412 protein-coding genes, 16 tRNA genes, 3 rRNA genes, 1 other RNA gene, 9 pseudogenes and 2 riboswitches (2 of these 443 cut by a window edge) are annotated in these 451,681 nt (G+C 70.1%); of the genes and pseudogenes, 218 read left to right on the forward strand and 223 right to left on the reverse strand.

All coding sequences use genetic code 11. The annotated features are described in order from the left end of the window. The 3 genes in view from ACY0PA_RS19820 to ACY0PA_RS19830 are tightly spaced (at most 17 nt apart) and all read right to left on the reverse strand, a layout consistent with a single transcriptional unit that may run on beyond the window. A protein-coding gene (locus ACY0PA_RS19820) for an acyl-CoA dehydrogenase family protein (protein WP_473085876.1) crosses the window boundary here: on the reverse strand, positions 1 to 677 show its 5' portion. The gene continues 493 nt to the left of window position 1, outside the view; only the first 677 of its 1,170 coding nucleotides appear in the window; its start codon is at positions 675 to 677; its stop codon lies beyond the left edge, outside the window. Next, complete coding sequence (locus ACY0PA_RS19825) at positions 674 to 2,527, reverse strand: acetyl/propionyl/methylcrotonyl-CoA carboxylase subunit alpha (RefSeq protein ID WP_473086372.1); 1,854 nt, start codon at positions 2,525 to 2,527, stop codon at positions 674 to 676. Before ACY0PA_RS19825 ends, ACY0PA_RS19820 begins: the two co-directional genes overlap by 4 nt. A 17-nt stretch (positions 2,528 to 2,544) precedes the next feature. After that, positions 2,545 to 4,143 (reverse strand): acyl-CoA carboxylase subunit beta, encoded by a 1,599-nt coding sequence (locus ACY0PA_RS19830; RefSeq protein WP_473085877.1) that lies wholly within the window; start codon positions 4,141 to 4,143, stop codon positions 2,545 to 2,547. A 176-nt stretch (positions 4,144 to 4,319) separates the two neighbouring features. Here ACY0PA_RS19830 and ACY0PA_RS19835 point away from each other — a divergent pair, with 176 nt between their 5' ends. Then, positions 4,320 to 5,546 (forward strand): RNA-guided endonuclease InsQ/TnpB family protein, encoded by a 1,227-nt coding sequence (locus ACY0PA_RS19835; RefSeq protein WP_473086373.1) that lies wholly within the window; start codon positions 4,320 to 4,322, stop codon positions 5,544 to 5,546. 12 nt (positions 5,547 to 5,558) lie between these two features. Here the strand turns inward: ACY0PA_RS19835 and ACY0PA_RS19840 are convergent, their stop codons facing one another. Together ACY0PA_RS19840 and ACY0PA_RS19845 are read right to left on the reverse strand one after the other, a co-directional pair. Next, a complete protein-coding gene (locus ACY0PA_RS19840) occupies positions 5,559 to 7,259 on the reverse strand; it encodes an acyclic terpene utilization AtuA family protein (protein WP_473085878.1) in 1,701 nt (566 codons plus the stop codon). Next, a complete protein-coding gene (locus ACY0PA_RS19845; protein WP_473085879.1) occupies positions 7,256 to 8,053 on the reverse strand; it encodes a TIGR03084 family metal-binding protein in 798 nt (265 codons plus the stop codon). Before ACY0PA_RS19845 ends, ACY0PA_RS19840 begins: the two co-directional genes overlap by 4 nt. Before the next feature lie 329 nt (positions 8,054 to 8,382). On the opposite strand from ACY0PA_RS19845, the gene ACY0PA_RS19850 reads away from it, so the two are divergent. Beyond that, a complete protein-coding gene (locus ACY0PA_RS19850; protein WP_473085880.1) occupies positions 8,383 to 8,652 on the forward strand; it encodes a DUF397 domain-containing protein in 270 nt (89 codons plus the stop codon). Positions 8,653 to 8,709: 57 nt separating this feature from the next. Here ACY0PA_RS19850 and ACY0PA_RS19855 read toward each other — a convergent pair whose 3' ends face one another. Next, positions 8,710 to 9,669 carry an EamA family transporter gene (locus ACY0PA_RS19855; protein WP_473086374.1) on the reverse strand — a complete coding sequence of 320 codons (960 nt, stop codon included), beginning with the start codon at positions 9,667 to 9,669 and terminating at the stop codon, positions 8,710 to 8,712. A 375-nt stretch (positions 9,670 to 10,044) separates the two neighbouring features. Here ACY0PA_RS19855 and serC point away from each other — a divergent pair, with 375 nt between their 5' ends. Further along, the gene (gene serC / locus ACY0PA_RS19860; protein ID WP_473085881.1) at positions 10,045 to 11,163 is read left to right on the forward strand and encodes a phosphoserine transaminase; all 1,119 of its coding nucleotides are present in this window, start codon (positions 10,045 to 10,047) and stop codon (positions 11,161 to 11,163) included. Positions 11,164 to 11,265: 102 nt separating this feature from the next. On the opposite strand, the gene ACY0PA_RS19865 is transcribed toward serC, so the two are convergent. Beyond that, positions 11,266 to 12,240 carry a WD40 repeat domain-containing protein gene (locus tag ACY0PA_RS19865; protein WP_473085882.1) on the reverse strand — a complete coding sequence of 325 codons (975 nt, stop codon included), beginning with the start codon at positions 12,238 to 12,240 and terminating at the stop codon, positions 11,266 to 11,268. A 70-nt stretch (positions 12,241 to 12,310) separates the two neighbouring features. On the opposite strand from ACY0PA_RS19865, the gene ACY0PA_RS19870 reads away from it, so the two are divergent. Next, the gene (locus ACY0PA_RS19870; RefSeq protein ID WP_473085883.1) at positions 12,311 to 13,003 is read left to right on the forward strand and encodes a GDSL-type esterase/lipase family protein; all 693 of its coding nucleotides are present in this window, start codon (positions 12,311 to 12,313) and stop codon (positions 13,001 to 13,003) included. 30 nt (positions 13,004 to 13,033) lie between these two features. After that, complete coding sequence (locus ACY0PA_RS19875; RefSeq protein ID WP_473085884.1) at positions 13,034 to 14,029, forward strand: aldo/keto reductase; 996 nt, start codon at positions 13,034 to 13,036, stop codon at positions 14,027 to 14,029. Positions 14,030 to 14,190: 161 nt separating this feature from the next. Here ACY0PA_RS19875 and thpR read toward each other — a convergent pair whose 3' ends face one another. From thpR to ACY0PA_RS19890, 3 genes are all read right to left on the reverse strand, one after another. Next, positions 14,191 to 14,769: an RNA 2',3'-cyclic phosphodiesterase gene (thpR, locus tag ACY0PA_RS19880; RefSeq protein WP_473085885.1), complete on the reverse strand. Its 579-nt coding sequence runs from the start codon at positions 14,767 to 14,769 to the stop codon at positions 14,191 to 14,193. A gap of 100 nt (positions 14,770 to 14,869) precedes the next feature. Then, the gene (locus tag ACY0PA_RS19885) at positions 14,870 to 16,213 is read right to left on the reverse strand and encodes an MFS transporter (RefSeq protein WP_473085886.1); all 1,344 of its coding nucleotides are present in this window, start codon (positions 16,211 to 16,213) and stop codon (positions 14,870 to 14,872) included. Positions 16,214 to 16,330: 117 nt separating this feature from the next. Beyond that, positions 16,331 to 16,768: a MarR family winged helix-turn-helix transcriptional regulator gene (locus tag ACY0PA_RS19890; protein ID WP_100595753.1), complete on the reverse strand. Its 438-nt coding sequence runs from the start codon at positions 16,766 to 16,768 to the stop codon at positions 16,331 to 16,333. A 153-nt stretch (positions 16,769 to 16,921) separates the two neighbouring features. On the opposite strand from ACY0PA_RS19890, the gene ACY0PA_RS19895 reads away from it, so the two are divergent. Next, positions 16,922 to 17,104, forward strand: a complete 183-nt coding sequence (locus ACY0PA_RS19895; RefSeq protein WP_383086450.1) for a ribbon-helix-helix protein, CopG family — start codon at positions 16,922 to 16,924, stop codon at positions 17,102 to 17,104. Positions 17,105 to 17,201: 97 nt separating this feature from the next. Here the strand turns inward: ACY0PA_RS19895 and ACY0PA_RS19900 are convergent, their stop codons facing one another. Further along, complete coding sequence (locus tag ACY0PA_RS19900) at positions 17,202 to 18,647, reverse strand: NCS2 family permease (protein ID WP_473085887.1); 1,446 nt, start codon at positions 18,645 to 18,647, stop codon at positions 17,202 to 17,204. A 190-nt stretch (positions 18,648 to 18,837) separates the two neighbouring features. Here ACY0PA_RS19900 and ACY0PA_RS19905 point away from each other — a divergent pair, with 190 nt between their 5' ends. Then, positions 18,838 to 19,104: a DUF2530 domain-containing protein gene (locus tag ACY0PA_RS19905; RefSeq protein WP_473085888.1), complete on the forward strand. Its 267-nt coding sequence runs from the start codon at positions 18,838 to 18,840 to the stop codon at positions 19,102 to 19,104. A gap of 123 nt (positions 19,105 to 19,227) precedes the next feature. Then, positions 19,228 to 21,627, forward strand: coding sequence for an HAD-IC family P-type ATPase (locus ACY0PA_RS19910; protein ID WP_473085889.1), 2,400 nt, complete (start codon positions 19,228 to 19,230; stop codon positions 21,625 to 21,627). A 141-nt stretch (positions 21,628 to 21,768) separates the two neighbouring features. On the opposite strand, the gene ACY0PA_RS19915 is transcribed toward ACY0PA_RS19910, so the two are convergent. Both ACY0PA_RS19915 and ACY0PA_RS19920 read right to left on the reverse strand, forming a co-directional pair. Next, entirely contained in the window at positions 21,769 to 24,921 is a 3,153-nt protein-coding gene (locus ACY0PA_RS19915) for a sacsin N-terminal ATP-binding-like domain-containing protein (RefSeq protein WP_473086375.1), read from the reverse strand. A gap of 89 nt (positions 24,922 to 25,010) precedes the next feature. Beyond that, positions 25,011 to 25,934 carry a DUF3027 domain-containing protein gene (locus ACY0PA_RS19920; RefSeq protein WP_473085890.1) on the reverse strand — a complete coding sequence of 308 codons (924 nt, stop codon included), beginning with the start codon at positions 25,932 to 25,934 and terminating at the stop codon, positions 25,011 to 25,013. 335 nt (positions 25,935 to 26,269) lie between these two features. On the opposite strand from ACY0PA_RS19920, the gene ACY0PA_RS19925 reads away from it, so the two are divergent. The 4 genes from ACY0PA_RS19925 (at position 26,270) to ACY0PA_RS19940 (ending at position 29,777) form a co-directional block, all read left to right on the forward strand. Then, positions 26,270 to 27,667 carry an MFS transporter gene (locus ACY0PA_RS19925; RefSeq protein WP_473085891.1) on the forward strand — a complete coding sequence of 466 codons (1,398 nt, stop codon included), beginning with the start codon at positions 26,270 to 26,272 and terminating at the stop codon, positions 27,665 to 27,667. 102 nt (positions 27,668 to 27,769) lie between these two features. Continuing rightward, entirely contained in the window at positions 27,770 to 28,246 is a 477-nt protein-coding gene (locus ACY0PA_RS19930; RefSeq protein WP_473085892.1) for a DUF2771 domain-containing protein, read from the forward strand. Further along, a complete protein-coding gene (locus tag ACY0PA_RS19935; protein WP_406105795.1) occupies positions 28,216 to 28,923 on the forward strand; it encodes a futalosine hydrolase in 708 nt (235 codons plus the stop codon). The genes ACY0PA_RS19930 and ACY0PA_RS19935 overlap by 31 nt, the downstream gene beginning before the upstream one ends. Further along, complete coding sequence (locus ACY0PA_RS19940; RefSeq protein WP_473085893.1) at positions 28,920 to 29,777, forward strand: 1,4-dihydroxy-6-naphthoate synthase; 858 nt, start codon at positions 28,920 to 28,922, stop codon at positions 29,775 to 29,777. The genes ACY0PA_RS19935 and ACY0PA_RS19940 overlap by 4 nt, the downstream gene beginning before the upstream one ends. A 167-nt stretch (positions 29,778 to 29,944) precedes the next feature. Here the strand turns inward: ACY0PA_RS19940 and ACY0PA_RS19945 are convergent, their stop codons facing one another. Then, entirely contained in the window at positions 29,945 to 30,328 is a 384-nt protein-coding gene (locus ACY0PA_RS19945) for a cold-shock protein (RefSeq protein ID WP_100595742.1), read from the reverse strand. 154 nt (positions 30,329 to 30,482) lie between these two features. On the opposite strand from ACY0PA_RS19945, the gene ACY0PA_RS19950 reads away from it, so the two are divergent. Next, complete coding sequence (locus ACY0PA_RS19950) at positions 30,483 to 30,764, forward strand: hypothetical protein (protein WP_473085894.1); 282 nt, start codon at positions 30,483 to 30,485, stop codon at positions 30,762 to 30,764. Here ACY0PA_RS19950 and ACY0PA_RS19955 read toward each other — a convergent pair. Then, complete coding sequence (locus ACY0PA_RS19955; RefSeq protein ID WP_473085895.1) at positions 30,743 to 31,399, reverse strand: HAD family hydrolase; 657 nt, start codon at positions 31,397 to 31,399, stop codon at positions 30,743 to 30,745. The genes ACY0PA_RS19950 and ACY0PA_RS19955 overlap by 22 nt on opposite strands. 56 nt (positions 31,400 to 31,455) lie before the next feature. On the opposite strand from ACY0PA_RS19955, the gene ACY0PA_RS19960 reads away from it, so the two are divergent. The 4 genes from ACY0PA_RS19960 to ACY0PA_RS19975 are packed head-to-tail and all read left to right on the forward strand — an operon-like array spanning position 31,456 to position 35,340. Beyond that, positions 31,456 to 32,472 (forward strand): FecCD family ABC transporter permease, encoded by a 1,017-nt coding sequence (locus ACY0PA_RS19960; RefSeq protein WP_473085896.1) that lies wholly within the window; start codon positions 31,456 to 31,458, stop codon positions 32,470 to 32,472. After that, positions 32,469 to 33,530, forward strand: a complete 1,062-nt coding sequence (locus ACY0PA_RS19965; protein WP_473085897.1) for a FecCD family ABC transporter permease — start codon at positions 32,469 to 32,471, stop codon at positions 33,528 to 33,530. Before ACY0PA_RS19960 ends, ACY0PA_RS19965 begins: the two co-directional genes overlap by 4 nt. Further along, positions 33,527 to 34,366 (forward strand): ABC transporter ATP-binding protein, encoded by an 840-nt coding sequence (locus ACY0PA_RS19970; RefSeq protein WP_473085898.1) that lies wholly within the window; start codon positions 33,527 to 33,529, stop codon positions 34,364 to 34,366. The genes ACY0PA_RS19965 and ACY0PA_RS19970 overlap by 4 nt, the downstream gene beginning before the upstream one ends. Further along, positions 34,363 to 35,340: an ABC transporter substrate-binding protein gene (locus tag ACY0PA_RS19975; RefSeq protein ID WP_473085899.1), complete on the forward strand. Its 978-nt coding sequence runs from the start codon at positions 34,363 to 34,365 to the stop codon at positions 35,338 to 35,340. The genes ACY0PA_RS19970 and ACY0PA_RS19975 overlap by 4 nt, the downstream gene beginning before the upstream one ends. 12 nt (positions 35,341 to 35,352) lie before the next feature. Here the strand turns inward: ACY0PA_RS19975 and ACY0PA_RS19980 are convergent, their stop codons facing one another. Next, on the reverse strand, positions 35,353 to 36,354 hold the full coding sequence (locus tag ACY0PA_RS19980; RefSeq protein WP_473085900.1) for a hypothetical protein: 1,002 nt from the start codon (positions 36,352 to 36,354) through the stop codon (positions 35,353 to 35,355). A gap of 141 nt (positions 36,355 to 36,495) precedes the next feature. On the opposite strand from ACY0PA_RS19980, the gene ACY0PA_RS19985 reads away from it, so the two are divergent. Beyond that, a complete protein-coding gene (locus ACY0PA_RS19985; RefSeq protein ID WP_473085901.1) occupies positions 36,496 to 39,015 on the forward strand; it encodes a helicase-associated domain-containing protein in 2,520 nt (839 codons plus the stop codon). 121 nt (positions 39,016 to 39,136) lie between these two features. After that, complete coding sequence (locus ACY0PA_RS19990) at positions 39,137 to 40,789, forward strand: DNA repair helicase XPB (RefSeq protein WP_473085902.1); 1,653 nt, start codon at positions 39,137 to 39,139, stop codon at positions 40,787 to 40,789. Positions 40,790 to 40,849: 60 nt separating this feature from the next. Here the strand turns inward: ACY0PA_RS19990 and ACY0PA_RS19995 are convergent, their stop codons facing one another. Continuing rightward, positions 40,850 to 43,135: a heavy metal translocating P-type ATPase gene (locus ACY0PA_RS19995; RefSeq protein ID WP_473085903.1), complete on the reverse strand. Its 2,286-nt coding sequence runs from the start codon at positions 43,133 to 43,135 to the stop codon at positions 40,850 to 40,852. Between the two features lie 277 nt (positions 43,136 to 43,412). Between ACY0PA_RS19995 and ACY0PA_RS20000 the strand changes: the two genes are divergently transcribed. Beyond that, positions 43,413 to 44,108, forward strand: a complete 696-nt coding sequence (locus ACY0PA_RS20000) for a copper homeostasis protein CutC (RefSeq protein WP_473085904.1) — start codon at positions 43,413 to 43,415, stop codon at positions 44,106 to 44,108. A gap of 49 nt (positions 44,109 to 44,157) precedes the next feature. Here the strand turns inward: ACY0PA_RS20000 and ACY0PA_RS20005 are convergent, their stop codons facing one another. After that, positions 44,158 to 46,197 carry a HelD family protein gene (locus ACY0PA_RS20005; protein ID WP_473085905.1) on the reverse strand — a complete coding sequence of 680 codons (2,040 nt, stop codon included), beginning with the start codon at positions 46,195 to 46,197 and terminating at the stop codon, positions 44,158 to 44,160. A gap of 273 nt (positions 46,198 to 46,470) precedes the next feature. Here ACY0PA_RS20005 and ACY0PA_RS20010 point away from each other — a divergent pair, with 273 nt between their 5' ends. From ACY0PA_RS20010 to ACY0PA_RS20020, 3 genes are read left to right on the forward strand one after another with little or no spacing between them, the layout of a single operon-like run. Further along, the gene (locus tag ACY0PA_RS20010; RefSeq protein ID WP_473085906.1) at positions 46,471 to 46,677 is read left to right on the forward strand and encodes a hypothetical protein; all 207 of its coding nucleotides are present in this window, start codon (positions 46,471 to 46,473) and stop codon (positions 46,675 to 46,677) included. A gap of 54 nt (positions 46,678 to 46,731) precedes the next feature. Then, on the forward strand, positions 46,732 to 47,382 hold the full coding sequence (locus ACY0PA_RS20015) for an HD domain-containing protein (RefSeq protein ID WP_473085907.1): 651 nt from the start codon (positions 46,732 to 46,734) through the stop codon (positions 47,380 to 47,382). Between the two features lie 31 nt (positions 47,383 to 47,413). Continuing rightward, on the forward strand, positions 47,414 to 47,914 hold the full coding sequence (locus tag ACY0PA_RS20020) for a GNAT family N-acetyltransferase (protein WP_473085908.1): 501 nt from the start codon (positions 47,414 to 47,416) through the stop codon (positions 47,912 to 47,914). A 69-nt stretch (positions 47,915 to 47,983) separates the two neighbouring features. On the opposite strand, the gene ACY0PA_RS20025 is transcribed toward ACY0PA_RS20020, so the two are convergent. Both ACY0PA_RS20025 and ACY0PA_RS20030 read right to left on the reverse strand, forming a co-directional pair. Beyond that, on the reverse strand, positions 47,984 to 48,259 hold the full coding sequence (locus tag ACY0PA_RS20025) for a DUF4031 domain-containing protein (protein ID WP_473085909.1): 276 nt from the start codon (positions 48,257 to 48,259) through the stop codon (positions 47,984 to 47,986). Next, positions 48,256 to 48,621: a hypothetical protein gene (locus ACY0PA_RS20030; RefSeq protein ID WP_473085910.1), complete on the reverse strand. Its 366-nt coding sequence runs from the start codon at positions 48,619 to 48,621 to the stop codon at positions 48,256 to 48,258. Before ACY0PA_RS20030 ends, ACY0PA_RS20025 begins: the two co-directional genes overlap by 4 nt. Positions 48,622 to 48,748: 127 nt before the next feature. On the opposite strand from ACY0PA_RS20030, the gene ACY0PA_RS20035 reads away from it, so the two are divergent. The 3 genes from ACY0PA_RS20035 to ACY0PA_RS20045 all read left to right on the forward strand — a co-directional run bounded on the left by ACY0PA_RS20035 (position 48,749) and on the right by ACY0PA_RS20045 (position 52,285). Next, on the forward strand, positions 48,749 to 49,669 hold the full coding sequence (locus tag ACY0PA_RS20035; protein ID WP_266671766.1) for a MurR/RpiR family transcriptional regulator: 921 nt from the start codon (positions 48,749 to 48,751) through the stop codon (positions 49,667 to 49,669). A 78-nt stretch (positions 49,670 to 49,747) separates the two neighbouring features. After that, positions 49,748 to 50,701 (forward strand): N-acetylmuramic acid 6-phosphate etherase, encoded by a 954-nt coding sequence (gene murQ / locus ACY0PA_RS20040; RefSeq protein ID WP_473085911.1) that lies wholly within the window; start codon positions 49,748 to 49,750, stop codon positions 50,699 to 50,701. A gap of 84 nt (positions 50,702 to 50,785) precedes the next feature. Then, positions 50,786 to 52,285: a PTS transporter subunit EIIC gene (locus tag ACY0PA_RS20045; protein WP_473085912.1), complete on the forward strand. Its 1,500-nt coding sequence runs from the start codon at positions 50,786 to 50,788 to the stop codon at positions 52,283 to 52,285. A 47-nt stretch (positions 52,286 to 52,332) separates the two neighbouring features. Here ACY0PA_RS20045 and ACY0PA_RS20050 read toward each other — a convergent pair whose 3' ends face one another. Next, positions 52,333 to 52,863, reverse strand: coding sequence for a YceI family protein (locus tag ACY0PA_RS20050; protein ID WP_473085913.1), 531 nt, complete (start codon positions 52,861 to 52,863; stop codon positions 52,333 to 52,335). Between the two features lie 159 nt (positions 52,864 to 53,022). On the opposite strand from ACY0PA_RS20050, the gene ACY0PA_RS20055 reads away from it, so the two are divergent. Next, entirely contained in the window at positions 53,023 to 53,532 is a 510-nt protein-coding gene (locus ACY0PA_RS20055; RefSeq protein WP_473085914.1) for a MarR family winged helix-turn-helix transcriptional regulator, read from the forward strand. Here ACY0PA_RS20055 and ACY0PA_RS20060 read toward each other — a convergent pair whose 3' ends face one another. Then, on the reverse strand, positions 53,533 to 53,736 hold the full coding sequence (locus ACY0PA_RS20060; RefSeq protein WP_473086651.1) for a hypothetical protein: 204 nt from the start codon (positions 53,734 to 53,736) through the stop codon (positions 53,533 to 53,535). Continuing rightward, positions 53,733 to 54,026 carry a hypothetical protein gene (locus tag ACY0PA_RS20065; RefSeq protein WP_473085915.1) on the reverse strand — a complete coding sequence of 98 codons (294 nt, stop codon included), beginning with the start codon at positions 54,024 to 54,026 and terminating at the stop codon, positions 53,733 to 53,735. The genes ACY0PA_RS20060 and ACY0PA_RS20065 overlap by 4 nt, the downstream gene beginning before the upstream one ends. Positions 54,027 to 54,108: 82 nt before the next feature. On the opposite strand from ACY0PA_RS20065, the gene ACY0PA_RS20070 reads away from it, so the two are divergent. The 4 genes from ACY0PA_RS20070 to ACY0PA_RS20085 all read left to right on the forward strand — a co-directional run bounded on the left by ACY0PA_RS20070 (position 54,109) and on the right by ACY0PA_RS20085 (position 56,512). Further along, the gene (locus ACY0PA_RS20070) at positions 54,109 to 54,912 is read left to right on the forward strand and encodes a helix-turn-helix domain-containing protein (RefSeq protein WP_473085916.1); all 804 of its coding nucleotides are present in this window, start codon (positions 54,109 to 54,111) and stop codon (positions 54,910 to 54,912) included. After that, on the forward strand, positions 54,887 to 55,099 hold the full coding sequence (locus ACY0PA_RS20075) for a DUF397 domain-containing protein (RefSeq protein WP_473085917.1): 213 nt from the start codon (positions 54,887 to 54,889) through the stop codon (positions 55,097 to 55,099). The genes ACY0PA_RS20070 and ACY0PA_RS20075 overlap by 26 nt, the downstream gene beginning before the upstream one ends. Before the next feature lie 544 nt (positions 55,100 to 55,643). After that, complete coding sequence (locus tag ACY0PA_RS20080; RefSeq protein WP_473085918.1) at positions 55,644 to 56,183, forward strand: hypothetical protein; 540 nt, start codon at positions 55,644 to 55,646, stop codon at positions 56,181 to 56,183. 53 nt (positions 56,184 to 56,236) lie between these two features. Further along, the gene (locus ACY0PA_RS20085; protein WP_473085919.1) at positions 56,237 to 56,512 is read left to right on the forward strand and encodes a hypothetical protein; all 276 of its coding nucleotides are present in this window, start codon (positions 56,237 to 56,239) and stop codon (positions 56,510 to 56,512) included. A 72-nt stretch (positions 56,513 to 56,584) separates the two neighbouring features. Here ACY0PA_RS20085 and groL read toward each other — a convergent pair whose 3' ends face one another. The 4 genes from groL to thrC form a co-directional block, all read right to left on the reverse strand. Then, positions 56,585 to 58,210, reverse strand: coding sequence for a chaperonin GroEL (gene groL, locus ACY0PA_RS20090; protein ID WP_100595711.1), 1,626 nt, complete (start codon positions 58,208 to 58,210; stop codon positions 56,585 to 56,587). A gap of 319 nt (positions 58,211 to 58,529) precedes the next feature. Further along, positions 58,530 to 58,733: a cold-shock protein gene (locus ACY0PA_RS20095; protein WP_005315736.1), complete on the reverse strand. Its 204-nt coding sequence runs from the start codon at positions 58,731 to 58,733 to the stop codon at positions 58,530 to 58,532. Positions 58,734 to 59,210: 477 nt separating this feature from the next. Further along, entirely contained in the window at positions 59,211 to 59,486 is a 276-nt protein-coding gene (locus tag ACY0PA_RS20100; protein WP_473085920.1) for a MoaD/ThiS family protein, read from the reverse strand. Positions 59,487 to 59,533: 47 nt separating this feature from the next. Beyond that, positions 59,534 to 60,820: a threonine synthase gene (thrC, locus tag ACY0PA_RS20105; RefSeq protein WP_356273985.1), complete on the reverse strand. Its 1,287-nt coding sequence runs from the start codon at positions 60,818 to 60,820 to the stop codon at positions 59,534 to 59,536. A 17-nt stretch (positions 60,821 to 60,837) separates the two neighbouring features. Continuing rightward, positions 60,838 to 60,969: riboswitch (SAM riboswitch) on the reverse strand. Positions 60,970 to 61,149: 180 nt separating this feature from the next. On the opposite strand from thrC, the gene ACY0PA_RS20110 reads away from it, so the two are divergent. The 3 genes from ACY0PA_RS20110 (at position 61,150) to ACY0PA_RS20120 (ending at position 65,758) form a co-directional block, all read left to right on the forward strand. Next, positions 61,150 to 62,097, forward strand: a complete 948-nt coding sequence (locus ACY0PA_RS20110) for a glucosyl-3-phosphoglycerate synthase (protein WP_473085921.1) — start codon at positions 61,150 to 61,152, stop codon at positions 62,095 to 62,097. 36 nt (positions 62,098 to 62,133) lie between these two features. Next, on the forward strand, positions 62,134 to 64,242 hold the full coding sequence (locus tag ACY0PA_RS20115) for a DUF7927 domain-containing protein (protein ID WP_473085922.1): 2,109 nt from the start codon (positions 62,134 to 62,136) through the stop codon (positions 64,240 to 64,242). Positions 64,243 to 64,351: 109 nt separating this feature from the next. Continuing rightward, complete coding sequence (locus ACY0PA_RS20120; RefSeq protein WP_473085923.1) at positions 64,352 to 65,758, forward strand: alpha,alpha-trehalose-phosphate synthase (UDP-forming); 1,407 nt, start codon at positions 64,352 to 64,354, stop codon at positions 65,756 to 65,758. A gap of 12 nt (positions 65,759 to 65,770) precedes the next feature. On the opposite strand, the gene otsB is transcribed toward ACY0PA_RS20120, so the two are convergent. The 3 genes from otsB to ACY0PA_RS20135 form a co-directional block, all read right to left on the reverse strand. Beyond that, positions 65,771 to 66,625 carry a trehalose-phosphatase gene (gene otsB / locus ACY0PA_RS20125; RefSeq protein ID WP_473085924.1) on the reverse strand — a complete coding sequence of 285 codons (855 nt, stop codon included), beginning with the start codon at positions 66,623 to 66,625 and terminating at the stop codon, positions 65,771 to 65,773. Positions 66,626 to 66,678: 53 nt separating this feature from the next. After that, on the reverse strand, positions 66,679 to 66,897 hold the full coding sequence (locus ACY0PA_RS20130; protein WP_326778620.1) for a DUF3263 domain-containing protein: 219 nt from the start codon (positions 66,895 to 66,897) through the stop codon (positions 66,679 to 66,681). Positions 66,898 to 66,976: 79 nt separating this feature from the next. Next, positions 66,977 to 68,239: an ABC transporter substrate-binding protein gene (locus tag ACY0PA_RS20135; protein ID WP_473085925.1), complete on the reverse strand. Its 1,263-nt coding sequence runs from the start codon at positions 68,237 to 68,239 to the stop codon at positions 66,977 to 66,979. Positions 68,240 to 68,447: 208 nt separating this feature from the next. Here ACY0PA_RS20135 and ACY0PA_RS20140 point away from each other — a divergent pair, with 208 nt between their 5' ends. The 3 genes from ACY0PA_RS20140 (at position 68,448) to ACY0PA_RS20150 (ending at position 71,557) form a co-directional block, all read left to right on the forward strand. Then, positions 68,448 to 69,395, forward strand: a complete 948-nt coding sequence (locus ACY0PA_RS20140; RefSeq protein ID WP_473085926.1) for an ROK family protein — start codon at positions 68,448 to 68,450, stop codon at positions 69,393 to 69,395. Further along, the gene (gene nagA, locus ACY0PA_RS20145; protein WP_473085927.1) at positions 69,395 to 70,540 is read left to right on the forward strand and encodes an N-acetylglucosamine-6-phosphate deacetylase; all 1,146 of its coding nucleotides are present in this window, start codon (positions 69,395 to 69,397) and stop codon (positions 70,538 to 70,540) included. The genes ACY0PA_RS20140 and nagA overlap by 1 nt, the downstream gene beginning before the upstream one ends. Positions 70,541 to 70,624: 84 nt before the next feature. Further along, on the forward strand, positions 70,625 to 71,557 hold the full coding sequence (locus ACY0PA_RS20150) for a 1-phosphofructokinase family hexose kinase (protein ID WP_473085928.1): 933 nt from the start codon (positions 70,625 to 70,627) through the stop codon (positions 71,555 to 71,557). A gap of 49 nt (positions 71,558 to 71,606) precedes the next feature. Here the strand turns inward: ACY0PA_RS20150 and ACY0PA_RS20155 are convergent, their stop codons facing one another. Continuing rightward, positions 71,607 to 72,572 (reverse strand): carbohydrate-binding protein, encoded by a 966-nt coding sequence (locus ACY0PA_RS20155; protein ID WP_473085929.1) that lies wholly within the window; start codon positions 72,570 to 72,572, stop codon positions 71,607 to 71,609. Positions 72,573 to 72,670: 98 nt separating this feature from the next. Further along, positions 72,671 to 74,383 (reverse strand): diguanylate cyclase CdgB, encoded by a 1,713-nt coding sequence (gene cdgB / locus ACY0PA_RS20160; RefSeq protein WP_473085930.1) that lies wholly within the window; start codon positions 74,381 to 74,383, stop codon positions 72,671 to 72,673. Positions 74,384 to 74,845: 462 nt separating this feature from the next. Between cdgB and ACY0PA_RS20165 the strand changes: the two genes are divergently transcribed. After that, on the forward strand, positions 74,846 to 75,364 hold the full coding sequence (locus ACY0PA_RS20165; protein WP_473086376.1) for a flavin reductase family protein: 519 nt from the start codon (positions 74,846 to 74,848) through the stop codon (positions 75,362 to 75,364). Positions 75,365 to 75,393: 29 nt separating this feature from the next. On the opposite strand, the gene arfB is transcribed toward ACY0PA_RS20165, so the two are convergent. Further along, entirely contained in the window at positions 75,394 to 75,831 is a 438-nt protein-coding gene (gene arfB / locus ACY0PA_RS20170) for an alternative ribosome rescue aminoacyl-tRNA hydrolase ArfB (RefSeq protein WP_469961150.1), read from the reverse strand. Positions 75,832 to 76,034: 203 nt separating this feature from the next. Here arfB and ACY0PA_RS20175 point away from each other — a divergent pair, with 203 nt between their 5' ends. Then, the gene (locus tag ACY0PA_RS20175) at positions 76,035 to 76,610 is read left to right on the forward strand and encodes a TerD family protein (protein WP_100595698.1); all 576 of its coding nucleotides are present in this window, start codon (positions 76,035 to 76,037) and stop codon (positions 76,608 to 76,610) included. Positions 76,611 to 77,055: 445 nt separating this feature from the next. Further along, entirely contained in the window at positions 77,056 to 78,627 is a 1,572-nt protein-coding gene (locus ACY0PA_RS20180; RefSeq protein WP_473086377.1) for a M4 family metallopeptidase, read from the forward strand. A 36-nt stretch (positions 78,628 to 78,663) separates the two neighbouring features. Here ACY0PA_RS20180 and ACY0PA_RS20185 read toward each other — a convergent pair whose 3' ends face one another. Then, positions 78,664 to 80,049 (reverse strand): M1 family metallopeptidase, encoded by a 1,386-nt coding sequence (locus ACY0PA_RS20185; protein ID WP_473085931.1) that lies wholly within the window; start codon positions 80,047 to 80,049, stop codon positions 78,664 to 78,666. A gap of 123 nt (positions 80,050 to 80,172) precedes the next feature. On the opposite strand from ACY0PA_RS20185, the gene ACY0PA_RS20190 reads away from it, so the two are divergent. After that, positions 80,173 to 80,682: a hypothetical protein gene (locus tag ACY0PA_RS20190; protein WP_473085932.1), complete on the forward strand. Its 510-nt coding sequence runs from the start codon at positions 80,173 to 80,175 to the stop codon at positions 80,680 to 80,682. A gap of 26 nt (positions 80,683 to 80,708) precedes the next feature. On the opposite strand, the gene ACY0PA_RS20195 is transcribed toward ACY0PA_RS20190, so the two are convergent. Then, complete coding sequence (locus ACY0PA_RS20195) at positions 80,709 to 81,410, reverse strand: pentapeptide repeat-containing protein (protein WP_473085933.1); 702 nt, start codon at positions 81,408 to 81,410, stop codon at positions 80,709 to 80,711. A gap of 110 nt (positions 81,411 to 81,520) precedes the next feature. Between ACY0PA_RS20195 and ACY0PA_RS20200 the strand changes: the two are divergent. Together ACY0PA_RS20200 and ACY0PA_RS20205 are read left to right on the forward strand one after the other, a co-directional pair. Further along, positions 81,521 to 81,730 (forward strand): annotated as a pseudogene (locus ACY0PA_RS20200) (FAD-dependent oxidoreductase); the annotation flags it as partial. A gap of 106 nt (positions 81,731 to 81,836) precedes the next feature. Continuing rightward, positions 81,837 to 82,871, forward strand: a complete 1,035-nt coding sequence (locus tag ACY0PA_RS20205) for a zinc-binding dehydrogenase (RefSeq protein WP_473085934.1) — start codon at positions 81,837 to 81,839, stop codon at positions 82,869 to 82,871. 55 nt (positions 82,872 to 82,926) lie between these two features. On the opposite strand, the gene ACY0PA_RS20210 is transcribed toward ACY0PA_RS20205, so the two are convergent. Further along, complete coding sequence (locus tag ACY0PA_RS20210; protein ID WP_100595690.1) at positions 82,927 to 83,400, reverse strand: GNAT family N-acetyltransferase; 474 nt, start codon at positions 83,398 to 83,400, stop codon at positions 82,927 to 82,929. A 154-nt stretch (positions 83,401 to 83,554) separates the two neighbouring features. Beyond that, a complete protein-coding gene (locus ACY0PA_RS20215; protein ID WP_473085935.1) occupies positions 83,555 to 84,463 on the reverse strand; it encodes an aminoglycoside phosphotransferase family protein in 909 nt (302 codons plus the stop codon). Between ACY0PA_RS20215 and ACY0PA_RS20220 the strand changes: the two genes are divergently transcribed. Further along, positions 84,463 to 85,191, forward strand: coding sequence for a rhomboid-like protein (locus ACY0PA_RS20220; RefSeq protein ID WP_473085936.1), 729 nt, complete (start codon positions 84,463 to 84,465; stop codon positions 85,189 to 85,191). The genes ACY0PA_RS20215 and ACY0PA_RS20220 overlap by 1 nt on opposite strands. 11 nt (positions 85,192 to 85,202) lie before the next feature. Further along, positions 85,203 to 86,624, forward strand: a complete 1,422-nt coding sequence (locus ACY0PA_RS20225; protein ID WP_473085937.1) for an NAD(P)/FAD-dependent oxidoreductase — start codon at positions 85,203 to 85,205, stop codon at positions 86,622 to 86,624. A 63-nt stretch (positions 86,625 to 86,687) separates the two neighbouring features. Here the strand turns inward: ACY0PA_RS20225 and ACY0PA_RS20230 are convergent. Next, positions 86,688 to 86,763 (reverse strand) — tRNA-Thr (locus tag ACY0PA_RS20230). A 181-nt stretch (positions 86,764 to 86,944) separates the two neighbouring features. Between ACY0PA_RS20230 and ACY0PA_RS20235 the strand changes: the two genes are divergently transcribed. The 4 genes from ACY0PA_RS20235 to ACY0PA_RS20250 all read left to right on the forward strand — a co-directional run bounded on the left by ACY0PA_RS20235 (position 86,945) and on the right by ACY0PA_RS20250 (position 91,339). After that, entirely contained in the window at positions 86,945 to 88,357 is a 1,413-nt protein-coding gene (locus ACY0PA_RS20235; protein ID WP_473085938.1) for an RNA-guided endonuclease InsQ/TnpB family protein, read from the forward strand. 370 nt (positions 88,358 to 88,727) lie between these two features. After that, positions 88,728 to 89,867: an ABC transporter ATP-binding protein gene (locus ACY0PA_RS20240; RefSeq protein ID WP_473085939.1), complete on the forward strand. Its 1,140-nt coding sequence runs from the start codon at positions 88,728 to 88,730 to the stop codon at positions 89,865 to 89,867. A gap of 225 nt (positions 89,868 to 90,092) precedes the next feature. Then, a complete protein-coding gene (locus ACY0PA_RS20245) occupies positions 90,093 to 90,548 on the forward strand; it encodes a hypothetical protein (protein ID WP_473085940.1) in 456 nt (151 codons plus the stop codon). A 44-nt stretch (positions 90,549 to 90,592) separates the two neighbouring features. After that, a complete protein-coding gene (locus ACY0PA_RS20250) occupies positions 90,593 to 91,339 on the forward strand; it encodes a nucleotidyltransferase family protein (RefSeq protein ID WP_473085941.1) in 747 nt (248 codons plus the stop codon). A gap of 106 nt (positions 91,340 to 91,445) precedes the next feature. Here the strand turns inward: ACY0PA_RS20250 and ACY0PA_RS20255 are convergent, their stop codons facing one another. The 7 genes from ACY0PA_RS20255 to ACY0PA_RS20285 form a co-directional block, all read right to left on the reverse strand. Further along, positions 91,446 to 93,122 carry a DoxX family membrane protein gene (locus ACY0PA_RS20255; protein WP_473086378.1) on the reverse strand — a complete coding sequence of 559 codons (1,677 nt, stop codon included), beginning with the start codon at positions 93,120 to 93,122 and terminating at the stop codon, positions 91,446 to 91,448. A 91-nt stretch (positions 93,123 to 93,213) separates the two neighbouring features. Beyond that, a complete protein-coding gene (rlmB, locus tag ACY0PA_RS20260) occupies positions 93,214 to 94,158 on the reverse strand; it encodes a 23S rRNA (guanosine(2251)-2'-O)-methyltransferase RlmB (RefSeq protein ID WP_116512322.1) in 945 nt (314 codons plus the stop codon). An 85-nt stretch (positions 94,159 to 94,243) separates the two neighbouring features. Next, positions 94,244 to 95,659, reverse strand: a complete 1,416-nt coding sequence (cysS, locus tag ACY0PA_RS20265) for a cysteine--tRNA ligase (RefSeq protein WP_473085942.1) — start codon at positions 95,657 to 95,659, stop codon at positions 94,244 to 94,246. Between the two features lie 94 nt (positions 95,660 to 95,753). Beyond that, entirely contained in the window at positions 95,754 to 96,158 is a 405-nt protein-coding gene (locus tag ACY0PA_RS20270) for a PPOX class F420-dependent oxidoreductase (RefSeq protein ID WP_473085943.1), read from the reverse strand. Positions 96,159 to 96,232: 74 nt separating this feature from the next. After that, positions 96,233 to 96,727, reverse strand: coding sequence for a 2-C-methyl-D-erythritol 2,4-cyclodiphosphate synthase (ispF, locus tag ACY0PA_RS20275; protein WP_473085944.1), 495 nt, complete (start codon positions 96,725 to 96,727; stop codon positions 96,233 to 96,235). Next, a complete protein-coding gene (ispD, locus tag ACY0PA_RS20280; protein WP_473085945.1) occupies positions 96,717 to 97,460 on the reverse strand; it encodes a 2-C-methyl-D-erythritol 4-phosphate cytidylyltransferase in 744 nt (247 codons plus the stop codon). The genes ispF and ispD overlap by 11 nt, the downstream gene beginning before the upstream one ends. Positions 97,461 to 97,751: 291 nt before the next feature. Further along, positions 97,752 to 98,234: a CarD family transcriptional regulator gene (locus ACY0PA_RS20285; protein ID WP_003953493.1), complete on the reverse strand. Its 483-nt coding sequence runs from the start codon at positions 98,232 to 98,234 to the stop codon at positions 97,752 to 97,754. A 719-nt stretch (positions 98,235 to 98,953) separates the two neighbouring features. Here ACY0PA_RS20285 and ACY0PA_RS20290 point away from each other — a divergent pair. Further along, positions 98,954 to 99,607, forward strand: coding sequence for a DUF461 domain-containing protein (locus ACY0PA_RS20290; RefSeq protein WP_473085946.1), 654 nt, complete (start codon positions 98,954 to 98,956; stop codon positions 99,605 to 99,607). 92 nt (positions 99,608 to 99,699) lie between these two features. Here ACY0PA_RS20290 and phoP read toward each other — a convergent pair whose 3' ends face one another. Beyond that, complete coding sequence (gene phoP, locus ACY0PA_RS20295) at positions 99,700 to 100,371, reverse strand: two-component system response regulator PhoP (RefSeq protein WP_468975769.1); 672 nt, start codon at positions 100,369 to 100,371, stop codon at positions 99,700 to 99,702. Between the two features lie 5 nt (positions 100,372 to 100,376). Further along, positions 100,377 to 101,654 (reverse strand): two-component system sensor histidine kinase PhoR, encoded by a 1,278-nt coding sequence (phoR, locus tag ACY0PA_RS20300; protein ID WP_454401790.1) that lies wholly within the window; start codon positions 101,652 to 101,654, stop codon positions 100,377 to 100,379. A 189-nt stretch (positions 101,655 to 101,843) separates the two neighbouring features. Here phoR and phoU point away from each other — a divergent pair, with 189 nt between their 5' ends. Further along, positions 101,844 to 102,527 carry a phosphate signaling complex protein PhoU gene (phoU, locus tag ACY0PA_RS20305; protein WP_266562819.1) on the forward strand — a complete coding sequence of 228 codons (684 nt, stop codon included), beginning with the start codon at positions 101,844 to 101,846 and terminating at the stop codon, positions 102,525 to 102,527. Positions 102,528 to 102,597: 70 nt separating this feature from the next. On the opposite strand, the gene ACY0PA_RS20310 is transcribed toward phoU, so the two are convergent. The 6 genes from ACY0PA_RS20310 to ACY0PA_RS20335 form a co-directional block, all read right to left on the reverse strand. Continuing rightward, positions 102,598 to 102,756, reverse strand: a complete 159-nt coding sequence (locus ACY0PA_RS20310; RefSeq protein ID WP_473085947.1) for a hypothetical protein — start codon at positions 102,754 to 102,756, stop codon at positions 102,598 to 102,600. Between the two features lie 61 nt (positions 102,757 to 102,817). Continuing rightward, positions 102,818 to 104,386 carry an APC family permease gene (locus ACY0PA_RS20315; RefSeq protein WP_473085948.1) on the reverse strand — a complete coding sequence of 523 codons (1,569 nt, stop codon included), beginning with the start codon at positions 104,384 to 104,386 and terminating at the stop codon, positions 102,818 to 102,820. Positions 104,387 to 104,471: 85 nt separating this feature from the next. Beyond that, positions 104,472 to 105,824: an aminotransferase family protein gene (locus ACY0PA_RS20320; protein ID WP_473085949.1), complete on the reverse strand. Its 1,353-nt coding sequence runs from the start codon at positions 105,822 to 105,824 to the stop codon at positions 104,472 to 104,474. Between the two features lie 13 nt (positions 105,825 to 105,837). Continuing rightward, positions 105,838 to 107,175: an ArgE/DapE family deacylase gene (locus tag ACY0PA_RS20325; protein WP_473085950.1), complete on the reverse strand. Its 1,338-nt coding sequence runs from the start codon at positions 107,173 to 107,175 to the stop codon at positions 105,838 to 105,840. Further along, entirely contained in the window at positions 107,172 to 108,635 is a 1,464-nt protein-coding gene (locus ACY0PA_RS20330; protein ID WP_473085951.1) for an aldehyde dehydrogenase, read from the reverse strand. The genes ACY0PA_RS20325 and ACY0PA_RS20330 overlap by 4 nt, the downstream gene beginning before the upstream one ends. Further along, complete coding sequence (locus tag ACY0PA_RS20335) at positions 108,632 to 110,029, reverse strand: purine-cytosine permease family protein (RefSeq protein ID WP_473085952.1); 1,398 nt, start codon at positions 110,027 to 110,029, stop codon at positions 108,632 to 108,634. The genes ACY0PA_RS20330 and ACY0PA_RS20335 overlap by 4 nt, the downstream gene beginning before the upstream one ends. Before the next feature lie 137 nt (positions 110,030 to 110,166). On the opposite strand from ACY0PA_RS20335, the gene ACY0PA_RS20340 reads away from it, so the two are divergent. Then, positions 110,167 to 110,781 carry a TetR/AcrR family transcriptional regulator gene (locus ACY0PA_RS20340; RefSeq protein ID WP_454401782.1) on the forward strand — a complete coding sequence of 205 codons (615 nt, stop codon included), beginning with the start codon at positions 110,167 to 110,169 and terminating at the stop codon, positions 110,779 to 110,781. On the opposite strand, the gene ACY0PA_RS20345 is transcribed toward ACY0PA_RS20340, so the two are convergent. From ACY0PA_RS20345 to ACY0PA_RS20370, 6 genes are all read right to left on the reverse strand, one after another. Further along, positions 110,759 to 111,916, reverse strand: coding sequence for a M20 family metallopeptidase (locus tag ACY0PA_RS20345; protein ID WP_473085953.1), 1,158 nt, complete (start codon positions 111,914 to 111,916; stop codon positions 110,759 to 110,761). The two genes, ACY0PA_RS20340 and ACY0PA_RS20345, sit on opposite strands and share 23 nt — an antisense overlap. After that, positions 111,913 to 112,590, reverse strand: coding sequence for a DUF1028 domain-containing protein (locus ACY0PA_RS20350; RefSeq protein WP_473085954.1), 678 nt, complete (start codon positions 112,588 to 112,590; stop codon positions 111,913 to 111,915). Before ACY0PA_RS20350 ends, ACY0PA_RS20345 begins: the two co-directional genes overlap by 4 nt. Beyond that, entirely contained in the window at positions 112,587 to 113,009 is a 423-nt protein-coding gene (locus ACY0PA_RS20355; RefSeq protein WP_473085955.1) for a RidA family protein, read from the reverse strand. The genes ACY0PA_RS20350 and ACY0PA_RS20355 overlap by 4 nt, the downstream gene beginning before the upstream one ends. Beyond that, positions 113,006 to 114,478: a 4-hydroxyphenylacetate 3-hydroxylase family protein gene (locus ACY0PA_RS20360; protein ID WP_405480207.1), complete on the reverse strand. Its 1,473-nt coding sequence runs from the start codon at positions 114,476 to 114,478 to the stop codon at positions 113,006 to 113,008. Before ACY0PA_RS20360 ends, ACY0PA_RS20355 begins: the two co-directional genes overlap by 4 nt. Beyond that, positions 114,475 to 115,011, reverse strand: a complete 537-nt coding sequence (locus ACY0PA_RS20365; RefSeq protein ID WP_375997196.1) for a flavin reductase family protein — start codon at positions 115,009 to 115,011, stop codon at positions 114,475 to 114,477. Before ACY0PA_RS20365 ends, ACY0PA_RS20360 begins: the two co-directional genes overlap by 4 nt. A gap of 137 nt (positions 115,012 to 115,148) precedes the next feature. After that, a complete protein-coding gene (locus tag ACY0PA_RS20370; protein WP_473085956.1) occupies positions 115,149 to 116,057 on the reverse strand; it encodes a LysR family transcriptional regulator in 909 nt (302 codons plus the stop codon). Positions 116,058 to 116,227: 170 nt separating this feature from the next. Here ACY0PA_RS20370 and ACY0PA_RS20375 point away from each other — a divergent pair, with 170 nt between their 5' ends. The 4 genes from ACY0PA_RS20375 (at position 116,228) to ACY0PA_RS20390 (ending at position 120,250) form a co-directional block, all read left to right on the forward strand. Then, complete coding sequence (locus ACY0PA_RS20375; protein ID WP_473085957.1) at positions 116,228 to 117,661, forward strand: purine-cytosine permease family protein; 1,434 nt, start codon at positions 116,228 to 116,230, stop codon at positions 117,659 to 117,661. 7 nt (positions 117,662 to 117,668) lie between these two features. After that, entirely contained in the window at positions 117,669 to 118,166 is a 498-nt protein-coding gene (locus tag ACY0PA_RS20380; RefSeq protein ID WP_473085958.1) for a hypothetical protein, read from the forward strand. Beyond that, positions 118,163 to 118,720, forward strand: a complete 558-nt coding sequence (locus ACY0PA_RS20385) for a hypothetical protein (RefSeq protein WP_473085959.1) — start codon at positions 118,163 to 118,165, stop codon at positions 118,718 to 118,720. The genes ACY0PA_RS20380 and ACY0PA_RS20385 overlap by 4 nt, the downstream gene beginning before the upstream one ends. 246 nt (positions 118,721 to 118,966) lie before the next feature. After that, positions 118,967 to 120,250, forward strand: a complete 1,284-nt coding sequence (locus ACY0PA_RS20390) for a serine hydrolase domain-containing protein (protein WP_473085960.1) — start codon at positions 118,967 to 118,969, stop codon at positions 120,248 to 120,250. Between the two features lie 78 nt (positions 120,251 to 120,328). On the opposite strand, the gene ACY0PA_RS20395 is transcribed toward ACY0PA_RS20390, so the two are convergent. Continuing rightward, positions 120,329 to 121,090 (reverse strand): phosphoglyceromutase, encoded by a 762-nt coding sequence (locus ACY0PA_RS20395; RefSeq protein WP_473085961.1) that lies wholly within the window; start codon positions 121,088 to 121,090, stop codon positions 120,329 to 120,331. A 213-nt stretch (positions 121,091 to 121,303) separates the two neighbouring features. On the opposite strand from ACY0PA_RS20395, the gene ACY0PA_RS20400 reads away from it, so the two are divergent. After that, positions 121,304 to 122,578, forward strand: coding sequence for an MDR family MFS transporter (locus tag ACY0PA_RS20400; RefSeq protein ID WP_473085962.1), 1,275 nt, complete (start codon positions 121,304 to 121,306; stop codon positions 122,576 to 122,578). Between the two features lie 17 nt (positions 122,579 to 122,595). Here ACY0PA_RS20400 and ACY0PA_RS20405 read toward each other — a convergent pair whose 3' ends face one another. The 3 genes from ACY0PA_RS20405 to mshA form a co-directional block, all read right to left on the reverse strand. Further along, positions 122,596 to 124,215 carry a glycoside hydrolase family 55 protein gene (locus ACY0PA_RS20405; RefSeq protein ID WP_473086379.1) on the reverse strand — a complete coding sequence of 540 codons (1,620 nt, stop codon included), beginning with the start codon at positions 124,213 to 124,215 and terminating at the stop codon, positions 122,596 to 122,598. Between the two features lie 188 nt (positions 124,216 to 124,403). Further along, positions 124,404 to 124,898 (reverse strand): type III secretion system chaperone family protein, encoded by a 495-nt coding sequence (locus ACY0PA_RS20410; RefSeq protein WP_473086380.1) that lies wholly within the window; start codon positions 124,896 to 124,898, stop codon positions 124,404 to 124,406. 7 nt (positions 124,899 to 124,905) lie between these two features. Continuing rightward, positions 124,906 to 126,255 carry a D-inositol-3-phosphate glycosyltransferase gene (gene mshA, locus ACY0PA_RS20415; protein ID WP_473085963.1) on the reverse strand — a complete coding sequence of 450 codons (1,350 nt, stop codon included), beginning with the start codon at positions 126,253 to 126,255 and terminating at the stop codon, positions 124,906 to 124,908. Positions 126,256 to 126,438: 183 nt separating this feature from the next. On the opposite strand from mshA, the gene ACY0PA_RS20420 reads away from it, so the two are divergent. From ACY0PA_RS20420 to ACY0PA_RS20430, 3 genes are all read left to right on the forward strand, one after another. Further along, positions 126,439 to 127,233 carry a class I SAM-dependent methyltransferase gene (locus ACY0PA_RS20420; RefSeq protein ID WP_473085964.1) on the forward strand — a complete coding sequence of 265 codons (795 nt, stop codon included), beginning with the start codon at positions 126,439 to 126,441 and terminating at the stop codon, positions 127,231 to 127,233. A gap of 222 nt (positions 127,234 to 127,455) precedes the next feature. Further along, entirely contained in the window at positions 127,456 to 128,517 is a 1,062-nt protein-coding gene (locus tag ACY0PA_RS20425; RefSeq protein WP_473085965.1) for a C40 family peptidase, read from the forward strand. A 274-nt stretch (positions 128,518 to 128,791) separates the two neighbouring features. Further along, a complete protein-coding gene (locus ACY0PA_RS20430; RefSeq protein ID WP_473085966.1) occupies positions 128,792 to 130,132 on the forward strand; it encodes a PP2C family protein-serine/threonine phosphatase in 1,341 nt (446 codons plus the stop codon). Positions 130,133 to 130,187: 55 nt separating this feature from the next. Here the strand turns inward: ACY0PA_RS20430 and ACY0PA_RS20435 are convergent, their stop codons facing one another. The 5 genes from ACY0PA_RS20435 to ACY0PA_RS20455 form a co-directional block, all read right to left on the reverse strand. After that, positions 130,188 to 130,529 (reverse strand): DUF2516 family protein, encoded by a 342-nt coding sequence (locus ACY0PA_RS20435; protein ID WP_473085967.1) that lies wholly within the window; start codon positions 130,527 to 130,529, stop codon positions 130,188 to 130,190. A gap of 128 nt (positions 130,530 to 130,657) precedes the next feature. Continuing rightward, positions 130,658 to 131,218, reverse strand: a complete 561-nt coding sequence (locus tag ACY0PA_RS20440) for a hypothetical protein (protein WP_473085968.1) — start codon at positions 131,216 to 131,218, stop codon at positions 130,658 to 130,660. 28 nt (positions 131,219 to 131,246) lie between these two features. Beyond that, positions 131,247 to 131,675 (reverse strand): helix-turn-helix domain-containing protein, encoded by a 429-nt coding sequence (locus ACY0PA_RS20445; RefSeq protein ID WP_473085969.1) that lies wholly within the window; start codon positions 131,673 to 131,675, stop codon positions 131,247 to 131,249. Between the two features lie 108 nt (positions 131,676 to 131,783). Next, entirely contained in the window at positions 131,784 to 132,233 is a 450-nt protein-coding gene (locus ACY0PA_RS20450) for a helix-turn-helix transcriptional regulator (RefSeq protein ID WP_473085970.1), read from the reverse strand. Between the two features lie 54 nt (positions 132,234 to 132,287). After that, positions 132,288 to 133,238 carry a sigma-70 family RNA polymerase sigma factor gene (locus ACY0PA_RS20455; protein WP_473085971.1) on the reverse strand — a complete coding sequence of 317 codons (951 nt, stop codon included), beginning with the start codon at positions 133,236 to 133,238 and terminating at the stop codon, positions 132,288 to 132,290. A 104-nt stretch (positions 133,239 to 133,342) separates the two neighbouring features. On the opposite strand from ACY0PA_RS20455, the gene ACY0PA_RS20460 reads away from it, so the two are divergent. Together ACY0PA_RS20460 and ACY0PA_RS20465 are read left to right on the forward strand one after the other, a co-directional pair. Next, entirely contained in the window at positions 133,343 to 134,125 is a 783-nt protein-coding gene (locus ACY0PA_RS20460; protein ID WP_473085972.1) for an SDR family oxidoreductase, read from the forward strand. Between the two features lie 31 nt (positions 134,126 to 134,156). Next, positions 134,157 to 134,426, forward strand: a pseudogene (locus ACY0PA_RS20465) (MFS transporter); the annotation flags it as partial. A gap of 68 nt (positions 134,427 to 134,494) precedes the next feature. On the opposite strand, the gene ACY0PA_RS20470 reads toward ACY0PA_RS20465, so the two are convergent. The 5 genes from ACY0PA_RS20470 to ACY0PA_RS20490 all read right to left on the reverse strand — a co-directional run bounded on the left by ACY0PA_RS20470 (position 134,495) and on the right by ACY0PA_RS20490 (position 140,326). Further along, entirely contained in the window at positions 134,495 to 136,600 is a 2,106-nt protein-coding gene (locus ACY0PA_RS20470) for a HelD family protein (protein WP_473085973.1), read from the reverse strand. A 35-nt stretch (positions 136,601 to 136,635) separates the two neighbouring features. Continuing rightward, on the reverse strand, positions 136,636 to 137,274 hold the full coding sequence (locus ACY0PA_RS20475) for a TetR family transcriptional regulator (RefSeq protein ID WP_473085974.1): 639 nt from the start codon (positions 137,272 to 137,274) through the stop codon (positions 136,636 to 136,638). Between the two features lie 170 nt (positions 137,275 to 137,444). Next, on the reverse strand, positions 137,445 to 138,521 hold the full coding sequence (locus tag ACY0PA_RS20480) for a phosphotransferase (RefSeq protein WP_473085975.1): 1,077 nt from the start codon (positions 138,519 to 138,521) through the stop codon (positions 137,445 to 137,447). Positions 138,522 to 138,701: 180 nt separating this feature from the next. After that, entirely contained in the window at positions 138,702 to 139,493 is a 792-nt protein-coding gene (locus tag ACY0PA_RS20485; protein ID WP_473085976.1) for an HAD family hydrolase, read from the reverse strand. Then, the gene (locus tag ACY0PA_RS20490) at positions 139,442 to 140,326 is read right to left on the reverse strand and encodes a GntR family transcriptional regulator (RefSeq protein WP_473085977.1); all 885 of its coding nucleotides are present in this window, start codon (positions 140,324 to 140,326) and stop codon (positions 139,442 to 139,444) included. Before ACY0PA_RS20490 ends, ACY0PA_RS20485 begins: the two co-directional genes overlap by 52 nt. Before the next feature lie 126 nt (positions 140,327 to 140,452). Between ACY0PA_RS20490 and ACY0PA_RS20495 the strand changes: the two genes are divergently transcribed. Continuing rightward, a complete protein-coding gene (locus ACY0PA_RS20495) occupies positions 140,453 to 140,641 on the forward strand; it encodes a hypothetical protein (RefSeq protein ID WP_473085978.1) in 189 nt (62 codons plus the stop codon). A 21-nt stretch (positions 140,642 to 140,662) separates the two neighbouring features. Here the strand turns inward: ACY0PA_RS20495 and ACY0PA_RS20500 are convergent, their stop codons facing one another. After that, complete coding sequence (locus ACY0PA_RS20500; protein WP_473085979.1) at positions 140,663 to 141,571, reverse strand: winged helix-turn-helix domain-containing protein; 909 nt, start codon at positions 141,569 to 141,571, stop codon at positions 140,663 to 140,665. 175 nt (positions 141,572 to 141,746) lie between these two features. On the opposite strand from ACY0PA_RS20500, the gene ACY0PA_RS20505 reads away from it, so the two are divergent. Beyond that, positions 141,747 to 141,932: a hypothetical protein gene (locus tag ACY0PA_RS20505; protein WP_100595631.1), complete on the forward strand. Its 186-nt coding sequence runs from the start codon at positions 141,747 to 141,749 to the stop codon at positions 141,930 to 141,932. Positions 141,933 to 142,052: 120 nt separating this feature from the next. Here the strand turns inward: ACY0PA_RS20505 and ACY0PA_RS20510 are convergent, their stop codons facing one another. The 3 genes from ACY0PA_RS20510 to ACY0PA_RS20520 form a co-directional block, all read right to left on the reverse strand. After that, positions 142,053 to 143,306, reverse strand: a complete 1,254-nt coding sequence (locus ACY0PA_RS20510; protein WP_473085980.1) for a GNAT family N-acetyltransferase — start codon at positions 143,304 to 143,306, stop codon at positions 142,053 to 142,055. A gap of 75 nt (positions 143,307 to 143,381) precedes the next feature. Continuing rightward, positions 143,382 to 144,341, reverse strand: coding sequence for an asparaginase (locus ACY0PA_RS20515; RefSeq protein ID WP_473085981.1), 960 nt, complete (start codon positions 144,339 to 144,341; stop codon positions 143,382 to 143,384). 84 nt (positions 144,342 to 144,425) lie between these two features. Further along, positions 144,426 to 145,046: an RsiG family protein gene (locus ACY0PA_RS20520; protein WP_473085982.1), complete on the reverse strand. Its 621-nt coding sequence runs from the start codon at positions 145,044 to 145,046 to the stop codon at positions 144,426 to 144,428. A gap of 141 nt (positions 145,047 to 145,187) precedes the next feature. Here ACY0PA_RS20520 and dtd point away from each other — a divergent pair, with 141 nt between their 5' ends. Further along, the gene (dtd, locus tag ACY0PA_RS20525; protein ID WP_326775119.1) at positions 145,188 to 145,613 is read left to right on the forward strand and encodes a D-aminoacyl-tRNA deacylase; all 426 of its coding nucleotides are present in this window, start codon (positions 145,188 to 145,190) and stop codon (positions 145,611 to 145,613) included. 18 nt (positions 145,614 to 145,631) lie between these two features. Here the strand turns inward: dtd and ygfZ are convergent, their stop codons facing one another. The 6 genes from ygfZ to ACY0PA_RS20555 form a co-directional block, all read right to left on the reverse strand. Next, entirely contained in the window at positions 145,632 to 146,597 is a 966-nt protein-coding gene (gene ygfZ, locus ACY0PA_RS20530; protein WP_473085983.1) for a CAF17-like 4Fe-4S cluster assembly/insertion protein YgfZ, read from the reverse strand. A gap of 34 nt (positions 146,598 to 146,631) precedes the next feature. Next, on the reverse strand, positions 146,632 to 147,108 hold the full coding sequence (locus tag ACY0PA_RS20535; RefSeq protein WP_473085984.1) for a Fur family transcriptional regulator: 477 nt from the start codon (positions 147,106 to 147,108) through the stop codon (positions 146,632 to 146,634). A 77-nt stretch (positions 147,109 to 147,185) separates the two neighbouring features. Next, a complete protein-coding gene (locus ACY0PA_RS20540) occupies positions 147,186 to 147,758 on the reverse strand; it encodes a heme-binding beta-barrel domain-containing protein (RefSeq protein ID WP_266671960.1) in 573 nt (190 codons plus the stop codon). 258 nt (positions 147,759 to 148,016) lie between these two features. Beyond that, positions 148,017 to 149,135 (reverse strand): hypothetical protein, encoded by a 1,119-nt coding sequence (locus tag ACY0PA_RS20545; RefSeq protein WP_473085985.1) that lies wholly within the window; start codon positions 149,133 to 149,135, stop codon positions 148,017 to 148,019. Continuing rightward, on the reverse strand, positions 149,132 to 149,983 hold the full coding sequence (locus ACY0PA_RS20550) for a hypothetical protein (RefSeq protein ID WP_473085986.1): 852 nt from the start codon (positions 149,981 to 149,983) through the stop codon (positions 149,132 to 149,134). Before ACY0PA_RS20550 ends, ACY0PA_RS20545 begins: the two co-directional genes overlap by 4 nt. Next, a complete protein-coding gene (locus tag ACY0PA_RS20555) occupies positions 149,980 to 150,726 on the reverse strand; it encodes a hypothetical protein (RefSeq protein WP_473085987.1) in 747 nt (248 codons plus the stop codon). Before ACY0PA_RS20555 ends, ACY0PA_RS20550 begins: the two co-directional genes overlap by 4 nt. A gap of 102 nt (positions 150,727 to 150,828) precedes the next feature. Between ACY0PA_RS20555 and ACY0PA_RS20560 the strand changes: the two genes are divergently transcribed. Beyond that, positions 150,829 to 151,191 (forward strand): DsrE family protein, encoded by a 363-nt coding sequence (locus ACY0PA_RS20560; RefSeq protein WP_473085988.1) that lies wholly within the window; start codon positions 150,829 to 150,831, stop codon positions 151,189 to 151,191. Positions 151,192 to 151,216: 25 nt separating this feature from the next. Continuing rightward, a complete protein-coding gene (locus ACY0PA_RS20565; RefSeq protein ID WP_473085989.1) occupies positions 151,217 to 151,492 on the forward strand; it encodes a DUF3099 domain-containing protein in 276 nt (91 codons plus the stop codon). A 765-nt stretch (positions 151,493 to 152,257) separates the two neighbouring features. Here ACY0PA_RS20565 and ACY0PA_RS20570 read toward each other — a convergent pair. The 7 genes from ACY0PA_RS20570 to ACY0PA_RS20600 form a co-directional block, all read right to left on the reverse strand. Next, positions 152,258 to 152,545, reverse strand: a complete 288-nt coding sequence (locus ACY0PA_RS20570; RefSeq protein ID WP_100595620.1) for a DUF1416 domain-containing protein — start codon at positions 152,543 to 152,545, stop codon at positions 152,258 to 152,260. A gap of 49 nt (positions 152,546 to 152,594) precedes the next feature. Continuing rightward, positions 152,595 to 153,434, reverse strand: coding sequence for a sulfurtransferase (locus ACY0PA_RS20575; protein WP_473085990.1), 840 nt, complete (start codon positions 153,432 to 153,434; stop codon positions 152,595 to 152,597). Between the two features lie 146 nt (positions 153,435 to 153,580). After that, complete coding sequence (locus ACY0PA_RS20580; RefSeq protein ID WP_351257108.1) at positions 153,581 to 153,661, reverse strand: putative leader peptide; 81 nt, start codon at positions 153,659 to 153,661, stop codon at positions 153,581 to 153,583. A gap of 191 nt (positions 153,662 to 153,852) precedes the next feature. Then, a complete protein-coding gene (locus tag ACY0PA_RS20585; RefSeq protein ID WP_473085991.1) occupies positions 153,853 to 154,581 on the reverse strand; it encodes an LmeA family phospholipid-binding protein in 729 nt (242 codons plus the stop codon). Between the two features lie 126 nt (positions 154,582 to 154,707). Then, positions 154,708 to 155,961, reverse strand: a complete 1,254-nt coding sequence (locus ACY0PA_RS20590) for a hypothetical protein (protein ID WP_473085992.1) — start codon at positions 155,959 to 155,961, stop codon at positions 154,708 to 154,710. Between the two features lie 5 nt (positions 155,962 to 155,966). Next, positions 155,967 to 156,221, reverse strand: a complete 255-nt coding sequence (locus ACY0PA_RS20595) for a MoaD/ThiS family protein (RefSeq protein WP_100595616.1) — start codon at positions 156,219 to 156,221, stop codon at positions 155,967 to 155,969. Positions 156,222 to 156,257: 36 nt separating this feature from the next. Next, entirely contained in the window at positions 156,258 to 157,091 is an 834-nt protein-coding gene (locus tag ACY0PA_RS20600; protein ID WP_473085993.1) for an alpha/beta hydrolase, read from the reverse strand. A 265-nt stretch (positions 157,092 to 157,356) separates the two neighbouring features. On the opposite strand from ACY0PA_RS20600, the gene ACY0PA_RS20605 reads away from it, so the two are divergent. Both ACY0PA_RS20605 and ACY0PA_RS20610 read left to right on the forward strand, forming a co-directional pair. Next, a complete protein-coding gene (locus ACY0PA_RS20605; RefSeq protein WP_473085994.1) occupies positions 157,357 to 158,220 on the forward strand; it encodes a winged helix-turn-helix transcriptional regulator in 864 nt (287 codons plus the stop codon). Positions 158,221 to 158,243: 23 nt separating this feature from the next. Further along, on the forward strand, positions 158,244 to 159,266 hold the full coding sequence (locus tag ACY0PA_RS20610; RefSeq protein ID WP_473085995.1) for a LacI family DNA-binding transcriptional regulator: 1,023 nt from the start codon (positions 158,244 to 158,246) through the stop codon (positions 159,264 to 159,266). A 74-nt stretch (positions 159,267 to 159,340) separates the two neighbouring features. Here the strand turns inward: ACY0PA_RS20610 and ACY0PA_RS20615 are convergent, their stop codons facing one another. Next, a complete protein-coding gene (locus ACY0PA_RS20615) occupies positions 159,341 to 159,496 on the reverse strand; it encodes a hypothetical protein (protein WP_473085996.1) in 156 nt (51 codons plus the stop codon). Between the two features lie 199 nt (positions 159,497 to 159,695). Between ACY0PA_RS20615 and ACY0PA_RS20620 the strand changes: the two genes are divergently transcribed. From ACY0PA_RS20620 to ACY0PA_RS20630, 3 genes are all read left to right on the forward strand, one after another. After that, a complete protein-coding gene (locus ACY0PA_RS20620) occupies positions 159,696 to 160,787 on the forward strand; it encodes a S1C family serine protease (protein WP_473085997.1) in 1,092 nt (363 codons plus the stop codon). Positions 160,788 to 160,881: 94 nt separating this feature from the next. Then, complete coding sequence (locus tag ACY0PA_RS20625) at positions 160,882 to 161,619, forward strand: response regulator transcription factor (RefSeq protein ID WP_383985813.1); 738 nt, start codon at positions 160,882 to 160,884, stop codon at positions 161,617 to 161,619. Next, positions 161,616 to 163,031 (forward strand): HAMP domain-containing sensor histidine kinase, encoded by a 1,416-nt coding sequence (locus ACY0PA_RS20630; RefSeq protein WP_473085998.1) that lies wholly within the window; start codon positions 161,616 to 161,618, stop codon positions 163,029 to 163,031. Before ACY0PA_RS20625 ends, ACY0PA_RS20630 begins: the two co-directional genes overlap by 4 nt. 14 nt (positions 163,032 to 163,045) lie before the next feature. On the opposite strand, the gene ACY0PA_RS20635 is transcribed toward ACY0PA_RS20630, so the two are convergent. Further along, complete coding sequence (locus ACY0PA_RS20635; RefSeq protein WP_473085999.1) at positions 163,046 to 164,311, reverse strand: LmeA family phospholipid-binding protein; 1,266 nt, start codon at positions 164,309 to 164,311, stop codon at positions 163,046 to 163,048. A gap of 90 nt (positions 164,312 to 164,401) precedes the next feature. Next, positions 164,402 to 164,593, reverse strand: a complete 192-nt coding sequence (locus ACY0PA_RS20640; RefSeq protein ID WP_473086652.1) for a hypothetical protein — start codon at positions 164,591 to 164,593, stop codon at positions 164,402 to 164,404. An 82-nt stretch (positions 164,594 to 164,675) separates the two neighbouring features. Between ACY0PA_RS20640 and mshD the strand changes: the two genes are divergently transcribed. From mshD to ACY0PA_RS20680, 8 genes are all read left to right on the forward strand, one after another. Then, positions 164,676 to 165,608, forward strand: coding sequence for a mycothiol synthase (gene mshD, locus ACY0PA_RS20645; protein WP_473086000.1), 933 nt, complete (start codon positions 164,676 to 164,678; stop codon positions 165,606 to 165,608). 135 nt (positions 165,609 to 165,743) lie between these two features. Next, the gene (locus ACY0PA_RS20650; RefSeq protein ID WP_473086381.1) at positions 165,744 to 166,133 is read left to right on the forward strand and encodes a GntR family transcriptional regulator; all 390 of its coding nucleotides are present in this window, start codon (positions 165,744 to 165,746) and stop codon (positions 166,131 to 166,133) included. Next, positions 166,130 to 167,050 (forward strand): ABC transporter ATP-binding protein, encoded by a 921-nt coding sequence (locus tag ACY0PA_RS20655; RefSeq protein ID WP_473086001.1) that lies wholly within the window; start codon positions 166,130 to 166,132, stop codon positions 167,048 to 167,050. The genes ACY0PA_RS20650 and ACY0PA_RS20655 overlap by 4 nt, the downstream gene beginning before the upstream one ends. Then, positions 167,047 to 168,048: a hypothetical protein gene (locus tag ACY0PA_RS20660; protein WP_473086002.1), complete on the forward strand. Its 1,002-nt coding sequence runs from the start codon at positions 167,047 to 167,049 to the stop codon at positions 168,046 to 168,048. The genes ACY0PA_RS20655 and ACY0PA_RS20660 overlap by 4 nt, the downstream gene beginning before the upstream one ends. After that, positions 168,045 to 168,992: an ABC transporter permease gene (locus ACY0PA_RS20665; protein ID WP_473086003.1), complete on the forward strand. Its 948-nt coding sequence runs from the start codon at positions 168,045 to 168,047 to the stop codon at positions 168,990 to 168,992. Before ACY0PA_RS20660 ends, ACY0PA_RS20665 begins: the two co-directional genes overlap by 4 nt. Positions 168,993 to 169,104: 112 nt before the next feature. Beyond that, the gene (locus ACY0PA_RS20670; protein WP_473086004.1) at positions 169,105 to 171,477 is read left to right on the forward strand and encodes an RNA degradosome polyphosphate kinase; all 2,373 of its coding nucleotides are present in this window, start codon (positions 169,105 to 169,107) and stop codon (positions 171,475 to 171,477) included. Then, positions 171,458 to 172,513 carry a CHAD domain-containing protein gene (locus ACY0PA_RS20675; RefSeq protein ID WP_473086005.1) on the forward strand — a complete coding sequence of 352 codons (1,056 nt, stop codon included), beginning with the start codon at positions 171,458 to 171,460 and terminating at the stop codon, positions 172,511 to 172,513. The genes ACY0PA_RS20670 and ACY0PA_RS20675 overlap by 20 nt, the downstream gene beginning before the upstream one ends. A gap of 65 nt (positions 172,514 to 172,578) precedes the next feature. Then, entirely contained in the window at positions 172,579 to 172,992 is a 414-nt protein-coding gene (locus ACY0PA_RS20680) for an NUDIX hydrolase (RefSeq protein ID WP_473086382.1), read from the forward strand. 83 nt (positions 172,993 to 173,075) lie between these two features. Here the strand turns inward: ACY0PA_RS20680 and ACY0PA_RS20685 are convergent, their stop codons facing one another. Together ACY0PA_RS20685 and ACY0PA_RS20690 are read right to left on the reverse strand one after the other, a co-directional pair. After that, positions 173,076 to 173,339 (reverse strand): hypothetical protein, encoded by a 264-nt coding sequence (locus tag ACY0PA_RS20685; protein WP_473086006.1) that lies wholly within the window; start codon positions 173,337 to 173,339, stop codon positions 173,076 to 173,078. Between the two features lie 61 nt (positions 173,340 to 173,400). Next, positions 173,401 to 175,074, reverse strand: coding sequence for a recombinase family protein (locus ACY0PA_RS20690; protein WP_473086007.1), 1,674 nt, complete (start codon positions 175,072 to 175,074; stop codon positions 173,401 to 173,403). A gap of 332 nt (positions 175,075 to 175,406) precedes the next feature. Between ACY0PA_RS20690 and pstS the strand changes: the two genes are divergently transcribed. From pstS to pstB, 4 genes are all read left to right on the forward strand, one after another. Then, on the forward strand, positions 175,407 to 176,537 hold the full coding sequence (gene pstS, locus ACY0PA_RS20695) for a phosphate ABC transporter substrate-binding protein PstS (protein ID WP_473086008.1): 1,131 nt from the start codon (positions 175,407 to 175,409) through the stop codon (positions 176,535 to 176,537). Positions 176,538 to 176,636: 99 nt separating this feature from the next. Next, positions 176,637 to 177,644, forward strand: coding sequence for a phosphate ABC transporter permease subunit PstC (gene pstC / locus ACY0PA_RS20700; protein ID WP_473086009.1), 1,008 nt, complete (start codon positions 176,637 to 176,639; stop codon positions 177,642 to 177,644). Beyond that, positions 177,641 to 178,705 (forward strand): phosphate ABC transporter permease PstA, encoded by a 1,065-nt coding sequence (gene pstA / locus ACY0PA_RS20705; RefSeq protein WP_473086010.1) that lies wholly within the window; start codon positions 177,641 to 177,643, stop codon positions 178,703 to 178,705. Before pstC ends, pstA begins: the two co-directional genes overlap by 4 nt. Positions 178,706 to 178,776: 71 nt before the next feature. After that, the gene (gene pstB / locus ACY0PA_RS20710; RefSeq protein ID WP_473086011.1) at positions 178,777 to 179,553 is read left to right on the forward strand and encodes a phosphate ABC transporter ATP-binding protein PstB; all 777 of its coding nucleotides are present in this window, start codon (positions 178,777 to 178,779) and stop codon (positions 179,551 to 179,553) included. Between the two features lie 134 nt (positions 179,554 to 179,687). On the opposite strand, the gene ACY0PA_RS20715 is transcribed toward pstB, so the two are convergent. After that, a complete protein-coding gene (locus ACY0PA_RS20715) occupies positions 179,688 to 180,686 on the reverse strand; it encodes an anion permease (protein WP_473086012.1) in 999 nt (332 codons plus the stop codon). A gap of 9 nt (positions 180,687 to 180,695) precedes the next feature. Continuing rightward, on the reverse strand, positions 180,696 to 181,316 hold the full coding sequence (locus ACY0PA_RS20720) for a DUF47 domain-containing protein (RefSeq protein ID WP_356273697.1): 621 nt from the start codon (positions 181,314 to 181,316) through the stop codon (positions 180,696 to 180,698). A 188-nt stretch (positions 181,317 to 181,504) separates the two neighbouring features. Here ACY0PA_RS20720 and ACY0PA_RS20725 point away from each other — a divergent pair, with 188 nt between their 5' ends. Further along, positions 181,505 to 181,855 carry a metal-sensitive transcriptional regulator gene (locus ACY0PA_RS20725; RefSeq protein ID WP_362898339.1) on the forward strand — a complete coding sequence of 117 codons (351 nt, stop codon included), beginning with the start codon at positions 181,505 to 181,507 and terminating at the stop codon, positions 181,853 to 181,855. Positions 181,856 to 181,948: 93 nt separating this feature from the next. Here ACY0PA_RS20725 and ACY0PA_RS20730 read toward each other — a convergent pair whose 3' ends face one another. Then, positions 181,949 to 182,149: a hypothetical protein gene (locus ACY0PA_RS20730; protein ID WP_473086013.1), complete on the reverse strand. Its 201-nt coding sequence runs from the start codon at positions 182,147 to 182,149 to the stop codon at positions 181,949 to 181,951. 97 nt (positions 182,150 to 182,246) lie between these two features. Next, on the reverse strand, positions 182,247 to 183,122 hold the full coding sequence (locus ACY0PA_RS20735) for an SCO4651 family lipoprotein (RefSeq protein ID WP_473086014.1): 876 nt from the start codon (positions 183,120 to 183,122) through the stop codon (positions 182,247 to 182,249). A 100-nt stretch (positions 183,123 to 183,222) separates the two neighbouring features. Between ACY0PA_RS20735 and ACY0PA_RS20740 the strand changes: the two genes are divergently transcribed. Continuing rightward, on the forward strand, positions 183,223 to 183,384 hold the full coding sequence (locus tag ACY0PA_RS20740; RefSeq protein WP_473086015.1) for a hypothetical protein: 162 nt from the start codon (positions 183,223 to 183,225) through the stop codon (positions 183,382 to 183,384). 79 nt (positions 183,385 to 183,463) lie between these two features. Then, entirely contained in the window at positions 183,464 to 185,035 is a 1,572-nt protein-coding gene (locus ACY0PA_RS20745; protein WP_473086016.1) for an FAD-binding oxidoreductase, read from the forward strand. A gap of 462 nt (positions 185,036 to 185,497) precedes the next feature. On the opposite strand, the gene ACY0PA_RS20750 is transcribed toward ACY0PA_RS20745, so the two are convergent. From ACY0PA_RS20750 to ACY0PA_RS20765, 4 genes are all read right to left on the reverse strand, one after another. Continuing rightward, on the reverse strand, positions 185,498 to 186,217 hold the full coding sequence (locus ACY0PA_RS20750; RefSeq protein ID WP_473086017.1) for a phosphatase PAP2 family protein: 720 nt from the start codon (positions 186,215 to 186,217) through the stop codon (positions 185,498 to 185,500). Positions 186,218 to 186,452: 235 nt separating this feature from the next. After that, entirely contained in the window at positions 186,453 to 187,475 is a 1,023-nt protein-coding gene (locus tag ACY0PA_RS20755) for a C40 family peptidase (protein ID WP_473086018.1), read from the reverse strand. 122 nt (positions 187,476 to 187,597) lie between these two features. Further along, positions 187,598 to 187,723, reverse strand: coding sequence for a hypothetical protein (locus tag ACY0PA_RS20760; RefSeq protein WP_473086019.1), 126 nt, complete (start codon positions 187,721 to 187,723; stop codon positions 187,598 to 187,600). 151 nt (positions 187,724 to 187,874) lie between these two features. Continuing rightward, positions 187,875 to 188,324, reverse strand: a complete 450-nt coding sequence (locus ACY0PA_RS20765; RefSeq protein WP_473086020.1) for an ATP-binding protein — start codon at positions 188,322 to 188,324, stop codon at positions 187,875 to 187,877. Between the two features lie 175 nt (positions 188,325 to 188,499). Here ACY0PA_RS20765 and ACY0PA_RS20770 point away from each other — a divergent pair, with 175 nt between their 5' ends. The 10 genes from ACY0PA_RS20770 to ACY0PA_RS20815 all read left to right on the forward strand — a co-directional run bounded on the left by ACY0PA_RS20770 (position 188,500) and on the right by ACY0PA_RS20815 (position 198,260). Continuing rightward, a complete protein-coding gene (locus ACY0PA_RS20770; RefSeq protein ID WP_473086021.1) occupies positions 188,500 to 189,345 on the forward strand; it encodes a helix-turn-helix domain-containing protein in 846 nt (281 codons plus the stop codon). 11 nt (positions 189,346 to 189,356) lie between these two features. Next, a complete protein-coding gene (locus ACY0PA_RS20775; protein ID WP_473086022.1) occupies positions 189,357 to 189,545 on the forward strand; it encodes a DUF397 domain-containing protein in 189 nt (62 codons plus the stop codon). Then, positions 189,535 to 189,774 carry a DUF397 domain-containing protein gene (locus ACY0PA_RS20780; RefSeq protein WP_473086023.1) on the forward strand — a complete coding sequence of 80 codons (240 nt, stop codon included), beginning with the start codon at positions 189,535 to 189,537 and terminating at the stop codon, positions 189,772 to 189,774. Before ACY0PA_RS20775 ends, ACY0PA_RS20780 begins: the two co-directional genes overlap by 11 nt. Positions 189,775 to 190,489: 715 nt before the next feature. Beyond that, the gene (locus ACY0PA_RS20785) at positions 190,490 to 190,723 is read left to right on the forward strand and encodes a DUF397 domain-containing protein (RefSeq protein ID WP_473086024.1); all 234 of its coding nucleotides are present in this window, start codon (positions 190,490 to 190,492) and stop codon (positions 190,721 to 190,723) included. 269 nt (positions 190,724 to 190,992) lie between these two features. Further along, positions 190,993 to 191,301, forward strand: a complete 309-nt coding sequence (locus ACY0PA_RS20790) for a hypothetical protein (protein WP_116512240.1) — start codon at positions 190,993 to 190,995, stop codon at positions 191,299 to 191,301. Positions 191,302 to 191,444: 143 nt separating this feature from the next. Beyond that, positions 191,445 to 192,254, forward strand: a complete 810-nt coding sequence (locus ACY0PA_RS20795) for a DUF8175 domain-containg protein (RefSeq protein WP_473086025.1) — start codon at positions 191,445 to 191,447, stop codon at positions 192,252 to 192,254. Then, the gene (locus ACY0PA_RS20800; RefSeq protein WP_473086026.1) at positions 192,244 to 193,581 is read left to right on the forward strand and encodes a hypothetical protein; all 1,338 of its coding nucleotides are present in this window, start codon (positions 192,244 to 192,246) and stop codon (positions 193,579 to 193,581) included. Before ACY0PA_RS20795 ends, ACY0PA_RS20800 begins: the two co-directional genes overlap by 11 nt. Next, positions 193,578 to 195,137 carry an SCO6880 family protein gene (locus ACY0PA_RS20805; RefSeq protein WP_473086027.1) on the forward strand — a complete coding sequence of 520 codons (1,560 nt, stop codon included), beginning with the start codon at positions 193,578 to 193,580 and terminating at the stop codon, positions 195,135 to 195,137. The genes ACY0PA_RS20800 and ACY0PA_RS20805 overlap by 4 nt, the downstream gene beginning before the upstream one ends. A gap of 15 nt (positions 195,138 to 195,152) precedes the next feature. After that, complete coding sequence (locus ACY0PA_RS20810; protein ID WP_100595584.1) at positions 195,153 to 196,583, forward strand: ATP-binding protein; 1,431 nt, start codon at positions 195,153 to 195,155, stop codon at positions 196,581 to 196,583. A 72-nt stretch (positions 196,584 to 196,655) separates the two neighbouring features. Then, positions 196,656 to 198,260: a type IV secretory system conjugative DNA transfer family protein gene (locus ACY0PA_RS20815; protein ID WP_473086383.1), complete on the forward strand. Its 1,605-nt coding sequence runs from the start codon at positions 196,656 to 196,658 to the stop codon at positions 198,258 to 198,260. 6 nt (positions 198,261 to 198,266) lie between these two features. Here the strand turns inward: ACY0PA_RS20815 and ACY0PA_RS20820 are convergent, their stop codons facing one another. The 5 genes from ACY0PA_RS20820 to ACY0PA_RS20840 all read right to left on the reverse strand — a co-directional run bounded on the left by ACY0PA_RS20820 (position 198,267) and on the right by ACY0PA_RS20840 (position 205,405). Beyond that, positions 198,267 to 198,839: a GNAT family N-acetyltransferase gene (locus ACY0PA_RS20820; protein ID WP_473086028.1), complete on the reverse strand. Its 573-nt coding sequence runs from the start codon at positions 198,837 to 198,839 to the stop codon at positions 198,267 to 198,269. Between the two features lie 169 nt (positions 198,840 to 199,008). Beyond that, positions 199,009 to 199,125 (reverse strand): 5S ribosomal RNA (gene rrf, locus ACY0PA_RS20825). 87 nt (positions 199,126 to 199,212) lie between these two features. After that, a 23S ribosomal RNA gene (locus ACY0PA_RS20830) occupies positions 199,213 to 202,336 on the reverse strand. Between the two features lie 315 nt (positions 202,337 to 202,651). Further along, a 16S ribosomal RNA gene (locus ACY0PA_RS20835) occupies positions 202,652 to 204,179 on the reverse strand. The 16S, 23S and 5S rRNA genes sit together here, the layout of an rRNA operon. 677 nt (positions 204,180 to 204,856) lie before the next feature. Beyond that, positions 204,857 to 205,405, reverse strand: coding sequence for a MarR family winged helix-turn-helix transcriptional regulator (locus tag ACY0PA_RS20840; RefSeq protein WP_473086029.1), 549 nt, complete (start codon positions 205,403 to 205,405; stop codon positions 204,857 to 204,859). Positions 205,406 to 205,527: 122 nt separating this feature from the next. Between ACY0PA_RS20840 and ACY0PA_RS20845 the strand changes: the two genes are divergently transcribed. Continuing rightward, positions 205,528 to 206,817 (forward strand): MFS transporter, encoded by a 1,290-nt coding sequence (locus ACY0PA_RS20845; RefSeq protein WP_473086030.1) that lies wholly within the window; start codon positions 205,528 to 205,530, stop codon positions 206,815 to 206,817. Between the two features lie 12 nt (positions 206,818 to 206,829). On the opposite strand, the gene ACY0PA_RS20850 is transcribed toward ACY0PA_RS20845, so the two are convergent. Both ACY0PA_RS20850 and ACY0PA_RS20855 read right to left on the reverse strand, forming a co-directional pair. Further along, a complete protein-coding gene (locus ACY0PA_RS20850) occupies positions 206,830 to 208,530 on the reverse strand; it encodes an ATP-binding SpoIIE family protein phosphatase (RefSeq protein ID WP_473086031.1) in 1,701 nt (566 codons plus the stop codon). Between the two features lie 188 nt (positions 208,531 to 208,718). Then, positions 208,719 to 210,143: an NAD(P)/FAD-dependent oxidoreductase gene (locus ACY0PA_RS20855; protein ID WP_473086032.1), complete on the reverse strand. Its 1,425-nt coding sequence runs from the start codon at positions 210,141 to 210,143 to the stop codon at positions 208,719 to 208,721. Positions 210,144 to 210,525: 382 nt separating this feature from the next. Between ACY0PA_RS20855 and ACY0PA_RS20860 the strand changes: the two genes are divergently transcribed. Both ACY0PA_RS20860 and ACY0PA_RS20865 read left to right on the forward strand, forming a co-directional pair. After that, positions 210,526 to 211,320: a TetR/AcrR family transcriptional regulator gene (locus ACY0PA_RS20860; protein ID WP_473086033.1), complete on the forward strand. Its 795-nt coding sequence runs from the start codon at positions 210,526 to 210,528 to the stop codon at positions 211,318 to 211,320. 357 nt (positions 211,321 to 211,677) lie between these two features. Continuing rightward, positions 211,678 to 213,627: a sigma-70 family RNA polymerase sigma factor gene (locus ACY0PA_RS20865; protein ID WP_473086034.1), complete on the forward strand. Its 1,950-nt coding sequence runs from the start codon at positions 211,678 to 211,680 to the stop codon at positions 213,625 to 213,627. Positions 213,628 to 213,647: 20 nt separating this feature from the next. Here the strand turns inward: ACY0PA_RS20865 and ACY0PA_RS20870 are convergent, their stop codons facing one another. Next, entirely contained in the window at positions 213,648 to 216,923 is a 3,276-nt protein-coding gene (locus ACY0PA_RS20870; RefSeq protein WP_473086035.1) for an AfsR/SARP family transcriptional regulator, read from the reverse strand. Between the two features lie 81 nt (positions 216,924 to 217,004). Next, the gene (locus ACY0PA_RS20875) at positions 217,005 to 219,110 is read right to left on the reverse strand and encodes an asparagine synthase-related protein (protein ID WP_473086036.1); all 2,106 of its coding nucleotides are present in this window, start codon (positions 219,108 to 219,110) and stop codon (positions 217,005 to 217,007) included. A 614-nt stretch (positions 219,111 to 219,724) separates the two neighbouring features. On the opposite strand from ACY0PA_RS20875, the gene ACY0PA_RS20880 reads away from it, so the two are divergent. From ACY0PA_RS20880 to ACY0PA_RS20895, 4 genes are all read left to right on the forward strand, one after another. After that, entirely contained in the window at positions 219,725 to 221,152 is a 1,428-nt protein-coding gene (locus tag ACY0PA_RS20880; protein WP_454399621.1) for an MFS transporter, read from the forward strand. Between the two features lie 105 nt (positions 221,153 to 221,257). Next, positions 221,258 to 222,466, forward strand: coding sequence for an L-2-hydroxyglutarate oxidase (gene lhgO / locus ACY0PA_RS20885; protein WP_473086037.1), 1,209 nt, complete (start codon positions 221,258 to 221,260; stop codon positions 222,464 to 222,466). A 56-nt stretch (positions 222,467 to 222,522) separates the two neighbouring features. Then, positions 222,523 to 223,401, forward strand: a complete 879-nt coding sequence (gene trmB / locus ACY0PA_RS20890) for a tRNA (guanosine(46)-N7)-methyltransferase TrmB (protein ID WP_473086038.1) — start codon at positions 222,523 to 222,525, stop codon at positions 223,399 to 223,401. Positions 223,402 to 223,444: 43 nt separating this feature from the next. Continuing rightward, entirely contained in the window at positions 223,445 to 224,806 is a 1,362-nt protein-coding gene (locus ACY0PA_RS20895; RefSeq protein WP_473086039.1) for a PrsW family intramembrane metalloprotease, read from the forward strand. A 7-nt stretch (positions 224,807 to 224,813) separates the two neighbouring features. On the opposite strand, the gene ACY0PA_RS20900 is transcribed toward ACY0PA_RS20895, so the two are convergent. The 3 genes from ACY0PA_RS20900 to ACY0PA_RS20910 form a co-directional block, all read right to left on the reverse strand. Further along, positions 224,814 to 225,758: an aldo/keto reductase gene (locus ACY0PA_RS20900; protein ID WP_473086040.1), complete on the reverse strand. Its 945-nt coding sequence runs from the start codon at positions 225,756 to 225,758 to the stop codon at positions 224,814 to 224,816. Between the two features lie 111 nt (positions 225,759 to 225,869). After that, the gene (locus ACY0PA_RS20905) at positions 225,870 to 226,925 is read right to left on the reverse strand and encodes a M23 family metallopeptidase (protein ID WP_473086041.1); all 1,056 of its coding nucleotides are present in this window, start codon (positions 226,923 to 226,925) and stop codon (positions 225,870 to 225,872) included. A gap of 11 nt (positions 226,926 to 226,936) precedes the next feature. After that, positions 226,937 to 227,082: riboswitch (cyclic di-AMP (ydaO/yuaA leader) on the reverse strand. Between the two features lie 259 nt (positions 227,083 to 227,341). Next, a complete protein-coding gene (locus ACY0PA_RS20910; protein ID WP_473086042.1) occupies positions 227,342 to 228,448 on the reverse strand; it encodes a PP2C family protein-serine/threonine phosphatase in 1,107 nt (368 codons plus the stop codon). Positions 228,449 to 228,647: 199 nt separating this feature from the next. On the opposite strand from ACY0PA_RS20910, the gene ACY0PA_RS20915 reads away from it, so the two are divergent. Then, a tRNA-Met gene (locus ACY0PA_RS20915) sits at positions 228,648 to 228,721 on the forward strand. A 225-nt stretch (positions 228,722 to 228,946) separates the two neighbouring features. Here ACY0PA_RS20915 and ACY0PA_RS20920 read toward each other — a convergent pair. After that, a complete protein-coding gene (locus tag ACY0PA_RS20920) occupies positions 228,947 to 229,774 on the reverse strand; it encodes an alpha/beta fold hydrolase (protein ID WP_473086043.1) in 828 nt (275 codons plus the stop codon). A 70-nt stretch (positions 229,775 to 229,844) separates the two neighbouring features. On the opposite strand from ACY0PA_RS20920, the gene ACY0PA_RS20925 reads away from it, so the two are divergent. Further along, positions 229,845 to 230,876: a GlxA family transcriptional regulator gene (locus ACY0PA_RS20925; protein ID WP_473086044.1), complete on the forward strand. Its 1,032-nt coding sequence runs from the start codon at positions 229,845 to 229,847 to the stop codon at positions 230,874 to 230,876. On the opposite strand, the gene ACY0PA_RS20930 is transcribed toward ACY0PA_RS20925, so the two are convergent. After that, a complete protein-coding gene (locus ACY0PA_RS20930) occupies positions 230,819 to 231,475 on the reverse strand; it encodes a peroxiredoxin-like family protein (protein ID WP_473086045.1) in 657 nt (218 codons plus the stop codon). The genes ACY0PA_RS20925 and ACY0PA_RS20930 overlap by 58 nt on opposite strands. Here ACY0PA_RS20930 and ACY0PA_RS20935 point away from each other — a divergent pair. Further along, positions 231,406 to 231,639 (forward strand): TetR family transcriptional regulator C-terminal domain-containing protein, encoded by a 234-nt coding sequence (locus ACY0PA_RS20935; protein WP_473086046.1) that lies wholly within the window; start codon positions 231,406 to 231,408, stop codon positions 231,637 to 231,639. The two genes, ACY0PA_RS20930 and ACY0PA_RS20935, sit on opposite strands and share 70 nt — an antisense overlap. Positions 231,640 to 231,688: 49 nt before the next feature. Here the strand turns inward: ACY0PA_RS20935 and ACY0PA_RS20940 are convergent. The 6 genes and pseudogenes from ACY0PA_RS20940 to ACY0PA_RS20965 all read right to left on the reverse strand — a co-directional run. Further along, positions 231,689 to 232,219: pseudogene (locus tag ACY0PA_RS20940) on the reverse strand (hypothetical protein); the annotation flags it as partial. 182 nt (positions 232,220 to 232,401) lie between these two features. Beyond that, positions 232,402 to 232,474, reverse strand: a tRNA-Lys gene (locus ACY0PA_RS20945). A 121-nt stretch (positions 232,475 to 232,595) separates the two neighbouring features. Next, positions 232,596 to 234,140 (reverse strand): amino acid permease, encoded by a 1,545-nt coding sequence (locus ACY0PA_RS20950; RefSeq protein ID WP_473086047.1) that lies wholly within the window; start codon positions 234,138 to 234,140, stop codon positions 232,596 to 232,598. A gap of 175 nt (positions 234,141 to 234,315) precedes the next feature. Next, positions 234,316 to 236,586: a DEAD/DEAH box helicase gene (locus ACY0PA_RS20955; RefSeq protein WP_473086048.1), complete on the reverse strand. Its 2,271-nt coding sequence runs from the start codon at positions 236,584 to 236,586 to the stop codon at positions 234,316 to 234,318. A gap of 232 nt (positions 236,587 to 236,818) precedes the next feature. Beyond that, positions 236,819 to 237,337, reverse strand: coding sequence for a hypothetical protein (locus tag ACY0PA_RS20960; protein ID WP_473086049.1), 519 nt, complete (start codon positions 237,335 to 237,337; stop codon positions 236,819 to 236,821). A gap of 126 nt (positions 237,338 to 237,463) precedes the next feature. Then, complete coding sequence (locus tag ACY0PA_RS20965) at positions 237,464 to 237,814, reverse strand: metallopeptidase family protein (protein WP_473086050.1); 351 nt, start codon at positions 237,812 to 237,814, stop codon at positions 237,464 to 237,466. A gap of 81 nt (positions 237,815 to 237,895) precedes the next feature. Here ACY0PA_RS20965 and ACY0PA_RS20970 point away from each other — a divergent pair, with 81 nt between their 5' ends. The 4 genes from ACY0PA_RS20970 (at position 237,896) to ACY0PA_RS20985 (ending at position 239,828) form a co-directional block, all read left to right on the forward strand. Continuing rightward, positions 237,896 to 239,461 carry a metallophosphoesterase family protein gene (locus ACY0PA_RS20970; protein WP_473086051.1) on the forward strand — a complete coding sequence of 522 codons (1,566 nt, stop codon included), beginning with the start codon at positions 237,896 to 237,898 and terminating at the stop codon, positions 239,459 to 239,461. A gap of 81 nt (positions 239,462 to 239,542) precedes the next feature. Continuing rightward, a tRNA-Glu gene (locus ACY0PA_RS20975) sits at positions 239,543 to 239,615 on the forward strand. Between the two features lie 40 nt (positions 239,616 to 239,655). Further along, positions 239,656 to 239,730 (forward strand) — tRNA-Asp (locus ACY0PA_RS20980). Between the two features lie 24 nt (positions 239,731 to 239,754). Beyond that, positions 239,755 to 239,828: transfer RNA gene (locus ACY0PA_RS20985), tRNA-Phe, on the forward strand. Between the two features lie 197 nt (positions 239,829 to 240,025). Here ACY0PA_RS20985 and ACY0PA_RS20990 read toward each other — a convergent pair. After that, positions 240,026 to 241,165: an ABC-2 transporter permease gene (locus ACY0PA_RS20990; RefSeq protein ID WP_473086052.1), complete on the reverse strand. Its 1,140-nt coding sequence runs from the start codon at positions 241,163 to 241,165 to the stop codon at positions 240,026 to 240,028. Between the two features lie 121 nt (positions 241,166 to 241,286). On the opposite strand from ACY0PA_RS20990, the gene hrpA reads away from it, so the two are divergent. The 3 genes from hrpA (at position 241,287) to ACY0PA_RS21005 (ending at position 245,826) form a co-directional block, all read left to right on the forward strand. Beyond that, entirely contained in the window at positions 241,287 to 245,282 is a 3,996-nt protein-coding gene (hrpA, locus tag ACY0PA_RS20995) for an ATP-dependent RNA helicase HrpA (protein WP_473086053.1), read from the forward strand. A 94-nt stretch (positions 245,283 to 245,376) separates the two neighbouring features. Next, positions 245,377 to 245,451 (forward strand) — tRNA-Asp (locus tag ACY0PA_RS21000). 174 nt (positions 245,452 to 245,625) lie between these two features. Further along, positions 245,626 to 245,826, forward strand: a complete 201-nt coding sequence (locus ACY0PA_RS21005; protein WP_473086054.1) for a DUF6274 family protein — start codon at positions 245,626 to 245,628, stop codon at positions 245,824 to 245,826. Between the two features lie 557 nt (positions 245,827 to 246,383). Here the strand turns inward: ACY0PA_RS21005 and bldC are convergent. Together bldC and ACY0PA_RS21015 are read right to left on the reverse strand one after the other, a co-directional pair. Further along, positions 246,384 to 246,590, reverse strand: coding sequence for a developmental transcriptional regulator BldC (bldC, locus tag ACY0PA_RS21010; protein WP_003949541.1), 207 nt, complete (start codon positions 246,588 to 246,590; stop codon positions 246,384 to 246,386). Positions 246,591 to 247,059: 469 nt separating this feature from the next. Continuing rightward, positions 247,060 to 247,905 (reverse strand): DUF8083 family protein, encoded by an 846-nt coding sequence (locus ACY0PA_RS21015; RefSeq protein WP_473086055.1) that lies wholly within the window; start codon positions 247,903 to 247,905, stop codon positions 247,060 to 247,062. Positions 247,906 to 248,127: 222 nt separating this feature from the next. Here ACY0PA_RS21015 and ACY0PA_RS21020 point away from each other — a divergent pair, with 222 nt between their 5' ends. After that, positions 248,128 to 249,219, forward strand: coding sequence for a Leu/Phe/Val dehydrogenase (locus tag ACY0PA_RS21020; protein ID WP_473086056.1), 1,092 nt, complete (start codon positions 248,128 to 248,130; stop codon positions 249,217 to 249,219). A 289-nt stretch (positions 249,220 to 249,508) separates the two neighbouring features. Further along, positions 249,509 to 249,766, forward strand: a complete 258-nt coding sequence (locus ACY0PA_RS21025) for a DUF3073 domain-containing protein (RefSeq protein WP_116512208.1) — start codon at positions 249,509 to 249,511, stop codon at positions 249,764 to 249,766. Positions 249,767 to 249,892: 126 nt separating this feature from the next. Here the strand turns inward: ACY0PA_RS21025 and purM are convergent, their stop codons facing one another. The 7 genes from purM to purS all read right to left on the reverse strand — a co-directional run bounded on the left by purM (position 249,893) and on the right by purS (position 257,995). Next, positions 249,893 to 250,966, reverse strand: a complete 1,074-nt coding sequence (gene purM / locus ACY0PA_RS21030; protein WP_453776480.1) for a phosphoribosylformylglycinamidine cyclo-ligase — start codon at positions 250,964 to 250,966, stop codon at positions 249,893 to 249,895. Positions 250,967 to 251,000: 34 nt separating this feature from the next. Beyond that, entirely contained in the window at positions 251,001 to 252,527 is a 1,527-nt protein-coding gene (gene purF, locus ACY0PA_RS21035) for an amidophosphoribosyltransferase (RefSeq protein WP_473086057.1), read from the reverse strand. 349 nt (positions 252,528 to 252,876) lie between these two features. Further along, positions 252,877 to 253,677 (reverse strand): META domain-containing protein, encoded by an 801-nt coding sequence (locus ACY0PA_RS21040; RefSeq protein WP_473086058.1) that lies wholly within the window; start codon positions 253,675 to 253,677, stop codon positions 252,877 to 252,879. Between the two features lie 53 nt (positions 253,678 to 253,730). Then, positions 253,731 to 254,525, reverse strand: coding sequence for a maleylpyruvate isomerase family mycothiol-dependent enzyme (locus ACY0PA_RS21045; protein ID WP_473086059.1), 795 nt, complete (start codon positions 254,523 to 254,525; stop codon positions 253,731 to 253,733). A gap of 277 nt (positions 254,526 to 254,802) precedes the next feature. Beyond that, positions 254,803 to 257,052 (reverse strand): phosphoribosylformylglycinamidine synthase subunit PurL, encoded by a 2,250-nt coding sequence (purL, locus tag ACY0PA_RS21050; protein WP_473086060.1) that lies wholly within the window; start codon positions 257,050 to 257,052, stop codon positions 254,803 to 254,805. Beyond that, a complete protein-coding gene (gene purQ / locus ACY0PA_RS21055; RefSeq protein WP_473086061.1) occupies positions 257,049 to 257,732 on the reverse strand; it encodes a phosphoribosylformylglycinamidine synthase subunit PurQ in 684 nt (227 codons plus the stop codon). The genes purL and purQ overlap by 4 nt, the downstream gene beginning before the upstream one ends. After that, on the reverse strand, positions 257,729 to 257,995 hold the full coding sequence (gene purS, locus ACY0PA_RS21060) for a phosphoribosylformylglycinamidine synthase subunit PurS (RefSeq protein WP_100598945.1): 267 nt from the start codon (positions 257,993 to 257,995) through the stop codon (positions 257,729 to 257,731). The genes purQ and purS overlap by 4 nt, the downstream gene beginning before the upstream one ends. A 328-nt stretch (positions 257,996 to 258,323) precedes the next feature. Here purS and ACY0PA_RS21065 point away from each other — a divergent pair, with 328 nt between their 5' ends. The 5 genes and pseudogenes from ACY0PA_RS21065 to ACY0PA_RS21085 all read left to right on the forward strand — a co-directional run bounded on the left by ACY0PA_RS21065 (position 258,324) and on the right by ACY0PA_RS21085 (position 259,665). Continuing rightward, positions 258,324 to 258,665 (forward strand): histone-like nucleoid-structuring protein Lsr2, encoded by a 342-nt coding sequence (locus tag ACY0PA_RS21065; protein ID WP_473086062.1) that lies wholly within the window; start codon positions 258,324 to 258,326, stop codon positions 258,663 to 258,665. A 111-nt stretch (positions 258,666 to 258,776) separates the two neighbouring features. After that, positions 258,777 to 258,848, forward strand: a tRNA-Gly gene (locus tag ACY0PA_RS21070). A 79-nt stretch (positions 258,849 to 258,927) separates the two neighbouring features. Further along, a tRNA-Gly gene (locus ACY0PA_RS21075) sits at positions 258,928 to 259,003 on the forward strand. Between the two features lie 138 nt (positions 259,004 to 259,141). Further along, positions 259,142 to 259,566 (forward strand): annotated as a pseudogene (locus ACY0PA_RS21080) (response regulator transcription factor); the annotation flags it as partial. 23 nt (positions 259,567 to 259,589) lie between these two features. Then, a tRNA-Gly gene (locus tag ACY0PA_RS21085) sits at positions 259,590 to 259,665 on the forward strand. A gap of 57 nt (positions 259,666 to 259,722) precedes the next feature. Here the strand turns inward: ACY0PA_RS21085 and ACY0PA_RS21090 are convergent. The 6 genes from ACY0PA_RS21090 to ffs form a co-directional block, all read right to left on the reverse strand. Then, positions 259,723 to 260,619, reverse strand: coding sequence for a phosphoribosylaminoimidazolesuccinocarboxamide synthase (locus tag ACY0PA_RS21090; RefSeq protein WP_473086063.1), 897 nt, complete (start codon positions 260,617 to 260,619; stop codon positions 259,723 to 259,725). A gap of 113 nt (positions 260,620 to 260,732) precedes the next feature. Then, positions 260,733 to 262,286, reverse strand: coding sequence for a N,N-dimethylformamidase beta subunit family domain-containing protein (locus ACY0PA_RS21095; protein ID WP_473086064.1), 1,554 nt, complete (start codon positions 262,284 to 262,286; stop codon positions 260,733 to 260,735). Positions 262,287 to 262,493: 207 nt separating this feature from the next. Continuing rightward, a complete protein-coding gene (locus ACY0PA_RS21100) occupies positions 262,494 to 264,368 on the reverse strand; it encodes a hypothetical protein (protein ID WP_473086384.1) in 1,875 nt (624 codons plus the stop codon). Between the two features lie 274 nt (positions 264,369 to 264,642). Then, positions 264,643 to 265,896 (reverse strand): phosphoribosylamine--glycine ligase, encoded by a 1,254-nt coding sequence (gene purD, locus ACY0PA_RS21105; RefSeq protein WP_329572401.1) that lies wholly within the window; start codon positions 265,894 to 265,896, stop codon positions 264,643 to 264,645. 186 nt (positions 265,897 to 266,082) lie between these two features. Next, the gene (locus ACY0PA_RS21110) at positions 266,083 to 268,371 is read right to left on the reverse strand and encodes a DNA polymerase III subunit gamma and tau (RefSeq protein ID WP_473086065.1); all 2,289 of its coding nucleotides are present in this window, start codon (positions 268,369 to 268,371) and stop codon (positions 266,083 to 266,085) included. A gap of 101 nt (positions 268,372 to 268,472) precedes the next feature. Next, an RNA gene (gene ffs / locus ACY0PA_RS21115) (signal recognition particle sRNA small type) lies at positions 268,473 to 268,567 on the reverse strand. 109 nt (positions 268,568 to 268,676) lie between these two features. Between ffs and ACY0PA_RS21120 the strand changes: the two genes are divergently transcribed. After that, positions 268,677 to 268,764, forward strand: a tRNA-Ser gene (locus ACY0PA_RS21120). 64 nt (positions 268,765 to 268,828) lie between these two features. On the opposite strand, the gene ACY0PA_RS21125 is transcribed toward ACY0PA_RS21120, so the two are convergent. The 3 genes and pseudogenes from ACY0PA_RS21125 to ACY0PA_RS21135 all read right to left on the reverse strand — a co-directional run. Continuing rightward, positions 268,829 to 270,109, reverse strand: coding sequence for a tyrosine-type recombinase/integrase (locus ACY0PA_RS21125; protein WP_473086066.1), 1,281 nt, complete (start codon positions 270,107 to 270,109; stop codon positions 268,829 to 268,831). Between the two features lie 79 nt (positions 270,110 to 270,188). Next, a complete protein-coding gene (locus tag ACY0PA_RS21130) occupies positions 270,189 to 270,404 on the reverse strand; it encodes an excisionase family DNA-binding protein (protein ID WP_473086067.1) in 216 nt (71 codons plus the stop codon). 168 nt (positions 270,405 to 270,572) lie between these two features. After that, positions 270,573 to 271,544: pseudogene (locus tag ACY0PA_RS21135) on the reverse strand (DUF3631 domain-containing protein); the annotation flags it as partial. A gap of 327 nt (positions 271,545 to 271,871) precedes the next feature. Between ACY0PA_RS21135 and ACY0PA_RS21140 the strand changes: the two are divergent. The 3 genes and pseudogenes from ACY0PA_RS21140 to ACY0PA_RS21150 all read left to right on the forward strand — a co-directional run bounded on the left by ACY0PA_RS21140 (position 271,872) and on the right by ACY0PA_RS21150 (position 274,568). Continuing rightward, the gene (locus ACY0PA_RS21140) at positions 271,872 to 272,822 is read left to right on the forward strand and encodes a hypothetical protein (RefSeq protein ID WP_473086068.1); all 951 of its coding nucleotides are present in this window, start codon (positions 271,872 to 271,874) and stop codon (positions 272,820 to 272,822) included. Positions 272,823 to 273,815: 993 nt separating this feature from the next. Then, positions 273,816 to 274,091: pseudogene (locus ACY0PA_RS21145) on the forward strand (PIN domain-containing protein); the annotation flags it as partial. A gap of 90 nt (positions 274,092 to 274,181) precedes the next feature. After that, positions 274,182 to 274,568 (forward strand): VOC family protein, encoded by a 387-nt coding sequence (locus ACY0PA_RS21150; RefSeq protein WP_473086069.1) that lies wholly within the window; start codon positions 274,182 to 274,184, stop codon positions 274,566 to 274,568. A 26-nt stretch (positions 274,569 to 274,594) separates the two neighbouring features. Here ACY0PA_RS21150 and ACY0PA_RS21155 read toward each other — a convergent pair whose 3' ends face one another. Then, on the reverse strand, positions 274,595 to 275,077 hold the full coding sequence (locus ACY0PA_RS21155; RefSeq protein WP_473086070.1) for a DUF5994 family protein: 483 nt from the start codon (positions 275,075 to 275,077) through the stop codon (positions 274,595 to 274,597). A gap of 198 nt (positions 275,078 to 275,275) precedes the next feature. Here ACY0PA_RS21155 and ACY0PA_RS21160 point away from each other — a divergent pair, with 198 nt between their 5' ends. After that, entirely contained in the window at positions 275,276 to 275,476 is a 201-nt protein-coding gene (locus ACY0PA_RS21160) for a hypothetical protein (protein ID WP_473086071.1), read from the forward strand. A gap of 19 nt (positions 275,477 to 275,495) precedes the next feature. On the opposite strand, the gene ACY0PA_RS21165 is transcribed toward ACY0PA_RS21160, so the two are convergent. From ACY0PA_RS21165 to ACY0PA_RS21185, 5 genes are all read right to left on the reverse strand, one after another. Next, a complete protein-coding gene (locus tag ACY0PA_RS21165; protein WP_473086072.1) occupies positions 275,496 to 276,446 on the reverse strand; it encodes an MASE1 domain-containing protein in 951 nt (316 codons plus the stop codon). A gap of 62 nt (positions 276,447 to 276,508) precedes the next feature. Continuing rightward, on the reverse strand, positions 276,509 to 277,342 hold the full coding sequence (locus ACY0PA_RS21170; RefSeq protein WP_473086073.1) for a PP2C family protein-serine/threonine phosphatase: 834 nt from the start codon (positions 277,340 to 277,342) through the stop codon (positions 276,509 to 276,511). Between the two features lie 33 nt (positions 277,343 to 277,375). Further along, on the reverse strand, positions 277,376 to 278,200 hold the full coding sequence (locus tag ACY0PA_RS21175; RefSeq protein ID WP_473086074.1) for an isocitrate lyase/PEP mutase family protein: 825 nt from the start codon (positions 278,198 to 278,200) through the stop codon (positions 277,376 to 277,378). A 187-nt stretch (positions 278,201 to 278,387) separates the two neighbouring features. Continuing rightward, on the reverse strand, positions 278,388 to 278,714 hold the full coding sequence (locus ACY0PA_RS21180; RefSeq protein ID WP_473086075.1) for a cupin domain-containing protein: 327 nt from the start codon (positions 278,712 to 278,714) through the stop codon (positions 278,388 to 278,390). An 89-nt stretch (positions 278,715 to 278,803) separates the two neighbouring features. Next, on the reverse strand, positions 278,804 to 279,700 hold the full coding sequence (locus ACY0PA_RS21185) for a LysR family transcriptional regulator (RefSeq protein WP_473086076.1): 897 nt from the start codon (positions 279,698 to 279,700) through the stop codon (positions 278,804 to 278,806). 102 nt (positions 279,701 to 279,802) lie between these two features. Between ACY0PA_RS21185 and ACY0PA_RS21190 the strand changes: the two genes are divergently transcribed. Further along, positions 279,803 to 280,564: a sulfite exporter TauE/SafE family protein gene (locus tag ACY0PA_RS21190; protein WP_473086385.1), complete on the forward strand. Its 762-nt coding sequence runs from the start codon at positions 279,803 to 279,805 to the stop codon at positions 280,562 to 280,564. A gap of 12 nt (positions 280,565 to 280,576) precedes the next feature. Here the strand turns inward: ACY0PA_RS21190 and ACY0PA_RS21195 are convergent. Continuing rightward, positions 280,577 to 280,963, reverse strand: a pseudogene (locus tag ACY0PA_RS21195) (GNAT family N-acetyltransferase); the annotation flags it as partial. A 35-nt stretch (positions 280,964 to 280,998) separates the two neighbouring features. Between ACY0PA_RS21195 and ACY0PA_RS21200 the strand changes: the two are divergent. The 3 genes from ACY0PA_RS21200 (at position 280,999) to ACY0PA_RS21210 (ending at position 282,296) form a co-directional block, all read left to right on the forward strand. Further along, positions 280,999 to 281,592: an HhH-GPD-type base excision DNA repair protein gene (locus ACY0PA_RS21200; protein WP_473086077.1), complete on the forward strand. Its 594-nt coding sequence runs from the start codon at positions 280,999 to 281,001 to the stop codon at positions 281,590 to 281,592. A gap of 113 nt (positions 281,593 to 281,705) precedes the next feature. Continuing rightward, positions 281,706 to 282,065 (forward strand): hypothetical protein, encoded by a 360-nt coding sequence (locus tag ACY0PA_RS21205; protein WP_473086078.1) that lies wholly within the window; start codon positions 281,706 to 281,708, stop codon positions 282,063 to 282,065. A gap of 69 nt (positions 282,066 to 282,134) precedes the next feature. Then, on the forward strand, positions 282,135 to 282,296 hold the full coding sequence (locus ACY0PA_RS21210) for a hypothetical protein (RefSeq protein WP_473086079.1): 162 nt from the start codon (positions 282,135 to 282,137) through the stop codon (positions 282,294 to 282,296). 62 nt (positions 282,297 to 282,358) lie between these two features. On the opposite strand, the gene ACY0PA_RS21215 is transcribed toward ACY0PA_RS21210, so the two are convergent. Further along, on the reverse strand, positions 282,359 to 284,095 hold the full coding sequence (locus tag ACY0PA_RS21215; RefSeq protein ID WP_473086080.1) for a helicase HerA-like domain-containing protein: 1,737 nt from the start codon (positions 284,093 to 284,095) through the stop codon (positions 282,359 to 282,361). A gap of 121 nt (positions 284,096 to 284,216) precedes the next feature. Here ACY0PA_RS21215 and ACY0PA_RS21220 point away from each other — a divergent pair, with 121 nt between their 5' ends. Together ACY0PA_RS21220 and ACY0PA_RS21225 are read left to right on the forward strand one after the other, a co-directional pair. Further along, positions 284,217 to 284,513: a type II toxin-antitoxin system VapB family antitoxin gene (locus ACY0PA_RS21220; protein WP_003955420.1), complete on the forward strand. Its 297-nt coding sequence runs from the start codon at positions 284,217 to 284,219 to the stop codon at positions 284,511 to 284,513. A gap of 101 nt (positions 284,514 to 284,614) precedes the next feature. Continuing rightward, a complete protein-coding gene (locus ACY0PA_RS21225) occupies positions 284,615 to 285,259 on the forward strand; it encodes a LytR C-terminal domain-containing protein (protein ID WP_473086081.1) in 645 nt (214 codons plus the stop codon). Between the two features lie 35 nt (positions 285,260 to 285,294). Here ACY0PA_RS21225 and upp read toward each other — a convergent pair whose 3' ends face one another. Then, positions 285,295 to 285,930 (reverse strand): uracil phosphoribosyltransferase, encoded by a 636-nt coding sequence (upp, locus tag ACY0PA_RS21230; protein WP_473086082.1) that lies wholly within the window; start codon positions 285,928 to 285,930, stop codon positions 285,295 to 285,297. A 95-nt stretch (positions 285,931 to 286,025) separates the two neighbouring features. Between upp and ACY0PA_RS21235 the strand changes: the two genes are divergently transcribed. From ACY0PA_RS21235 to ACY0PA_RS21275, 9 genes are all read left to right on the forward strand, one after another. Continuing rightward, positions 286,026 to 286,220 carry a hypothetical protein gene (locus tag ACY0PA_RS21235; protein WP_473086083.1) on the forward strand — a complete coding sequence of 65 codons (195 nt, stop codon included), beginning with the start codon at positions 286,026 to 286,028 and terminating at the stop codon, positions 286,218 to 286,220. 152 nt (positions 286,221 to 286,372) lie between these two features. Beyond that, positions 286,373 to 286,924, forward strand: coding sequence for a tRNA adenosine deaminase-associated protein (locus tag ACY0PA_RS21240; protein ID WP_473086084.1), 552 nt, complete (start codon positions 286,373 to 286,375; stop codon positions 286,922 to 286,924). A 38-nt stretch (positions 286,925 to 286,962) separates the two neighbouring features. Beyond that, positions 286,963 to 287,484: a tRNA adenosine(34) deaminase TadA gene (gene tadA, locus ACY0PA_RS21245; RefSeq protein ID WP_473086085.1), complete on the forward strand. Its 522-nt coding sequence runs from the start codon at positions 286,963 to 286,965 to the stop codon at positions 287,482 to 287,484. A gap of 89 nt (positions 287,485 to 287,573) precedes the next feature. Beyond that, a tRNA-Ser gene (locus ACY0PA_RS21250) sits at positions 287,574 to 287,658 on the forward strand. Between the two features lie 211 nt (positions 287,659 to 287,869). After that, positions 287,870 to 288,046, forward strand: a complete 177-nt coding sequence (locus ACY0PA_RS21255) for a hypothetical protein (protein WP_100599122.1) — start codon at positions 287,870 to 287,872, stop codon at positions 288,044 to 288,046. A gap of 31 nt (positions 288,047 to 288,077) precedes the next feature. Continuing rightward, positions 288,078 to 288,371 carry a Dabb family protein gene (locus ACY0PA_RS21260; protein ID WP_473086086.1) on the forward strand — a complete coding sequence of 98 codons (294 nt, stop codon included), beginning with the start codon at positions 288,078 to 288,080 and terminating at the stop codon, positions 288,369 to 288,371. Positions 288,372 to 288,547: 176 nt separating this feature from the next. Further along, positions 288,548 to 289,363, forward strand: a complete 816-nt coding sequence (locus tag ACY0PA_RS21265; RefSeq protein ID WP_473086087.1) for an RNA polymerase sigma factor SigF — start codon at positions 288,548 to 288,550, stop codon at positions 289,361 to 289,363. 246 nt (positions 289,364 to 289,609) lie between these two features. After that, positions 289,610 to 290,470: an RNA polymerase sigma factor SigF gene (locus ACY0PA_RS21270; RefSeq protein ID WP_100599125.1), complete on the forward strand. Its 861-nt coding sequence runs from the start codon at positions 289,610 to 289,612 to the stop codon at positions 290,468 to 290,470. Between the two features lie 69 nt (positions 290,471 to 290,539). Further along, positions 290,540 to 291,331, forward strand: coding sequence for a hypothetical protein (locus ACY0PA_RS21275; protein ID WP_473086088.1), 792 nt, complete (start codon positions 290,540 to 290,542; stop codon positions 291,329 to 291,331). Between the two features lie 28 nt (positions 291,332 to 291,359). On the opposite strand, the gene ACY0PA_RS21280 is transcribed toward ACY0PA_RS21275, so the two are convergent. Beyond that, a complete protein-coding gene (locus ACY0PA_RS21280; protein ID WP_100599127.1) occupies positions 291,360 to 291,569 on the reverse strand; it encodes a hypothetical protein in 210 nt (69 codons plus the stop codon). A 174-nt stretch (positions 291,570 to 291,743) separates the two neighbouring features. Between ACY0PA_RS21280 and ACY0PA_RS21285 the strand changes: the two genes are divergently transcribed. The 5 genes and pseudogenes from ACY0PA_RS21285 to ACY0PA_RS21305 form a co-directional block, all read left to right on the forward strand. Continuing rightward, positions 291,744 to 292,238, forward strand: a complete 495-nt coding sequence (locus ACY0PA_RS21285; RefSeq protein ID WP_473086089.1) for a MarR family winged helix-turn-helix transcriptional regulator — start codon at positions 291,744 to 291,746, stop codon at positions 292,236 to 292,238. Positions 292,239 to 292,332: 94 nt separating this feature from the next. Continuing rightward, positions 292,333 to 294,795 (forward strand): MFS transporter, encoded by a 2,463-nt coding sequence (locus ACY0PA_RS21290; RefSeq protein WP_473086386.1) that lies wholly within the window; start codon positions 292,333 to 292,335, stop codon positions 294,793 to 294,795. A 235-nt stretch (positions 294,796 to 295,030) separates the two neighbouring features. Next, positions 295,031 to 295,849, forward strand: coding sequence for a YceI family protein (locus tag ACY0PA_RS21295; protein WP_473086090.1), 819 nt, complete (start codon positions 295,031 to 295,033; stop codon positions 295,847 to 295,849). Positions 295,850 to 295,920: 71 nt separating this feature from the next. Continuing rightward, positions 295,921 to 296,391: a PPOX class F420-dependent oxidoreductase gene (locus ACY0PA_RS21300; protein ID WP_473086091.1), complete on the forward strand. Its 471-nt coding sequence runs from the start codon at positions 295,921 to 295,923 to the stop codon at positions 296,389 to 296,391. Positions 296,392 to 296,466: 75 nt separating this feature from the next. Beyond that, positions 296,467 to 296,574, forward strand: a pseudogene (locus ACY0PA_RS21305) (PPOX class F420-dependent oxidoreductase); the annotation flags it as partial. Positions 296,575 to 296,690: 116 nt separating this feature from the next. Here ACY0PA_RS21305 and ACY0PA_RS21310 read toward each other — a convergent pair. Together ACY0PA_RS21310 and ACY0PA_RS21315 are read right to left on the reverse strand one after the other, a co-directional pair. After that, positions 296,691 to 297,476 carry a TetR/AcrR family transcriptional regulator gene (locus ACY0PA_RS21310; RefSeq protein WP_473086092.1) on the reverse strand — a complete coding sequence of 262 codons (786 nt, stop codon included), beginning with the start codon at positions 297,474 to 297,476 and terminating at the stop codon, positions 296,691 to 296,693. Between the two features lie 87 nt (positions 297,477 to 297,563). Then, on the reverse strand, positions 297,564 to 299,072 hold the full coding sequence (locus ACY0PA_RS21315; RefSeq protein WP_473086093.1) for an MFS transporter: 1,509 nt from the start codon (positions 299,070 to 299,072) through the stop codon (positions 297,564 to 297,566). A 137-nt stretch (positions 299,073 to 299,209) separates the two neighbouring features. Between ACY0PA_RS21315 and ACY0PA_RS21320 the strand changes: the two genes are divergently transcribed. Further along, on the forward strand, positions 299,210 to 300,094 hold the full coding sequence (locus ACY0PA_RS21320; protein WP_473086094.1) for an endonuclease/exonuclease/phosphatase family protein: 885 nt from the start codon (positions 299,210 to 299,212) through the stop codon (positions 300,092 to 300,094). On the opposite strand, the gene ACY0PA_RS21325 is transcribed toward ACY0PA_RS21320, so the two are convergent. The 7 genes from ACY0PA_RS21325 to ACY0PA_RS21355 form a co-directional block, all read right to left on the reverse strand. After that, positions 300,067 to 302,250 carry an ArnT family glycosyltransferase gene (locus ACY0PA_RS21325; RefSeq protein ID WP_473086095.1) on the reverse strand — a complete coding sequence of 728 codons (2,184 nt, stop codon included), beginning with the start codon at positions 302,248 to 302,250 and terminating at the stop codon, positions 300,067 to 300,069. The genes ACY0PA_RS21320 and ACY0PA_RS21325 overlap by 28 nt on opposite strands. Continuing rightward, positions 302,247 to 303,584, reverse strand: a complete 1,338-nt coding sequence (locus tag ACY0PA_RS21330; RefSeq protein WP_473086096.1) for a bifunctional glycosyltransferase family 2/GtrA family protein — start codon at positions 303,582 to 303,584, stop codon at positions 302,247 to 302,249. Before ACY0PA_RS21330 ends, ACY0PA_RS21325 begins: the two co-directional genes overlap by 4 nt. A gap of 26 nt (positions 303,585 to 303,610) precedes the next feature. Further along, positions 303,611 to 305,092 (reverse strand): sensor histidine kinase, encoded by a 1,482-nt coding sequence (locus tag ACY0PA_RS21335; protein ID WP_473086097.1) that lies wholly within the window; start codon positions 305,090 to 305,092, stop codon positions 303,611 to 303,613. Next, on the reverse strand, positions 305,089 to 305,838 hold the full coding sequence (locus ACY0PA_RS21340; protein WP_473086098.1) for a response regulator transcription factor: 750 nt from the start codon (positions 305,836 to 305,838) through the stop codon (positions 305,089 to 305,091). The genes ACY0PA_RS21335 and ACY0PA_RS21340 overlap by 4 nt, the downstream gene beginning before the upstream one ends. Before the next feature lie 126 nt (positions 305,839 to 305,964). Next, positions 305,965 to 306,804 carry an amidohydrolase family protein gene (locus ACY0PA_RS21345; RefSeq protein ID WP_473086387.1) on the reverse strand — a complete coding sequence of 280 codons (840 nt, stop codon included), beginning with the start codon at positions 306,802 to 306,804 and terminating at the stop codon, positions 305,965 to 305,967. A 115-nt stretch (positions 306,805 to 306,919) separates the two neighbouring features. Continuing rightward, a complete protein-coding gene (locus tag ACY0PA_RS21350; RefSeq protein WP_473086099.1) occupies positions 306,920 to 307,243 on the reverse strand; it encodes an antibiotic biosynthesis monooxygenase family protein in 324 nt (107 codons plus the stop codon). Between the two features lie 199 nt (positions 307,244 to 307,442). Continuing rightward, complete coding sequence (locus ACY0PA_RS21355; protein WP_473086100.1) at positions 307,443 to 308,420, reverse strand: DUF2797 domain-containing protein; 978 nt, start codon at positions 308,418 to 308,420, stop codon at positions 307,443 to 307,445. Positions 308,421 to 308,725: 305 nt separating this feature from the next. Here ACY0PA_RS21355 and ACY0PA_RS21360 point away from each other — a divergent pair, with 305 nt between their 5' ends. Both ACY0PA_RS21360 and ACY0PA_RS21365 read left to right on the forward strand, forming a co-directional pair. Continuing rightward, positions 308,726 to 309,598: a GNAT family N-acetyltransferase gene (locus tag ACY0PA_RS21360; RefSeq protein ID WP_473086101.1), complete on the forward strand. Its 873-nt coding sequence runs from the start codon at positions 308,726 to 308,728 to the stop codon at positions 309,596 to 309,598. 287 nt (positions 309,599 to 309,885) lie between these two features. Next, a complete protein-coding gene (locus ACY0PA_RS21365) occupies positions 309,886 to 310,539 on the forward strand; it encodes a M15 family metallopeptidase (RefSeq protein ID WP_473086388.1) in 654 nt (217 codons plus the stop codon). Between the two features lie 138 nt (positions 310,540 to 310,677). On the opposite strand, the gene ACY0PA_RS21370 is transcribed toward ACY0PA_RS21365, so the two are convergent. From ACY0PA_RS21370 to ACY0PA_RS21390, 5 genes are all read right to left on the reverse strand, one after another. Next, positions 310,678 to 311,805, reverse strand: a complete 1,128-nt coding sequence (locus ACY0PA_RS21370; RefSeq protein ID WP_473086102.1) for a dipeptidase — start codon at positions 311,803 to 311,805, stop codon at positions 310,678 to 310,680. A 42-nt stretch (positions 311,806 to 311,847) separates the two neighbouring features. Next, positions 311,848 to 312,045, reverse strand: a complete 198-nt coding sequence (locus ACY0PA_RS21375; RefSeq protein WP_473086103.1) for a hypothetical protein — start codon at positions 312,043 to 312,045, stop codon at positions 311,848 to 311,850. Positions 312,046 to 312,130: 85 nt separating this feature from the next. Next, complete coding sequence (locus tag ACY0PA_RS21380; RefSeq protein ID WP_473086104.1) at positions 312,131 to 312,961, reverse strand: helix-turn-helix domain-containing protein; 831 nt, start codon at positions 312,959 to 312,961, stop codon at positions 312,131 to 312,133. Beyond that, positions 312,958 to 313,485, reverse strand: a complete 528-nt coding sequence (locus ACY0PA_RS21385; protein WP_473086105.1) for a DUF6879 family protein — start codon at positions 313,483 to 313,485, stop codon at positions 312,958 to 312,960. Before ACY0PA_RS21385 ends, ACY0PA_RS21380 begins: the two co-directional genes overlap by 4 nt. Further along, entirely contained in the window at positions 313,469 to 313,690 is a 222-nt protein-coding gene (locus ACY0PA_RS21390; protein ID WP_473086106.1) for a hypothetical protein, read from the reverse strand. The genes ACY0PA_RS21385 and ACY0PA_RS21390 overlap by 17 nt, the downstream gene beginning before the upstream one ends. 1,344 nt (positions 313,691 to 315,034) lie before the next feature. Here ACY0PA_RS21390 and ACY0PA_RS21395 point away from each other — a divergent pair. Then, complete coding sequence (locus ACY0PA_RS21395; RefSeq protein WP_473086107.1) at positions 315,035 to 315,202, forward strand: hypothetical protein; 168 nt, start codon at positions 315,035 to 315,037, stop codon at positions 315,200 to 315,202. On the opposite strand, the gene ACY0PA_RS21400 is transcribed toward ACY0PA_RS21395, so the two are convergent. After that, positions 315,183 to 315,614: a GntR family transcriptional regulator gene (locus tag ACY0PA_RS21400; RefSeq protein ID WP_473086108.1), complete on the reverse strand. Its 432-nt coding sequence runs from the start codon at positions 315,612 to 315,614 to the stop codon at positions 315,183 to 315,185. The two genes, ACY0PA_RS21395 and ACY0PA_RS21400, sit on opposite strands and share 20 nt — an antisense overlap. A 189-nt stretch (positions 315,615 to 315,803) precedes the next feature. Here ACY0PA_RS21400 and ACY0PA_RS21405 point away from each other — a divergent pair, with 189 nt between their 5' ends. The 7 genes from ACY0PA_RS21405 (at position 315,804) to ACY0PA_RS21435 (ending at position 321,678) form a co-directional block, all read left to right on the forward strand. Beyond that, positions 315,804 to 316,217, forward strand: coding sequence for an SCO3933 family regulatory protein (locus ACY0PA_RS21405; RefSeq protein WP_473086109.1), 414 nt, complete (start codon positions 315,804 to 315,806; stop codon positions 316,215 to 316,217). Then, complete coding sequence (locus tag ACY0PA_RS21410) at positions 316,217 to 316,426, forward strand: hypothetical protein (protein ID WP_473086110.1); 210 nt, start codon at positions 316,217 to 316,219, stop codon at positions 316,424 to 316,426. Before ACY0PA_RS21405 ends, ACY0PA_RS21410 begins: the two co-directional genes overlap by 1 nt. Next, positions 316,423 to 317,850, forward strand: a complete 1,428-nt coding sequence (locus tag ACY0PA_RS21415) for an FtsK/SpoIIIE domain-containing protein (RefSeq protein WP_473086111.1) — start codon at positions 316,423 to 316,425, stop codon at positions 317,848 to 317,850. The genes ACY0PA_RS21410 and ACY0PA_RS21415 overlap by 4 nt, the downstream gene beginning before the upstream one ends. Positions 317,851 to 317,893: 43 nt before the next feature. Further along, positions 317,894 to 318,622 carry a DUF2637 domain-containing protein gene (locus ACY0PA_RS21420; protein ID WP_473086112.1) on the forward strand — a complete coding sequence of 243 codons (729 nt, stop codon included), beginning with the start codon at positions 317,894 to 317,896 and terminating at the stop codon, positions 318,620 to 318,622. Positions 318,623 to 318,779: 157 nt separating this feature from the next. Next, positions 318,780 to 320,216: a replication initiator gene (locus ACY0PA_RS21425; protein WP_473086113.1), complete on the forward strand. Its 1,437-nt coding sequence runs from the start codon at positions 318,780 to 318,782 to the stop codon at positions 320,214 to 320,216. Beyond that, on the forward strand, positions 320,213 to 320,395 hold the full coding sequence (locus ACY0PA_RS21430; RefSeq protein ID WP_473086114.1) for a helix-turn-helix domain-containing protein: 183 nt from the start codon (positions 320,213 to 320,215) through the stop codon (positions 320,393 to 320,395). The genes ACY0PA_RS21425 and ACY0PA_RS21430 overlap by 4 nt, the downstream gene beginning before the upstream one ends. Beyond that, complete coding sequence (locus ACY0PA_RS21435) at positions 320,395 to 321,678, forward strand: site-specific integrase (RefSeq protein WP_473086115.1); 1,284 nt, start codon at positions 320,395 to 320,397, stop codon at positions 321,676 to 321,678. Before ACY0PA_RS21430 ends, ACY0PA_RS21435 begins: the two co-directional genes overlap by 1 nt. A gap of 91 nt (positions 321,679 to 321,769) precedes the next feature. On the opposite strand, the gene ACY0PA_RS21440 is transcribed toward ACY0PA_RS21435, so the two are convergent. Next, positions 321,770 to 321,842: transfer RNA gene (locus tag ACY0PA_RS21440), tRNA-Arg, on the reverse strand. 186 nt (positions 321,843 to 322,028) lie between these two features. Beyond that, positions 322,029 to 322,119 (reverse strand) — tRNA-Ser (locus ACY0PA_RS21445). Between the two features lie 241 nt (positions 322,120 to 322,360). On the opposite strand from ACY0PA_RS21445, the gene ACY0PA_RS21450 reads away from it, so the two are divergent. Together ACY0PA_RS21450 and ACY0PA_RS21455 are read left to right on the forward strand one after the other, a co-directional pair. After that, complete coding sequence (locus tag ACY0PA_RS21450) at positions 322,361 to 322,810, forward strand: SSI family serine proteinase inhibitor (protein WP_473086389.1); 450 nt, start codon at positions 322,361 to 322,363, stop codon at positions 322,808 to 322,810. A gap of 288 nt (positions 322,811 to 323,098) precedes the next feature. Then, on the forward strand, positions 323,099 to 327,304 hold the full coding sequence (locus tag ACY0PA_RS21455) for a PAS domain-containing hybrid sensor histidine kinase/response regulator (protein ID WP_473086116.1): 4,206 nt from the start codon (positions 323,099 to 323,101) through the stop codon (positions 327,302 to 327,304). 92 nt (positions 327,305 to 327,396) lie between these two features. Here ACY0PA_RS21455 and ACY0PA_RS21460 read toward each other — a convergent pair whose 3' ends face one another. From ACY0PA_RS21460 to ACY0PA_RS21500, 9 genes are all read right to left on the reverse strand, one after another. Beyond that, positions 327,397 to 329,046: a long-chain fatty acid--CoA ligase gene (locus ACY0PA_RS21460; RefSeq protein ID WP_473086117.1), complete on the reverse strand. Its 1,650-nt coding sequence runs from the start codon at positions 329,044 to 329,046 to the stop codon at positions 327,397 to 327,399. Positions 329,047 to 329,155: 109 nt separating this feature from the next. Continuing rightward, on the reverse strand, positions 329,156 to 329,797 hold the full coding sequence (locus ACY0PA_RS21465; RefSeq protein ID WP_473086118.1) for a SigE family RNA polymerase sigma factor: 642 nt from the start codon (positions 329,795 to 329,797) through the stop codon (positions 329,156 to 329,158). A gap of 195 nt (positions 329,798 to 329,992) precedes the next feature. Further along, positions 329,993 to 330,670 carry a glycoside hydrolase domain-containing protein gene (locus ACY0PA_RS21470; protein WP_473086119.1) on the reverse strand — a complete coding sequence of 226 codons (678 nt, stop codon included), beginning with the start codon at positions 330,668 to 330,670 and terminating at the stop codon, positions 329,993 to 329,995. A gap of 145 nt (positions 330,671 to 330,815) precedes the next feature. Beyond that, positions 330,816 to 331,982: a lipid-transfer protein gene (locus tag ACY0PA_RS21475; protein WP_473086120.1), complete on the reverse strand. Its 1,167-nt coding sequence runs from the start codon at positions 331,980 to 331,982 to the stop codon at positions 330,816 to 330,818. Then, positions 331,979 to 332,482, reverse strand: coding sequence for a MaoC family dehydratase (locus tag ACY0PA_RS21480; protein WP_473086390.1), 504 nt, complete (start codon positions 332,480 to 332,482; stop codon positions 331,979 to 331,981). Before ACY0PA_RS21480 ends, ACY0PA_RS21475 begins: the two co-directional genes overlap by 4 nt. Before the next feature lie 59 nt (positions 332,483 to 332,541). Further along, entirely contained in the window at positions 332,542 to 333,666 is a 1,125-nt protein-coding gene (locus ACY0PA_RS21485; protein WP_473086121.1) for an acyl-CoA dehydrogenase family protein, read from the reverse strand. 1 nt (position 333,667) lies between these two features. Beyond that, positions 333,668 to 334,603: a bifunctional MaoC family dehydratase N-terminal/OB-fold nucleic acid binding domain-containing protein gene (locus ACY0PA_RS21490; protein WP_473086391.1), complete on the reverse strand. Its 936-nt coding sequence runs from the start codon at positions 334,601 to 334,603 to the stop codon at positions 333,668 to 333,670. Positions 334,604 to 334,611: 8 nt separating this feature from the next. Next, on the reverse strand, positions 334,612 to 335,847 hold the full coding sequence (locus tag ACY0PA_RS21495) for an acyl-CoA dehydrogenase family protein (RefSeq protein WP_473086122.1): 1,236 nt from the start codon (positions 335,845 to 335,847) through the stop codon (positions 334,612 to 334,614). A gap of 245 nt (positions 335,848 to 336,092) precedes the next feature. After that, positions 336,093 to 336,404, reverse strand: a complete 312-nt coding sequence (locus ACY0PA_RS21500) for a hypothetical protein (RefSeq protein WP_473086123.1) — start codon at positions 336,402 to 336,404, stop codon at positions 336,093 to 336,095. Positions 336,405 to 336,735: 331 nt separating this feature from the next. On the opposite strand from ACY0PA_RS21500, the gene ACY0PA_RS21505 reads away from it, so the two are divergent. Beyond that, positions 336,736 to 337,620, forward strand: coding sequence for a bifunctional DNA primase/polymerase (locus ACY0PA_RS21505; RefSeq protein ID WP_473086124.1), 885 nt, complete (start codon positions 336,736 to 336,738; stop codon positions 337,618 to 337,620). Between the two features lie 93 nt (positions 337,621 to 337,713). Here the strand turns inward: ACY0PA_RS21505 and ACY0PA_RS21510 are convergent. Both ACY0PA_RS21510 and ACY0PA_RS21515 read right to left on the reverse strand, forming a co-directional pair. Then, positions 337,714 to 337,798, reverse strand: a tRNA-Ser gene (locus tag ACY0PA_RS21510). A gap of 61 nt (positions 337,799 to 337,859) precedes the next feature. Beyond that, a complete protein-coding gene (locus ACY0PA_RS21515) occupies positions 337,860 to 339,332 on the reverse strand; it encodes a S1C family serine protease (protein WP_473086125.1) in 1,473 nt (490 codons plus the stop codon). A gap of 190 nt (positions 339,333 to 339,522) precedes the next feature. Between ACY0PA_RS21515 and ACY0PA_RS21520 the strand changes: the two genes are divergently transcribed. The 3 genes from ACY0PA_RS21520 to ACY0PA_RS21530 all read left to right on the forward strand — a co-directional run bounded on the left by ACY0PA_RS21520 (position 339,523) and on the right by ACY0PA_RS21530 (position 342,106). Next, positions 339,523 to 340,338, forward strand: coding sequence for a glycerophosphodiester phosphodiesterase (locus ACY0PA_RS21520; protein WP_473086126.1), 816 nt, complete (start codon positions 339,523 to 339,525; stop codon positions 340,336 to 340,338). 62 nt (positions 340,339 to 340,400) lie between these two features. After that, positions 340,401 to 341,039: an ATP-binding protein gene (locus tag ACY0PA_RS21525; RefSeq protein WP_473086127.1), complete on the forward strand. Its 639-nt coding sequence runs from the start codon at positions 340,401 to 340,403 to the stop codon at positions 341,037 to 341,039. Between the two features lie 104 nt (positions 341,040 to 341,143). Continuing rightward, the gene (locus tag ACY0PA_RS21530) at positions 341,144 to 342,106 is read left to right on the forward strand and encodes a DUF5926 family protein (protein ID WP_473086128.1); all 963 of its coding nucleotides are present in this window, start codon (positions 341,144 to 341,146) and stop codon (positions 342,104 to 342,106) included. A gap of 229 nt (positions 342,107 to 342,335) precedes the next feature. On the opposite strand, the gene ACY0PA_RS21535 is transcribed toward ACY0PA_RS21530, so the two are convergent. Continuing rightward, positions 342,336 to 343,019, reverse strand: a complete 684-nt coding sequence (locus ACY0PA_RS21535) for a hypothetical protein (protein WP_473086129.1) — start codon at positions 343,017 to 343,019, stop codon at positions 342,336 to 342,338. A gap of 54 nt (positions 343,020 to 343,073) precedes the next feature. Then, entirely contained in the window at positions 343,074 to 343,769 is a 696-nt protein-coding gene (locus ACY0PA_RS21540) for a bifunctional DNA primase/polymerase (RefSeq protein ID WP_473086130.1), read from the reverse strand. A gap of 460 nt (positions 343,770 to 344,229) precedes the next feature. On the opposite strand from ACY0PA_RS21540, the gene ACY0PA_RS21545 reads away from it, so the two are divergent. Next, entirely contained in the window at positions 344,230 to 345,753 is a 1,524-nt protein-coding gene (locus tag ACY0PA_RS21545; protein WP_473086131.1) for a PP2C family protein-serine/threonine phosphatase, read from the forward strand. 152 nt (positions 345,754 to 345,905) lie between these two features. Continuing rightward, a complete protein-coding gene (locus ACY0PA_RS21550; protein ID WP_473086132.1) occupies positions 345,906 to 347,375 on the forward strand; it encodes an aminopeptidase P family protein in 1,470 nt (489 codons plus the stop codon). A gap of 196 nt (positions 347,376 to 347,571) precedes the next feature. On the opposite strand, the gene ACY0PA_RS21555 is transcribed toward ACY0PA_RS21550, so the two are convergent. Beyond that, positions 347,572 to 348,033, reverse strand: a complete 462-nt coding sequence (locus ACY0PA_RS21555; RefSeq protein WP_473086133.1) for an ATP-binding protein — start codon at positions 348,031 to 348,033, stop codon at positions 347,572 to 347,574. A 238-nt stretch (positions 348,034 to 348,271) separates the two neighbouring features. Here ACY0PA_RS21555 and ACY0PA_RS21560 point away from each other — a divergent pair, with 238 nt between their 5' ends. The 9 genes from ACY0PA_RS21560 to ACY0PA_RS21600 all read left to right on the forward strand — a co-directional run bounded on the left by ACY0PA_RS21560 (position 348,272) and on the right by ACY0PA_RS21600 (position 358,390). Then, on the forward strand, positions 348,272 to 349,078 hold the full coding sequence (locus tag ACY0PA_RS21560; protein WP_473086134.1) for a hypothetical protein: 807 nt from the start codon (positions 348,272 to 348,274) through the stop codon (positions 349,076 to 349,078). Between the two features lie 148 nt (positions 349,079 to 349,226). Next, positions 349,227 to 349,985 (forward strand): YcnI family copper-binding membrane protein, encoded by a 759-nt coding sequence (locus ACY0PA_RS21565; RefSeq protein WP_473086135.1) that lies wholly within the window; start codon positions 349,227 to 349,229, stop codon positions 349,983 to 349,985. A 102-nt stretch (positions 349,986 to 350,087) separates the two neighbouring features. Continuing rightward, positions 350,088 to 350,786, forward strand: coding sequence for an SCO family protein (locus ACY0PA_RS21570; protein WP_473086136.1), 699 nt, complete (start codon positions 350,088 to 350,090; stop codon positions 350,784 to 350,786). Then, positions 350,783 to 351,340, forward strand: a complete 558-nt coding sequence (locus ACY0PA_RS21575) for a copper chaperone PCu(A)C (RefSeq protein ID WP_473086137.1) — start codon at positions 350,783 to 350,785, stop codon at positions 351,338 to 351,340. Before ACY0PA_RS21570 ends, ACY0PA_RS21575 begins: the two co-directional genes overlap by 4 nt. 14 nt (positions 351,341 to 351,354) lie before the next feature. Further along, entirely contained in the window at positions 351,355 to 353,352 is a 1,998-nt protein-coding gene (locus ACY0PA_RS21580; protein WP_473086138.1) for a copper resistance CopC/CopD family protein, read from the forward strand. Positions 353,353 to 353,360: 8 nt separating this feature from the next. Beyond that, positions 353,361 to 354,614: an iron uptake transporter deferrochelatase/peroxidase subunit gene (gene efeB / locus ACY0PA_RS21585; RefSeq protein WP_473086139.1), complete on the forward strand. Its 1,254-nt coding sequence runs from the start codon at positions 353,361 to 353,363 to the stop codon at positions 354,612 to 354,614. Positions 354,615 to 354,624: 10 nt separating this feature from the next. Further along, complete coding sequence (gene pheA, locus ACY0PA_RS21590) at positions 354,625 to 355,560, forward strand: prephenate dehydratase (protein WP_473086140.1); 936 nt, start codon at positions 354,625 to 354,627, stop codon at positions 355,558 to 355,560. A 731-nt stretch (positions 355,561 to 356,291) separates the two neighbouring features. Continuing rightward, positions 356,292 to 357,569 carry a serine--tRNA ligase gene (gene serS / locus ACY0PA_RS21595; RefSeq protein WP_383088939.1) on the forward strand — a complete coding sequence of 426 codons (1,278 nt, stop codon included), beginning with the start codon at positions 356,292 to 356,294 and terminating at the stop codon, positions 357,567 to 357,569. Next, positions 357,566 to 358,390, forward strand: a complete 825-nt coding sequence (locus ACY0PA_RS21600; protein WP_473086141.1) for an HAD family hydrolase — start codon at positions 357,566 to 357,568, stop codon at positions 358,388 to 358,390. Before serS ends, ACY0PA_RS21600 begins: the two co-directional genes overlap by 4 nt. Positions 358,391 to 358,744: 354 nt before the next feature. Here the strand turns inward: ACY0PA_RS21600 and ACY0PA_RS21605 are convergent, their stop codons facing one another. From ACY0PA_RS21605 to ACY0PA_RS21625, 5 genes are all read right to left on the reverse strand, one after another. Beyond that, the gene (locus ACY0PA_RS21605) at positions 358,745 to 358,969 is read right to left on the reverse strand and encodes an SGM_3592 family protein (protein WP_473086142.1); all 225 of its coding nucleotides are present in this window, start codon (positions 358,967 to 358,969) and stop codon (positions 358,745 to 358,747) included. A gap of 132 nt (positions 358,970 to 359,101) precedes the next feature. Continuing rightward, positions 359,102 to 359,821: an ABC transporter permease gene (locus ACY0PA_RS21610; protein WP_100597167.1), complete on the reverse strand. Its 720-nt coding sequence runs from the start codon at positions 359,819 to 359,821 to the stop codon at positions 359,102 to 359,104. Between the two features lie 9 nt (positions 359,822 to 359,830). Further along, complete coding sequence (locus ACY0PA_RS21615; protein ID WP_356277260.1) at positions 359,831 to 360,742, reverse strand: ABC transporter ATP-binding protein; 912 nt, start codon at positions 360,740 to 360,742, stop codon at positions 359,831 to 359,833. After that, the gene (locus ACY0PA_RS21620; protein WP_383088947.1) at positions 360,739 to 361,644 is read right to left on the reverse strand and encodes an ABC transporter permease; all 906 of its coding nucleotides are present in this window, start codon (positions 361,642 to 361,644) and stop codon (positions 360,739 to 360,741) included. Before ACY0PA_RS21620 ends, ACY0PA_RS21615 begins: the two co-directional genes overlap by 4 nt. Continuing rightward, entirely contained in the window at positions 361,634 to 362,599 is a 966-nt protein-coding gene (locus ACY0PA_RS21625; RefSeq protein ID WP_453776508.1) for an ABC transporter ATP-binding protein, read from the reverse strand. Before ACY0PA_RS21625 ends, ACY0PA_RS21620 begins: the two co-directional genes overlap by 11 nt. A gap of 243 nt (positions 362,600 to 362,842) precedes the next feature. Between ACY0PA_RS21625 and ACY0PA_RS21630 the strand changes: the two genes are divergently transcribed. The 7 genes from ACY0PA_RS21630 to ACY0PA_RS21660 all read left to right on the forward strand — a co-directional run bounded on the left by ACY0PA_RS21630 (position 362,843) and on the right by ACY0PA_RS21660 (position 370,125). Next, positions 362,843 to 363,685, forward strand: coding sequence for a M24 family metallopeptidase (locus ACY0PA_RS21630; protein WP_326774987.1), 843 nt, complete (start codon positions 362,843 to 362,845; stop codon positions 363,683 to 363,685). After that, a complete protein-coding gene (locus ACY0PA_RS21635) occupies positions 363,685 to 365,466 on the forward strand; it encodes an SDR family oxidoreductase (RefSeq protein ID WP_473086143.1) in 1,782 nt (593 codons plus the stop codon). Before ACY0PA_RS21630 ends, ACY0PA_RS21635 begins: the two co-directional genes overlap by 1 nt. After that, the gene (locus ACY0PA_RS21640) at positions 365,448 to 366,389 is read left to right on the forward strand and encodes a metal-dependent hydrolase (protein ID WP_473086144.1); all 942 of its coding nucleotides are present in this window, start codon (positions 365,448 to 365,450) and stop codon (positions 366,387 to 366,389) included. The genes ACY0PA_RS21635 and ACY0PA_RS21640 overlap by 19 nt, the downstream gene beginning before the upstream one ends. A gap of 94 nt (positions 366,390 to 366,483) precedes the next feature. After that, on the forward strand, positions 366,484 to 367,407 hold the full coding sequence (locus ACY0PA_RS21645; protein WP_473086145.1) for a MerR family transcriptional regulator: 924 nt from the start codon (positions 366,484 to 366,486) through the stop codon (positions 367,405 to 367,407). Positions 367,408 to 367,549: 142 nt separating this feature from the next. Beyond that, a complete protein-coding gene (locus tag ACY0PA_RS21650; RefSeq protein WP_473086146.1) occupies positions 367,550 to 368,092 on the forward strand; it encodes an RNA 2'-phosphotransferase in 543 nt (180 codons plus the stop codon). An 85-nt stretch (positions 368,093 to 368,177) separates the two neighbouring features. Next, positions 368,178 to 369,116, forward strand: a complete 939-nt coding sequence (locus tag ACY0PA_RS21655; RefSeq protein ID WP_473086147.1) for an LLM class flavin-dependent oxidoreductase — start codon at positions 368,178 to 368,180, stop codon at positions 369,114 to 369,116. Between the two features lie 88 nt (positions 369,117 to 369,204). After that, a complete protein-coding gene (locus ACY0PA_RS21660; RefSeq protein ID WP_473086148.1) occupies positions 369,205 to 370,125 on the forward strand; it encodes an HAD-IIB family hydrolase in 921 nt (306 codons plus the stop codon). 264 nt (positions 370,126 to 370,389) lie between these two features. Here ACY0PA_RS21660 and ACY0PA_RS21665 read toward each other — a convergent pair whose 3' ends face one another. The 6 genes from ACY0PA_RS21665 to hisC form a co-directional block, all read right to left on the reverse strand. After that, complete coding sequence (locus ACY0PA_RS21665; protein ID WP_473086149.1) at positions 370,390 to 370,572, reverse strand: hypothetical protein; 183 nt, start codon at positions 370,570 to 370,572, stop codon at positions 370,390 to 370,392. 124 nt (positions 370,573 to 370,696) lie between these two features. Beyond that, a complete protein-coding gene (locus tag ACY0PA_RS21670; RefSeq protein ID WP_473086150.1) occupies positions 370,697 to 372,442 on the reverse strand; it encodes a sensor histidine kinase in 1,746 nt (581 codons plus the stop codon). 96 nt (positions 372,443 to 372,538) lie between these two features. Beyond that, positions 372,539 to 376,033: a thiol reductant ABC exporter subunit CydD gene (cydD, locus tag ACY0PA_RS21675; protein WP_473086151.1), complete on the reverse strand. Its 3,495-nt coding sequence runs from the start codon at positions 376,031 to 376,033 to the stop codon at positions 372,539 to 372,541. Positions 376,034 to 376,060: 27 nt separating this feature from the next. Beyond that, positions 376,061 to 377,065: a cytochrome d ubiquinol oxidase subunit II gene (cydB, locus tag ACY0PA_RS21680; RefSeq protein WP_473086152.1), complete on the reverse strand. Its 1,005-nt coding sequence runs from the start codon at positions 377,063 to 377,065 to the stop codon at positions 376,061 to 376,063. 20 nt (positions 377,066 to 377,085) lie between these two features. Continuing rightward, positions 377,086 to 378,618: a cytochrome ubiquinol oxidase subunit I gene (locus ACY0PA_RS21685; RefSeq protein ID WP_473086392.1), complete on the reverse strand. Its 1,533-nt coding sequence runs from the start codon at positions 378,616 to 378,618 to the stop codon at positions 377,086 to 377,088. Positions 378,619 to 378,833: 215 nt separating this feature from the next. Continuing rightward, positions 378,834 to 379,913, reverse strand: coding sequence for a histidinol-phosphate transaminase (gene hisC / locus ACY0PA_RS21690; protein ID WP_473086153.1), 1,080 nt, complete (start codon positions 379,911 to 379,913; stop codon positions 378,834 to 378,836). Positions 379,914 to 380,325: 412 nt separating this feature from the next. On the opposite strand from hisC, the gene ACY0PA_RS21695 reads away from it, so the two are divergent. The 3 genes from ACY0PA_RS21695 to ACY0PA_RS21705 all read left to right on the forward strand — a co-directional run bounded on the left by ACY0PA_RS21695 (position 380,326) and on the right by ACY0PA_RS21705 (position 383,909). After that, positions 380,326 to 381,438 (forward strand): LacI family DNA-binding transcriptional regulator, encoded by a 1,113-nt coding sequence (locus ACY0PA_RS21695; protein WP_473086154.1) that lies wholly within the window; start codon positions 380,326 to 380,328, stop codon positions 381,436 to 381,438. Between the two features lie 218 nt (positions 381,439 to 381,656). Beyond that, complete coding sequence (locus ACY0PA_RS21700; RefSeq protein ID WP_473086155.1) at positions 381,657 to 382,853, forward strand: metallophosphoesterase family protein; 1,197 nt, start codon at positions 381,657 to 381,659, stop codon at positions 382,851 to 382,853. A 183-nt stretch (positions 382,854 to 383,036) separates the two neighbouring features. Further along, on the forward strand, positions 383,037 to 383,909 hold the full coding sequence (locus ACY0PA_RS21705) for a hypothetical protein (RefSeq protein ID WP_473086156.1): 873 nt from the start codon (positions 383,037 to 383,039) through the stop codon (positions 383,907 to 383,909). Between the two features lie 93 nt (positions 383,910 to 384,002). Here the strand turns inward: ACY0PA_RS21705 and thiC are convergent, their stop codons facing one another. Further along, a complete protein-coding gene (thiC, locus tag ACY0PA_RS21710) occupies positions 384,003 to 385,787 on the reverse strand; it encodes a phosphomethylpyrimidine synthase ThiC (RefSeq protein WP_473086157.1) in 1,785 nt (594 codons plus the stop codon). A 220-nt stretch (positions 385,788 to 386,007) separates the two neighbouring features. Between thiC and ACY0PA_RS21715 the strand changes: the two genes are divergently transcribed. Beyond that, complete coding sequence (locus ACY0PA_RS21715) at positions 386,008 to 387,360, forward strand: YibE/F family protein (protein WP_473086158.1); 1,353 nt, start codon at positions 386,008 to 386,010, stop codon at positions 387,358 to 387,360. A 79-nt stretch (positions 387,361 to 387,439) separates the two neighbouring features. Here the strand turns inward: ACY0PA_RS21715 and ACY0PA_RS21720 are convergent, their stop codons facing one another. The 4 genes from ACY0PA_RS21720 to ACY0PA_RS21735 all read right to left on the reverse strand — a co-directional run bounded on the left by ACY0PA_RS21720 (position 387,440) and on the right by ACY0PA_RS21735 (position 389,746). Beyond that, positions 387,440 to 387,901, reverse strand: a complete 462-nt coding sequence (locus tag ACY0PA_RS21720; protein ID WP_100597185.1) for an SsgA family sporulation/cell division regulator — start codon at positions 387,899 to 387,901, stop codon at positions 387,440 to 387,442. Between the two features lie 100 nt (positions 387,902 to 388,001). Continuing rightward, positions 388,002 to 388,715: an IclR family transcriptional regulator gene (locus ACY0PA_RS21725; RefSeq protein ID WP_473086393.1), complete on the reverse strand. Its 714-nt coding sequence runs from the start codon at positions 388,713 to 388,715 to the stop codon at positions 388,002 to 388,004. 356 nt (positions 388,716 to 389,071) lie between these two features. After that, complete coding sequence (locus tag ACY0PA_RS21730; RefSeq protein WP_100597186.1) at positions 389,072 to 389,284, reverse strand: DUF5326 family protein; 213 nt, start codon at positions 389,282 to 389,284, stop codon at positions 389,072 to 389,074. A 144-nt stretch (positions 389,285 to 389,428) separates the two neighbouring features. Next, positions 389,429 to 389,746, reverse strand: a complete 318-nt coding sequence (locus ACY0PA_RS21735; RefSeq protein ID WP_473086159.1) for a cupin domain-containing protein — start codon at positions 389,744 to 389,746, stop codon at positions 389,429 to 389,431. Positions 389,747 to 389,826: 80 nt separating this feature from the next. On the opposite strand from ACY0PA_RS21735, the gene ACY0PA_RS21740 reads away from it, so the two are divergent. From ACY0PA_RS21740 to ACY0PA_RS21760, 5 genes are all read left to right on the forward strand, one after another. Next, positions 389,827 to 390,207, forward strand: a complete 381-nt coding sequence (locus tag ACY0PA_RS21740; protein ID WP_100597188.1) for a phage holin family protein — start codon at positions 389,827 to 389,829, stop codon at positions 390,205 to 390,207. Between the two features lie 9 nt (positions 390,208 to 390,216). Continuing rightward, positions 390,217 to 390,708: a low molecular weight protein-tyrosine-phosphatase gene (locus ACY0PA_RS21745; RefSeq protein WP_473086160.1), complete on the forward strand. Its 492-nt coding sequence runs from the start codon at positions 390,217 to 390,219 to the stop codon at positions 390,706 to 390,708. Continuing rightward, positions 390,705 to 391,841 carry a cystathionine gamma-lyase gene (locus ACY0PA_RS21750; protein ID WP_473086161.1) on the forward strand — a complete coding sequence of 379 codons (1,137 nt, stop codon included), beginning with the start codon at positions 390,705 to 390,707 and terminating at the stop codon, positions 391,839 to 391,841. Before ACY0PA_RS21745 ends, ACY0PA_RS21750 begins: the two co-directional genes overlap by 4 nt. Before the next feature lie 236 nt (positions 391,842 to 392,077). Next, positions 392,078 to 392,983 (forward strand): LysR family transcriptional regulator, encoded by a 906-nt coding sequence (locus tag ACY0PA_RS21755; protein WP_473086162.1) that lies wholly within the window; start codon positions 392,078 to 392,080, stop codon positions 392,981 to 392,983. Between the two features lie 115 nt (positions 392,984 to 393,098). Continuing rightward, positions 393,099 to 393,581: an NUDIX domain-containing protein gene (locus tag ACY0PA_RS21760; protein WP_473086163.1), complete on the forward strand. Its 483-nt coding sequence runs from the start codon at positions 393,099 to 393,101 to the stop codon at positions 393,579 to 393,581. A 98-nt stretch (positions 393,582 to 393,679) separates the two neighbouring features. On the opposite strand, the gene ACY0PA_RS21765 is transcribed toward ACY0PA_RS21760, so the two are convergent. Then, a complete protein-coding gene (locus ACY0PA_RS21765; RefSeq protein ID WP_473086164.1) occupies positions 393,680 to 395,248 on the reverse strand; it encodes a globin domain-containing protein in 1,569 nt (522 codons plus the stop codon). 395 nt (positions 395,249 to 395,643) lie between these two features. Further along, positions 395,644 to 396,039 (reverse strand): annotated as a pseudogene (locus ACY0PA_RS21770) (hypothetical protein); the annotation flags it as partial. A gap of 77 nt (positions 396,040 to 396,116) precedes the next feature. Between ACY0PA_RS21770 and ACY0PA_RS21775 the strand changes: the two are divergent. Both ACY0PA_RS21775 and ACY0PA_RS21780 read left to right on the forward strand, forming a co-directional pair. Beyond that, a complete protein-coding gene (locus tag ACY0PA_RS21775; protein WP_473086165.1) occupies positions 396,117 to 396,650 on the forward strand; it encodes a DUF2269 domain-containing protein in 534 nt (177 codons plus the stop codon). A 5-nt stretch (positions 396,651 to 396,655) separates the two neighbouring features. Continuing rightward, entirely contained in the window at positions 396,656 to 397,522 is an 867-nt protein-coding gene (locus tag ACY0PA_RS21780; protein ID WP_473086166.1) for a GNAT family N-acetyltransferase, read from the forward strand. Positions 397,523 to 397,634: 112 nt separating this feature from the next. Here the strand turns inward: ACY0PA_RS21780 and ACY0PA_RS21785 are convergent, their stop codons facing one another. Both ACY0PA_RS21785 and ACY0PA_RS21790 read right to left on the reverse strand, forming a co-directional pair. Continuing rightward, positions 397,635 to 398,057, reverse strand: a complete 423-nt coding sequence (locus ACY0PA_RS21785) for a GlcG/HbpS family heme-binding protein (protein WP_473086167.1) — start codon at positions 398,055 to 398,057, stop codon at positions 397,635 to 397,637. A gap of 93 nt (positions 398,058 to 398,150) precedes the next feature. Next, on the reverse strand, positions 398,151 to 399,365 hold the full coding sequence (locus ACY0PA_RS21790; protein ID WP_473086168.1) for an MFS transporter: 1,215 nt from the start codon (positions 399,363 to 399,365) through the stop codon (positions 398,151 to 398,153). A 141-nt stretch (positions 399,366 to 399,506) separates the two neighbouring features. Here ACY0PA_RS21790 and ACY0PA_RS21795 point away from each other — a divergent pair, with 141 nt between their 5' ends. After that, a complete protein-coding gene (locus ACY0PA_RS21795; protein ID WP_473086169.1) occupies positions 399,507 to 399,965 on the forward strand; it encodes a MarR family winged helix-turn-helix transcriptional regulator in 459 nt (152 codons plus the stop codon). Between the two features lie 73 nt (positions 399,966 to 400,038). Continuing rightward, positions 400,039 to 400,491 (forward strand): GNAT family N-acetyltransferase, encoded by a 453-nt coding sequence (locus ACY0PA_RS21800; RefSeq protein WP_100597199.1) that lies wholly within the window; start codon positions 400,039 to 400,041, stop codon positions 400,489 to 400,491. A gap of 120 nt (positions 400,492 to 400,611) precedes the next feature. Here ACY0PA_RS21800 and ACY0PA_RS21805 read toward each other — a convergent pair whose 3' ends face one another. Continuing rightward, positions 400,612 to 401,997 (reverse strand): serine hydrolase domain-containing protein, encoded by a 1,386-nt coding sequence (locus tag ACY0PA_RS21805; RefSeq protein ID WP_473086170.1) that lies wholly within the window; start codon positions 401,995 to 401,997, stop codon positions 400,612 to 400,614. A gap of 112 nt (positions 401,998 to 402,109) precedes the next feature. Then, positions 402,110 to 403,585 carry a replicative DNA helicase gene (gene dnaB, locus ACY0PA_RS21810; RefSeq protein WP_473086171.1) on the reverse strand — a complete coding sequence of 492 codons (1,476 nt, stop codon included), beginning with the start codon at positions 403,583 to 403,585 and terminating at the stop codon, positions 402,110 to 402,112. A gap of 458 nt (positions 403,586 to 404,043) precedes the next feature. On the opposite strand from dnaB, the gene ACY0PA_RS21815 reads away from it, so the two are divergent. After that, positions 404,044 to 405,381: an MATE family efflux transporter gene (locus ACY0PA_RS21815; RefSeq protein ID WP_473086172.1), complete on the forward strand. Its 1,338-nt coding sequence runs from the start codon at positions 404,044 to 404,046 to the stop codon at positions 405,379 to 405,381. Positions 405,382 to 405,475: 94 nt separating this feature from the next. On the opposite strand, the gene rplI is transcribed toward ACY0PA_RS21815, so the two are convergent. The 4 genes from rplI to rpsF form a co-directional block, all read right to left on the reverse strand. Beyond that, a complete protein-coding gene (rplI, locus tag ACY0PA_RS21820) occupies positions 405,476 to 405,922 on the reverse strand; it encodes a 50S ribosomal protein L9 (RefSeq protein ID WP_453776379.1) in 447 nt (148 codons plus the stop codon). An 18-nt stretch (positions 405,923 to 405,940) separates the two neighbouring features. After that, the gene (rpsR, locus tag ACY0PA_RS21825) at positions 405,941 to 406,177 is read right to left on the reverse strand and encodes a 30S ribosomal protein S18 (RefSeq protein ID WP_003949403.1); all 237 of its coding nucleotides are present in this window, start codon (positions 406,175 to 406,177) and stop codon (positions 405,941 to 405,943) included. A 58-nt stretch (positions 406,178 to 406,235) separates the two neighbouring features. Next, the gene (locus ACY0PA_RS21830; RefSeq protein WP_473086173.1) at positions 406,236 to 406,835 is read right to left on the reverse strand and encodes a single-stranded DNA-binding protein; all 600 of its coding nucleotides are present in this window, start codon (positions 406,833 to 406,835) and stop codon (positions 406,236 to 406,238) included. Between the two features lie 75 nt (positions 406,836 to 406,910). After that, entirely contained in the window at positions 406,911 to 407,201 is a 291-nt protein-coding gene (gene rpsF / locus ACY0PA_RS21835) for a 30S ribosomal protein S6 (RefSeq protein WP_052578287.1), read from the reverse strand. A 265-nt stretch (positions 407,202 to 407,466) separates the two neighbouring features. Between rpsF and ACY0PA_RS21840 the strand changes: the two genes are divergently transcribed. The 3 genes from ACY0PA_RS21840 (at position 407,467) to ACY0PA_RS21850 (ending at position 410,161) form a co-directional block, all read left to right on the forward strand. After that, complete coding sequence (locus ACY0PA_RS21840) at positions 407,467 to 407,781, forward strand: hypothetical protein (protein WP_473086174.1); 315 nt, start codon at positions 407,467 to 407,469, stop codon at positions 407,779 to 407,781. Positions 407,782 to 407,897: 116 nt separating this feature from the next. After that, on the forward strand, positions 407,898 to 409,019 hold the full coding sequence (femX, locus tag ACY0PA_RS21845) for a peptidoglycan bridge formation glycyltransferase FemX (RefSeq protein ID WP_329572206.1): 1,122 nt from the start codon (positions 407,898 to 407,900) through the stop codon (positions 409,017 to 409,019). A 110-nt stretch (positions 409,020 to 409,129) separates the two neighbouring features. Continuing rightward, a complete protein-coding gene (locus ACY0PA_RS21850; protein WP_326774958.1) occupies positions 409,130 to 410,161 on the forward strand; it encodes an alanine racemase in 1,032 nt (343 codons plus the stop codon). A gap of 85 nt (positions 410,162 to 410,246) precedes the next feature. On the opposite strand, the gene ACY0PA_RS21855 is transcribed toward ACY0PA_RS21850, so the two are convergent. Continuing rightward, entirely contained in the window at positions 410,247 to 411,749 is a 1,503-nt protein-coding gene (locus ACY0PA_RS21855) for a glycosyltransferase family 87 protein (RefSeq protein WP_473086175.1), read from the reverse strand. 150 nt (positions 411,750 to 411,899) lie between these two features. After that, the gene (locus tag ACY0PA_RS21860; RefSeq protein ID WP_473086176.1) at positions 411,900 to 414,644 is read right to left on the reverse strand and encodes a transglycosylase domain-containing protein; all 2,745 of its coding nucleotides are present in this window, start codon (positions 414,642 to 414,644) and stop codon (positions 411,900 to 411,902) included. Positions 414,645 to 415,029: 385 nt separating this feature from the next. On the opposite strand from ACY0PA_RS21860, the gene ACY0PA_RS21865 reads away from it, so the two are divergent. The 4 genes from ACY0PA_RS21865 (at position 415,030) to ACY0PA_RS21880 (ending at position 418,812) form a co-directional block, all read left to right on the forward strand. Further along, positions 415,030 to 415,710: a PadR family transcriptional regulator gene (locus tag ACY0PA_RS21865; RefSeq protein WP_116512092.1), complete on the forward strand. Its 681-nt coding sequence runs from the start codon at positions 415,030 to 415,032 to the stop codon at positions 415,708 to 415,710. A gap of 43 nt (positions 415,711 to 415,753) precedes the next feature. Next, positions 415,754 to 416,836 carry an inositol-3-phosphate synthase gene (locus ACY0PA_RS21870; protein WP_473086177.1) on the forward strand — a complete coding sequence of 361 codons (1,083 nt, stop codon included), beginning with the start codon at positions 415,754 to 415,756 and terminating at the stop codon, positions 416,834 to 416,836. Positions 416,837 to 416,952: 116 nt separating this feature from the next. Continuing rightward, positions 416,953 to 418,209: an MFS transporter gene (locus ACY0PA_RS21875; RefSeq protein WP_473086178.1), complete on the forward strand. Its 1,257-nt coding sequence runs from the start codon at positions 416,953 to 416,955 to the stop codon at positions 418,207 to 418,209. 114 nt (positions 418,210 to 418,323) lie between these two features. After that, positions 418,324 to 418,812 (forward strand): LppU/SCO3897 family protein, encoded by a 489-nt coding sequence (locus ACY0PA_RS21880; protein WP_473086179.1) that lies wholly within the window; start codon positions 418,324 to 418,326, stop codon positions 418,810 to 418,812. Positions 418,813 to 418,893: 81 nt separating this feature from the next. On the opposite strand, the gene ACY0PA_RS21885 is transcribed toward ACY0PA_RS21880, so the two are convergent. Beyond that, positions 418,894 to 420,345 carry a CCA tRNA nucleotidyltransferase gene (locus ACY0PA_RS21885; protein WP_473086180.1) on the reverse strand — a complete coding sequence of 484 codons (1,452 nt, stop codon included), beginning with the start codon at positions 420,343 to 420,345 and terminating at the stop codon, positions 418,894 to 418,896. Positions 420,346 to 420,538: 193 nt separating this feature from the next. Between ACY0PA_RS21885 and ACY0PA_RS21890 the strand changes: the two genes are divergently transcribed. From ACY0PA_RS21890 to trxA, 7 genes are all read left to right on the forward strand, one after another. Further along, positions 420,539 to 422,875, forward strand: a complete 2,337-nt coding sequence (locus tag ACY0PA_RS21890) for a DUF6049 family protein (RefSeq protein ID WP_473086181.1) — start codon at positions 420,539 to 420,541, stop codon at positions 422,873 to 422,875. Between the two features lie 45 nt (positions 422,876 to 422,920). Further along, positions 422,921 to 425,158, forward strand: a complete 2,238-nt coding sequence (gene murJ / locus ACY0PA_RS21895) for a murein biosynthesis integral membrane protein MurJ (RefSeq protein WP_473086182.1) — start codon at positions 422,921 to 422,923, stop codon at positions 425,156 to 425,158. Between the two features lie 119 nt (positions 425,159 to 425,277). Then, positions 425,278 to 426,996, forward strand: coding sequence for a protein kinase family protein (locus ACY0PA_RS21900; RefSeq protein ID WP_473086183.1), 1,719 nt, complete (start codon positions 425,278 to 425,280; stop codon positions 426,994 to 426,996). Between the two features lie 28 nt (positions 426,997 to 427,024). Then, on the forward strand, positions 427,025 to 427,750 hold the full coding sequence (sigM, locus tag ACY0PA_RS21905) for an RNA polymerase sigma factor SigM (protein WP_473086184.1): 726 nt from the start codon (positions 427,025 to 427,027) through the stop codon (positions 427,748 to 427,750). After that, a complete protein-coding gene (locus ACY0PA_RS21910; RefSeq protein ID WP_473086185.1) occupies positions 427,747 to 428,703 on the forward strand; it encodes an anti-sigma factor family protein in 957 nt (318 codons plus the stop codon). The genes sigM and ACY0PA_RS21910 overlap by 4 nt, the downstream gene beginning before the upstream one ends. A 142-nt stretch (positions 428,704 to 428,845) precedes the next feature. Beyond that, a complete protein-coding gene (gene trxB / locus ACY0PA_RS21915) occupies positions 428,846 to 429,808 on the forward strand; it encodes a thioredoxin-disulfide reductase (protein ID WP_473086186.1) in 963 nt (320 codons plus the stop codon). Between the two features lie 49 nt (positions 429,809 to 429,857). Then, entirely contained in the window at positions 429,858 to 430,190 is a 333-nt protein-coding gene (gene trxA, locus ACY0PA_RS21920; RefSeq protein ID WP_100597220.1) for a thioredoxin, read from the forward strand. Between the two features lie 110 nt (positions 430,191 to 430,300). On the opposite strand, the gene ACY0PA_RS21925 is transcribed toward trxA, so the two are convergent. The 9 genes from ACY0PA_RS21925 to rpmH form a co-directional block, all read right to left on the reverse strand. After that, complete coding sequence (locus ACY0PA_RS21925; protein ID WP_100597221.1) at positions 430,301 to 430,918, reverse strand: GNAT family N-acetyltransferase; 618 nt, start codon at positions 430,916 to 430,918, stop codon at positions 430,301 to 430,303. A gap of 321 nt (positions 430,919 to 431,239) precedes the next feature. After that, positions 431,240 to 432,343 carry a ParB/RepB/Spo0J family partition protein gene (locus ACY0PA_RS21930; RefSeq protein ID WP_473086187.1) on the reverse strand — a complete coding sequence of 368 codons (1,104 nt, stop codon included), beginning with the start codon at positions 432,341 to 432,343 and terminating at the stop codon, positions 431,240 to 431,242. Beyond that, positions 432,340 to 433,416 (reverse strand): ParA family protein, encoded by a 1,077-nt coding sequence (locus tag ACY0PA_RS21935; RefSeq protein WP_473086188.1) that lies wholly within the window; start codon positions 433,414 to 433,416, stop codon positions 432,340 to 432,342. The genes ACY0PA_RS21930 and ACY0PA_RS21935 overlap by 4 nt, the downstream gene beginning before the upstream one ends. 517 nt (positions 433,417 to 433,933) lie before the next feature. Further along, positions 433,934 to 434,650: a 16S rRNA (guanine(527)-N(7))-methyltransferase RsmG gene (gene rsmG, locus ACY0PA_RS21940; RefSeq protein WP_100597224.1), complete on the reverse strand. Its 717-nt coding sequence runs from the start codon at positions 434,648 to 434,650 to the stop codon at positions 433,934 to 433,936. Positions 434,651 to 434,756: 106 nt separating this feature from the next. After that, on the reverse strand, positions 434,757 to 435,269 hold the full coding sequence (locus ACY0PA_RS21945) for a Jag family protein (RefSeq protein ID WP_473086189.1): 513 nt from the start codon (positions 435,267 to 435,269) through the stop codon (positions 434,757 to 434,759). Between the two features lie 15 nt (positions 435,270 to 435,284). Continuing rightward, complete coding sequence (gene yidC / locus ACY0PA_RS21950; protein WP_473086190.1) at positions 435,285 to 436,574, reverse strand: membrane protein insertase YidC; 1,290 nt, start codon at positions 436,572 to 436,574, stop codon at positions 435,285 to 435,287. A gap of 3 nt (positions 436,575 to 436,577) precedes the next feature. Next, positions 436,578 to 436,937: a membrane protein insertion efficiency factor YidD gene (gene yidD, locus ACY0PA_RS21955; RefSeq protein ID WP_100597227.1), complete on the reverse strand. Its 360-nt coding sequence runs from the start codon at positions 436,935 to 436,937 to the stop codon at positions 436,578 to 436,580. After that, positions 436,934 to 437,305 carry a ribonuclease P protein component gene (rnpA, locus tag ACY0PA_RS21960; RefSeq protein ID WP_116512076.1) on the reverse strand — a complete coding sequence of 124 codons (372 nt, stop codon included), beginning with the start codon at positions 437,303 to 437,305 and terminating at the stop codon, positions 436,934 to 436,936. Before rnpA ends, yidD begins: the two co-directional genes overlap by 4 nt. 18 nt (positions 437,306 to 437,323) lie before the next feature. After that, entirely contained in the window at positions 437,324 to 437,461 is a 138-nt protein-coding gene (gene rpmH / locus ACY0PA_RS21965; RefSeq protein ID WP_006381191.1) for a 50S ribosomal protein L34, read from the reverse strand. Between the two features lie 375 nt (positions 437,462 to 437,836). Between rpmH and dnaA the strand changes: the two genes are divergently transcribed. The 9 genes from dnaA (at position 437,837) to ACY0PA_RS22010 (ending at position 450,659) form a co-directional block, all read left to right on the forward strand. Further along, positions 437,837 to 439,846, forward strand: coding sequence for a chromosomal replication initiator protein DnaA (gene dnaA / locus ACY0PA_RS21970; protein ID WP_473086191.1), 2,010 nt, complete (start codon positions 437,837 to 437,839; stop codon positions 439,844 to 439,846). Between the two features lie 890 nt (positions 439,847 to 440,736). Next, entirely contained in the window at positions 440,737 to 441,867 is a 1,131-nt protein-coding gene (gene dnaN, locus ACY0PA_RS21975) for a DNA polymerase III subunit beta (RefSeq protein ID WP_454399350.1), read from the forward strand. A 177-nt stretch (positions 441,868 to 442,044) separates the two neighbouring features. Beyond that, positions 442,045 to 442,920 (forward strand): phosphogluconate dehydrogenase (NAD(+)-dependent, decarboxylating), encoded by an 876-nt coding sequence (gnd, locus tag ACY0PA_RS21980; RefSeq protein ID WP_473079440.1) that lies wholly within the window; start codon positions 442,045 to 442,047, stop codon positions 442,918 to 442,920. A gap of 91 nt (positions 442,921 to 443,011) precedes the next feature. Further along, positions 443,012 to 444,136, forward strand: a complete 1,125-nt coding sequence (recF, locus tag ACY0PA_RS21985; RefSeq protein ID WP_473079441.1) for a DNA replication/repair protein RecF — start codon at positions 443,012 to 443,014, stop codon at positions 444,134 to 444,136. Beyond that, on the forward strand, positions 444,133 to 444,672 hold the full coding sequence (locus ACY0PA_RS21990) for a DciA family protein (protein WP_473079442.1): 540 nt from the start codon (positions 444,133 to 444,135) through the stop codon (positions 444,670 to 444,672). The genes recF and ACY0PA_RS21990 overlap by 4 nt, the downstream gene beginning before the upstream one ends. Positions 444,673 to 444,947: 275 nt before the next feature. Further along, a complete protein-coding gene (gyrB, locus tag ACY0PA_RS21995; protein WP_473079443.1) occupies positions 444,948 to 447,044 on the forward strand; it encodes a DNA topoisomerase (ATP-hydrolyzing) subunit B in 2,097 nt (698 codons plus the stop codon). Between the two features lie 42 nt (positions 447,045 to 447,086). After that, positions 447,087 to 449,714: a DNA gyrase subunit A gene (gene gyrA, locus ACY0PA_RS22000; RefSeq protein WP_473079444.1), complete on the forward strand. Its 2,628-nt coding sequence runs from the start codon at positions 447,087 to 447,089 to the stop codon at positions 449,712 to 449,714. A gap of 18 nt (positions 449,715 to 449,732) precedes the next feature. Then, complete coding sequence (locus ACY0PA_RS22005) at positions 449,733 to 450,395, forward strand: DUF3566 domain-containing protein (protein WP_473079445.1); 663 nt, start codon at positions 449,733 to 449,735, stop codon at positions 450,393 to 450,395. 190 nt (positions 450,396 to 450,585) lie between these two features. Further along, positions 450,586 to 450,659, forward strand: a tRNA-Ile gene (locus tag ACY0PA_RS22010). An 88-nt stretch (positions 450,660 to 450,747) separates the two neighbouring features. Here the strand turns inward: ACY0PA_RS22010 and ACY0PA_RS22015 are convergent. Both ACY0PA_RS22015 and ACY0PA_RS22020 read right to left on the reverse strand, forming a co-directional pair. Beyond that, positions 450,748 to 451,053 carry a hypothetical protein gene (locus ACY0PA_RS22015; protein ID WP_473079446.1) on the reverse strand — a complete coding sequence of 102 codons (306 nt, stop codon included), beginning with the start codon at positions 451,051 to 451,053 and terminating at the stop codon, positions 450,748 to 450,750. A gap of 454 nt (positions 451,054 to 451,507) precedes the next feature. Continuing rightward, positions 451,508 to 451,681: the 3' portion of a DUF6344 domain-containing protein gene (locus tag ACY0PA_RS22020; RefSeq protein ID WP_473079447.1), read on the reverse strand. Its footprint extends 165 nt past the window's final position; 174 of the gene's 339 nt are visible here — the last part of the coding sequence; the start codon falls outside the window, past its right edge; the stop codon is at positions 451,508 to 451,510.

Here is a 451,681-nt window from a genome sequence, read left to right on the forward strand (position 1 = left end):
GCGTCGGCCGGGAGCCGTACGTCGTCGAGGACGAGTTCGAACTGCTTCTCCGGCGCCTGGAGTTCCATGTCGATCTGCCGCCGCCCGAAGCCCTCGGCGTCGCGCGGCACGATGAACAGACACGGCTTGAGGCTGCCGGTACGGGCGTCCTCGGTGCGGCCCACGATGAGGGTGGCGTCGGCTATGTCGACGCCGGACACGAACACCTTGCGCCCGGACAGGATCCAGTCGCCGCTGTCCCCGTCGCGGCGGGCGGTGGTCGTGATGCGGTGCGAGTTGGAGCCCGCGTCGGGCTCGGTGATCCCGAACGCCATCGTGCGGCTGCCGTCGGCGAGACCCGGCAGCCAGGCGGCCTTCTGCTCCGGCGTCCCGAAGCGGGAGATGACGGTGCCGCAGATCGCGGGCGACACGACCATCATCAGGAGCGGCGCACCGGATGCGCCCAACTCCTCAAGAACCAGCGACAGTTCATACATGCCCTCGCCTCCGCCGCCGTGCTCCTCGGGCAGGTTCACGCCCAGGTAGCCGAGCTTCGCGGCCTCGGCCCACAGCTCCTCGGGGTGGCCCTCCTCGCGGACGACGCGGGTCATGTAGTCGCGTCCGAAGCGGCTGCCGAGAGCGGCGACGGCGGAGCGCAGAGCCTGGTGCTCCTCGGATTCGAGGACGGGAGCGTTCACGACTGATCCTCCTGTACGACGGCGAGCAGGGCGCCGACCTCGACCTGGCGGCCGGGTGCGGCGTGCAGGGCGGTGAGCGTGCCGGAGGCGGGAGCGGTGATGCGGTGCTCCATCTTCATCGCCTCCAGCCAGATGAGGGGCTGCCCCGCGGCGACCGTGACGCCCTCGGCGAGCCCTTCGGCGAGCCGGACGACGGTGCCGGGCATGGGCGCGAGCAGGGATCCCGGCTCCTGGCGCGCGACGGGCTCGGGGAGGCGGGGCAGGGCGGTGAGCGCGGCGCCGTTCACGTACACGCGCTCACCGTGGACCGCGACATCGAACTTCCTTACTAGGCCGTCCACTTCGAGCACGACGAGCGCCTGGCTCGCGCGCACGACGCGCACTCCGTCCGCGGCCAGACCGTCGCGGGTGTGCCGGTAGCGCACCTCGTGCTCGGTCCCGTCGGGTTCGGCGCGGTAGTGCTTGATCTGCGGCTGCGACGCCACGTTGCGCCAGCCGCCGAACCGGGAGCGGCCGTGCGCGTCGGCGAGGGCCGCGGCGAGCGGCGCGTACGGGTCCGGGTCCGGCGCCGTGAGCGCGGCCAGGTGCCGGTCGTAGAACCCGTTGTCCGCGCCGCCCGCGGTGAACTCCGGGTGCCGCAGCGACCGTACGAGCAGCTCCCTGTTGGTGACCGGCCCGTGCACGACGGCCCGCTCCAGGGCGCCCGCCAGTTTGCGCAGGGCCTCGGCGCGGGTCGGCGCGTGCGCGACGACCTTGGCGAGCATCGCGTCGTAGTGCACCCCGATCGGGTCGCCGTCGGTGAACCCGGTGTCCAGGCGTACGGCCTCCGGGACGGACAGCCGGTGCAGGATGCCGGTCTGCGGGGCCCAGCCGGCGGCCGGATCCTCCGCGTACAGACGGGCCTCTACCGAGTGTCCGCGCGCGACGGGCGCCCCTTCACCCAGGGGCGCGCCCTCGGCGACGCGCAGTTGCAGCGCCACGAGATCGACGCCGAACACGGCCTCGGTGACAGGGTGTTCGACCTGGAGGCGGGTGTTCATCTCCAGGAAGTGCGCCTTGCCGTCGGCGACGAGGAACTCGACGGTTCCGGCGCCCCGGTAGTCGGTGGCGCATGCGGCACGCACGGCCATCTCCCGTAGAGACGCTTCGAGTTCCGGCGAGAGACCGGGTGCGGGCGCCTCCTCGATGACCTTCTGATGGCGCCGCTGGAGCGAGCAGTCGCGGGTACCCAGCGCCCACACGGTGCCGTGCGCGTCGGCCATGACCTGCACCTCGACGTGCCGGCCGCCCTCGATGTACGGCTCGACGAACACCTCACCGTCCCCGAAGGCGCTCAGCGCCTCGGCCCCGGCGGCAGCCAACTGCGCGTCCAACTCGGCCAGTTCACGTACGACACGCATGCCGCGCCCGCCACCGCCGGCGGCGGCCTTCACCAGAACGGGCAGGTCGTCGTCCGTGACGGCCTTGAGGGGCTCGATGCCCATGAGCTCCTTGGCGCGCGTCTTCGACGCCATCGCCTCGATCGCCTCGGGCGGCGGACCGATCCAGGTCAGGCCCGCGTCGGCGACGGCCCGCGCGAAGCCGGCGTTCTCGGACAGGAACCCGTAGCCGGGGTGCACGGCGTCCGCGCCCGCGGCCAGGGCGGCCTTCACGATCAGGTCGCCGCGCAGATACGTCTCGGCGGGCGACGCCCCCGGAAGCCGTACGGCGGCATCGGCCACGCGCGCGTGGAGAGCGCTCTCGTCGGCGTCCGAGTACACGGCGACGGTCCGGATGCCCAGCTCGGCGCAGGTACGGAAGACGCGGCAGGCGATCTCGCCGCGGTTGGCGACGAGCACAGAGGTGATCATTCGCGTGGTCATGGGCCTCACATCCGGAACACGCCGAATCCACCGCGCGCGCCCTCCACGGGCGCCGTGTGGATCGCGGACAGGCACAGGCCGAGCACGGTCCGGGTGTCGCGCGGGTCGATGACCCCGTCGTCGTACAGCCGCCCGGAAAGGAACATCGGCAGGGACTCGGACTCGATCTGCTGCTCCACCATCGCGCGCAGCGCCGCGTCCGCGTCGTCGTCGTATGGCTGCCCCTTCGCGGCGGCGGACTGGCGCGCCACGATCGACAGGACACCGGCGAGCTGCTGCGGGCCCATCACGGCCGACTTGGCGCTCGGCCAGGCGAAGAGGAAGCGGGGATCGAAGGCCCGCCCGCACATCCCGTAGTGACCCGCCCCGTAGGAGGCGCCCATGAGGACCGAGAGGTGCGGAACGCGGCTGTTGCTGACGGCGTTGATCATCATCGAGCCGTGCTTGATGATGCCGCCCTGCTCGTACTCCTTGCCGACCATGTAGCCGGTGGTGTTGTGCAGGAACAGGAGCGGGATGTCGCGCTGGTTGGCGAGCTGGATGAACTGGGCGGCCTTCTGCGACTCCTCGCTGAAGAGAACCCCTTGCGCGTTGGCGAGGATGCCGACCGGATACCCGTGCAGGGACGCCCAGCCGGTTGTCAGGCTCGCCCCGTACAGCGGCTTGAACTCGTCGAAGTCGGAGCCGTCCACGATCCGGGCGATGACCTCGCGCGGGTCGAAGGGGACCTTGAGGTCGCCGGGCACGATGCCGAGGAGCTCGTCGCTGTCGTATTTGGGCGGCTCCACGAACGTTGGATCCGCGTACGCCTTGCGGTGGTTGAGACGGGCGACGACGCGGCGCGCCTGCCGGATCGCGTCCCGCTCGTCGAGCGCGAAGTAGTCGGCGAGCCCGGAGGTACGGGCGTGCATCTCGGCTCCGCCGAGCGACTCGTCGTCACTCTCCTCGCCGGTCGCCATCTTCACCAGGGGCGGCCCGCCCAGGAAGACCTTCGCCCGCTCCTTGACCATGATCACGTGGTCGGACATGCCGGGGATGTACGCGCCGCCGGCGGTGGAGTTGCCGAAGACGACGGCGACGGTGGGGATCCCGGCGGCCGAGAGGCGCGTGATGTCGCGGAAGATGCCGCCGCCCGGGATGAAGATCTCCTTCTGGGAGGGCAGATCGGCGCCGCCGGACTCGACGAGGCTGATGCAGGGCAGCCGGTTGGCGAACGCGATCTCGTTGGCGCGCAGGGCCTTCTTCAGTGACCAGGGGTTACTGGCTCCGCCGCGCACCGTCGGATCGTTCGCGGTGACCAGGCACTCGACGCCTTCGACGACGCCGATGCCGGTGACGAGGGAGGCGCCGACGGCGTAGTCGCTGCCCCAGGCCGCGAGGGGGGAGAGTTCGAGGAAGGGCGTATCGGGGTCGAGGAGCAGCTCGATACGTTCGCGGGCGAGCAACTTGCCGCGTTTACGGTGCCGTTGAACGTACTTCTCGCCGCCACCCGCAAGCGCCTTGGCATGCTCGGCGTCGAGCGCGTCGAGCTTGCCGATCATGGCCTCGCGGTGAGCGGCGAAGTCGGCACCGCCGACGTCCAGGGCCGAGGCGAGAACGGTCACAGGATCCCCCCGAGGGTGCCCTGGCGTGGCCTGGGAGGAATCGGACTCAGGCGGAGCAGGACAGGGAAAAGCGAACGGCCGCCGAGGCGTTTCGCCGTCCGCCTACCCGTTCGGTGATGCAGCCCACTGCCTGCAGGAGCTCTCAACTGTCCTACCTCCCAGCTAGATTGGTGTTCATGACGACATCACAGGAAAAGGCAGGGGATACAGGGCGCGCCCGGTATACCTACCGTCTGCGCGTGTCGTCTTCGGCTTCTTCCGCCCTGGATGCGGAGTGGGCGCGGTGCCGGTGGATCTGGAACGAATGCGTCGCCCGTTCGAAGAAGGCGCACACCCAGGACGAGAAGTGCGGTCCGGCCCGGCTCGACAAGATGCTGACCGAGGCCCGTACCTCCAACGGATGGCTGCAGGAGGGTTCTTCGGTTCCGCAACAGCAGCTCATCCGGGACTTCGGAAAGTCCCGCGCGAAGGCGCTGAAGGACATCAAGGCCGGGCTGCCGCAGCGGCAGCGTGCCGGGATGCCGAAGTACAAGAAGAAGCGCGAGTCCAGGCCGACGTTGAACTACACGCGGCGAGGGTTCCGGATCAAGGACGGCCGTCTGCACCTGGCAGGCGGAATCGTGCTGGGTCTCGTATGGTCGCGGAAGCTGCCCGTCGAACCGTCCAGCGTGCGCGTGTACCGGGACAGTCTCGGTCACTGGTACGCCAGCTTCGTCGTTCCCACCCAGGCTCAGCCGCTGCCGGAAACCGGCCGTGTGATCGGGATCGACTGGGGCGTCAGTCAGACGGCGACCACCACCAGCGACGCCCACGACCTGGCCCACTCGCAGCACGGCAAGACCGCTGCGCAGAAAACCGCGCGCTACCAGCGCATGATGGCGCGCCGCAAACCAGCACGCGGGCAGGCCGCGTCGAAGGGCTACCGCGAGGCGAAGCGGCAGACCGCGAAAATCCACAAGAAGACCGCCCGGCAGCGCCAGGACACTGGCCGCAAGTGGGCCAAACGCGTCGTGACCGACCACGACGCCCTCGCGGTGGAGGACTTCCGCCCGAAGTTCCTTGCGAAGTCCAGCATGGCCCGCAAAGCCGCCGACGCCGCGATCAGCGCCACCAAGCAGGCCCTGACCGAGATGGCCCGCAAACACGGGCGCATCATGCACCTTGTCCACCCCGCGCACACCACTACGGACTGCGCACAGTGCGGAGCGAGAGCCAAGCACGCGCTACCTCTTTCTGAACGTACCTACACGTGCACCGCATGCGGAACCGTGTCCCCCAGGGACAAGAACTCCGCCCGCGTGATGCTCGTCCGGGCTGGTCTCAACCCGGCTGGTGCCGATCGTGCAAGACCTGCAGGACCGCCGGTCCGCAGGCAACGTGAGCCAGGAATCCCCTCCCTTTAGGGACGGGAGGATTCAAAGGAGCACCTCCGGTATGTCCAGATGGCGGGAGCGCAGCCACTCGCCGAGCCCCTTGGCCTGCGGGTCGAAACGGTGCTGGGAGGCGACGCCTTGGCCCAGGAGTCCGGTGAGGGTGAAGTTGAGGACGCGGAGGTTGGGCAGTACATGCCGGACAGCTGTCAGATGACGGCTTTCAGGTATCAGACTCTGAAATCTGTCAACTGTCAGTTCATTCGCGAGCCATCGCCACGCCTCGTCACCGTCCACCCACACCCCCACGTTCGCGTCCCCGCCCTTGTCGCCGCTGCGGGCGCCCGCGACGAGGCCGAGGGGGGCGCGCCGGGTGGGGCCGGGCGGCAGCGGTGCGGGCAGGGATGGCTCTTCCACGTCCGTCAGCGCGCGCGTAGGGCCGCCGTACGTGATCAACTTCCGTTCGCCGTCCGGCAGTACGGCGATGTGCTCGACCTCGCCCCGGTCCACGTACGCCGCCTCGAACACCCCGTACGGCGCGCCCTTCCCGGGCGGGGCCGTCACATGGAAGCCGGGGTAGCTGCCGAGTGCCAGTTCGATCGCCGCGCTGCTGAGGGTGCGGCCCACCGCGTCCGCGTCGCTGTCCCGGACGACGAGCCGCAGCAGCGCGCTCGCGGTCTCCTCCGTGTCCGCGTCCGCGCGATCCGTACGCGCCAGCTCCCACGTCACGTGAGCAGGGCGGGACTTGGACCGGTCGAACGCGTCGTCCATCTGCTCCCGTACGAGCGCCGCCTTGGCCTCGATGTCGAGCCCGGTCAGCACGAACACGACCTCGTTGCGGAAGCCGCCGAGCCGGTTGAGGCCGACCTTCAAGGTGGGGGGCGGGGCCTCGCCGCGCACTCCGTCCACGCGGACGCGGTCCGGGGCCTCCTGCGTGAGCCGTACGGTGTCCAGCCTCGCGGTCACGTCGGGCCCCGCGTACCGGGCGCCCCCGGTCTCGTAAAGCAGCTGCTCCGTCACCGTCCCGACCGTCACGAACCCGCCCGTGCCGGGGTGCTTGGTGATGACGCAGGAGCCGTCCTCGTGGAGCTCGGCGAGGGGGAAGCCGGGGCGCCGCAGCTCGCGGGCCCGCCCGGCGAAGCGGGAGTAGTTGCCGCCCGTGGCCTGGGTCCCGCACTCCAGGATGTGCCCGGCGACGACGGCCCCGGCGAGGCGGTCGTACGCGTCCTGCTCCCACCCGAAGCGCCAGGCCGCGGGCCCGGTGACCAGGGCGGCGTCGGTGACGCGGCCGGTGACCACGATGTCGGCGCCGGCGGCGAGGCAGGCGGTGATCCCGGCGCCGCCGAGGTAGGCGTTGGCGGTGAGGGCACCCGGGTGGCGTCCGCTCGGGGCGAGGTCGTCGCCCTCGACGTGCGCCACGCGCGCGTGGAGGCCGAGACGGTCCGCCAACTCCCGTACGGCGTCGGCGAGTCCGGCCGGGTTGAGCCCGCCCGCGTTCGCGACGATCTTCACGCCCCGGTCGAGCGCCAGGCCGAGGGTCTCCTCCAGCTGGCGCAGGAACGTGCGGGCGTAACCGCGCGCCGGGTCCTTCAGGCGGTCGCGGCCCAGGATGAGCATGGTCAGCTCGGCGAGGTAGTCGCCGGTCAGGACGTCGAGGGGGCCGCCTTCGAGCATCTCGCGCATCGCGTCGAAGCGGTCGCCGTAGAAGCCGGAGGCGTTGCCTATGCGCAGTACGTCCCCCCTCACCGCCCGGACCCCTTCGCCTCGCGGCCCGGTCCGGGCGGGCCCGCGAACGCCTGCGCGATCTCCAGCCAGCGGTCGGCGTCCGGGCCCTCGGCGCACACATCGAGGTCGTCGCGGTGCGCACGCTGGGTGACGAGGAGACAGAAGTCGAGAGCGGACCCGGTGACGCGCTGGGCCGCACCCTCGGGACCGTAGGTCCACAACTCGCCGGAGGGAGCGGTCAGTTCGACCCTGAACTCCTCTTCCGGCACCTCGATCCCCCGCACGCCGAAGGCGAAGTCACGCGTCCGTACGCCGATGCGGGCGATATGCCTGAGCCGGTCGGTCGGAGTCCGCACGACACCGAGGGCGTCGGCGATGTCCTGGCCGTGGGCCCAGGTCTCCATCAGCCGGGCGGTGGCCATGGAGGCGGCGGACATCGGCGGCCCGTACCAGGGGATCCGCGTCTTGGTGGCGGCCGCGGACCGCAGTACGGGCTGCAACTTCTCGCGCCCTGCCCGCCATTGGGCGAGCAGTTCGGCAGGCGGCAGCGCGGCGCCCTCCTTGGCCCCGTCGTCGACGAACGAGTCCGGCGCGGCGACGGCCTTCTCCACCTCACCGGCGAAGGCGTCCGCGTCGGTGACGGCGAGCAGCGCGGCGTGGTCGGTCCAGGCCAGATGGGCGATCTGGTGAGCGACGGTCCAGCGGTCCGCGGGGGTGGGCAGCACCCACTGACGGGGACCCAACTCCCCCACCATCGCGTCGAGTTCCTGGCCTTCGTCCCGCAAGTCGTCGAACACGGACGGCAGATCGGACACGGTGCACTCCCTCGGGGCACGGCAGTGTGCGGCGTGCCTGGAGCATGGCAGCGCACCACGAAACAATCAAGCGTGCTTGTATGAAAATTCCACTCTTGGCGTTCACGGCGCCGGGCGACCGCGACCGCACCGGGCGTCGCACTCGAACCAGACGACCTTGCCGGGAACAGGGGGCGGGTTCGGGGTGACCCCCCAGCGCGCCGTCACCGTGCTCACGATGAGCAGCCCGCGTCCGTCCTCCGCCAGTTCATCCCGCCCGGCCCTCGCCGCCACCGGAATCCCCGGAAGACCCGGATGCCCGTCCCCGACCTCCACGCGGACGCCCTCCGGTGTCCGCACGACCCGTACGGCACAGCGGCCGCCCGGCACATGCCGTACGTGGCACCGGCGGCGAGTGCATCGAATGCGCCCCCCTCGCCGGCGTCACCTGGCACAAGTCCAGTTACAGCGGCGGCACCGGAGGCGACTGCGTCGAGGTCGCCGAGATCCCCGCCGCCGTCGCCATACGCGACTCCAAGGACCCGCGCCTCGGCGCCTTCCGCGTCTCGCCGGAGGCGTTCACCGCGTTCGTGGGGGCGGCGGCGCGCGGGCGGATCTGAGCCGACGGGCGGGACGCGAAGACGGTCAGGACGCCGAAGACGGTCAGGACGGCGGGGTCAGGCGGAGTCGGACTTCCGGGCCGTCCCGGCCCGGCCCCGCCCGACCTGCGTGCGTACCGCGCCGATGCTCGCCGCGATGACCAGGGCGATCGCGAGCGCGCCGATGGCGGACAGGGCCTGGTTCAGGATGAGGAATCCCGCGAGCGCGGCGACGGCCGGCTCCAGGCTCATCATGACCGCGAACGTGGACGCGGGCAGGCGGCGCAGGGCGAGAAGTTCGAGCGTGTACGGGAGGACCGAGGACAGGACGGCGACCGCCGCGCCCAGGGCCAGCGTCGAGGGGACGATCAGCTTGGAGCCCGACGCCGCGATGCCGAGCGGCAGGCAGAGCACGGCCGCGACCACCATCGCGAGGGCGAGCCCGTCGGCCTGCGGGAAGCGGCGGCCCGTACGGGCGCTGAAGACGATGTACGTCGCCCACATGCCGCCCGCCGCGACGGCGAAGGCCGCGCCGACCAGGTCGAGGCTGCCGAAGCCGCCGCCGCCGAGCAGGAAGACGCCGCAGAGCGCGAGGGCCGCCCAGACGGCGTTGACCAGGCGGCGCGACGCGAACACGGACAGGGCGAGCGGGCCGAGGACTTCGAGGGTGACGGCAGGGCCGAGCGGAATCCGCTCGACGGCCTGGTAGAAGAGCAGGTTCATCCCGCCCATGGTGATGCCGAACGTGACGACGGTGCCCCAGTCCGCGCGCGCGTAGCCGCGCAGCTTGGGCCGGCACACGATGAGCAGGACGAGCGCGGCGAAGAAGAGCCGCAGGGTGACGACGCCGACCGCTCCCGCGCGCGGCATCAGACCCACGGCGACGGCCGCACCGAACTGCACCGAGACACAGCCGCCGAGGACGAGCCCGACCGGGCCGAGCGCGCCCCAGCGGGAGCCCTTCGGCGCGGCACCCTCGGGCGCGGCGGAAGCCCCCGCCACCTCCGGCTGGGCGACCGCGGCCTCCGGCTGCACCAGTGCGGCGGCCGCCGCGTCGGCACCGGTCGCCGCCCGGTCGGTACGTGAGACGTTCACGTCTGAAGCCTTCCCTTTCACCGCCACCCCCACAGTTCAATAGGGTGGACTTCGCCGTCCAAGGTAGTACACCACGTCATGATCGTGGACCCCTTTTACGGCTGACGGGTCACCGCCCGTCGCGTCCAGCACGACGCAGGCCCGCCTGCCACGCTAAGACCGCCGTCCACGGTCCGTGAAATGCCTGCTGCGCTCCCGTTATGCTCCGCAGGCATGAGCGGTCCGTAAGCCCGCGGGGGCGGAGCCACTCGGCGGGACGCGAGTCTCACCGGGCGGACACGGTGATTCCAGGCTCCCGCGAGCCGCTAGGCTCGCCCCGTGGCTGAGATCCAGATTCCCGCTGACATCAAGCCCGCCGACGGACGTTTCGGCGCGGGCCCCTCCAAGGTGCGCACGGAGGCGCTGGACGCCCTGGCCGCCACCGGCACGTCCCTGCTCGGCACCTCCCATCGCCAGGCCCCGGTCAAGAACCTGGTCGGCCGGGTGCGCGAAGGGGTCAAGGACCTCTTCCAGCTCCCGGAGGGCTACGAGGTGATCCTGGGCAACGGCGGCTCCACCGCCTTCTGGGACGTGGCGACGCACGGCCTGATCGAGAACAAGTCGCAGCACCTGAACTTCGGCGAGTTCTCGTCCAAGTTCGCGAAGGCCTCGAAGCTGGCCCCGTGGCTGGCCGAGCCGACCGTGATCACCTCCGAGCCCGGCACGCACCCCGAGCCGCAGGCCGAGGCGGGCGTCGACGTGTACGGCCTCACGCACAACGAGACCTCCACCGGTGTCGCCGCCCCGATCAAGCGCGTGGCCGGTGCCGACGAGGGCGCCCTCGTCCTGGTGGACGCGACCTCCGGCGCCGGCGGCCTGCCCGTCGACATCGCCGAGACGGACGTCTACTACTTCGCCCCGCAGAAGTCGTTCGCGTCGGACGGCGGCCTGTGGCTGGCGGCGTTCTCGCCGGCCGCACTGGAGCGCGCCGAGCGCATCCACGCGTCGGGCCGCCACGTCCCGGAGTTCTTCTCGCTGCCGACGGCGATCGACAACTCCCGCAAGAACCAGACGTACAACACCCCGGCGCTCGCGACGCTGTTCCTGCTCGGCGAGCAGCTGGAGTGGATGAACAGCCAGGGCGGTCTCGCCTTCACGACGGCCCGCACCAAGGACTCCTCGACGCGCCTGTACAGCTGGGCCGAGGAGTCGAAGTACGCGACGCCGTTCGTCACGGACCCCGCGAAGCGTTCGCAGGTCATCGGCACGATCGACTTCTCGGACGAGATCGACGCGGCGGCGGTCGCCAAGGTGCTGCGCGCCAACGGCATCGTCGACACGGAGCCGTACCGCAAGCTGGGCCGCAACCAGCTGCGCGTCGCGATGTTCCCGGCGATCGACCCGGCGGACGTCGAGGCGCTGACGAAGTGCATCGACTACGTGATCGAGAAGCTCTAGTCACACAGGTTCTACGTTGATGGGGCGCCCGGCACTACGCCGGGCGCCCCATCGGCGTGAGGCGTCAAGGGGCACTACGAGGTACGGGTCCTCGAGGAGTGACTACTTCTTGGGCCGCCGCAGCAGCCGCCCGATGCCGAACACGGCGATCACCACGGCGATGAGCCCGACCGCGCTCGCACTGAGGCCCGTGTCGATGGGCCCGTCGCCCGAATCACCGCTCCCCGAGGGCGACTTCGAGTCTCCGCCTGACCCGTCGGCGACCTGCACGGGCTTCACTGAACTGCCCCGGCCCTCGCTCCCGTAGAGCAGCGTCTTTCCGTCGGCGGTGTAGGTGACGGACTCGCCCTGTGGCTGCATCGGCACGTTCAACTGCCCGTCACGCTCGGGCTTGCCGTCCTTCCAGGCGTACGAGATCCCGCCGAAGTAGCCGCGCAGGGCGAGGTGCTTGCCGTCGGGTGAGAACGCGCCGTCCGTGACCCACAGGTCGATACCGGAGACGCGCCGGAAGACGTTCGTGCCGGACGCGGACAGGTTCTCGGGCCCTTCGTAGAGGCCGCCGCCGTCCTCGTTCTTCTCGGCGATGTAGACGCGGCCGGTCTTCGGATGGACCATCAGCGCCTCGGCGTTGCGGGGCCCGTCCGCGTACTGGACGGTGAACTGCGTCGCCCGCACCGTCTGGTTGCGCAGTTCCCTCGGCTCCGGCAGCTTGTAGATCCACACGTGGGACCACTTGCCGCCGAGGTTGTCGCCGATGTCGCCGACGTAGAGGTTGTTGTCGGGGCCGATGGAGACGGCCTCGACGTCGCGCGGGGCGCCGACGCCGGTCAGGGTGAGGGTGGCGACGGTTTCGCCGGTCCTGCCGTCGACCGCGTACAGGTACGCGCCGTCGCTGCTGTCGTTGTGGGTCCAGTAGATGCCCGGGTGGAGCCGGGACGCGGCCAGGCCGCTGGACTCGGTGATCCGCGGGTCCTTGATGGTGAACCCGTCGCTGCCGGGGTCGTCCGCCACGGCGGGAGCGGTGGCACCGAACGCGAGAACGACGGCGGCTCCGGCCGCACCCAGAAACGAACGCATGCCCCCCAGCTTGCCAGGGCGTGCTCAGCGTCACACACTCCACCCGCCCGTGATCCGCGATGATGAGCGGATGCTCAGGTTCACATTCGTCGGCGACTCGATGACGATAGGCAGCGCGGGCGAACTCACCTGGCGCTACCGGATGTGGCAGCATCTTCGGGCCGCGTACGGCGACGGCGCGTTCGAGATCGCCGGGCCGCGCGAGACGCTCCACGACAAGACGGCGAACGCCCCGGTGTCGCACGACTACGCGGACGCGGACCCCGCCTTCCCACGCAACCATCTCGCGGGCTGGGGCGAGGGCTGGCTGCACATGGCGCCCGTCATCGAGGAGGCGGTCGCGCTCGCCCGCACCGACGTCCTGCTCATCTCGCTCGGCCTGATCGACCTCGGCTTCTACACGAACGCGGAGCAAACCGCGCAGAACGTGCGCCGCTTCGTCGCCGGGGCCCGCGCCGCGAACCCTCGGGTGCGGATGGTCCTGCTGCCGGTCATACCGAACGTGCGCGCCGAGACGGACGCGCCGTTCGCCGCGGAGGTCGCGCACTTCAACACGCTCCTCGCGAAGGCGGTCGCCGACCTCGACTCGGGCCCCTCCCCCCTGCTGCTCGCGTCGGTGCCGGAGTCGTACGACATCCACCAGGACACGTACGACGGCACGCACCCGAACGCGAGCGGTGAGCGCAAGCTCGCGGACACGTTCGCCCTGGCGATGCGTCAGGCGTGGGGTCCGGCGGGCGCCTCGCCCGGGGGCCTTGCCTAGAGTCCACTCCACGCCGTTGGCTGGGGACTCATGAAGTACACGCAGCTCGGACGCACAGGACTCAAGGTCAGCCGGCTCGTTCTCGGCACGATGAACTTCGGCCCGCAGACCGACGAGGCCGACAGCCACGCGATCATGGACACGGCGCTGGCCTCGGGGATCAACTACTTCGACACCGCCAACGTCTACGGCTGGGGCGAGAACAAGGGCCGGACCGAGGAGATCATCGGCAGCTGGTTCGCCCAGGGCGGCGACCGGCGGGACAAGACGGTCCTGGCCACGAAGGTCTACGGCAACATGGCCGGCGCGGGCACCGATTCGCCCTGGCCCAACCACGACAAGCTCTCCGCGGTCAACATCCGCCGCGCCGTCGAGGCCAGCCTCAAGCGGCTGGGCACGGACTACATCGACATCTACCAGTTCCACCACGTCGACCGCGAGACTCCCTTCGAGGAGATCTGGCAGGCCGTCGACGTCCTGATCCAGCAGGGCAAGATCCTTTACGCCGGGTCGTCGAACTTCCCCGGCTACAAGATCGCCCAGGCCAACGAGAAGGCGGCCGCACGCGGCGCCCTCGGCCTCGTCAGCGAGCAGTGCCTCTACAACCTCGCGGAGCGCCGCGCCGAGATGGAGGTCATTCCGGCCGCGCAGGAGTACGGCCTCGGGGTCATCCCCTGGTCGCCGCTGCACGGCGGCCTGCTCGGCGGGGTCATCAAGAAGGAGGTCGAGGGCGGGCGTCGCGCGAGCGGCCGGGCCGCGGACGCGCTCGCGAACCCGGAGACGCGCGCCCAGCTCCAGGCCTACGAGGACCTGCTCGACAAGCACGGCCTCGCGCCCGGCGAGGCGGCGCTGGCCTGGCTGCTGACCCGTCCCGGCGTCACCGGTCCCATCGTCGGCCCGCGCACCTCGGAGCAGCTCGACTCGGCGCTGCGCGCGGTCGAGCTCGAACTGAGCGAGGAGGTCCTCACGGGCCTGGACGAGATCTTCCCCGGCCCGGGGCCGTCACCCGAGGCGTTCGCCTGGTAGAGCCGGGGCCTCGTGCGGACCGGTAGTCGCGCGGCCGCGGGTGCGGCGGGGTGCGGCCGCGGTCACTTTCCGACCGCGGCCGCCACTGCGACGACGGCGAACATCAGTACCAGCACAACGGCCATGATCCGGTTACGGCTCTTCGGGTCCACGCTTCGAGATTAACCCGTGGCCGAAAGCGGCCAGCCGCCGACCTTCTCGTAGCGGGGCTGCTCGCCGCGCACCCCGGACCGCGGCAGCCGGCTCCGGACGAGTGCCAGCTCACCCACCGTCCACTGCTCGCCGGTGAAGGAGTCGAGGGCGGCCGCGTACGGCCCCAGGTGGACGGCGCCGGAGCCGCGGGCCAGCGTGAGGTGCGGCCGGTAGCGGCGGTGGTCCTCCGTGTCGAGGCCCGCCTTGCGGGCCGCGGCCCCGGCCCGCTCGGCGAGGCGCTGCATCGCCGCCACGTCACCGGACGCGCCCACCCACAGGGCCCGGTCCCCGAAGTGCCCGCCGCCGCGCAGGGCGAGCGGGAAGGGCGCGGTGCGGGCCGCCGCCCGTTCCAGGCGGCGCGACAGTTCGGGCACGGTCTCCTCGGGCACTTCCCCGTAGAAGGCGAGCGTGAAGTGCCAGCCGGGGCGGCCGGTCCACCTCAGGCCCTCGGCCCCTTCGAGGCCGTGGGACCCCTTCAACTGGCCGACGGCGCGCCCCAGTTCGGCCAACGCCTCGTCCGGCGGCACCACTGCTGCGAAAAGTCTCACAGGGCCAGTGTCCCCGTATGGAGATCACGAGGCGAACGGGTTCGTCCGCACCGAGTCGTTCACCGGGCCAACCGTACGGGCCACCAGCAGGGCCGGAGGCCTACGCCGCCGTGGCCAGGTGCTCGCGCGGTACGAACTGCACGTGCTGCCGTCCCCGGCGCAGGTCGAGCTTGAGCCGCAGGTTCGCGGCGCGGGCCAGCATCAGTGCGACGCCGACCGCGGCCGTGGCGCACACCACGCCGCCGATGGCCAAGCTGAGCCGGACCCCGTACTGGTCGGCGAGCCAGCCGAACAGGGGCCCGCCGAGTGGCGTACCGCCCGTGAACACCATCATGAACAGGGACATGACGCGGCCCCGCATCTCGGGGTCGGTCGCCATCTGCACGGACGAGTTCGCGGTCACGTTGACCGTGAGGCCGAGGATGCCGAGCAGCACGATCAGCGGCGCGAAGACCCAGACGTCGGGCGCGAACGCGGCGACGACCTCCAGGACACCGAAGCCGACCGCGGCTCCGGCGAGGACGCGCAGCCGGGTGGAGCGGCGCCGGGCGGCGAGCAGCGCGCCGGCCAGCGAGCCGAGGGCCATGAGCGTGTTGAAGGCGCCGTACATGCCGACCCCGCCGTGGAAGACGTCGTCGGCGTAGGCGCTCAGCCAGATCGGGAAGTTGAACCCGAACGTGCCGACGAAGCCGACGAGGACGATCGGCCAGATCAGCTCGGGGTGCTTGGAGACGTAGGTGAGGCCCTCGCGGAGCTGGCCCTTGCCGCGCGGGGCGCGCGGGGTGTGGTGCAGCTCGCGGGTGCGCATCAGGCAGAGGCTGGTGAGCGGGGCGAGGAAGGACAGGCCGTTGGCGAGGAACGCCCAGCCCGGACCGACGGCAGCGGTGAGTCCACTCGCGACCGCGGGACCGATCAGGCGTGCCGACTGGAAGTTCGCCGAGTTCAGGCTGACCGCGTTGCGGACCTGGTCGGGGCCGACCATCTCGGAGACGAAGGACTGGCGGGTCGGGTTGTCGACGACGGTGACGAGGCCGGTGAAGAAGGCCGCGAGGTAGACGTGCCAGACCTGGACGTTCCCGGTGAGGGTGAGCGCGGCGAGGAAGAGCCCGGACAGGCTCATGGCGCCCTGGGTGACGAACAGGAGGTTCCGCTTGGCGAAACGGTCGGCTATGACGCCGCCGTAGAGGCCGAACAGGAGCATCGGCAGGAACTGCATGGCCGTGGTGATACCGACGGCGGCCGAGGAGCCGGTGATGCTGAGCACCAGCCAGTCCTGGGTGATGCGGGCCATCCAGGTGCCGGTGTTGGAAACGACGGCCCCGGTCGCGAAGAGCCGGTAGTTACGGATCTTCAGCGAGCTGAACATCGAGCTCTTGCGGGGGCGGTCGGTCGTGTCGAGGGCGGCTGGTGCGGGGGCGGAGTCTGCTCCGGGTCCCGTACTCAATGCGGGTTCGCCTCCTTGGCGGCCGTGAACGGCAGGTCGGCGGGCGCCCCTGGGCCTGTCGTCAGATTCCCGTCGTCCGCCCGGAGGGCGGGAATCTGACGACAGGCCCTAAGGGCCTTACAGGTGGGCGAGCTTCTCCAGGACGGGGGCGGCGGCGCGGATCTTGGCCCACTCGTCCTCGTCCAGGTTCTCCACGAGCGAGGCCAGCCACGCGTTGCGCTTGCGGCGGCTCTCTTCGAGCATGGCCTCGGCCTGCTCGGTGGAGGTGACGACCTTCTGTCGCCGGTCCTCGGGATGCGGCTCAAGACGGACGAGCCCCTTGGCTTCGAGCAGCGCGACGATGCGGGTCATCGACGGCGGCTGCACGTGCTCCTTGCGGGCGAGTTCGCCCGGAGTCGCGCTGCCGCAGCGGGCGAGGGTGCCGAGCACCGACATTTCTGTGGGGCTCAGCGACTCGTCGACCCGCTGGTGCTTGAGTCGGCGCGACAGGCGCATCACCGCTGAGCGCAGTGCGTTCACTGCGGCTGCGTCGTCACCATGGGAGAGGTCCGGCATGTCCTTAGCCTAACTCATTACTCTCTCTAAAGACCAGCCGAGTTCCCGTAACTCCCCCACTGAATCCTCCGGCACCCCCTCCATCACCCGTATGAGTGATGTGGCCACGAAAAGTGACACACGGGCGGACAGGGGCCCGCGACCCTGTTGCGCATGGGATCGACAGTGCTCAGCCTGCGGATAGACGGTGAGCTGCTCGACCGGCTCAAGACCCACGCCGCCAAAAGAGGAATGAGCGTCCAGGACTATGTGGTCCGGACGCTCATTCGAGACGACTTCGACGAACGCTTCGCGACGTCCGTCGAGGAGACAGAGAAGTTCTACGGGGCGGCGTGACTCCTCCGCCTGCGGGCCGTCTGTGGCCGGTCGCGCAGTTCCCCGCGCCCCTGGCGCCCCTTCAGGGCGCTCAGGTCAGACCCAGCGCCCAGGACGCTCAGGTCAGACCCAGCGCCGGCATCAGGTAGTAGAAGGCGAAGACCGCCGCGACGATGTACATCGCGACCGGCACCGTACGGGCGCGGCCCGCCGCGATCCGCAGCAGGGTGAAGCTGATGAAGCCGATCCCGATGCCGTTGGTGATCGAGTACGTGAACGGCATCATCACCATCGTCAAGAAGGCCGGGATGGCGATCGTGTAGTCGCTCCAGTCGATGGCACCGATCGAGCCCGACAGGATCAGGAAGCCCACCGCGAGCAGCGCGGGCGTGGCCGCCTGGGACGGGACCATCGTGGCGATCGGCGTGAGGAACAGCGCGACGGCGAACAGACCGCCGGTGATCACGTTGGCGAAGCCGGTGCGTGCGCCCTCGCCGACGCCGGCGGTGGACTCCACGAAGCAGGTGGTGGCCGACGAGGACGAGGCGCCGCCCGCGGCGACGGCGATGCCGTCGATGAAGAGGACCTTGTTCATGCCGGGCATCTGACCGTCCTTGTCGGTCAGCTTGGCCTCGTCGCTGACGCCCATGATCGTGCCCATCGCGTCGAAGAAGCACGACAGCAGCACGGTGAAGACGAAGAGGACGCCGGTCAGCACGCCGACCTTGTCGAAGCCGCCGAACGGGCTGACCTGGCCCACCAGCCCGAAGTCCGGCATCTCGACCGGGTTGCCGGGCCACTTGGGCGTCGTCAGACCCCAGCTCGGGACGTTGGCGACGGCGTCGATGACCATCGCGACGAGCGTCATGACGACGATGGAGATCAGGATGGCGCCCGGCACCTTGCGCACGATCAGGGCGAGGGTGAGCAGCACGCCGAGCACGAAGACGAGGACGGGCCAGCCGTTGAGGTGACCGTCGGCGCCGAGCTGGAGCGGCACCGTGGTGTGCGCGGCGTCCGGGATGCGGGAGACGAAGCCCGAGTCGACCAGGCCGATCAGCATGATGAACAGGCCGATACCGATCGCGATGCCCTTGCGCAGGCCGAGCGGCACGGCGTTCATGACGCGCTCGCGCAGGCCGGTCGCCACCAGGAGCATCACGACGAAGCCCGCGAGGACGACCATGCCCATCGCGTCGGGCCACGACATGCGGGGCGCGAGCTGGAGGGCGACGACCGTGTTCACGCCGAGTCCGGCGGCGAGCGCGATCGGGACGTTGCCGATGACGCCCATGAGCAGGGTCGTGAAGGCGGCGGTGAGCGCGGTCGCGGTGACCAGCTGGCCGTTGTCGAGCTGGTGCCCGTACATGTCCTTCGCGCTGCCGAGAATGATCGGGTTCAGCACGATGATGTAGGCCATCGCGAAGAAGGTGGCGAAGCCGCCACGGATCTCGCGGCTGACCGTCGAGCCCCGCTCGGAGATCTTGAAGAAGCGGTCGAGGCCGTTCGGGGGGGCCGACGGCGGCTCGATGAGATCGACCGGTGCGGGGGCCGAGCTGGACATGGATGACCTCTGAATCGGTGTGCTGGTGGGGGGCTGTTTGGCGTTTCCTACGAACAGAAGTAGCCAGACACAGGCCGTTTCAGTATGAACATATGAGCAAGAAATGGCTATCTCCGCGCGTAGACCCTTGCCCCATAAGGGTTCCGGGGCGACTGGAGACGACGTTTCGTGCTCCTCGTAAGCTGTGCGCATGGAGAAGTGGACCCCCAAGCACGAGGCACCCGAGCCCCTCGAAGGGCCCGTGGTCGCCACCATCACGGGCGGCACGATCCTGTGGTTCGTCCTCTTCCTGGTGCAGCTGCCGTTCTACGGCTGGTTCGACGACCACGGCCACACCTGGTGGATCTGGACCTGCCTGGCCGGCGCCGGGCTCGGACTCATCGGCATCTGGTACGTACGGGGGCGCGACGCGGCGCTCAAGCGCGCGGCCACCGAGGCGGGCCCGGCACCCGAATAGCGGCCGGCGCACCGCCCCCGTACGACCACGGGACCGGCCCCCCTCGCCGCCACGTCCTCCCCGAGTCGGATCTTTGGCGCACCCGAGGGGTGAAGCCGCAAATCCGCCCTTACTGTCGTTTGCATGACGCACATCGACGCAGGCGCCGAGCTGGACCCGGTCCACCCGGTGCCGGTCCCCCAGCGGGCCAGGGGGCTCACCACCGGCGAGGTGGCCGAGCGCGTCGCGCGCGGCGAGGTCAACGACATACCGGTCCGCAGCTCCCGCTCGACCACCGAGATCATCCGCGCGAACGTCTTCACGCGGTTCAACGCGATCATCGGCGTCCTGTGGCTGATCATGCTGTCCGTCGCGCCGTTCCAGGACAGCCTCTTCGGCTACGTCATCCTCGCGAACACCGGCATCGGCATCATCCAGGAGCTGCGCGCCAAGAAGACCCTCGACTCACTCGCCGTCATCGGCGAGGCGAGACCGACGGTCCGGCGCGACGGGCAGGCCACGGAGATCTCCACCTCCGAGATCGTCCTCGGCGACCTCATCGAGATCGGCCCCGGCGACAAGATCGTCGTGGACGGTGTGTGCGCCGAGGCCGACAGCCTGGAGATCGACGAGTCCCTGCTCACCGGCGAGGCCGACCCCGTCGTCAAAAAGCACGGCGACCCGGTCAGGTCCGGCAGCTTCGTCGTCGCCGGCGGCGGCGCGTTCACCGCGACGAAGGTCGGCCGCGAGGCATACGCGGCGCAGCTCGCCGAAGAGGCCAGCCGCTTCACCCTCGTCCACTCCGAGCTGCGCACCGGCATCTCGACCATCCTCAAGTACGTCACCTGGATGATGGTCCCGACCGCGACCGGCCTCGTCATCAGCCAGCTCGTGGTCAAGGAGAACGACTTCAAGGACTCCGTCGCGCGGACCGTCGGCGGCATCGTGCCGATGGTCCCCGAAGGGCTCGTCCTGCTCACCTCCGTCGCCTTCGCGATCGGCGTGATCCGCCTCGGCCGCAAGCAGTGCCTCGTCCAGGAACTCCCCGCCATCGAGGGCCTCGCCCGCGTCGACACCGTCTGCCTCGACAAGACCGGCACCCTCACCGAGGGCGGCATGGACATCACCGAGCTGCGCCCGCTCGGCGACGCCGAGGAGGGCTACGTACGCAAGGTCCTCGGCGCGCTCGGCGAGTCCGACCCCCGGCCCAACGCCTCGCTCCAGGCGATCATCGACGCCTACCCCGACAGCGAGGAGTGGCGCTGCACCGAGTCGGTGCCTTTCTCCTCCGCCCGCAAGTACAGCGGCGCCGCGTTCAGCGAGGGCGACGGCACGAACAGCGCGTGGCTGCTCGGCGCGCCCGATGTACTCCTGCCGGCCGGGCACCCGGTGCTCGCCGAGACCGAGGAGCTCAACCACCAGGGCCTGCGTGTCCTGCTGCTCGCCCGCGCCGCCGGCGACCTCGACGACCCGGCGGTCAAGGAGGGCGCCGAGGCCGTCGCGCTGGTCGCGATGGAGCAGCGGCTGCGGCCCGACGCGGCGGACACGCTGCGGTACTTCGCCGACCAGGGCGTCCACGCGAAGGTCGTCTCCGGGGACAACGCGGTGTCGGTGGGCGCCGTCGCCGGGAAGCTGGGCCTCGCGGGCGCGCAGGACACGGTCGACGCCCGCACGCTCCCCGCCGACCAGGCCGGGATGGCGAAGGCGCTGGACGAGAACACGGTGTTCGGCCGCGTCACCCCGCAGCAGAAGCGCGACATGGTCGGCGCGCTGCAGTCCAAGGGGCACACGGTCGCGATGACGGGCGACGGCGTGAACGACGTGCTCGCCCTCAAGGACGCCGACATCGGCGTCTCGATGGGCTCGGGCTCGGAGGCGACCCGGGCCGTGGCGCAGATCGTGCTCCTCAACAACAGCTTCTCCACGCTGCCGTCGGTCGTCGCCGAGGGCCGCCGCGTCATCGGGAACATCACGCGCGTCGCGTCCCTGTTCCTCGTGAAGACGGTCTACTCGGTGCTGCTCGCCGTCCTCGTCGTCTGCTTCCAGATCGAGTACCCGTTCCTGCCGCGGCACCTGACGCTGCTGTCGACGCTGACGATCGGCGTCCCCGCGTTCTTCCTGGCTCTCGCGCCCAACAAGGAGCGCGCCAAACCGCAGTTCGTGAAACGCGTGATGCGGTATGCGATCCCGGGCGGCGTCGTCGCCGGAACGGCCACCTTCGTGACGTACGTGATCGCCCGGCACTACTACACGGGATCCGGCGCGCTCGACGCCGAGACGAGTTCGGCGACGCTGACGCTGTTCCTCGTCTCGATGTGGGTGCTCGCCATCATCGCGCGGCCCTACACCTGGTGGCGGGTGTGCCTGGTGGCCGCGATGGGCGCGGCGTTCCTGCTCGTCCTCGTGGTGCCGTGGCTCCAGGACTTCTTCGCGCTGAAGCTGGTGGGCGCGTCGATGCCGTGGACGGCGGTCGGCATCGCGGCGGTGGCGGCGGTCGCCCTGGAATTCGTATGGCGTTGGGTCGACCGCCGCTTTCCCGTGTGAGGGGCCCCGCGTGACGGACTACTGCACGTCGACGAAGTCGCTCGTGGAGGTCACGGCCGGGGTGGTGGAGGTGCCGGCGAGCTGTAGCGCCAGTACCCGTCCGAGGCCGCCGTCACGGTGGTCTTCAGGCCAGTCTTGCCCTCAGTCGAACCAGCGGTCCCGCGCCAACTCCGCCGTACGCGACGGGTCTTCGAGCAGGGCCGCGACCTCGAAGCGGCGCGGCCACTGCCCCGCCGCCCACGCCAGGCCCGCCGCCACGCCCTCCAGGGTCGAGGCGTGGACCGTGCCGTCGGGCGTGCGCCGCCAGTCGACCTCCACCCCGGCGACGAACAGCTCCTCGTGCTCGACGTACGCCTGCGGAGTCGCCGGTCCGAGCAGGGTCCGTACGGACTCCGGCACCGGATGTTCGGCGCCCTCCTGCGTGACCTCGGCGTCCGCGGTCGCGCTCAGCCGCCGCACCTGGAACAGGTCCGCCAGGTCCGCGGCCCGCCCCGGACTCACCGGCAGCAGCGCGAGACCCCCGCTCAGGGGCAGCAGATCGGGCGCGTCCGCGACGACGGCGTCGGCCGCGTCCACGACCCTGACCTCGCCGTCCACCACGGCCCGCAGCTCGTCGGGCAGGGTCACCTGCTCCGGGTCGAGATCGGCCAGCGCCCCGTACAGGGCGTGGAGTTGGGACGCGCCGACCTCGCGCTCCGGGTCGGCGAGACGGTCGAGGAGCTCGGCCGCGCCGCCCGGCTCGTCCAGGAGCGCGGCGACGGAGGTGCGCACGCCGAGCGCGCGCAGCACCTGCTCGTCCTCGAAGCCGGTCGCGTCCGCCGGGTCGTAGAGCCCGGCGAGCAGCGGGTCACCGCCGGCCGCGCGCAGACCGGCCGGCCGGCGGCCGTCGAGAACGGGGTGGTCACGCAGCCACCACGCCGTGTACGGGCGGACGATCTCGTGCGTGCCGTCGGGCAGCAGGACCCGTACGGGCTGGGTGAGGGCGTCGCGCAGCGGCGGGCGGGAGAGGAGGGCGAGGGCCTGGGGCCAGCGGTCGTCGTCGACGAGGTCCAGGTCGCGTACGGCGATGAGTTCCGTGGCGACGGGCGGCACGGGGGTGTGGGGCAGCCGGTCGAGTACGTCCTCGCACCACACGTCGACCGCGTCGAGCAGGCCCGCGTCGTCCGGCTCGGCGAAGTCGCCTTCGCGCGGGTCGAGTTCGTCCGGGTCGAGGACCACGTCGGTGGCGCGGACCAGGGCGAACCCGGCAAGGACACCGCATGCGGCGAGCGGCTGCTCGCCCCACCGCTCGGCGAGGTCGCCGTCCACCATGGCGAGCTCACCCTCGCGGACGACCTGCGCGAACGGGCTGCCGGGCAGCACGAGTTCACCGGCGGGCGCGAGTTCGCCCTCGTCGTCGGGCAGCGCGAGCGCGCCCAGCCACGGCTCGTCCCCGGGCTCCAGATTCGCGTCCCGTACGAGGGTGAGGACCAGCTCGGCCAGCTCGTCCACGCCGACCGGGCCGTCGTCGTCGAGGGACCATGCGTCGTCGTCGAGCGAACCGGCGACGGCCGCCCGCACCTGAGGGGTCGTCAGGACGGCGCGGGGCGTCGCGGGCAGCGCGCCCAGCTTCTCGAGCAGGGGGTGCGCGGCGTCCACGTGGGCGACCTTGAGGCCGAGCCGGGCGAGCGTCTCGCCCGGTGTCACGTCCGGCATGGGCAGCAGCACCTGCCGCGGCCCGATCGTCGTACGCCCCCCGGCCAGCGGCACCGGAAGCCCGGTGAGCCGGTCCGGGTCGACGCCCGCGAGGCTGTCGTACAGGCGCCGCCACCAGCCCGGTTCCTTCTCCAGACCGGCGAGCCGGTCGACGGCCTCCGTCAGCGGGACCCGGGCGACCTCCAGGGTCCGCAGCTCGACGCGGCGCTCCAGGCCCGCGGGCAGCAGGCTCGGCAGGACCTCGGCGAGGACCTTCACGGTCTCGGCGCCGGCACCCTCGACGACCTCGGCCTCGCGCGGCCGCAGCGTCTCGGGCAGCCCGTCGGCGTCGTCCTTCGCGCGCGGCAGCGCGGGCGGCAGGAACGCGGTGCGGGGCAGCCGGGCCAGGATCGCGCCGCGGAGGCTGCCGTCCAGCTCGCCCCGGCCGAGCGGGCCCGGCACGAGGCCGAGGATGGCGGGGCTCACCGGGCGCCATCCGGCGAGGAGTTCGGCGTAGGCGTCGGCGGCGCGCTCCACCAGGAAGTCGGTGAGCGGTCCGGGGGCGGCGTGCCGCCGGGTCGTGTCGAGGGGGAAGGACGCGATGAGCAGAGCGGGCACGCCGAGCGGCTCGTCGCTGGGGGTGGGCGCGTGCAGCACGGGCGCGCTGCGGGGCGGCTCGGGGGCGCCGTCCGCGTCCACCGGCACGGCCCAGGTCACGGACCAGTGCGGGCGAAGGCGCTCTTCGAGGGGCCGGTCGGCGAGGAGTGCGGCGTCGAGCGGGCCGTTGCGGGTGAGGACGCACCAGCGGGTCGTGACGCTCTCGCGCCTGCCGGACACGGCATCCTCGCGCTCGTCGTCCACCGCCACGTAGGGTCCGTCGGTCCTGCGGCGCAGGATGCGCGTACCGGACTCGGTCTCCACGACGATCTCGTCGAGGCCGGGCAGGGCGAGGAGCAGTGTGTCGTCGATGGCGTCGATGAGCCGCGCCGCGAGCGCCTGTGCCGCGGCGTCGCGCAGCGGCAGGATCACGACGGTGCCGTACGGGTCCGGGGCGGAGCCCTCCGCGGCGAACGGGAGCCTGAGCAGCGGCACATGGCCGTCCCGGCGGCGCAGTTCGTCGCCGAGGCCGGGACTGTGCCGCGCCGTGTCGGCGGCGAGTCCGCGCGCGTCGGTGAGCGACCAGCGCACCCCGCCCGTGCGGCCGACGACCGCGGGCTCGTCGGTCACGGCGAGAACGGCGGCGAACCCGACGCCGAACCGGCCCACCGCGCCGTCGCCCTGCTCGCGCTTGGCGGAGGCCCGCAGCGTGGACAGCGACTCGACACCGGCGGCGTCCAGCGGCGCGCCGCTGTTCGCGGCGACGAGCACACCGTCGCGCAGGGTCAGGGAGAAGCGACCACCTGAGGTGCCGCCCGCGCGGCCGGCGGCGTCGGCGGCGTTCTGGGCAAGCTCGACAACGAGCCGGTCGCGGTAGCCGCCGAGGGCGAGGTCCTCCTCGGCGTTGGCGTCCTCACGGAAGCGGGCCGGGCTGCCTGCCCATGCATCGAGAACCCCACGCCGCAGACGGGCCGTCCCGAACGGATCCATCCCCTCGGCTGCCGGGCGCACGATCTTGCTCACGCTCACGGTGTGGTCTCCCTCTGCCGTTCACCCAGGCCAACCCTGGCGACGCAGACGCTACCGCGCTCGCGGAAAGAGAACTGCGAGGGCTACGAGTGGCCCAGGTCCTCCGTGCCGTCCGGGGTCGTCGGGACCGAGCCCGAGTCTGCCGACGGGCGCAGGGGGAACGGGTCCACGCGCGTTTCGTCGATCACCGGCAGGGCCGGGCGCGGGGGCTTCGGCATGACGGCCGCCTCGGAGTGGCCACCACAGCCGTACGAGAGGGAGACGACCCGGCCGTCCGCCGGGGAGAACTCGTTGCCGCAGACGCCGAAGGCCTGGCCGAGCGAGCCGCCGATCGGGGCGAGGAATCCGCAGGACACGCAGGTGGCGGGCGCCGCCTGTGCCATCGGTGTCTTCGCCCCGTACGCCTCGTCCCAGCGGTCTGCCGCGACGTGGAGGCCGTACCGGGACAGGACCCGGGCGCGCCGCAAGCCGAGCTCCTCGGCGACCGACGCGATGGAGCCGCGCTTGGGCGCGACCGGCAGTTCGGCGGGCGGTCCCGCCGTCAGTTCGGCGTCCTCCGCGTCGGCGAGTTCCGCCATCTCACCGGACACCGCGGAGTTCGGCGGGGGCACGTCCTCACCCGAATAGCCGGGCTCGAGCCGAAGATCCTCGGCGTCGGTCGGGAGCAGGTCCCCGGGGCCCATGTCGCCGGGCCGCAGCCGCTCGCTCCACGGCACCCACTCGGGGGCGAGGAGCGCGTCGGGGCCGGGCAGCAGAACCGTCTCCGCGAGGGTGACGACCTTGGCGCGGGAGGCACGCGCGACCGTCACGGCCCACCGCCAGCCGCGGTAGCCGAACTCCTTGCACTCGAAGAGATGCGTGACCACCCGGTCGCCCTCGACGACGACGTCGACGTGCTCGCCCACGACTCCTGGCGCGGCGGCCTCCTCGGCCGCGGTCCGCGCGAGGCCTACCGCCTCGGCGCACAGACGGTCAGGGGTGCGGCTTCGCGTTGTCGCTGCGCTCACAGGTATCGCTTCTCTCCTACGCCGTCTCACGAGTGCGCCACCCTTGCGCGGGGGTACGGACGGAGCGGACCAGGGGGCCGCGTCGACGTCCGCGCCCGAACGCCCTCGGGCGCACCTACGTCACCCATTCTGCGGGATGACCGAGAGGCGCGCGGCCGAGGACAGCTGCCGCAGGCGCGTTACGCACGCTACCTTCTCCCGGCCCGTGCGCCCACACCGACGTACAACTAGCTGTGTCCCGCACCACGCGGCGGGGCGGTTCCGAGGGGCCGTACCGGCGACCCGCTCGGCCGATATCGGCACTAGTCACCACCTTCCGGGGGCACTATGGCTGAGTGACTTCCGCGAGGTCTTCGGCGCGCGCAGCAGGCGGATCGGGCCCGGTACTCAGGGCGGTCCGCGGTCTCGGGCGCGCCCTGCACCTGCCGTTCACCGGCACGGCGCGCGGGATTCGCAAAGCGACCCACGCGCACGGCGCGGGCGAGTCGGGTCTGGGAAAACTGATCGAACTGCACGCGGTGAACGGCGCCGGCGACGTCATGATCACCATCGCGCTCGCGTCCACGGTGTTCTTCTCGGTGCCGACGGACGAGGCGCGCGGGCGCGTCGCCCTGTACCTCGGCATCACGATGGCGCCCTTCACGCTCCTCGCACCCGTCATCGGGCCGCTCCTGGACCGGCTGCCGCACGGGCGGCGCGCCGCGATGGCCGCTTCGATGCTGGCGCGGGCACTCCTCGCGATCGTGCTGTCCGGGGCGGTGGTCAGCGGGGGCGTGGAGCTGTACCCGGCGGCGCTGGGCGTCCTGGTGGCGTCCAAGGCGTACGGAGTGGTCCGCAGCGCCGTCGTGCCGCGTCTGCTGCCGCCCCGCTTCTCCCTGGTCAAGGCCAATTCGCGGGTGACGCTCGGCGGACTCCTCGCCACCGGTGTGGCCGCTCCGGTCGGCGCCGGGCTCCAGATGCTCGGGCCGCGCTGGCCCCTCTACGGCGCGTTTGTGATCTTCATTTCGGGGATGGTGCTGTCCTTCCAGCTGCCGCACAAGGTGGACTCCGCGAAGGGCGAGGGGAAGGCGCTCCTGGCGGCCGACGAGCAGCATCTGCACGGCCCGCACAAGGAGGCCACCAAGCAGAAGCGCCCGGGTCTGCGCACGGTCGGCCCGGCCGTGACGCACGCGCTGTTCGTCAACGCCTCGCAGCGCTGCCTCTCCGGCTTCCTGATCTTCTTCCTGGCGTTCCTGCTGCGCGAGCACCCCATGTCGGGGCAGAGCGCCGCCGTGTCGCTCAGCATCGTCGGCGTCTCGGCGGGCGCGGGCAATGCGCTGGGCACGGCCGTCGGGGCGTGGCTCAAATCACGGGCGCCCGAGATCATCATCGTGACGGTGGTGGCGGTGGTCCTCGGCGTGGCGATCACGGCCGCGCTGTTCTTCACCGCGTTCCTCACGGCGTGCCTTGCGGCCGTCGCCGGGTTCGCGCAGGCCCTCTCGAAACTGTCCCTGGACGCCCTGATCCAGCGCGACGTCCCGGAAGAGGTCCGCAACTCCGCGTTCGCCCGCTCCGAGACCCTCCTCCAGATGGCGTGGGTCCTCGGCGGCGCCATCGGCATCGCGCTGCCGCTGAACGGAGCACTGGGCCTCGGTGTCGCCGCGGCGATCGTCGGAACGGGCTGGCTGACGACCGTACGGGGCCTGCTGGCCGCCGCGCGCCACGGCGGCCAGGCACGCAGCCGCGTGGCGTGAGGGACGGCCGGGAGAGCGGGAGATCCGCCCCGGATGGCGTGAGCATGCGGCACGCCGCACCCGCATGGCGAGTGTGCGCGGGCCGCCAGATAGCCTGCCCGCATGACCTCCCTGCGTTTCACCGTGCGAAACCGCCGCACCGTGGCAGCCGCCGGCGCCGTCGCTGCCGGGCTGCTCGTCCTCTCGGCCTGCGACAAGCCGACGCCGCTGGCGACCATCACGGTCGGCCGCTCCACGGTGACGACGGAAGCAGCCTGCTACAACGACGGCAAGGCCCTGGACGCCGCCGCGCTGAAGGACTGCCTCAAGAACAAGGACATCAAGTCCATCAAGGTCGACCCCGACGCGACGGTCCGCTTCGGCGTCGACCCGGACATCGCGGAGAAGGGCTGGACCCTGCTGATGAACGGTCAGCCGCTGACCGACGCCAGCAAGAAGACGTACCGCACCGTCCCGGGCAGCGTGTTCTTCAACCAGCAGTACGGCGCCACGGGCAGCTCCACGACGGTCTCCATCGTCGAGGGCAGCGGCTCGAAGGCGACCGGCCTGTGGTCGTTCAAGCTCAAGAAGGACGCCTGACGGACAGCGGGCGGGTCCTGATCGCCACCGCCGTCCCCGCGGAGCGGGACGCGGTGGCCAGGGGCCTGTCCGAGGCGGGCGCCGCGCACCCTGCCGTCGATGTCGTCGCGGTGGGCGTCGGGCCCGCCGCCGCGGCGGCCGGTACCGCCACCGCCCTCACCACCGCCGCCCTGTCGGGGCGGCCGTACGGCCTGGTCGTGTCCGCCGGCATCGGTGGCGGGTTCCAGCCGGACGCCCCGCTCGGCTCCGTCGTCGTCGCCGACGCGCTGACCGCCGCCGACCTGGGCGCCGAGACCCCCGACGGCTTCCTGCCCGTCACCGAGCTCGGCTTCGGCACGGTCACACACCGCCCGCCGCCCTCCCTCGTACGGGACGTCGCCGCGGCCACCGGTGCGCTCACCGGCACCGTCCTGACCGTCTCCACCGTGACGGGCACCGCGGCCCGCGCCGCCGAGCTGCAACGCCGTCACCCCGGCGCCGCCGCCGAGGCGATGGAGGGCTTCGGGGTCGCCGAGGCGGCCGCGGCGCACGGCGTGCCCGTCCTGGAGATCCGCGCGGTCTCCAATGCCGTCGGCCCCCGCGACCGCGCGGCCTGGCGCATCGGCGACGCACTCGCGGCGCTGACCGAAGCGTTCGGGAAGTCCGCGCCCGTACTGGAGAGTTGGAACCGCACATGACGCACCCCGAAGAACTCCGGATCGCCTTCTCGCCCTGCCCGAACGACACGTTCGTCTTCGACGCGTGGGCCCACGGCCGCGTCCCCGGGGCGCCCGCCCTCGACGTGACCTTCGCCGACATCGACATCACGAACGGCGTCGCCGAGCGCCGCTCCCCCGACTTCGACGTGCTGAAGGTGTCGTACGCCGTCCTGCCGTACGTCCTCGACGACTACGCGCTGCTGCCCTGCGGCGGCGCCCTCGGCCGTGGCTGCGGCCCCCTCGTGCTCACGCGCGAGCCCGGGGTCGACCTGACCGGCAAGACCGTAGCCGTGCCCAGCGAGAAGTCGACGGCGTACCTGCTGTTCCGCCTGTGGACCGCGGACGTCGTGCCCGGCGGGGTCGGCGAGATCGTCGTGATGCCGTTCGACGAGATCATGCCCGCCGTGCGGGACGGCAAGGTCGACGCCGGACTCGTCATCCACGAGGCCCGCTTCACGTACCAGAACTACGGTCTGCACTCCCTCGCCGACATGGGCGAGCACTGGGAGAACACGACCGGACTGCCCATCCCGCTCGGCGCGATCATCGCGAAGCGGAGCCTGGGCGAGGACCGCCTGCGCCAACTCGCCGACACGGTCCGCACGTCGGTACGCATGGCCTGGGACGACCCGGAGGCCTCCCGCCCCTACGTCCTCGAACACGCCCAGGAGATGAACCCGTCCGTCGCGGACCAGCACATCGGCCTGTACGTCAACGAGTTCACAGCCGACCTCGGCGAGAACGGATACGCGGCGATCCGAGGCCTGCTGACCCGCGCCGCGGCCGAGGGCCTGGTCCCCGCACTTGGCCCCGGCGCCCTGTCCTTCCCCTGAACACAGCGGCCGGACGCAGTCCGCCACAGCCGCCCGAAGCCTGCGAAGCAACGCGAGGACGGCAGAAAAAAAGAGGCCGCCGCGATCCGCGGCCTGCTGACCCACGCCACGGCCGAGGGCCTTGTGCCCGCCCTCGGCCCGGGTGTGCTCGCGTTCCCGTAAGGCCGTCAGACGTCCAACTGGTCGGCCACCGCCCGCAGCAGGCCCGCGATTTTCGCGCCGGAGGCCTTGTCCGGGTAGCGGCCCTTTTCCAACATCGGCGTGATGTTCTCGAGGAGCGTCGTCAAGTCCTGGACGATCGAGGCCAGTTCGTCCGGCTTGCGGCGCTGTGCCGCGGCCACGGACGGGGTCGGATCGAGGATCGTCACGGAGAGCGCCTGGTCGCCGCGCTGTCCCGCGACGACGCCGAACTCGACACGCTGGCCCGGCTTGAGAGCGTCCACGCCGTCGGGAAGTACGGAGGAATGCACGAAGACGTCGCCGCCGTCGTCGCGGGAGAGAAAGCCGAAGCCCTTCTCGCTGTTGAACCACTTGACCTTGCCGGTAGGCACGTGAAGTCCTCGTCCTCGTACTCGTCATGCCGTTCCGAGCGATGAAGAACGGCGCTGAAAACGGCTCTGGATAGCACTGCAGCGGGCCGCCCGACCCGCCGGCACCAGGCTAATGGTCCAGGAGCCGGTGACAAGACGGCCCGAGGAACCCGGATTGTTCCTTCGCGCTGGGAACTACCCTGGTCGGGTGCGTGACAAAACCCAAGCGAATTCCGCCGGACCCGGCGACGGCCTCGTCAAGGCCGGCGGCATCGTCTTCATCGTCGGAGCCGTGGCCACTCTGGTCACGATGGCCCCTCTGTTCCTCGGAACCGACCCGTTCCCGCCCGTCGCCTACGCGGTGTGCATGCTGATGGGCGTCGGCTTCCTGATCTCCGCGGCCGGAGTGCTGCGCGGGATCGCCGTGCAGCGCCGTCAGGCCCGCTCGGCGACGTAGGCCTTCAGCCAGGCGGGGAACTCCGTCAGATCCGTGAGCACCACGTCCGCGCCGGCGGCGCGCAGTTCGGCCGCGTCGCACGGCCCGGTCGTCACCGCGACGGACAGCGCCTCGGCGGCACGGGCGCCGCGCACGTCGCCGGTGTGGTCACCGACGTAGACGGACGCGCCGTGCTCGCGCAGCGCCGTCGCCTTGCCCTCGGCCCACAGATTGCCGATGACCTCGTCGGCGGCGATGTCCAGGTGTTCCAGGTGGAGCTTCGCGCTGGGCTCGTACTTCGCCGTCACGACGATCGCCCTGCCGCCCTCCGCGTGCACCGCGGCGACGGCCTCGTGCACGCCCGGCATCGCGTACGTCCCGGTGATGGCGTGCGCGGGGTAGAGCTCCCGGTAGAGGTCGGCCATCTCCGGGATGCGTTCCTCGGGGAACCAGTAGGCCAGCTCCTGCTCCAGCGGCGGGCCGAGCCGCGTCACGATGAGATCGGCGTCGAGCCGCGCGCCGGTGCGCCGGGCGAGTTCCAGCCATGTGTCCCTGATTCCCGGCCGTGAGTCGATCAGCGTCATGTCGAGGTCGAAGCCGACCGTCGGTCCCGAAGCTGATCCGTTCGCGCTCTCGTATGCACCCATGGGAGCCATTGTGCCTGGGCGTACGATTGCCGCTTAGCTAAGCCTTACCAACCTCGGATTGGTCCATGGGTCAGATCTCAGCCGCCCCCGCCGCGCGGCGACGCATCGTCTGGACGGCGGCCGCGCTCGTGGCCCTCGTTCTCGCGGTCCTGTTCAGCCTCGCCGTCGGCGCCCGCGCGATCGCCCCGTCAGCGGTCCTCGATGCGCTCGTGCACGGCGGCCACAGCGACGATGCCGAGGTCATCAGGGGTCTGCGGCTGCCGCGCACGCTGGTCGGCCTGATGGTGGGCGCCGCGCTCGCCCTCGCCGGGACCGTCCTCCAGGGCATCACCCGCAACCCCATCGCCGACCCCGGGATCCTCGGCATCAGCCAGGGCGCGTCCGTCGGCGTCGTCCTCGCGATCGCGTTCGCCGGCATCCACACGCTCACCGGCTACGTCTGGTTCGCGTTCGCGGGCGCCGCGCTCGCGTCCGTCGCCGTCTACGCCATCGCCTCCGGCGGGCGCGGCGGCGCGACGCCGGTGAAACTCGCGCTCGGGGGCGCCGCGGTCAACGCGCTCCTGGTCTCCGTCACCACGGCCGTCCTCACCACGAAGGCGTCCGCGCTTGACGAGTTCAGGTTCTGGCAGGTGGGCTCGCTGTCCGGCAGAGACGCGCACATCGTGGGCCAGATCTGGCCGTTCCTCGTCGTCGGCGTGCTCCTCGTGCTGTCCGTCGCGCGCGGCCTCGACGCGCTCGCGCTCGGCGAGGACGTCGCCAAGGGCCTCGGCCAGCGGGTCGCGACCGTACGGATCGTCGGCGGCCTCGGCGCGACCGTCCTCACCGGCGTCGGCGTCGCCGCCGCCGGACCGATCGCCTTCATCGGCCTGGCCGTTCCGCACATAGCCCGGGCCGTCGTGGGCAGCGACCACCGCTGGGTCCTGCCGATGGCGGCCCTCATCGGCCCCGTCATGCTCCTCGTCTCCGACACCGTGGGCCGCGTCGTCTTCCCGCCGAGCGAGGTGCCCGCGGGTGTGATGACCGCGCTGATCGGCGTCCCGTTCCTCGTCACCCTGGTCCGGCGCAAGGCGGTCCCCGCATGAGTACGACCACCGCGCCCCGGGTCCGCCCCGCCGGGTACTCCGTCGTCCGGGCGGGCGGCGCCGCCTTCCTCCTGCACCGCAGGGCCGCCGTCGCCGCCGCGTCCCTCCTGGTCCTCCTCGCGGTCGCCTGCCTCGCCTACCTCTGTGTCGGCGAGTCGTTCATCGCCCCCGGCGAAGTCCTCAGGGTCATCACCGGCCGGCCGTCGCCGGACGAACTCGTCGTCGGCACGCTGCGCGCCCCCCGCATGGTCGTCGGCCTCCTGGCCGGCGCCGCGTTCGGCGTCGCGGGCGCCCTCATCCAGACCGTCGCCCGCAACCCGCTGGCGTCCCCCGACATCATCGGCATCAGCCAGGGCGCGAGCGCGCTGACCGTCGGCGCGATGACGTTCGGCGTCACGTCGTACGCGGTCCTGCCCTACCTCTCCGTACTCGGGGGCCTCCTCGCGGCGCTCCTCGTGTACGCCTTCGCGTGGCGCGGCGGACTCCACGCGACGCGCTTCGTCCTCATCGGCATCGGCTTCGCCATCGCGCTGCGGTCGGTGACGACGCTCTTCATGACGAAGGGCGACTACCTCGTCGCCCAGCAGGCGCAGATCTGGATGACGGGCTCGCTCAACGGCCGCGGCTGGGCGGAGGCCGCCCCGCTCGGCCTGACCCTCCTCGTCCTCGTCCCGTTCGTCGCGTGGGCCGCGCGCGCCCAGCGCACCGTGGCCATGGACGACGACACGGCGACCGCGCTCGGCGTCCGCCTCGGCCGCGTACGCCTCGGCCTCGTCCTACTGGGCGTCGTCCTCGCGTCCGTCGCGACCGGCGCCGCCGGGCCCGTCGACTTCGTCGCGCTCCTGGCCCCGCAGATCGCCCGCCGGGTGACCCGTACCGCCCAGATCCCGCTCCTGTGCTCGGCGCTCCTGGGCGCGTTCATCGTCGTCGTGGCCGACCTGCTGGCCCGGCGCCTGTTCTCGCCCACCGAACTCCCGGTGGGTGTCCTCACGGCCGCCGTCGGGGCGCCGTACCTGATCTGGCTCATCATCCGCAGCCGCACGGGAGGAAACCGGTGACCCGGCTCAGCACCAGCGCGCTCACCCTCGCCTACGAGGACCGCACCGTCGTCCACGACCTCGACCTCGCCGTCCCCGACGGCCGCGTCACCGTCATCGTCGGACCCAACGCCTGCGGCAAGTCGACCACGCTGCGCGCCCTCGGCCGGCTCCTCAAGCCGAAGAGCGGCTCCGTGCTCCTCGACGGCGAAGCGCTCACCAAGCTGCCCACCAAGAAGATCGCCCAGCAGATCGGGCTGCTGCCGCAGACGCCCGTGGCGCCCGAGGCGATCACCGTCGCCGACCTCGTGGCCCGCGGCCGCCAGCCCCACCAGCACTGGTGGCAGCAGTGGTCCGACGCCGACGAGCGCGCCGTCACCGAGGCCATGGAACGCACCGACGTCGCGGCCCTCGCGGAGCGCTCCGTCGACGAGCTCTCCGGCGGCCAGCGCCAGCGCGTCTGGATCGCCATGGCGCTCGCCCAGGAGACCGAACTGCTGCTCCTCGACGAGCCGACGACGTATCTCGACATCGCCCACCAGGTCGAAGTCCTCGACCTCGTACGCCAGTTGAACCACGACAAGGACCGCACCGTCGTCCTCGTCCTGCACGACCTCAACCAGGCGGCGCGCTACGCCGACCACCTCGTCGCCATGAAGTCCGGCCGCGTCGTCGCCGAGGGCCCGCCCGCCGAGGTCGTCACGGCGGATCTCGTACGGGAGGTGTTCGGCCTGGACTGCGTGGTCGTCCCCGACCCCGTGACCGGCTCCCCGCTGATCGTGCCCGGCGCCCCCTGGCAGGCCGGCGCCCGGTCCGGCGCTCCGTCCGACGCCCTTTCCCGAAAGGCAGCCTCATGACCCGCAGCGCCCGCCCCGCCCTGACCGCCGGTGCCCTCACCCTGACCGGCGCCCTGGCCCTGACCGCCTGCGGCTCGCCCGACAGGGACTCCGGCTCCGACGCGGCCGGGTCGGCATCCCTGAAGACGCACACGGTCAGTACGGCGATGGGCGACGTGAAGGTGCCCGAACACCCCACCCGCGTCGTCGTCCTGGACACCGGCGAGCTCGACTCCGCGCTCACCCTCGGCGTGAAGCCCGTCGGCGCGACGCACGCGGCGACGGAGGAGGGCTTCCCGTCCTACCTGCCCAAAGACGAGGTGAAGGGCATCAAGGAGGTCGGCGAGATCGCCAACCCCGACATGGAGGCCGTCGCCGCCCTCGAACCCGACCTCATCCTCACCAGCAAGGTCCGCGACGGCGCCCGCTACAAGCAGCTCAGCGCCATCGCCCCGACGGTGATGACGGAGTCCACCGGCACCGCCTGGAAGGAGAACTTCCAGGTCCACGCCGACGCGCTCGGCAGGAAGGCCGAGGCGAAGAAGGCCGTCGCCGGCTACGACGCGCACGTCGCGAAGGTGACCACCGCGATCGGCGGCAAGGAGAAGGCCGCCGCGACGGACATCAACTTCGTCCGCTTCGTCGAGGGCGCCGACATCCGCATCTACGGCAAGCAGAACTACATCGGCTCGATCCTCGCCGACCTGGGCGTCGGCCGCCCCGCCCTCACCGACAAGGCCAAGGACGGGTTCTCGTACGACGTGAGCCCCGAGAAGATCGACCTCGCCGACGCGGACGTCATCTTCACCTCGACCTACGGCGACCCGGGCAAGGCCAAGGCGACGCAGACGATGAAGAGCGGCCTGTGGAAGAACCTCACGGCGTCCAAGGACGGCAAGGTCTTCAAGGTCGACGACAACCTGTGGATCGCGGGCATCGGCTACACCGCCGCGCACCAGATCCTCGACGAGTTCCAGAAGGACCTGACCGCCTGACAGCCTCTCTCTTCACGGCCGTTGCCGCTGCGATCTCCACACCACGAAGAGCGCGGAGGCGACGGCCGCCCCCCGCACCACCCACGGCCACGTCGTGCCGATCGCGTCGCTCATCCGCCCGTCCGCGATCGGCTCGCCCCACCGCCCGGTGTTACGGCCCCACAGCCACACGAGCCCGGCTGTCACCGCGAGCCCCGGCAGCCACAGCACCGCCACCTTCGACTCGCCCTCGCTCAGGCGCCGCGACGCGTACGCGATGATCCAGCCGAGGCCCAGCGCGAACCAGTTGCCCATGACCGCGCCGGCCACGAGGAGCGCGGCGGCGAGCAGCAGGAGCGGGTTCGACCAGCCGGGCGGGGACGGGAGGCGGCGCCCCCGGGACGTCTTCTCCGTGCCCGTCTGCGGCTCGTCGTCCGGGAGTTCGTCCTCCGTCGCGGCTGCGGCCTTGCGTGCCTTGGGCAGGCGCGGTTCGTCCTTGGCCGGCGGCTTGAGTATCTCCGGGATCTCGACGCCGCCCACGAATCCCGGCACGCTGTCCGCAACGCCGAACGGGCTGCTGTCCACGCGCCACCAGTCCGGCTCCGAACCCGGCTCCCCCAGCTCGTCCGTCCCCGCCAGATGCGGCGGCGACGGCGCGTCCCGCGCCTCCTCGTCCTCCTGCGGCTCCGCGCGCGGGCCCGGCACGATCCGCCGAAGGCCCTTCGGACGGGGCTCCTTGGGCCGCGGCTCCTTCGACCTCTGCACGGGCACCGCCGCCCGCGGCGCCTCCGGCTCCGCCGGACCGCGGCCCCTGCCCGCGCCCGTCACCACCTCGTCCGGCGTGCCGAGGCGCTCCAGGATCCGGCGCACCGCGGCCGGGCTGTCCACCGTCGTTTTCGCGCGCCGCGCCTCGATCTCGTTGCGCAGCTCCGACACCAGGCGCATCCGCGTGCCAGAAGGCAGCTGACGCTGCTGGGCCAGGTCGCCGACCCGGCTCAGATAGTCGAAGACGAGCTGATCGCTCTCGATCCCCACGAAGTCCCCTCCGGGGTGGTGATGTTGACGGTTCGTTCACCCGTTTTACGACGTTACCGTGCCCGGCGCGGCGCCGGGGGCCTCTTCCGGGCCCAGCGGGGCCGCCGCCCGGCGGGCCGGTCAGGCGCTACCGTGGCCCGGATGAGCACTCACGAGCCGCACCGCGCCGCCGAGGACGGGAGCGGGGCGGGGAGTACGGCCCCCCGGTCCCTCGCCGAGGCGTTGCGCGCCCGCGACGACGCCTCCCTCGGCGCACTCCTGCGCGCCCGCCCCGATCTGCTCAACCCTGTTCCCGGCGACCTCACGCAGCTCGCCACCCGTGCGGGCACCCGCGCCTCCGTGATCCGCGCGCTCGAGCACCTGGACCGCTTCACTCTCCAGACCGCGGAGGCGCTGGCCGTCGCCCCGGAGCCCACCACGTACGGCACCCTCCTCGCTCTGCTCGCCGGGGACGAGGGTGACGACGCGGGCGTGGACGCCCGTACGGTCTCCGCCGCTCTGCCCCGCGCCGTCGCCGCCCTGCGCGAACAGGCCCTGATCTGGGGGCCCGACGACCGGCTCCGTCTCGTGCGCACCGCCCGCGAGCTGCTCGCCCCCGCGCCCCAGCGGCCCTCCCCCACGGGCCTCGGCCCCACCGTCGCCGAGGCCACCGCGGGCATGTCCCCCGGCCGCGTCCAGGAGATCGTGGCGGCCGCGGGCCTCGCCTCCACGCACGACCCGGTCTCCGCCGTCGCCTCGCTGACCGCGCTCTTCACCGACCGGCCGCGCATGTCGGCCCTCCTCGACGAGGCGCCCGCGGACGCCGTCGAGGTCCTCTCCCGGCTCGTCTGGGGCCCGCCCTACGGCCAGGTCACCGCCGAGCCCGCCGCCCATCTGCGCTGGCTCCTCGACCGCGGACTCCTCCTGCCGACCGCCCCCGGGACCGTCGTGCTGCCCCGCGAGGCCGCCCTCCACCTGCGCGGCGGACGCGCCCACCGCGCCCTGGAACCCGTACCCCCCGCCGTCGAACCCGCCGCCACCCACCGCCCCACCGTCGTGAACGCGACCGGCGCCGGGCAGGCCTACACCGCGCTCGCCACCGTCGAGGAGCTGCTCAAGGACTGGGACGAGGGCGGGCCCGCCGTTCTGCGCGCCGGCGGGCTCAGCGTGCGCGACCTCAAGCGCACCGCCGCCGCCCTCGACACCACCGAGCCCCTCGCCGCGTTCTGGGTCGAACTCGCCTACGCGGCCGGGCTCATCGCGCCCGACGGCGAGGCCGACGAGCAGTACGCCGCGACGCCCGCCTACGACACCTGGCTGGAGCAGCCCGCCGCCGAGCGCTGGGCGCGGCTCGTCGCCGCCTGGCTCCCCGCCACCCGCACACCCGGGCTCGTCGCCGGGCGCGACGGCGGCGTCGCCGTCTCCGCCGCCGGGCGCACCCTCTCCGCCCTCGGGCCGAACCTCGACCGCTCGGCCGCCCCCGAGGTCCGCCGCCGCGTGCTCGCGCTCCTCGCCGAGCTGCCCGAAGGCGCCTCACCCGACCCCGAGACCCTCCTCGCCCGGCTCCGCTGGGAGCGGCCCCTGCGCGGCGCCGCCGCCTCCTCCGACGAGGCCGGTGACCCCGACGACCTGCGCGCCCGCATCGCCCGGTGGACCCTCACCGAGGCGGAGCTGCTCGGCGTCACGGGCCGGGGTGCCCTGTCCGAGCACGGGCGGGCACTCCTTGAGGGCGGTGTGACGACTGCCGCGGAGGCGGCCGCCGTCGCTCTGCTCGCTCCGCTGCTGCCCGAGCCGCTGGACCATGTCCTTCTTCAGGCCGACCTGACCGCGGTCGCCCCCGGGCCCCTGGAACGGCCCCTCGCCGAGGCGCTCTCCGTCCTCGCCGACGTGGAGTCCAAGGGCGGCGCGACCGTCTACCGGTTCACCCCCGGGTCCGTACGGCGCGCACTCGACTCCGGCCGCACCGCCTCCGACCTGCACGACTTCCTGAACACGCACTCCCGTACGCCCGTCCCGCAGCCCCTCGCGTACCTGATCGACGACGTGGCCCGTAAGCACGGGCATCTGCGCATCGGCGCCGCCTCCGCGTACGTGCGCTGCGACGACGACGTACTCCTGGGCGAGATCCTCGCCGACAAGCGCTCCGCCGGCCTGCGCCTGCGGCGGCTCGCGCCGACCGTCCTCGCCGCGCAGGCCGATCCCGCGGCGCTCCTGGAGGGCCTGCGGCAGATGGGGTTCGCGCCCGCCGCGGAGAGTCCCGAGGGCGATGTGCTGATCACCCGCGCCCACGCCCGCCGCACTGGGCCGCGCAGCGCCCCCGAGCCCGTCCCGGAGGGACCGCCTGTGCCGGACGGCACGCTCCTGACCGCCGCCGTGCGCGCGATCCGCGCGGGTGACCTCGCCTCCACGACGCCGCGCAAGCACGCGCCGGGCGAGCAGAGCGGGGCGCTTCCCCGCACCAGCGCGGCGGACACGCTGGCCACGATGCAGGCGGCCGTCCTGACGGGCGAGGCCGTGTGGATCGGCTATGTGAACGCGGAGGGCACCGCCAGCCAGCGCGTGATCGCCCCGATCCGGGTCGAGGGCGGGTTCGTCACCGCGTACGACCACACGGCGGACGAGGTGCGGACGTATCCGCTGCACCGGGTGACCGGGGTGGCCGAGCTGGAGGCCGAGGCCTGACCCCGGGGTCCGTGCCTCCCCCACGTCCCGTCGGCGGCCGACCGTACGCGGTTCGTACGCGCCATGCGGCACACTGGACGTTTGGCCCCGCGCCTCGCGGAGCGCGGTGGAAGGGATACATGTGAACGGACCGCTCATCGTCCAGAGTGACAAGACGCTTCTCCTGGAGGTCGACCACGACCAGGCCGACGCCTGCCGTCGCGCCATCGCGCCCTTCGCCGAGCTGGAGCGCGCCCCGGAGCACATCCACACGTACCGGCTGACGCCGCTGGGGCTGTGGAACGCGCGGGCCGCCGGCCACGACGCCGAGCAGGTCGTGGACGCCCTCGTCGAGTACAGCCGCTACCCCGTCCCGCACGCGCTCCTGGTCGACATCGCCGAGACCATGGACCGGTACGGGCGTCTGACGCTGTCCAAGCACCCGGCGCACGGCCTCGTCCTGACCACCACGGACCGGCCGGTCCTCGAAGAGATCCTCCGCTCCAAGCGCGTGGCCCCGCTGGTCGGCGCCCGCATCGACGCCGACACCGTCGCCGTGCACCCCTCGGAGCGCGGCCAGATCAAGCAGACGCTCCTCAAGCTGGGGTGGCCCGCCGAGGACCTCGCCGGTTACGTGGACGGCGAGGCGCACCAGATCGATCTCGCGGAGGACGGCTGGGCGCTGCGCCCGTACCAGAAGCAGGCGGTCGAGGGCTTCTGGCACGGCGGGTCCGGCGTCGTCGTGCTGCCCTGTGGCGCCGGTAAGACGCTGGTGGGCGCCGGCGCGATGGCCGAGGCCAAGGCGACGACGCTCATCCTCGTCACCAACACGGTCTCCGCCCGGCAGTGGAAGCACGAGCTGGTCAGGCGGACGAGCCTGACCGAGGACGAGATCGGCGAGTACAGCGGGACGAAGAAGGAGATCCGTCCCGTCACCATCGCCACGTATCAGGTGCTGACCACGAAGCGGAAGGGCATCTATCCGCATCTGGAGCTCTTCGACTCCCGCGACTGGGGACTCGTGATCTATGACGAGGTGCATCTGCTGCCCGCGCCCGTCTTCAAGTTCACCGCCGACCTCCAGGCCCGGCGGCGCCTCGGCCTCACCGCGACGCTGGTGCGTGAGGACGGGCGCGAGTCGGACGTCTTCTCGCTGATCGGCCCCAAGCGCTTCGACGCTCCGTGGAAGGAGATCGAGGCCCAGGGCTACATCGCGCCCGCCGACTGTGTCGAGGTGCGCGTCAATCTGACCGACAGCGAGCGGCTCGCCTACGCGACCGCGGAGGCCGAGGAGAAGTACCGCTTCTGCGCCACCACCGCGACCAAGCGGAAGGTGACGGAGGCCCTCGTGCGCAAGCACCAGGGTGAGCAGACCCTCGTCATCGGGCAGTACATCGACCAGCTCGACGAGCTGGGCGAGCATCTGGACGCACCCGTCATCAAGGGCGAGACCAGCAACGCCCAGCGCGAGAAGCTGTTCGACGCGTTCCGCAACGGCGAGATCTCCGTCCTCGTCGTGTCCAAGGTCGCCAACTTCTCCATCGACCTGCCCGAGGCCACGGTCGCGATCCAGGTGTCCGGCACCTTCGGGTCCCGGCAGGAGGAGGCACAGCGCCTCGGCCGCGTCCTGCGCCCGAAGGCCGACGGGCACGAGGCCCGCTTCTACTCCGTCGTCGCCCGCGACACCATCGACCAGGACTTCGCGGCCCACCGCCAGCGCTTCCTCGCCGAACAGGGCTACGCGTACCGGATCGTCGACGCCGACGAACTCCTCGCGGGCGAGCAGGGCAGCTGACGGTCGGCGACAAGGGCCCGTCCACCGTGTGTGGACGGGCCCTCGCTTTGCCGGTTGTCGCTACGCCTGCGGCCTGAAGTTCCTCAGGCGCAGGCTGTTGCCCACGACGAACACCGACGAGAGCGCCATCGCCGCGCCCGCGATCATCGGGTTCAGCAGGCCCGCCGCGGCCAGCGGCAGCGCGCCGACGTTGTAGGCGAACGCCCAGAACAGGTTGGTGCGGATGGTCCCCAGCGTCCGCCGGGACAGGCGGATCGCGTCCGACGCCGCCCTCAGGTCGCCCCGGACCAGCGTCAGGTCGCCGGCCTCTATCGCCGCGTCCGTGCCCGTGCCCATCGCGAGCCCCAGGTCGGCCTGCGCCAGGGCCGCCGCGTCGTTGACGCCGTCGCCGACCATGGCCACGGAACGCCCTTCGCCCTGAAGCCTCTTCACCACGTCGACCTTGTCCTGCGGCATGACCTCCGCGATCACCTCGTCGATGCCGACTTCGGCGGCCACCGAACGCGCCACGGCTTCGTTGTCGCCGGTGAGGAGGATGGGTGTCAGGCCGAGGCCCCGCAGTCGCCGTACCGCTTCCGCGCTGGTCTCCTTCACCGCGTCCGCGACTTCGAGGACCGCCCTGGCCTCCCCGTCCCAGGCCACCGCGACAGCCGTATGTCCCGCCGCCTCCGCCTGCGCCCCGGCCCGCTCCAGCTCCACCGGCAGCCGGATCTCCCACTCGCCCAGCAGCTTGACGCGGCCGACGAGTACGGCGTGGCCGTCCACGATGCCCTGCACGCCGAGCCCGGGAAGGTTCGCGAAGTCCTCGACGACGCCGAGCTCGCCCACCTTCTCGCGGGCCCCGTCCGCGATGGCCTGCGCGATCGGGTGCTCCGAGGCGTGCTCCAACGCCCCTGCGACACGCAGGACTTCACTCGTGTCCGTGCCGTCCGCCACGTGCGTGGCGAGCAGCGTCATCCGGCCGGTCGTGACGGTTCCGGTCTTGTCGAGGACGATCGTGTCGACCGCGCGCGTGGTCTCCAGGACCTCCGGGCCCTTGATGAGGATGCCGAGCTGCGCGCCGCGCCCCGTGCCGACCATCAGCGCCGTCGGTGTGGCGAGGCCCAGGGCGCAGGGGCAGGCGATGATGAGGACGGCGACGGCCGCGGTGAAGGCGGCCGTGATCCCGGCGCCGCTGCCGAGCCAGAACCCGAGCGTGGCCAGCGCGAGCCCGATGACGACCGGCACGAACACGGCGGAGATCCGGTCGGCGAGGCGCTGCGCGGCGGCCTTGCCGTTCTGCGCGTCCTCCACGAGGCGCGCCATACGGGCGAGTTGGGTGTCAGCGCCGACGCGGGTGGCCTCGACGACGAGGCGTCCGCCGGCGTTCAGCGTCGCGCCGGTGACGGCGTCCCCGACCGCGACCTCCACGGGCACGGACTCACCGGTCAGCATCGAGGCGTCGACGGCGGACGCGCCCTCGACCACGGCGCCGTCGGTGGCGATCTTCTCGCCGGGCCGTACGAGGAACCGGTCGCCGACCTTCAACTCGGCTACGGGGACGGTCTCTTCACGTCCACCCTCGCGCACGAGCGTGACGTGCTTGGCCCCGAGTTCGAGCAGCGCCTTGAGCGCCGCGCCGGCCTTCCGCTTGGACCTGGCCTCGAAGTAGCGCCCGGCGAGGATGAAGGCGGTGACTCCGGCGGCGGCCTCCAGGTAGATGTTCCCGGCGCCGTCGCTGCGGGCTATGGTCAGCTCGAAGGCGTGCGTCATACCGGGCATGCCGGCGGTTCCGAAGAAGAGCGCCCACACCGACCAGAGGAACGCGGCCGACGTCCCGACGGAGATGAGCGTGTCCATCGTCGCGGCGCCGTGCCGGGCGTTGGTGAAGGCGGCCTTGTGGAAGGGCCAGGCAGCGTACGTCACGACGGGTGCCGTCAGCGTGAGGGACAGCCACTGCCAGTACTCGAACTGGAGGGCGGGGATCATCGCCATCGCCACGACGGGTACGGCGAGTATGACGGCGGTGAGCAGTCGCTGCCGGAGCGGCGCGAGCGAGTCGGCCGACCCGTCCGATTCCGCCCCTTCCGCCTTCTCCGCCTTTTCCTCGAGGATCCGGGGCGGTTCCTGGGCCGTGTACCCGGTGGCCTCGACCGTCGCGATCAGGTCGGCCACGGCCACCCCGTCGGCGAAGGTGACCTTCGCCTTCTCCGTCGCGTAGTTGACGGTCGCCGCCACGCCGTCCATCCGGTTCAGCTTCTTTTCGATCCGGGCGGCGCACGAGGCGCAGGTCATGCCGCCGATGGCGAGTTCCACCTCTGCCGCCTGGGCGGCGGAGGGCGCGGTGGCGGCCGGGTGCGCCGACATGAGGCCTCCTCGGTTTCGGTCTGCTCCCGTACCCGGGGTGGGTATCGCTTACGAGATCCAATCTATACCCATGGGGGGTATCCAATGCAAGTGTTCCCTCACTTGACTTCATACCTCCCAGGGGTACGGCACGGCCACTGATCGTCTGTCGGCGCGGGCCGTCTGCGCGTAGGCTGGCCTATTGGACTAGACCTCTAGGGACCTGTTGTGACGACAGGCCCTGGGGCCCGGCCGCCACCGCATCCGCATCCGCCTTCGTAACCGACAAAGGGGTCCCATGAGCAAGCGTGCAGTCCTGGAGGTGATCGCGCTCGGCGCCGAGGACGCCGTCGCGGCCCAGGCGGGCGGCGCCGACCGCCTTGAGCTGGTCACCGACATGGCGGCGGACGGGCTCACCCCGTCGCGCGAGACGTTCGGCCGGATCCGCGCGGCCGTCGGCATCTCGCTGCGGGTCATGATCCGGCTCGAAGACGGTTTCGCCGCGGGCGACCTGGACGCGCTGGCCGAGACCGCGCGCGGGCTGCGCGCGGAGGGGGCCGACGAGTTCGTGCTCGGCTTCCTCGACCCGGCGGGCGGCCCCGACCTCGCGGCGGTCGAACGGATCACGGCCGAGCTGGACGGCTGCCGCTGGACGTTCCACCGCGCCATCGACCGGACCGCGGACCGCGACGCCCTGCGCAAGCACCTCGCGCACGCGCCGGGCCTCGACACGTACCTGACGGCCGGTTCGCCGGACGGCGTGGACGCCGGGCTCGACGTCCTCGCGGCGGAGGCGGCCCGCTCGGGCGAACCTGGTTACGAGCAGCAGATCCTGGTCGGCGGCGGCCTCCGCCTCGACCACCTGCCGCGCCTGAAGGCGGCGGGCATCGACGCCTTCCACATCGGCGGCGCGGCCCGCCCCCGGGGCTGGACGGCCCCGGTGTCGACGGAGGCGGTCCGCACATGGCGCGAGGCGGTCGACGCCGGAGCCTAGGCGGTCGATGCCGGAGCCCAGGCGGTCGATGCCCGAGCCTAGGCGGCCGTCACACCGCCAGCTGCTCCGGCAGCTCCGCGGCGTGGACCACGACCAGACCGGATACGGCTCGGGTCAGCGCCACGTACAGACGCCGCAGTCCGGTCCGCTCGTCGGGTTCGCCGTCGACGACGGCGGCGGGCTCGTCGAGGACCACGTAGTCGTATTCGAGGCCCTTCGCGAGCGAGGCCGGTACGAGGGTGAGGCGGGTCTGAGCGGTGGTCTCCTCGCCGGGGCCCAGGTAGGTGAGCCCGGCGTCCGCGAGGGCCGCGGCCAGGTCCGGGACACGGGCGTCGGCGGCGATGAGGCCCACGGACCCCTCCCGCTCCAGCGCCTCGGCGCACGCGGCGACCACGTCGTCGGTCCCGCGCGCGGCCTCCCGGACCTCGAAGGCGCCGGGGTTCTCACGGACGGACGAGACGGGCGCGAGTCCGGGCGCGATGTGGGGCAGCAGCCGGGACGCGTACGCGATGACGTCGCGCGGCACGCGGAATCCGACGGTCAGCTCCTCGACCACGGCCTCCTCCTTGCCCAGATGCCGCAGCGCCTCGGCCCAGCTGCGCGTGGCCCAGGGCGTCGTGCCCTGCGCGAGGTCGCCGAGGACGGTGGCGGACCCGGTGGTGCAGCGACGCCCGACGGCCCGGTACTGCATGGGCGAGAGGTCCTGCGCCTCGTCGAGCACCACATGCCCGAGGGAGTGCGTACGGGCGACGAGATCGGTGACCTCGTCGATCAGCACGGCGTCGGCGGAGGACCACTTGGCGGCCCGCGCACTGCGCACCGGCCGCTCCCACAGCACGCACTTCTGCTCGTCCTCGCTGAGCACGCCCTCCGCGTGCTCGGCGAGGAACTCGGCGTCGGACAGCAGCCGCAGCACGAGCTTCGCGGGATCGACGGCGGGCCAGAGGACCTTCACGGCGGCCTTGACGGCCGCGTTCCTGGCCACGGCGTCCTGCACACGGTCGTCGGGCGCCTCTCCCGACCGCTCCATCTGTACGAGGACGGCATGGGCGATGCGCTGCGGAAGGGCGTCGCGGGCGGCGCCGTAACGCATGTCGCGCGCCATCAACTCCCGTACGATCTCCTCCAGTTCGTACGCGGGCACCCGCCACCGCCGGGACCCGCGCACGACCACGACGGGCTCCACGGGCAGCGTGATGTGCGACCGCACGGCCCGCCGCAGGACCTCGGCCATCCGCGCGTCGCCCTTGACCACGGCGGTGTCCGCGCCGTCGGCTCCCCGCACCTCCACATGGGCGACGAGGTCGTCGACGGTGGCCTGCTTGACCTCCAGCTCACCCAGCGCGGGCAGCACCTGCTCGATGTAGTGGAGGAAGGACCGGTTCGGCCCGATGACCAGGGTCCCGGTGCGGGCGAGCCGCTCGCGGTGGGCGTACAGCAGATAGGCGACACGGTGGAGGCCGACGGCCGTCTTTCCGGTACCGGGCCCTCCCTGGACGCACACGGACCCCGAGAGCCCGCTGCGCACGATCTCGTCCTGCTCGGGCTGGATGGTGGCAACGATGTCGCGCATGGGCCCGACGCGGGGGCGCTCGATCTCGGCCTGGAGCAGCGCGCTCACGACCTCGGCCTCGGCGGGGTCGGACAGCCGCTCGTCCTCGTACGCGGTGAGGTCCCCGCCCGTGTACCCGAACCGCCGGCGCAGCCCGACGTCCATCGGGTCCTTCTTCGAGGCGCGGTAGAAGGGCTGCGAGACGGGGGCGCGCCAGTCGATGACCATCGGATCGCCGGCCGCGTCATGAACATGCCGCCGCCCGATGTAGAACCGCTCCCCGTCGGCCCCTTCCGCCTGGTCGGCGCCGGGGGCGTGCAGGTAGTCGAGCCGCCCGAAGAACAAGGGGGTGTGCGACAGATCGGCCAGGGCCTTGATCCGGTCGCTGATCTGGCGCTGCAGAACGGCGGCGTTCACCCAGTTCGCGGTGACGTCGGCGATGTCGAGGGATTCCACGTCCTCGCGCATGGCGCGCAGGGCGGAACGGGACGACGTGAGGTGGGCGCGCTCGCGGGAGAGCGGGTCGTCGAGGGACACGGGCGAGCCTCCGGGCTCCGGGGGGTTCGGTTACACACGGCAGCCGGCCGGTTTCCGTCCGGGCGGCGGCGCTCCACGGAGGGAGGCGGGCAAGGCGGACCACCTTACTCCCGCCCCGACACACGGCCAACACATTTATTTCCCGTTTTCCCGGGGAGCCGTGAGGGCCCTGGGGGACGGAGTCACCCCCGGACGCAGGCCCGCCGCCGCAACCTACACCTCCGGACCGATGTGCACGGAATGTCCGTATTCCACCATGGAGGCATGACGGCCATGACGTTCACTCACGGTGCCACCGCAGCCACGGAAACCCACCACCCCCACCATCTCGGAAACGTCCTGCGCGCGGCCAAGGTCATCGTGACCTCGGCGCTCCGCGTGATCCTTCTGGGCGAGTACGACGAGGAGGCCGGCGTACAGAGACGATCAGGCCCGTACCGGCCTCCCCCGGACTACCCGTACCGGCCACCCCCGGACTAGGGGTGGAGACGGGGCCCGCCGACGAAGTTCACCGGCAGGGTCTAGGGTCGCCGCATGCGGGACGACCTGAGGAAAGCCTGGGCTGAGACACTCGCCGCGGCCCAGCCCACAACAGCCACACCCACCACCCCGGACGCCTACGCGGACGACCTCCTGGCCCGCTGGTCGGAGCCACAGCGCCGCTACCACACGACGACGCACCTCAAGGCGGTCCTGGACCACATCGACGTACTGGAGGACCACGCCGACGACCCGGCCTTGGTGCGCCTCGCGGCCTGGTTCCACGACGCGGTGTACCTCCCCGAGCGCTCGACGAACGAGGAGCGCTCCGCGCGCCTGGCCGAACGGGCCCTGTCGGAAGCGGGCCTGACGGGCCGGCAGATCGACGAGGTGAGCCGCCTGGTCCTGCTCACGGTGACGCACGACCCGGACGAGGACGACCACAACGGCGAGGTCCTGTGCGACGCGGACCTGGCGATCCTGGCGGCGGCCCCGGACGCGTACGCGGCCTACGCGGCTGCGGTCCGGGAGGAGTACGGCTTCGTACCGGACGAACCGTTCCGCGAGGGCCGAGCCGCTGTCCTGCGCCAACTCCTCGCCCTGCCCCGCCTGTTCCGCACCCCGTACGGTGCTGCGCACTGGGAGGAGCGGGCCCGCGAGAACCTCACGGCGGAGCTGGACCTGCTGACTCCCCAAACCGGTTGATCGGCGCGAGCGGCCGGCGCATCCTCGCCCCATGACACTCCTCACCATCGCGGCCGCCCGCGTACGCCTGCACGAGCTGTCCCTGGAGTCGGCCAGGGACCTGAACGCGGACAGCGGGTCGGGCGGCTTCACCTGGCTGGACGGCGACGCACCGGACGGCACCCGGACCGGCTCCGGGATCACGGTGAAGGCGCACGCGGCGGGCACGTACCGCGAGGGCTGGGGAACGTACGCGATCGTGCGGACCGAGGACGGGCGCGCGGTCGGCGGGATCGGCTTCCACAGCGCGCCGGACGAGGAGGGCCGCGTCGAGATCGGCTACGACGTGACCGAGGGGGCGCGCGGCCGGGGCTACGCGACGGAGGCAGTGCGGGCGATAGCGGCATGGGCGCTGTCGCAGCCGGGCGTCACCGCGGTGACGGCAAACACGGACCTGGACAACGGCTTGTCCCGACGGGTACTGGAGCGGGCCGGTTTCGTGCGGATTCCGACGACAAAGGACCTCTGCGCGTACGAACTGCTGGGAATGTGAGCAACGCTGCGTCGCGTTGTGTCACGTCGTGCCTGACTCCGCTCGAAAAGACGTCCTCCAAGGCGGGCCTCAGCTCCCCTCCGCAGGACGCCCCTTCGGCCTGCGCAGCCCCGCCTCGGTGAGCCTGCGCACCAGCTCCTTCGAGCCGATCTGCACGGCCCCGGCCCGCACCGCGTCCTCGTAGCGGTGCGACGGCAGGTCGTAGTGGTCGCGCTCGAAGGCGCGGGGCGGGATGCCGAGCCGGTCGGCGAAGAGATGGAGCTCGCCGAAGGAGACGTCGCTGACCAGGTGGGACCACATGCGCCCGTGTCCGGGCCAGGTCGGCGGATCGATGTAGACGGTCATCGCACGACGGTACCGAGGGACCCCACGGGCGCCACGACCACGCCCGCCTCGCTGCACACCCAGTGCGGGTCGGGGCCCAACTCCGGTTCCACATCGAGGGCGTGGGGTTCGCCGGAGCCGCACACCGGGCACAGGGGCCAGCGGCCGGAGCGTTCGAGGAGTCCGTCCTGGACGTCCTGCGCGACGAGCCCGGCGAGGTAGTCGATCCCTTCCGGCCACTGTTCGACCCACCAGCGGCGGTGCACTATCGAGTCCTCGACGAGGGACACGACGTCGGCGTGGGCGACCTCGCCGGAGACGAGGTCGGCGAGTACGAGGGCGCGGGCCGCGTGCAGCGCCTGTTCGAGGGGGCTGATCTCCATGTAGCCATTGTGCTCCCTCGGCGTACGCGCCCACGTAACCTTCGGCACGGCCGACCCGGGAAGACGTGCCGTAGGGCACAGCCGAAGGACTCTTGACGCCACACCCCCCTGAAAATATCTTTCAAATGTGACCAGCAACGTGAAGGAAATTTTCGCAGGCGACGCGCCGCCCGCCCCGGCCGCCCTCGCGGCCAAGGTGCGGACCCTCGCGCCGTCGATGACCCGCTCCATGCAGCGGGTCGCCGAGGCCGTCGCCGGTGACCCGGCCGGCTGCGCGGCCCTCACGGTCACCGGCCTGGCCGAGCTCACCGGCACCAGCGAGGCGACGGTGGTCCGTACCGCCCGCCTCCTCGGCTACCCCGGATACCGGGACCTGCGCCTCGCCCTCGCCGGGCTCGCCGCCCAGCAGCAGTCGGGCCGCGCCCCCGCCGTCACCGCGGACATAGCGGTCGACGACCCCATCGCCGACGTCGTCGCGAAGCTCGCGTACGACGAGCAGCAGACCCTCGCCGACACCGCGGCCGGACTCGACACCGTGCAGCTCGGCGCGGCCGTGAACGCGCTGGCGGGCGCCCGCCGCATCGACATCTACGGCATCGGCGCGTCCAGCCTCGTCGGCCAGGACCTCGCCCAGAAGCTCCTGCGCATCGGGCTCATCGCCCACGCCCACGGCGACCCGCACCTGGCGATCACCAACGCCGTGCAGCTGCGCGCCAAGGACGTCGCCATCGCCATCACACACTCCGGATCGACCCACGACGTGATCGAGCCGCTCCGCGTCGCCTTCGAGCACGGAGCCGCCACGATCGCGATCACCGGCCGCCCCGACGGCCCGGTCTCGCAGTACGCCGACCACATACTGACCACGTCCACGGCCCGCGAGAGCGAGCTGCGGCCGGCCGCGATGTCGTCCCGCACGAGCCAGCTGCTCGTCGTGGACTGCCTGTTCGTGGGCGTCGCGCAGCGTACGTACGAGACGGCGGCCCCCGCCCTGTCCGCTTCGTACGAGGCGCTCGCACACCGTCACACGCCGCGCGGCTCCCGCTAGACGACGCGGGCCGCGCTCCCTCTGAAGCCACCGCCGCACCGGACCCCCACCGCCGCACCGGAAAGAGCCGCACACGTCATGACCTCCACGACCGACGCCGCCGACAACTACGGCGAACTGCGCGCCCAGCTCGCCACGCTCACCACCGAGGCGTTCCGCCCGGAACTCTCCGAGATCGACCAGCTGTCGACGGTGGAGATCGCGCAGATCATGAACGGTGAGGACGCGAGCGTCCCCACCGCCGTCGCCGAGCAGCTCCCGCAGATCGCCGCCGCGATCGACGGCACGGCCGAGCGGATGGCCCGCGGCGGCCGCCTCGTCTACGCGGGCGCGGGCACGGCGGGCCGGCTCGGCGTCCTGGACGCGTCCGAGTGCCCGCCCACCTTCAACACCGACCCGAGCGAGGTCGTCGGCCTGATCGCGGGCGGCCCGAGCGCCATGGTCAAGGCGGTCGAGGGCGCCGAGGACTCCAAGGTGCTCGCGGCCGAGGACCTGGACGCGCTGGGTCTGACGGCGGACGACGTCGTGGTCGGCATCTCGGCCTCGGGCCGTACCCCGTACGCGATCGGCGCGGTCGAGCACGCGCGCGGCCTGGGCGCCCTCACGATCGGCCTGTCGTGCAACGCGGACAGCGCGCTCGCGGCGGCCGCGGACCACGGCATCGAGGTCGTCGTCGGCCCCGAACTCCTCACCGGTTCCACCCGGCTGAAGGCGGGCACGGCCCAGAAGCTCGTCCTCAACATGCTGTCGACGATCACCATGATCCGGCTCGGCAAGACGTACGGGAACCTGATGGTCGACGTACGCGCCTCGAACGAGAAGCTGCGCGCCCGCTCCCGCCGGATCGTCGCCCTGGCCACCGGCGCGGACGACGCCGCCATCGAGGCCGCGCTCGCCGCGACGGACGGGGAGGTGAAGAACGCGATCCTCGTGATCCTCGGCTCGGTCGACGGCCCGACGGCCGCCCGCCTCCTGACCGACAGCAAGGGCCATCTGCGCGCCGCGCTCCAGGCCTCGGCCACGACCCCGTAGCCCCGTCGTCCCGTAGGCCCGTAGCCCCGCAGTCCCGTAGCCCCGTATTGCTCCACCTCCCACGCACAGCAAGGCACCACGACCATGGCTGACTCCAAGAACCGCGCCATCGCCGCCGCGATCCTTCCTCTCGTCGGCGGCGCATCGAACGTCACGTCCGTAGCCCACTGCATGACCCGGCTCCGTCTCGGCCTCGCCGACCGTGCTCTCGTCGACGAGGACGCGCTGAAGGCGCTGCCCGACGTCATGGGCGTGGTCGACGACGAGACGTACCAGATCGTCCTCGGACCGGGAAAGGTCGCCCGGGTCACCCCGGAGTTCGAGGAGCTGGTGCAGGACGGCAAGTCGGCCGCACCGGAGCCGCACGCGGTGACCGCCGACGAACTCGCCGCCCAGGGCGCCGAGTTGAAGGCGGCCCGCAAGGCGAAGAACGCCACCCCGTTCAAGCTGTTCCTGCGCCGGATCGCGAACATCTTCGTGCCGCTGATCCCCGCGCTGATCGGCTGCGGCATCATCGCCGGCATCAACGGCCTGCTGATCAACCTGCACTGGCTGCCGGGCGTCACCGCCGCCCTGGCCGCCATCGCCTCCGGCTTCATGGCGCTGATCGCGGTGTTCGTCGGTTACAACACGGCGAAGGAGTTCGGCGGTACGCCGATCCTGGGCGGCGCGGTCGCGGCGATCATCGTGTACGCGGGCGTCGCGAACATCGAGGCGTTCGGCCAGAAGCTCTCGCCCGGGCAGGGCGGCGTGCTGGGCGCGCTGGGCGCCGCGGTTCTCGCCACGTACATCGAGAAGTGGTGCAGGAAGTGGGTCCCGGAGGCGGTGGACGTCCTCGTCACCCCCACCCTCACGGTCCTGGTCTCCGGCCTGGTCACGATCTTCGGCCTGATGTACGTGGCGGGTGAGGTCTCCACGGGCATCGGCACCGCGGCGAACTGGCTCCTCGACAACACGGGCGCGTTCGCGGGCCTCGTCCTCGGCGGGCTCTTCCTCCCCCTGGTCATGCTGGGCCTGCACCAGGCCCTCATCCCCATCCACACCACGCTCATCGAGCAGCAGGGCTACACCGTCCTGCTCCCCGTCCTGGCGATGGCGGGCGCGGGCCAGGTCGGCTGTGCGATCGCGGTCTTCAAGCGCCTCAAGCACAACAAGTCGATCCGTACGACGATCAAGTCCGCGCTCCCCGCAGGCTTCCTCGGCGTCGGCGAACCCCTGATCTACGGCGTCTCGCTCCCGCTCGGCCGCCCGTTCATCACGGCGTGCGTGGGCGGCGCGGCGGGCGGCGCGTTCGTCGGCTTCTTCTCGATGATCGGCGACAAGGTCGGCTCGACGGCGATCGGCCCCTCGGGCTGGGCCCTGTTCCCCCTCCTCGACGGCAACAAGGGCCTCGGCACGACGGTCGCGATCTACGGCGCGGGCCTCCTGGTCGGCTACATCGTGGGCTTCGCGGCCACGTACTTCTTCGGCTTCAGCAAGCAGATGCTGGTGGAGTTGAACGTGGACTCCCAGGCCGCCGCCGGCGAGTCCCCGGCCCCGGCCCCCGCGGGCACGACGGAACCGAAGGAGCCCGCGAAGGTCTGACCGGCCGCTCTCTCCCTCTGAGCCGGGGCCCGCACGGGCCCCGGCTGTCAGCTTTCCTGAACGTCGCCCCGCACCCGCGTGAAACGGAGCGACCCGGCGACGCCGGTCAGGCCGCGCAGCATCCCCAGCTGGTTCCACCCCATGCCGAACTCCGACCGGTCCACGGTGAATTCGGCGGCCAAGGTAACCGCGTCCGCGCCCTCTCCGGTCAGCCGCACGGGTACGGACACCGGCCTGCTGACACCGCGCACGGTCAGCTGACCGTCCACCTGCGCCGTGGCGTCCGCACCGATCTCGACACCCCGCACCTCGAAGGTGATCTCGGAGTGTTTCTCGACGTCGAAGAAGTCCGCCGAGCGCAGATGGGTGTCGCGCTTGGCGTTCTTGGTGTCGAGCGAGGCGACGTCCAGGGTCACGGTCCCGGTGGCGGTCCCGTCGGGCCGGACCTCACCGTCCCCGCCGACGACACCGAAGGCGCCCTTTACGGTGACGAGCCCCCACATGGTGCGGTGCTTGAGCGCGACGGTGGAGGCGTCGGCGTCGAGCTGCCACTGCCCCGTTTCCACGGCGACGGTCATGACTTCTCCCGATTGCTTATCACTGAGTTCGGATCACGGATCACGGATCACGGAGCTGAGTAATCCAAATTTGGACCACTCGCGCATCTCACGGTAGCCACTGATCCAAATTTGTACAACCGGTAGGGCAAATTTGGACAACCGGTAAACTCGGACCCCATGAGCGACGACGCGGCAGAACCCGACGAGAGCCCGTCCGGCTGTCCGGGCGGCGGCGCCGGCCTGCTGCCGCCCGAGCTGCGCGCATGGATGCTGCTGCTCGCCGCCACGGGAGGCGTGGAACAGCGGCTTCGCTCCGTCGTCAAGGAGCAACTCGGCGTCTCCCACGATGAGTTCCTCATCCTGTGCCTGCTCGCGGAGGAGAAGGGCGAGTCCACCGAAGGCGGCGTCCGCATGACCCGCATAGCCGACCTGCTCGGCCGCCCCAAGACCCGCCTCACCTACCAGGTGGCCCTGCTCCAGCGCGCCGGACTCGTCACCCGCGCCTCGACCTGTGGCGACAAGCGCGGCGTCGAGGTCGCCCTCACCGACAAGGCCCGCACCCTCCTGCGGCAGGCGTCGGCCGCCCTGGCCACCACGGTCACCGACGCCATCGCCCAGTTCGTCGGCGCCGCCCAGCAGGAGGCACTGCACAGCCTCATCCCCGCGCCTGAAGAGGCTCCTAACTGATCACGGCAGCCGCCCCTCCCGGTTCACCACCCGCACCCGCGCCCTCAGCTCCTCCGTGACGGGCGCCGGCTCCACCGCCTCCGGCGGACAGTCCCACTCGCGCCCGCCGCCGGGCGGCCGCAACTGCACGTAACCGCCCTCGCGCCCCATGATCTGCCCGACGCGTCCGTCCCGTACGTCGATCACGTACGCGCCGATGTTCACGCGCCGCGCCTGTCGTGCAGTACGGCGACCAGCCGCATCGCCGTATCGAGGTTCACGCACCCCAGGTCCACCAGCGGATAGCCGACCTCCCCCGCCGCCGACACGGGGTCGACCCGCAGGGACGGCAGCAGCACGCCCAACACCCCGAGTTCGGCCCGCAGTTGCGCGATGGTCTCCTCGACCACCCGCAGCCGCTCCGCGTCCCGCACCACCATCGCCCGCTCCTTCACGCCAAGTTTCACTTTCACCACCCAGCGTGACGGGATCAGCTCTACGCTTTCCAGAGCCACCGGCCCAACAAACCCTTTGTTGCTCTGGGAGTCGATGCACGTGACCGGACCGAAGGACCTCGACCCCGCCTCCCGCCGCGTCATGGTCGGTGAGGAACTCCGCCACGCGAGAGAGCGGGCGGGCCTGACCCAACAGGCCCTGGGCGAGCTGCTGTTCGTGAGCGGGTCGTACGTCGGCCAGATGGAGGCGGGCACGCGCAGAATCCTGCCGGACATGGCGGAACGGCTGGACGACGCGCTGGGGACGGCGGGGTTCTTCGTCCGGCATGGTGTGAAGGCGAACGAGTCGAAGCACCCCGAGCACTTCGCGGAGGCGGCTGAGGCGGAGGCCATCGCGATCGAGATCAGGCAGTACGAGTCGCTGCTGATCCCTGGCCTGCTGCAAACACCGGCCTACGCCCGCGCGGTCTTCCTCGCCTACCAGCCCACGGCCCCGGAGGAGGCGATCGACAAACTGGTGGCGGCCCGAATGGAACGCACCTGCCTCCTCGACGATCCAACAGAGCCCTTGTTGTGGGCAGTTCTGGATGAGGCCGCCCTGCGCCGGGAAGTGGGCGGACCTGCGGTGATGGCCGAGGCCCTGCGCCACATCGCCGCTCTGATCCGCAGGCGCCGGGTCATCGTCCAGGTGGTGCCGTTCTCGGCGGGGGCGCACGCCGCCTTGGAGGGCTCCCTCAAGCTCATGCACTTCAGGGACGCACCGCCGCTCTCGTTCGTCGAGGCCTCCAGCATGGGGCAGTTGACGGATGATCTGGCAACAGTTGCCCGCCATCAGCTGTCCTACGATCTGCTCAGGGCCGATGCACTTACTCCGAGGCAATCCCTGGCCCTGATCGAATCAGTGGCGGAGGATTACGCGCATGAAGATCACGCACCCGGAGCCTGACCTCACCTCGGCCACCTGGCACAAGTCCTCGTACAGCGGCGGCAGCGGCGGCGACTGCCTCGAAGTCACCCACGACCACCCCGGACTGGTCCCCGTCCGCGACTCCAAGAACCCCGACGGCCCGAAGCTCGTGCTCCGGGCGGACGCCTGGTCCGCGTTCATCACGGATCTCAAGGGAGATCGCTAGGGCGTGTCCACCCGCCCCGGCAGTGGCGCAAGATCACAAGCAGATTGCGTGGCTGGTGAGGGCGGGTGGTTGCGGGAGCCTCCATCAGTTTTCCGTTCGGCTGCGGACTGGTGGGGGCCGGCTTTCCCCAATGACGGTCAGTGAGTGGATACGAGTTCAGCAACCCGGTCTCCTTCGCGACAACGCAGACGACCAACCGCAAAGAAGAAGCGGCAGCAACAGGCAGGCGGGGGAGGCGGCGGTCGCGGCAGGGCGCGGGCGAGCGGGTTCTTGGGGTGGCAGAGGAGTTGCCCCGGAAGCGAGGCTGAGTTGGCCGGGATCCGCCAATCTCCCTGTCGGGGGCGGGGTCGGCCAGGGCCGGGCCCCGGTCCACCAGCCATCTGCGGCGGATCTCGGCGGGGTTTGGCAGATTCGGGCCACAAGCTCACTCGGAGCTCAAGTCGCCGGCCCCGAGCGCTCCTTTCAAGGAACGGGAGGCGGGTCTCAACCCGCCCTCCGGCCCACGGGGATGAACCGGCCTCAACTGCCGTATCAGAATGGCCCCATGAGCCACGACCGCGAACACCCGGACGACGACCGCGTCTTCGTCCGGAGCAACTGGGGCACGAACCGCTACGTCTACAACGCGCGCAACCCCGTCGGACGCGTCCTCATCGTCGGCTCGCTGCTGTTCGCGGCGGGTGCGCTCTACGTGCTGTACCACCCGGACCTCTTCCGGGGCGGCTGGGACGGTGACGACCTGCGGACCGCGGTGACGGGCGCGACGACGCAGCTGTCGCAGGAGAAGACCGGCCCGGGCACCGACACCGGCCTGTACGCGGACATCCTGAGGCAGGACATCGCGCGGCACGGGAAGGGCCCGGAAGACGCCCTCACCGTCACCCTCGCCTCCGACCCGCCCGAATCCACGATCTGGTACGGCGGCACCGAGGACGCCGACTTCTCGGTCGAGGCCCGCGGCACCGATACCGCCTTCTGCCTCCACGTCCATGCGGTGCAGCGGCCGAAGGCGATGGGCTACGACGCCGTGGACTTCACCGTCGACGACGGCAGCTGCCCCGGAGGGACCACCGGGGCGCCTTGACGGCGTCCGGCGCTCCACATGCGCCCGCGCGCACACTCGCGCATTCTGAAGTTATGGCTGAGAGCACGTTCTCGAAGATTTCCTGGACCGAGTTCCGTCCCGACCAGAGGCGGCTGACCACCGGTGCCGCGCTGACCGGGGCCGGGATGCTGGTCGCCGCGGCCGGTGTCGGCCTGCTCGTCTTCGAGCTGGTCCGCGCGGGCCGTACCTGGACCAGCAGCTGGGAGGTGCCGCCCGGCGAGCTCGCCGCCCGGACCCTCCACCAGGCGCAGACCGCCGCCCAGGCCGGGCGCGACGCGTGGCGCACGTACGAGGAGCAGGCCGTCTGACCACACGACGTCGGCCCCCGGGACCAGATGGTCCCGGGGGCCGACGGAGATGTACTTACCGATCCGTCAGGATCAGAAGTCCATGTCACCGCCCGGCATGCCGCCCGGAGCGCCGCCCGCGGCGGCCTTCTCCGGCTTGTCGGCGATGACGGCCTCGGTGGTGAGGAACAGCGCGGCGATGGACGCGGCGTTCTGCAGCGCGGAACGCGTGACCTTCGCCGGGTCGAGGATGCCCTCGGCGATCATGTCGACGTACTCACCGGTCGCGGCGTTCAGGCCGTGGCCGATGGGAAGGTTGCGGACCTTCTCCACGACGACGCCACCCTCGAGACCACCGTTGACGGCGATCTGCTTGAGCGGGGCCTCAAGGGCGAGCTTCACGGCGTTGGCGCCGGTCGCCTCGTCACCGTCGAGCTCGAGCTTCTCGAAGACCGCGGAGGCCTGGAGCAGGGCCACGCCGCCACCGGCGACGATGCCCTCTTCGACGGCCGCCTTCGCGTTGCGAACGGCGTCCTCGATGCGGTGCTTGCGCTCCTTGAGCTCGACCTCGGTGGCCGCGCCCGCCTTGATGACGGCCACGCCGCCGGCGAGCTTGGCGAGGCGCTCCTGGAGCTTCTCGCGGTCGTAGTCCGAGTCGCTGTTCTCGATCTCGGCACGGATCTGGTTGACGCGGCCCTGGACCTGGTCGCTGTCACCGGCGCCGTCGACGATCGTCGTCTCGTCCTTGGTGATGACGACCTTGCGGGCGCGGCCGAGCAGGTCGAGACCGGCGTTCTCCAGCTTGAGGCCGACCTCCTCGGAGATGACGGTGCCACCGGTGAGGATGGCGATGTCGCCGAGCATGGCCTTGCGGCGGTCACCGAAGCCCGGGGCCTTGACGGCGACGGACTTGAAGGTGCCACGGATCTTGTTGACGACCAGGGTCGACAGGGCCTCGCCCTCGACGTCCTCGGCGATGATCAGCAGCGGCTTGCCGGACTGCATGACCTTCTCGAGCAGCGGAAGGAGGTCCTTCACGTTGCCGATCTTCGAGTTGACGATGAGGATGTACGGGTCGTCGAGCGACGACTCCATACGCTCCATGTCGGTGGCGAAGTACGCCGAGATGTAGCCCTTGTCGAAGCGCATACCCTCGGTGAGCTCAAGCTCCAGACCGAAGGTCTGGGACTCCTCGACGGTGATGACGCCTTCCTTGCCGACCTTGTCCATGGCCTCGGCGATGAGCTCGCCGATCTGGGTGTCGGCGGCGGAGATGGAGGCCGTGGAAGCGATCTGCTCCTTGGTCTCGACATCCTTGGCCTGCTCGAGCAGGGCGGCGGAGACGGCCTCGACGGCCTTCTCGATGCCGCGCTTGAGGGCCATCGGGTTGGCGCCGGCCGCGACGTTGCGCAGGCCTTCCTTGACGAGCGCCTGGGCGAGGACGGTCGCGGTCGTCGTGCCGTCACCGGCGACGTCGTCCGTCTTCTTCGCGACCTCCTTGACCAGCTCGGCGCCGATCTTCTCGTACGGGTCCTCGAGCTCGATCTCCTTGGCGATGGACACACCATCGTTGGTGATCGTGGGGGCGCCCCACTTCTTCTCGAGGACGACGTTGCGACCCTTGGGGCCCAGGGTCACCTTGACGGCGTCGGCGAGCTGGTTCATGCCGCGCTCGAGGCCGCGCCGTGCCTCCTCGTCGAACGCGATGATCTTGGCCATATGAAGTGGTCCTCCCGGACGGGGTGGAAACGCAAACGGACCGTGCTGGTGCCCGCGACGGACGGCCTGCGTGCCGTGTGGTTCCTTGCCCCACCCGGCCTGCGAGCCTCACCGACCCGATCCAAGTTCTGTCACTCTCACCTTCAGAGTGCTAACGCAATGATTAGCACTCGACCTAGGAGAGTGCAAGCGCCTCCGGCAGACGCGCGGTCCCCGCGGGCGGTGTGCGCGGGGTGCGCGCGCACGCACGAGAGGCCCGTACCCCACGTGGGGTACGGGCCTCTCGGCGTGAGTGTGTCGGTGGCCGATCGCGCCGAGATCAGACGGCGAGCTTGACCATGTCCGCCTGCGGACCCTTCTGGCCCTGCGAGATCTCGAATTCGACTCGCTGACCCTCTTCAAGGGTGCGGTATCCGTCCATCTGGATGGCGCTGTAGTGGACGAATACATCCGCACCACCGTCGACCGCGATGAAGCCGTACCCCTTCTCCGCGTTGAACCACTTGACGGTGCCCTGAGCCATGTCTAACTCCCCTATTACTGGCCCTTGCACAGGCCCGCACTTCGCGGACCCGGGTCAGACCTCACCCCCCATTGGTTGGGGGTGTGCGCCGGAACGCGTCGACCGCGGCTGAATGTATCTGCCCAACTGCCGTCTGCAACAGGTCAATCGGACGAGAAATCTGGGCACGGCAGAGCGGTAAAAAGCGGCGGAGCCATTGGATTCCGGGGCAACTCGGGCCCGACAAATGCCACGAACACCCGATAAGGGCTGGGCACTTTGGCTGCTTCTTGTCGGACGGGGGCCGACTTCATATATGCGCTCGGCACAAGCGCGAAGCGCGGTTCCCAACTCTACCGCGCTCAACCCTGCTGAATTGCCCCCTCCGCTTCTCTCGCGGAGGGGGCAATTCAGGTAACTCTGTGTGGCCTCGTCAGGCCGGGCGATCAGCCGCCGGCACTGTGCTCGATGGTCAGCCTCCGGCACTGCGCTCGATGGTCAGCCTCCGGCGACGGCCGGGATGATCGAGACGCCCGCGCCCGCCGGCGTCGCCGTCTCGAGGCCCTGCTCGAAGCGCACGTCGTCGTCGTTGACGTACACGTTGACGAAGCGGCGCAGCTTGCCCTGGTCGTCCAGGACGCGGGCCGCGATGCCCGTGTGGTTCTTCTCCAGGTCGGTGATGACCTCGGAGAGGGTGGCGCCCTCGGCGGCGACCTCGGCCTTGCCGCCGGTGTAGGTGCGCAGGATGGTGGGGATGCGGACGTTGACGCTCATGGGGGCTGCAGCCTTTCCGTGCGGGTGTTCGCGGGGTTCGCGGGTCTTCAGTGGGCGAGGCCCGCGTCGCGGAACGCGTCCAGGCTCGGGCGGATGGTGGCGGTCGCCTGGGACGTCTCGGCGACCGCGTCGAGGGTCTTGAGACCGTCGCCGGTGTTGAGGACGACGGTCGTGAGCGTCGGGTCGATGAGACCGGCCTCGATCAGCTTCTTGGTGACGCCGACCGTCACACCGCCCGCGGTCTCCGCGAAGATGCCCTCGGTCTGCGCGAGCAGCTTGATCGCGTCGACGACCTGCTCGTCGTTGACGTCCTCCACGGCGCCGCCGGTGCGGCGGGCGATGTCGAGGACGTACGGGCCGTCGGCCGGGTTGCCGATGGCGAGCGACTTGGCGATCGTGTTCGGCTTCTGGGGCCGCACGACGTCGTGGCCGCCCTTGTAGGCGACGGAGACCGGCGAGCAGCCCTCGGCCTGGGCGCCGAAGAGCTTGTACGGCTTGTCCTCGACGAGGCCGAGCTTGATCAGCTCCTGGAGACCCTTGTCGATCTTCGTGAACTGGGAGCCGGACGCAATCGGGATGACCAGCTGGTCCGGGAGCTGCCAGCCGAGCTGCTCGCAGATCTCGTACGCCAGGGTCTTGGATCCCTCGCCGTAGTACGGGCGCAGGTTGACGTTGACGAAGCCCCAGCCCTCGCCGAGCGGGTCGCCGATGAGCTCGGAGCAGAAGCGGTTGACGTCGTCGTAGTTGCCCTCGATGCCGACGAGTTCGCCGCCGTAGACCGCGGCCATGACGACCTTGCCCTGCTCCAGGTCGTGCGGGATGAACACGCAGGAGCGGAAGCCGGCGCGGGCCGCGGCGGCGCCGACGGCGCCGGCGAGGTTGCCGGTGGAGGAGCAGGACAGGGTGGTGAAGCCGAAGGCGCGGGCGGCCTCGATGGCCTGGGCGACGACGCGGTCCTTGAAGGAGTGCGTGGGGTTGCCCGAGTCGTCCTTGACGAACAGCTTGCCCTGCTCGACGCCGAGTTCACGGGCGAGGTTGTCGGCCTTGACGAGCTTGGTCCAGCCGGGGTTCAGGTTCGGCTTCTCGGCGACGTCGGCCGGGACGGGCAGGAGAGGGGCGTAGCGCCAGATGTTGGCGGGTCCGGCCTCGATCTCCTTGCGCAGCGACTCGGGGTCGCCCGTCGGCAGGTCGTAGGAGACTTCGAGCGGCCCGAAACACTCGGCGCAGGCGAAGATCGGTCCGAGCGGGAAGCTGGTGCCGCACTCGCGGCAGGAAAGCGCCGAGGCGGGTCCGAGATCTACGGAAGTGGTGGTGGCGACAGTCTGCGCAGCCATGATGGCGAGGCCCTTTCTCCTCATCTTCCTCGCGGCGCATCTCGCCACGAGACGGAATTGGCACCTTCCCCACCTGGACCTCGGCAAGGTCGGCGGGAGGGTTGCCGGGACTTCAACGGGCCGTATCCCTCTGTCCCTCTGGATGAGCGCTATTCGGTTGTTGAGCTGACGCTTGATCACTCAAGCGCGGCGGCGACCCCGACATGCGATGGTCACCGGCGTTGTTCAAGACTGTAACCGAAGGCCTGGACGCTTGAGATAGTCGTCCGAACCGCGAGATGGATCACAGTTCGTGATCGGACAGTTCAGACAGTGAGGAGCCGCGCACCGTGCTGGAAGAAGTAGAGCGCTGGCTGAGCAGGCGTTCCTGGTCGGTGTCGGACCGCCCGCTCCCTCAGCTGATCGCCGCGAAGCGCGCCTCAGGCAGCTCGGTGAGCGTGGTACTGCCCGCGCTGAACGAGGAGGAGACGGTCGGCGAGATCGTCGCCGAGATCCGGCGCGCCCTGATGACGGAGCGGGTACCGCTGGTCGACGAGCTGGTGGTGATCGACTCGGGTTCGACGGACCGCACGGCCGAGGTCGCACGGGCCGCCGGGGCGCGGGTCGTGCACCGGGACGCGATTTTGCCGAGGATCCCGGCCGTGCCCGGCAAGGGCGAGGTGCTGTGGCGCTCGCTGCTCGTCACGAGCGGCGACATCGTCTGTTTCGTGGACGCGGACCTGAAGGAGTTCTCCGCGGACTTCGTCTCGGGGATCGTGGGCCCGCTGCTCACGGACCCCGGCGTGGACTTCGTGAAAGCGATGTACGACCGTCCGCTCGGGTCCGCCGCGGGTCAGGGCGGCCGGGTCACGGAGCTGGTGGCACGCCCGGTCCTGAATCTGCACTGGCCGCTCCTCGCGGGGTTCGTGCAGCCGCTCGGCGGCGAGTACGCGGCCCGCCGGTCGCTCCTGGAGCGCCTGCCGTTCCCGGTCGGTTACGGGGTTGAGCTGGGCCTTCTCGTCGACGCGCTGCACACGGTGGGCCTGGACGCGCTCGGACAGGTCGACGTCGGCGTGCGCAAGCACCGGCACCAGGACGGGCAGGCACTCGGGCGGATGGCCGCGGCGATCTACCGCACCGCACAGCTGCGGCTCGCGCGCGGGCACCTCGTACGTCCCGTGCTCACCCAGTTCGAGCGCGGAGAACAGGGATTCGAGCCGCGCACGCACGACGTGGACACCGAGGAACGCCCCCCGATGGCCGAAATCACCGAGTACGCGGAGCGCCGCGTGGCGTAGCCGGGGCAATCGTATGTTTTGCCTACATTGCCCTTTATGTGGCTCAGACAAGTTTCGGGTGGGCGACGGCTGCGCGCGGCCGCGACCCGCACCGCCGGGGTGCTCGTCGCCACGGCCACCGCGCTGACGGCGCTCGGCGCCGCGACCCCCGCCCCGGCCGACGTGGCCGCCCCGTTCGCCAAGCGCTACGACGCATCGCTGTACGGCGACTTCGTGACGATCGGCAACACCGTCATGGGCTGTCCGGCCGCGCCGGCCGACCTGGCGGCCCGCTGCGCGGTCGCCGCCGGCGGCCGGGGCAGCGACAGCAACGGCACGTTCGTGATGCGGCGCGTCAACACGGCCGGTACGACGGCCGGTTACGGATCGAGCTCCGGCCGGGTGACGATCCCGCCGGGCGCGAAGGTGGCGTACGCCCGCCTGTTCTTCGGCGGCAGCGACGGCACGTACAAGGGCCCGAGCGGCGCGCAGCTCGCGCGGTGCGACATCTCCGGCGCCGCTGCGGAGCCCTCGCCGAGCGCCCCGCTCGCCGCCGTGCCCGTGGTCGCCGTGAACGGCAAAGCCGCGGCGAGGGTCTCCACCGAGGACCTGGTCCGGGACCCGGCGGCCGCCGACGGCCCGCATTACTACACGGGCGAGGCCGACGTCACGAGCATGTTCGCCGGCGTCACCGGCACCGGCGCGCCCGTCCCCGTCGCGGTCGGCGGCGTCTGGGCGCCCAACGGCAAGGGCTGCGTGGCCGGCTGGTCGATGACCGTCGTCTACAAGTACGACGCCCCGAACTCCACGTATGCCCCGGACCGGCGCAAGGTGTACATCTACGGCGGGCATGTCCTCCAGCGCTCCGTCTCGCCCGCGGCCACGATCGGCGTGAACGGCTTCCACCGCGCGGGTGACGGCAAGGTGCGGGCGGGCGTCACCGCCTACGGGGGCGACCGGAAGACGCCGGGCGACCGGTTCCTGGTCGACGGCAAGAACGTCACCGAGGCCCACACCGGCAACACCGACAACTTCTTCATCAGCGAGGACGACGGCGCCGTCGCTCCGAAGACGGTCAACAACATGAGCATCGACGCGAAGGAGTTCGAGCTCCCCGACGGGACCGTCCCGCCGGGCGCCACCTCCACCGAGCTGACGTTCACCGCCAGGGGCGACACCTACGTCCCCTCGGCGCTCGCCCTGTCCGTCCCGGTCCCCGACCTGGAGGTCACCAAGACGGCGAGCCCGAAGGCGGCGGGCCCCGGCGACACCATCACCTACACGGTGAAGGCGAAGAACATCAGCTCGCTCGACCACCCGGACGCCAGGTTCAGCGACGACCTGACCGGCAACCTCGACGACGCGACGTACAACGGCGACGTGCGCACGGACCTCGGGCACGTCTCGTACACCGCGCCGAGGATCGGCTACACCGGCGACATCCCGGCCGGGAAGACCGCCACCATCACGTACTCGGTGAAGGTCCACGACCCGGTCCGTGGCGACGGGAAGCTGCCGAGCGGCGTCGAGGTGCAGTCACCCCGCTCCAACTGCGAGGCCGGCAGCACCGACCCGAGCTGCGGGAGCGCCCCCGAGATCGAGAAGCCGCCTCCCCCGGCGCCGCCCGCCCTGCACATCACGAACGTGCCGCAGCGGCCCGTGGTGCCGCCCTGCGAGGAGACCGTGAATACCCTCACGATCGAGGACTTCTCGGCCAGGAACCGCACCGGCGCCGCCGTCGAGTGGCCCGTGACGGCGGGCTCGGCCCCGGTCGCCTCCACCGGGACCGTCACGAAGCGGGGGTCCGTCTACGTCTGGAAGGGTGACGTAGTCACCCACGGCAAGGTCGTCATCACGCAACGTGTGAAGGCGTCGTGCACGACGGGCGGGATCACCGTGTTCACCGTGACGGCGGACGTGCCGCGCACCAACTGCCCGAAGGCCCGGCGCGGCGAGGGCGACCCGTGCACGTCGGTCATCACGGCCCGGCGGCAGCAGGCCCGCCCGGTCCCGCCGCAGGGGGCGCACGGGCCGGACCGGCCTTCGCACGGCGCGGAGATGGCCACGTCCGGCGACTCACACACGCTCCTGTACGGCGGTCTCGCGGCGGCCCTGTGGGGGCTCGGCGTCCTCGCGGTGGCGGCGGCGCGCAGCCGGCGCTACTGACGCGCGGGGCAGGTATCAGGACAGACGAACGGCGGATCGTATACGGCCGGACTCCCATGGAGTCCGGCCGTACGTTTGAGCGTTTACGGGTCGGGCTACGTTTGCCCGTATGGCTTCCACGCAGGGTGCACAGATCCTCGTCGCGTCCAACCGCGGTCCGGTCTCGTACGAGCTCGGAGCCGACGGGACGCTCGACGCGCGGCGCGGCGGGGGCGGGCTCGTCTCCGGGCTCTCCGCGATCGGGCAGGACCCGGACGGCGCGAGCGCGGTGTGGGTGTGCGCGGCCCTCGGCGCGGGTGACCGCGAGGCGGTACGGCGCGGCGTCGGAGAGCCGGGGGTGCGGATGCTCGACATCGACCCCGAGGTGTACGCCGACGCGTACAACGGCATCGCGAACTCGGTGCTCTGGTTCGTCCACCACATGCTGTACCAGACGCCTCTTGAGCCGGTCTTCGGGCCCGAGTTCCGTGCGCTGTGGGCGTCGTACGAGGCCTACAACCGGGCGTTCGCCGAGGCGCTGGCCGCGGAGGCCGGGCCGGGCGCGGCGGTCCTCGTGCAGGACTACCACCTGGCGCTCGTGCCGGGGATGCTGCGGGAGCTGCGCGACGACCTGCGCATCGGGCACTTCTCGCACACCCCGTGGGCGCCGGTCGACTACTTCCGGATGCTGCCGGACGACATCGCGGGGCAGCTGCTGCGCGGGATGCTGGGCGCGGACCGGCTGGGGTTCCTGACGCGGCGCTGGGCGGACACGTTCACGGCGTGCTGCGAGGCCGTGGTGGGCGGCACGTCCGGTACGGAGATCGGGGTGCACGGCCTCGGCGCGGACGCGGACTTCCTGCGGGAGCGCTCGCGCCGCCCCGACGTCGAGGAGCGCCTCGCCGCGCTGCGGGAGCAGATCGGCGGCCCGCACCGCAAGGTGATCGTCCGCGTGGACCGCACGGAGCTGTCGAAGAACATCGTGCGCGGCCTGCGCGCGTACGGGCTCCTCCTCGATGAGCACCCCGAGTGGCGCGAGCGGGTCGTGCACGTCGCCTTCGCCTACCCGTCACGGCAGGACCTGGCGGTCTACCGGGAGTACACCGACGAGGTGTCCCGGGTCGCCGAGGAGATCAACTCCCGCTTCGGTACGGAGCGTTGGACCCCGGTCGTGCTCCATGTGAAGGACGACTTCGCGCGCTCCCTGGCCGCGTACCGGCTGGCCGACGTGGCGCTGGTCAACCCGATCAGGGACGGCATGAACCTCGTCGCCAAGGAGGTCCCGGTCGTCTCCGACGAGGGGTGCGCGCTGGTCCTGTCGCGGGAGGCGGGGGCCTGCGAGGAGCTGGGCGAGGACGCGCTCGTGGTGAACCCGTACGACGTGTCGGCGACGGCCGAGGCGCTGCACGCGGCGCTGGTCATGGGCAGCGGGGAGCGCGGCGAGCGCGCGAAGCGGCTCGCCGCCGCGGCGACCGCGCTGCCGCCCGCCCAGTGGTTCCTCGACCAGCTGAACGCGCTGCGGGCGCTGGGGGGCTAGGGGGCTAGGGGGCTAGGGGGCGCTGATCGCGCGGGCCAGGTCCGACATGAGTCCCACCACTCCCTGCGGCCCGTCCACCACGACGTCCGCCCGTTCGGCCAGTTCCGTGACCTCCGAGCTGCCGCTGCACACCAGAAGGCCCGGCACCCCGTCCTTGCGGAGCTTGTCGACGGCGGCGAACGCGGGCAGGTCGCCGAGGTCGTCGCCCCCGTAGAGCACCGACGTCGCGCCCACCTCGCGTACGTACGACGTGAGCGCCGCGCCCTTGTCCATGCCGGGCGGGCGCAGTTCCAGGACGAGGCGGCCGGGCTCGACGATCAGGCCGTGGCGGGCCGCGAGGTCGGACAGGGGCGCGCGCAGCGCCTCGAACGCCGCCTGCGGGTCGCCCGCGCGGCGCGTGTGGACGGCGACGGCACGGCCCTTCTCCTCCACCCAGGTGCCGCGCCAGGCCCCCACGGACTCCAGGACTCCGGGCAGTTCGGCGCGGACGGCCGCGACGCCGGGGTGCGGGGCGGGGGCGTGGACGGTGCCGGTGACGGCGTCCCAGCGCTCGGCGCCGTAGTGGCCGAGAACCACAAGGTGTTCGAGGCCGGGGACGCCCGCGAAACCGCCGTGGCGCACGGCGACGCCCGCGGGGCGGCCGGTGATCACCGCGACGGAGGCGACCTGGGGTGCCAGCATGGCGAGCGCGCGGACGGCGTCCGGGTGCGCCCGGGCCTGTTCGGGGTCCGGCACGATCGGCGCGAGCGTGCCGTCGAAGTCGAGCGCGATCACGGCCCGCGCGGGGTCCGAGAGGAGTGCGTCGAGGCCGTCACGACCGGCGGAGGTCACAGGCGACGGCAGGTCGTGCTGCGGTGGGCTGCCCATGCGCCGAGCCTATCCGCGGGAGGCGGACCGTACGCCCGTTGCGCGGGGGCGGGTCAGCGCTCCTCGCGGCGGGCCTCGCGTATTCGGCGCAGCCGGTTGACCGTGACCGGGTCGTGGGCGAGGGCCCTCGGGTCGTCGAGGAGCGCGTTGAGGAGCTGGTAGTAGCGCACCGGGGCGAGGCCCAGCTCCTCGCGCACGGCGCGCTCCTTGGCCCCGGCCGACGCCCACCCGCGCCGCTCCAGGGCGAGAACGCCCTGCTCACGGGGAGACAGGCCGACGGGCGGCGCATCCTGTGCGTCCTCGGCGGGCGGTTCGGGCTCTGCGTACGGCGGTTCGCTCACGGCAGCGACGCTACTCCGCGTTCTCCGCCGCGTCGGCCGCCCGCTCCAGCCGGCCGAGGGTGGCGCCCGGGTTGCCGTTGGGGCCGACGGTCGAGCCGATCTCGCGCTTGACGCCGGCGCTGACCTGGGCCCAGGACGTCTTGCCGACGGGGTAGAGCTCCGAGTTCTGCAGTGCGCCGAGGAACTTCCAGAGCTTCTGGTCGCGCTTGTCGTCGGCCATCGTGTCCGACGCGGAGTTGGTGACCGGCAGGAGGTCGTACTCGCGGGAGAAGTCGAGGACGTTCTTCTCGCTGTAGACGTAGTCGAGGAACTTGCCGACCTGGTCCTTATGGCCGTTCTGCCGGAACGCCATCATCCAGTCGGCGACGCCCATGGTCGACCCGGCCCTGCCGTTGATGCCGGGCATCGGCACCGTGCCGAACTTCACACCCTTCCTGTCGGCCATCTGCATCAGCGTCGGGTGCCCGTTGAGCATGCCGACGTCACCGCGCGTGAAGGCTGCGAAGGCCTGCGCGCGGTCGAGCTTGGCGGGCGGCGTCGGACCGGTGAGCCCCTGGCCGACCAGGTCGTTCTTCAGCCACTCGAAGGTCTTGACGTTCTGCGGGGAGTCGAGGCTGTAGGTGCCGACGTCGTCGGTGTAACCGGAGCCGCCGCTCAGCATCCACATCATGGTCTCGGCCTGCGCCTCTTCGGGGCCCAGCGGCAGCGCGTAGGGGATCTTCACGCCGCGCGCCTTGAGGGCCTTGGCGTCGGCCTGGAGCTGGGCCCAGGTCTGCGGCGGGGTCAGGCCGGCCTTGTCGAAGAGGGTCTTGTTGTAGAACAGCAGCCGCGTGGAGGACGCGAAGGGCATGCCGTACTGGACGCGGGAGACCTCGCCGGCGGCGGCGAGCTGCGGCAGGAAGTCGGACTGCACGGGGATGGAGAGCAGGTCGTTCGCGCTGTAGAGCTTGCCGCTCGCGGCGTAGTCGGAGTACGCGCCGATCTGCGCCATGTCGGGCGCGTGGCCGTCCGCGACCATCTTCTTGACCTTGGCGTCGACGTCGCTCCAGGAGTAGACGCTGACGTCGACCTTGATGCCGGGGTTCTTCTTCTCGAAGGCGGCGGTCAGCTTGTCCCAGTACTTCTGGGAGCTGTTCGCCGGGGAGTCGCCGTAGTCGGCGGCCACCAGCTTCAGGGTCACGTCGTCGGAGCCGGGGCCTCCGCAGGCGGCCAGTGTCGCCGCCATGCCGAGCGCGGCCACCGCCGCTGTCAGACCTGTCATGCGCCGCTGCACAGCCGGTTTCCCACCCTCTTGAAGTCGCTCGTCCGGATTTCGGACCCGGATTGTTCACGAGGCCCGGACATAAGGTCTACACCACCCGGGTTTCGCGCCCGCAACGGGCCTTCGCCGGGAGAGCGGAAACGCGTCATCCGTACACATCGACGCAAGATCCGTGCAAGTGGACTAGACCTCTCGCGGGTTGAGGCGCGAGACTGTCTCCGTGAGACACGTCATCGCCCTCGATGTGGGCGGCACCGGAATGAAGGCCGCCCTGGTCGGGGCCGACGGCACCCTGCTCCACCAGGCGCGGCGCGCCACCGGCCGCGAGCGGGGGCCCGACGCGATCGTCGAGACCATACTCGGCTTCGCCGCCGACCTGCGCGCGTACGGCGAGAAGCACCTCGGGGAGCCGGCCGCCGCGGCCGGCGTCGCGGTGCCCGGCATCGTCGACGACGAACACGGCATCGCCCTGTACGCGTCGAACCTCGGCTGGCGCGACGTCCCGATGCGCAGGCTGCTGAGCGAACGGCTCGACGGCATCCCCGTCGCCCTCGGCCACGACGTGCGCACCGGCGGCCTCGGTGAGGGTCGGCTCGGCGCGGGCAAGGGCGCGGACCGCTTCCTGTTCGTGCCGCTGGGTACGGGCATCGCGGGTGCCATCGGCATCGGTGGCCGCATCGAACCCGGCGCGCACGGCTCGGCCGGGGAGATCGGCCACATCGTCGTACGCCCCGGCGGCACGGACTGCAGCTGCGGGCAGCGCGGCTGCCTGGAGCGCTACGCCTCCGCGTCGGCGGTCTCGCTCGCCTGGGCCGAGGCCACCGGCGACCCGGAGGCGGACGCCGCGGACTGCGCCAAGGCCGTCGAGTCCGGGGACCCCAGGGCGCGGCAGGTCTGGCTGGAGGCCGTGGACGCGCTCGCCGACGGGCTCGTCACGGCGCTCACTCTGCTGGACCCGCGCACGCTGATCATCGGTGGCGGTCTGGCCGAGGCGGGGGAAACCTTGTTCACACCACTGCGGGCCGCCGTCGAGGAACGCGTGACGTTCCAGAAGCTGCCCACGATCGTCCCGGCGGCCCTCGGGGACACCGCCGGCTGCCTGGGCGCGGGCCTGCTCGCCTGGGACCTGCTCGCCCAGTCCACCGATTCCACGGAGGTAGTCGCCTGATGGCCGCTCTGAATGTCCTCTCCGGCGCCCGCGTCGTCCTGCCGGCCGGCGTCGTCGAGAACGGACGCGTGATCGTGGACGGCGCGAGGATCGCCGGCAGCGCGCCGGCCGGCGCCCCCTCCACCGATCTGACCGGCCACTGGGTCGTGCCCGGCTTCGTCGACATGCACAACCACGGCGGCGGCGGGGCCTCCTTCACCTCGGGATCGATCGACGACATCCTCAAGGGCGTCCGCACGCACCGCCTGCACGGCACCACGACGGTCGTCGCGTCCTTCGTCACCGGCGCGACGGACTTCCTCACCCAGCGCGCAGGCCTGCTGTCCGAGCTGGCCGAGCAGGGCGAGATCGCGGGCATCCACTTCGAGGGCCCGTTCATCTCCCCGTGCCGCAAGGGCGCCCATGACGAGACGCTCCTGCGCGACCCCGACCCGGCCGAGGTCCGCAAGCTGCTCGACGCGGCGCGCGGCCAGGCCAAGATGCTCACCCTCGCCCCCGAACTCCCCGGCGGCACCGACTCCGTACGCCTCCTCGCCGAGCACGGCGTGATCGCCGCGATCGGCCACACCGACGCCACATACGAGCAGACCGTCGAGGCCGTCGACGCGGGCGCCACCGTCGCCACGCACCTCTACAACGCGATGCCGGCCATAGGCCACCGCGCCCCGGGCCCCGTCTCGGCGCTCCTGGAGGACGAGCGGATCACCGTCGAACTCATCAACGACGGCACGCATCTGCACCCGGCCGCCCTGGAGCTGGCGTTCCATCATGTGGGCAGCGGGCGCGTCGCGTTCATCACCGACGCCATGGACGCGGCGGGCTTCGGCGACGGCCGCTACATGCTCGGCACCCTGGAGGTCGAGGTGAAGGACAGCGTCGCGCGGCTCGTCGAGGGCAACTCCATCGCCGGTTCGACCCTCACCCTGGACCGCGCGTTCAAGCGCGCCGCCACCATCGACAAACTGCCCGTCGAGGACATCGTCCGTGCGATCTCCGCCAACCCGGCCCGCCTGCTCGGCGTGGACGACAGGGTGGGCTCGCTGGAGCCCGGCAAGGACGCCGACCTCGTCGTCCTGGACCAGGACTTCGACCTCAAGGGCGTCATGCGCAAGGGCCGGTGGATCGTGGAACCCCAGCTCGCGTGAGGTCTGGGCCTGCCGCCCGGTCTTTGGCATGATCAGGCCGCGTTACTGAAGGTAGTCCCGAACTGAGGGGTGGGCTGGGGTCTCGTGATCCTCACGGTCACACTGAACGCCGCGCTCGACATCACGTACGACGTGCCGGCGCTGCACCCGCACGCGTCGCACCGCGTCACCAAGGTCACCGAACGCCCCGGCGGCAAGGGCCTCAACGTCGCGCGCGTGCTCGCCGCGCTCGGCCACGACGTGACCGTCACCGGTTTCGCGGGCGGCGGCACCGGCCGCGCCCTCAGGGAACAGCTCCTGGACTCCCCCGGCATCCGGGACGCGCTCGTCCCGGTCTCGGGCGCCACCCGACGCACCATCGCCGTCGCCGACGCCACGACGGGCGACACGACCCAGCTCAACGAGCCGGGCCCGCTCGTCGCCCCGGCCGAGTGGTCCGCGTTCACCGAGGCCTACGAGGAAGTCCTCGGCTCCGCGTCCGCGGTGGCCCTGTGCGGCAGCCTCCCGCCGGGCGTTCCGGTCGGCGCGTACGCCCAGCTGGTCCGCGCGGCACGCGCCGCGTCCGTGCCCGTGCTGCTCGACTCGTCCGGGGAACCCCTGCGCCGGGGGCTCGCGGCCCGCCCCGACGTCATCAAGCCGAACTCCGACGAGCTCGCCGAGCTCACCGGCTCCCACGAGCCGCTGCGCGCCACCCGCGACGCCCGCCGCCGCGGCGCGCGCTCCGTGGTCGCCTCACTCGGCCCGGAGGGCCTCCTCGCGGTCACCCCGGACGGCAGCTGGCGCGCCCCGGCCCCGGACCGCGTGAAGGGCAACCCGACGGGCGCCGGCGACTCGGCGGTCGCGGGCCTGCTCTCGGGCTACGTGGAAGACCTGCCGTGGCCGGACCGCCTGGCCCGCGCGGTCGCCCTGTCCGCGGCGACGGTACTGGCCCCGGTGGCAGGGGAGTTCGACCGCGCGGCGTACGAGGAACTGCTGGGGCGGGTCGCGGTGACCCAACAGACGACGACAGCGGCCTAGGGCACGCCCCAGGCCGCTGTCGGCACGTCTGTGTCGCCGGCTGTGTCGCTCAGCCGTTGGTGCCCTTGACGAGCCACATCTGGTCGAAGTTGGCGTCGCACTGGTTGCCCTGCTCGCACGAGATCGTGATCGCGTTCGTGCCCTTGCTGAGCTGGACGACGGACCAGGTGTTGGACCAGCCCTTCTCCCAGTCGCCTTCCTTGGCGTAGGAGAAGTTCCCCATGTTGAGCGGGCGGGTCTGGGCCTTGCCGTTGACCGTGATGGTCGCGTTGGCGTCCTTGCCGGGCACGCCGTAGTTGACGCGCAGGCTGTACGCGCCGTCCTTCGGGATGCCGTTGACCGTCCAGGTGAGCTTGGCGCCCACCTGGTTGAAGCCCGCCACATACGTGCCGCCGTCGGCCTTGGCGCCCTTGACGTCCGATGCGGTGGCCGTGCCGCCCTCGAGCTTCAGCGCCTTGGCGTCCGTCTTCGGGAGGTCGACCGGCTTGTCGGGCTTCTTGGAGGCCCTCTCGCTCGGCTGGACCGACTGGGAGCCGCCGGACGGCTGCCCGCCCGCGTCGCCCTTCGCGTCGTCGTCCGAGTCGCCGCCAAGAACCGCGACGCCGATGCCGATGACCACGGCCGCCACGACGGCGAGCGCGCCGATCAGGAGGCCCTTGGTGTTGGGCCCGCGGCCCCGGCCGCCACCGCCGCCGTGCTGCGTGGGCGTCACCGTGGTCGGCGCGCCACCGGGCAGCGTCTCGGGGGCCGAGTAGTGCGCGTTCGGCCGGCCGTAGGCCTGGGGCTGCTGCTGCGGGGGGGCCTGCCCGTACGCGGCGGTAGGCGCCTGCTGCGGCTGCTGCCCGTACTGGCGCTCACCGACCGGCCGGACCTGGTGGTAGGACCGGGGACCCGGGTAGCCGTAGCCGCCGCCCCCGCTGGGCGGTGTCGCCCCGGCGGCCTGACCGTCGGCGTACAGATAGCCGAACGGATCGTCGTCCCCGGGCGTGCCCTCGCCGTTGTCAGCGGGCGCCATCCCTGATCACTCCCTACGTATCGCTTACCCGGCGAGCGTACCCGGTGGGAGGGGTCCGAAGCGGTGGCGTTGACCTCACCGATACCGGCGGAAGGAGATCATCCGGCCCGTCGGTGCTGCTTGGCACGCGACCGTTTCTCGATGTACATCCGCTGGTCAGCAGATTTCAACACCTCGTCGGCCGTCATCCCGCAGTGGGCCCAGCCGATGCCGAAACTCGCGCCCACGCGAACCGCTCTTCCGTCAACCCGGATGGGCGGAATGATCGCGTTCCGCAGACGGACGGCGAGGTCCTCTGCGTCGGCCCGGCCGAGCCCGTCGGCGAGCACGACGAACTCGTCGCCACCGAGCCTCGCGACGGTGTCCCCGTCACGGACACCGCTGGTCAGACGCCGTGCGACCTCGATCAGAACGGCGTCCCCGGTGTGGTGCCCGAACCGGTCGTTGATCGACTTGAAGCCGTCCAGGTCGCAGAAGAGGACTGCCAGGCCCTTCCTGCCGTCGTCGGTCTCCCCCTCGGGCGCGACGATGTGGACGTGGTGATCGAAGCCATAGTCGTCGTAGATCCCGCCGGAGGACCCGGACGTGCCGTTCTGCTGTCCGGCCGCGGCGGCAGCGGCGGCCCCCGCGAAGTCGAATCCGTGCCCGTTCGTGTCGTACGAGCCGCCGGTGCGGTCCCCGTACGCCGCGTCCAGGGAGTCCACGGCGCTCGGCTCGGGCAGCTGGGGGCGGCGGCACAGGCGGGCCGAGAGGCGGGAGCGCAGCTCCGCCGAGTTCGGCAGGCCGGTGAGGGAGTCGTGGGACGCGCGGTGCGCGAGGTGCAGCTCGCGGCGCTTGCGCTCCTCGATGTCCTCTACGTGGGTGAGCAGGAAGCGCGGCCCGTCGGCGGCGTCGGCCACCACCGAGTTCCGCAGGGACACCCACACATAGGTGCCGTCGCGCCGTCCGAGGCGCAGCTCGGCGCGGCCGCCCTCGGCGGAGGTGCGCAGCAGCGTGCCGATGTCCTCGGGGTGGACGAGGTCGGAGAACGAGTAGCGGCGCATGGCGGACGCCGGGCGGCCGAGCAGCCGGCACAGGGCGTCGTTCGTGCGCAGGAGCCGCCCGTGCTGGTCGCCGCCCATCTCGGCGATGGCCATGCCGCTGGGGGCGTACTCGAAGGCCTGGCGGAAGGACTCCTCGCTGGCGCGCAGGGCCTGCTGTTCGCGTTCGAGCCGGACGAGGGCGCGCTGCATGTTGGCGCGCAGCCGTGCATTGCTGATGGCGATGGCGGCCTGGAAGGCGTACATCTGCAGGGCCTCGCGGCCCCAGGCGCCGGGATGCCTGCCGTTGCGCGGGCGGTCGGCGGAGATCACGCCGAGGAGTTCGCCGCCGGAGCTCCCGGTGGCGTACATCGGGGCGAAGAGGCGGTCCGCGGGGTGCCACTCGTCCTCGAAGCGGGGCGTCGGCCCGTCGGTGAACCACTGCGGTACGTCGTCCTCGTCGAGGACCCAGCCCTCGGTGTGCGGGATGAACCGCAGGTCGCCCCAGGCCTCGCCCATGGACAGGCGGCGGTCCCAGGAGGCGCGGGAGCCGACCCGGCCGGTGATGAGGGCTTCGGCGGAGGAGTCGCCGGAGAAGGCGGCGACGACGAGGTCACCGTCGGGGCGTACGAGATTGACGCAGGCCAGCTCGAATCCGAGGCCGTTCACCACTCCGTCGGAGACCGTCTGCAGGGTGTCGGCCAGGCTGCGGGCGGTGTTCATGTCCGCCATCACCTGGTGAAGCTGCCGCAGGGTCGCAAGACGGACGTACGGCTCCGACTCGGTCTCCATGCTCAGCTCTCCCCGAGACCTCGACAGCACTCCAGAATTCTGATCGCCGATTCCGCACGTGCGTATGCACGCTCTTGTTGCAGTGTCTCCGCCACTGAATCACAGCGAGCTGTCCACCCGGTACACAGGGTCAACAAAATATGGCTCCTGTGACTCAAGTCACAGGAGGAGGTGAAGGGTTGAGGGGCACTCCGGCGCACGCCCCCTGCACTTCCTGAACGAACAACACCCTCGAACACCTCCATATCCGGACGAGATCCACCACAGGTCCTAGGACCGGCCTCGGCCCAAGGCCCGATGTGGCGGGCACGGCACCGAAGCTAGCGTCGAGACGTGCTGAAGACTCCCCCGCCGCTGAAGAATTCCCCGCTCTCCCCCACCGCCCGCACGACCCCCACGACCGCCACATCCCCCACTGGCGCTTTCGTCCCCGCGCCCGCCTCGGCCGGGCATGCTGAGGGGGTGAGCAACGACGAGTTCCGCGCCGCCATGTCCCGACTGGCCGCGGGCGTGGTCCTGGTGACCGCGCGCGAGGTGCCGCTCGACCCGGACGACCCGTCGGCTCCCCTGGGCGAGGACGTCGGCATGACGGCCACGGCGTTCCTGTCGGTCTCCCTCGACCCGCCGCTCGTCCTCGTCAGCCTGCGCAACGGCTCCCGCATGGACGACCTGCTCGACGAACAGCCCCTGTGGGCGGTGTCCGTACTCTCCGAGAACCAGCGCCACATCGCGGGCCGCTTCGCGATGAAGGGCCGCATCAGCGACCGCCTGCTCTTCGCGGACATCCCGCACGTACGCGGCGAGGTGTCCGGCGCGCCCCTGATGGGCGGCGCACTCGCGACGCTCGAGTGCCGCACGGAGCAGCGGGTGCCGGCCGGGGACCACACGCTGGTGATCGGCCGGGTGCTCACGGCGTCGCTGCCCAGCGGCGAGGGCGGACCGCTGGCCTACTTCAAGGGGAAGTACCGGCAGTTGGGCTGACGCACGACGCCCGGACCTTCTGAGGCCGTTCAGTCCCAGCCGCGCCCCGACCGACCCCGTTTCGTGTCCGACCGTGCCTTCTTGTTGCGCAGGCGGCGCTCGTTGATCCCCCGGGGGATGCGGGTCGCGCGGCGCGGCTTGGGCGGCGGGGCGGTGGCCTCCGCGAGGAGGGACGTGAGGCGTACGGCGGCGGTCTCACGGTTGCGCCACTGGGAGCGGTGCTCCGAGGACCGTACGGAGATGACGCCGTCGACGAGCCGGGAGGCGAGCCGCTCCAGGGCCCGCGCCTTCCACACCTCGGGAAGCGCCTCGGTCCTGGCGAGGTCGAACCGGAGCTCGACCTGGGAGTCGCTGGTGTTCACATGCTGGCCGCCCGGCCCGGACGAACGCGAGAATCGCCAGAGGAGCTCGGCCTCCGGAAGGACCACCGAGCCGCGGATGACGTAAGGACCGGACATGGGTTCCATGGTCGCGCCTGGACACGCACCGCGTCACCCCCTTTTCCCGGCGGCACACCCACCCAGGGTGGAGCGGCACACCCATCCCGGGGAAAGCGGGTAAAGAAAGTAAAGACACCTGGAACCCTGGATCCCCCCTTGGCGTTCATAGGGGTACGAGTAGCTTCGTCTACGAAGCGCACGCATCACTAACGAGGGAAGGACTCCCAACAATGGCAGTAAGCCTGTCCAAGGGTGGCAACGTCTCGCTCACCAAGGAGGCTCCGGGCCTGACCGCCGTCACCGTGGGCCTCGGCTGGGACGTCCGCACCACCACCGGCACCGACTTCGACCTCGACGCCTCCGCGATCGCGGTGAACCCGCAGGGCAAGGTCTACTCGGACGGCCACTTCGTCTTCTTCAACAACAAGGCGACGCCGGACCAGACCATCGTCCACACCGGTGACAACGTCACGGGGCAGGGCGAGGGCGACGACGAGCAGATCAACGTCAACCTGGCGGGCCTCCCGGCCGACATCGACAAGATCGTCTTCCCGGTCTCGATCTACGACGCCGAGAACCGCTCGCAGAACTTCGGCCAGGTGCGCAACGCGTTCATCCGCATCGTCAACCAGGCCGGCGGCACCGAGATCGCCCGCTACGACCTCTCCGAGGACGCCGCCACCGAGACCGCCATGGTCTTCGGCGAGCTGTACCGCAACGGCGCGGAGTGGAAGTTCCGCGCGGTGGGCCAGGGTTACGCGTCGGGCCTCGTCGGCATCGCGCAGGACTTCGGCGTGAACGTCTGAGGTCAACGGCTGACTGAGCGTCCGGCCTCGGACGCTCTCGCGTGGGACGCAGGAGGCGTGACGGCGTGACGGCGTGACGGCGTGACGGCATGACCATCTGACGTCCGCAGCAAGGCAGTAGAAGGGCCCCGGCCGGGGGATATCCGGCCGGGGCCCTTCTGTGTGCGCTCAGCGAGCACCCTCCCGACCGGCACTTCCCTGCCAAGCGGCAAATAACGGACAGTCACCACCCGCATTCGGACACGAACTGGCAAATCTTTGACGGCGCTCTGTCAAATACGACGCGCCCGGTGTCACTCTCTCCCCGCGCCCCCCACCCCGACGGGTCACCACCCACGGGTCGTTGGACACAGAAGGAGTCCGAGTGACACACCGCTCCCCCGCTCCCCGTACCGCCGGCCGCAGGACTGCCGCACGGGCCACCGCGCTCGCGGCGTCGGCCGCGATGGTCGTCCTGGCTCTGCAGAGCGGCACCGCGGCGACCGCCGCCGGCCGCAGCGCAAGCGACCGCACCGCCGGGGCCACCGCCCTGCCGCTCAGCGCCTCCCAGCGGGCCACGGCCCTCAAGGACGCACAGGCCGATGCCCCGGCGGCCGCCCGCCAACTCGGGCTCGGCAGCGGGGAGAAGCTCGTCGCCCGCGACGTCGTCAGGGACGCGAACGGCACGACCCACACCCGCTACGAGCGCACCTACGACGGCCTGCCCGTGCTCGGCGGCGACCTCGTCACGCACACCGCGAAGAACGGCGACCTCAAGGGCGTCTCCAAGGCGCACAAGGGGGCGATATCCGTGGCGTCGACGGACGCCTCCCTCGCTCCCGCCGCCGCCAGGAAGTCGGCCCTCGCCGCCTCGGACACCAAGAGCGCCGCCGCGAAGAACGTCCGCAAGGTCGTCTGGGCCGCCACCGGCACGCCGGTCCTCGCGTACGAGACGGTCGTGACCGGCACCCAGGCCGACGGGACACCGAGCGAGCTGCACGTCGTCACCGACGCCGCCACCGGCAAGAAGCTGTACTCGTACGAGGGCATCGAGAACGGCACCGGCACCAGCGAGTACAGCGGCACCGTCACGGTCGGCAGCACCGCATCGGCCGGCGGCGGGTTCGACCTCACCGACGGCGGGCGCGGCGGCCACAAGACGTACGACCTGAACGGCGGGACCACCGGCACGGGCACGCTCTTCCACGACGCCGACGACCAGTGGGGCGACGGGACGGTGACGAACCGGCAGACCGCCGCGGTCGACGCCGCGTACGGCGCGGCTGAGACGTGGGACTACTACAAGAGCGCGTTCAACCGGAACGGCATCGCGGGCGACGGCAAGGCCGCGTACTCCCGCGTCCACTACGGCAACGCCTACGTCAACGCCTTCTGGTCGGACTCCTGCTTCTGCATGACGTACGGCGACGGCTCGAACAACCAGCATCCGCTCACCTCGCTGGACGTGGCCGGCCACGAGATGAGCCACGGCCTGACCGCGGCCACCGCGAAGCTCAACTACAGCCGTGAGTCGGGCGGCCTGAACGAGGCCACCTCCGACATCTTCGGCACGTCGGTGGAGTTCTTCGCGAACAACAGCAGCGACGTCGGCGACTACCTCATCGGCGAGAAGATCGACATCAACGGCAACGGCACCCCGCTGCGCTACATGGACAAACCCAGCAAGGACGGCGGCTCCGCCGACTACTGGTCCAAGACGGTCGGCCGCCTCGACGTGCACTACTCGTCGGGCGTCGCCAACCACTTCTTCTACCTCCTGAGCGAGGGCAGCGGCACGAAGACCATCAACGGAGTCACGTACAACTCCCCGACCTCCGACGGCTCTTCGCTCCCAGGCATCGGCCGGGCCAAGGCCGAACAGATCTGGTACAAGGCCCTCTCGACGTACATGACGTCGACGACGGACTACGCGGCCGCCCGCACCGCCACACTCCAGGCGGCGGGCGACCTGTACGGCGCGAACAGCGCCGAACAGCAGGCCGTCGCGGCGACCTGGACCGCGGTGAACGTCAAGTAGCCCTCACCGCAGGAAAGTTCGGCCGGGCCATCCGGACTACGGGTGGTCCGGCTTTCCCTTTCCGTACAGCCAGTCGTCCCAGACCGGCTGCAGATCCTTGCCCGGGTTCTGCTTCTCCACGTACCCGGTGAAGTCGGCGGTGTCCGCGTTGCCGTAACGGTGCGCGGCGGGCCAGCTCTTGAGCAGCTCGAAGAACTTGGCGTCCCCGACCGCCTCGCGGATCTTGTGCAGCACCATCGCGCCGCGCTCGTACACGGGCGGAGCCGAGATGTGCGCGGCGCCCGACGGCTTGGCGGGCGGGAAGGCCCAGATCGGGTTGCCGCTGCCCTTCGCGTAGTAGTCGTCGAACGTCTTCTGCGCGCTGTCGCCGCCGTGCTGCTCCCGCCAGAGCCATTCGGCGTAGGTCGCGAAGCCCTCGTTGAGCCACATGTCGCGCCATGACTCCGGCGTGACGGAGTCCCCGTACCACTCGTGGGCCATCTCGTGGACGAGCGTGGAAAGAGGGGGGGTGCCGGGGAAGACGGGCCTGTTCTGGGTCTCCAGCGCGTACCCGGCGTCACCGTGCCGGTCGACGACGGCGCCGGTGGAGGAGAAGGGGTAGGGGCCGAAGGTCTTGGACTCCCACGCCATGACGGCCGGGATCCTGGCCAGGACCTTGGCGCTCGCGGCCGCCTCGGCCGGGTCCACGGCGGTGTACACGGGCAGCCCGTCGGGCGTCTTGTAGGCCTTGGTCTCGAACTTCCCGATCGCCAGCATCGCGAGATAGCTGGCCATGGGCTGCGGGACATGCCAGTCGAACGTCGTCCGCCCGCCGCTCGTCCGCTCCTTCGTCAACTCCCCGTTGGATACGGCCTTCAGGCCCTTGGGGACGGTGATGTGGAGGTCGTACGTCGCCTTGTCGGAGGGGTGGTTGTTCCCGGGGAACCAGGCCATGGACCCCGTCGGCTCGCCGAGCGCCAGGGCCCCGTCCTGCGTGGGGAGCCAGCCCTCCTCGGAGCCGTCCGGGTCGGTGATGGTCACGGGCTTCCCGGAGTACCGCACGACCGTGCGGAACGCGGAGCCCTTCCGCAGCGTCTCGGCCGGACGGATCGTCAGCTCGTGCCCGGCCCGCTCGAAACGGGCCCTCTGACCGTCGACGGTAACGCCGTCGACCGTGAGGCCCTTGAGGTCGAGATGGAACGCGCTGAGGTCCTGGGTGGCCTTCGCGGTGATGTCGGCTGTGCCGGTCAGCCGGTGCCGGTCGGTATCGAGGGTGAGGTTGTAGTGCATGGCGTCGTAGCCGCCGTTGCCCAGCTTCGGAAAGTACGGGTCCCGCACACCCGCGGCGCCGGGCGTGCCGTGCATCCCGGCGGCGGAACAGGCGCCGAGGGCCAGGACGAGGGCGAGCGCGGGGGCGGCGGCACTTCGTGGGCTACGGGGCACAAAGCGATCGTAGGGGCGAACGCCGTGGAGGCGCCTGCCGGCGGGCGGGCGCCCCCTCCCGCCCGTGACCGGCGCTCTCCCGCCCGTGACCGGCACCCTCCCACCCGTGGCACCATCACTTACGTGCTCGACATCGGCTACGCCCTCTCCCGTCGCTTCCCCGACCCTCCGCAGACGGACTTCCGTCGCGCGGACGTCCACGCGCTGCGGCACGACCTGTTCGCCGGCGACGTCTACCTCGCCGACACCAAGGCCGACCGGGAGCTGTCCACAGCCTGGGGATGGGTGCCGGTGCTGGACTTCGCGTGGGCGCTGTGCGACATCGTCGAGCAGCTGGACCGCGACCCGCGCGGCAGCCGCGCGTCCAGGCCGCAGTACGCCGAGCTCGACTTCACCGAGTCGACGGACCGGATGCTCTTCGAGCGCCGCTTCGGATGGGTCGACATCGAGGCCGACTGGATGGAGGCCGACGAGCCGCCCCTGACGTTCTCCCACACCGCGCTGCGCCGCGAGGCCCGCGACTTCCTGCACGACCTGATCGCCGACCTCACCGACATGCACGAGGACCTGGCGGACAACCCGGTGATCTGGGACCTGCAGGCCCGCTTCCCCCGCATCCCGGACGAGCGCTAGCCCCAAAAACGCACACAAGCCCCCGGCTACTCCACCCGCACCCCGATCTGCGCCGCGAACGCCGGTGCCAGGTCGAAGAGCTGGGCCGGGCTGATGACCGCCCCCGCCAGCCGGTCCACCCCGCGGGCGATCCCCAGCTCTGTCACGCCCCGCAGATCCACGTCAGCCATCACAGCGCCCGTGAAGTCCGCACCCCGCACGACACAGCCCTGGAACTCGACCCGGTCCAGACGCGCGCCCCCGAAGTCCGGCTCCACCAGCACGCACCCGTCGAAGACGACATCCTTCAGGCGCGCCTTGCGCAGATTCAGGTACTCGATCTTCCCGCCGCGCACCACGACCCGCTCCAGCACGCTCCCGTGCAGCTGGACCCCGCCGAGGCGCGCGTCCACCACCTCGACGTCCCGCAGCGTCGCCTCCGCGAGGTCCGTGCCCACACCCCGTATCCCCGTCAGCGTGGAATCGAGGATCCGGGCGCGGGTCAGCCGCGTCTCGTCGAGCCCGCACCCTTCGAGCGCGCAGTCCATGAAGCGGGCGCCCCCGCCGTCCTGCCCGGTGAAGTCGGCCGCCGTGAACTCCACCCCGTCGTAGTCCCCGTCCGGCTCGAGCTCACCGCCGGTCCAGGGCGCCAGCGGGGGCAGCCGCACCTCGGGCCGCCGCGCCTTCTTCACCGCCGCCGGTTTCGCCGACGACGACTTCGCCGACCGCACCACTCGTTTCTCCGCCATGCCCCCATGCTGCCCGCCGCCACTGACAATCGGTGACCGCCGCCTCTCCCCCCGCCCATGTCATATTCCGCCACTCGCAGCCGTCGTACAGAAAAGGCAGCCCGAAGGGAAGAGCGGTATGGCAACGACCAAGCCCGACCTCACCGTCATCGGCGGCGGTCGACCTGCCCGGCACGACCTGGCGGGACCGGCCCGCGATCGACCGCGGGGACGGCGTCTATCCGGCGGGTGACCAGGTCGCGGCGCCCGGCGTGCTCTCCGAGGTGTCGTTCAACAGCGCCATCGAGGCGACCATGCTCGCGCTCACCGCGTCCCGCCCGGGTCTGCGCGCGGCCTGGCCCTTGCGCTTGACCTCAAGTGAGCTTGAGGTTGAAAGGTGGTGCACACCCGGCCCAGCAAGAGGCCATACGCCCCAGGGAGCCCACCATGCACGCCGTACGACTGCACGCCTTCGGCCCCGCCGAGAACCTCACCTACGAGAAGACCGACGACCCCCTGCCCGGCCCCGGCCAGGTCCGGATCGCCGTGGCCGCGGCCGGCGTGCACCTCCTGGACACCGCCCTGCGCGAGGGCATGAAGGGCCCCGCGCCCGAGCCGCCCGCACTGCCCACCGTCCCCGGCCGCGAGGTCGCCGGCACCGTCGAGTCGCTCGGCGAGGGCACCGACGCCTCCTGGCTCGGCAAGCACGTCGTCGGCCACCTCGGATTCGCCCTGGGGGTCCCCCCAGGCTCTTCAAGCTCTGGGGGCGGCTATGCCGAACTCGCCGTCATCGACGCGGTCCGCCTGCACGAACTCCCGCCGGGCCTGGACTTCGCCGAGGCCGTCGCCCTGATCGGCACAGGCCGTACGACGATGGGGATCCTGCAGTTCGCGCCGCTCGGCCCCGCGTCGGTGGCCGTGATCCCGGCCGCGGCCGGCGGCATCGGCACCCTGCTCGTCCAGTACGCGAAGCACGCGGGCGCCACCGTCGTCGGCCTCGCGGGCGGCCCCGAGAAGGTGACCCGCGTCCGCGCGAACGGCGCCGACCTGGCCGTCGACTACACCGCCCCCGACTGGCCCGAACAGGTCCGCTGGTTCCTCAGCGGCCGCACCGCGACCGTCGTCTTCGACGGGGTGGGCGGCGACGCAGGCCTGGCCGCCGTCGACCTGCTCGGCCCCGGCGGCGTCCACGTCGTCTTCGGCTGGTCCGGCAAGGGCCTGCACGACGGCGAGCCCCTCACCTTCTCCGAGGACGAACTCACCCGGCGCGGCATCACCCAGGAACAGGTGCTCGGCCCGCCGATGATGCGGCGCGCGGGCGGCGACAACCCCATCCGCACGCTGGAACTCGCCGCCCTCAAAGAGGCCGAGGCCGGCCGCCTGCGTCCCGCGGTGACCCGCTTCCCGCTCGCCGAAGCAGCCGCGGCCCACCGCGCCCTGGAGAACCGCGCCACGATCGGCAAGGTGGTCCTGATCCCGTGACCCGCAGCCCAGGCCCAAGGACGCGCCGCGCCGGCCGGCCCCGGCGAGGCACGCGCTACGACCCGAGCCGCGCCAGCGCCCCGTCCGTCAACCGGTACACCGTCCACTCGTCCTGCGGCGCCGCGCCGAGCGCCTTGTAGAAGTCGATCGACGGCTCGTTCCAGTTGAGGACCGACCACTCCAGACGCGCGTACCCGCGCTCGACGCAGATCCGCGCAAGTTCGGTCAGCAGCGCCTTGCCGTGGCCGCCGCCACGCGCCTCGGGCCGTACGTACAGATCCTCCAGATAGATCCCGTGCACGCCGCGCCACGTGGAGAAGTTCAGAAACCACAGGCAGAAGCCCACAGGCTCACCCGTCGTGTCGTCCTCGGCGATGTGGGCGAACGCGGCGGGCCGCTCCCCGAACAGCGCCTCGCGCAGCTGCTCCTCGGTGGCCCGCGCCTCGTGCAGCGCCTCCTCGTAGTCGGCGAGTTCACGGACCAGGGCATGGATGACGGGGACATCGGCGGACGTGGCGGTACGAATCATGACGGCAGGCTAACCAGTCACCGCGAGACGGCCCGGACGGGGCGGATCACCAGTCACCGCGAGACCGCCCGGACCAGCCGGATCACCAGTCACCGCGAGACCGCCCGGACCAGCCGGATCACCAGTCACCGCGGCCCGCCCCTCACAGCCCCGCTCACCGCCCGAGCAGCCTCCGAGCCGTCTCCATATGGTCCGGCGCCAGGGGCCGCCCGTCCTCGATCTCCCACAGGGAGTCCTGAAGCACCCGCCCCAGAGTCCAGGCGCGCGCCCGCTCCCGGTCGAGCCCGAGCACCCCGCTCATCGCGTCGAACCGCCACACCACCTCGTCCGCGTCGAAGCGATTGTCGATGGCGGGCTTCAGGTCGAAGCCCGGATCACCCGCGAGCGGCTTCGGGTCGATGGCGAGCCACGGCTCCCGCCCAGCGGCCAGCACGTTCTCGAAGTGCAGATCCCAGTGCAGCAGCCGGTCGCCCGCCTCGCCGGCGACCTCGCGCACAGCCGCCGCGCAGTCCGCGAGCAGCGCACGGTCACCCGGACCGGCCACGGCCGCGAGCGCCGAAGGCACCCGGGCGAGCATGTCCGCCGCAATGTCGGCCAGCCGCCGCATCCCTTCCGGGGCGGGCCCGGACGTGAGCCGGGCAAGCAGCTCGGCGATGACGAGGACAGCCTCACGGGAATCCTCCACGCAGTCCAGCATCCGCCCGGAGTCGAGCCGTTCGAGGAGCATCGTGCCGGTGGCGTCGTCGTGGTCGAGCAGCCGGACGGCGCCGTCGCCACCCCAGACGCGCAGCGCGACCGGCTCGCCCCCGGTCTCCTCGTCGAGGATCTGGAACTTGACCGCGGCAGGCGTCCCGTCGCCCCGCACCACGGGCAGGACCAGGGCCGCCATGCCGTGCATCGCGGGCCCGTCGACGCGCAGATCCCAGCGTTCGACGAACTCCTCCACGCGCGCGGGAAGCCCCGCGATGAAGGCGCGACCGGGGTCACCCGCGTAGGTGTACTGGGACTCGACCAGGCCGTCCGGAATGTCGATCACCCGAACGACCCTACGTGCGTGCCTCAATGCAGTCCATGCGCCGATTCCTCCTCGCCGTGTGGTCGTACGTACGGCACGCCCCCGGCACCTACCTCTGGCTGGCCGCCCTGTTCCTCACCACAGTCGCCATGCACCACATGGACCCCCACTTCGAGCACGAGTTCCTGCGCCAGCGCTCCACAAACCTGCACGAACTGTCGACGAACCCGGTCCGCGTGTTCGTCGCCTCCCTGTTCTGGATCGACGACAGCAGCTGGTGGCCGTACGCCGTCCTCTACACGGTGTTCCACGCGCAGGCCGAACGCTGGCTCGACACCTGGCGCTGGCTGGCCGTCGCGGGGGCGGCACACGTCCTCGCGACACTGATCAGCGAAGGCGCGCTGCTCTGGGCGATCCGCGAGGGCCACGCGCCCGCCTCATCGGCCGACACCCTTGATGTAGGGGTGAGTTACGCGCTCGCGGGCGTCGTCGGCGTCCTCACCTACCGGCTCGCCCCGCCCTCGCGCTACATCTATCTGGCCGTCGTCCTGACCGTCTACGGCGGCCCGCTGCTCACCGGCCGCACCTTCACCGACCTGGGGCACTTCGTCTCGGTCCTCATCGGCCTGGCCTGCCACCCCCTGGCACGCGACCGGGGCGAGCCCCTGACCCCCCAAACGCTCCTGCGACAGGACCGGACAGCGACGCAGGGCGACCACCCCCAAACCCAGGAAGACCGCCGTCCCCCCTGCCCGAACCCCCCTCCGGAGCGCTAACGTCCGAGGCCATGAGCAGCAAGAACGGCACCCCCGGCACCCAAGCCACCATCAACGGCGGCATATCGTTCTGGTACGCGGACGACGGCATCCCCACCGCCCGCGAACCCCTGCCGGGTGACACGTCCGCCGACATCGTCATCGTCGGCGGCGGCTACACAGGCCTGTGGACCGCCTACTACCTCAAGAAGGCCGCACCCTTCCTCCGCATCACCGTCCTGGAGCAGAAGTTCTGCGGCTACGGCGCGTCCGGCCGCAACGGCGGCTGGCTCTACAACGGCATCGCCGGCCGCGACCGCTACGCGAAGCTGCACGGCCACGACGCGGCCGTCCGCCTCCAGGAAGCCATGAACGACACGGTCTCCGAGGTGATCCGCACGGCCGCCGAAGAGAAGATCGACGCCGACATCCACCAAGGCGGCGTACTCGAAATCGCCTACACACCAGCCCAGTTGGCCCGCCTCAAGGCCTTCCACGCGGCAGAGCTCGCGTACGGCGAGAAGGACCGCACCCTGCACGGCGCCCGCGAGACCGCCGAGCGCGTCCGCGTCTTCGGGGCCGTCGGCTCGACCTGGACCCCGCACGGCGCCCGCCTGCACCCCGCCAAACTCCTCAAGGGCCTGGCCGCGGCCGTCGAAGCCCTCGGCGTCACAATCCACGAGTCGACGCCCGTCACAGAGATCAAGCCCAAGCACGCCGTCACCCCGTACGGCACGGTCCGCGCGCCCTACATCCTGCGCTGCACCGAGGGCTTCACCGCGTCCCTCAAGGGCCAGCGCCGCACCTGGCTCCCCATGAACTCCTCCATGATCGCCACAGAGCCCCTCACCCCGGCCCAATGGGACTCCATCGGCTGGGAGAACCGCGAGACCCTCGGCGACATGGCGCACGCCTACATGTACGCCCAGCGCACCGCCGACGGCCGCATCGCGCTCGGCGGCCGAGGCGTCCCGTACCGCTACGGCTCGAAGACCGACAACGACGGCCGCACCCAGCAGGCGACGATCGACTCCCTGCACGCCCTCCTCACCCGCTTCTTCCCCCAGCTCGCAGGCGTCGCCGTGACCCACGCCTGGTCCGGCGTCCTCGGCGTCCCCCGCGACTGGTGCGCCACGGTCACCCTCGACCGCGCGACGGGCCTCGGCTGGGCGGGCGGCTACGTCGGCTCGGGCGTCGCCACCACCAACCTCGCCGCCCGCACCCTGCGCGACCTGGTCCAGCAGGACTCCGGCCAGTCCGGCCCCACCGACCTCACGACCCTCCCCTGGGTCAACCACAAGGTCCGCAAGTGGGAACCGGAACCCTTCCGCTGGCTGGGCGTCCACGGGATGTACGCCACCTACAACGCGGCCGACCACCGCGAACTCACCACGCACACGACAGACTCCTCCCGCCTGGCCCGAGCCGCGGACAAGGTGGCGGGCCGCGGCTGACAAGCCCCCCACGCACGACGAAGGCCCAGGTCATACCCGTGACCTGGGCCTTTGCCCCAACAGAGCCCCCTGTCGGATTCGAACCGACGACCTCGAGATTACAAATCACGCGCTCTAAACCGAACTGAGCTAAGGGGGCATCGCGTGCGACAACGACCGTACGCGAAGGCTGCTCCACCTTACACAGCCCCCGTTTGCCCCAGCCACGAAGTTGCCCACCACGCCTGAGATCACGATCCCCGCGTAACCACCCACGCACTCGTTCGTTTACCGAACAGACACACCGTTCCGACTATCGGACAACGGGACCCGGGGGACACATGAGGGATTCGGCGGCGCATGGACAGCCGGTGGCGCTGACCGGCGTCGAGGCCAAACGCGTGAAGCGCGAGGCACTCGGCATCGGCGATCGGGTCAAGCACCAGAACCGTCCAGCGACCCGCATGAGGAGCCGCGCCAAGCAGCCCGGCACTCAGCAGCGCGTCTACCGCTTCCGCTTCTACCCGACGACGGAGCAGGCCGAGCAGCTGGAGAAGACGTTCGGCGCCTGCCGGTGGGTCTACAACGAGGGCCTGGCGCTGCGGTCGGGCGCTTGGGAGCGGTATCGGGTGAATGTGGGGTTCGCGGAGACGTGCCGGGCGTTGACGGGCTGGCGGCAGGCCGCGGGCACTGCGTGGCTTCAGGAGGTGTCGTCAACGGTGCTTCAGCAATCGTTGCGGCATCTGGATCAGGCATATGCGCGGTTCTTCAAGGGGACGGCGAAGTATCCGAAGGGGAAGAAGAAGCGCAGGTCGCGGGATGTGGCGACGTATGTGCGGACGGGTTTTCGCTGGGTGGAGGATCCGGATCGGCCGGGCACGGGCCGTGTGACGCTGGCCAAGCAGTCGGGTCCGCTCGATGTGCGGTGGTCTCGCGCGCTTCCGGCGGGGGTGCTTCCTGTGCGGTTGTCGGTGACGCGGGACCGGGCGGGGCGGTATTTCCTGGCGGTGCTGGTGGAGGAGCGGGTCGCGGAGCTGTCCTCCGCGTTCGTGCCGGGTTCTCGGGAGCCGAAGGCCGTCGGGCTTGATCTGGGGCTCGCTTCGTTGGTCACGCTTGATGACGGAACGAAGCTGGATCACCCGCGTCTGCTGAAGCGGTATGGGGAGCGGTTGGCGCGGTTGCAGCGTGAGCTGCACCGGAAGGTGCGGGGTTCGCGGAACAGGGAGAAGGCCAGGCGGCAGATCGCTCGCCTTTACGCGCTCATCGGTGATGTGCGCAGGGACATGTTGGACCAGTTCACAACCCGCCTCGTGCGCGAGAACCAAGTGCTCGTTGTGGAGGACCTGTCCATCGTGACCCTGATTCCGGCGCGTGGCACGGGCAGGAAGCGGAAGGCGCGGCTGAATGAGGCGATCCGTGACGCGGGGTGGGGTGAGCTGTTGCGGCAGTTGCGTTACAAGTGCGAGTGGTACGGCCGGACGCTGGTGATCGTGGACCGTTTCTTCCCCTCCACGCGGCGTTGCTCGGCCTGTCATGTGAAGGGGCCGAAGGTGGAACTCTCGGTGCGGGATTGGGTATGCGCCGAGTGTGGCGCGGCCCATGACCGCGATGTGAATGCGGCGGTGAATCTGCGGGATGAGGGGATGCGCCTGTACTGGCTGGTGATGTCCGCCTTGCCACCGGGTCGTACGGCGCCGGCGGTGATCAAGGCGTCGGAGCTGCCACGCTCGGAGGGGTCTTTGCCTGCCGCGTAAGTGGCGCGGCAGGTGCAGTACGGACCGACGGGCCGTCGGCCGGAATGCCTGTGGAGTTCGTGTGAGTCCGTGCGCGATGACGGGGCAGCCCGTGTGTCCGTCGGCGACGGGCAGTGAAGCAGGAAGCCTGAGGGCGAGGTCAAAAGTGCGTTGCTCTGCCTGCCAGCCAGTCCGAACCCTCGAACTTCTCGAAAAAATTTCGTCGAAGGTCACTTCGCTCCGGCTACTGACAGACCCGACACCGGACAGGTACCGTCCAGAAACAGTTCACCCGTGTGGACTACACCACTGCGGCAGCGCCCGCGTTGGATCACCACCTTTACAACGGATCGTCCGGCACGTTCCTGCCGGTGAAGGGGGCTTAACAGCCATGGCAACTGTTTCGTTCGACAAGGCGACCCGGATCTACCCGGGCTCCACCAAGCCGGCCGTCGACGGCCTGGAGATCGAGATCGAGGACGGTGAGTTCCTCGTCCTCGTCGGCCCGTCCGGCTGCGGCAAGTCGACCTCCCTGCGCATGCTCGCGGGTCTCGAGGACGTGAACGGCGGAGCGATCCGCATCGGCGACCGCGACGTGACCCACCTGCCGCCCAAGGACCGGGACATCGCCATGGTGTTCCAGAACTACGCGCTCTACCCGCACATGTCGGTCGCCGACAACATGGGCTTCGCCCTCAAGATCGCCGGCGTGAACAAGGCCGAGATCCGCCAGAAGGTCGAAGAGGCCGCGAAGATCCTCGACCTGTCCGAGTACCTGGACCGCAAGCCGAAGGCCCTCTCCGGCGGTCAGCGCCAGCGTGTGGCCATGGGGCGCGCCATCGTGCGTGAGCCGCAGGTCTTCCTCATGGACGAGCCGCTGTCGAACCTCGACGCCAAGCTCCGTGTGTCCACGCGTACGCAGATCGCGTCGCTGCAGCGCCGCCTCGGCATCACCACCGTCTACGTCACCCACGACCAGGTCGAGGCCATGACGATGGGTGACCGTGTGGCGGTCCTCAAGGACGGTCTGCTGCAGCAGGTCGACACCCCGCGCAACATGTACGACCGCCCGGCCAACCTCTTCGTCGCCGGCTTCATCGGCTCCCCGGCCATGAACCTGGTCGAGGTCCCGATCACCGACGGTGGCGTGAAGTTCGGCAACTCGGTCGTGCCGGTGAACCGCGACGCGCTGAAGGCCGCCTCCGACGCCGGCGACCGCACCGTCACGGTCGGTGTCCGCCCGGAGCACTTCGACATAGTCGAGGCGGGCGGCGGCGAGGCCGCGCAGTCCCTTTCCAAGGACACCGCGGACGCCCCGGCCGGCCTCGCCGTCTCGGTGAACGTCGTCGAGGAACTCGGTGCCGACGGCTACGTCTACGGCACCGCGCAGGTCGGTGGCGAGGCCAAGGACCTCGTCGTCCGGGTCAACGGCCGCCAGGTCCCCGAGAAGGGCACCCAGCTCCACGTCGTGCCCCGCCCGGGCGAGACCCACGTCTTCTCCTCGTCGACCGGTGAGCGCCTCACCGACTGACAGCCCGCCTGCTGCGCAGTGGAGCCCCGCACTTCGGTGCGGGGCTCCTCGCGTTCCCGGCCGTTCCCCCACCCGGAACTCAGGCAGCGTTGTCGACAAATACCCCCGCGCATCTGCCATTTCGACCCTTGTACGTCAACACGCGTGAATCAAAACGGGATTGCCCATCCCTCGACCGAGTGACTAAATGTCGCCAAATCATCACCGACCGCTACGCTCACTCGCGTGACGCACTCCGCCAACCACACCCAGAAGCCGCGCCGGGGCCGGGGCCCCGCCCGCCGCGTAGGCCGCACCCTCGCTCTCGTCCTGCCGGTGATGCTGGTGCTCTCCGGCACACTCGCGGTCACCCGAGTGAACTGGTCCGGCAGTTCACCGGACTCGATCCTCACCGCTTCCTCGCAGAACGTCTCCGCGCGTGCCACGTCGCGCGCCCCCCAGGACGTCCTGCGCGACAAGCTGCTGCTGGAACTCCAGGACAAGGACCCCGGTATCGCCCTCACCCACCTCCAGCAGGAGATGCACGAGCGGCCGTCCCTCGCCAAGCACTGCGTCTCCATCGCCCGCGCCCTGGGCCGCGCCGCCGTGCAGGCCTACGGTCCCTCCCGCGCCCAGTCCTTCGCCCGCCCCGTCTGCGACACCGCGTTCGCGACGGGCGTCGCCACGGCAGCGCGCGGCTGACGCCCTCACGGCCGGCCGGGAAGGGGCCGACGTACAGTGCGGGCATGACGAGCGCCCAGGCCCCGGACCCGCACAGCCAGCACCACCCCACACAGGCCGTCGTCCTGGCCGGCGGCCAGGGCTCGCGCCTGCGGCCCTACACCGACGACCGGCCCAAGCCGATGGTCGAGATCCCCGGCACCGGGACCCCGATCATCGGCCATCAGCTTGCCTGGCTCGCCGAAGAGGGCGTGACGGACGCGGTCGTCTCCTGCGGGCATCTCGCCGAGGTGCTCCAGGAGTGGCTCGACGGCGCCGAACTCCCGCTGCGTGTCACCACGGTGGTCGAGAAGGAACCCCTCGGCCGTGGCGGCGGCCTCAAGTACGCCGCCGCGCACCTGCCGCATCCCGACCGGCCCTGGTACGCGACGAACGGCGACATCTGGACCCGGTTCTCGCTGCGCGAGATGGCGGACTTCCACGCCGAGCGCGACGCCACCGCCACCCTTGCTCTGGCCCGCCCTCGCATCCCGTGGGGTGCCGTGGAGACCGACGCGTTCGGCCACATCACGGACTTCGTCGAGGCTCCGCCGTCCCCGTATCTGATCAACGCGGGCGTCTACGTCTTCTCCCCCGACTTCACGGGCCTGCTCCCGGACCGCGGTGACCACGAGCGCACCACGTTCCCGCGCCTGGCCCGCGCGAAGCGCCTGGCCGGCTTCCCCATCCCGCAGGGCGCGTACTGGAGGGCCATCGACACGGCGAAGGACCTCACCGAGGCCGCCAAGGAGCTGGCCGCGCTGGGACGTTGAGCCCGCCGTTCCCGATGTCCTGTGTCCTGATGGCCTGATGTCCCGATACGGGAAGGGCCCGCACACAATGCGTGTGCGGGCCCGTTCAGGTTTCTACGGGGTGTGGTCAGCCGCCGAGTACTCCGCCGAGGAGGCCTCCCTGCTTGTCCCCGTCGCCGCCGGAACCACCCGACCCGCCGGTGCCGCCGCCCGTGCCGGTGCCGCCGCCCGTGCCCGTGCCGCCGCTGGAGGCGGGCCCGCTGCTGGACGCCGGGGGCTGCTGCTGGGCCGGCGGGGCCGACTGCGGGGGCGCCTGGCCGGTGCCCTGCGTCTGGCTGGGCTGGCCCACGCCGCTGGCGGTACCTGTAGCCGGGGCGGATCCCGGTGAGCTCGCGGCGCCGGACGGCTTCGCCGAAGTGGCGCCCTGCGTAGGGGCGTTGGACGCCGAAGGGCTCTGCGAGCGGTGCTGCTTGCGGCGGGGCTCCGACGGGAGCGGGGAGCCGGGCAGTTCGTTGCGCGGGGCCTCTCCGGGACTCGGGGCTGTGACGCGGCCCGCGTCGCGCACGGCGCCGCCGAGCAGTGAGCCGATGAGCAGAGTCAGGCCGACGGCGACGGTCGTCACGACGGTGCCGCGGCGCAGCACGTACCGCCGCAGTTCCCACAGTTCGGCGCGCGGGCCGAGCCGGCGCCAGGCGCCGCCCGCGAGGCGTCCGTCGATGGAGTAGACGGGCGCGCCCGCGATGATCAGCGGGGACCAGGCGGCCAGGTAGATGATGTCGGGCGCGTCGTAGGCGGGCACCGTCTTCCAGCTGACGGTGACGATGAGTGCGGCCGAGAGCAGTACGCCGAAGACGGCCGCGACGCGCTGCCAGAGGCCGAGCACGGTGAGCACACCGACGACGACCTGGAGGAAGGCGATGCACAGCCCGGCGCCGACGGGGTGCTGGAGTGCGAAGTCGCGCAGGGGTTCGGCGAGGGCCCACGGGTGCAGCGAGTTGAGCCACTTGACCATGGAGCCGCGGTCGCCGCCGTCGAAGTAGACGGGGTCGCAGAGCTTGCCCATGCCGGCGTACATGGAGATGAAGCCGAGGAAGACGCGCAGCGGGAGGAGGACGACGCCGAGGTTCATCCGGCGGCCGGGGTAGTACGCGTGCCGGACCGGGTCGGCAGCGTGCCGCCGGGACGCGTTGCTCCCGGCCCGGTCGTCGAACTCGTCGTCGCTGAACTCGCCGTCGCTGAACTCGCCGTCGTCGTACGGGGGTTCCACGTACAACGGCTCTTCGAAGGCGCTGCCGGACTGCCGCATCTGCGGGAGGAGGCGGGTGCCCTGTGCGGTGACCGTGGGCAGTTCGCCCGTGGCGTCGTCCCTGAGGTCGCTGTCGAGGTCGATGCGCGGGATGACCTGGGTGGCGCGGCCGCCCCCGCCCTCGAAGCCGTGCCGGGGCAGCGTGCCTTCGCCTGCTCTGCGGGCCGCCTGGAGGAGACCGGTGGCCCCGGGGTCGCCGGGCGCGGACCGGCCGCTCCAGACGACGGGGGCGCGGCGGCGCGCGGCGGCTGCGCCGACGACGGGGATGCGAGCGGTCTGGTCCAGCGAGCCCAGGTGCCGGGCGATGCGGGGGGACTGCGTCTGCTGCGCCCGGGGGAGCTGCACGCGGAAACTCGCGTGATTGACGACGACCTGCGCGGGATCGCACGGCACCTTCACCATGCTCAGCGCGGGACCGTCGTCGAATCCGGAATCGAATCCGGGGCCGAGTCCGGGCGAGCGGTCCCCCGTAGGTGTGCGGGGTGTTCTGGTGTCCACACTCATCTAACCGAGTGATGTGTGTTTAGGACACTGCCTCGAGCGCGTGCAAATGTCCGGACCGCGTCAAGATCGCGGCCCGGACATCCGGTCAGGAACGGCGGCGGGCCGCCTCGTACAGGACGACGCCTGCCGCGACACCGGCGTTGAGGGATTCGGTGCCGCCCGGCATCGGGATCCGCACGCGGTAGTCGCAGGTCTCGCCGACGAGTCGGGACAGGCCCTTGCCCTCGCTGCCGACCACGATGACGACGGGCCCGCCGAGGGCTTCGAGGTCACCGACGGTGTGCTCGCCGTCGGCCGCGAGACCGACGATGGCGATGCCGGCCTTCTTGTAGCCCTCGAGAGCGCGCGTCAGGTTCGTGGCGCGGGCGACGGGCGTACGGGCCGCGGCGCCCGCGGACGTCTTCCAGGCACCGGCGGTCATGCCGGCCGCGCGCCGCTCGGGCACGACGACGCCGTGGCCGCCGAACGCGGAGACGGAACGCACGACGGCGCCGAGGTTGCGGGGGTCGGTGACGCCGTCCAGGGCGACGATCAGCGGGTCCTGGCCCTGGTCGTACGCGGCGGCGGCGAGGTCCTCCGGGTGCGCGTACTCGTACGGCGGGACCTGGAGGACGAGGCCCTGGTGGTTGAGGCCGTTGGTCATGCGGTCCAGCTCGGGGCGCGGGGCCTCCATCAGGTGGATACCGCCGCGCTCACCGGCGAGCTGGAGCGCCTCGCGCACCCGCTCGTCGTTGTCGATGAACTGCTGGACGTAGAGCATCGAGGCGGGCACGCCCTCGCGCAGCGCCTCGACGACGGAGTTGCGCCCGACGACCATCTCGGACGTGCCCTTGCCGCCGCGGCTCTTCAGCGTCGCGGGGCGGCGGGTGGCCTGCTTGGCCTTGGCGCCCGCGATGCGGTTCTTCTTGTGTCCCTTGCGCATCTCGGCGGGCGGCGTCGGACCCTTGCCTTCGAGTCCCCGGCGTCGCTGGCCGCCACTGCCGACCTGCGCGCCCTTCTTGCCGGACATGCGGCGGTTGTTCGCGGCCATGATCTACCTGTCTGTGTGATGCGTATGTGCGTACGTATATGAAGTGTGCCGCCCGGAGGCCCGGGCGGCACATTCGCGCAGGTCGTCAGCGCGGGCCGAGCGTCCAGCGGGGGCCGTTCGGGCTGTCCTCGATGACGAGCCCGGACTGGCCGAGCCGGTCGCGGATGGCGTCGGCGGTGGCCCAGTCCTTGCGGGCGCGGGCGGACTCGCGCTGCTCCAGGACGAGCCGTACGAGGGTGTCGACGGCGCCGTGCACGTTTTTATTGAACACGGCCTCGCCGCGCTCGGTCTCGCCGGCCCAGTGCGGGTCGAGCGGGTCCAGGCCGAGGACGCCGAGCATCGCGCGTACCTCGGCGAGGCGGGCGACGGCGGCTTCCTTGTCGTCGGCGGCGAGGGCGCTGTTGCCCTGGCGGACGGTGGTGTGGATGATCGCGAGCGCCTGCGGCACGCCCAGGTCGTCGTCCATCGCCTCGGCGAAGGCGGGCGGCACCTCGTCGGCGGGGGCGACGACGCCCCCGGCCAGCTCGGTGACGCGCTGCACGAAGCCCTCGATCCGCGCGAACGCGGACTCGGCGTCGCGCAGGGCCTCCTCGCTGTACTCGATGGTCGAGCGGTAGTGCGGGGTGCCGAGGTAGTAGCGCAGCACGATCGGGCGCCACTCCTTGACCATCTCGGACACGAGGACCGAGTTGCCCAGGGACTTCGACATCTTCTCGCCGCTCATGGTGACCCACGAGTTGTGCACCCAGTACTTGGCGAACTCGTCGCCGAAGGCCTTGGCCTGGGCGATCTCGTTCTCGTGGTGCGGGAAGATCAGGTCGATGCCGCCGCCGTGGATGTCGAAGGCGGAGCCCAGGTACTTGTGGGCCATCGCCGAGCACTCCAGGTGCCAGCCGGGCCGGCCGCGGCCCCAGGGGGTCTCCCAGCTGGGCTCGCCGGGCTTGACGGCCTTCCACATGGCGAAGTCGCGCGGGTCGCGCTTGCCGGTCTCGCCGTCGCCGGAGGGCTGGCGCAGCTCGTCGAGGTCCTGGTTCGACAGCTCCAGGTAGCCGGGGAAGGAGCGCACGTCGAAGTAGACGTTCCCGTCCGCCTCGTAGGCGTGGCCGCGCTCGATGAGGCCGCGCATCATCTCGACCATCTCGGTGACATGACCGGTGGCGCGCGGCTCGTAGGTGGGCGGCAGGCAGCCGAGGGCGGTGTAGCCGTCGTTGAACGCGCGCTCGTTCTCGTACCCGATCGACCACCAGGGCCTGCCCTGTTCGGCGGCCTTCTTGATGATCTTGTCGTCGATGTCGGTGACGTTCCGCACGAACGTCACTTCGTAGCCGCGGTACGTGAACCAGCGGCGCATGATGTCGAAGTTGAGGCCGGACCGGATGTGCCCGATGTGCGGAGCGGCCTGCACGGTCGCGCCACAGAGGTAGATCGAGACACAACCCGGTGTCAGCGGGACGAAGTCACGGATCTTCCGGGCGCTGGTGTCGTGCAGGCGAATAGTCACCCCTCCAGGGTAGTGGGCCCGAGGCAGTGCCCCGCGACCCCTTTTGGGGACACGGGGCGCAACCGTGACGTTGTGACGTGCGTCAGGCCGCCGCTCAGACCCGGCCGACGACCTTGCGGGGGGTGATCCGCACGACGACGCGCTCGGCGTCTTCCGCGGAGCGGGGGTTGAACTCCGCGTACTTCTTGCCCGTGTACTTGAGGGACAGCTCGTCGATGAGCTCCTGGCCGCCCTCGGTGGTGAGGTCGGCGGTGCCGCGGATCTCGGCGTACGTGTAGGGGCTGTCGGCGGGCTGCACGACGACGGTGACGCGGGGGTCGCGGCGCAGGTTCTTCTCCTTGCGCCGGTCGACGGTCGTGGAGAACAGCACGTCGTCCCCGTCCCGCTTCACCCAGACAGGCGACACCTGTGGGCTCCCGTCGGGCTGGATGGTGGCGACCGTGATGAAGACGGGGGTGTCGAGCAACGCCTTGAGCTCGTCGGACAGCTGGGCGGACATGGAGCCTCACTCCTTGGGGGGATGCGTGTACGAGTACCCGATACTGCGCCAACATCCGCCCCCGGAGCGGTATTTCAGCCCGTCCTGACGACCAGTGCCGTGGCGATCGCCGCGAGGCCGTCGCCGCGGCCGGGGAAACCCAGGCCGTCGGTGGTGGCGCCGGAGACGGAGACGGGGGCGCCGGCCGCGTCGGAGAGCACCTTCTGCGCCTCCTCGCGCCGCTTCCCGATCTTCGGCCGGGGGCCGATGACCTGGACGGCGACGTTGCCGATGGTGAAACCCGCCTCGCGCACGATGCGGGCTGCCTCGGTGAGCAGGGTGAGCCCGGAGGCGCCGGACCACTCGGGGCGGCCTGTGCCGAAGTGGGCGCCGAGGTCGCCGAGCCCGGCGGCGGAGAACAGCGCGTTGCAGGCGGCGTGCGCGACGACGTCGGCATCGGAGTGCCCGGCGAGACCGGGGCCCTCGCCCTCCCACTTCAGTCCGGCGCACCACAGTTCGCGGCCCTCTTCGAAGGCGTGGATGTCAGTGCCGATGCCGACGACGGGGATGACCGGGAGCTCAGAACCCATCGTTGGCCCTCCTGCGGGCGAGTACGGCCTCGGCGAGCACGAGGTCGAGGGGGCGGGTGACCTTGAAGGCCTCCTCGTGCCCGGGCACGACGACGACCGGTTCGCCGAGCTGCTCGACCATGCCGGCGTCGTCCGTGACGTTGTCCGTGACGGTCTCGTGGGCGCGCACGAGCGTGGCGCGGTCGAAGCCCTGCGGGGTCTGCACGGCGCGCAGCCGGGCCCGCTCGGGCGTCGCGACGACGAGCTCGGGTCCGCCGCCGGTGCGGGCCTCGACCTGCTTGACGGTGTCGGCGAGGGGCAGCGCGGGGACGACGGCGGGGGCGCCTTCGCGTACGGCTTCGATGACGCCGTCGACCGTGTCGACGGGCACCAGGGGGCGGGCCGCGTCGTGGACGAGGACGATGTCGATGCCGGGCGGCAGGGCGTCGAGGCCGAGCTTCACGGACTCCTGGCGACTCTCGCCGCCGGGTACGACGACGAAGTCGGTCCTCTCGGGCAGGGCGTGGTCGGCGAGGAGCGTCTTCACCTCGGCGGCGGACGCCTCGTCGGGCGGGGCGACCACGACGACGAGGGAGACGGACCGCGAGGCGGCCATCGCCCGGACGGCGTGGATGAGCATCGGGGTGCCGTTGAGCGCGCGGAGTGCTTTGGGGGCGCCCGGACCGAGGCGTACGCCCCGGCCGGCGGCCGGAATCACGGCCGCGGTGCGCGAGGGCCGCGTTTCGTCAGACATCGCTTCCGTTCAGGTTTGTGTGCTCGACCGAGGTGGGTATGGCCAACACCAGTGCCGGGCGCGACGCCTTGACCGGACCCCTTCCGTGACATCCGGTCGAGCCAGCTGCCCGGGCCCGGCACGCCAGTGAGTCAAGCGGACAGGTACCGCGAGCAGGCACAGAGTGCGGGTACGAACATGCCGCAGCGCCCGGCGACACCATCAGGGTCAGCGGGCACCGCGGCATTATTCATGCGCCTGGGCTTTCACCCGGGACTTCTTGTCGCAGCCGCGTGCCGGTCAGGGCGCGCGTCAGGACGCGAGAACCTCGTCGAGCAGGGCCTCGGCCTTGTCCTCGTTCGTGTTCTCAGCGAGCGCGAGCTCGCTCACCAGGATCTGCCGTGCCTTGGCGAGCATGCGCTTCTCACCTGCGGACAGTCCGCGCTCACGCTCCCGACGCCACAGGTCACGGACGACTTCCGCGACCTTGATGACATCGCCGGAGGCGAGCTTCTCGAGATTTGCCTTGTAACGGCGCGACCAGTTCGTGGGCTCTTCGGCGTACGGCGCGCGAAGCACCTCGAAGACCCGGTCGAGACCATCCTGACCGACCACATCACGTACGCCGACGAACTCCGCATTGTCCGCTGGCACACGCACCGTCAGGTCACCCTGCGCGACCTTCAGCACCAAGTAGGTCTTGTCCACGCCTTTGATCTGGCGAGTTTCGATAGCCTCGATCAGCGCGGCCCCGTGATGGGGATAGACCACGGTGTCGCCAACCTTGAACGTCATGTGACAGGTACCCCTTCCGTGGCTATCCAGGGTAACACGGAAACGGCGTCTTCTGAATGACGTTTTCGCAGGTCAGGGCATATCTCGGGGCTTGACAACAACAACCGGAACGTGCTGCGGAGGGCCCGCGGAAGGGGGTATTCGCAGGTCGGAGCGGCTCTTCGGTGGGGACGAAACGCGCACCGTACACCTACCTGAAGAGGTCCGCAGGGGGCCGAACGTCCCGTTTTGCGCGGTTCGAAGCGCCGCACTTCCGCTACTCCGTTCGGTGACTCGCAGACGCGTGCGACCCGAATCCGGAATTGATCACCGTGAGGGGTGATCAATTTTCCGTACCGCCATGCATTCCTTACCGGAAATCCGCAGGTGCCCTCCCGGGGCACTTATGTGAATGGTGAACGGGAGGCCAATGCGGCCTGTCGTGTTTGGTGAGGTGAGAGGGGCCGAGGCGAGGCCGGCGGGTCTTCGGTGAGTCCGGTGAGTTCGGTGGGGGCGTGATCGGGAGGGTGATCGCGGGTACGGCAGGTGGTGCGCGGGCCGGTCGGAGCGGGAGATCGGCCGGGGCCGGGAACCATCCGAAACCCCCTAGGGGCGGGTCGGGTGCAGCGGCGCGCAAACGGCTCGGTAACCTAAGCCCGCTGACAGACCCTTAGGGCGGCTTTACACCCGCCCCGGGCGTCCAGACCCTTATCGCCCACGTTCAAGGAGTTGCCGCCGCCGTGAGCAGCAGCCTTCGACGCGGCACCCTCGCCGCCGCCGTCCTCGCGTTCTCGATCGCCTCGCTCGCCGCGTGCGGCGCCGGAAACAACGCCCAGACGCTGGAGGTCAAGCCCGACAACGCGGAGACCTCCGTCGGGGACATCCGGATCCAGAACGCCACCGTGATCACGCAGCCCGACCTGAAGTCCACGGGTCCGGCCGTCGTGACCGCGACGCTCTTCAACAATGGCTCCAAGGCCCAGACCCTCGACTCGATCGTGCTCGACGGCGTCGGCAAAAAGGCCGAGCTGTCGGCCGCCGACGGCAAGAAGACCGTGAAGATCCCGGCCGGCGGCTCCCTCGTGCTCGGCGGGAAGGGCAACGCGTCCGCGCAGCTGCCCAACAGCCGCACCGCCGACCTCGACGGTGACGTGAAGGCGCTGACCTTCACGTTCAGCACCACGGGCGCCGTCAAGATCCAGTCGTTCGTCGTGCCGGCCGAGAGCTACTTCAAGAAGTGGGGCCCGAGCGAGATCCCGGCCGTGCCCAGCACGGAGCCGTCGGAGTCCGCGTCCGGCTCCGCGACGCCCTCCGGGTCGGCCACCGCGTCCGGCTCCGCCTCGCCGTCCGAGTCGGCCTCGGGCAGCCCGGCCGCCGGGGCGTCCGGGCACTGATCACATACGTACGCAAGGCGAAGGGCGGGACCCCCGGTGGGGGTCCCGCCCTTCGGCGTTCCGCGGCTGGGCCACCGCCGTGACCCGGCGGTTTACGGCTCGAACTTGTACCCGAGGCCGCGCACCGTCACCAGGTAGCGCGGGGCCCCCGGGTCCGGCTCGATCTTGGCGCGCAGGCGCTTGACGTGGACGTCGAGGGTCTTGGTGTCGCCCACGTAGTCCGCGCCCCACACGCGGTCGATCAGCTGCATGCGGGTCAGGACGCGGCCCGCGTTGCGCAGGAGCATCTCCAGGAGGTCGAACTCCTTGAGGGGCAGGTCGACCTTGGAGCCGGAGACCGTGACGACGTGGCGGTCCACGTCCATGCGGACCGGGCCGGCCTCCAGGGCCTGCGGGGTGACCTCCTCGGGCTCGCCCCTGCGGCGCAGGACCGCGCGGATACGGGCGACCAGCTCGCGGGACGAGAAGGGCTTGGTGACGTAGTCGTCGGCTCCTATCTCGAGGCCCACGACCTTGTCGATCTCGCTGTCCTTGGCGGTCACCATGATGACCGGGACGTTGGACCGGCCGCGCAGCTGGCGGCAGACCTCGGTGCCGGGCAGGCCCGGCAGCATCAGGTCGAGCAGGACGAGGTCGGCGCCGTTGCGCTCGAACTCGTCGAGACCGTCGGGGCCGGTGGCCGCGATGGCGACCTCGAAACCCTCCTTGCGGAGCATGTACGACAGGGCGTCGGAGAAGGATTCCTCGTCCTCGACGACGAGCACTCGGGTCACGGAAGGACCTCCGGGGCGGCAGGAATGGGATCGTATGCGGTTGTCTCGTCGGGCCCGTCGGCGTCGTTGCCGACGTGGTGTCCGTATGCGTCGCCGCCTACGTGTCCTGGGCCGCGGTCGCGGGTCGCGCCTGCCTCCGGCAGCCGCAGGGTGAACGTGGAGCCCTGGCCTTCGGAGCTCCACACGGTGACTTCCCCGCCGTGCGAGGCAGCCACATGTTTGACGATGGCGAGGCCGAGGCCGGTGCCGCCGGTGGCCCTGGACCGGGCCGGGTCGACCCGGTAGAAGCGCTCGAAGATGCGCTCCTTGTCCTTGTCGGAGATGCCGAGGCCCTGGTCGGTGACCGCCACTTCTATGAGGTCCCCGCCGGGTGCGCTGACCCGGCGCGCGGCTATGCCCACGCGGGTTCGGGCCGGACTGTAGTTGACGGCGTTCTCGACGAGGTTGCCGAGAGCCGCGGCGAGCTGGCCGCGGTTGCCCCAGATCTGGAGGTCCGCGGTTCCTCCCGCGGCCATGGTGATCTGCTTCGTGCCGGCCTGGTGGCGGCAGCGGTCGATCGCCTCGGCGACGAGTTCGTCGACGCGGACCGGCTCGGCGTCCTCCAGCGGGTCGTCGTTCTGTACCCGGGACAGGTCGATGAGCTCCTGGACCAGGTTCGTCAGGCGGGTCGCCTCGATCTGCATCCTGCCTGCGAAGCGCTCCACCGCCTCAGGGTCGTCGGACGCGTCCATGACCGCCTCGGAGAGGAGGCTGAGCGCGCCGACCGGGGTCTTCAGCTCATGGCTGACGTTCGCCACGAAGTCGCGTCGGACCGCTTCGATCCTGCGTGCCTCCGTCAGGTCCTCCACGAGGAGCAGGACCAGGCGGGAGCCGAGAGGGGCCACACGCGCGGAGACCGCGAGGGCGTCCCCGCGGCCGGTGCCCCGGCGGGGCAGGTCGAGCTCGACCTGTCGTATCTCTCCGTCACGGCGGGTGTCCCTGGCCATGAGGAGCATCGGCTCCACGGCCAGCTTGCCGCCTCTGACCAGGCCGAGTGCGTACGCCGCCGAGCTGGCCTTGACCACGCTGTCCGCCTCGTCGAGGACGACGGCGGAGGAGCGCAGTACGGAGAGGACGGTGTCGACGCCGGGCGGAAGGACCGGGTCCGTGTGCAGGGAAGTGCGGGTGGGGCGTTTCTGGTCGCGTTCGCTCCAGCGAAACGCCAGCATGGCGATCACGCCGGTGCACACCCCGGCGATCGCTGCCGCTGCGGCGACCGCCGCGTTCACGTCCATGCCTCCAGGTTATGCGCCCTGTCAGCACCGCCCACAGCCGTCCGAGTGGTACCTCGAACACTCGTCGCCCAGAGTTCACCTTGGATACAGGGGTGATTCATTTGGGGTGCCGGAAACGGACGCGTACAGGGCTGAACGTGGGAGCGTGGGGCACAGCAGCCCCGCGCAGTGAGTGAGAGGGACAGTTGTATGCGTGACGCGTACCACGAGGAACTTGACTCGATCGGCGAGGGCCTGGTCGAGATGGCCCGCCTTGTCGGGTCGGCGATCGGGCGCGCCACCACGGCCATGCTCGACGCCGATCTGAAGCTGGCCGAGAGTGTCATCGCGGCGGACCAGAAGGTCGACGATCTGCAGCATGACCTGGAGGCGCGGGCGATCGCCCTGCTCGCGCGGCAGCAGCCAGTCGCCACGGATCTGCGGATCGTCGTGACCTCGCTGCGGATGAGCGCGGACCTGGAGCGCAGCGGTGACCTGGCGCAGCACGTCGCCAAGCTCGCCCGGCTGCGGTTCCCGGACCAGGCCGTTCCGCACGATCTGCACGCGACCGTCCTGGAGATGGGGCAGCTCGCGCAGCGGCTCATGGCGAAGTCCGCCGAGGTCATCATCACCAAGGACGTCGATCTCGCGCTCCAGCTGGAGCAGGACGACGACGAGATGGACCAGCTGCACCGGACGCTGTTCCAGCACCTGATGGACGACCGGTGGAAGCACGGCATCGAGACGGCCGTAGACGTGACCCTGCTGGGCCGTTACTACGAGCGCTTCGCCGATCACGCGGTCTCCGTGGCCAAGCGTGTGGTGTATCTCGTGACCGGTGAGCACGCCGACGAGATCCAGGCGCCTCAGCCGCAGCCGGTCGACGGCAGCTGACCCCTCTCGGGGTGACCTGTCTCGGGGCCCCGCACCTGTGTGGTGCGGGGCCCCGTCATGTCCCGTGATGTCAGCCCGAGCAGCCGCCGCACTGGCACGGCGCGCCCGACTGGCAGCCGCAGCCGCAGCCCGAGCCGCAGCCGCAGGCGCCTAGCAGGACCAGCCGGTGCGGCTGCGGGACTTCCGTGGGCTGCTCTGCGCTGGCTTCGGGGGTGGGGGACTCGGCCATGGTGTTCCCTCCTCGGGGCGAACTGCCTGTCCCCCAGTTCATGCCCAGCCCGGCGGGCGCGTCAACGGCGCACGCGCGCGCGGACCTTCGCCGCGCCGGCCACTGCGTGACCGATGGTGCCGATGAGCAGCAGGGCGACGACCGTGCCCAGCGTGAATGCCTCGAACGCCGTCCGCGACACCCCCCACGTGTCGTGGAAGTCGTACGTGATGCCCAGCAGCGCTTCCAGCGTGCCCGGGAACAGGGCCGCCCAGGAGCCGATCAGGATCCACGCGTACACCAGCGCCGCGCAGATCATGAACCCCTTTGTCCCGAACGGGACTTGGTACGGGCGCGGTACGTCCCTGTGGCGCAGGCGCAGGACCGCCAGGGCCGGGATCACCGTCAGGTACGAGAGCAGCAGCGTCGTCACCGCGACGGTCAGGACGACCGAGAACACCGCCGCCGCGTCGCCGTCCGCGAGCCGCATCGCGGCCACCATGAACACCGTCGCGATCGCCCCCGACAGCAGGTTCGTGCGCACCGGTGTGCCCAGCGTGGGGTGGAACGCGCCCAGCTTGCGGCTGAAGAAGCCGCCGTCCGCCGCCGCCATCGCCTGCATCCGGTCGCTGACGATCATCCAGGCGCTGCCCTGGGTGAGGAGCGCGAAGACGAAGAGGAGCGCGGTCGCCTTCAGGAGTGCGCCGCTTGCGCCTCCGTAGATCGTGAAGATGGTCTGGGCGCCCTCCATGAAGCCGCCGATGCCGGTCACCTTGCCGGGCGGGACCACGGAGAGGATCGCCAGGACGGGGAGCAGGTAGCAGGCCGCCGCGATCGCCGCGGAGCGTCCGAGGGCTGTGGGGACGTCGCGTTGCGGGTTGTGCATCTCCTCGCCCGCCGCGTTCGGGGCTTCGAAGCCCACGTACGCGAAGAGGAGTATCGGGACGAGGGCCAGGAAGCCGGCTGTCGTGGGGGTGAAGGTGGCGGTGGTGTTGTCCGCCGTTCCTGTCAGGCCCTGGAAGCCGTGCTGCAGTCCGTACGCCACTGCCGTCGCCGTGAACACGGTGAGCGCGAGGACCTTGGCCGCCGCGCCCGCCGTGGTGATCCATTTGCCTTTGCGCAGCGAGACCACCGCCGTGAGGATCGCCGTCCAGATGAACACCGTCTTGAACGCGTAGTCCGCGAACGTGCCCTGGCCCAGGCGGAACACGAAGCCGTCCCAGGTCTGGGCCGCGATGAACACGAGCGAGCCGCCCAGCCAGATCGGGTTCGTCACCCAGTAGAAGAGCGTCGTGATCGCCGCCGTCAGCCGGCCGAACGCCAGCTTCACCCAGACGTAGGGGCCGCCTTCCTGGGGGAAGGCCGCGCCGGTCTCCGCGAAGAGCAGCGCGTACGGGACGAGGAACGCGACCGCGATGACCGCCGTCCACGTCACCGCCTCTCCGCCGCCCGTCGCGATCTGGCCCACCGTGTCGAAGGAGATCACCGCGGCCACCGCCATCGCCGTGATGTCGAAGCGGCGGAGGCTTCTGTGGAGGTTGGGGGTGGAGGTGGGGGTGCTTTCTGCGTCCGCGGGGGTGGAGGTGCTTTCCGCGTCCGCGGGGGTGGTCGTGCTGGGTGGAGGTGCTGCTTGTTCTTTGTAGTCGGGCACGTCTGTGTCCTCGTGTGCTGGGGACGGGTGGGACTGTGCGGGTGGCTTGGGGCGCTCGGTGGTTCGTGGGGCAGGGCCCCGGGGGCTACTTCGTGATCTCGCCCGTCGGTGTCGTGCGCTCCAGGACCGAGCGCATCGCCGTCGCCGCCTCCTTCGCCTCCTGCTCCGTCATGATCAGCGGCGGGGACAGGACCAGGCTGTGGGCCGAGTCGCGGACGATCACGCCCGTCTCCTTGCGGATCACGTCGTGCGGCATGCGGGCCGGGTTCAGGGGGAGGGGGGTGCGGGTTTCGCGGTCCGCCACCAGTTCGACCGCGAGCATCATTCCTACGGAGCGGATCTCGCCGACGATCGGCAAGTCGCCCAGTTCGGTCACCAGTTGGTTGTGGAGGTGCTCGCCCATCGTGATCGCTCGGGGCAGGAGGTTTTCCCGTTCGATGATGTCCAGGTTGGCCAGCGCTACTGCTGCTGCCACGGGGTGGCCGTTGTACGTGTAGCCCATCGGGAAACCGTGGTCCTGGAGCAGCGCCTCGGTCACCTCGTCGGAGACCAGGAGTGCGCCGAGCGGTGTGTAGCCCGACGTGATGCCCTTGGCCGTCGTGATGATGTCCGGCTTCACGTCGAAGTGCTGGGCCGCGAACCATTCGCCCATGCGGCCGTACGCCGTCACCACCTCGTCGAAGATGAGGAGGATGCCGTGGCGGTCGAGGACCTCGCGTACGCGCGGCCAGTAGTCCGCCGGCGGGACGAGCATGCCGCCGACGCCCATGATGGGTTCGCCGATCATCGCCGCGATGTTGGACGGGCCGATCTGCGCGATCCGGGACTCCAGTTCGGCGATCAGGAAGTCCGTGGGGTCCTGGTTGTTGTAGAGCTCTGTGCGGTACGGCCACGGGGGCGTCAGGTGGCTGACGTGCGGCATCATCGGGGCGAAGCCCTCGTGGTAGACCGGGAAGCCGGTGGCCGAGCCGCCGCCGTAGCCGATGCCGTGGTACGCCTTGTCGCGGGCCAGGATCCAGGTGCGGGAGCCCTCGCCCCGGCGGTGGTGGTAGTAGCGGGCCATCTTGATGGCCGCCTCGTTGCCCTCCGAGCCGCCCGACGTGAAGTAGACGTGGTTGAGGTTGTCGGGGGCCAGCGTGGCGAGGCGTTCGGCCAGTTGGATCGCCTTGTCGTTCGAGAACTCCCAGAAGCTCGTGAAGTATTCGAGCTTCTGCATCTGCGCGTGTGCCACGTCCGCGATCTCCTTGCGGCCGTGGCCGACCTGGGCGAGCCAGAGCCCGCCGGTCGCGTCGAGGTAGCTGCGGCCTTCCGCGTCGGTGAGGCGGCAGCCCTTGCCCTCCGTCATCACCACGCGTTCCTCGGCGGTGCCGGGGAGGTAGGGGTGGATGATGTGCGCCCGGTCCGTGGCGGCGAGCTGCTGTGCGGGGGTGAGGGTCATGGTGTTCGTCCCTTCAGGATGCTGCGGGTGCTGTCATCGCGAGTGCGGTCAGGGCCAGGGTTTTCGCCGTGGCTACCAAGTCGCTGACCTCGATGTATTCGTCGATGGTGTGGAGGGTCGGGGAGCCGTCCGGGCGCGTGGCCGTCGGGCCGAGGCAGACCGCCGGGGTGTCCGCCAGGCGGGTGAGCGTGGCCGCGTCCGTCCAGGACGGTTCGCCGAGGATGCGCGGGCTGCGGCCGAGGCTCGTCACCGTGGCCAGGAGCGAGGCGACCAGCGGGTGCGCGCCGTCGACCTCCGCCGGCGGGAGTTCGGTGTCCCAGGCGAAGGCCGGGGGGTACGCGGTCAGCCAGGGGTCGGCCGCGACCGCCTTCGCCACGGCCGTCTCGATCTCCGCGCGGACCCCGCTCGCCCAGCCGCCGGCGTCTGCTTGGGCCGGTAGGTAGGTCACGTCCAGGGACACCTCGCAGGACGCCGGGTACGTCACCCACCACTCGCCGCCCTTGATCGTCGTCGGGACGATGGAGGGGGGAGGCAGGAGGGGGTGGTTGTCGGCCGGGTCCGCCAACCAGGTGGCCCGGAGGTTCTGCAGTGCTGTCAGGACCGGGAGCGTCTTCTCGATCGCGTTCACCGCGCCGCCCTTGCGCCAGTCCCCCGGCGGATACTCGGCGTGGCCCGGGCGGCCGGCCACCGTGACCGTGCCGCCGAGGATGCCGCGCTGGGCCGTGACCACGTCCAGGTCGGTGGGCTCCGGCACGATCGCGGCGTCCGCCCGTACGCCGTAGCCCACGGACGCGAGCGTGCCCGCGCCGTTCCACTCCTCGTCCGTCGCCGTGTTGATCAGGAGGTCGCCGGGGAGGCGGATACCCAGCGCAGCGAGGGTCTCGGCGGCTATCACCGCTGCCGCTATGCCGCCCTTCATGTCGCAGGTGCCCCGGCCGTAGAGGCGGCCGTCCCGCAGCGATGCCTGGAAAGGGTCCGACGACCACTGTGTTTTCGGTTCTGCCGATACGACGTCTATGTGGCCGTTGAAGAGCAGGCTTCTGCCGTTTCCCGTGCCCGGGAAGCGCGCGATCAGCTGGGGGCGGCCGTCGAAGCCGAGGCCCGGTGGTGTCTGGGGTGAGGGCGGCAGGTCGGCCGGCTTCGGGGTGAAGACGTCCGCCGTCGCGCCCGCCGCGCGCAGGCGGGCCGCCAGGTACTCCTGGAGGTCGGCCTCGTCGCGGGCGGGTTCCGACGCGTCGCCGCGGACCGTCGTGTCGAACGCCACCAGGTCCGAGGTGAGGGCGACCAGGTCGTCCGTGCGGCTCTCGATGGCCGCGAGGAGCGCTTCGGTTTCCGTGTGTACGTGGGTCATGCGTACGTGATCCACGTCGTCTTCAGGCCTGTGTACTTGTCGAGGGAGTGGAGCGAGAGGTCCCGGCCGTGGCCGGACTGCTTGAAGCCGCCGAAGGGGGTGAGCGGGCTCAAGGCGTCGACCGTGTTCACCGAGACCGTGCCGGCGTGCAGCGCGTCCGCGACCCGGTGGGCGCGCGCCAGGTCCCGCGTCCACACCGAGGCCGCCAGGCCGTACGGGGAGTCGTTCGCGGTCGCGGTCGCCTCCTCCTCCGTGGTGAAGGGGTGGACCGTGAGGACCGGGCCGAAGAGTTCCTCGCGGGCCAGGGGCGCGTCGGGCCGCAGGCCGGTGACGATCGTGGGCGTCACGTAGGCGCCGTCGCGGGTACCGCCCAGGATCACCTTGCCGTCCGACGCCTCGATCGCGCTCAGGACTCGGGTGGCCTGGGCCTCGTCCACCAGCGGGCCGAGGTTCGTGGCGGGGTCCAGCGGGTCGCCCGGCACGAAGCGCGCCGCGTGCTCCGCCACCCGGGCCGTGAAGTCGTCGGCGACCGAACTCTCCACCAGAAGGCGGGTGTTGGCCGAGCAGACCTGGCCCGCGTTGTACGAGAATCCCCAGGCCGCGCGCTCCGCCGCCGCCTCCAGGTCCGCGTCCGCGAAGACCACGTTCGGGCTCTTGCCGCCCGCCTCGGGCCAGACCTGCTTCATGTTCGACTCGGCCGCGTAGGACAGGAACAGCTTCGCCACCGCCGTCGAGCCGGTGAAGACGAGGGTGTCGACGTCCGGGTGCAGGCCCAGGGCGCGGCCCGCCGTGTCGCCGAGGCCGGGGACCATGTTCAGGACGCCGTCGGGCAGGCCCGCCTCGGCCGCGAGTTCGGCCAGGCGCAGTGCGGAGAGCGGGGACTGTTCCGCGGGCTTGAGCACGACGCTGTTGCCCGCCGCCAGGGCCGGCGCCAGCTTCCAGCTGGCCAGGTCGAGGGGGAAGTTCCAGGGGACGACGGCGCCGACGACGCCGAGCGGGGTGCGGCGGACCGTGGCCAGGTTGCCGGGGGGCGTGGGCGCGATCTCGTCGTAGAGCTTGTCGGCGGCCTCGGCGTACCAGGCGAAGACTCCGGCCGCGCCGGGCACGTCCGTGCCGTACGACTCGGCGATCGGCTTGCCCATGTCGAGGGTGTCGAGGAGGGCCAGCTCCTCGGCGTTGGCGGTGATCAGGTCGGCGAGGCGGAGGAGGGTGCGCTTGCGGGTCGCCGGGTCCGTGCGGGACCAGCGGCCGTCCTCGAAGGACGTGCGCGCGGCCAGGACCGCCGCGTCGATCTCCGGTGCCCCGCCGAGGGTGACGTGTGCGGTTGCCCTGCCCGTGGCGGGGTTGGTGGTGGGGAAGGTGGCCTGCGACTGCGCCTCGGCCCATGCGCCGTTGATGAACGCCCTTGTGCGCGGGGTCAGTTCGGCCGCTCGGCGCTGCCAGTCTGCGTAGGTGTTCATGCGGCTGCTCCTTCAGGTGCGGGTGTGGCCTTGAGGCGTACGGCGACGAGGTAGGCGGGGACGGTGACCACGAGGCCGGCGATCCAGCCGAGGTCCGTGTCGCCCAGCGCGTGCGCCAGCGGGCCGGTGTAGAGGGACTGCGCCATGAACGGGATCTCGGCGAGGATGCCGATCGCGTAGACCGTGAGCGCGGTGGCGTTCCAGCGGCCGTAGATGCCGCCGTCGCGGGCGAAGAACGACTCCACGTCGTACGCGCCGTGCTTGACCAGGTAGAAGTCGACGAGGTTGATCGCCGTCCAGGGGATCAGGACGTACTGGAGTACGTAGATCAGGTTGAGGTAGCTCGTCATGAACGAGTCGGCCAACGCCAGGGCCAGGACCACCGAGAGGGCCGTGAGTGCTGTCGCGAGGGCTGTGCGGCCTGGTGCTTTCGGGAGCCAGCGGTGGGCGAATGTCTGGATCGCCGTCACTGCGCACAGCACCGCCCCGTAAAGGTTCATGGAGTTCGTCAGCATCGTGACGAGGGCGAAGCTCCACAGGGTGAGCTGGCCGAGCGTCGTGCCGAGGAGGCTGTCGAGGGCGCCGATCGGGTCGCTGCCGCCGCTCGCGATGCCGATCGCCGAGCCGACCGCCATCGGGATCAGGCTGCCGAGGACGCATCCGGCGTAGGTGCACCACAGCGTCGAGCGGACGCCGGCGCGGTCGGCCGGCATGTAGCGCGAGTAGTCCGACACGTAGGGCGCGTACGCGATCTGCCAGAGGGCGCCCACGGAGACCATGCCCAGGAAGCCGGCGAGGCTGAAGCCGCCCTTGGAGAGGAAGCCGTCGGGCAGGCCGCCGAAGAACAGGTAGACGGCGCCCACCAGTTGGACCGCGCCGAACGCCCAGGTGGTGACCGAGCCGATGCGGTGCATGAGCCGGTAGCCGATGACGGCCACGACCAGGCTGACCAGCGCGCACAGCAGGACGCCAGTGCGCTCGTCGACCGGGGTGACCTCGGCGAGCGCCTGGGCGCCGACCACCAGGTTCGACGCGAAGAAGCCCTGGTACATCACGATGACTACGAGGACGACCGCCAGTGCTCCTACGCTGCCGAACTGGCCGCGGCTCTGGATCATCTGCGGTACGCCCAGCTGCGGGCCCTGCGCTGAGTGCAGCGCCATCAGGAAGCCGCCGCCGAGGTGGCCCACGAGGAGGGCCGCGAGGCTCCAGACGAACGAGAGGCCGAAGGCCGTGGGGGCGAGGGCGCCCGTGACCACCGTCAGCGGGCCCAGGTTCGCACTGAACCAGATCGTGAAGAGGTCCCGGGTGCGGCCGTGGCGCTCGTCGCGCGGGACGACGTCGATGGTCCGCCGCTCGATTCTCTCGCCGGGTGCGGTACGTGCACCGTCCATCGGACCTCCTTCGGGCGACCCGCCGACCTGTCCGTCGACTTCTTTGAGGTCGGATTCAAACAATGCGGTGCTGGGTCGTCAATGCCCTGAACACAGGGAACTTGATTTATTTGAATCGAGTAACAGAGAATTAACCCATGGGGAACAAGCCTGGGAGACCGAAGAACCAGACGGCGCGCCGCGAGGCCCTCGTCGACGCGGCGGGACGCGCCATCGCCGAGCGGGGCCTGGAGGGGCTGCGCATCAAGGACATCGCCGCCGAGGCGGGGATGTCTGCGGGGTCGGTTCTGTACTACTACCCGGAGATGGGCGAGCTGGTCCTCGAAGTGCACCGGGGCGCCGTGGAGCGCTATCTGGCCGCGCGGCAGGGGGCCGTGGACGGGGCGACCGGGGCCGCGGCACGACTGCGGGCCCTCGTGGGGAGCGGGCTGCCGGGCGGCTCGGGCGACGCCGTGCACGGACTGCTCTTCGAGCTGCACCGGCGCGCCGACCGCAGCTCCGGACACGCGACCTTGATGGCGTCGCTCTTCGCGCGCGAGGTCGCCCTGTACGCGACCGTGCTCGAAGTCGGCGCGGCCGTCGGGGAGTTCACGCTCACCGAGCCCGTCGCCGACCTCGCGCGCAACCTCGTCGCGCTGGAGGACGGCTACGGGCTGCACATCGTCAGCCGCAACGCCGAGCTGACGCCGGACGTCGCCCGGCGCCTGCTCCTCGGCTACGCGCGGACGGTCACCGGCTGCCCGGAGCTGTGAGCCGGGCCCGCTCCCGGTCGTCGCCCGCGAGGGCCACCGCGGTGAGCGCCATGCCCAGCGCGCCGTCGAGGACCGCCCGGTCCGCGTCCGGGGTGACGCACGCCGCCGCGAACTCCTTCTGGTGGTTGACCGCGGGCAGCGAGTTGATGCCCAGGTAGGGGTGGATGGCGGGCAGGACACGGGACACGTTGCCCATGTCCGTGGAGGCGCGGTTCATCCGGGCCGCCGGGGATCCGGAGCTGTCGAAGGTGCGGCCGAGGGATTCGGCCGCCTGCCGGTAGGCGGCCAGCATCGCGGCGTCGTTGCGAAACTCCGAGTACGGGCGGGACTCCGGCTCTATCTCGAGGTCGCAGGCCGAGGCGAGCGCGCCGGCCTCGAAGCATTTCTCGACGCGCGGCTGGAGCGCGGACAGCTCCTCAAGACTGCCCGCGCGCACGTACCAGCGGCCCTCGGTCAGCTCCGGAATCGCGTTCGGGGCCTCCCCGCCGCGCGTCACCATGCCGTGCACGCGCGTGGTGGACGGGAGCTGCTGGCGCAGGAGTCCGATGGCGACCTGGGCGACCGTGAAGGCGTCCGCCGCGTTGCGGCCCTGCTCCGGGTAGGCCGCCGCGTGCGCCGCCTTGCCGTGGTAGCGGACCTTGAGGTGCGCGACCGCGTACGGGTCGGCCTCGGCGACGTCCGCGGGACCGGGGTGCACCATCATCGCCGCGTGCACCCCGTCGAAGGCGCCGCGCTCCAGCATGAGGATCTTGCCGCCGCCGCCCTCCTCGGCCGGGGTGCCGAAGACGGTGACCTTGAGGCCCAGCTCGTCGGCCACCGGCGCCAGTCCGGCCGCGGCGCCCACCGCGGCCGCCGCGATGACGTTGTGCCCGCAGGCGTGGCCGAGGCCGGGCAGCGCGTCGTACTCGGCGCAGATCGCGAGGTGGAGCGGGCCGCTGCCGACGGTGGCGGTGAAGGCGGTGGGCAGGCCCGCGGTGCCGGTCACGACGTCGTAGCCGAGGTCGTTGAGGGCGTACGCGGTCCAGCGCGCAGCCTTCTCCTCCTCCCACGCCACCTCGGGGTTCGCGTGGATGCGATGGCTCAGGGCGAGGAGTTCGGGCGCCGCCTTCGCGACCGCCTCGCGCACGGGCCTCACTCGTCCCCCGGCACGCCGTAGTTCGGCGCCGCGTCCGGGGCGAGGGCCCGTTGCACGTACGCCTCCTGCTGTGGCTCCCACAGTTTCCACAGGTCCGCGAGCTCCGCGATCGGGTCGCCCTCGGTCCAGTCCACGCGCAGGTCCGTCACCGGCCACTGCTGTGCGTCGACGACGAGGAGCCCGGCCGAGTGGACGGGGCCCGCCTCGCCGCCCGCCGCCGCGCCCGCGGTCAGCGCGTCGACGAGGCGGCGGGCGAGTGGAGCCCGAGGGTCCGCGCCCGTGAACGCGTCGAGTACCGCCTGGGGGACCCCGGGGCCCGACAGCAGGTTCCCCGCGGCCACGGCGTCGGGGCCGACCGCCTCCGCGTACGTGCCGAGGGTCCGCGCGCCCGAGAAGACCGCGCCGGGACCAGAAGCACCGACGGCCGTCAACTGCCGCCATTCGGCGTGAGGTTGGGCGGCCACCTCCCGTACGGCCGTCTTCGCGGGCACCCCGGATTCCAGGAGGTCGAGCAGGCGGGTGCCGAGGCGCGGGTCGGTGACGTTCTGAGAGCAGACCGCGCCCACTCCGGGCCGTACGTGCGCGCAGCGCGCAGCGACGGCCGGCGAGGACGAGGTGACGGCCACCCCGAGCTGACCCGTGCGCGGACACCGCGCGGCGATCGAGAACGTCATCGGCGCTCCTTCGGGATGACGGCCGTCGCGTCGATCTCGACGAGCCACTCCGGGCGGGCGAGCGCCGAGACGACCAGGCCAGTGGAGACGTAATGGACGCCCTTCAGCCAGCGGCCCATGACGCGGTAGACGGGCTCGCGGAAGCGGATGTCGGTGAGATAGACGGTGATCTTGACGATGTCGTCGAGGCGGCTGCCGGACTCCTCCAGGAGCATCGCGATGTTCGCCATGGCCTTCTCGGCCTGGGCGGCGACGTCCCCGACGCCGACGTTCTCGCGGGTGTCGAGATCCTGGCCGATCTGGCCGCGCAGATACACCGTGCCGTCGGCGACGACCGCCTGCGCGAGGTCGTTGGACAGGTCCTGCTCGGGGTAGGTGTCCGCCGTGTTGAAGGAGCGGATGCGCCGGTGGGTCGTCACTTGGCCTTCCTCCCGAGCGTGCCGAGGACGTTGTCGGAGAGACCGGCCGCGTCCTTCACCAGGTCGAGCGGGCCCTCCCAGTCGAAGTTGCGGTACACCGCGCCGAGGTGCGCGAACGGCGGGGACTGCGCGAAGAGCTGGAAGGTCAGCCGGTGACCCGCGTAGTCCGAGTTGAGCAGGTCACGGGCGTACGCGAGGAGCTTGCGGCGGTCCTCGGCGACCCAGTGCTCGTTGATCGAGTAGAACTTGTCGAGCCAGGGCTTGGTGTCCGGGTGGTCGAAGGACGCCTTGTCGGGCGTGATGCAGATCTGCCCGCCGCACAGCTCGCGCGCGATGTGCATCATCTCGTGCAGCTGCGAGCAGGCCAGGACGCGGCCGGTGTACAGCAGCGACTGGTTCGGCATGAGGAGCCCGCCGGGGCTGGGCTCGGCCATGGCGATGGACGCGGTCAGGTGCGCGTTGATGCCCTCGCGGTAGCAGGCCAGCGTCGCCAGCTTCTCCTGGACGGCCTGCTGCTTCTCCAGGCCCGTCTGCTTCACGTTCCACAGCGCGGCGCCGATCATCAGGTCCGCGAGCCGCAGGTTGCGCTGCGTGAACGCGAACGCGCTGTAGCGGTGGAGCGTGGCGCGGATGAAGGTCGCGGCCTTGGTGTCCCGGTAGAAGAGGACGTTCTCCCAGGGGATCTCGACGTCGTCGAAGACCACCAGGGTGTCGACCTCGTCGAAGCGGCTGGAGACCGGGTAGTCGGCGGGCGGCTTGGTGCCGGCGAAGCCCGTACGGCAGATGTACTTCAGGCCCGGCGAGCCCATGTCGGCGATGAAACCGAGGGCGTAGTCGGAGAGTTCGGAGTCGCCCCAGTTCGCGATCGTCGGCTTCGTGAACGCCTGGTTCGAGTACGCGGCGGCCGTCTCGTACTTGGCGCCGCGCACGACGATGCCGCTGTCCGTCTCCCGCACGACGTGCAGGAGCATGTCCGGGTCCTGGTCCTGGGGGCGCTTGGAGCGGTCGCCCTTCGGGTCGGTGTTCGCCGAGACGTGGAACGGGTCGGCGAACAGCGCGTGGTCGATGTGCCGCTTGACGTTCTCCGCGTACGTCGGATTGATCGCGTTGAGGACGTCCTGGCCGTCGATGAGCGACCAGACCTCGCCGATCGTCTCGTCCCCGACACGGGTGACGACACCGCCGACGTCGCTCAGCACGGCGTCCGTCGCCGCCCGCTTCGCGTCCCAGTCCTCGCGGGTGCGCGGCGGCTTCTGCTGGATCGCGTTGACCTCGCCGGTCGACTCGTCCTTGTACGTCATCGAGTCCCGGGTCGCCGGGTCGTGCGCCATGTCGTAGATCCGGGCGCGTATGTCGACCAGCGGCTTGAACGCGGGGTGCGTGGTCACGTCGGTGACCTTCTCGCCGTTCATCCATACGTCGCGGCCGTCGCGGATCGACTCGCGGTACTGGTCTCCGGTGCGGATCATGCGCCGTGCTCCTTAAGGGAGTTGAGGGGGCTCGGGGTGGCGTACGTACGGGCGTGGTGGACGAGGGGGTGGGCGCCGGACGCCGTGGAGGCGACGACGGCGCCGAACAGGACCTGGTGGGTGCCCTGCGTGACGGAGTCGGCGAGCCGGCAGTCGAAGGCGGCGGCCGCGCCGCGCAGGACGGGCGCGCCGGTGGCGAGGACGTCCCACTCGGCGCAGTCGAAGTCGTACGGGCCGCTTCCGTGGGCGGGCCGGCCCGCGAACACGTCCGAGACGTGGGCCTGGCCGGCGGCGAGGACGCTCACGGCGATGACGCCGTTGCGCACAGCGGCCGCGGCGAGGGGGCTCCGCTCGTTCACACAGACCAGCAGCGAGGGCGGGTCGGCGGAGACGGAGCACATGGCGGAGACGGTCTGGGCGAAGCGACCGGCCGGTCCTTCTGTGGAGACAACGGTCACGCCCGTCGCGGCGTTCCCCATCGCGGCCACGAAGTCCTGGCGGGATGTGAGGAGTTGGTCCGGAGCAATGGTCATGAGCGGCCTCCCTCGGAGCGAGTGGGCTGTGGTGCGACCACTATGCGAGGAGGAGCCTGCATCCGTACAACAGATCTTTTCGTGTTACTGGATCTGTTTTGGAGATACTTTCGGATGTGCCGCCCTGAGCTGGGCTCTCAGGACCTGAGCGCCTCCCGGCACGCCGTCGCGAACGCCTGTGCGCGGCCCGTCAGCCGGACCCCGCGCAGCTTCGCCAGGACGACGGGGAGCGCGGGCAGCGGGTCGGCGAGCGGCAGGGCGACGACGCTCGAACCGTCGTACGTGCGGTCGTGCGCGGGCCGCTGGTTGAGCAGCGACCAGCCGTATCCGGCGGCGACCAGGGCGCGCACGGTCTCGTAGCTCCTCGTGCGGTGGCTGATGCGCGGCTCGACGCCGGCCTTGGCGGCGACGGAGCGGAAGTAGTCGCGGCTGGCGGGCAGGTCGAGCAGGATCATCGGCTCGTCCGCGAGGTCCGCGAGGCGGGCCTGGCCGCCGCCCGCGAGCCGGTGGCCCTCAGGGACCAGTGCGTAGGGCGGGGCCATCGCGAGGACCTCGCACTCGATGTCGGCGTCGAGATCCATGTCGTAGAGCAGTGCCAGTTCGCAGGCGCCCGTGCGCAGGCTCTCCTGCACGGCCGGGATGTCGCCCTCGACGACCTCGACGCGCACGGCGGGCTGGCGCTCGCCGAACTCCCGCAGCAGGCGCGGCAGATAGAACGGGGCGAGCGTCTGGAAGCAGCCGACCGCCAGCTCGCCCACGAGGTCGGCGCCCAGGCTCCTGGCCGATTCGGCGAGCTCGTCGGCGTGGGTGAGGAAGCCGCGCAGCTCGTGCAGGAACCGCTCCCCCGCGGCCGTCAGCTCCAGGCCCTTCGCGTGCCGGCGGATCAGGAGCTGCACGCCGAGCTCGCGCTCCAGGTGGTGCACGGCGGTGGAGACCGCGGACTGCGAGACGTTGATGCGGTGCGCCGCGGCGGTCATGCTGCCGAGCTCCGCGGCAGCGAGGAAGTACCTCAGCTGCACGAGGGTGAAGTTCGCGTCCTTGGCCATGGCGGGATTGTGCCCCGGGCGCCTGCGAGCTGTCTGCATCTCGAAAACAGATGTAACTCCCGTGAAATCGATGTTTGACCGGGGATTGCGAGGGTGGCGAGACTCCCCAACCAACCCGCACGCCCGAACACCCCCGCCCGCCCCCTCGTTTTCCGGACAAGGGAGTCCGTATGCCCGCCACACCCGAGGCGGCCCCGGCCGTCGAGCAGCACACCATCGACCACGTCCCCGAGAACGAGCGCCACGGCCGCGTCCGTGACCTGTTCACCATGTGGTTCGGCACGAACATCGCGCCGCTGCCGCTGGTCACCGGCGCCATGGGCGTCCAGGTCTTCCACCAGTCGTTCTGGTCGAGCGTCGCAGCGATCCTGGTGGGCCAGCTCGTCGGCGCCGTCTTCATGGCGCTGCACTCGGCGCAGGGCCCGCAGCTCGGCGTCCCGCAGATGATCCAGAGCCGGGCGCAGTTCGGCAGCGTGGGCGCGCTGCTCATCGTGGTCGTGGCGGCCGCGATGTACATAGGCTTCTTCGCCTCGAACATCATCCTGGCGGGCAAGTCGCTGCACGGCCTCGCGCCCGCCGTGCCGGTCGACGCGGGCATCGTGCTGGGGGCGCTCGGCTCGGCACTGATCTGCTGGGTCGGCTACCGCCTCATCCACACCCTCAACAAGATCGCGACGTGGGTGCTCGGGGCGGGCATCCTGGCCGGCCTCGCCGTGGTGGTCGCGCGCGGCCTGCCCGACGGCTTCTTCTCCGCGGGCTCCTTCACGTTCGCGGGCTGGCTCGCGACGGTGTCCCTGAGCGCCCTGTGGCAACTGGCCTTCGCCCCGTATGTCTCCGACTACTCGCGCTACCTGCCGCGCACCGTCCGTACGGCGTCGGCCTTCTGGGCCACGTACTGGGGTTCGTGTCTCGGCTCGACTCTGCCGTTCCTCGCGGGCACGGTGATCGGCCTCGCGTCGCCCGGCACGGACGACACGGTGGCGGGCTTCGACAGCGCGGCGGGCGGTTTCGGCCCGGTCGTGCTGCTCCTCTTCCTCTTCTCGGTCATCAACCACAACGCGCTCAACCTCTACGGCGCGGTGCTGTCCCTGATCACCGTCTGCCAGACGTTCCGCCCCGCGTGGACCCCGCGCCAGAGGGCCCGCGGCGTCGTCTCCGCGATGGTCCTCGTGGGCGCGCTGCTCATCGCGACGGCGCTGTCCAGCGACTTCGTCTCCAGCTTCGTCAACCTCGTCCTGGTCCTGCTCGTCGTCCTCGTCCCCTGGACGGCGATCAACCTCATCGACTTCTACCTCGTCCACCGCGGCCGCTACGCGCTCGGCGACCTCTTCGCGCCCGACGGCGGGCGCTACGGCCGCTTCAACCCGGTGGCCCTGACCTCGTACGCGATCGGCATCGCGGTCCAACTCCCCTTCGTCGCCACGTCGCTGTACACGGGCCCGCTGGTAGCACCCCTAGGCGGCGCGGACCTGTCGTGGCTCGTGGGACTGGTGGTGACGGCGCCGGTGTACTACGCGTGGGCGCGGAGGGTGGCGGTGCGGGGCGGGAGCGCGGTGGCGGAGGCCGAGACGACGGCGACGGAGTCCGCTTCTGCGACGGCGTGACCGCGGCTTGCCTGGCTGGCGGCACACCACGAACAACGCCTCGTCGGGCGACAATGCCGGGAAACAGCAGGCGCTGGCTGCCTTCGAGAAATCCGGTGGAAAGCCCGTCACCATCCCGGTGGAGACGCCTCCCCAGGGCTACACCCACAGTGACCGCAACTGGTATCTGGCGGTAGGCAGCGCGACGACGAACACGACCGGAGCCGTCACCGTCACACCGGGCGCGGACGGAAAGCCGAAGGTGTCGCTCGACTACCAGGTCAACGTCTGGGACCGGTACAACTGGGACCCGGGAAAGTCCACGCAGATCGGCCCGACCGAAGTGACCGACGCGGACATGGCGCGCCTCCACACGACGGGTCTGGCCAGGGAGTTCGACATGCGAGGCAGCGGTTCGGTGCAGCACTACGACCTGGGGTCGGGATCCTCGAAGCTTCCTGACCCGGCCGATCCCGGACGGGACGGGACCCGTACTGACATCGGACGCAATGGGGATGCACGATGAAGGCGAGGTCCGGATCGATGGTGCCGGTGCGGGGAGCGTCCGCCGGTGCGCTGTGCCTCGCGGCCCTCGCACTGCTCACGGCTTGCTCGGGCGGCTCCGGTGACGGCACCAGGACCGGCACCGGACGTGACGCGGACGCGGATACGCGCGGACAAGTCCCGGCCTGGAAGGCGGGAGTGACCCCCGCAGCGATCGGTGAGCTGATGCACGTGCGGATCCCTGCCGAGGCCATGGACCGGCGTGCCGCGTACCAGAACGGGTTCCAGGACGACGGCCTTCTTCTGGCCTTTACGGTGCCGACAGCGCGCGTGGACGCGTTTGTGAACCTACTCGCCCCCGAGCAGGAACTCACCCACCGCGCCAAGCCCTTGCAACAGTCGGTGAAGCCCATGACGCCGTTCGCGCACCTCGGGCTCAAGGAGCCGGAGACGCTTGCCGACATCCGCAGCGGACCCGTGTGCGCGCCCTGCGCCGGCGAGCTGAACTCCCTTGAGGTGACGGTGCATCCCCTCGATGCGCAGACCAGCCAGGTCTATCTACGTGGGGTCGACTGACCCGGCACCATCCACCGACCGGTGGACAGCCCGTTCCACCGGTCGGGGCTGCCGCGGGCACCGCCCCGCCGAGCAGCATCTTGGGCACCATGGTGATGCGCGCCGGACTGCTGGAGAGGCGCTGACCGCGCTGACGCCAGTGACCGCAGGGGGTGTGGTGGCTGGAGAGGCGGTGGGCGGGGCCCCGCCCTACGATGGGTCCGGGTTCTTCCTGTGGGTTCTTCCTCACATGGTGGGAGTCAGCTCATGACGCATTCGACCCGGGGATTGCGCAGGGGGGCTGTGACCGCCGCAGCGGTGGGAACGCTCGCGGTGCCGATAGCGGGTGGGTCCGCGTTCGGCACGCCGGCCTCCGTGTCCGCCGGCCCCAGCTCCGCCTCCGTCATCCGCGCCACCGCCCCGCCCTCCCCGTCCGATTCCGGGTCGACAGCTCCGGGGCAGGTCCAGAAGCTCACTCCCGCCGTGGAGAAGGAGCTGGACGCCGCCGTGCAGAAGGTCATGCGTGAGGCGAACGTGCCGGGTGTGACCTTCGGCGTGTGGACGCCGGACAAGGGCGAGTACGTGAGGTCCTACGGCGTCGCCGACAAGAGCACCGGCCAGAAGATGTCGCCCGACCTGCACATGCGTATCGGCAGCGAGACCAAGACGTTCACCGTCACGTCGATCCTGAAGCTGGTCGACGAGAAGAAGGTCGCCCTGGACGACCCGATCGGCACGTACATCGACGGGGTCCCCAACGGGGGCAAGATCACCATCCGCCAGCTGGCCGAGATGCGCAGCGGACTCTTCAACTACTCGGCGGACGAGGACTTCTACAAGGCGCTGACGTCCGATCCGAACCGGCCGTTCACACCGCAGCAGCTCCTCGGCTACTCGTTCAAGCACCCGGTGCTGTTCGAGCCGGGCAAGAAGTTCTCCTACTGCAACACCAACCTCATCCTGCTCGGCCTCGCGGTCGAAAAGGAGAGCGGCCGGCCCCTCAACGAGTACATCAAGGACAACATCCTCACGCCCGCCGGCATGAAGCAGACGCTGTTCCCGACCGGCGACGAGTTCCCGGAGCCGCACTCCCAGGGCTACACGAACCAGACCGCGAGCGGGAAGACCCAGGACTCGGCCGACTGGAACCCGTCCTGGGGCTGGGCGGCAGGCGCGATGATCTCCACCCTCAACGACCTGCGGATCTGGGCACCCACGGTCGCCACGGGCAAGTTCCCCGACGGTGACACGATGATCAGCCCCGCCACGCAGAAGCAGCGCCTCATCACCCCGAAGACCACGATCCCGGGCGCGGGCTACGGCCTCGGCATCTTTAACGTCCAGGGCTGGATAGGCCACAACGGCTCCCTGCCGGGCTACGAGTCCCTGACGATCTATCTGCCGTCGGCCAAGGCGACCCTCGTGGTGGTCCTGAACACGGACATCGACCACGACAACTCGGAGCCGAGCACCCTCGTCGGCCAGGCGATCACCAAGATCATCTCCCCGGACAACATCTTCACCCTCCCGGCACAGCCAGCGGCGCAGTGACGAACGTGCTCCGGGGCGGGCCATGAAAACGCCTCCCACCGGCGCCGTATGCGCAGGTGGGAGGCATGATCGTGAAGGTTACTTCTTCTTGCCCTGGTTCTTGACCGCCTCGATCGCCGCCGCGGCCGCGTCCGGGTCCAGGTAGGTGCCGCCCGCCTTCAGGGGCTTGAAGTCCGCGTCGAGTTCGTAGGACAGCGGGATGCCCGTCGGGATGTTCAGGCCCGCGATGTCGGCGTCGGAGATGCCGTCGAGGTGCTTGACCAGGGCGCGCAGGCTGTTGCCGTGGGCCGCGACCAGGACCGTCTTGCCGTCCAGGAGGTCCGGGACGATGCCGTCGAACCAGTAGGGGAGCATGCGGACGACGACGTCCTTGAGGCACTCCGTCTGCGGGCGCAGCTCCGGCGGGAGGCTCGCGTAGCGCGCGTCGTCGAACTGGGAGTACTCCGCGTCGCGGGCCAGCGGCGGCGGCGGGGTGTCGTACGAGCGGCGCCAGAGCATGAACTGCTCCTCGCCGAACTCGGCCAGCGTCTGTGCCTTGTCCTTGCCCTGGAGCGCACCGTAGTGCCGCTCGTTCAGGCGCCACGAACGGTGGACGGGGATCCAGTGGCGGTCCGCGGCCTCCAGCGACAGCTGGGCCGTCCGGATCGCGCGCTTCTGGAGCGAGGTGTGGACGACATCGGGGAGCAGGCCTGCGTCCTTGAGCAGCTCACCGCCGCGGACTGCCTCCTTCTCGCCCTTCTCGTTGAGATTGACGTCCACCCAACCGGTGAACAGGTTCTTCGCGTTCCATTCACTCTCGCCGTGGCGGAGGAGGATCAGCTTGTACGGTGCGTCGGCCATGGCTCCGAGCCTAATCCACGCCTCCGGCGCCCCGCGCGCCCGGCCACGGGCCGGACGGTACGGGCCGGGAGCGCCGGCCGACGATTGACGGCAGACGTCAATTGAGTGGCTGCGGCCGCCCTCCCCCACGTAAGTTACGGACATGGCCGGCGCCGCTTACAGGCCCCTCAGGCCACACCCACGCCGCACGCGCCCCAGGGGGGATCCGTCCCGATGTCCGTCACCGCTCTCAGACGGGCCGCACACGAGAGTGTGTCCGGTCTGCCGCGCCAGTTCTGGTGGCTGTGGACCAGCACCCTGATCAACCGCCTGGGCGGCTTCGTCCTCACGTTCATGGCGCTGTACCTGACCACCGAGCGCCACTTCTCCGCGTCGTTCGCAGGTCTCGTCGCCGCGCTCATCGGGCTCGGCGGAATGATCGCGTCGGTGCTCGGCGGGGTGCTCGCGGACCGGATCGGGCGGCGCCCCACCCTCCTCGCCGCGCAGCTGGCGACCGCCGCGACCGTCGCCGTCCTCGCCTTCGTGCGCGACCCCGCCGGGATCGCGGTGACCGGCTTCCTGCTCGGCGTCGCCTCGAACGCGTCGCGGCCCGCCGTGCAGGCGATGATGGCCGACCTCGTCGCGCCGCAGGACCGCGTGCGGGCGTTCTCCCTCAACTACTGGGCCATCAACCTCGGCTTCGCCGTCTCCTCCGTCTACGCCGGTTTCCTCGTCGCCGCCAGCTACACCGCCGGCTTCCTCCTGGAGGCCGCGATGACGCTGGCCTGCGCGGTCCTGGTGTTCGTGAAGGTGCCCGAGTCGCGGCCCGAGCGCGCCGAGCCGAAGCCCGACGCGGCGCCCGTCGCCGACGTGACGATGCTGACCGTCCTGCGCGACGGCCGGTACATGCTGATGGTCGGCCTCTCGTTCCTCATCTCCGTCGTCTTCACGCAGTCCTCGTCCGGGCTGCCCATCGTCATGGGGCAGGCGGGGCTGAGCAGTTCGGACGTCGGGCTCGTCGCCGCCGTCAACGGCATCGTGATCGTGGCGCTGCAGATCCCGCTGACCCGTTTCATCGAGAAGCGCGACGCGGGCCGGCTGCTGACGGTCTCCTCGCTCCTGATCGGCTACGGCTTCGCGCTCACCGCGTTCGCCGGGTCGATGGCCGCGTACGCCCTGATCGTCGTCGTGTGGACCCTCGGCGAGATGGTCAACGCCCCCACGCAGTCCGGCCTGGTGGCGCGGCTCGCCCCGACCCACGGGCGCGGCCGCTACCAGGGCATGTACTCGATGTCGTGGTCGGTGGCGGCCCTGGTCGCGCCGCTCGCGTCGGGCGTGACGATCGACCGGTTCGGCGCGGGGTGGCTGTGGGCGGGCTGCGCGGCGATCGGGACGGTCGCGGCGGCCGGGTACTGGATCCTGATGCGGGGGCTGCCCGCGGAGGAACACCCTGTCGCGCCCGTCCCCAGCCCCGAGAAGACCGGGACCGAGCCCGAGCTCACCGCCTGACACTCACCGCCTGAAGCTCACTGCCTGACCGACGTCCGCTGCGCGTCGTACAGGTTCCGCGGCCGGACCGTGTCCGACACCCCGTCGCCGTACAGCTCGAGCCGCGACTGCAGATCCCCTGTGAAGTCCGGGACATCGATCTGGTCGAACTCGCGGACGGTGTTGACGGCGACGGTCGCGCTGTACGGCGCGAGTCCGTCGATGCGCATCAGCCCGGCGCGCTGATTCGTGACGCGGATGTTCCAGTGGACGAAGCGCGCGCCGAAGAGCGGTCCCGCCGACGCGTCGCCGCCGTGCCGGCCGTCGTTGTTCACCGTGATGTCGGTGCGTACGTTCGCGAAGGGCATGCCGCGGTGCGAGTCGAACGTGCCCATCTCCATCTCGCCGCGCGACCACACGTTGTACGACGACAGGCCCTCGACGTTGATGCCGTGCAGTTGCGTGCCCGCGGGGGCGGGGACGGTGCGCTGCTCGATCGTGAACGACTCGACGAGGTTGTCGTGGGAGCCCTCGCGGCAGAAGTACGGGTGGTGCGAGCCGCGGCCCGCGACGCGGGTGCGGCGCAGGGTGCAGGCGGACGCGGCGACCAGGCCGAAGCCGTTGTCGACGTGGCGGACGGTGACGTCGTCGGCCCAGCAGTCGTACGCGCACTGGAACGCGACGCCGTTGTAGCCCTTGTCGAGGAGGTGCTGGGACTGCGGGGTCTCGACCGCTTCGAGGGTCAGCGCCTCGACGCCCGAGCCGGTCAGGGCGCCGGCGTGCGTGGTCAGCCGCGGGTCCCACTCCGGGCGTACGTCGAGGGGGAGCGGGCGTTCGAAGGTGACGCGGCGGCCGTGCACGGATTCGATCCGTACGGGCCATTCGTAGGGGACGTATGAGGTCAGCTTGGTCTTGTCGTCCCAGAAGTACGCCTCGGGGCCGGGGCCGCCGCCCGCCATGTGTTCGAGGAGGGTGTGCCCGGGGTCGTCGGCGAGGCGCAGGAGGACCAGGTCGCCGCGCGAGAGGCCGGTCGCGTCGGCGACCGTCACCGACCAGGAGCCGCGGGTGGCCGGTTCGACCGCCGTCAGCGTGTCCCACTCGTCGCGCTTGTTGCCCGTCCAGCCCTCGAAGGGCCAGGCCTTCGCCCTGATCGCGTCGGTCAGGGTGCGGAAGCGGTCCTCGGGGCAGAGCCAGACCAGGCCGCCCGCCCAGGACCAGCTGGACTTGTCGCCGCCGTAGCGGGAGCCGTAGACGCCGACGAGTTCGGTGAGGCTGCGGGTCGCGTACAGCTTGGTGCGGGTGCTGCCCGCGCCGCGCAGGACGACGCCACTGTGGCCGATGTGGATGAGGTCGTCGATGCGGTACGTGCCCGGGGGCAGGTGGACCGTGCCCCCGCCGGCCCGTCCGGCGTCGGCGAGGGCACGGTTGATCGCGGGGGCGGCGTCGGCCGAGCCGTCGGGCCGGGCGCCGTAGTCGCGTACGACGTCGGCGACGACGCGGGGGCGGGCGAAGCCGTGCCGGCCCGCGCGGTATCCGGCCCGGCCGACGTACGGGATCTGCGGGTGCGTATAAGGGGTGCGGGTGAACTCGCGCCAGATGGGCGGCACTTCACCGGACCGGGCCGTGGCGGCCCGCGCGCCGGTTCCCGTCGCCGTCATGGCCGCCACCGCGATCGCGCTGCCCAACAACCCGCGTCTGCTGAGGTTCTCCACCGCCGCCACCCTCCACACGATTCCCTACGTTCAACTACGTGAACGCTGTTCATGTCTGCGTCGGCCGCGAGCATGCCACGGCGACCCCCGCGACGGAAGGGGGCGCGCAACAGTGAACGGACAGGAGAGAAGGGCTACTTGGCGGGGCGCTGGGTCAGACTCGTGAACGCGTCGAGGTTACGCGTGGACTCCCCGCGCGACACCCGCCAGGCGTACTCGCGGCGGATCGCGCTCGCGAAACCGAGCTCGAGGAGCGTGTTGAACGCGCCGTCCGCGGCCTCCAGGACCGAGCCGAGGAGGCGGTCGACCTCGTCCGGGGTGACGGCCGCGAGGGGCAGCTTGCCCGTGAGGTAGACGTCGCCGAGCTGGTCGACCGCGTAACTCACGCCGTACAGACGGAGGTTGCGCTCCAGGAGCCAGCGATGGACGCCCTGCTCGTTCTCGTCCGGGTGCCGGATCACGAACGCGTTCAGCGAGAGCGAGTGCTTGCCGACGAGCAGCGAGAGCGTCGTCGACAGCTTGCGCGTCCCGGGCAGCTTCACGACGTACGACGAGCCGGGCTCGGGGCTCTCCCACTCGAGCTCGGCCTCGGTGAGGACCTGCTCGATGACCGCCGCCGCGCCGGCCATGGTGCTGTCAGCCATGCAGCGAGGGTACGTGACGGGGGTGGCGGTGCTCGTAGGTGGCCGCCGTGTACACATCGGCCGTCGCGGAGGCCGCCGTGTCCCAGCCGAAGCCCTGCGCGTGCGCCGCCGCCGCGGCACCCATGCTGTCCACAAGCTGTGGATGGTCGGCGAACCGGCCGAGGCTGCGCGCGTACGCCGTCGGGTCGTGGCCCGGGACCAGGAAGCCGGTCGACTCGTCGCGCACGGCGACGGGCAGACCGCCGACCGCGGCCGCGATCACCGGCGTACCGGCCGCCTGCGCCTCTATGGCGACGAGCCCGAAGGACTCGTTGTACGACGGCATGACGAGGACGGATGCCGCGCGGAACCAGTCTGCGAGCTGGTCCTGCCCGACCGGCGGGCGGAAGCGGACGACGTCGGCGATGCCGAGCTTGGCGGCGAGCTTCTGCAGCCCCTCCGGCTTGGCCAGACCGCTGCCGCTGGGGCCGCCCACGACGGGCACGACCATCCGCGAGCGCAGCTCGGGCCGCTCGTCGAGAAGGACGGCGACGGCCCTGAGCAGGATGTCCGGCGCCTTCAGGGGCTGGATACGGCCCGCGAACAGCGGGATGAGGGCGTCCTGGGGCAGGCCGAGGCGGTGCCGGGCGGCGGCGCGGCCGTCGGCGGGGCAGAAGCGCTCCAGGTTCACGCCGGGGTGGACGACCGCGACCTTGCCGGCGTCGGCCTCGTAGTGGCGTACGAGCTCGTCGGCCTCCTCCGCGGTGTTCGCGATGAGGCGGTCGGCGGCGCGGACGACCTGGGTCTCGCCGATGACGCGCGCGGCGGGCTCGGGGGTGTCGCCCTCGGCGAGTGCGGCGTTCTTGACCTTGGCCATGGTGTGCATGGCGTGCACGAGGGGGACGCCCCAGCGCTCGGCGGCCAGCCAGCCGACGTGACCGGAGAGCCAGTAGTGCGAGTGGACGAGGTCGTAGTAGCCCGGCCGGTGACCCGCCCACGCCTGCATCACACCGTGCGTGAAGGCGCACAGCTGGGCCGGCAGCTCCTCCTTGGCGAGGCCCTCGTACGGGCCCGCGTCCACGTGCCGGACCAGGACACCGGGCGACAGCTCGACGGCGGGGGGCAGCGCGCCGGTCGTGGCGCGCGTGAAGATCTCGACCTCGATGTTGATCGCGGCGAGGCGTTTGGCGAGCTCGACGATGTAGACGTTCATGCCGCCCGCGTCGCCCGTGCCGGGCTGGTGGAGCGGTGACGTGTGCACGCTCAGCATGGCGACCCGGCGCGGTCTGCGGTGCGCGCCGGGGAACCTGAGCCGCTGGGACGAGGCCCCGGAACGGCGGAGCCTGGACACGTACTGGCTCACGTGGCGGTCCTCCTAGCTGCGGGCACGGCGGGGGGCCCGTAACCGCGGGCGCGGAGCCCGGGCGCAAACCCTCCTTCAGCGGCTGCAACACCGGACCCCTCCGCTCCATTTCCGTTTTGCCGAATCATTACCGTCGGGGACTCAACCCTGGGACCGCGGACCCGGGCGCATACCCTCGTAGCCATGAACCCGCGCCCCCCGTCCCGCCCCGTGGGAACGGTCACACGCGGGACCACCAACCCCAATCGCCTGCGCCGCATGGACCGCTGGATCGCGGCCACGCACGGCGCCGCCCTGCGCCGCGCCGACCACCCCGCCGCCGTCGACCTCGGCTACGGCGCCGCGCCCTGGACCGCGGTCGAACTGCTCCAACGGCTGCGCACCGTGGCGCCACGCGCGCGCGTGGTGGGCATCGAGATCGAGCCCGCGCGGGTCGCCGCCGCCCTCCCCTACGAACGGGACGACCTCACCTTCCGGCACGGCGGCTTCGAGGTGCCCCTCCCCCACGACCCGCTCCTGATCAGGGCCGCGAACGTGCTGCGCCAGTACGACGAGGACCAGGTCGCCGAGGTCTGGCGGCGGCTGACCGCGCGGCTCGCGCCCGGCGGGCTCCTGGTCGAGGGGACCTGCGACGAGATCGGCCGCCGCCACGTGTGGGTGGCGCTCGGGCCCGAGGGCCCGCGCACGGTCACCTTCGCGACGCGCCTCGGCTCCCTCGACCGCCCCTCCGACCTCGCCGAGCGTCTCCCCAAGGCGCTGATCCACCGCAATGTGCCGGGCGAGCCGGTCCACGCGTTCCTGCGCGACTTCGACCGCGCCTGGGCGGCGGCCGCCCCCTACGCCTCGTACGGGGCGCGGCAGCGCTGGATCCGGACGGCACGGTCACTGAGCGCGGACTGGCCGGTGCTCGACCGGCCCGTGCGGTGGCGGCAGGGGGAAGTGACAGTCGCCTGGGGGGCGTTGGCCCCGCGGGGCTGACGACGAACCTCCCGGAGCCGGAGGGAACGATCTCGCAGGGCCGTACGTCAGACGATGCGGGAAGAGGCGTACGGGGCTGAGGGGTCGGACCGGGAGCGGATGGGGAGTTGTTGCCCGGGTCTGTCACATTCGGCGCCGCCATGGCACCATCCCCAGGGCATCCGTAAGTTACTGACGGTAAATCAGTTCTGGTGAGTCTTCACTGCTTGGGGGCGGAGCGCGATGAGCAAGCGGAGCACGACAGTCATGGCGGCCGTGGCACTGGTCAGCGCGATGGCCGTACTGACGGCGCCGGGCGCCGCGTACGCGAGTCCCGCGCGGCCCGCGCCCCCGTCAACGGCAGACAGAGGCCCGGACCTCGAGGCGGTCCGCGCCAAGCTCGACGGGCTCTACCACGACGCGGCCGTCGCCACGGAGGCGTACAACGCGGCCGAGGAGAAGGCCCACAAGCAGTCGGGACAGATCGTCCGGCTGGCCAAGGACATCGTCGCCGGCCAGAAGAAGCTGGACCGTCTGAAGTCCCGCGCGGGCGCCGCGGCCCGCCAGCAGTACCGCAACGGCGGGATGCCGCCGGAGGCGCAGCTGATGCTCTCGGACAACCCCTCGCGGTTCCTGGACGGCGCGGACCGGATGCGGCAGGGGCAGCACGCCACCAAGGGACTCATGGGCGAGCTGACCCGGACGCAGGACGACCTGCAGACGTACGCCCAGGACGCCACGCGTAACTGGAAGAAGCTCGAGGCCAACCGCATGGAGAAGGCCCGGGCGCAGAAGAAGATCAAGAGCAGGATCGCGGAGGCCGAGAAGCTCGAGTCGCAGCTCGAGAAGAAGGAGCGGGAGCGCCTGAAGCAGCTGGAGCAGCAGGCCGAGTACAAGCAGCAGACGGCCTGGCTCAGCTCGGGGGTCCTCAAGGACATCAAGGGCAGCGCGTCGGCGCGGGGCAAGAAGGCGGTCGCCTTCGCCACCGGCCAGCTCGGCAAGCCGTACGTGTGGGGCGCCGAGGGGCCCGGCTCGTACGACTGCTCGGGCCTGACCTCGCAGGCCTGGTCGGCGGCCGGGCGGCCGATCCCGCGGACCTCGCAGGAGCAGTGGAAGCAGCTCAAGCACATCGACATCAAGGACATGCGTCCCGGCGACCTGATCATTTACCACGACGACGCCAGCCACGTCGGGATGTACATAGGGGACGGCGCGATCGTGCACGCCCCCCGGCCCGGGCGGAACGTCACGGTCGCGGGCGCGGGCTCGATGGCGATTCTCGGGGTCGTCCGCCCCGACGCGTAAAGGTCCGCGCGGGGCCGTCTGCCGTGAGCTGGGCCACGTGACCCACCGCACTCCGAGGCATCCGGTTGCAGTGAAACGACGTGACCTTCGTCATCCCCGAAAGGGCCGATGGGCCCTCTGGCGTGCCCAATTGCGTTAGCTGATACGGCATATGACAGTGGCGGTTTGCCTCTCACCATTCCGTTGCCGGGCCGCCTACCGCTAAGGTCCACCGTCGGTGGTGCGACGATCCTTCGCTCCACCACGCCCTCGGGGGGAGGGAAGGAACCGAGCGATGCCCGTACCCGTACCGCGGCAGAGAGCGATCCCGGCCGTGGAAGGTGGTCAGGCTCCGACTGTGCCGACGCCGCCCGTCACGCTGCCCCGGCAGCCCACGGCCTCCGGCGCCCAGAGCGGCGGAGGTGGCCCTCTGACGCTCCTCGTCATCGAGGACGACCCCACCGCCTCCCTCGGCGTGCCCGAACTGACCGACTCGGCGGGCAAGCCGATCCGCGTCCGTACCGCCCGCAACCTCACCGAGGCCGAGCGGCTCCTCACCGACGACGTCCACTGCATCCTGCTCGACCTCGCCCTGCCCGCGCCCGGCGCGGCCACGGACGCCGACGAGCTGGAGACACTCCGGCACGTCCTGCGCCTCGCGCCGCGGCACGCCGTCCTCGCCCTCACCGCGTCCGGCGACGCGGAGCGCGGCGCCGAGGCCGTGCGCGTCGGCGCCCAGGACTATCTGTTCCGCGACGAGCTGGACGGCCGCCTGCTGGGCCGCGCCGTCCGCTACGCCGTCGAGCGCATGCGCGCCGACGTCGCCCAGCGCAAGCTCGCCGAGTCCCGGCTGCGCGCCCAGGAGAACGCCCGCCTGGAGCGCGGCCTGCTCCCGACGCCGCTCCTGGACGGCTCACCGCTGCGCTTCGCGGCCCGCTACCGCCCCGGCCGCTCCCGCGCGCTGCTCGGCGGCGACTTCTACGACGCCGTCCGTACTCCCGACGGCACGGTGCACGCCATGATCGGCGACGTCTGCGGGCACGGCCCCGACGAGGCGGCGCTCGGTGTCGAGCTGCGCATCGCCTGGCGGGCATTGACGTTCGCCGGCCTGTGCGGCGACGAACTGCTCTCGACGCTCCAGCAGGTCCTCGAACACGAGCGGGCGGACGACGAGATCTTCGCGACGCTGTGCACGGTCGACATCTCCCCCGACGGCCGCCGCGCGGGCCTGTGCCTGGCCGGGCACCCGTCGCCGCTGATCTCCCGTCCGACGTACTCCCGGCGGATCCCCGGCTCCGTCCGCGTCCCCGGGACCCCGACCGCCGAGCTGCTCCCGTACGAGGACAACGGCCCGGCGCTCGGGCTGCTGCCGCGCGCCCGCTGGCCGCGCCGCCAGGTGGAGCTCGGCCCGACGTGGAGCCTGATGCTCTACACGGACGGCCTGATCGAGGGGCGGGTCGGCGACGGCAAGCAGCGCCTCGGCCAGGACGGCATGGTGGACATGGTGCGCCGCAGGCTGGCGGAGGGACTGCGCGGCGAGGAACTCATCGACGCGACGGTGAACGAGGCCCGCGACCTCAACGGCGGCGACCTCACGGACGACGTGGCCGTCGTCCTCCTGGACCGGGGGAACTAAGACAGGCCCCAGCCCCTGAACCGGGGCGCTGACCGCGCCCCGGGAGCCGGAGGGCTCAGCGGCCGCCGTTGTACGGCCCGTACGGGCCGTCGCTGCTGGAGCCGCCGCCACGGCGGCCCCGGCCGCCGCCCGACACCTGCTGGAGCGCGGGCCGCACGTCCACGAAGAAGACGATCGTCGCGACGAGCCCCGCGAGCTGGAGGAACAGCATCGGGATCAGGAGATTCACCGCGACCGCGATACCGAGGATGATCAGCCAGAACATCTTGTTCTGCTTGTCCGCCGCGCGGAACGCGTCCTCGCGCGAGAACGCGGCCATCACCAGGGCAATCACCGCGAGCACGAGCATGGCGGTGTAGAGCAGCCACATCAAGCCGCCGAAAGCCGACATCAGCACAACGCCCACCACCCGAGTCAGATCAGTCCTACGCGGTCACCGTACCCGGTGAACGGGCCGGACACTCGGTAAGTGCCCGGCCCGTCCCTCGGTACGTTCCGTACCGCTTTCCTTGCCCCGCCGTGCCGCTACTTCGCGGAGGGCGTGGTCTTCTTCACGGTCGTCGTCTTCTTGGCCGGGGCCTTCTTCGCCGCCACCGGCTTCGTGGCGGACGCGTCGGCCGGCTGGGGCTTCGCTTCCGGCTCGACGGCCTCGGCGACCTCGAGAATGTCGTCGGCCGCCTCACCGCGCCAGGCCCGCACGGTCTCCTCGCCGTGCTCGGCGACCTTCTCGTACGTCTCGCGGGCCTTGACGGCGTACTCGGCGGCGACGCCGACACCGCGCAGCGCGAGGTCCTGAGCGGTCTCGCCGATCTTCTTCAGGTCGGTGTCGAGGGTGCCGAGCACCTCGTTGACCTTGGCCTGGATGACCGCCTGGGCCTCCTTGGCGCGGCCGGCCGCCTTCTCCGATACGTCCTTCGGATCGGTGTTGCGCACGGCCTCGAACCGGGCCGGGGCCTCGGCACGCAGCTGCTCCACGATGCCGGGCACCTTCTTCGCCTGCTGGTAGGCGAGCTCGGCCGTGCCGGCGGCGAAGTACAGGGGGGTCGGGTTGCTGAGGGTCTTGCGCAGGTCGTCGGTGATGGCCATGGCGTGGTCCTCCCGGATCACATCGGCTTCAGCTTGAGGGTTCGGCACCGCTGTCCCCGGCCGTGCGGGGGCCGTCGGCGGGGTGTTCCTGACTGTTGTGCTGTGCCTCGGTCCCGTTCTCTTTCCTGAAGGACTCGTAAATCTGCAACAGCACTTGTTTCTGGCGTTCGTTGAGCGAGGAATCGGCGAGGATGACGGCGCGCGTCTCCACCTCTTCCCGGTCCCGCTCCGCATCGAGGATCCCGGCCCGCACGTACAGCGTCTCCGCGGAGATCCGCAGGGCCTTGGCTACCTGCTGGAGAACCTCCGCGCTCGGCTTGCGAAGACCGCGCTCGATCTGGCTCAGATACGGATTGGACACCCCGGCGGCATCGGCGAGCTGCCTGAGCGAGAGCTGCGCACTGCGGCGCTGCTCGCGCAGGTACTCACCGAGATTGCCGACGTTGAGCGATGCCATGTTCCGATAGTGCCTCGCCGGTGCTAACTATTGCAAGCGGCTGCTTGCAATAGTGCGCCACGCCACCCGGCAGGCGGCGCGATCCCCGCCTGCCCCGGACGAAGGGCCCTACGCGCGAGGGCCCGCTTCCGATTCTCCGTCGAGAACCCGCGCGCTGCCCACGGGGCCGTTTCTGACCGGCCGGGTGAGGATCTTGGCGACGCACGCGGGTATGACCGCGCCGGGCTCGTGACCGCGGGCCCGGTACGCGCTCGGGGTCTCGCCGACCAGCTCGGTGAAGCGCGAGCTGAACGAGCCCAGCGACGTACAGCCGACCTCGAAGCAGACCTCCGTCACACTCAGATCGCCCCGCCGCAGCAGCGCCTTGGCCCGCTCGACACGGCGGGTCATCAGATAGCTGTACGGGGTTTCGCCGAAGGCGGCACGGAAGCTGCGGGAGAAGTGGCCGGGCGACATGTGCGCGGCGCGCGCCAGGGCCGGGACGTCGAGGGGCTGCGCGTAGTCCCGGTCCATCATGTCCCGGGCCCGGCGCAGCCGTACGAGGTCATCGAGCGTCACGCTGCCAGCGTACGGCGGGGCCCGGTTCCCCGTACGGCCACTCGCCGTACCGTCCTACTCCGCGTATGCATCGCTCGGGTCGCCGTCGAGGACCGTGATGTCCAGGCGACGCAGGCGCTCCGGTTCCGCGATGACGTCGATGCCCGTGATCAGGCCGTCGGCGACCGCGAAGACGAGCACCAGGAACAGGCCGCCGCCGGGCGCCATCACGAGGCCGGCCGAGCCGTCGATCAGCGCGGGTCCCGTGAACAGGGCGCGGCCCGTCGCGGCCATCGCGCCCCGGGCCACCGTTGCGGCGCCGCGGACCACGACGGGCTCGGGGGTCGGGACGACCGTACGGTCCGCGTGGAGCACCACGTCCGGATGGAGCAGGGCGACCAGCGCATCGAAGTTGCCGCCGCGCGTCGCGGCCAGGAACGCCTCGACGACCTGGCGCCTGCGCGGCAGATCGCCGCCGGGCGCCGGGGCTCCGCCCCTGACCCGGCGGCGGGCGCGGCTCGCGAGCTGCCTGGTCGCGGCCGGGGTCCGCTCGATCAGCGGGCCGATCTCGTCGAACGGAACGGCGAACATGTCGTGCAGCACGAAGGCGAGCCGCTCGGCCGGGGTCAGGGTGTCGAGCACGACGAGGAGGGTGACGCCGACCGAATCGGCGAGTATCGCCTCCTTCTCGGGGTCGCGGCCGTCCTCCGGAGCGGCGTCCGGGTCGGGGACATACGCGTCGAGGGGGTCCTCGCGGCGGTTCTCGCGTGCACGCAGCATGTTGAGGCACACGCGCGACACGACCGTCGTCAGCCAGCCGGTGAGGTTCTCGATGCCGCCCGGCGCGTCCCGGTCCCCACGCTCCCCCTCCGGGGAGTTCGCGTTCGCCGTGCGGCTGAGGCGCAGCCAGGTCTCCTGGACGGCGTCGTCCGCCTCGGTCGCCGAGCCGAGCATCCGGTAGGCCACCGCGCACAGCCGGGTCCGGTCCTTCTCGAAACGCTCGGTCAGCGATGCGTTCTCGTCCATCGGTCACATTCCTCATTCGGCGCGGGTCATAGAAGCAGACGTCGAAAACCTACTGACCCGGGCGGGGCGCGAAGTCCCGGTCCGCGCAACCCACAGGAGTAGCCATGACTGCACCGATCCTGGTCACCGGCGGCACGGGCACGCTGGGCGGGCACGTCGTCCCCCTGCTGCGCGAGGCCGGCCGCACGGTCCGCGTCCTCAGCCGGCACGCCCGTGAGGCCGCCGACGGCGTCGAGTACGTGAGTGCCGACCTGCTCGACGAAGAAGACCCGGGGCTCCGGGCGGCGCTCGCCGGGACCGAGATCGTCCTCCACCTCGCGGGCGGCCCCAAGGGCGACGACGTGGCGACCCGGAACCTGGTGGAGGCGGCGCGGCAGGCCGGGGTCAAGCACCTCGTGTACATCTCGGTGACCGGCGCGGACACGGTCCCGGTGGCCTGGCTCAGGAACAAGCTGGCCGCCGAGCGGGCCGTCGCCGGGTCCGGCATACCGTTCACGACGCTGCGGGCCGCCCAGTTCAACGACCTCGTCCTGGGCGTGGTCGAGAAGATGACGAAGCTGCCCGTGCTGCCGGTCCCGGGCGGCCTGCGCTTCGAGCCGGTCGACTCGCGTGACGTGGCGGCCCGCCTGGTCGAGCTGGCACTCGGCGAGCCGGCCGGCCTGGTTCCGGACCTGGCCGGCCCCACGGTGTACGGGATGGCCGAACTGAGCGCCGGCTACCTCCGGACCAGGGGCAAGCGCCGGCCGAAGCTGCCGGTCCGCATCCCGGGGAAGGCGGGCCGCGCATACCGGGCCGGGGAGAACCTGGCGCGCGAGGGTGCGGCGAGGGGCGAGCGGACGTGGGAGGCGTTCGTTGCCGAACGGGTCGAGGTGACGGCGGGCCGGTAACCGACGGCTGCAGATGATCCGCAACAGAGCCTCGCTCGGCATGTCCGGGGCGAGCGAGGCCGACGCCGGGCTCGCCTCCGGCCTCTTCAACACCACCCAGCAGACCGGCATGGCCGTCGGCGTCGCCGTGCTCTCCACGCTCGCCGCGTCCCGCACCCGCTCGCTCACCGCGTACGGCGCCACCCGCGCCGAGGCCCTCGCCAGCGGCTACCGCCTGCCCTTCACGGTCGGTACGGGTCTGCTCGTCGCCACGTTCCTGATCGCTTACGTGGTGCTGCGCAGGCCCCGCGCGACGGCCTGATCAGCCCCACCCGCCACCACCGCAACACCCCGCGGCTGACGGCTCCCGGTCCCCTAGGGCCTGGCCGCTCAGGCCGCCGTGCTGAACGGCAGTGGCCGGCTGTGCACGATGTCGAGGCGGGACACGGCGCGGGTCAGGACGACGTACAGCCGGTGCAGGCCGCGGCGCTCGGCCCCGGCGACGGCGGCCGGCTCCACGGCGACGACATGGTCGTACTCGAGGCCCTTGGCGACAAAGGCCCCGAGGACGGTCACGCGAGCCCGCGGATCATCCGGACCGCTCACCTCAATACCCTTGTCGGCCAAGACGGTTCGCAACAGCTGCACCGTCTCCTCATCGGCCGCGACGACGCCCACCGACCCCTCGTGCGCCAGCGCCTCGCGCACGGCGTCGACGGCCTCCGCGACGACGTCGTCCGTCTGACGCATCCTCACCTCGCCGTCCTGGCGCAGGGAACGGGCGGGCGGCACGTCCACGTCGAGGAGTCCGAGGAGGCGGTTGGTGAGGGCGACGACCGCGCCGGGGACGCGGAACCCCGTCGTCAGGGGCGCGACCAGGGCGTCGGGCTTGCCCAGGTGACCGAGCAGCTCGCCCCAGGTGCGGGCCGCCCACGGGGTGGTGCCCTGCGCGAGGTCGCCGAGGACGGTGAGCGAGCCGTACGCGGCGCGGCGGGCAATCGACCGGGCCTGCATCGGGGAGAGGTCTTGCGCCTCGTCGATGACGATGTGCCCGTATCCGGCGGGGTGTTCGAGGAGCCCGGCGACCTCGTCGAGGAGTACGAGATCGGCCGCCGACCAGGAGGCCGAACGGAAGGAGCGCGGGGGCTTCGCCCACAGGATCGACCGCTGCTCGTCGGCGTCCAGGATCCCCTCCGCCGCGGCGGCGAGAGCGTCCGCGTCGCCGAGGAGCCCGGCGACGACCTCCTCCGGCCGCACCCTGGGCCACACCGCGTCGACGTACGCGCTCATCGGCCGCGCCCTGCCGACCTTCTGCAGCCAGAGGTTGTTCACCGGCCCCGACCTGCGTTCGGCCTGCTCCTGAAGGTGCCGCACGGCCCGGCTGCGGACGCGCTCCCGCCCGATCACGTACGGGGGCTCCTCCTCGCGTACGCCCGCCACGATCCGCCCGAGCACGCCGGCCGGCACCCGCCAGCGGTACGAACCGTCCGCAATGGCGAGGGCGTCGGCGGCGGCCTCCGGCCGTACGCGGGAGTAGAGGGCGCGGCGCAGGACATCGGCCATGCGAGCGTCGTGCTTCACGGCGGCCGCGTCTTCGGCGTCCTCGTACGTCCGCGCCCTGGCCACCGCCGTGCTGCTCTCCTCGACGAGGATCTCCTCGATGGTGGACTGCCGCACGCCGCTCTCGCCGAGCGCGGGCAGCACCTCGGAGATGTAGGTGAGGAAGGTGCGGTTGGGGCCGAGGATGAGGAGTCCGCCGCGCTGGACGCGCTGGGGGTGGGTGTAGAGGAGGTACGCGGCCCGGTGCAGGCCGACCGCGGTCTTGCCGGTGCCGGGGGCGCCCTGCACACAGACGGAGGTGCCGAGGTCGGCGCGGACGAGGTCGTCCTGGTCGGGCTGGATGGTGGCGGCGATGTCGCGCATGGGGCCGACGCGGGGGCGCTCGATCTCGCGGACGACGATACGGCTGCCCTCACCTGAGCCGGAAGCGGGAGCGGCACCGGACCCTTCCCCGGCCTCGCCCTCCACCGTGAGCCACTCGTCCTCCAGGCCGGTCAGATCGGCGGAGTCGCCCTTGCTTGCGGGGGCCCATCCGAAGCGGCGCCGGACCGCGACGCCTTGCGGTTCCTGGGGTCCGGCCTGGTAGAAGGCGCGCGAGACGGGGGCGCGCCAGTCGACCACGAGGGGCGGGGCCGCCGGGTGCTCACTGACGCGGCGCCGTCCTACGTGGTAGCTCTGCCCGGCTTGGTCGCCGTCACCGTCCGCGAAGTCGAGGCGCCCGAAGAAGAGCGGGACCTCGGGCAGTTCGTGCAGTTCCTTGGCCTTGCTGCGCAGCTGGTACCCGAGCACTTCGGCGTCGGCCCCGGAGGCGGAGGCGTTCTCGCCGACGATCACCTGTTCGTCGGCGCCTTCGATCATCGCGGCGAGGGCGGCGCGGCAGAGGTCGTGGTGGTGGCGTTCCTGGACGAGGGCACGGAGATCGGCGGAATCGGTCACCGAACGAGAATAACGTAACCGGGTAACATTTTTTACTAGCCCTCACAATTGCTGAGCGCCCCGAGCCCGCCCTCCAACTGCCGAAACCCCAGCTCGGCAGCGTCTACGGCGTCCGGCCACACCTCGTCGGCGCTCTCCCCCGCGGCGATCCGCCGCCAGTTTTCCATGGCGAGAACCCGCTGCACGGCAAGGATCTGCCCGGCTCCGAGCGCCGCCCCGACTCCCTCTCCGAGCGCGCCCGCCAGAATCTTCTCCGACCGCTCCTGATATCCGTAGGCCCGCGCGACCAGCGACGGGGTGCCGTAGAGCAGTCGGTGAAAGGCGAGCACCGCGGGGTGGTCGTTCAGCCCGGTCACCGGGTCGCGCCGCTCGAGCCCGTCGAGAAAGTGCGCCCGCAGCGCGGCGAGCGGGGTCACGCCCTCGCCCCGCCCGGCGACGACGCGCGCGGCCTCGTCCTCGTGATCGGCGAACCGATGGAGGACCAGGTCCTCCTTGGTGGGGAAGTACCGGAAGAGGGTCGGCTTGGAGATCTCGACGGCGGCCGCGACCTCGGCGACGGACACCTTGTCGAACCCCTTCTCCAGAAACAGCCCGATGGCCGCCTCGGAGATCGCCTGATACATCCGCCGCTTCTTCCGCTCACGGAGGCCCATCCCACCGGTGTCGCCACTCATAGGGCGAAGGGTACGCAGAGCCGGCGAGCCCGCCTCACCGCGCCGGCGTCACGGTCACTGCTGCCGCCAGGGCGGGAACGGAAACGAGCGTCCACAGGTCGTTGAAATGCTTGGTCCACATCACAACGCCCTCCGCACCGTCCGCGCCCTCCCGCAGCGACCGGACAGCCTCAGCGGCCGGTGAGCCAGCGAGCCAGCCCTCCGGCGATCCGGGCGACGGAGGGGACGGACTCCAGACCCAAGGGGACAGCCGCCGCGGACACGATGCCCCGCAGTTTGACGGCCGTGAGCCAGAGCAGCGATCCGTCGCGGGCCGGCGCGGCGCTGAGCTTCGTCGCGGACCTGATCACGTCCGTGTACACCGACTGCGCCCTCTTGAAGTCGATCAGGAGCGGAAGGTCCTTCTCCCAGCCCTGGGAACTTCCCTTCCTGACGTCCTCGACACTTCTGCGCCAAGAGGTGATGACGCCGGATGCCTGCGCCTGCGGGTACCGCATGAGATACAGATGTGTTGCGAGGTCGTACAGGGGATCACCGAACATAGCCAGTTCCCAGTCGATCGCCCACAGCCGCGACGACGGGTCCACGATCAGGTTCTCGCGGTGGAGATCCGCGTGCAGAAGACAGAAGGGCCGCTCCACCAGCCCCAGAACATGCTTCCGCAGGCGCGTGAAGGCTTCACCGTCCAGACCCAGGTGACCGAAGAGTCCGCCGAACCTCTCCAGGTTCTTTTCGTATACCTGTTTTTCGGTGAACCTGATCAGCCGCTCCAGGAATTCAGCGGAGTCCCCCTCCGGCGCCTGGTCCTCTTTTGTGCACTTTCTGGCAATGGAGAGCGAATCGGGTCGCACCTCGGCCATTTCGCGAAACAGGGCGCCCAGCTGTCCGCTCAGGTCCGGGGGCGCGGGCTCCCCCCTTTTCTCGAGGGACCCGAGCGTGCTGCCCTCGATGAACTGCTGCAGCCTGGCACCTTCGACCTCGACGACCTCGGGAATGCGTGAGACGCGCCCTGCCAGTGCGCCGAGCAGGGCTTCCTCCGATTCGAAGCACCGGCGGTCGAACCAGAAGAGGCCGCTGCGAGGCTCCCGGCACTTCCACCGACCGGTCCGGGACAGGTCACCCGTACACAGAAAAGGGAGGACATATGTTTCATGGTGGTGACCCTTGAGCGGACCTTCGATTGACTGTTCGCCACCACTCAATGCGACAGCCCGTTGCCAGGCTGTCGTGGTCGGGTCGGTCGCCATCGCCCATTCTTTCGCCAGGAGTAGCACCAGCGTTATTGAAGAGGAGGAGTACGGTACTCCGCCAGGCGGCAGCATCCCAGAACCCACTCACGTGCCGCTCGCACCGTCCGGGTGAGCCGTGCGTGGCAGACCGGCCGAATGAGGATCCGGCAGGACTCCGAGGGCGAGAGCCCGAACGCGTCAGCCCCGCTCCCGCAGCACTCCCAGCAGCGGTTCCAAGGACGGCACCACCACCTCCGCTCCCGCCTCCCTCAGCACCTTCGCCTTGCGTTCAATACCTGCGTAACCGAGGAACGCGATGCCGGCCGCGGTCGCCGCTTCGAAGTCCGACGGGGTGTCACCGATCATCAGGGACGTTTCGGGAGGCGCGCCCAGGGCGCCGAGGGCGCGTTGTATGCAGTGCGGGTGGGGCTTCAGAAGGTGGAGGTCCTGGGTTCGGCCGTAGATGTGCGGGGCGAAGCAGCCGGCGAGGCCGCGCGTGGCCAGGTAGCGGGACGCCACCGCCGGGGAGTTGTTCGTCGTGACGGCCAGGTGGGCGCCCATCGCAAACCATGTCCTGATCAGCGGGTCGGCGTACTGCGTGGGCCACGCCGAGGCCACCGCCGTGAGCTCCTGCTGGGTGAGTCGCTCTTCCAGCTCGACGACCAGGTCGCTGCCGGGGCGCCGGCGGTCGACGGCGCGCAGGACGGCGTGTGGGTCCGGTTCCGCGCGCTCCTCCTCGGTGAGCAGACCGTGCAGCCCGCGCTCCTCGAGCCACCGCACCTGTTCGACGGCCACCCGCTCCGCCGAGTGCCCCGCGAAGAGCCGGCAGATCGGCCCGTCGAAGTCGAAGAGCACGAAACGCGCCCTTGTGATCAGTTCACGCAGTGATTCCGTCGCTTCAGCCACCGGAACAGTCTGCTTCGTTGCATCAGAAGTCACTAGGAGAGTGTCAGGTCCGTGGTGATGGTTTCCCAGAGGGCGTCGAACCACTTCTGCGATTCCTCCACGAACGCCGTGTCCCGCTGCCCGGCCCGCTTCTCGAACGAGAACAGCAGCGACTCCGTGCCGAGCGTGTCGTACATGTCGAGCGTGCCGCTCTCGATCTCCTCCTCGCGCCGCGTGACCAGGTAGTACGAGAGGAGCGCCTCATTCCCGTTGAGCAGGTAGAGCTTGATCGGCGGAGTGAAGGGCAGCGCGCGGAACGTGACCCGTACGTCGATACCGTGCGAGGACCGCAGCGAGCGCAGATTGTGGCGCAGGACCTGGCCCTGCGCGTTGCGCTGGTCGAGCCAGCGCTGGTGCACGACGTCACTCTCCCCGGCTCCGGCGTCCTCGACCGATACGGGGAAGGCGAGATTGATGTCCCTGCCAGGCAGCAGGATGCGCACGTCGACCGAGTCGGGGCGCATACGGCCCTCGTGGATGAAGCGCAGCGGCTCGCCGAGCGCCAGCATCAGGGTCTCCGCGGTGAGGCAGACGGCGTCGATCCGCACCTGCGGCGACGCGAACGCCTCGGACAGGCGCGGCGCCAGGCCGACCATCGTGCGCTGCGGTTCGTCGCGGGCCGGGGCCTGCTCGGCGATCCTCGGCGGGCTGCCCTTGCTCACGTTGCTGAGCAGACCGTCCTCCTGGAGGGAGCGCAGGGCCTGCCGTACGGCGCCGCGCTCCACGCCGAACTCCTCGGCCAGCTCCGCCTGCGTCGGCAGCCGCTCGCCCGCGCGCAGCTCACCCGCCTTGATGCGCTCCCGCAGGACGTCGGCGATCTCCTGCGGTGAGGTCCTTCTGCTGCCGTTCACTGCAACGCTCTCCTGGGTCACAACCAAACGCTACAACTAACCATCATTTGGCGGGAGTTGTTGAGGAGTTGTTTATCCACCTTGACCAAGTGGGGACAACTTCATCGTAGTTGGTTACCAACTTGGAGCAAGATGGCCTAAGGAGGAACCACCATGCCCGTCCTCACCTTTTTCTCCGCCGTATTCGTGATCACTTTCGAGCAGCTGGTCCAGTGGCGCTACGGTCCCGTCGGGATCACCGGCCTGCTGCTCCTCACGATCGGCGTCAAGGAGAAGAGCCCCACCTGCAGCTCCGTCGGCGCCGTACTCCTGGCTCTGATGCTCGCCGGACCCGCGCTCTGACACAGGCGGGTCCCCGCGCCCTCACGGCGTGAGCGTCAGGTCCGAACTGATCGTGTTCCAGAGGCTGTCGAACCACAGATGAGACTGCTCGACGAACGTCGTCTCCCGCAGCCCCTGTCCCTTTCCCTGCCCCTGCCCCTGTTCGAACGGGAAGAGCATCGACCGCGTGCCCTGCACCCCGTACGTCTCCAGGTGCTCCTGGTCGATCTGCTCGTCCCGCCTCGTCAGTGTGTAGTACGCGAACAGCGCCTCGCCGCCGTTGAGCAGATAGAGCTTGATCGGTGGCGTGAACGGCAGTGCCCTGAACGTGACGTGGACGTCGATCCCGTGCGTGGAGCGCAGGGCGAGGAGGTTGTGGCGCAAGACCTGCCCCTGCGCGTTGCGCTGCGCCAGCCAGTTCCTTTGGAGCCGGGCGTCCGCCGTGCCCACCCGCGTCGGGAACGCGAGGTCGATGTCGCGGCTCGGCAGCAGGACGCGGACGTCGACCTTGGCCGGATTCGAACGGCCGGCGTGGATCTGACGGAGCGGCTCGCCCATCGCGAGCGTCAGCGAGACCGCAGTCAGACAGAGGGCGTCGATCTGGACGTGCCGGGCGCCGAACGCGCCGGTGACCCGTGGGCCGAGCCCCGCCATCGTGGGCTGGGGCGGCGCTCCCGGGCCGGTGAAGTCGGGGCCCGTGTGCCGCGCGACGGTGGCCGGGGCCCCCTTGGACACATCGGCGAGCAGGTGTTCTGAACGCAGGACGCGCAGGGCCTGGCGCACGGCGGCGCGCTCCACGCCGAACTCGTCGGCGAGGCGGGCCTGGGTCGGCAGACGTTCACCCGGCCGCAGCCGGCCCGCCCTGATCCGGGCGCGCAGTTCGTCGGCCACCTGGCGATACGACGCCGGCGGCTCCTGGTGGCCATTGACCGCGGCAGGTTCCGAACCCACGGACGAACCCTACAACTTCCCGCCATCTTTGGGGAGTTGAGGGAAAGGTGGTTATGAGTCGGCGTTGAGCGGAGATAAGTTCAGTGGAGTTGGTTGCCAACTTGAGCCACATGGTCGGACATCCTCAAGGGTTGGCCCGGTTGGTCATCGCTCCCGAACTGAAGGGGGACCAGACATGCCGTTCATCGCCATCGCCGTAGCAGCCCTCGCCATCGGGTTCGAGCAGCTGATCCAGTGGAAGTACGGGCCGATGGGCATCATCGCGTTCGTCGCGCTCTCCATCGGCCTCAAGGCCAAGAACAACCTCATCAGCGGCATCGGGGCCGTGATCCTCGTGATGCTGCTGGCCCAGAGCGGCTGACCGGGCTCCCTTCCGGAGGGGAGCCGGGAGCCCGGTCACGCCACGGCGTCACAGCGCGCCGGAGCACCGCAGCACACCTCAGTGAATGCACCTCACAAGACGCGTCTCAGCACACGCGCCTCAGAAGATGTCCGGGCACCACGGGCGCCTGGACGTACGCAGCAGGGTGTCGGCAACGGCGGCGGCGCCCACCCTCTCCTCCCTGACGCGGCCGAGCGCGGCGAGCCGCACCGCGGACTCGTCGCCCAGCCACAGCGTCCCCAACTCGCTCACGTCCAGCGTGAGTTCGGGTTCCTCCGAGGTCGGTGCGCACACCGCACCCCCGGGCTCCGCGTCCAGCCGGTAGCGGCCCCCGGAGAGGCCGGCCGCGTCGCCGACCTCGAGGACCAGCGATCCGGTCCCCGCGTACGTACGCGCCTCAAGTGCCCTGACGACATCCAGGATCCGCACCCACAGCCAGTCCGCGTGCGTGACGACGCGGGCCGCGCGCGGGTCGGGCAGCAGGTGCGGCAGCAGGTCGTCCGGGGGCCGGTAGCCCGTGCGGACGGTCGCGATCCAGTCGACCGAGCAGACGTAGTGCCACAGGGCACGCTCGGCGGCTGGGGTGACGGCGATCAGGTCGCGCACGGTCGCCGTGTTGTGCGGCTGCTTGGTGTCGCCCCAGTTGTCATCGACGGTATAGACGACCAGGCCCTCGGCCTCGCCGTTCGGCGCGCGGTAGACCGCGTAGAAGGGCTCCTTCCAGGGCTCTTCGGGGGTTTCGAGGAGTCCGGTGTTGCGGCGCCACCAGAACCCGTCGCGGTCCACGGCGCCGGGCCGGCTCGCGCGCAGCCGCTCGTGCAGCTCCGGGCCCGTCTTGCGGACGTCCTCGCCGTCGAGGAGATCGATACGGCCCCCGTCGTCCGGCACCGGCCGGCGCGGGTCGAGACCGGCGCGCGCCACGTCCACCGCCCACTCGGTGAGCGACGTGGCGGGCCCGAAGCCGAACCGGCCGTAGATCGGGTACTCGGCGGCGATGAGCGTCGCGACGATGTCGCCGCGGGTCTTCGCGTCGGCCAGGTCGGCCGCCATCATCCGGCTCAGCAGGCCGCGCCGGCGGTGGGTGGCGCTGACCGTGACGTTCGAGATCGCGTCGGCGGGGACGGCGGCGCCGCCCGGCACGGTGAGCTCCTGCGGGAACGAGCGGAAGGTGGCGACGCAGCGACCGCCGTCGAACGCGCCCAGGACCCGGGAGCCGCGGGACTGCTCTCTGCGCTTTTCGAGGGTTTCCCGCGAGTCGGGGGTACTGCGCAGGAAGCCGGTGTTCAGCGCGCGGGACCAGTCGGCAAACTCGTCATCTGTGATGGTCCGTACGTCGATGTCGTCGCGGGTCATCCCGTCACGCTAGGCGGGGGTCGCGGGGCGGTGCCACCCGATTACCGCGCGCCCCGCCCCCGGTGGCGACAGGGCCTAGAAGACCGCGCGGATCTCCCCCACGACGCCCCCGCCGCCGTGCAGCGGCGCCGAGCCGATGCGGGCCACGACCTCGCCGTCCACGCCCAGCATCCGCAGCGCGCGGGCCAGGACCGGGCCGAGCGCGCGCGTCGCGCCGTCGTCGATCTTGAAGGCGAGCGCCCGTCCGTCCGGGAGCGCCAGGGCCTGGACCGCCTCGGCGCCCATCTTCGACAGGGCGCCCGGCACCTCGCGCATCAGCCACGTGTCGGGGCGGCGCGTACCGGCGACGTACTCGGGGTGCGCGCGCATCGCGTCGGCGACCCGGCGCTCCGCCGAGCCCTCGGGGGCGAGCACGAAGTGCCGGAAGGCGCGGGCGAGGCCGGTGAGGCTGATGGCCATCAGGGGCGCCCCGCAGCCGTCCGTACCGACCGCGGCGACGGGCTCGCCCGCGGCCTCCTCCACGACCTCGTGGATGAGCTTCTGGAGCGGGTGGCCGGGGTCCAGGTAGGAGTCCTTGGGCCAGCCGTTCAGGTCGCAGGCGGCCAGCATCGCCGTGTGCTTGCCGGAGCAGTTCATCGTGACCCGGTCCCGTACGGCGCCCGCCGCCAGGTACGTCTCGGTCTCGACCGGGTCGAGCGGCAGGTCGGGCGGGCACTGGAGCGCGGCCGGGGTCAGCTCGTGCTCGGACAGCATCTTCCGGACGAGATCGCGGTGGAAGGTCTCACCGGAGTGGCTCGCGGCGGCGAGCGCGAGCCGCTCGCCCGACAGGTCGAGGCCCGCGCGCAGCACGCCCGCCGCCTGCATCGGCTTGTTCGACGAGCGAGGGAAGACGGGAGCGGTCACGTCCCCCAGGGCGAGCTCCACGATCCCGTCCGCGGCGAGCACGACCAGGCTGCCTCGGTGATGGCCCTCGACGAAGCCGGAACGGACGACCTCGGCGAGGACCGGGGGTATGGCGGCGGAGGAGGGGGACATCGGTGGCCTTCCGGGGCGGGTCCATGGCGGGCCATGGACAGACCCGCCCCGCAGCGGGCCACCGGGGTCACCGGTGCGGCCGCGTCACGCGAGCAGGTCGTCTACTTGTGCTTCGCCTTCACGGTACCTGCGGGCGATCTCGGCGCTGCAATCGTCGGCCGTCGACTGGAGCAGCTGACGGCGGCGCGAGACCTGCTGCTCGTAGCGCACGAGGCGGCCCATCGCCGTGTGCAGCTCGTCGTCCGTCCGGGCGTCCAGGTCCGACAGCTCGACCTCGGCGAGCATCTCGGCGGCCAGGCCCCGGTACTCCTCGCTGCGGGGTGTGCCGAGGGTTACATGGCGGGCGGAGGAGCGGGGCCCGGCGGCCTTGTCGGTGAGGATCTCCGAGAGCCGGTCCACGACCGGCGCCTCGGGGTCCCTGCGGCGGGCGGTCTCGGCCCGCAGGATGTCGATACGGCCCTGGAGCAGCCGTCGTACGTAGCTCAGGTCGGCCTCGTCCTGCTGGGCGTCGCGGCGCAGTGTGCGCAGCTCGGGAAGCCGGAGCGCGGACAGGTCGTGCCCGGGTGGCTCCGGAAGGTCGGGGCCGGCGACCCGCTGCTTCGGAGGGCGCGCCGTGCTGAGGCGGTTCGTACCGGTGATGCGACTGGCGTGCGTCAACGAAACGGGGGCCCCTGGAGGCTGCCCGATGCTCGATGTGTGGCTCATTGCGTCCCTACCGTCCCCTCGACCGGACCGACGCGGTGCACCGCGTGGGAGCAATCGTGCCACTCCGAGTGGCCGCTCTGTGCACGAGTGCCCCTAATCCGCCCCGGATGGGCGGTTCGGGCGCACGGCATGATGGTTCGTATGCGTGCAGTGGTGCAGAGAGTGGACGGCGCGAGCGTCGTCGTGGAAGACGAAGTCGTGGGCGAGATCAAGGGCGAGGGGCTGTGCGTCCTCGTGGGGGTCACCCACGAGGACACCAAGGAGAAGGCGGCCCAACTGGCCCGCAAACTCTGGTCCGTACGGATGCTCGCCGACGAGAAGTCGTGCAGCGACATCGACGCCCCGCTCCTGGTGATCAGCCAGTTCACGCTCTACGGGGATGCCCGTAAGGGCCGCCGCCCCACCTGGAACGCGGCGGCGCCCGGACCGGTGGCCGAGCCGCTGGTCGACGAGGTCGTGGCGCAGCTGCGAGCCCTTGGGGCGACCGTGGCGACGGGCCGGTTCGGGGCGCAGATGCGGGTGTCCCTGACGAACGACGGCCCGTTCACGGTGCTTCTGGAGATGTAGCCCGACCCCTGAGGCGTGTCAGGGCTCGACGACGACTTCCTGCGCGGCCGCGGTCGTGTCCACGATGAGGTCCGCGTCCACCGGCACGTTCCGCTTCACCAGGGCGAGCGCGATCGGACCGAGTTCGTGGTGGCGTACGGACGTCGTCACGAAGCCCAGCTTGCGGCCCTCGGGGCCGTCGGACGCGAGGCGGACCGGGGCGCCGTGCGGGGGCAGGTGCACATCGCTGCCGTCCAGGTGCAGGAAGACGAGGCGGCGCGGGGGCTTCCCGAGGTTCTGCACGCGGGCGACGGTCTCCTGGCCGCGGTAGCAGCCCTTCTGGAGGTGGACGGCGGTGCCGATCCAGCCGAGCTCGTGCGGGATGGTGCGGTGGTCGGTCTCGAAACCGAGGCGCGGCCGGTGGTTCTCCACGCGGAGCGCCTCGTGGGCGAGGAGACCGATCGCGGGCCCGTTCTGCTCCGCGTACGCCTCCAGGTCGGCGCGCGGCAGGAACACGTCGCGGCCGTACGCCGTCTCGCGCACCGCGACGCCGTCCGGGACCTGCGCGATCGAACCGGCCGGCAGCTGGACGAGGGCGAACTCCTCGGTGCGGTCGGCGACTTCGACCCGGTAGAAGAACTTCATCGACTCCAGGTAGGCGATCAGCGCCTCCTGGGAGCCGGGCTCGACGTGCGCCCACGTGGTGGTGCCGTCGTCGACGATGTACAGGGCGTGCTCGATGTGGCCGTGCGCGGAGAGAACGAGCGCCTCGGTGGCCTGGCCGGCCGGGAGGTCGCTGACGTGCTGCGTGAGGAGCAGGTGCAGCCACGCGAGCCGGTCGTCGCCGGTGACGGTGATGACGCCGCGGTGGGAGAGGTCGACGAGGCCGTTGCCGTCGGCGAGGGTGCGCTGCTCGCGGAACAGGTCGCCGTAGTGCGCGGCGACGCCTTCGTCCACGCCCTCGGCGGGAACGGCGCCGGGCAGGGACAGGAGGGGGCTCTTCATGTTCACAGACACTACGACGAGCACACGGACGCGCTTATTCCTGAGGGGCGGCGGATTCCTTCGGGCCCTTCTGCTCCTTGGCGTCCTGGCCGTCCCGCTCGGAGCAGTCGGCGCAGCGGCCGAAGATCGCGAAGTGCTTGAGATCGGTGTCGAACCCGAAGGTGTCGCGCAGCTTCGCCGTGAACTCGGCGGCGACCTTGACGTCGGCCTCGATCACGTTCGTACAGTCCCGGCACACCAGGTGCAGGTGGTGGTGCCGGTCCGCGAGGTGGTACGTCGGCGCGCCGTGCCCGAGGTGGGCATGGCTGACGAGGTCCAGCTCCTCGAGCAGCTCGAGGGTGCGGTAGACGGTCGAGATGTTGATCCCCGACGCCGTCTTGCGCACTTCGCAGAGGATGTCGTCGGGGGTCGCGTGCTCGAGGGTGTCGACGGCCTCGAGGACCAGCTGACGCTGAGGCGTCAGCCGGTAGCCGCGCTGCCGCAGGTCGCTCTTCCAGTCGGTGCTCACCACATGGCCGAGTGTAGGTCTACTTGCCGGGGACGACTTCTGGACTGCTCGAAGAACGGGAACGGGACTGCCCGACGGGACTACTTGAAGAAGGCGATGCCGTCGTCGGGCAGGTCCGGCAGGTTGCGGGCCATCTCGGCCACGTCGTCCGGGGAGACGACCTTCTTCAGCTGGGCCGACATGTAGGGGCGCAGCTCGACCTCGGGGGTCTGCTTCTCGCCGACCCACATCAGGTCGCTCTTCACATAGCCGTAGAGCCGCTTGCCACCCGTGTACGGGCCCGCGGCCGCGGTGCGCGCGACGGCGTCCGTGACCAGGTCGATCTGCGGCTTCTTGTCGGCGAGCTCGCCGTACCAGACCTCGACGACGCCGTCGTCGCGGACCATGACGACCTCGACCTTGCGGTCCTTGTCGATCCGCCAGTACCCGGACTCGGACTCCAGGGGCTTCACCTTGTTGCCCTCGGAGTCGAGGATCCAGGTGTGCGAGTGGTACTCGAGGAAGTCCCGCCCGTCGTGGGTGAAGGAGGCCTCCTGCCCGAAGTTCGCCTTCTCGGCGCCGGGGAAGTCGGTGACACCCGCGCCCGCCCAGTTGCCGAGGAGGAACACCAGGGGGACGAGGTCGGGGTGCAGGTCGGACGGGATCTCGATCATGGTCTGCGAAAGCGTCTCTCTGGTGGGGGTCAGCGCTGGCCCTGGTACAGCTTCTTCACGGTCAGCCCGGCGAACGCGAGAACGCCGACGCAGACCAGGACGAGCAGAGCGGAGAAGAAGGCCTCAAGCACGGGGTGCTCCTCGGTGAGCGGTGGTCGGTACAGAGCCGGGCCCCACTTTAGACGGGTGGGGCCCGGCTCTCTCGATGAGGTCACCCAAGCGGGGCGCGGGCCGCACCGAGCCTGTGCCCTCGGGCTCTCAGCCCAGGAGCTGGCTCTGCAGGGCGACGGTCTGCTGGAAGGTGATCCGGGGCGGCAGGGCCGCCTTCCCGGACTGGATCACCAGGGCGATGACGTCACCGGCCTCGATGTAGGCGTATCGCACGGCCGTCCTCCCGTACGGCTTCGCCTCCGTGAAGACGTTCCGCTTCGTGTACTGGACGTTGGCCTCCTCCGCCCAGCCGCCGTACTCCTCGTCGGCGTACGGCGCGTCCGCCGGGGAGGCCACGCTGTCCGTCAGGTCGGCGTGGACGATCCGTGTGAAGGCCGCCGAGGTGAAGCGCAGCGCGTAGATCCGTGTGTGCGTTCCGTCGGGCGTGGTCCAGCCGCGGGCCGCGATCTGCCGCAGCCCGTCGTCCTTGAGCTGCTGCCCCAGGTCCTGGCGCGCGTCCTTCTCGTACGCGTCGAGGTACACGGACGTGGGCAGCCACCCGTCCTTCCCGGCCAGCGCCGCGTCCGGCGTGGCGCCCCGCGGCAGGGGCAGCACCAGCTTGCGCAGATCGGCGTAGTGGGTCTCGCTGTCGTTGCCGTCGGCGAAGGGGGCCGGGGAGCCGTCCGGCAGCGGGGGCTTCTCGATCGCCGGATAGGTCCACCGGCCGTCACTCTCGGTGGCCAGGCCCGGCAGGTCGGTGCGCCTCTGCTCCGTGACGCCGTACGCGGTGGCCGCGCCGATCACGCCGAAGACGGCGACGGCGGCGGTCCAGCGCAGGACGGCGCGCAGGACGCGCCGGTCCCTGGGGGCGGGCGGGGCAGCCTCGGCGGGGACGGGACCCGGCTGCTGCGGGGAACCGGCGGCAACGGCGTCCTGCTGCTGCGGGCCCTCGGCCGGCTGCGGCAACTCGGCCTGCCCCAGCATCCCAGCCCGCTGCGGCTCCTCGGCCGACTGCGGCAACCCGGCCTGCGCCTGCATCCCAGCCTGCTGCGGGCCCTCGGCCGGCTGCGGCGACTCGGCCCGCGGCAGCATCCCGGTCTGCTGCGGCTCCTCGGCCGGCTGCGGCGACCCGGCCTGCTGCGGCTCCTCGGCCAACTGCGGCAACCCGGCCTGCGCCGGCATCCCAGCCCGCTGCGGCTCCTCGGCCGGCTGCAGTGTCTCGCTCATACGAGCTGCCCTCCCTGCGACGTCAGACGGTCTAGCTGCTGGGCGAGCAGGCCGGCGACCTCGGTGGTGTTGAGCGGCTTGGGGCCGTAACCGGTGGCGGTGACCAGGACGTCGTCCTCGTACGCGCTGCAAAGGACCATTTCGAGCTTGTCCTTGCGGTCCTTGGGGGCGAGGAAACAGTCGGCGTTGCGATGACCCTTGACCTTCGGCCCCTTGGGGAACACGCCGACCGAGCGCAGAAACTCGCTGCGGAACTCCTTGAGCTGACGCCCGGCTCTGCGGTTCTGCATCTGGGCGAGCTGCATTTCGACGACGAGGGACTTCTGGTTGTCGTCCATCCCGAATCCTATGGAGCCGCTCAGCTGGTAGCTGCGCATGGCCATGCCCCTGACCTTCAGCTTGTCGATGGCCTTGTCCTGCGCCTCGCGCTGGCGGGACGGCAGGTTGCGCGCGCCCTTCTTGAGGCGGGCGGTGGCTTCGCTGCCGGTGAGGGTCTTGTCGTTGCCGTACTCGTCGATGTCCGGGCCCGGCCGGTACGCCTTGGGGACCGGGAGCAGCCGGGCGCTGAGCCCCTGGGCCTTGGCCCGGCCGGGCTTCGCCTGCTTCTGCTCCTTCGGCTTCGCCCACACCGTGGTGGGCGCCGAGCGGTCGGCGGCGTCGACCTTCATGACGGTGAGACCGGTGCCGGACCCGACGGCGAGCACGACGGCGCAGGCCACGGCCACGGCGGGCCAGCGGCGGGCCGCACTCCCCGCGACGGGAGCGGGAACCGGGGCGGCGGGGGCGGGATCCGGGGCGGGCCCGGGGGTGTGCCCGGGTTCGGGCAGCTGTGTGTCCAGGTCGCTCACAGTCGCTCCAACTGGCGCTTCGCGAGAGACATCACGGTCTTCTCGGGGATCGGCCTGGTGTCGTACAGCCGGATGTCCATGACGATGTCGCCACGGGCGGCGAGCGCCCTGGCCTGGTACATCGGGAGGTAGCCGGCCTCGGTGTGCGGCTTGTCGTAGACGTAGACGCGCCCGTTGCCGCTGCCGGTGAGCGGCACCCCCTCGTTGCCCGCCCAGTCGCTGTCACTCATGTAGCTCTGCTGGCCGTCCAGGAACTTGCGCGAGCCGGACTCGGTGTCGTCGCGGAACTGGCTGAGCTGGATCTCGGTCGTGGACTGACCGCGCCGCCAGGCCTCGACCGTGGCCCGGCGGAAGCCGCCTTCGGCGAGCTGCCCGAACATCCAGCGCGGATCGACGTAGCCGTTCGCGAAGTCGTACTGGTTCAGCCAGCCCTGCCGCGCGTCCGAATTCTGCGTCCCGGCGGGCCTGGGCGCGAGGAGCTTGCGCAGATCGCCGTCCTGGGCCCGGGGCGCCACCTCGGGCCCCTCGCCCTTCGCCTGCCCGACCACCGCCAGGGACAGCGGCGGCAGCGCCGTCGGCTCCCGGTCCGCCTGTACGACGTAGCCGGTGCACACGCCCGCGACGGCCCCGAGCAGGGCGGCGCAGGCGATCAGCAGGGTGGTGCGGCCGCGGCGCCGCGGTCTCTCCGGCACCGCGGGCACGGACAGGTCCGGCGCCCCCTGCGGTATTCGTTCGTCATCCAACGGGTCCCCCCACGGAACTCGAAGCGCGGATTCCGTATCCGCGCGCACAGGAGACCCACGGGCAACATCCCTGGTTGTACGGGAGTTGATTACGATTCAGCCATGGCGAACAAGCTCGTGATCAAGGTGACCGCGGGGGCCGATGCCCCCGAACGCTGCTCGCAGGCCTTCACGGTCGCGGCGGTGGCCGTGGCCAGCGGCGTGGAGGTCTCCCTCTGGCTGACCGGCGAGTCGTCGTGGTTCGCGCTGCCGGGCCGCGCCGCCGAGTTCGAGCTGCCGCACGCCGCGCCGCTGCCCGACCTGATCGAGTCGGTCCTGGCGGCCGGGCGGATCACTCTGTGCACGCAGTGCGCGGCCCGCCGTGAGATCACGGAGAAGGACGTCATCGAGGGCGTCCGGATCGCCGGCGCGCAGGTCTTCGTGCAGGAGGCGATGGCGGACGGGACGCAGGCGCTCGTCTATTGACGCGGAGCGGACCTAGGCTTGAAGCATGTACTCGCGGCGTCGTCACCTGTACTTCGCCATGATGGGCCTCTGCATCGGCCTGTTCGTCCTGGCCTGGGCCGTCGTGCGCCTCTGGTCCGTGCCCGCCGCCGTGGCGATGTGCATCGTGTCGATGGTGATTCCGCCCGTCGCCGCGATCGTCGCCAACCGCCGCGGCCCCGACGACCGCTGGTGGGACGACCCCTCCGGCGACGCGAAGTCCGACGAGTGGTGGGACGAGCTGGACGGCAAGAAACGCCCCCAGGACCCGTACGACCATTAGGCCACCCAAGGAGCCCCAGGACCCGTACGACCATTAGGCCACCCAAGGTTCCCTAGGACCTGTAGGGCCCTTAGGAGCCCTGGGCCCCCTAGGAGCCCTGGCCCCGTAAGGCCCCGAGGCGGCCCCTGGGAGCTCTCGGCCCCCTCGGCCCCGTCCCGGCCTGTGTGAAAGCTGGACGCAGCCGGAGCCACCGAAGCCATCGGTAAACCCGAGCAGCAAGCCCGAGACTTCGGTCCCCGGGTAGTTGGCTCCTGCTGGATGTAGACGCGGCTGACGTCGCCCTCGTGGGGCTTGGAGTAACGGTCGTCGGCGGCTGTCTCGAGATCACCGTTGCTGAAATCGTCCTCGCTGATCCAGGACGTGGTGCCCCACGGGTGTAGACCCGGAGCTTTCCGCCCTCCTGCCCGATGATCACCAGGCTGTGGCCGTGGCGGTTGCCGTCCTCGTCGACGCGCGTGATGTTGATGGGCACGGGCTTGCGCTCGGCGACGGACTTCTCGATGTCGGGCAGAACGCCGCGCCGGTCATCGGCGCTGTCCATCCCTTGCGTGTCGTACTTGTCACCGACGTGAGGGCCGAGCTCCTTGTCGGAGACGAGTCAGGTCCCAGCCTGTCAGGAAAATTAGCAGAGCAGCGCCATGTACACGCCCGTCAGTACAGGCTCCGCACAAAGCCGAGGGACCGCACCCCGATTCCGTAGGCGTCCAACCCCCGGAGGTGCGGCCCCTCGGCCGTATCTGCGCCGCCGTCACACGGCGAGCCGTGTCAGACGGCGATGGCGACCTCGGAGAGACCACCGGTCTGGGCGACGACCGTACGGTCCGCCGAGCCGCCGGGGACCAGGGCGCGCAGCGTCCACGTGCCCTCGGCCGCGTAGAAACGGAACTGTCCCGTCGCCGAGGTGGGGACCTCGGCCGTGAACTCGCCGGTCGAGTCCAGCAGGCGCACGTAACCGGTGACGGGCTCGCCGTCGCGGGTCACCTGGCCCTGGATGGTGGTCTCACCGGGCTTGATCGTCGAGGCGTCGGGGCCGCCGGCCTTCGCTCCACACATGTGCTTCTCCAAAAAGGTCGGTCAGGTCTGTCAGGGGGGTCGGGCGGGGTTACTTGTTGGCGCCGAGCTCGATCGGCACGCCGACGAGCGAGCCGTACTCGGTCCACGAGCCGTCGTAGTTCTTGACGTTGGCCTGGCCGAGCAGCTCGTGCAGGACGAACCACGTCAGGGCCGAGCGCTCACCGATGCGGCAGTACGCGATGGTGTCCTTGGCCAGGTCGACCTGCTCGTCCTCGTAGAGGGCCTTGAGCTCGTCGTCCGACTTGAACGTGCCGTCGTCGTTGGCGTTCTTCGACCACGGGATGTTGCGCGCGGACGGGACGTGGCCCGGACGCTGCGACTGCTCCTGCGGGAGGTGCGCCGGGGCGAGGAGCTTGCCGGAGAACTCGTCGGGCGAGCGCACGTCGACGAGGTTCAGGCTGCCGATCGCGGCGACGACGTCGTCACGGAAGGCGCGGATCGAGGTGTCCTGGGCCTTGGCCTTGTACTCCGTGGCGGGGCGCCGGACGATCTCGGCGACGAGGTCGCGCGAGTCGAGCTCCCACTTCTTGCGGCCGCCGTCGAGCAGCTTGACGCTGTCGTGGCCGTAGAGCTTGAAGTACCAGTAGGCGTAGGACGCGAACCAGTTGTTGTTGCCGCCGTAGAGGACGACCGTGTCGTCGTTGGCGATGCCGCGCGAGGACAGAAGCTTCTCGAAGCCGGCCTGGTCGATGAAGTCGCGGCGGACCGGGTCCTGGAGGTCCTGCTGCCAGTCGACCTTGATGGCGTTCTTGATGTGGTTCTTGTCGTACGCCGAAGCGTCCTCGTCGACCTCGACGATGACGACCTTCGGGTTGTCGAGGTTCGCCTCGACCCAGTCGGCGTCTACCAGGACGTCGCTGCGGCTCATGTTTTTCTCCTCCGGGGCAGTTGCGGCGGGGTGCGGGAGTGCGGGTGCGGTGCGGGCACGGTCCCTGCATGCAGACAGGGACGGCATTCGGCGCGCGCGGGGGGAGGCCTCAAAGGGGCCTGAGGAAGCGGGAGTTGCCGTCCCGCTCAGGCGGTGCGACAGAGCATGGCGGCGACGCGGCACAGGTCTACTGCCCGCCGCTTCGTGAGATCCGCCTGTCGCTTCATGCCACCGATCGTAGGTACGCACGGGCGGCCGTGTCACCGGCGTGTCGCATTCTGAGACGCGATCGTCCACGATGCGAGATGGGTGTGGCCCCGGAGCCGCTCACCCCGGGCTCCGGGGCCGCTGCGGCTCCGACGGTCACTGCTGTGCGGACGGCGTCGTCTCGCAGTGCGGACGCGCCGTTTCCCGGTGGCTACCCGACGAGGTCGAGTTTCGAACCCTTCACCGAGATCTCGACGCCGTCCTTGACCGCCTCGACCCGGTCCAGCTCGATCCCGGCCGGCAGGTCGTCGATCGCCTGCTGGAAGTCGGTGACGGCGCGGATCCGGCCCTCGGCCAGGTCGAGCGCGCCGGCCTTGGGCAGGCTGTCGGCACGCGCCGAGACCTTGCCGTCGGTGACCTTGACCGAGCTGAGGACGGTGGGGTGCAGGGTGCCCACCGGCGTGTGCACGGTGATCGCGACCTTGACCTTGTCGCCGCCGCCGTAGGAGAGGCCCTCGATCTGGGCCGTCATGCCGGGGGCGACCTGGGCGGCGTCCTGCTTCTTGACGGCCTTGAGCAGCTCGGCGTAGGAGATGCGGGCGGTGCCGGTGGCCGAGTCGGCGGTGGCGGAGCTGAAGCTGCTGTTGAACCGAACGTCGTGCATCTCGGCGTGCAGATCGGCGATCCGGATCGACTCGCCGCCGCTCTTCGCGTCGTAGTCCTTGATGCCGATCTCCACGTCGTCCAGGGTGCCGCCCGCGGCCTGGGTCAGGAACGGGAAGCCGTTGATGGACACGTCGGGCGTGCTGGCCAGGCCCTCGCTGGTGCGCACGCGGTCGGCCGCCTCGCCCTCCGCGTAGTTCACCGCGACCCGGTCGGCGATGACGAACAGGCCGCCCAGGATCACGACGACGATCAGAAGTATCCGCAGAGCACGCATGGCCCGGTGTTTCCCCCCACCTGGACGACAGTTCCTGATCGCGAGAGTACGGGCCGGACCCCCGCGAAGGGGGCCCGGCCCGATTCTTGTCGATCAGCTGTGACAGGCCGTGTGCCCGCCGGACGCTCAGCCCACGACCCGCCCGAGCAGATAGACGGCCGGGGCCGCGGCGGCCAGCGGCAGGGCCACGCCCGCCGTCATGTGCACGAAGCGGGACGGATAGTCGTAACTCGCGACGCGGTGGCCGATCAGCGCGCAGACACCGGCGCCGAAGCCGAGGAGCGCACCCTTGGATCCCATGTCGGTCATGCCGCCGGCGGCGATGCCGGCGCCCGCGGCGGCCAGCAGCGCGACGGCCACGGAGGCGGGCGTCGGCAGCGGGAGCGCCCGCGCGAGGACGGCGACGGCGACGGCCACGGCGCCGACGGTCACGGCGCCCGGGTCGGCCGCGAGGTGTCCGGTCGCGACGATGGCGAGCGCCGCGGAGGCGACCGTCGCCATCAGGCCGTACATGCGCTCGTCCGGGGCCGCGTGGCTGCGGAGCTGGAGGACGAGGGTGAGCAGGACCCACACACCGAGGGTGCCGAGGATCGCGGCGGGCGCGTTCTCCCGGCCGGTGACGAGCAGCGCGGCGTCGGCGGCGAGGCCGCCCGCGAAGGCGAGCGCGATGCCCTGCCGGGCGGGCCACATGCCGTTGAGCCGGAACCAGCCGGCGGCCGTGACGGCCTGGAGCAGCACGAGCGGCACGAGCAGCGCGTACTGGCCCACCGCGGCGCCGCCCGCGAGCAGCAGCCCGAGCAGCGCGGTCAGCGCGGCGGGCTGCATCCCCGGCTCTATGATCGGCGACCGCCCCTCCGCACGGGCGCGCTGCGCGTCGGTGACGCGGGCGTTGCCGGTGACGGTGGCGGGCCCGTAACCGGCGGCCTCCGGCTCGGCCACGGGCAGCGACTGGGCCGCCGCCACCGTCCCGAAGACCTGCGTCTGCTGATCGGCACCGGGCGCCCCGGGCGCCTGGCCGTACGCGGCGTGCGCGGGCGGCGGAGTCCGGCCACCGGGCGTCTGGACCGCGGGCCCCTGCCCGTACGGATCCTGCCCGTAGCCGTAAGCCTGCTGGTCACCGCCGTAGGCGTGCTGCTCAGCGCCGTACGCCTGCTGGGCGCCGTAAGCGTGCTGCTCACCGCCGGTCTGGCTCACCGGACCCTGCCCGTACGCGGCCTGGCCGTACTCGGCCTGCCCGTATGCGGCCCGGCCGGGCTCGAATCCCTGGGGCGGCGGATACGTCGACTGGGCCTGGGTGTCCCAGGTCCGGCCCTGCCAGCGCTGGGTCTGCTGGGGCGGCTGCTGCTGCCCGTACTCGTCTTCGTACGGCTCGTCACTCATCGCGGTCACCCTCCTGCGAACGGCGGGAGCACCTCGACCGTGCCGCCCTCGGCAAGCCGTACCGTCTCATGACCGCGCTTGCCGACGGGGTCACCGTCGATGAGGAACGAGGAACGCTGCAGGACGCGCACCAGGTCACCGGGGTGTCGCGTACGCACGCCCTCCAGCGCGTCGGCCAGCGTCTCGGCCTCGTACGGCTCCTCGGCGACACCGGCGGCCGCCTTGGCCGCGGCCCAGTAGCGGATGGTTCCGTTGGCCATGTGCGGCGTTCCTCCCATGCGGTCTGTCCCTGCGGATTATTCGGCGGTTGCCGTCGTCCATGATGCCGTGGCCCAGCCACCGATCCGCGCGAGGAGCCCGTCGTCCGCCGCGTGCTCGGCATGGCCCATGCCCGGTTCCAGCCACAGCTCGGCCCCGCCGGGCGCGGCCGAGACCAGCATGCGCGGGTGATCGAGGGGGAAGTACGGATCCCGGTCGCCGTGCACGATCAGGAGCGGCGTCGGCGCGATCAGCGGCACGGACTCGACCGGCGAGAGCGGCACCGGGTCCCACTCGTGCGGGTGAATGCGGGTGCGGAGCCCGATACGGCCCACCATCCGGCCGGCGGGCCGCGTCACCAGCCAGTGCAAACGCCGCATCGGCGCGGTCCCGCGGTAGTACCAGCGGGCCGGGGCACTGACCGCGACGACGGCGTCGGACCGCGCTTCCGTGCGCCCCCTGTGCAACGCGGCGTGCCGCAGGACGACGGACCCGCCCATCGAGAATCCGACCGTCACCACCTGTTCATGCCCGAGTGACCTCGCCCACTCCACGGCGGCCACCAGGTCGAGTACCTCCCGGTCGCCGACAGTGGACCGCCCGCCCGACCGCCCGTGCCCCCGGAACGAGAACGTGACCACGGCGGCACGCTGCGCGAACACTCCCGCCGCACGCCGGACATGCGGCCGTTCCAGATCGCCCGTGAACCCGTGCGCGACCACGATCACCGGGCCCCCGGCGGGCCCTGCCCCGGGCTCGTAGGCGGCCTCGATCGGCACACCGTCCCGCGTGCGCAGCATCACGCGCCGTGAGCGCGCAGTGATCGGCTGCACAGAAGATTGCGCGTCCTGACCTGCCCGACCGGTACTCATGTGGGCTATTCTCCTTGGCAGAGGATCCGGGCAGCGAAGCCCCCGGGTCCTTTTGTGCTTTCGGACGGCGTTGTATACGAACGCGGACCGCACGGCGCACAGGCCCCAGGGCGCGGGGCCAAAAGCAGTACGAAGCAGTACAGAAGTACGAACAAGCAGTACAAAGCAGTGCCGTAAACGTCCTCGCAGGGACCGAGGAGGAACCAGACGTTATGGGCGAGCGAAACGTGCACGACCGCAGGACGACCCAGGCAGGTGGGGCGCGATGAGTTCTTTGCTGCTCCTGACCAATGCCCTTCAGCCGTCGACGGAGGTGCTCCCCGCTCTCGGCCTGCTGCTGCACAACGTGCGGGTCGCCCCCGCCGAGGGCCCCGCTCTCGTCGACACCCCCGGTGCCGACGTCATTCTCATCGACGGGCGCCGCGACCTCCCGCAGGTACGCAGCCTGTGCCAGCTTCTGCGCTCCACCGGGCCCGGCTGTCCGCTGGTCCTCGTCGTGACGGAGGGCGGCCTCGCGGCGGTCACCGCCGACTGGGGCATCGACGACGTCCTTCTCGACACGGCGGGACCCGCCGAGGTCGAGGCGCGGCTGCGGCTCGCGATGGGCCGCCAGCAGATCGTCGCCGACGACTCCCCCATGGAGATCCGCAACGGCGATCTGTCGGTCGACGAGGCCACCTACAGCGCGAAACTGAAGGGGCGGGTCCTCGACCTGACCTTCAAGGAGTTCGAGCTCCTCAAGTACCTCGCGCAGCACCCGGGCCGCGTCTTCACGCGCGCCCAGCTGCTCCAGGAGGTGTGGGGCTACGACTACTTCGGCGGCACCCGCACCGTCGACGTCCATGTGCGGCGCCTGCGCGCGAAGCTCGGGCCCGAGCACGAGTCACTGATCGGCACCGTGCGCAACGTCGGCTACCGCTTCGTGACGCCGGAGAAGGTCGAGCGGGCGGCGGACGCGGCGAAGGCCAAGGCGGCCGCTCCGAAGCCGGACACCGCAGAGCACGCAGCACACACGGAAAAGGCCGACAGCACGGACTCCGGGGCCGATTCCCGTGCCGCGGCGGAGCCCGTCGAGCAGCCCGGGGCGGGCACTCACCAGGCCGCCACCGGACGCCCTGCCCAGCGGTAGGTCCATCCGCGTAGACTCCGCGCGTGGCCAAGGTGACTCGGGATGATGTGGCGCGACTGGCGGGTACTTCGACCGCGGTCGTGAGCTACGTCATCAACAACGGACCTAGGCCGGTTGCCCCGGCCACGCGCGAGCGTGTACTCGCCGCGATCAAGGAGCTGGGGTACCGGCCCGACCGGGTCGCCCAGGCGATGGCGTCGCGGCGGACCGACCTCATAGGCATGATCGTGCCGGACGCGCGCCAGCCGTTCTTCGCGGAGATGGCGCACGCCGTCGAACAGGCGGCGTCCGAACGCGGAAAGATGGTCCTCGTCGGCAACTCCGACTACGTCGAGGAGCGCGAGGTCCACTATCTGCGGGCCTTCCTCGGCATGCGGGTGTCCGGCCTCATCCTCGTCAGCCACGGCCTGAACGATCTGGCCGCGGCCGAGATCGAGGCGTGGGACGCGCGCGTGGTCCTGCTGCACGAGCGGCCCGAGGCGATCGACGACGTCGCGGTCGTGATCGACGACATCGGCGGCGCCCAGCTCGCCACCCGCCATCTCCTCGAGCACGGCCACACGTACGTCGCCTGTCTCGGCGGCACCGCCGAGACGCCGTCCGTCGGCGACCCGGTCTCCGACCACGTCGAAGGCTGGCGCCGGGCCATGCAGGAGGCGGGACTCTCCACCGAGGGCCGGCTGTTCGAGGCCCCGTACAACCGCTACGACGCGTACAAGATCGGGCTCGAGCTGCTCGCCGGGCCCCAGCGGCCGCCGGCGATCTTCTGCTCCACGGACGACCAGGCCTTCGGCATCCTGCGGGCCGCGCGCGAACTGCGGATCGATGTGCCGGGCGAGCTGGCCGTCGCCGGGTTCGACGACGTGAAGGAGGCGGGTCTGACGGATCCGCCGCTGACGACGGTCGCATCGGACCGCTCGGCGATGGCGCGGTCCGCCGTCGACCTCGTCCTCGACGACTCGCTGCGCGTCGCCGGGTCCCGGCGTGAGCGCCTGAAGGTGTTCCCCTCGCGGCTGGTCGTCCGCCAGTCCTGCGGCTGCCCCTGACCGCACACAAACGCGCGCCGGCCCCGAACCGCGGGACCGACGCGCGCGTGCCGCGTGTCACTCAGAACACGTGCTCAGAACATCAGGTTGTACTGGTTGAACCCGGTGCCGAGGCTCTTGCGCGCGCCGAAGACGTCGGAGGACGCCTTGTTGGTGCCCGGGTAGAGCCAGAGCGTGCCGCCCGAGTCGGGCTCAGCCCCAGCACCGCCGCAGACCCCCCTCCGGCGCACGGATCGTAGGTCCCACGGCCCCCTGAACACACGGCCTTCACAGCAGGCAGGTGAGAGTTGTTCCGGCGCCCTCCCGTATCTCATCCCCCGTCAACCCGCCGTTTGCCAGGGGCGCCTTTATTTCGGGCAAACAGGGTTCTCGCGGGACTCTCAGGACAAGCTCAGGCGGCTCTCATGAACGCGGCGCAGGCTTACCGCCATGACCGAGAGCTTCCGCCGAAGCGGCGAGTACCCCCAGGGCCAGCAGCAGCACTCGCAGTCCTCGTCTCCGGGGACCCCCGAGGCGGGCGGCGCGTTCCCGCCTCCGCCCGCGCACGACCCGCCGCAGCCGGCGAACGCCGCCCCGGGTTCGGCGATGTGGCCCGCTCCGGTACCGGAAGGCTCCCCCGCGCCGCCCGCACGCCGGCGGCGGGTCAGGGGCCCGCTCGGGCTGCTCGCCGCGGCCGCCCTCGCCGCCGCGGCCGTGGGCGGCGGCACCGCGTACGCCTTCCAGGAGCTGACCAGCAAGGACTCCACGTCCACCAGCGCCGGCGCGAGCGTCGTGCCGGCCAGCAAGAAGGGCACCGTCGCCGGTGTCGCCCAGGCCGTCAGCCCCGCCATCGTGGAGATCAGCGCGACCTCGAACGCGGGCAGTTCGACCGGCTCCGGCGTCGTCATCACGAGCGACGGCGAGATCGTCACCAACAACCACGTCGTCTCGGGCGCCTCGACGGTCAAGGTGCGCACGAGCGACGGCAAGACCTACACCGCCGACGTCGTCGGCACCGACGCCAAGAAGGACCTCGCCCTCATCAAGCTGAAGAACGCGTCCGGCCTCAAGACCGCGTCCCTCGGCGACTCCGACAACGTGAAGGTCGGCGACGAGGTCGTCGCCATCGGCTCCCCCGAGGGCCTGACCGGCACCGTCACCAGCGGCATCGTCTCCGCGCTCGACCGCGACGTCACCGTCTCCACGGACGAGGAACAGCAGCAGCAACAGGGCGGCGGCAGCGACGGCCAGTGGCCGTTCGAGTTCGGCGGGCGGCAGTTCAACGGCGACACCGGCTCGTCCAAGACGACGTACAAGGCCCTCCAGACCGACGCCTCCCTCAACCCCGGCAACTCCGGCGGCGCCCTCATCGACATGAACGGCAACATCATCGGCATCAACTCCGCGATGTACTCGGCCAGTTCGGACAGCGGGTCCGGATCGTCCGGCGCGGGCAGCGTCGGCCTCGGCTTCGCCATCCCCGTCAACACCGTCAAGGCCGACCTCGACTCGCTGCGCAGCGGGGGCACCTCCGGCAGCTGACCCCGGCCGCGCACCGCCGCGCCCACCCGTAGCGCCACCGTGCGAGGCTGATACCGGCCCCCACCACCGTCCGCACCCCCGAGGAAGCCCGCCCATGAGCCCCGCCGAAGGCGACCGCGAACCCCAGCGCATTCTCATCGTCGACGACGAACCCGCCGTCCGCGAGGCGCTGCGGCGCAGCCTCGCCTTCGAGGGGTACGGCACCGAGGTCGCGGTCGACGGCGCGGACGCGCTCGACAAGGCGGCCGCGTACCAGCCCGACCTGGTCGTCCTCGACATCCAGATGCCGCGCATGGACGGCCTCACGGCCGCCCGGCGGCTGCGGGCCGGCGGGTCCAGGACGCCGATCCTGATGCTCACCGCCCGCGACACCGTCGGCGACCGCGTGACCGGGCTCGACGCGGGCGCCGACGACTACCTGGTCAAGCCGTTCGAACTGGACGAGCTGTTCGCGCGGGTACGGGCGCTGCTGCGGCGCAGTGCCTACGCCTCGGCGGCGGGCCCGGCGGACGACGCCGGTGACGTCCTGTCCTTCGCCGACCTGCGCATGGATCTCGCGACCCGCGAGGTCACGCGCGGCGCGCGCACCGTCGAGCTCACCCGCACGGAGTTCACGCTCCTGGAGATGTTCCTCGCCCATCCGCGCCAGGTCCTCACCCGCGAACAGATCCTCAAGGCGGTCTGGGGCTTCGACTTCGAGCCGAGCTCCAACTCCCTGGACGTCTACGTGATGTACCTGCGCCGGAAGACGGAGGCGGGCGGCGAGCCGCGGCTGGTTCACACAGTGCGGGGTGTGGGGTACGTGCTGCGGGCCGGAGGCGGTGGGGAGTGACCCGGTTCGTACGGCGGCTGCGGGGGCTGCCCCTGCGGTCGCGCCTCGCGCTGCTGGTGACCACAGCGGTGGCGGTGGCGGTGGCCGCCGCGGCGACGGCGTGCTGGTTCGTCGTGCAGGGCGCCCTGGTCAATTCGCTGGACGACGCGCTGAAGGGCACGGCCCGGCTGAGCCCCGACGTCGTCGCCCGCCTCATCACCCCCGAAGGGGACTGCCGCCGCGTCGTCCTGAACCCGGACGACCCCGGGCTCTTCAAGCAGGTCATCCAGATCGTCGACCGGGACGGCAACAGCTGCGTCATCTACGGCAAGGAGTCCGTCGAGGTGACCTCCGCGGACGTCGGCGTCGCGGACGGCAAGACGTCGGACGCCACCCACGACGCGACGGCCGGTAACAGCTCCAAGTACCGGGTCTACACGTACCCGCTGCCCGAGTACCGGGCCGCGGTGTCCGTGGCCCGGCCGCTCAGCGAAGTCGACGACACGCTCGACAAGCTCGGCCTCATCCTGGCGCTCGTCGCCGGGATCGGCGTCATCGGCGCCGGCGCCGCCGGCCTGTGGGTCGCCCGCACAGGGCTCCGCCCCGTCGACGAGCTCACCGACACCGTCGAACACGTGGCCCGTACCGAAGACCTCACCGTGCGCATCCCCGTAGAGGGCGACGACGAGATCGCACGCCTGTCCGCGTCCTTCAACTCCATGACCGCCTCGCTCGCCTCGTCGCGCGACCTCCAGCAGCAGCTCATCGCCGACGCCGGGCACGAGCTGCGCACACCCCTCACCTCGATGCGCACCAATATCGAGCTGCTCACCCGCAGCGACGAGACGGGCCGCGCGATTCCGCCGGACGACCGCAGGGCGCTGATGGCCTCGCTCAAGGCACAGATGACCGAACTGGCCGCGCTCATCGGGGACTTGCAGGAGCTGTCCCGTACGGGACTGGCCGGCGGGGACGGCCCGCTCAAGGTCGTCTCGCTGCACGACACGGTCCGCACCGCGATCGAGCGGGCCCGGCTGCGCGGACCCGAGCTGACGATCACGTCCGAGCTCGCCCCCTGGTACGTACGGGCCGAGCCCGCCGCCCTGGAGCGCGCGATCGTCAATCTGCTCGACAACGCCGTCAAGTTCAGCCCGCCGGAAGGAACCCTGGAGGTCCACCTCATGCGCGGCCGGCTGACCGTGCGCGATCACGGTCCCGGCATTCCGGCCGATGAACTCCCCTACGTCTTCGACCGGTTCTGGCGTTCGCCGACGGCGCGGGCGCTGCCGGGGTCGGGCCTCGGCCTGTCGATCGTGGCCCGCACGGTGGAGAGCTGCGGCGGCACCGTCGAGCTCGGGCCCGCGGAGGGCGGCGGCACGGTCGCGACGGTGCAGCTGCCGGGCGCCCCGACGCCTCCGCCGGAGGTCCCCTGAGGGCCCTGGGCGGCCTACCGGCCGAAGCCCAGCCCCTCCCCCGTAAGCCCGACCCGGATCCCGTCCTTCTCGACCTTCACGCCGCTCAGCCGGACGCCGCCCATGCCGTCGCCCGGCAGTTTCGGCAGGCGGAACGCCAGGGAGAGGCGGTCGGCGAGTTCGGGGCGGGTGAGCCGGGTGAGGCCCTGGAGCAGTGCCGGGTCGAGGCCGAACTTCTTCAGGAGCGCCGGGTGCGCGAGCGCGAGGTCGACCAGGTTCAGGGACATCAGCTGGTGCACGAAGCGCGGTGAGCCGGTGAGCTCGCTCAGGCGCCGGTCGCTGCGCAGTGCCGCGCGTACCGCCGAGTCGGGCACGCCGAGCCGGTGCACGAGCGACGGCACGGACAGCAGGGCCTTCGCCTTGGCGGTCTCGGTCGCGAGGCGCGCCACCGAGCGGCGGCTCAGGTGCAGGCCCTCGGACGGGCGGGTGCCGGGCCGGTACGTGGCGAGGTCGCCGATGTCGAGCCGCATGCCGCCGATGTCGGTGGCGATGCCGGTGTCACCGATGCGCCGGATCGTGGCGTAGGCGCGCACCTTCAGGTCGTGTCCGGCGACGGGCAGCGTGCCGCGCGCGAGGACCCGGTCGCTGCCCTGTCCGCTGAACGTGACCTGGGAGGCGCCGAGTTCGCGGTTCAGATCGTCGAAGGAGAGCAGGACCTCGCCGGTCATGCCGCCGATGCGGGCGCCGCGCACATCGGTGAGGCCGTCTCCGTCGATCGTCACGTCGCGGATGGTCGCGGAGACCTTGGCGAGGGAGACGCGGCTCGCGGCGACGTCGGGGACGGTCACCTTCACCTCGTCCAGGCGCCGGTCGGCGAGCTGCGTGAGGAACGGGAAACCCTCGATGTCGACCTCGGGCGCGGCGCTCAGGTGCAGCTGGTCCTTGAGCCGGTCGGCGGCGCGGTGCTCGGCGTAGAGGAGGGCCCAGCGGTCGGCGAGGGTGACGAAGGCGGCGAGGACGAGGATCCCGACGACGGCCTTCGTGGCGAGCGGGAGCCCGGCGAACCGGTTGCGGCGGCGGCTGCCGCGGCGGTGGTTGGGCCTGGACCAGGGCTGGTCGTCCGGGTCCGCCTCGGGGTCTTCCTCGTGGAGGAACTCGTCGAGCGGGTTGTCCGCGAGGGCGCCCAGCTCGTCGTACGGGTTGTGCGGCACAGTGCCCGATGGAACGGATTCCTCCGTACGTACATCAGACAGTTCGGCGGACTCGGACGTGAACGTGGCTATGCGGTGGGGGGAACGCATCGTGAGATTTCACCACACGTCCCGACCTTACCGCTAAGCATTACTCCCAGTAAGGGACGGTTTAGGTCCCCGACCCGGCCGTGCGATACGTCACTTCCCGATCGCGATCCGGTCCGCCTTCGGGGGCGCGATCGGTGACGTGGCCGACGAGTTGGCCGTCAGAAAGTCGTCGAACGCCTTCAGGTCGTCGCTGCCGACCAGCGGGTTCTTGCCCTGGCCGAGCGCCGCGAAGCCGCCGCCGCCGCACGGTGTGCGGCAGGCCGAGGTCAACGCGCGTAGCACGCCAGGTGTTTGCCCGTTACCAGCTGATTGCCATCACCCGGCGGCAAGACCGGCGCGGGCCCGTCGCCGTACCCTCTTGTCCATGACCAGCGATGCCGTGCCCGCCGCCCCCGACCGCCAGATCGAGACGCTCACCGCCCTCACGCCCGACCAGGCGGAAGCCGTCCTGGAGATCCTCTCGGACGCCGCCCGCGTCGACGGGCAGCAGGCGGTGTCGGAGCAGGGCAGGCTGCAGTTGCGCGGCGGCCCCAGGGAGGGCGTGCGCCACTTCCTGCTGACCGTCGACGGCGAGCTGATCGGGTACGGCCAGCTGGAGGACACCGACCCGGTCGAGGCGCCGGCCGCCGAGCTCGTCGTGCACCCCGCGCACCGCGGGCACGGGCACGGGCGGGCACTCGGCTCGGCGCTGCTCGGCGCGTCCGGCAAGCGGCTGCGGGTCTGGGCGCACGGCGGCCACTCGGCGGCCCGGCACCTCTCGCAGGTTCTCGGCCTGACCCTGTTCCGTGAACTGCGCCAGATGCGGCGCCCGTTGGCCGAGGGGCCCCCGCTCGCCGAGCCGGTACTGCCCGAGGGCGTCATCATCCGGACCTTCGTACCCGGCGAGGACGACGCGGCCTGGCTCGCGGTGAACGCGGCGGCGTTCGCCCACCACCCCGAGCAGGGCTCGCTGACCCAGCGCGACCTGGACGACCGCAAGGCCGAGCCGTGGTTCGACCCGGCCGGTTTCTTCCTCGCCGTGCGGGAGGGCGACGGAGAGATCATCGGCTTCCACTGGACCAAGGTCCACGCGGAGGAGCAGCTCGGCGAGGTGTATGTCCTCGGGGTCGCGCCCGGCAACCAGGGCGGCGGCCTCGGCAAGGCGCTCACGGCGGTGGGCCTGCGGCATCTGGCGGCGTCGGGCATGCCGACGGCGATGCTCTACGTGGACGCCGACAACAAGCCGGCGGTCACGGTCTACGAGCGCCTCGGCTTCGTCACGCACGAGACGGACCTGATGTACCGCACGGAGTCATAGTCCGCAGGAGCGGAAAGCGACCGCAGGAACGGAAAGCGACCGGCAGGCACCCGAGGGGCAGTCGTCACTTGACACTGCCCCTCTCTTGCACCACCCTTTCACTACTTGATTAGTGAAAGGGTGGTGTTGAAGAACGTGGTCGAGTACCGGATCGACCGGCGCAGCGGCGTCGCCACCTACCTGCAGATCGTCCAGCAGACCCAGCAGGCCCTGCGCCTCGGCCTGCTGGAGCCGGGCGACAAGCTGCCCACGGCCCGCGAGGTCGTCGAAGCCACCGCGATCAACCCGAACACCGTGCTCAAGGCGTACCGCGAGCTGGAGCGCGAGGGCCTGGTCGAGGCCCGCCGCGGTCTCGGCACGTTCGTCCGCAGGACGCTCGGCGCGGCGGCCCCGGCCGACTCCCCGCTGCGGGCCGAACTCGCGGACTGGGCCCGCCGCGCCCGCGCCGCGGGTCTCGACCGCGAGGACGCGGCCGCCCTGTTCGGCGCCGTACTGGACGCAAACTTCCCGAAGGGGGACCAGTGAGTTCCACCAGCACCACCCCGGCCGTCGCCATCGAGGCGACAGGGCTCGGCAAGCGCTACGGCCGCCACGGCCGGACCGCCCTCGACATGTGCTCCTTCCGGCTGCCCGCCGGGCGGATCAGCGCCCTGGTCGGGCCCAACGGCGCGGGAAAGTCCACCCTCCTCGCCATCGCCGCCGGGCTCCTGCGCCCCAGCTCGGGGCACCTGACCGTCCTCGGCGCCGCCCCCGGCGTGCACCGCGACCGCGTCGCCTACCTCTCGCAGGACAAGCCGCTGTACCCGCAGCTCTCCATCGCGGACACCCTGCGCATGGGCGCCGAACTGAACCCGGGCCACTGGGACGCCGCGTACGCCGGCACGATCATCGAGCAGGGCGACCTCGACCCCGCGGCCCGGGTCCGCTCGCTCTCCGGCGGACAGCGCACCCGCGTCGCGCTCGCCCTCGCGCTCGGCAAGCGCCCCCAACTGATGCTCCTCGACGAGCCGATGGCGGACCTCGACCCGCTGGCCCGCCACGAGCTGATGGGCACGCTGATGGCGGACGCCGCCGAACACGGCACCACCATCCTGATGTCGTCGCACGTAGTCGCCGAACTGGCCGACGTCTGCGACCACTTGCTGCTCCTGGGCGCCGGGCGCATCCGGCTCGGCGGCGGCATCGACGACCTGACGGCCGCGCACAGCCTGGTCACCGGGCGCGGCACGGCCGCCGGTCTCGCCCCGCACACCGTGGTCGAGTCCCGCGCCGCCGGCCGCGGGCTGACCGCCCTGATCCGCCGCGACGGACCGCTCGACAGCGCGTGGGAGGCGCAGGAGCCGTCCATGGAGGAGCTGGTCCTCGCCCATCTGCGCAACCCCGGCGCCCCGGCGCTGATCACTCCGGGCACGGCCGCGTCCTCCGTGGCGGTGACGGCATGACCGCCACGACCCCGACCCTTGAACGCCCCGCCCGGCGCCGCATGCCCGGCCCCGACGGCCTCGTGTGGACGGTGCTGCGCCTGCACCGCACCGCGCTGTGGGTGTGGTCCGCCTACGTCGCCATCACCGTGGGCCTGCTCCTGTGGCTGTGGGGCCCCGGGGCGAGCGCGGCACAGAAGGCGTTCGACACGTTCGGCTACTCCGGGGCGCAGGACAACGCGTACCAGGGGTCGGCCCCGATCATCCTCATCGGCGGCTCGTTCGACTCGCTCTTCTACGCGCCGTCCTCGCTGATAGGCATCGCCTCCTGCGCGATCGCCGTGTTCGCCGCGGGACCGCTCATCGCGCGCGAACTGGAGCTGGGGACCGCCCGGTTGGCGTGGACCCAGTCCGTGTCGCCCGCCCGCTGGCTGGCCGCGAAGCTGGCCGTGCCCGCGGTGTTCGTCGGCGTCGGCACGGGCCTGATCGTCATCCTGTACCGGCTCGTGTGGAACGCGCACAACCACCTGCTGGTCGCGGGCATCGGCCCCCGCTCGTTCTCCTTCTCCATCGGCCCCGCCACCGTCGCGACCGCCCTGTTCGGCCTCGCGGTCGGCGTACTGGCCGCCCTTGTCCTGCGCCGCACACTGCCCGCCCTCGTGGTCGCCGGTGTCGTGCAGCTGCTGGCCGGCGCGCTGCGCGGCAACAACTGGCCGTTCCAGCACTCACCGTTCTCGCGTCTGCAGCCCGAACTGCCTGTGTACAGCAAGGCGATCACGTCCTCGGGCGCCAGGGTCCCGGACCCCGGCTGCTACCTGAGCCAGAAGTGCCTAGACCGCCACGACATCACCGGCTTCACCCGCAGCTACCTCCACTCGCCCGACTACTGGCCCCGCCAGCTCACGGAGACGGGCATCCTGCTCGCCCTGACCGCGCTCGCCGTCGTCGGCGCGTTCCTCGTCCTGCGCCGGTACCAGCCGAAGAACACCCACCGGCCGAAGAAGGAGTCCGCAGCATGAGCACCGCCACCTTCTCTCCGTCGACCGGCCTGACCTGGACGGTGCTGCGGCTGCACCGGCTCGCCCTGTGGGTGTGGGTCGCGTACGTCGCGCTGACCGGGGCGCTGCTGCTGTGGCTGCGGGGACCGGGCAGCTCCGGATGGCACATCACCGGAAAGTGCGTCGCGGGCGTCGTGAACGCCTGCACCGCCACGGGGCCGGGCGCCGGCACGTACACCAGCCTGCTCGGGCTCACCACGAGCCTGATCACGATCGTGCCCGCGATCGCCGCCGCCTTCGCTGGCGGGACGCTCATCGGCCGCGAGCTGGAGCGCGGCACGGCCGCCCTCGCCTGGACGCAGTCCGTCCCCCCGGCCCGCTGGCTGGCGGCGAAGCTCGCCGCGCCCGCCGCGTTCCTCGTCGTGGGCACCGGCATCCTCGTGGCGCTGCGCCGCCTGGTGGCGTCGGGGGCGAGCGGCCTGCCCGACAACCAGTGGTTCACCGACGGCGTCTACGGCGCCCTCGGCCCGACCGCCGTCGCGCTCCCGCTGCTCGGCCTGGCCCTCGGCGCGCTGGTGGCGTTCATCGCCCGGCGCGTGATCACGTCGATGTGCGTCTCGCTCGCCCTCACCGGCATCGTGATCACCGCGCTCGGCGAAATCCGCGGCCGCCTGTGGCCCTCCGTCACCGTCACCGGGAATGTCCGCGAGGGCTACCGCGGCTTCACCGGCCTCTTCCTCGACGAGGGCGCGGTCACCGGGAGCGGCGCCCACATCGCTGACCCGCTGTGCGTCGGGGACAGGAGCTGCCTGGCCCAGCACGACATCACTGGCTTCTACCGTGAATTCCAGCCGTCCTCCCACTTCTGGCCGCTCCAGCTCGTCGAAACGGGCATCCTCCTCGGCCTGACGGCACTCACGGTGACGGCGGTCTTCGCCCTCCTGCGCAGGAATCTGCGGCCGTAGGCGTTCGCGGGGCATGCCGGGGCGCCTCTGGACGTCCCCGGGACGCCCCGCCATGCCCCGCACGTCATGTCGCCGTAACCAACCATTCAGACGGGCTTGCCACCCTCACAGAATGCAGCCCGCCGCGCCCGACCCCACCGGGGCACCGGCGGAGCGCTCCCCGAACGGGAGACTCCGCCTCACACCCGCGCTCTCCGACGCGCCCATCGTGGTCCAGGCGCGGAAGAATGGGTCTATGAGCCAGCAGAACACCCAGGACCAGGCCTCCGAGCGGCAGGCGCAGCCGTCCGTCGGCTCCATAGCCGCGCACCGTCCGCACACCGTCGCAGGCGGTGACTTCACACCCGATCTCCCCGCGCTCACGGCCGACATCGACGCCGACCCCGACGAGTTCGAGGACTACAGCGCCGAGCTGCCCCAGGGCCGCTTCCTGGACCGGGAGCGCAGCTGGCTCGCGTTCAACGAGCGCGTACTCGAACTGGCCGAGGACCCGGACACCCCGCTCCTGGAACGGGCGAACTTCCTGGCGATCTTCGCGTCCAACCTGGACGAGTTCTTCATGGTCCGGGTGGCCGGTCTCAAGCGCCGTATCGCGACGGGCGTCGCCACCCGTTCGGCCTCGGGGCTCCAGCCCCGCGAGGTCCTCGAGCTGATCTGGAACCGCTCGCGCGAGCTCATGGCCCGGCACGCCGCCTGCTACCAGGAGGACGTCGCCCCCGCGCTCGCCGACGAGGGCATCCACGTGGTGCGCTGGGAGGAGCTCACCGACAAGGAGCAGTCCCGGCTCTTCACGCTGTTCAAGCAGCAGATCTTCCCCGTGCTCACGCCGCTGGCCGTGGACCCGGCGCACCCGTTCCCCTACATCTCCGGCCTGTCCCTGAACCTCGCCGTCGTCGTGCGCAACCCGGTCTCCGGGCACCGCCACTTCGCGCGCGTCAAGGTGCCGCCGCTGCTCTCCCGCTTCCTCGAGGCCTCGCCGCAGCGCTACGTCCCCATCGAGGACGTCATCTCGGCGCCCAAGCACCTGGGCGAACTGTTCCCCGGCATGGAGGTCCTGGAGCACCACATGTTCCGGCTGACCCGGAACGAGGACCTGGAGGTCGAGGAGGACGACACGGAGAACCTCCTCAAGGCGCTGGAGAAGGAGCTCATGCGGCGCCGCTTCGGCCCGCCGGTGCGGCTCGAGGTCGAGGAGACCATCGACCGGTACGTCCTCGATCTCCTCGTGCGCGAGCTGAAGATCAGCGAGTCCGAGGTGTACCCGCTGCCGGGCCCCCTGGACCTCACGGGCCTCTTCGGCATCTCGGGCCTCGACCGGCCCGAGCTGAAGTACCCCAAGTTCATCGCGGGCACCCACCGCGACCTGGCCGAGGTCGAGTCCGCGTCCGCGCCCGACATCTTCGCCGCCCTGCGCGAGCGGGACGTGCTGCTCCACCACCCGTACGACTCGTTCTCCACGTCCGTGCAGGCGTTCCTGGAGCAGGCCGCCTCGGACCCGGACGTCCTCGCGATCAAGCAGACGCTGTACCGGACCTCGGGCGACTCGCCGATCGTCGACGCGCTGATAGACGCCGCGGAGTCCGGCAAGCAGGTCCTCGTCCTCGTCGAGATCAAGGCCCGCTTCGACGAGCAGGCCAACATCAAGTGGGCGCGCAAGCTGGAGGAGGCCGGCTGCCATGTCGTCTACGGCCTCGTCGGCCTGAAGACGCACTCCAAGCTGTCGCTCGTCGTGCGCCAGGAGGGCGACACGCTGCGCCGCTACTGCCACGTCGGCACGGGCAACTACCACCCGAAGACGGCCCGCCTCTACGAGGACCTGGGCCTGCTCACCGCCGACTCGCAGGTGGGCGCCGACCTCTCCGACCTCTTCAACCGGCTGTCGGGCTACTCGCGCCGCGAGACGTACCGCCGTCTCCTCGTCGCCCCCAAGTCCCTGCGCGACGGCCTCATTTCGAGGATCAACAACGAGGTCCAGCACCACCGCGCCGGCCGCCCCGCCTACGTCCGCTTCAAGGTCAACTCGATGGTCGACGAGGCCGTCATCGACGCGATGTACCGGGCCGCGCAGGCCGGCGTGCCCGTCGACGTGTGGGTCCGCGGCATCTGCGCCGTGCGGCCGGGCGTCGCGGGCCTGTCGGAGAACATCCGCGTACGGTCCGTGCTCGGCCGCTTCCTTGAGCACTCCCGGGTCTTCGCCTTCGGCAACGGCGGCGAGCCCGAGGTCTGGTTCGGCAGCGCGGACATGATGCACCGCAACCTCGACCGCCGCATCGAGGCCCTGGTCCGGGTCTCCGACCCGGCTCACCGCGGCGCCCTGAACCGGCTCCTGGAGACGGGCATGTCCGACACCACCGCCTCCTGGCATCTGGGACCGGACGGGAACTGGGTCCGGCACGCCAAGGACGCGGAGGGCCGGCCCCTGCGGAACGTACAGGAGATGCTCATAGACGCCCGGAGGCGCCGGCGTGGCACAGCAACACCTTGAGACAACGGGAGCGGAGAGTTCCGCGGGCGAGGTCGTCGCGGCCCATCTGCGCGAGCAGGCCACGGAGTTCCTGCGCTCCCTGCGGCAGCACCGCGAGAGCGGCGGCGCCGCACCCGGGGGAACCGCCGAGGAAGCGGCCGACGCGGCGCGCGCCCTGCGCCGCTCGGCCCGCCGCATCAGCGGCACGCTCCACACGTTCCGTCCCCTCCTCGACCCCGAGTGGTCCGACGCGCTGCGCCCCGAACTGGCGTGGCTGTCGGGCACGTTGGCGCAGGAACACGCGTACGCGGGCCGCCTGGAGCGCCTGCTCTCCGCGCTGCACCGGCTCTCCGGCGCGCACGCGGTCCCTTCCCCCGCGGCCCTCGCCGGGCGGGTGGGCACGGCCCAGCCGGCGCGGGGCGAGAACACGGCCTCGGGAAATCTGACCGTGGGCGCGGCGAAGGCGGGCGCCCTCCTGGAGCGCCAGCTCACCCTCGCCCGGACCCGGGCCCACTCGACGGCGCTGCAAGCACTCGGCTCGTCCCGCTTCCACGCGGTCGCGGACAACGTCGCCGTACTCGCCAGCGAGGTCCCGCTGCGCGGCGCCCCGGCCGACCTCGACGCGCTGGCCGCCGCCGCGGAGTCCCGCCTCGCCGAGGCCGTCGCCGCGCTCCCCCTCCACCGGGCGGGCCACCCCTACAACGGTGAGGCCCTCGTCCATGGCCTCACCGCCGACACGGCGCCCCCGTCCCAGGACGCGCCCTGGCACCACGTACGCCTCCTGCTGCGGCTGCATCGCTACGCCCAGGAGGTCGTGACGTGCGGACGCGGCGGCGGGCCGACCGACGCGGAGACCGAGGCGGCCGCCGCGCTCGACCGGCACCGGGACGCCGCCGAGGCCGCGGCCGCCGCGGCCCACGCGGCCCGCACCCCGCGCATCGCCCCGGCGACGGCCTACGCGCTCGGCGTCCTGCACGCCGACCAGCGCCACGACGTGGAAGCGGCCCGTTTCGCGTTCCAGCGGGCCTGGCTGCACGAGGCGGTGGGCACGCGGTGACGCACAAGGACAGCAAAAACCACAAAAACCACAAGAACGGCAAGGAAGGCAAGGAAGGCAACGGCATCATCCACGCGGCGGGCTGCCTGCTGTGGCGACGCCCGCCCTCTGGCGACGGCATCGAACTTGCCCTTGTCTTCCGGCCGAAGTGGGCAGACTGGTCCCACCCGAAAGGCAAACTGAAGCGCGGCGAACCCGCTCGGCATGGGGCAGTACGCGAAGTGTCGGAGGAGACCGGCATGAGGTGCGAGCTGGGCCTTGAGCTGCCCACCGTCCGGTACCGGGTGGAGGGTCGCCCCAAGGAAGTCCGCTACTGGGCGGCCGAAGCCATCGGCGGCTCGTTCGAACCCAGCCGGGAAGTGTCTCGGCTGATCTGGCTCTCGCCCGCCGACGCACGTGACCGCCTCACCCAGGACAGAGACAAGGAACTGCTCGACGCCCTCCTCAAAACCCTTCATGCGACCGGGGAGATGGCATAAGAAGGCGCAGATGCTGTCCTCGATCAAGGATTGGCGGCGTCAGTGAACCTCGGTAACGTCTCGTGACGGTTCGTGATCTTCGTTCAGGCGGTGCGGCCGTGTTCCAGTTGGAGCAGGACGAGGACGGCTCGGGCGATCCGGGTGATGCCGCGGGTGCCGAGGCTGACGCGGCATATCTTGAACGCGACTTTGAGCAGGGCATTCGCACGCTCGGCGACGCTGTGGATGCCAGGGTCGCGTCGATCTCCCCGCCGACATCGAGCACAGCGGTGGATACCGGTCAGCGTGTAAAGCCTCTGGCTGTACAGAACTTGACCTTCGCAGACCCGTTCCTCCAGGGGCTTCACCCACACCTGACGCCAGGTCACCCGGCATGGGCGCCCCGCACGAGGTCACGCACCGCAACCGTCACGTTGCCGAGAAGACCTCAGTGTCCTTGCGCCACGAGACCTTGAGCAGATCGGGGTCGAATGGGGCCTTGTCGCTGACTCCCTCCGGGATCGGCAGGACAACGACGGAGGTAAGTACCTGCGCGATCACCTCGCGCCTCTCCTCCAGCCCCATTCGGCCCCACTTCCCTCGGCTCCACCCACGCAGAAGGTTCCTCTTCACCTCGGCCTTCAGATGATCCTGCTCTTCCTGCTCCAAGGTCGTGATGTTCCGGTTCAGCCGGGTGAGGAGATCGCGGACATCGCTCCAGTCCGCCTCCCCGGAGGCGACGGACTCATTGACGCCCCTGCGCTGCCTACGGAGATTGGCCAGCTTCTCCTTGCCGCGCCAGGGGACCGTCGTGACCTTGGTTCCGGTGAAGTGCTTGTCCAAGTGGGTCAGTATCAGCGTTTCCAGGAACTCATCCACCGGTGTCACCCTGCGGCCCACGCCCTTGCAATTGGCGTCTCCACATCGGTAGTAGTCGCCGTACTTGGCGTTCTTACCTGTGGCCTTGTTGCCCGTGAGCTTTGAGCGGCAGACCTCTTCGAAGTCATTGATGCGCCCACACCGGAGGGTGCCGGAGAACAGATACGTCCGTGTGCGCGGCTCTTCCTCGGTCTGCTGCGCCCACTCAGCGTGCTTAGCTCCCCGGTGCAGACGCTTCGCCTTGACCCCGGTCATGATGCTCTTCCACGTCTCGTACCCGACGCTGTCGGCCTCTGCATCAGCGTGGTCCCAGGTCCCGATCACCGGTTCGCCGCTCGTGCGATCCGTCACGACTTCTCCGTTGAGGACTCGGCCGCCCCACCACGCCGGATTGGTCACGAGGCCTTTTACTCCCTGCTCTGTCCATCGGCCGCCCCGTGCGGTCAGGACCTTCTTCCTGTTGATCTCGGCTGTGATTCCGCGCCACGACCTCCCCGTAGAGCGTGCCTTGACCATCTCGATCAGGTGCGGCCACTCCTCTGTGTTCTTGTGCTTGTTGCCGAGCCTGTACGGATCCTTGGACGCACCCAGCCAGCCGAAGCGGCGCGGTGCGCCGTAGGTCTTCCCTTCCTCCGCCCGGTCTGCAGCGTTCCGGACGGTGCGCTCGCGCAGCTTCTTGACTTCGGCCTCGCCTGTTCCCGAGCCGGCCAGGTCCCCGATGATCGTCCCGTCATCGTTGACCAGGTCCAGGAGGGTCTTGTCATCGATGAAGACGCCGTCACCGACCATGACAAGTGCGTCCTGGAAGGCAACGAAGTCGCGCGGAAGGCGGTACACCCGTTCCCTCTCCACGGCTACGCAACCGCGGACCGGTATGCCGGTCTCCTCTTCCTGACCATGCGTGATGTCGCTGCACATCCGCAGGAAAGCGGGGCGTTCGACGTCACGCTTGGCGGCGGTGACGTTGTTGTCCTCGTAGTGCAGGACAACCGCGCAGTCGTGCTGCTCTGCGTTCCTGGTGTTGTTCTTGTGCTGGCGGCCCACACCGATGGCATCGCCGTTCAATCGGTCGGCAGAGATGCGGGCGTAGGAGATCAGAGGGGTGCGTCCGTTCAGCCACTCGTCGACCTTTCCGCCGTCGTCCAGCCACGCCTGAAGGGCGGGTGCGACATAGGAGCGGGAGAACGTCTTGGAGGACCGCGCCGGGTTGCGTGTGTCGATCACAATTCGACGTTACATGCACCGCACTTTACGTTGCTACCGCTTTGGTAACACCCCAAGGGCAATCCCGGGCGGCGTCCGGCGCCAGCAGCAATCCATACTCCACGTAACGTGTCAGATGCACACTGCAACCCTTCCCCTAACCAGGCCGACCGCCGAGGTTCACCCTCCGTTCACTCATGCCCTTCGGCCGCTTCACCTGTCCTGCCTAATTTCGGCCTTACACGGTGCGAGTCGCTCACACGGGCGAACACCGCACCGCCTACCTGGAACGAACAGACTTCGCACGCCGTCCCGGATCTCCGACCGGCGGCTCCTGGAAGGAACATCCGAAAGTGAAGCTTCAGCGCAAGAACCGGCTCCGCGCCCTCTCCCTCGGCGCCATCGCCGTCTCCGGCGCCCTGGCCCTCACGGCGTGCGGCTCGGACGACACGAGTGCCAACGGCGGTTCGAGCAGCGGCCCGACAGCCAAGGCCGGCAGCATCAAGTGCGACGACGCCAAGGGCCAGCTCCTCGCGAACGGTTCCTCCGCGCAGGCCAACGCCATCCAGGCCTGGGTCAAGGCGTACACCGCCGAGTGCAAGGGCGTTCAGATCAACTACAAGCCCGAGGGTTCGGGCGCCGGTGTCACGGCGTTCACCCAGGGCCAGGTCGCCTTCGCCGGCTCGGACTCCGCGCTGAAGCCCGAAGAGGTCGCCGCCTCCAAGAAGATCTGCTCCGGCGGCCAGGGCATCGACCTCCCGATGGTCGGCGGCCCGATCGCGGTCGGTTACAACGTCCCGGGTGTCGACAACCTGGTCCTGGACGCCAAGACTCTCGCCCAGATCTTCGACGGCAAGATCAGCACCTGGGACGACGCGGCCATCGCCAAGCTGAACCCCAAGGCGAAGCTGCCCAAGACCAAGATCCAGGCGTTCCACCGCTCGGACGAGTCCGGCACCACGGACAACTTCACCAAGTACCTCAAGGCCGCCTCCCCGGCGGACTGGAAGTACTCGGGCGGCAAGGCCTGGCAGGCCAAGGGCGGCCAGTCGGCGCAGGGCTCCTCCGGCCTCGCCCAGCAGGTCAAGCAGACCACCGGCGCGATCTCCTACTTCGAGCTCTCCTACGCCAAGGACGGCATCAAGACGGTCGACCTCGACACGGGCGCCTCCGCGCCGGTCAAGGCCACCGTCGAGAACGCCACCAAGGCGATCTCCGAGGCCAAGACCGTGGGCACCGGCAAGGACCTCTCGCTCGAGCTGAACTACGCGACGAAGGCCGACGGCGCCTACCCGATCACCCTCGTCACCTACGAGATCGTCTGCGACAAGGGCAACAAGGCCGACACCTTCCCGGCCACCAAGTCCTTCCTCACCTACATCGCGAGCCAGGACGGCCAGGACTCCCTGGCGGCCCTCGGCTACGCGCCGATCCCCTCCGAGATCAACACCAAGGTCCGCGACACCATCGCGAGCCTGAGCTGACCCAGCGTGCGGCCCGTCCCCGATCGGGGGCGGGCCGCACCGTCCGGTGCACCGCCGCCTGGAGCCGCCCGACCGCGGCTCCGCAGACCGGAGAACCCCATGGATATATCCACGAAGACGACTGCTCCACCCGCCCCCACCGACCCGCCGACGCCCTCGCTCGACAAGCGCGCGGCCCGCGGCGCCACCCGCCCCGGTGACCGGATCTTCCTCGGTCTCTCGCGCGGCTCCGGCATCCTGCTTCTGGTGATCATGGCCGCCATCGCGGGCTTCCTCACCTACCGCGCCTCGATGGTGCTGTCCAAGAACGACGGCAACTTCCTCACGACCTTCGAGTGGAACGCCAACGCGACCCCGCCGGTCTTCGGCATCGCGGTCCTCGCCTTCGGCACGATCGTCTCCTCGGTCATCGCCATGGCGATCGCCGTCCCGGTCGCCGTCGGCATCGCGCTGTTCATCACGCACTACGCGCCGAAGAAGATCGGCGGCACGATCGCGTACGTCGTCGACCTGCTCGCCGCCGTCCCGTCCATCGTGTACGGCCTGTGGGGCGCCCTCTTCCTGGTGCCGCACCTCACCGGCTTCTACAGCTGGCTCGACGACTACTTCGGCTGGACCGGCATCTTCGAGTGGCAGGGCGGCGCCCCGCGCACCCTCCTCGCCGTCGGCATCCTGCTCGCGATCATGATCCTCCCGATCATCACGAACGTCAGCCGTGAGGTCTTCCGGCAGGCGCCCCTGATGCACCAGGAGGCCGCACTCGCGCTCGGCGCCACCCGCTGGGAGGTCATCCGCATGTCGGTGATCCCCTTCGGCCGCTCCGGCGTCATCTCCGCCTCGATGCTCGGCCTCGGCCGCGCGCTCGGCGAGACCATGGCCGTCGCGACGGTCCTCTCCCCCAGCTTCGAGATCAACGCCAGCCTGCTCGACCCGGGCGGCGGCACCTTCGCGCAGAACATCGCCGCGAAGTTCAGCGAGGCCACCGAGCAGGGCCGTGACGCGCTCATCGCCTCCGGTCTGGTCCTGTTCATCATCACGCTGGTCGTGAACGGCGCGGCCCGCGCGATCATCGCCCGCCGCAAGGAGTACTCGGGGGCCAACGCATGAGCAACGCAACCATCACCCCGCCGGCCCCCGGCACCAACTCGCTGAGCGCCGCGCGCCTGCCGCGCTGGTCCCCGTACGCCATCGCCGTCGGCTCCGTCGCGATCGGCTGCGCGATCGGCCTGGGCGCCGGACTCGACAGCCGGATCCAGTGGGGTCTGATCGCCGCGGTCCTGTTCGTGCTCGGCACGTTCGGCATCGCCACCGCCGTCGAGGGCAAGCGCCAGGCCAAGGACCGCGTCGCGACCAGCGTCGTGTGGGTCGCGTTCATCCTCGCCGTGATCCCGCTGGTCTCTCTGATCTGGGAGACCGTCTCGCGCGGCGTGAAGGTCCTCGACGGCTTCTTCCTGACGCACTCGATGGGCGTCGTCACCGACTACGAGCCGGGCGGCGGCATCTACCACGCCATCATCGGCACCCTGGAGCAGGTCGGCCTCGCCACCCTGATCTCCGTGCCGATCGGCCTGCTCACCGCGATCTACCTGGTCGAGTACGGCCGGGGCAAGCTCGCCAAGGCGGTCACCTTCTTCGTCGACGTCATGACGGGCATCCCGTCGATCGTCGCGGGCCTGTTCATCCTCAGCTTCTGGATCCTGATCCTCGGCTTCAGCTACTCCGGCTTCGCCGGGTCGATGGCCCTTTCCATCCTGATGATCCCGGTCGTCGTCCGCTCCACCGAGGAAATGCTCAAGCTCGTCCCGAACGAGCTGCGCGAGGCCTCCCTCGCGCTCGGCGTACCGAAGTGGCGCACGATCCTCAAGGTCGTCCTGCCGACGTCGATCGGCGGCATCACGACCGGTGTGATGCTGGCCATCGCCCGTATCGCCGGCGAGACCGCGCCCGTGCTGCTGCTGGTCTGGGGCAACCCGCTCATCAACACGGACCCGTTCCAGGGACCCCAGTCCTCGCTGCCGCTGTACATCTACCAGCAGTACCAGAACAGCGGCGGCAGCCCGGCGGCGTACGACCGTGCGTGGGCGGCGGCTCTCGTCCTCATCGCGTTCATCATGATCCTGAACCTGGTGGCCCGCGGCATCGCCCGCTGGAAAGCCCCACAGCACTGAATCTGCGGCTCCGCCGCGTGACCGGTCGCTGACGCGGCCAACAGCGACGTACTGGAAGTGAAGTAACCATCATGGCCAAGCGAATCGACGTAAGCGGACTCACCGCCTACTACAGCGCGCACAAGGCGATCGAAGACATCTCCATGACCGTGGAGCCCCGCTCCGTGACGGCCTTCATCGGCCCGTCCGGCTGCGGCAAGTCCACCTTCCTGCGCACCCTGAACCGTATGCACGAGGTCACCCCCGGTGGCCGCGTCGAGGGCAAGGTGCTCCTGGACGACGAGGACCTCTACGGCGCCCACGTCGACCCGGTCGCCGTGCGCCGCACGGTCGGCATGGTGTTCCAGCGCCCGAACCCGTTCCCCACCATGTCGATCTTCGACAACGTGGCGGCGGGCCTGCGCCTGAACGGCTCGTACAAGAAGAGCGAGCTCGGCGACGTCGTCGAGAAGTCCCTCAAGGGCGCCAACCTCTGGAACGAGGTCAAGGACCGCCTCAACAAGCCCGGCTCCGGCCTCTCCGGCGGCCAGCAGCAGCGTCTGTGCATCGCCCGCGCCATCGCGGTCGAGCCCCAGGTGCTCCTCATGGACGAGCCCTGCTCGGCCCTCGACCCGATCTCGACCCTCGCCATCGAGGACCTGATCGGCGAGCTCAAGGAGCGCTTCACGATCGTCATCGTGACGCACAACATGCAGCAGGCGGCCCGCGTCTCGGACCGCACGGCGTTCTTCAACCTGTCCGCGGTCGGCCAGCCCGGCAAGCTCGTCGAGATCGACGAGACAGAGCGGATCTTCTCCAACCCGTCGGTCCAGGCCACCGAGGACTACATCTCGGGCCGCTTCGGCTAGACACCACCTGCTCCTTGCGGTGCTGCATGGCGGTGCCACCGCAAGGCAAAGGGCCCGCCCCCTGGCTCCCGGGGGGCGGGCCCTCTTTTCGTACGAAGACTGCGTACTGGCCGAACGCGTACGAAGACTGCGTACTAGCCGAACGCGAGATTCACGATCCAGTAGCTCCCCGCCGCGACCAGAGCGGCGGCCGGCATGGTGATGAACCAGCCGAGGACGATGTTCTTGGCGACGCCCCAGCGGACCGCCTTCACGCGCTTGGTGGCGCCCACGCCCATGATCGCCGAGGTGATGACGTGCGTCGTCGAGATCGGCGCGTGGAACAGGAACGCCGAGCCGAACATGATGGACGCACCGGTCGTCTCCGCCGCGAAACCCTGCGGCGGGTCCAGCTCGATGATCTTGCGGCCGAGGGTCCGCATGATGCGCCAGCCACCCGCGTACGTACCGAGCGACAGCATCAGGGCGCACACGAGCTTGACCCAGACCGGGATCGGGTCGCTGTAGGTCTCGTGCCCGGAGATGACGAGGGCCATCACCACGATGCCCATCGTCTTCTGCGCGTCCTGCAGACCGTGGCCGAGCGCCATGCCCGCCGCCGACACCGTCTGCGCGATACGGAAGCCGCGCTTGGCCTTGTGCGGGTTGGACCGCCGGAACAGAAAGAGGATCGCGCACATGACGAGATAGCCGACGATCAGACCGATCACCGGCGAGGTGAGCATCGGGATGACGATCTTGTCGAGCACGCCGGTCCAGTAGACGGCCGTCCCGCCGGCGAGCGCCGCGCCGACCATGCCGCCGAACAGCGCGTGCGAGGACGAGGACGGCAGGCCGAAGTACCAGGTGACCAGGTTCCAGATGATTGCGCCGACGAGCGCGGCGAAGAGGATGCCCATCCCCTTGTCACCCTGCGGCGTGGCGATGATCCCCTCACTCACGGTCTTGGCGACGCCGCTGCCCATGAAGGCACCGGCGAGGTTCATCACCGCGGCCATCGCGAGCGCCGCCCGGGGCGTCAGCGCACGCGTGGAGACCGACGTGGCAATCGCGTTCGCCGAGTCGTGAAAGCCGTTCGTATACGTGAATCCGAGCGCGACGCCAATCGTCACGATCAGTGCGAAGGTGTCCATGAGAAGGCCTCAGGACTCCTTGACGGCGATGGTCTCCACCGTGTTCGCCACGTGCTCGAAGGCATCCGCCGCCTCTTCGAGCACATCCACGATCTGCTTGAGCTTCAGGACCTCCATGGCGTCGTACTTGCCGTTGAAGAGGTGCGCGAGCAGCTTGCGGTGGATCTGGTCGGCCTGGTTCTCAAGGCGGTTGACCTCGATCCAGTACTCGGTGAGGTTGTCCATGGTCCGCAGGTTCGGCATGGCCTCGGCCGTCAGGACGGCCGCGCGCGCCAGAACCTCGATCTGCTGCTCCACACCCTTGGGAAGCTCTTCGACCTGGTAGAGGACGACGAGGTCGACGGCCTCCTCCATGAAGTCCATGATGTCGTCGAGGGACGACGCGAGCTTGTAGATGTCCTCGCGGTCGAAGGGCGTGATGAACGAGGAGTTCAGCTGATGGAAAATCGCGTGGGTGGCGTCGTCACCGGCGTGTTCCGCTGCCCGCATCCGCTCCGCGATCTCGGCCCGGGCGGAGGAATCCGCCCCGAGCAGTTCCATGAGGAGTTTCGAGCCCGTGACGATGTTGTCCGCGGATGCGGCAAACATGTCGTAGAAGCTCGTCTCCCTGGGGGTCAGACGAAAGCGCACGTGGGGTCCTCGGGGTGCTTTGGATTCGGTCAGGCTGATGCTAGGCGCATCATCCGGCCACGGCTAACCGGCAATACACCAGTGTCGCCCATCGGGCACTGTGGTCGGCACGGGGTCCCGCGAACCCGTCGGACACCTTCGGAATTCGGTACCATATACCCACTAGGGGTATGCAACGGGAGGACGCGATGACCACGGAAGCGACCGAGATCGTGACCGACCACGACGGCGAGACCGTGACGGACCACGACCGTGGAATCCACGGGTACCACCACCAGAAGGCCGAGCACCTCAAGCGCCTGCGCCGCATCGAGGGCCAGATCCGGGGCCTGCAGCGGATGGTCGACGAGGACGTCTACTGCATCGACATACTCACGCAGGTCTCCGCTTCCACCAAGGCCCTCCAGTCCTTCGCGCTCCAGCTCCTCGAGGAGCACCTGCGCCACTGCGTCGCCGACGCGGCGGTCAAGGGCGGCGACGAGATCGACGCGAAGGTCGAGGAGGCGACGAAGGCGATCGCGCGGATGCTGCGCACGTGAGACGCCCGGGACGCGCACCGCGCGCCCTGCCCCTGTGAGATACGTGACCCGGAGCCGGGGCGCGCCGGACGACCGGCCGCGCCCCTCACGGGTTCAGGACTCCCCGGGATCCTCGCCCCGGAGCTCCCGGGGCCACCGCTCCTCGGCGACCCTCAGCACCTCGTCGATACGGTCCGCACTGAGCCGGTCCTCATCCGCGGCGGACGCCGCGATGATCAATTCACCGCACAGCTCGATCTCGGCGAGGGCGACGTGGTCATGAACCGCCGTGCCGCCCACCGGAGCCACGTTCATCACCTCTTCCAGCCGTAAGCCGTAGCCGTAACCGACTTCCTAGAGTAGGGAGCGGCCTACGCGCTGCGCATGGCACGGACGGACCATTTCCGGACGGCTAATTCTCGGCGATCTTCCCGGCGAAAATGTCCTTTGTGTCGGGAAGTTCGATATTCGCCGTGACCCCGAAGCCGTAGAGCAGAGTGGTGGACGCCACATCGACGACGTCCCTTTTCCCGCTCTGCCCCTGCCCCTTCCCGTTCTCCTTCACCGCAGTCGTCGCCTTCGTATTCACGAAGCTGAACCGGTGCCGCACTTTCCTGATCCGGCCCTCGTCGTCGAGGTACACGTCGAACGGCACCTGGTCCTCGGCGAACCCTTTCGCCGCGGCCGCCAGGGACGGCCGGCCGGCCGGGGAGGCGGCGCGGGCGGCGGCCGCCATGTCGGCGGTCCCGCGGTAGTGCCGCACGTCCGTCCCGGCGAGCTCGCTCTCCCCCACATACGCCACCTTGCGCGCGCCCCGCAGCAGTTCGGCGGCGGCCAGCGGATCGGTGGCCCCGCCCGTGACCAGGTTCCCGTCCGACATGGTGGCCGTGTCGACCCGCACCCACTTGTCGGCGGGCACCCCCGCGCCCCGGTTCTTCATGTACAGGGCGCCGGGCGCGAGGAGTTCGATGATGGGCCGGTGCTCCTCGGCGCCGGAAGGATCCTGCGGAAGCACCACCTTCAACTGCCCGACGCGCGCCCGGTAGTCGTAGACGCCCTCGCCCCTGATCGTGACGCGGGTCCCGCCGCTCGCCATCTCCAGGGACGTACGGGCTTTGGAACTGCCCTCCCTGACCAGGCGGTCGGCCGCGTCGTGGACGGCGGCGGCGGAGTCGGCCGGGCTCTCGTTGTCCGCCTCGGCGGCGGCCGAACAGCCGGTGGTGAGGCCCATCACTCCGACCGCCGCGGCCGCTGCGACCGCTCGTGCTGCGCGTCCGTGCTGCACCATCGCCTGTCTGCCCCCAAGCCCTGTCAATCCGAGCGTCCGCGGCCCCTCTGTCGACCGGATAACGACAGTTGCCTGCGCCCGTCACGCGTACCGTTGAGCTGTGGCACACGAGCAGTCCGAACTCCCCGCAACTCACCGAACGACCACGGCCGAGCAAGGCCGCTTCTGCCTGGCCCGCTGCACCTGCGGCTGGCGCGGCCCCTCCCGCAGAGCCCGCTCGAAGGCGAGAAGCGACGCCGAGGAGCACACGGCCCGCCCCTGACCCCGAACCCGACCGCCCGGCGTGGAACCCCGCGCTCCCCAAAGACGTCTCGTACCCCGGGAAACAACGGGAGGCGTCCATGGATCGGCGTACGTTCATCGCAGTCGGCGCGGCCACCGTCACGGCGGGCGCGGCCACGGCATGCAGCACCGGCACGGCGGGGGCCGGCGGCGGGCGGGCGACGCCCGGCGCGACAACCAGCGCCCCCCTCCGCACCACCGGCGCGAGCGCCTCCGCCGCGGCGAACCTCAAGGCACTCGCCAAGGACCTCGACGGCACGCTCGTCACCCCCGGCCAGGCCAAGTGGGCGGCCGCGCGCCAGCTCTACAACACCCGCTTCGACAGCCTGAAGCCGACCGCCGTCGCCTACGTCGCCCACCCCGACGACATCCGCACCACGCTCGCCTACGCGCGGGCGCACCACGTCCCCGTCTCGATCCGCAACGGCGGCCACTCGTATGCGGGCTGGTCGTCCGGCGACGGCCGCCTGATCCTCGACGTGTCCAAGCTCTCCGCGATCCGGGCCTCCGGGGGCGAGGCCGTGGTGGGCGCGGGCGCCAAGCTCATCGACGTGTACCGCGCGCTCGCCGCGAAGGGCGTCACCATCCCGGCCGGGTCCTGCCCCACCGTCGGCGTCTCCGGCCTCACCCTCGGCGGGGGCCACGGCGTCGTCTCCCGTGCCTACGGCCTGACCTGCGACAGCCTCACCCAGGCCACGCTGATCACGGCGGACGGCAAGCAGGTCGTCGCGGACAAGAGCGAGAACAAGGACCTGTTCTGGGCCCTGCGCGGCGCGGGCAACGGCAACTTCGGCGTGGTCACCGAGCTCCGCTTCCGCACGCACCCCGCCCCGCAGGCCGTCTCCGCGTACATGACCTGGCCCTGGTCCAAGGCCACCGCCGTCCTGAAGGCCTGGCAGGAGTGGGGTCCCTCGCAGCCCGACGAGATCTGGTCGTCCTGCCACATGGCGAACGCCGTCGGAGGCCGGCCGACCATCTCGGTCTCCGCGTTCTCGCTCGGCACGTACCGCGAGCTCCAGAACGCCGTCGACCGCCTCGCCGACCGCCCCGGCGGCCCCGGCCCCGCGTCGAACGTCTCCCTCAAGCGGCGCTCCTACGAGGAGTCGATGGAGGTGTACGCGGGCTGCTCGGCATTCGCCGAGGACGCCCAGTGCCACCTGCCGGGCACCACCCCGGGGCGCAGCACGCAGGGGGCGCTCGGGCGCGAGACATACGCGGCCCGCTCCGACTTCTTCGACCGCTCGATCTCCTCGGCCGGCATCCGCGCCATGTTCGCCAAGTTGGAGAACGTCACCTCGGGCGCCGGCAGCATCGCGCTGACCGCGCTCGGCGGGGCGATCAACCGCGTCGACCCGACCGCCACCGCGTTCGTGCACCGGCGCTCCCGGATGCTCGCGCAGTACATCGTCTCCTGGCGGGCCGGAACGTCCGGCTCCACGGCCCGCGGCTGGCTCGATTCCGCCCACGCGGCGATGCGGCCGTACGCGTCGGGGGCGGCGTACCAGAACTACACGGACCCGACACTGACGAACTGGCGCAAGGCGTACTACGGCGACGCGGCCACACGCCTGGCGACGGTCAAGAAGCAGTACGACCCGAACCACTTCTTCACGTTCCCGCAGGGGCTGTGAGGGGCGACCTGATCTGAGCGCGCCCCTGATCCGCGCCTCTGAGGGGCGCGGGGCTGTGCCATTCTGCGGCTCCGCCGCGTGGGCACGACAAGCCCCCACCGGACCCGCAGCCGAAAGACCCTTAAGGGGCGCGGGGAACTGCGCAAACGCACGCCCGTTCCAGCGGTAAGCCCACACATACGGCTCAGCCAACACGCCCTCAAGTGGCCCAAAGCGAAGCGCAGCGTTCCGCTGGGACCATGAACAAGCCCCGAATACCCCGAATACCCCGAATCCCCCGCACAGTCGCCGTCCTCGCGATCGCCGCCGCTGCGCTCGCCCTGGGCGTCACGACCGCCGCCGTCACCGACGACGACTCGGAACACCCCGGCTCGGGCACCCTCGCCATCGCGTCCGGCGCCGTGGCGCTCGCCGCCGCGGGCGGCGGCGCCGTCCTCCTGTGCCGACGTGAAGCAGAGAGGGCTAAGCGGCCAGATCCCGCTCTTCGGACTCCCGAGGCTCAGGAATCTCCACCGTCTCCCGAGCCGGCGCCCCGCCGCTAGGCGACCACACCAGCCACCGCAGCCGCGTCGTCCGCCCGACGGCGCGCGCCAGCGGCGTGAGCAGCGCGGACGCGAGCGGCGACAGGAGCAGTGCCACCGCCGTGCCGAGGGCGAATCCGCCGACGACGTCGGTCGGGTAGTGCACGCCCATGAAGACCCGGCAGAACCCTTCGAGCACCGCGAGCCCGAGACCGATGAGCCCGAACTTGCGGTGGGCGACGAAGAGGCCGGCGCCGATGGCCATGGCGAGCGTCGCGTGGTCACTGACGAAGGAGAAGTCCGACTTGCCGTCGACAAGGACGTCGAGGCCCTCGTGGTCGGTGAAGGGCCTGGGCCGCTCCACGAAACCGCGGATCGGCACGTTCACCAGGACGGCGATTCCGGCCGCGAGCGGGGCCCATACGACGGAGGCGACGGACGAGGCGGCGTCGTCGAGCGAGTCCCGCTTCCGCACACCCCACCAGCACCACAGGGTGAGCAGCACGAGCGCGAGCAGCAGACCGTACTCACCGACGAACGCCATGGCGCTGTCGACCCAGCCGGGGGCGTCCTTCGCCAGGCCGTTGATGTCGTAGAGCAGACCGACGTCGGGGTTGGCCCCGGAGGCCCCGAGTGCCGAGAGTCCAGCCAGTCCAGCCATCTCGCCGCGGCCCCTTCGTCTTGCTGCTCAGTGGGCGCACACTGTCGTGCGCCGCTCGTCCACCCCCGTGGTCATAGATCCGCGGTCTTCGTCGATCCGCGATCGGCTCAGGAAAAGGAACGCACGACGCCCTCTCCTTCGTTCCGCACTCCACCGAATGATCACGCAGACGTTATCGAAGAGAGACACGAAGCCGCAGCTCAGGGCAGGGCTTTAACGGAGAGTTCCAGCCACGTCACACTTCGGAGTTCCCGGCCGGCCTCTCGCTCGGCACCGCCTTCGCACCATCCTCGGTCACCCGCGTCGCCCCGAAATAATCGGGTGTGTCGACCGGGTCGAACCGGATCACGGCACCCGGCCGCGGCGCGTCGATCATGTAGCCGCCGCCCACATAGATCCCGACGTGACGGATCGCGCGGCTGTTGGTGAGGTCGTCGGAGAAGAAGACGAGGTCCCCCGGCAGCAGCTCGTCCCGCTTGGGATGCGGCCCCGCGTTGTACTGGTCGTTCGCGACCCGCGGCAGCTCGATCCCGACCTCCCGGTACGCGGCGAGCGTCAGCCCCGAGCAGTCGAACCGCCCGCCCTGGTCGGCGGTCCCGTTCCCGCCCCACAGATACGGGGTCCCGAGCTTCTTCTGCGCGTAGTAAATAGCCCCCGCCGCCTGCTGCGACGGCTGCACACGCCCGACCGGCCGCGCGAAGCTCTTCTCCAGGTTCGTGATCGTCTTCACGTAGTTCTGCGTCTCGCGGTACGGCGGTACGCCTCCGTACTTGATGACGGCGTACGCGCCCGCGTTGTAAGCGGCGAGCATGTTCTCGGTCTGATTGCCCGGCGCGCCCTTCACGTACTTGGCGAGCGAGCAGTCGTACGAGGCAGCGGACGGAATGGCGTCCTTCGGATCCCAGATGTCCCGGTCCCCGTCCCCGTCCCCGTCGACCCCGTGCGCGGCCCACGTCCCCGGGATGAACTGCGCTATGCCGAGCGCCTTCGCGGGACTCTTCGCGTTCGGGTTGAACCCGCTCTCCTGATACAGCTGAGCGGCGAGCAGCGCCGGATTGATCGCGGGGCAGAGGTTCCCCCACTCCTGCACGATCGACTGGTACGCGGACGGCACGGCGCCCTTGGCGAGCCCCACGGCCCCCTTGCCGACCCCGCTCGCGAGAGAGCCGGCGGCCATGTACGTACCGACGACGAGCAGCGTCACGAACCCGGTCCCCCCGGCGGCGAGCGCACCCCCGACGACCCACGCCTTACGCACCGTCAACCGCCCCTCGAAACAAGGTAGTACGCCGGGCCTCAGTGTAGGTGGGCGGGTTTCTCACTGGCCCTCATGACGAGGACGCACCCCGGATTGTCCGAATCACGCACGCCGGACCCACGTCACCGGGCCCCCCTCGCCCCGGCCATCGCCCGCACCAGCTCGGCGACGATGGCGGCCCGCCGCTCTCCGCTCAACTCCGCGTCGGCGACGAGCCGCTCGGCCGCGAGGTAACGCAAGAACTCCAACGGCTGGTCGAAGTGTCGAAGTACGCCCGCAGATGCCCGGCGGCTCTCTCCTGCGACCTGACGAAGGTACGGCTCACAGACCCGGGCCCCTGTCGGGTAACCGCCATCTGCCGCACGCCGGTTGGTCACTCAGGACGCCCCAGCTTGGCGATCAGGCCCCCCACCGTCCACGGCTTCCCGCACACTCGGCCCACAGCAGCTTCCCGCCCTGCGCGTCACCGAGCGCATACGCGCCCCACGCGTCCGCGCAGGCCCGCACCAGGTGCAGCCCCCGGCCGCCCTCCGCACTTTCGGGCGGCACGTCCCCGTTACGGACGGGCCCGAAGCCGGACGGAATCCGGGGGTTCGAGTCCCATACGGCAACCCGGAGCCGCCCGGGGTCAACGGCGGCGGGAGCGAGTCGCAGGGCGTAAGGGCCGGTGGTGTGGAGGTGGGCGTTGGTGAGGAGTTCGGAGGCGAGGAGTTCGGCGTCGTCGGTGAGGTCGGTGAGGCCGTGGGCATCGAGGATGAGCCGGAGGGTGGCACGGGCGATGCCGGGGGCGCGGGGGTCGTGGGGGAGATGAAGGGCGTAGGTCCAGGGGGGCGGGGATACGGTGGTCAAGGAAGTCTCCGGGTGCGGTGGGGAGTTGGACTTCATGGATCCCAGTGACCAGGCCGCTCCGTCGAGCGGGGTGCTTCTGGGTGAGGCGCCTGCCATCAAGGTAGTGAACTCATTAACCGAACCCCAAAGATTGGGTGCACTGCCACTCATGTGAGTGAAGGAGACCTGGAAATCCGTGCGGACCAACCCGACGGGCCGTCAACTCCGATTCGGCACCGAGCTGCGCAAACTCCGTGAGCGGGCAGGCCTGACCGCGACCGAGGCCGGTCAACTCATGGGCATCAAGCAGACGCAGGTCAGCAACATGGAGGCCGGTCGCGTCGGAGTGAGCGCCGAGCGCGTACGCACGCTTGCCTGCCACTACGACTGCTCGGACAAAGCGCTCGTACAAGCTCTCAGCGACATGACCACCGACCGGACCAGGGGCTGGTGGGAGGAGTACCGCGAGACACTGCCCGCCGCACTGCTCGACCTCGCCGAGGTCGAGCACCACGCGAAGCGCATGCAGACCGCCATCACCATTCACATCCCCGGCCTGTTGCAGACCCGGGACCACGCGCGCGAGATCTTCCTTCAGGACGTACCGGAGATCTCACCGCCCGACATCGAGCACCGGGTCTCCTTCCGCATCAAGCGGCAGGCCGTCGTCTTCCGCAGCGACCCGACTCCGTACCAGGCGATCATCCACGAGGCCGCCCTGCGCATGCTGCTGGGCGGCGCGGCGGTGACCAAACGCCAGCTGCAACACCTCATTGACATGAGCGAACGCGAGCACATCACGATCCAGGTGATCCCCTTCGCCGCAGGCTCCTTCGCTGGCTCAGGGCAGTCGATCTTCTACTCCCACGGCCCCGCGCCCCTGCTCGATACCGTGCACCTCGACCAGTCCCACGGCCCCGCCTTCCTCGACGCCGAGGCCCAGCTCGCCAAGTACCGCGTACTGATCGCACGGATGGAAGCCATCGCCCTGAATCCCGAGGAGTCGAGGGACTTCATCCACAACATCGCCCACCACCTGTGAAGGGAAGAGGCATGTCCAACCTCACCTGGCAGAAGTCGTCCTACTGCGCCCAGGGCGACTCCTGCGTGCACGTAGCCGCGACAGCCGCAGCAGTCCATCTCACCGAAAGCGCCGACCCCAGCAGAGCGATACTCACCGCCGCCCCCGCCGCCTTCTCGCATCTGCTCCGCGCACTCAAGCAAGAGCCGAATGGCGACTGAGATCGCCGTGAAGGGACACACCATGCCCGACGTCACCTGGCAGAAGTCGTCCTACTGCGCCCAGGGCAACTCCTGCGTACACATCGCCCCCGGCCCCACCGGATCCGTGCTGCTCACGGAGTCGGCCGACCCGGCCCACTCCGTACTCACCGTCACCCCCGCCGCCTTCGCCGCGCTGGTGCGGCGGGTGCGGGTTACCGATCAAAAGCAGATTGGGTGGCTGGGGTAACTGGGTGGTTGCTGACGGCCTCCGTACGCCGTCCTTTTGTCTGCGGCTCGGTGGGGGCTGACTTTCGTCGGCTGAACTTCGTACGGGGCTGAAGGGGGAGCCGAATTTTCCTTCAACGCCCAACGGGCTCCGGAGCACCAAGACCAAAGACAAAAAGCAGGCAGCAACAGCAAGAAGAGCACGCGGCAGGTCCAGGGGCGGTCTGCTCTCTCGCCGGCGGCTGCGGCCCGTCGGTTGGGGGGGCAAACGACCCCTCTGTGGCCGAGATCTGCCACTCGCACCCCCCACGGACATCACACCCCGCCGACCTTCGACATATACGCAGCTCAGAGAACCGCCCCCCTGACAGCGCCCTCATGACTGGCAGATTCCGGCCAGTTCCGCTCCCACCGACAAAGAAGTCAGCGGCCCCGGCAGCTGCTCCACCCGCACCCACACCCCCGCACACGAACCGGCCCGCACCCGGCAATCCACCCCGCCCCTCCCCTCCCTCCCCGTAGCCGCCGTCTTTTCGTCTTTGGTCCTTGGTCGTCCGGAGCCCATGGGTGGTCTGAGCGGATGAGGAACCCCCCTCCCCCGTACGAACATCGAGCGACGAAAGTCAGCCCCCACCTGGCCGCAGAGAAGAGGACGGCGTACGGAGGCCGCCAGCAACCACCCACGGACCCCAGCCACCCCATTCGCTTTTCATCGGTGACCTCAGGAAGGACGACCCTTGCCCCACGACGAAACCCAGCCCCCCACCCGGCTCGACTGGACCCGCGCCGCCCCCGAGGACGCGACCGGGGACGGCCCCTGGATCGAGATCGCGTTCGGCACCGGCGACCTCGTGTACCTGCGCGAGACGTCCGCCCCGGACACCGTCGTCACCACGACCCGCGCGAAGTGGGACGCCTTCGTACTGGGCGTACAGGCAGGCGAGTTCGACCACTTCGCCGAGGGCCTCTGACGCGTGTGGCGATGGTCAGTGAGTGGCCAACGAACCGTCACCGTTCAGGTCACGGCACAGACCTGACGTTCATTGCCCGGAGTGACGCAGCGTGATACACAGAGTGATCGTACGTTCCTTCGTATACGCAACCATGTGAAGACGCAGGAACTCAGCCAAGGAATGGCGCCAAGTCGGCAGGCATCCGCGGCGATCTGGGCAAGAATGGGCCTGACCTCTGCGCTGCGGCGGGGGCGACAGAACTACCCACATGGGGCGGTGAGTTACACATGCTGCTGGCAGCCGGCAAAGGCAACATCGACACCATCATCGGCGGGATCGCCCCCGACTGGGGCCCATTCCAGAATCTGGGCAAGGAAGCTCAGGTGATGGTCGAGGTCGTGATGGCGGTGGCGATCCTGCTGTGCCTGGGCATCGCCATCTGGGGCGCGGCCAAGCAACGGATCGGCGCGACGGCCCTGCGCGACACATTCAGCGCCGAGCAGGGCAAGGGCCTCATCATCGCGGGCCTGACCGGCGTATTCATCATCGGCTCACTCGGCACGCTCTTCACCATCGTGTACGGCATGGCGATCTAGCCGCTGTTCCGCCCGCTCCGGTCTCACCTGCACTGAGGTTGCAACTCCCTGATGTCGAGTCACCACACCGCGCCCGCGCGGAAAGCAGCGCGGCTACCGTCGTACGTGGCGGTTCAGCACGAGCCTGAGGGGGCGTACGCGGGATGAGTCCGGGCGACGGCAACGACGACGACGGCCTCTACGGCGGCACGGGCCAGACCCGTACGCGCCTGCCCGACGGGGGTCAGGGCGACCTGTACGGGGGCGCTGCGCGCAGACCTGCCCGGTCCTCCTCGCGCAGTCTCATCACGGTGGTCGGGGTAGTGGTCCTCCTCGTCGCGGCGATCGCCTTCGCGAACCGGGGCGATTCCTCTTCGGACGACGGCGACGCGAAGAAGCCTGATACGTCTCCGACAGCCCCTACGGGGACCAAGGCTGTCGCGTCCGGCTTCGCCCATGACGAGCAGGGGGCGCAGAGCGCTGCGGCGAATTATGCGGTGGCCCTGGTTTCCGCCGACATCCTGAAGCCGGAGCGCCGGTCCGAGATCGTCAGGCAGCTCTTTGTCTCCGACAAGGTCGCCGGGCTGGAAGCCAAGTTCGACAAGGCGTACTCCACGGACTTCCTCAGCCGACTCGGGCTGGACACGAACGGCAACGCGCCGACGGGCCAGACCTATGTGTCACGGACCGTCCCGGTCGGGACCAAGACCACGGCGTACTCGGACGGCACGGCGACCGCAGAGGTCTGGTGCACGGGTGCCTTCGGCACAGCGGGTGAGAGCGCGAAGAACCCTGTCACGAACGACTGGTTCACGATGACTCTGAAGCTGCGGTGGACGGACGGCGACTGGAAGGTCGAGAGCTTCTCCCAGAAGGACGGACCGTCCCCTGTGAACGGCGACAACAAGATTTCGTCGGCCGACGAGATCGCCAAGGCCGTTGAGCAGTACGGAGGGTTCACCTATGCCCGGTAGTCGCCATCTGCTGAAGCTCGCCGGCGCAGCGGCAGCCGTCCAGACCGCAGCCGTCCTGCTGGCGACCCGTGCCTACGCGGCGCCCGGCGATGACAAGTGTGACCTCATCGTCGGACCCGCAAAGCAGTACTGCGAACGCGGCAACGGTAAATCCGGAGGCGGTGGAACCCCCGCCACACCCCCAGGCACCACCAACCCCCTGGACCCCCTCTCCTCCCTCGCCAAGGGCTGTGCCGACGCCGCGGCCTGGACCGTGGACATGCTCAGCAAGTCCATCAAGCAGACCGCCAGCGTCGACTTCACCAACCCCAAGTTCCTTCAGCAGTACGCCATCGTGTTCGCGGCGTCGGCGATTCTCACGTTGCTGCTGTGGCTGCTCGCCGTGGCCAAGAGGGCCGTCCGGGGTGTCCCCCTCGGTACCGCCCTCTCCGAGGCCATCGGTTTCCTGTGGCTCACCGTCATCGCGTCCGCGTTCACGCCGCTGATCCTCTACACCGTCGTATCCGCGACGGACGGAGTCTCGGATGTGCTGGCGAAGGCGACGGGGGATCAGACGGACGCGTTCTTCGGGACGTTCTCCGGTGCGCTGAAGAAGGGCGACGACATAGGGGGCGGGCCGATCATGCTGATCGTCGTCTCCCTCGTGTCGATTCTCGCCGCCGGCGTGCTCTACCTGGAGCTGTATCTGCGGGCCGTGCTGCTGTACGTGGGCGCGCTGCTCGGGGTCGTCGTCTACGCGGGGCTCGTCGACAAGAACCTGTGGGGACACGTCCGCCGCTGGGCCGGCGTGATGATCGCCGTAATCCTGGTGAAGCCGGTGATTGTCATCGTGCTGGGGCTCGCGGGTGCGTTGTCGGGGTCGGAAGGGCCCGACTCCCTCGCCGCCGTCGTGTCCGGTCTCGCCATCGTGCTGCTCGCGATCTTCGCCAGCGGCATGATCTACCGCTTCGTACCCGGCTTCGGCGACGAGATCGCCAACGGCCGTAACAACCGCATCATGCGCGGCGCCGAGAACAAGGCCGCCGCGGTCATCAGTTCACCCGCCGCACTCGTCTCGCAAGGCATCAAGACGCACAGCGCACGCGCCGACGGTGGCGGCGGCAGCGGTGGCGGCCAGTCCCAGGCCCGCCCCGCGAACCCCGTGTCGGGAGGCGTGGCCGCACACAGCACACGCCCCTCCTCCGGGGGCAGTGGCGGTGGCGGCGGATCTGTCCCCTCCGCCGCACCCCCGCCCCGTACGAGTCCCACGAACACGCCGCACGCGCGCAATACGCGTAACGGCGGGAACACCGGCAACAGCAATCGGCAAGGAGGTGCAGGGCGTTGACGACCCAGTCCCATGTGTCCCCCTCGGTCACGCCCCGCCGTACGTATCTGATCGGCCGTGCCCGGCCGAACGCCATCGTCGGCAGGAACCGCGAGACCGGCGAGATCGCCCTCATCATCGGGGGCGCTTTCCTGGGCATGATGTGCGGGCTTCTCGTCCCCGCCCTGTCCCTGCGCATCATGCTGCTCCTGGGCTTCCCGCTGATCGCGCTCGCGGCCGTCTACATCCCGTACAAGCACCGCACCTTCTACAAGTGGTTCGAGATCAACCGCAGTTACAAGCGGCAGCTGAAGCGCGGCACGACGTACCGGTCGCGGGCCATGGACGCGGGGGTGCGGCTCGACGGGCGCGAGGTGGAGATCGGGCCGCCGCCCGGCATCGGCCGGCTGACCTGGCTGGCCGCGCCGTTCGGGCCGGACGAGATCGCCGTGCTGCTGCACGCCGACCGGCGGACCGTCACCGCCGCCATCGAGATCGAGGGCCCGGGTGTCGGGCTGCGGGACAGCGAGGACCAGGAGGCGCTGGTCGACCGGTTCGGGACGCTCCTGAAGCACGTCGCGAACGGAGACGGGTTCGTCACGCGGCTCCAGATGCTCGCCCGTACGCTCCCCGCCGACCCCGACGCGCACGCCAAGGACGTCGCCGTGCGCGGTGACGACCGCACGCCGGGCTGGCTGCAGCAGTCGTACAACCAGCTCCAGTCGATGGTGTCGACCAGCAGCGAGCAGCACCGCGCCTACCTCGTGGCCTGCATGCACTACACGCGCGAGCTGGCCGCCGAGGCGCACGCCATGGCGCGCGCGGCCCGTCCCCACAGCGGCCGCAAGGTCGACCGGGACGCCGGGCTCGCGGTCGTCATGGCGCGCGAGCTGACCGACATCTGCTCGCGCCTCCAGGAGGCCGACATCCGGGTACGGCAGCCGCTCGGGCAGGGGCGGCTCGCCTCGCTCGTGCACTCCATGTACGACCCGGACCATCCGATCGACCACATTCAGGCCATGACCAAGCGCAATGCCTGGCCGGCCGAGCTGGACGCGATGGAGCCGACGTATCTGCAGGCCAAGACGCGCGAGTCCTCGACGCGCGCGCCCTGGTGCCACGCCACCGCCTGGGTGAAGGAGTGGCCGATGACGCCGGTCGGCGTGAACTTCCTGGCGCCGCTCCTCGTCCACACCCCCGACGTCATCCGCACCGTGGCCGTCACGATGGACCTGGAACCCACCGAGGTCGCCATCGAGCGGATGCTCACCGAGAAGACGAACGACGAGGCGGATGCCAGCCGCGCCGCCAAGATGAACCGGACCATCGACCCGCGCGACGTCGCCGCCAACACCCGCCTCGACCAGCGCGGCGAGGACCTCGCGAGCGGCGCGGCCGGGGTCAACCTCGTCGGCTACATCACCGTCTCCTCCCGCTCCCCGGAGAGCCTCGCGCGCGACAAGCGCACGATCCGCGCCTCCGCCGGCAAGTCCTATCTGAAGCTGGAGTGGTGCGACCGCGAGCACCACCGGGCCTTCGTCAACACATTGCCGTTCGCGACCGGCATCCGACGGTAGAGGCAGGGCTCTGAGATGCGGGATCCGCTGTCCATGGCCACGGACGCCTTCACCTCCTTCCTGTTCGGGAAGGTGGAGACGACCCGGCTTCCGGTCCGTACGTCGACGGGGCAGGCCCAGGCGGTCTACCTGCCGACGGCCGCCCCCGGCCTCGGCGACTCGGGCGTCATCATCGGCCGCGAGGTCTACTCCGGCAAGGGCTACATCTACGACCCGTTCCAGCTGTACGGGCAGCAGCTGCCCGCCCCGCACTGGCTGGTCCTCGGCGAGTCCGGCAACGGCAAGTCCGCGCTGGAGAAGACATACGTCCTGCGGCAGCTGAGGTTCAAGGACCGCCAGGTCGTCGTCCTCGACGCGCAGGGTGAGGACGGGGTCGGCGAATGGAACCTCATCGCCCAGGAGCTGGGTATCACTCCCATCCGGCTCGACCCCACGGCCGCTCTGGACATGGGGATCCGGCTCAATCCGCTCGACCCGGCGATCACGACGACCGGGCAGCTCGCCCTGCTCCGGACGATCATCGAGGTCGCCATGGGGCACGGCCTCGACGAGCGCTCCGGCTTCGCCCTCAAGGTCGCGCACGCCTACGTCAACGAGACCATCGTCGACCGCCAGCCCGTCCTGACCGACATCGTCGAGCAGCTCCGCCACCCGGAACCCGAGTCGGCGGAAGCGATGAACGTGGCCATAGACGACGTACGGGCGTGGGGACTTGATGTCGCTCTCGTCATCGACCGGCTCGTGGACGGTGACCTGCGCGGCATGTTCGACGGTCCGACGACGGTCGGCATCGACCTCGACGCCCCGCTGATCGTCTTCGACCTCTCCCACATCGACCGCAACTCCATCGCCATGCCGATCCTCATGGCGATCGTGGGCGTGTGGCTGGAGCACACCTGGATCCGGCCGGACCGCAAGAAGCGCATCTTCCTGGTGGAGGAGGCGTGGCACATCATCAACTCGCCCTTCGTGGCGCAGCTGTTCCAGCGGCTCCTGAAGTTCGGGCGGCGGCTCGGCCTGTCGTTCGTGGCGGTCGTCCACCACCTCAGTGACGTGGTGGACGGGGCCGCGGCCAAGGAGGCGGCCGCGATCCTGAAAATGGCGTCGACCAGGACCATCTACGCCCAGAAGGCCGACGAGGCACGGGCCACCGGTCTCGTACTCGGCCTGCCACGCTGGGCCGTGGAGATCATCCCCTCGCTGACACCGGGCATCGCGGTCTGGGACGTGAACGGGAACGTCCAGGTCGTGAAGCACCTCATCACCGAGACGGAACGGCCGCTGGTCTTCACCGACCGCGCCATGACGGAGTCCTCCGCCGAGACGCTCGGCGACGACGACGCGATGCGCGCCGCCGACCTGGAGGCGGAGGAACGGGCGGCCGCGTTCGTGGAACAGCACATGGGCGACCGCTACAAGGACTCGTCGGAGTCGACGGTGGCCTGAGGTATGAGGCCTGGGGTCTGGGGTCTGAGGCCTGGGAAGTTACTGGTGGGGCTCGGCGAGAGCGAGAGCGGGATGCGGCGGCACGACGCCTACGAGCGGGACGACAGGTACGGGGAGCGGGGCCGGGGTGGCCCCGCGCCGCGGGAACGGGAACGCGGCGTTCCCGACGGTCTGCTCCTCGGCGTGCTCGCGTTCCTGCTCGGCATGACCGTCATGGTGTGGACGGCGACGGGCCTGTCGGGCCTGTTCTCCAAGGGCACCTGGCCGGATGGCGTGACGATCCGCCACACGCCGGTGGCGATGCGCTCCCTCATCGGCCGCCCGCACGACCTGCCGAGCGCGTGGCCGGAGACCCCGGACGGGCAGCTCTCCGGGTACGGGCTGTTCTGGGGTCTGTTCATCGGCCAGGTGCTCGTGCTGATCGTGCTCGCGGTGTTCATCGCGGGGACAGTGGCCCGGTTGCGGGCCGTACGGCGGAGGGGCCGGGCGGTGGCCGCCGCCACTCCGTCGGCCGAACCGGCGCCTGCGGTCACGCCTACTCCCCGGGCCACGGTCTCGGAGGTCGTCCCGGCAACTGGGGCGGAACCCCCTGACAGTCACGCGCACGCCCAGCACGACCAGCGCCGCGCGCACGACCAGCGCCACGAGCACGACCAGCACCACGAGCATCTCGAGCACCTCGCGAGTCCCGTCGCCCCGGCCGCCGCCGTCCCTACGGCCGTCCCCGCCCCCCTGGCCGTCCCCGCCCCCCGAGGCCCCGTCGTCCTCGGCCCCGCCGAGACCCGCGCCCCGCGGGCCATTCAGGCCATCCGGGACGCCGAGGGTCCCGTCCTCGTCGTCACGTCGTCGGCGAGTGTCTGGGCCGAGACCAAGGACGCCCGGTCGAAGCTCGGCCCCGTCCTCGTCTACGACCCCACCCACCTGTGCGACACCCCGGCCCGCCTCCACTGGAACCCGGCGCAGGGCTGCGAGGACAAGCCCACGGCCGCGTCCCGGGCGGCAGCGCTCCTGGCCCCGATCCGGCCCACCGCCAAACTCGACATGGCCACCGCCGATACGGCCGAGACGCTGCTGCGGAGCTTTCTGCACGCCGCCGCCGTGGACGCGAAGCCCTTCCGGCACGTGCACCGCTGGGCGCAGGGCAGTCAGGTCCAGGAGGCCGTACGCATTCTGCGTACCAGCCCGAAGGCCGCGGCCGGCGCCGCGGGCGAGCTGGAGGCCGCGCTCACCTCGCATACCGAACGCAGGGACATGGCACAGGAGTTGACGGCACGCGCTCTGTCCTCACTGTTCTCCGTCCACATCCGCGAGGCCTGCACCCCAAACCGAACTGATGCGCTCACCCTGGATTCCTTCGTGAATGAAGGGGGCACGCTTTATGTGGTGGGTGAAGCCATCGAGGATCCCAAGGCGGACCCGGGCGCGATGCCCCTCCTCACGGCCCTCGCCTCAAGCGTGGTCGAGCGCGGCCGGCGCATGGCCGAACGGTCATCCGCCGGTCGGCTCGACCCACCAATGGCGCTCGTCCTCGACGATGTCGCCGCGGTGGCTCCGCTTCCCCAGCTGCCGGAGCTGCTGTCCACCGGAGCGGACCGGGGTCTGCCGACCCTGGCCCTCCTCCGCTCCCGGGAGCAGGGCCGGGCCCGCTGGCCGCACGCCGAACTCCCGGCTCCCTAAGCCTTCTTACCGACTCTCCAGCACCATCTCGTACTCGTACTTCGGCGGGTCCGACTTCGGCGGGTCCGACGGCATCGCCACGCTCGCCCCGGTGGGGACGAAGCCGAACCGCCGGTAGAACGCCTGCGCCCGCGCGTTGTCCTCGTGCACGTACAGCCGCACGCGCTCCAGGCCCTCCAGCGAGCGCGCCCACTCCACGGCCGCCAGGAACAGCGCCTCGGCCACGCCGCTCGCCCGGTGCTCGGGCCGCACGTACACGCCGACGAGATGTGCCTGCCGCACGTCGCTCGTCTCGCCGAACGCGAGCGGCGCACCGGCCTCCTCCACAAGCACGGTCACAGATCCCCACCACCGGCCGTCCGCTCCCTCGGCGACGAACTGCCGTGCGGAGCCGTCGAGTTCGAACCGTCCGGCCCGGTCCCGCCAGAACTCCTCGGGCCGCGCGAGCGCGGTCTCGTACGTCTCCAGGAAGGCGATCGACGCCGCCGGATCGCGCAGGGACGCGAGCCGTATCTCCCGCACCGCCTCCCACTCCTGTGACCGGACAGGACGTACGACGTACTTCTCGGCAGGCTCCATGGGGCGGACCCTACGGGACAGTCGTACCGGGGTACTACGCGTTTTCCGCAGCTCCGGACCGCGGTCGGACGCCCCGTCGTGAATCCGCGGCTTGCTTTATGGTCGGGAACGCAAAAAAGCCTCATTCCCCGAGTTTTCACTCGGGGAATGAGGCTTTTTATCAAAATTAGTTCGGCGGCTTCCTACTCTCCCACAGGGTCCCCCCTGCAGTACCATCGGCGCTGTGAGGCTTAGCTTCCGGGTTCGGAATGTAACCGGGCGTTTCCCTCACGCTATGACCACCGAAACACTATGAAACTGTCAACCGCACCGTACGTGACCATGTACGGGGTTGTTCGTGGTTTCAGAACCAACACAGTGGACGCGAGCAACTGAGGACAAGCCCTCGGCCTATTAGTACCAGTCACCTCCACCCGTTACCGGGCTTCCAGATCTGGCCTATCAACCCAGTCGTCTACTGGGAGCCTTAACCCCTCAAAGGGGGTGGGAGTCCTCATCTCGAAGCAGGCTTCCCGCTTAGATGCTTTCAGCGGTTATCCTTTCCGAACGTAGCCAACCAGCCATGCCCTTGGCAGGACAACTGGCACACCAGAGGTTCGTCCGTCCCGGTCCTCTCGTACTAGGGACAGCCCTTCTCAAGACTCCTACGCGCACAGCGGATAGGGACCGAACTGTCTCACGACGTTCTAAACCCAGCTCGCGTACCGCTTTAATGGGCGAACAGCCCAACCCTTGGGACCGACTCCAGCCCCAGGATGCGACGAGCCGACATCGAGGTGCCAAACCATCCCGTCGATATGGACTCTTGGGGAAGATCAGCCTGTTATCCCCGGGGTACCTTTTATCCGTTGAGCGACGGCGCTTCCACAAGCCACCGCCGGATCACTAGTCCCGACTTTCGTCCCTGCTCGACCCGTCGGTCTCACAGTCAAGCTCCCTTGTGCACTTACACTCAACACCTGATTACCAACCAGGCTGAGGGAACCTTTGGGCGCCTCCGTTACTCTTTAGGAGGCAACCGCCCCAGTTAAACTACCCATCAGACACTGTCCCTGATCCGGATCACGGACCCAGGTTAGACATCCAGCACGACCAGAGTGGTATTTCAACGACGACTCCCCCTGAACTGGCGTCCAGAGTTCACAGTCTCCCACCTATCCTACACAAGCCGAACCGAACACCAATATCAAACTGTAGTAAAGGTCCCGGGGTCTTTCCGTCCTGCTGCGCGAAACGAGCATCTTTACTCGTAGTGCAATTTCACCGGGCCTATGGTTGAGACAGTCGAGAAGTCGTTACGCCATTCGTGCAGGTCGGAACTTACCCGACAAGGAATTTCGCTACCTTAGGATGGTTATAGTTACCACCGCCGTTTACTGGCGCTTAAGTTCTCAGCTTCGCACACCCGAAAGTGCACTAACCGGTCCCCTTAACGTTCCAGCACCGGGCAGGCGTCAGTCCGTATACATCGCCTTACGGCTTCGCACGGACCTGTGTTTTTAGTAAACAGTCGCTTCTCGCTGGTCTCTGCGGCCACCCCCAGCTCATGAAGTAAATCCAATCACCGGTGATGGCCCCCCTTCTCCCGAAGTTACGGGGGCATTTTGCCGAGTTCCTTAACCATAGTTCACCCGAACGCCTCGGTATTCTCTACCTGACCACCTGAGTCGGTTTAGGGTACGGGCCGCCATGAAACTCGCTAGAGGCTTTTCTCGACAGCATAGGATCATCCACTTCACCACAATCGGCTCGGCATCAGGTCTCAGCCTTAATGTGTGACGGATTTACCTGCCACACGGCCTACACCCTTACCCCGGGACAACCACCGCCCGGGCTGGACTACCTTCCTGCGTCACCCCATCACTCACCTACTACAAGTCTGGTCCGTCGGCTCCACCACTTTCCTTTCCCCGAAGGGTCCGGAACGGCTTCACGGACTTAGCATCGCCTGATTCAATGTTTGACGCTTCACAGCGGGTACCGGAATATCAACCGGTTATCCATCGACTACGCCTGTCGGCCTCGCCTTAGGTCCCGACTTACCCTGGGCAGATCAGCTTGACCCAGGAACCCTTAGTCAATCGGCGCACACGTTTCTCACGTGTGTATCGCTACTCATGCCTGCATTCTCACTCGTGAACCGTCCACAACTCGCTTCCGCGGCTGCTTCACCCGGCACACGACGCTCCCCTACCCATCCCAGCAGGCGTTGGCCCTCACGCTGGAATGACACGACTTCGGCGGTACGCTTGAGCCCCGCTACATTGTCGGCGCGGAATCACTAGACCAGTGAGCTATTACGCACTCTTTCAAGGGTGGCTGCTTCTAAGCCAACCTCCTGGTTGTCTGTGCGACTCCACATCCTTTCCCACTTAGCGTACGCTTAGGGGCCTTAGTCGATGCTCTGGGCTGTTTCCCTCTCGACCATGGAGCTTATCCCCCACAGTCTCACTGCCGCGCTCTCACTTACCGGCATTCGGAGTTTGGCTAAGGTCAGTAACCCGGTAGGGCCCATCGCCTATCCAGTGCTCTACCTCCGGCAAGAAACACACGACGCTGCACCTAAATGCATTTCGGGGAGAACCAGCTATCACGGAGTTTGATTGGCCTTTCACCCCTAACCACAGGTCATCCCCCAGGTTTTCAACCCTGGTGGGTTCGGTCCTCCACGAAGTCTTACCTCCGCTTCAACCTGCCCATGGCTAGATCACTCCGCTTCGGGTCTTGAGCGCGCTACTAAACCGCCCTATTCGGACTCGCTTTCGCTACGGCTTCCCCACACGGGTTAACCTCGCAACGCACCGCAAACTCGCAGGCTCATTCTTCAAAAGGCACGCAGTCACGACTGCATGTGCAAGCACATACAGCGACGCTCCCACGGCTTGTAGGCACACGGTTTCAGGTACTATTTCACTCCGCTCCCGCGGTACTTTTCACCATTCCCTCACGGTACTATCCGCTATCGGTCACCAGGGAATATTTAGGCTTAGCGGGTGGTCCCGCCAGATTCACACGGGATTTCTCGGGCCCCGTGCTACTTGGGTGTCTCTCAAACGAGCCGCTGATGTTTCGACTACGGGGGTCTTACCCTCTACGCCGGACCTTTCGCATGTCCTTCGCCTACATCAACGGTTTCTGACTCGTCCTGTCGCCGGCAGACGACAGAAGAGAGATCCCACAACCCCACATGCGCAACCCCTGCCGGGTATCACACGCAAATGGTTTGGCCTCATCCAGTTTCGCTCGCCACTACTCCCGGAATCACGGTTGTTTTCTCTTCCTGCGGGTACTGAGATGTTTCACTTCCCCGCGTTCCCTCCACACTGCCTATGTGTTCAGCAGCGGGTGACAGCCCATGACGACTGCCGGGTTTCCCCATTCGGAAACCCCCGGATCAAAGCCTGGTTGACGACTCCCCGGGGACTATCGTGGCCTCCCACGTCCTTCATCGGTTCCTGGTGCCAAGGCATCCACCGTGCGCCCTTAAAAACTTGGCCACAGATGCTCGCGTCCACTGTGCAGTTCTCAAACAACGACCAACCACCCGTCACAACCCACCGAAGCAGATCTTTACCGGGGCCGGCACTGAAGGCGACCGTCTCGGCCGTACCTTCAGACACCCAACAGCGTGCCCGACACCCTTCCCGCTCCCCTCAACGTTCCACGCCCCGAAGGGGCAGTACTTGCAGGAGAAGACGATCAAGTGTGCCGAATAGTCAACGTTCCACCCTTGAGCAACCACCGCCGGACGTTTGCCGACGAAATGGCTCTTGGACCACCAGGTGAAACCCGGCAGCCAAAGTGCTCCTTAGAAAGGAGGTGATCCAGCCGCACCTTCCGGTACGGCTACCTTGTTACGACTTCGTCCCAATCGCCAGTCCCACCTTCGACAGCTCCCTCCCCACAAGGGGGTTGGGCCACCGGCTTCGGGTGTTACCGACTTTCGTGACGTGACGGGCGGTGTGTACAAGGCCCGGGAACGTATTCACCGCAGCAATGCTGATCTGCGATTACTAGCAACTCCGACTTCATGGGGTCGAGTTGCAGACCCCAATCCGAACTGAGACAGGCTTTTTGAGATTCGCTCCGCCTCGCGGCATCGCAGCTCATTGTACCTGCCATTGTAGCACGTGTGCAGCCCAAGACATAAGGGGCATGATGACTTGACGTCGTCCCCACCTTCCTCCGAGTTGACCCCGGCAGTCTCCTGTGAGTCCCCATCACCCCGAAGGGCATGCTGGCAACACAGAACAAGGGTTGCGCTCGTTGCGGGACTTAACCCAACATCTCACGACACGAGCTGACGACAGCCATGCACCACCTGTATACCGACCACAAGGGGGGCACCATCTCTGATGCTTTCCGGTATATGTCAAGCCTTGGTAAGGTTCTTCGCGTTGCGTCGAATTAAGCCACATGCTCCGCTGCTTGTGCGGGCCCCCGTCAATTCCTTTGAGTTTTAGCCTTGCGGCCGTACTCCCCAGGCGGGGAACTTAATGCGTTAGCTGCGGCACCGACGACGTGGAATGTCGCCAACACCTAGTTCCCACCGTTTACGGCGTGGACTACCAGGGTATCTAATCCTGTTCGCTCCCCACGCTTTCGCTCCTCAGCGTCAGTAATGGCCCAGAGATCCGCCTTCGCCACCGGTGTTCCTCCTGATATCTGCGCATTTCACCGCTACACCAGGAATTCCGATCTCCCCTACCACACTCTAGCCTGCCCGTATCGACTGCAGACCCGGGGTTAAGCCCCGGGCTTTCACAACCGACGTGACAAGCCGCCTACGAGCTCTTTACGCCCAATAATTCCGGACAACGCTTGCGCCCTACGTATTACCGCGGCTGCTGGCACGTAGTTAGCCGGCGCTTCTTCTGCAGGTACCGTCACTTTCGCTTCTTCCCTGCTGAAAGAGGTTTACAACCCGAAGGCCGTCATCCCTCACGCGGCGTCGCTGCATCAGGCTTTCGCCCATTGTGCAATATTCCCCACTGCTGCCTCCCGTAGGAGTCTGGGCCGTGTCTCAGTCCCAGTGTGGCCGGTCGCCCTCTCAGGCCGGCTACCCGTCGTCGCCTTGGTGAGCTTCTACCTCACCAACAAGCTGATAGGCCGCGGGCTCATCCTGCACCGCCGGAGCTTTCAACCCCCTCCCATGCGAGAGGGGGTGTCATCCGGTATTAGACCCCGTTTCCAGGGCTTGTCCCAGAGTGCAGGGCAGATTGCCCACGTGTTACTCACCCGTTCGCCACTAATCCACCCCGAAGGGCTTCATCGTTCGACTTGCATGTGTTAAGCACGCCGCCAGCGTTCGTCCTGAGCCAGGATCAAACTCTCCGTGAATGTTTTCCCGTAATCGGGACCACACCACGAGAGCGGAACCGCCGGGAGGAATAATCCCCACGATTCACTGCGTCCTCGCTAGTGTTGCCCCACCCCGGTGTCGGAGTGAGGACTTTTTCAAAGGAACCTCCAACCCACCAAAGATGGGCCGGGGTTGTCAATCTGGCGTTGACTTTTGGCACGCTGTTGAGTTCTCAAGGAACGGACGCTTCCTTTGTACTCACCCGAGAGACTCTCTCAGGCTTTCCTCCGGGCAGTTTCCCTTCGGTCTTGCGTTTCCGACTCTATCAGACTCTTTCGTGTCCGATTTCCTCGGTGCCTTTCAGGTTTCCGCTCCGGCCTTTCGGCTTCCGCGTTTCCCTTTCCGGCGGTTCCGACTCTATCAGATCCTTTCGGGCCTGATTCCCAGTCAGAAGGGCTTGTCTTCCCGGCTGTTGGGCCGTTCCGACGTCCCAGACTTTAGCGGATTCCCCCGGCGGCTCCTAATCGGGCCGCCGCACCGAAATCGAATTGAATTCGGGCACGCCGAATTCGATCCCGGAGGGACATCGTGCTGGTGGTGGGGTTGCCGCTTCAGCGGCGGAGTTGCTGTCGCAGAACCGTTACGGCTCCGTGGCAACTCGAAGAACCCTACGTATCGAGGAGGGGCATGTCAACACCCTCCTGGCAACTTCTTTTCAGTCGAGGTCCGTGAGGCGGCCGCCGGCATCCGGCTGGGCGTCCTCGACGCGGCGCAGCAGGCGGGTCAGGACCTCACCCAGGGCGCCCCGCTCGTCCGAGGAGAGGTCCTGGAGCAGGTCCTCCTCGAAGACGGTGGCGAGACGCATCGCCTCGAGCCACTTGGTGCGGCCCTCCGTCGTGAGCTCGACGATGACGCGTACCCGGTTGGACTCGTCGCGGTCGCGGGTGACCAGGCCCTCGCCGACCATGCGGTCGATGCGGTGGGTCATGGCGGCGGGGGTGAGGCCGAGGCGCTTCGCCAGGTCGCCGGGGCCCATGCGGTACGGGGCGCCGGAGAGGACGAGGGCCTTGAGGACCTCCCAGTCGGCGCTCGTGATGCCGAGGTTCGCGGTCTGGCGGCCGTAGGCGACGTTCATGCGCCTGTTGAGGCGGCCGAGGGCGGAGACGATGTGCTCGACCTGGGGGTCGAGGTCCTGGAACTCGCGCTGGTACGCGGCGATCTGCTCGTCGAGGGTCGGCTCACTGTCGCCGGGGTTGTCGCCCATGGCCCGCAGTATGGCACGGGCGGCTTGGCGTTGAAGTCCTTCGGTGTGTATTGTTTAGATTCTAACTTTACCTTCGAAGTCTTCACTTCTAACTCCTAAGGCAGGTGAAAGTGACCAGGGCGATGGGCGCAGCGATGCGTCGGATCCAGGTGGGCAGCGCGCTGAGTTCGTTCGGCGTCGGGTTCACGGTCCCGTTCCTCTATGTGTACGTCGCTGAGGTGCGTGGTCTCGGGGCCGGAGCTGCGGGCATCGTGCTCGCCGCCTTCGCCATGGCCGCTCTGGTCGTCCTGCCGTTCACGGGACGGGCCATCGACCGGCGCGGTCCTGTGCCCGTTCTGGTCGTCGCCACGATGGTGGCGGCGGTCGGTGCCGTCGGGCTCGGGCTCGCGGGCGGTCGGACGACTGCGATCCTGTCGGCGGCTGTGCTCGGTGCGGGCACGGCCGTGATCCAGCCGGCGCTCGCCACGATGATCGTGTGGACGTCCACGCCGGACACCCGTACGCGCGCCTTCGCCATGCAGTTCTTCCTGCAGAACCTCGGTCTTGGCATCGGCGGGCTCATCGGCGGCCAGATCGTCGACGAGAGCCGCCCGTCGAGCTTCACCCTGCTGTTCGGCATCGAGGCCTTGATGTTCCTGGTGCTCGCCGCTGTCGTCGGCTTCGTGCGGATGCCGTACGCGCCGACGATCGGCGGGGCCGTGCCGAAGGGTGGCTCAGGGACGGGCGGCGGGCTGCGGGCGCTGCTGCGGCACCGGGCCATGGTCCAGCTGTGCGTCCTCGGGTTCGTGCTGTTCTTCGCCTGCTACGGGCAGTTCGAGTCGGGCCTGAGCGCGTACGGCGTGGAGGCGGCGGGGATCTCCCCGTCGACGCTGGGCATCGCGCTCGCCGCCAACACCGCGATGATCGTGGTCGCGCAGTTCGCGGTCCTGAAGTTCGTCGAGCGGCGCAGGCGGTCCCGCGTGATCGCCGCGGTCGGAATCGTGTGGGCCATCGCGTGGCTCGCGGCCGGGTACGCGGGGGTGGGGCACGGCAGCATGGCCATGGCCACGGCCGCGTTCATCTCGACGTACGCGCTGTTCGGTCTGGGTGAGGCGATGCTGTCGCCGACCGTGGCGCCGCTGGTCGCCGATCTGGCGCCGGCCGGCATGGTCGGTCAGTACAACTCGGCGTTCGCGCTGGTCAAGCAGCTGGCGTTGGCCGTGGGACCGGCGGTCGGCGGGCCCATGGGTGCCGCGCTGCACGGTCCGTACATCGTGACCTTCGTGCTGTTCTCGCTGGGGATCACGTTCCTCGCGGTGCGGCTCGGGCGGCACCTGTCCCCCGTACAGGACCAGCCGTCGCTCGCGAAGAGCCGGATCGTGGCGGAGGGCGGGGCTCCGGTGGAGCCGGAGCCCGCGATCGCGTCCGCCTGAGACCCGGTCCGATTACGGCGTCGTACGCGGCAGGGCGAATTCGCACCAGACCGCCTTGCCGCCGCCCGGGGTGCGCCGGGAGCCCCAGTTCGAGGCGATCGTGGCGACGATGGCGATGCCCCGGCCCGCCTCGTCGGCGGGTTCGGCGCTGCGGCGGCGCGGGAGGTGGTCGTCGCCGTCGGTGACCTCGATGATCAGTCGCCGGTCGGTGCGGCGGAGCCTGAGGCGCATGGGCGGGGTGCCGTGCTGGAGCGAGTTGGCGACGAGTTCGCTGGCGGCCAGGACGCCCAGGTCGTGCAGCTCCGGTGAGAAACGCCAGCTGGCGAGGACGCCCGAGGCGAAGGCACGCGCGCGTGGGGCCGCTTCGACGCCGCCGAGGAGTTCCAGGGCTGCGTTGCGGAACAGCTCTCCGTCGGGTCCCGTGCGCGCCGGGTGCTGGAGGACGAGGACGGCCACGTCGTCGTCGTGGTCCGCGGTGACGCCTGCCGCGCGGATCAGTCGGTCGCACACGACCTGGGGCGTGCCGGTGGCGCCGGCGAGCGCGCGCTCCAGGGCAGCGACGCCCTCGTCGATGTCCTCGTCCCTGCGTTCGACCAGGCCGTCGGTGTACATGACGGCGGTCGATCCGGGGCCGAGCGGCACCGATCCGGAGGTGTGCAGCCATCCGCCGGTGCCGAGCGGGGGTCCGGTGGGCTCCTCCGCGCGGTGGATCGTGCCGCTCTCGTCGCGTACGAGGATGGGGAGGTGGCCGGCCGACGCGTAGACGAGGCGGCCCTCGTTCGGGTCGTGGACCGCGTAGACGCAGGTGGCGATCTGGTTGGCGTCGATCTCGATGGCCAGGCCGTCGAGGAGCTGGAGCACCTCGTGCGGCGGCAGGTCGAGGCGGGCGTAGGCGCGGACGGCGGTGCGCAGCTGGCCCATGACGGCGGCGGCGCGCACCCCGCGGCCCATGACGTCGCCGATGACGAGGGCGGTGCGGCCGCCGCCGAGGGTGATCACGTCGTACCAGTCGCCGCCGACCGCGGCCTCGGTGCCGCCCGGCTGATAGGTGGCCGCGATGCGCAGGTCGTCGGGCTGCTCCAGCTCCTGGGGCAGGAGGGAGCGCTGGAGGGTGACGGCGGTCTCGCGCTGGCGGCGCTCGCTGGCGCGCAGCCGCTCGGCGGCCTCGGCGTGGTCGGTGACGTCGGTCGCGAAGACGAGTACTCCGGAGCCGCCTGCCCGCTCCTGTCCCGTCCCCTCGTTGTCGCCGTCCGCTTCGCCGGCCGGCACCGTCACGGGAGTGCAGGTGAACGTGTACGAGCGGCCGCCGGCCACCTTGCGGGACTTGACCGTGCGTGGCTTGGCGCTGCGCAGGACCTGGTCGAGCAGCGGCAGCAGGCCGAGTTCGTCCAGCTCGGGCAGCGCCTCGCGCGCGGGGGCGCCGGTGGGGCGGTCGCCGAAGGCCGCGGCGTACGCGTCGTTCACGTACGCGATGCGGTGGTCGGGGCCGTGGAGGAGGGCGACGAGGGCCGGGACGCGGTCGAGGACCTCGCGTGCGGGCAGTTCGTCGATGCCGGAGGTGGGCGTGGGCGCGTCGTCGTCGGACGGGGGTTCGTGGCGGGCGGCGGGCACGGCGCCTTCCCCTCGCTGGCTTTGGGAGACGCCATGGTCGGACCGCGCTGCCGCGCGGCGCTGCGTTCCGGGGAGCCGGGCGCTCCAGCGCGTGAAGTTCACTGTGGGGAAAGCCTCGTGAGGTCGGGTGGGGTCTCCCCTGTCCGGCCGTGAGACCGGGAGCGCGGGGAAGGGCAACGTGGCGGTCGGTCCGCCCACGGTCAGGGGCCGGCCAGGGTCATGGACCAGTCTGACCGACCGGACCGACATCCGTCAGACGCCGGTCCTCGAGGGGGAGTTCCTGAGTCCGGTCAGGTCGACCCCTTCGGGTCCTGGGGCGGGTTCGCCGGGGGGCTGCCCGGCGGGTTTCCCCCGGCCGCGAGTTCGAATTCCGCACGCGGGCGTTCGAGCGAGCCGAGGGAGACGATTTCGCGCTTGAAGACCCCGGAGAGTATCCATTCGCTCAGGACACGGGCCTTCCGGTTCATGGTCGGCACCCGGCTCAGGTGGTAGACGCGGTGCATGAACCAGGCAGGGTAGCCCTTCAGCCTGCGCCCGTAGACGTGTGCGACACCTTTGTGCAGGCCAAGCGAGGCGACGGAGCCTGCGTATGTGTGCTCGTAGTCCGTCAGCGGCTCGCCGCGCAGGGAGGCCGCGATGTTGTCTCCGAGGACTCTGGCCTGGCGCACCGCGTGCTGGGCGTTGGGCGCGCACTCCTTGCCCTCCTCGTCGGCCGTGATGTCGGGGACGGCGGCCGCGTCGCCCGCGCCCCAGGCGTGCGGAGCGCCGTCGACGGCGAGCTGGGCGGTGCATGTGAGGCGGCCGCGTTCGTTGCGCGGCAGGTCGGTCGCGGCGAGCAGGGGGTGCGGTTTGACGCCCGCGGTCCACACGACGGTGCGGGTCGGGAAGCGGGAGCCGTCGTCGAGGACGGCGACCCGGTCCTCGCAGGATTCGAGCCGGGTCCGCAGGCGTACGTCGATGTTGCGGCGCCGCAGTTCGCTGACGGTGTAGCGGCCCATCTCCTCGCCGACCTCCGGGAGGATGCGGTCGCTGGCCTCCACGAGGATCCATTTCAGGTCGTCCGCGGTGACGTTGTGGTAGTAACCCGCGGCGTAGCGCGCCATGTCCTCGAGTTCGCCGAGTGCCTCCACACCCGCGTAACCGCCTCCTACGAAGACGAAGGTGAGGGCCGCGTCGCGGATGGCGGGGTCGCGGGTCGAGGAGGCGATGTCCAGCTGCTCGATGACGTGGTTGCGCAGGCCGATGGCCTCTTCGACGGTCTTGAAGCCGATGCCGTGGTCGGCGAGCCCGGGCACGGGCAGGGTGCGCGAGACGGAGCCGGGGGCCAGGACGAGTTCGTCGTACGTGATCTCGACGGCGCCCGTGCCCTCCTCCTCGGTGGCGAGGGTGGTGAAGGTGGCGGTGCGTTTGGCGTGGTCGATCGACCTGACCTCGCCGACGACGACGCGGCACCGGCCGAGGACGCGGCGCAGCGGCACGACGACGTGGCGCGGCGAGATGGATCCGGCGGCGGCCTCGGGCAGGAACGGCTGGTAGGTCATGTACGGGTCGGGGGTGACGACGACGATCTCGGTCCGGCCGCTTCTCAGTTCCGGTTTGAGTTTCTGCTGGAGGCGCAGGGCGGTGTACATCCCGACATATCCGCCCCCTACGACGAGGACGCGCGTACGCGGGACTTCCGGGGCCGTCCCCCGGGAAGAAGCAGTCTTCGGCATCGGCACCACCCCATGACGCATCGGCCACTTGAGTTTGTCCACAGCCCCGGCAAATTGTGTGACCGGCGGCCGCACCGGAAGCCGGTCGGGCGAATTGCCGGAGTACGGGACATGTCCGCAGGTCAGCGCGTGTGTGGCGAGTGAGGTGCAGGGGTGCAATCGGGGTGGAATCGCCGCGTACTCCGTTCGGGGGGCGCTCCGTGCGGAACCTGCCCCTTCTGAATTGACTCCGGCTCAACTATGTTCGTGTGCTGTCGGGGTGTCGGGGGATGCGCTGACGGATCCGTCGGACGGGTCCGTGGGACTGGCTTGTTCCTCACGCTCCGGTTGCCAATGGCGGGGAGAGTCTCCGGGGGGAGACGTCATTACCGGGGGAACACATATGCACATTCAGGACTCTCAATGGACTTCCGCGGCTTCCGCTTCGGCCGTGGCCGGCGGACCGGCCGCCACGGCGGGCGGTAACGGGCGCGGCGCGGGCGACAGTTCGCGTGCCGCGCCGCTGCGCGTGGATGCCCAGCGCAATCTGGAACACGTCCTGCGCGCGGCGCGTGAGGTCTTCGGCGAGCTGGGGTACGGCGCGCCGATGGAGGACGTGGCGCGGCGGGCCCGGGTCGGTGTCGGCACGGTGTACCGGCGCTTCCCGAGCAAGGACGTACTGGTGCGGCGCATAGCCGAGGAGGAGACCTCCCGGCTGACCGACCAGGCGCGGGCCGCCCTCGGCCAGGAGGACGAGCCGTGGTCGGCGCTGTCGCGATTCCTGCGCACGTCCGTCGCCTCCGGTGCGGGGCGGCTGCTGCCTCCGCAGGTGCTGCGCGTCGGCGTCCCCGACGAGCGGGCCGACGCGGCGGGTGGGGTCCGGGACGAGACGCGGGTTCCGCAGCAGCGGCACGCCGGCGTCCCGCCCGAGCTGCGTCTCGTGGAGCGGCGCACGGCCCCGGTCACCGAGGCCGTGCCGGCGGACGACGCGGGCGCAGCGGAGCTGCTCGAGGTCGTCGGGCAGCTCGTGGACCGGGCGCGCGCGGCGTCGGAACTCCGCGAGGACGTGACGGTGGCGGACGTACTGCTGGTGATCGCCACGGCGGCGCCTTCGCTGCCGGACGCCGCACAGCAGGCCGCGGCCTCGTCGCGACTTCTGGACATCCTGCTCGAAGGGCTGCGGTCGCGGCCCGCGTAAGGGCGGGCAGTACCGCGTAGGACCGGTGGAGCCGGGCGCACCGGGGGCGGGGCGGGTTCTGGGCGTGCGACCGACGCCTGGGGTGCAGCGGCGGCCTTCGGCGGGTGCGGCACCGGGTGATGCGCGCGGTGGCCGGCTGTGGGGACGGCCGCGGGTGGCACATGTGTGTCGCGCGCGGCCAACTCCCCTTTTTGACACGACTGTTGACCACTACCCGTACGAGTGAAAGCTAGTGCTTCGCTGTAGGAAGTTTCCACGGATGAGTGGTTGACGGCCACCGGCAGGTGGTGCGGGCCGCCCTTGTGGCACTCTTTCCCGCGTGTTCGGGTCTGAGTGTGTGGTCGGGGGCTTTCCGCGATGAGCGTTGACGGGCGGGACGAGCCACTCGAGAACAGTGGTGCGGGCGACACCGGGACCGGCGGGCTGCCCGCGCGGCAGGTGCCGAGCCAGGGAGGTCCACGCCGGGACGACTCGCCGGGCTCCGAACCCCCCGGTCCCCCAGCCTCCGCCGGCCCCTCCGACGCCCCGGGTGAGGACCGCTCCGACCTGAGCGTCCCGCAGCAGCGCGAGCACGGCGTGGATCCGGGCATCTCCGTCCCGCCGCCCCCGCGTGAAACGCCTCCGGCGGACGCCGACCTGATCGCCCGTATGCGGTCCGGCGACGACACCGCGTACGAGGAGCTGTACCGCCGTCACTCGGCTGCCGTTCACCGTTACGCACGCACCTGCTGCCGGGACGGGCACACCGCCGACGACCTCACCGCCGAGGTGTTCGCGCGCATGCTTCAGGCCGTGCGCGGCGGCCGCGGGCCCGAGCACGCGGTGCGCGCCTATCTGCTGACCACCGTGCGCCGCGTCGCCGCGGGCTGGACGAAGTCGGCGAAGCGCGAGCACCTGGTCGAGGACTTCGCGGTGTTCGCCCAGCAGGCCGCCCGCTCCAGTGAGGTCTCCGACGACGACACCCTGGATCTCGGCGCCGACGTCCTCGCGATGCACGAGGCCGAGCAGTCGATGGCCATGCAGGCCTTCCGGTCCCTGCCGGAGCGCTGGCAGGCCGTCCTGTGGCACACGGAGGTCGAGGACGAGTCGCCCAGCGACGTCGCCACGCTCTTCGGCCTCGACGCCAACGGCACGCGCGTGCTGGCCAAGCGCGCCCGCGAGGGCCTCAAGGAGGCGTACCTCCAGGCCCATGTGAGCACCACCCTCACCCAGGACGAGGAGTGCGCGCGCTACGCCGACCGGCTCGGCGCGTACGCCCGCGGCAGCCTGCGCACCCGGGCCGAGCGCGGCCTGCGCAAGCATCTGGAGGAGTGCGCCAAGTGCCGGCTCGCGGCCGGTCAGATCAAGGAAGTCGCCGGCGGGATCCCCGGTGTCGTGCCGGTCGCGGTCATCGGCTGGTTCGGTGCCGCCGGGTACGCGAAGGTGGTCGCGCTCATCGGCGGCGGCGCCGCGAGTGCGGCGGGCGCCGGTGCGGCGGCCGCGGCGGGCGGCGGTTCCGGAGGGGCCGCGGGCGGGGGCGCCGCGGCGTCCGAGGGGCTCGGCGCGCCCGTGAAGGCGGGCATCGCGGCCGGTGTGGTCGCGGCGGGCGTGGCCGTGGCGGTGGCGATCGCCCTCGCGGGCGACCCGCAGAAGCCCAGGCAGGAGGCGCGCAAGGAGAAGCCGGCGGTCTCGCAGCCCATCCCCCCGCCGAAGCCGACGCCTCCTCCGAAGCCGAAGCCCGAGCCGCCGGCCCCGCAGCCGACGCCTCCCCTCAGGCCCGCGCCGAAGCCGACGCCCACCCCGAAGCCGACGCCCAAGCCGACACCACCCCCGAAGCCGGCCCCGAAGCCGACGCCCGAGCCCACTCCGAAGCCCACGCCTCCCCCGCCCGCCCCCGCCGTCTACCAGCTGAACCAGCTGTCGTACGGCGGACTCGGCGACGGCACCGAGCCGGAGATCCGGCCCGGCGAGAGCAGCTGGGTGTGGCAGCGCTACGGCCTGCGCGTCGCGGACAAGCAGTACGCGAACGGGGTCACCGTCCACGCGAACTCCTCCGTGATCATCGACCTCAACCGCAGCTGCGCCGCGTACGACGCCTTCGCCGGTGTCGACGACTTGACGCTCGGCACGGGAGCGGTGCGGTTCTCCGTGTACGCGGACGGGGTGCGGCTGTGGAAGTCGCAGGTCCTCAGGGGCGGGGACTCGGCCGTTCCGGTTCATCTGAATCTCGCGGGGCGCACGGCGATCCGGCTGGTCACCGAGCCGCAGACGAAGCTCGACTCGCTCGCGGTCGGGGACTGGGCGGAGTCCCGTTTCAGCTGCCGGTGAGCTGCCTCAGCTGAGGAGGCTCAGTTGAAGCGGCGGACCCGTTCCGTCAGGAGCGTGACCGCCTCGGCCGTCGTGTGCCCCGCCCCCGCGGCGCGCGCGTCGGCGTACCGGACGGCGCCCAGCGCGGCCCCCGCCGCCGCCTCGAAGGCCTCGATCTCCGTGCGTTCGGGCAGCGGGCGCTCGGCGTCGCCGCGCCAGCCGTCGGACGCGGCCACCAGCTCGACCGCGCCCTCCGTGTCACCCAGCTGGGCCAGAAAGAGCGCCCCGCGGCCCGCGAGGTCCGCGCTGACGCTCTCCGCGCAGCGGTTCTCGACCGCGTACCGCAGGGCCTCGGTGAGGACCGCGAGGCCGCGCGCGGGCCCCGACTCGGCCGCCGTGATCCGCGCGTCGACACCGCCGACGAGCGCCGTGAACTGCGGTGGCGGGCTACCGCGCGACGACTCCGTAGCCGCGTCGTCGCACAGCGCGCGGGCCCGCGCCACCTCGCCGTCCTCCACCGCCATCAGGGCGTTCAGGAGCAGCACGTACGCGTGGGGATCCGGCACCCCGTACCGGTCGGCCTCCCCGATCGCCTCGGCCAGGAGCTTGCGCGCCGCGTCGCGTTCGCCGGAGCGGTAGGCGATCTCTCCGAGTCTGGCGATGAGGAACGGTGCCTCCGCGTACGCGCCCACCTCGTAGGCGAGGCGCAGCGCCTCCTCGAACTCGCCCTTCGCCTCGTCGAACCGGCTGCGCGCGACGGCCGCCTCCCCGGCGGCGCTGCACACCTGGGCGCGCATCCACCGGTCCCCGACGCGGCGGCTGATGGTCCGCAGCTCGGCGATGTCGTCGTCGATGTCCGTGAGGTTGCCCGTCCTGTCGACGGCCGTGTGCGTACGGAACATCAGGGTGACGCCGGTCTCCCACGCGCCGCCGTACACACGGCAGTTGGCGACGGCGCGGTCGAGGGCGGTGCTTACGTCCTCCGGGTTGTCCAGGAAGTACACGGTGAACGGCCAGATGATGCCGGGGAAGCGTGCCCCCGCGGGCCCGGGCCGAGCGAAGGCGTCGCGCACCCGCATGAGGTACTCCCGGTCGGCCTCCCCCCGCAGGGCGCTCTCGGGCAGGGTCTGGGCCACGAAGAAGATGTGCAGCAGCCGCAGCTCCATGAGCGGCCAGTACAGGGGGTCGTCCTCGTCCGCCAGATCGCCCACCACCGGGAACGTCCGGCCGTCGCGCGAGGGGACCCGGCAGTCGGACGGGGACGGGCGCTGGGGGCGTGGCGTCGGGAGCAGCTGCTCCAGGATGTGGCCGATCCACTCGGCGCCCTCCCTGCGGTAGTTGCGCAGCCACCAGAACCAGCCGGTGGACAGGGCGAGTTCGACCGCTGACTCGGTGTCGCCGGTGACCATGGAGCGGTGCAGGGCGGCGCGGAGGTTGTCGAGCTCCGTCTCCAGTCGCTCGATCCAGGGGAGTTGCTCGGCGGAGCGCAGGAGCGGGTCGGCATTCTCGACGAGGGCTCGGAAGCAGGCGACGTGGCGCCGCTCGGCCTCGGCGCGCAGCAGCGGTGTCTCGGCGGCGCGTTCGGTCGCGTACTCGTGGATCGTCTCCAGCATCCGGTACCGCATGCTGCCGTCGCCCGGGGTGGCCACCAGCAGGGACTTGTCGACGAGCGCTCCGATCAGGTCGGCTGCGGGGCCGGTGCAGACGGCCTCCGCGGCCTCCAGGTCCCAGCCGCCGGCGAAGACGGACGCCTCGCACAGGACCGTGCGCTCCTGCTCGTCGAGGAGGTCCCAGGACCAGTCGACGACCGCGCGCAGGGTCTGCTGGCGGGGCAGTACGGTGCGGCTGCCGCTGGTCAGCAGGCGGAAGCGGTCGTCGAGCCGGTCCGCGATCTGGCGGGGGGTGAGGAGTCTGAGGCGGGCGGCGGCCAGTTCGATGGCGAGCGGCAGGCCGTCGAGGCGGCGGCAGATCTCGGCCACGGCCTCGGGGTCGCCGGTGACGTCGAAGTCGGGGCGCACGGCGCGGGCGCGCTCGTCGAACAGGCGGTGCGCGGGGTCGGGCGGCAGGGGTTCGACAGGGCGCACGGACTCGCCGGGCACGCCCAGGGGTTCGCGGCTGGTGGCGAGGACCGTGAGGCCGGGGCAGTGGGTGAGGAGGGTCTCGGCGAGCTCGGCCGCGGCGCCGATGACGTGTTCGCAGTTGTCAAGGATCAGGAGCAGGCTGCGCTGGGCACAGTGCTCGACGAGCAGCGCCACGGGGTCGTCCTGCGGCGCCGAGTGCTCGCTGGTCATCAGGACCGTCTCGCGCAGGCCGAGGGCGCTGACGACGGCGCCCGCCACGGCCTCGGGCTGGTCGAGCGGGGCGAGCTCGGCGAGCCAGGCACGGGGGTGCTCGGCGGCGGCTTCCTCGGCGAGGCGGGTCTTGCCGGAGCCGCCGGGTCCGGTGAGGGTGACGAGGCGGGCCGCCTGCAAGTCTGAACGGATGGCGTCGAGTTCGGGTTCCCGGCCGACGAACGAGTTGAGGCGTGGCCTCAGATTGCCGGCGCGCTGCGGCTGCCGGGGCGGCGCCGGGCGGCCGCTGTCGCGGGCGTGGACGCGGGCGGGGTCCAGCAAGTCGGCGTAGAGGGCGGCCAGTTCGGGTCCGGGGTCCGCGCCGAGGCCGTCGGCGAGGGTGCGGCGGGCCGTCTCGTAGGCGGCGAGTGCGTCGGCGCCGCGGCCCGCGTCGCGCAGGGCGCGGATGAGGAGGGCGTGCAGCGGCTCGTCGTACGGGTGGGCGTGGGTGAGTTCGGTCAGCTCCGGTACGACGTCCGCGGCGCGGCCGAGCTGCAGATCGGCCTCCACGCGCGCGCGTGCCGCTTCGAGGCGCTGGGCCTCGGGGCGGGTCGCGGCGGTGCGGTCGGCGAGGTCGGCGAGTGCGGGTCCGCGCCACAGGGCGAGCGCGTCGCGCAGGGCGCGGGACGCGGTCGCCGGGTCGTGCGCCGTGAGGGCGGCCGTGCCCTCGCGGGCGAGGCGCTCAAAGACGTACAGGTCCACGTCGTCGGGGCGGGCGGCGAGGCGGTAGCCGCCGCCCGCCTGCGAAGTGACGGCGTCTTTGCCGAGGGCTCGGCGCAGTCGGCCGACGAGGGCCTGGAGGGCGGCGGTCGCGTCGGCGGGTGGCTCGTCGGCCCACACGTCGTCGATGAGCACGTCCGCAGGGGCGGTGCGGCCGGCGTGCAGCGCGAGCGACGTGAGCAGGGCGCGCAGGCGCTGTCCGCCCACGGGCAGGGGTGTGCCTTGATCGTCGTACGCCTCGGTGACGCCCAGGATTCGGTACCGCACGGGTCCATTCTCACGGGTCGGGACGGGCTCAGTCGCGCGGATTCCGGTTCGGAGCGCTGAGGACGACAGGGGCGCAATGCCTCAGCGCCCGGCTCCCAGTGCGCCCCGCTGCGGCGCGACGCTCCCTGTGGGGACGGCGCGCTGGCGGGCCGGGGTGCCGGTCCAGCAGGTGCCGCGGCGGGCGAGCAGGCGGCGCAGCCAGAGTTCGAGGGAGACGAGGTCGGCGAGGCCGTCCAGCGGCAGGGGCTCGCCGTCGGCCGCCGCGCGCAGGGCCTTGCGGACGACGCGGGCCTCGATCAGGCCGGTCTGGGCGAGGAGCGGGGTGTCGAAGAGCTGGATGAGGTGGTCGGCGCGGACGCGCAGGCCGGTGCGGGCCGCCGCGGCGGACGACGCGTGCGAGGGGGCGCCCCAGCCGGCGGGGAGTTCGCTGACGCCGGCGCCTTCGAGGACGGTACGCAGGATGTCGGCGCGGGCGCCGGGCCGGACGCGGAGCGCCTCGGGGAGGGCACGGGAGGCGCGTACGACCTGGTTGTCGAGGAAGGGGGCGTGCAGGCGCTGGAAGCGGACTTCGGCGGCCTGTTCGAGGACGCGCAGGTCGGCCGCGTGACGGGCGAGGGCGGCGCGGGCCCGGAACGCGCCGGGCCGCTGCCCCGGTCCTGGCCCCGGACGCGTCGCGCCGTCCTGGAGGCGAACCGATACTTCAGCGAGGGCCTCGCCCGTCAGCCAGCGCGCGGCAGGCCCCGGTCTCGCCCACGCGAGGGCCGCGAGCGATGCGCCGACGGCGCCCGCTTCACCGCCCGGGTCCTCGAAATTCCGCTGCAGCAGCCGCTCCGCGAGGCTTGCGATGCCCTCCTTGTACGGCGTGCGGGCCAGCTTGCGCGCCGCGCCGTACACGCGCGCGGGCACCAGCACGGAGCCGCCGTCCGCCTTGGCGAGCGCGGCGACCGGCTTGACCATGTGGCGCCGGCGCCGGTCCATGAGGAGGTCGGCAAGGCGGGCCGGGTGCGCGTCGATGACCTGGCGGGCGCCGTAGCCCGTGAAGTGGTCGGCACTCCCGGAGAGCAGGCGCGTGCGGTGGCGGGCGGCGGTGATCAGGGAGGGGCCGGGCTCGTCGGTGAGGGGGCCGTCCAACTCGGCGTAAGGGAGCGCCTCTTCGCCTGCGGTGACGACGACGTGGTGCAGCCGGGGGTTCGCGGCGATGGCGCCCGCGCGCTGGAGTTCGGCCTCGCGTCCTTCGGCGCCCGCGGACAGGTCGTTGAAGGTGACGGCGAGGAGGCGTTCGCCCGCGCCCGTGCCGTGGCCGAGGACCGTGCCGGGCAGCCCGGGCAGTCCCGCCGCGAGCAGCGCGAGAGTCCCGGACGCGGGTCCTCCGGAGAGGTCGGCGCCGATGCCGGGCACGGGCATGCCGCGGGCCGCGCGCCGCTCGGCGGGGCCCATGCCGGGGACGGGTCCCGGGTCGATGTCGGCGCCGGGGACGTGCCGGGGCGCGGCGAGCCGGGCGCGTACGGCCTCGACGAGCGCGTCGCGCAGGGCGTCCACGGCGCCGGCGGGGTCCGCGGAGGGCGCGGCGACGGCGAGCGACGCGACCGGTTCGTAGCCGGCGATCTCGCGGGCACCGGCGCGCAGGATCAGCGCGTGGCCGGGCGGGATGCGGCGTACGCCCTGGTACGGCGTCGAGTCGTGCAGGGCTTCGGGCACGTCGGGGGCGGCGAGCAGGGCCGCGAGATGGCCGATGTCGAGGTGGGCCTCGATGAGGTCGGCGAGCGGCAGGGCGGCCGTCGCGTACGCGGTGCCGCCGGCCCACGGTGTGTAGAACACGGGCCGTGCGCCCGCGAGATCACCGGCGATCATGAGGCGCCGGCCGACCTGGACGACCGCGGTGTAGCTGCCGGACCAGGCGGTGAGGTGGCGCAGTGCGCCGCCGCGCGCGGCGAACAGGCCGACCCGCAGCTGCTCGTCGGTGGCGCCGCAGGTGCCGAGTACGGCGATACGGGTCTGCTCGTCGGCGCTGACGATCCTGACCTCGTCCGGGCGCCAGTCGCCGACCGCCCACAGCGGATCGGGGTCACCCCACAGGAGCTGCGAGCCCACGGGATGGACGGTCTCCCCGTCGGGTCCGGTCGAGCCCGCGGACCCGAACCGCACGGGCCCGGCGGCGGTACTGCTCCACCCCACCAACCACCGCATCGCCGCCTCCACAGGCTGTGGACAGAACCTCGTCAGAAGGAATCAGAGGAAATCACAGGAACAGAGTCCCCATGCTGCCACGAAGGAGACGTACGGGAGAGGCGACCGGGCGGCACGTGCGCCACCGAATGCGCCCCTTTTGAGCGGTAGTTGAACCCCCCAGGGGCCGCTCGGGGGCATCGACGGTGCCGTACGGCACCGTCGATATTCGGCCAAATCGGCTGTGGATGGCCAGACCTGTGCACACCACATCGGCCACGGCGCGCAACGCACGGTCCGGGAGGCGCCCTGCACCTCCCGGACCGGTCCGCCGCCCGCGGGGATGAAGGCGGCGGTGTCCCCCAGCCCGCTGGATCCAGTACAGCGGGCCGACCCACGCACCATCCATGGAAGCGCTCCCCCCATGGCCGCAGAAGAGCGCACGCACAGGCGCACGGCCACACGGGCGGAGCACACCGTGACGGCGACGCCCCGGGCACGTACTCCCGTACGGACAATATTCCCGCCATCCGGAACTATGCCCCTTAACGCTTGGGATCCGGCGAACTACGCTGGGTGTACGAATGCCGCGCGGTTATGCCACCGCGGCAGCCGGCTGTGTCGAGGGGTGGCGCATGTCCAGGGAGCAACGCGGGCCGAACGAGAAACTCGGCACCGTTCTCGCCCTCGCGGGAATCAGCAACGCAGGCCTGGCGCGGCGGGTCAACGACCTTGGCTCGCAACGCGGTCTGACGCTTCGCTACGACAAGACCTCGGTGGCCCGCTGGGTCTCCAAGGGCATGGTGCCGCAGGGCGCTGCGCCGCACCTCATCGCCGCCGCCATCGGCCAGAAGCTGGGCCGGCCCGTGCCGCTGCACGAGATCGGCCTGGCTGACGCGGATCCCGCGCCCGAAGTGGGCCTCGCCTTCCCGCGCGACGTGGGGGCGGCGGTGAAGTCGGCGACAGAGCTGTACCGCCTCGACCTCGCGGGCCGCCGCACGGGCGGCGGCATCTGGCAGTCGCTGGCCGGATCGTTCGCGGTGAGCGCGTACGCGACGCCCGCGTCGAGATGGCTGATAACGCCGGCCGACTCGTCGGTCGCACGCGACGCGCAACCGCTGGAGAGCGGCGGGGACAACACGTCTCAGAAGGTCGGCCACAGCGACGTCCAGAAGCTGCGCGAGGCGGCCGAGGACGCGCGGCGCTGGGACTCCAAGTACGGGGGCGGTGACTGGCGTTCGTCGATGGTCCCCGAGTGCCTGCGGGTCGAGGCGGCCCCGCTGCTGCTCGGCGCCTACTCGGACGACGTGGGGCGCGCCCTGTTCGGGGCGAGCGCCGAACTGACGCGCCTGGCCGGGTGGATGGCGTTCGACACGGGCCAGCAGGAGGCGGCGCAGCGCTACTACATCCAGGCGCTGCGGCTCGCGCGCGCGGCGGCGGACGTGCCCCTGGGGGGCTACGTACTGGCGTCGATGTCGCTCCAGGCGACGTACCGCGGGTTCGGCGACGAGGGGGTGGACCTGGCGCAGGCCGCCCTGGAGCGCAATCGCGGGCTCGCCACCGCCAGGACGATGAGCTTCTTCCGGCTCGTGGAAGCACGCGCACACGCGCGCGCCGGTGACGCACACGCCGCGGGTGCCGCGCTGCGGGCCGCGGAGGGCTGGCTGGAGCGGGCGCGCGACGGGGACCACGACCCGTCGTGGCTCGGCTTCTACTCGTACGACCGCTTCGCCGCCGACGCCGCCGAGTGCTACCGCGACCTCAAGGCGCCCCGCCAGGTGCGGCGCTTCACGGAACAGGCCCTGTCGAAGCCCACGGAGGAGTTCGTGCGCTCGCACGGGTTACGGCTCGTGGTGTCGGCGGTCGCCGAGCTGGAGTCGGGGAACCTGGACGCGGCGTGCGAGCAGGGCACGCGCGCGCTGGAGGTGGCGGGGCGGATCTCGTCGGCCCGGACCACCGAGTACGTGAAGGATCTGCTGCACCGCCTCGAACCGTACGGGGACGAGCCGCGCGTCGTGGAGCTGCGGGAGAGGGCGAGGCCGCTCCTGATGGCGCCGGCGTAGGGCAGAGGTGTGAAGGAACCGGTCCGGCCGAACGGTCACCGCCCGGGTTTGAACGCGTTGTCAGTGGCGCAGTGCAGTATCGGGGGCGGGAGGTGAGGCACGGTGATGACGAGCGGGTACGACTGCGACGTGCTGGTGATCGGCGGCGGGATCGTCGGTCTGTCGACGGCGTACGCCCTCACGCGCGCGGTGCCGGGCACCCGGGTGACCGTCCTGGAGAAGGAGCACGGCCCCGCCAGACACCAGACGGGGCGTAACAGCGGGGTCATCCACAGCGGTGTGTACTACCGCCCCGGCTCGCTCAAGGCCCGCTTCGCGGTGCGGGGCGCGGCCGAGATGGTCAAGTTCTGCGCGGAGTACGGCGTCGCGCACGCGGTCACCGGCAAGCTGATCGTGGCCACCGAGCGCGACGAGCTGCCCCGCCTGCACGCCCTGGTCCAGCGCGGCCGGGAGAACGGGATTCCGGTGCGGGAGCTCGGCCCCGCCCAGATCGGCGAGTACGAGCCGTATGTACGCGGCCTCGCCGCGATCCACGTGGGCACGACGGGCGTCGCCGACTACGCCTCCGTGGCCCGGCATCTGGCCGAGGCCTCGGGCGCGGACATCCGGTACGGCGCGGAGGTGGTGCAGATCGACCGCCGCGCGGAGCGTGGTGTCGCGGTGCGCACGGCCGCCGGGGACGTCGTCCGCGGGCGCGCCCTGGTGAACTGCGCGGGGCTGCACTGCGACCGGATCGCCCGGCTCGCGGGGGACGACCCCGGCATGCGGATCGTCCCCTTCCGGGGTGAGTACTTCGAGCTGGCCCGCCCCGAGCTGGTGCGCGGCCTGGTCTATCCGGTGCCGGACCCGGCGTTCCCCTTCCTCGGCGTCCATCTCACGCGCGGCATCGACAAGAGCGTGCACGTCGGTCCGAACGCGGTGCCCGCGCTGGCCCTCGAGGGCTACGACTGGTCGACGGTCAGACCGCGCGAGCTCGGCGCCACACTGGCCTGGCCCGGCTCCTGGCGGATAGCGCGCCGGCACTGGCGGTACGGGGCCGGGGAGCTGCGCCGCTCGGTGTCCCGGGACGCGTTCACGGCAGCGGTGCGCAGGCTGCTGCCCGCGGTGACCGCGGACGACCTGGTGCCCGCGCCCGCCGGCGTCCGGGCGCAGGCGGTCCTGCGGGACGGGACCCTGGTCGACGACTTCCTGATCCGCGAGGCCCCGCGCACGGTGCATGTGCTGAACGCGCCGTCTCCCGCGGCGACGGCCTCGCTCCCGATCGGCCGCGAGGTCGCCCGGCGGGCCCTGGCCGCGCTCAAGACCTCACCTTGAGCCCCGCCCGGATCCGGCGTCTCGACCTGAGTTCCGGCGTCTAAAATCGACTTACTGTGTCTGAGTCACCCCACACTCCCGAAGCCCGCACCCCCGAAGCCCGCACCCCCGAAGCCCGCACCCCCGAAGCCGCCGGTCCCGAGGCCCCCGGTCCACAAGCCCCGGCTCCTGCACGCACCAAGGGCGAGCCGCGCTTTCCCGACGGGCCCGCGCCCGACCCCGCCGGTTCGCACTTCGAGCGGCGCATCCGCAGCTTCCAGCCCCGCCGCAGCCGCGTCACGGCGGGCCAGGCGGACGCCCTCCAGCGGCTGTGGCCCGCGTGGGGCCTCGACATCGACGGGCAGCGCGTCCTCGACCTCGACGAGCTGTTCGACGGCAGGAAGCGCGTCGTCCTGGAGATCGGCTTCGGCATGGGCGAGGCGACGGCGCAGATGGCCGCCGACGACCCCGACACCGGCATCCTCGCGGTCGACGTGCACACCCCGGGCCAGGGCAACCTCCTGGGCCTCGCCGAGCGGAACGGCCTGACGAACGTACGGGTGGCCAACGGCGACGCGATCATCCTGCTCCGCGAGATGCTCCCCGCCGCCTCCCTCGACGGGCTGCGCGTCTACTTCCCCGACCCCTGGCCCAAGAAGCGCCACCACAAGCGGCGCCTGATCCAGCCGGAGTTCCTCACCCTCGCCGCGGTCCCCCTCAAGCCGGGCGCCCTGGTGCACTGCGCGACCGACTGGGAGCCGTACGCCGAGCAGATGCTCGAAGTCCTGACCGAGCACCCGGACTACGAGAACACGCAGGCCGACGGCGGATACGCGCCCCGGCCCGCGTTCCGCCCCCTCACGCGCTTCGAGGGCCAGGGCCTGGACAAGGGCCATGTGGTCCACGACCTGCTCTTCCTGCGCGCCGAGCACGCACCGGCCACCGCCGCGGACTGACACCCCGTCGCGGCCGGGGCCGTCCCTCGTTAGGGTCAACGCTGTGGCGACCTATCCCTCGTATCCGAATGCGTTTCCGCACGCGCAGCCCGGAGCAGGCGCTCCGGGGCCCGGCACGCTGCGGCATCCGCGCTGGTGGGAGCGGAAGGCCGTGCACGCCTGGGCGCTCGTCTCGCTCCTGACGCTCTCCGGCCTGGTGATCCTCGCCCTCGTGCGGGAACAGACCGGCACCAAGGGGTTCCTGGTCGGGCTCTGCCTCGCGGTCCTGCCCGTCCCGCTGCTGATAGCCGCGTTCCGCTGGCTGGACCGGGTCGCGCCCGGGCCCTGGCGGAACCTGCTGTTCTCCTTCGCCTGGGGCGCCTGCGCCGCCGCGCTCATCGCGATCGTCGCCAACAGCTTCGCGACCCACTGGATCGCCACGAACTCGGCCGACCCCGCGAACGCCGACACCCTCGGCGCGACGGTCATAGCGCCCATCGTCGAGGAGTCCGCGAAGGCCTGCGCCGTCCTGCTCATCTTCCTGTTCCGCAGACGGGACTTCACCGGGATCGTCGACGGCGTGGTGATCGCCGGCGTCACCGCCACCGGCTTCGCGTTCACCGAGAACATCCTCTATCTGGGCAACGCCTTCGGCACCGACCAGCTCAACAGCGGCACCGGCATCGCCTCGGTGACCGCCGCCACCTTCTTCGTACGCATCGTCATGTCGCCGTTCGCGCACCCTCTGTTCACGGTGCTCACCGGCATCGGCTTCGGCGTCGCGGCCTGGACCGCGCCCGACCGCGGGCCGGTGCGGCGCGTGTTCCTGCCCCTCGCCGGGCTGCTGCTCGCGATGGGCATGCACGCCACGTGGAACGGCTCGTCGGCGTTCGGCCGGTTCGGATTCTTCGGGGTCTACGCGCTGTTCATGATGCCCGCGTTCGGGCTGCTGACCTGGCTCGCGATCGGAACCCGCCAGCGCGAACTGCGCACGGTGCGCTCCGAGCTGCCCGCGTACGCGGCGGCCGGCTGGGTCGGACCGGCCGAGCCGTTCGCCCTCGGCTCGATGCGCGCCCGCCGCCTGGCCCGCGAGTTCGCGCAGCACCACGGCGGCAAGGAGACGGCCAGGGCCGTCGCCCAGTACCAGCAGTACGCGACCTCACTCGCGCTCCTGCGCCACCGCGGGCGGCGCGGCCGGGCCGGGGCGGACTATGTCGTACGGGAGCGGGAGCTGCTCGACGAGCTGTGGGCGCGGCGCCACGCGGCCCGCCCCGCCCTCGCCTACGCGTCCCGCGCCACCGCGCCGCCCGTGTGGGTGCCGCCGATGTACGCGGGGCCGGTGCACGCGGGGCCGGTGCACGCGGGGCCCGGCGCCCAGTTCCCCGCGCACAGCGCCCACAACGCGTACAACCCGTACCGCTACTGAGAACGCCTCAGGCGGACGCCTCCGTGAGCTTCGAGAGCTCCGCGTCCGTCAGCTCCAGGTCGGCCATGGCCACCAGCGCCGGCAGCTGCTCCACGGTGCGGGCGGACGCGATCGGTGCGGCCACCGTCGGGCGGGACGCGAGCCAGGCGAGGGCGACCGTCGCGACCTGGGCGCCGTGCGCCTGCGCCACCTCGTCGAGGGCCTTGAGGACGCGCACACCGCGCTCGGTCTGCAGGTGCTGACCCGCGCCCGCGGCCCGCGGGCTGTCGACCTCGGTGCCCGGCCGGTACTTGCCCGTCAGGAACCCGGACGCCAGGGCGTAGTACGGGACGGCGGCGAGGCCGCCGCGGGAGGCCACCTCCTGGAGCCCGCCCTCGTAGGTGTCGCGCGAGACGAGGTTGTAGTGCGGCTGGAGCGCCGCGTAGCGGGCGAGGCCCTCGCGGTCGGAGAAGTCCAGCGACTCCTGGAGGCGCTCCGGGGTCAGGTTCGACGCGGCGATGGCGCGCACCTTCCCGGACTTCACCAGCTCGTCGAGGGCGGTGATGATCTCCTCGACCGGCACGGACGGGTCGTCGAAGTGCGTGTAGTAGAGGTCGATGTAGTCCGTGCCGAGGCGGCGCAGGGACTCGTCTGCGGCGGACTTGATGGTGTTCGCGGACAGGCCCTTGAAGTCGGGGTGGGAGCCGACCTTGGTGGCGATGACGACATCGGAGCGGTTGCCGCGCGCGGCAAGCCACTTGCCGATGACGGTCTCGGACTCGCCGCCCTTGTTGCCCGGAACCCACGACGAGTACGCGTCGGCCGTGTCGACGAAGTTGCCGCCGGCGGCGACGTACGCGTCGAGCACGGCGAAGGACTGCGCCTCGTCGGCGGTCCAGCCGAACACGTTGCCGCCGAGGGAGAGCGGGAACACCTCGAGGTCTGACGAGCCAAGCTTGCGAAGAGAAGTCATGGCTTGTTTTAACACCGATACGAAGCAAGATATTCCGGGCATGGCCGACCGGCAGCCCTGACGTCGGGGGGTTGCCGTCAGGACCGCCGGGGTTCGGAGAGTGACGAGCCTTTAGATGGTCAGACCGTTGGTGCGCAGCCACGGCGCGGGGTCGACCCCGGTCGCCTGGCCGCCGGGGTGGACCTCCAGGTGGAGGTGCGGCCCGGTCACGTTGCCGGTGGCGCCGACGCGGCCGATGACGTCGCCGCTGGTCACCTTCTGGCCGGCGCTGACGTTGAGGGACGACTGGTGGCAGTACCAGAGCTCGGTGCCGTCCGGCAGCTCGAGGACGGTGCGGTAGCCGTACGCGCCCGCCCAGCCGGCCTCCTTGACGGTGCCGGAGTGGATCGCCTTCAGCGGCGTACCCGTGGGAGCGGCGAAGTCGAGACCCGTGTGGTAGCCGGAGGACCACATCGAGCCGGGCTGACCGAAGGTGCCGGTGATCGTGTAGGAGGCGACCGGCAGCGTGAAGCTCTTGGCGAGCTCGGCGAGGCGCTCGGCCTCGGCCTTCTTCTTCGCGGCCTCCTCCGCCGCCTTCTTGTCGGCGGCGGCCTTGGCCTGGGCGGCGTCCTGCTCCTTGGCCGCGTCCTCGGCGGCCTTCTTCGCGGCGGCCTCCTCGGCGGCCGCGGCCTCGGCGTCGGCGGCCTGGTTCTGCTGCTGCTCGGCCTGCTGCATGATGCGGGCGCGCAGGGCCTCACCCGCGGTCGCGCCCTGCTCGGCGTCCGCGGTCGTGATGCCGGCGCCGGTCAGCGGGGTCGCGTCGCCGCCGGACGAGTCGTCATCTGCGGAGGCATCGGATATCAGCGCGCCCACGCCGGGCAGCGACTTGGCGTCGGGCAGCGAGTCCTTGACGGCGGAGAGGTCGGGCATCGAGATGTGTACGGGGGGCTTGCCGCCCTGCGCGGTGGCGATGCCGCCCGCGCCGACGGCCGCGATCACGCCGACCCCGAGAACTGTGGAGCTGCGCGCGAGACCGCCGCGCTGCTTGGCTACGCGGTGCCTGCCGCGTACGGGGCGGACGGACTCCTCGGTGGGATTCCACTCGTCCCAGGTCTGCTCGTCCGCTTCGCCGAACTCTTCGTCGATCGGCGCGTAGGAGAACTCTGGGGCAGGCCGGTTGGACGCCACTGGGGCGCGCTCCTTTCCTTCCTTCTCGCCTACCGGGTTAGCTGACGGGTTCGGAGCAGGAAGGTCTCCTACCGACGCCTTCCGCGAGGAAAGACGTCCGATTCACCCCAAGTTGGTGGTTCCCCGGCTCCCTTGCGGGATTAGGCGCGTGCGCACGGAGCCATCTCTTGTGACGGCTGGGACGACCGCGCTGCGTTATCGAACGTTAATAGACACCGGGGCCCGATTCCAAGCCGTTCCGACTGATCGTTAACGCCTTTGGCCTGGACTTATCGGGGCACGAGCGGGCGGAATCGGGCGAGTTGACCGGCCGTCGGAGCGGGCCGCCCATCTGACGGTTTGTCAAATGTTATGCGCAGCGACGTCATTCGACTACGGAAGGTGAAGACGGCGCTCACGGCTGCTTCACTGCTGCTTCACGGCCGCCTCACCGCGAGCAGCGCCATGTCGTCCGTCGTGCCGCCCCCGGTATGCCGGCGGACCTCGGCGGTGAGCGCGGCAAGCAGCGGATCGGGCCCCGAGAACATCCGCCCCGCGAGCCGGGCCGCCGGGTCGTAGAAGGTGCCCTCCGCGTCGCGCGCCTCCGAGAGGCCGTCGGTGTAGAGCAGCAGCGTCGCCCCGGACGGGAACTCCGTCTCGGACGCCCGGTCGGGCCAGCTGCCGAGGCCACCCATCCCGAGCGGCAGCGCGGGCTCCGGCGGCGACAGGACCTTGAGCGCCCCGTCGCCGCCCAGGATCAGGGGTTCCGGATGGCCGCGGTTGATGACCCGTACGAGGCCGTTGCCGTGCGGGATCTCGGCGAGCACGGCCGTGGTGAAACCCTCGAACTCGTCGAGGCCGTTGCGCCGCAGCCCCTCCCGCGCGAGCGCCCGCTCCAGGCGCTGCGCGACCGCCTCCAGGGTCGCCTCCTGTTCGGCCGCCTCCCGGAAGGCGCCGATGACGACGGCCACGGCGGACACCGCGCCCATGCCCTTCCCGCGTACGTCTCCCACGACGAGCCGCACCCCGTGCGGGGTGTCCTGCACCGCGTACAGGTCGCCCCCGATGAAGGCCCCCGCCTGGGCCGCCTCGTAGCGGGCCGCGATCTCCAGGCCGCCGATGCGCTCCGCGGGCTCGGGCAGGACGGCGCGCTGGGCCGCCTCGGCGATCTGGCGCACGGAGGTGAGCTGCTCACTGCCCCGCCGCACGACGCGGTTCATGACACAGGCGAGGACGGCGACGGTGGCGACCGTGACGAGTTCGGTGACGGCGTCGGTGTCGTAACTGCGGGTGTATCTGAGATGCACCCCGAGTACGACGGCGACGGTCGCGAGGCCGGTCAGCAAGGTGCCGCGGGGCGAGAAGAACGGGGCGGCGACCAGCGGGGCGGCGGTGAAGAGGGGCACGCCGGTGAACGTCGACGGCGTGACGTAGTCATAGATCGCCCCGACCACGATGAGCAGCACGACCAGCAGCCGCACGAAGAACCGCGCGCGGGACAGGCCCGGCTCCGCCTCTGACCTGTGTCCTCCTCGCTGCCCCACCGCTCGTCTCCCGCCACCGTCCGCGTCGGTCCCGCGCCTGCGCACGCCGTCGGGCCCCACCCCAGGGTTCCCCCGGAAAAGGCGGCGGGCGACCTGGCGGGACCGACCGGGTGAAAGGGGCCCGAGGCGGCGGATCGCGGAACGCCGGGCAACCGATTCGCGTTCTGTCGCCGCAATGGCGTAGAGTCGTGTTTACCGACGCGGGGTGGAGCAGCTCGGTAGCTCGCTGGGCTCATAACCCAGAGGTCGCAGGTTCAAATCCTGTCCCCGCTACTGAAGACCGAAGGCCCGTAACCATTGGTTCCGGGCCTTCGGTGTATCCGGTCGCGTGGAGTGGAAGGGGCTTCGGGAGCAAGTCGGCTCCCCAATGGCTCCCAGCGTTCTTGCGTCGGCTCGAACCGGCATGCTCCGCGGTCGGAGAGGGCCGGGCGATTGACGCCAGTTCGACGGTGGCAGTTCTGGCCCATCGGCCTCGAAGCCGGGCGGGCCGTAATGTCTCTACGCTGTGAAGAAGTCGCCGAGCGCGTGGCCGATCCGGCCGGGCGCGTTCTCCGTGGGGATGTGATCCGCATGGGGGATACGGATGAGCGTGGTGTTCGGGATCTCCGAGGCGAACCGCTCGGCGAACTCCACCGTCTCGTGGAGGTCGTCCTCGCCCCAGATGAGCAACTTGGGTGTGGTGGACCGCCGCAGCGCGGGGACGAGTTCAAGGGTGTAGCGGTTGTCGGCCGCACCTGCCAGGGCCATCCAGGAGCGGCGAACCCGCGCATCGGTCCACGGGTCCACGTAGTCCGCGATCAACGGTTCGGTGGCGACACCGGCCAGCACTCTTGCCACCGCCTGCCGGCGGTTGTCGAGCACGCCTTCGGCCGTGTCCGCGCCCCGGAAGCTGGCCACATGGGGTGCCGGCCAGGAGTCGTAGAGGACCGAGTTGACCAAGGCAAGGCGGGACACCTCGAAGCGGTCGTGGGCGAGGATGTGCTGGGCGATGGCGCCGCCGATGTCATGGGCCCCCACCGCGATCGGTCCGGAGAGCTGCAGCGCGGACGCGAACCGCGTCACCCAGTCCGCGAGGGCCGGGACCGTGGCCGTTTCCGGGGTGAGCTCGCCTCCTGAGCGCCCCAGTCCGAGGAGATCGACCGCGATCGGCCGTAGCCCGGCGTCGGCGAGGTGGTCCAGCACGGGGAGCCAGACCCGGCTCCAGTACGTTCCGTGCAGCAGCAGCACCGGCCGGCCGTCCTGCCGCCCGGCGGTCAGGTAGCTGGCCGTTTGGCCGTCGACCTGGACTGCGCTCCTGACCACTGTCGTTTCGGTGGTTTCACTCATGGGACCACTGTGACCGGAGTAGATCTCCCTGCCGAGAGTCCTAAAAGACACCTGGGGGTACATTCTTGCCATGAGTCTTCACCGGGTGGTGGCCCTGCTCAATCCGCCGCAGTCGCCTTTCGAGCTCGGCTGCGCTGCCGAGGTCTTCGGCACCGTCCTGCCGGATGTTCCTGCCCGCTACAGCTTCCGGATCTGTGCCGAGAACCCCGGACCGCTGCGGACCACCATCGGTTACCCGATGCTCGTCGACGCGGGCCTTTCGGCCCTGGAGGAGGCAGACACCGTGGTCGTCCCCGGCTGGCAGCCACCCAGCGCGCCGGTGCCGCCGACCGTCATCGCGGCGCTGCGGGCCGCCCACCGACGTGGCGCCAGGATCGTCGCCATCTGTACAGGGGCGTTCGTCCTCGCCCGGGCCGGACTGCTCGACGGCCGCCGCGCCAGCACCCACTGGCGCCACGCGGACCGGCTCGCCGCCACCTTCCCCCAGATCGAGGTGGACCCTGACGTGCTCTACGTGGACCACGGCGACGTGGCCACCAGCGCCGGAACCGGCGCGGGCATCGACCTCTGCCTTCACCTGGTGCGCTGCGACCACGGCGCCGCCTACGCCGCGCAGATCGCCCGGAACATGGTCCTGCCTCCACACCGGGAGGGCAGCCAACTCCAGTACGCCGCACAGCCTGCCCCGGCGAGGGCGGACGAGTCACTGGCGCCGCTGCTTGAGTGGGCCACGTCCCACCTCGACTCTCCGCTGACCCTGGACCGGCTCGCCGAACGAGCCGGGCTGTCCACCCGGACCCTCGCCCGGCGCTTCACCGAACAACTCGGCGTCAGCCCGGGGCAGTGGCTGTTGCGCCAACGCCTCGACGCGGCACGGGTGTTGCTGGAGCAGACCGACCTGCCGGTCGAAGCCGTCGCCACCCGTGTCGGACTCACCTCGGCAGTCAACCTGCGCCGCCGCTTCCAGGCGCATCTGGGCACCACACCCGGCGCTTACCGGCGCACCTTCAGCCAAACTCGGGTGGCTGCTCGACGGACGGCGCCTCAGCGCAGGGCGTCAAGCGCGGCGATGATGTCGGCCGGTTCGGCGCGCTTGGTGTAGTCGGTGTCAGCGAACGCCCAGCGGACGGTGCCGGTCTGGTCGATGACGTATGTCGCGGGGAGCGGGAGGGTGCGCGGGTGGCCGCCGTTGACGCGGTGGAGGTCGAAGCCGAGCTTGTCGTAGACGGCGGCGAGGTCGTCCGGCAGGTCGAAGGCGAGGCCGTACGCCTTGGCGGTTTCGGATCCGACGTCGCTGAAGACGGTGAAGTCCAGGGCGTGCTTCTCGGTCAGGGACAGTGACTCGTCGGGGATCTGCGGGGATACGGCGACGAGTCGGGCGCCCCGATCGATGATGGCGGTGTGCTGCTGCTGGAGGGAGCGCAGCGCGATGTTGCAGTACGGGCACCAGGCGCCACGGTAGAAGGTGAGCACGACCGGGCCTTGGGCGAGGAGCCGGTCAAGGGTGATGGTCTCGCCGGTCGCGCAGGGCAGCGTGAAACGCGGGGCCTGCGCGCCGGCGGCGAGCGCGCGGTCGGCCTGGCCGGACGAGGCGAGTTCGGAACCGGCCCGCTGCATGCGACGACCCGGAGGTGCGGGCCGTCCTCGACCGGCACCACCAGGGGCTGTGCGACGCGCTGCGCTCCGCGCTCGAAACGGCAAGAAAGGACGGGCAGTTGGCAGCTTCCGCCGATCCGGCCTCGGCGGCTGAGCTGCTCGCGCTGCTCGCGTACGGGGTGAACGTGCGGTCGCGGGCGGGCGGCGACGCACGTTCCCTGAGCCGCACCGTCGATGTGGCTCTCGACTCGCTCCGGGCCCCGGACTGAGAGCGCTTCTTTATGGCCGCGCAGGTCAGACACCCCATGTCTTTCGGTGTCAAGCGGCGAGGGTGTGGACGTTCCGCCGCCAGGCCAGCGACACGTAGACCAGCGTGACGATTACCTTGCGACGCTGGTAGATCGCGAGAGTGGACCGCAGCGACGTGATCGTCTTGCGGGTGCGGTCGGAGGTCATGCCCGCCATGAGCAGCAGGGCTTGTGACCAAGCGGCGACGGCGTCGTCGGCGCGGGCCTGGGCGGCGAGGCTGTCGCCGAGGTCGGCGTAGGTCAGGGCGTGGACGCGCTTGTACTTCACGGGGCCCCAGCGGACCAGGGCATCGCGGTGCTGCTGTTGGGTGCCGACGTGATCGGCGAGGTCGGTCAGGGTGCGGGCGGTGTGGCTGGCCACGGTGCCGGCGGCCGGGCCGCTGACGCGGGAGTAGCCGGGCTGGGGGCCGTCGTCGCGCAGGAGGGCGTCTTCGGCGGCTAGCAGGACGCGTGCGGCTGCCGGTTTCTCGTCGGTGGCGGCGTATGCGCGGGCGTGAGCGATGTGGAGCAGTGCCTCGGTCTGGCCGTCGATGTGTCCGACCGATGGCGTCGATGACCTCGCGCAGGCGGGTGTTGGGGGCTCTCTGCGCTGCCACGATCGCTTCCAGTCCGCTCACGCATCGCTCACGCAAGCCCCCGAAAACGAAGCGGCGCCCGAGCCAGCCGAAGCCGACCCGGACGCCGCCTAGCAGGTCAGAGGGGGTTTCCCTCGCCTACTTCTCGTAGACCCTGTGGGACTCGAACCCACAACCAATGGATTAAAAGTCCACTGCTCTGCCAATTGAGCTAAGGGTCCACACGCCGGCCCGCGCCGACGCATCCCCGAGCATAGCCCGCCGGGGCCGGGAGGCCGATCGGGTATCGGCCTCCACGGCCTGTCGGATGTCACACGGGCGGCCGGAAGGCACGTCCACCGCTCACGGATCGACCGGTTCCGGCGCTCCCACGCGCCCCGCCTCACGCGCGACGGTCCGCGCGTGCTCCGGGTTGAGGAACCAGTGCCGGGCCGACACCAGCCACCACACGCCCGCGAACCCGAGGACCACAAGGACCGCGATCGGGGCGTAGTTGAACGTCTCCCATGTGACCGGCGAGACCTGCGGCAGCATGAAGAGGACCGTGATGACGGCGACCCACACCACCGCCACGATCCCGATCGGCCGCGACCAGCTGCCCAGGTGCCAGGGCCCGCGCTGGAAGTCGTCGCCCTTGCGCAGCCGCAGCAGGGTCGGGACGACGTACGCGATGTAGAGCCCGATGACGGCGATCGAGGTCACGGCCGCGTACGCCGTGACGTTGATGAGGTACGGCAGTCCGAGCACGAGCGCGCCGAGCGCCGCCAGCCACACGGCGGCGACGGGGGTACGGGTGCGCGGGCTGACGGTGTGCCAGATATGCGAGTACGGCAGCGCGCCGTCACGCGAAAAGGCGTAGATCATGCGGCTGTTGGCGGTGACGGAGGCCATGCCGCAGAAGAGCTGCGCGCCGATGACGACGAGCAGCAGCAGCTTCCCGGCGGTCGCCCCGAGCGCGTCGAGCAGGATCTGCGCGGGCGGCGCGCCCGTGGCCGAGCCGAGGGCGCCCTGGTACGACTGGATGGCGAAGGTGAAGCCGAGGAGCAGCACGAACCCGGCGATCCAGGACGTCCAGATGGACCGCACGATGCCCTTCGGCCCCGCGGTGGACGCGTCGTGGGTCTCCTCGGTCATGTGCGCGGAGGCGTCGTAGCCGGTGAAGGTGTACTGGGCCATCAGCAGTCCGATCAGGACGACGTAGAACCCGCTGCCCCAGCCGGTGTTGTTGACGAACTTCGTGAAGACGAAGGACGCGGACTGGTGGCTGTCCGGCGCGAAGGCGAGGGCGCCGACGATGACGGCGACGCCGACGACGTGCCACCAGACGCTGACGCTGTTGAGCAGCCCGACGATGCGCACACCGAAGGTGTTGAGGAGTCCGTGCAGCACGAGGATCGCCGCGAACAGCAGGATCGTCCGCCCCGGCGTCACCTCGAAGCCGAACTGGAGGTTCAGATACGCGCCGAGGAAGGACGCGGCGCCGAAGTCGATTCCGGCGGTCACCGCGACCTGGCCGAGGACGTTGAACCAGCCCGTGAACCACGCCCAGGCGGCGGCCGTCCGCGCGGGTGCGAGCCGGTGCGCCCAGAAGTAGAGGCCGGCGGAGGTCGGGTACGCGGAACAGATCTCCGCCATCGCGAGCCCGACGAACAGCGTCATGAGGCCGACCCCGACCCACCCCCAGGTGATCAGGGCGGGGCCGCCGGTGTTCATCCCGAACAGATACATCGTCAGGCACCCGGAGAGCACCGAGATGATCGTGAAGGAGACGGCGTAGTTGGAGAACGCCGACATCCTCCGGGCGAGGACCTGCGTGTAGCCGAGCTGGGCGAGACGTTCCTCGTCGGTCGATGGCGGCGGTTGCTGCGCCGCTGGATCACTTGTCATGCCCCCAGCGATTCCCGTACCGGGGGCAGGGCATGCGCGGGCGTTGGCCAAAAAATGCCTGCGGGTGAACGGCGGTACAGGAGCGCGAAAAGAAAGAAGGGCCCGGGAGACGTGATCGTCTTCCGGGCCCTTCTCAGGTCAGGCAGCAGTCAGGCCGTCAGGCCCTTCAGCCGTTTCAGCCGTTGCGCTTCCAGCGCGGCTTCTCGTCGCGGCGGAAGGAGGAACCGCCGGTCGAGCCGGAGCCCGCACCGCGGTGGTCGTCACGGCGGCCCTGCGGACGGTCGTGGCCACCGGAGCGGAAGCCGCCGCCGGCGGGACGGTCGTCACGACGGTCGCGGTTGAACGGACGGTCGCTGCCGCGGTGGCCGCCGGAGGGGCGGTCGTCACGGCGGAAGCCGCCACCCGAGGGGCGCTCGTCACGACGGTCGCGGTTGAAGCCGCCACCGGAGGGACGGTCGTCGCGACGGTCACGGTTGAAGCCGCCGGACGGACGGTCGTTGTCGCGGCGGAAGCCGCCGCCCGAGGGGCGCTCGTCACGACGGTCACGGTTGAAACCGCCACCCGACGGACGGTCGTCACGACGGAAGCCGCCACCCGAGGGACGCTCGTCACGACGGTCACGGTTGAAACCGCCACCCGACGGACGGTCGTCACGACGGAAGCCGCCACCCGAGGGACGCTCGTCACGACGGTCACGGTTGAAACCGCCACCCGACGGACGGTCGTCACGACGGAAGCCACCACGGTCGTTGTCACGGCGGTCACGGTTGAAGCCACCCGACGGACGGTCGTCGCGACGGTCGCGCTTCTCGTAGTTGCCCCGCTCGTCACGGCGCTGCGGGCGCTGCTCGTACGAGGACGAACGCTCCTGGCGCTCGGCCGGCGCGGCAGCCTGCTCCGGGACGGTCGCCTCGGCGGCCTTCTCGGCAGCGGCGGCGACGGCGGCGGCGACACCCTCGGCGTCCTCGCCGCGCTCACGGGCGGCACGCGCGGTGAGGCGGTCGGCCTCCTCGCGCAGCTCGCCGGCGCGACGCGTGGCCCGCTCCAGCTCCTTGGTGAGGGAGGTGACCTCACGCTCGGCCTGCTGCGCGGCGTTGCCCGCGGACTCGGCCTGGACCTCGGTCATGGACCGGGCACCGGTGATCTCGGCGACCTCCGGGTCGAAGGCCGCACCGCCCTGGATGATGTGGCGCGAGGCGTCGACGCCCGCGTCCTCCATGAGACGGAAGATCTGGCGGCGCTGGTGCGGCAGCGACAGGGAGACGACGACACCGGACTTGCCGGCACGCGCGGTACGGCCCGAGCGGTGCAGGTAGTCCTTGTGGTCACCGGCCGGGTCCACGTTCAGGACCAGGTCGATGCCGTCGACGTGGATACCGCGGGCGGCGACGTCGGTGGCGACGAGCGTGTTGACGTAGCCGTCCTTGAAGTCGGCGAGGACGCGGGTACGGGAACCCTGCGTCATGCCGCCGTGCAGCGCGTCGGCCTTCACGCCGGCGTCCTGGAGCTGCTCGGCGATGCGGTCGGCGCCCAGCTGGGTGCGGACGAAGATGATCGTGCGGCCCTTGCGGGAGGCGATCGCGGCGGTGACCGGCGCCTTGTCCTTGGGCTTCACGATCAGGATGTGGTGGGTCATGGTCGTGACGGCGCCCTGGGCGGCGTCGACCTCGTGCGTGACCGGGTTGGTCAGGTAGCGCTTGACCAGCGTGGAGATCTCGTTCTCCATCGTGGCCGAGAACAGCATGCGCTGGCCGTCGGACGGGACCTGGTCGAGCAGCTCGGTGACCTCGGGCAGGAAGCCCAGGTCGGACATCTGGTCGGCCTCGTCGAGAACGGCGATCTCGACGTTCGCGAGCGAGCAGGCGCCGCGGTTGATGATGTCGCGCAGACGGCCCGGGGTGGCGACGAGGACGTCGACGCCGCGCTCGAGGGCGTAGATCTGGTTGCCCATGGACGTACCGCCGCAGACGACCTTCATCTTCAGGCCGAGGACGTCGCCGTAGGGCTGGAGGGCGTCGGCGACCTGCATCGCCAGCTCGCGGGTCGGGGTCAGGATGACCGCGCGGGGCTTCTTCTTCTCGGTGTGACCGCCGGCGAGACGCGCCAGGGTCGGCAGGCCGAAGGAGAGGGTCTTGCCGGAGCCGGTGCGGCCACGGCCGAGGATGTCCTTGCCGGCCAGGGCGTCCGGGATGGTCGCGGCCTGGATCGGGAACGGCGCGGTCACGCCGTTCTGCGCGAGCTTGCGGACGATGCCCTCGGGCAGACCGAGGTCGCCGAAGGTCAGGGTGGGCTCGGCGGGGGTGTCGGTGTCGGCCTCGACCTCGGCGGAGGCGCTGTCAGCGGCCTCTCCGACGGCGACGGCCGTCACGTCCTCGTCGACGGCGAGAACCTGCACGGCCTCGTCGTTCTCGGGCATGACGGTGTGGTCAGAACTGGAAATGGACATGCGAAATGCGAAACCTTCCGGAGTCTCGGCACGCGCCCGTCAACTCCGTGAATTTCGCAATCGACCGCCTCAATGCGGTCCAGCCACGGCTGGGGAGAGAACGCGCCACGCGGCGCTCTCTTAACGGCGCCGGGCAAATGGGATCAAACGATCTACCACCATAGTCACCCACCACCCTCCAGCGCAAACCGATCCCCTGAGACCCCGCTCACACCCTCCCCCGAGGTCAGGCCTACGCAGGCGTGCCCGCCCGCGGCGCCGGCTCCCGGTCGGCCTGCACCCGGGCCGACGCCTGCTCGTGCGCCGACGACGAGGGCTCCGCGGTGGTCGGGTCCGGCGTCGCCGTGGGGGTGTCCGGGGCCGGCGTGGGCGTGTCCGGCGCGGTGCGCGTCGGGGTCGGCCGGGGCGGTGGCGTGGTGCGCCCGCTCGCCGAGGGCTTCGCCGGACCCGCCTCGCCCTTCGAGGGGCTCGCGGAGGGGGAGGCGGCATCCGAGGCCGCGTCGGACGCGGTGCCGCTCGGTGACGGCGAGCCCTTCGCGCCTTCCCGGCCCCCGGCCTGCTCCTCGCCGCCCCCGGGGACCACCGCCCCGCCGTCCGGCGCCGCCCGCCCGCCGTGCCGCCCCGCCGAGTGCGACGGGGCCGGCCCGCCCCCCTCGTGGGAGACGCTCATGCAGCCGGTGGTCGCCGCCGTGACGGCCACCACCGCCGCGGCCAGTCGGACCAGACGACGGGGTACGGACAGCTGGCGCACGGGCGAGCACCTCCGGGGCGCTGAAATGCTGGAGCTGAAGCGATACGGGAACCGCCGGAAAGACCGGCGTCACCGTTCCCAACTCCCGCCCCCCGCAAGAGGACACGCCCGCTCACGGCCCGGCCGTCACCCGTAGCCGAGGGCGTGCAGCCGCGCGTCATCGATCCCGAAGTGGTGGGCGATCTCGTGGACCACGGTGATCTCCGTTTCCACGACGGCGTCTTCGCGGGACTCGCACATCCGCAGCGTGGGTCCCCGGTAGATGATGATGCGGTCGGGCAGCACGCCCGCGTACCACTCACCCCGGTCGGTCAGCGGCGTCCCTTCGTAGAGGCCGAGCAGCTCAGGCTCCCCGGCGGTGGGCTCGTCCTCGACGAACACCGCCACGTTGTCCATGAGCCGCGTCAGCTCCGGCGGAATCCGGTCCAGGGCTTCGGCGACCAGTTCCTCGAACTCCTCGCGCGTCATCTCCAGCACACCGCCATTGTCGGCCACTCGCCCCCGGATCGACCTGTCCGTCCGGGCATACGGGACCATCCGCGTGGGCATACGGGACCAATGGCCCGCGTCCCCGCTGTCGCCGCCCTGTCCGCCCTGCGGAACATCCCCTCCGCGGTAGGCCGCCACCATCGCGCCCGCCGCCCCCGCCCCACCGGCGATCTCACCCTCCAGCCCCGCCCGTACCTCCGCGCCCTGGGCCTCGCGGCCGTCGTCCTCATGGGCGCATGGCTCGGCCTGCTCGTCGTGGGGAACGTCCGCGTCCCGGTGGGCCCGATGGACACCCGGATGACACTGCGCCCGTCCCTGACCGGCGGCACGAAGATCAACGTCTCGCCGCTCGGCTCCCTGGAACTCAAGTCGCACACGGCCCCCATCCGCCTCGACGTGGACGTCGACCGCCTCGACCCGGTCCGCTCCCAGGCCCTGGTCGACCACCCCGAGCGCCTCTCGGGCCTCCAGGACGAGGTCACCCGCGACGTCGAGCACGGCACCCTCGACCTGGCCCTGCGCTCCTGCGTCGCCGTCGTCTCCGGCGCCACCGCGCTCGGCCTCGCCGTCTACCGCCGCCCCCGCCGCGCGCTCGGCGCAGGCGGCCTCGCGCTCGCCCTCCTGGCGGCCTCGGGAGGGGCGGCGTACGCGACCTGGAACCCCAAGTCGGTCCTGGAGCCGAAGTTCTCGGGCCTGCTCTCCTCGGCCCCCTCGGTCGTCGGCAACGCCCGCTCGATCGTCACCGAATTCGACGTCTACCAAAAGGAGTTGGCGCGCCTGGTGACCAATGTGACCAAGCTCTACGACGTGACGTCGACGCTCCCCGCGTACCGGCCGGACCCGACCACGATCCGCGTCCTGCACGTCTCGGACATCCATCTGAACCCGGCCAGCTGGAAGATCATCTCCTCGCTCGTCGAGCAGTACGACATCTCGGTGATCGTCGACTCCGGCGACACGATGGACCACGGCTCGGCGGCCGAGAACCCGTTCCTCGACCCGGTCAAGGACCTCGGCGCCCCGTACATCTGGGTCCGCGGCAACCACGACTCGGCGACCACCCAGCGCTACCTCTCACACATCAGGAACGTCCGCGTCCTCGACAACGGCAAGGCGGTCACCGTCGCCGGGCTGCGCTTCGCCGGCACCGGGGACCCCCAGTACACGCCGGACCGCGCGGTCAAGGCGCAGGGCGACCCGGCCGAGCGCATGGCGGGCATCCGGCTCGCCTCCGCGCTGCGCGACCAGCGGGAGGCGGGCACGCCGGTGGACATCGCGATCGCCCACAACCCGGTGGCCGCCCGCGAGACGGACGGCACGGTCCCGCTGGTCCTCGCGGGCCACATCCACCACGAAGCGACCGAGGTGATGAAGCTGGGCACGCGGCTGCGTATCGAGGGCTCGACCGGCGGCAGCGGCCTGCGCGCCGTCGACGACAGCTCCCCCGACCCGGTGCAGGCGTCGGTCCTCTACCTGGACCGCGACACGCGCCGTCTGCAGGCCTGGGACGAGATCGAACTGGGCGGTCTGGGGCTGACAACCGCGCAGGTCAGCCGCCATCTGCCGAAGGAGAACCAGCCGGGCGCGACCCCCTCGCCGACGCCGCCCACGGGCTCGCCCGCACCCTCTCCCTAAACCGTTTTGGCGATCCCTCCCTGCATCCCATATGCTTCACACGTCCCCGACGCGCTGCGAAGCGCCCAGGCGGGCCAATTAGCCCTCATCGTCTAGTGGCCCAGGACGCCGCCCTTTCAAGGCGGTAGCACGGGTTCGAATCCCGTTGGGGGCACGCACAATCCTGTGCGAGACTTGTTCTCGCACAACAGCTTGGTCCTGTGGAGCAGTTTGGAGTGCTCGCCACCCTGTCAAGGTGGAGGCCGCGGGTTCAAATCCCGTCAGGACCGCTGCGATTCGTTCGCGAACCGCGTGGCTGGGTAGCTCAGTTGGTACGAGCGATCGCCTGAAAAGCGATAGGTCGCCGGTTCGATCCCGGCCCCAGCCACAAGATTCAGGCCCCGTCCCCGGACGGGGCCTGTTGCGTTTCCCCCGCCAGACCCTCCGGCCCAGCTCCCGAAGGCCGTGCCCGCGGCGAAGCCGCCATCGGACACAGCACATCCCGAGAGCCTCATCCCGAAAGCCCCATCCGAGATGGGGCTTTCGTCGTTTCCGGGCGCAGCCACCCGCAGCGTCGCCGGCGGGTCACGCCCCCGGCGCCCCCGCATCGGCCGGTTCCGTCGTTCGGCCGCCCGGGTGGCGGTGGCGACAGACCCAGAAGATCGTGCTCGACAGCAGGGCCCATGCCGTGAGGACCAGGAACGGGAACGCGTGCTGGTGTCCGCCGAAGTACACGGCCGTGTGCTGCGCGTTCACCGAGGCACCCGGCGGCAGCCACTGGCCGATGCGGCCGAGCGTCGACGGCAGCAGCGGCCACGACACCGCGCCGCCCGACGACGGGTTGCCGAGGAGCACCATCAGCCCCCAGGTCGGGATCATCGCCCAGCGGCCGAACAGCGTGTTGAACATCGTGAAGACCATCCCCGACGTGAACATCGTCAGCGCGAGGATCGCCCAGGACTCGGCGAACGGCAGATCGAGCGCGCCCAGCCACCAGTCCACGACCGCGGCGATCACGAAGGCCCCGAGCATCGCGTACACCACCGTGTACGCGATGCGCTCCAGCGGGTTCAGGGCGCGGGCGTGCACGCTCAGCTGGATGGCGCCGACGAAGCCGATGATGACCGCGGCCAGCGAGACGTAGAAGATCGCGAGGCCGCGCGGGTCGCCCCTCTGGAGCGGTTTGACGTCGGTCACGGTGACCGGGACCCCGAGTGCGGCGCCGACGTGCGGGGCGGTCTCGGCGAGGACCTGCGCCACCGAGGCGCCGGAGGCTCCCGAGACCTGGAGCGCGACGCGGTCCCCCTGCCGCACGTCGAGGATCGCGAAGACTTTCTGCTGGTTCACGCCCTCGACGGCCGCCGCGATGTTGTCGTACGGGTGCATTTCGAGGGACGTGTTCAGCGCCTTCTCCATGCCGGCCATGAACGCCGCCCCGTCGTGCTTCGCGTTCGCCGCGCCCACCACGGCCGTGGGAATCCGGTGCGGCGTCGGGTTCGCCATCGTGTACGTGTACGAGCCCGCGAAGAGCCCCGCGGCGGCCGCCAGGATGAACACGAGGACGGTCGCCGGCAGGAACGGCGACTTCTTGAAGTCCTCCCAGCGCTCCCCGCGCGTCGGCACGCGCCCGTGCGCGCCGTGGTCGTGCGCGCCGTGGTCGTGCGCGCCTTGGTCGTGCGCGCCTTGGTCGTGCGCGCCGTGATCGTCGTCGCTCGGCTCAGACATATGGACACGTTAAAACACCCATATCGGACCTTCAGTGCCAACTGCCCCCGTCTCCGCCGATACCGGCCCACGTCAAAACCATTCGCCACCCGTTTCCCGGAGGTGAGATCCTGGAGGACGTATGTCTACGCAGCCTGCCCCCGTCCTCGGCACCCTCGCCCAGCGCCTGTCCGAGCTGTCCCTGCGCGATGCGCACCGGCTCGGCCGCAGGCTCGAAGGCGCGCGCCGCATCCGCAAGCCCGAAGCCCGGTCCGCCGTACTCGCCGAGATCGAGGCGGAGGCCGAGAAGGCCGAGGCCCGGACGGCGCAGCGCCGCGGCCGGTACGAGGCGCTCGAGATCACGTATCCCGAACAGCTCCCTGTCAGCCAGAAGAAGGACGAGATCGCCGACGCGATCCGCGACCACCAGGTCGTGATCGTCGCGGGCGAGACCGGCTCCGGCAAGACGACCCAGATCCCCAAGATCTGTCTCGAGCTCGGCCGCGGCGTGCGCGGCATGATCGGGCACACCCAGCCCCGTCGGCTCGCGGCCCGGACGGTCGCCGAGCGGATCGCGGACGAGATGGACACCCCGCTGGGCGAGGCCGTCGGCTGGAAGGTCCGCTTCACGGACCAGGTCAGCCCGGACGCCACGTTCGTGAAGCTGATGACGGACGGCATCCTGCTCGCCGAGATCCAGACGGACCGCGAGCTGCGCGCGTACGACACGATCATCATCGACGAGGCCCACGAGCGGTCCCTGAACATCGACTTCCTGCTCGGTTATCTGGCGCAGCTGCTGCCCAGGCGCCCGGACCTGAAGGTCGTCATCACGTCGGCGACGATCGACCCCGAGCGCTTCTCCCGCCACTTCGGTGACGCCCCGATCGTCGAGGTCAGCGGCCGTACGTATCCGGTCGAGGTGCGCTACAGACCCCTGCTCGAAGAGGATTCGGACGACGCCGACCGCGATCAGATCACCGCGATCACGGACGCCGTCGAGGAGCTCCAGGGCGAGGGCAAGGGCGACATCCTCGTATTCCTGTCCGGGGAGCGCGAGATCCGCGACACGGCGGACGCGCTGGAGAAGAAGAAGCTCCGGTTCACCGAGGTCCTGCCGCTCTACGCGCGCCTGTCGCACGCGGAGCAGCACCGCGTCTTCCAGCGCCCCTCGGGCTCGCTGCGACGCATCGTCCTCGCGACGAACGTCGCGGAGACCTCGCTGACCGTCCCCGGCATCAAGTACGTGATCGACCCGGGCACCGCCCGCATCTCGCGGTATTCGCACCGCACGAAGGTGCAGCGCCTGCCCATCGAGGCGATCAGCCAGGCCAGCGCCAACCAGCGCAAGGGCCGCTGCGGCCGTACGTCGGACGGCATCTGCATCCGCCTGTACTCGGAGGACGACTTCGCCGCCCGCCCCGAGTTCACGGACGCGGAGATCCTCCGTACGAATCTCGCCTCCGTCATCCTCCAGATGACCGCGGCCGGGCTCGGCGACATCGAGAAGTTCCCCTTCATCGACCCGCCGGACCACCGCAACATCCGCGACGGCGTGCAGCTCCTCCAGGAGCTGGGCGCGCTGAACCCGGCGGAGAAGGACGTCCGTAAGCGCCTCACCGAGCAGGGCCGCAAGCTCGCCCAGCTGCCGGTGGACCCGCGCCTGGCCCGGATGGTCCTGGAGGCCGACAAGAACGGCTGTGTGCGCGAGGTCATGGTGATCGCGGCCGCGCTGTCCATCCAGGACCCGCGCGAGCGCCCCAGCGAGAAGCAGGCGCAGGCGGACCAGCTGCACGCCCGCTTCAAGGACGAGACGTCCGACTTCCTGGCGTTCCTCAACCTCTGGCGCTATGTGCGCGAGCAGCAGAAGGCGCTCGGCTCGTCCGCGTTCCGCCGCATGTGCAAGTCGGAGTACCTGAACTTCCTGCGCATCCGCGAGTGGCAGGACATCTATACGCAGCTGCGCACGGTCGCGAAGCAGATGGGCCTCCATCTCGAGGAGTCTTCGGCGGGTGCTGCCGCCCCCGAGCAGCAGGTGCACATCTCCCTCCTCGCCGGTCTCCTCTCCCACATCGGGATGAAGGACGTGAAGGAGTCCACGGACAAGGACCCCAAGCAGCGCGGAGGGCGGAACGAGTACCTGGGCGCGCGCAACGCCAAGTTCGCCGTCTTCCCCGGCTCCGCCCTCTTCAAGAAGCCCCCGCGCTTCATCATGTCCGCCGAGCTCGTCGAGACGTCGCGGCTGTGGGCCCGCGTCAACGCGAAGATCGAGCCGGAGTGGGTCGAGCCCCTCGCCGAGCACCTCCTCAAGCGCACGTACAGCGAGCCGCACTGGGAGAAGGACCAGGCGGCCGTGATGGCGTACGAGAAGGTGACGCTGTACGGCGTCCCGCTCGTCGCCCAGCGCAAGGTGAACTACGGGCGCATCGACCCCGAGGTGAGCCGCGAGCTGTTCATCAGGAACGCGCTCGTCGAGGGGGACTGGCGCACGCACCACAAGTTCTTCTCGGACAACCGCAGGCTGCTCACCGAGGTCGAGGAGCTGGAGCACCGCGCCCGCCGCCGCGACATCGTCGTCGACGACGAGACGCTCTTCGACTTCTACGACCAGCGGGTCCCGGACCATGTCGTCTCGGGCGCCCACTTCGACAGCTGGTGGAAGCAGAAGAAGCGGGACGAGCCCGAACTCCTCGACTTCGAGCGCTCGATGCTCATCCGCGAGTCGGCGGAGGCCATCACCAAGGACGACTATCCGGACTCGTGGCGCCAGGGTCCGCTGAAGTTCCGGGTGACGTACCAGTTCGAGCCGGGTGCGGACGCGGACGGTGTGACCGTCCACGTACCGCTCCAGGTGCTCAACCAGGTCACGTCCGAGGGCTTCGACTGGCAGATCCCGGGCCTGCGCGAGGACGTGGTCACGGAGCTGATCCGCTCCCTGCCCAAGCCGGTCCGCCGGCACTACGTCCCGGCGCCGAACTACGCGAAGGCGTTCCTGGAGCGGGCTGTGCCCCTCCAGGAGGCCCTGCCCACCACGCTCGCCCGCGAGCTCCAGCGCGTGGTCGGCGTTCCCGTCACCCCGGACGACTTCGACCTGTCCCGCGTACCCGACCACTTGAAGATCACGTTCAGGATCGTCGACGAGCGGCGCAGGGCCCTCGGCGAGGACAAGGACCTGGAGGCGCTCAAGCTCCGCCTCAAGCCGAAGGCCCGCAAGGCGATCTCGCAGGCGGCGGCGGCCACCGCCGAGCGCTCGGGCGGCGCGTCCGTGGAGCGCTCGGGCCTCGCGGACTGGACGATCGGCGCGCTCAGCCGTGTCTTCGAGACCCGGCGCGCCGGCCAGCCCGTCAAGGCGTACCCGGCGTTGGTCGACGACGGGGACACGGTCTCCGTCCGCCTCTTCGACACGGAGGCCGAGCAGCAGCAGGCGATGTGGAAGGGCACGCGCCGGCTGATCCTGCGCAACATCCCGGTCAACCCGGGCAAGTTCGCCTCGGACAAGCTGACCAACCCCCAGAAGCTCGCCCTGTCCGCGAACCCGCACGGCACGGTCCAGGCGCTCTTCGACGACTGCGCCATGGCCTCCTGCGACAAGCTCATCGCGGACTTCGGCGGCCCGGCCTGGGACGAGGAGTCGTACCGGAAGCTCTACGACAAGGTGCGCGCCGAGATCGTCGACACGACCGTGCGGACGGTGGGCCAGGTACAGCAGGTGCTCGCCGCCTGGCAGGCCTGCGAGCGCCGCCTGAAGTCCACGAAGAGCCCGACGCTGCTCGCCAACCTCACGGACGTGCGGACCCAGTTGACGGCCCTGATCCGGCCCGGCTTCGTCACGGACACCGGCCTGCGGCGCCTGCCCGACCTGGTGCGCTACCTGGTCGCGGCCGACCGGCGCCTGACGCAGATGCCGACGAACGTCCAGCGCGACACGTCGCGCATGGAGAAGGTCCACGAGATGCAGGACGAGTACGCGTGGCTGCTCGAACAGATGCCGCAGGGGCGTCCCGTGCCGCAGGAAGTCCTGGACATCCGCTGGATGCTGGAGGAGCTGCGGGTCAGCTACTTCGCGCACGCGCTCGGCACCGCGTACCCCGTCTCGGACAAGCGGATCGTGAAGGCGATCGACGCGGCGGTGCCGTAACGGCCCCAGCACACTCGGTGAGTTCGACCGCCAGGCCTGCGCTGCTGTACAGTCTCATCTCGCAGCACAGAGCAACACCAAGTGCCGCGAGCAAGGTCCTGTGGAGCAGTTTGGAGTGCTCGCCACCCTGTCAAGGTGGAGGCCGCGGGTTCAAATCCCGTCAGGACCGCATAGAAGAGTGAGGCCCGTATCCCGCGAGGGGTGCGGGCCTCAGTCGTGTGCGCGCCCGCCCGTGAGGTCCGGCCCCGCGCGTCCGCGCGCCTGCGCCCCGCCCCGGGCGTCTTGACTGCGCCCCGCTCCCCCGGTACTCAGACAGCAGGGATTCCCGACCCGGAGGTGGCGCATGGCGACATCCACCCGGCACGAGACGCGCGCCCTGCTGCGTGCCCACCTCTCCGCCGCCTCCGGCTACCGCCATCTGACCCGGCACTGCCCCATCTGCCACCAACTCCTGCGCCTCGCCCTGGAGCCCGGCAGAGAGCCCGCAGGACGCCGCGAGACGGACCGGGGGGTCGCGGAGGACGAAAGTCCCCCCACCGCGTGACCAAAGGCGCCGGACGGCGGCCCCGACCGGTGGGAGCCTGGGTGAGAACGACGGACACTGCCACGCGAATCCCCTCTAACCCAAGGGCCTGGCCAGCAACAAGTGTTCGAGCGTGTGACGGGCATCACGGGACCAGTTTTGGAAACAGCGTTTCTTACACCCGTCCTACAACACCTCAATTTAATATGTGCAATTGCACCATCCCCAAGGCCCGCCGGGGCACTGCCGAAGGCCCACCCCACGACCCTCCGACGGACCTCCCCCGACGACCCGCCGAGCACCCGCCGGCGCTCCCCGGCAGGCCGTCACCGGCACTCCACCAGGGACCCACAGGGACGCCCACAAAGCCACGCGCAGGCACCCCACAGACCGCCCGGCCCGCACGGATCCGCGCATAAAAAAATCGCGCTGGACCCGGCGGAGTCCAGCGCGATCGACGACGCACCCTTGAAGCATGAGCAGGCGTGGGCCCGTTGGGGCAGACCCGCGTCGTGTGGAGCTATAGGTTGGGCGCGAATAGGGCTGGGGGGCCCGGAACGCCCGTTTTATTCAGTTGTTCAGGCCTCGCTGCGCTGCTGCGGAATGCCCGCGAGCAGTGCACGGACCTCCGCCTCGCGGTAGCGGCGGTGCCCGCCGAGCGTGCGAATCGACGTGAGCTTGCCAGCCTTTGCCCAGCGCGTCACCGTCTTCGGGTCGACGCGGAACATCGTGGCGACCTCAGCCGGGGTCAGCAGCGGCTCGGCATCAGGGGTGCGAGCGGTCATGAGCGGCCTCCTCGGGAGAACCGAACCTTCTCGGTTCATTCCTCTAAATTCTGCACCTTGACCCGCGTTGCCCGAAATGGCGGACGCGGGTCGAGTCGGTTATAGGACGAACGGCTTGTCCTCGGCACTACAACTACACCATCCGTCCAGCCGCGTCGGCCAAACCGATGGAATTGCCCTCCCAGGTGTTCATCAGCGACGGAAGCCGATGGACCATGCCATAGCGGACAGTCACGCCACTGTGACGATCAGTCACAGTGGCGTCCAGGAGTCACGAGACCCCCCATAGCGTGCAATGCTGAGATTCCGGCTGAACGCGGACGAAAGCAGCCGGAGGGAGCCCTCCCCGGACTCCTTGTCCTATTTTGGCACGAGGAGGGGCGATGGGCGCAAGGGTGAAGTAAGTGCCGTCTATCACTCTTGGGGCAAACGCCCGGATCAGGACCTACGTCCCCGCACGTCTGTCCGGTCAGTTCGCGAACTGCCGGTCCCGCACCGCACGCCAACGTTCCATCAGCCGCGCGTAAGCCGCTTCGGCACCGTCGCCATCACCGCGCCGCAGCGCCTCGATGCCCTCCGCCACGTCCGCAGCGGAATGATCATCATCCAGATCCTCCGCGGACAGAGCGTGCACCAGGCCGCCGTAGTCGAGTTCTACGAATGAACGCGGGTGGAACTCTTCGAGCCAGCGCCCCACATCCACCAGGCCGTCGATCAGCGGCCCCTCGTCCATCGTGTCCCGCAGCGTGCGAAGCCCCCGCGCGACCCGGCGGCGCGCCTGCACCATCGGCGTGCGGTAGCGCAGCACCGGCGCCTCGCCGTCCGCGGTCCCCTTGCCGTACTCGCGCTCGTCGTCCGCGACGAGCACGAACCAGTTCAGCGGGATCTGCCAGGTGGACGTGCGGATCCAGGGGCGGGCGTCGGGGTTGCGGGCCAGCCAGCGCTCGTAGTCCGCGGCGGACTGCCGGCGGACCACCGGCGGGAGCACCGCGTCCAGCACGGGTGTCGGCAGGCGCCCCGGCAGCTCGTCCAGCGCCTGCCAGCCGCGCAGTCGCGTACGCCACGGACACACGCACACCACACCGTCCGCCTCGATGACGAACGCGTCGTCGCTCTCGTGGACCGGCACGGGCACCGGCGGCGTGGGCAGCAAGTCGGCCAGCGAGCGGCGCAGTTCGTCCTGGTAGGAGGGGCGCTCGCGGCGCTGCGCATAGCGCTCCCAGTGGCTCCGCTCAGGCTCGGGGAACGCCGCGAGGGGTTCGTACACGCGTAGATACGACGCGTAGGGCACGGTCACCGAAGACACCTTGGGCACGGCTGCTCCCTCCCCCGGACTGCGCCTGGAAAACACTGCAAATCGTCCCATGGCCGAAGGTGAACGCACCTGGCCGGACACGCGCGTACTCCGGGAGAGGGTGATCCCCGGCACTGCGCATCTGGCGGCTCGGCGCAGGCTCTAGTCTCTTGCCCAACGGGGCCCGCCACCCGTACGGGCACCCTCTCTCCAACCGCCGCTACTTGACCGGGAGTCACCACAGTGACCGACGTAACCGGCGCTCCTGCCGATGTTCTGCACACCCTGTTCCGGTCGGAACAGGGCGGCCATGAGCAAGTCGTGCTCTGCCAGGACCGCGCCAGTGGCCTCAAGGCCGTCATCGCCATCCACAGCACCGCCCTGGGCCCCGCCCTCGGCGGCACCCGCTTCTACCCGTACGCGAGCGAGGCGGAGGCCGTCGCCGACGCCCTGAACCTCTCGCGCGGGATGTCGTACAAGAACGCCATGGCCGGCCTCGACCACGGCGGCGGCAAGGCCGTGATCATCGGTGACCCCGAGACGATCAAGAGCGAGGAACTGCTGCTCGCCTACGGCCGCTTCGTCGCCTCCCTCGGCGGGCGCTACGTGACGGCCTGCGACGTCGGCACCTACGTCGCCGACATGGACGTCGTCGCGCGCGAGTGCCGCTGGACGACCGGGCGCTCGCCCGAGAACGGCGGCGCCGGCGACTCGTCCGTGCTCACCGCCTTCGGCGTCTTCCAGGGCATGCGGGCCTGCGCCCAGCACCTGTGGGGCGACCCGACGCTGCGTGGCCGCAAGGTCGGCATCGCGGGCGTCGGCAAGGTCGGCCACCACCTCGTGGAGCACCTCCTGTCGGACGGCGCCGAAGTCGTGATCACGGACGTGCGCGAGGAGTCCGTACGGCGGATTCAGGACAAGCACCCGTCCGTCCGGGCCGTGGCGGACACCGAGGCGCTCATCCGTACCGAGGATCTCGACATCTACGCTCCGTGCGCCCTGGGCGGCGCGCTCGACGACCACTCCGTCCCGGTCCTCACCGCGAAGATCGTCTGCGGCGCGGCCAACAACCAGCTCGCCCACCCGGGCGTGGAGAAGGACCTCGCCGACCGCGGGATCCTCTACGCGCCCGACTACGTCGTGAACGCCGGCGGAGTGATCCAGGTCGCCGACGAGCTGCACGGCTTCGACTTCGACCGGTGCAAGACCAAGGCGGCGAAGATCTTCGACACGACGCTGGCCATATTCGCTCGTGCGAAGGCGGACGGGATTCCGCCGGCCGCCGCGGCCGACCGGATCGCCGAGCAGCGCATGGCTGAGGCCCGCCGCCGCTGACGTTCGGGGTGCCCGGGAGCGGCCCGGCGGCGGACACGGGAGACAAGACTCACGCCCGTCGGCGGGTCGCCCGCCAAGAAGAGGTTAAAATCGCAGCTGACCAGCGAGGACAGGGCACCTTGCTGGTCCTGCGCCCAGGCGCGTCCTGCGGGCGACGTACCGTATGGCCGCGGGAGCAGGTACCGTGGATGCCCTAAGGACGGGTCTCTCCGCGGAGAGCCCGTTCGAGATCATGAACGCGTGTCAAGACTCTGGGGCCGTCGAGCCCCGTCACCGAGGGGGTCGAGCCATGGGGCGCGGCCGGGCAAAGGCCAAGCAGACGAAGGTCGCCCGCCAGCTGAAGTACAGCAGCGGCGGGACTGACCTGTCGCGTCTGGCCAATGAGCTGGGCGCTTCGACCTCGAATCAGCCGCCGAATGGCGAGCCGTTCGAGGACGACGACGAGGAAGACGACCCGTACGCCCAGTACGCGGATTTGTATAACGACGACGAGGATGACGAGGACTCAGATGAGTCCGGTCCCTCGTCGCAGCGCCGCGGCGCTTGACCTCGCAGTCCTGCAGTCTGCAGTCCAGCAGTAGTTCTTCGCAGTTCTCGTTTTCGTAGCGACTGCACTTCACCCGGTCCGGGGTGGTCACACCGCCGGACCGGGTTTTGTGCTGCCCTGTGGGCCTTACTTGCTGTAGTCACCCGTGAGCGCCGCGCCCGTGGTGTGCTCGCCGCGCTCGGTGATCTCACCGGCGACCCACGAGTCCACGCCGCGGTCGGCGAGCGTCGCGAGCGCCGAGTCCACCGCGTCCTGGGGGACGATCGCCATCATGCCGACGCCCATGTTCAGCGTCTTCTCGAGCTCCAGGCGCTCCACCGCGCCGGCCTTGCCGACGAGGTCGAAGATCGCGCCGGGCGCCCACGTGGAGCGGTCCACGGTGGCGTGCAGGCCGTCCGGGATGACCCGGGCCAGGTTGGCCGCGAGGCCGCCGCCCGTGATGTGGCTGTACGCGTGGACGTCCGTGGTGCGGGTCAGCGCCAGGCAGTCCAGCGAGTAGATCTTGGTGGGCTCCAGAAGCTCCTCGCCGAGCGTGCGGCCGAGCTCCTCGATGTGCTGGTCGAGCTTCAGGTTCGCGCGGTCGAAGAGGACGTGGCGGACCAGCGAGTACCCGTTCGAGTGAAGGCCGGAGGACGCCATGGCGATCACCGCGTCACCCGTACGGATACGATCCGGGCCGAGCAGCCGGTCGGCCTCCACGACGCCGGTGCCGGCGCCCGCGACATCGAAGTCGTCCGCGCCGAGCAGGCCCGGGTGCTCCGCGGTCTCGCCGCCGACAAGGGAGCAGCCGGCGAGGACACAGCCCTCGGCGATGCCCTTCACGATCGCGGCGACACGCTCGGGGTGCACCTTGCCGACGCAGATGTAGTCGGTCATGAACAGCGGCTCGGCGCCGCACACCACGATGTCGTCCATGACCATCGCGACGAGGTCGTGACCGATGGTGTCGTACACGCCGAGGCGGCGGGCGATGTCGACCTTCGTGCCGACTCCGTCCGTGGCGGAGGCGAGCAGCGGACGCTCGTAACGCTTGAAGGCGGAGGCGTCGAAGAGGCCGGCGAATCCGCCGAGACCGCCGAGGCCGGCGACCTCGGGTCGCTGCGTCTTCTTCACCCACTCCTTCATCAGTTCGACGGCGCGGTCGCCCGCTTCGATGTCGACGCCCGCGGACGCATAGCTGGCACCAGGTGTCTCAGACATGGCTTGAGAACTTTCGTGTCGTACGACGGGGGTCTTACGGGCGACGGAGGGCGTCGGCGGCGGCGGTGTTCGCCGGTCCTGCCGCGAGCTCGGTCTCCAGGAGCTGCTTGCCGAGCAGCTCGGGGTCGGGAAGGTCCATCGGGTACTCGCCGTCGAAGCAGGCGCGGCAGAGGTTCGGCTTGTCGATGGTCGTGGCCTCGATCATGCCGTCGATGGAGATGTAGGAGAGGGAGTCGGCGCCCAGGGACTTGCCGATCTCGTCGATCGACATCCCGTTGGCGATCAGCTCGGCGCGCGTCGCGAAGTCGATGCCGAAGAAGCACGGCCACTTCACGGGGGGAGAGGAGATCCGGATGTGGATCTCTGCCGCGCCCGCTTCGCGGAGCATGCGGACCAGGGCGCGCTGGGTGTTGCCGCGCACGATCGAGTCGTCGACGACGACCAGGCGCTTGCCCTTGATGACTTCCTTGAGCGGGTTGAGCTTCAGCCGGATACCGAGCTGCCGGATGGTCTGCGAGGGCTGGATGAAGGTCCGGCCGACGTACGCGTTCTTGACCAGTCCCGCGCCGAACGGAATGCCGGAGGCCTCCGCATAGCCGATCGCGGCGGGAGTGCCCGATTCCGGCGTCGCTATGACCAGGTCGGCCTCGACCGGTGCTTCCTTGGCGAGTTTGCGGCCCATCTCCACGCGGGAGAGGTACACGTTCCGCCCGGCGATGTCGGTGTCGGGGCGGGCCAGGTACACGTACTCGAAGACACAGCCCTTGGGCTTCGCTTCTGCGAAGCGGGAGGTGCGCAGGCCGTTCTCGTCGATGGCGACGAACTCGCCCGGCTCGATCTCGCGCACGTAGCTGGCGCCGCAGATGTCGAGGGCGGCGGACTCGGAGGCGACGACCCAGCCGCGCTCGAGCCGTCCGAGGACCAGCGGGCGGATGCCCTGCGGGTCGCGGGCCGCGTAGAGGGTGTGCTCGTCCATGAAGACGAGGGAGAAGGCGCCCTGAACATCCGGAAGGATCTTGGTGGCGGCGTCTTCGATGGTCAGCGGCTTGCCGTCGTCGTCGACCTGGCCCGCGAGGAGCGCGGTGACGAGGTCGGTGTCATTGGTCGCCGCGAGCTGGGTGTTGCGGCCGTTCTCCTTGGGGAGGGCCGCGACCATCTCGGCGAGCTGCGCCGTGTTGACCAGGTTGCCGTTGTGGCCGAGCGCGATCGAGCCGTGCGCGGTGGCACGGAACGTCGGCTGGGCGTTCTCCCACACGGAGGCGCCGGTGGTCGAGTAGCGGGCGTGACCGACCGCGATATGACCTTGGAGAGAGCTGAGAGAGGTCTCGTCGAAGACCTGGGACACGAGGCCCATGTCCTTGAAGACGAGAATCTGGGAGCCGTTGCTCACCGCGATTCCCGCGGATTCCTGACCTCGATGCTGGAGGGCGTAGAGCCCGAAGTAAGTCAGCTTGGCGACCTCTTCACCGGGAGCCCAGACACCGAAGACGCCGCAAGCGTCCTGGGGGCCCTTCTCGCCGGGGAGCAGATCATGATTGAGTCGACCGTCACCACGTGGCACGCCACCAAGTGTAGGCGAGATCGACCACTGGTCCGAATTGGCGAACGTGATCGCGCGCTTGGTCGAGCCGGTGGCGCCGCCCGTGAAGCCTCTGTCCGGGGGTGCGCCGGCCTCCGCTCACCCCCTTCCGCCCGTCCCGGCCCTTCGGCGCGATCATGACGCTGACCTGGTTCTTCGTGTGCTACGGGCAGGGCTGGGCGGGCTCGGGTACGACACCGGCGGCGGGTGCGGGGCGGTGGGCGCCGGTGGGGGCGGCGCCGGGCGCGTGGGCGGTGGCGAGTGTGACGGAATTCGCTGCGGAGGCGGGGGCGGGTCGCGTTGCGGGTTGCAGGGTGCGGGCGCTGTCCGGTCAGTCCCGGCCCGCTCCCGCCGCGGCGCCGGTTCCGTCGGGGGCCGTCAGCGTCAGGGTGCGGCCCTGGACCTCGTACGACAGCTTCTGGGCGAAGAGCTTCAGGAGGGCGCGTTCGGTGTCCATGCGCGGGCCCTGGCAGAGCATGCGGGTGGTGACCGGGCTGCCGAGCGTGAGGTGGCCGTCGCGGAACTCGGCCTTCGCGCGGAAGCGGTTGCAGCCGAGGCTTCCGGTGGCGGTGCCCTCCTGGCCGTCCTTCTCGAAGGTCATCCTGGCGCGGCCCGCGACCTCCTTGGGCAGCGAGGTCGCGACGTCGTCGGACAGCAGGCTCGTGACGGTCCACTCGGTGCCGGTCAGCGGGGCCGGACGGTCCTTGACCAGGGCGATCGTGTCGCCGTCGTCGGTGGTGAGGGTGAGGTGGTCACCGTCGGTCCTGGCCCTGCTGCTGCCGCCGATGGCGCGGCTGAACGTCTTCTCGAAGTCCCGCTGCTTCTTGTCGGTGCACATCGTCATCGTCACGGCGGTCTTGCCGATACGGATCGTGTCGCCGTCGATCTCGGCCTGAGCGTCGAAGCTGTTGCAGCCGTTGTTGCCGCGCGCCCGGTCCGCCGAGGGGAACTCCACGTAGGTGCTCCCGGGGGCCTGTGTCGTTGCGCCGTCGACGGTGACGCTCTCGACGTTCCAGCGGACCCCGGTGACGGGCGTACCCGCGACGGACACGGTCTGTGATCCGCACGCTGCGACGGCCGCGAGGGGCAGGAGCGCGGCCAGGACGGTGAGGTTCCGGGATTGCTTGTGCATGGCGGTTGGACGGGCGGGGCGGTCGGATCGGTTCCCCCGATCCGCCATCGGGGTCAGCTCATGAGGGGCAGCAGCTTGCTGAGATCGGCCCGCTCGCCGCTCGCGCTGACCTTCGCGTCGTCCAGGGCGGCGCGCCACTCGACGCGTCCGGTGGCGAGGCGGATCCAGGTGAGCGGGTCCGTCTCGACGACGTTCGGCGGGGTGCCGCGGGTGTGGCGGGGACCCTCGACGCACTGGACGACGGCGAACGGCGGGATCCGCACCTCGGTCGACGCACCAGGCGCCTTCACGGCGAGGGCGTCGGCGAGCAGTCTCGTGCAGGCAGCGAGCGCCTGACGGTCGTAGGGGACATCGAGCCCCGGCAGCGCGTCATTCAGGTCGTCGGTGTGGACGACGAGTTCGACGGTACGGGTGACGAGGAAGTCGGCAAGGGTCATGGCGCCGAACCGCGTGGGGATCAGCCGGGTGTCGGGGGCCTCGGCGAGGGCCTCCTCGATACGGGCCGTCGTGCGCGCGAAGAGCTCCGACGGCTGCGCGCTCGCGCCGAGTTCACGGGTGCCGTCGGCGATGGCGGCGGACTCGGTGGCGGTCCCCGACGGCCACTCCAGGAGCGGGAGTTCATGCTTGGCCGGCTCGGGCATCTCCAGCCCCCTGGCCACCGCGCCGACCGCCATCGTCAAGTGCGCCGCCAGCTCCCGCACGGTCCAGTCACCGAGCCGGGTCGGGGCGCTGAGCTGCTCGGGAGTGAGGGAAGCCACCGCCTTCCGCACGTTCCCGAACTGGGCCAGGACGGCGGCACGGATCTTGGCGGAATCATAGGAGCGCGCACGCTTCTTGGCCGGAGACATGGGGGGAGCCTATGCCGCGACCGGCATCCGTTCCTCGCGAACGAGGGGGCCTACGGGGTGTCCGCAGGGAACGTCGAGGCCGGCGGGGAGCTTGACCCGTGAGCAGCCGCGGCGCTCGGTGACATCGGTGACGTAGGCGCGGAAGTCCTTCTCGAGGGCGGGGCCCTCAGCCCGTCGTAGGTGCGGCAGGCCGCCTCTGTCCCACGAACTCAACGCGAAGGCCCCACCCGGCAGTTCACAGCCGGGTGGGGCCTTCGCGTTCGTACGGGGACGATCGTCAGGCCAGCAGACCCGGGATCGTTGCCTCGTGGGCCTCGCGGAGTTCCGTGAGGGAGAGGGCGAACTCGCCCTGGACGTCGACCGCGTCGCCGTCGACCACGCCGATGCGGGTGGCCGGGAGGCCGCGTGCGCCGCACATGTCGGTGAAGCGCAGCTCCTCGCTCCGCGGGACGGCGACGACCGCGCGGCCCGCCGACTCGGAGAACAGGAACGTGAACGCGTCCAGGCCGTCGGGCACGATGAGCCGCGCGCCCTTGTCGCCGAGCATCGCCGACTCGACCACGGCCTGGATCAGACCGCCGTCGGACAGGTCGTGCGCGGCGTCGATCATGCCGTCGCGGGACGCCGAGATCAGGATGTCGGCGAGCAGCCGCTCCCGCTCCAGGTCGACCTGCGGCGGCAGACCGCCGAGGTGGTCGTGGACGACCTGCGACCAGGCCGAGCCGCCGAACTCCTCGCGGGTGTCGCCGAGCAGGTAGAGGAGCTGGCCCTCTTCCCTGAAGGCGACCGGCGTGCGGCGGGCGACATCGTCGATGACACCGAGCACGGCCACGACCGGCGTCGGGTGGATCGCCGCCTCGCCCGTCTGGTTGTACAGCGAGACGTTTCCGCCGGTCACCGGGGTGCCGAGGATCTGGCAGGCGTCGGCGAGACCGCGGATGGCCTCGACGAACTGCCACATGACGTCCGGGTCCTCGGGCGAACCGAAGTTCAGGCAGTCGGAGATCGCGAGCGGCTTGGCGCCGGTCGTCGCGACGTTCCGGTACGCCTCGGCGAGGGCGAGCTGCGCGCCGTGGTACGGGTCGAGCTTCGCGAACCGGCCGTTGCCGTCGGTCGCGATGGCCACGCCGAGCCCCGACTCCTCGTCGATGCGGATCATGCCCGAGTCCTCGGGCTGCGCGAGGACGGTGTTGCCCTGCACGAAGTGGTCGTACTGCGAGGTGATCCACTTCTTCGACGCCTGGTTGGGCGAGGACACCAGGGCGAGGACCTGCTGCTTCAGCTCGCCGCTGGAGGACGGGCGTGGCAGCTTGTTCGCGTCGTCGGCCTGGAGCGCGTCCTGCCACGCGGGGCGGGCGTAGGGGCGCTCGTAGGTCGGGCCCTCGTGGGCGACCGTGCGCGGGTCGACGTCGACGATCTTCTCGCCGTGCCAGAAGATCTCCAGGCGGTCGCCGTCGGTGACCTCACCGATGACGGTCGCGATGACGTCCCACTTCTCGCAGATCTCGAGGAAGCGGGCGACCTTGTCCGGCTCGACGACCGCGCACATACGCTCCTGCGACTCGCTCATGAGGATTTCCTCGGGCGAGAGCGTGGAGTCGCGCAGCGGTACGTCGTCCAGCTCGACGCGCATGCCGCCCGAGCCGTTGGACGCCAGCTCGCTGGTGGCGCAGGAGATTCCGGCGGCTCCGAGGTCCTGGATGCCGACGACGAGCTTCTCGGCGAACGCCTCCAGGGTGCACTCGATGAGGAGCTTCTCCTGGAAGGGGTCACCGACCTGCACGGCGGGACGCTTCGAGGGCTTCGCGTCGTCGAAGGTCTCGGAGGCCAGGATCGAGGCGCCACCGATGCCGTCACCGCCCGTCCGGGCCCCGTACATGATGACCTTGTTGCCCGGCCCCGACGCCTTCGCGAGGTGGATGTCCTCGTGCCGCATGACGCCGATGGCGCCCGCGTTGACCAGCGGGTTGCCCTGGTAGCAGGCGTCGAAGACGACCTCGCCGCCGATGTTCGGCAGGCCCAGGCAGTTGCCGTAGCCGCCGATGCCGGCGACGACACCGGGCAGGACACGCTTGGTGTCGGGGTGGTCGGCGGCGCCGAAGCGCAGCGGGTCCACGACGGCGACCGGGCGCGCGCCCATCGCGATGATGTCGCGCACGATGCCGCCGACGCCGGTGGCCGCGCCCTGGTAGGGCTCGACGTACGACGGGTGGTTGTGCGACTCGACCTTGAAGGTGACGGCGTAGCCCTGGCCGACGTCCACGACACCGGCGTTCTCACCGATGCCGACGAGCAGCGCGTCGGACTGCGGCGCCTTCTCGCCGAACTGGCGCAGGTGGATCTTGGACGACTTGTACGAGCAGTGCTCGGACCACATCACGGAGTACATGGCGAGCTCGGCGCCGGTCGGGCGGCGGCCGAGGATCTCCACGACGCGCTCGTACTCGTCCTTCTTCAGGCCGAGTTCGGCCCAGGGGAGCTCGACGTCGGGGGTCTGTGCGGCGTTCTCAACGGTGTCGAGGCTCATGAGGCGGCGACCAGCTTCTTGAGGATCGAGGTGAAGAAGGGGAGGCCGTCGGTGCGACCGGAGCCGACGAGCGGCTCGACGGCGTGCTCCGGGTGCGGCATCAGACCGACGACATTGCCCGCCTCGTTCGTGATGCCGGCGATGTCGCGAAGCGAGCCGTTCGGGTTGAAGTCGACGTAACGGAAGGCGACGCGGCCCTCCGCCTCCAGCATGTCCAGCGTGCGCTCGTCGGCGACGTAGCGGCCGTCCATGTTCTTCAGCGGGATGTGGATCTCCTGGCCGGCCGCGTAGTCGGCGGTCCAGGCGGTGTCCGTGTTCTCCACACGCAGCTTCTGGTCACGGCAGATGAAGTGCAGATGGTCGTTGCCGAGCATCGCGCCGGGGAGCAGATGCGCCTCGGTCAGGACCTGGAAGCCATTGCAGATACCGAGAACGGGAAGACCCGCCTTGGCCTGGTCGACGACGCTCTCCATCACCGGCGAGAACCGGGAGATGGCACCCGCCCGCAGATAGTCGCCGTAGGAGAATCCACCGGGCAGGACGACAGCGTCGACCTGCTTCAGATCCTTGTCCTTGTGCCAGAGGGCCACGGGTTCCGCGCCGGCGAGTCGGATCGCGCGCTGCGTGTCCCGGTCGTCGAGAGATCCGGGAAAGGTGACGACTCCAATACGAGCGGTCACTTTTCTGCCCCCACCGCGGGTTCTTCCACCTTCACGGTGAAGTTCTCGATCACGGTGTTGGCGAGGAACGTGTCGGCCAACTCATGGATACGGGCGAGGACGGCATCGTCAACGGGCCCGTCAACCTCGAGTTCGAATCGCTTTCCCTGACGTACGTCGGAGATGCCCTCGAAACCGAGGCGCGGCAGTGCACGCTGCACCGCCTGGCCCTGGGGGTCGAGGATCTCCGGCTTGAGCATGACGTCGACTACGACGCGTGCCACTGGCACTCCCGGTGTGTGGTGCTGAGCAGGTCCCTTCAGACTACCCGGACAAAATTTCTACTCGCGTAGACCGTAGGAAGCTACGAGAGCCGGATCACGTTACTGCAACAGCCCCGGTGACCCCGTGGAAAATCCGGGGAAAGATTTCGGAGACCCATTGCCTCCGGACACGCGGGGGGATTTAGTCGGTCTTCACAATGCAATGCCATGCAGGGTAAAAAGGAAATGGCGAAAGCTGGCAGTTCGCCTCTGCTTTGCCCCATAACAGCCGGACAGTCGACATCGGCGCACGTCAAGGTGCAGATGTCGCACGAAGGGACCGATATTCGTGGCGCAGCGTGTCGTGGTCACTCTCTCCGACGACATCGACGGCGGAGAAGCCGCAGAAACGGTCGTGTTCGGTCTCGACGGCAAGTCGTACGAGATCGACCTGAATCCAGCCAATGCCAAGAAACTGCGCAAGGCCCTGGCCCCCTTCCTCCAGGCCGGCCGCAAGCAGACCGGCTCGGGCAAGGGCGCCCCTGGGAAGACCGTCAGGAGCTTCAAGCACACGGCGGTGTCCGCCGACCCGGCGGCCGTCCGCGCCTGGGCGCGCTCGCACAAGATGGACGTCCCGCCGCGCGGCCGCATCCCCAAGCGGGTCTACGAGGCGTTCGAGGCGGCCAACTGACCCCCTCCGGCAGCCCGCAGAGCAGCCGACTTGCGCTGCACCCCTGTTGATCAGCTAAAGTCTGGAGCACGCCGAGGGGCGAGGCCGAAAGGCCGGACCTCACGGAGTCTTGCGGGTGTAGTTCAGTAGTAGAACATCCCCCTTCCAGGGGGAAGGCGCAGTGTGCAATTCCTGTCACCCGCTCTGCATCGCGTACCGACCACTCTTCGGAGTGCGGTAGGCTGGTGCTCGCACCGATCGATGAGAGTCGATCGGCGGCAGTGCGAACGTAGCTCAGTTGGTAGAGCGCAACCTTGCCAAGGTTGAGGTCGCGAGTTCGAACCTCGTCGTTCGCTCCAGTTGAAGGCCCCGGTCCATCGGACCGGGGCCTTCTGCATGTCCGCCCCTCTCTCATCTCCCGCGACGCACGTCCGCGCCCCGCGCGCATGATCGACGTCACTGATCTGCGACGCGTGTACGGGGGCTCGTACGAGGCTCTGGAGATGCCGGGCGCCGACGGTGTGAAGGTCGCCACAGCGCTGCGTGGTGAACTGCCCGTGTGCCGGGTCGTGATCGTGACCGGTCACGGGCGCCGGGGGCATCTGAAACGGGGCCTGTCCGCCGGGGTGCGCGCCTTCCTGCCGAAGACCGTGAGCGCCCAGCGGCTCGCCGAGATCATCAAGGCCGTGCACGCGGGAACCCGTTATGTGGACCCGGAGTTGGCGGGCGACTCCCCGCCGACCGCACGCGAGGCCGAGGTGCTCGAATTCGCCGCCGCCGGGGTGCCCGTGGCGGAGATCGCGGAGCGCGCCGCGCTCTCGCAGGGGACCGTACGGAACTATCTGTCTCCGCCGTCTCGAAGCTCGGGGCCGAGAACCGGCACTCGGCGGTGCGTCTCGCGCGGGAGCGGGGTTGGGTATAGTTGCTCTCGCGCCACGGCGCAGTGCGAACGTAGCTCAGTTGGTAGAGCGCAACCTTGCCAAGGTTGAGGTCGCGAGTTCGAACCTCGTCGTTCGCTCCACAGAAAGCCCCCGGCACCTCAGGTGCCGGGGGCTTTCGCGTATCTGCGGCGCCATGGTTACCAGCTGACGCCGGTCAGCCGCTCGTACGCCTCGATGTACTTGGCGCGCGTCGCGTCCACGACCTGCTGCGGAAGCGCCGGCGGCGGCTGCTCGCTCCCCCGGTCCCAGCCCGACTCGGCGCCCGTCAGCCAGTTCCGCACATACTGCTTGTCGAACGACGGCTGGGCGCGGCCCGGCTCCCACTCGGCGGCGGGCCAGAAGCGGGACGAGTCCGGGGTGAGGACCTCGTCGCCGAGGATCAGCGCCTCGCCGTCGAAGCCGAACTCGAACTTGGTGTCCGCGAGGATCACGCCGCGCTCCCGCGCGATGTCCCGGGCCCGGCCGTAGACGGCGAGCGTCATCTGGCGCAGCTGGGCGGCGGTCTCCGCGCCGACCTGGCGGGCCACCTCCTCGTACGACACGTTCTCGTCGTGCTCGCCGACCTCGGCCTTCGTGGCGGGCGTGAAGATCGGGGCGGGCAGCTCAGAGCCGTCGGTCAGGCCCTCGGGCAGTGCGAGGCCGCAGACCGTGCGCGAGGCGTTGTACTCGACGAGGCCGGAGCCCGTCAGATAACCGCGGGCCACGCACTCGACGGGGACCATGCGCAGCGACTTGCAGATGAGGGTGCGGCCCTGCCAGTCGGCGGGAGCGCCGGGCGGCAGCTCGGTCGACAGGACGTGGTTGGGGACCAGGTCGGCGAGCTGGTCGAACCACCACAGCGACAGCTGCGTGAGCACGCGGCCCTTGTCGGGGATGGGGGTGGGCAGCACCCAGTCGTAGGCGGACATGCGGTCTGAGGCGACCATCACCAGGTCGCCCGCCTCGTTCCGGTACAGGTCCCGCACCTTCCCGGTGTGGAGGTGTACCAGGCCCGGCACCTGCTGGGGTTCGGGCTTTTCGACGAATCCGGACACGGTTCCTCCCCGTGGATATGTACGAGTGCACCTGATTCTCGCTCATACGGGGATGAGTTTTGGCCACGGGCCCGGCGGGCGGCAGCGGCGGGGACGGGTCGGGGCGCGGCTGGTCAGCCGCGTTTGCAGATCCGGTCGAGGAGGTTGGCCGTCGCGCGCTGGATCCGCGGGTCGACATGGCCGGGGCGGTCGAGGGCCGGGGACCAGGCGAACGTGCCGGACGCGAAGACCAGCGATCCGGACGGCGCCCGGTACAGGGACGTCTCCTGGTGGCGCGGCGCCCGCTCGCTGTCGCGGTAGGGCGAGTGGGCGAGCAGGATGCGGTCCTCGTGCTCGGGCAGCGCGGTGCGCGGGTAGTAACGGTCGGCCTCGCCTGCGACCAGGCCGTCGATCTCGTCGCCCTCGTGCGCCCCGGTGGCCTCCCACAGCCAGTGGTCCGCGTTCCGCACGACGAGGGGGTGCGGCTCCGGGACCCGGCCCGCGTACTGGATGCCCATGAGCTGCTGCTCGGGTCGGTCGATCTCGCGCCACAGGGCGGACTTCCCGGGCGCTCTGCGCTTGTGGCAGGTGAGCAGCCGGTCCGGCACGCCGGACGGGGACGGGCCCAGCTCCACCTGCCAGTACATGGTGTTGGCGGAGAGGAACACGAGTGAGGTGCCGTGCTCGCGGGCCACTTCGGTGGTGCGGCGCATCGGCGTCGACCAGTACTCGTCGTGGCCGGGGAAGACGAGGCCCCGGTAGCGAGTCGGGTCGATGCGGCCCGCGTGCAGGTCGCGGGCGTCGGCGTACGCGAGGTCGTAGCCGTACCGCTCGGCCCAGCGGATGAAGTCGTAGGCGTGGCCGACGTGCAGGGGGAGGCCCGCGCCGGCGTACGGGCGGTCGAAGGAGACCGTCGTCGCGGCGTCGCCCTCGCCGAGCAGCCGCCCCTCCTCGTCCCACGCGTGGTAGAGGCTCGCGCCCGTGTGCCCGTCCTCCGGATAGAGGTTGTACGCCTGCCAGGTCACGTCCGGCAGGAGCAGGAGGAGATCGGCGGGCCGGCTGTCGCGGACCGTGAAGGGGACGTGCGAGCGATAGCCGTCGACGGTGGTGAGGACGGCCACGTACGCGCCCACGTTCCAGAACGACGGGATCTGCAGGCGCCAGGACAGCCACCAGTGGTGGCAGGAGACCGTACGGTCCGCGGTGAGCGGGGCCGGCTGGACGATGCCGGAGAGCCGCGGGCTGGTGATGATCTTGCGGGCGCCGTCGCCGCCGTAGTGACCGATGCGGTAGATGTCGACGCTGAACTGCTGGGGCGGGTCCACCGTGATGTGAAAGTCGATCGCCTCGCCGGGCGCGGCCGCTCCGGTCGACGTGAAGCCCTTGATCTGGCGGTGCACGTCGTCGGCCATGCGGGGGGCGCCGGTGCGGGGGCTGGGGATGCTGGTCGCGATGTTGCCGGCGATGTTGTTCGCGCCGGGCTGAGGGACGTGGTCGACGTACCAGGGGACGACCTGGCCCGTGTCGTCGAAGTAGTGCTCGCTGCCGCGCAGCCACGGCAGGGGGCCCTGGCCGAAGGGGTCGCTCACGGCGTGGGCGAGCGCGCCGGACTCCCAGCGGCGGATGGTGCGGGGTGACCGCGCGTGTTCCGGCCGTCCGGCCTTCTGCCCCTCCCGTTCCGGCCCCATGCCCGCTCCCCTCCCTCGCTCCCCCGAGCCTTCGTGCGCGCCGTTTGTCAGTGACCGGCCCCAGCACATCACATTACGCACGCACTCCGTCACCGTTCGTCGCGAATTGACGTGAACGGAACGTGGGCCTCCAGGGGATGGGGGTTTGAGCCGTGCGGATGCGAGGGGCGCGGGGTGCGCGTGTGCCGCGATTTCCGCCGGACGCCCCTAGACCAGGCGGACCGGTTTCTCGGGGCGGATGCCCAGGCGGGTGAGCCAGGCGCGCAGGGGTTCCGGGTCGCCCTCCTCCACGAGGCTCAGGACGCGCGGGGTCAGATCCTTGGCGCGCTCGCCGTGGACCAGGAGCGAGGGACCGTCCAGCCAGTCGAGGCCCGGGGCGGCTCCGGCCGTGTCCACGGCGACGCAGCACACCATCGCCGTGACGTGGTCGGCCACCAACTCCCGTCCCGTACGGGGTGGTTGGAGAGGGAAGAGCGGGAGCATGCCCTCGTCCCACAGCGCTTCGTCGGGCCCCTGTCCGGCGGCGGGCACGGGCGGGGCGGGACGCTCGCTCTCCTCCCGGGCCGACTCGGCACTGAGGCCGGCGGCGAGAAGAGCGGTGGGGGTGTCCTCGCGGTCCTCGGAGGCGTCCTCGGCGTCTTCGGCGTCCTCGGAGGCATCCTCGGCGATTCCGGAGGCGTCGTGGTGGGTGGTGGGGCCTTCCGGGGCCACGGAGTGTGCGGGGTCTACGAGCGCCGCGGTGTCTGCCGGGGATACGGGCCCTGCGGAGTCCCCGGCGCGCGTCGCCGTCGCGAGGTGGTCCATCACCCGGGCGAGTGTCGGGCCCTCCCGGTCGGGAGACGCGGGGTCCGCGGAGCCGCACACGCCCAGGGCGTCGAGAACGCGGTGCAGGCGCGCCGCGTCCATGCGCCACTTACGGTCCACGACCTCGTCCGGATACTCCTGCCAGTCGACCGGCGCCCAGTCGGGGCTCTGCTCGGCGGGGCCTCCATGGAACAGCCGGGCGGCGAGCAGCGACGCCGCCTCGTCCACCGTGCCCGGCTCCTCCAGCAGATCGCAGGCAGGCCGCTCCCCGAGCCGGGAGGCGAACCCCTCGGCGAGGCGGTCGCGCCGGGACAGTTCGGTGAGGGCGGCGACGACGCCCGCGTCCAGGCGGGAGGGCCAGCGCCCCATGCGCCAGGCGGGCAGCGCGACCCGGGTGAGCAGCCGGTCCCAGCCCGCGTAGGCCAGGCCGACCTGCTCCTGGGCGACGATCCGCACGCCGTAGTCCACCGTCTGTGCGCGCTCGGCGGCGGCCGCGGCGACCCCGCGCTCCATCTCGCCCGCGTGGCCCCGGCAGCTGCGCAGCAGCAGGCGCGCGACCCAGCCGACGCCGCCGAGTACCAGCCGCCCCAGCGGCCCGCGGCCGGGCGCCGCCGCGACGGCGACCGCAGCGTCCAGGCCGCGCACGAAGCGGCGCGCGGCCGCTATGTCCGGGTGCGCCGACGGCCCCGTACCGGCGACGACCGGGGCGAGTACGGCGCGCAGCTCGCCCACGCGCATCCACCACAGGAAGGGGGAGCCGATGACCAGGACGGGCGCGGTCGGCGCCCGGCCTCTGCCTGCGCCGCCCCGGATGCCCGGGTCGTCGGCGTCACGCGGGATCCGGCCCTCGTCGTCCTTGGGTCTGGGCGGTCCGTGCGCGGGATGCGTACGGTCCTCCAGCCAGCTGTCGCAGTCCGGGGTGAGCGCTATGGCGGAGGGGGCCGGGACGTCGAGCCGGTCGGCGAGATCGCGCACCAGCCGGTAGAGATCGGGGGCCCGCTCCTCGGCGATAGGCACCGTCGGGCTGACGGCCGGGCGGGCGCGGGCCACCACGAGGGCGATGCCCGCCGCGCACGCCAGGACGACCAGGGCGAGGACCGTCACGATCCACCGCGCCGTCCGCCAGCCGTCGCCGGCCATGTGCCCGGTGGCGGCGCCCGCGGCCAGCACGACCGCGAAGGCCGCGGGCAGCAGGGCGACGGCCAGCGCTCTGCCGCGGATGCGCAGCACCGCGAGAGCCCGGGAGCGCGCGGCCTGCGCGCCCATCTCCGCACCCATACCGGACACGACCGATGTCACCCCCTGCTGCCTATGTTTCCTGCACCCATGGCGTTGTCCACTCCCCCACTGTGGCACCCGTCACTGACATCGCAATGCCGGTGGGCCAAGTGCCGGAACGCTTTCGCCGCACCCTAGTTGGGGCTCAGGGCATCGTCAGCCGGATGGGCGAGCGGTCACTCGATGGAATGGCTTTGGGTAGAGGTGGATGACATTCAGGCCCCTGATCCGCTTCGGATCAAGGGCCTGAGGTTCACGCAGGTGAGGCTTGCGGTCAGGCCTCCGCGGCCGCCTTCGCCGCGATGTCGGTGCGGTGCTGCGAGCCGTCGAGGCCGATCCGCGAGACCGCCGCGTACGCGCGCTCGCGGGCCTGTGTGAGGTCCGAGCCCGTCGCGGTCACGGAGAGCACACGGCCGCCGGCGCTGACGACGGCGTCCCCGTCCCGCTTCGTCCCGGCGTGCAGGACGTACGCGTGGGGCGCGTCCTGCGCGGCCACGTCGGCGAGCCCGGTGATGGGGTCGCCGGTGCGCGGCGTCTCCGGGTAGTTGTGGGAGGCCACGACGACGGTCACGGCCGCCTCGTCGCTCCAGCGCAGGGGCGGCAGGTCCGCGAGCGTGCCGTTGGCCGAGGCGAGGAGGACGCCGGCGAGCGGGGTCTTCAGGCGGGCCAGGACGACCTGGGTCTCCGGGTCGCCGAACCGGGCGTTGAACTCGATGACCCGCACACCGCGCGAGGTGATCGCGAGCCCCGCGTACAGCAGGCCGGAGAAGGCCGTGCCGCGGCGGCGCAGTTCGTCGACCGTCGGCTGGAGGACCGTCTCCATGACCTCGTCGACGAGCTTCGGGTCGGCCCACGGGAGCGGCGAATAGGCTCCCATGCCACCGGTGTTGGGGCCCGCGTCGCCGTCGAGCGCGCGCTTGAAGTCCTGCGCGGGCTGGAGCGGGACGACGGTCACGCCGTCGGTGATCGCGAAGAGCGAGACCTCGGGGCCGTCGAGGAACTCCTCGATGACGACGCGGTCGCAGGCGTTGGCATGCGCGCGGGCGGCCTCGAGGTCGTCCGTCACGACGACGCCCTTGCCGGCCGCGAGCCCGTCGTCCTTGACGACGTACGGGGCGCCGAAGGCATCGAGCGCCTCGTCGACCTCGGCCGGGGTGGTGCAGACGTACGAGCGGGCGGTCGGCACGCCGGCCCCCGCCATCACGTCCTTGGCGAACGCCTTCGAGCCCTCCAGCTGTGCGGCTTCCCCGGAGGGGCCGAAGCAGGGGATGCCCGCGGCGCGTACGGCGTCGGCGACCCCTGCGACAAGGGGTGCCTCCGGGCCGACCACGACGAGGTCCGCGGCCAGCTCACCGGCCAGCCGGGCCACGGCAGCGCCGTCGAGGGCGTCGACCGGGAGCAGCTCGGCGACCTCGGCGATTCCTGCGTTGCCGGGCGCGCAGTGCAGCGCGGTGACGTCGGGGTCGAGGGACAGTGAGCGGCACAGGGCGTGTTCGCGGGCGCCGCTGCCGATGACAAGGACCTTCACGCCAGCCAGCATAGGCGGCGGGCCGGTGTGCTCTTGTACGGGCCGCCGAGAGCGGGTGCGGCGGGGGTTCGTGCGTTTCTCCATGGGACGGGGTGCCGGGCACCGGTTCCGGGGGCTTTACGGGGGCCGCATGGGCAGTGGCTGTGCTGCGTGGCCCGTGCTGTCCGGTCCCCGCTGCGGGGCCGCCTACTCGTTCGTGAATTCCTCGACGACCGTCGCCCCGAGCTCGCGAACGATCAGGTCGTGGCCGGAGAGGACCCCCGACTCGTCCAGGTCGGCGTCGTCGTCGGCCGGGATGTCGTCCTCGATGGAGACCGGGGGCGGCTCCGGGGCCGTCGGTCTCGGCGCGGGGGCGGGGGCGGATGCCTGCGGAGCGGACCGGTCCGGGGGGCGCGGCGCGGCAGGGGCCTGCGCCTGCGGGGCGGGCGGGCGCGGCGGAGTGGGTGCCGCGGGGGCACCACCGCCGCTCTGACCCGCGTAGCCACCGCCCTGGCCCGGGTAGCCGCCGCCCGGAGCGGGGGGAGGAGTCTGGCCACCGCCGCCGCCTGAGGGGTCGACGACCGCCTCGACCTTCCAGTGGACGCCGAACTGCTCGGCCAGCGCCGTCCGCAGGACCTCTTCGCTGCCGCTGCTCGCGAAGTTGTCCCGCGCTCCGGCGTTCAGGAAGCCGAGCTGGAGGGTCGTGCCGTCGAAGCCGGTCACCTGCGCGTTCTGGCTGAGCAGGATCCAGGTGAAGCGGCGCTTGTTCTTGACCACTTCGAGGATGTTCGGCCACAGACTGCGCGGGTCGAGCCCACCGGCGGCGGGCGGTGCCGCGGCGGGGGGCTGAGCGGGGGCCTGCGGCTGGGGCTGGGTCTGGGCGGGGGGCGGCGTGGGCGCCGCGGTGGAGGGCTGGCCCCCACCAGTGCCCCCACCGGTGCCTCCGCCGGCGGGCGCGGCCGTGGGCCACCCGCCGGGGCGCCTGCCGCCGCCGGCGGGGGCGGCAGTGGGCCACGCGCCGGGTGCGGCCCCGGCGGGCGGCGCCGCGGGCGCGGGTTCTGCCGGAGCAACGGGGGCGGCCGACGGCGCGGATACCTGAGGAGCCGGTGCCGGAGCAGGAGCAGGTGCCGAGGCAGGAGCAGGTGCCGGAGCAGGAGTGGGCGCTGGAGCAGCAGGCGCAGGCACCGCTTCCCCGCCCGGTCCCGGCCCCCGCACCGCGGCCCGGGCGGCGGCAGGACCGCCCCCCGCAGGGACCTGCGCGGCCGTACCGGGGTGGGCGTCGGGCGACGGCACGTACCCCATGGCCGGGCCGGAGCCCTGTCCCGCGGGTACGAAGTGGCCGCCGCGCTCCAGGCGGTCGAGCCTGGCCATCACGGAGCGGGCGTCGTCGTACGCGGCGGGCAGCAGCACGCGCGCGCAGATCAGCTCGAGCTGGAGGCGGGGTGAGGTGGCGCCCCGCATCTCCGTGAGCCCCTCGTTGACCAGGTCGGCGGCGCGGCTGAGCTCGGCGCCGCCGAAGACTCCGGCCTGGGCCTGCATCCGCTCGACGACGTCGACAGGAGCGTCGATGAGGCCCTTCTCGGCCGCGTCCGGGACGGCGGCCAGGATCACCAGGTCCCGCAGCCGCTCCAGGAGGTCGGCGACGAACCGGCGCGGGTCGTTGCCCCCCTCGATGACGCGGTCGACGACCTCGAAGGCGGCGGCGCCGTCACCCGAGGCGAATGCCTCGACGACGGAGTCGAGCAGCGAACCGTCCGTGTACCCGAGGAGAGACGTCGCCATGGCATACGTCACACCGTCCTCGGCCGCGGCGGCGAGCAGCTGGTCCATGACGGACATGGAGTCACGCACGGAACCGGCGCCGGCCCGCACGACCAGCGGCAGGACACCCTCCGCGACGGGGATGTCCTCCTTGCCGCAGACCTCTCCGAGGTAGTCCCGGAGCGTCCCGGGCGGCACGAGGCGGAAGGGGTAGTGGTGCGTACGCGACCGGATGGTCCCGATGACCTTCTCGGGCTCCGTGGTGGCGAAGATGAACTTGAGGTGCTCCGGGGGCTCCTCGACGACCTTCAGAAGGGCGTTGAACCCCGCCGACGTGACCATGTGGGCCTCGTCGATGATGTAGATCTTGTAGCGGCTGCTCGCGGGCCCGAAGAAGGCCTTTTCTCGCAGGTCACGGGCGTCGTCGACACCACCGTGCGAAGCGGCGTCGATCTCGATGACGTCGATCGAACCCGGCCCGTTCCTCGCCAGGTCGCGGCAGGACTGGCACTCGCCGCACGGCGTCGGTGTGGGCCCCTGCTCGCAGTTCAGACACCGCGCGAGGATGCGCGCGCTCGTCGTCTTGCCGCAGCCGCGCGGGCCACTGAACAGGTACGCGTGATTGACCCGGTTGTTCCGCAGCGCCTGCTGCAGCGGGTCGGTCACATGTTCCTGCCCGATGACCTCGGCGAACGACTCCGGGCGATAGCGGCGGTAGAGCGCGAGAGACGACACGTATACGAGGTTATAGGCGCCCACTGACAACCATGGCCGCCACTGACAACCATGGCCGCCGGGGGCGACCGCGGCCGCCGGGGGCGAGCCGCCCCGGAACGCAAGACGCCCCTCACGCACCCGCCAGAGCCGACCTACCCTTGCTGCCTTCCGGCCCTGGGGGAGTTCAGTCAGATAGCGCCACGTGAGGGGCTGAGCTCCACAGTAGCGGATGCCCGGCCGGAATCACGAGCCCGGTCCACGGCCCGATCCCCGCCCCGGATCATGTTCGCGAGCACCCCCCAACGTCTTGTATTGTTTGCGGCGGAGGATTCGCCTAGTGGCCTAGGGCGCACGCTTGGAAAGCGTGTTGGGGGCAACCCCTCACGAGTTCGAATCTCGTATCCTCCGCCATTGCTCTCACCGGGCAATACGTCGAAGGGCCCCACCGCTTGCGGTGGGGCCCTTCGACGTTGTCTCAGCCCTCGTTGTCCTGGTCTTTGTCCACAGGGGTTATTTCTGGGGCTCCCCAGATCGCCGTACCGATCTTCTGGGCCACCTCCTTGAGTAGGTGGTCAGGTACGTGCAAGTACCGGGCTCGCATCCGCGCGGCGCCGCCCGGCTCCCAACCCATGATCTGGTCGATGACCCGGTCCGGGACGCCCAGCAGCATCAGCACCGTCCCGGCCGTGTGCCGGGCGTCGTGCAGCCGGCCGTCCCGAACCTTCGCGTCTTCGAGCAGGCGTTTCCAGTCGTGGTAGTCCGTGTTCGGGCTCAGCGGGCCGCCCTGCGGCTTGGTGAACACATACTCCGACTCGATCCACAGGTTGCCCGTGGCCTTACGCTCCCGCGCCTGCTCCTCTGCGTGGGAGCGGAGCATCACGACCAGCGGGCCCGGCAGCGGCACCGCACGGCGCCCCGCCCTCGACTTGGTGTTCTTCGTCTCACGCCGCACCTGTACTCGGTCAGGGCAGTACCCGGCCTTCCGTCCGCACGGTGCCGACTCCCCGCACCCGTGCTCGTACTTCGGGCGCAGACGGTTCCGTCGGAGTTTCAGGTACTCGTTCTCCAGGTCGACATCCGACCAGCGCAGTCCAAGCGTCTCGCCCTGGCGCAGGCCAAGCGCAAGGGCGAGCATCCACCGGGCGCTGTTCCGACGCTTGTTGACCTCCAGGAGCAGCCCCTGAATCTCCTCAACGGAGTAGGGCTCCACCTCCGTCTCCTCCTCTTCCATCCGTGGCGGCTTGGCCAACGCGGCCGCGTTCTTCATCGCGTGGCCGCGCCGGACTGCCTCGCCAAGAGCCGTTCGGGCCGTCCGGTGGGCCTGGTGCGCTGTACCGGCCTTGCTGCCGTTCGTCTGCATCCGGCGGTAAAGGCTCTCCAGGTGCTCCGGTTCCAAGCGGTCAATGCGGTGCTTGCCGATGCCGGGCACGAGGTGCACGCGGACCGCGACCTCGTAGCCGTCGTACGTGTTCTCGCTCACCACGGGCTTGGCGATGTTCTCCACCCAGTGCTCCAACCATTTCGCCACCGTCCAGGGCTTGCCAGGCTGGCGGGCCGAACCCTCGTCCCGCTGCTTTTCCAGGCGCCGGACTTCGTCCACGAGTTCCTTGCGCGTCGGACGGGTCAGGTGGCGGCGATAGGGCGTTCCATCGTCCTTGTAGCCCATGGGTACGCGGGCGTGCCAACGTTCGTCTTTGCCGAGGTAGATGGCCGATTCACCGTTCGCGCGGCGAGTGCGCTTCTTCTCTTCGGTCATGGGTAAGTCCTCTGGCCAGTGCGGGCAATCAAGGCCGGAGCGCCGCCCGTAGGTGGGCGGCGCTCCGGAAGTGCTGAGATCAGGCCGCGCACTGCGCAGCACGTCGACGTGCGACGTACGCGGCGGGAGCGTCGGCAGGAATGCGACGCAGGCTGCCGACGGGGACGGACTCCAGCTCACCGGTACGGATAAGCGCGTAACAGGTCGTGCGCCCGATGCTCAGGCGGCGGGCCGCCTCCTCAACGGTGAGCAGAACCAGGGTGTTGTCGACAACGGAGGTCAGTCCGGTGCTCATGAACGTCCCTTCGTGGTCGGCCCCTCCGGGGCCCCTCTGGAAGTCCGCTACTTCCGCTACCGCCGCTACCTCGCAGGTCAGACGGCCTGTCGGGGGTAGCGGACGGGGTAGCGGTAGCGGATAGGTAGCGGCAAGTGCGACGGCTTGCCGCTACCGCGTTGACGCAGGTCAGACCATGTTTTCGGTGCCCGGTAGCGGAGGTAGCGGACTTTCCGGGGGTGGGGGGCAGTAGCGCTGCCACGCGTCGTGAAGATCAGCGGCGTAATAGCCCTTGAGGACGCTCGCGCCGGCCTTGATGTTGCGGGACGCGATGGGCTCGTTGTCCGCCGTCATGTAGTCGGCGAGCATCTTGGACAAGCGCCGATTGTCGAGGGGCCTTCCGTTCAGGTCGGCCCACGGTGCGTCGTCCATGGAGTTGAGCCGATCCAGGATGGCGACGGTCGGCAGACGGTCGATGCCGCTCATGACGTGGTCGCGCAGGTCGGTCAGCAGCCGGACGCCGATGCTGCCCTTGTCGTTAGCGCGGGAGGCGGTCACGAGGGCCACGCACGCGGCGCGGGCACGCTCGGGCCAGTGGCCGCCCACAGCGTCAGCAATGGCGAGCAGCGGCTCCCACACGTCGGCCGGCCGGTCGGAGACTCCGTCGGGCATGTCCGGCCAGGCTCCCATGACAAAGCCACGGGCGTGCTCGGCCCATGCAACGAGCCGGTCGCGGAGCTTGTGGCCCTCGGCCTCGTGGACACGGGCGCGGAAGGGCTCCACCTTCTCGTTCCTTGCCCGGCGGCGCATTCGGATGATGACGGAACGGCTCAGGATCGTGTCCGGCAGAGAGCCGAGACCCGCAACGGCGACCGCGCAGTACGAGGGGAATGCCTGCACGGTCTGTTGTCCGCCGTCGCCAATGCACCGGTAGGTGACGCCGGTGCGGCGGTGTCCGGCGTTGAGGAAGCCGCGCAACTCCTCGTTGTCCCCGGCCTTGGGGCCGAAGACCGTGTCGATCTCGTCGAACAGGATCGTCGGCTTGCCGTTCCCGCTGGAGACGCTGCGGAACAGAGCGGCGGCGGAGGCGTTGACGGCGGTCATGGGCTGCGGCACGAGCGTTTCCACGATCTCCAGTGCCCGCGTCTTGCCCGACCCCGGGAGCCGACTGGATTCACCGACCTGCTGAAACGCGGATCGCGCCCGACAGGGTTCCCGAGTTGAGATCTGAGGGTTCCCGTGAACCAGGGATGGCGTGCGACCGGAGGAAGACGTGTCCGGCTCCTCGGTCGAGCCCGCATGGTTCGTGCAGTCCAAATAGGTGCGTTTGTTGGACTATTCGGAGGGCAGGGTGATCGCCCCCGATGCTGCGCTGCCTGGCCGGGGCAGCACATATGCGATCACGGGGTGCTCACGCCGCGCTGAGAGAACGAGGTGAGGGCGTACCCCTTTTCCGGACATGCGTGATGAAAGGCCAGGAGAAGCCAAATGCGCATCGAAGTAGGCAAGATCCTGCGGCGCCGCTGGGTGCGGCTGGCGACGGTAGCGGTGGCGGCAGGGGCAGCCAGCATGACCGGAGTGGTCCCAGCCGCGGCTGCCCAGGGAACTGTGGTGAGCTGCAACGCCAACCCCAATGCCCTGCAACCCGCCATCACCGCCGCTTCGCCGGGAGACACCCTGCTGGTGAGCGGGACCTGCACAGGCCCCTTCACCATCGGCAAGGACCTGACCCTGAGGGGCATCGGTCGGGCGGTGCTCGACGGCAACCAGGCAGGCTCCACCGTCACGGTCGGCAGCGGAGCCCAGGTTCACCTGGACCGCCTGATCCTCACCCATGGCAGCGCTGCGTCCTCCGGCGGCGGCGTCAACAACCAAGGCAGGCTGACGATGATCGGCTCCACGGTGAGAGACAACACGGCACCATCAGGCGCGGGTGGCGGCATCCACAATCTAGGTACGCTGACGGTGATCGGCTCCACGGTGAGGGACAACTACTCACTGGGCGCTGGCGGCGGCATCAACAACAACGGATACCTGACGGTGCGTGGCTCCAGTGTGTTCCGCAACTCCGGAGACAACGGCGGAGGCATCTTCAACTATCTCGCCGGCCAAACGGTCACGGTGATCGACTCGGCCGTGCACCACAACACCGCGAGAGTGAGTGACGGCGGCGGCATCGTCAACAACCTGGGCGAGGTAACGGTCTCCCGCTCCACGGTGTACAGCAACACCGCCCGCTTCGGTGGCGGCATCTGGAACAGAGGCACGCTGACGGTGAACCGCTCCACGGTGCTACGCAATACCGCGACGGGCGGCCCCGGCAGCGGCGGCGGCATCTACAAAGCCGGCGGCACCGTGATCCTCGACCAGTCCGTGGTTCGTCACAACACCTCGGACAACTGTGCTCCGCCCGGAAGTGTCCTGGGCTGCACAGGCTGAACACCGCCGTGCAGCCCTGGAGACACCGTCACCCACCCGCTTCGCCGCGTTCTTGACCCCGCCGTACATCACGTCCGTGGACGTGACCTTGACGTGAGCGGGTGACATCCACGCCTACCGCCGCGGCCGGCAACGTCATCAAGGCGTCCGGCCCGCCAACGTACGGCCAGCGTTGCGCGGTCGACGAGGCGGTCGGACAGCCTCGGAGCTGTGAGACGGGCTCTCTCTCCGCGCTGCTCGTTGTCCGTGTCTTTGTCCAGTGCACTGACGGCCGCCACCGTTCACCGCCGTACGCGTACCCCGTCTGAGCTGCCCCGCGAACCTCGCCGAACCCCCCTGAACGGCCACGCGCACAGTTGGAAAGCGTGTTGGGGGCAACCCCTCACGAGTTCGAATCTCGTATCCTCCGCCAGTGCCTCACCGGGCACGATGTCGAAGGGCCCTGCTGTTCGCAGCGGGGCCCTTCGCCGTGCGTGGTTGCAGTTTCTGAGCATTTCGGCCAACGGGTAACTGGATCTTGTGCTGCCGCTTGGCTCGTCTTGTCGGACATGAACCGCGGCGGCCCGGGAAGCGGCTCGGGATTCCCCTGCGTACCAATCTCCGTGCGGCATCCGCAGATCATGTAACTGCGCCATCGTTGAGGTCTGCGCCGAACCGTCTTCGGCCCGCCCGTGATGTTCCTGGTCTGGCGAGGTGTACCCCGCATGAAGTCCCGATCGACGCTTGCGACATGGCTGAGCGAACTCGACGGTTCCCGCCTGGCACGCGTGCTCTCCACACGCAAGGACGCCGCCTCCTCCCCGGAACCTCGTTCGATGGGGGAACTGGCAGACCGTCTCCAACGCCCGGGGTCCGTGGCGCTCGCCCTGCCACGACTCACACTGCCGTGCTTGCAGGCTACCGAGGCCCTGGCAGCCCTGGGAGCCCGGGCGACCCGGGACAGTCTCGCGGAGCTGCTCGGCGCGACGACCCCAGCGGCGGTACATGCGCGTCCGGTCGGCTGCCGACCGGACGCGCGCCATCGAGGAGATGCAACTGATCTTCGGCTGGGTTCGCGCCTACGACCGCGCCTACGACCGCGCTTGGCAAGTCCAGGAAGTGCTCACCAAGCAGGGGAGGCACCGAAGTGCGGGGGCGGTCGACCTCGTCGTCGCCGCGACGGCTGAACTGCAAAGGCTCACCCTGCTCCATCGTGATCACGACTTCGAGTGCATCGCCGCAGTCACCGGGCAACCTCTCCAGTGGTACGGCCCGGAGCGCGGCAAGTAGGTCAGCGGTGGTTGCAGTGCGGTGGGGCCCTTCGACGTTCTGTGGTTGTTCTGTGGTTGCGTAGCGGCTACTCGACTGGGAGGTCCTCACATGGCCAGTAAGTTCACCGAGCTTGCGATCGACTGTGCCGATCCCGACACTCTCGCCCGGTTCTGGTGTTCCGTCCTCGGCTACGAGGTGCACGACCAGGAGGACGGGCTTGTCATCATCGGCTCCCCCGAGGTGCCCGAGGGCAAGGACCGCCCCGGCCCGGTGCCACCGGCGCTCACCTTCGCGCGCGTGCCCGAGGGCAAGGCCGTCAAGAACAGGCTCCACATCGACGTCAACCCGACTGACAGGGAGCAGGACGAAGAGGTCCGTCGCCTGCTCGACCTGGGTGCCCGGCACGTCGACGTCGGGCAGGGCGATGTGAGCTGGGTCCCCCTTGCCGACCCGGAGGGGAACGAGTTCTGCGTCCTTGCGGGCCGCCGCCCCTGACCGGAGCGCGCGCGTCGTTTCCCGGCTCAGGGTTCGTCCGGGTTGGCGACGATGAGTTGTGCGGCCTCGGTGATGTTGTCGGGGAGTTCGGGGAGTGCGGCGCGGGCCATCGCGGCGCGGGCCGCTTCGGGCTCCGATTCGGGAGGCACGACCAGGAGGACGAAGAGTTCCTCGTCGCCGCGGGTGACGAGGGCGGTGCCGTCCCCGACCTCGTGGGCGTCGAGATGCACGACCCGGTCGTCGATGATCAGGCGCGTCGGCAGCTCTTCCCAGGCGGCGGAGTCGAGGCCGACGCGCGTGATGGGGCCGAGGTGCGAGGTCAGCTCCGCGACCAGGGCGGGCAGTTCGGCCGTGATGTCATGGGACCGGGGCCACCACGCGCCGTCCAGGAGGCCTTCGCGGGACTGGGTGGTCTCCAGCCTCAGCAGGGCCGTTGCGGGTTCCGCCTCCTGATGGGGGGCGTCCGGCAGAAGCACTGGGGGCTGGTGGGGGGTGTCGGATTCAGCCATGGTGGTTCGCCCGCCTCGGTCGTACGGCCGACGCCCACCGAGCGGCCCGTGCCGATGTCGGGGGGATGCGTCGACCGGCGCGATGCCGTCGTAGCTTTACGGTAACCCCGGTGGCCGCGCCCACGCTCGTCACGGCGGGCCGCGGGCTGCCGCGGCCGGAGTTAGGGTTAAAGCAGTGGAAAGCGGGAGGTGACGGCCATGGAGGCGATCATCCTCATCGGCGCCATCGTCCTCGTGACCCTCATGGGGATGCGCCTGATCCACCGGATCAACGCCCGGCACGACGCACGCGTCGCCACGCACACCTTCAGCGATCCCATGCCGGGTGTCGGCAGACGGAGCCGCAAGAACCACCGGCGGATCCCCGAAGACGCGTCCGGCCCGGCCGACCGCAGCTGACAGGGACGACGCACGTCCGTCATTCGTCCCTCCGCGGCGCCAGGTGTCCCACCACTTCTGTCAGGTCCCTGACCGCCTGTTCGATCTTCCGGCGGATGCTCTTCTGTTCGGTGACGATCGCCGCGAGCAGGAGGCCGGTGAGCGCGGCCGAGCCGTTGAGTGCCTGGAGGTTGAACATGACCTCGAAGAGGGTGTGGTCGGCGAACGGGCCGGCGCGGTCGGTGGCCGCGGAGATCCCCAGTACGGACACCAACAGCACGCACGGCGCCGCTCCCGCGAGCTGGAAGCGCAGCGCCGCCCACGTGAGCAGCGGGAAGACGAGGAAGAGCAGGGCGAGCGGGCTTCTCGTGGCCAGGGGTGTGATGACGGCCGCGGTGACCAGCAGGGCTACTGCCTCCGGCCACCGGCGGGTGTTCCAGGGGGGCCGGGCCCTGCTCAGCGTGATCAGCAGCGGGGTGCCGACGAGTACGCCCATGGTGTCGCCGGCCCACCACGCCGCCCACACCGGCCAGAACGCGCTCCACTGCAGACTGCCGCTGAGCACCAGCACGCACGTGCCCACGGTGGCGCTCAGCAGTATCGGCAGCAGTCCGCCCAGGAAGACCAGGGCGACCCCGTCCCGCAGCCGGTCCAGCGCGAGGCGGAAGCCCACCTTGCGCAGCAGCACGCAGGCGCACATCGGGGCGAGGGTGTTCGCGGCGACGATCGCGAGGTCGGACAGGCGGAACGGGTTGATCGAGTCGATGAGGAAGAAGGCGCCGAGCGCGATGCCCGGCCAGATCCGCAGGCCCATCCAGAGCAGGCAGGTGACGGCGACGCCCGTCGGGAGCCAGAGCGGGGTGACGACCGCGCCTTCGAGGGCGATCCGCTGCCACATGCCGAGCCGTCCGGTCGCGTAGTAGGCGGCGGCGACGGCGAGGATCCTCAGCAGGGCCTCGGAGAGGCGTCGGAGTTCCTCGGTGCGTACCACTGGATCACATAATCACTCCCGTCCTGTGGCGGTGCGTGACACGCGCTGCTGGGGACCCGCTGTCACCCGGGCAGGACGGGTGGCGGGCCGTGGCACAGGACGAGTACCGCGGAGTCGTCCTGGTGGCCGGTGCAGTCGGCGACCTCCATCACCGCGGCGGCAAGTTCCGCGGCGTCGGCGCCTGCCCCGGCCGCGACGACCCGGGCCACCCGCTCCAGGCCCGCCTCGATCGGGAACGAGGGCCCTTCGACCACGCCGTCGGTGACCAGGACGTACACCCCCGCCGTCGAGAGGCGGTGCCGGGTGACCGGGTACTTGGACCCGGGCAGCATGCCGAGCGGCAGCCCGCCCTCGTCCTCCGAGACGCCGTACCGGCCGTCGACCGTGGCCCAGATGGCGGGGACGTGGCCCGCCCGGGCGGACTCGAGGACCCAGGTCGTCGGGTCGAAGCGGAGGAAGCTGCAGGTGGCGAAGAGTTCGTGGCGCATCGACAGCAGCAGGTCGTTGGCCTGGGCGAGCGCCTCGCCCGGGTCCGGGGCGAAGGCGGCCACGGCGCGCAGGGCGATGCGGATCTGCCCCATGAAGGCGGCGGCCTCGACGTCGTGGCCCTGGACGTCCCCGATGGAGAACCCGAGGGCGCCGTCAGGGGTGGCGAACCCGTCGTACCAGTCCCCGCCGATGTCCAGGCCGTGGCGGGCCGGCGAGTAGCAAGCGGCGGTCCGCAGTCCCGGCAGGGCGGGCAGTGAGGCGGGGAGCATTTCGCGCTGGAGGGCTTCCGCCAGTTCGACCCGGGCGTGCTGGAGTTCCGCCCCGGCGCGTGCCTGTGCGGCAAGGCGGCCGAGCCTGGTCAGCAGGTCGTCGGCGCTCTCGGGCTGGCTGGGACGACGCTGCGTCATGGACCGCTCCGGATACGGAAAACCCCGGCTTCATCATATTTGCGTGGCGTCCGAACCGCCGCTCAGCTCCTGGACCTCGCCGTACGTCGGTGTCTCGGGGGCCACGTCCCGGCCCGCCCGTACGTCGAGCGCCGCCGTGACCGCGGCGCCCAGGGCCGCGCGGAACAGGAGTGAGCCGAGGCTGACGCGGCGGACGCCCAGGGCGGCGAGCTCGGGGACGGTGGGGCCGGTGGGGGAGTAGAGGATGTTGAGGGGGATGCGGGACGGGCTCAGGTGCGCCACCAGTGCGGTGATCGCGGCCGGGTCGGTCAGGCCCGGCACGAAGACCCCGTCGGCGCCCGCCTGCCGGTAGGCGTCGAGCCGGCGGCGGGTCTCCGGCTCCGGCGCGGTCCGCGGGTCCGGGAGCCAGTACGTGTCCGTGCGGGCGTTGACGAACAGGTCCGGTACGGCGGCCTTGACCGCGGCGATCTTCGCCGCGTGGACGGGGGCGGGGGTGAGGGTGCCGTCGGCCCTGCCGTCCTCCAGATTGATCCCCACCGCGCCCGCCCGCGCCAGCTCACGGGCGAGGCCGGCGACCTCGGCCGGGTCGTCGCCGAACCCGCCCTCCGCGTCCACGGACAGCAGGAACGCGCCCCCGCCCAGGCGGCGGGCCAGGCGCAGGGTCTCCTCGCGGGTGGCCGCTGCGCCGTCGGGCAGCCCGGCCGCGGCGGCCACCCCCAGGCTCGTCGTACCGATCGCGGTGAACCCCTGCCCGGCGAGGGCGGCGGCGGAGGCGTGGTCCCAGGCGTTGGGGAGGAGGAGGGGGCCGCCAGGGTCGTGGTGCAGGGCTTTGAAGGCTTCGCGGGCGGACTGGTTCATCGGGGGGTCGTCCCTTCGGGCGCTGTGGGCGCGACGGCCGGGACCGGGACCGGAACGAGGCAGGGGTCCGCCGGCGCCCGGCGCATGTCCTCGTACCGGTTGAACCGGTATCGCTGTGTCATGCGGCGCACGCTAGGCGCGGAACTGTTCGGCGCCGGCCGAAGCGTCCGGGGGCGGCGGGCGCCCCTCAGTCGTTGACCGCCGTAAGGAGCACCGCCGCGTCCGTGACCGCGCGCAGCCCGTGCCGTTCCTGCGGGAGCGCGTGGAGCCGGCCCTTCGTGAGCGTCACGTCGCCCGAGGCCGCCGTCAGCACGACCTCGCCCCGCAGCACCTGGAGCGTCGCGGCGGGCGGCGCGTTGTGCTCCTCCAGAACTTCGCCCGCCGTCAGGGCGATCACGCTTTGCCGGAGGGTCTCCTCGCGGAGCAGGAGGTGCGCGCTGCGGCCGTGGGGGGAGATCCGGGCTGCGGCGACGTGCTTGTCGGCGAGAGCGTTCAGGTCGTACGTCGTGGTCATGCTTCCAGCGTCCCCCGGGGACCCGTCCCCCGCCACAGGCACGAGACGTCTCCCCGGTCCCGGACCCCCGCCACCACCACGTGAAGCCCCTACCTCCCGCAGTGCTCCGCCACCAGGTCCGCGAAGGCTCTCGCCAGTGGGGTCAGCGTGGACCAGCGCCGGACCGCCCAGCCGACCGCGAGCGGCGGCAGGTCCGGTACGGGAACGAGGACCGGGCCGCCCGCGCGGTCGCCCTCGCGCCAGCCGGGCAGTTCGGGGACGAGCGCGTGGCCGAGGCCCAGTTCGGCGAGGTGCACGGCGGTGGCCCAGTCGGCGACGCCCGCGTCCGACCCGGCCGGCCTGACGATCCCGAGCCCGGTGAAGTGCCGGTCGAGGTGGGAGCGCGACGTGGACTGTTCGGGGGGCCTGATGAGCTGGGCGGCGGCCAGGTCATCGGGGCCGATCCGGGTCCGGCCGGCCAGCGGGTCGTCGGGGCGCACCGCGAGGACCCAGGGGAGTTCGACGACGGGGCGCTGCTCGACGCCGCGTTCCGGCGTGCCGATGGTGACCCACGCGAGGTCGAGGTCGTGCGCGGCAAGCGCCTCGTAGGCACTGTGGCTGGAGCTGACCGTCTGGAATTCCAGGCTCGCCTGGGGGTGGCGGCGCCGGAAGCCGACGATGGCCCCGGACATGAAGTGGCGCACGGTCGTCGCGCCCGTGGTGACGCGCACCGCGCCGCTCTCGCCGCGGGCCAGGTCGCGCAGGCGGCGCAGCGCGACATCGATGCCGCCGATGCCCTCGGCGGCCGCGGTCTGCAGGATGCGCCCTGCGGCGGTCGGCAGGACACCGCGGGCGTGCCGTTCGAGGAGGCTGACGCCCACCTCCCGTTCGAGGCGGCGGATGTGCTGGCTCACCGCCGACTGCGTGCAGTCGAGGTCGCGGGCGACGGCGCTGAGGCTGCCCGCCGCGCACACGGCGACGTAGACACGGAGATCGTCGAGGGTCACCGCGCCAACGTAGCCATCCGGCCCCTTCCAAGCCAGACCTTGGAAGTTCTCAAGAAATTACGAGGATTGACTTGGGTGTCGGGCTCCGAAACGATCTCGGATGTGGATGCACTTGAAGCAGTGGCCGTCGGAGCGGCCGGTGTCGCCGCCGGCGCGATCAACGCGGTGGTCGGCTCCGGAACGCTCATCACCTTCCCCACGCTCCTCGCGTTCGGCTATCCGCCGGTGCTCGCCAACGTGTCGAACAACATCGGCCTCGTGCCGGGCGTGCTCAGCGCCGCGTACGGCTACCGGCGCGAGCTGAAAGGGCAGCGCAAACGGCTGCTCCGCTTCGGCACGGCCTCGCTGATCGGCGGGCTGACGGGCGCGCTGCTCCTGCTGAAGCTGCCCGCCGACGCGTTCACGGCGGTGGTGCCCGTGCTCATCCTGGCCGCCTGCGTCCTCGTCGCGCTCCAGCCCCGGCTCAGCCGCTGGTCGAAGAAGCGCCAGGCCACGGCCACGCGCGCCGACGGCGGCGTCCCGATGTGGTTCGGGGTGCTCGGGACGGGTGTCTACGGCGGCTACTTCGGCGCCGCGCAGGGCGTGCTGCTCATGGGCATGTTCGGCAGCTTCGTCCACGACGACCTCCAGCGCCTCAACGCGGCGAAGAACGTCCTGGCCTCGATCGTGAACGGGGTCGCGGCGGTGGTCTTCATCGCCGTCGCCGACGTCGACTGGGTGGCGGCCGCGGTGATCGCCGTCGGCTCCACGCTGGGCGGCCTGACCGGCGCGAAGTTCGGCCGCAGGCTGCCCCCGGCGGTCCTGCGCACGGTGATCGTCGTGGTCGGCGTCACCGCCTCGGTGATCATGCTCGTACGAGGCTGAGCCCGCGGGCCGTCAGCGCTTGAGGAACGCGATCCGGGCGCGCTTCTGAGGGAGGAACACCTCCGGCAGGTCGATCTCCGGGAGCACGATCTCGGGGCCGAGTTCGAAGCCCGCGCGTTCCAGTAGCGCGACCGCCTTCGCGTTGCGCGCGTCGGGCTCGACCACGATCCGCCGCTTGCCGTGCCCTTCGAGCGCGTACGCGATGAGGACGGTCATGAGCGCTCCGGTGAAGCCGCGGACGGCGCCGTCCGTGGCCGGGGCGATCAGGAAGTGCACGCCGATGTCGCCGTCCTCGACCTCGTAGCACTCGCTGACCCGGTCGGCCTCGGGCTCGTACGTCTGGAAGAGCGCGACGGGTTGGCCGTTGAGGCGGACGAGGTGGGCGTGGTGCGTGGTGAGCTGCGCCCCGGCCCGCGCCGCGCGATCATCGACACATGGACGTCACTCTTCACCTCGCCCAGGAGCCGGACGCCGACGCGCTCCTCGGCCGCAGCCCCCTGGCCGCGCTCGTCGGCATGCTGCTCGACCAGCAGGTACCGATGGAGTGGGCGTTCGCGGGCCCGCACACGATCGCCCAGCGCCTGGGCGCCGACGATCTCGACGCGCACGAGATCGCCTCTTACAACCCCGAGGCCTTCGCCGAGCTGCTGTCCGCCAAACCGGCCGTGCACCGCTACCCCGGCTCGATGGCCCAGCGGATCCAGCAGCTGTGCCGGTACCTCGTCGAGCACTACGACGGGGACGCGAGCGCCGTCTGGGCAGGCGTCAAGGACGGCAGGGAACTCCTCAAGCGCCTGGGCGACCTGCCCGGCTTCGGCACGCAGAAGGCCCAGATCTTCCTGGCCCTGCTCGGCAAGCAGCTCGGGGTGCGCCCCAAGGGCTGGCGCGAGGCCGCGGGTGCGTACGGCGAGGCGAAGTCCTTCCGGTCGGTCGCCGACATCACGGGACCCGAGTCGCTCACGAAGGTGCGGGCGCACAAGCAGGAGATGAAGGCGGCGGCGAAGGCGGCCAAGGCCGCGGGGAAGTAGGACCCGAAGAAGGTCCCTCCGCGCGTCAGCACACGCCGCGTCCCGTAGCCCATGAGGGCGGATCTCGTCTGCGTTGATCGTCTTCGGGGCGCCACCCGGGGACATTTACCTCCATGAGCACGCGCGCCTCCCCAGCGGGCGCGGGCCGCCGCACCGCGCGACGGCCCGCGTGGGCCCGGACGTTGCTCGTCCTCCTCACCCTGCTCGGCGCGGCGTTCGCGTCCACGGTCCCGTGCGACGAGGCCGCGCCCGCGCACGCCGCTTCCTCCTCCTCCACCGAACCCGGCGAGCTCCACCAGGACGCCCCCGACACTGCGCTGCGCCTGCCGACGGGGCACGCGGCGCGTCCCCCCGTTGAACGCGCCACCCCCGTGCCCCGCGCGCGCCCCTCCGCGCCACCCGCGCGCCCCCGTGCGCCCCGCGCCACCCTCAACTCCCTGAACACCCTGCGCTGCGTCGTCCTGCGCTGCTGACAGTCCGGCTCCGCCCTCCCGGCGGACCGAGCCTGCACACCCCCCACGCACGACAAGGACGACACCCTCATGCCCATCGACCCTTACGCGGTCCTGCGCGCCCTCCTGCGCGCCGAAGCGGTACGCGACGGTCGCGCCGTACGCCGCGCCCGCCCCGCACGCGAGACCCCGAAGCCCACGCCCCCGACCGACGACAAGGCACAGGACACGGACCCGCAGGACCGCACCTGAGCCGCCCGCACAACAAAGGTCCCGGCCCCGCACCCGCGGGACCGGGACCACCACCGAGCCGGTTACCTCCGCCGCGTCCCGAACAGCGACCGCGAGATCTCCCGCCCCAACTGCGTACCGACCGACCGGGCAAGCGACTTGAAGATCCCGCTGCCCACCACCTGTTCCACGACCGACGCGTCCTCCTTGGGCTTCCCACGCCCCCCAGAACCCCGCGCCGCCGCCTTCTCCGCCTTCTCCGCCTGAGCGGCCTGCGCCTCGGCGTCCTTGCGCGCCTGCGTCGCGGCCTCCTGGGCCGTCAGCTTCTCGTACGCGGACTCACGGTCGACGGCGTTCGCGTAGCGCGAGTACAGGACCGACTCCTTCACGGCCTTGTCGAGCGCGGCCGCGTCGACGGGCCCCATCAGCGACTCGGGCGCCCGCAGCCGGGTCGCGGCGACCGGCGTCGGCGCACCCTTCTCGCTCAGCACGGTGACCACGGCCTCACCCGTACCGAGCGAGGTCAGCAGCTCCTCGAGGTCGTACGCGGAGTGGGGGAACGTCCTGACCGTCGACTTCAGCGCCTTCTGGTCGTCGGGCGTGAAGGCGCGCAGCGCGTGCTGGACCCGGTTGCCGAGCTGGGCGAGGACGTCGGGCGGCACGTCTTTCGGCGTCTGCGTCACAAAGAACACGCCCACGCCCTTGGACCGGATCAGCCGCACGGTCTGCGTGATCGCCTCCAGGAACGCCTTCGACGCGCCGCTGAAGAGCAGATGCGCCTCGTCGAAGAAGAAGACCAGCTTCGGCTTCTCCACATCGCCGACCTCGGGAAGGTCCTGGAAAAGATCGGCGAGCAGCCACATCAGGAACGTCGAGAAGAGATGCGGCTTGTCCTGCACGGCGGGCAGTTCGAGTACGGAGACCAGGCCGCGGCCGTCCGGGGCCGTGCGCAGCAGCTCGCTGCTGTCGAACTCGGGTTCGCCGAAGAAGTCGCCCATGCCCTGCTGCTCGAACGCGGTCAGGGCGCGCAGGATCACCCCCGCCGTCGTGGTGGAGAGCCCGCCGATGGTCTTCAGCTCCTGCCTGCCCTCGTCGGAGGTGAGGAACGTGACGACCGCGCGCAGGTCCTTGAGGTCGACGAGTTCGAGGCCCTTCTGGTCCGCGTAATGGAAGATCAGGCGGAGCGACTGCTCCTGCGTCTGGTTGAGCTGGAGGCACTTGGAGAGCAGGACCGGGCCGAAGGCGGTGATGGTGGCCCGCAGGGGGATGCCGGGGCCGATGCCGCCGAGCGCGTAGAACTCGCTCGGACAGCCGGTCGCCCGCCACTCCTGACCGACCTCGGCCGCCCGCTGCGTCACCCTGTGGCCCGGCTCGCCCGGGGCCGAGACGCCGGAGACGTCGCCCTTGATGTCGGCGAGGAAGACGGGGACGCCCTGCGCGGCCAGCTGCTCGGCGATGAGCTGGAGCGTCTTGGTCTTGCCGGTGCCGGTGGCGCCCGCGACGAGGCCGTGCCGGTTGAGCATCCCCAGCGGAATCCGGATCTGCGCGTCCGGCAGACACTGCCCGTCCCACACGAGCGCACCGAGATCGAGGGCGGGCCCGGCGAAGGCGTACCCGGCGGCGATCTCCAGAGCGGGGGCGGGGAGAGCGGGGGCCGTGGTGACGGGCTCGGGGGCAGTGGTCCCGGCGGAAAAACCCTCACCTGTCCCGCCCGGGGCTGAGGAAGCGGCGGTTCCGGGCGTCAACCCGGCGCCCGCGTCTACCCCTGATGAAGGCTTCGCATTCGCCGGCCCAGCCGGGATCGGCTCACTGTCACTCATTTCTGGCCCCTGTCCCCGGATTGAGTGTTCCCGGTTTGCCCATGTTTAGGGCGTCATTTCCCAGAGTCGCACTCCGTCTCCATGGCTGCGCCCGGAGAGCCGGGCCCGGTAGGCTTTCCGTGTGATCTTCAAGCGCATCGGAAACGGCCGGCCGTACCCCGACCACGGCCGGGAAAGCACCCGGCAGTGGGCGGACGTCGCGCCGCGCCCGGTCCGCCTCGATCAGCTCGTGACGACCAAGGGCCAGCTCGACCTCGAGACGCTCCTCGCCGAGGACTCGACGTTCTACGGCGACCTCTTCGCGCACGTCGTGAAGTGGCAGGGCGACCTGTACCTCGAGGACGGTCTGCACCGCGCCGTGCGCGCCGCGCTCCAGCAGCGCCAGGTGCTGCACGCCCGCGTCCTCGAGCTGGGCTGAGCCGCGGGCCGCGCGCCCGCGTTGACCCTTTCGGGTAGTCCCCGGCGTGGGCCAATGATCATTTAGTAGGAATCACCGCCGGGGCGCATTACGCTGCGCCCATGAGCATGCTCACTCCCCCCGGCATGGGCGGCAAGTACCGCATCACGGGAGACAAATACCCGCGTATGCGCCGGAGCCGCGGGCGCAGCAGGATCGTGCTCGCCGTCGTCGCCTCCGTCGTGGCGGTCGGCCTGATCGGCTGGGGCACTCTGCAGCTGATCGACGTCTTCACCGGCGGCGGTGACAAGGCCTCGGCCGCGGGAACCACCGGCGACTGCCGGACGAAGACCTCGGCGTCGCCCTCGGCGAGCCCGAAGATCCTGCCGAAGCCCGGCCAGGTCACGGTCAACGTCCTCAACGCCACGCCCCGCAGCGGCCTCGCCAAACAGACGGCGGACGAGCTGAAGAAACGTGGCTTCGCCATCGGCGACGTGGGCAACGCGCCGAAGGCGTACGACAAGAAGGTCAAGGGCCCCGGGCTGCTGCTCGGCGCCAGGGCCGCCACCGACGCGGCGCTGCCGGTCCTCGGCACGCAGCTCGCCGGCGCCGAGCTGAAGACCGACACCCGCGCCAAGCCGGCCGAGGTCGACCTGATCATCGGCACCGCGTTCAAGCAGCTCACGACGAAGGCGGACGCCGACAAGGCCCTGGCCGCGCTGGCCAAGTCCTCACCGACGTCCGCCACGTCGAAGAAGCACTGCTGAACTGAACTGAACTAACGAGATCCCTTACGGGGTGGCTACTCGGCCGCCCCGTACATCCGGTCGCCCGCGTCGCCGAGGCCCGGGACGATGTACCCGTTCTCGTTGAGCCGCTCGTCGACCGAGGCCGTCACGACCGTCACCGGCGTACCGGCGAGCTCGCGCTCCATGATCTCCACGCCCTCGGGGGCGGCGAGCAGCACCACGGCCGTCACGTCGTCCGCGCCGCGCTTGATCAGCTCCTGGATCGCCGCGACGAGCGTGCCGCCGGTGGCCAGCATCGGGTCGAGGACGTAGACCTGCCGCCCGGAGAGGTCGTCGGGCATGCGCGTCGCGTACGTGGACGCCTGGAGCGTCTCCTCGTCGCGCACCATGCCGAGGAAGCCCACCTCCGCGGTCGGCAGCAGCCGCACCATGCCGTCGAGCATGCCGAGACCGGCGCGCAGGATCGGCACGACCAGGGGCCGCGGGTGCGAGAGCTTCACGCCGGTCGTGCCCGAGACGGGGGTCTCGATGTCGACCAGCTCGGTGCGCACATCCCTGGTGGCCTCGTACGCGAGCAGGGTGACCAGCTCGTCGGCGAGGCGCCGGAAGGTCGGGGAGTCGGTGCGCTTGTCGCGCAGCGTGGTGAGTTTGTGCGCCACCAGCGGGTGGTCGACGACGTGAATGCGCATGTCCTCAACAGTAACCGGGCCCGGGACGCCCTCGTGCTGGCATCAAACCCGCCATCGGAGCGAAAGTCGGAAGGACCGGCCGGGGTGGTGCGTCTATGCCGGATCAGGCCCGGCACGACCGGGGACAGGACCCGGAGCCGGAGGGCGCCGAGGACGGGCGCAGACGGCGCCGAGCCCAGTTCCTGGGGGAACTCGCGCAGGCGCGGGGGCTGCGCGACCGGGTCCGGCCACGCCGTGCCAGGGCGGCACGAATGCGGCAGCAGATGCGCATGCGCACGTTCCGCTGGTGACGCCGCGCGAACACAGCGGGCGGAAGACCTCTCCTGAAGCGATGGTTTCTGCCACGATTCCGATTGGGCGGGGCTCGGAACTGCACACCCCGCCTCCCGAGTCCGCCGGGGGAACCCCAACCGGCACACCTGAGACCAGTGGGAGAGTCACGGTGTACTTCGCCGCACTGCTCGCGCGCACCGAAGACGGGTGGGAAGCGAGCGATACAGAGCTCGACGACGTGGAGGCCCTGTCGGATCTGACCGACCTGGCCCGTGAAGCCTCGGCCGGTGCCGAGGACGACACAGTGCTCGTCTTCATCGAACAGGAGGACGCCTGGTTCGGCGTCGTCCGTGTGGACGGCGAGGAGGACCCTCGCATCTACGTCTCCGACGCGGCCGCGGCCGCCCGGAGTTCGTACGGCGAGATCCTGCTCACCGACGAACTGCTCGGAAAGGATCCCGACCAGGACGAGCTGGACGCCCTGGATCTCGACGGGACCGAGGACGGCGAGCCCGACCCGGCCGACGAGGACGAGGCCGGGGACGACGACGCGGCGGATCCTGCCGCCGAGGCCGTGGCCCCGGGCCCGATCGGGGACCGGCTGATCCTCGCCGACCTGGGAGTCTCCGAGAAGGAGCTCCTCGCCCTCGACACCAACGACGCCCTCAGCGAGATCGCCGAGGTCCTGGGAGCGGCGGAGGTCCTCGAAACGGTCCGATAGGTCCCGCCCGTCCACCATCTGCCCATTTCTCCACGACGATGCCGGTGTCGGCCGCGGTCGGCTACATTCCGCCCGTGAGCACCGCAGACCAGACACCGGACCCCGTACGCGATCCCTGGCGGCAGGCCATGCGCCTCGCCGTCCGGGAGGCGCGGCTGGCCGCCGAGGGCGGTGACGTGCCCGTCGGGGCCGTCGTGCTCGCCCCGGACGGCACGACCGTGCTCGCCTCGGGGCACAACGAGCGAGAGGCGACCGGCGACCCGACCGCGCACGCGGAGGTGCTCGCGATCCGGCGGGCGGCCGCGGCGCTCGGGGAGTGGCGGCTCACGGGGTGCACGCTCGTCGTGACCCTGGAGCCGTGCACGATGTGCGCGGGCGCCCTCGTGCAGTCCCGGGTCGACCGGGTCGTCTACGGGGCGCGCGACGAGAAGGCCGGGGCGGCCGGGTCCCTGTGGGACGTCGTCCGCGACCGGCGCCTCAACCACCGCCCCGAAGTGATCGAGGGCGTACTCGCCGACGCGTGCGCGCAGCAGCTCACCTCCTTCTTCCGGGACCGCTAGGGGGTGTCCGGGCCCCTGGAAAGCGCTCCGGAGGGGCCTCCCGGATACGGATTTCAGACCACGGCCCAACTTGGGCTAGGATCTCTCTCGGTAGCGTGTCCGAGCGGCCGAAGGAGCTCGCCTCGAAAGCGAGTGTGGCGCAAGTCACCGTGGGTTCAAATCCCACCGCTACCGCTGACAACGCCCCTCTTCCCCGGGTCACCGGAGAAGAGGGGCGTTCTGCATGTCCCGCCATGTCCGGCCGCACGCAGACCGATCGGGCAAAACGCCCCGCCCGCCGGGCTGTTGGCGCCGAAAACCGGATAACCGGCTGAACAGATGTCCGGGATACACTCACGCCCGGCACAGGGGTCACACGGGATACGGGCAATGGGGAGGCCAGAGCGTGGTGCAGACGAAAAAGATAGGTCTCTTCGTCGTCGTCGTGTTCGTCCTCTACGTGATCATCACCGACCCGGCCAAGGCCGCGGACTACGTCCAGATAGGCTTCGAGGGCGTCTCGTCCGCCGCTCAGAGCATCGGCGACTTCATGACCTGGGTCGTCAACGGCGGCGGGAACTGAGCGACCTCGTCAGCGTCTGCAAGGAGTGTCCGTGATCCGCCATCTGGTCCTCTTCAAGCTCAATGAGGGCGTCCAGCGCGACGAGCCTCGCGTCGTCGAGGGCGTCAAGGCCTTCCGCGCACTCGGTGAGCAGATCCCGGAGCTGACGTTCTGGGAGTGCGACTGGAACATCACCGACCGCCCCATCGCCTACGACTTCGCCATCAACTCGGCGGTCGAGGACACCGATGCGCTGGGGCGGTACATCGAGCACCCGGCCCACCAGGCGGGTGTCGCGCAGTGGCGCGAGTTCGCCACGTGGGTGATCGCGGACTACGAGTTCTGAGCGAATCGCACGGCAAAGCGGCCCTTCACCGGAACGGTGAAGGGCCTTTCTGTGCCATATGCCCCAACTTGCCCTTCAACACGTAGTTATGCGGTGCTTGCACACAGTGCACCTGTCTTGTGATGCTATGACCGCTTTTGACGGATGAGTTGACGGACGAGCTGACAGAGACAGAGGTGGCGTTGACCGTGCCGGCCAGTACAGCGCCTCAAGCACCGCCCGCGAAGAACCGGGGCGCCGATACCCGTGCGCTGACCCAGGTCCTCTTCGCCCAGCTCAAGGACCTGCTGCCGGGGACCCCCGAGCACACCAGGGTGCGCGCCGCCCTCATCGAGGCCAACATCCCGCTCGTGCGGTACGCGGCGGCCCGCTTCCGCAGCCGCAACGAGCCGATGGAGGACGTCGTCCAGGTCGGCACGATCGGGCTCATCAACGCGATCGACCGCTTCGACCCCGAGCGCGGCGTGCAGTTCCCGACGTTCGCGATGCCGACCGTCGTCGGCGAGATCAAGCGCTACTTCCGCGACAACGTCCGCACGGTCCACGTGCCGCGCCGGCTCCACGAGTTGTGGGTGCAGGTGACCGGCGCGACCGAGGACCTCACCACGGCGTTCGGGCGCACCCCCACCACCGCCGAGATCGCCGAGCGCCTGCGCATCGGTGAGGACGAGGTGCTCGCCTGCATCGAGGCGGGGCGCTCGTACCACGCGACCTCGCTGGAGGCGGCCCAGGAGGGCGACGGGATGCCCGGCCTGCTCGACCGGCTCGGCTACGAGGACCCGGAGCTCGACGGCGTCGAACACCGCGATCTCGTACGGCATCTGCTCGTACAGCTGCCGGAGCGTGAGCAGCGGATCCTGCTGCTGCGCTATTACAGCAATCTGACGCAGTCACAGATCAGCGCGGAATTGGGCGTTTCCCAGATGCATGTGTCAAGACTGCTGGCCAGAAGCTTCGCGCGGCTCCGATCCGCAAACAGGATCGAAGCGTAACCGGAACGAGTGGAGTGCCTTTCTCGGCACTTCCCCGCCGAAATACGTCAGTTCCCCGACACACCCCCCTTTTCCTGCACCGATTCACCCCATCCATGTCGACATGTCACTACAGCGTGTTGCCGACATGTGACATTCTGCTGGAACCGCGTTTGCCGCAGTCCCGCTTCCGGTATTCAGGTGGAGGCTGCGTTCCTTCCAGACGGGAGCGCCCGCCGCGACCGTCCGCGACCTCAAGGGGGTGGCATGTCCGCAGTCCAGGGCAGCTCGAAGGTGCTCACGCTCAGCAAGAGCGCGTCAGCGCCCGACGTGCTTCACAGCCCGCCTGTATCCGGGGCTTCCGAAGCCATCGACACCCGCACCCTGTCCCGCTCCCTCTTCCTGCGGCTCGCCGCACTCGACGAGAACAGCCCCGAGCGTGGCTACGTACGGGACACCCTCATCGAGCTGAACCTCCCACTGGTCCGGTACGCCGCGGCCCGCTTCCGCAGCCGGAACGAACCGATGGAGGACATCGTCCAGGTCGGTACGATCGGCCTGATCAAGGCGATCGACCGCTTCGACTGCGAACGCGGCGTGGAATTCCCGACGTTCGCGATGCCGACCGTCGTCGGCGAGATCAAGCGCTTCTTCCGTGACACGTCCTGGTCGGTGCGCGTGCCGCGCCGGCTCCAGGAGCTGCGGCTCGCGCTGACCAAGGCGAGCGACGAGCTGGCCCAGAAGCTGGACCGCTCGCCGACCGTGCCCGAGCTGGCCGCGGTGCTCGGCGTCTCCGAGGACGACGTAGTCGACGGGCTCGCGGTGGGCAACGCCTACACCGCGTCCTCCCTCGACTCCCCGGCGCCCGAGGACGACGGCGGCGAGGGCTCGCTCGCGGACCGCCTCGGCTACGAGGACACGGCCCTGGAGGGCGTGGAGTACCGCGAGTCGCTCAAGCCGCTGCTCGCCAAGCTCCAGCCGCGCGAGCGCCGCATCATCATGCTGCGCTTCTTCGCGAACATGACGCAGTCGCAGATCGGCGAGGAGGTCGGCATCTCGCAGATGCACGTGTCGCGCCTGCTCACGCGGACGCTGTCGCAGCTCAGGGAAGGCCTGATCGCCGACTGACCCATCGCGCGCGCCGCCGGTGCCGTTGACAGGGTTCCGAATTGACGGACCGTCAGACACACTGGCGCGATGCGACGAGCATCGATACGCGGCCGCCGAGGCGCCCTGACGGGTGCGACGGCGGCCGTGGTCTGCCTGGGCGGTCTCCTTGCGGCGTGCGGGAGTTCCGGCGGCGGTGACGGTTATGTGGCGGTCGGCGCGGCCGGTGCCACGCCCGAGCGGACGCCGGGGCGCACGGTGGCGCCGACCGGTGATGTGGAGCTGGTGCCGCTGGACGGGGCCGACTCGGGTCCGTCGGGTCCGTCGGAGGGCGGGACGGGCAGCGCCGAAGGCGGCGGCGACAAGTCCCCCAGTGGCAGCGGCAGTTCAGGGGATACGGGCGCCGGGGCCGGAGCGCAAGCGCGTACCGACGGCGGCTCCGGGGCGTCCGAGGCGTCGGGGCCCGACGGGTCCGGGTCGCCATCCACCGGCGGCTCCGGCGGCGGCTCCGGCGGCGCTTCCGGCGGTGGGGCGACGACCACGCCGTCCGCCCCGGACACCGGCACCCCGAGCGGGCCCGCCGCCCTGAAGATCGGGGACCCGGAGCGCAAGGCCGCGGACAAGCGGTGGTGCGAGGACGTGACCCTGGACATGGTCAACACCGGTGGTACCGCGGTGCGTTCGGGCAAGGTGACATTCGGGACGCACGTCATCGGCGCCCTCGGCATCGACTGGGCCACCGTCGAGTCCACCCAGGACCTCCCCGTGCCGATCGACGCGGGGAAGCGGAAGAAGAAGACCTGGACCGTGTGTGTCGACGCCTGGCGGGTGCCGCTCGGCATGCACGTGGAGACGCGCGACGTCTCCGTCAAATGGAAGTGAACGGCTCTCGCGCGAGAGCCGCGATGACCTACTTGAGGGCCAGCCAGGCCACGCCGGCCACGATGACGACGGCGAGCACGATGCCGAGAATCAGACCGGCGCCGGGTCCCGACTTCGCCGGGGCGGCCTGCTGGCGCGACGGCGAGGCGGGTTCGTCGACGAAGGCGCGGAACATCTGGGTGCTCCCCGCGGGGTCGTAGTTGCCTTCGGGGGCCGGGCCCTGGGGGTTGTGTGCCATGGGGAAGGACCCTAGCGAATACGTGCGGGCGACGCCATACCCATACTGAGCTGCGACTTTACATGTGCAACCCCTCCCCTTTACCAGGTTTTTAGTCGCGTACGCCCCTTTTCGTTTGCCTGTGGCAACCAACTGTCTCTATGGTTGCCCTAAGCAACGAACGTAGGAGGTGCTGTGGCAGAGCAGAGTCAGTACGAAGAGCTCGCCCGACAGTTCAGTGCCTTCGGTGCCGTCAAACGAGACCTCCAGCGGTCCCTGCCGCACGACTGTCCGGCCGGTTCGGCCGCGGTTCTCATGCTCCTCGGCCGGTACGGCGAGATGCGGATGAGCCGCCTGGCGGAACTGCTCGCCGTCGACATGTCTGTGACCAGCCGCCACGTGGCGCACGTCGCCGACCGCGGCTGGATCGAGCGGTCGCCCGACCCCGCCGACAAGCGCTCCCGCATCCTCAGCCTCACCGATCCAGGCCTGAAGCAGATCGAGCTGCTCTCCGAGCGTTCGACCGAACTGCTCGCCTACCGGTTGAGCGACTGGTCCGACGACGAGGTCGGGCAGCTGATCGCGATGATGAGCCGGCTCCGCGACAGCTTCGGCGACTGCCGGTACACGCCGGGGCTCGTGCAGGCACTTCCGGACGCCACCGAAGAGACCACCCGTACACCCGCGTAAGTAAAGGAACACCATGGCAACAACCACACCAGCAGGTGTGCGGGGCAGCCACGCCAAGCATGGAGGCGCAGCCGCCCCCGGCAGCGCCGCTCCGATGACGCACAAGCAGATCATGGAGGCGCTGTCCGGGCTGCTGCTCGGCATGTTCGTCGCGATCCTGTCGTCGACGATCGTCACCAACGCCCTGCCCGAGATCGTCGGCGACCTGGGCGGCGGCCAGTCCGCCTACACCTGGGTCGTCACCGCCTCGCTGCTCGCGATGACCGCGACGACGCCCCTGTGGGGCAAGCTCGCCGACATCTTCAGCAAGAAGGCGCTCGTACAGATAGCCCTGGTCGTCTACGTGGGCGGCTCGGTCGTGGCCGGCCTCTCGCAGAGCCCGACCATGCTGATCGCGTGCCGCGTGGTGCAGGGCATCGGCGTCGGCGGTCTGTCCGCCCTCGCGCAGATCGTCATGGCCGCGATGATCTCCCCGCGTGAGCGGGGCCGCTACTCCGGCTACCTCGGCGCGACCTTCGCCGTCGCCACCGTCGGCGGCCCGCTGCTCGGCGGCGTCATCACCGACACCTCGTGGCTCGGCTGGCGCTGGTGCTTCTACGTCGGTGTGCCGTTCGCGATCATCGCGCTCATCGTTCTGCAGAAGACGCTGAAGCTCCCCACGGTCAAGCGGGACAACGTCAAGGTCGACTGGGCCGGCGCCTTCTTCATCACCGCCGCGGTCTGCACCCTGCTCCTGTGGGTGACCTTCGCCGACGACAAGTACGACTGGCTGTCGTGGCAGACCGGCGCGATGGTGGGCGGCGCCGTCGTCCTCGCGCTGATCTTCATCTTCGTGGAGACCAAGGCCGCGGAGCCGATCATCCCGCTGCGGCTCTTCCGCAACCGCACCATCACGCTCGCCTCGATCGCCTCGCTCTTCGTGGGTGTCGCGATGTTCACGGGCACGGTCTTCTTCTCGCAGTACTTCCAGCTGGCGCGCGGCAAGTCGCCGACGATGTCCGGTGTCATGACGATCCCGATGATCGGCGGCCTGTTCATCTCGTCGACCGTCGCGGGCCAGATCATCACCAAGACCGGCAAGTGGAAGGCGTGGCTGGTCTCCGGCGGCGTCCTCATCACGGCGGGCCTCGGACTGCTCGGCACGATCCGCTACGACACCCCGTACTGGCGCGTCGCGATCTTCATGGCGCTCATGGGTCTCGGCATCGGCATGATGATGCAGAACCTCGTGCTCTGCACCCAGAACCAGGTCGCTCCGGAGGACATCGGTTCGGCCAGCTCCACGGTCACCTTCTTCCGCTCCCTCGGTGGTGCGATGGGTGTCTCGGCACTCGGTTCGATCATGGCCACGCGCATCACGCACTACGTCAAGGACGGCCTCGCCGACCTCGGCCCCAAGGGCGCTGCCCTTGGCCACGGCGGCACCGGCGGCGGCGCCATCCCGGACCTCGACAAGCTCCCCGCGCCGCTGCGCTCGATCATGGAGAGCTCGTACGGGCACGGCATCGCGGACGTGTTCCTGATCGCCGCTCCGATCGCACTCCTCGCGCTCATCGCCACGCTGTTCATCAAGGAGATTCCCCTGCGTACCTCGAACTCCCAGGCTGTTCCGGCCGCCGAGTCCGAGTCCGAGGCGCCTGTGGCCGCGGCTGCGGCTGCCGGTGCTGCCGAGACGGAGGAGCTCGTTCCGGCCATGGCGGCCACGGTCTCCGCGCCCTCCTCGGACGGCTCGGCCCAGCGCCTCCAGGCGGTCGCCACGACGGCGGGCAGTGTCCCGGCGACGGCGTCCACCGGTGGCGGCACCCCGGTCCGCGGCTTCGTCCGCGGCTCCGAGAGCGCCCCGGTCGCGCGGGCCGCGGTCACGCTGATCTCGCTCGGTGGACGCCAGCTCGGCCGCGCGGTCTCCCAGGGCGACGGCGCCTACGGCCTCGACGCCCCCGGCGCTGGTTCGTACGTCCTGATCGCCTCGGCCGACGGCTACCAGCCGCAGGCCTCCACGGTCGTCGTCGGCGAGGAGCCGGTCGCGTACGACATCCTGCTCAGCGGCACCAGCGGCCTGAGCGGCGTCGTGAAGTCCGTGGACAGCAAGCTGCCGGTCCCCGGCGCCATGGTCATCGTGACCGACGTCCGCGGTGACGTCCTGGCCACCGGACTCTCCGGCGAGCAGGGCGAGTTCACCTTCGCCGAGCTGGTCCCGGGCGCCGTGACCGTCGCGGTCAACGCGGCGGGCCACCGTCCGCTCGCGCTGCCCGTCGAGGTCGGCGGCACCGGGGTCACCCGGGTCGAGATCGAGCTGCACTCCGGTGCGCAGGTCGCCGGTGTGGTCCGGGCCGCGGGCGGTGCGCTGAACGACGCGCGCGTCACGCTCGTCGACGCGGCGGGCAACGTGGTCGCCACGGCGACGACCGGTCACGACGGCGCGTACGCCTTCACCGACCTGGACAGCGGCGAGTACACGGTCATCGCGACCGGCTACCCGCCGGTGGCCACCGGTCTGACGGTCAACGGCGGCGGCGCCGAGGGCCACGACATCGAGCTCGCCCACCCCGGCGAGTGACGACCCCGGGCGGGGGCGCGCTTCGAGCGGAGACGCGCCCCGGCCCGGTAGTGGGAAAAGGACCCCGGAACCGGTGGCGGCACTACGGCAGGGGACGGCCGGCCGCCACCGGACCGGGGTCCGGCCCGTTTACGGGCCATCGACCAAAGGGGCCTCAGCCATCAATTGGAGGGCCCCAGCGGCGGGCGACCACGCCCGCGAGAGCGGCGCCGGTTTTCCGGCGCAAGGGAGAAGCATGGGACTGAGCGCGCGGATCCGTACCAGGGACGGATGGGCTCTGCCGCACGCCGTCGTGACGGTGACCGACATGACGGGTGCGCAGGTGCTGCGGGCCGAGGCCGACGACGAGGGGGCCGTGCACGACGCGGTGACCCTGACCCCGGGCCCGTACGTGGTGATCGTGACGGCGGTCGGTTACGCGCCGACGGCGTCCACGGCGATGGTGACGGCGAGCGGCCGTGCCGACGTCGGCACGGTGGTCCTCGCCCGGCAGGGCGGCGCCGAACTGCCGCCGCCCGGGCCGTGGACGATCGACCCGGTGCACTCCTCGGTGGGCGCGGTCGCGCAGCACCTCGGCATTTCGAGCGTGCACGGCCGGTTCACGGAGTTCGGCGGGCGCATCGAGATCGCCCAGGACGTGGAGAAGTCGCGGGTGGAGGCAGTCATCAAGGCGTCCTCCATCGACACGGGCAACGGCATGCGGGACGGGCACCTGAAGACGCCCGACTTCCTGGACGTCGAGACGTTTCCGGAGATCACGTTCCGCTCGACCGGCCTGGAGCCGGCCGGGTCCGACCGCTGGACGGTGCACGGCGAGCTGACGCTGCACGGTGTCGTACGGCCCGTGGACCTGAACCTCAGCTACCTCGGCACGGGCGCGGACCCGTGGGGCGGCACCCGGGCGGCGTTCCGGGCGACGACCGAGCTGAAGCGCGAGGACTTCGCGATGAACTACAACCAGGTCGTCCAGGCGGGCATCTCCGCGATCGGCACGACGCTGAAGGTGGAGCTGGACATCCAGGCCGTGCAGGGAGACGCGCTGCCTCAGAGTTGAGGGGGCGGCACGAAGCGCACCCGAGGGCTGAGCGGGGGTTCGAGCGCGGTTCAAGTCGTAGGGTGCTGGACATGGCACCCAGCATCGCGACCAACACCCGTGTCTCCCTGGACGAGTTGCTCGACTTCGTCCGCCCGCGCCACCGCGCGCTCCTGCTGACCGCCCGCGCCGACGGAACCCCGCAGGCCTCCCCCCTGACCTGCGGGGTCGACGACTCCGGGCGGATCGTCGTCTCCACCTATCCCGAACGCGCCAAGACCCGTAACGCCAAGCGGAATCCGCAGGTGAGCGTGGTCGTCCTGAGCGACGACTGGAACGGCCCGTGGGTCCAGATCGACGGCACCGCGGAGGTCATCGACTCGCCCGAGTCGGTGGAACCGCTGGTCGAGTACTTCCGCAACATCTCGGGCGAACACCCGGACTGGGACGAATACCGCGCCGCGATGCTCAAGCAGGGCAAGTCCATCATCCGCATCACACCGGATCGATGGGGACCCGTGGCAACCGGCGGATTCCCGGCATCCCTCGCCCCGAGCGAGTAGAGCCCGACGGACGGAGTCCGACACAGCGCCCCGAAGCCTGCGAAGCAGTGCAAGGGACGCAAAAAAAGAGGGGCCCGCGCCGCGATGCTCAAGCAGGGCAAGTCCATCATCCGCATCACACCGGATCGATGGGGACCCGTGGCAACCGGCGGATTCCCGGCATCCCTCGCCCCGAGCGAGTAGAGCCCGACGGACGGAGTCCGACACAGCGCCCCGAAGCCTGCGAAGCAGTGCAAGGGACGCAAGAAAGACGGGGCCCGTGGCGACCGGCGGGTTCCCGGCGCATCTCGCGTGAAGTCCTAGCCGGAGGCGCTCCGCTGGGTCGCGACCATCGTGTCGATGCCTGCCACCAGCAGGTCGAGCGCGATCTGGAAGTCGGCCTCGCGGATGTCCTCCACCTTGTGCCCCTCGGTGCCCGCCATCAGCGCCCGCGCGTTCTCGTAGTCCTCGGCCATTTCCGGGGCCAGTTCGCCGAAGGCGCCCATCGCGTGGTGGTAGTACTCGTCCTGGGTCATCCCGGCGTCCGCGCAGCGCTGCACGAAGTGGCCCTCGATGGTCCCGTACCCGTACACGAACTGGAAGACGGCGGCGATCGCGCCCCGCTGGCCCTGCGGGGTGAGGCCGGTGTCCTCGATGATGCGCTGCACCTGGCGCGAGAACGCCAGCGAGTGCGGGCCGATGTTGAGGAAGTGACCCGTCAGCGGGGAGGTCCAGGGGTGGCGCACCAGGCTCGCGCGGTACACCCTGGCGAGCTGCCTCAGCGGGGTGCGCCAGTCGCCGCCCGGCGCCGCCGGCTCGGGCAGTTCCATCTCGCCGAAGACGCGGTCGAGGGCCAGCTCCAGGAGGTCGTCCTTGGTGTCGACGTACCAGTAGACGGACATCGCGGTCACGCCGAGCTCGGCCGCGAGGCGCCGCATCGAGAACTTGGCGAGGCCCTCCGCGTCGAGGAGTCTCACCGTGGCCGCGGTGATCCGCTCCCGGTCGAGCGTGCTGGGCGCCTCGCTCCTGCGGGTACGCGGCGTCTTGCCCTCCAGCCAGACGCTCGTCCGCGCCGGACGCCCCGCGCGGTCGGCTGCCTTCGCCATGGCGCACCTTCCCAAAGTCCTCGTACCGGCCCGGTTCCGGCAGCGGACCGGAACGGCCCGGTCCGCCACCACCGATGCTAAGTGCAGCTACGCCGCGGCCTTCACCGCTGAGTCTGCCCGCTCCGCCCTCCTGAGCAACGCCGCGGCCAGCAGGCCGCCCACGAGCACGGCGACCGCGCCGACCAGCTGACTGGTCTCCAGACCCGAGGAGAACGCGTCGGCGATCCGCTCCCGCTCCGCCCCCGAATTCGCCGCGGCGAGCGCGGCCGGGAGCGAGGCCGCGGAGACGGATACGAGCGCGGCGAACCGGGAGTTCAGCACGGCGCCGAGAACGGCCACGCCGAGACCGTTGCCGAACTCGGCGAGCGTGCCGTTGACTCCGGCGCCGACGCCCGCCTTCTCCGGCGGGATCGCGCTCATGATGGCGTTCGCCATGGCGGGCATGGCGATGGAGATGCCCGCGCCCATCACGACGAGGCCGAGCAGCATGCCCCCGTACGAGTCCCCGCCGAGCAGGGCGATCGCGGCGAGACCGGCCGCGAGGCACGACATGCCGGTGGCGATGGTCGCGGGGGTGCCGAGCTTCGGCAGGATGCGCGCACCGACGCCGGTGAGGTTGAGGACGACAACCGTCAGGGCCATCGGCGCCGTGCGCAGACCGGCCTCCAGGGCCCCGTAACCGAGCACGAACTGGAGGTGCTGGGTGAGCAGGAAGAGTGAGCCGCCCATGCCGAAGGCGACCAGGATCGCGCCGGCGACGGCGCCGGTGAACTGCTGGTTGCGGAAGAAGTGCATGTCCAGCATCGGATACGGGATGCGCAGCTCCCACACGACGAACGCGGCCAGGACCACGAGGCCGACCAGCGCGGAGATGCCGACGTGCGCGGACGTCCAGCCGTGCTGCGGGCCCGAGATGATCGCGTAGACCACGCCCGTCATACCGACCGTCGACAGGAGCGCGCCGAGCAGGTCGGGGCGGTCGCCGAGGGTGCTCTTGGACTCCGGGACCAGTGCGATGACCGCGATCAGGCCGATCACCGCGACCGGAATGTTGATCAGGAAGATCGCGCCCCACCAGAAGTGGTCGAGCATGACGCCGCCGATGAGCGGGCCCGCGGCGAAGCCGAGGGAGTTCACGGTGGCCCACAGGCCGATCGCCCTGACCCGCTCCTTGTCGTCGAAGATCTGCACGACGACGGCGAGCGTGGTGGTCATCAGGAGCGCGCCGCCCACGCCCATGCCGGCGCGCGCGGCGATCAACTGCCCGGTGGACTGGGCGAGTCCGGCGACCAGCGATCCGGCGCCGAACAGGACGAGCCCGGCCGCGAGCATCTTCTTGCGCCCGTAGCGGTCGGCGGAGCTGCCCGCGGTGAGCAGCAGACCCGACTGGACCAGCGAGTACGCGTTGATCATCCACTGGATGTCGGAGGTCGAGGCGTCCAGCTCCCGGGTGAGGGAGGGGATCGCCACGTTCAGCACGGTGTTGTCGAGCAGCACGGTGAGCTGGGCGAGGCAGATGACGCCGAGGATCAGCCAGCGCTGGGGGTGGCCGCCGCCGGTGGCGGCCGTTGAGTTCTCGGCGGTCGTCGCCGTCATGTCCAGATTCCCCTATACGGTGTATGTCGAGTGACGTCGTACACCGTATAGCTCTTCCCGTGCGGCGGCCAAGTCACTTTTCGGCGCCGGACACCCGCTAGCGTTCTCCCGCTGAAACCTGATGAGTGAGGGGTCGGATGTCCAAGCACCGCCGCACACCGCACGTTCTGCTCGCCGCCGGGCTGTTGGGAGGACTCGCCGCCGCGCCGCCCGCGCAGGCCGCCGGGGGACCGCCACCCGTCCCGCTGCGCATCGCCACGTACAACATCCACGCCGGTTCCGGCATGGACAACGTCTTCGATCTCGACCGGCAGGAGGCGGCGCTGCGCGCCCTTCACGCCGATGTGATCGGACTCCAGGAGGTCGATGTCCACTGGGACACCCGCAGCCAGAGGCGGGATCTGGCACAGGAGTTGGCGGACCGGCTCGGGATGCATGTGTCGTTCGCGCCGATCTACAGCCTCGACCCGGTCGAGGAGGGAGGACCGCGCCGCGAGTACGGGGTCGCGATCCTGTCCCGGTATCCGGTCCGCGGCGCCGTCAACCACGAGATCACCCGCCTGTCGACGCAGGACCCGAACCCGGTCCCTGCGCCCGCGCCCGGATTCGGGGAGGTCGAGCTGAAGGTGCGCGGGGTGCCGGTCCAGGTGTTCGTGACGCACCTCGACTACCGGCCCGACCCCTCGGTACGGGCAGCACAGGTCGCCGACACACGCAGGATCATGGCCGCGGAACGTACGTCGCCCGGGGACCGCCAGATCCTGCTCGGCGACTTCAACGCGGTGCCGGACGCGCCCGAACTCGCACCGCTGTGGAAGGAACTGACGCCCGCCGACCCGGGGGCGAACACCTTCCCGGCGGCGGATCCGGTCAAGCGGATCGACTACGTCGCCGTGGGCGAGGGGGTCCGGGTACGCGACGCGGCGGTGGCCGAGACTCTCGCCTCGGACCACCGCCCGGTTGTCGCCGATCTGGCGCTGACGCGTAAGAGCGGTCAGCTCTTGGGCTTCGTCAGGTCGTAGAAGGTCGCGCTGCCCACGGTGACCTTCGTGTAGTTCTTCTCGACCCAGGACTGGATCCTGGAGGCGGAGCCGCTGCCCCCGCCCATCCCGCCCATGCCGCCACCGATGAAGTAGTGGATCTTCCCGTCCTCGACGTAGCTCTTGAACTGGGCGAGCGTCGGGGACGGGTCACTGCCGTTGAAGCCGCCGATCGCCATGACGGGCTTCCCGGTGGAGAGCTGGTAGCTCGCCGCGTTCTGCGAGCCGACGGCCGCGGCGGCCCAGGTGTGGTCGTCCGCGTTCTTCTCGACGAGGGCCTTGGCCTTGGCGCTGACCTGGGCGCCGTTGAGGAGACCGCCCATGCCGCCGCGTTCGCCCATGCCGGGGCCGCCGGGCATCATGCCGGTGCCGCCCTGCTGCTTGCCGTTGCCTGTGCCCTGGTTCTGGCCCTGGCCATTGCCCTGGCCGGGCATGCCGCCGGTCGGGGGCTGGCCCATACCGCCACCCTGCTGGCTCTGCCCGCCCTGGCCGGGCAGCTGGCCCTGGCCGGGCGGCTGCATTCCGCCGCCGCGCATGCCGCCTTCGCCTCCGGGGCCACCGGGGAAGCCGCCCCGGCCGCCCATCATGCTCGCCCCCGCAGGACCGGCCGTCACGATCGACCCGCTGTGTCCGGTGTCGAGCGTGCTGATGGTGTACGCGGTCGGCCCGGCCAGCGCGGTCACGAGGCCCAACCCGGCCGCACCGAGTGCCAGTTGACGGTTCAGCCGGCCCGCGACGGCGAGGCCGAGGCCCGCCGCGACGCCGCCGACGAGGATCGCCCAGCGCAGCCACGGCACGTAGTCGGGCGTCCGGTTCAGCAGGACGTACGACCATACGGCCGTCACCGCCACCGTGCCGCCGAGCGCGGCGGACGCCGTGAACCTGGCCCGTTCCTCCCACAGCACGCTCGCCCCCATGCCGACGAGCGCGGCCGCGTAGGGGGCGAGGGCCACCGTGTAGTACTGGTGGAAGATCCCGGCCATGAAGCTGAAGACGACCATGGTCATCACCAGCGAGCCGCCCCACGCGAGGAACGCGGCGCGTGCCGTGTCGGTCCGCCGCGCCTTACACGTGACGACGACACCGGCGACGAGCAGCAGCAGCGCGGCCGGCAGGAGCCAGGAGATCTGGCTGCCGATCTCGGAGTTGAACATCCGGTCGATGCCGGTCTCGCCCCACTGGCTGCCGCCGCCCATTCCGCCACCGCCGCCACCGACGCTGCCGGTCTCCTCGCCGTTGATCCGGCCGAGCCCGTTGTAGCCGAAGGTCAGTTCAAGGAACGAGTTGTTCTGGGAGCCGCCGATGTACGGGCGCGAGGACGCGGGCCACAGCTCCACGACCGCGACCCACCAGCCGCCCGCGACGGCCACCGCGAGTCCGGAGAGCAGCAACTGTCCGATCCGCTTGAGCGGCCTGCCCGGCGCGAACACCGCGTACAGAACGGCCAGGGGCGGCAGGATCAGGAACGCCTGGAGGGTCTTCGCGAGGAACGCGAGGCCGACGGCGACGCCCGCCCACACCAGCCACTTCGTCCGGCCGTTCTCCATGCCGCGCAGGACGCAGTAGACCGTGACGGTCATCAGGAGCGCGAGCAGGGCGTCCGGGTTGTTGAAGCGGAACATCAGGGCCGCGACGGGCGTGAGCGCGAACGCCGCCACCGTGAGCAGCCCGGCCGCCGCGCTGAACCGGCGCCGCACGGCCGCGTACAGGACGCCCGCCGTCGCCACGCCCATCAGGACCTGCGGGACGAGGATCGCCCAGGAGCTGAGGCCGAAGATCCGCACCGAGAGCGCCATCGGCCACAGCGACGCCGGGGGCTTGTCGACGGTGATGGCGTTGGCCGAGTCGAGCGAGCCGAAGAACATCGCCTTCCAGCTCTGGCTCCCGGCCTGCACGGCCGCGGAGTAGAAGGAGTTGGCGTAGCCGGAGGCGCTCAGGTTCCAGAGGTAGGCGAGCGCCACGACGAGCAGCAGCGCGAGGAACGCGGGGCGCGCCCAGCGCGGGTCGTCGGCCCGGCCGCGCCAGACCCGGGTGTGCGGGGGCCGCTTGGGGCGGCCGTGTCCCTGGTCCTGCACGGCCGGTGCGGCCGGGGGCGGTGGCAGCGCGGGTGCGCCGGCGGGGAGGTGGGGCAGGGTCATCGTCCGGTCCTCAGTTCGTGGTCGTACGTGGCTCGGGAGGCGTCCGGCGCACCGGGTACGGGCGGCGCGGGCGGGGCGGGCGGCTCGGGGAACACCCAGGCGCGGAAGAGCAGGAAGCGCAGCACCGTCGCCGCGAGGTTGGCGGCGACGAGCACCGCGAGTTCCGTGGAGTGCGCCGGGTCCGCGGAGGCGGCGCCGAGCGCGGCGAGCGAACCGCTGGTCAGGACGAGCCCGATCGCGAACACGACGAGGCCCTGCGCCTGGTGGCGGACGGCCCGGTCGCGGCCGCGGACGCCGAAGGTGAGGCGCCGGTTGGCGGCCGTGTTGGCGACGGCCGAGACGAGCAGGGCCAGTGCGTTGGCGACCTGCGACCCCGTGAACGTACGGAATCCGGAGTAGAGGAGCAGATAGACGAGGGTCGACAGGGCGCCCACGACGCAGAAGCCGACCAGCTGGCGGGCCAGTCCCCGGGGCACGCCCGGGACCTGGCGGTCGCGCGGGTCGTCGCCGAAGGGGCGGGCGAGCCGGTCCAGGGGGAGCGCGCCGACCGCGAGCGCCCGGCCCACGCGCCACACGCCCTTGAGGTCGTCGGTGGCCGTCTTCACGATGTGCACCGTCGAGTCCGGGTCGTCGACCCAGTCGACCGGCACCTCGTGGATACGCAGCCCGGCCCGCTCGGCGAGGACGAGCATCTCGGTGTCGAAGAACCAGCCGCTGTCCTCGACGAGCGGCAGCAGGACCCGCGCCACATCGCGCCGGATCGCCTTGAAACCGCACTGGGCGTCGGAGAAGCGGGCCTGGAGGGAGCCGCGCAGGATCAGGTTGTAGGCGCGGGAGATGAACTCGCGCTTCTGCCCGCGCACGACGCGTGAACTGCGCGCGAGGCGCGAGCCGATCGCCAGGTCCGAGTGGCCCGAGATCAGGGGCGCGACCAGCGGGAGCAGCGCGTTGAGGTCGGTGGACAGGTCGACGTCCATATAGGCGAGGACGGGCGCGTCGGACGCGGACCAGACGGTGCGCAGGGCGCGCCCGCGGCCCTTCTGCTCCAGGCGGGCGCTTTGCACCTCGGGGAACGCGGCCGCCAGGGAAGCGGCGACGTCCGGGGTCGCGTCGGTGGACGCGTTGTCCGCGATCGTGATGCGGAAGCGGTAGGGGAAGGTTCCGACGAGGTGCCGGTGCAGTCTGCGCACACAGGGACCGAGGTCACGCTCCTCGTTGTAGACCGGGATCACTACGTCCAGAACCGGTGCATCGCCCACGCCGGCCGGGAGGTGCTCCCGTGCCGGCAGCACCCCCAGGGAGGGGTCGGTGCCCGGAGAAGAGTCGGTTCGCATGACACCGACATTCGCCAACTGCCCTGTCAGGCCGGTGTGGTGAGACTGTGGCCCGCCTGTGAGGACGTGACGGGTTCGGCACAGGCCGGCAGATGGACGGTGAACACGGTCCGGCCGGGCACGCTGTCGACGGTCACGGCGCCGCCGTGCGCGGCCGCGACGGCCTGCACGATGGCGAGGCCGAGACCGGTCGAGCCGTGGGCCCGGGAGCGGGAGGTGTCACCGCGTGCGAACCGCTCGAAGACGTGCGGGAGCAGCTCGGGCGGGATGCCCGGCCCATTGTCCTGCACGTCCAGGCAGACCCACGGCCCGTACCGGCGCACGCGCGCGGTCACGGTGGTGCCCGGCGGTGTGTGCGTACGGGCGTTGGCCAGCAGGTTCACGAGCACCTGATGGATGCGCGGTCCGTCGGCGAGCACGAGGGCGGGGTCGTCCGGCAGTTCGAGCCGCCACGCGTGGTCCTGGCCGGCCGCGCGGGCGTCGCTCAGCGCGTCCACGACCAGCGGTGACAGGTCGGTCGCCTCGTACGACAGGGGGCGGCCGGAGTCGAGCCGCGCGAGCAGCAGCAGGTCCTCGACGAGTCCGGTCATGCGGTGGGCCTCGGACTCGATACGGCCGAGCGCGTGCCGTGTGTCGGGCCCGGTCTCCTCACGGCCGCGCCGGGTGAGCTCGGCGTATCCGCGGATCGAGGCGAGGGGCGTACGCAGCTCATGGCTGGCGTCCGCGACGAACTGGCGCACGCGCGTCTCGCTCTGCTGGCGCGCCTCCAGCGCTCCGTTCACATGGTCGAGCATGCGGTTGAGGGCGGCGCCGACCTGGCCGACCTCGGTGCGCGGGTCGGCCTCGGTGTCGGGAACCCGTTCGTGGAGGGCCACTTCGCCGCTGTGCAGGGGGAGTTCGGAGACGCGGGTCGCAGTGGACGCGACGCGGCGCAGGGGCCGCAGGGCTACGCCGACCATGGCGGCGCCGGCGAGTGACGCGGCGACGAGGCCGGCCGCGGTGACGCTGACCTCGACGACGATGAGGGTGCTGAGGGTGTCCTGCACCTCGGTCTCGGGCAGGCCGACCATGGTGTTGCCGCCCGGCTTCGAGGAGATCCGGTAGTCGCCGAGCCCGGGCACGCTGACGCTGTGCGGCTCCCCGTCCTGCGGCACGCTCTCCAGCGCGGTGATCTGCGTGTCCGACAGCGGGACGATCGGGTTGTCCCGGTCGGCGACGCTCTTCGCGGCCTCGGTGACGCTTCCGTCGGACTCGACGAGAGCGCCGATGGTGCCCGGCCTGCTCGGACCGCCGAGAAAGCTCAGGTTCTGCGCCTGCCGCTCCGGACCGGGTCCGCCGGTGGACTGGACGACCGCGCCGCGCACCTGCTTGTCGAGCTGGTCGTACAGATAGGTGTGCAGCGCGATGGTGGTCACCGTTCCGATGACGGCGCACACCAGGGCGATCAGTGCGACAGCCGTGATGACGAGCCGCTTGCGCAGACTGCGCGGCTGCCGCCGTCGGCTCATGACGCGACAGGCACCGCGGGCTTGAGGAGATATCCGGCGCCGCGCCGCGTGTGGATCATCGGTTCGCGCCCGGCGTCGATCTTCCGGCGCAGGTACGAGATGTACAGCTCCACGACGTTGGCCTGGCCGCCGAAGTCGTAGCTCCAGACGCGGTCCAGTATCTGCGCCTTGCTCAGGACCCGGCGCGGATTGCGCATCAGATAGCGGAGCAGCTCGAACTCGGTGGCGGTCAGATGGATGCCGTCCCCGCCGCGCGACACCTCGTGGCTGTCCTCGTCGAGCGTCAGGTCACCCACGACAAGCACGGACTCGCTGCGCCGGTCGGCGGCGCCCGAGCGGCGGATGAGGCCGCGCAGCCGGGCGACGACCTCCTCCAGGCTGAACGGCTTGGTCACATAGTCGTCGCCGCCGGCCGTGAGCCCGGCGATCCGGTCCTCGACGGCATCCTTCGCGGTCAGGAACAGCACCGGCACGTCCTGGTGCTCGCGCCGCAGCCGTCCGAGCACGGACAGGCCGTCCATGTCGGGCAGCATCATGTCGAGCACGATGGCGTCGGGCCGGAACTCGCGCGCGGTCTGCACCGCGCCCATCCCGTCCCCGGCACTGCGGATCTGCCAGCCCTCGTAACGCAGGGCCATGGAGAGCAGCTCGGTGATCGCCTGTTCGTCGTCCACGACGAGGACCCGGACGGGGGTCCCGTCCGGCCTCAGCAGTTCGGTACGCCCCTGGGGCGAGGTCGCGGTCATGTTGCACACCCTGCGCGCCCGCTCTGAGAACCGGCTTTCGACAACCTGTGAATTCCCTGAGAAACGCACAACGGCCTCTCAGGAGCGTTCGTCCAAGGTGCTACGCCGAGGAGCTACGCCAAGGGGTTACGCCAAGGGGTCGAGGCCGAACAGCCGAGCCCCGTTCCCGTGGCACACGGCCCGCAGCCACTCCTCCCCGAGACCGAGCCGCTCCAGGGCCTCCAGCTGGTGGACATAGGGGTACGGAATGTTGGGGAAGTCGGTGCCCAGCAGGATCCGGTCCCCGAGCTCGGCGAGCCGGGCGAGCTCGGCGCGCGGGAACGGGGAAAAACGCTCACTGAAATCGGTGAACGCCATCGTCGTGTCGAGGCGCACCTCCCCGTACCGCTCGGCCAGGCCGAGGAAGTCCGTGTACTCGGGCATCCCCATGTGGGCCACGATCACCGGCAGCCGCGGATGCCGGGCGAGCAGCCGGGCGACGGGCTCGGGCCCGGTGTGCTTGCCGGGGGCGGGCCCGGAGCCGCAGTGCATGACCACGGGGATACGGGCCTCGGCGAGCATCCCCCACACGGGGTCGAGCAGTTCGTCGTTCGGGTCGTACGCCCCGACCTGCACATGCGCCTTGAAGACGCGCGTGCCCGCCTCAATGGCCTCGCGCACGTACCGGTCGACGCCCGGCTCGGGGAAGAACGTCGACGTGTGCAGACAGCCGGGCGTCCGGCGCGCGAAGCCGGCCGCCCATCCGTTGAGCCACTCGGCCATGCCCGCCTTGTGCGGATAGAGCATGGAGGTGAAGGCCTCGACCCCGAACTCCCGTAGCCGCACGAGCCGTTGCGCCTCTTCCTCCCGGTACGCGATGGGCCAGGCCATCCCGGTCAGCGGCCCCGCCGCGTCGAAGTACTGCCAGACCTTCTTCAGGACCCGCTCGGGCATGAAGTGCGTGTGCACGTCGACGAGTCCGGCCAGGCCGTGCCGCTCCCGGAACCGGGCGACCCGATCAGCCTCACCGACGCCCGCCGTGTTGGTGTCCGCCCCGCCCTCCGCACTGTTCGCCGCGCCGCTCTCCGCGCCGCTCTCCGCGTTACTCTCCGCGATCAAATCCGTGACTCCGCTCGACCTTGGCGACATGGAGGGAGTAGCTCTCGTACCACTCGGCGCGCCCGCGCCGCTGGGCCTCCCGGTGCTCCCCGTTCCCGGCCCACTCCTTGAGCCCTTCCTCGTGCCGGAAGTAGGCGACGGTAATCCGCAGCCCGCCTTCCGAGACCGCGGAATCCTCCCCCAGAAACCCCGGTATCTCCCTGACCAACTCCGACATCCGCTCGGCGGTGGCCCCGTACCCGTTGTCTCCGGGCGTGCGCACCGAGGTGAACACGGCGGCGTAGTAAGGCGGTTCGAAGACGGGCACGGGCCGGACGGTACGGGCGGGACCGGAACTGCCCTCCGGCCCGACAGGTGCTACTCCGTGATCACTCATGTCCTCACGATGCGGTGCGGCGACGGACGGTGTCCACCCCCATTGCCTGACGGGAAGCGAGACTTGACCTTCCGGTCGACAAAGCCCGGCGCCCCCTCGCGCCTCCTCCTGGAACAGCCTCAGAACAGCCCTAGAACAACCCACCCTGCGGCGCGGGCACCTTCTTCACCGGTTTCACCGGCACGGACGACACCACGTCCGCCGCCTCCCCCTCCGACTTCCCCAACGCCTCCAGCTGCCACCCGCCGAGCAGCCGGGTGTCGACCACGAGCCGCCGCCCTTCCCCAAGCTCTCGGCTTCGCTCGAGCAGGGGAGACCCCATTCGCTCCACGAGATGCAGATCCGGCCCCGCGGCGGCGACCAGCGTCCCCACGACCACCCCGCCCTCGATCAACTCGCTCACGACGCCCCCCACGCCCCCGAGCCGCCCACCGCCTGCCACGCCGTCCACTCCGCCCTCGATCCCGAAGACCTCCGCGTGATCGACCACCTCACACGGCAGCCGCTCCAGCGACTCGGGCCACCCTGCGAGCGCGACGGCCGTGGCATGCGCCCTGGCCAGCTCCCCCGCCCGCTCACCGGCCGGGGGCAGCGCCGCCCGTACGGCCCGCTTCTGCGCGTACGGAATCCGGTCCGGAACGCCGAGCGCGCTGCGCAGCAGTTCCTCCGCACGCCGCGCCGCCATCAGCGGCCCGCGCCCCAACCACGTGAACGCGACGGCCCCTTGTTCGAGCAGCCGGGCGGACCCCCGCCCGACCCCGGTGATCCCCACCTTCACCATCCCGCTCCCGAACCAGGCGAGATACACGTGGTACGGCCTGGGGTCGTCCGCCATGGTGTCCGCGGCAACGGAGTGCGCCCGGTCGATCCCGGCGCACTCGGCACACTGCGCGCGCGTCCCCCGCCCGGACAGCACTGCCGCCGCCGGACACGGCGTACGCCGGCCGCCCCGCCACACCCCGAGACATCTGCGCCCGCCCACGGCCCGGAAAGCCAGCACGTCCCCGAAGGCGAGGGGACTCTCACGCTCCCCCTTCCCCTCCCCGTACCACCCCAGCGCGGGACCGCCCCCGACCCGCCACCGCACCCCGGTGCACCACCACGTCATGCTCAGGACGCTACTCCCGGGCACTGACATCGCCAGGGGCTGCGATACGTTCCCGCTGTTCGGGGACATGATCAGGGGTGGGGACCGTGGCGGCGCCGGGCTTCTTCTTCCTCACTCTGCCGTGCCTGGCGATCCTCGCCTTCACGGGTTTCGCCGCCTGCCGGGCACAGCGCCACAAGGCGTTCAAGGCCCCTGGCCGCCGTACTCCTGACCGCAGGCCTGGCCTGCGCACTCACACCGATCGGGATCATCATCTCGTTCATGACGCTCTGGCCTGAGCGCCGGCACGTCGGAAACCATGAGGCATGCGACCGTACGACTGGCACCTCACCGAAGACATCGACGACTTTCTCGCCCGGGCCGGAGACTTCCTGCGCTCACGCCCCGCCCTGCACACCACGCCGCTGACATCGACCGAGAAACTGCGCGCACTCGGCACAGAGGCATACCGTGCGCATGCCCCCGTCTTCGGCACCTTGGAGCGGGCGGGCGAGGTCCGTGCCGTCTTCTACCGCTTCACCCAGCACGGCCCCCTGAGCCTCACCCCTCTCGCCCCCGAGGACGCCGAAGCCCTCGCCGAGCGCCTGGCCGGCCTCGGCCACGTACTCCCCCTCGTGAGCGCGGCCCACGACACCTCCACCGCTTTCGCCGAGGCCTGGCAGCGGCACACAGGCGCGACGCCGACACTCAGCACGCGGATCCGTCTGTACCGCCTGGGCACGCTCACCCCACCGGAGCCGGTCCCGGCGGGCCGGGGCCGACGCGTGGGCGAGCAGGACCGCGAGCAACTCTTCCGCTGGCACCGCGAGTTCGCCGCCGACGTCGGAGAAGACGTCACCATCGACGCCGGCACCTGGGCCGACACTCGCTTCGGCGACAAGCACTACACGTTCTGGGAGACCCCCGACGGCACCCCGGTCTCCATGGCGGGCATGACCTCGCTGGTCGGCGGAATGGTCCGGGTGGACCCCGTCTACACCCCGGCTCACCTGCGCGGTCGCGGCTACGCAGGCGCTGTGACGGTCGAGGTGACCCGAGCCGCCCTGGCCGCAGGCGCCAAGGAGGTCGCCCTGTACGCAAACCCGGCCAACGCCACCAGCAACGCCCTCTACCAGCGAATCGGATACGTCCCACTGACCGAATGGGCCGTGTACGACTTCGCCGCCGTAGGGGCATAACGCAAGAGGCCCCCGGATCTCTCCGGGGGCCTCTCATCTGTGTGCACTCGGCAGGATTCGAACCTGCAACCTTCTGATCCGTAGGATCGGGCAGGCGCGCGTAGTGGTCCCCGACCGTCGCCTGAGTTGTTCGCTGAAGTCCGTGATCTTCAGCCTCTGTGTGCCGTCGTTGCCGTCAGCGCTGCCGTCAAACAACCGGCGCGGCACGACGCTGGATACCCCCTTCAGGAGCCTGATCCACAGGGGCACCCAGCCGCCTCGTGAAGGTGATCGGCAATGATCAGCGCATGAACCAGATCGTACTGATGTCAGATCCGAAGATTGCGGCGCTCCCGGTGGTTGACTGCGCTGAACCGCTCGTCGACGTCCGGCGCGAGGAATCCCTCGCCATCGACTCTCGCAAAGTCGATCATTCAGGGGCATTCGCGCATCTGCGAGAAGGAGTCCTGACGCGTCTCCTCAAGGCTCAGAAGCTGCTCCCAGATGGCATCCGTCTGCTGTTCGTCGAGGGGTACAGGCCGCCCACGCTGCAGCGCGCCTACTTCGAGCGCTACGCCGACGAACTGCAAGCCGGCAACCCGGGATGGTCGCCGACGCAGGTCCGTGACGCCGCAAGCCGGTACGTATCGCCACCGGAGATTGCCCCCCACAGCGCCGGCGCCGCGATTGACCTCACCCTCGTGTCTGCCGACGGGAGGGAACTCGACATGGGAACTCGGGTGAATGCCAGCCCTGAAGAGAGTGACGGTGCTTGTTACACGGACGCTGACAACGTCAGCAATGAAGCGCGGGCCAACCGGCGGGTGCTCGGTGACGCACTGACCGCTGTGGGTCTGGTGAACTACCCCACCGAGTGGTGGCACTGGTCCTACGGCGACCGGTACTGGGCCCTTGCTACCGATGCCAACAGTGCGATGTACGGGCCGCGGGAACTCGATTGAATTGAGCTGCGGATGATCCCCCGATCCGTCACGCACCCTGCGTGAACAACAGCACGGCGTAACCGGCCGTGCAGGCGCGTCTGCTCTCACCTCTCATGTGATGAGCGGCGGGCCGGCCCGAGCACGGGTACGGTTCCGTCACTGCCACACCAACGCGGCAACGCGGCGGAAATTTCCGCCCAGAATCGCGGCCACGGCATCGTGGGGGTATCCCCGCGCCAGAAGCACCTGCTCGACCGTCAACAACCCTTCCGGGGGCATGAATTTGATCGGCCCCCAACCCGTGTAGCAGTCGGGGAAAAGCTCAGGGCTCTGCTCAAGCATCGCGTTGAAGTCCTCGTGGTCGAACGGGTAGTCGCTCGAGACTCCGACGTGCTCCGGGCCGACGAGGTCGACCGCGTAGTCGATGTGCCGCACCAACGCGTCGACGGTGGCGTCGTTGGGACCAAGAAAGATTCCGACGCCGGTGATGCCGATGACACCGCCTGTGGCGGCACATTCCTTGGCCTGCTGGTCTGTGATGTTGCGGGGGTGGTCCCACACCGAGCGCATGCACGAGTGGCTGTAGATCACCGGCTGCTCGGAGACCTCGCACATGTCCAGGCCGGTACGGGCACCACAGTGCGATCCGTCCGCCACCATGCCGACCGCGTTCATCTCCCGAACCAGCGCCCGGCCATAAGCGGTGAGCCCTTCGTCGACCTCGTCCAGGCAGCCACCGCCCGCCGCGTTTCGGTTGTTGTAGCTGGGTAGCATCGTGCGGACACCGAGGTCATAGAAGTCGCGCACCCGGTCCAGCTGCCCCTCCAGCGGTCCGGAATCCTCGAGGTCGAAGGCGACCGCCACGCTCCCGGTGCGCCTGGCGGCCTCGATGTCTTCGATACTCGCGGCCAACCGCAAACGATCGTCCGCGGTGATCCGCTCCCGCCAGTCGGCGATCAGTCCGGTGACGTCATCAGTGCTGTGGGGCACATAGCCCGCGTTCACTGAAACGAAGCTGCCTCCCGGCCGACTGTAGCGGGCCAGTTCGCCTACATCCGCGTGCCGCTCCAACGGCAGACAGCAGTGCTGCTCCCACAGCAAGAGCGGGCGGCGCGGTCCTGAAGATTCATTCGGCACGGTACGCATCATGCCGTTGTCCCACCGGCTTCGGTAGCCGGGCCCGGAGGGTGAAGCCCGGGCAACGCCTTCCTGGCCCGTTTCCGGCGCCTTCTCTACGGAGTCTGGCGCCAGAGTCTTCTGGTGCGGAAACTTGGGGTGGAGCATCGTGAGGGGCATGGCCGGGGCTGGAGTGCACAGCATCGGCGCTCACCCCGTTGGGCACTCGTCGTAGTGCCGGTAGACGACGACCGGCGCTCCGGAGGGCCGGTCGAAGAAGCCTCTGCGAACCCGTTCCAGCGGTTTGATCACCTGCATACACGCGGGGCACGTCTCGCCCTTGGGGGCGAAGGTGACGTACTCCCAGCCCTTCGCGTCGGTCGTGTCCGCCGTCGTCCTCGCCGTCATGTGCCTGCCTCCCCAGCGTCGCGAGACTCCATGCTTACGCCGCTGGAACACCACTCCCATCTTTATGCTCGTGGTGGACTAAAGATCAGCGAAGGGCCTCCGAGCACTGCCTCAGGAACGCCCGAGCGTCATCGTCGAAGAGGGCCCGTTCCTCGTGGCCGAAGAACTCCTCAAGGTGTGCCGCAATGTCCCGGGGGTCGCGGAAGACCATCACCCCGGTCGACACCTCCACGGTCGCGATGCGATCGTCGTACACGGTGAAGGTATTCAACGGTGCCGGGCTCACGGTGCCGTTCATGGGAATCACGCCAAGCCGCACATTGGGCAGGTGCGTCAGCGACGCCAGGTGATCGATCTGGACGGCCAACGCGTCCGGCGCTACGAGCGGCCAGCGCACGGCCTGCTCGGTCAACAGGAACGTGAACCGCTTCGAGCGGTCGTACAGGGCTTGCTGGCGCTCCAGCTTCTTCGCGATGGCCTTGCTGTGGTCGCCAGGGACGTGGGCGAGGCTCGCCCTGATGTACTCCGGCGTCGACAAGAGACCGGTCACCATCGACAGCAGGAAGTACCGGAGCTCCCACGACGACGCCTCCAGGCCGGCGAGTTCGAGCTGCTTCTTGTCCAGCCCCTTGCGGCGCATGTCCCGCGCGCCCTGCCACTCAGTGTTCGCGATACGGGCAAGCGCCGTAGCTTCCGCGATCAGCCGCGGGGGCGCGTCAACGGCCCTGAGGATCTGCTCCACGTCCACGAGGGACGGCCGGACCTTGCCGCTCTCGATGCGGCTGATCTTGGATTGCGACATGTTGCAGCGCGCCGCGATCCGGACTCCGGAGAGTCCGGATCGCTTACGCAGCGCTTTGAGCAGGGCTGCCAACTCCTCGCTCGACTGCCCCAGTTGCTCTGGCTCGACACTCACCCGGCCGCGTACTCCGTCGCGTACTCCAAGAACGGCACCGACAACTCAACAGCGATCTGTTGGTACTCGATGAACGGCGCCAGGTCGCCCTCATACAGCTCGCGGCTGATCTGCTTACCGTCCGGCTGATAGTGCATGAGGACGACCGTGGTGCGGTCGAACATCCAGAAGTCCTGTACGTCGCCAGGGAGCGGGCTGGGCAGGTCGGTCACGTCGAGGATGCGGATGTCCTCCCCAACCGGAGCTTGGTGCTGGTAGTAGCGCTCGAACTCGAAGCGCAGGTAGTCGCTCAGCGGGCGGCGCACGAGGTGCACTCGGCCGACGCTGCCGCCTGTGGCGCGGGTCCTGGTGATCATCTCCGTCCACGCGTCCTTGTACGGGCCGGGGAACCGCGCTCCGGCCTTGAAGGCGGCGAACTCTTCGGCTTCCTGCGGCACGAGGTATTGCGGCAGAGTCTCAAGCCGCCAGGCTTCGTGCCGGAACTCGCGGAACTTGGCCTGCCACGCGTCACCATCCAAGAGCATCGAATGCCTCCCTGAGCACCGATTCGGGGATTTCCACGAGCCCTTCCCCAGCGGGCGGCGTGAAGACACCGGACACGTCGCCCTGGACGACGAACGAGCCGGAAGCGGTCCGGTAGACGTTGGGGCAGTCTCCCTGACCGCAAGGGCCTCCGTTCCCGTTGCCGTTGTCGTTCCCTGTAAGCCTGATCAGTTCCTCGCGCGCCATGGCGAAACCCCTTGGTCTGCTTACCTAGTTGGGTCGTTGAGCAAGACGGTACGAGGGCTTCCGGGGGACCGTCTATGCACACTCACGACTATGCGCGTTGTCGCATAAAGAGACCCCTCGTCGGACTCGTTGTGCGCGAGCCCAGTGAGTGGTGCTCGTACCCACGCGGACGGCGGTTGGGGTCTTTGGCCGGTGTCCTGTTCGGGTTGGGGTCGGGCATGGTCAGGGGGCCGTACGCTGGCCCGGCAACTCGGGCAGGCTGTGGACCTGCCCGGAATTAGCACGAGTGGCCCCCTGTCCTTGCCCGACGCGGGCCCCGGCCCGAACAGGTGGCTAAAGACCCCATCCGCCGTCCGCCCCAGCCACCGGGGCTCCGGCCCTGTGACCGGATATCGCTCGGGATGCGGGAATGCCTCACGAAGTCGGCGCTGGCCCTGGTAGTGGCCGTCTCGCCGGGACCGGTCGCCGCGTCGGCCGCGCCCGACTGGCTGCGGTCCGTGCGTAGTTCTCCCTTGAACCTGGCCGACCGCATACCGGCTTTGCGGCGCGAGCGGCGGTGGCGTCGCGGAGCAGGGCGGCAGACAGGAGCGGCGCGGCGTCACGGACGCCGCTCCGCGCGGCCCGCGCCAGCGGGCCGCCTTGATTCAGTAAAGAAACTTTGGACGCGCCGCTTGCCGGAGCTTGCCGGAGCTGCTTCGGCCCTGCCGCTGCGGATCGCAAGGGCGCCGCCCGCCTCGTTCTGCTCGTGGAAACCCTTGCTCGCCCTCGACTCCGCTAAGTCGTGCCTTTTGGTGGCTATTTGCATTAGTTAGGCATGGTCTGTGCGCGGGGTCGCAGAAATCTATCCACAGGCGAACCGTTCAAAGATGCTTTCGGGCGCCAACAGGCGTCCAGTCGCGAAAAGTTATCCACAGCCGGCTCTCGTGATTCATTACGCCCAACGGGGTCGACGACTCGTGCATAACGGTTGAAAAGGGGTGATGTGCTGAGCGCCATGACGAAGGGGCGGGTCCGACAGTCACGTTTCGGGCCGCTGCGCCCCTTGGGGGAATGACCACGGGGTGCTGGTGCGCCTGTAGCGCAGAACAGAAAGGAGATGGGCGCGATGCATCGGAAGGACCGCGCAGGCAGATTTCTTCGCCTTTCTTCACCGCAGGGCGGGAGTTCGCCGAATGCTCTCCCGTACTGCGGGATCGAGCCTGACCCAGACCCTCAAGAACAGGCAGATTGCCAGTGGTGGCCGCGATGGTGACTTACCGCGCCACCTACCACGGGCGTTGGTTCCGAACCGTGATCACGGTCGGGCTCATGTGGCGAGTGAGGTGGTGAGCCCTCGGGGCTTGCATGGCGGAGCAGACGAACGGCAGCGAACGACAAGGGGGGCACGTGGACGCGCAGGAACAGAGGATGATCGCGGCCGAGATCGCGGAAATCATCGTGGAAATCGCGGAGTTGAAGCGACTGGCTCTGGAAGTGGCAAAGAACCTGACGGCTACTTCCGAGGCTGCGTGAAGGCAGCGATCTGCTGGAAGATGCCACGCATTTCCTCGACTTGGTCCTTTAGCTCACGCACCTGCTTGGACAGCTCCAAGTATTCGGCGCTGTGTAGCTGTTCCTGCCGGCCTTCTTCCTGCTCCGCGGCGGAAGGCTCCGGTGGGAGAGGGTCCGCAACGAAGTTGCCGCGGCCAACCGCCGTGCGAATCAGTCCCTCGTCGACTAGCACGCGCAGTGCGCTACGCGCGGTCATGTTGGCGAGGCCGTACGCCTTCTGCAGGTCCCGGGAGGACGGAACACGTTCGCCCGGCTGATACTCGCCGCTCCTGATCTTGCGGCGCAGATCATCGGCGACCTGCCGGTACGCCGGATTCCTGGCCGCTTCGACAATGGATAGCCCGTAGTCGAAGCTCTCGCCTGAAACAACCATGCTCCGAGAGTAGCCCGCTTAGCGCACCCATCGCACTAGCCCTGCCAGAGCCACACCAGCCCCCCCCCTAGCATGCTAGCGGTGCGCTAGGAAATGTAGTGGTTGACGCACTGGCGGTCCGTCGTGCACCATCGGGCCTATCGAGACCGAACACGCGGTCGTCGAACACCTCTCCAAGGAGGCACGCCCATGCCCATCCGTGTTGGTTTCGCCCCCGGCGCCGTGCTCATGACGGGCACCGATGCGCAGCTCAAGGTCAACCCGGAGACCCACGCCCCGCAGACCGATCGGGAGACGAACGCCCCTCTCTTCACCGTCCAGTTGATGCTCATGGAGGAGGGCCGCGCAGAGCTGCTCAAGGTGACCGTTCCGGAGACCGGCCTGCCCAACGGACTCAAGCCCGGCGTGATGGTCACCGCCCTGGACCTTTTCGCCAACCCGTGGGCGCGGATCTTCAACGGCAACCTGTCGCAGGGCGTTGCCTACCGCGCCTCGGCCCTGACCCTGGTCCAGCCCGCTACCCCGGCTGCGGCGCCGGTGGCCGAGCAGCCCCCGGCAGACCTGGCGGCCGAACAGCTGAAGCAGACCAGGAAGGCCGCGTGATGCGACTCGGCACCTGCGCCTATCCGCTGGCCAATCCAGCGACTGAAGGGGGACCGCCTCTTCTGCCGCTCACGCTCCTGCTCCGGGTCGCTGCTGCGCTGGTCGCGCACGGTTACCCGGCCCCGGTCTACCGCGACGACCTCTGCGAGCTGGAGCTGTCGCTGGCCCTGTTCATGTACCCCGGCCACGAAAGGAGGGCGGCCGCATGAGTCCCGCCGAGATCGCAGGTCTCGCCCCGATTGCTGCCGGGGCGGGCCTGGCCCTCTTCCTCGTCCTGTTCATCGTCAATGTCGTCCGCTACGTGCAGGCCACCCCTGACATGCGCCGCAGCATCTGGCTGGCCGTTCGTATCCGGTTCCGCTGGGCCAGGCTCGCGCAGATGGCAGGCCTGTCCGTCACGGACAAGAAGCCCACGTTCTCCGCGCAGATCAGCCAGGAGTTCAGCAGCGACAAAACGCGCAAGATCGAGCCGCGCGTCCTGGTCCCCAAGGTCAAGGTGGTGCCGGACGAGTACGGGGTCATCGTCACCGCCACGTGCCTACCCAAAGTGTCCCTGGAGGAGTTCCAGAAGGCGGCCCGCTTCCTGGCTGACGCCTGGGGCTGCGTGCGTGTCTCTGTCACCCCTGCCGACAAGCCCGGACAGGTCACCGTCCGGGCCGTGCGGGAAGACCCGTTGGCCACCGCGACGACCCATGTCCCCACCGGAGAGCCGCCCAAGGACGTCACCCGCTGGGAACTTGGGCTGGACGAGTACGCCATCCCCGCCATCGTCTCCCTGGAGAACGTGCCGGGCATCACGGTGGCCGGCGGCACGGGCAAGGGAAAGACCTCGCTCCTCAACCGTCTGCTGTGCGACTTCGCGCCGTCCCCTCTTGTGCAGTTCGCCGTGATCGACGGCAAGGCATCGGCACCGGAGGAAGGTGACTATGCCTCGATCGCCCCGCGCCTGTTCCGCTTCGTCGGCGACGACCTGAATGCGGCGAACGCCTTCCTGCGGGAGATGGTTGACCTGCGGCGGCGCCGTGTCGCCTTGGTCCGGACCGTGTTCGGCACCGCGAACATCTGGCACCACGGGCCGCGCCCCGACTGGCCGGTGGTCTTCCTCATCGTGGATGAAGCGCACACCTTCCTGCGTGACTACAAGGGCAGCGATTCCGAGACCAAGAAGCTCGCGGCCCTTGCGGCGGAGAACGCGCGGCTGGTGGAGGACCTGGTGAAGAAGGGCCGCTCCGTGGGCCTGGTCACCATCCCCACCACACAGAAGCCCACCGGAGACGCGATCCCCACGTTCATCCGCGACATCTGCCCGGTCGGGCTGTCCTTCGCACAGCGCACCACGGATGCCGCCGTGGCCGCGCTCGGGGACGACATCCGGGACTGGGAGGACGCCAACCCTGTCAACCTCCAGCACCCCTCCTACGTCGGCGTGCTGGTGATGCGAGCCGATGACCGCCCCGGCTTCATCCGGGTGCGCACCCCCTACGTCTCCGACGCGGACACGGCCCGCATCGCAGCGATCAGCAAACACCTCGCTCGCGACCCCGTCGCCCTGCTGGCCAGCCTCGACGGCGGCCCGAACCTTCGCAACGACCACCCCGACGACCCGGATGTGGTCGGCGCCCTGGCCGCATGACGCCGCCTCGCTCCCAAGGTTGTTGAAAGGAGGTGACATATACATGGGTGAAGAACGGGTGACGCAGCGGACCGTAACCGTCGTCATGGCCACCATCGCCCTCCTTGCGTTCGTATTCAGCTTCGGCAACGTGTGGTCCCTGGCGCTGCGCCTGGGCGTGCCCCGCCCCATCGCCCCACTGATCGCCCCCATGGTCGACCTGTCGGTCGTCGGCCTCCTCGTGGGCCTGCGCTACCTGTCCCTTCGGGGAGTGGACGCGAAAAAGCTCAAGGGCGCGACCCGGCTCATGCACCTGTCCGGGCTGCTCACCCTCGCACTGAACATCGCCGAACCCATCGCCGCCGGACACTACGGCCGCGCCGCCCTGGACGCAGTGGCACCCCTGCTACTCCTCGGCTGGGGGGCGGTCGGGCCGCAACTGCTCCGGCACTTCCACACCCTCACCCCTGCCACCGACCCCGTCACCGAGCCTGCGCCGGACGCCACCCCTGTCCCGGCCCTGGTTCCCGACCCAGGCCCGGCAGCAGGCGAGTTGCTGCCCACCGTCGACACCCCGGCCGAACCCCCGGCCCCGGTCATCCAGGCCGACGCCCCGGCCCCCACCGCGGTCCAGGCTCTGGCCGTGTCAATCCCGCCCGCCCTGGTCGACGCGGCCCGCTCCATCGCCGACCAGCACCAGGCCGCCCACGGGCAAGCCATCACCCCGGCGCAGCTGCGAACCCGCCTCGGCGTCTCCCTGCCGCTGGCCACCGCCGCGCACGCTCAGCTCTGAACCTGAGCACCCCGCCGGCCTTCCACCCGGCGTGCCTCCTGACCGCTGGCCCCTGGCCACGGTTTCCCCTGCCCCGAGCCGCACGCGTGGCCACCCCTGCCTTCGTGCGGTTCGGGGCCCAACTCCCGCACGCTGCATTGAGAGGAACGCCACCCCCATGACTACGAACCTGGACCTGACCCACGTGGCGGACCCAGCCGTACGAGACCTCCTCCAACTCGTACAACTCCACGACTTCAACCGCATACAGGCACAGATCGAGCACCTGGCCGGATGCGCCCAACCCATCCAACTCACCGGATACAGCGCCACTCTGAACGGGGTCACCGGTGAAGCCCTGCACGTCTTCAACACCGACGACGAACCCAGCGGCCGCCTCCTGGTCTCCTGCGGCAACCGCCGCGCCTCGCGCTGCGCGTCCTGCTCACGCACCTACGCGGGCGACACCTTTCACCTGATCCGCGCGGGCCTATCCGGCGGCAAGGAAGTCCCGGAATCCGTAGGAACGCATCCGCGGGTGTTCGCCACCCTCACCGCCCCCTCCTTCGGTCCCGTCCACAACCGGCCCGGCGGCGCCAAGCGTCGAGCCTGCCGCTGCGGCGAGTGGCATATGAAGGACGACCCCGCCTTGGGCACACCCCTGGACCCCATCACCTACGACTACGCAGGCGCCGTGCTGTGGAACGCCCACGCCTCCGCCCTGTGGGCCCGCTTCACCACCTACCTGCGCCGCCAAATTGCCGCCCGCCTCGGCCTCTCACAGCGCGGCCTGGCCGACGTCCTGCGCGTCTCCTTCGCCAAGGTTGCCGAGTACCAAAAGCGCGGCCTCGTCCACTACCACGCAGTCATCCGCTTTGACGGACCCGACGGCAGCACCACACCCCCGCCGGCCTCCGCCACCACCAGCCTCCTCATCGACGCCGTGCAAGAGGTCGCCACACGCGTCAGCCTCACCCTGGAAACGGACGCGGTCGGGGAGCGGAAATTCACTTGGGGCCACCAGATCGACGTACGGGAAATCAGCGGCTTCGGCAGCGAAGCCGAACTCACCGACCAGGCTGTTGCCGCCTACGTCGCCAAGTACGCCACCAAAGGCGCCGAAGACTCCGGCACCGTCGACGCTCCCGTCTTCTGCACCATGTGCCAAGGCCGCGGGCGACGCGCAGGCGGCGACTGCCGCGCCTGTCACGGTACCGGGGAAGGCGTCCGGCTGCGGTTCCTTGCCATCACCCGGCACATGCGGCAGATGGTCCGAACCGCCTTCGAGCTCGGACGGCTCGCGGAGTTCGGCCACCTCAAGCTCTGGAAATGGGCCCACATGCTCGGCTTCCGGGGCCACTTCTCCACCAAATCCCGCGCCTACTCCACCACCCTCGGCGCGCTCCGCGACGTACGCCGAGCCTGGCGCCAGGCAAAGGCCCGCGCCCACCTCGGCCTGCCAGAGGGCGATACAGACACGAGTCTCGTCACCGAATCCGCCTGGGCCTTCCTCGACATCGGCTACAGCCCCGGCGAAGAACTCCTCGCCGCCCAGGTCCGCCACGAACGCGCATGGGCTCGAAAGCTCAAGGCGGAGGGAGGCGATCACGAATGACAACGGCCGTCCTGACCGTGGCCCAGGTCGCCGAACACCTCCACATCAGCCGCTGGAAGGTCCACGACCTGATCCGCTCCCGCGAACTCGCCTCCTTCAAGGTCGGTCGCTGCCGCCGCATCAGCGAAGCCGCCGTGCACGACTACGTGTCCCTCCGCACAGAACAGGAAGCCGCCTGATGGCCAAGCCGAAGAAGAACGCCAACAACGAGGGCACCATCTACCAGCGCAGGGACGGCCGCTGGGAGGGCAGCGCCTACGTGCTGGCGACCGATGGCACATACAAGCGGCGCAGCGTCTACGGCAAGACCTGGGACGAAGCGCACGAGAAGCTGACCAAGCTCAAGGCCGACTCCCTCAACGGCCTCCCGGTCGCCACCAGCAAGATGACGATCGCCGAGTATCTGGCGTATTGGCTGGCGAACGTTGCCCAGGGCAAGGTGCGCAGGACGACGTACGTCAACTACGAGTCCCTCGTCCGCAACTACGTCACCACGGAATTCGGCAAGAAGAAGCTGGTCCGTCTTACCGCTCGCGACATACGCGCATTCCTCGCCAAGACGGCCGCCACCTGCCAGTGCTGCGCGCAGGGCAAGGACAGAAAGCGACCGGAGCACAAGCGGCGCTGCTGCGCCCTTGGCAAGTGCTGCAAGAAGCTCGCCTCGGACCGGACCGTGCGCTTCCTACTGGTGATCATGCGTGCCGCTCTCCAGCACGCCGTGCGTGAGGACGAACTGCCCCGCAATGTGGCCCGGAACGTGGAGCTGAGCATGGGAACGAAGCGCGAGATCGAACCGCTCACGGCCAAGGAAGGGCGTCAGCTACTGACGACGGCCCGGGAAAACCGGCTGTGGGCCGCCTACGAGCTGGCGGTCCGCATCGGTCTGCGGCGCGGTGAACTGCTGGGACTGCGCTGGTCGGACGTGGATCTCCACGAAGGCGTCCTCACTGTCCGGCAGGCTCTACAGCGAGTCGGCGGCGAACTGCTGATCGTCGCGCCGAAGACGCAGCGCTCGGCCCGTCGCGTGGCCCTGCCGTCCGAGTGCGTGACCGCCCTCCGTGCTCAGCGCGCCCAGCAGATCGCCGACCGGAAGGGAGCGGGCGACGCCTGGAAGGGGACCGGCCATGGCCTCGTCTTCACCACCAGGAACGGGACCCCCATCGAGCCGCGCAACCTGAACCGCTCCTTCGAGGCGCTGAGCACCCGGGCCGGCGTCCGCAAGGTCCGATTCCACGACCTGCGCCACACCTGTGCCTCGCTCCTCCACGAACAGGGCGCCGACGCCCGCATGATCATGGAAGTCCTCGGTCACAGTTCGATCCGCGTAACCATGGACATCTACACCTTCGTGCGGCTCGACTCGCAGCGCTCGGCGTTCGATCGCGTAGGGGATGCCCTGAGGGGTGACGGCAACAGCCCGGACGATGACGACGGTGCGGCCGGTGTCCCGACAGCCGTCTGATTCGCTCCTGAAGGCGGTTGCCGTCAAACACTGCCGTCAAGACAAACGCCAGGGGCCCTGTGGATCGCTCCACAGGGCCCCTGGTCTGATGTGCACTCGGCAGGATTCGAACCTGCAACCTTCTGATCCGTAGTCAGATGCTCTATCCGTTAAGCTACGAGTGCTTGTTCTGTTTTTGCCTCGGTCCCGGCCCCTTCGGCCCGTTCCCGGCGACAGGAAGAACATTACATGACTGCCGCCGCCATGTGAAATCCGTTTGCCGCACCCCTTGTGAGCTGGGCAAACACCGTCTTGCGGGTCCGAAACGCCGAAGCCCCGGTCCATCAGGACCGGGGCTTCGGATCTTGGAGCGGAGGCGGAGGGATTTGAACCCTCGATGGGCTTGAAGGCCCAAACCGCATTAGCAGTGCGGCGCCATAGACCGGACTAGGCGACGCCTCCAGCACGACCCCCGCGCGAGCGCGAGTGGTGCGTCCAGATGATGACACAGCATCGCGCGGTGTCACCAATTGGCCCCCACGGTACTAGGCGTCCAGGCCGGAGAGCAAAGCCCTTCTGTTCGCCCTCGTGTCCTGGGACCCACCGCAACATCGCGGGCCGCCCGGCGTTAGACGCGGTGGAGCCGCTCGTGACGGTGCGGTTCCTCAGTCTTCCCTTCTGACTCATTCGTGGAGCCCTCATGTTGCTGCGCCGCATCGCCCTCACCGCCACCGCCTCCGCCGCCGCGCTCTGCGCGGTCCCCGCCGCCGCCCACGCCGACACGGGTCCGCTCGGCCTCCCTCAGTTGTTCGCCAAGCCCGCCGTCCAGGACCGGCTACGGGTCGCCGTCACCGGCACGGGTGACGGAAGGGACGGGACGTACGAGCTGGAGTGCGGACCCTCGGGCGGTACCCATCCCGAACCCGTGAACGCTTGCGCGCGGCTCGACGAGCTGTCCGCGAACGGCCGCGACCCGTTCGCGCCGAGCTCGTCGGGCTCCCGGTGCACGATGCAGTACGGAGGCCCCGCGACCGCCCGCATCACCGGAACGTGGCACGGCCGGCCCGTCGATGCGACGTACAAGAGGACCGACGGCTGTGAGATCTCGCGGTGGCAGGGACTCGTTCCCGTACTGCCCGCTACCGGTCCGTGAACGAGCGCGGGCCATTTGTGCGGGGAGCGTGCCAAGGTGCGGCGCGCCGCCGGACACCCTGTGACCAGGCATATGCCCCCGCATGCCCCGCCGTCACACGGCCGGGGAGGGCCTCGCCCTCACGCATCTTCATTCCAAGGGCACATCTTCCGCGTGCGACCTCCCTCTCATCCGGCGCCGCGAGCACAACCTCTGCCCGTAGACTCCCTCCCGTGACATGCCGCGAGCCACGTAGGAAGATGGCTCGCGCGGTCGGCAAAGTGCGGTAATCAGGGAGGAAGCGTCGTCGTGAGCAGCAGGCCATCCCGAGGCGCTGCTCGCCTCGCAGCCATACTCGACGCGCTCCCGGACGCGCTGGTGCTGGTCAACGCCAACGGGACCGTCGTCAACGCGAACACCATCGCTCTGGAGGCCTTCGAGGCCCCGGGCACCGCCCTCGTGGGGCGCGGACTGCTCGATCTACTGCCCGAGTTCGACTCGCGGCTCATCCCCGGATCGATGCGCAGGCCCGACACGACGGACGAGCGCGGGCGCACCAAGCCGACCCGGATGACGGCCCGCCGCACCGACGGCAGCGAGTTCCCCGTCGAGGTCACGAGCGCCAATCTCGCCGACGGCCGCGACGCCGTCGACGGCTACGGCAACAGCTCGTACGGGTCCTACGGCGGCGCGGCCGAGCTGCTGATGCTCGTCGTGCGCGACCTGTCGGGGACCGTCGACACCGAGGCCGAACTCGCGCGTTCGCAGCGCCAGACCGAGATGATCCTGCGCGCCGCCGCCGAGGGCGTCATCGGCACCGACACCGACGGCCGGATCGTGCTCGTCAACCCGGCCGCCGCGCAGATCCTGGGGTTCCGCGCCAGCGACCTGGGCGGGCAGGAGCTGCACGCGCTCGTCCTCCACTCCCGCGCCGACGGCGAGCCGTTCCCGTACGAGGAGTCCCCGCTCGCCGACACCCTGCGGTCCGGGCGCAAGCACCGGGTGCGCGGGCAGGTCCTGTGGTCGAAGAGCGGCGCGCAGGTGCCCGTCGACATGACGACGGCGCCCGTCCGCGACGGTGACCAACTGGTCGGCGCCGTGATGACGTTCACCGACCGGCGGCCCTACGACGAGCTCGTCCTGGCGCACGCGGAGGAGATCGACCGGCGCGACAAGGAGACGGAGCGAGTCGCCACGGAGCACGCGGAGACGCTCGCGCGCACCGTCGAGGAGCATGAGGCGCAGACCGCGCGTGCCGAAGAGGAGCACGCCGCCGAGCTCGCCACGATCACCGAGCAGCACACCGAGGAACTCTCCGCCGAGAAGGACCGGATCGCCGCGCTCGCCGAGCGCGAGAAGGACCGTTACGAGGCACTCGCGGCCCGGCACGAGCAGCTCCTCGCCGTCCTCGGCCAGTCGCTGCGCGGCCCTCTCGACGAACTGCGCGGCCAGCTCACCACTCTGGCCGCGGACGACGCGGGCCAGCTGTGGCCCGAGGCCAACCAGATCCTGCACCATCTCGCGGCCGGCTACAGCCGCATGACCACGCTCGTCGACAACGTGCTCGGCTACCAGCTCCTCGACTCCGGCGACGCACAGCTGACCCGTACGAATGCGATGCTCGACGCGGTCGTCGCCGCGGGCGTCGACGGGGCGGTCGAGCTGATCGGGCCCGGGCGCGCACAGTTCGCCGTGCACGCCCCGCCCATCGAGGCCGAGGTCGACGCGGCGCGCCTGGCCACCGCGCTCGCCCACCTCGTCGCGGACGTCGCAGGGATCGACGCCACCGGCAACGCGCGCGTGGGCTCCGTACCGACCAGCGGCGTCGGCGGATACGTGGACTCGACGATCGTCGTGGCGGCGGCGCTGCGCGGCGAGAGCGTCCGTATCGAGGTGCGCGGGCCCTACACGGGCGGCGACCCGGTGCACGAGCCCATCGTGCGCGGCATCGTGCGGGCGCACGGCGGCGTGCTCCAGACGCACGAGGTGCCCGGGATGAGCGGCAGCGCGTACGTGCTCGAGGTGCCGATCGGGGGCGGGGCCGGGGCGGTTCCGGTGGCTGATCCTTCGGGTGTTGTCGGGGCGGGTGTTGTCGGGGCGGCTGTTCCCGGTACGGCTGTCGAGGTCGCGTCGCAGGCCATGGCCGTGGCCGGAGCGGGGCTGCCCGAGCAGGCTTCGGGTACGCGCGGCGGGCGGCGGCGGGCCCGGCGGGCTTCGGGCGCGTCGGTGGACTCATTCTTGGAGAGCGGTGTCGCGGGGGCCGTGGGTGCCGTGCCGGACGCCGACGAGGCCGGGCAGGGTGTCGGTGGCTCGGAGGCTGCCGCTCCGACCGGGCGACGCAGGCGGCGGGCCGAGGAGGGCGCGAGCCCGGGAACGCCCGGGAGCGCTCAGGGGCAGCTGCCGGCGCAGGCCACGCAGACTCCGGCCGGCGGGACGCCTGCGGGTGACGCGGGCGCCGGGACCGGCACGGGGCGTCGGCGTGGGCGGCCCAATCCGGCCGAGGTCGCCGTTCCTGAGGGAACCGCTGGTCCCGGTGCCGCTGAGGGTTCCGTGATGACCGCTGCCGAACACGCCGCCGGAGCCCCCGCCCTGGGCGAGACCGTGCCGCCGCAAGGTGTGCCGGTCGGAGCGTCCTCGGGCCGGCGGGCCCGGCGCAACGCGGAGCCGGCCGCGCTGCCTGCCGGTGGTTCGGGTCAGGCCGGGGCTTCCGATGCGTCTCAGGCCGGGCAGAACGTCCCCGCCGGGCGTCGCGCACGCCGCACTCTCGGCAGCGCCCCGGAGCGGGAAGCCGAGCAGAGCAGCACCGCGCGCACCGTATTCGCGCTCCCGCCCGCTGAGGCCGACCGGACGACGCCTGAGCCGGATGCCGCTACGGACGCCGGTAGGGGTGCTGACGGCGAGCGGCACGACGCCGCGCAGGGTCACCCCTCCGACCACCACACTCCGCCGCAGCCGCACCCTGTCCAGACGGTTCCGGCGGCGCGCGCCGCGCTGCCGCCGGAGAACGGTGCCAGGCCCCGCGCCGCGCAGCCCCTCCCCGCCGAGGCCCCGTCGGCAGACCCCAACTCGAGTCAGGGCCGCGCCATAAGCGTACGAACGCTGGGGCAGGGCGTTCCCTTCGGACGTCAGATCGCCGAGCAGCAGCGCCCGCCGCGGCCCCAGCCGGCGGCCCCCGGCACGGCCCAGCCGCCGGCGAGCCCACAGCCCAGTTCACCGGCGGCCGCACAGCCGAACCGCGCGAACCAGCCCAGCCAGGCGAACCCGGCCAACCCGGCGACAGGCAAGCAGCCCGGTCCGCAGGCGAAGCAGGCGTCCGGCACGCAGGGCGGCGCGCAAGGCGGTCCGTCCGGCCCGAAGTCCGGGCAGCAGCCCGTTCAGTCAGCCGGCGGCAACCCGTCGCTCCAGGTCCCGCTGCCTCCCCAGGTCCCGCAGCCCGCGGCTGCCCCGCAGGAGCAGACGCAGCACACGCTCGGCGGCTCCGGTCGCCGGCGCAGGCTGTCCACCCGGCCCGATCCCGCCGGCACCCAGCCGGAGACCGCGGCCCGCCCGCACCCGCAGGCCCCGTCACAGTCGTCGCCGGCGCAGCCGAAGGCTCAGCCCCAGACGCCGTCCGGCCAGTCCCAGCCCGGTCAGCCCCAGTCACTTCTGTCGTCGTCATCGGAGGGCCGAGGACGTTCGTACGCGATCGGCGCCCCCGACCAGGACGCCGATGAGGGACCCGAGCCGCTGGACGGGCCCGGTGGCGCCGTCGAGCTGGCGGTCCGGCCCCAGCCGCAGCCGATGGACGACGAGCTGCCCCCGGAGCCGCTCGACAACCCGCGCCGGCTCCTGGTCTGGCCCGCGCCCGACGCCACCACGCAGCAGGCCCTGAGCGACCGCGGCTACCGCCCGGTGACCGTGCACTCACGCGAGGAGGTCGACGCGCAGATCGCGGCCTTCCCCGCCGCGCTCTTCGTCGACCCGCTGACCGGACCCATCACTCGCACCGCGCTCCAGTCGCTGCGCCAGGCCGCCGTCGCCGCCGAGGTTCCCGTCCTGGTGACGGCCGGGCTCGGACAGGCGACGCGCGAGGCCGCGTACGGGGCCGATCCCGCCGTCCTGCTGAAGGCCCTCGCGCCTCGGGACAGTGAGCAGCACCCCTCGCGTGTGCTGCTCATCGAGGAGCGCGAGGAGATCGCGCTCGCGCTCACCGCGACGCTTGAGCGGCGCGGGATGCAGGTCGCGCGGGCGGGTTCCGACGCGGACGCGGTGACGCTGGCCGCGCAGATGCGGCCGAACCTGGTGGTGATGGACCTGCTCCAGGTGCGTCGCAGGCGCGCAGGGATCGTCGACTGGCTGCGCGCGAACGGCCAGTTGAACCGCACGCCCCTCGTCGTCTACACCGCCGCCGTCGAGGAGGCCGAGCTGCCGCGCCTGGCCGCGGGCGAGACCGTCCTGTTCCTGGCGGAGCGTTCGACGAGCGACGAGGTACAGGGCCGGATCGTGGACCTGCTCGCGAAGATCGGCACCAACTGAGCACCCGCGACTGACACACCCACAACTGGCAAACAGGGGCGGCCCGTTCGGGCTGCCCCTGTTTCACGTGAAACCGTCGCTGAGCTGTGGGCTCAGAGCCGCGTGATGTCCAGCTCCCCTTCGGCGTACTGCTTGCGCAGCACCTTCTTGTCGAACTTGCCGACGCTCGTCTTCGGCACCGCGGTGATCACCGTCCAGCGCTCCGGGAGCTGCCACTTGGCGACCTTCTCGCCGAGGAACGCGCGCAGGGTCTCGAAGTCGGCGCTCGCGCCGTCCTTCAGGACCACGGTGGCGAGCGGGCGCTCGCCCCACTTCTCGTCGGGCACGGCCACAACGGCCGCCTCGGCGATGTCCGGGTGGGACATCAGGGCGTTCTCGAGGTCGACGCTGCTGATCCACTCACCACCGGACTTGATGACGTCCTTGGCGCGGTCGGTGAGGGTGAGGAAGCCGTCGGGGCTGATCGTGCCGACGTCGCCCGTCTTGAGCCAGCCGTCGTCGCTGAACTTGTCGCCGGGACGCAGCGGTTCACTGTCGGGGCCCGAGTAGTACGCACCCGCTATCCACGGCCCGCGGACCTCCAGCTCACCGGCCGACTCGCCGTCCCAGGCCAGCAGCTCGCCGTCGGGGCCCGAGAGCCGCGCCTCGACGCCGGCCGGGAACCGGCCCTGGGTGAGGCGGTACGCGAACTCCTCGTCGGTGCCGACCGCCGCGGCCGGCGGCCGGGCGACCGTACCGAGGGGAGACGTCTCTGTCATGCCCCAGGCGTGGCAGACCCGCATGCCGAGCTCGTCGAAGGCCTTCATGAGCGAGGGCGGACAGGCCGAGCCGCCGATGGTGACCTGCCCGAGCGAACTCACGTCGCGAGGCCTCGCGGTGAGCTCCGCGAGCAGGCCCTGCCAGATGGTGGGGACGGCCGCCGCGTGCGTGGGGCGCTCGCTCTCGATCATCTCGGCGAGCGGCGCGGGCTGGAGGAAGCGGTCCGGCATCAGCATGTGCACGCCGGTCATGAACGTCGCGTGCGGCAGACCCCACGCGTTCACATGGAACTGCGGCACCACGACGAGCGAGGTGTCCTCGTCGGTCAGGCCCATGGACTGCGTCATGTTGACCTGCATGGAGTGCAGGTAGATCGAACGGTGCGAGTAGACGACGCCCTTGGGGTCGCCGGTGGTGCCGGAGGTGTAGCAGAGCGCGGCGGCCTGGCGCTCGTCGAGCTGCGGCCAGTCGTACGTGACCGGCTTTCCGGCGATGAGCTCCTCGTACTCGTGGACCTGGGGGCGCGCTCCGTCGAGGAGCGAACGGTCGCCGGGACCGGAGACGACGATGTGCTCCACGCCTGTGAGGGACGGCAGGAGCGGCGCGAGCAGCGGCAGCAGGGAGCCGTTGACGATGATCACGCGGTCGGCGGCGTGGTTGACGATCCACACCAGCTGGTCGGCGGGAAGCCGCAGGTTCAGGGTGTGCAGTACGGCGCCCATGGAGGGGATCGCGAAGTAGGCCTCGACGTGGTCCGCGTTGTTCCACATCAGGGTCGCCACGCGGTCGTCGTCCACGATGCCGAGGTCGTCGCGCAGAGCGTGCGCCAGCTGGGCGCTGCGGTCGCCGATCTCGGCGAAGCTCCGGCGCTGCGGCCCGCTCTCACCGGTCCAGGTGGTCACCTGGGACGTGCCGTGGATCGTCGCCCCATGGGTCAGGATCCTCGAGATCAGCAGTGGTACGTCCTGCATCGTGCTCAGCACGGCGTCCTCCCGGTGGGCGCTACGGCGCAGTAATGTTCCGCCGATTCTCACTGCATACCAGTCGGTATGTCACTAGCCCCGGGAATGATCGATCAGAGAGTCGTCCAGCTCAGCTCCGAGCCGGGCGCAGTTCCGGGTCCTCGCGGAGCTTGCCGAGGGCCCGCGACACCGCGCTCTTGACCGTGCCGACAGACACCCCGAGCACCTCGGCCGTCTGAACCTCGCTCAGATCCTCGTAGTACCGCAGGACGACCATCGCGCGCTGACGGGCCGGCAGTTTCATGATTGCGCGCCACATCGCGTCGTGCAGGGCCTGGTGCTCAGCGGGGTCCGCCGCTGCCACGGTCTCCGGCTCGGGCAGCTCGTCGCAGGCGAACTCGTCGACCTTCCGCTTACGCCACTGCGACGTACGCGTGTTCAGCAGGGCCCGGCGCACGTAGCCGTCGAGCGCGCGGTGGTCCTCGATGCGGTCCCACGCCACATACGTCTTGGTGAGCGCGGTCTGGAGCAGGTCCTCGGCATCGCACGGGTTCGCCGTCAGCGACCGGGCGGTCCGCAGCAGCACGGGCTGCCGCGCCCGCACGTACGACGCGAACGACGGGTACGACTTGTGCGGTCCGTACGGCGTCGTGGGGGCGGCCGGCGTGTACGGCGCGGGGTGGGACGAGTGAGGCGTCATCGCGGCTCGCGGCGCGCTGCGCGTCGCGGCATCCGATGCACTGGAGCAGACAGGCGCCATGGTTGCGGTCATGGCTCCACGCTAGGAGCGCCCCCTACCCTCGCGGATCGGCCGGAGGTCCCGAAGCGGTGTCCGCCTCAGGTTGTAGGAGTGGTGGTATCCCCACCTCCTGAAGGTGGAGGACGCGGCACGCACCCCTGAGGGTTCATCCCTGAGAGCCATTCCATGGGCTTCGCTCCACCTGCCACTCCCGCGGACCGGGACGGCTCATCGGATGCGGGCCACCGGCGCGTGCACCAGATTCCGGTCGATGACGAGAGTCCGCCCGCCGTGCCGCTCCTTCACGTTCCCCACGTACTGGTGGATCCTGCGCTGCTGGCTCCAGGCGGATCGCCACAGCACGGGCTCCCGGGACAGCCGGGCCGCGTGTGCCAACGCGCGAACCAGATCACCGACGGCAGATCCCGCACCCCCGCCCGCGCCACGGCCCGCATGTGCGCCGCCCCGGAGTCGGCACCGCTGTAGAACCCGGCACGTACCCCGTCCCGCGCACCTGCCGGTCCCGGCCCGCACAAAGGCGAGCGTCGTGCGGGCGCACTTCTTCTGCCGGTACTCGGATGCCTCCATGTCGAGATAGAGCGGGCTGCCCGGCCGGATGCCGACGGCCCACGCCCTGCGTACGGCGTCCCGCCCCTCCCGCACTCCCTCGTTCCAGGCGTGCCGGCCGATGCGGTGGACCTTCTTGGGCCGCCCGACCGCACACGGCGACTGCGAACCGGCGTACACCGGCAGCACCCGCCACGCCAGCCGCTGAACCCCCTTCATCCAACGGGGCCCGAGCCGGGGCAGATGAGGACAGGTTCGCCCACGGCCCCCGTAGTACACGCCCGCCGCCCCGTACTTCGACGCCCGGCACCGCCGCATGGTGTCGCGGGACGGCGCCATGCAGGTGTCGAACGCCAGCCCGCGGAACGTCCGCGGGTTGGAGAGCGAGGGCGGCAGCAGGGGTTCGGAGAAGGGGCCACCGGCGGGGGGCCGGGCCGGGCGACCGGGGCCGGGGCCAGGGCCGGTTCCGGGACACACCCCGCGTTCAGCCGTCCGCTCCCAGAATCAGACCCGATGTGGGGACGCCGGTCCCCGCGGTCACCAGCGCCGTGGCGGCGCCGGCTATCTGGTTCACCGCCGTGCCCCGCACCTGCCTGACGGCCTCCGCTATGCCGTTCATCCCGTGCAGGTACGCCTCGCCGAGCTGCCCGCCGTGCGTGTTGAGCGGGAGCCGTCGCTCCGCCACGAAGTCCGCCGCCTCACCCGGCCCGCAGAAGCCGAACTCCTCCAGCTGCATCAGCACGAACGGTGTGAAGTGGTCGTAGAGGATCCCCACGTCTATCTCGCCCGGCGTCAGCCCCGCCGACCGCCACAACTGCCGTGCCACGACTCCCATTTCGGGCAGGCCCGTCATGTCGTCCCGGTAGAAACTCGTCATCTGCTCCTGGTTGCGCCCGGCCCCCTGGGCCGCCGCCGTGATCACGGCGGGCCGGTGCGGCAGGTCGCGGGCCCGCTCGACGCTGGTGACGACGATCGCCTGCCCGCCGTCGGTCTCCTGACAGCAGTCGAGCAGCCGCAACGGCTCCACGATCCACCGCGACGCCGCATGGTCCTCCAGCGTGATCGGCTTCCCGTGGAAGTACGCCGCCGGATTGGTGGCCGCGTACGCGCGGTCCATGACAGCGACATGGCCGAACGCCTCCGGGCCCAGGCCGTACGCGTGGAGATAGCGCTGCGCCGCCATCGCCACCCACGACGCGGGCGTGAGCAGCCCGAACGGCAGTGCCCAGCCGAGCGCCACCCCCTCCGCCGACGGCTCCCGATGCTGCACCCCGGAGCCGAACCTTCTGCCGGAGCGCTCATTGAACGCCCGGTAGCAGACGACCACTTCGGCCACCCCGGTCGCCACGGCGAGCGCGGCCTGATGCACTGTGGCGCAGGCTGCACCACCGCCGTAGTGGACCCGGGAGAAGAAGGAGAGATCCCCCATCCCGGCCGCCTGCGCGACGGTGATCTCCGGGCTGGTGTCCATGGTGAACGTGACCATGCCGTCCACGTCGGCGGGGGAGAGCCCGGCGTCGTCCAGCGCCGCCCCCACCGCCTCCACCGCCAGCTTCAGCTCACTGCGCCCGGAGTCCTTGGAGAACTCGGTCGCCCCGATCCCGACGATCGCCGCCCGCCCGCCAAGACTGTCCTTCGCCCGCACACTCATGCCGGCCTCCCCGACACCGAGGGACGGGACGGCGTGCTCGGAGGGCTCGGGGGGCTCGGCGTGCCCGGGAGGCTCGGGAGGGTGACTGTCACCGACCCGGTGACGTGCTTGCCCAGCCCGTTGGCCCCGACGATCCGCACCACCACCGTGGCACCCCTGCCCTCGGACTCGCTCCCGTGCCCGCTCCCGCCGGCGGCCCCCTCCTGGACGTCAGCCACCGTCCCGGTCAACACCATGGTGTCTCCTGGGTAGTTGGGTGCGCCCAGCCGTATCGCGACCTTGCGCAGAACCGCTGTGGGGCCGAAGTGATCGGTGACGTAACGGCCGACGAGTCCGTTCGTCGTCAGGATGTTCATGAAGATGTCGGGGGAGCCCTTCTCCTTGGCGAGCTCCGCGTCGTGGTGCACGTCCTGGTAGTCACGGGACGCGATGGCCCCGGAGACGACCAGCGTCCGGGTGACCGGAATCTCCAGCGGCGCCAGCTCCGTGCCGACCCCCACAGCTACCTCCGCCATGGCGACTTCCCCCTCCTCCTGATCCATTCCCTCCCCCTCCGCCTTCACTTCCGCGCCCACGTCATCTCCGCCCCCTTCGCACCGCTCCCGTCGTCTCCGGCAATCAAGTCGCCGAGCTCCGCGAGCAGTTCACCCCCGCATCCCAGATAGGCGTCGAGCTGTCGGCCCCACAGAAAATGCCGGTGCACGGGATGCTCCAGGTCGGCGCCCATGCCGCCGTGCAGATGCTGCCCGGCGTGCACGACCCGTCTGCCCGCCTCCGATGCCCACCAGGCCGCGGTCAGCGCATGTCCCGCGTACGGCAACCCCTCGTCCCGTCGCCATGCCGCCTCGTACGCGGTGACACGGATGGCCTCCGTATCCATATAGGCGTCAGCTGCCCGGAGTTGGACCCCCTGCTTAGCGGCGAGTGGTCTCCCGAACTGCTCCCGCTCGTTCGTGTACTCCACGGCCCGCGCCAGAGACCCCGCGCAGACCCCGGCCTGGAGCCCCGCGAACGCGGTCCGCGCCATCGCCAGCACATCGTCGTACGCACCGGCCCCGCCGAGCCTCTCCGCCGGCGCCCCGTCGAGAACGAGCCGGCCCGCCGACCAGGGCGCGCTGAGCTCGACCGCATCGCAGCCGGCATCGGCCGTACGCACTCTCCACAGACCCCGGTCGGCCGTCGCGACCAGAACCCAGGACGCGTCCCGAAGCCACGGAACCCAGGGCACCACCCCCGTGAGCCGCCCCGCGCCCCCACCGGTCCCTGTTTCCCCTGCTTCCCTTGCTTCCCTTCCCTCTCCTTCCTCCGCGCCGTCGACCCGCACTCCGGCCTGCGCCGGAAACGCCCCCGTGGCCACCTCCGTCCCGTCCCGCAGACCCAGCAGCAACCGGTCCCGCTGCTCGGAGGTGCCGTGCCCCGCCACCGCGAGCAGCCCGTACACGCAACTGGCGGCGAACGGCACCTGCGCCGTCGTCCGGCCCTGCTCCTCCAGCATCAGCACGAGTCCGAGCAGCCCGGTCTCCTCCACCGCCCCCGGCAGACCGGCGGAGCCGAGCGCCTTCCACAGCTCGGGGTCCGTGCCGGTGCCGGCCGCCGCGAGACGCTCGGGGGTCGACAGGTCACCGAAGATCCGCGCGGCCAGACCGGCGGCGGCCGCCTGGTCCTGCGTAGGCGTGAAGTCCACGTCAGCCCTCCCCTCCCGCAACGACACCCGAACCGTCGCCGGCCCGGAAGACCGGCAGCTCCAACTCCTCGTCCACCCGCAGAAATTCGAGCCGTACCGGCATCCCTATCCGGACCTTGTCGTACGGGACCCCGACCACATTGCTGATGATCCGGACGCCTTCGGCCAGCTCGACCAGACTCACCGCGTACGGCGGGTCGAAGGCCGGGAAAGGCGGGTGGTGCATCACCACGTACGAGAAGACGGTTCCCTCGCCGCTCGCCTCGACCGTGCCCCAGTCCTGCGAGGCGCATGCGCCGCACCCCGGCAGCCAGGGAAAGCGCAGCGTCCCGCACCCCTCGCAGCGCTGGATGAGGAGACGGTGCTCACGGACCCCTTCCCAGAACCCCGCGTTGTCCCGGTTCACCACCGGACGGGGCCGCAGGGCCCGCTGCTCCCGCGCTCCTCCCACCGCACGCCCTGCCCGCGCCGGGGGAGCGTACTTGAGGATCCGGAAGCGATGCGTCCCGGCGAGCTCGCCGTCCGCCCTGACATCCATGCGCGTCGTGACGAAGTGCCCCGTGCCCAGCTTCGTCGTCTTGCGGTCGGACACCGACTCGATCACCGCGTCGAAAGTGATCGTGTCACCGGGCCGCAGCGGACGCAGATACTCCTGCTCGCAGTCGGTGGCGACGACCGAGGTGTACCCCGCGCCGTCCAGCAGCGCGAACAGTTCGTCGTAAGCGCCGCTGCGCCCCTGGTGCCCGGAGAGCCCACCCATCGTCCAGGCCTGGAGCATGGTCGGCGGCGCTATGGCGTCGGGCCCCTCGTACGCGGGATTGGTGTCACCCATCGCCTCGCACCAGTGCCTGATCATCGGCACGTTGACCAAGTCCTTGCCGACCCCCGCGGTGGCCGCGGGCAGCCCTTCGAAGGCCTTCAGCGCCTTGTACGTCATCTCGCTCGTCACCGCCGCCCCCTCCTCATTCCGAGCCGCATCGTCGCGACGATCTCCCGCTGCACCTCGCTCACGCCGCCCCCGAACGTGTTGATCTGCGCCGCCCTGTTCATCCGCTCCAACTCCCCCTCCGCCGTCCCGCCCCGAGCACCACCGCCCGACCCACCACCGGCCCCAGCGCCCGCGTCCCCACCAGCCCCGCCCCCGAACGCCCCAGGCGACCCGGCTCGAACCAGCGCCGCGTCGCCCGCGATCTCCTGACACATCCGGTACACCTCGACCGCCGATTCGGTTCCCATGAATTTCACGCCGCTCGCGTCGCCCGGCGCGAGCCGCCCCGCCCCGACATCCCCCACCAAACGCCAGTTGAGCAGGCGCGTTGCCGCCAGACGGGCATGCACTTCGGCCAGTCGCGACCGCACCCACGGCAGGTCGATCCGGCGTTCCCCCGTCACCGGATCGGGTGAACGAACCGCTTCGAGCACCGCCGCATAGAAGTCCTCCGCCTGCATCCCGATCGCGGCGAGCGCGACCCGCTCATGGTTGAGCTGATTGGTGATGAGACCCCAGCCGCCGTTCTCGTCCCCGACGAGATGCGAGGCGGGAACGCGGATCCCGTCGTAGTACGTGGCGGTGGTGGTCAGCCCGCCGACGGTCTCGATGGGCGTCCAGCTGAAGCCGGCGGCGTCCGTCGGCACGAGAATGATCGAGATGCCCTGGTGCTTGGCGGCTTCGGGGTCCGTGCGGCAGGCCAGCCAGATCCAGTCGGCGTTCTGCGCGTTCGACGTGAAGATCTTCTGCCCGTCGATGATCCAGTCGTCGCCGTCGCGGACCGCCCGCGTCCGCAGTGAGGCAAGATCGGTCCCCGCCGACGGCTCGCTGTACCCGATCGCGAAGACCAGCTCCCCCTTGAGGATCCGCGGCAGGAAGTACGCCTTCTGCTCCTCGGTCCCGTACTTGATCAGGGTCGGTCCGACGGTGTTCAGGGTCACCATGGAGACCGGTGCGCCCGCGCGGTACGCCTCGTCGAAGAAGACGAACTGCTCGTCGGGGCCCCGGCCTCGGCCGCCGTACTCGACGGGCCAGCCGAGCCCGAGGAGGCCGTCGGCACCGATGCGGCGCAGCAGGCGCCGCTGGGCCGTTCGATCGTCGTGGGCGGGCGGCCCGTCCGGCATCAGTTCCCGGAAGTAGGCGCTCAGTTCGGCGCGGAGTTCATGCTGGCGCTCGGTGGGGGCGAGGTGCACGGCGGCGGCCCTCCCGGACCTCGTACGAACAAGGGTCTCTGACCGTCTGCTTCTGTCGAAGCTTTCTGACTGACCGTCAGATTCGGTACGACTGTCCGTCAGGTTCGGTACGGGTGTCAAGGGATCAGCACGCGCGCGTGAAGGGCCGCTTGGTGCCCGAAAACGCCTGTGCGGCGATGCCGAGGCACCGCCGCACAGATGTCACGCGCCCCTGGAAATGGCCCCCGCCGACAGGAGCCGGCGGGCTACCAGAGCTCGGTGAAGTTCACCGCGATGTTCTCGTTCGACTGGTCGACGGCCGTGAACGCGGAGCCGTTCACCTGGGCCGTGTTGTTCTGGTTCGAGGCGCCGGAGCCCACTGCCTGCTGCTGGCTGGTGGACGAGTTGCCGTGGTTGTTGCCGCCGACACCACTGCCGCTCACGGTCGCCACACCCGCGTTCGATCCGTCGTCCGCGAAGGACCCGTTGTCGGCCATCGCCACCCCCGAGAAGAGGGCTGCCGCGAGGGGCAGGGCGGCGATGGCGGCGAGGGCGCGGGCGGTACGGATGTGTGCCATGTCAATTCCTCCAAGTACCGGTAACTGCTGGTTGATCCAAGGCAGTTGGCCGACCGCCTCGGTCGTTGCTCACGACGTCGCGAGATCAGAATTGCCCACCGAATCCCCATCGAACCGGGCCGGAAGGTGGTATTCCCCCGCAAGCGTGAGGACATGTCGATAAACCTGCTTCGCTCCCTTAAAGGCCCAGCTCAGCCGGGATTGCGTCCCACCGGCACAGGACAGGGCAGCCGCCGCAGGGGCTGAAGCGTTTCGGCGCATTTTTGGTAAATACGCTCCACTCGGGCGAGTCCCCCTTCCTTTACTCGAACGTTCGTACGAACATGGAGGCATGGCCACCACCGACCGGCATGCAGTGCCCCTTGCGACCCTGGCCCTCGCCCACGCCCTCTCCGCCGCCGAGCGCGGACTGGCCGTGATCCCGCTCTCCCGCACGAAGCTCCCCGCCCTGCGCTCCCCGCACCGCGACGAACCCGACCCGGCCCCGTGCCACGGCGAGTGCGGCCGCCCCGGCCACGGCGTGTACGACGCCACGACCGACCCGGGCCGCATCCGTGACCTCTTCGCGGCGGCTCCCCGCGCCACCGGCTACGGCATCGCGTGCGGGCTGCCCCCGCACCACCTCATCGGCGTCGACCTCGACACCAAGTCCGGTACGGACTCCTCGGCCGCACTGCGCGAACTGGCGCTGCGCCACCTCTTCACGATCCCGGACACCGTCGTCGTGGCCACGCCCAGCGGCGGCCGTCATGTGTGGCTCTCCGGACCGCCGGACGTCGTGGTCCCCAACTCTGCGGGACGCCTCGCGCCGGGCATCGACATCCGTGGCGCGGGCGGCTATCTCGTGGGCCCCGGCTCCCGCACGGCCCAGGGCGTCTACAGCGCAGTCCCAGGAACCGCCCACCTGCCCGTCGCGCCCTGCCCGCCCGCGCTCCTTCGGCTGCTCACACCCCCGCCACGCGTGCACCACCCGTCGTCGGCACATGCGGGCCAACACGGCCACGGCCTGATCCAGTTCGTGCTCGCGGCACATGAGGGCCAGCGCAACACCCGCCTGTTCTGGGCCGCCTGTCGCGCCTACGAGAGCGACCTCGGCGACAGCCTCACGGACGCCCTCGTGGAGGCCGCGACCCGCACGGGCCTGACGGAACGCGAGGCCCGCTCCACGATCGCCTCGGCGGCCCGGATGACCCAGCGCAACGGCACGGAGGCGTAGACCGCCACGTCCTCCGGTCGAACCAGCCTCCCCAGGACACGCGTAAGGGGCGCCCGCCATAGCGAACGCCCCTTACAAACACCTACCTGCAAGCGGTGGGTGTGGGATTTGAACCCACGGTGACTCGCGCCACGACGGTTTTCAAGACCGTTCCCTTAGGCCGCTCGGGCAACCCACCCACGCCCCGCCGGTAACCGGCGGAGCGAGGACCAGGGTAGCGGGTTCGGCCGGGAGTTCGGTCAGCTGTCGCCCTTGCGCTCACCGAGGACCACGTCGACCGTGTGCTCCGCGCTGCCGCGCTTGTACGTGATCTTGACCGTGTCGCCCGGCTTGTGCGTCCAGATCTGGCCGATCAGGGTCGGACCGCTGTCGATCACTGTGTCGTCGAGCTTGGTGATGACATCGCCGGGCTTCAGGCCAGCCTTGTCCGCCGGGCCGTTCGCCGTGACCGCGGACGAGCCGCCCGCGCCCTGCTCGGTGATCTTCGCACCGTCACCCTGCTCGTCCAGCGCGACCGAGGCACCGATCACCGGATAGACCGGCTGGCCCGTCTTGATGAGCTGCTTGGCGACGTTCCGCGCCTGGTTGATCGGGATGGCGAAGCCGAGGCCGACCGAGCCCGACTGGCCGGAGCCTCCGATGCCGCCGCTGCTCCCCGGCTGGATCGCCGAGTTGATGCCGATGACCGCGCCCCGCGCGTCGAGCAGCGGACCGCCCGAGTTGCCCGGGTTGATCGAGGCATCGGTCTGCAGCGCGTTCATGTACGACGCCTTGCTGCTGCCCGAGCTGTCACTGGACGCCACCGGCCGGTCCTTCGCCGACACGATGCCCGTGGTCACCGTGTTCGACAGGCCGAAGGGCGCACCGATCGCGATGGTCGAGTCACCGACGGCGACCTTGTCCGAGTTGGCGAGCACCAGCGGCTTCAGGTTCGACGGGGCGTTCTTCAGCTTGATGACCGCGACGTCGTAGCCCTGGGCGCGGCCGATCACCTCGGCGTCGTACTTCTTGCCGTTCGAGAACGTGGCCGAAAGCTTTCCTCCGTCGGCGGCGGAGGCCACCACGTGGTTGTTGGTGAGTATGTGGCCCTGCTTGTCATAGACAAAGCCGCTGCCGGTGCCGCCCTCGCCGTCGCTGCCCTCGGCCTCGATGGTGACAGTGCTCGGCAGCGCGTTCGCCGCAAGGCCGGCGACCGAGGCCGGGTCACGCTTGAAGGCCGCCGGGTTGTCCGAGGCGGAGACCGTCGTCGAACCCGCGCCACCGTCGTCGTTGCGCGCGGCCGCCCAGTAGCCGATGCCACCGCCGACACCGCCCGCGATCAGGGCTGCCGCGACCACCGCGGCCAGCAGACCGCCACGCCGGCGGCCCGGCGTGGGCCCCGGAGCCTGGTAGGAAGCGCCCCAGGGGTGACCTCCGCCGCCGCCGTCCGCGTACGACGGAACGGCAGGCGGCGGAGGCGGCCAGCCACCCGTGGCCGCGTTCGCGGCCACGTGCTGCCCACCAGGTGTCGGCGCAGCCCCCGAGGCCGCGCCGACACCCTCGTGCGCCCCAGACGCCGCGCCCTCGACCGGCGGGATCACCGCAGTCGGCGCGTCGGCAGGCTCCGGAGGTGGTGCGGATCCGGCGGGTGCGGGAGTAGCGGGAGATTCCACCGGCACGGGAGGTGCGGACGGGGCAGGGGGTACCGAAGTGCCCTCGTTCTCGGTGCTCACAGCTCTTCTCCTCGATCCACGGCTGTACCAGCTGATTCCATCGGCATTGCTGTTTGTATGCGGTCAGCTTTTCCCACGGGACGTCAGGGCACCATAAGGCGTTCCTGTGTGTCCGGTGCCATCCTTTACGCCGGGCGAAACGGACGCATCCGCTGGGCGGCCCTACGCCCCGCGATGGCACCATGACGCGGTGACCCTCGCACGACAGCAGCAGATCCAGGTCGTCGCCCACCGCGGAGCCTCCGACGAGGCTCCCGAGCACACGCTGGCCGCGTACAGAAGGGCCATCGAGGACGGTGCCGACGCCCTCGAATGCGATGTACGGCTCACTGCGGACGGCCATCTCGTCTGCGTGCACGACCGCCGCGTCAACCGTACGTCGAATGGACGCGGTGCGGTATCGGCCCTGGAACTGGCGGATCTCGCCGCCCTCGACTTCGGCTCCTGGAAGAACAGCGAGGCCGGCCGCACCAGCACGGAGGGCCCCGACTGGGAAGACACCTCCGTCCTGACCCTGGAGCGGCTGCTCGAACTGGTCGCCGACGCAGGCCGCCGAGTGGAGCTCGCCATCGAGACCAAACACCCCACCCGCTGGGCCGGCCAGGTCGAGGAACGCCTGCTGATGCTCCTCAAGCGGTTCGGCCTGGACGCCCCCACCGGAGCGCCGGACGGGCCGCCCCCAGTGCGCGTCATGAGCTTCTCGGCGCGCTCCCTGCACCGCGTCCAGGCCGCGTCCCCCCACCTGCCGACGGTCTACCTGATGCAGTTCGTCTCGCCCCGCCACCGCGACGGCCGTCTCCCCAAGGGGGTGTCGATCGCGGGCCCGGGCATCCGGATCGTGCGCAGCAACCCCGGGTACGTGGAGAAGCTCAAGCGGGCGGGCCACCAGGTGCACGTGTGGACGGTCAACGAGCCGGAGGATGTCGACCTGTGTGTCGGCCTCGGCGTCGACGCGATCATCACCAACCGCCCCCGCGCGGTTCTGCGCCAGCTCGGGAGGGGCTAAATCCGGCCAACTCCCTCACAGGGTGTGCTCCGGCGCGTTCGCTCCGTATTCGATCGTTACGAGTGCGTCACTGCGCGTGGATTGGCCGGTTTCCGGTCCAGTCCATTGGGGCATTCACACCGTGGCGTGGGGCAAAGGAGGTCTCGGGGGTGGCGTTGGTGGTGGCACAGGAGGTGCCCACGTCGTCGAGCATGGCCGTACCCCATGGCCCTGCGGGCGTGGGCGAAGCAAGACACCGGATGCGTGATCAGCTGCGCGTCGGCGGGGTCTCGGAAGCGGTCATCGACGATGCCGTACTGATCCTGTCCGAACTGCTGAGCAACGCCTGCCGGCACGGCAGGCCGCTGGGCGACGACATGGCCGGGGACGGCGACGTCCGGGCCGCTTGGAGGGTCGACACGCGGGGCTGTCTCACCGTCGAGGTGACGGACGGTGGTGGTCCGACCCGCCCGGTTCCGGCCACGCCCTCGGTCACCGCGCACGGCGGCCGCGGGCTCAACATCATCTCGGCGCTCGCCGACGACTGGGGCGTACGTGACGACGCCCCCGGGGAAGTCACCGTCTGGGTGGTCGTGCACAAGGACGTGCGCTCCGAAGGCGGAGCACAGGGGCAGGGCGCCTTCGCTACGCGCGTGGCGAGCCGCGCGCCCGCGAGCATGTCCGACCTCGATTTCGCGGACGCCTTCGACGACTTGGGCTGAATCCCGCTCCGGCCCGACGCCCCGGCCTGATCCCCGCCCCCGGCCGTACGAGGGGCTAGGCTCGCGCCCGTACGTACGAGAGCCGTAACCGGGAGACACCCAAGATGGCCAAGAAGCGCCCCCAGACCAAGGGCAAGTCGCACGTCAGCAGCGGGGAGATCCCGGTCGTCGGCGCCCGTGAGCCCTGCCCCTGCGGGAGTGGCCGCCGCTACAAGGCCTGCCACGGCCGCGCCGCCGCGCACGCGGTGACCGAGCTGGTGCAGCGCCCGTTCGAAGGTCTCGCGGGAGAGGGTGACTGGATCGCGCTGCGCGAGCTGGTGCCCGCCGCGACGGTGCCGCTCACCCTCAAGGAGAGCCTGCCGGACGGCGTTCCCTCCGTGACGCTCGCGACGGTGCTTCCGATGGCGTGGCCCGCGCTGCGCCGCGAGGACGGCTCGGTCCTGATCGGCCTGCAGAACGACACCTCGTCCGGCGACCTGAGCCGCGACCTCGCCGACACCCTTCAGCGCGCGCTCACCGCCGAGCCCGGTACGCCGGTGCAGGCGCGGCGCGCACCCGCCGACGGCCCGCGTCTGCAGGATCTGCTCGACCCCGAGGCCGCCTTCGAGCCGGTCGTGCACACGGGATTCGAGTTCTGGGTGCCCGACTCGGAGAACGCGAGCCCGGAGGTCTCCGCCTCCCTGGAGCGGGCCAACGCGGCCGCCATCCCGACGGTGAAGCTGTCCGGTGTCGAAGGCGCCTACTGGTGCGAGACGCCCGACAAGAACCACCTGCGCTGGGTCATGCCGCACCCCGAGGAGCAGCTGCTCGACGCGCTCGCCCGGCTGCACGCGGCCGGCACGTCCTCGCTCGGCGAGGGCACGCGCCTGGTCGGCTCGTTCCGGGCGCACGGCCTGACCGTTCCGGTCTGGGACCTGCCCACCGGGGTGAGCGCCGAGGATGTCGAGAAGCCGGCCGCCGAGTTCGCCGAGCGGCTCGCCGCGGCCCTCGCCTCCGAGGCGCCGCTGACCGTCGAAGAGCGCCGGGCACGCGGCGGCCTCACCAATCGACAGGTGACGCTCAGCTGACCGACCGGTCAGCCACAGGAAGCCCTCAGAACGGGTGACTCCGGTCACAACTCCCCGTAGCGGCAGGTAAATCCGCATACGAATAGCCGAGATCGAATTTGCTAACGGCCGATCTCTTGTTACCGTTCGAGTAGCCCGGTTGCTGGTGCATCCCCCGTCGCCAGCAACCGGGTCCTTGTTTTTCCGGGACTTCCCCGTGGGCCTGCGCCCGGGAAATCGTCCCGCTCGCTCAGCGTCCGGCTGGCGTCGTCGCGTTGCTTCCCGACCTGAGCAGCAGCGGCCCCGCGTCCCCGGCTCCCGCGAACTCCGCCACCGCTGAGTAAGCGCTCGCCTCACCCGAAGTGCGCTCCCGAGGCGTGTCACACGTGCCCGGTTCGTCCTGGGTACCCACCGCGCAGTGCATCTGTACGGTGCGGCCCTCCGGAGCCATCAGCGTCAGGACGGAACTCAGCGGCCCCCCTGTCGCGTTCCTGTAGTAGGTCCTCGCCCACGTGTCCCGACCCTGGGTCAGTACGCAGGTCTGCGCCTCGATGCCGTCGGGAGAGGCGAGTTCAGGTCCGCACCGTGCCGTCGTGGCGATACCGAGACCGGCGAGCAGGGAAGTACCCGGCGGCCGCCCGTGGGACTTGCGCGCTTTGCCCGCCGCATCCGTCGCCGCGGTGTCCGCCGTGTCGCTCTCGCTCGCGCCCGGTTTGTCGTCGACCTTGTCGGCGCTGTCAGCGTTGCCCGTGGGCAGTTCGCCGGAGTTGGGGCTGTCCTCCGCGGCCGTGTCGCCGACGGGGCCCGCGGACGCGCCCGCCAGCGGGAGGAGAACGGTCAGGACCACGACCGCGAGAAGACCGAGCAGACGAAGGTGGGAATGGGGTCTCCCCTGCTCGATGCCGGTCGAGAGCTTGGGGAAGGGGGAGGGCATGCGCCGAAGATATCGGCGCCGCCCCTTCACACCCTCGCCGCGCGCCCAATTCCCCTACAACTCGGGCGCGCTCACACCCGTACGAGTGAGGGCATCCACCACCGCGTCCACCACGGCCTCCACATCGGGCACCCAGGGCGCCGCGGAGCCGGGCAGCGGTGCGCGCTCCCAGCGGACCTGGCCGAGGCCGGTGTCGGACGGAGGCAGTGCCAGATAGCCGCCCTCGCCGTGAAAGCGCAGGGACCCCGGCACCCAGTCCTGTGCGTAGAGCAGCTCGCCCAGCTGCTCCATGGAGTAGGGCGCCACAAGGATGAAGAGACGGTCCCTGGTGGCGACGACCGGGCCGAGCCTGATGTCCGTACGGTCGAGCGCCTTGAGGGCGCGGGCTCCGGCGACCGAGGGGAGGCTCACCGCGCAGGGTGCGCGGCCGCCACTCGCGCCCGCACCGGCCCCCGTGGCCAGCACGATCGGCGCCGTCGGACGGTTGGTCCACCACCAGCGGATCATGCGCTCGTCCGTGGTCGCGGCGAGCAGCCCGGGGTCGAAGGGGTGCGCGCCGGGCACCGTGCACTGCGGGTCGGGGCAGGCGCAGCTGACGCCGTCACGGCGCCCCGCCCCCACGAGCCCCACGCCCGGGAGCACGGGCCACTGCCATGCGGTCGCGAAGGTCAGGGCCGCGCTGAACTGATCAGACTTCCCGTTGTTTCGCCTGGACAGGAGCCTGCGTCGCCTTCCGAGGATCTCGCGCATGAGCGCTCGTTCCTTTCCGTAGACCGAAGAGAACGCTGTGGGCCACATCACACTGCGTGTCGAGCACTTCACTGAGCGTACATACTGGGAGCGCCGCACCCCAGCCTTGAGCAGGGGGAACCCCTATAGTCCGAGCGCCGGCCGCGTACTTGAAAAGCCTGGCGTGGGGTGGCGGCGCCTGGCGTTTGCCGTCGCGCGTGTTACTCGCCGTCTCCCCCACGGGAGGATGGGGCACGGTCGTCGGTGGTTAGGACGCCCGGGTCCGTCGCCAGGTTCCGGGTCGATCCCAACTGCCCCTGGCCTTCTCCGAGTACGTACCCATCACGACCGCTGTGACGCTCTGTCGAACAATGCCAGTCGACCTCAATACGCCCTTACCCGAGGCACTTTTCAGCCAAGTTCGATCAGAGATCACTAATGCCGCACGGGCCTCCTGGACACCAGGAATCCCAGCAGGACAATGCTGGACATCCCCTCATCGGTGCGTGTAGATGTGGAGACACTGCTGGCGGCGCAGAATCACATGGGGGTTTGCGATGCTATTGAGCAATACGCACCGGCCGGAAAGCCGGACGCCATGACAGCCCCGCACCTTCCGAAAGTGGCTGGAATCGATTCAACGGTTCCCCCACCGGCACACACTGTCGCGCCCGCGTCACCCGCGCCCGCGCACCCTTCCTCGGCTGGAGCGCCCGGAGCCCCCGGCGCCCCCGGAGCGCTGATCCAGGACCGGCTCGCCGGCTGGGTCTCCGACCTCACCACGCTGCACGAACTCACCGAGCGCCTGGCCAGGACGGCCGTCATGGACGACGCCCTGCACGAGGTGCTCCGCGCCGGTGCCGCCCTCGTCGGCGCGCGCCGCGGACTCGTCGTCCTGGAACCGGCCGACGGCCTGGGCCCCGACACCACCGTCGGACTCGGCCTCGCCCGCGCCGACCTCGGCCACATCGAGACGGTGCCGCGCGGCGCGACCTCGTACGGGAGGATCCTCGACCGCGCGGACGCGACCGGCGAGCCCGAGGTGCACGCGGATCTGCTGTCCGAGGACGGGCTCGACCCGCGCCACCGCGAGGTCGCCGCCCGGCTCGGCTACGCGGCGAGCTTCGCGGTGCCCCTCGCGACCGAGGCGGCGGGCCGGCTCGGCGCCGTGGTGTGGCTCTACGACGAGCCAGCCGAGCCCGTCGAACGCCAGCGCCATCTGGTCGGTCTGTACACGCGCTACGCCACCGAACACCTGGCGCGCCTGCTCGAACTGGAGCGGGCGCGCACCAAGTCCCGCACCATCGCGGAGGAGTTGCTGCCGCCGCGGCTCCCGCGGGTCGCGGGCGTCCAGCTCGCCGCACGGCGCCGCACGGGACCGCGCGGCGGCGGCGACTGGTACGACGCGCTGCCGCTGCCCGAGGGCGCGCTCGGCCTGGCCGTCGGCTCCGTCACCGGCTCCGGGGCCAGCGCCGTCGCCGCGATGGGCCGGCTCAGGGCCAGCCTGCGGGCGTACGCGGTGATGGAGGGCGAGGACCCCGTCGCCGTCCTGTCCGATCTGGAGCTGCTGCTCCGGCTGACCGAGCCCGCGCGCAGCGCCACCGCCCTCTTCGCGTACTGCGAGCCCGCCCTGCGCAAGATCGTCCTGGCCGGGGCCGGGCACAGCCCGCCGCTGGTCATCGGCGAGAGACGCACCGAGTACGTGGAGACGTCGCTGTCCGCGCCGCTCGGGATGCTGGCCTGCTGGGAGGCGCCGAGCGTCGAGTTCAGCCCGGAGCCCGGCGAGACCGTGCTGCTGTACACGGACGGACTGCTGCACCGCACCGGTGACCCGATGGACCGCGCCTTCGCCCGTCTGCACGCGGCGGCGGCCGGCGTCCCGCGCACGATCCGCGACGACCCCGGCGCGATCGCCGACCACGTCCTGCACACCGTCCTGCCGGACGGACTCGACGCTGCCGACAGCGACGAGGACGTCGTGCTGCTCGCCGCGCGCTTCGAGTGATCCGGTGACCGGGGCGGTACAGCCCGTAGCCCTTGATGTAACAGGTCTTCCGGCCCTGGGCCCCCTTCCGTACGACCGTACGATGGAGGGGGTCCATCGTTGTACCCAGGCCTCACCCAGGCCGATCCCAGGGCCGTATCTAGGAGGAAGACGTGTCGGAGGAGCTCACCCCGGAGAACCCGGAGATCGCTCAGACCGAGAGCGACGAGCCGATCAAGCAGCGCAAGAACGGCCTGTACCCGGGCGTGTCCGATGAGCTCGCCGAGAGCATGAAGTCCGGCTGGGCCGATACGGAGCTGCACGGCCTCGAGCCGATCGCGCAGGCGTCCGAGACGGCCGCCCGCCGCGCTGCCCTCTCCGCGCGCTTCCCCGGTGAGCGCATCGTCGTCCCCGCGGGCAACCTCAAGACCCGTTCGAACGACACCGAGTACGCCTTCCGCGCCTCCGTCGAGTACGCGTACCTGACCGGCAACCAGACGGAGGACGGCGTCCTCGTCCTTGAGCCGACGGTCTCCGGGCACGACGCGACGATCTACCTGCTGCCGCGCTCCGACCGCGAGAACGGCGAGTTCTGGCTCGACGGCCAGGGCGAGCTGTGGGTCGGCCGCCGCCACTCCCTCGCCGAGGCCGAGCAGGTCTACGGCATCCCCGCCTCCGACGTGCGCGACCTCGCCGGCCACCTGGCCGAGGCGAGCGGCCCGGTCCGCGTGGTGCGCGGACACGACGCCGGCATCGAGGCCGCCCTGACCGACAAGGTCACCCGCGAGCACGACGACGAACTGCGCGTCTTCCTCTCCGAGGCCCGCCTGGTGAAGGACGCGTTCGAGATCGGCGAGCTGCAGAAGGCCGTCGACTCCACCGTCCGCGGCTTCGAGGACGTCGTGAAGATCCTCGACAAGGCCGAGGCCACCAGCGAGCGCTACATCGAGGGCACGTTCTTCCTGCGCGCACGCGTCGAGGGCAACGACATCGGCTACGGCTCGATCTGCGCCTCCGGCCCGCACGCCTGCACCCTCCACTGGGTCCGCAACGACGGCCCGGTCCGCTCCGGCGACCTGCTCCTCCTCGACGCGGGCGTCGAGACGCACAGCCTCTACACCGCCGACGTGACGCGCACGCTGCCGGTCAACGGCCGCTACACCGAGCTCCAGAAGAAGATCTACGACGCCGTCTACGAGGCGCAGGAGGCCGGTATCGCGGCCGTCAAGCCCGGTGCCAAGTACCGCGACTTCCACGACGCCGCGCAGCGTGTGCTCGCCGAGAAGCTCGTCGAGTGGGGCCTCGTCCAGGGTCCGGTCGAGCGCGTCCTCGAGCTCGGCCTCCAGCGCCGCTGGACGCTGCACGGCACCGGCCACATGCTCGGCCTCGACGTCCACGACTGCGCCGTCGCGCGCACCGAGACGTACGTGGACGGCACGCTGGAGCCCGGCATGTGCCTGACCGTCGAGCCCGGTCTGTACTTCCAGGCCGACGACCTGACCGTGCCGCAGGAGTACCGCGGCATCGGCGTCCGGATCGAGGACGACATCCTCGTGACCGAGGACGGCAACCGGAACCTCTCCGCCGGCCTGCCGCGCCGCTCGGACGAGGTCGAGGCGTGGATGGCTCAGCTCAAGGGCTGAACCACGCGCGCGTAGAGACGCGTTTGCGAAGTGGCCGGGCACGGCGTGACGGTGCCCGGCCGCTGTCGTGCCCGGAGGGGACCAGGGTGTCGTGTCCGCACGGGGCAGCCCGTTCCGTCCGCACGGGGCAGCCCGTCGTGTCCGGACGGGTCAGGCTTTCGTGTCCGGACGGGTCAGGCTTTCGTGTCCGGAGGGGTCAGGCCGAGACCAGGGGCGCGTCCTCGCGCCACTTGAGCACCTTGTCGAAGCTGACCACCGCCCCGCCCCTGCCCGGTCTGTTGACGAAGTGGACGTGGTCCGCGAGCTCCTGGATGAGACAGAGTCCGCGGCCGTGCTCGGCGTAGTCGGGTGCGGGCTTGAGCAGCGTCGTGCCGCGGCCCCGCAGGGCCGGGAAGCCGGGACCGGAGTCGGCGACCTCGATGCGACAGGTCTCGCCCTCCAGGTAGGCCGTGACCCGGTACGCGCCCGCCGGATCGTCGGGGTCCGGATCGCCGCCGTGCTCGACGGCGTTGGCACAGGCCTCGGTGAGGGCGACGGACAGGTCGTACGAGATGTCGCGGTCCACGCCCGCGGTCTCCATGGTGTCGATCAGCAGGCGCCGGGCGAGCGGAACGCTCGCGGCCTCGCGGCGCAAGTGCAGAGACCACCAGATGCTCATGCTCCAGCCTCCAGGCCGCGGCTCGACATACCGATACGTATTGCCGCAACGGCCCCCGTGCAATCGCGTGTTTCGCGTGATATCGCCCATACGGCGGACGCGCGGACCGGTGGCGGCGGTGTACGGAGCCGGCTTCAGCGGTGTACAGAGTCGGCTTCAAGGGGGCGGGGCGGCAGATTCCGGACCTTGTGGACCTGCCGTATGAGGCGGGTAAGCCCAGTGCGATGATGAGCCCGCCATGTCTGCCCCCCACCAGCGCGAGGCGCGCACCGGAACGGATGTCCGGCTGCTGAGGGCCGCGGTGTTCACCGCGGTCTGCGTCGCGTTGTCCGCGGCCGGACATGTGCTCGCCTCGTGCGCCACCGTCCCGCTGTGGACGTTGGGCGTCGGGTTCCTCGCGGTGTTCGCCGTGGCGGCGCCGCTCGCCGGGCGCGAGCGCTCGCTGCCGGGCATCGCCGCCGCTCTCGCGGTCGGCCAGACCGGTCTGCACACCCTCTTCGGAGTGGGCCAGCAGGGCACCGTGCCGATGGCGCAGACCGCACAGGAGCCCTCGGTCGTGGAACGCGCGGCCCGGCTCATGTGCGGCTCCGGCATGGCGGCGATCAGCCCCGCGCAGGCGCAGAAGATCCTGTCGGACGCCGGCCTCGAACCCGGTTCCGGAACGGGCATGCACCACCACACCGCCACCGAAGCGGTCACCTCCATGCCGCTGCTGCCGTCCCTGCCGATGCTGCTCGGGCACCTGCTCGCCGCAGTCGTCGCGGGCTGGCTGCTGCGCCATGGAGACCTCGCGCTCGGCCGGCTCGTCCGCCTCTCGGCGAACTCGGCGCATGGAGTCGCCCAGGGGGCGCTCGTCCGTTCCCTGCGCGCCGCTCTCGCTCTCGTACGCGCCCTCAGGGCCGGTCTGCCCGGGGCTGCGGAACCGGCGCCCCATGTGGTGCCCACCGAGCTCCTCGCGCCACTGCCCCTGCGCACGACGGCACTTCAGCACTCGGTGATCAGGCGCGGCCCGCCCGCGGGTGACGCGTTCCGTCTCGCTGCCTGACACGACACACGTACTCCACGCGGGGCCCCGCACGGGTTCCCGCACAGCGCGGAGGAGTGTCGTGCGGCACGCGCGCGTGCCCCGTTCCCGGTGCGCGCACTCACCCGTTCACCTGATCCCGCTGAACCCGAGTGGAGTGGTTTTTGCCATGAAGAGGATTTCCCGCGTCGCCGCAGTCGGTGCCACCGCCGCGTCCGCCGTCCTGGTGCTCTCCGTCCCCGCCTTCGCACACGTGAGCGTGCAGCCTGAGGGCGTCGCCGCCAAGGGCGGATACGCCGTCGTGAACTTCAAGGTGCCGAATGAGCGCGACGACGCCGCGACCACCAAGGTCGAGGTCAACTTCCCGACCGACCACCCGCTGGCCTCGGTCATGCCCGAGCCCATCCCCGGCTGGACCGCCAAGGTCACCAAGTCCAAGCTCGACAAGCCGCTGGAGATGCACGGCGAGAAGATCGACCAGGCCGTCTCCCAGGTCACCTGGACCGCCGACGGCTCGGGCAAGGACAAGGGCATCCAGCCCGGCTTCTTCCAGAAGTTCCCGCTCTCCATCGGGCAGCTGCCCGAGGACACGGACGAGCTCGTCTTCAAGGCGATCCAGACCTACGACAACAAGGAAGTCGTGCGCTGGATCGAGCCGCAGGCCAAGGGCCAGGAGGAACCGGAGAACCCGGCGCCCACCCTGGAGCTCTCGGCCGCGACCGAGGACCACCACGGCGGCGCCGCGGCCGACGACACCGCCACGTCGGATGACGACAAGGCGGCCACGGCCTCCTCGTCGGACAGCTCCTCCGACGGCTCCTCCGACAGCGACACCACCGCACGCGCCCTCGGCATCGCCGGCATCGTCGTCGGCGCCGCCGGCGTGGCCTTCGGGGTGCTCGCGGGACGCCGTCGTACCAACAGCTGAACCAGCCGCGGGTGTGCACCGGGGCCGGCGCAGACGTCGGCCCCCGTGGCACCGGCCGACCCCGGTGCACACCGGCCCGCCTCACATCTGGGACATTTTTCTATGCGCTCTCCCCGTAAGACCCCGCACGCAGGTCCTCGCCGGGCCCTCCGTAAGAAGACGCTGCTCGCCGCCGGGCTCATCGCTGCGGCCTCGCTCACCCTCTCCGCCTGCGGCAGTGGCGACGACAGCAACAAGCCCGTGGCCGAGGTCTCCGCCGAGACCGGCTCGAACAAGGCCGCGACCGTTCTCGACTCGCCCTTCAAGAAGCCGGACCTCGTCCTCACGGACACCCACGGCAAGAAGTTCGACCTGCGCGAGCAGACCAAGGGCAAGCCCACGCTGATCTACTTCGGCTACACCCACTGCCCCGACGTCTGCCCCCTGACGATGAGCAACATCGCCGTCGCCAAGAAGGCACTGCCGAAGGCCGAACAGGACAAGCTCCAGGTCGTCTTCGTCACCACCGACCCTGACCGCGACACCGCGCCCGTCCTCGGCAAGTGGCTCAAGGCGCAGGACCCCGACTTCATCGGCCTGACCGGCGACTTCGCCACCATCCAGGGCAGCGCCCGCACCCTCGGCATCTCCATCGAGCCGACGGAGAAGGACAAGAACGGCAAGCTCGTCTCGATGCACGGCACCCAGGTCATCGCCTTCTCGCCGAAGACCGACGCCGGGTACGTCCTGTACGGCGAGGACGCCACCGTCGACGACTACACCAAGGACCTCCCCAAGATCATCAAGGGGGAGCGGCCGTGAGGCGTACACCGCTAGCCCTCGGCGCCACGGCGCTGGCGGCCGGACTCGCCCTCACGGCCTGCGGCTCCGGCGACTCGTCGGCCTCGGCGTCCTCCGGCAAGCCCGCGGTAAAGGTCGGCGGGGCGTTCATGCCGGCGCCCGCGGGCGCCGGCATGGCGGCCGGCTTCTTCATCGTGCGCAACAGCGGCGGCGCCGACACGCTCACCTCGGTGACCAGCTCCATCGCCCAGCAGGTCACCCTCCACTCCACGAAGGGCGGGGTGATGAAGGAGCAGAAGTCCTTCCCGGTCCCGGCCGACGGCGAGCTCGACTTCGAACGCGGTGGCAACCACCTCATGTTCGAAAACCTCAAGCAGACGCCGAAGGAGGGCGACAAGGTGTCCGTGGAGCTGCACTTCGCCAAGTCCGGCACCGTCACGGTGACCTTCCCGGTGAAGGCCGCCACCTACAACCCGACGGCCAAGTCGGCGCACTCGTCGATGTCGTCGGCGTCGATGGCATCACACAAGTCGAACCCGTCGCACACCTCGCACCCGTCGCACACGTCGCACTGAGGGGCTGACCGTTCGTGAAGACCATCGCTCCCCGCTTCCGGCATCTGTTGCTGCTGCTTCTCGCCGTCACCGGCGCCCTCCTCGCCGGCGCCGCGCCCGTCTCCGCGCACGCCGCGCTGACCGGGAGCGACCCGAAGCAGGGCGCGGTGGTCGAGCAGGCCCCCACCCGGGTGTCCCTGACCTTCTCGGAGGAGGTCGCCATGTCCCCCGGCTCCGTACGGGTCCTCGATCCGGCCGGGAAGCGCGTCGACACCGGCAAGACGACGGACCTCGGCGGCACGACCTACGGGGTCCCCCTCCACGCCGGGCTGCCCGACGGCACGTTCACCGTCGCCTACCAAGTCGTCTCGGCCGACAGCCACCCCGTCTCCGGGGCGTTCACCTTCTCGGTCGGCGCCCCCTCCAAGACCACCGCGGCACTGCCCGACCAGACCGCGGGCGGCGGCGTCGTCGGCGGGCTCTACGGCGTCGCGCGGTACCTCTCCTACGGGGGGTTCATCCTCACTGTCGGCGGCGCGGCCTTCGTCCTCGCCTGCTGGCCGCGCGGAGCGGGCGCACGCCCCGTGCAGCGGGTCGTGGTGGGCGGCTGGATCACCCTCACCGGCGCGACCCTGGCCATGCTCCTGATGCGCGGCTCCTACACAGGGTCCGGCGCGGTCGGTGACATCTTCGACCTGACCCTCCTCGGGCAGGTCCTGCAGACCAAGTCGGGCGCGGCACTGGTGTCACGGCTCCTGCTGCTGGCCGCCGCCGCCCTCTTCATCGCCGTGCTCTTCGGCGCGTACGAGAAGCGGACCGACCCCAAGGAGAAGAAGGACCTCACCTTCGGGCTCGCGATCGGCGGCGCGGTCGTCGCCGCCGGTCTCGCCGCCACCTGGGCGATGGCCGAGCACGCCTCCACCGGCATCCAGGCCGGACTCGCCATGCCCGTCGACGTCCTGCACCTGCTCGCGGTGGCGGCCTGGCTCGGCGGGCTCGCCACCCTGCTCGTCGCCCTGTACCGGGCGCCGTCGATCGAGACCACCGCTGTCCGGCGGTTCTCACGGCTGGCGTTCTGCGCGGTCTCCACGCTGGCCGCGACCGGGCTCTACCAGTCGTGGCGCCAGGTCGGCTCCTGGTCGGCGCTCACCGGCACGCGTTACGGGCAACTGCTGCTGCTCAAGATCGGGCTCGTCGCCGTCCTGGTCGGCGTCGCCTGGATCTCGCGTAAGTGGACGGGGCGCCTGTCGGAGGTCCTCACCCCGGAGGCCGCCGCAACCACTGTGATCGAGGAGCGCACGCAGTCGGAGGAGGCGGTGACGGTACCTACTGGCGGCGCTTCGAAGCGGTCGTCGTCCGGGGAAGGGGGTAGTGGCGAAGCGGGTTCTGGTGGCGATACGGGTTCCGGTGGCGATACGGGCTCCGGTGCTGGTTGCGATACGGGTTCCGGCTCCGATGTCGACGACAAGCGGTCCGCCCAGCTCGCCCGCCAGCGCGCAGCGCTCGCGACCGCTCGCGAGAAGCGGATACGCGACGCCGACCCGGGCCGCTCCGGACTGCGCCGCTCCGTACTCACCGAGGCCGGTGTCGCCGTCGTCCTGCTCGTCGTCACCACCGTGCTCACCTCCACCGAGCCGGGCCGCACCGAGGAGGAGGCCAAGGCCGTCACCGCGGCTGCCTCCCAGCGGTCGGGGCCGCTCTCCCTGAAGCTGCCGTTCGACACGGGCGGCCAGGACGGCAAGGGCACGCTTGTCCTGGACATGGATCCCGGGCGCACCGGCAGCAACAACATGCACGTCTATGTGGAGCGCCCCAACGGCAAGCCGTTCGACGTCCCCGAGGTGAAGGTCTCCTTCACCTTCGCCGCGAAGAAGCTCGGCCCCCTGCCGGTCGTTCCCGACCACATCGCCACCGGACACTGGAGCGCGAGCGGCGTACAGATCCCCGTGGCGGGCGACTGGAAGCTCGCGATCACCGTGCGCACATCCGACATCGACCAAGTGACCGTCAACAAGAACGCGAAGATCGGCTGACACCCACCATGGCTGACTCCGAGAACCGGACCGACTCCGGCATCTCCCGACGGCGGCTGCTCGGCACCGCGGGCGCGACGGGCCTCGCGCTGGGCTCCGTGGGCGGCGCCGCGGGGTACGCGACCGCGTCGTCGAACTCCCCCGACGCCGCCGCGTCGCTGACCTCCCTCGGCGCGGACCGCGTGATGTTTCACGGGAAACATCAGCCCGGCATCACGACCCCCACGCAGTCCCGCGGGCACCTGATCGCCTTCGATCTCGCGCCGGGCGCCGGACGCAAGGAAGCGGCTGCCCTGATGCGGCGCTGGTCGACCACCGCCCAGCGGCTGATGGCCGGGGAAGCCCTCGACGACTCCGACACCGACGTTGCCGGCGACGCCGGTCCTTCATCGCTGACGCTCACCTTCGGCTTCGGCCACAGCTTCTTCTCCCGTACGGGGCTGGAGAAGCAGCGCCCGGCGGCCCTCGACCCGCTGCCCGACTTCTTCTCCGACCACCTCGACAAGGCCCGGAGCAACGGCGACCTGTGGGTGCAGATCGGCGCGAACGACGCGCTGGTCGCTTTCCACGCCCTGCGCGCGGTCCAGCGGGACGCGGGGGAAGCGGCCAGGGTGCGCTGGCAGATGAACGGCTTCAACCGCTCGCCCGGCGCCACCTCCCACCCCATGACCGCCCGCAATCTCATGGGCCAGATCGACGGAACCAACAACCCGAAGCCGGCCGACGCCGACTTCGACAAGCGGATCTTCGTGCCCGCGTCAGGCGACCCCGCCTGGATGGCCGACGGCTCGTACGCCGTCGTACGGCGCATCCGCATGCTCCTCGACGACTGGGAGAAGCTGTCGGGAAAGGCGCAGGAGGACGTCATCGGGCGCAAGAAGTCCGACGGCGCGCCCCTGACCGGCGGCACGGAGACCACGAAGCCGGACCTGGAGAAGACCGGCGCCGACGGCAAGCTCGTCATACCCATCAACGCCCATGCGCGCATCACCCGGCCCGACCAGAACGGCGGCGCCGCCATGGTCCGCCGCCCGTTCTCGTACCACGACGGCATCGGCCACGACGGGGTGCCGGACGCCGGGCTGCTCTTCATCTGCTGGCAGGCGGACCCCCTGCGCGGCTTCGTGCCGGTGCAGCGCAAGCTCGACCGGGGAGACGCCCTGTCGGACTTCATCCGTCACGAGTCGAGCGGGCTGTTCGCGGTGCCCGGCGGGGCAGCAAAGGGCGAGTACGTGGGGCAGGCGTTGCTGGAGGCCTATTAGGGTGACCAATATGTCAGCCAGCTACGCGTATCTCGGCCCTCAGGGCACCTTCACCGAGGTTGCTCTGCGCACGCTCCCGGAGACCGCCACCCGGGAACTCGTTCCGATGGTGTCCGTGCCCGCCGCACTCGACGCCGTACGCAACGGCGAGGCCGAGGCCGCGTTCGTGCCGATCGAGAACTCCGTCGAGGGCGGCATCACGACCACGCTCGACGAGCTGGTGGCCGGCGAGCCGCTGATGATCTACCGCGAGGTGCTGCTCTCCATCACCTTCGCGCTGCTGGTCAGGCCCGGTACGCAGGTGTCGGACATCAAGACGGTGACGGCCCACCCCGCGGCTCAGCCGCAGGTCCGCAACTGGATGAAGGCGAATCTCGCCGATGACGTGACGTGGGAGTCCGCGGCGTCGAACGCGGACGGTGCGCGCCTGGTCCAGGAGGGCCGCTACGACGCGGCGTTCGCGGGCGAGTTCGCCGCGGAGCGCTACGGCCTGGTGCCACTGGTCACCGAGATCCATGACGCGGAGAACGCGCAGACGCGCTTCGTCCTCGTCGGCAAGCCGGCCCGCCCGGCCGCGCCCACCGGCGCGGACAAGACCTCCGTGGTCATCTGGCAGCGCGACGACCACCCGGGCGCGCTGCTCGAACTGCTCCAGGAGTTCGCGGTGCGCGGGGTCAACCTGATGCTGCTGCAGTCCCGGCCGACCGGTGAGGGCATCGGGAACTACTGCTTCGCCATCGACGCGGAGGGCCATATCTCGGACCGCCGCGTGGGCGAGGCGCTGATGGGGCTCAAGCGGGTCTGCCCGCAGGTGCGCTTCCTGGGCTCGTATCCGAGGGCCGGGGTCACCGTGGCGGACGTCCGGACTCCGCGGACGGGAACGTCCGACAGCGACTTCATGGCGGCCTCCGACTGGCTCGCGCGCTGCCAGGACGGCCGTTTCTGACGCCTTTGCGTTCCAGCTGGCGGCGCCTTCGGGCATGCGAGTTCCGGCGCCTTCGGGGGTTCTGACGGGTTTCCGGGGTCTTCGGGGGTTCTGGCGGGTTTCCGGCGTCTTCGGGCGCCGGATTTCGCCGTCCTCGGAACCAGTCCTACCTGCAGATTTTCGCCATCCACAGAAGTTATCCACAGGTGCGCTTCTCGACCTGGGGACAAGTCGACACCATCTCACTGCATGGTCGACAAATCGCCCTACAGCCCACAACTCCGTCCACAGATGCGCACGTCACCCCTCGTCCACTCTTTTCCTTTGATCAACTCTATAGAGCGAACCATTTCCACTCGAAAGTGCGTGTGAGATGGGTTTGGATCGGGAATCCTTCGCCGCCCATGCGGCTTTCGGAACGATCTCTTCCGGCATCCACAGATCTTTCGCACAGCCTGTGGATAACTTTTCGGGGAGTCGCATTCCTGTGGACAACCCCGCCGCAAATCTCGCCCCGCGCAAGGGGATTTGGTCAAGCGGCCGCGCCGCGTCTGCCCCGTTTCGGGGAATGGGATCCTTTTCATTGACCGGCGCCCACAGCGCCCGACCGGCCCCGAGAAGATCCATTTCGGCCACGAGCTTCGCCGCACGTCGACCGCCCATTGCCGAATTCATATCCGGCAAATCGGGCATAAGGTAACGCACGGGATATCGGTTCGTGCGGTGGAACCGCGCACCGGTAGCCTTGAGGGGTGATTGACCTTCGCCTGCTTCGTGAGGACCCCGACCGTGTTCGCGCCTCCCAGCGCGCCCGTGGAGAGGACGTCGCACTCGTCGACGCCCTGCTCTCCGCCGACGAGCGGCGCAGGTCGTCCGGGCTCCGCTTCGACGAGCTCCGTTCCGAGCAGAAGTCGCTCGGCAAGCTGATCCCCAAAGCCTCCGCCGACGAGAAGCAGGAGCTCCTGAAGAAGGCCGGCGAGCTCTCCGCCGCCGTCAAGAGCGCCGAGGCCGAGCAGCGCGAGGCCGACGAGGAGACCCAGCGCCTCGCCCTCCTGCTGGGCAACATCGTGCACACGGACGTCCCGGTCGGCGGCGAGGAGGACTTCGTCGTCCTCGAGACGCACGGCACGATCCGTGACTTCGGCGCCGAGGGCTTCGAGCCCAAGGATCACCTGGAGCTCGGCGAGGCGCTCGGCGCCATCGACGTCGAGCGCGGCGCCAAGGTGTCGGGCTCGCGCTTCTACTACCTGACAGGTGTCGGCGCGCTCCTCGAACTCGCGCTGGTGAACGCGGCGATCGCGCAGGCCACCGAGGCCGGCTTCATCCCGATGCTGACGCCGGCACTGGTGCGCCCGCGCGCCATGGAGGGCACGGGCTTCCTCGGCCAGGCCGCGGAGAACGTGTACCACCTGGAGAAGGACGACTACTACCTGGTCGGCACCTCCGAGGTCGCGCTCGCCGGGTACCACATGGACGAGATCCTCGACGCGGACAAGCTGCCGCTGCGCTACGCCGGCTTCTCGCCCTGCTTCCGCCGCGAGGCCGGTACGTACGGCAAGGACACCCGGGGCATCTTCCGCGTGCACCAGTTCGACAAGGTCGAGATGTTCTCGTACGTCGCTCCCGAGGACGCCGAGGCCGAGCACAAGCGGCTTCTGGAGTGGGAGAAGCAGTGGCTGACCGGCCTCGAACTGCCCTTCCAGGTCATCGACGTGGCGACGGGCGACCTCGGGTCCTCGGCCTCGCGCAAGTTCGACTGCGAGGCGTGGATCCCGACGCAGGGCAAGTACCGCGAGCTGACCTCGGCGTCGAACTGTGACGGCTTCCAGGCCCGCCGCCTGTCCATCCGGATGCGCGACGGCAAGAAGGTCCAGCCGCTGGCGACGCTGAACGGCACGCTGTGCGCGGTACCGCGCACCATCGTGGCCATCCTGGAGAATCACCAGCAGGCCGACGGCTCCGTGAGGGTGCCCGAGGTGCTGCGTCCGTACTTGGGGGGCCGAAAGATCCTGGAGCCGATCAACAAGTGAGCCACCCTGCTCCGCTGGATCACCCGTTCCCGTACAAACTCGTCGCGACCGATCTCGACGGGACGCTTCTGCGGCCCGACGACACGGTCTCCGAGCGGACGCGTGAGGCGCTCACCGCGGTCACCGCGGCGGGCGCCGCCCACATCATCGTGACCGGGCGGGCCGTGCCCTGGACCCGGCACATCCTCGACGACCTCGGCTACGAGGGCCTCGCGGTGTGCGGGCAGGGCGCGCAGGTCTATCACGCCGGCGAGCACCGGCTGCTGACATCGGTGACCCTCGACCGGCAGCTGGCCGGTCTCGCGCTCTCCAAGATCGAGGCGGAGGCCGGGCCGCTGGCTCTGGCCGCGAGCCGTGACGGCCTCGAGGGCGCGGTCGTCGTGGGGCCCGGCTATCAGGTGCAGGAGGGTCCCCTGCCGGTCATCCCGTTCACGGATGTCACCGAGCTGTGGGCGGCGCCGCTGAACAAGGTGTACGTGCAGCACCCGGGCATGACCGACGACGAGCTGGCCGCCGTGGCGCTGGCCGTGGCCGGTGATCTGGTGGGGGTCACGATGGCGGGCGAGGGCATCGTCGAGCTGCTGCCGCTCGGTCTCTCGAAGGCGACCGGTCTCTCGCTGGCCGCGCGCCGGCTGGGCGCGAAGGCGGCCGACACGATCGCTTTCGGCGACATGCCCAACGACATCCCGATGTTCGGCTGGGCGGCGCACGGCGTGGCGATGGCCAATGCCCACGCGGAGCTCAAGGCCGTCGCGGACGAGGTCACGACGTCGAACGCGGACGACGGCATCGCGGTGGTCCTGGAACGCCTGCTGGGCTGACGGTCTGCCGTCGCCGCGGCCGTCCGCGGGTGCCGTTCCCTCGGGGCGCGGCACTGAGAAGTATGGGTGGGCGGCCCGCGCACCCGGAAGGTGCGCGCTCGAAGCGGCCGCCCCGGGCAGCCTCCCCGTGAGCCGGCTCATACGGAGTGAGTAACTACTCCGGAGCCTGCCGTGGGCTGCCCTGCTGGGAGCTCGACGGAATCTTGACCGACATCGTCTCGCTCCTCTCCCAGCAGGCGGGCGCCGTGCGCGGCGCGCTTACAGAACTACTGTGCCCCTACTGAGAGTTGGGTGCCACCGAATAAAACGTGGCCAGGCGCGTGACTGGGCCTGTCCGGCCCAAACGAGAGGCCCCTAGCGCTTGCGCCACTTGCGGCGGCGGGCGCGGCTGAAGAACCAGCCCGCGGGCGGCTCGTCGGAGCGCCACGGCTGGGGCTCCGGGGAGTCGTTCCGCCACCGTGCGGCGAGCATGCGGGCCCGCGCGGACGGCTCCGTGGTCTCGGCGGACCGTATGAAGTCCTCGTCGAGGGCCACGCCCTCCCATGTCTCGTCCCGCTCACGCTCCGGCTCCGCCGTCATCTCCACTCCTCCTGGAACAGGTCACCTTTCTGGGACAGATCAGCTTCCTGGAAAACGGGGCGCTCTCCCGGAAAGCAGATCACCCTCCCGACCAGTGTCCTGATGGGAGGGTGAAGCCGCTGTCAAGAGCTGTCACTCCTCGCCGGCGAGCTTAAGCGTGCGCAGCTTCTGGCCCGCGTACCAGGTGGCGAGCACGGTGACCCCGGCGAGCAGGACGGTGGCGAGAGGGAGGCCGACGTCCGAGGTGATGAGGTCTCCGCCCGCCACCTTGTGGGCCACGGCGAGGGACCACTGCTGCACGCTGAGGGTGCGCGCACCGGCCACGAGGGACCCGAAGAGCGCTTCCCAGACCAGGGCGTAGACGAGGCCGAAGACCACCGCGTGGCGCGTGATCGTGCCGAGGAGCAGGAAGAGCGCGGCGTACGCGATGGAGGCGACGAGGGCCGCGATCGTGTAGGCGACGGCGATCTGCTGCCCGTTCCCGTTCAGGATCAGGCCCGCGATGAGGGTGGGGACCGCGGAGAACACCATGGTCACGGCGATGGCGACGATCAGCTTGGTGAAGATAATCGTCGGGCGCTTGATCGGTTTCGCCAGGAGGTAGACGACGGAGCCGTCGTCGATCTCGGGGCCGATCGCGCCCGTGCCCGCGATGACGCCGATGATCGGCACCATCGTGGCGAGCGCGAACCCGCCGAGCACGTCGGCGGCGATCTGGTCGTCCGCCCCGGTGAGGCCGCGCACGAGCGCGGAGATGGCGATGAGCAGGACGGGCAGGGCACACAGGATGAGGGCCCGGCGGCGGCCGAGCAGGGCTCGGTAGGTGAGCCGGGCGACAGTGGGGTCGTACATCAGGGCCTCCTACGCCGCGACCAGATACGAGAACACGGACTCGAGGGACTCGTCGGACGGCGAGACCGTGAGCAGTCTGATGCCGTGGGCCTTGGCGACCTGGGGCAGCAGGGTGGTGAACCGGCCGAAGTCGACGGCCTGGACACGCAACGCGCCCTCCTTGAGGTCGACTTCGATGCCCGCGGTGGACGGGTCCGCGATCAGCGCGGCCGCGAGGGCGCGGTCGTCGCTGGAGCGGATGAGGTAGCGGTGCGGACGGTCGGTCATCAGGCGGCGGATCTTGCGGAAGTCACCGCCGGCCGCGTGGCGCCCGGCGACGATCACCTCGATGTGGGAGGCGAGCTGCTCGACCTCTTCGAGGATGTGCGACGAGAAGAGGACCGTGCGGCCCTCGGCGCCCATGCGGCGCAGGAGGTCCATGAGCTGCATGCGCTGGCGCGGGTCCATGCCGTTGAACGGCTCGTCGAGCAGCAGCACGGACGGCTCGTGGACGAGGGCGGACGCCATCTTCACGCGCTGGCGCATGCCCTTGGAGTACGTCGAGATCTTGCGGTCCTGCGCGTACTCCATCTCGACCGTGGCGAGCGCCTTCTGCGCCTCGTGCGTGCCGAGGCCCTGCAACTCGGCGTTGGCGACGACGAATTCGCGGCCGGTGAGGAAGTCGTACATCGCCTCGCGCTCGGGGACGATGCCGATGTGACGGTAGATCTGTTCGTTGCGCCAGATCGGCTCTCCGTCGAGGGTGACCGTTCCGTTCGACGGGGCGAGGAAGCCGCCCATCATGTTGATGAGGGTGGACTTTCCCGCGCCGTTCGGGCCGAGGAGGCCGGTGACACCGGGAGCGATCGTCATCGTGATGTCGTTGACCGCCACCACGTTGCCGAACCAGCGCGATACGTGGTCGATGTTGATCGTGGTCACAGTCCGACCTTCCGGTAGCGGCGCATCAGGAGGCCGTAGCAGCCCGCGATGAGCCCGAGCACGACGAGCAGATAGACGACGCCCTGGCCGGTCGAGGGGCCGTGTCCGCCGGGGAAGGCGGAGGTGGCGCCGAGGAAGGCGGTCTGCACGCCGTCGATGAGGGTGACCGGCGAGAAGAGGCCGAGCCATGTGATCGCGCCGCTGTTGTCCTGCGAGTCGGCGATGGCCTGGACGGTGGAGACCGCTCCGTAGGAGATGGTCAGGACGGCGATGACGGCGGCGATGCCGAAGCCGCGGCGGGGGGTGACTGCCGAGACGACGAGGCCGATGCCGGCGAAGAGCAGCGAGAGCAGGGCCACGGAGACCAGTCCCTGGGCGAATCCCTTGGTCTGTTCGGCGAAGTCGAGCTTGGCGAGCAGCGCGCCTACGTAGAGCACGATCAGCGGGGCCGCCGTAAGGGCGAAGAGGGCGGAGGTCATGGCCGCGAACTTCGCCAGGACGTAGTCACCGCGCTCGATGGGGCGTGAGAAGTACAGGGGGACCGTCTTGAAACGCAGGTCCCGCGAGACGGACTGGGGTGCCTGGGAGGCGAGATAGAGCCCGATGACGGCCTGCAGGAGGATCGCGTAGCGCGTGTAGTCGACGGGCAGGTCCTTCATCTTGGTGGTGACGGCCACCGCGACCATGATCAGCGCGGGGGTGCACATCACGACGAAGAGCAGCATCGGCAGCACTTTGGACTTGGCCGAGCGGCCGAGGCCGTAGGCGCCGCGCAGGCTCTGGGAGAAGAGCGAGCGGCGGGCGTAGGCGCGGCCGAGGCGCGGGCCGTCGTAGTGGCGGTACCCGATGTTGTGGATGCGGGTCTGCTCACCGGCCGGGGTGAGGGACTGTTCAACCGCCATGGGTGACCGCCTCCTTCCGCTCGTTGTCCGTCTCTGAGCGGAAGACTTCCGCGATGTGGTGCCTGCGCTGCTCCATCCGGATCAGCCCGAGGCCGAGCTCGGCGACGATGTCGCGCACGAGGTCGTAGGTGTCGTCGCTCTGGGTGGTGATCAGCACCGTGTGTCCGGCGCCGGGGAGCTCCCCGCCGGTCGTGGTCTCGATACCGCGCCGGGCGAAGGCCTCGCGCAACGCGCGCGTGCCGTCCGGGTGTTCGTCGGAGTCGGTGACCTCGATCGCCAGGGTCGTCGTGGTCTGGGTGAAGTCCGTGGTGGAACTGGAGCGCAGGAGCTTTCCGCCGTCGACCACGACGACGTGGTCGCAGGTGCGCTCCAGCTCGCCCAGGAGGTGCGAGGTGACGAGGACCGAGATGCCGAAGTCGGCGTGGACGCGGCGGATCAGGTCGAGCATGTCGTCACGGCCGACCGGGTCGAGGCCGTTCGTCGGTTCGTCGAGGAAGACGAGCTGCGGGTCGTGAACAAGAGCCTGCGCGAGCTTCACGCGCTGCTTCATGCCCGTGGAGTAGCCGCCGATGGGGCGGTAGCGCTCTTCGTAGAGGCCGACGTGGCGGAGGGTGTCGGCGGTGCGCTCGCGGGCCGCGGTGGGCGGCAGGCCCGACATGCGCGCCATGTGGACGACGAACTCGGTGGCCGAGACGTCGGGCGGCAGGCAGTCGTGTTCCGGCATGTAGCCGACGCGTTCGCGGATGGCGGCGCCTTCGGTGGCCACGTCGAGGCCGAGCACGGCGGCGCGGCCCTCCGTGGCGGGGGACAGACCCAGAAGGATCTTGATCAAAGTGGACTTGCCGGCTCCATTGGCTCCGACGAGTCCCGTCACACCGGGCCCGATGTCCATGGAGAGCCGGTCAAGCGCGGTCACCCGGGGGAACCGCTTGCTCAGGCTTTCGGTCGCGATCACAGTCACACCTCGAAGGTAGTGGCGCAGCCCACACGGGTCGTCAGACCAGGGGGTTGTCCCTGTCTCAGACTCGAGTACTACGGGTCCCTAGGGGTTCCTCCCTGAGTCGCCCTCCGTGAGCTCCCGGAGTTTTCCACAGGCTCCCGTGCACACCCCTTGACGCAGCCGCCAACCATTGTCACATTCATCAGTGTCAAGTTACGAGCGCGTACGGCAACGGACCGGACACGGACGGACGGTGGCATGACCCCAGCAGTGGTACGTGAACTCTCCGCGGAGCTGCGGGGGTTCAGAGAAGTCCAGTCCCTCGCGTACGAGTGCGCGGAGGCCGTCGCGGCGCAGCTCAAGCCGGGCGTGACGGAGCGCGAGGCCGCCCGGATGCAGCGGGAGTGGCTGCGGGAGCGCGGCGTGCGCGACTGGTTCCATCTGCCGTTCGCCTGGTTCGGTGACCGCACGGCGTTCGCCGGCTTCCGGATCCCGCTCCAGTTCTTCCCGACGAACCGGAAGCTGGAGGCGGGGATGCCGTTCATCCTCGACATGGCCCCGGTCTACAAGGGCTGTACGGCGGACATCGGCTACTCGGGCTCGCTCGGACTCAATCCCGTGCAGGACAAGCTCCTCGCCGACCTCGAGGCACACCGCGAGCTGATCGTCCGCGAGGTCCGCGAGCGCCGTTCCCTGCGGGAGATATACGAGGACGTGGACCGGCTCATGGTCCGTCAGGGCTACGCGAACCGGCATCGCGCCTACCCGTTCGGCGTGATCGCGCACAAAGTGGACCGGGTCAAGGAGCGCCGGATGTCCCCGACGCTGTTCGGCTTCGGCACGCAGTCTCTGAAGGGGCTCGCGAGCGACGCGATCCATGGGCACCGGGACGGCTGGTCCCCGCTGTGGTCGCCGTACAAGTTCTCCGACCATCCGCCGCAGCCGGGCCTGTGGGCGGTGGAGCCGCACCTCGGCTTCAGGGGTACGGGCGCGAAGTTCGAGGAGATCCTGGTCGTCACCGACTCCAAGGACCCCGAACAGAGCGCGTTCTGGCTGGACGACGATCTGCCGCACGTGCGGCGCTGGGCGGAGGGCATCTGATGACGGGACTCAAGGGGCTGGCCGGAGCGCGGGAGCGCTGGGTCAGCACAGGCGGTATCGAGCTGTGCGTGGCCGAGCTGGGCGACCCGGACCGGCCCACCGTGCTGCTCGTGCACGGGTACCCGGACTCCAAGGAGGTGTGGTCGGAGGTCGCCGAGCGGCTCGCGGACCGCTTCCATGTGGTCCTGTACGACGTGCGGGGCCACGGCAGGTCGACGGCGCCGACGCCGCTGCGCGGCGGGTTCACGCTGGAGAAGCTGACGGACGACTTCCTCGCGGTCGCCGACGCGGTCAGCCCGGACAAGCCGGTCCATCTGGTCGGCCACGACTGGGGTTCGGTGCAGTCCTGGGAGTTCGCCACGGTCAAGCGCACCGAGGGCAGGATCGCGTCCTTCACCTCGATGTCGGGCCCGTCGCTCGACCACTTCGGGCACTGGATCAAGAAGCGGATGGCGCGGCCGACGCCCCGTAGGGTGGGCCAGCTCCTCGGCCAGGGCGCCAAGTCCTGGTACGTGTACATGCTGCACACGCCCGTACTGCCCGAGCTCGCCTGGCGCGGTCCGCTCGGCAAGCGCTGGCCGAAGATCCTCGAACGCATGGAGAAGGTGCCGGCGGGCGAGTATCCGACGCCGTCCCTGCCTTCGGACGCCGCCCATGGCGCCTGGCTCTACCGGGACAACATACGGGCGCGGCTGAGCAGGCCACGCGCTGACGCATACGCGCACGTGCCGGTGCAGCTCGTCCTGCCCCTCGGCGACATCTTCCTGTCCGAACGGCTCTATGACGAACTGGAGCTGTGGGCACCGGGGTTGGTCCGCCGCACGCTGCCGGCCAAGCACTGGGTGCCGCGCACCCGGCCGGATCAACTGTCCGCGTGGATCAGCGAGTTCGTCCTGGCGAACGAGGAGCGGGAGGCGGGCCTGCCCGCACGGCGCACGAAGGCGACGGGCAAGCACGCCGAGCGCTTCGGCGGCCAGCTGGTGCTGGTCACGGGCGCGGGCAGCGGGATCGGGCGGGCCACGGCCTTCGCGTTCGCCGAGGCCGGCGCGCGCGTGGTGGCCGTCGACCGGGACACGGAGAGCGTGGCCCGCACCGCCGAGATGGCCCAGCTCATAGGCGCGCCCCAGGCGTGGGCCGAGACCGTCGACGTCACCGACGAGCAGGCCATGGAGAAGCTCGCCGAGAAGGTCGCCACCGAGTACGGCATCGTCGACGTGCTGGTGAACAACGCCGGCATAGGCCTCTCCGGGTCCTTCTTCGACACCACGCCGGAGGACTGGAAGAAGGTCCTCGACGTCAATCTGTGGGGCGTCATCCACGGCTGCCGCCTCTTCGGCAAGCAGATGGCCGAGCGAGGACAGGGCGGCCACATCGTGAACACGGCGTCCGCCGCGGCGTTCCAGCCCTCCAAGGCTCTGCCCGCGTACAGCACGTCCAAGGCGGCCGTCCTCATGCTCAGCGAGTGCCTGCGCGCCGAGCTGGCGGGCCAGGGAATCGGCGTCTCCGCGATCTGCCCCGGCCTGGTGAACACGAACATCACGGCGACGGCCCGGTTCGCCGGGGTCGACGCCGAAGAGGAGAAGCGCCGCCAGAAGAAGTCCTCGCGCCTGTACGGCCTGCGGAACTACCCGCCGGAGAAGGTCGCCGACGCGATCCTGTCCGCCGTCGTACGCAATCAGGCCGTCGTCCCCGTCACGCCGGAAGCCCGCGGCGCCCACCTCATGTCCCGCTTCACGCCCAAGGCCCTGCGCGCCGTCGCACGATGGGAGCCGCCGTTGTGAGCACCGAGGAGAGCGCCGGGCCCACCGGGTACTACGCGATCACCCCGCGCCGGGTCTCCTTCGACTGGGAGACGACGCCGCTGCACTGGATAACGGGCGAGCCCACGGCGACGCACGTCATCAATGTGCTGCACCTGCTGCTGCCGGCGGGGGAGCGGTGGTTCGTGAAGGTGTTCAAGGAGTGCCTGCCGCTCGTCGACGATCCCGAACTGCTCGGGGCCGTCAAGGGGTTCATGGGTAAGGAGGCCACGCACAGCGTTCAGCACGCGTACGTCCTCGACCATCTGGCAGCGCAGCGGCTCGACACCACGGACTTCACGAAGTACGTCGACTTCCTCTTCGAGAAGCTTCTCGGCGAGCGGCCGCCGCTGGGTGCCCCGGTCTCCACCCAGGAGTGGCTGCGCTTCCGGCTCTCCGTCGTCGCTGCGATCGAGCAGTTCACCGCGGTCCTGGGGAACTGGGTGCTGCACGCCGAAGGGCTCGACGCGGCGCACACGGACGAGGTCATGCTCGACCTGCTGCGCCGGCACGGCGCGGAGGAGGTCGAGCACCGCGCAGTCGCCTTCGACATGTACCAGCACTGCGGCGGCGGGGGCCTGCCCCGCTACGCCCGACGGCTCGCGGGCATGGCCGTCACCGCTCCCGTGATGCTGTACCTGTGGGCCTGGGGCGCGGCGTATCTCATACGTCACGATCCGCAGCTCGCCGGCCGCCTGCGCTACTCGCCGGCCGAGCACAACAGGGCGGTGCGCAAGGGGCTGCTGCCTAGCTGGCGGGAGCTGGGTGCGGCGATACCCCGCTATCTGCGGCGGTCGTACCATCCCTCGCAGGAGGGGTCGCTGCGCAAGGCCGTCGAGTATCTGGCGCAGTCGCCCGCGGCCAGGACGGCGGCGGGTGCGATCGGCCGGACCGCTCTGTCCTAGGGGCTTTTTTCGTTCGGTCCGGCCGCACGCGGTCGACGTCCGGAACACGGGGCGGCGCCGCCTTCCCACACAGCACGGCAGAGGGATGTGAAGCGTGACGGAGCAGGCTGTGGCCGAGTACCGGATCGAGGACCTGGCGCACCGCAGCGGCGCCACGGTCCGCACCATCCGCGCCTACCAGGACCGCGGGCTGCTCCCCCGCCCCGAGCGGCGTGGCAGGGCCAATGTGTACGGGGACACGCATCTGGCCCGGCTGCGGCAGATCGCCGACCTCCTCGACCGCGGGTACACCCTGGCCTCGATCAAGGAGCTGCTCGAGGCGTGGGACGCGGGGCGCGGGCTCGGGGGTGTGCTCGGCCTGGTCGCGGAGGTCGACGGGCCGTGGACCGACGAGAAGGCCGAACGGATCTCGCGCGCCGATCTCGCGGCACGGTTCGGGGGCAGCGAGGACGAGGCGGCCATCGCCGACGCGGTGGCGCTCGGGATCCTGGAACAGATCCCCGGACACGACGACGAGTTCCTGGTCCCGAGCCCTCAAGAGCTGGCCGTGGCCGCTGAGTTGCATGCGTCCGGCGTCCCCTTGCCCGCGATCTCCGGCCATCTAAGGGAGTTGAGGGGTCAGATCGAGCACATCGCCACGCGTTTCCTGGAGTTCACGACCGAGCATGTCTTCGCGCGCTATCTCGGCCCGTTGCCCCCGACGGACGCCGAGGCGGCCGAGGCGGCCTCGCTCGTTCGCAGGCTCCGGCCGCTCGCACAGCAGTCGGTCGACGCCGAACTGGCGCGTGCGATGAAGCTGTTCGCCACTCGGCACCTCCACCGGCACCTGTCGGAGGGACCGGTCACCTCGCCTGTGGAGGAGGCCCATTCGGTGGCTCTTCCCAGTGCCACGATCCGCGCGGTACAGAGCCTCGTTGGCGCTGAGAGTGTCCCCGAGTTCATCGCCGCCGCCACCGAACGGGAGGTACAAGCAAGGACATTGGACACTCTCACCGCAAAGCACCGCAAGTCACCCTGAGTTGGCCAAATGCGGCCAATCGCTTGATAGTTGTCCACAGAATCGCCAATTCCCCTGTGGATAACCGGACTTGGCTGTGGATCAAACCTGCGAACAGAAAAATCACATGCACGAGGAGTGAGACGCCCGCCACTCTGACGGGATGGATGAAAGACGCACCGTCAAGGTGTCGAAGTACCTCTCGAAGCATCTGCGGCATCAGCCGGAGCGGATCGGACTGACCCTCGACGAGGGCGGCTGGGTCGAGATCGGCACCCTGCTCGCCGCGGCCGCCGCCCACGGCTTCCGCATCACGCGAGACGAGCTCGACCACGTCGTCGCCGCCAACGACAAGCGGCGCTTCGCGATCGAGGGCTCCCGGATCCGCGCCAGCCAGGGCCACACCGTGGACGTCGACCTCGGACTGCCCCCGGCGACCCCGCCCGCGTACCTCTACCACGGCACTGTCGCCACGGCCCTGGACGCCATCCGCGCCGAGGGGCTGCGGCCCATGAGCCGGCACGACGTTCACCTCTCGCCCGACCGCGAGACCGCCACCCGCGTCGGTGCCCGCCGCGGCCGCCCCGTCGTGCTGTCCGTCGACGCGGGAGCGATGCACCGGGACGGCCACACGTTCCGCGTCAGCGCCAACGGCGTCTGGCTCACCGAGGCCGTCCCGCCTCGCTACCTGCGGTTTCCCGGCTGAGACCGACCGGACCCGCGTGACGCGGTCCCCCGCGGCGCCATCACCCCCGGCCCACACCCGGCGCGCGCCGCTTAGGCTCTGGGGCATGAGCGATCAGCCCCGTCAGCCCACGCCCGCCCTGCGCCTGAGCACCGTGATCCTGCCCTACCGCCGCTGGCACGAGGGCAGCCGAGCCGCGTGGCAGCGCGCCGAGGAGCTGGGCTTCCACACCGCGTACACCTACGACCACCTGGCCTGGCGGACCTTTCGCAACGGGCCGTGGTTCGGCGCCGTGCCGACCCTGACCGCCGCCGCGTCCGTCACGGAGCGGATGCGCCTCGGCACGCTCGTCACCTCGCCGAACTTCCGGCACCCGGTCACGCTGGCCAAGGAACTGATCTCCCTCGACGACATCTCCGGTGGCCGGATCACCCTCGGCATCGGCGCGGGGGGCAACGGCTTCGACGCGACGACGCTCCTGAAGGCCGGCGAGGAGCCGTGGTCCCCGCGCGAACGGGCCGACCGCTTCGCCGAGTTCGTGCCGTTGCTCGACCGGCTGCTGAGCGAGGACTCGGTGACGTACGACGGTGAGTTCTACTCGGCCCAGGAGGCGCGGAACATCCCGGGTTGCGTGCAGCGGCCCCGGCTGCCCTTCGCGGTGGCCGCGACGGGACCGCGCGGACTGAAGCTGGCCGCCCGGCACGGGCAGGCGTGGGTGACGACGGGCGACCCGAAGCTGTTCGAGACGGGCACCCCCGAGGAGTCGGTTCAGGCCATTCGCGGACAGGCGGCCAAGCTCGCCGGTGCCTGCGCCGAGATCGGCCGGGACGCCGCCGAACTCGACAAGGTCCTCCTCACCGGGTTCACGCCGGACCGCAACCGTCCGCTGGAGTCCGTGGACGCCTTCGTCGACTTCGCCGGCCGGCACGCCGCCCTGGGCATCACCGAGATCGTGATCCACTGGCCCATCCCCGACTCGGCGTTCGCCGCCGACCAGAAGGTCTTCGAAAGCATCGCCGCGGACGCCCTCGCCCAGCTCGGCTGAGGGACCGCAGCGACGCGGCACAACCGTTGGGGCGCCTGCGCGAGGAACGTACTCATCTGCGCGCCCCACCGCACGCCCGTGCGCGCATATGCGGGACAATGGCGCGGTGACCTCACCGACTCCTCGGCCCTGGCCCCCGGCCGCCAACGCCCCCGCGCCCCGGCTCGTCGCCACGGACCTGGACGGCACGCTGCTGCGAGACGACAAGTCCGTCTCGCAGCGGACGGTCGCCGCGCTCGCCGCCGCCGAACGGGCGGGCATCGAGGTCTTCTTCGTGACCGGCAGGCCGGCCCGCTGGATGGACGTCGTCAGCGACCACGTGCACGGCCACGGCCTGGCGATCTGCGGGAACGGCGCGGCCGTGGTGGACCTGCACGGCGGCCCTGGCCACCACCGGTTCATGAAGATCAGGGACCTAGCGCCCGAGATCGCCCTCGACGTCGTACGCATCCTGCGCGCCGCCGCGCCCGGCACCACCTTCGCGGTCGAGCGGACCGGCGGCCTCCACCACGAGCCGACGTACCCGCCGCCGCACCTGGAGGCGGGGGAGAGCGTCGCCGCCGCCGAGAAGCTCCTCGCCGACGGCTCGCCCTGCGCCGACCAGCCCGTCCTCAAGCTGCTCGCGTACCACGCGGACCTCGCCCCCGACGAGTTCCTCGCCCTGGCCCGCGCGGCCGTCGGCGACCGCGCGGCGATCACCCGCTCCAGCCCCAGCGCACTCCTGGAGATCAGCGGCCCCGGCGTCTCCAAGGCCAGCACCCTCGCGCTGTGCTGCGCCGAGCGCGGCATCACAGCGGCCGAGGTCGTCGCCTTCGGGGACATGCCCAACGACGTGGAGATGCTCACCTGGGCGGGCACCTCGTTCGCGATGGGCAACGCGCACCCGGAGGTGCTCGCCGCCGCGTCGGGCCACACGGTGCCGAACAACGAGGACGGAGTGGCCGCGGTCGTCGAGCAGATCCTGGCGGCGCGTCGGCCCTCCGGGGACGGCGCGTCGGCCGACTCCTAGAAGCAGACTCCTAGAAGCACGGGAAGAAACGGTCCTCCACACGTGGGTCCGACCCGCACATGAGTCCGGCCCGCACGTGGGTCCCGGCCCGCACACATACCGCCCCGCGCATAGCCCCGCCCCACGCCTGGTCCTCGCCCTTAGAGCGGCACCCCATGCTCCGCGAGCCACGGCACCGGGTCGGTCCCCGGCCCGAGGTACGGCGTGAGGCGGACCTCGAGTGCAGGTGCGGTCCGTCCTGAAACGCGGCCCGCTGACCTCGTATCAGATCCTCGGGGCCTCCTCGTAGAGCCGCGCGACCTCGACACTGGTCCCGGCCCCCTCAGCCCCCTCAGCCCCCTCAGCCCCGTCGGATCCTTCGGACGCCTGCGTGCGGGTCCCGGCGAACGCGATCAGCGCGCGCAGCAGAACCGGTACGGCAAGAGGACGACTACGGCGTTGGCGCATGTCTCGGATCGTGGCCCGGGCGTACGACGACGGCCTGATGGACTCGCCCCTCTAGGGGGAGCGGGCGCCCGGTACGGCTCAGATCCGTACCCCTGAACAGGGCCCGCGATATCTGGTCGCGCCCTCAGTGAGGCGCCTGCCAGATCACCGTCGTGCCGCCCCCGTCCTCGCCGATGCCCGGCCCGTACCAGCTGTCGCCGCCCAGGGAATCGGCCCGCCGCTTGAGGTTCTTGAGGCCGCTGCGCCGACCGCCCTCCGGGATGCCGACACCGTCGTCGGCGACCGTCAGCCGGACGCCGGGCCGCCCGTCGGGGAGCGTGACGTTCGCGTCGACGACCACGTCGATACGGGCGGCCTCCGCGTGCCGGAACGCGTTGGACAGCGCCTCTCGCAGGGCGGCGATGAGGTTCTTGCCGGTGAGTTCACCGACCACGGTGTCGACGGCGCCGGCGAAGTGGTGCGTGGGCTTGAAGCCGAGCGGCACGGCCGCCATGTTGATCTCGCGCAGGACCCGTGTGCGCAGGCCCGACGGCGCCTCGGCGGGCCCCTGCTGAAGCGCGAAGATCGCCGTGCGGATCTCCTGGATGGTGACGTCCAGTTCGTCGACAGCCCTGCCGACACCGACCTGCACCTCGGGCACGACGGACCTGCGCTGAGCGCTCTCCAGCATCATCCCCGTGGCGAACAGGCGCTGGATGACGAGGTCGTGAAGATCACGGGCGATCCGGTCGCGGTCCTCGTACACCGCGAGCCGCTCCCGGTCGCGCTGCGCCTCCGCCATCATCAGCGCGAGTGCGGCCTGCGACGCGAACTGGGTGGCGAGGGTGCGCTCCGCGTCGGTGAAGGGCCGGTCGCCACGCGCGCGTGGCGTGACGAGGGTGCCGAGGACGCGGCCGTCGCTCTGGAGGGGCAGCATCATCACCGGTCCGTATGCGTGCGCGAGATCGGTCAGTATGCGCGGATCGGTGGACGCGTCGTCGATGAACACGGCCGCGCCGCCCAGGAGTTCGGTGACGATCTCGCTCTCGGCCGGGATGATCACGCCGAGGGCCTGCGACGGCTCGTCCGACGAGACGGCGACGATCTCCATGCCGCCCTCCTCGGCCGGCAGGAGGACGATGCCGGCCGCCGAGCCCGACAGGTGTCTGGCCTGTTCGGCGACGACCTGGAGGGCATCCTCGGCGTCGCTGCCCGACAGCAGGGCGGTCGTGACGGCCACGGACCCGTCGATCCACCGCTCGCGCTGCCTGGCGGCCTCGTACAGGCGCGCGTTGCCGATGGCGATGCCGGCCTCCGTGGCGAGGACGCGGACCATGTTCAGGTCGTAGTCGTTGAACTCGGCCCCGCCCTGCTTCTCCGTCAGATAGAGGTTGCCGAAGATCTCCCCCTGTACGCGGATGGGGACGCCCAGAAAGGTCCGCATCGGCGGGTGGTGGGCCGGAAAGCCGCAGGAGCGGGGGTCGTCGGCGAGGTTCGCTAGGCGTACCGGGTCCGGTTCGTTGATGAGCGCACCGAGGAGCCCGCGGTGCCCGTCGGGCAGCCGTCCGATGAGCTCCGCCGTCTCGACGTCGACTCCGTGGAAGACGAAGTCCGAGAGAGCCTCGCCGTCCTCTGAGACGACGCCGATCGCCGCGTAACGGGCGTCGGCGAGCTCGGCGGCCGTCTCGCAGATGCGGTCGAGGGTGGAGTGCAGCTCCGGACCGGTGCCTACGGACCGCATCGCTTCGAGCAGTTGCGGCAACCGCGCGGTCAGCTCGGCGGACAGTCCCTGGAGCCCGCGCGTCGCCTGCGTCGCCGCCTCCAGCGCGTCGGAGGAGTCCCGCTCGCCGTCGGACGGCGGGGTGGCGCCGGGCACCGGAGCAGCTGACATGCCTTGAGACTAGTTAGTCCCATTTGCAGAGGAAAGTCGGGACGAGTTGGAGAGGAAAGTCGGGACGAGTCCTGCCCGGCCACCCGGTCCGCACGGCTACGCGCCCACCAGCAGCTCAGCCTCCCGCTCGCGTTCCCACAGCGCGCGCAACGGCCCCTCGACCGCGACCAGATCCTCGTACCTGCCGCGCTGCACGACCCTTCCCGCGTCGAGGACGATGACCTCGTCCACGGCGTCGAGGCCGGCCATCCGGTGCGTGATCAGCAGCGTTGTCCGGCCCTCCGTCGCGGACAGGAGGTCCGCCGTCAGCGCGTCCGCCGTCGGCAGGTCGAGGTGCTCGGCGGGCTCGTCGAGCACGAGGACGGGGAAGTCGGCGAGGAGGGCGCGGGCCAGGGCGAGCCGTTGCCGCTGGCCTCCGGACAGGCGCGCGCCGTGTTCGCCGACGAGGGTGCCGAGCCCGTCGGGCAGCGAATCGGCCCACTCCAGGAGGCGCGCGGCAGCAAGGACTTCGCGCAGTCCGTCGTCGGTGGCGTCCTTCTTCGCGAGGAGCAGGTTCTCGCGCACCGAGCTGTCGAAGAGGTGCGCGTCCTGCGCGCACAGCCCGACGAGCCGCCGCACCGCATCCCCTTCGAGCCCGTACGCATCCTGCCCGGCCAGGGTGTACGACCCCTCACTCGCGTCCAGGAACCGCAGCAGGACCTGCGCGAGCGTCGTCTTGCCGGACCCGGACGAGCCGACGACGGCGACCCTGCGGCCCCGCTCCAGCGTGAGGTCGACCCCGTGGAGGGCGTCCCGGCCCTGCCCGTCGTGGCGCGCGGCGAGACCGCTCACGACCAGAGGGAAGGGACCCTGCGGCGCCTGCGCGGGCGATTCCGGTTCCCGTACGGGGTCCGGCGCGTCCAGGACCTCGTGAACGCGTTCGGCGCTCGTCTTGACCCGCTGGCGGTACTGCACGGCGAGCGGGAGTCCCATGACGGCCTCGAACGCGGCCAGCGGCGTCAGGACGACGACCGCGAGCTGGACCCCGTCGAGGCGGCCCTCGCGCACAGCCTGCACCCCGGCGAGGGCCGCACCGGCCACGGTGAGGCCGGTGATCAGCGCGGTGAGTCCGTCGCCCAGCGCGGTGGCGGTGGCGGCGCGGGACGCGATCCGCGTCAGCACGGAGTCGGCGGCCTTCGCCTGCGCGGTCCGCGTGGAAAGCGCTCCGGAGACGGTCAGTTCGGCAGTGCCGGTGAGGAGTTCGGCCACGCGGGTGGCCAGCGTCCCGCGCGCGGGGGCCAGCCGGCGCTCGGCGCGGCGGGCGACGGCTCCGGAGAGCAGCGGTACGCCGACCCCCGCGAGCAGCAGGCCCGCGGCGAGCACGGCACCGGCGGAGGGCAGCAGCCAGGCGGTGAACGCGACGGAGGCGGCACCGACCACCGCGGCGGCCGACGCGGGCAGCAGCCAGCGCAGCCAGTAGTCCTGGAGGGCGTCCACATCGGCGACGAGCCGGGAGAGCAGATCACCGCGGCGCGTCGCGCGCATGCCCGCGGGGGCGAGCCGCTCAAGGCGCCGGTATACGGCGACCCTGGTGTCGGCCAGCATCCGCAGCACGGCGTCGTGCGACACGACCCGCTCGGCGTACCGGAAGCAGGCGCGGCCGATCCCGAAAGCGCGGGTCGCCGTGACGGCGACCATCAGGTACATCACGGGCGGCTGTTGCGAGGCCCGCGAGATGAGCCACCCGGAGGTCGCCATGAGCCCGACGGCGCTGCCGAGGGCGAGCGCTCCGAGCAGCAGCGCGAGGGCAAGGCGCCCCCGCCGCGCCCGCGCGGCGCCCCGCACGCGCGCGAGCACACTGGCCCGGCTCCCTCCGGAGTGATCGGATACGTGACGGTCCTCTACGTAGACGGGCACTTCGGCCGCCTCGACCGGCGGCACGGGTCGTACCGCAGGCTCCCCCGCCACCGCAGGGGAACGCGGTACGTCGAGACGCACCACCCGGTCGGCGACGGCCAGCAGCGCGGGACGGTGCACCACCAGAAGGACGGTCCGGCCGGCGGCAAGCCTGCGGACCGCCTCGACGATCCCCGCCTCGGTCTCGCCGTCGAGCGCGGCCGTCGGCTCGTCCAGCAGCACCACGGGCCGGTCGGCGAGGAATGCCCGCGCCAGGGCGAGGCGTTGCCGCTGCCCAGCGGAGAGCCCGGCCCCGTCCTCGCCGAGCAGGGTGTCCGCGCCGTCGGGCAGCGCACGGACGAAGTCCTGAGCCCCCGCCTCGCGCAGCGCCTCCTCAACCTCAGCGGACGACGCGTCGGGCCGCGCGAGCCTCACGTTGTCCGCGACCGACCCGGCGTACAGCTGCGGCCGCTGCGGCACCCAGGCCACACGCGCGTGCCAAGCCTCCCGGTCGAGACCGGCCAGATCGGCGCCCCCGACGAGGACCCGCCCCGCGTCAGGACGGACGAATCCGAGCGCCGCGCTCAGCAGCGTCGACTTGCCCACGCCGCTCGGGCCGACGAGTGCCACCGTCTCCCCGGGCGCGACCTCGAAGTCGGCCTCCGAGACGGCGTCCGTGGACCGGCCGGGATAGCGGACGGTCACTCCGTCGAAGGCGATACCGGTGGCCGCGGGCACCGCTCCGGCGCCGGACGGCGGCACCGGGGTCTCCAGGACGGCGAAGATCTCCTCCGCGGCGGCGAGCCCCTCGGCCGCCGCGTGGTACTGCCCGCCGACCTGACGCAGTGGCAGATAGGCCTCGGGCGCGAGGACGAGGATGACCAGTCCCACGTAGAGGTCCATGTCGCCGTGCACGAGCCGCATACCGATGGTCACGGCCACCAGGGCGACCGACAGTGTCGAGAGCAGTTCGAGGGCGAACGACGACAGGAAAGCGATGCGCAAGGTCCGCATCGTCGCCTGCCGGTACTCGCCGGTGATCCGGCGGATCGACTCGGCCTGCGCCTTGGCCCGGCCGAACACCTTCAGCGTCGGAAGCCCGGCGACCACGTCCAGGAAGTGCCCCGAAAGCCGGGACAGAAGACGCCACTGACGGTCCATGTGGGACTGGGTGGCCCAGCCGATAAGGATCATGAAGACGGGGATCAGGGGCAGAGTGCAGACAATGATCGCCGCGGACACCCAGTCCTCGGTGACGATGCGCGCGAGAACCGCCACGGGCACCACCACCGCGAGGCCCAACTGCGGCAGATAGCGCGAGAAGTAGTCGTCGAGCGCGTCCACACCCCGCGTCGCGAGCGCCACCAGGGATCCGGTCCGCTGCCCGCTGAGCCACCCCGGACCCAGCTGGGAGGCGCGCTCCAGGAGCCGTCCGCGCAGCTCCGACTTGACCGCCGCGCTGGCCCGGTGAGCGGCCAGTTCGGTCAGCCAGGAGACAACACCGCGCCCGGCCGCCACCAACGCCAGCAGCAAGAGCGGTGTGCGCAGGGCGAAGACATCAAGACCGTGCTCGAAGGCCCCCACCACCACCTCGGCGATGAGCATCGCCTGAGCGATGACCAGGCCCGCCCCGGCCACGCCGAGGACCACCACCGCGATCAGGAAGAGGCGAGTGGCCCTGGCGTACCGGAGCAGACGCTGGTCGATCGGTTTCACGTGAAACACACCTTTGTCATCAGGGGCTCAGTGTGCGGCGTCGGCGATGTGCTGCGTGCCGATCCGCTTGCGGAACACCCAGTACGTCCACGACTGGTAGAGCAGCACGATGGGCGTCGCCACCGCCGCGCACCAGGTCATGATCTTCAGGGTGTAGGGGCTCGACGAGGCGTTGGTGACCGTGAGGCTCCAGTCCGGGTCGAGCGAGGACGGCATGACGTTCGGGAACAGCGTCAGGAAGAGCATCGCGACGGCTGCCGCGATCGTGATGCCGGACAGCGCGAACGACCAGCCCTCACGCCCCGCCTTGATGGCGACGATGGCGCCGACGAGGGCGGCCACCGTGACGATCATCGCGATCAGCGACGAGCCGTCGCCCTTGTCGGCCTGGGTCCAGATCAGGAAGGCGAGCGCGAAGGCCGCAGCCACCGGACCGAGCCCCAGCGCCGTCTTCCGCGCCCGCACCCGGATGTCACCCACCGTCTTGAGCGAGGCGAACACCGCGCCGTGGAAGGTGAACAGCGTCAGCGTCACCAGACCGCCGAGGATCGCGTACGGGTTGAGCAGGTCCCAGAAGCTGCCCACGAACTCCTTGTGCGCGTCGATCTTCACGCCGTGCACGATGTTCCCGAAGGCCACGCCCCACAGCACCGCCGGGATCAGCGAGGTCCAGAAGATCGCGTGCTCCCAGTTGGTCTGCCACTTCTCCTCGGGCCGCTTCGCCCGGTACTCGAAGGCGACACCGCGCACGATCAGGCAGACCAGGATCATCAGGAGCGGCAGGTAGAAGCCCGAGAAGAGCGTCGCGTACCACTCGGGGAAGGCGGCGAAGGTGGCGCCGCCGGCCGTGAGCAGCCACACCTCGTTACCGTCCCAGACGGGTCCGATGGTGTTGATCAGGACGCGCCGCTCGGTGCGTCCGCGAGCGAGCACCTTGGTCAGGACCCCGATCCCGAAGTCGAATCCCTCCAGGAAGAAGTAGCCGATCCAAAGGATCGCTATGAGTACGAACCAGACGTCGTGAAGTTCCATGCCTCAGCAGCTCCTCAGTCTCAGTACGAGAAGGCCATGGGCCGGTCGGCATCGGAAGCGTCGCCGGAATCCGCTCCGGATCCGGGGCCGCCGATCTTGGTGGGCGGGTTGAGGTCGGCCTCGGTGAGCTCGGGCGGCCCCTGCTTGATGTACTTGACCATCAGCCTCACCTCGATGACGGCAAGCGCGGCGTAGACCAGCGCGAACACGATCAGGGAGGTGAGCACCTCGCCCTGCGAGACGCCGGGGGAGACCGCGTCCCTGGTCCTGAGCACGCCGTAGACCACCCACGGCTGGCGCCCGGTCTCGGTGAAGATCCAGCCCCAGGAGATGCCGATGACCGGGAAGATCAGCGTCCACTGGGACAGGCGCCACCACCAGATGCCCAGCTTCGGCATCAGCTCCTTGTTCTTGGTGAGCATCAGCTTGGGCACTTCGTCCTCGCCGGTGCGAAGCTCGGGCGCCAGCCAGAACCTGCGGCGGGTGAGCCACAGACCCGCCGTGCACAGGGCCATCGAGACCCCGCCGAAGCCGATCATCCAGCGGTACGACCAGTAGGCGGTGGGGATGTTGGGGCGGTAGTCACCGGGGCCGAACTTCTCCTGCTCCGCCTTGTTGATGTCGTTGATCCCGGGGATCTCGGCGTTGAAGTCGTTCTTGGCGAGGAAGGACAGCACGCCGGGGACCTCGATGGCGACCGTGTTGTGGCCCTTGGAGACATCGCCGTACGCGAAGATCGAGAACGGCGCCGGCTTCTGCGTGTCCCACAGCGCCTCCGCGGCCGACATCTTCATCGGCTGCTGCTCGTACATCACCTTGCCGAGCGTGTCCGCGCTGACGACGGTGAGGAGCGTGCCGACCATGGCCGTCACCAGGCCGAGGCGCAGCGACATCCGCATGGTGCGGATGTGCTGCTTCTTGCGCAGGTGGAAGATCGCTATGCCGGTCATGAACGCGCCACCGACCAGGATGGACGCGCTGATCACATGCCAGAAGTTGACGAGCACCGTCTCCTGGAAGAGCACGGCGGCGAAGTCGGTCAGCTCGGCGCGCTTGGTGCCGTCCCGCTCCACGATCCGGTAGCCGACCGGATGCTGCATAAACGAGTTGGCGGCCATGATGAAGTACGCCGACAGGATCGTGCCGATGGACACCAGCCAGATCGTGGCGCAGTGCAGCTTCTTCGGGAGCTTGTCCCAGCCGAAGATCCACAGACCGATGAAGGTCGACTCGAAGAAGAAGGCGATCAGCGCCTCGAAGGCGAGCGGAGCGCCGAAGATGTCGCCGACGAAGCGCGAGTAGTCCGACCAGTTCATGCCGAACTGGAACTCCTGCACGATGCCGGTCACGACACCCATGGCGATGTTGATCAGGAAGAGCTTGCCCCAGAACTTGGTCGCCCGGAGGTAGTGCTCCTTGCCCGTCCGCACCCAGGCCGTCTCGAGGATCGCCGTCAGGGCGGCGAGCGAGATGGTCAGGGGGACGAAAAGGAAGTGATAGACGGTCGTGATGCCGAACTGCCATCGCGCCAGAGTTTCCGGCGCCAGAGCCATCAACGTCGGGTCCACTGCGTCATCTCCTTAAGTCGCCGTGGTCCAGCGGCAATTTGCCCCTTTAATCCCACTGCTCTCCGGATCAACCGGGCACGCTTGTGAAAGCGTTCACATTCACAAGCATTATGTACTACCGGCTCCGGACAGCAGAAGGGGGGTCCCCCCTTACTCCGGGGAACCCCCACCGCGCCACAGAGCGGCCGCAGCCGCCCGGTCTACAGCTCCTTGCGGAACGCCGCCGCCGTGTTCAGGAAGACGTCGTTGGCCTCGGTCTCCGCGATCGTGGCCCGCATCCCCTCGCCGGCGAACGGCCGCACGACCACACCGGCCTGCTCGCACGCCGCGGCGAAGTCCGCCGTGCGCTCCCCCAGCCGCAGCCACACGAAGTTCGCGTGCGTCTCGGGCACGGTCCAGCCCTGCGCCCGCAGCGCCTCGACCACGCGGTTGCGCTCACAGACCAGCGAGCCGACCCGGCCGAGCAACTCGTCCTCGGCCCGCAGCGAGGCGACCGCCGCGTCCTGCGCGAGCTGACTCACGCCGAACGGCACCGCCGTCTTGCGCAGCGCGGCCGCCACCGGCTCATGGGCGATGGCGAAGCCGACCCGCAGGCCCGCGAGCCCGTACGCCTTGGAGAACGTCCGCAGCACGGCGACATTCGGACGGTCCCGGTAGATCTGGACGCCGTCCGGCACCTCGGCGTCACGGATGAACTCGCGGTACGCCTCGTCGAGCACGACCAGGACATCGCTCGGAACCCGGTCAAGGAACCGCTCGAGCTCGGCCCGGCGCACCACCGTGCCGGTCGGGTTGTTCGGGTTGCACACGAAGATCAGGCGCGTGCGGTCGGTGATCGCGTCGGCCATCGCGTCGAGGTCGTGGACCTCGCCGGGCGTCAGCGGCACCTCCACCGCCTTGGCGCCGCTGATCTGCGTGATGATCGGGTACGCCTCGAAGGACCGCCAGGCGTAGATGACCTCGTCGCCGGGGCCACTGGTCGCCTGGAGCAGCTGCTGCGCGACCCCGACCGAGCCGGTGCCCGTGGCCAGGTGCGTGACCGGCACCGCGAATCGTTCCGCCAGCTCGTTCATCAGCCCGGTGCAGGCCATGTCCGGGTAACGGTTGAAGGAACCGGCCGCCGCGACGGCGCTCTCCATCACGCCGGGAAGCGGCGGATAGGGGTTCTCGTTGGAGGACAGCTTGTATGCCACCGGCCCCCCGACCGCGGCAGCCTTGCCCGGCTTGTAGGTGGGAATACCCTCCAGCTCGGCACGCAGCTTGGGGCTCGTCTCGCTCACCGCAGTCCTCCTCGCGACCACCATTTCAATACTGCTCACCTTAAGAGGATTCGCGGCAGACCCCAATGGCCCGGGGCCCCCGACATCCCGAGTGGTCGTCCGACACCACCCCTGACTACGGCCACGGACCTTCCGTAGGCGTACGGAGGAGGGGGAGCGCTCCCCTTCTCAGCGCACGCCGGTAGCTCGCGCCGTGGCGCGCATCCCCCGTGAAGGTGAGTTGAGACCTACTCGCAACATCGCCGACTTGGCAGGCCCACGCGCGCCGACAAGTGACGTCCTGGCGTCGACACGCTCAACTCCCTTGATTTCCAAGGTCATTGACTCGCTCCGGCCATGCAGAAACGTGCCTGTCAACGCGTGCATATGCACGCACGCCACCCCGCCACATGAGCCCTACTATCGGCTCGCCATGACAGCAGCAGGGAAGCACCAGGTGAGCCGGGCAGAGACCACCCGCCGGGGCACCCGGCAAGTGCGGGCGGGCATCAGAGACGTTGCCGCCGCCGCCGGGGTCTCCATCACGACTGTCTCCGACGCGCTCAACGGTAAGGGCCGGCTCCCGGACGCCACCCGACGCCACGTCCGCGAGGTCGCCGACCGGTTGGGCTATCGCCCCTCCGCGGCGGCCCGAACGCTCCGTACCGGAAAGTCGGGCCTGATCGGCCTGACCGTCACGACCTACGGGGATGAACCTTTCACCTTCACCGAATTCGCGTACTTCGCGGAAATGGCGAGAGCCGCCACCTCGGCGGCGCTGGCCCGCGGGTACGCCTTAGTCATCCTGCCCGCCACCTCACGCCATGACGTCTGGTCGAACGTCGCTCTCGACGGCACTGTCGTCATCGACCCCTCCGACCACGACCCGGTGGTCACCGAGCTGGTCCGCCAGGGTCTGCCCGTCGTCTCCGACGGACGCCCCGCCGGCACGCTCCCCGTCACCGCCTGGGTCGACAACGACCACGAGGCCGCCGTCCTCGGCATCCTCGACCACCTCGCCGCCGCGGGGGCCCGCCGCATCGGACTGCTCACCGGCACGACCACGGACACGTACACCCATCTGTCCACCTCCGCGTACCTGCACTGGTGCGAGCGGATCGGGCAGGAGCCTGTGTACGAGTCCTATCCCGCGCACGACCCGCGCGCGGGGGCCGTCGCCGCCGACCGGCTCCTGGCCCGCCCCGACCGGCCCGACGCCGTGTACGGACTCTTCGACCCCAACGGTACGGACCTGCTCGCCGCCGCCCGCCGGTACGGCCTGCGCGTCCCCGAGGACCTGCTGCTCGTCTGCTGCAGCGAATCGACCGTCTACGCCACCACTGAACCGCCCATCACGACCCTCTCGCTCAAGCCCCGGCGCATCGGCACCGCGGTCGTCCAGCTACTGATCGACGCCATCGAAGGGGTTGAATCGGACCAGCCGGTCGAGCAGGTGATACCGACGGAACTCATCGTCCGGACCTCGTCACAGCGCCGTCCGCCCCGCACGACGGTCAGCCCGCCCCGCTCCCCGGGACACGGCTGAACAACGGCTTCCGGGTGGTCACCCCGAAGACCACCCGGAAAAGCCCGTACCAATTCGGGAGAAAAGCACGGTGAACAGCCACCCGGATCCGATTCACCACCCCTGGTGCATCACACAGCGCGAGCCGCATTCCTATGATGGGCGCACGACACCGCGGGCCGCTGCGACCAGGCAGTCCGATCGGGTGCAGAGGCGGCGCAATGGTGGTGGAGGGGTCGATGACTCAGGGGGCCGGTCAGGGACCCGAGGTGCGCACGGCGACGCTGCGCGACTTCCGCGTTCCGGCGTACGTCCATGACGTACCGGCGTACGTCCAGGAGCCCGGCCATGACCCCGCTCCGCCCGCCCCGGCCGTGCCCGCGCAGGCGGAAACGGATCCCGCTCACCAGGAGCCGTCCTACCCATCGGCGTCACGCCCGGATGCGTCGCACCCGGAGCCCTCTTACGCGGAGCCGTCCCCTCAGGACCCCGCGTTCGACCAGCCCGACGGGTACACGCCCACCCAGCGCGACCTGCCGGTCATCAACCGCGGTGACACGGTCCAGGTGCAGATCGACACCGAGCCGGCGCCCCGTCCCGCCGAGGGGCTCGGCCCGCTGTACGTCGTTGGCGACGTGCACGGCTACCTCGACGAGCTGATCGCGGCCCTGTACGAGCAGGGCCTCATCGACGCCGAGGGCAGCTGGTCGGCCGGCACCGCCCGGCTCTGGTTCCTCGGCGACTTCACGGACCGCGGGCCCGACGGCATCGGCGTCATCGACCTCGTGATGCGCCTGTCCGCGGAGGCCGCGGCCGCCGGCGGCTACTGCAAGGCCCTCATGGGCAACCACGAACTGCTCCTGCTCGGCGCCAAGCGCTTCGGCGACACCCCGGTCAACTCGGGCGCCGGCACCGCCACTTTCCAGGCGGCCTGGCTGCTCAACGGCGGGCAGAAGTCGGACATGGACCGCCTCCAGGACGTCCATCTCCAGTGGATGTCCCGGCTCGACGCGATCGAGCTGGAGGACGACCACCTCCTGATGCACTCCGACACGACCTCGTACCTCGACTACGGCGACTCGATCGAGGCGGTCAACGACACGGTCCGCGAGACCCTCACGCGTAACGACGCGGACGAGTGCTGGGACCTCTTCCGCAAATTCACCAAACGCTTCGCGTTCCGCGACGAATCCGGACCCGAAGCCGTGCGTGAGCTCCTCGACACCTACGGCGGTGCACGCGTCGTCCACGGCCACAGCCCCATCCCGTACCTCCTCGGCGAGGTAGGCACCGAGGACGCGGCGGACGGATCCGAGGACAGCCGCCCGCAGATCGAGGGCCCGCATGTGTACGCGGGCGGGCGCGCGATCGCGATGGACGGCGGAGTGACCATGGCCGGAAAGCTGCTGGTCCAGCAACTCCCCATGGATAGCTAGGCGTTCCCCGGGCAGGCGCACCGAACGGGGGCTCAGTCCGGCCACCGGGCCGAATTCGGGAAACCCCCTGTCACCGCGTGCCGTCACCGCTCTACCATCGGCTTATCCGTAGCAGGCTCCCCTCCGTTTCTGCCCGACGGCTCGTACCCATGCGAGCCCCCAAGCCCTACGGAGCATCGGGGGATGCACATGAACAGCGCTCCGCACCTGCTGAACGAGGACCGCCCCGAGTTCGAGCGGATCCTCGATGACGCGCTGCGTACCGCACCGGACCGCCCTGATCTCGCCGCAGTGGGTCAGCGGCTCAACCCCGAACAACTGCGCACCATGGCGCTCAACGCCACCGCACTGATCACGGCCGCCGCCGCGACCGAGTACCAGAACTACGTGAAGGTCCGCGCCGACCTGCGCGCCTCGCCCCGGCCCGTGCGTCCGCTGCGCGAAGGAGAGAGCGCGGCGGAATCCGGCGGCGGAGCGACCGGCCTGGCCGCCACCGTGGGCGAGGTGGCAGGGACCACCGGCGCCGGCGTCATAGCCGTCGTCGCGGTGCTCGCCCCCGTGCTCGCCGGGACGGCCGCCGCGATCTTCCTGCTCGTCGGCTACATCCTGAAGATGCTCGATCCGGAACCGGCGTTCGCCCAGACCCTGTTGACGGCCGGCTGGGTGTTCGGCGCGCTCACGGTGGCGGGCATCCTCGTCGCCGGAGTGGGTCTCCTGCTCACCGCTCTGCGTAACGGCTCGACGTCCTTGCAGGCCGGCGCGCACACCGAGTCGAACGAGGAGGTGGACCGGGCCAGGGAAGCCTGGTGCCTTGTGCTCCTGGAGCGCGGCATCCTGCCGTTCCTCCGGGAGGCACTCGCGGAACCACCGCCGGCCACCGCCCATCGCGGGGGCGGCCCCGGAGCAGCGGGCCGCATGCCGCACCTCGGGTACAACAGGCCCGGGTTCAGCAGCCCGGGCACCGACGGCGCCTCCCCTGCCGGCCCGCGCCCGACGTACTCGAGCCCGGACTTCACAAGCCCCGACTTCGGAGGCCCGGACCACAAGCCGGACTAGGTCCGACAGGGGTTGGTCCCGGAACACCCTGTCCACCGGCCTCGAAAGGCGACCGGTGGACAGCGCACGGCGCCCGCGTGGGCGTGGGCGAGGTCAGTCCGCGATCGGCAGATAGACCCGGTTGCCCGCGGCGGCGAACTCCTTGGACTTCTCCGCCATGCCCTCCTCGATCTCACTCTGCGTCCCGCCGTGCTGCCGGCGGATGTCCTGGGAGATCTTCATCGAGCAGAACTTCGGACCGCACATCGAGCAGAAGTGGGCCGTCTTCGCCGGTTCGGCCGGGAGCGTCTCGTCGTGGAACTCCCGTGCCGTGTCCGGGTCGAGGGCCAGATTGAACTGGTCCTCCCAGCGGAACTCGAACCGCGCGTCGGAGAGCGCGTCGTCCCACTCCTGGGCGCCCGGGTGCCCCTTGGCGAGGTCCGCCGCGTGGGCCGCGATCTTGTAGGTGATGACGCCGGTCTTGACGTCGTCCCTGTTCGGCAGGCCCAGGTGCTCCTTGGGCGTGACGTAGCAGAGCATGGCCGTCCCCCACCACGCGATCATCGCGGCTCCGATGCCGGAGGTGATGTGGTCGTACGCGGGGGCGATGTCGGTCGTCAGCGGGCCGAGTGTGTAGAAGGGCGCCTCCTCGCACACCTCCTGCTGAAGGTCGATGTTCTCCTTGATCTTGTGCATCGGGACGTGCCCGGGACCCTCGATCATCGTCTGGACGTTGAAGCTCTTCGCGATCGTGTTGAGCTCTCCAAGCGTCTTCAGCTCGGCGAACTGCGCCTCGTCGTTGGCGTCCGCGATCGAGCCGGGCCGCAGGCCGTCACCCAGCGAGTACGTGACGTCGTACGCCGCGAGGATCTCGCAGAGCTCCGCGAAGTTCTCGTAGAGGAAGCTCTCCTTGTGGTGCGCCAGGCACCAGGCGGCCATGATCGAACCGCCGCGCGAGACGATGCCCGTCTTGCGGTTCGCGGTGAGCGGGACGTACGGCAGCCGCACACCGGCGTGGACCGTCATGTAGTCCACGCCCTGCTCGGCCTGCTCGATGACCGTGTCCTTGTAGATCTCCCAGGTCAGCTCCTCGGCGCGGCCGTCGACCTTCTCCAGCGCCTGGTAGAGCGGCACCGTGCCGATCGGGACGGGGGAGTTGCGCAGGACCCATTCGCGCGTTGTGTGGATGTTGCGGCCGGTGGAGAGGTCCATGACGGTGTCGGCGCCCCAGCGGGTCGCCCAGGTCATCTTCTCCACCTCCTCCTCGATCGACGAAGTGACCGCGGAATTGCCGATGTTGGCGTTGACCTTCACCAGGAACCGCTTGCCGATGATCATCGGCTCGATCTCCGGGTGGTTGACGTTGGCCGGCAGGACCGCCCGGCCCGCGGCGATCTCCTCGCGGACGATCTCGGGTTCCACGTTCTCCCGGATGGCCACGTACTCCATCTCGGGCGTGATCTCCCCACGCCTGGCGTACGCGAGTTGGGTCACGGCCCGGCCGTCCCGCCCACGCCGAGGCTGACGGGGGCGGCCGGGGAAGACCGCGTCGAGGTTGCGCAGGCCGCCGCGCGGAGAGGTGTGCTTGATGCCGTCGTCCTCGGGGAGGACCGGGCGGCCCGAGTACTCCTCGGTGTCGCCGCGGCCGGTGATCCAGTTCGCCCGCAGCGGGGCAAGGCCCCTGCGGACGTCGGTGTCGACACTCGGATCGGTGTACGGCCCGGACGTGTCGTAGAGCGTGACCGCCGTGCCGTTGGTGAGGTGCACCTGGCGGACCGGCACCTGGAGGTCGGGGCGTGAGCCCGTGACGTACCCCTTGTGCCAGCCGATGGACTTCCCGGCCTCGCCCGTCTCTGCGGACAGGTTGGAGGCAGGCGTGCGTGCGTCCGATGTGGTCATGAGACCTACTCCCTACGCCGGCATTACCCGGTAACAGGTTCGGCGGTCGACGCAGCGGCTTCCGTCGGGCGATGTTTCATGTGAAACATCGCCGAAGCGGAGGTCAGCGCCCTCTCAGCCCGGTGCTCCGAGCTCCCGCGTGTGCAAAGGTGCCCCCACGCTAGCGTCATTTCTGGCGTGCTGAACAGAGGGCCCCTGCCGTTCTTGCGATGATCGGGCGGTGACCAGCACGCCGCAGCCTCCGTCCATGCCGCCGCAGCCGCCCCATGGCCAGGGGAGCGCCGAACACGGGCACTCCCACAGCCACGGCCCCGCCGCACCCGTTTCCAAGCACTTGCGCAAGGTCATCGCCGCGGTACTGATCCCGTTCTCCGTGGCGGTCGTGGTCGGCCTCGTGGTGCTCTGGCCCGGCGGCGCCCCGTCCCACGCCCGTACCGGTGTCGGCTTCGATCGCCAGACCCAACAGGGCACCGTCACCAAGGTCGACAAGGTCGACTGCAAGTCCGTCAACGCCTCCGGCGACACCCCCACCGGCGATACGTCGACCGCCGAGGGCCAGACCGCCGAGCAGCAGGCGAAGGGCACGTGCGAGAAAACCACGGTCCGCGTAGACAGCGGCAAGGACACCGGCCGTACGTTCACGGAGATCGTGCAGCCGGACTCACCACGGCAGTTGCACGAGGGCCAGAAGGTGATTGTGGCCTACGCGCCCGACGCGCCCAAGGAACTTCAGTACTCCGTCACCGATGTGGACCGCGGGCTCCCGATGGCGCTGCTCGCCGGGATCTTCGCGCTGGCGGTGGTCGTCGTGGGCCGGCTGCGGGGCGTCATGGCGCTCGTCGCGCTGGCGATCAGCTTCATGGTGCTGACCTTCTTCATCCTGCCCGCGATCCTGCAGGGCTCGAATCCGCTGGTGGTGGCGGTGATCGGGGCGAGCGCCATCATGCTGATCGCGCTCTATCTGTGTCACGGCCTGACGGCCCGGACGTCGGTCGCGGTGCTCGGCACGCTCGTGTCGCTGGTCCTGATCGGTCTGCTCGGCTCGCTGTTCATCGGCTGGGCGGCGCTGACCGGCAACACGGACGACAACACGGGCCTGATCCACGGTCTTTACCCGTCCATCGACATGAGTGGTCTGCTGCTCGCCGGCGTCATCATCGGTTCGCTCGGTGTGCTCGACGATGTGACGGTCACGCAGACGTCGGCGGTGTGGGAGCTGCATCAGGCGGACCCGACGATGGGCTGGCGCGGTCTGTACCGCGCGGGCATCCGGATCGGCCGCGACCACATCGCGTCCGTGGTCAACACGCTCGTCCTGGCGTACGCGGGCGCGGCGCTGCCGCTGTTGCTGCTCTTCTCGATCGCGCAGAGCAGTGTCGGGACCGTCGCCAACAGTGAGCTGGTGGCCGTGGAGATCGTGCGGACTTTGGTGGGCTCTATCGGGCTGGTCGCCTCGGTACCCGTGACGACCGCGCTCGCGGCCCTGGTCGTCTCGGCCGACCGGCCGGGATCCCCGTCCGCTGCCGCGGCCGGTCCGGCACGCGGAGGAAGGGGCCGGCGACGGAAGCGCTGAACCCCTGCGAGGACACCCCGAGGGCACCGGTCTGCTGAAGCGTTACGTCAGTTGATGGTCCGCGGACTCCTGGAGCCCGTCAGCCGGCGCTCTGCTCCTCGGCGAGGATCCGGTCGAGTGCCTCGTCGAGATGCGCCTCGAAGTCGGCGAGCGCCCGCTCCTGGCCGAGCGGTACCAGCTTGTCGGTGCGGTCGAGGAAAGCGACGAGGGGAGCGACGCCCGCCCGGAACAGCGCCTGGTCACCGCCCACTTGGAGCCTGATGTGCACCTCGCCCGGCATCTCGCCCGGTCTGCCGGCCAGTTCCACCGGCTCGATGCGCACATCGCCGTCGCCACAGGGACCGGCCACGCCGTCCACCAGAAGTTCTCGGCCGAAGGCCCAGGTCACCGGGGCGTCCCCGGGGAGGTGGAAGGTCAGCCGCACAGCGTAGGGATCAGCGGCGGCGTACCGCAGCTCCACCGGGATGCGGAACGAGAGTTCCTCGGAGACGAGGAAGCTCATCATGACCTCTGCTTGTACTGCCTGTACCGACTCGCGCATCGCCTACCCCGTCAATTTGCCGTCGATTGGCCGGGAATAACCTTCCCGGCACCCTTCGCATCTTGCTTAACGTACATGCGGGATCACAAGGAGTGAGTTTTCAGATGCTGATTGAGAAGGCGAGTGTCCTGACGAGTTTTCCGACTTCGTTCTGCAGCTGTCGTGCCGCGGGCAGCAGACGACCGGCCTGATGGGACGGGAGAGAAACCGCCATCGTGGCCGCGGTGGACCCGACGGTGATGGGAAACGCCGCGCAGACCGTGCCCAACGCGTACTCCTGGCGCTCCACCACCGGTTGCATGCGCCCCAGCCCGTTGAGGCGTCGTAGCAGCGAGCGGTCGTCACGCACCGTGTACGGGGTGATCGAATACGCGGGATAGCGGTCGAGGTGGTCGCGTCGGCTCTCGTCGTCGAGCTGCGCGAGGAGGCACTGGCCGATCGCGTGCGCGTGCCCCGTCTCGCGGAAGTCGGCCCATTCCGCGACCGCCGGATTCCCGGGCGTGTCGGCGACGGCCACCACCTCGATCTCGCCCTCGCGGTAGACGGAGAAGTACACCGGGACGCCGATGGCGTCGCGCCAGTGCTGCAGGGCGTTGGTGATCATGCCGCGACGATTCTGCTGCGCTGCGCTGCTACTCAGCCGCTCGGCCGCCGCACCCAGGACGAACATGCCCTTCTCCTTGCGGAGATAGCCGTCGTGGGCGAGCGTGCGCAGCAGGTGGTACGCCGTGGGAAGCGCGAGGCCGGCCTCCCGGGCGAGCTGCTTGGCCGGCGCTCCCTCTTCGTGCGACGCGACGGCCTCGAGGAGGCGCATCGCGCGCTGGACGGAACCGATGAGGGTGGGCGGGGCGCCGGTCGGGCCGCCCTCGGGGTGGGCCTCGGCTTGAACGCCGTCGTAGCTGTGCGAGCGACAGCCGAGGGGTGGGGGCATCGCGTGTGGTGACGTGGCGTCGGCAGACATGGTGTCGGGGGACGTGATGTCGGCGGACAACGGGGCGGCGGAAAGAGGTTCAGCCGTGGCCAAGGTTCACTCCCGAAGCGCGTGGGGTCCCCCCGCTTCTCGGGAATCACGGGGGTGCGGCCGTCGAGTTGTGGACTCTAGCCCTGGCCAGCACTTCGAGAGGGCCGCGCGAGGAAACTTCCCCCGCGCGAGCGAACCGTTGCCCAGAGCTACCAGTCGCTGCGTGAGGACGAGCCCGTTATGAACTTCCGTACGACGTAGATGAGTCCACCGACCAGAGCCACGAAGACCAGCACCTTGAAGAGCAGACCGATCACGAAGCCCACGACGCTGGCTATCAGTCCGCCGAAGACGACCAGGGCGATGACCGGCACCGCGACCCACTTAACCCACCACGGCATGCCCGCGAAGATCTCTCGCACTGCCATCGTCCTTACCTCTCTCCCGAGCCGTACCGCTTCGATACGGCTTCTGCATTCGATGCTGGCATGCCGAGGCGCCCTGTGGGGGCCGCGGACCCCTTGTCGTCCCCTGAGCGACCCCCTAGGGAACCCCGAGATCCGCCGTCAGCTCTCAGGCGGAGAGAACACCACCAGAACCCGCAGGTCCTCGCTGATGTGATGGAACTTGTGGGCCACCCCGGCCGGCACGTACACGACGCTGCCGCGCGCCACCTGGGTCGTCTCCATGCCGACGGTGATCGAACCGCGACCGCTGACGACGAGATACACCTCGTCCTGCTGGTGGGGCTGCTGCGGGTCCTGGGCCCCCGCGTCGAGGGCGTAGAGCCCGACCGACATGTTCCGCTCCCGCAGGAACTGCAGATACGCACCGTCGTTCGCGGCACGTTCCGCTTCCAGTTCGTCCAGCCGGAATGCCTTCATCCCACTTGTCCGCCTCTTGCCCGTGAGCGGCCTCGCAGGGCCGCTCTCATGATCCGGTCTCGTCTGCCACGATCAGACACATGAAGAATTTCGTAGTCAAGACGATCGCCAACGCGGGGGCCCTTGCTGTCGCGGTGTGGCTGCTCGACAAGATCACGCTGACAGGTGACAGCACCGGCAAGAAGGTCGGCACGCTGATCATCGTGGCGCTGCTGTTCGGCCTGGTGAATCTCCTGGTCAAGCCCATTGTGAAGCTCCTCACCTTCCCGCTCTTCATCCTGACGCTCGGCCTGATCACGCTCGTGGTCAACGCCCTGATGCTGCTGCTGACCTCGTGGCTGGCCGACCAGTTCAACCAGAGCTTCCATGTCGAGGGGTTCTGGACCGCCGTCCTCGGTGGCCTGATCATTTCGGTCGTCTCCTGGGCGCTGAACGTCGTCCTGCCCGACGACAAGGACTGACCCCGCCCCATGTCCTTCCGTGTGTGCTTCGTCTGCACCGGCAACATCTGCCGCTCGCCCATGGCCGAGTCGGTCTTCCGCGCGCGCGTCCACGAGGCCGGTCTCGCCGGTCTCGTGGAGGTGGACAGCGCGGGCACCGACGGCTGGCACGAGGGGGACGGTGCCGACCACCGCACCGTCTCCGTGCTGGCGGCCGGCGGCTATGAAAGCGGCCATACGGCCCGGCAGTTCAGCGCCTCGTGGTTCTCCCGGCTCGATCTGGTGATCGCCCTGGACGCCGGGCATCTGCGCACCCTGCGCCGGCTGGCACCGAACCCGCAGGACATCGAAAAGGTCCGCCTGCTGCGCTCGTACGACCCTTCGGCTGGGACAGACCTGGATGTACCGGACCCGTACTACGGCGGCATCGATGGCTTCGAGGAGTGCCTGAGAATGGTGGAGGCGGCGAGCGACGGTCTGCTCGACGCGGTACGCGTGGCACTGGAAGGGCGGGCGGCATGACGCAATCGACGCAGATCGGGGACGGCACAAGGGCAGTGCGGGCAGGGCTGCCCGAGGCCTCGAAGAACGATCCGACACTCCCAGGGCCTGTCTTCGCCGCACACTTCCACCTGCCGGGCGATGTCTCGGGGCCCTATACGTACGGCCGGGACGACAACCCGACGTGGACCCACCTGGAGCGGGCCATCGGCGAGCTCGAGGCACCCGGCCAGGAGGATGTCGACACCCTCGTCTTCGCCTCCGGGATGGCAGCCATCTCGGCGGTGCTGTTCTCGCAGCTCAAGGCCGGCGACGTGGTCGTTCTGCCGAGCGACGGCTACCAGGTGTTCCCGCTCGTCCGCGAGCAGCTCACGGCGTTCGGCATCGAGGTCCGCACCGCCCCCACCGGCGGCGACGCCCAGCTCGACGTCCTGGACGGCGCGAAGCTCCTGTGGATCGAGACGCCGTCGAACCCCGGCCTCGACGTGTGCGACGTGCGGCGGCTCGCCGAGGCGGCACACGCGCGTGGCGCCCTGGTGGCTGTCGACAACACGCTCGCCACGCCGCTCGGCCAGCGACCCCTGGAGCTCGGCGCTGACTTCTCCGTGGCCAGTGGCACCAAGCAGCTCACCGGCCATGGCGACATCCTGCTCGGCTACGTGACCTGCCGCGATGCCGAGCTGACCACGTCGGTGCGAGGCTGGCGCAAGATCGTCGGCGCGATTCCCGGCCCTATGGAGGCCTGGCTCGCCCATCGCTCCCTCGCCACGCTCCAGTTGAGGGCGGAGCGGCAGAACGCCAACGCTCTCGCGCTCGCTCTCGCCCTGCGCGACCGTGACGACATCGAGGGCCTGCGTTACCCGGGTCTGCCCGACGATCCGTCGCACAAGATCGCCGCTCAGCAGATGCGGCGCTTCGGGTGCGTGGTCTCCTTCACGCTGCCCACGCGCGCGCGTGCCGAGCGGTTCATGGAGTCCCTGACGCTGGTGGACGACGCGACGAGCTTCGGCGGCGTGCGGTCCACCGCCGAGCGCCGTCGCCGCTGGGGCGGGGACGATGTCCCGGAGGGCTTCATCCGCTTCTCCGCCGGTGCCGAGGATCCGGACGACCTGGTGGCCGATGTACTGCGCGCGCTCGACGAGGCGGCCATCTAGGGGCCCTCACGGGCCACTTCAGGCCGCCCGCGGCCTCGGTCTCATACCGGTTACGCACGATGGACGGCCCGAGCCTCCCCCCTCGTGGCTCGGACCGTCCCCGGTTCCTGCGCGCCAAGAACCGCGCGCATAAGGCTAGTTGACTCTGTGTCAGTGTCCAATCACGGTAGCGACAGAGACCTATCGACATATTTATAGTTGAGCCGACTCGAAGGCCGAGAGAGGAGGGCACCGCCATGGATCTCGCCCTGCTGCGCACGTTCGTGACCGTGCACCGGGCGGGTTCCTTCACACGGGCCGCCGCGCTGCTCGGCCTTTCGCAGCCCGCGGTGACATCTCAGATCCGCACCCTGGAGCGGCAGTTGGGCCGCCCCCTGTTCCTGCGCCAGGCGCGTGGCGTGACCCCCACATCCATCGGCGACGAACTCGCGCACAAAGCCGCTCCGCACCTCGACGCCCTCGTGGAGATCACCGAGACCGGCATCGACGAGGAGTCGCCGGTGCGCACGCTGCACCTCGCGGGGCCTCCGGAGTTCACCGCCGAGCGTGCGCTGCCCGCCCTCACCGCGCTCACCCGTGACGACGGCCAGAGCTTCGCCCTGCGCGCCTCCTTCGGCAACGCCGAGGAAGTCCTGGAGGGGCTCGGCGCCGGACATCATGATCTGGCCATCACGACAGCCCGCCCCCGCGGCGCCCTGCTCACCGCGACTGCGCTCTGCGACGAGGAGCACGTCCTCCTTGCCTCGCCGCGGTGGGCCGCCCGCATAGGGCCCGGCACCCTGCGCCGCAACGGCGCCGCCGCGCTGGAGGATCTGCCGTTGGTCGAGGCACACGAGTCGCTGCCGTTCGTCGCCCGCTACTGGGCCGCTGTCTTCGACTCACGCCCGGCCACGTCGGGCAGGGTCATCGTGCCGGATCTACGCGCGGTGCTCGCCTGCACCATCGCCGGTGCCGGGCTCTCGGTACTGCCGCGCTACCTCTGCGCGCCGGCCCTGGAGCGCGGCGAGGTCGTGGCCCTGCTCGATCCCCCGGTGCCCCCGCTGCGGACGTACTTCCTTGTTGTGCGCACGGGAACGCTCGCCATGCCGCACGTCGCGCGGGCGCACGAGTGGCTGCTGCGCACCGCCGTCGATTGGTGCTGATTCGCTCGTGGTGACCGATTCCTGGTGATCAACTAGCGCTGATCAGTTGGCCTTGGCCTGAGGCCAGGTCGGTACGGGATGTTTCACGTGGAACCGGCGGGGCCACATTTCTCCCATGACCGTCCGACCCGTGGTCAAGCGCACCGCACGCGCCGTCCTGCTCGACGGCGACGACCTGATCCTGATCAAGCGGACCAAGCCCGGCCTGGATCCGTACTGGCTGACCCCCGGCGGCGGGGTCGAACCCGAGGACGAGACCGTCGTCGACGCCCTGCACCGCGAGGTGCACGAGGAGCTCGGCGCCAAGATCCTCGATGTGGTGCCCTGCTTCGTGGACACCGTCGAGCACATCGGTGAGGACGGCGGCGCCACTGGCGTGAAGGTCCAGCACTTCTTCGTCTGCCGCCTCGAGTCGATGGACGACAGCCAGCGGCACGGCCCCGAGATCGAGGAGCCGTGCGGCGAGTACGAGATCGTGCGGGTGCCCTTCACCCGCGTCGGCATCGCCTCGGTCCATCTCGTCCCGCTGTCCCTGCGGCACTATCTGGACGGCAACATCGAGGGTGTACGGGCGATGCACGCGCCTGACCTGGGCTGACGGGGCGGGGCCGGGACTTCAGGGCTGGAGCCGCGGGCCTGGTCTGGTGGCGCCTGCTGGACGCGGCCTTCTTCGAGCCCGGCACTCAGCTGCCGACGTCAGTTGCCGGTCGCGACGAGCTCCTCCACGGAGTCGTGGCGGATCCGGTCCATCGGGATCCCGATGTCCCGCAGGGCGTCGACCCCGTTGCGGATCATGCCAGGGGGGCCCGACAGATAGGCGTCGTACTCGTTCCAGGGACCGTACTCGCGTACCGCGTCGGGCAGTTGCAGATGGGCCTGCTGATCGACGATCGGGCGGACCGCCAGCCACGGGTGGGTCTGCTGGAGACGCAGCATCGTGTCGATGTCGTACAGGTCGTGATCGGTGCGAGCCCCGTAGAACACCTCGACCCGGCGCCGCTGGCCATGCTCGGCGACGTCCTCGACGAGGGCCTTGATGGGCGCGATCCCGGTGCCTCCGCCGAGACAGAGCAGCCCGCTGTCGGAGCTGTGGTCCACCGTCATCGAACCGGAGGGCGGGCCGAGCCGGATCACATCGCCGGGACGGGCGCGGTGCACGAGTGCGTTAGAGACCCACCCCGCAGGGACGGCCTTCACATGGAACGAGAGCAGCCCGTCGGAGCGGGGCGCCGAGGCGAAGGAGTAGTGCCGCCAGATCCGCGGCCACCAAGGCGTCTCCAGGCTCGTGTACTGCCCGGCGAGAAACGGGTACGGCTGGTCGGGCCGGACCGTGACCACGGCGATATCCGGGGTCCTCAGGTCGTGGGAGACCACCTCGCCGTACCACCACGCGGGCGCGCGCAGCTCGTCCGCTGCCGACGCGTCGATCATGACCTGGGAGATCGTCGTGTACGTGCGCACCCAGGCCGCCTCCGTCTCCTCGTCCCACGTCGTCGTCGCGTACCGGGTCAGCGCGCCGATCAGGCACTCGCCGACCGCGGGGTAGTGCTCAGGCTGCGTGCCGTACTTGCGGTGCCCACGGCCCAGGTTCTGCAGGTACGGGACGAGGACGCTCTTGTTGTCGGCGTGCTCGGCCGCCGTCAGCAGGGCCTTGAGGAGCCTGTCGCGCTGGGTGTCCATCGAGGCGGGGAACAGGGGCCGCAGTTCGGGGTGGCGCACGAAGAGCAGCGCGTAGAAGTACGAGGTGACCTTGTCGGCGTCGGGGCCGACCTCCTCCAGCGTGCGGCGGATGAGCCGCGCGTCGGGGGAGGCTTCAGGCGCGGGTGCGGGGCGGGGGGTGGCCTCTGCCGTGGGCTCCGGTGCCGGTGCCGGTGCCGGAGGCGCGGAGTGCGGCGGGTGCCCGGGGCTCGACCCTGGTCCGTGCTGGGCGGCGTGGGGGCGCGCGGTCGCGTCCGAGCCGGGCTGGGTAGGGCGCGCGTTCCCGCCGGGGGCGGCCTGGCGGGGGCGCGGGCCGGGGGCCGACACGTGCTGAGGTACGGGTGCGGCCTCCGCCGCCGGGGCGGGGCTCTGCGCGGGCACCGTCTCCGCGTGGTCGTCCGATATTCGCTCGGGCCGGCCCACGGGCCGTATCGGCGTGACCTTGCGCCCCTCTGACTGCGTGTCCTGGCCCGTGCCCGGGCCGGTGGGCGGCGCCTTGCGCGGAGTGAACCAACCGCCCCCGCCGCCGGAACCGGAGTCGGCCGACGTAGTGGTCGGAGCGTCCATGCTGTGCCTCGCCTCGAACATCTTTCGGTCGGTCTGCGTACTCCCGCGATCGGAAGTCGCTCTTTCCCCGTTCTGCCGCGGCAGAATGCGGCGGCCCAAGTGAACCCGCATTCCGGTCCGCTACGGACAAGTAAGGGAGGAATGTGACATTGCCCGCAGTTCCTCACCGCAGCGTGCCATCCGGCGCGACCCCGCAAGCCGCATAGCGGAAATAGCAGGTCTTCGATCTCTCCGTCCCGTTAGGCTGTCTACTTGGCCTGCGTGCATGGCCCGGGATGCGCCGAGCGCGCCGGCCTCGGACCGGAGTCGACCATACCGGCAGCCGCCAAACACACAAGTCCCCCTTGCCCAGCAAGGAATTCGACAGGGGATATGCCCCTGCAATCCCTCAATTGGCGGGCGTGCCGCACCAATTCGCATGCCTCCCGCAGATCGCGGCCGGCATACGAGTGAGTCGCCAGACCCGCGACATGCTGATCCACATTGATCGCGACCGATACCGGCACGGCGCCGAACAGCTCCACATCGGAGAACGAGTCGCCGCAGGCAATGCAAGCGGCCCGTGGCACCCCAAACTTTCACAGATCCGGTCCGCGATCTTCACCTTCGCCGCGGCGCCGAGCAGGGCATGCACCCGCCGCGCGTACTCCGGCGGTCCGATGCGCTGCTCGCCGATCTCACGGTCCAGGGCCACCATCTCGGCCACGAGCCCCAGTTGACGGGAGATTTCCACGGGCACCGACGTCGTGCAGCAGCGTTCCGTCCAGATCGAAGAGCTGCAGCCTCGCCATGTACGCCGAGGCTAGTACCCGGGGTTACTCCCTCTGTCGGACGCCCTCGATGGGGCACTCCCGGCACTGTGTTTCACGTGAAACTACGCCGTCCCGCTCGCCGGGCCACCCTCGTCGTCCATGTGACGTCCTCCGCTTGCTGGCTGGGGCTCACACTCGGCCTGCTCGCGCTCGCCGTCACGGCGATCACCACGGGTTCCGACCCGATGGTCGAGGCCGCCTGCCGCGCCATGAAGGTCTTCACGGACTGGCTGGTGATCCCGCTCGCTCTGCTCACTCTGCTGAGCGGCCTGCTGCTGTCACTGGGCACCCTCTGGGGCCTCGCCCGGCACCGCTGGGTCTATGCCAAGTTCTGGCTCACGCTCGCCACAACCGCCGCCTCGATCTTCGCGCTGCGTCCCGGCGTCAACGCCGCGGTCGCGACGGTCATGGCAGGTACTCCGCTGCCCCAGCCGAGCGATCTGGTGGCCGGCCCCATTGTCTCCCTGACCGCCTATCTCTTCATGACGGTGATCTCGGTGCTCAAGCCATGGGGACTGACGCGACGTGGCCGAAAGCAACACGCTGCCCGCAAAGCGGTGGACGCGGACCGGCTGCGTCAGTCAGCCTGACCTGCGTGTCGACACCTCCCCTCTCCGATCTGCCCATCCGCCGGCTCACCCCGCGCGACCTCACGGCGTGCGCCGATCTCTCCGAGGACCGCGGCTGGCCCCGCGAGGAACACAAGTGGGGCCTGCTGCTCGCGGCCGGCACCGGCTACGGCATCGACGACCCCGACGGGGGCCTGGTGAGCGCCTGTGTGGTGACCGACTACGGCCCGCCGAACCGGCCCGCGCTGAGCGCCATCGGCATGGTGCTCGTCGCCGAACGCCACGCCCGCCGCGGCATCGGCCGCCGCCTCATGCAGTACGTCGCCGAGCAGGCGGACACCACACCGCTCACTCTGCACGCGACCCCGTACGGCCGCCCGCTCTACGAAGGGCTGGGCTTCAAGGTCACCGGGCGTGCGGAGATGGTACGGGGACGCTTCACCCCTGGTGGACCGACGCCGTCCGTGGCCACGCGCGCCGCGACCGCTGAGGATCTCTCGGCCATGCTTCGCCTGGACGCAGAGGTCTTCGGCCCCGACCGCACCCACGTCCTGACCCGCCTCCCGGCTTTCGCAGACCAGTTGCGCGTGGCCGAGGACAGAGGCGAACTCATCGGCTTCGCGGCCGCCTGGCCCAACATGGACACCCATGTCATCGGCCCGCTGATCGCACGCGACACCGAGACGGCGAAGGCGCTCGTCACCTCGCTCGCCGCCGGTACGGATCGCCCCCTGCGTACCGACATCGACGTGCGCCATGAGGAACTGCTGACGTGGATCAAGGCACGAGGCATGGAGTCCCAGGCCTTCAACGCTGTGATGACCTACGGCGCCCCCGAACTCCCCGGCGACTGGACGCGCCGTTTCGCGCCCCTGACGGTCGCCGCGGGCTGACCTGACCGGGCGGCGCCTGCGATGAAGTCCGCCCCTGAACACCGTGGGTTCACGGCGTCCAGGGGCGGACTTCTGTGTGGGGAGGCGCGTCGCGCTCAGGCCTCGTTGAGCGTCAGACGAGCTCTGCCACGGCTGCCGTGGCGAACCCGTGATCCTGCTCCGGTGCGCCGCCGCCGACACCGACCGCGCCGATGAGGTGACCGTCGCGATGGACGGGGATGCCGCCCGCGATGAAGAGCAACGGTCGGTCCAAGGCGGTGGGCAGGCTGTGGAACGGGCCGTCGGGCTTGACCAGGTCGACGAGGTCCGCGGTCGGGGCGCTCAACTGGAGGGCGGTGTACGCCTTGCGGGTGCTGGTCTCGCCGGAGATCAGCACGGCCCGGTCGTCGCGCCGGAAGGCGAGCAGGTGTCCGCCGGCGTCGAGAACGGTGACGCTGACGTTCACTCCGCCGGACTCGGCCGCACGACGGGCGGCGGTCACGAGGATCTCCGCGTCCTGGATGGTCAGCGGCGCGACAGCCGTGGTGGTGCTCATGAGGGATTTCTCCTTGCGGGGATGTGCGGTGGAACGGGTGCGGGGACGACGCTGGCCCCGGGGGTGGGGGTGAAGTGAGGGTCTGTGGGCCGCTCAGCTGTGAGCGGGTTCCGCCTGCCGGGCCCCTTCGGGAGTCGCGCTTGCGACGACCGGGCTCGAGGCCTTGGACTGGCGCTCAAGGCCGGCGGACACGACGGCCAGGACGAGTGCGGCGGCGGCGAGGACGGCGCCTACCCAGTTGGGGGCCGTGTAGCCGAGGCCGGCCGCGATGACGATGCCGCCGAGCCAGGCCGAGAGAGCGTTGCCGAGATTGAAGGCGCCGATGTTGACCGCGGAGGCCAGCGTGGGGGCGCCGTGGGCCTGATCGAGGACCCGCTTCTGCAGCGGCGGCACCGTGGCGAAACCGAGAGCGCCGATCAGCGCGATCGAGATCGCCGCCAGGACCTTGTTGTGGGCGGTCAGCGTGAACAGGGCGAGCACGACGGCCAACCCGCTCAGTGCGACGTACAGCATCGGCATCAGCTTGCGGTCTGCGAACTTGCCGCCGATCAGGTTGCCCACGACCATGCCGAGGCCGAACAGGACGAGGAGCCAGGTCACCGACGTGTCGGCGTAACCGGCGACGTTCGTCATCATCGGTGCGATGTAAGTGATGGCGGCGAAGACTCCACCGAACCCGAGCACGGTCATGGCCATCGCCAGCAGGACCTGGACGTTCTTGAAAGCGGCGAGTTCGTCCCGCAGGTGGACGCCTTCGGCCTTGGGCATGTCGGGGACGAGCTTGGCGATGCCGAGCAGTCCGATGACTCCGAGCGCCGCGACGGCCACAAAGGTGACGCGCCAGCCGACGCTCTGGCCGATGAGCGTGCCCAGGGGTACGCCGACGACGTTGGCGACGGTCAGGCCGGTGAACATCATGGCGATGGCTCCGGCCTTCTTCTCGGGGGCGACCAGCTCGGCCGCGACGACCGCGCCGATTCCGAAGAAGGCGCCGTGCGCGAGTGAGGCGACCACGCGGCCGATCACCATGACCAGGAAGACGGGCGCCACCGCGGAGAGCACGTTGCCCAGGATGAACAGGCCCATCAAGAGCAGCAGCATCCGCTTGCGCGAGATGCGGGTGCCCAGAATCGTCATGAGGGGGGCACCGAACATGACGCCGAGGGCGTAGCCGGTGACCAGAAATCCGGCCGTGGGGATGGAGACGCCGAAGTCACCCGCGACCTCGGGGAGCAGCCCCATGATCACGAATTCCGTGGTTCCGATCCCGAAGGCCCCGATCGCGAGAGCCAGAAGCGCGAGAGGCATAGGGTTCACCTTCCCAGACTGTTGCAGGTGCGCTTTGCGTGCGTTCACAATACTTGCAGACGCGCTCTACTTGCAAGCGCCGACAATTTCGCGTGTGGACTATCCTGGGTTCAGCCGCTTCGGGACGGAGGAACTAGAGCCATGACCGCCACAGACCCCGCACTCACCGCCCTGGCCCAGGGCTGGTGCGCCCTCTCCCTGCTCCACGGGAGGATCGAGACCCACATCGAGCGCGCTCTGCAGGCCAAGCACGACCTGAGCGTGCGGGAGTACTCACTGCTCGATGTCCTCAGCCGCCAGCACGACGGTGAAGGCGGTCACCTGCAGATGAAGCAGGTCGCGGACGCCGTTGTCCTCAGCCAGAGCGCCACCACGCGCCTGGTGACGCGTCTGGAGGACCGCGGTCTGCTCGCCCGATACCTCTGCCCCACCGACCGTCGCGGCATCTACACGGACGTGAGCGAGACGGGGCTGGCTCTGCTCGCCGATGCGCGGCCCACCAATGACACCGCCCTGCGCGAGGCACTCGACGAGGCGGCCAGGAACCCCGAACTCGCCCCGCTGGTCCGCGCGGTGGAAGCCGTACGCCTCCCCGCCTGAGACGACACCTCGAAGGGCCGTGGGACGCCCGGCGGTCCAGGACTGACGCACCATGGCCGCATAGGCTGCGGCCATGGGAGATCTTGAGATACGGCCTGCCGTGGCCGCCGACATCCCGGCCATCGTGGAGATGCTGGCGGACGACCCCCTGGGCGCCCGCCGCGAGTCCCCGGACGACCTCACGCCATACCTGGAGGCGCACGCACGCATCGCCGGGGACCCCAACCAGCACCTGGCCGTCGCCGTGCGCGAGGGGCGCACTGTCGGCACCCTTCAGCTCACCGTCATCCCCGGGCTCTCCCGGAAGGGCTCCACGCGCTCGATCATCGAGGGCGTCCGCATCCACGCGGACGAGCGTGGCAGCGGGCTCGGTACGTTGCTCATCGAGTGGGCCGTGGATGAATCCCGCCGTCAGAACTGTCAGTTGGTGCAGCTGACCTCCGACGCCACCCGGACCGACGCCCATCGCTTCTACGAGCGACTGGGTTTCGAGGCTTCGCATGTGGGCTTCAAGCTCCAGCTCTGACAACGCCGAGGGGCCGGGTGGTCGTCTGTTTCACGTGAAACAGACGACCACCCGGCCCCTTCACCATCCCGACCAGGAACTAGGCCGAACAGGAGCAACCCTGACTGGAAACAAGACCGGCTAGGGCCGAGGAAGCCCTCGCCAACCTTCCGGGTCCACGCCGCCGGGTACCGGCGCCCCCTTCTCGTACGGCTCACGCGTGAAGACGAACGATCCGAGATCGAGGTGGCTCACCGACCCGTCGGGCCGGCGCTCGACGCGCAAGAGTTCCCCCGCGTAGTAGCCGTCCAGCCCGGTCCAGGTGCCATCGCCGTTCGGGCGGAATCGCGAGTCCCGCGCCCCACCCGTCAGCGGTCCGAGCGAGACTCCTGCGTCGGCCGTCAGCCGCAGCACCGTGCTCTGCGTCCCCCAGTACCAGGGCCCGGCGAGCTCCAGCACCGTCGCATCGACGTCCGGCAGGGGCCGCCACGGCTCGGGGATGCGTGGCTCGGCCTCGGCGACGATACGGAGAAGGTCCGTGCTGACCGTCGATGCGGGCACGCCCGAGGTGCAGTTGGCGAGCGTGACCGCGGCCAGACCGTCCTCCTCGCTCAGCCACAGCCCCGCCACAAACCCGGGCAGCGAACCACCGTGCCCGGCCAGCACCCGGCCATTCCTCCGTACCAGCTGAAGACCGAGGCCGTACGAGGAGTCCCAGTCCCCCGACAGCGTGGGCGCGGCGGGCGTACGCATCTCACGTACGGACTGCGCACTCAGAACCCGGTCGTCGCCCTCCATCAGGAACACGGCGAACCGCCCCAAGTTCGCTGCCGTCGACCAGAGTTGTCCAGCAGGAGCCATCAGACCCAGATCCTCCGCGGGCTCCGGCATCATCACATCGGCCCAGGGATGCACGGCCCATCCACCGGCATGCGGGGTCTGCGGCTGCCCGCTCGTCCGGTCCAGACCGAGCGGCTCCAGGACCTCGCGACGCAGGACGTCCACCCACGCAGCGCCGCGCAACGCCTCGACCAGCGAACCCAGCAACGTGTAGCCGGGGTTGGAGTAGTGATGCTGTTTGCCGACCGGATGTCTGAACGGCTTCTCGCCCAGCACATCGGCGAGCTCGGGACGCAGCGAGGACGACGAACGCTCCCACCAAGGACCAGGAGTCTCGGCCGCCAACCCACCGGTGTGCGCCAGGAGTTCGGCAATGGTGACCTGGCCGGCGCCGGTGCCCGGCAGATGCTTCTCCAACGGGTCCCCGAGGTCGAGCACACCCTCGTCCCGCAGCCTCAGCACCAGCACGGCCGTGAACGTCTTGGTGATCGAGCCGATCCGGTACTGCACGTGCTCGTCCGGAGCATGCCCGTCCACACAGGTACGCCCACCGCTCCACACCAGCTCCCCCTCGCGAACGACCGCGGCCACCAGCGAAGGGGAACGGCCTTCCGCCTGAGCGGTGGCAATGCGGTGCAAGAGGGCTCGGCGCGTCGTGGGCAGCAGCTCTTCAGAGGATGTCGTCATGCCCCAAGTCCACCCCGCTGACCGCCAGGCGTCGACCGCTTTTAGGCCGGCAGCTGCAGGTCGCACGTCCATGCCGTGCGGTTGCGGTCGTGCGGGAGCAGGTCGTACGGGATCAGGTCTGCGCCATGTCCACGAAGCGCGAGTAGTGACCCTGGAAGGCGACCGTGATCGTTGCCGTCGGACCGTTACGGTGCTTGCCCACGATGATGTCCGCCTCGCCGGCGCGGGGTGACTCCTTCTCGTAGGCGTCCTCGCGGTGCAGCAGGATCACCATGTCCGCGTCCTGCTCGATCGAGCCGGATTCACGCAGGTCGGACACCATCGGTTTCTTGTCCGTGCGCTGCTCGGGGCCACGGTTCAGCTGGGAGAGCGCGATGACCGGCACTTCCAGCTCCTTGGCGAGCAGCTTCAGGTTTCGCGACATGTCCGAGACCTCCTGCTGACGGCTCTCGGAGCGCTTCGAACCACCGGCCTGCATCAGCTGCAGATAGTCGATGATCACGAGCTTGATGTCATTGCGCTGCTTGAGGCGACGGCACTTCGCGCGGATCTCCATCATCGACAGGTTCGGCGAGTCGTCGATATAGAGCGGTGCCGCCGAGACCTCGGGCATCCGGCGGGCGAGCCGGGTCCAGTCCTCGTCTGTCATGGTGCCGGAGCGCATGTGGTGCAGCGCGACCCGTGCCTCCGCGGACAGCAGACGCATCGCGATCTCGTTCCGGCCCATTTCCAGGGAGAAGATGACGCTGGGCAGGTTGTGCTTGATCGAGGCGGTCCGGGCGAAGTCGAGCGCCAGGGTGGACTTACCCATGGCGGGACGGGCGGCGATGACGATCATCTGACCGGGGTGCAGGCCGTTCGTCAGGGAGTCGAAGTCGGTGAACCCGGTGGGCACACCGGTCATCTCGCCGCTGCGGGAGCCGATCGCCTCGATCTCGTCGAGCGCACCCTCCATGATGTCGCCGAGCGGGAGGTAGTCCTCGCTGGTGCGCTGCTCGGTGACCGCGTAGATCTCGGCCTGCGCACTGTTCACGATCTCGTCGACGTCGCCGTCGGCCGCATATCCCATCTGCGTGATGCGCGTGCCCGCCTCGACGAGCCGGCGCAGAACCGCACGCTCGTGGACGATCTCAGCGTAGTACTCGGCGTTCGCCGCCGTCGGAACCGTCTGGACGAGGGTGTGCAGATACGATGCGCCACCGACCTTGGTGATCTCGCCACGCTTGGTGAGCTCGGCCGCGACCGTGATCGGGTCGGCCGGCTCGCCCTTCGCATACAGGTCGAGAACCGCGGTGAAGATAGTTTCGTGCGCGGGGCGGTAGAAATCGTGGCCCTTGATCACCTCGACGACGTCGGCGATCGCGTCCTTGGACAGGAGCATGCCACCGAGTACGGACTGCTCGGCATCGAGGTCCTGGGGCGGTACCCGCTCGAAGGACGGAGTTCCGTCGTCCCAGCCGCCGTCGCCACCGCGGTCGTGCTGCTCCTCGCGCCCCCGCCCGCTGCTGCCACGCTGGCGGGAGGCAGGCAGACGGTCACTGGGACCGCTGTCGGCCCAGGGGTCGTCCAAAGGCTCGGAGATACTCACCGGGCCACCTCCTCCAGTCCGCCGGGCGGACCTCGCCGTGCCCTCTTTCTTACGGCACGGCACTGACAAATACGGGGACCCGACTCGGGTTCTGACGCGTCGGTTCATGACGTTTCCGAGGCCTGAAATCGTGGCGGGCGCCGCACCACGGTAGGCCCCTCGGCACCTTCAGCCAATCTGGTTATCCACAGGCGGTGTGGATGAAGGGCCTCTCGCTGTGGAGAACTCTGCAAAACCTGTGCACGACACGGTGGACAGCCCTGTGAACAAGCCCTCAGGGAGCGCGCAGAAATGTGCCTGACCTGCTACTTTCCCGTCCACCGGCTGTGCAGGAAAAATACTTTCCCGGTCGACCCAAGATCGCTGTAAACGGTGCGTGACGCCACGCCCGAAGGGCACAGAAGTAAGGACCCAAAGGCGGTTGCATCTCTTACCTGTGGAAGATTACATTGGTGCTCATGACACAGGCTCCCGCGGCGACCAAGGCCGCCCGGCGTCGGCATGACCGCGAGATCGTCGCGCTGGCCGTCCCCGCTTTCGGCGCGCTCGTAGCCGAGCCTCTTTTCGTGATGGCCGACAGCGCCATCGTCGGCCATCTGGGCACCGCCCAGCTGGCCGGTCTTGCTGTCGCCTCGTCCCTCCTGATGACCGCCGTCAGTGTCTTCGTCTTTCTGGCCTACGCGACTACGGCCGCGGTGGCCCGCCGCGTCGGCGCCGGAGATCTGCAGTCCGCAATCCGTCAGGGCATGGACGGGATCTGGCTCGCGCTCCTGCTCGGTGCCGCGGTCATCGCCCTTGTCCTTCCCACCGCTCCCGCGCTCGTCGAGCTGTTCGGTGCCTCGCACACTGCGGCGCCCTACGCGATCACCTATCTGCGGATCTCCTCGCTCGGCATCCCGGCGATGCTCGTCGTCCTCGCCGCGACGGGAGTCCTGCGTGGCCTCCAGGACACCAAGACCCCGCTCTATGTCGCGGTCGGAGGCTTCGTCGCCAACGGCGCGCTCAACGCGGGGCTCGTCTACGGCGCCGGCCTGGGCATCGCAGGATCCGCCTGGGGCACCGTCATCGCACAGGTCGCCATGGCCGCCGTCTATCTTTTCGTCGTCGTACGCGGGGCCCGTCGTCACGGCGCTTCCCTGCGTCCCGACGCAGCCGGGATACGAGCCTGCGCCCAGGCAGGCGCACCGCTGCTCGTCCGCACCCTCTCGCTGCGCGCCATCCTCATGATTGCCACCGCTGTTGCGGCCCGGCTCGGCGACGCGGACATCGCCGCGCACCAGATCATCATCTCCCTGTGGAGCCTGCTGGCCTTCGCGCTCGACGCCATCGCCATCGCGGGGCAGGCCATCATCGGGCGCTACCTCGGAGCGGACGACGCCCAGGGCGCACGGGATGCCTGCCGCCGCATGGTGCAGTGGGGCATCGCCGCGGGAGTCGTCCTCGGACTCCTGGTGATCGTCTCCCGACCGCTCTTCATTCCACTGTTCACGAATGATCAGGTGGTGCAGAACGTGGCACTGCCCGCTCTCCTGATGGTCGCGCTGTCCCAGCCCATCTGCGGCATCGTCTTCGTTCTCGACGGGGTCCTGATGGGAGCGGGAGACGGTCCGTATCTCGCCTGGGCGATGCTCGCGACCCTGGCGGTCTTCACGCCGGTCGCCCTGCTGGTACCGGTCTTCGGCGGAGGGCTCACCGCGCTGTGGGGCGCTATGACTTTGATGATGACCGTGCGGATGGTGACCCTGTGGCTGCGTTCGCGCTCGGGCCGTTGGATCGTCACGGGCGCCACGCGCTGACCCGTTTCACGTGAAACGGTGACCGCGAAACGCGTTGGGCCGCACCCCGAGGGGTGCGGCCCAACGCTTGCTTCAGCTCTGCCAAGCGCAGTGCTTAGGCGGAGACGACCTCGACGCTGACCTTGGCGGCAACCTCGGGGTGCAGACGCACGGACGTCTCGTGGGCGCCCAGCGTCTTGATCGGCGAGCCCAGCTCGATGCGGCGCTTGTCGACCTCGGGGCCACCGGCAGCCTTGATCGCCGAAGCGACGTCGGCCGGGGTGACGGAACCGAAGAGACGACCGGCGTCGCCGGAGCGGACGGCCAGGCGGACCTTGACACCCTCGAGGCGGGCCTTGATCTCGTTGGCCTGCTCGATGGTCGCGATCTCGTGGATCTTGCGGGCGCGGCGGATCTGCGCCACGTCCTGCTCGCCACCCTTGGTCCAGCGGATCGCGAAACCACGCGGGACCAGGTAGTTGCGGGCGTACCCGTCCTTGACGTCGACGACATCGCCGGCGGTGCCGAGGCCAGAGACCTCGTGGGTAAGGATGATCTTCATTGTTCGGTCACCCTTTCCTTATCGCGCGGTGGACGTGTAGGGCAGCAGCGCCATCTCACGGCTGTTCTTCACGGCCGTGGCGACGTCACGCTGGTGCTGCGTGCAGTTGCCGGTCACGCGGCGGGCACGGATCTTGCCGCGGTCGGAAATGAACTTCCGCAGCATGTTCGTGTCCTTGTAGTCCACGTACGTGACCTTGTCCTTGCAGAAAGCGCAGACCTTCTTCTTAGGCTTGCGCACAGGCGGCTTCGCCATGGTGTTTCTCCTGTGTGATCAAGAAGTGTGGGTACGGCCCACCCCTTGGCCCTGAGGCCTAGAAGGGGGGCTCGTCCGAGTAGCCGCCGCCGGAGGAGGAACCGCCGGAGTTTCCGCCCCAGCCACCTCCGCCGCCCTGCTGGCCGCCGCCGGCCGGCGCACCGGTCGCCCAGGGGTCGTCGGCGGGAGCACCGCCGCCGCCCTGCTGCTGACCGCCACCGGAGCCACCGCCCCAGTTGCCGCCGCCCTGCTGGCCGCCGCCACCGCCGCCGTATCCGCCCTGGCCACCGCGACCGGTGGTCTTGGTGACCTTGGCCGTGGCGTTCTTCAGGCTGGCGCCGACTTCCTCGACGTCCAGCTCGTAGACCGTGCGCTTGACGCCCTCACGGTCCTCGTAGGACCGCTGCTTCAGCCGGCCCTGCACGATGACGCGCATGCCTCGCTGGAGCGACTCCGCGACGTTCTCCGCCGCCTGACGCCAGACCGAGCAGGTGAGGAACAGGCCTTCGCCGTCCTTCCACTCATTGGTCTGCTTGTCGAAGATGCGGGGAGTGGACGCGACACGGAACTTCGCGACCGCCGCACCGGAAGGGGTGAAGCGCAGCTCGGGGTCGTCGACAAGATTGCCTACGACCGTGATGACGGTCTCGCCTGCCATGGGGGAACCTCTCGGCGGGTTTGCTGCTGGCTGCTTGCTGCTACTCGAAACCCGAGTGCCGCTGAGCTAGGAAGCTCAGTGGGTCTCGGGACGGAGGACCTTGGTCCGGAGGACCGACTCGTTCAGGTTCATCTGGCGGTCGAGCTCCTTGACGACCGCAGGCTCGGCCTGCAGGTCGATGACCGAGTAGATGCCCTCGGGCTTCTTCTTGATCTCGTACGAGAGACGACGACGGCCCCAGGTGTCGACCTTCTCAACCTTTCCGTTGGCCTCGCGGACAACGGAGAGGAAGTTCTCGATCAGCGGGGAGACAGCGCGCTCCTCGAGATCGGGGTCGAGGATGACCATCACTTCGTAGTGACGCATGTGGAACCCACCTCCTTTGGACTCAGCGGCCACGGTCGTTCCGTGGCAGGAGGGTCGTGATGCGTACGCAACGGTATCGGCGACCACTGACAATCGGGCCCCGCTGGCGGGGTTTCCTGGTCAGGGCGTGAGCAGACACCGGTGCAGACGCTACAGACTACCCGCACCACGGCTTCCGGTTGAAATCCGACCGCGGGAGGGCACAATCTGTACACATCGGGTGTGTATGGCGCTACGATGCGCCGCCTTCCGCAGGAGGTGCCACATGGCACAGGCAATGCGACCCAACACCGCGACATCTCTCTTCGCCACGGACGGGAAGCCCCATCCCCTCCAGGACTCACTGGTCGCGGTGGCGATGGTTCTCGGGGCGATCGCCATCATCTCTTCGCTCTTCAGCAGCCTCCACCTGCTCAGCTCCTGGGCGGGGCTGATCGGCGTCGTGACCGCCGCATACGGCCAGTTCATCTCGGTGACGACGCGCGAGCGCTTCGGTCTCATCCTGGGCCTCGGCGCCTCGGCGATCGGCTTCTTCATCGGTATGGCCCACGGTGGTCTGTTCGGCGGTGTCATCGGCTGACGGCCCGCGAAGCTCCCATAGGCCCAGTCGGGGCGCTCCCAGGGCGCAGTAGGCTTCGGCGCGAGAGCCGGAGCCCTTGTACCCATGGGGACACACCAGCCCGAGGAGCGCCCCGAATGAGCCTGACCCTGAGGACCATCAGCCGAGAGCAGCATCTGGCATACATCCAGAGCCTGCCCTCGGCTAGCCACATGCAGGTCCCGGCATGGGCTGATGTGAAGGCGGAGTGGCGCTCCGAGAGCCTGGGATGGTTCGACGAGCGGAACGGCGAGATGGTCGGCGCGGGCCTGGTCCTGTACCGGCAGCTGCCCAAGATCAAGCGCTATCTCGCCTATCTCCCCGAGGGCCCGGTCATCAACTGGTTCGCTCCGAACCTCGACGACTGGATGCGTCCGATGCTGGCGCACCTCAAGCAGCAGGGCGCCTTCTCCGTGAAGATGGGTCCGCCGGTGATCATCCGGCGCTGGGAGGCCACATCGATCAAGAAGGGCATCCAGGACCCGGACGTCAAGCGCCTGCGCGACATCGAGGCCGACTTCATCGAGCCGCGCGCCTTCGAGGTCGCCGACAAGCTGCGCCGCATGGGCTGGCAGCAGGGCGAGGACGGCGGCGCCGGTTTCGGCGACGTACAGCCCCGCTACGTCTTCCAGGTGCCGCTGGCCAACCGCTCCCTCGAGGACGTGCACAAGGCCTTCAACCAGCTGTGGCGCCGCAACATCAAGAAGGCCGAGAAGGCCGGCGTCGAGGTCGTCCAGGGCGGCTACCAGGACCTCGCCGAGTGGCAGCGTCTCTACGAGATCACGGCTGTGCGCGACCACTTCCGGCCGCGTCCGCTGTCGTACTTCCAGCGCATGTGGACGGCTCTCAACAGTGAGGACCCCAACCGCATGCGGCTGTACTTCGCCCGCCACAACGGGGTGAACCTGTCGGCGGCGACGATGCTGGTGGTCGGGGGGCACGTCTGGTACTCCTACGGAGCCTCCGACAACATCGGCCGTGAGGTCAGGCCCTCGAACGCGATGCAGTGGCGGATGCTCCGCGACGCCTACGCGCTCGGCGCGACGGTCTACGACCTGCGCGGTATCAGCGACTCGCTCGACGAATCGGACCACCTCTTCGGTCTGATCCAGTTCAAGGTGGGCACCGGTGGGCAGGCTGCCGAGTACCTCGGCGAGTGGGACTTCCCGCTCAACAAGCTGCTGCACAAGGCCCTCGACATCTACATGTCGCGGCGCTGAGCCCCTCCCGGCCCACACGGCCCGGGCGGACCCTGCACACTTCACGTAGCTCCAAAGCTTCTTCATACCTCTGATACACCGCAGCCACGAGAAAGGTTCCGGGACCGGCCATGGCGCTCACGCTCTACGTCGACACCGCGCGCTGGCGGGCACACCACAAGCACGTGCTCGAGCAGTTTCCGGGGATAGTTCCCGTCTGCAAGGGCAACGGCTACGGCTTCGGCCATGAACGGCTCGCGGACGAGGCCACCCGCTTCGGCTCGGACGTCCTCGCCGTCGGCACGACCTACGAAGCCGCCCGGATCAAGGACTGGTTCAGCGGTGACCTGCTGGTCCTGACCCCGTTCCGGCGGGGCGAGGAGCCTGTGCCGCTGCCCGACCGTGTGATCCGCTCCGTCTCCTCCGTCGACGGCGTGCACGGCCTCGTCGGCGCCCGTGTCGTCGTCGAGGTGATGTCCTCGATGAAGCGGCACGGCGTGAGCGAGCAGGAACTGCCCCAGCTCCACTCCGCCATAGAGGACGTCCGGCTCGAGGGCTTCGCGATCCACCTGCCCCTGGACCGCACCGACGGCTCCGACGCCGTCGAGGAGGTCATCGGCTGGATGGACCGTCTGCGCGCGGCCAGGCTGCCGCTGCACACGATGTTCGTCAGCCACCTCAAGGCCCAGGAACTCGCCCGCCTTCAGCAGCAGTTCCCGCAGACCCGGTTCCGGGCGCGCATCGGCACGAGGCTCTGGCTGGGCGACCACGACGCCACCGAGTACCGCGGCGCGATCCTGGACGTGACCCGCGTCGCCAAGGGTGACCGCTTCGGTTACCGCCAGCAGAAGGTCGCCTCGGACGGCTGGCTCGTGGTCGTCGCCGGCGGCACGTCGCACGGGGTGGGCCTGGAGGCGCCCAAGGCGCTGCACGGCGTCATGCCGCGCGCCAAGGGCGTCGCCCGCGCGGGACTTGCGACCGTCAACCGGAACCTGTCTCCCTTCGTCTGGGGCGGTAAGCAGCGCTGGTTCGCGGAGCCCCCGCACATGCAGGTCTCGATCCTCTTCGTGCCGTCCGACGCCCCCGAGCCCCGGGTGGGCGAGGAGCTGGTGGCCCATCTGCGGCACACCACCACGCAGTTCGACCGGATCCTCGACCGCTGACCGAGGCTTGGAACAGGCCGGGGCGCACGGACAAACGGAAAGGGCCGGACACCATCACGGTGTCCGGCCCTTTTGGTGCGTTCGCTCAGAGCGAACGCTCTTCGTCCTTGTCCCAGCCCCAACTCACTTGCGGCCGCTGCTCGTTGTGCACCGCATGCCGCGGGGGATGGGCGGCGTATCCGAGCACGAACACGTCCGGCGCTCCGTCCAGGACACCGCCCGACGGGTCGTCGTCCCCGGAGCGTCTGACCACGTCCCGTTCCGGCATCAGGATGTCGCGCACGATCACCGCGCACAGATAGAGCGTGCCCAGCAGGTGGATGAGGATGACGAGGTGGTAGCCGTCCGTGGGCAGCCCCCGGTGCTTGTCACCGCTCGTGGTGTACGCGAGGTACATCCAGATCCCTAGGAAGTACGCGACCTCGCACGCCTGCCAGATCAGCAAATCCCGCCAGCGCGGCCGGGCGAGGGCCGCGAAGGGGATCAGCCACAGGACGTACTGCGGCGAGTAGACCTTGTTGGTGAGGATGAAGGCGGCAATGACCAGGAAGGCGAGCTGTGCAAGGCGGGGCCGACGTGGCGCCGTCAGGGCGAGAGCGGTGATGCCCAGACAGGCCAGGACCATCAGCACCATCGCGTAGGTGTTGGCGTCGTCGGGGCTGATCTGCGCGTCCCACCGCTGCTGGATGATGAGCCAGATGGACCCGAAGTCGACGCCGCGCTCCTGGCTGAAGCGGTAGAACTTCGACCAGCCCTCGGGGGCGAGCAGCATCACCGGCAGGTTCACGACGAGCCACGCGCCCACCGAGCCGGCCAGGGCCTTCCCGAAGTCGCGCCAGCGTCCGGCGCGCCAGCAGAGCAACAGCAGCGGGCCGAGCACCAGGAACGGATAGAACTTCGCGGCCGTGGCCAGGCCCAGCAGGACACCGAAGGCGACCGACCGGCCCCGCGACCACATCAGCATCGCGGCCGCTGTGAGGGCCACGGCGAGCAGATCCCAGTTGATGGTGGAGGTCAGCGCGAACGCGGGCGCAAGCGCGACCAGGAGGCCGTCCCAGGGGCGTCGCCGGTGGGTGCGAGTCACGCAGATGGCGATCACCACCGCGCAGATCATCAGCATCCCGGCGTTGACCATCCAGTACACCTTCTCCAGGTGCTGGATGGAACCGCCGCCCAGGGTCAGCCAGGACGCAACCTCCATGAACACACCGGTCAGCACCGGGTACTCGAGGTAGTCCATGTCGCCGGGCAGCTTGTCGAAGTACGGCACCAGGCCGTCGGCGAAGCCCCGCCCCTGATAGAGGTGCGGGATGTCCGAATAGCAGGCGTGCGTGTACTGCGAGCTGGCACCGAAGAACCACGCGCCGTCGTAGCAGGGCAACTTCTGCACCATGCCCAGCGCGAACATGCCGATCATCACCAGCGCGATGACGCGTACAGGGGTCCACCAGGAGCTCCCGAGCAGCGCCCATCGTCCGATGGGTCCGCCGATCAGCTCGCTCCCCGCTGCGGCGACCTCGTCCTCCTTGGTCGGCCGTACCGGATCCGGCTGTTGCACATGCGTGCGCGTCGTCTCTGCACTGGGCATGCCGCACATCCTGCCGTACGCGCCTGAGAACGGGGCGAGGGCCGCCGCACCTGATCGGTGCGGCGACCCTCACTTGGCGCGGATCACGCGCTGTTTCACGTGGAACACGCGGCGTTTCACGTGAAACACGCGGCGTGAGATCAGCTCCGGCTAGCCCGCCGGCCCTCCGAAGAGCCCTCCGTTGCCGTTTCCGTTGCTGCCGCCGTTGCCGCCCCCTGGGTCCGACGGCGAGCTGGTCACGCCACCGTCTGTGCCGCCCGTGGGTGTCCCACCGGTGCCACCGTTCGACGTTCCGCCGTTGTCGTTGCAGTTCCACGACCAGCTGCTGCAGGACTCGCTGGTCGACGGCGACGGGCCGGGGGAGGACTGGCTGGGCGACGGTTCCGACGTTGCCGACTCCGAAGGAGAGGCAGTGTCCGACGGAGTGATGCTCGGGCTCGGGGTGGCGCCGACGACCTGACCGATGGGCTCGGGAGTCGGGAACGGTACGGCCGGCTGTCCCTTGAGGGCCTCCGCCATGTAGTCGTGCCAGATCTCGGAGGGGAACGACGCTCCGTGGATCTGCTTTTGGTTACCCGTGCCGTACATCTCCAGGAACTGGCGTTTCTTGCTGTTCTCGTTGTCGTCCATCCGGTACATCGTGATGGCCGTCGACAGCTGCGGGGTGTACCCCACGAACCAGGCCGACTTGTTGCCGTCGGTCGTACCGGTCTTGCCCGCGACCTGGCGGCCGGGCAGCTTGGCGTTGGTACCCGTTCCCTTGTCGACGACCGTCTTCAGGACATCGGTGACGTTGTCGGCGACCGCCGAGTCGAAGGCCCTGACAGGCTTCTTCTCGTGCTGGTAGACCGTCTCGCCTTCGTGGTCGACCGACTTCACGGAGTACGGGTCGTTGCGCTGCCCACTTTCCGCGAAGGTGGCGTAGGCGCCGGCCATGCGGATCGCGCTCGGGTCGGAGGTGCCGAGGGAGAACGACGGATAGTTGGCGCTGGCGAAGCTGTTGTCCTTGATGCCCGCGTCCTTCGCCGCCTGCTTCACCTTGTTCAGGCCGACATCCATGCCGAGCTGCACATAGGCGGAGTTGACGGACTCACGCATCGCCTCACGAAGATCGATCTGGTACGTCGGCGGGTTGTAGGACTGGTGGCCGTCATTCTTCTGGAGCCACTCCTTGCCCTCCCGGTCCTGCCAGACCTGGCCGTCGTACTTCTTGATCTTGAGCTCGTTCTTGCCGCTGTAGAGGCTCTTCGGAGAGACCTTCGTCCGCGTGGTGTCGTCCTGATCCTCGCCCAGCTTGGGGTCGCGGATGCCGTCCCTCATCGCGGCGGCCAGCACGAACGGCTTGAAGGTGGAGCCGACCTGGGCGCCCGTCTGGTCGGCGTTGTTGGTGTAGTGCTTCGTCGCGTCGGCGCCGCCGTAGATGGCCTCGATCGCGCCGCTCTGCGGGTTCACCGAGGCACCGCCGAACTGGACGTACTTGTCCGTCTTCGGGCGGAGCTTCTCGTTGATGTTCTCCTTCTGGACCTTCTTCACGGCCGCTAGGAGCTTGTCCACCTTCGTCTTGTCGAAGGTGGTGTGGATCTCGTAGCCGCCCTTCTGCAGGTCGAGAGCGGTGATCTTGCCGTCGCTGTTGTTGATCACGTAGGCCTTCGCGAGGTCCACGAGATAGCCGGTCTGGCCGGCCAGCGAGGGGTTGGACCGCGGGCTCTGCAGCCTGGGGAACGACGTGTACTTCTTCCGATCCGCGGACCTCAGGCGCTTGTCCTTGACCTCCTCGTCGAGGATCCAGCGCCAGCGCTTCTCGGCCCTGGCCTGGTTCTTCTTGGCCGTCGCCTGCACCGGGTCGATCTCCGGGGCGCCGGCGGGGTCGAAGTACGTGGCGCCCTTGAGCACCGCCGCCAGGAACGCGCACTGGCTCGCGTTCAGATCCGAGGCGTCCTGGTTGAAGTACGTGCGGGCCGCCGCCTGAATCCCGTAGGCACCACGTCCGTAGTACGCGGTGTTCAGGTAGCCGGCCATCACCTTCTCCTTGGACTCCGTACGGCCCACCTTTATGGAGACGAACAGCTCTTTGACCTTGCGCGAGATCGTCTGCGACTGGTCGTCGAGCATCGCGTTCTTCACGTACTGCTGGGTGATGGTCGAGCCACCCTGCGTCTGGCCGCCCTTGGCCATGTTGACGAACGCGCGGGCGATGCCCATGGGGTCGACGCCCTTGTCCGTCTCGAACGTCTTGTTCTCGGCGGACATGACGGCGAACCGCATGGCCTCGGGGATCTCTTCGTACTTGATGATCTGCCGGTTCGTCTCGCCACCGGTCGCGACCATCTGCTTGCCGTTGGCCCAGTAGTAGACGTTGTTCTGGGCCTTGGCCGTGTCCGCCGTCTTCGGGAGGTCCACCATGGCGTACCCGATGCCCGCCGCGACCATGAGGCTGCCGCAGAGGCCGACGAACAGACCCGTCACCAGCCGCCAGGACGGCAGCCAGCGGCGCACCCCGTACTTGCCGGAGCGCGGGTAGTCGATGAACCTCTTCTTCTGCGGCGGCCGTGAGGGTCCGCGACCCCTGCCGCGCCCGCTCGATCCCTCGGGGCCGCCTCCGCCGCGCCGGCCGCCGCCTCCGCGGCCACCCCCGCCGTCGGGTGCCTTCCTGCGGCTCCCTCCGGCGCTGCGCTGTGCGGCTCGGCGCGCTTCCGCCCGGCCTCCGTACGGGCGGTCGTCGCCCGTGGAGCCGGACGATCCTGTGGACCCCGGTGTTCCATATGCATCAGAAGGTGATCCGGTGGCGTCACGCGGTGCCGCGCGACGGCCCGGCGATGCGCCGGACGTGCCGCGACGGGCCGCGGCACGTCCGCCGCCCTGTGGCTGCGGCGGTTTGCGACGGTGCTCGCTCATCGAACGACTACTCCTCGGGCAGGCGCTGACATACGCGCCTGGAAACGGCGGCTGGTTTCCGGTCCCCCCGAAATACGGATGCGCCCCTTCTGGCACTCACCCGCACTGCACCGGGGACAACGACGCCCACAGGCGTCACTTGGTTCCCGGCGGTCTGCATGGCGGACAGACTACGCACCGCCAAAACCCACCTAGGGGTGAAGTTCACCCCAAATCAGGCAACTTGCTTGGTATGAATCGGTGATGTGACGCCGTTCACCGTGATCCCTCTTGTCCCATCCGGGGGGCCGTTCTATCGTCGTGATGTATCGAGTCGATACATCAGCTCGGCATAAAGAGTCCGTAAGAGGTCGTGACACCGATCGCGGCAGAGGAGGAGGCGACGATGAGCCGACGTTCCGGCATCCTCGAGTTCGCCGTCCTCGGCCTGCTCCGCGAGTCCCCGATGCACGGCTACGAGCTGCGGAAACGGCTCAATACATCGCTGGGGGTCTTCCGAGCCTTCAGCTACGGGTCCCTCTACCCCTGCCTCAAGACGCTGGTCGCAAGCGGCTGGTTGATCGAGGAATCGGGGAGCACACCCGAGGACGCCCTCGCCGCACCCCTCGCAGGGCGTCGCGCCAAGATCGTCTACCGGTTGACGGCGGAAGGTAAGGAGCACTTCGAGGAGCTGCTCTCGCAGACCGGCCCGGACGCATACGAGGACGAGCACTTCGCTGCGCGGTTCGCCTTCTTCGGGCAGACCTCGCGTGACGTACGCATGCGCGTGCTCGAAGGCCGTCGCAGCCGTCTCGAGGAGCGCCTCGAAAAGATGCGCATCTCCTTCGCCCGCACCCGGGAACGCCTTGACGACTACACCCTTGAGCTCCAGCGGCACGGAATGGAATCCGTGGAGCGCGAAGTGCGCTGGCTGAACGAGCTCATCGAGAGCGAGCGGGCGGGGCGGGATCAGCGGCGATCCGACCCCTCCGACGCAGCTCAGCAGGACACATCTGGAGAGACGGGCGGCCTGCCCCGGCACCGGGACAGCACCCGGCCGGATCCGTCCGACGACACCGCCACGTGAGGCCCACTCGGGGTTTCACCGATACACACAGGGAGCAACCGGAATGGGTTCGGTTCGCGTAGCCATCGTCGGCGTGGGCAACTGCGCCGCCTCGCTGGTCCAGGGCGTCGAGTACTACAAGGACGCTGACCCGGACACCAAGGTCCCGGGCCTGATGCACGTCCAGTTCGGCGACTACCACGTCGGTGACGTCGAGTTCGTCGCCGCCTTCGACGTCGACGCGAAGAAGGTCGGCCTCGACCTCTCCGACGCCATCGGTGCCAGCGAGAACAACACCATCAAGATCTGCGACGTGCCGAACACGGGCGTGACCGTCCAGCGCGGCCACACCCACGACGGCCTGGGCAAGTACTACCGCCAGACCATCGAGGAGTCCGCCGACGCCCCGGTCGACATCGTCCAGGTCCTCAAGGACAAGCAGGTCGACGTTCTGATCTGCTACCTGCCCGTCGGTTCCGAGGACGCCGCGAAGTTCTACGCGCAGTGCGCCATCGACGCCAAGGTCGCGTTCGTCAACGCCCTTCCGGTCTTCATCGCCGGCACCAAGGAGTGGGCGGACAAGTTCACCGAGGCGGGCGTTCCGATCGTCGGTGACGACATCAAGTCCCAGGTCGGCGCCACCATCACGCACCGCGTCATGGCGAAGCTGTTCGAGGACCGCGGTGTCCGTCTCGAGCGGACCATGCAGCTGAACGTCGGCGGCAACATGGACTTCAAGAACATGCTCGAGCGCGAGCGCCTGGAGTCCAAGAAGATCTCGAAGACGCAGGCCGTCACCTCGCAGATCCCCGACCGCGAACTGGGCGAGAAGAACGTCCACATCGGCCCCTCGGACTACGTCCAGTGGCTCGACGACCGCAAGTGGGCCTACGTCCGCCTCGAGGGCCGCGCCTTCGGTGACGTTCCGCTGAACCTGGAGTACAAGCTCGAGGTCTGGGACTCCCCGAACTCCGCGGGTGTCATCATCGACGCCCTGCGCGCCGCGAAGATCGCCAAGGACCGCGGCATCGGCGGCCCGATCCTCTCCGCGTCCTCGTACTTCATGAAGTCCCCGCCGGTTCAGTACTTCGACGACGAGGCCTACGCGAACGTCGAGAAGTTCATCAAGGGCGAGGTCGAGCGCTAACCACACACAGTGCGGCGCGCACCAGTGGTAACGCGCCGCTCCTTGTGGGCTGTTGAGGTCCCCGGATGCACCTGGCGTGCACCCGGGGACCTTTCCCGTGTGTGAGGCTGTGCCCCATGGCTGTCGTCCGTGACCTGCGGGTACTCCTGCGCTTGAGAGACTTCCGGCGCCTGTTGGCGCTGCGGCTGCTCTCGCAGGGCGCGGACGGCGTCTACCAGGTCGCGCTGGCCACCTATGTGGTGTTCTCGCCGGAGAAGCAGACCTCGGCCGGCGCCATCGCCTCGGCCATGGCCGTGCTGCTTCTCCCGTACTCGGTCGTCGGCCCGTTCGCGGGCGTCCTCCTCGACCGCTGGCGCCGCCGCCAGGTCTTCCTCTACGGCAACCTCCTGCGGACCGTCCTGGCGACCGTAACGGCCGTCCTGATGCTCAGCGATGCCCCGGACTGGCTCTTCTACGCCTCCGCCCTGTGCGTCACCGCCGTCAACCGGTTCATCCTCGCCGGGCTCTCCGCCGCCATGCCGCGCCTGGTCGACGCCGAGCGCCTGGTGATGGCGAACTCCCTCTCACCCACGGCGGGTACCCTCGCCGCCACGCTGGGCGGCGGACTCGCGTTCGCCGTGCGGCTGCTCATCTCGGACTCCGACGCTCTCGTGGTGCTCGTCGGGGCGGCCCTCTACCTGTGCGCGGCGCTCGCCTCCCTGCCCATGTCCGCGGAAATGCTCGGTCCGGACCCGGAGTTGGTGCGGCCAGGCTTGCGGACAGCGCTCAGCGGTACGGCGCAGGGGCTGGTCTCGGGCATACGCCATCTGGCCGCCCGTCCCCCGGCCGCCCGCGCCCTGGCCGCCATAACGCTGATGCGGTTCTGCTACGGGGCGCTGACGGTCATGGTCCTCATGCTCTGCCGCTACTCCTGGTCGTCCACGGAGTCCGACGGACTGGCCCTGCTGGGTGTGGCCGTGGCGATCTCGGGGGCGGGATTCTTCGCCGCCGCCGTGGTCACGCCCTGGGCCGCGGGGCGGCTGGGCCCCGCCGGGTGGATCATCGTCTGCGCGGGGGCTGCAGCCGTCCTCGAACCCACCCTCGGGCTCCCGTTCGCGGCGGCCCCCATGATGACCGCCGCCTTCGTCCTGGGCCTGACGACCCAGGGCGCGAAGATCGCCACCGACACGATCGTGCAGTCCTCGGTGAACGACGGCTTCCGTGGCCGGATCTTCTCCGTTTACGACGTGCTGTTCAACGTCGCGTTCGTCGGCGCGGCCGCAGTGGCCGCGCTGATACTGCCTCCTGACGGACAGTCGGTCCCGCTGGTGCTCACCGTGGCCCTGATCTACGCGGCGATTGCTGGAACTATGTCCCGATTCGACACCCAGTAAGTGTCACATCAATGACACAGAGCCCCTCCCGACTTCAGAGTTGTCAGTCGGCACGGATAACTTACGGGCGTCTTATCCGCGCCATCGCGCCTAAGTTCGAGGGGGACCCCCAAAGTGACCACTCCGCCGCCGCAGGGCCAGAATCCGTTCGCCCAGGGCCAGCAGCCCTCTGGCCCGCCGCAGGAAGGTCCGTACGCTCCGACAGCCGGCCAGCCCGGGGTTCCTCAGCAGCCGTACCCGCCGCACGCCCAGGGCGCGCCCGTCCCGCCAGGCCGGCCGGCTGGTGGCGGTAAGAAGAAGGCCCTGCGCATAGTCGCGCTGATCGTGGTCGCCATCGCGCTCTACGGTGTGAAGTGGTACCTCGGCCAGAGCGACGCCGAGACGACCGCGGTCGGCAGCTGCCTGCACAACGACGGCACGACGTCCGCTCCGGACCTGAAGGACGTCGACTGCTCCTCGAGCGACTCCGAGTACAAGGTCATCGAGAAGTTCGACGGCACCAGCGACGTCGACAAGTGCAACTCGGTCAAGGGCACCGAGGTCTCCTACTACCAGAGCGGTGGCAGCCACGACGTGGTGCTCTGCCTGAAGGAAGCCAAGTAAGGCGCTGTTTCACGTGAAACAGCGCCCTTCGGCATGAGCGAACCGGGTTCATGTTTCACGTGAAACATGAACCCGGTTCGCTCACTCGGCGTTCTGCTGTGCCGCCCACCACTCCTTGAGCGCCGCCACTGCCGCGTCATGCTCCATCGGCCCGTTCTCGAGCCGCAGTTCCAGCAGGAACTTGTACGCCTGCCCGATCGCCGGCCCCGGCTTGATTCCCAGGATCTCCTGGATCTGATTGCCGTCGAGGTCGGGGCGGATCGAGTCCAGCTCCTCCTGCTCCTTGAGCCGCTCGATGCGCTCTTCCAAGCCGTCGTACGCGCGCCCCAGCGCGCTCGCCTTCCTCTTGTTGCGCGTCGTGCAGTCCGAGCGGGTCAGCTTGTGCAGGCGGTCCAGCAGCGGACCCGCGTCACGGACGTAGCGGCGGACGGCGGAGTCGGTCCACTCGCCGGTGCCGTATCCGTGGAAGCGCAGGTGCAGCTCGACCAGTCGCGAGACGTCCTTCACGAGCTCGTTGGAGTACTTCAGCGCCGTCATACGCTTCTTCGTCATCTTGGCGCCCACCACCTCGTGGTGGTGGAAGGAGACCCGGCCGTCGCCCTCGAAGCGCCGCGTCTTCGGCTTGCCGATGTCGTGCAGCAGCGCCGCGAGACGGAGCACGAGATCCGGGCCGTCCGACTCCAGCGCCATCGCCTGCTCGAGGACGATCAGCGTGTGGTCGTAGACGTCCTTGTGCCGGTGGTGCTCGTCCCGCTCAAGGCGCAGCTCGGGCAGCTCGGGCAGGACATGGGCGGCGAGGCCGGTGTCCACGAGGAGGGTGAGGCCCTCGCGCGGGTGTGCGGAGAGGATCAGCTTGTTCAGCTCGTCCCGCACCCGCTCCGCGGAGACGATCTCGATGCGGTCGGCCATGTCCTTCATCGCCTTGACGACCTCGGAGGCCACCTCGAAGTCCAGCTGCGCGGCGAACCGCGCGGCCCGCATCATCCGCAGAGGGTCGTCGGAGAAGGACTCCTCGGGGGTTCCGGGCGTACGCAGCACGCGCTCGGCAAGGTCGTCGAGCCCGCCGTGCGGGTCGATGAACTCCTTCTCCGGCAGGGCCACGGCCATCGCGTTCACGGTGAAGTCGCGACGCACGAGGTCTTCCTCGATGGAGTCGCCGTACGAGACCTCGGGCTTGCGGGAGGTCCTGTCGTACGCCTCGGAGCGGTACGTGGTGACCTCGATCTGGTAGCCGTCCTTCTGGCAGCCGACCGTCCCGAAGGCAATTCCGACCTCCCACACGGCATCCGCCCAAGGCCTGACGATCTTGAGCACATCTTCGGGACGCGCGTCCGTGGTGAAGTCCAGATCGTTGCCGAGCCTGCCGAGGAGCGCATCCCTGACTGAGCCGCCGACCAGGGCGAGAGAGAACCCCGCCTCACGGAATCGACGGGCGAGGTCGTCGGCGACAGGGGCCACCCGCAGCAGCTCGCTCACCGCGCGGCGCTGCACCTGGCTCAGGGCACTGGGATTGTCTTCATTGGCGTTCGGCACAACAGAAAAGGGTACGTGGCCCGAGCCCAGGGTTCCGCCCCGTTTTTCCTGGGTGTGCGCGAGCCGTGCCGGATGCCCCCTACCCTGTCTTCCGATCATGTGGAGCAGTCCGCGGCACTTCGCCACAGCGCACCTCGTTACCATGCGTGGACTATCCGACGACCACTGACGACGACGAGGGACGGGCGAGCGCGTGGCCGAGGCGGCAGACTTCCAAGGGATGACTCCCTCACCTGCCCGTCGAAGGTGGCGGCGCACGGGGGCGTTGCTCGCCGGAGCGCCTCTGCTGGCCGCCCTGACCCTGTTCGGCGGCTCCCCCGGATATGCCTCCCCGCAGGCGCCTGCGGCCGACGCGATCGGCACGAGCACCGTCGATGTCGCCGTGAACTCGCTCACTCCGAGCGCACCGGTGGACGGTGACACGGTCACCGTCACCGGCACGCTCACGAACGACGGCAAGCAGACCGTCTCGAACGCCCACGTGGCGCTCCGCCTCGGTTCCGCGCTCGGCGGGCGGTCCTCGATCGACAACGCCTCCCGGCACGCGGCAGGAGGAGTGCCGGACGGCACGGAGATCGGCGGCAAGTACGCCAAGAAGATCTCCAAGCTGGCCCCTGGAGCGACGCAGGGCTTCAGTCTCTCCGTCCCCGTCAAGGAGATGGATCTCGGCGCCGACGGCGTCTACCAGCTCGGTGTCGCGCTGACCGGCCAGACGGCGACGCAGCCGTACCAGCAGACGCTGGGCATCCAGCGGACCTTCCTCCCGTGGCAGCCCGAGGCCGCGGACACGAAGACGAAGACGACGTTCCTGTGGCCGCTCATCTCGCAGACCCACCTCACGGCGGAGACGGGATCGGACGAGCAGCAGACGCGCATCTTCCACGACGACAGCCTCGCCAAGGAGATCGCTCCGGGCGGGCGCCTCCAGCAGATGCTGTCCCTGGGTACCGCCCTCGACGTGACCTGGGTGGTCGACCCCGACCTCCTGGCCTCGGTCGACGCCATGACGCGGCCGTACAAGATCAAGGAGCCGGACGGCACCGAGATCAACGGCAGGAACCAGGCGGTCGCGAAGCAGTGGCTGAACGGCCTGAAGAACGCCGTCGCCGACCAGAAGGTCGTCGCCCTCCCCTTCGCCGACCCGGATCTCGCGTCGCTGGCCCACAACGGCACGAAGGTGACCGGTTCCCTCGGGCACCTCAAGGACGCCACCGATGTGGCCGCAAAGACCGTGGAGACGGTCCTGCACGTCAAGCCGGACACGAGCTACGCCTGGCCCGCCGACGGCGCGATCGACCCGAGCATCGTCAGTGTCGCCACGTCCGCCGGCGCCGACACGGTGATCGCCCGCAGCGACAGCCTCCAGGAGCGGAACAACCTGCCGTACACGCCGTCGGCGGCCCGCCCCATCGGCAGCGGCACGACGGCCGTGGTGACCGACGCACGGCTGTCGGAGGCCTTCCAGGGCGATATGACGAAGGCCGAGAACTCGACGCTCGCCGTGCAGCAGTTCCTCGCGCAGAGCCTGACGATCAACCTTCAGGAGCCGGACAACGAGCGCAACATCGTGGTCGCGCCGCAGCGCATGCCGTCCGCCAGCCAGGCGCAGTCCATGGCGCAGGCGCTCAAGGCCGAGCAGGGCAGCAGTTGGTCGGAGTCCGAGGACCTGGCCGCCGCCACGAAGGCGAAGCCCGACCCCGAAGCGACGACCCGGGTCCCCTCCTCCCGGTCCTACCCCTCGTACCTGCGCAAGCAGGAACTGCCCCAGTCGGCCTTCCAGGCAATCCAGGACACCCAGACCAAGCTCACCAATTTCCAGGTGATCCTCTCCGACCCGTCCCGCGTGGTGACGCCGTTCGGACGGGCCATGGACCGCCAGATGTCCACGTCCTGGCGGGGCCGCTCCGCCGAGGCGCAGGCGTACCGCGACGGCGTCGCCGATTACCTCTCGGCGCTCACCAAGCAGGTCAGGCTCATCGACAAGTCCGAGGCGAAGCTCTCCGGGCGCAGCGCGACGATCCCCGTGACGGTCCAGAACAACCTGGTGCAGGGCGTCGAGCACCTCGTCCTGCGCCTCACGTCGACGAACGGCACCCGCCTCAAGATCGGCGACGGGCCCTACCATGAGGAGCCGGTGAAGGTCGCCGGCGGGCACAGCCAGTCGGTGAAGTTCACGACCACCTCCAACGCCAACGGCAGGGTCCCGGTCTTCGCCCAGCTGTACACGGAGGACGGCCAGCCCTACGGCCCCGAGGTCCGTTTCGACGTGAACGTCACCGAGATCACGCCTACCGTGATGCTCGTCATGGCCGGCGGCGTCCTGCTCCTCGTCCTCGCCGGGTTCCGCATGTACACGCAGCGCAAGCGCGCCGCCGCGCAACGCGCCAAGGAAGAGCCTGACGACGGTGCGAACGGGGAGTCGGGTTCCGAGAGCGGGGAAGGCGACCCCGAGCAGCCGAGTGACCCGACACCGGACACCGCTCCGGAAAGCACGGACCCGTCCGGCACGGGTGAGAGAGTGGACCGTTGAGCGATGTCGTGGCCGTGGGCCCGGGGACTATGAGGTGGGGTAACCATGAACGCGCCGTACGACGGTGACCGTGGCCAGGACCCGGGCGGCTCAGCCTCGGCCGGGGGCCCGCCCCCTGGTCAGCAGGGAGCGCCCGGCCAGGTCCCGCCGCCCCACCCCGCCCCGGACGCGTATCCGCAGGACGCGTACTTCCAGGACGCCTACGACCAGGATCCGTACCGGGCCCAGGACCTCACAGCCCAGGATCCGGTGACGGAGGCGCTCTACGACCGCGCCGCGCACCCACCGCCGCCTCCGGGCACCTATGAGGCCCCTCAGCCGCTCTACGACCCGCCTCCCACAGCCCAGTACCCCCCGGACCCCCGCGTGTGGGCCCAGACGCCTGCTCCCGAGCCGGAGGGCCCGTCGCGGCTCCTTCCCTACGGCGACGACGCCAGGACCACGCAGTTCCTGGGCGTCGACGATCTGATGACGCAGGCGAGCGAGGAGCAGCACGAGCCCGACGCTTTCGCGCATCTCTTCCGTGACCAGCAGAGCAACGGCGGCGGCCGTCCGCCGGCCGACGCCCCCGGCGTTCCGGCGCCCACCGCCGGACCGGCGCAGCCTCCCGTCCAGGGCGGCACGCCCGCACCTGCCCCCGTCCCGGCGAAGGGGGGCCGCGCGTCGAGCCTTCTGAAGTCGAGTGCCGTCATGGCGGCGGGCACCCTGGTCTCACGCCTCACCGGTTTCGTACGCACCGTGGTCATCACCGCGGCCCTCGGCTCCGCGACGCTCGGTGACGCCTGGACGGTGGCGTACACCCTGCCGACGATGATCTACATCCTGACCGTCGGCGGCGGCCTCAACTCGGTGTTCGTGCCGCAGCTCGTGCGGTCCATGAAGGAGGACGAGGACGGCGGCGAGGCCTACGCCAACCGGCTGCTCACGCTCGTCATGGTCGCCCTCGGCGTGATCGTCGCCGCGGCGGTCTTCGCGTCGCCACTCCTGATCCGGCTGATGTCGACGCCGATCGCCAACGACGAGAACGCGAACAACGTCGCCGTCACCTTCGCCCGCTACTGCCTGCCCACGATTTTCTTCATGGGCGTGCACGTGGTCATGGGCCAGATCCTGAACGCCCGCGGGAAGTTCGGCGCGATGATGTGGACCCCGGTCCTGAACAACATCGTCATGATCTTCACGTTCGGCATGTTCATCTACGTCTACGGCACGGCGGCAGACTCTCAGCTGCACGTCGACACGATCCCCGCAGACGGGGTCCGGCTGCTCGGTATCGGCACCCTGCTAGGTCTGACGGTGCAGGCACTGGCGATGATCCCGTACCTGCGCGAGACCGGCTTCCGGTTCCGGCTGCGGTTCGACTGGAAGGGCCACGGCCTCGGCAAGGCGGTCAAGCTCGCCAAGTGGACCGTGCTGTTCGTCCTCGCCAACCAAGCGGGCGTCCTCGTTGTCACCCAGCTCGCCACCGCGGCCGGGAAGGCGTCCGGCAAGGACGGCGCGGGCATCATGGGCTACTCCAACGCCCAGCTGATCTGGGGCATGCCACAGGCCATCATCACCGTCTCCGTCATGGCGGCGATGCTGCCGCGGATCTCGCGCGCGGCCCACGACGGCGACCCCGGAGCGGTCCGCGACGACATCTCGCAGGGCCTGCGCACCTCTGCGGTCGCGATCGTCCCGGTCGCGTTCATGTTCGTCGCCCTCGGCGTCCCGATGTGCACCCTGCTCTTCGGGTCCAGCGGCACCGACGGCGCCCAGTCCATGGGCTACATCCTGATGGCGTTCGGCCTCGGCCTGATCCCGTACTCCGTGCAGTACGTCGTGCTGCGCGGCTTCTACGCGTACGAGGACACCCGGACGCCCTTCTACAACACGGTCATCGTGGCCGCCGTCAACGCGGCCGCGTCGGTGATCGCCTACCTCCTCCTGCCCGCCCAGTGGGCCGTGGTCGGCATGGCCGCCTCGTACGGGCTCGCGTATGCGATCGGTGTGGGCGTCGCCTGGCAGCGCCTGCGCAAGCGTCTCGGCGGCGACCTGGACGGCTCTCAGGTCATCCGTACGTACGCCCGCCTCGGCATGGCCGCGATCCCGGGGGCGATCGCCGGTGGCGTGGTCGGTTTCCTGATCACCGGGGCACTCGGCAGCGGCGCGGGGGGGTCGCTCGCGGCGCTGGTCGTGGGCGGGGCCGTACTTCTGGGCGTCTTCTATGTCGCCGCACGGCGCATGCGGATCGAAGAGCTCAACTCGATGGTCGGAATGGTCCGCGGGCGCCTCGGCCGCTAGCGGACCGGCGGGCCGCACAACCATCGCGGGCTGCCGCGTGTCGTGCTTATCGCCGGACTGTGGGCACAATTGGCTTTGGCGTCGCAGAGCGCGCAACGGATGGGGAGGCAGGAACGACGGTGGCGGAACGGAGTACGGCTGCCGTCGACGTGGCAGACAACAGTGGTGACGAGCCACTGACCGCGAAAGCGGAGCAGACCACGGCCGACGGGGTGGCCCAGACCCGGGAGCGGGACACGGCAGCGAACGAGGACGCGGAGGACACCGACGGGTCGACGAACCCCGGCTCGTCCACTCCCCCCGAGCTGCACAGCGGTCACAAACTCGCCAGACGCTATCGCCTGGAGGAGTGCGTCACCCGGCTGGACGGATTCAGCAGCTGGCGCGCGGTGGATGAGAAGCTCCGCCGGGCTGTCGGGGTGCACCTGCTCCCCGCAGACCACCCGCGAGCACGGTCCGTCCTCGCGGCGGCCCGCTCATCGGCGCTTCTCGGCGACCCTCGATTCGTCCAGGTCCTGGACGCGGTTGAGGAGAACGACCTTGTTTACGTGGTGCACGAGTGGCTGCCCGATGCCACGGAGCTGACCGCGCTGCTCGCCTCGGGCCCCCTCGAGGTGCACGAGGCGTACCAGCTCGTGAACCAGGTCTCCCAGGCGATGGCCGCCGCGCACCGCGAGGGCCTCGCGCATCTGCGGCTCACCCCGAGCGCGGTGCTGCGCACCTCGACCGGCCAGTGGCGCATCCGCGGCCTCGCCGTCAACGCCGCCCTGCGCGGCATCACCTCGGAAACACCGCAGCGCACGGACACCGAGGCGATCGGTGCCCTCCTGTACGCCGCCCTGACGCAGCGCTGGCCCTACGAGGACGACGCGTACGGCCTGTCCGGGCTGCCCAAGGACATCGGCCTCATCGCGCCCGACCAGGTGCGGGCCGGAGTGCACCGCGGGCTGTCCGAGCTGGCCATGCGTGCCCTCGTCAACGAGGGGGCAACGGCGTCGCGGCAGGATCCGCCGTGCACCACGACCGAGGACTTGGTGAAGGCCGTCGGCGAGATGCCCCGCATCCGGCCCCCGGAGCCCGTTTTCACGGCCCCCGCGGAGTACCAGCGGACGACCTACCAGCAGGGCACCTACGGCCGTCCGGCCCCGCGTCCCGGCGTGGCACAGCCCATGCCGGCCGCGCCTCCGCCGCCACTGCAGAGCCGGACGGGCAAGGCGCTCAAGTGGGCCGTGTCGGCATTGCTCATCGTGGCCCTCGGCCTCGGCAGCTGGCAGCTCGCGGAAGCCCTGATGGACCGCGGCACGTCGGGCGACGCCAACACGTCGCACAACACCGACGGCGACGACAAGGGCGACGAACACAAGCCGACGAAGCCGATGACCATCGAGGACGCCAGGGAGTACGTCGCCAAGGGCGAGGCACAGGCCCCGGGTGACGTGGCGAAGACCTACGACGGCGACAGCAAGACGTTCTGGCGTACCAAGACCTACAACGACGGCCCGAAGCTGGCGCCCTACAAGCCCGGCGTCGGTATCGTCTACGACCTCGGCTCGGCCAAGGACGTATCAGCCGCGTCGATAGCTCTTCAGTACGGCGGCGACCACACGACGGTCTCCCTGTACGCGACCGATTCGCTGTCGCCCACGACATCGATCGACTCCATGAAGAGCATCGGTACGGACACCACTACGGGCACCACCGCCAAGATCGAGGCCGACAAGCCGGTGAAGACGCGGTACGTGCTCCTGTGGATGACGGCCGTGCCGAAGTCCGGATCCGACGGTTACTACGGAGCGGGTTACAAGCAGGCTCTCACCGACGTGAAGTTCACCGGCTGAGGGCCCACCTGGGGGAGGGGGTTCGAAAGTGGACGACGCCGCCTACGGCGAAGCAAGCGATCAGGACCTCCTCACCCGCCATGTCGCGGGTGACAAGGACGCCTTCGGCGAACTCGTGCGCCGCCATCGTGACCGGCTCTGGGCCGTGGCCCTGCGCACCCTGGGAGACCGGGAGGAAGCCGCCGACGCCGTCCAGGACGCCCTGGTCTCCGCCTACCGGGCGGCGCACACCTTCCGCGGGCAGTCCGCCGTCACGACCTGGCTGCACCGCATCACCGTGAACGCCTGCCTCGACCGGGCCCGAAAGGCCGCATCGCGGAAGACCTCTCCGGTCGAGGACGCGGAGCGCCTGGAGCAGCTCCTCGAACCTCACGAATCAGCGGCCGCTCCCGCCGAACGCAACGACCTCCACCGCGAGCTCTTCGAAGCGCTGGGCACTCTTCCCGTCGACCAGCGGGCCGCGCTCGTCCTGGTCGACATGCAGGGCTACCCGGTGGCCGAGGCGGCCCGCGTTCTCGGCGTTCCCACCGGCACGGTCAAGAGCCGCTGCGCGCGCGGCAGAGCCAGACTCCTCCCGTTGGTCACCCATCTGCGGACCGACAACGGCGAGAGCGAGAGTGGCAAGACCCCGCCCCCGGAAGCGCCCGAAAGGAACCGGACGCAGGGGACATCCGTCCCACCGGCAGCAGGGCCCCGGGACGGGGCAGGACCAAATGATTCAGCTGCCGTGAAGGGCGGAGGTGGGCGAGCGTGACATCCACGACCGACACGGCCGAGCACCCCGAGATCGCCGAGATCTCCGAACTCACCGAGGGCCTCCTTTCCCCTTCCCGCACAGAGGAAGTACGGGAGCACCTGAACGGCTGCGAGCTGTGCGCCGACGTCTACGCCTCCCTGGAAGAGATCCGTGGCACGCTCGGCACGCTTCCCGGCCCGCCGCGCATGCCTGCCGACATCGCGGGCCGCATCGACGCCGCGCTCGCCGCGGAGGCACTACTCGACACGAAGGCACCGGCCTACACCGAGCACGAGGCCGAAGCGGAAGCCGAAGCACAGTCCGCGTCGCCTGTTTCACGTGAAACAACACCTGAGACGACGCCGGCCGACTCGCCGACCGCCCCCCGGGACCGCCCGTCCGGGCGTCCCCGTGCCACGACAGGTCCAGGGCGGGGCAGCCGGACGCGCACCCGGCGCCGTCGGGGCGCCGCGCTTGGAGCCGTCTTCACGGCAGCCGCGATCGGCCTGGGCGTCCTCCTCCTGCAGAACGGGGGCAGCACACCTACCGGCGCTCCCGAGAGCGGCACGCCCCGTCAGGCGAGCTCCGCACTCTCCTTCTCCGAGAACAAGCTCGAGAACCAGGTGCAGAGCCTTCTGACGGAGAAATCCTCCGCGCCCTCCGACTCGTCGACGTCCAAGCCGTCCCTCGACATCGAGCAGTCCGGACCGAAAACCCCCCGGACGAACTCCCCTATGCGAGGGAAGACCATCGTGGTGCCGGACTGCATACAGCGGGGCACCGGCCGTGAGACGCCCGCCCTCGCCATCGAGCGGGGAGACTACAAGGGCACCACCGCCTACCTCGTCGTGCTGCCTCACCAGTCGGATCCTGCCCAGGTCTCGGCCTACGTCATCGACGCGACCTGCGTGAAGCAGCCGTCCTCGGCTCCCGGCAAACTGCTGCTGACCCACTCCTACGCGCGGCCCTGACTCCGCACAGGGGCACACTTCGCGTGTGCTCCCGGACACGGTGGGAATGCGCGCCCCGTAGGATCCGTTGGGTGGGGTGAGAGTCCGGAGACGGACTCCCCCGGCAGTACGCAGCAGTCCCGCAGAGACGAGGAATCAAGCCGTGAGCGACGTCCGTAACGTGATCATCATCGGCTCCGGGCCCGCCGGCTACACGGCTGCCCTGTACACCGCGCGCGCGTCGCTGAAGCCGCTGGTGTTCGAGGGCGCAGTCACCGCGGGCGGTGCCCTGATGAACACCACCGAGGTGGAGAACTTCCCCGGCTTCCAGGACGGCATCATGGGCCCCGAGCTCATGGACAACATGCGCGCCCAGGCCGAGCGCTTCGGCGCCGAGCTGGTCCCGGACGACGTCATCTCCGTCGATCTGACGGGCGAGATCAAGACCGTCACCGACACGGCGGGCACCGTGCACCGCGCGAAGACCGTCATCGTCACGACCGGCTCCCAGCACCGCAAGCTCGGCCTGCCGAACGAGGACGCGCTCTCCGGTCGTGGCGTTTCCTGGTGCGCGACGTGCGACGGCTTCTTCTTCAAGGACCAGGACATCGCCGTGATCGGCGGCGGTGACACCGCGATGGAGGAGGCGACCTTCCTCTCCCGGTTCGCCAAGTCCGTGACGATCGTGCACCGCCGTGACAGCCTGCGTGCCTCCAAGGCCATGCAGGATCGCGCCTTCGCCGACCCGAAGATCAAGTTCGCCTGGGACAGCGAGATCGCCGAGGTCCATGGCGACCAGAAGCTCTCGCACCTGACGCTGCGCAACGTCAAGACGGGTGAGACCTCCGAGCTCCCGGTCACCGGCCTGTTCATCGCGATCGGCCACGACCCGCGCACCGAGCTCTTCAAGGGCCAGCTCGAGCTGGACGACGAGGGCTACCTGAAGGTCGAGGCCCCCTCGACCCGGACGAACCTGACCGGTGTCTTCGGTGCCGGTGACGTCGTCGACCACACCTACCGCCAGGCGATCACCGCGGCCGGCACCGGCTGCTCCGCCGCCCTGGATGCCGAGCGCTTCCTCGCCTCTCTCACCGACAGCGAGTCCGCCGCGGCCGCCACCGTCTGAGAACTCACACCCGCCCCACTGCATCACCAAAGTAGCTAAGGAGCCCGCCGTGGCCGGCAACCTCAAGAACGTGACCGACGCTTCCTTCGACGAGGACGTCCTCAAGAGCGACAAGCCCGTACTGGTGGACTTCTGGGCCGCCTGGTGCGGACCGTGCCGCCAGATCGCGCCGTCGCTGGAGGCGATCGCCGCCGAGTACGGCGACAAGATCGAGGTCGTCAAGCTCAACATCGACGAGAACCCGGCCATCGCCGCGAAGTACGGCGTCATGTCGATCCCGACCCTGAACGTCTACCAGGGCGGCGAGGTCGCCAAGACCATCGTCGGCGCAAAGCCGAAGGCCGCCATCGTGCGCGACCTCGAGGACTTCATCGCCAACTGATCCGCGATGCGGCTCCACGGCGGAGCGGCGATGTTTCACGTGAAACACGAACGGGCCAACCCAACCGGGTTGGCCCGTTTGCGTGACCGCCACAACGGATGCATCGAGACTCACAGAGGGCGGAGCGCCGGTTCCTTCTGCACCGCTCCGAGGAGCCGGTCCAGGGCGAGCTCGACGTCCTCCTTCCACGAGAGCGTCGTACGCAGCTCAAGGCGGAGGCGCGGATAAGAGGGGTGAGGACGCACGGTCTTGAAGCCCACGGCCAGCAGATGGTCCGCGGGCAACATGCAGGCCGGTTCCTTCCACTGCGCATCGCCGAATGCCTCGATCGCCCTGAACCCCCTGCGCAGCAGATCCTTGGCGACGGTCTGCACGATCACCCGGCCGAGCCCCTGCCCTTGATAGCCGGGCATGATCCACGCCGTCATCAGCTGCACGGCGTCGGGGGAGACCGGGCTCGTGGGGAAAGCGGTCGAGCGGGGGACGTACGCCGGCGGCGCGTAGAGCACGAAGCCGACCGGAACATCGTCCACGTAGACGACCCGTCCGCAGGAACCCCATTCCAGGAGGACAGCCGAGATCCAGGCCTCCTTCTCCAGCTCCGGAGTGCCTGCCTCTATCGCGGCTTGGCCACTGACCGGATCCAGCTCCCAGAAGACACACGACCGGCAACGCTTGGGAAGGTCCGGAAGGTTGTCCAGTGTGAGCGGTACGAGCCGACGCCCCATGAAGGCAGATCCTCACTTCCTTCGCCCGCCGCGTCACGGGCGGCTGTCAGAGCGCTCCGTTCCCTGAGCAGGCTGCCGACGAACCCGCCGACCGCGCCCAGCCCGAGACCCGCGGTCATCAGCCCGGCACGACTCACCGATTGCATGACCCGCCTCCCGTACGAGGTGACTTTGAGGGATGCGCTCTTCCCCGTCGCATCGTATCCACGAAGCGATTCCATCGATACCGACAGAAAGCAAAGAGCAGGTCGTGTTCCGGTACACACCGGACACGGCCTGCTCTCCTGAGACTTACGTCGAACGGGACCAACCCCCGTTCCCCTAGACCTCGTTCTCCTGGTCCTCGTCCTCCGTCGCTCCATGCTGGAGGACGGGCCCCTCGCCCGGAGCGAGCTGACCGAGAATGCGCTCCAGATCGTCCATCGAGGCGAACTCGACGACGATCTTGCCCTTCTTCTGCCCGAGGTCGACCTTCACCCGCGTTTCGAACCGGTCGGAGAGCCGCGTGGCAAGTTCGCTGAGCGCCGGCGAGACCCGAGCCCCGGCCCGCGGCCCCTTGGCGCGCGCCGTGCTCGTCGGGTGTGAGCCCATCAGGGTCACGATCTCCTCGACGGCCCGCACCGAGAGCCCCTCGGCGACGATCCGGTGAGCGAGACGGTCCTGCTCCTCCGAGTCCTCCACGGAGAGCAGGGCACGCGCATGCCCGGCCGAAAGCACGCCCGCAGCCACCCGGCGCTGAACGGCCGGAGAGAGCTTCAGGAGCCGCAGCGTGTTGGAGACCTGTGGCCGCGAACGGCCGATCCGGTCGGCCAGCTGGTCGTGCGTGCAGTTGAAGTCCTTCAGCAACTGGTCATAGGCGGCTGCCTCTTCCAGCGGGTTCAGCTGAGCGCGGTGCAGGTTCTCCAGGAGCGCGTCGAGGAGAAGCTTCTCGTCGTCCGTCGCCCGGACGATCGCCGGAATGCGCTCCAGACCGGCCTCGCGGCAGGCTCGCCAGCGACGCTCGCCCATGATGAGCTCGAAGCGCGACGAGCTCAGCTGCCGTACGACGACGGGCTGGAGAAGTCCGACTTCCTTGATCGAGGTGACGAGCTCGGCGAGAGCGTCCTCGTCGAAAACCTCGCGCGGCTGCCGCGGGTTGGGCGTGATGGCGTCAATCGGAAGCTCGGCGAAGTACGCTCCCGCCGACGTCTCCGGAGCTTCCAGAGAGCCGCCGAGCGAGTCCCCTGTTTCATGTGAAACCTGGGGCTGCGGAAGGGAGGCAACCTTCGCCGCCGCCACTCCGCGCTCCGCCGTCAGGACGGGCCCGGCGGAAGGCGAGCCGGAGGCACCCCCCATCGCGCTGGCCGGTGCCGTCTTGTCGGGGGTGGGGGCTGCTGGAATCAGTGCGCCGAGGCCACGGCCCAGTCCCCTCCGTCGCTCACTCACTGGATACCCTCCACCGTGCTGTGCTGGTCAAGTTGAGTGCCCGTATGGGCGTGCTGAGCGTCGTAGCGGATACCGACCCCGCGCAGCGCCATCTCCCGCGCCGCCTCGAGGTAGGAGAGCGCGCCACTCGACCCCGGATCGTAGGTGAGCACGGTCTGCCCATAGCTCGGGGCCTCGGAGATCCGCACGGAGCGCGGGATGCTCGTCCGCAGGACCTCTTCGCCGAAGTGGCTCCGGACCTCGTCGGCGACCTGCGACGCCAGACGGGTGCGGCCGTCGTACATCGTGAGCAGGATCGTCGACACATGCAGGTCGGGGTTGAGATGCCCGCGCACAAGATCCACGTTGCGCAGGAGCTGCCCCAGGCCCTCCAGCGCGTAGTACTCGCACTGGATCGGGATCAGCACTTCGGCGCCGGCGACCAGAGCGTTGACCGTCAGCAGGCCGAGCGATGGAGGGCAGTCGATGAGGATGTAGTCCAAGGGCTGCTCATACACCTGGATCGCGCGCTGCAGTCTGCTCTCGCGGGCCACCAGCGAGACCAGCTCGATCTCCGCGCCGGCGAGGTCGATGGTGGCGGGGGCGCAGAAGAGGCCCTCCACATCAACCACGGGCTGTACGACTTCGGAGAGCGGCTTGCTCTCGACCAACACGTCGTAGATCGAAGGGACTTCGGCGTGATGGTCGATTCCCAGAGCCGTAGAGGCGTTGCCCTGTGGATCCAGGTCGATCACCAGGACGCGGGCACCGTGCAGTGCCAGCGAAGCGGCAAGGTTGACCGTTGTGGTGGTCTTACCGACCCCGCCCTTCTGGTTGGCAACCACCATGACGCGGGTCTGCTCAGGTCGCGGTAGGCCCTCGCCTGCGCGACCAAGAGCTTCTACCGCCAGCTGGGCAGCACGACCGATAGGGGTGTCGTCCATCGGAGGCGGTGTTTCACGTGAAACATCCTCCCCCACCGACTCGGTACGGGGACCGGGGACCGGATCGGTCATCGGTCCCGCGATGTTGGCGTCGGACCGCAAGGATTCACTCTCCTCGACTTCAGGCTCGCAATGAACAGAGCCTCCCATGCTTTCGGGGTCGTGAACCAGCGAGGCCCTGTCTTCTGTGGAGGAAACGGCCTCTGTGGACAACTCTGTGCCCGATTCGAGGGATCCGAGAGGCCTACGGTCGCGGGGTGCAGCCGCGGCGCGACCGCGACTGATGATGCCATGCAGCAGTGAGCGACGTTTCACGTGAAACACGATGCACCGCAGCCCTGTCGGTACCCGTGCGACACCCCGACATACATACGTTTGGCAGGTTTCGCGGAGTACGAGTCGCCGTCGGGACGGATCAGTGCGGACGGATCAGCGCCAGTCCACTGACGCCCCTCGGAGTCAGCCAACCCTCGCTCCTCAGAGCCGACCGGAGTGCGAGCCGCCGACACGAGACACACGCCCCCAGCATCAGACGCAGGAGACCCACGAGACAAGCATCACCCAAAAAACAATGGCCGCTCAGGTCCCAAGGACCCGAGCGGCCATCACCGCAACAAACGAACTGTCGCCTAGAACACAGCAGACGCCTCGAAGACGCGGGGCAACGTCAGCGTCGACGCCGGACCCGCCCGACGCGAGCCGCCTTGGCGCGCTTCGCCGCGAACCGCACACCGCCGGGGCTCTCTCCGACCTCGACGCGCACCACGGTCGAGAGGGGATCCACCACGCCCTCACCGACATGCAGCACCGAGGTGGCCACCGCACCGAGCTTGCTCAGGGCAGTTCCCGCACTCTTGACCTCTTCCTCGGCGGTGTCCCCCTTGAGGGCGAGCATCTCGCCGTACGGCCGCAGCAGCGGAACGCCCCACGCCGCGAGGCGATCCAGCGGAGCGACAGCACGCGCCGTCACCACATGGACGGGAGTCAGCTTGCCGAGAACCTCCTCGGCGCGGCCGCGGACCACGGTCACATGATCGAGGCCGAGGAGCTCGACGACCTCGGTGAGGAAGGTCGTGCGCCGCAGGAGCGGCTCCAGGAGCGTGATCTTCAGGTCGGGCCTGACCAGGGCCAGCGGGATACCGGGAAGCCCGGCGCCGGAGCCCACGTCGCACACCGTGACGCCCTCCGGCACGACCTCGGACAGCACGGCGCAGTTCAGGATGTGCCGCTCCCACAGCCGGGGAACTTCCCGGGGACCGATGAGACCACGCTGCACCCCCGCGTCGGCCAGGAGCTCCGCGTACCGGACCGCGTCCGCGTAACGCTCGCCGAATACCGCTCGGGCCTGTTCAGGAGCCGGGGGAAGCTCTGCTGCCTCCGTCACGTGGACCGTCCTTCCGTACCGCGCTACCGCGTTGGGTGGCTGACTATCAGGCTGACAAAGATCGGCCCCGCCTGCGAACAGACGGGGCCGTAGAGCGACGTACCGCTCAGGCAGGGAGCACGACGACGAAGCGCTGTGGCTCCTCGCCCTCGGACTCGCTGCGCAGGCCGGCGGCCTTGACCGCGTCGTGGACGACCTTGCGCTCGAAGGGCGACATCGGGTCGAGCTTGACCGGCTCGCCGTTGCTCTTCACCTCGGCCGCGGCCTTGGCGCCCAGCTCGGAGAGTTCCGCACGCTTCTTCGCGCGGTAACCGGCGATGTCCAGCATGAGGCGGCTGCGGTCCCCGGTCTCCCGGTGGACCGCCAGGCGGGTCAGCTCCTGGAGGGCCTCAAGGACCTCACCGTCGCGGCCGACCAGCTTCTGCAGGTCGCGGGTGGACGCGTCGCTGACGATCGAGACGGCGGCGCGGTCGGCCTCGACGTCCATGTCGATGTCGCCGTCGAGGTCGGCGATGTCCAGCAGACCCTCGAGGTAGTCCGCCGCGATCTCGCCTTCCTGCTCGAGGCGAGTCAGGGTGTCGCTGCCCTCAGGAGCGGCGGAGGTGGTGCCTTCCGTCACGGGATGGACTCCTTCTTACTTCTTGGACGGGGACTTGGGCCGCTGCGGGCCCTTGCGCTGTCCGGACTTGGCTTTGCTGCGGGCAGGGGTGCCGGAAGCGGGCTTGCCACCGGCCGGCTTGGCCTCGGGCTTGGCGCCTTCCGCCTCGTCCTTCTTCTCGAGGGACGTGGGCTCCGGCTCGTCGGACTCGCCCTTGGCACTGCCCTGGGCGGTGCCGTGCTGGCGCTGCGACTTGGACTGGCGCTTGGGCTGCTGGCGCTTCGGCGTACCGCCCGTCGTCTGAGTCCCGTCCTCGTCCTCGGTCAGGGTGCCGGCCGCGCTCTTGATGACCGTTCCGTCGGCCTGGGCGGCGAGGTTGACCTTGGTCAGGCCGTTGATGAACTTGCGCTCGAACTCGTTGCGGTCGCGGCCCTTGGCGACGATCGCCTTCACGATGCCGCGCTCCCGACGGTTGCGGGTCTTCTCGGCGTGCGTGACGTGCTTGAGCAGGCGCTCCAGGTGAGCGGCCTGGGCCTTGCTGCCCGGGGTCGGGTTCTGGCGGATGACGTACATCTGCTGGCCCATGGTCCACACGTTGGTGGTCAGCCAGTAGACGAGAACACCGACCGGGAAGTTGATGCCGAAGACGGCGAACATGACCGGGAAGACGTACATCAGCATCTTCTGCTGCTGCATGAACGGCGTCTTGACCGTCATGTCGACGTTCTTCGTCATCAGCTGGCGCTGCGTGTAGAACTGCGACGCCGACATCAGGACGATCATGATCGCGGTGACGACGCGGACGTCGGTCAGCGTGGCGCCGAGCGAGGCGACCTTGTCCGCGGAGTCGGTGAACTTGGCCGCGAGCGGGGCGCCGAAGATGTGCGCCTTACGCGCGCTCGCCAGCAGGTTGTCGTCGATGACACCGATCGTGGTGCCCGTCGCGATGCCGTTGAGCACGTGGTACAGGGCAAAGAAGAACGGGGACTGCGCCAGGATGGGAAGGCACGAGGAGAGCGGGTTGGTACCCGTCTCCTTGTACAGCTTCATCATCTCTTCGGACTGGCGCTGCTTGTCGTTCTTGTAGCGCTCCTGGATCTTCTTCATCTCGGGCTGCAGCGTCTGCATCGCCCGAGTGGCCTTGATCTGCTTCACAAAGAGCGGGATCAGGCAGATACGGATCAGGATCACCAGGGACACGATGGACAGGCCCCAGGCCCAGCCCGTGTCCGGGCCGAAGATCGCCCCGTACAACGAGTGGAACTGGACGATGACCCACGAAACGGGTGTCGTGATGAAACTGAAAAAACCGGCAATCGTGTCCACTAATCAGGCTCCTTGAGCATGGGACGGGGTCTCGGCGGCGGGGCTCGAGGGGCTGGTGTGGCCACACTCTGAAGGCGCGCCGGCGGCGGAAGGCCCGCCCTTGCGTTCGCGCCAGGCGTTACGCAGCATTTCGTGCCACCGCGGACGCTTACGCGGCGGAACGTGGTCGACACCGCCGAGCGACCACGGATTGCACCGGAGGATGCGCCAGGCGGTGAGAGCTGTTCCCTTGATCGCACCATGGCGGTCGATCGCTGTGAAGCCGTAGTGGGAACACGACGGGTAGTACTTGCACACAGGCCCCAGCAGAGGGCTGATGGTCCACTGGTAGAGCTTGATCAAGGCAAGCAGCGGGTATTTCATCGCGCGCCCCCTCCCAGCAGCCGCTGAAGGGCGGCATCCAGGTCTCGGGCCAGCTGTGCATGGTCGGCGTCACCCGCGCCGGGCAACGCACGTACGACTACCAGGCTACCGGGGGACAACAGTGCGAGTCGGTCGCGCATGAGGTGGCGAAGTCTGCGCTTCACCGCGTTACGTACGACAGCTCCACCGACTGCCTTGCTCACGACGAAACCCGCACGCGTCGGGGGAACGCTCTCCCCAGGCGCGTGCGGGTCCGTTGCACCGCTACGTAGATGGACGACAAGGAGCGGGCGACCAGCCCGGCGTCCTCGGCGTACCGCGGTCGCGAAGTCTTCGCGCCGCCTCAGCCGATTCTCGGTAGGCAGCACGTCATGACCTGTACGCGATCAGGCGGACAGGCTGGCGCGACCCTTGCCACGGCGGTTCGCGAGAATCGCGCGGCCGGCACGGGTGCGCATCCGCAGGCGGAAGCCGTGGGTCTTGGCGCGACGACGGTTGTTCGGCTGGAAGGTGCGCTTGCTCACTCGGGGGCTCCAGAAATGATTGTGTGGTGGCGGGACATCGCCTGGCTGTCACCGTGCGCCCACGAGAAGCTCGCGTATACGCACCGAGTGCACCGCTTCACAATCACAGATCGTGATCTTTGCCCATCGGAGGCAGGCGGCAGCAGCCATCGACAACTCGACCTGGTCACGGTACGCGCGGCTGAGCCATCCGGTCAAACCGCCATCGGGTGAGGGACACTGTGCACAGCCTGTGGACAACAACTTGTACCGCAACGGTTGCCCTGACTACCGTGGCTGAACTCCGATTCGTTCCCTTCTCACCGCCCCACCCCGATTTTCTTCCGACCCGTCCCAGAACCACACCTTCGTGGGACCTGCGAGAGAGCGTGCCCTGTGGCTGACGTACCTGCCGATCTTGCCGCAGTGTGGCCACGAGTTCTGGAGCAGCTCCTCGGGGAGGGCCGTGGGCAGGGCGTCGAGACGAAGGACGAACACTGGATCCGGCGCTGCCAGCCTCTCGCGCTGGTCGCGGACACCGCGCTGCTCGCCGTTCCGAACGAGTTCGCGAAGGGCGTACTCGAAGGGCGGCTCGCGCCGGTCGTAGCCGAGACGCTGAGCCGCGAGTGCGGCCGGCCGATCCGGATCGCGATCACGGTCGACGACTCCGTCGGTGAACAGCCCGTCCCGTCCGCTCCCCCCGTACCGCAGCACCGCTACGAAGAGCCCGACCTGCCGCCGGCCCAGAGCCAGGGCCAGAACCAGGCCCATGAGCCGTACGACCCGTACGGCCGCCGGGCGGACGACCACGCGCAGGGCCCCCGCGGTGATCAGTCCCAGGGCGCCCGCGCCGACCAGCTGCCGACCGCCCGCCCCGCGTACCCGGACTATCAGCGTCCGGAACCGGGCGCCTGGCCGCGGTCGCAGGACGAGTACAGCTGGCAGCAGCCGCGGCTCGGCTTCCCCGAGCGCGACCCGTACGCGAACCCGCCCCAGCAGCCGCAGCACGACTACCGGCAGCAGGAACGCTCCCCCTACGAGCAGCAGAACGAGCGCTCCCCTTACGAACAGCAGCAGGAACGCTCTCCCTATGAGCAGCAGGAGCGGTCGCCCTACGACCAGCAGCCGGACCGCAATGGTTACGACCAGCAGGTCGAACGCTCCGGATATGAGCAGCAGTCCGAGCGGTCGTCGTACGAGCAGCAGATGTCCGACCGTCAGGGGCGGCACGGCCGGCACGAGCGCCGCGACCTCAACGACGGTCCGATGGGCGGCCGTCCCGGGCAGGACGGTGGCCGCGGACGCGGTGTCCCCAGTGGCGCCCCCGGACCGCTCGCCGCGCAGCCCGCGCCGGCGACGGGTCCTGGTGAGCCGACCGCGCGACTGAACCCCAAGTACCTGTTCGACACCTTCGTCATTGGTGCCTCGAACCGTTTCGCCCACGCGGCCGCGGTCGCCGTCGCCGAGGCGCCGGCGAAGGCGTACAACCCCCTCTTCATCTATGGGGAGTCGGGGCTCGGCAAGACCCACCTGCTGCACGCGATCGGGCACTACGCGCGCAGCCTGTACCCAGGCACGCGCGTGCGCTACGTGAGCTCGGAGGAGTTCACGAACGAGTTCATCAACTCGATCCGCGACGGCAAGGGCGACAGCTTCCGCAAGCGGTACCGCGAGATGGACATCCTTCTTGTCGACGACATCCAGTTCCTCGCGGACAAGGAGTCGACGCAGGAGGAGTTCTTCCACACCTTCAACACGCTCCACAACGCGAACAAGCAGATCGTGCTCTCCAGTGACCGGCCGCCCAAGCAGCTGGTGACCCTGGAGGACCGGCTGCGCAACCGCTTCGAGTGGGGTCTGATCACCGACGTCCAGCCGCCCGAGCTTGAGACCCGTATCGCCATCCTTCGTAAGAAGGCGGTGCAGGAGCAGCTGAACGCTCCGCCGGAGGTCCTCGAGTTCATCGCGTCCCGCATCTCGCGCAACATCCGCGAGCTGGAGGGGGCGCTGATCCGGGTCACGGCCTTCGCGTCGCTGAACCGGCAGCCGGTGGACCTCGGTCTGACGGAGATCGTCCTCAAGGACCTGATCCCCGGCGGCGAGGACTCGGCCCCCGAGATCACTGCGACGGCGATCATGGCGGCGACGGCCGACTACTTCGGCCTGACGGTGGAGGACCTGTGCGGATCGTCGCGCAGCCGCGTCCTGGTGACGGCACGCCAGATCGCGATGTACCTGTGCCGTGAGCTCACCGACCTGTCCCTGCCGAAGATCGGTGCGCAGTTCGGCGGCCGCGACCACACGACGGTCATGCACGCGGACCGCAAGATCCGGGCGTTGATGGCCGAGCGGCGGTCCATCTACAACCAGGTCACCGAGCTCACCAACCGCATCAAGAACGGCTGACAGCAGCCGTCAGACTCTCCGTACGCCGTCGAAGGGCGCCCCGGGACAGCTCCTGGGGCGCCCTTCTTCGTTGCTGCGGGACGGCGCGGCCGGACGCGTTGTTCGATTCTCGTCCCTGGTTACGGGTGTTCTCCACAGATGTGCGGACTTTCTTGCGTCCACACCCTGGGGACTGCCAAGTTGTCCAGACTGTGTCCACAGGGCCCCTCGCTGGATGACCATCAGACCAGGTCAGATGGCTGTGGATTCGTGGACAAAAGATCTCCACAGGCTGTGGACAAGATCTTCCTCCACAGGATGTGTATTTCGTTGTCCACCGTCGACCCACAGGTCAGAGGCCCTTGTGCACAGCTGGGAGCGGCTTCTCCACACAGCTGTCCACTGTTCGGCAACACAGCGCGCGAAATCACCGTGCCGAGTGAAAGGCGTCACATCAAGGGGTGTGGTTGGTCTGTGGGGAACCGGAAGAAAGCTGGGGACAGCCCTGGGGAGAAGTGGCCCCGGCCTGTGCATCGGGTGTGCAGAACTTTTCCTCGTCCACAGAGAACCCCGGTTGTCCACCGCTCGCGCCCACAGGCTCGGTGGACAAAAAACCGACTCTGACCTGCGAAAAGGCAGTTATCCACGGTTTCCACAGCCCCTACTACTACTCCCAACTAGAGAGAGCTGGGAATCAGGATCGAAGTGGGGGCTGTGCACAACTTGGGGTCCGGTGCCCGACAGCGGGTCGGCACGACTTGACCGCGAGCGGCAACGACTGTCAGCGCCGTACGTCAGACTGTTCCCCGGTGTCCTTCCCATGTGGCGGCTGAGCGACACCGAGTCACACGACGAAGACCGAAGACCAACGCAGGGCGAGAGCAGCCAGCAACAGCAGGAGGCGGCTTACGGTGAAGATCCGGGTGGAACGCGATGTACTCGCGGAGGCAGTGGCCTGGGCGGCGCGCAGCCTCCCGGCCCGACCGCCTGCGCCGGTCCTCGCGGGCCTTCTCCTGAAGGCCGAGGACGGCGCACTGAGCCTGTCGAGCTTCGACTACGAGGTCTCGGCGCGGGTCTCGGTCGACGCGGAGATCGACGAGGAGGGCACCGTCCTCGTCTCCGGCCGGCTCCTGGCAGACATCTGCCGTGCCCTGCCGAACCGTCCGGTGGAGATTTCCACAGACGGTGTACGAGCGACCGTGGTCTGCGGCTCCTCGCGGTTCACACTCCACACCCTGCCTGTGGAGGAGTACCCGGCGCTGCCGCAGATGCCGACCGCGACGGGCACCGTCCCCGGTGAGGTCTTCGCCTCCGCCGCGGCCCAGGTGGCCATCGCCGCCGGCCGTGACGACACCCTGCCGGTGCTCACGGGTGTGCGCATCGAGATCGAGGGCGACACGGTCACTCTGGCGTCCACCGACCGCTACCGCTTCGCGGTCCGCGAGTTCCTGTGGAAGCCGGAGGACCCCGAGGCGTCCGCGGTCGCCCTGGTGCCCGCCAAGACGCTCCTGGACACCGCCAAGGCGCTCACGAGCGGTGACACGGTCACCCTGGCTCTGTCAGGCTCCGGCGCCGGTGAGGGTCTCATCGGCTTCGAGGGCGCCGGCCGCCGTACGACGACACGTCTGCTCGAGGGCGATCTGCCGAAGTACCGCACCCTGTTCCCGACGGAGTTCAACTCCGTGGCCGTCATCGAGACCGCCCCCTTCGTGGAGGCCGTCAAGCGTGTGGCCCTCGTCGCCGAGCGGAACACCCCGGTGCGGCTCAGCTTCGAGCAGGGCGTGCTGATCTTGGAGGCCGGCTCCAGCGACGACGCACAGGCTGTGGAAAGGGTCGACGCCCAGCTCGACGGCGACGACATCTCGATCGCCTTCAACCCGACGTTCCTGCTGGACGGTCTGAGCGCGATCGACTCCCCGGTCGCCCAGCTCTCCTTCACGACCTCCACGAAGCCGGCACTGCTCAGCGGCAGGCCCGCGGTGGACGCCGAGGCGGACGACGCGTACAAGTACCTGATCATGCCGGTGCGGCTGTCGGGCTGACGCTCCACAGGGCATGGCCGCCGGGCGTTCGCCTGAGCGGCTATGCCCACAGGTGTGCGTGAGCTCCCCCTCTGCCCGAAAGGCGTGGGTGGTACCCCCAGGTTTAGGCTCGGAACACAGGTGCGGGAGTGCCTCACGCACCACCTCACGCCCCGTCGCAACTTAAGGAACCACCTGATGGAGCTCGGTCTCGTCGGTCTCGGCAAGATGGGCGGCAACATGCGCGAGCGCATCCGCCGCGCAGGCCACACCGTCATCGGATACGACCGCAATCCGGACCTCGCAGATGTCCACAGCCTCGGGGAGCTTGTGGACAAGCTCAAGGCCCCGCGTGTGGTGTGGGTGATGGTCCCCGCCGGCGGCCCGACCCAGGCCACCGTCGACGAGCTCGCGGACCTCCTCTCGCCCGGCGACGTCGTGGTGGACGGCGGCAACTCGCGCTGGACCGACGACGAGAAGCACGCCGTCGAGCTGGGCATCAAGGACATCGGCTTCGTCGACTGCGGCGTCTCCGGTGGCGTCTGGGGCCTGGAGAACGGCTACGCGCTGATGTACGGCGGCACCAAGGAGAACGTCGCCAAGGTCCAGCCGATCTTCGACGCCCTCAAGCCGGAGGGCGAGTTCGGCGCCGTCCACGCGGGCAAGGTCGGCGCGGGTCACTTCGCGAAGATGGTTCACAACGGCATCGAGTACGCCATGATGCAGGCCTACGCCGAGGGCTGGGAGCTCCTGGAGAAGGTCGACTCCGTCACCGACGTGCGTGAGGTCTTCCGCTCGTGGCAGGAGGGCACGGTCATCCGTTCCTGGCTGCTCGACCTGGCGGTCAACGCGCTGGACGACGACGAGCACCTGGACAAGCTGCGCGGCTTCGCCGCCGACTCCGGTGAGGGCCGCTGGACCGTCGAGGCGGCCATCGACAACGCGGTGCCGCTGCCCGCGATCACCGCGTCCCTCTTCGCGCGCTTCGCCTCGCGCCAGGACGACTCGCCGCAGATGAAGATGATCGCCGCCCTGCGTAACCAGTTCGGCGGCCATGCAGTCGAGAAGAGTTAATCCACAGAGCAAACCCACATAGCGTCCACGAAGCTCCACGACGAAGTAATCCACACCCGCTCCACACCTTGGGGGAGGTCGGCGAACGACCATGCATGTGACGCATCTGTCGCTGGCCGACTTCCGCTCGTACGCCCGGGTCGAGGTCCCTCTCGATCCGGGCGTCACCGCGTTCGTGGGTCCGAACGGACAGGGCAAGACCAACCTCGTCGAGGCCGTCGGCTATCTCGCCACCCTCGGCAGCCACCGGGTCTCCTCAGACGCGCCGCTGGTGCGCATGGGCGCCGAGCGCGCCGTCATCCGGGCCGCGGTCCGGCAGGGCGAGCGCCAGCAGCTCATCGAGCTCGAGCTCAACCCGGGCAAGGCGAACCGCGCCAGGATCAACCGATCCTCGCAGGTCAGACCGCGTGACGTGCTCGGCATCGTGCGCACGGTCCTGTTCGCGCCGGAGGACCTCGCGCTCGTCAAGGGCGACCCCGGCGAGCGCCGCCGCTTCCTCGACGAACTGATCACCGCCCGCTCCCCGCGCATGGCTGGCGTGCGGTCCGACTACGACCGCGTACTCAAGCAGCGCAACACGCTCCTCAAGTCGGCCGCGCTCGCCCGCAGGCACGGCGGCCGGTCAATGGACCTGTCGACCCTCGACGTGTGGGACCAGCACCTCGCGCGCGTGGGCGCCGAGCTGCTCGCGCAGCGGTTCGACCTGATCGCCATGCTTCAGCCGCTCGCCGACAAGGCGTACGAGCAGCTGGCGCCCGGCGGCGGCCCGCTCGCCCTCGACTACAAGCCGTCCTCGCCCGAAATCGACGGCCACGCGCGCGAAGAGCTCTACGAGCAGCTTATGGCCGCCCTCGAAGCGGCCCGCAAACAGGAGATCGAGCGGGGCGTCACCCTCGTCGGACCGCACCGCGACGACCTGATCCTCAAGCTCGGCCAGCTGCCGGCGAAGGGGTACGCCAGCCACGGCGAGTCCTGGTCGTACGCGCTTGCTCTGCGCCTGGCCTCGTACGACCTGCTGCGGGCCGAGGGGAACGAGCCGGTGCTCGTGCTCGACGACGTCTTCGCGGAGCTCGACGCGCGGCGCAGGGAGCGTCTCGCCGAGCTGGTCGCCCCCGGCGAGCAGGTCCTGGTGACGGCCGCGGTGGACGACGACGTGCCGGGCGTCCTGGCGGGCACGCGGTACGCGGTGTCCGAAGGAACGGTGGAGCGGGGATGACCGAGAACACATCAGGCGAAGCACCCCAGACCCCCGAGCCGTCCGGCGTCGATCTCGCGCGCGTGGCCCTGCGCGCCGCGAAGGAGCAGGCACGCGCGCGTGGAGTGGCCGACCAGCAGAAGAAGCAGGCCCGGCGAGGCGGCGGACTGAGGTCCGGGGCGCGCGCCGACGGCCGCGACCCGGTCGCGTTCGGCGCGGCCATCAACCGGCTGATCACCGAGCGCGGCTGGGAGGCGCCGGCCGCTGTCGGCGGTGTCATGGGCCGCTGGCCGGAGATCGTGGGCGAGGACCTCGCCAAGCACTCCGAGCCCCTGAAGTACGACGAGGACGAGCGTGTCCTGACCGTCCAGTGCGACTCGACGGCCTGGGCGATGCAGCTGCGTTACCTGGCTCCGACGCTGGTGGCGCGGCTCAACGAGGACCTCGGGCACGGCACCGTACGGCTTCTGAAGATCCTTGGGCCCAACGCTCCCGCACGCCGCTTCGGCCCCCTGCGCGCCCCAGGAAGCAAGGGTCCCGGCGACACCTACGGGTGATTCGGGGGAGCCGCCGGCCGGGGGTTGACACCCGGTTGACGCCCGGAAGCGCTGAGTGCCGCTGTGAGCCTCTTGGAGCCCCGGGACGCATATGGGGAGTCGGCAGAGGCCGGTTCAGGGCGGCACATGCGGACTCAGGTACCGGCAAACCCCCATCACTGTCGGCGCTACCGGTAGACTGAGAGCTAATCCCGCCCCACTTGTGGGACACACCGAGCAACGCTGACTATCGCTGAACGACGCAGCCGCTCCGGCCACCGCCGGGAGTTTGGCTTGTGCTGTGCCAGAAAGGGCGCTTCGTGGCCGATTCCGGCAACCCCAACGAGAACATCCCGTCCACTGCCGCCGACGCCGTCGGCCAGGCCCCGGCGGAGGCCAATCAGTCCTCCGGCGAGGTGACCTCGGCCTACGACGCCAGCGCCATCACAGTCCTCGAGGGTCTGGACGCGGTCCGCAAGCGGCCCGGCATGTACATCGGCTCGACCGGTGAGCGCGGGCTGCACCACTTGGTGCAGGAGGTCGTCGACAACTCCGTCGACGAGGCGCTGGCCGGCCACGCGGACACGATCGACGTGACGATCCTGCAGGACGGCGGTGTGCGCGTCGTGGACAACGGCCGCGGCATCCCGGTGGGCATCGTCCCGTCCGAGGGCAAGCCCGCCCTCGAGGTCGTGCTGACCGTGCTGCACGCGGGCGGCAAGTTCGGCGGCGGCGGCTACGCGGTCTCCGGCGGTTTGCACGGCGTGGGCGTCTCCGTCGTCAACGCGCTGTCCATGAAGGTCGCCGTCGAGGTCAAGACCGACGGACACCGCTGGACCCAGGACTACAAGCTGGGCGTCCCCACGGCACCGCTCGCGCAGCACGAGGCCACGGACGAGCACGGCACGTCGGTCACCTTCTGGGCCGACCCGGACATCTTCGAGACCACCGACTACTCCTTCGAGACGCTGTCGCGGCGGTTCCAGGAGATGGCGTTCCTCAACAAGGGTTTGAGGATCAAACTCACCGACGAGCGTGAGTCGGCGAAGGCCGTCGCCGGGGCGGACGAGGCGGGCGCCGACGAGAAGCCCGAGGTCAAGGCCGTCGAGTACCACTACGAGGGCGGCATCGTCGACTTCGTGAAGTACCTCAACTCCCGCAAGGGAGACGTGGTGCACCCCTCCGTCATCGACCTGGAGGCCGAGGACAAGGACAAGCTCCTGTCCCTCGAGGTCGCGATGCAGTGGAACAGCAGTTACACGGAGGGCGTGTACTCCTTCGCCAACATCATCCACACGCACGAGGGCGGTACCCACGAAGAGGGCTTCCGTGCCGCGCTGACCTCGCTGATCAACAAGTACGCGCGCGACAAGAAGCTGCTTCGCGAGAAGGACGACAACCTCACGGGTGACGACATCCGCGAGGGTCTGACGGCGATCATCTCGGTGAAGCTGAGCGAGCCGCAGTTCGAGGGCCAGACCAAGACCAAGCTGGGCAACACCGAGGTGAAGACCTTCGTCCAGAAGGTGGTCTACGAGCACCTGAACGACTGGCTGGACCGTAACCCCGTCGAGGCCGCGGACATCATCCGCAAGGGCATCCAGGCGGCCACCGCGCGCGTGGCGGCCCGCAAGGCCCGCGACCTCACCCGCCGCAAGGGCCTGCTGGAGTCGGCGTCCCTGCCGGGCAAGCTCTCCGACTGCCAGTCGAACGATCCCACCAAGTGCGAGATCTTCATCGTCGAGGGTGACTCCGCCGGCGGCTCGGCCAAGTCCGGCCGTAACCCGCAGTACCAGGCCATCCTGCCCATCCGAGGCAAGATCCTTAACGTCGAGAAGGCGCGGATCGACAAGATCCTGCAGAACCAGGAGATCCAGGCGCTGATCTCCGCCTTCGGCACCGGAGTCCACGAGGACTTCGACATCGAGAAGCTCCGCTATCACAAGATCATTCTGATGGCGGACGCCGACGTCGACGGCCAGCACATCAACACCCTGCTGCTGACCTTCCTGTTCCGCTTCATGCGGCCCCTCGTCGAGGCCGGCTACGTGTTCCTCTCGCGCCCGCCGCTCTACAAGATCAAGTGGGGTCGTGAGGACTTCGAGTACGCGTACTCGGACCGTGAGCGCGACGCCCTGACCGAGCTCGGCCGCCAGCAGGGCAAGCGGATCCGCGAGGACTCGATCCAGCGCTTCAAGGGTCTCGGCGAGATGAACGCCGAGGAGCTGCGCATCACCACGATGGACATCGAGCACCGCGTGCTCGGCCAGGTCACCCTCGACGACGCCGCCCAGGCGGACGACCTGTTCTCCGTCCTGATGGGCGAGGACGTCGAGGCACGCCGCTCGTTCATCCAGCGCAACGCCAAGGACGTCCGCTTCCTCGACATCTGAGTCGGTCTCAGCTGACCGCATCAGAAAGGATCTTCACCAGCAATGACCGACGAGAACACTCCCCCCACGCCTGAAGAAGGCGTCGAGATCAGCGTCAGCGTCGAAACGGTGCCCGAGGAGGGCGCTCAGCGCATCGAGCCCGTCGGGCTCGAGACCGAGATGCAGCGCTCGTACCTCGACTACGCGATGTCCGTCATCGTGTCGCGCGCCCTGCCCGACGTACGGGACGGCCTCAAGCCCGTCCACCGCCGCGTCCTGTACGCGATGTACGACGGCGGCTACCGGCCCGAGAAGGGCTTCTACAAGTGCGCCCGCGTCGTCGGCGACGTCATGGGCAACTACCACCCGCACGGCGACTCCTCGATCTACGACGCCCTGGTCCGCCTGGCCCAGCCGTGGTCGATGCGTATGCCGCTGGTGGACTCGAACGGAAACTTCGGCTCCCCGGGCAACGACCCCGCCGCCGCCATGCGCTACACCGAGTGCAAGATGGCGCCGCTGTCCATGGAGATGGTCCGTGACATCGACGAGGAGACCGTCGACTTCACGGACAACTACGACGGCCGCTCCCAGGAGCCGACCGTCCTGCCGGCCCGCTTCCCGAACCTGCTGATCAACGGCTCCGCGGGCATCGCGGTCGGCATGGCCACCAACATCCCGCCGCACAACCTGCGCGAGGTCGCCTCCGGCGCCCAGTGGTACCTGGAGAACCCGGAGGCCTCGCACGAGGAGCTCCTGGACGCGCTCATCGAGCGCATCAAGGGCCCGGACTTCCCGACCGGCGCCCTGGTCGTGGGCCGCAAGGGCATCGAGGAGGCGTACCGCACGGGCCGTGGCTCCATCACGATGCGCGCGATCGTCGAGGTCGAGGAGATCCAGAACCGCCAGTGCCTGGTGGTCACCGAGCTCCCATACCAGGTCAACCCGGACAACCTCGCGCAGAAGATCGCCGACCTCGTGAAGGACGGCCGCGTCGGCGGCATCGCCGACGTCCGCGACGAGACCTCGTCGCGCACCGGCCAGCGCCTCGTCATCGTCCTGAAGCGCGACGCTGTCGCCAAGGTCGTCCTGAACAACCTCTACAAGCACACCGACCTCCAGACGAACTTCGGCGCCAACATGCTGGCGCTCGTCGACGGCGTGCCGCGCACCCTCTCCCTGGACGCCTTCATCCGTCACTGGGTGAGCCACCAGGTCGAGGTCATCGTCCGCCGTACGAAGTTCCGCCTGCGCAAGGCCGAAGAGCGCGCCCACATCCTGCGCGGCCTCCTGAAGGCCCTGGACGCCATCGACGAGGTCATCGCGCTCATCCGGCGCAGTGACACCGTCGAGATCGCCCGCGAGGGCCTGATGGGCCTCCTGGAGATCGACGAGATCCAGGCCAACGCGATCCTCGAGATGCAGCTGCGCCGGCTGGCCGCCCTGGAGCGCCAGAAGATCGTCGCCGAGCACGACGAACTGCAGCTCAAGATCAACGAGTACAACGCCATCCTGGCCTCGCCGGAGCGCCAGCGCCAGATCATCAGCCAGGAACTCGCGGCGATCGTCGAGAAGTTCGGCGACGACCGACGCTCCAAGCTGGTGCCTTTCGACGGCGACATGTCCATTGAGGACCTGATCGCCGAAGAGGACATCGTCGTCACCATCACGCGCGGCGGCTACGTCAAGCGCACCAAGACCGTCGACTACCGCTCGCAGAAGCGCGGCGGCAAGGGCGTTCGCGGCACGAAGCTCAAGGAAGACGACATCGTCGACCACTTCTTCGTGTCGACGACGCACCACTGGCTGCTGTTCTTCACGAACAAGGGCCGCGTCTACCGTGCGAAGGCGTACGAGCTCCCGGACGCCGGCCGTGACGCGCGCGGCCAGCACGTGGCCAACCTGCTGGCCTTCCAGCCGGACGAGGCGATCGCCGAGATCCTCGCGATCCGCGACTACGAGGCGGCCCCCTACCTGGTCCTCGCCACAAAGGGCGGCCTCGTAAAGAAGACCCCTCTCAAGGACTACGACTCGCCCCGCTCGGGCGGCGTCATCGCCATCAACCTCCGCGAGACGGAGGACGGCTCCGACGACGAGCTGATCGGCGCCGAGCTAGTCTCCGCCGAGGACGACCTGCTGCTCATCAGCAAGAAGGCGCAGTCCATCCGCTTCACTGCAACGGACGACGCGCTGCGCCCGATGGGCCGCGCCACATCCGGTGTGAAGGGCATGAGTTTCCGCGAGGGCGACCAGCTGCTCTCGATGAATGTCGTCCGGCCGGGTACGTTCGTGTTCACCGCCACCGACGGCGGGTACGCGAAGCGGACCGCCGTCGACGAGTACCGCGTCCAGGGTCGCGGTGGCCTCGGTATCAAGGCCGCCAAGATCGTGGAGGACCGCGGATCGCTCGTCGGCGCGCTGGTGACCGAGGAGACCGACGAGATCCTCGCCATCACGCTGTCCGGCGGTGTGATTCGTACGCGAGTCAACGAGGTCAGGGAGACGGGCCGTGACACCATGGGCGTCCAACTGATCAACCTGGGCAAGCGCGATGCCGTGGTCGGTATCGCTCGTAACGCCGAGGCCGGTCGCGAGGCGGAGGAGGTCGACGGTGACGTCATCGTCGACGAGAACGTCGAGGTCGAGACGGCTGTCGAAACGGACGAGGGCACGGAGTCCACGGCCGAGTAGCGCGAGGAGTGAGTCATCGTGAGCGGAGCCACGGGCGCCGGATCGACCGGTACGGAAACGGACGGCGGCCGTGGCCCCGCCACTGAGTCGAACGACTCGCACGAGTCTCAGGGATCCCAGGGGGGAACTGTGACGGACACCCGAGGTCCGCAGACGCAGCAGTACGCGGCCGGCACGGACGGGGCGCTGCCCGGGGAGCGGCAGCAGCCCCCGCAGTCCTCGCAGCCGTACCACCCGCCGCAGGCCTACCAGGCGGCCCCGCCGGCCGGAGCGGTCCGCAGGCCGCGCACGGGGGCCCGCACGACGCCTCGTACGCGCAAGGCGCGACTGAGGGTCGCCAAGGCCGATCCGTGGTCGGTGATGAAGGTCAGCTTCCTGCTCTCCATCGCGCTCGGTATCTGCACCATCGTCGCGGCCGCGGTGCTGTGGATGGTCATGGACGCCATGGGCGTCTTCTCGACCGTCGGCGGCACGATCTCCGAGGCCACGGGTTCGAACGAGTCCAATGGCTTCGACCTTCAGTCGTTCCTGTCGCTGCCGCGCGTCCTGATCTTCACGTCGATCATCGCGGTCATCGACGTCGTCCTCGCGACGGCGCTGGCCACACTCGGCGCGTTCATCTACAACCTCTCCGCGGGTTTCGTGGGCGGCGTCGAGCTGACCCTCGCCGAGGACGAGTAGCTGCCGTTCGGCAGCCGAGCGGCAGCCGCTTCGGTCGCCGTGACACCTGTGGAGTGCATTCCCTGACGGGGTGCGCTCCACAGGCCTTTTGGCCGATGGGGCGGGGTCCCAGGTATCGATTTTGGGACTGGCCGGGTCGTGCGCTAATCTTCAGAGGTCGGCGCGCGGGACACACACCGCAAAGCGCGGCGGGGCTATAGCTCAGTTGGTTAGAGCGCATCCCTGATAAGGATGAGGCCACAGGTTCAAATCCTGTTAGCCCCACAGAAGCAGTACATGAAGAGAGGGCCTCTCCCCTGGTGGGAGAGGCCCTCTCTTCGTTTTGGCGTTTTTCTTGACTTGCTGACGGTCACTACGCGGCGCGGCGACTGACGGACTGGCCGTCGGCGGCGCCGAGCTCGATCCCTGACAGCTCTGGACCGCTACTGCCGGTGCGGACCGCGTCGGATGCTCGTCCCCGGGCATGGATGCCGCCCGTGACAGTGAGGGTGTTCAGCCGTCCGTCGATCTCGGGCGGTGGCGGCAGTTCGATCTGCTCGCCGCGTACGAGGCTGACGCCGGTACTCCCCGATGTGGTGAGCAGGGCACACGCCGAGAAGACCCTCAGCCTGTGGTGGCCGGGGTCGTGAAAGGTCGAGGGCGCGGGAGCGCGGTCCATCGATGGCGCGGTGGGCGCTTTGCCTGCCGTTCGGTGCCGTCTGGACCTGGATCCGGATCTGGAGTGCGGCGGGCAGGTTCGGGGCGTGGCTGCGCTGGTGAAGCGCTGCCTGGTGCCGCCGCCGTGGTTCTGCGGTGCCGCGCAGCTGTCGCCGTGGTGCGGGAAGTGCGTTGGCCTGTGGTGCTCGTGCTCGTACTGGCTGCTGAGCGGCGCTGTCGGATTGGGCCGATGAACCGTGCTGCCGGACGTTCTCTGCGGTGTGCCTGCCGGTGGTGCCTGCCGGTGGTACGTGTCGGTCTTCCTCACCGGCTGTTCTTGCGAGGGAGCTTTTGCTGCGATGGGTCTACTGCGAAGGGTCTGGTGCGGTTCTCCAGGGCCGGCCTTCTTGCCGTTGCCGCTTTCGCTGCCGCTGCTGTTACTGCTGGTAGAGCTTCGTCTTTACGTACGTCTGTTGCTACGGCTGCGCGTGGAGAGCGTTGATTCCTGCCGCGGTCTCTTCGAACTCGTTCTCGGACTCCGTGTCGACCGGCGGGCGGTGGCGGCAGCTGGGGGAGGAACCGTGGGCCTCGGCGCAGATGCGCTGCTTCATTGTGGGAGGCAGGGACCGTTTGAAGGCCCAGGGGGCTCG

The sequence above is a fragment of the Streptomyces sp. DS1-CR2 genome (assembly GCF_055760475.1).

Excerpts from the sequence above, each read along its gene's own strand:
- ACY0PA_RS19825 (WP_473086372.1), bottom strand. The coding sequence starts at position 2,527 with ATGATCACCTCTGTGCTCGTCGCCAACCGCGGCGAGATCGCCTGCCGC.
- ACY0PA_RS19835 (WP_473086373.1), top strand. The coding sequence starts at position 4,320 with ATGACGACATCACAGGAAAAGGCAGGGGATACAGGGCGCGCCCGGTAT.
- ACY0PA_RS19865 (WP_473085882.1), bottom strand. The coding sequence starts at position 12,240 with ATGCGTTCGTTTCTGGGTGCGGCCGGAGCCGCCGTCGTTCTCGCGTTC.
- ACY0PA_RS19870 (WP_473085883.1), top strand. The coding sequence starts at position 12,311 with ATGCTCAGGTTCACATTCGTCGGCGACTCGATGACGATAGGCAGCGCG.
- ACY0PA_RS19875 (WP_473085884.1), top strand. The coding sequence starts at position 13,034 with ATGAAGTACACGCAGCTCGGACGCACAGGACTCAAGGTCAGCCGGCTC.
- ACY0PA_RS19890 (WP_100595753.1), bottom strand. The coding sequence starts at position 16,768 with ATGCCGGACCTCTCCCATGGTGACGACGCAGCCGCAGTGAACGCACTG.
- ACY0PA_RS19895 (WP_383086450.1), top strand. The coding sequence starts at position 16,922 with ATGGGATCGACAGTGCTCAGCCTGCGGATAGACGGTGAGCTGCTCGAC.
- ACY0PA_RS19900 (WP_473085887.1), bottom strand. The coding sequence starts at position 18,647 with ATGTCCAGCTCGGCCCCCGCACCGGTCGATCTCATCGAGCCGCCGTCG.
- ACY0PA_RS19905 (WP_473085888.1), top strand. The coding sequence starts at position 18,838 with ATGGAGAAGTGGACCCCCAAGCACGAGGCACCCGAGCCCCTCGAAGGG.
- ACY0PA_RS19910 (WP_473085889.1), top strand. The coding sequence starts at position 19,228 with ATGACGCACATCGACGCAGGCGCCGAGCTGGACCCGGTCCACCCGGTG.
- ACY0PA_RS19930 (WP_473085892.1), top strand. The coding sequence starts at position 27,770 with ATGACCTCCCTGCGTTTCACCGTGCGAAACCGCCGCACCGTGGCAGCC.
- ACY0PA_RS19940 (WP_473085893.1), top strand. The coding sequence starts at position 28,920 with ATGACGCACCCCGAAGAACTCCGGATCGCCTTCTCGCCCTGCCCGAAC.
- ACY0PA_RS19955 (WP_473085895.1), bottom strand. The coding sequence starts at position 31,399 with ATGGCTCCCATGGGTGCATACGAGAGCGCGAACGGATCAGCTTCGGGA.
- ACY0PA_RS19960 (WP_473085896.1), top strand. The coding sequence starts at position 31,456 with ATGGGTCAGATCTCAGCCGCCCCCGCCGCGCGGCGACGCATCGTCTGG.
- ACY0PA_RS19965 (WP_473085897.1), top strand. The coding sequence starts at position 32,469 with ATGAGTACGACCACCGCGCCCCGGGTCCGCCCCGCCGGGTACTCCGTC.
- ACY0PA_RS19975 (WP_473085899.1), top strand. The coding sequence starts at position 34,363 with ATGACCCGCAGCGCCCGCCCCGCCCTGACCGCCGGTGCCCTCACCCTG.
- ACY0PA_RS19985 (WP_473085901.1), top strand. The coding sequence starts at position 36,496 with ATGAGCACTCACGAGCCGCACCGCGCCGCCGAGGACGGGAGCGGGGCG.
- ACY0PA_RS19995 (WP_473085903.1), bottom strand. The coding sequence starts at position 43,135 with ATGTCGGCGCACCCGGCCGCCACCGCGCCCTCCGCCGCCCAGGCGGCA.
- ACY0PA_RS20000 (WP_473085904.1), top strand. The coding sequence starts at position 43,413 with ATGAGCAAGCGTGCAGTCCTGGAGGTGATCGCGCTCGGCGCCGAGGAC.
- ACY0PA_RS20010 (WP_473085906.1), top strand. The coding sequence starts at position 46,471 with ATGACGTTCACTCACGGTGCCACCGCAGCCACGGAAACCCACCACCCC.
- ACY0PA_RS20015 (WP_473085907.1), top strand. The coding sequence starts at position 46,732 with ATGCGGGACGACCTGAGGAAAGCCTGGGCTGAGACACTCGCCGCGGCC.
- ACY0PA_RS20020 (WP_473085908.1), top strand. The coding sequence starts at position 47,414 with ATGACACTCCTCACCATCGCGGCCGCCCGCGTACGCCTGCACGAGCTG.
- ACY0PA_RS20025 (WP_473085909.1), bottom strand. The coding sequence starts at position 48,259 with ATGACCGTCTACATCGATCCGCCGACCTGGCCCGGACACGGGCGCATG.
- ACY0PA_RS20030 (WP_473085910.1), bottom strand. The coding sequence starts at position 48,621 with ATGGAGATCAGCCCCCTCGAACAGGCGCTGCACGCGGCCCGCGCCCTC.
- murQ (WP_473085911.1), top strand. The coding sequence starts at position 49,748 with ATGACCTCCACGACCGACGCCGCCGACAACTACGGCGAACTGCGCGCC.
- ACY0PA_RS20045 (WP_473085912.1), top strand. The coding sequence starts at position 50,786 with ATGGCTGACTCCAAGAACCGCGCCATCGCCGCCGCGATCCTTCCTCTC.
- ACY0PA_RS20050 (WP_473085913.1), bottom strand. The coding sequence starts at position 52,863 with ATGACCGTCGCCGTGGAAACGGGGCAGTGGCAGCTCGACGCCGACGCC.
- ACY0PA_RS20055 (WP_473085914.1), top strand. The coding sequence starts at position 53,023 with ATGAGCGACGACGCGGCAGAACCCGACGAGAGCCCGTCCGGCTGTCCG.
- ACY0PA_RS20070 (WP_473085916.1), top strand. The coding sequence starts at position 54,109 with ATGGTCGGTGAGGAACTCCGCCACGCGAGAGAGCGGGCGGGCCTGACC.
- ACY0PA_RS20075 (WP_473085917.1), top strand. The coding sequence starts at position 54,887 with ATGAAGATCACGCACCCGGAGCCTGACCTCACCTCGGCCACCTGGCAC.
- ACY0PA_RS20080 (WP_473085918.1), top strand. The coding sequence starts at position 55,644 with ATGAGCCACGACCGCGAACACCCGGACGACGACCGCGTCTTCGTCCGG.
- ACY0PA_RS20085 (WP_473085919.1), top strand. The coding sequence starts at position 56,237 with ATGGCTGAGAGCACGTTCTCGAAGATTTCCTGGACCGAGTTCCGTCCC.
- groL (WP_100595711.1), bottom strand. The coding sequence starts at position 58,210 with ATGGCCAAGATCATCGCGTTCGACGAGGAGGCACGGCGCGGCCTCGAG.
- ACY0PA_RS20095 (WP_005315736.1), bottom strand. The coding sequence starts at position 58,733 with ATGGCTCAGGGCACCGTCAAGTGGTTCAACGCGGAGAAGGGGTACGGC.
- ACY0PA_RS20100 (WP_473085920.1), bottom strand. The coding sequence starts at position 59,486 with ATGAGCGTCAACGTCCGCATCCCCACCATCCTGCGCACCTACACCGGC.
- thrC (WP_356273985.1), bottom strand. The coding sequence starts at position 60,820 with ATGGCTGCGCAGACTGTCGCCACCACCACTTCCGTAGATCTCGGACCC.
- ACY0PA_RS20115 (WP_473085922.1), top strand. The coding sequence starts at position 62,134 with ATGTGGCTCAGACAAGTTTCGGGTGGGCGACGGCTGCGCGCGGCCGCG.
- ACY0PA_RS20120 (WP_473085923.1), top strand. The coding sequence starts at position 64,352 with ATGGCTTCCACGCAGGGTGCACAGATCCTCGTCGCGTCCAACCGCGGT.
- otsB (WP_473085924.1), bottom strand. The coding sequence starts at position 66,625 with ATGGGCAGCCCACCGCAGCACGACCTGCCGTCGCCTGTGACCTCCGCC.
- nagA (WP_473085927.1), top strand. The coding sequence starts at position 69,395 with ATGGCCGCTCTGAATGTCCTCTCCGGCGCCCGCGTCGTCCTGCCGGCC.
- ACY0PA_RS20155 (WP_473085929.1), bottom strand. The coding sequence starts at position 72,572 with ATGGCGCCCGCTGACAACGGCGAGGGCACGCCCGGGGACGACGATCCG.
- cdgB (WP_473085930.1), bottom strand. The coding sequence starts at position 74,383 with ATGGAGACCGAGTCGGAGCCGTACGTCCGTCTTGCGACCCTGCGGCAG.
- arfB (WP_469961150.1), bottom strand. The coding sequence starts at position 75,831 with ATGGAACCCATGTCCGGTCCTTACGTCATCCGCGGCTCGGTGGTCCTT.
- ACY0PA_RS20175 (WP_100595698.1), top strand. The coding sequence starts at position 76,035 with ATGGCAGTAAGCCTGTCCAAGGGTGGCAACGTCTCGCTCACCAAGGAG.
- ACY0PA_RS20180 (WP_473086377.1), top strand. The coding sequence starts at position 77,056 with ATGGTCGTCCTGGCTCTGCAGAGCGGCACCGCGGCGACCGCCGCCGGC.
- ACY0PA_RS20195 (WP_473085933.1), bottom strand. The coding sequence starts at position 81,410 with ATGGCGGAGAAACGAGTGGTGCGGTCGGCGAAGTCGTCGTCGGCGAAA.
- ACY0PA_RS20205 (WP_473085934.1), top strand. The coding sequence starts at position 81,837 with ATGCACGCCGTACGACTGCACGCCTTCGGCCCCGCCGAGAACCTCACC.
- ACY0PA_RS20210 (WP_100595690.1), bottom strand. The coding sequence starts at position 83,400 with ATGATTCGTACCGCCACGTCCGCCGATGTCCCCGTCATCCATGCCCTG.
- ACY0PA_RS20220 (WP_473085936.1), top strand. The coding sequence starts at position 84,463 with ATGCAGTCCATGCGCCGATTCCTCCTCGCCGTGTGGTCGTACGTACGG.
- ACY0PA_RS20225 (WP_473085937.1), top strand. The coding sequence starts at position 85,203 with ATGAGCAGCAAGAACGGCACCCCCGGCACCCAAGCCACCATCAACGGC.
- ACY0PA_RS20235 (WP_473085938.1), top strand. The coding sequence starts at position 86,945 with ATGAGGGATTCGGCGGCGCATGGACAGCCGGTGGCGCTGACCGGCGTC.
- ACY0PA_RS20240 (WP_473085939.1), top strand. The coding sequence starts at position 88,728 with ATGGCAACTGTTTCGTTCGACAAGGCGACCCGGATCTACCCGGGCTCC.
- ACY0PA_RS20250 (WP_473085941.1), top strand. The coding sequence starts at position 90,593 with ATGACGAGCGCCCAGGCCCCGGACCCGCACAGCCAGCACCACCCCACA.
- rlmB (WP_116512322.1), bottom strand. The coding sequence starts at position 94,158 with ATGGCCGCGAACAACCGCCGCATGTCCGGCAAGAAGGGCGCGCAGGTC.
- ACY0PA_RS20270 (WP_473085943.1), bottom strand. The coding sequence starts at position 96,158 with ATGTCCGCCCAGCTGTCCGACGAGCTCAAGGCGTTGCTCGACACCCCC.
- ispF (WP_473085944.1), bottom strand. The coding sequence starts at position 96,727 with ATGGGTTCTGAGCTCCCGGTCATCCCCGTCGTCGGCATCGGCACTGAC.
- ispD (WP_473085945.1), bottom strand. The coding sequence starts at position 97,460 with ATGTCTGACGAAACGCGGCCCTCGCGCACCGCGGCCGTGATTCCGGCC.
- ACY0PA_RS20285 (WP_003953493.1), bottom strand. The coding sequence starts at position 98,234 with ATGACGTTCAAGGTTGGCGACACCGTGGTCTATCCCCATCACGGGGCC.
- phoR (WP_454401790.1), bottom strand. The coding sequence starts at position 101,654 with ATGGACGTGAACGCGGCGGTCGCCGCAGCGGCAGCGATCGCCGGGGTG.
- phoU (WP_266562819.1), top strand. The coding sequence starts at position 101,844 with ATGCGTGACGCGTACCACGAGGAACTTGACTCGATCGGCGAGGGCCTG.
- ACY0PA_RS20310 (WP_473085947.1), bottom strand. The coding sequence starts at position 102,756 with ATGGCCGAGTCCCCCACCCCCGAAGCCAGCGCAGAGCAGCCCACGGAA.
- ACY0PA_RS20320 (WP_473085949.1), bottom strand. The coding sequence starts at position 105,824 with ATGACCCTCACCCCCGCACAGCAGCTCGCCGCCACGGACCGGGCGCAC.
- ACY0PA_RS20325 (WP_473085950.1), bottom strand. The coding sequence starts at position 107,175 with ATGACCCACGTACACACGGAAACCGAAGCGCTCCTCGCGGCCATCGAG.
- ACY0PA_RS20330 (WP_473085951.1), bottom strand. The coding sequence starts at position 108,635 with ATGAACACCTACGCAGACTGGCAGCGCCGAGCGGCCGAACTGACCCCG.
- ACY0PA_RS20335 (WP_473085952.1), bottom strand. The coding sequence starts at position 110,029 with ATGGACGGTGCACGTACCGCACCCGGCGAGAGAATCGAGCGGCGGACC.
- ACY0PA_RS20340 (WP_454401782.1), top strand. The coding sequence starts at position 110,167 with ATGGGGAACAAGCCTGGGAGACCGAAGAACCAGACGGCGCGCCGCGAG.
- ACY0PA_RS20350 (WP_473085954.1), bottom strand. The coding sequence starts at position 112,590 with ATGACGTTCTCGATCGCCGCGCGGTGTCCGCGCACGGGTCAGCTCGGG.
- ACY0PA_RS20360 (WP_405480207.1), bottom strand. The coding sequence starts at position 114,478 with ATGATCCGCACCGGAGACCAGTACCGCGAGTCGATCCGCGACGGCCGC.
- ACY0PA_RS20365 (WP_375997196.1), bottom strand. The coding sequence starts at position 115,011 with ATGACCATTGCTCCGGACCAACTCCTCACATCCCGCCAGGACTTCGTG.
- ACY0PA_RS20370 (WP_473085956.1), bottom strand. The coding sequence starts at position 116,057 with ATGGCCAAGGACGCGAACTTCACCCTCGTGCAGCTGAGGTACTTCCTC.
- ACY0PA_RS20375 (WP_473085957.1), top strand. The coding sequence starts at position 116,228 with ATGCCCGCCACACCCGAGGCGGCCCCGGCCGTCGAGCAGCACACCATC.
- ACY0PA_RS20385 (WP_473085959.1), top strand. The coding sequence starts at position 118,163 with ATGAAGGCGAGGTCCGGATCGATGGTGCCGGTGCGGGGAGCGTCCGCC.
- ACY0PA_RS20390 (WP_473085960.1), top strand. The coding sequence starts at position 118,967 with ATGACGCATTCGACCCGGGGATTGCGCAGGGGGGCTGTGACCGCCGCA.
- ACY0PA_RS20395 (WP_473085961.1), bottom strand. The coding sequence starts at position 121,090 with ATGGCCGACGCACCGTACAAGCTGATCCTCCTCCGCCACGGCGAGAGT.
- ACY0PA_RS20400 (WP_473085962.1), top strand. The coding sequence starts at position 121,304 with ATGTCCGTCACCGCTCTCAGACGGGCCGCACACGAGAGTGTGTCCGGT.
- ACY0PA_RS20405 (WP_473086379.1), bottom strand. The coding sequence starts at position 124,215 with ATGACGGCGACGGGAACCGGCGCGCGGGCCGCCACGGCCCGGTCCGGT.
- ACY0PA_RS20410 (WP_473086380.1), bottom strand. The coding sequence starts at position 124,898 with ATGGCCGGCGCGGCGGCGGTCATCGAGCAGGTCCTCACCGAGGCCGAG.
- ACY0PA_RS20420 (WP_473085964.1), top strand. The coding sequence starts at position 126,439 with ATGAACCCGCGCCCCCCGTCCCGCCCCGTGGGAACGGTCACACGCGGG.
- ACY0PA_RS20425 (WP_473085965.1), top strand. The coding sequence starts at position 127,456 with ATGAGCAAGCGGAGCACGACAGTCATGGCGGCCGTGGCACTGGTCAGC.
- ACY0PA_RS20430 (WP_473085966.1), top strand. The coding sequence starts at position 128,792 with ATGCCCGTACCCGTACCGCGGCAGAGAGCGATCCCGGCCGTGGAAGGT.
- ACY0PA_RS20440 (WP_473085968.1), bottom strand. The coding sequence starts at position 131,218 with ATGGCCATCACCGACGACCTGCGCAAGACCCTCAGCAACCCGACCCCC.
- ACY0PA_RS20445 (WP_473085969.1), bottom strand. The coding sequence starts at position 131,675 with ATGGCATCGCTCAACGTCGGCAATCTCGGTGAGTACCTGCGCGAGCAG.
- ACY0PA_RS20455 (WP_473085971.1), bottom strand. The coding sequence starts at position 133,238 with ATGGACGAGAACGCATCGCTGACCGAGCGTTTCGAGAAGGACCGGACC.
- ACY0PA_RS20460 (WP_473085972.1), top strand. The coding sequence starts at position 133,343 with ATGACTGCACCGATCCTGGTCACCGGCGGCACGGGCACGCTGGGCGGG.
- ACY0PA_RS20475 (WP_473085974.1), bottom strand. The coding sequence starts at position 137,274 with ATGAGTGGCGACACCGGTGGGATGGGCCTCCGTGAGCGGAAGAAGCGG.
- ACY0PA_RS20480 (WP_473085975.1), bottom strand. The coding sequence starts at position 138,521 with ATGGCGACCGACCCGACCACGACAGCCTGGCAACGGGCTGTCGCATTG.
- ACY0PA_RS20495 (WP_473085978.1), top strand. The coding sequence starts at position 140,453 with ATGCCCGTCCTCACCTTTTTCTCCGCCGTATTCGTGATCACTTTCGAG.
- ACY0PA_RS20505 (WP_100595631.1), top strand. The coding sequence starts at position 141,747 with ATGCCGTTCATCGCCATCGCCGTAGCAGCCCTCGCCATCGGGTTCGAG.
- ACY0PA_RS20510 (WP_473085980.1), bottom strand. The coding sequence starts at position 143,306 with ATGACCCGCGACGACATCGACGTACGGACCATCACAGATGACGAGTTT.
- ACY0PA_RS20515 (WP_473085981.1), bottom strand. The coding sequence starts at position 144,341 with ATGTCCCCCTCCTCCGCCGCCATACCCCCGGTCCTCGCCGAGGTCGTC.
- ACY0PA_RS20520 (WP_473085982.1), bottom strand. The coding sequence starts at position 145,046 with ATGAGCCACACATCGAGCATCGGGCAGCCTCCAGGGGCCCCCGTTTCG.
- dtd (WP_326775119.1), top strand. The coding sequence starts at position 145,188 with ATGCGTGCAGTGGTGCAGAGAGTGGACGGCGCGAGCGTCGTCGTGGAA.
- ygfZ (WP_473085983.1), bottom strand. The coding sequence starts at position 146,597 with ATGAAGAGCCCCCTCCTGTCCCTGCCCGGCGCCGTTCCCGCCGAGGGC.
- ACY0PA_RS20540 (WP_266671960.1), bottom strand. The coding sequence starts at position 147,758 with ATGATCGAGATCCCGTCCGACCTGCACCCCGACCTCGTCCCCCTGGTG.
- ACY0PA_RS20545 (WP_473085985.1), bottom strand. The coding sequence starts at position 149,135 with ATGAGCGAGACACTGCAGCCGGCCGAGGAGCCGCAGCGGGCTGGGATG.
- ACY0PA_RS20560 (WP_473085988.1), top strand. The coding sequence starts at position 150,829 with ATGGCGAACAAGCTCGTGATCAAGGTGACCGCGGGGGCCGATGCCCCC.
- ACY0PA_RS20565 (WP_473085989.1), top strand. The coding sequence starts at position 151,217 with ATGTACTCGCGGCGTCGTCACCTGTACTTCGCCATGATGGGCCTCTGC.
- ACY0PA_RS20570 (WP_100595620.1), bottom strand. The coding sequence starts at position 152,545 with ATGTGTGGAGCGAAGGCCGGCGGCCCCGACGCCTCGACGATCAAGCCC.
- ACY0PA_RS20575 (WP_473085990.1), bottom strand. The coding sequence starts at position 153,434 with ATGAGCCGCAGCGACGTCCTGGTAGACGCCGACTGGGTCGAGGCGAAC.
- ACY0PA_RS20580 (WP_351257108.1), bottom strand. The coding sequence starts at position 153,661 with ATGAAGCGACAGGCGGATCTCACGAAGCGGCGGGCAGTAGACCTGTGC.
- ACY0PA_RS20585 (WP_473085991.1), bottom strand. The coding sequence starts at position 154,581 with ATGCGTGCTCTGCGGATACTTCTGATCGTCGTCGTGATCCTGGGCGGC.
- ACY0PA_RS20590 (WP_473085992.1), bottom strand. The coding sequence starts at position 155,961 with ATGAGTGACGAGCCGTACGAAGACGAGTACGGGCAGCAGCAGCCGCCC.
- ACY0PA_RS20595 (WP_100595616.1), bottom strand. The coding sequence starts at position 156,221 with ATGGCCAACGGAACCATCCGCTACTGGGCCGCGGCCAAGGCGGCCGCC.
- ACY0PA_RS20600 (WP_473085993.1), bottom strand. The coding sequence starts at position 157,091 with ATGAGTACCGGTCGGGCAGGTCAGGACGCGCAATCTTCTGTGCAGCCG.
- ACY0PA_RS20605 (WP_473085994.1), top strand. The coding sequence starts at position 157,357 with ATGAGTTCTTTGCTGCTCCTGACCAATGCCCTTCAGCCGTCGACGGAG.
- ACY0PA_RS20620 (WP_473085997.1), top strand. The coding sequence starts at position 159,696 with ATGACCGAGAGCTTCCGCCGAAGCGGCGAGTACCCCCAGGGCCAGCAG.
- ACY0PA_RS20625 (WP_383985813.1), top strand. The coding sequence starts at position 160,882 with ATGAGCCCCGCCGAAGGCGACCGCGAACCCCAGCGCATTCTCATCGTC.
- ACY0PA_RS20635 (WP_473085999.1), bottom strand. The coding sequence starts at position 164,311 with ATGCGTTCCCCCCACCGCATAGCCACGTTCACGTCCGAGTCCGCCGAA.
- mshD (WP_473086000.1), top strand. The coding sequence starts at position 164,676 with ATGACCAGCGATGCCGTGCCCGCCGCCCCCGACCGCCAGATCGAGACG.
- ACY0PA_RS20660 (WP_473086002.1), top strand. The coding sequence starts at position 167,047 with ATGACCGCCACGACCCCGACCCTTGAACGCCCCGCCCGGCGCCGCATG.
- ACY0PA_RS20665 (WP_473086003.1), top strand. The coding sequence starts at position 168,045 with ATGAGCACCGCCACCTTCTCTCCGTCGACCGGCCTGACCTGGACGGTG.
- ACY0PA_RS20670 (WP_473086004.1), top strand. The coding sequence starts at position 169,105 with ATGCAGCCCGCCGCGCCCGACCCCACCGGGGCACCGGCGGAGCGCTCC.
- pstC (WP_473086009.1), top strand. The coding sequence starts at position 176,637 with ATGGATATATCCACGAAGACGACTGCTCCACCCGCCCCCACCGACCCG.
- pstA (WP_473086010.1), top strand. The coding sequence starts at position 177,641 with ATGAGCAACGCAACCATCACCCCGCCGGCCCCCGGCACCAACTCGCTG.
- pstB (WP_473086011.1), top strand. The coding sequence starts at position 178,777 with ATGGCCAAGCGAATCGACGTAAGCGGACTCACCGCCTACTACAGCGCG.
- ACY0PA_RS20715 (WP_473086012.1), bottom strand. The coding sequence starts at position 180,686 with ATGGACACCTTCGCACTGATCGTGACGATTGGCGTCGCGCTCGGATTC.
- ACY0PA_RS20725 (WP_362898339.1), top strand. The coding sequence starts at position 181,505 with ATGACCACGGAAGCGACCGAGATCGTGACCGACCACGACGGCGAGACC.
- ACY0PA_RS20730 (WP_473086013.1), bottom strand. The coding sequence starts at position 182,149 with ATGAACGTGGCTCCGGTGGGCGGCACGGCGGTTCATGACCACGTCGCC.
- ACY0PA_RS20735 (WP_473086014.1), bottom strand. The coding sequence starts at position 183,122 with ATGGTGCAGCACGGACGCGCAGCACGAGCGGTCGCAGCGGCCGCGGCG.
- ACY0PA_RS20745 (WP_473086016.1), top strand. The coding sequence starts at position 183,464 with ATGGATCGGCGTACGTTCATCGCAGTCGGCGCGGCCACCGTCACGGCG.
- ACY0PA_RS20750 (WP_473086017.1), bottom strand. The coding sequence starts at position 186,217 with ATGGCTGGACTGGCTGGACTCTCGGCACTCGGGGCCTCCGGGGCCAAC.
- ACY0PA_RS20775 (WP_473086022.1), top strand. The coding sequence starts at position 189,357 with ATGTCCAACCTCACCTGGCAGAAGTCGTCCTACTGCGCCCAGGGCGAC.
- ACY0PA_RS20780 (WP_473086023.1), top strand. The coding sequence starts at position 189,535 with ATGGCGACTGAGATCGCCGTGAAGGGACACACCATGCCCGACGTCACC.
- ACY0PA_RS20790 (WP_116512240.1), top strand. The coding sequence starts at position 190,993 with ATGCTGCTGGCAGCCGGCAAAGGCAACATCGACACCATCATCGGCGGG.
- ACY0PA_RS20795 (WP_473086025.1), top strand. The coding sequence starts at position 191,445 with ATGAGTCCGGGCGACGGCAACGACGACGACGGCCTCTACGGCGGCACG.
- ACY0PA_RS20800 (WP_473086026.1), top strand. The coding sequence starts at position 192,244 with ATGCCCGGTAGTCGCCATCTGCTGAAGCTCGCCGGCGCAGCGGCAGCC.
- ACY0PA_RS20810 (WP_100595584.1), top strand. The coding sequence starts at position 195,153 with ATGCGGGATCCGCTGTCCATGGCCACGGACGCCTTCACCTCCTTCCTG.
- ACY0PA_RS20815 (WP_473086383.1), top strand. The coding sequence starts at position 196,656 with ATGCGGCGGCACGACGCCTACGAGCGGGACGACAGGTACGGGGAGCGG.
- ACY0PA_RS20820 (WP_473086028.1), bottom strand. The coding sequence starts at position 198,839 with ATGGAGCCTGCCGAGAAGTACGTCGTACGTCCTGTCCGGTCACAGGAG.
- ACY0PA_RS20840 (WP_473086029.1), bottom strand. The coding sequence starts at position 205,405 with ATGGGCGACAACCCCGGCGACAGTGAGCCGACCCTCGACGAGCAGATC.
- ACY0PA_RS20845 (WP_473086030.1), top strand. The coding sequence starts at position 205,528 with ATGGGCGCAGCGATGCGTCGGATCCAGGTGGGCAGCGCGCTGAGTTCG.
- ACY0PA_RS20855 (WP_473086032.1), bottom strand. The coding sequence starts at position 210,143 with ATGCCGAAGACTGCTTCTTCCCGGGGGACGGCCCCGGAAGTCCCGCGT.
- ACY0PA_RS20860 (WP_473086033.1), top strand. The coding sequence starts at position 210,526 with ATGCACATTCAGGACTCTCAATGGACTTCCGCGGCTTCCGCTTCGGCC.
- ACY0PA_RS20865 (WP_473086034.1), top strand. The coding sequence starts at position 211,678 with ATGAGCGTTGACGGGCGGGACGAGCCACTCGAGAACAGTGGTGCGGGC.
- ACY0PA_RS20875 (WP_473086036.1), bottom strand. The coding sequence starts at position 219,110 with ATGCGGTGGTTGGTGGGGTGGAGCAGTACCGCCGCCGGGCCCGTGCGG.
- ACY0PA_RS20880 (WP_454399621.1), top strand. The coding sequence starts at position 219,725 with ATGTCCAGGGAGCAACGCGGGCCGAACGAGAAACTCGGCACCGTTCTC.
- lhgO (WP_473086037.1), top strand. The coding sequence starts at position 221,258 with ATGACGAGCGGGTACGACTGCGACGTGCTGGTGATCGGCGGCGGGATC.
- ACY0PA_RS20900 (WP_473086040.1), bottom strand. The coding sequence starts at position 225,758 with ATGACTTCTCTTCGCAAGCTTGGCTCGTCAGACCTCGAGGTGTTCCCG.
- ACY0PA_RS20920 (WP_473086043.1), bottom strand. The coding sequence starts at position 229,774 with ATGAGTGAAACCACCGAAACGACAGTGGTCAGGAGCGCAGTCCAGGTC.
- ACY0PA_RS20925 (WP_473086044.1), top strand. The coding sequence starts at position 229,845 with ATGAGTCTTCACCGGGTGGTGGCCCTGCTCAATCCGCCGCAGTCGCCT.
- ACY0PA_RS20950 (WP_473086047.1), bottom strand. The coding sequence starts at position 234,140 with ATGACAAGTGATCCAGCGGCGCAGCAACCGCCGCCATCGACCGACGAG.
- ACY0PA_RS20955 (WP_473086048.1), bottom strand. The coding sequence starts at position 236,586 with ATGTCCATTTCCAGTTCTGACCACACCGTCATGCCCGAGAACGACGAG.
- ACY0PA_RS20970 (WP_473086051.1), top strand. The coding sequence starts at position 237,896 with ATGGCCCGCGTCCCCGCTGTCGCCGCCCTGTCCGCCCTGCGGAACATC.
- ACY0PA_RS20990 (WP_473086052.1), bottom strand. The coding sequence starts at position 241,165 with ATGTCTGAGCCGAGCGACGACGATCACGGCGCGCACGACCAAGGCGCG.
- hrpA (WP_473086053.1), top strand. The coding sequence starts at position 241,287 with ATGTCTACGCAGCCTGCCCCCGTCCTCGGCACCCTCGCCCAGCGCCTG.
- ACY0PA_RS21005 (WP_473086054.1), top strand. The coding sequence starts at position 245,626 with ATGGCGACATCCACCCGGCACGAGACGCGCGCCCTGCTGCGTGCCCAC.
- bldC (WP_003949541.1), bottom strand. The coding sequence starts at position 246,590 with ATGACCGCTCGCACCCCTGATGCCGAGCCGCTGCTGACCCCGGCTGAG.
- ACY0PA_RS21025 (WP_116512208.1), top strand. The coding sequence starts at position 249,509 with ATGGGGCGCGGCCGGGCAAAGGCCAAGCAGACGAAGGTCGCCCGCCAG.
- purM (WP_453776480.1), bottom strand. The coding sequence starts at position 250,966 with ATGTCTGAGACACCTGGTGCCAGCTATGCGTCCGCGGGCGTCGACATC.
- ACY0PA_RS21040 (WP_473086058.1), bottom strand. The coding sequence starts at position 253,677 with ATGCACAAGCAATCCCGGAACCTCACCGTCCTGGCCGCGCTCCTGCCC.
- ACY0PA_RS21045 (WP_473086059.1), bottom strand. The coding sequence starts at position 254,525 with ATGTCTCCGGCCAAGAAGCGTGCGCGCTCCTATGATTCCGCCAAGATC.
- purL (WP_473086060.1), bottom strand. The coding sequence starts at position 257,052 with ATGAGCCTCGACACCGTTGAGAACGCCGCACAGACCCCCGACGTCGAG.
- ACY0PA_RS21095 (WP_473086064.1), bottom strand. The coding sequence starts at position 262,286 with ATGGGGCCGGAACGGGAGGGGCAGAAGGCCGGACGGCCGGAACACGCG.
- ACY0PA_RS21100 (WP_473086384.1), bottom strand. The coding sequence starts at position 264,368 with ATGGGTGCGGAGATGGGCGCGCAGGCCGCGCGCTCCCGGGCTCTCGCG.
- ACY0PA_RS21125 (WP_473086066.1), bottom strand. The coding sequence starts at position 270,109 with ATGACCGAAGAGAAGAAGCGCACTCGCCGCGCGAACGGTGAATCGGCC.
- ACY0PA_RS21130 (WP_473086067.1), bottom strand. The coding sequence starts at position 270,404 with ATGAGCACCGGACTGACCTCCGTTGTCGACAACACCCTGGTTCTGCTC.
- ACY0PA_RS21140 (WP_473086068.1), top strand. The coding sequence starts at position 271,872 with ATGCGCATCGAAGTAGGCAAGATCCTGCGGCGCCGCTGGGTGCGGCTG.
- ACY0PA_RS21150 (WP_473086069.1), top strand. The coding sequence starts at position 274,182 with ATGGCCAGTAAGTTCACCGAGCTTGCGATCGACTGTGCCGATCCCGAC.
- ACY0PA_RS21155 (WP_473086070.1), bottom strand. The coding sequence starts at position 275,077 with ATGGCTGAATCCGACACCCCCCACCAGCCCCCAGTGCTTCTGCCGGAC.
- ACY0PA_RS21160 (WP_473086071.1), top strand. The coding sequence starts at position 275,276 with ATGGAGGCGATCATCCTCATCGGCGCCATCGTCCTCGTGACCCTCATG.
- ACY0PA_RS21170 (WP_473086073.1), bottom strand. The coding sequence starts at position 277,342 with ATGACGCAGCGTCGTCCCAGCCAGCCCGAGAGCGCCGACGACCTGCTG.
- ACY0PA_RS21175 (WP_473086074.1), bottom strand. The coding sequence starts at position 278,200 with ATGAACCAGTCCGCCCGCGAAGCCTTCAAAGCCCTGCACCACGACCCT.
- ACY0PA_RS21180 (WP_473086075.1), bottom strand. The coding sequence starts at position 278,714 with ATGACCACGACGTACGACCTGAACGCTCTCGCCGACAAGCACGTCGCC.
- ACY0PA_RS21200 (WP_473086077.1), top strand. The coding sequence starts at position 280,999 with ATGGACGTCACTCTTCACCTCGCCCAGGAGCCGGACGCCGACGCGCTC.
- ACY0PA_RS21205 (WP_473086078.1), top strand. The coding sequence starts at position 281,706 with ATGAGCACGCGCGCCTCCCCAGCGGGCGCGGGCCGCCGCACCGCGCGA.
- ACY0PA_RS21210 (WP_473086079.1), top strand. The coding sequence starts at position 282,135 with ATGCCCATCGACCCTTACGCGGTCCTGCGCGCCCTCCTGCGCGCCGAA.
- ACY0PA_RS21215 (WP_473086080.1), bottom strand. The coding sequence starts at position 284,095 with ATGAGTGACAGTGAGCCGATCCCGGCTGGGCCGGCGAATGCGAAGCCT.
- ACY0PA_RS21225 (WP_473086081.1), top strand. The coding sequence starts at position 284,615 with ATGAGCATGCTCACTCCCCCCGGCATGGGCGGCAAGTACCGCATCACG.
- upp (WP_473086082.1), bottom strand. The coding sequence starts at position 285,930 with ATGCGCATTCACGTCGTCGACCACCCGCTGGTGGCGCACAAACTCACC.
- ACY0PA_RS21235 (WP_473086083.1), top strand. The coding sequence starts at position 286,026 with ATGCCGGATCAGGCCCGGCACGACCGGGGACAGGACCCGGAGCCGGAG.
- tadA (WP_473086085.1), top strand. The coding sequence starts at position 286,963 with ATGCCGGTGTCGGCCGCGGTCGGCTACATTCCGCCCGTGAGCACCGCA.
- ACY0PA_RS21270 (WP_100599125.1), top strand. The coding sequence starts at position 289,610 with ATGTCCGCAGTCCAGGGCAGCTCGAAGGTGCTCACGCTCAGCAAGAGC.
- ACY0PA_RS21275 (WP_473086088.1), top strand. The coding sequence starts at position 290,540 with ATGCGACGAGCATCGATACGCGGCCGCCGAGGCGCCCTGACGGGTGCG.
- ACY0PA_RS21280 (WP_100599127.1), bottom strand. The coding sequence starts at position 291,569 with ATGGCACACAACCCCCAGGGCCCGGCCCCCGAAGGCAACTACGACCCC.
- ACY0PA_RS21290 (WP_473086386.1), top strand. The coding sequence starts at position 292,333 with ATGACGCACAAGCAGATCATGGAGGCGCTGTCCGGGCTGCTGCTCGGC.
- ACY0PA_RS21295 (WP_473086090.1), top strand. The coding sequence starts at position 295,031 with ATGGGACTGAGCGCGCGGATCCGTACCAGGGACGGATGGGCTCTGCCG.
- ACY0PA_RS21300 (WP_473086091.1), top strand. The coding sequence starts at position 295,921 with ATGGCACCCAGCATCGCGACCAACACCCGTGTCTCCCTGGACGAGTTG.
- ACY0PA_RS21310 (WP_473086092.1), bottom strand. The coding sequence starts at position 297,476 with ATGGCGAAGGCAGCCGACCGCGCGGGGCGTCCGGCGCGGACGAGCGTC.
- ACY0PA_RS21315 (WP_473086093.1), bottom strand. The coding sequence starts at position 299,072 with ATGACGGCGACGACCGCCGAGAACTCAACGGCCGCCACCGGCGGCGGC.
- ACY0PA_RS21320 (WP_473086094.1), top strand. The coding sequence starts at position 299,210 with ATGTCCAAGCACCGCCGCACACCGCACGTTCTGCTCGCCGCCGGGCTG.
- ACY0PA_RS21325 (WP_473086095.1), bottom strand. The coding sequence starts at position 302,250 with ATGACCCTGCCCCACCTCCCCGCCGGCGCACCCGCGCTGCCACCGCCC.
- ACY0PA_RS21330 (WP_473086096.1), bottom strand. The coding sequence starts at position 303,584 with ATGCGAACCGACTCTTCTCCGGGCACCGACCCCTCCCTGGGGGTGCTG.
- ACY0PA_RS21335 (WP_473086097.1), bottom strand. The coding sequence starts at position 305,092 with ATGAGCCGACGGCGGCAGCCGCGCAGTCTGCGCAAGCGGCTCGTCATC.
- ACY0PA_RS21340 (WP_473086098.1), bottom strand. The coding sequence starts at position 305,838 with ATGACCGCGACCTCGCCCCAGGGGCGTACCGAACTGCTGAGGCCGGAC.
- ACY0PA_RS21355 (WP_473086100.1), bottom strand. The coding sequence starts at position 308,420 with ATGACGTGGTGGTGCACCGGGGTGCGGTGGCGGGTCGGGGGCGGTCCC.
- ACY0PA_RS21360 (WP_473086101.1), top strand. The coding sequence starts at position 308,726 with ATGCGACCGTACGACTGGCACCTCACCGAAGACATCGACGACTTTCTC.
- ACY0PA_RS21365 (WP_473086388.1), top strand. The coding sequence starts at position 309,886 with ATGAACCAGATCGTACTGATGTCAGATCCGAAGATTGCGGCGCTCCCG.
- ACY0PA_RS21370 (WP_473086102.1), bottom strand. The coding sequence starts at position 311,805 with ATGCTCCACCCCAAGTTTCCGCACCAGAAGACTCTGGCGCCAGACTCC.
- ACY0PA_RS21375 (WP_473086103.1), bottom strand. The coding sequence starts at position 312,045 with ATGACGGCGAGGACGACGGCGGACACGACCGACGCGAAGGGCTGGGAG.
- ACY0PA_RS21385 (WP_473086105.1), bottom strand. The coding sequence starts at position 313,485 with ATGCTCTTGGATGGTGACGCGTGGCAGGCCAAGTTCCGCGAGTTCCGG.
- ACY0PA_RS21390 (WP_473086106.1), bottom strand. The coding sequence starts at position 313,690 with ATGGCGCGCGAGGAACTGATCAGGCTTACAGGGAACGACAACGGCAAC.
- ACY0PA_RS21395 (WP_473086107.1), top strand. The coding sequence starts at position 315,035 with ATGGCGGAGCAGACGAACGGCAGCGAACGACAAGGGGGGCACGTGGAC.
- ACY0PA_RS21400 (WP_473086108.1), bottom strand. The coding sequence starts at position 315,614 with ATGGTTGTTTCAGGCGAGAGCTTCGACTACGGGCTATCCATTGTCGAA.
- ACY0PA_RS21405 (WP_473086109.1), top strand. The coding sequence starts at position 315,804 with ATGCCCATCCGTGTTGGTTTCGCCCCCGGCGCCGTGCTCATGACGGGC.
- ACY0PA_RS21410 (WP_473086110.1), top strand. The coding sequence starts at position 316,217 with ATGCGACTCGGCACCTGCGCCTATCCGCTGGCCAATCCAGCGACTGAA.
- ACY0PA_RS21415 (WP_473086111.1), top strand. The coding sequence starts at position 316,423 with ATGAGTCCCGCCGAGATCGCAGGTCTCGCCCCGATTGCTGCCGGGGCG.
- ACY0PA_RS21420 (WP_473086112.1), top strand. The coding sequence starts at position 317,894 with ATGGGTGAAGAACGGGTGACGCAGCGGACCGTAACCGTCGTCATGGCC.
- ACY0PA_RS21425 (WP_473086113.1), top strand. The coding sequence starts at position 318,780 with ATGACTACGAACCTGGACCTGACCCACGTGGCGGACCCAGCCGTACGA.
- ACY0PA_RS21430 (WP_473086114.1), top strand. The coding sequence starts at position 320,213 with ATGACAACGGCCGTCCTGACCGTGGCCCAGGTCGCCGAACACCTCCAC.
- ACY0PA_RS21435 (WP_473086115.1), top strand. The coding sequence starts at position 320,395 with ATGGCCAAGCCGAAGAAGAACGCCAACAACGAGGGCACCATCTACCAG.
- ACY0PA_RS21465 (WP_473086118.1), bottom strand. The coding sequence starts at position 329,797 with ATGACCGCAACCATGGCGCCTGTCTGCTCCAGTGCATCGGATGCCGCG.
- ACY0PA_RS21470 (WP_473086119.1), bottom strand. The coding sequence starts at position 330,670 with ATGGCGCCGTCCCGCGACACCATGCGGCGGTGCCGGGCGTCGAAGTAC.
- ACY0PA_RS21475 (WP_473086120.1), bottom strand. The coding sequence starts at position 331,982 with ATGAGTGTGCGGGCGAAGGACAGTCTTGGCGGGCGGGCGGCGATCGTC.
- ACY0PA_RS21490 (WP_473086391.1), bottom strand. The coding sequence starts at position 334,603 with ATGACGTACAAGGCGCTGAAGGCCTTCGAAGGGCTGCCCGCGGCCACC.
- ACY0PA_RS21500 (WP_473086123.1), bottom strand. The coding sequence starts at position 336,404 with ATGGCACACATCCGTACCGCCCGCGCCCTCGCCGCCATCGCCGCCCTG.
- ACY0PA_RS21505 (WP_473086124.1), top strand. The coding sequence starts at position 336,736 with ATGGCCACCACCGACCGGCATGCAGTGCCCCTTGCGACCCTGGCCCTC.
- ACY0PA_RS21530 (WP_473086128.1), top strand. The coding sequence starts at position 341,144 with ATGGCCAAGAAGCGCCCCCAGACCAAGGGCAAGTCGCACGTCAGCAGC.
- ACY0PA_RS21535 (WP_473086129.1), bottom strand. The coding sequence starts at position 343,019 with ATGCCCTCCCCCTTCCCCAAGCTCTCGACCGGCATCGAGCAGGGGAGA.
- ACY0PA_RS21540 (WP_473086130.1), bottom strand. The coding sequence starts at position 343,769 with ATGCGCGAGATCCTCGGAAGGCGACGCAGGCTCCTGTCCAGGCGAAAC.
- ACY0PA_RS21545 (WP_473086131.1), top strand. The coding sequence starts at position 344,230 with ATGCTGGACATCCCCTCATCGGTGCGTGTAGATGTGGAGACACTGCTG.
- ACY0PA_RS21555 (WP_473086133.1), bottom strand. The coding sequence starts at position 348,033 with ATGAGCATCTGGTGGTCTCTGCACTTGCGCCGCGAGGCCGCGAGCGTT.
- ACY0PA_RS21560 (WP_473086134.1), top strand. The coding sequence starts at position 348,272 with ATGTCTGCCCCCCACCAGCGCGAGGCGCGCACCGGAACGGATGTCCGG.
- ACY0PA_RS21565 (WP_473086135.1), top strand. The coding sequence starts at position 349,227 with ATGAAGAGGATTTCCCGCGTCGCCGCAGTCGGTGCCACCGCCGCGTCC.
- ACY0PA_RS21570 (WP_473086136.1), top strand. The coding sequence starts at position 350,088 with ATGCGCTCTCCCCGTAAGACCCCGCACGCAGGTCCTCGCCGGGCCCTC.
- efeB (WP_473086139.1), top strand. The coding sequence starts at position 353,361 with ATGGCTGACTCCGAGAACCGGACCGACTCCGGCATCTCCCGACGGCGG.
- pheA (WP_473086140.1), top strand. The coding sequence starts at position 354,625 with ATGTCAGCCAGCTACGCGTATCTCGGCCCTCAGGGCACCTTCACCGAG.
- ACY0PA_RS21605 (WP_473086142.1), bottom strand. The coding sequence starts at position 358,969 with ATGACGGCGGAGCCGGAGCGTGAGCGGGACGAGACATGGGAGGGCGTG.
- ACY0PA_RS21610 (WP_100597167.1), bottom strand. The coding sequence starts at position 359,821 with ATGTACGACCCCACTGTCGCCCGGCTCACCTACCGAGCCCTGCTCGGC.
- ACY0PA_RS21620 (WP_383088947.1), bottom strand. The coding sequence starts at position 361,644 with ATGGCGGTTGAACAGTCCCTCACCCCGGCCGGTGAGCAGACCCGCATC.
- ACY0PA_RS21630 (WP_326774987.1), top strand. The coding sequence starts at position 362,843 with ATGACCCCAGCAGTGGTACGTGAACTCTCCGCGGAGCTGCGGGGGTTC.
- ACY0PA_RS21635 (WP_473086143.1), top strand. The coding sequence starts at position 363,685 with ATGACGGGACTCAAGGGGCTGGCCGGAGCGCGGGAGCGCTGGGTCAGC.
- ACY0PA_RS21640 (WP_473086144.1), top strand. The coding sequence starts at position 365,448 with ATGGGAGCCGCCGTTGTGAGCACCGAGGAGAGCGCCGGGCCCACCGGG.
- ACY0PA_RS21650 (WP_473086146.1), top strand. The coding sequence starts at position 367,550 with ATGGATGAAAGACGCACCGTCAAGGTGTCGAAGTACCTCTCGAAGCAT.
- ACY0PA_RS21655 (WP_473086147.1), top strand. The coding sequence starts at position 368,178 with ATGAGCGATCAGCCCCGTCAGCCCACGCCCGCCCTGCGCCTGAGCACC.
- ACY0PA_RS21660 (WP_473086148.1), top strand. The coding sequence starts at position 369,205 with ATGCGGGACAATGGCGCGGTGACCTCACCGACTCCTCGGCCCTGGCCC.
- ACY0PA_RS21665 (WP_473086149.1), bottom strand. The coding sequence starts at position 370,572 with ATGCGCCAACGCCGTAGTCGTCCTCTTGCCGTACCGGTTCTGCTGCGC.
- ACY0PA_RS21670 (WP_473086150.1), bottom strand. The coding sequence starts at position 372,442 with ATGTCAGCTGCTCCGGTGCCCGGCGCCACCCCGCCGTCCGACGGCGAG.
- cydB (WP_473086152.1), bottom strand. The coding sequence starts at position 377,065 with ATGGAACTTCACGACGTCTGGTTCGTACTCATAGCGATCCTTTGGATC.
- ACY0PA_RS21685 (WP_473086392.1), bottom strand. The coding sequence starts at position 378,618 with ATGGCTCTGGCGCCGGAAACTCTGGCGCGATGGCAGTTCGGCATCACG.
- ACY0PA_RS21695 (WP_473086154.1), top strand. The coding sequence starts at position 380,326 with ATGACAGCAGCAGGGAAGCACCAGGTGAGCCGGGCAGAGACCACCCGC.
- ACY0PA_RS21700 (WP_473086155.1), top strand. The coding sequence starts at position 381,657 with ATGACTCAGGGGGCCGGTCAGGGACCCGAGGTGCGCACGGCGACGCTG.
- ACY0PA_RS21705 (WP_473086156.1), top strand. The coding sequence starts at position 383,037 with ATGCACATGAACAGCGCTCCGCACCTGCTGAACGAGGACCGCCCCGAG.
- thiC (WP_473086157.1), bottom strand. The coding sequence starts at position 385,787 with ATGACCACATCGGACGCACGCACGCCTGCCTCCAACCTGTCCGCAGAG.
- ACY0PA_RS21720 (WP_100597185.1), bottom strand. The coding sequence starts at position 387,901 with ATGCGCGAGTCGGTACAGGCAGTACAAGCAGAGGTCATGATGAGCTTC.
- ACY0PA_RS21725 (WP_473086393.1), bottom strand. The coding sequence starts at position 388,715 with ATGCGCCTCCTCGAGGCCGTCGCGTCGCACGAAGAGGGAGCGCCGGCC.
- ACY0PA_RS21735 (WP_473086159.1), bottom strand. The coding sequence starts at position 389,746 with ATGAAGGCATTCCGGCTGGACGAACTGGAAGCGGAACGTGCCGCGAAC.
- ACY0PA_RS21740 (WP_100597188.1), top strand. The coding sequence starts at position 389,827 with ATGAAGAATTTCGTAGTCAAGACGATCGCCAACGCGGGGGCCCTTGCT.
- ACY0PA_RS21745 (WP_473086160.1), top strand. The coding sequence starts at position 390,217 with ATGTCCTTCCGTGTGTGCTTCGTCTGCACCGGCAACATCTGCCGCTCG.
- ACY0PA_RS21750 (WP_473086161.1), top strand. The coding sequence starts at position 390,705 with ATGACGCAATCGACGCAGATCGGGGACGGCACAAGGGCAGTGCGGGCA.
- ACY0PA_RS21755 (WP_473086162.1), top strand. The coding sequence starts at position 392,078 with ATGGATCTCGCCCTGCTGCGCACGTTCGTGACCGTGCACCGGGCGGGT.
- ACY0PA_RS21760 (WP_473086163.1), top strand. The coding sequence starts at position 393,099 with ATGACCGTCCGACCCGTGGTCAAGCGCACCGCACGCGCCGTCCTGCTC.
- ACY0PA_RS21765 (WP_473086164.1), bottom strand. The coding sequence starts at position 395,248 with ATGGACGCTCCGACCACTACGTCGGCCGACTCCGGTTCCGGCGGCGGG.
- ACY0PA_RS21785 (WP_473086167.1), bottom strand. The coding sequence starts at position 398,057 with ATGAGCACCACCACGGCTGTCGCGCCGCTGACCATCCAGGACGCGGAG.
- ACY0PA_RS21790 (WP_473086168.1), bottom strand. The coding sequence starts at position 399,365 with ATGCCTCTCGCGCTTCTGGCTCTCGCGATCGGGGCCTTCGGGATCGGA.
- ACY0PA_RS21795 (WP_473086169.1), top strand. The coding sequence starts at position 399,507 with ATGACCGCCACAGACCCCGCACTCACCGCCCTGGCCCAGGGCTGGTGC.
- ACY0PA_RS21800 (WP_100597199.1), top strand. The coding sequence starts at position 400,039 with ATGGGAGATCTTGAGATACGGCCTGCCGTGGCCGCCGACATCCCGGCC.
- ACY0PA_RS21805 (WP_473086170.1), bottom strand. The coding sequence starts at position 401,997 with ATGACGACATCCTCTGAAGAGCTGCTGCCCACGACGCGCCGAGCCCTC.
- ACY0PA_RS21815 (WP_473086172.1), top strand. The coding sequence starts at position 404,044 with ATGACACAGGCTCCCGCGGCGACCAAGGCCGCCCGGCGTCGGCATGAC.
- rplI (WP_453776379.1), bottom strand. The coding sequence starts at position 405,922 with ATGAAGATCATCCTTACCCACGAGGTCTCTGGCCTCGGCACCGCCGGC.
- rpsR (WP_003949403.1), bottom strand. The coding sequence starts at position 406,177 with ATGGCGAAGCCGCCTGTGCGCAAGCCTAAGAAGAAGGTCTGCGCTTTC.
- ACY0PA_RS21830 (WP_473086173.1), bottom strand. The coding sequence starts at position 406,835 with ATGGCAGGCGAGACCGTCATCACGGTCGTAGGCAATCTTGTCGACGAC.
- rpsF (WP_052578287.1), bottom strand. The coding sequence starts at position 407,201 with ATGCGTCACTACGAAGTGATGGTCATCCTCGACCCCGATCTCGAGGAG.
- ACY0PA_RS21840 (WP_473086174.1), top strand. The coding sequence starts at position 407,467 with ATGGCACAGGCAATGCGACCCAACACCGCGACATCTCTCTTCGCCACG.
- femX (WP_329572206.1), top strand. The coding sequence starts at position 407,898 with ATGAGCCTGACCCTGAGGACCATCAGCCGAGAGCAGCATCTGGCATAC.
- ACY0PA_RS21850 (WP_326774958.1), top strand. The coding sequence starts at position 409,130 with ATGGCGCTCACGCTCTACGTCGACACCGCGCGCTGGCGGGCACACCAC.
- ACY0PA_RS21855 (WP_473086175.1), bottom strand. The coding sequence starts at position 411,749 with ATGCCCAGTGCAGAGACGACGCGCACGCATGTGCAACAGCCGGATCCG.
- ACY0PA_RS21860 (WP_473086176.1), bottom strand. The coding sequence starts at position 414,644 with ATGAGCGAGCACCGTCGCAAACCGCCGCAGCCACAGGGCGGCGGACGT.
- ACY0PA_RS21865 (WP_116512092.1), top strand. The coding sequence starts at position 415,030 with ATGAGCCGACGTTCCGGCATCCTCGAGTTCGCCGTCCTCGGCCTGCTC.
- ACY0PA_RS21870 (WP_473086177.1), top strand. The coding sequence starts at position 415,754 with ATGGGTTCGGTTCGCGTAGCCATCGTCGGCGTGGGCAACTGCGCCGCC.
- ACY0PA_RS21875 (WP_473086178.1), top strand. The coding sequence starts at position 416,953 with ATGGCTGTCGTCCGTGACCTGCGGGTACTCCTGCGCTTGAGAGACTTC.
- murJ (WP_473086182.1), top strand. The coding sequence starts at position 422,921 with ATGAACGCGCCGTACGACGGTGACCGTGGCCAGGACCCGGGCGGCTCA.
- ACY0PA_RS21925 (WP_100597221.1), bottom strand. The coding sequence starts at position 430,918 with ATGGGGCGTCGGCTCGTACCGCTCACACTGGACAACCTTCCGGACCTT.
- ACY0PA_RS21935 (WP_473086188.1), bottom strand. The coding sequence starts at position 433,416 with ATGGGAGGCTCTGTTCATTGCGAGCCTGAAGTCGAGGAGAGTGAATCC.
- yidD (WP_100597227.1), bottom strand. The coding sequence starts at position 436,937 with ATGAAATACCCGCTGCTTGCCTTGATCAAGCTCTACCAGTGGACCATC.
- gnd (WP_473079440.1), top strand. The coding sequence starts at position 442,045 with ATGGAGCTCGGTCTCGTCGGTCTCGGCAAGATGGGCGGCAACATGCGC.
- recF (WP_473079441.1), top strand. The coding sequence starts at position 443,012 with ATGCATGTGACGCATCTGTCGCTGGCCGACTTCCGCTCGTACGCCCGG.
- ACY0PA_RS21990 (WP_473079442.1), top strand. The coding sequence starts at position 444,133 with ATGACCGAGAACACATCAGGCGAAGCACCCCAGACCCCCGAGCCGTCC.
- gyrA (WP_473079444.1), top strand. The coding sequence starts at position 447,087 with ATGACCGACGAGAACACTCCCCCCACGCCTGAAGAAGGCGTCGAGATC.
- ACY0PA_RS22015 (WP_473079446.1), bottom strand. The coding sequence starts at position 451,053 with ATGGACCGCGCTCCCGCGCCCTCGACCTTTCACGACCCCGGCCACCAC.